This is a genomic window from Priestia sp. ST2, from assembly GCF_055810735.1.
Genome location: NZ_JBVVNT010000002.1, coordinates 115343 through 576715, shown reverse-complemented (window position 1 = coordinate 576715; position 461373 = coordinate 115343). Strand labels below are relative to the sequence as shown.

Sequence of the window (461373 nt, the reverse complement as noted above, 5' to 3'; positions counted from 1 at the left end):
AATATGCTCGTCGCCATAAAAACTGCGTGTTTCTAGTTGATACGTACGATACGTTAAAATCAGGAGTTCCCAACGCCATTAAAGTAGCAAAAGAATTAGGCGATAAAATTAATTTTACAGCGATTCGCTTAGACAGCGGCGATTTAACATATTTGTCTAAAAAAGCTCGTCAAATGTTAGATGAAGCAGGGTTTACAGAGACAAAAATTGTTGCTTCCAACGATTTAGATGAAGATACGATTATGCATTTAAAGTCGCAAGGGGCACAAATAGACATGTGGGGGATTGGTACTAAGCTCATTACTGCATATGATCAGCCCGCGCTTGGTGCAGTGTATAAACTCGTTTCTATTGAAGGAGAAAATGGCGAGATGATGGATACGATTAAAATTAGCGCAAATCCTGAAAAAGTGAGTACACCAGGATTAAAGCGCGTATATCGTATTATTAATAATTTGAATGGGAAATCTGAAGGGGATTATATCACGATGGAAGACGAAGATCCTCAAAGCGAAGAACGTTTAAAAATGTTCCATCCTGTTCATACGTTTATCAGTAAATTCGTCACAAATTTTGAAGCAAAAGAACTCCAGCATGATATCTTTGTAAACGGAGAGCTTGTGTATGAAACAGAAGAACTTCAGGAAATTCAGCAGTACGTAAAAGATAATTTAGAGCTGCTTTGGGATGAATATAAGCGCACGCGCAATCCTGAAGAATATCCAGTAGATTTAAGCGAAAAATGTTGGGAAAATAAAACGCGTCAAATTGCGTACGTAAAACAAAAAGTAGCAGAAGCCCTAAATAAAAAATAGTAGGGAGCTGGAGACATGTCAGATACGCTTGCTTATTTTCAACAGCTAAACCCTGATAAAAAAATAGATAAGCTTTTAGAAAAAGGAGCGAAAATTGGTATTTATGGTTCTTCTTTTGATCCGGTTACCAATGTTCATCTTTGGACGGCATCAACGGTTGCGCATCGAAAGAAGCTAGATGCTATTATCTTTTTGCCTTCATCGCACAAACGAACAGATAAAAAGCTCCAGACGTTGGATGAGCACCGTGTAAATATGGTTAGCTTAGCGATTAAAGATAACCCCAAATTTTTGCTCGATACGTATGAGCTAGACGTATTGCCGGGCTATCATTACACATACTACACTATGGAGCACTTTAAAAAATTGCTTCCACACGCTGATTTATTTTTTATTATGGGAGCCGACTTACTGCAAGATATTGGTGAAGGCAAGTGGAAGAAAGCAGATGAACTTATTAGTAAAAACCAGTTTATCATCATGGCAAGAGAGGGAATAGACATGTTGAAAGCTATTAGTCATTCTCCTTTGCTTCGAAATTATGACGACGGCCGGTTTCAGCTTCTTGATAAAGGGCTGGCGATGGAAATCAGCTCTACTTATATTCGTCAAGAATTTGCCCGGGGCGGAGAACCAAGATATTTAATGCCTGATCTCTGTTATTTTTATAGTAAAAAACATGGACTGTATCAGTAAGAAATCTACATATAATGGAAGGAGAGCATGTATCATGTCAGACATGCAAGAAAAAATAAGAAAAGAGCTACATGTGAAATCTGAAATTGATCCAGCACAAGAAATTCGTGCCCGCGTTGATTTTCTGAAAAGCTACCTAAAGTCAGCAAATGCAAAAGGCTTTGTATTAGGTATAAGCGGTGGGCAGGACTCTAGCTTAGCTGGACGATTAGCACAGATTGCTGTAGACGAATTGCGAAAAGAAGAATATGAAGCAAAATTTGTAGCCGTTCGCTTGCCCCATGGCACGCAGCATGATGAAGCGGATGCGAAGGCGTCACTAGAATTTATTAAACCTAATGAAACATATACGTTTAATATTAAAAACACGGTGGAAGCATTTGAAAGTTCGTTTACAGGTGCGACAGATATAGCGCTGTCTGATTTTCATAAAGGAAATGTCAAAGCACGTACGCGTATGATTGTACAGTATGCAATCGGAGGAGAAAACGGCCTTTTAGTTATCGGAACCGATCATGCAGCAGAAGCAGTAACAGGCTTTTTTACGAAATACGGAGATGGCGGAGCAGACGTGCTGCCTCTAACGGGACTAACAAAACGTCAAGGAAAAGCATTGCTAAAAGAATTAGGTGCAGATAAACGATTGTATGAAAAAGTACCAACAGCTGACTTGTTAGATAATAGTCCTGGTCAATCTGATGAAACGGAACTAGGAATTTCTTATGATGAACTAGACGATTATTTGGAAGGAAAAGAAGTATCACAAGAAGCCGCTGAAAAAATTGAACAGCGCTATCGTATTACGGAACATAAACGTCAGTTACCGGCTAGCATGTTTGATGAATGGTGGAAATGAGAGAAATGCCCATATTAGGTATATCTAATATGGGCATTATTTTGACTGATTTCTTTCATAAAACAAAAAAGAGGCGGAAAAAGTGTAATTTAACAAATTGTTTTCTCATACACACTTTGTTATTCTTACGTACTTTGGTATAATGAAGTGCTTTTAATATTATTGAGGAGGAACATTTTTTATGGCAGTTGAAGTAGGTAGCAAGGTACAAGGTAAAGTAACAGGTATTACTAATTTTGGAGCATTTGTAGAATTACCTGGAGGTCAAACTGGGCTTGTACATATTAGTGAGGTAGCTGACAGCTATGTAAAAGACATTAATGACCATCTTAAAGTTGGTCAAGAGATTGAAGTGAAAGTCGTTAATGAGAAAGACGGAAAAATTGGATTATCGATTAAAAAAGCAATAGATAAACCTGAAAGACCCTCATCTTCTTATTCACAACGCCCGCCACGTCAGGCAAGAAATAATGATAATCGTTCTAAAAGCAACTTCCAACCAAAGGAAAACTTCGAACAAAAAATGGCGCGTTTCTTAAAAGATAGTGAAGATAATTTATCTACACTAAAACGCAGCACTGAATCAAAACGAGGTGGCAGAGGCGGAAGACGCGGATAAATCCCTTCCACTTTAACTACTTTATTATATAGCTGAAGCAAGCCAATAAAAATTGGCTTGCTTCTTTTTTGTAATAGCTTAAGTACATGCGCTAGAAGAGTAAAGAGAAGGTTAGGTACTACTTGGTTGTAAAGTAGATGCCAATAGTGACAAGTGATGAGAGAAGATCAAGGATGAGTAGGATGAAATTTAAATCTATCATAATCATGCCTCCCTTTGTGCGAGCGTTGACGTTAGTATCTGCAAGATCTCATTTTATTATTCGTAATTTTTTAAAATTTCATTTAATTAAGTGCGATATTTTATATTAAATTAAACTATGTTCTAAATAATAAGTGATAAAATAAAAAACGCTCATAAGAACAATTTTCTTAAAATAATAAAAAAACCTTATAAGTAAGCAAAGGAAAAGTAGGAATGAGTCCTTGATAAAAATAGCTAAATTAACAGAAATTCGTCAGTATTCTTGTATATTCATCTAATCTCTTCATAATTTTAGGAATAAAAAAGTTACATAAAGAAGAGAAACAGACAAAATTCTTTATTTTTTGAGCATTAGTGCTTAATTTGCACGAATATATAAAATGATTCCATAGACTCAAGGATTTTATAGTAATATATAGAACTTCCATACTATTCTAGTTTTTAACTCACTAGCTAAGCGAAAGATGCGTATGTTCTGGGGATGAAGGCATACATAGTAGCACGAAGTATAGAGAGAAATGGAGAGGGAAAACAAAATGAAAAAAGTATCAATTCGGTCTGTATTAAGTACAGTAGCATTTTCGGTTGCTTTATCTTCTTTTGCAATGGGAGCATCCGCCAACGGAAATTCAAAACCAGCGCTTGAACCGTCTTTAGTTAAAATTCAAGGAGACTATAACTTAAAGTCGGCTAAAAAAGTAAAAGTTATTGTGGAGTTAAATGAAGAGTCTGTAGCGGAAGCAAAGAAAAAAGGAGTAGCGCAAAGTAAAGGAAAGATTAAAAAAGCGCGTGACGAAGTGAAAAAAGAGCTTTCAAAAGCTTCTAAAACTTCAAAAGTAAAGCGTGAATATGACCAAGTGTTTTCCGGGTTTTCAGCGGAACTTCCGGCTAATGACCTTGAAAAAGTAGCAAGTTTGCCCGGAGTAAAAGCTATTTACCCAAGCGTTGAATATCATACAACAGAAGTGAAATCGAAAGAAGTGAGCGCGGAAGAATACGGTTCTGAAATGGATAAAAGCATTTACTATGTGGGAGCAGATCAAGCGTGGAAATCAGGGTATACAGGTAAAAATATGACCGTAGCCGTTATCGATACAGGCGTTGATTACGACCACCCGGATTTAAAGTCAGCGTTTGAGAAATATAAAGGATGGGATTTCGTAGATGATGACAAAGATCCTCAAGAAACGCCTGCTGGAGATCCAAAAGGCGAAGCAACAACGCACGGAACGCACGTAGCAGGAACAATTGCAGCGGACGGGAAAATTAAAGGGGTAGCTCCTGATGCTCATTTACTTGCTTATCGTGTACTAGGGCCAGGAGGAACAGGTACAACAGAAGACGTGATCGCCGGTATTGACCGTGCGGTAGAAGACGGAGCGGATGTAATGAACCTGTCGCTTGGAGATACGATTAATAATCCGGACTTGGCAACGAGTATTGCATTAGATTGGGCAATGGAAGAAGGAGTAGTTGCCGTTACGTCAAATGGAAACAGTGGACCAGCTAACTGGACAGTAGGGTCTCCGGGAACATCTCGTGAAGCTATTTCAGTTGGTGCAACTCAGCTTCCTTACAATTTGTATAAAACGACATTAACTGTGGATAACGCAAGCTATGCTTCAGCTGAAGTAATGGGCTTTCCAAATGACAAGGCATTACTAGATGCAAGTGGTAAAAAGTATGAATTTGTACCTGTCGGACTCGGAAAACCAGAAGACTTTGAAGGAAAGGATGTAAAAGGAAAAGTAGCGGTTATTTCTCGCGGCGACATTGCGTTTGTAGACAAAGTTGACAATGCGAAAAAAGCCGGTGCTGTGGCAACGGTGATTTACAACAACGTAGAAGGGACAATCCCTGATATTCCAGGCACATCTCTGCCAAGTATTCGCCTATCAAAAGCTGAGGGACAAGCTTTGGCAGCTTCTTTAGCAAAAGGATCCGTTACGGGCTCTTTTACTGCAACATTTGATCAGACAGTTGATGAAACAATGGCTGACTTTTCATCTCGCGGACCGGTTGTTGATACATGGATGATTAAGCCGGACATTTCGGCACCTGGAGTCGATATCATCAGCACAGTGCCAACCAATGATCCAAGCAACCCTCATGGATATGGATCAAAGCAAGGAACAAGTATGGCAGCACCCCACGTAGCAGGAGCAGCAGCGTTAATTTTACAGGCGCATCCAAATTATAAAGTAGAAGATGTAAAAGCATCTTTAATGAATACAACGGAACTGCTTCGTGACCGCAACGGGCTGGTTTATCCTCATAATACGCAAGGTGCAGGAAGCATGCGCGTAGTAGATGCAATTAAAGCAAAAACGCTTATTACACCAGGAAGTCACTCGTACGGTGTCTTTTATAAAGATAAAGGGAAACAAGTAGAAAAACAAAGCTTTAAGATTAAAAATCTATCAAATCACAGTCAAAAATACTCGGTCAAAGTAAAATTTAAGAAAAGCCATCAGGCAATTGACGTTAAATCAACAAACGATTTAGTTGTTAATGCAGGAAAAACGCAAAAAGTAAACCTGAATGTAAAAGTAGATGCAGGGAAATTATCTCCTGGCTATTACGAAGGGACAATTACCGTAAGTAACAATAAAGAAACGTACGATGTTCCAACCATCTTATTTGTAAAAGAGCCGGATTATCCTCGCGTTACTTCTGCGTATGTAGATGTACTTGGAAATGGATCATTTGAATACGGCAGTTATTTACCAGGCGGAGCAGAGAAGCTTAGCTATTACATTTACGATGCAACGTTAGAAAAAGGGGAATTGTTAAGTTCGTATACGAATGTAGGAAAAGGATTCTCTAGCGCAACGTGGGACGGAAAGATTAATGGTGAATCTCTTCCAGCGGGAACGTATTATTTATACGCAGAAGCAGTAAAAGCAGGTCAGACGACCGGTTCTTTAGGAGAATTCGAAATTAAATAAATAAAAAAAAAGAGTGCCAGTCTAACTGACACTCTTTTTTTATTGAGCCGTATATCCACCATCGATTACAGCAGCTTGGCCGGTTACGCCTTTTGCTAAATCACTTGCTAAAAACATGGCATAATCTGCAATTTCATCGACAGCAAGCAAGCGCTTTTGAGGAACAAGAGGATAAATGACTTCTTCTAGTACTTTTTCAAGCGCTACATTTCGCGTACGTGCCAAATCTTTTAATTGATTTTGAACAAGCGGCGTATCAACATAACCAGGGCAAATCGCATTTACCGTAATGCCGTGCTCTGCACCTTCAAGAGCAGCCACTTTCGTTAAGCCAATTACGCCGTGCTTAGCGCTATTGTACGCTGCTTTTCCTGAGAAACCAATCAAACCGTTAATGGAAGACATGTTCAAAATGCGGCCGAATTTTTGCTTTTTCATAATAGGAAACGCATGCTTAGTCGCAACAAAAGGTGCAACAAGCATAATTTTCGTTAAAAGTTCAAATTTTTCAGTAGGAAATTCTTCGAGAGGGGAAACAAATTGCATGCCAGCATTGTTAATTAATACATCAAGGCGGCCATATGTTTCAACCGTTTGAGCAATCATTTGTTCAATATCACTTTCCTTTGTCACATCTGCTTTAATGCCTAATGCTTCGTAGCCTTTTGTCTTCAATTTATCTGCTGCTTTCTTAACGCCATCTTCATTTAAGTCAGTTAAGACAACAGTCGCTCCGTCTTCAGCAAAGCGCTCACCAATTTGATAACCAATACCCTGAGCTGCACCTGTAATTAACACAATTTTGTTTTCAACCATCGTTTTTTCCCCCTTATATGTAGAAAATATAAAATCGCTTACTTTTCCATTTTATCAAAAATTATCTTAATTTAGCGAGTTTTTTAACTATACTTCACGCGAAAAGAATGGGTGTGGGAAGGGGTGTTTACTATCTTTACTTCCACATTGCTAACAGAAGCGAACGGTGAGGGACCTTTTTTTATTTCTTCAATAAATTTTTGGATGTTGCTTTCTTCACCTTCAGCATCAATTTCGACTTTTTGATCGTCTCGATTTCGTACCCATCCGTTAATGGAGCATTCCATTGCTTTTAGCTGCGTGTAGTGACGGAACCCAACTCCTTGAACGCGTCCGTCCACAATCATATGCACATGTTTTTTCACTGTTTTCACCTCACAGGCAATTTTCCCTTTTTTATAAAAAAGAAAACAACTACAATCTTACTTTTCACTGTATAATAGAAAAAGACATTGTAAGACTTTAACAGTTTTGATGTAGATTAAATAAGAAAGAAGGGTTATGAATGCAAGCAGCAGCACGAACGCAGCAAGCGCAGCCGGCGACGATTTATCGTATTTTATTTGCTATTAGTTTAGGCCATTTCCTAAATGATTGTATGCAGTCCGTTATACCGGCCCTTTTTCCTGTCCTTGAAAAATCGATGAATTTAAACTACACGCAAATCGGCTGGATTGCCTTTGCTTTAAACATGACGTCATCGATTATGCAGCCGGTGTTCGGCGTATTTGCCGATAAGCGTCCCTCGCCATTTTTATTGCCAATTGCAATGTGTTTAAGCATGATTGGTATGGTTGGGCTCGCTTTAGCGCCAAATTTTTATTTTGTGATTATATCTGTCTTATTTGTAGGATTTGGCTCAGCTATTTTTCACCCCGAAGGTTCTCGCGTAGCGTATATGGCAGCAGGGGGAAAACGGGGGCTGGCGCAGTCTATTTATCAAGTTGGCGGAAATACAGGACAGTCGATGGCTCCGCTATTTACGGCATTTATCTTTATCGGACTTGGTCAGTTTGGAACGATTTGGTTTACGTTAATTGCAGGTATCGGCGTAGTGGTTTTGTATAGCGTCTCTAAATGGTATAAATCGGAGTTAGCTACTCGTCAACGCTTAAAGAAAAAGCAGTCAGATGCTTCATTTACGATGAACAAGCAAATTATTTTTGCAGTTGGACTTTTAATTTTTCTAGTTTTTGCACGTTCATGGTACGGAGCAGGCATCCTTAATTTCTTTCAGTTTTATATCATTGAAAAATTTAATTTGCCTATCAAAAGCGCTCAGCTTTACGTTTTTTTATTTATGATTGCAGGGGTGTTTGGAACATTCTTTGGAGGTCCGCTTGCCGATCGTTTCGGAAAACGAAATATTCTATTGTTTTCTATGTTAGGTTCAGTACCGTTTACTTTATTACTGCCTCATGTTTCTCTAGGAGTGGCAGCACCTCTTTTAGTACTAATCGGCTTTATTCTTCAGTCAAGTTTCAGCGTCACGGTCGTCTATGCTCAGGAGCTGATGCCAGGAAAAATCGGCTTGGTTTCCGGCTTAATTGTAGGTCTTGCTTTTGGAATGGGAGCTTTAGGAGCTGTTGTATTCGGTAAATTAGCCGACGTCTTCAGCCTTCAGTTTATTATGCTGTTTTGCAGCTATCTTCCAATTCTAGGGCTGCTAACATGGCTGTTACCGAGCGATAAGCGTGTGAAAGAAATGCACGAAGCAAAATAAGAAAAAGAAAAAGCAAACGCGCCTTAGCGTTTGCTTTTTCTATGAGCGTGAAGCAAATTTCAAGACGGATTCATATTTTTCTCCTACAATAGAGACAATAGAAATTGAAAATCGAAAGGAAGAATCACCTATGATTAAGCTAAGCGTATTGGATCAGTCTCCTGTTTCAAGCGGATCAACACCAAAGGAAGCGTTGAAACGCACGGTAGAGCTGGCTAGATTAACGGAAGAGTTGGGCTACCATCGCTTTTGGGTAGCGGAACATCATAATACGAATGGTCTTGCGGGTTCATCTCCGACACTATTAATGACGCACTTAGCTTCTCAAACGAGCCGAATCCGCATTGGATCTGGAGGAGTCCTTCTTCCTCAATACAGTCCGTATAAAGTAGCAGAAGATGCTCAGCTGCTTGAAAATCTGTTTCCGAATCGAATTGACTTAGGTCTTGGACGGTCACCTGGAGGTGATGCGCTTACCCGGCTAGCGCTGACAGATGGAGTTCGTAAAAGCCTCAATGAATTCCCTCGGCAAATTCAAGCGTTAAAAGGACATCTTGAGCATAATTTGCCGTCGGATCATCCGTATTACGGCGTGACGGCTTATCCGCTGAGCGAAACAAAGCCAGAACTGTGGCATCTTGGTATTAATAAAAGAGGAGCGAGATCAGCTGCTGAATTGGGCATCTCTTTTACGTTTGGACACTTTATTTATTCAGTTGGAGGACAAGAAGCCATTCGTCATTATAAACAAGAATTTATCCCTTCTTCGTATCAATCAACGCCTAAAACCAACGTATGCGTATTTGTAGTATGTGCAGAAACAACAGAAGAAGCTGAGGAACACGCTAAAACGTTAGATGATTGGCTGTTGAAAGTAGCTAAAGGCGGAGATACAACGGTTTCATCGATAGAGGAAGTGCGCAATCGTTCTTATTCAGAAGAAGAGCTCAAAAAAATAAGCACCAATCGTCCTCGTATGGTCGTAGGAAATCCAGCTGAAGTAAAACAAGGATTAACTCAGCTGCAGCAAAAATATGATAACGACGAATTTTTAATTATTACAAATATCCATGATTATGAAGCAAAAAAGAAGTCTTATGAACTGCTTGCAGAGCTATTTCCTCAACCCTCATTTTTTTAATAAAAAGATGGGGTTTTTTTACGGGATTAAATGTTAGAATATTTAAAAAGGAGGAGTGACATGCACGTAGATCAAAAAAGTGTAAGCAACCAAACTAATAAGATTACCTATACACATATTAAAACAGGAGGGCCTCGCATTTGCTTTATGTTTTCAGGTCTAGGCTATACGTACGAAAAGCCGCTGTTGTATTATGTGACAATGCTGATGCTAAAACACGGAATTGACGTTGTTCATATTCACTATACATATTCAAAAGAGCTCATGACAAAGTCTACAGATGAGATTGCAGACGTTATGATGAAAGACATTGACCTTGTGCTGCAAGACGTTTTATCTCACAATAACTATAAAAATATCATATTTGCAGGAAAATCACTTGGGACGATTCCACTGATTCAGCGAGTTATGAAAGATGAAGTCTACAAAGATGCAGTGATGCTTTTACTGACGCCGCTTTTAACCAGATCGGAACTGTTTGAAAGTTTACTAGAAAACACTCATAAAGGTCTTCTTGTAATAGGAAGTCGTGATTACTATTATGCCGAAGAAGTTTATCGATTAAAAACAAACAAGATGAATATTGAAGTGATTGAAAACGCTGATCATTCATTGGACGTTTTGTATTCTCCTGTGGAATCGTTAAAGGCGCTAGAAACCGTTTTGAATGGCATAGAAAAGCTTCTTTGAGATAGGAAGTAAGGAAAGGAGGAAAAAATGGATACGCTACGTGAAATTATTTGCGAAAAAAGAGCCTACAGCTATTCACCTCATACTCATAATCATAACTACAGTCAGCTTTTGTTTCCGCTAGCAGGTGCTCTTGATATTCAAGCAAGTGAGCAGCACTTAACGCTACAAGAAGGATGCTTTTACATTCCGCCTCGTCAGCTTCATACGTATCAAGCTAAAAATACAAATGAATGTTTAGTTGTTGATATTCCGTTGAAATTTACAGAAAGTGCGCATCTTTCTCAACAAGCCGCTTTTATTCAATGGGATTCAACATGGAAAGCAATTCGCTACCTTTTACTTGATGGGCTTCAAAAAAGCGCTGACAGAGGGGCGCTTGAAGATTTAGTCCGTTACATTCAGCATTATTTGCCAAAGAAACAAACGTTTAAATCCATTGATTATCTTCATGCTAACTTTAATCAAGAGCTAAACATAGAAAGTCTTGCCAAGATGGAAAATTACCATCCTGCCTATTTTTCTGCTTGGTTTAAACAAAAAACGGGCTATTCGCCTCAAAGCTATGTAGCGCGTATACGTTTAAAGAAAGCAAAAGAATTGTTAAAAGAGAGCAGCTATTCGATAACGTATATTGCGCACGAAGTCGGCTATTACAGCTTGTCTTCATTCACCAAATGGTTTGCAAAACAAGAAGGAGTCTCACCCACGCAATATCGAAGTATCTTAAAAACAGACAAATAATATCATAAAAGCGGAAAAACTTTTTTCTTTCTTTTAGCTATGATAAAAGAAAGGAGATGGAAATATGAATACTTCATTATCAAAAATACTTATTTTATGTGCAGCTGTACTATGGGGAACAACAGGGACTGCCCAAGCTTTAGCATCTGCTGAAGCACATTCCGTGGCAATTGGAGCGGTGCGTTTAGCTGTAGGGGGACTGTCGCTTCTTGCAGCTTGTCTTATTCAAAAAAAGAAAGTGGACGTAAGAAACCTTCCTATTCTGCCCCTTGCGGTTGCTGCAGCAAGTATGGCCGCTTATCAGCCGCTGTTTTTTTCAGCCGTTATCAAAACGGGTGTTGCAGTAGGGACAATGGTAGCAATTGGGAGTGCGCCGCTTTTGTCAGGAATGTTAGATTACATAGTGTACCGCAAGAAACCTACAAAAAAGTGGTTGCTTGCTACGTTTACGGGTATTATAGGGTGCTGCAGCTTGTTGTTAAAAAAAGATAGTCAAATCGACGTGATAGGTTTAGGTATGGCGATAGGAGCAGGGGCGTCTTTTGCTTGCTATACGACTGTTAATAAAAAAATTGTTCAGCATGTTGATCCGCAAGTAGGCGCTTCTCTTGTGTTCACAACAGCTGCTGTTCTACTAATCCCATGCTGGTTTATATATGATATGAGCTGGCTAGTTTCTCTAAATGGAATGGGCATTGCTCTTCACTTAGGAATACTTACGACGGCTCTTGCTTATGTATTATTTTCTACAGCGCTTAAGTCGGTGCATGCGTCTACCGCCGTGACGTTATCATTAGCAGAGCCCGTTACCGCTTTTTTATTGGGCGTCTTTTTCTTAGGAGAATCTCTAACTTTGGTGAACATATGTGGAGCAGCACTAGTATTTGCTAGCTTAGCGTTTTTAACGTATTCTCCGAAATCATCGCTAAATCAAGAGGTGCGTATATAAAAAAAACCCCTTTCTCTAGAGAAAGGGGATTTCTTATTAAGCGTACATGCTAGCTACTTGTTTTTGCAGGTTGCTGTCTTCTAAATACTCATCGTACGTCATTTGCTTGTCAATTACTCCGTTTGGCGTAATTTCAATTACACGATTTGCAATCGTTTCAACGAACTGATGGTCATGAGATGTGAAAATCATTGAACCTTTGTAGCTGATAAGTCCATTGTTTAGTGCTGTGATTGATTCTAAGTCAAGGTGATTCGTAGGGTCGTCTAGTAAAAGAACGTTTGAACCGCTTAGCATCATTTTAGAAAGCATACAGCGAACTTTTTCTCCTCCGGAAAGAACGTTGGCTTTTTTCAACACTTCTTCACCAGAGAATAGCATTCTGCCTAAGAAACCGCGTAAGAAGCTTTCGCTTTGGTCATTAGGTGAATACTGACGCAGCCAGTCTACTAAATTTAAATCTCCGTTTTCAAAGTACTCGGAGTTGTCTTTTGGGAAAAAGGCTTGAGACGTTGTCACACCCCATTTGTACGTACCGCTGTCTGCTTCCATTTCACCCATTAAAATCTTCATTAATGTTGAATTTGCAAGTTCGTTGCGGCCTACAAGAGCGATTTTGTCATCTTTATTCATAATAAAGCTTACGTTATCAAGCACTTTTACGCCGTCAATTGTTTTTGTTAGACCTTCAACGCGAAGTACGTCATTTCCAATCTCACGTTCCGGCGTGAAGTTCACGTACGGATAGCGACGAGAAGAAGGGCGGATGTCATCTAATGAAATTTTATCAAGCAATTTTTTACGAGACGTTGCTTGTTTTGATTTCGATGCATTTGCGCTAAAGCGAGCGATAAAGGCTTGAAGCTCTTTAATTTTTTCTTCTTTTTTCTTGTTCGCATCTGACGCCATTTTTTGTGCTAATTGACTTGATTCATACCAGAAATCATAGTTACCAACGTAGACTTGGATTTTACTGAAGTCAAGGTCAGCAATGTGCGTACATACTTTGTTTAAGAAGTGACGGTCATGAGATACAACAATGACTGTGTTTTCAAAGTTAATTAAGAACTCTTCTAACCATTGAATTGCTTGAATATCCAAGTTATTCGTAGGCTCATCTAAAAGTAATACATCAGGTTTTCCGAATAAAGCTTGTGCAAGAAGCACTTTTACTTTTTCACTACCCGTTAGTTCAGCCATTTTTTTTGCGTGAAGATCTTCAGAAATACCTAATCCTTTTAAAAGAATAGCTGCTTCTGATTCTGCTTCCCAACCGTTTAATTCAGCAAATTCACCTTCAAGCTCAGCTGCTTTCATTCCGTCTTCATCTGTGAAGTCTGCTTTCATATAAATAGCATCTTTTTCTTGCATTACTTCATAAAGGCGAGCGTGCCCCATAATAACGGTTTTCATAACTTCTTGATCTTCATATTCGAAGTGGTTCTGTTTTAAGACAGCAAGGCGTTCGCCAGGGCCCATATGTACATCACCAGTTTGAGATTCAATTTCACCAGATAAAATTTTTAAAAACGTTGATTTTCCAGCACCGTTTGCGCCGATTAATCCATAACAGTTACCAGGCGTGAATTTAATATTCACATCTTCAAATAACTTTCGGTCGCCAAATCGTAAACTTACATTACTAACTGTAATCATGTATGAGCAGTCCTCCAAATTCAATATCTATAAAATTATACCATTCTTTTGAGATAAGAGCGATATGAATACAATATTTCAAACATAAAGTGTAACCGACACTTCAAGCACTCGTCAACTATTTAAGGGGATTTTTGAGAGGTAAAACTTTAATTATTCTAGCATTCACCAAAACATTGAGCAGCAAACCAGCATGTCTAATCCTTCAGTAATCAGCTCTTTTTCATTTTTAAGATGGATGTTGTATTCCTTTGTATAAGAAACAAAAAGAAGAATAATACTACCTGGTAAATAAAAGAATTTCTATGAAGTAAACACTGATATTTTACGGGTGCTTATTTCTAAAATTGGTTTGATATAGACATAAATAGGGTGATTATCATGTGGAAATTAGTTGTTTCCTATCTTCCAGAATGGCCAGTTTTTATACAAGCAGTTTTGGTTTTTTTCATCCCGTATATAATCTACAAATTATTAAGCGGGATTCGTAATTCAGAGGAAGAGTGATGAAAATGAAAAAATGGAAATCAGCAGTAAAAAAAATAGGTAACCATGCGCACGAGAAGGAAAACAAACAGGAATCTATACATCAAGATTCACCTAATCATGTTACGGATCATTTAGCTTTAACACTAAAAGTAGTTAAAAATGAAATTGGTCATAACTCCGACGTTCATTTTCGAGAGTTTATTATAGGACGCACCGGCATTCAGGCAGCTATTATTTTTGTAGAGGGGCTATCAGATAAAGATCTTATTGAAAAACATATTTTGTCATCATTGATGGCTGATTTTTCAAAAGAATATCAACAGGATCAGCTTTACGTAAAGGGAAGCCTTTCAAAACAGTTTATTAAAAGCCAAGTATTATCAATTAGTGATGTAGAAGAGGTCCATTCTATTAAAGAAGTAATATCAAAAGTCTTAACAGGATCTACGGCTCTTTTAATTGACGGAATATCACCTGCTTTAATTCTTGGTACAAGCAAAGTAAAAACAAGGACAATTGAAGAGCCCGTATCAGAAGCATTGGTGAGAGGGCCAAGAGTAGGCTTCACTGAATCGTTAAGTGATAATACTTCTTTATTAAGAGGAAGCGGAGATATTGAAAATTTGTCGCTGGTGAAATTTCAAGTAGGAAAGCGTTCCAAAAAAGACTTAGTTGTTGCTTACATAAAGGAGATTGTTGATCCAGAGCTAGTTGAAGAAGTAGAAAAACGAATTAAAAAAATTGATCTTGATAATGTGCCGGAGTCAGGATATGTTGAACAACTCATTGAAGATAATTACCTTAGTCCCTTTCCCCAGGTGCAGAATACGGAGCGTCCCGATCGTGTAATTGCTGCTTTGATGGAAGGGAGAGTAGCCATTTTATTAGACGGGACGCCTTTTGCTTTAATCGCTCCTGTTACGTTTAGCATGATGTTACAGTCGCCGGAAGATTATTATGAAAGGTGGATTCCCGGTACATTCATTCGTTTTCTTCGTTATATTGCAGTGGTTCTTTCCCTTTTTACCCCGGCTTTGTATATTGCGTTTATTTCATTTCATCCAGGATTAATTCCGACTAAGTTAGCTATTTCTATTATAGGATCAAGGTCTGGTGTTCCGTTTCCCGCCCTTATCGAAGCCTTATTTATGGAACTATCGATCGAAATTTTGAGAGAAGCCGGACTCCGGTTGCCGAAACCAATTGGTCCAGCAATGGGCATTGTCGGTGGGTTAATCATTGGAGAAGCTGCGGTGCAGGCAGGAATCGTTAGCCCTATTTTGGTGATTGTAGTGGCGTTAACTGCCATTTCATCGTTTTCTATTCCGCAATATAGTGTAGGAATCACATTGCGTATTCTTCGGTTTGTAGCCATGCTTTGTGCTGCCATACTTGGATTATATGGCGTCATCTTATTTTTCCTTTTTATGATGAGCCATTTAGTGAAACTAAAAAGTTTCGGCGTACCTTATATGAGTCCAGCTGTTCCTTATTGTTTAAGTGAATGGAAAGACTTGGTAGTCCGTATGCCTCTGATGATGATGAAACGACGTCCAAAGATGATGCACACCAAAGATCCTCTGCGAAAAGGGTAGCTTATGATGAAAGGAAATGGGCTGTTAGAAATGATAAATTCAAAAGATCGTATTACGACGCCTCAAACAACTATTATTATTACCAACTTTATTCTTGGAACAGGTATTCTTACCTTGCCGCGGGCAGCTGCGGAAAAAGTGAAAACACCAGATGTTTGGCTAACTGTTATTTTAGGGGGGATAATCACCATGATAGCAGGGGTAATCATGGTGAAATTAAGTCAACGCTTCCCTGAAAAAACCTTTTATCAATACAGCCAAGAAATTGTAGGGAAATGGATAGGCAAGTTATTTAGTTTCCTCATGATAGGTTATTTTTTGGCACTTGGTGGGTTTCATGCTCGTTCATTGGCAGAGGTAACTGGATATCTATTGTTGGAAGGAACCCCAAAATGGGCTATAATCATGCCATTTATGTGGGCAAGTCTCTATCTGATAAGAGGGGGAATAAATCCAATTGCCCGTATATTTGAAATTATATTACCTATTACCGTTATTCTTTTTTTACTTGTTGCCTTTATGAGTATCAAAATATTTGAAGTGGATAATCTGCGCCCGGTACTAGGTTCAGGTATTACGCCGGTGCTAAAAGGGATAAGGACAACAGCTCTTGCGTTTACTGGGCCTGAATTCATGCTTTTAATATTGGCATTCATGAAAGAACCAAACAAAGCAGTAAAAGCTGTACTAGTTGGTACTGCGATTCCTTTGCTTCTTTATGTTATTACCGTCGTGATGGTTATCGGAGCGTTCTCAGTGGATGGAGTGGTTACGAGAACGTGGCCTACGCTTGATTTAATAAGAAGTTATGAATTAACTGGGTTAATATTTGAACGCTTTGATTCCTTGTTGCTGGTGGTATGGATTATGCAAATGTTTACTTCTTTTAATGTTAACCATTACGCTGCTTCATTAGGACTGTCTCAGCTTTTTAAAAAAAATATCCATCCATTTATGTATGGTGTGCTTCCGGTTATTTATCTCATTTCCATGATCCCTAGAAATATCAATGATGTATTTAAATTAGGAGATATGGTTGGTAATGCTGCCCTGATTTTATTTGGCTTTTTACCCGTACTGCTTCTTATCATTTCAAAAATAAAGGGGAGAAAGTATGAGACAAGCCTCTAATCACGTACGGTTCTTCTTATCGGTTTTGCTTTCTGTTTTTTTGCTTTTTCCTCTGGCGGGCTGCTGGAGCAGTCATGAAATTGAAGAACGAAGTTTAGGAGTAGGTATGGCTCTTGATAAAGCTAACAAGTCCATGACTGAAAAAGAATTTGATGAACAAGAAGAGTATCCCAAAAGGAACTTGATTACGTCAACCTACCAACTGATCACCCCGCAAGTGGCAAGTTCAACAACTGTCCAAGGAGGACCTCAGCAGAAGGCTTACGTGAATATGGCTGAAACGGGAGATTCTATTCATCAAATGACCCGTGAATTATCATTGAGAAGAGAGACTTCGATTGCCAGCCAACATCTAAAAGTAATTATTATTGGCGAGGCTCTTGCGAGAACGTATAGTTTAGGAAAATTAGTGAATGAGTTTCTTCGTGATAATGAGATTAGACCAAGCTGTCTTGTACTTATTAGTAAAGGGAGAGCTAGGGACGGGCTAGAATCGAAGACAGCAGGAGAAATCCCGGCATTTCGTTTGGCTGGAATGGTGGAAAATGCATATCGAACAACGAGAATTTTACCTCCCACGTCGCTCATTAAATTAGAGAGCAATATTGAATCAGGGACTAGTTTTCTATTGCAAAATGTATTATCGGCAAATGGGGAAATCAAATTTGCTGGTGCTGCCATAATTAAAGGGAAAACAAACAAAATGATCGGTTTTTTGAATGAAGAAGAACTAGATGGTCTGACTTGGATCACAGGAAAAGGGAAAGGCGGGCTAGTGAAAAGCTTTGATAAAAAGACCGGTCAGCTGATTGTATACGAAATAGAATCCATGAAAAGTCATATTGAACCTCATGTTAAAGGAAATAGCATCTCCTTCGATGTGCATATTGAATCCGAGGGGAGGCTATCTGAAAATTGGGTGGTCTCAGGAAATCCTTTAAAAAATCAATTTTTACAGAAGGTGCAAAAAAACTCAGAAAAAAAAGTGGAGCACCTCGTAAAAAACACGGTAGAAAAAATGCAAAAAGAATATAAAGTCGATGTGGCCGGGTTCGGAAATCAATTGAGAATTAAAAGGCCCAGAGTATGGATGAGGGTTAAAGACAATTGGGATCAAACATTTAGTGAAGTTCCAATTAACTATGATGTAAAATTAATGATTAAAGATTATGGAACGTCAGGATCAAAAAAGTGAGCAGCTAAGTACAATTTGGCTTGTTTTGATGTTGGAAATGAAAGAAACTAAAAGGAATAGCCTTAGAGCTTGCTAAAAAATATTCCCCCCAGTAAGGAGCTTGAGGGATAAATGAAGAATAAGAGCTGTCCAGAACCGACAGCTCTTATTTGTTATTCAAAAATATAAGCTAATGCTTGAAGAGCCTGTTCTGGCGTTTCGACTACAACCTGGGCTTTGTTTGACAGTTCTTTAAGCGGATGGTGCAGTTTTTCAGGGCGAACCAAAATTAGCGGTTTATCTAATGCAATGGCTGTCGCCGCATCCATTGCGCTGTTCCACTGCTTGTATTTTTCGCCAAATAAAGCAATAACCACATCAGATTTTTTAAGGAGCACCTGCGTACGTAAATTATTAATTTGAGAAGCAGCTTCATCTTTTAAGACAGCGTTAGGCTGTTTTCCTAAAATTTCTTCTCCAATGTTGTCGGAGCGGTCATGGTCTGTCATGGGACCGACAAAGGTAAGGGGAAGGTTTAATTGTTCTGCTTGGTTTTTAATTTCGTCTCTCCAGTTATCGTGAATTTGCCCGGCAAGGTATACGGTTAAGTTCATTATGTAGAAGTCCTCCTCTAACTAAAGTTTGTTTTATTTTATCAAATGTAAGCGGATAATACGAATGATTTGAATGGGCTACTTTTCCAAAAATAAGGTTATAGTAGACAAATAGTTAAAAAAGAGAAACAATAGAAAGCGTATTGCTAATTAAAGAAAGGATGTACATGATGACAGAAACAGTGCTACAAGTAGATCATGTCAGTAAAGTAATTGGGAAGAAAACCATTTTGCATGATGTATCCTTATCGGTTGAGCGCGGTGAGATTTTCGGATTGCTTGGTCCGAACGGCTCTGGAAAAACAACGTTAATTCGTACCGTCGTAGGACTCATCAAAGAAACAGAGGGAACAATTATCGTCAATGGATTTCCTTTAAAAGAACAGTTTACATCAGCTATGAAATCAATTGGAGCGATTATTGAAAACCCTGAGTTTTATGATTATCTGACGGGCTATCAAAATTTAAAACACTTTGCGAATATGCATGAAGGGATCACATCAGAACGCTTGGATGAAGTGATTGCTTTAGTAAAGCTTGAAAACAGCATTCATGCAAAAGTGAAGACGTATTCTCTTGGGATGAGACAGCGTTTAGGAGTAGCTCAAGCTATTTTACATAAGCCTGCATTGCTTTTACTAGACGAACCAACAAACGGTCTAGACCCAGCGGGAATGAGAGAATTTCGTACATATTTACAAACCCTCTGCAGGGAAGAAGGAATTTCGATCTTAATCGCGAGCCACTTATTAAAAGAAGTAGAAGCACTATGTGACCGCGTTGGCATTATTCAAGACGGTGAGTTAAAAGCCATTCAAGATCTATCTCCAAATCGTCAAGATCAAGGAACGTACGTAGAATTTGAAGTGTCTGATGCGCAAAAAGCAGCGGATCTTTTATCACAAGAATTTGAAGTAACGATGAGATCACATAGTATCGACGTGACGATTGTAAAAGAACAAATTCCAGCTGTGAATAAAAAATTAGTGGACAGCGATATTTTAGTCTACCGAATCACTCCTGTGTATGAGACGCTTGAAGATTCGTTTATGTCCGTTACGGAAGGAGAGCACCATGCTTAAGCTAATTCAAAATGAACATATGAAATGGTTTCATAAAAGAAGTACAAAAGTCACGTTTATTACAATCGGTATTTTAACTCTTTGTATGGCTCTTTTAATGAAGAAAGTAGCAAACAGTGCAGGAACAGAAGACAACATTTTGAACTTCCTGTCATTTAGTTCAGGTATGCTGATTCTCGTTCAATTTTTCGCGCTTGCTGTTGGAGGGTCAATGGTTGCAAAAGAGTTTGAAGCAGGTACCATTAAGCTTCTTTTAATTCGCCCTGCTAGACGTTCAACGATTTTAGCATCCAAGTACATAACCCTCATTTTAATTAGCTTGTATTATTTACTGAGCTATTTGCTTTTTTCGTTTGTATGGGGAGCATTGTTCTTTGGCTTTACCAGTCTAGAAGGAGATGCGCAGCTGCTTAAAAACATTACGCTTACGTATGACAGCGCGTATATGGAAACGTTTATGATGATGACATTTGCATTCATGCTGTCGTCTTTATTCAGAAATAGCGCGCTTGCTTCCAGTCTGGCTATTGTCGTAAGTATCGGGGCAAAAGCAGTAACAGGACTAGTATCACAGTTTGGTTTATGGTGGGGAAAATTTTTACTGTTCGCCAACACAAACTTTGTGCAGTATATGGACGGAATGAAGACGATGTTTGACGGCATGACGATTCCATTTTCCATTTTCATCTTAGTTGCTCATTTTGTCTTCTTTATGGGCGTGGCATGGGCAGCGTTTTTAAAACGAGACGTAGCTAATTGATGTGAGAATTTTCGCACTATATATTTTTCTAAAATAGCATTTGACAATTAAATAAAAAGAGATTACATTAGTGAAAGACTATTTTTAAAACAACTATAAACTTCTTATCAAGAGAGACGGAGGGACTGGCCCTATGATGTCTCGGCAACTGGCTGTACGCAGTGCGGTGCCAAATCCAGCAGACGATGTTTCGTTTGGAAGATGAGAAGGGTAATCTTATGATACAAATAAGAGACCTCTTCTTATCAATAAGAAGAGGTCCTTTTTTATTACGTAAACAAGAGGTGTTAAGAATGGAACAACAAAAAGGAAACGGCTGGGCGCTGTTACCGCTGGGCGTCTTTTTAGTCCTGTTTGTCGGATCAGGAATTATAACGGGAGATTTTTATAAGCTGCCTGTATTAGTAGCCATTATCATTGCAGCCATCGTGGCGCTGGCTATGAACCGCAAAGATTCACTTAATGTAAAAGTGGAGCGTTTTGCTAAAGGAGCAGGGCATCCTGATATCATTATTATGGTGCTTATTTTTATTTTAGCAGGTGCTTTTTCTCAAGTTGCTAAAGGTATGGGAGCTGTTGATTCAACGGTAAACTTAGCGCTTTCTGTGCTTCCGCAAAGCTTAGTGGTAGTCGGAATCTTTGTTATTGGCGCATTCATTTCCATTTCGATGGGAACATCAATGGGAACAATCGCTGCGCTAGGGCCTATTGCTGTAGGAATCAGTGAGCAAGCGCATGTATCCATTACATTGGCCATTGCTGCCGTTATTGGTGGTGCAATGTTTGGAGATAATTTATCGATAATTTCTGATACAACCATTGCAGCAGTTCGTACGCAAAAAACAAATATGTCAGATAAATTAAAAGTAAACTTTTTTATTGTCCTTCCTGCAGCGATTGTTACGGTAATTTTATTGCTTGTAATGACGCTAGGCAATACATCATCAGTAGAAATTAAAGATTTTAGCTGGTTTAAAATCTTGCCTTATGTCGGCGTACTCGTTGCTGCCATATTTGGTGCAAACGTATTAAGCATTTTAACCGGAGGAATTGTGCTAGCCGGCGTGATTGGATTAGCTGACGGAAGCTACACGCTTTCTTCTCTTGCTAAAACTGTGACAGAAGGTATTGGCGGAATGTCAGAGTTAATTATTTTATCTCTACTAATCGGCGGAATGGTTGAGCTTATTCGCTATAATGGCGGTATTCAGTTCTTATTGAATTTATTAACACGACGCATTCAAACAAAAAAAGGCGGAGAATTCAGCATCGCTGGACTGGTAAGTTTAACAAATTTAGCAACGGCTAATAACACGATTTCAATTATTACGGCAGGTCCGTTAGCAAAAGAAATCTCTGATAAGTATTCAATTGATAATCGTAAATCAGCCAGTCTGCTTGACTTGTTTTCATGCAGCGTTCAAGGGCTTATCCCTTACGGCGCGCAAATGCTTCTCGCAGCAGGATTTGCTAAAGTTTCACCGATTGAGATTATTCCATTTACATTCTACCCAATGTTAACAGCGGTTTGCGGGATCATTGCAATTGTAATTGGATTTCCTCGTTTAAATAAAAAGTCAAAGTCATCTAAAGAAGCTGCGTAATATCAAACCCTTAAAAAGAATGTTCTTTTTAAGGGTTTTTTACTGTTTAAAAAAATCAGTCGGCTTTTCATCATCTAACTCCTTCCAAAGCGTCTCGTTCTGTTTAAGTGCATAAGCCGCTCCTCCAATTTCAATTCCGCATAATAAAATGAATAATAAAATACCCATGAAATGACCTCCTTACGTAAATGAGTAAAAACACGATGGTAACGGGTTTAGCTTCTTGCTGTTTCACTTTATAATGAGAATAAAGTATGAAACGCGTTTCAGCGCAAGAGAAAAAGGTGAAAACATGACAAATATCCGAGATATCGCAAAAAAAGCTGGTGTATCTGTTTCGACTGTATCCCGGGTGCTAAATCATCATCCGTATGTAAAAGAAGAAAAACGCCGGCTGGTAGAGCAGGTTATTCACGAACTTAATTATGAACAAAACATTAATGCCGTTCACTTATCAAAAGGGAAAACAAATATGATTGCCGTCGTCTTGCCTTTTATTAATCATCCGTATTTTAGTCTGCTTTTAGAAGGAGTGGCATCTCAGGCGTTAGAAAAGCAGTATCAGCTTGTTATTTGTCAGACGAACTATGATGTAAAAAAAGAAGAAGAAGCGCTTCATATGCTAAAAACAAAGCAGGTTGATGGAGTGATTATTTGTTCTAGAGCAAGCAGCTGGAGCACGATTGAATATTATCAGCAGTACGGGCCGATAGCCGTGTGCGAAAACGTACAGAATCGTTCTATTCGCTCCGTTTACGTTGATCATTATGCAGCTTTTAAGCAGGCGCTTATGTATTTAAAAGAAAAAGGATATACGGATATTGGCTACTGTATTGGAAGGATGACGGGTACGAATAGTCAACAGCGGCAACAAGCATACAAAGAATATGTAGAAAGAATAAATCAGCCTTATCATCCGGAATGGGTTTTTCAAGGCTGTTTGAACGTGACAGATGGTGAAAAAGTGGTGGAAAAACTAGTGCAGATGAAAAATCGGCCTCAGGCGCTTTTAGTAACAAACGATCAAGTAGCTATCGGAATAAAAGCTCAGTGCGAACAAGCGGGTATTTCAGTTCCTGGTGAATTAGCTATCATTGGTTTTGATAATCATCCGCTTTCTTCTTATTTACAAATAACAACGATCGAACTTCCTCTTAAGGAAATGGGAGAAACGCTTTTTACATTAGTGGGAAGCAAGGTTCTTCAGAAAATTGAGCTCCCTTTTCGGTTTATTGAGCGTAAAAGCGTATGAATTCTTGATGATGCCATGAGGTGTTTTTACCGGATAAAATGAGCAAAAGCGGACATCATACGAGTAAAGAAAGAAGAAAAGGATGATGATCGTGGAGAAAAAAGAATATCAAGTGGGAGATCAAGTATTTGTTATTTACCGAAATCCTCATACGGCAAACGTTGCGAATATTAATCAGGCTGAAATTGTTGAACATCCCGAAAACAAAGGTGAAAAGGCGCTGTTTTTACATGAGTCTTACCATTTGTTAGCTGAAGATGATGCCGTATATTCAACATATGAAGAAGCTGAAAAAATGTATAATAAGATATTTGATTATGAACAATATGACTAATGCAAGGCTCTCTTAACGGAGAGTCTTTTTTGTTTGAAAAATAATTACCAAGGATAGAGTCTTTTTATTTTTCAAACGCTATTAGTACTAGAAAAAAGGAAGTGTACATGATGATAAAACCTTTTGTACCTCAATTAGTATATATTGAGCCAGGGGCAATGGAGTATCCGCTTGGTGTTCAATTAAAAGAAAAATTTGAGAAGATGGGAATTGAGATTCGTCAAACAACTTCTCATAATCAAGTGCGTAATATACCGGGAAAAAATGATTTGCAAAAATACCGCAATGCCAAGTCGACTTTAGTAGTTGGCGTGCGTAAAACATTGAAATTTGATACATCTAAACCGTCAGCTGAATATGCAATACCATTTGCAACAGGGTGTATGGGGCATTGTCACTATTGCTATTTGCAGACAACAATGGGAAGCAAACCATATATTCGCACGTACGTGAATGTTGAAGAAATATTAGGTCAAGCAGAGCAATATATGCAGGAGAGAGCCCCTCAAATAACGCGATTTGAAGCGGCTTGTACATCTGATATCGTAGGAATTGACCATTTAACACATTCATTAAAGCGGGCGATTGAGTATTTTGGGGAAAGTGAACTAGGTCAACTGCGCTTTGTGACTAAATTTCATCACGTGGATCATTTATTGGATGCTAAACATAATGGTCGCACGCGCTTCCGCTTTAGCATAAATGCAGATTATGTTATAAAAAACTTTGAACCTGGTACATCTCCTCTTGATTACCGGATTGAAGCTGCTAATAAAGTTGCAAAAGCCGGATATCCACTTGGCTTTATTGTGGCGCCTATTTACATTCATGAAGGTTGGCAAGAGGGATACCGTCAGTTGTTTGAAAAGCTGGATGCCTCTATACCTGAGGAGTCCAGAGATGATATTACGTTTGAAATGATTCAGCATCGCTTTACCAAGCCGGCCAAGCGGGTAATCGAGAAAAATTATCCGAAAACAAAGCTTGAGATGAATGAAGAGGAGCGCCGCTACAAGTGGGGGCGTTACGGAATTGGAAAATATGTATACGCAAAAGATGAAGAACAAGAATTAAGAGAAACATTAGAATATTACATTGATCAGTATTTTCCGAATGCAAAAATCGAATACTTTACGTAATTATTCTACAGTAATTGAAAAGTTATTCTGACGCCTTAGTCAAAATAACTTTTCAATTTTTAATGTAAAAAAATAAATTACTTGCTAATAAGTTGAAAAAAAGAGGTTATTTTTATCGCTTGTCGTATTACATACAAAAGGGAGGTGACTGAGATGTTAAAAAATGAAGAGTTTGCGCTAACAAAAGAATTAACAAACGAACAGCAAGAAGCTGCACGGAATTTTATTCAAGTGTTGTTCCAAGAGAATTTATCTGAATTTTGGAACATATTATGTGATATCGACAAGTCTCGGATTTACGGCTTGTATGAAGCAAACCATTATTATGATTCTGATATTGAACTACATGGGTTTGTACAAGAAATAAGAGATAATGTAAGAGCTGTTTATGCGCCTCTTCAAGGGCAAGGGGGTATTTCGACGAAGGTTCGATATACAAGCGAAGGAAAGATGTATGTATACATATTAGGCAGTGGCGAAAACCCTAAGGTATATCCTGTTGGATTAATGCCTGAAACATATATCGAACAAGAACGTTTTTCTCAGCGGCTTCAAATTAGCATTTATAACGACGAGTTTCGAAACGTTGCCCTATAAACCATATATTATATATGGAAAAATAAAGAATAATAAAATTAATTTGTTAAAATAGCAATATTTGGGGTATGTAATAGGTATAACATTAAAAAGGGGTGAAAGAAATGCATTATTATCGTATTTCAGAGGGAGACCATGAAGAGTATTGTGAAACGATTCTGCTTCATGAAAAGAAGTTTTGCAAAGAAACATTTCAATCTATGGTGCGAGAAGCAATGAATAATAAGCCCGGTAAAATTGACCGTGTGGATATTGTTAAATATTTAATTGGTCACCATAGCTTTCAAGTAGCCCACATCGAAGCGGGATTTCATAGTACATACAGCGAGAAAGTGACATAAAAAATGCAGCACATCCTATACAACGAACTTTTCTTTTGAAAAGGGCGCTGTATTTTTTTTTGCTAAAAATAGAATGTTTCTAAGTAATATTCCTTTTAATGGTATAATAGTTAAGTGCTGTAAGATATACATATAAAAACCACAAATACTTTAAAGAGAAAGGGTGAGGAAACATGGAAAAAGAAAGAATAGAAGAACTTGAACGAAAAATAAGCAGTTTAGAAGAAGACGTAGCCAGGCTAAAGTCACTCGTATATAAAACAAATTCTCCAAAGCCAAAAACAGTTCATCTTCCTCCCAAGCAGCGCGAGGAGACCACTAAACGTCCTGCTCAAACAACAGCTAAAAGTTCACAGGCAATAGAAGAACCTGTTGATTGGGAAAAAGTCCTTTTTCAAACATGGCTGCCGAGAATTTTTATTTTTGTATTTATTATTGGCGTGCTATGGGGATTTAAAGCAGCTTCTGACTATGGGTTAATGAATGAAAAAGCAAAAGTTGTTCTCGGTTTCGTTGTTTCAATAGGTTTTGCTGTGACAGGTCATTTCCAAATTAAAAAGGGCAGGTTGGTGCTCGGGCAAGTACTTGCAGGAGGAGCTATTCCTATTCTCATGTTAACGACGTTTGCGATGCATAGCCTGTATCATTTAGCGGGACCAACGCTTGCTTTTATACTAAATGCGAGCTGGATTATCCTAGGGATTATCGCGACAGTCTTTTATCGTTCACAGGCATTAGGTATTATTAGCGCAGTTGGAGGCGTACTCGTTCCTTTTCTTATTGAAAGTAATTCGCCTAATGCGCTCGTTTTCATTGGCTATGAAACGCTTCTGTATATTGCCTTTTTATATGTGGCAATCAAACAAAAATATTCAATTTTATATGTTCTTTCCGCGGTACTATTAAATCTTACGCTACTCATTTATTACTCGTTTGTTGGTGATAATGGTGTAAAAGAGTTATTAGGTATGGCGATTCTTATTCAGCATTTATGCTTAATTTCAAGTTTTTTTCTATCACAATCCGTACTCCAAGTATATGCGTTTACCCTTCTATCGAGTTTAGCAGTTACGTACGGCTGGCTGCTCGCCGTTTTTGACGATGGCACGACCACAATGGTGCTGCTTGCGCTAGTTATTATTTACGCATTAGGTGTTTACGCCGTAAGAAGTTCTAAAGAGAAATTTGAATTTTTTATTACCTATTTAATTGTTGCAGTAGCGTTTTTTATTCATCAGCTCGTCGATTTAAGAGAAGGAGTCATTTTATATGTGATTCAAGGACTGGCTGTTTACTATATCGCCATGACGTATAAAAATCTACTTCATCAACTATTTTCTTATACGATTTATATACTGAGCGCAACGTATATCTTAGTTACACCAATCGAACAAGTACTGTCTCTTCCGACATTAAATTGGCTTGTTGTGTTAGCTTCTATTCTAGTATTTATTTGGATCAGCATTCAAAAAACAGAAAAAGATGAGCACGATACGTTCAAAATTGGAGGAGGTATTGTTTTTTCTATTCTTTCTTTAATTTTTGCTACGGAAGTTACGGCCGCTGGCACCAATCATCTTTCAGCTAATCCGCAAACGCTTATTATGACGGCCGTTTGGTTAGGGCTGTCCATTGCAGCATTTATAATAGGATCACTTAAAACGTTTAAAACAGCAACGTATATCGGCGTGGGCATTTTGTTCTTAACACTTTTTAAACTCGTTTTATACGATTTACCTTTTATCCCAATGGCTATACGGGCCTTGTTATTTATTGTCTTAGGAGCTATCGGTTTAATTATCTCGCGACTATTTTATAAAAAGAAGTAGCTAGAAGCTGAAGAGAAATTCTTCAGCTTTATTTATTATAATATTATTATGTAAACTTAATCTTGAAGTCGTACAAAAAGTATACAATCATGTATAATGGAACAAGTGAATTGGAGGTATACATAAAATGAAATCACTTGTATTAGCAGAAAAGCCAAGTGTAGCACGTGATCTTGCGCGCGTACTTGGCAGCACCCAAACAAAAAAAGGGTATATTGAAGGACCAAAGTATGTCGTAACATGGGCACTCGGTCATTTAGTTGAATTACAAACACCAGAGGATTATGATAACCAATATAAAACGTGGCGATTAGAAGATCTGCCAATCATGCCTGAGAAAATGAAATTAAAAGTAATTCGTAAAGTGAGTTCTCAGTTTCGCACAGTATCCGATCTAGCAAAAAGAAAGGATATTGGAGAGTTAATTATTGCGACTGATGCAGGGCGTGAAGGAGAACTTGTAGCACGCTGGATTATGGAAAAGGTACGCTGGAACAAGCCGTTTAAACGCCTTTGGATTTCGTCTCAAACGGATAAAGCAATTCGTGACGGATTTAAACAGTTAAAACCAGGAAAAGAGTTTAATCGCTTGTATGATTCAGCCGTTTGCCGTTCAGAAGCCGATTGGCTTATCGGTTTAAACGTAACGAGAGCGTTAACGACTAAATATGAAGAACCATTGTCGGCAGGAAGGGTACAAACACCGACGCTGGCGATGATAATTGAGCGTGAACAAGTAATTAATACATTCAAACCTAGTGAATATTGGACGCTTACAGCTCAGTTTTCATCTTTTGAAGCGGCTTGGCAAAAGGGTAATGAAAAGCGCATCTTTGATGAAAAACGCGCAAAAGAGCTGCACTCAAAATTATCAGGTGAGGCAGTTGTAAAAACAATTAAGCGCAAAATGCATAAAGAAGCGCAGCCGCTTCCTTATGACTTAAACGAACTGCAGCGAGATGCTAACAAACGCTTTAACTTCTCTGCTAAGAAGACATTGAATGTACTTCAAAAGTTATATGAACAGCATAAGTTAGTCACGTATCCGCGTACAGACTCTCGTTATTTAACAACAGATATGGTTTCTACTATGAAAGAGCGTTTGGAAAGCATCTCTGCTGTATATAAAGAAGAAGTTCGTCCAATTTTAAGAAATGCACAGTTGCCAAAGCGAGTGGTTAATAACGAAAAAGTAAGTGATCATCATGCTATTATCGTAACGGATCAGCCTGTATTTCTACAGGACTTATCAGCTGATGAACGAAAGCTGTATGACTTAATTGCAAAGCGATTTATTTCATTATTTTATCCTGCATATGAGTATGAAGTGGTTAAAGCAGAGCTTGAAGTAAATGGGGAACAGTTAGTAGCAAGCGGAAAGCAAGTCGTGAATGCAGGCTTCAAAAAAGTTTCTGGCGGAGACTCAGAAGCAACGGTGAAGCTGCCTGATATGGAAGAAGGCAGCAAGCTGCTCATTCAAGATGTAACGATGAAGAGTGCATTTACAGAGCCGCCGCAGCGCTATACAGAAGCGGATCTTCTTGGACAAATGGAAAAACATAATTTAGGTACCCCGGCAACACGTGCAGATATTATTGAAAAACTTCTGCAGAATGAATCCATTGATCGCCAAAACAATCGTCTGCACGCAACTAAAAAAGGGAAGCAGCTGATTGACCTAGTAGCAGATGAGTTAAAGTCGCCTGAGCTTACGGCTAAGTGGGAACGTGACTTAGAAGCAATTGCTAAAGGAAAAGGAAATGCAAAAGAGTTCTTAACAAATATTCGCGAACAAACAGAAAAGCTAGTTAAGCAAGTAAAAACGAGTAATCAAACGTACAAACCTCATAATTTAACGGGCTCTAAGTGTCCGGAATGCGGTTCTTTCTTGAAAGAAAAGAAAACAAAGCAAGGAAGAGTGCTCGTTTGTTCAAGCCTGGAGTGCAGCTATAGACGCGCAAAAGACCCTAAACTATCAAATCGACGCTGTCCGCAGTGTCATAAGCGAATGGAAATTCACTCAGGAAAAGCGGGCACGTACTTCCAATGCCGTTCATGTCAAGTAGTGGAAAAAGCTGAGGACAAAAAGAAAAAGATTTCAAAACGAGAAGAACGAAAGCTTCTCAACAAATACAACGATGATGGAGCATTTGGTTCAAGCTTGGGTGATGCTTTAAAACAAGCCCTTCAAGATAAAAAAGATAAATAATGTGGAAAAGTGCGATACCACGGTATCGCACTTTTTTCGTATAATATGGATTAAGTGATGAGTAAGTAAGGTGGAGTGGAATAATGAAAAGAAAAAGCAGGGGAATGGATCATTTAATCGCGTTCTTTATAGTAGGAGCGATGGTACTAATCATTTTAGCGATACTAATGGGAAGCTACTTTTTTGGTTTTATAGGCTTCCTTAGAGTAATGGGAGTGGAATATGAGTCCTACTGGGCCATATGTTTATTTCTATTTTTAATTTTTGTATTTGGCTCTATCACAGAGCTTTTTTTCAAAGGCACTCATTTTTTAAATGAAGAATGCTAGACTGAATAGAGTACTATGTGTAACATCCGCAGCTTTTGTAGATATATTTTTTACTTTTCTATCAGTTTATATAGCAGACTCGCTTGTGAGCGGCATCACTGTATCTATTTTAGCGGTGACTCTTTTATCCGTCTTATTTTTTTTGATGGAGAGTGCATTGAATAGTGAATTTCTACGTAAAAAAACAAGCTGATGAAGTTTCTCATCAGCAGCGCATCAGCAAGAAAAGCTCATCATATCAAGCTTCAACGCTATTTAAAGAACCCTGTAACATATTTTTTTAAAAAAGTATGTGATTTTTTTCACATATCTCTTGAAAAAGGACAAACATGTTTGTATAATAAGAATTGTAAAAGATATTGTGAAACATTTCACAATATATGTGAAAAACTTCACAATATCATATTTTCTATAATCCTAAGGGGGATATCATCTATGAAAATTGCAGTAGTAGGGTGTACACATGCAGGAACGGCAGCAGTAAAAAATATGGCAGAACTTTATCCAGAAGCTAAAATTACAGTTTATGAGCGAAATGATAATGTTTCATTTTTGTCTTGTGGAATTGCGCTCTATGTAGGCGGGGTCGTAAAAGATGCAAATGGCTTATTTTACTCTTCACCGTCTGAATTGCAAGAGATGGGTGTAAATATGAAAATGAAGCATGAAGTTACGAATATTGATACAGATGGTAAAAAAATAGCTGTACGAAATTTAGAAACCAACGAAGAATTTGAAGATACATTTGATAAACTAGTGATGACAACTGGATCATGGCCGATTATTCCAAACCTTGAAGGCATCGATTTAAATAATGTTGTGCTTTGTAAAAACTATCAGCATGCTAATCACATTATTGAAAAAGCGAAGCAAGCGAAGAAAATAGCCGTAATTGGTGCGGGCTATATTGGTGCAGAATTAGTAGAAGCATTCGAAGTGTATGGAAAAGAAGTGACGTTTATTGATAGTGCTGATCGTATTTTAAATAAATATCTTGATCCAGAATTTACGAATTTAATGGAAACTGAGTTTGAAAATCGAGGAGTTAAATTAGCATTAAACCAAGCGGTTACTAAATTTGTAGGCAGGGAGGGATCTGTTGAAAAAGTAGTGACAACTGATGGCGAATACGAAGCGGATCTTGTTATTCTGTGTGTTGGCTTCCGTCCAAATACAGACTTAGTAAAAGGACAAGTAGATATGCTTCCAAACGGGGCAATTGTGGTTGATGAATATATGCAAACAAGCAAAAAAGATATATTTGCTGCCGGAGATAGCTGTGCCATTTACTACAATCCGATTAAGAAACATGCTTATATTCCGCTTGCTACCAATGCGGTTAGAATGGGAACATTAGTAGCTCAAAACCTTGTTAAGCCGACAATTAAGTATATGGGAACACAAGGAACGTCAGGCTTGCATATTTATGATTACAATGTTGCATCTACCGGCATAACAGAAACAGCAGCTTCTCTTTTTGATATGAATGTGAAAAGCATCACAATATCAGAGAATAACCGACCTGAATTCATGCCAACGTACGAAAATATTACGTTAAAAGTAGTATATGAAGAAGAAACAAGACGAATTGTAGGTGCACAGGTTATTTCTAAAATTGATGCTACTCAAGCAATCAATACATTGTCTGTATGTGTACAGCAGGAAATGACGATCGATGAGCTTGGCTTTATGGACTTTTTCTTTCAGCCGCATTTTAATAAGCCTTGGCATTTCTTAAACCAAGCAGGACTTCAAGCGCTTCAAGCATAAAAAAGCAGGTGACTACCTGCTTTTTTTATGTGGGTTTTATTATCTTTTTTATTTTAGCAGGTCTAAAGCGGATCCAGCCTATAGTAAGGAGAATAAAAGGATAAAAAGCTCCTACGAAAAAACTATAGGGAATCCACGTTTCGGCTAACCATGTTTTTTGATAGATAATAGTTGGATAAACGATAATAGAAAAAGTTGTAACGATTAACCCCATCGGTAACGTTAGAAATCGAGTTTCGTTAACGTTAAAAATGTGGCAAAGCCCAGCGATAGAAGCATGAAAATAAAGAGAAACTTTAAAGAAAAGAGTAAGAAACCATATAATAGCAATAATTACTTCAATTCCTTGCAAAAAATTCCCCAGTTCAATTCGCTTAGCCATTTCGTATACAGGAAACATGGTAGTTGAAGAATGATAAGAGCCAATAACCATTATACAAAAGAGAATAATCGCTACCATAATAAATCCACCTAACAGACTTCCGCTCATTAAAGCTTTAGCACCTTTTTCAGGTTTTCTTAAATGAAGAGGAAATACCATCATTAAAGGAGCAAAAGTAAAATAAGTGATGCTAAGAAAGGTGAAAACCGAATGAGTCAGCGGCTTTAAGTGAATATCTAATAAAGGCGTAAGGTTTTCGACTTTCATTTGAGGAGTCAGTGAGAAGATGAAAATTCCGAGAAGGCCAATAAGCCAAGGGAAAAATATTTCACAGCAGCGTGCGATGGTTTCTAGTCCAAGTCTTGCTCCAAACACAACCACAAGCATAAAAATAATGTGAATAGCAATCAGCGGAGTTTCCATCATAATATGTGTATTTAAAAAACTCCCCACGTAGTATACAATGCGGCTGCATGTTATGACAGTAGACGTGACAAATAAACAAGATACACCTTTTCCTAAATATTTTCCAAACACTGCTTCATTGATTTCTATCAGATTTTTATCTTTAAATAAAAGTCCGAGAGCTATATATACTTTCACTAATACAAATCCGCATACTACTCCAAGGATAGCTGGAATCCAAGCGGTTTGTTTAGAATCTACAGTCATAGCTGCTGGAGCAATAACAATTGTGCTTCCAATTGTATAAAGCATAACGAGCATGCGAAATTGAATCGTTGAAATTTTAACTACAGGTTTCACTGTATTCACTTCCTCGTCTTAACGTCTTAAGATAGTAAATGAAGTAAAAATATGCTGACTGGCTTGAAGATAGCAGCTGATAAATCAGAAGGATTTGGAACATTTAAACCAAGTGCTTTACAGATGCTTACGACCATTCCAATTGCAAGAACTGTATAGAATAGCCACAGTTCTTTCTTTGCTTTTTTTTGCCGTAGTTTAGGTACTTCAAACCAAATGACGAGCGTGCCAACAATAAGTAACCCCAATACCCCTAGCATACACTAGCTCCTATACATGAATAATTAGTGTTATATTTTTCTGAAAAATAATTACTTATACTGAAGGTGCATTCTTTATTAAAGGTTTTTGAGTTTCTATCCATTGCTAGAACGCCGCTTTTTGTTTTGAATAACCCCTGCTATTAAAAGGAAAAATGGATATAAGATGCCTACAAGTAAGCTGTAGGGAATCCACGTTTTTGTATCCCAATCCTTTTGATAAGAAACGCTTGGATACACAATAAGGGAAAGGGTAATCATAATGAGCGCGACTGGAAAAGAAAATAGCTTGTAGTCCTTTATATGAAATACATTGGCAAACCCCAAAAGAGTAGCGTAAAAATAAATGCAAAGTTTAAAAAAGAGAGTAATAAACCACAAAATAGCAATGACTACTTCAATTCCTTGGAGAAAGTTTCCTACATCAATTCTTCTTCCTAATTCATAACTTGGAAACATGGTGATTTGGGAGTAATAAGGGCCAAGCACTAAAATTCCGAGTAAGATTAACGTCACCATCACTAGTCCACCTGCTATATTACCTATATAAAAAGATTGAGTTGCCTTTTTTGTGTCTGGTGTATGGGAAGGAAAAATCATAAGCAGGATAGTATAAGTCAAAGAACTCATGCTTAAAAAGGTTAAAACAGCACGAATAAAAGCTTTTGGATGGATTTCGAACACAGGCTGAATATGCTCTATTTTAATTTGAGGAATCATAGACAAAATGAGAAGTCCGAATAATCCGACAAACCAAGGGAATAAAATTTCGGCACTTCGTGCAATAACTTCTATTCCTAGGCGTACTCCTACGATGACCACGCCCATAAATGCAATATGGATGGCTGTAAGCGGCGTGTAGGGAAGAATTTGTGTAGTGAGAAAATTTCCTACATAGTAAAGAACTTGACTGCTGATGAATAAATTGGATAACACAAAAACAACTGATACAATCTTTCCGGCTATTTTGCCTAAAATTTTTTCGTTCATTTCCATAAGCGTAAGCGTTGGAAACATGTTTCCTAGTGAGGTGAAAAGCAAAACTAAGCCAATTCCTGATGCTACACCGAAAAGTGCGGCAATCCAGGCATCTTGATGAGCATCAGCTGTAATAGCAGCAGGTACAACAATAATGGTGCTGCCAATACTATATAACGTTACTAGCTTGCGAAACTGCGCAGCTGAAATATTGATTTCATTAAGCAAAATGAGCACATCCTTTTGCCATATACACTAATTAAGTGATCCAACGGAATAATAAGTGACTTAAAGGTTGAAACATTACTTCTACCCAATCAGAAGGATTCGGTAGAGGCAGACGAAAGATTTTTGCAAGAGCGATTATGATACTGATTGTCATAAACACAATAAAAATGTTCCGTTCCTTTTTATGGGAGTGTTGAGGTAATCTTTTTATTTCCATCCATATAATCCCTGCACAAATGATCAAAAAGGAAAGAAACAAGTGCATGCAGTCAACCCCAATACATTTTTTCGTTCAGATAAGCTATTCGTATGATGTCCGCTAAAGAAAGTGATTATACATTTTTGTAAAATATAGAAAGTATTTCAGGAGATAGAAGATATTTTGTAGGGCTCTTAAATGATTGAGGGATTTGTTATGAGGAATATTCATTTAGCTTTAACCTATTGAAGCGTCGTATGAATAAGTAGAAAAATGCCACACTAAAGAGTGAACAAATGGAAAGGAGCACTATGATGAAAAAATACCCATACAATAAAGATAAACAACAATCGTTTCAAGCAGCACAGCAGGGGCATAAAGAAGCAGTAGATGCATATGAACAGGCAAATGAAGCTAAAAATGATGCATCGTACGGCCATGAAGCGAAGCAAGCGATAGGTGAAGTGAATGAAGCCTCTCAGCAAATTGAAAATGCGCTTGAAAATGCTTCTGAAACACAGCGTCAGCGTTTAACAGAGTTTCAGCAAGATATAAAAGATATGGAGAACGACCTTAATCAATAAAAGAGCCGCTGTTTTACTTAGGCAGGTTCACAATAGAGAGTATAAATTGTAAAAGCAGAAGGTAATGAACTTCTGCTTTTTTTATTGATAGTGTAAACGTAGGTTTCGTGTATATAATTGCTTCTAGCTGTTGTTTGGAGGGAAAGGCGAAGACTGGCACGGAAATCAACAGTGGTGTAACAAATAATCCATCATTCCATTCTTATTTTAAAAGGTATAGAAGTTAAAAAAGTAAGAATCCTAATAAAAACAGAACGATAAGAATGGAAAGGGATTGTGACAGGAAATATGCTAATAAACATACTAATAATGATTGTCGTATTGTACTTCATATATGTATTCGTAACTGCAGTGGTACTGTTTTATGTCCCTTTACACAAGGGAAAAGACTTAAAAGTAATGAATACTGAGAATTTTTACGGGAAGAAAGAATCCACAGATCGAGTTATGCTTTTAGAAAATGGTTATTTTTCAGGGCTTGTTCGGATGCAGATGATTCAAGAAGCGAGGCATACAATTGATATTGCATACTTTTCCATCGGTAAAGGCCGTTCTTCGGATTTACTTATGGGCGCTTTATTCGAAGCTGCGGATCGAGGTATACGTATTCGCGTGTTGTTAGATGGGATCGCTCATGGGTTAAAAGGCAAGAGGAAAAATGTTCTTTATGCTCTAGCTTTCCACAATAATATTGAATTAAAGTACTATGAGCCCTTTACTATTTTTAAACCTTGGACATGGCATAACCGTCTTCACGATAAAATAATAGTAGTCGATGGCCAATTAGGTATTAGTGGAGGACGAAATATTGGAGATAAATACTTGGCTAGTCAACCAAATAAAAATTTTGTCTATGACCGTGATGTACTGATTTATAACACAAAGCAAGAAAGTCATAGTGTCATTCTCTCAATGGAGAAGTATATAGAAAAATTATGGAATCATCCGTATACACGAAAAGCTTTTCCAAAGCCCAAGAAAACTAAACAATTTCGCGGTCTTTCAGGAAAAAAATTATTGATAGATCAATACGAAGAGGCCAAAAAAGTAAACGAACCTTTTGTCCATCCTTATATTGTATGGAGAGAAGCAACGATGCCTACAAGAAAGATTTCTTTTATTACAAATCCTATTCAACGAATAAATAAAAGCCCTTTTATATGGAAAACATTTATTAAGCTTTCCCAGCAAGCTGAAAAATCCATTGTTGTTCAAAGCCCTTATATCGTACCAACAAAAGAAATGGAACAGTATATAGATAAGCAAGTAAAACCAAAAGTGCAAAGAATTATTTTAACTAATTCTATTACATCCACTCCAAATGCTATGGCTTTTTCTGCATACTTGGGAGTGAAGAATCGCGTTATAAAAGCTGGTTCGAAGCTTTATGAATATCAAAAGCCCTATTCAATTCACGGGAAATCTGTTGTTTATGATCAGCGTTTAAGTGCAGTTGGTTCTTTTAACTTAGATTCACGCTCTGCATTTTTAAATACTGAATCCATGGTTATGATAGATAGTGAAGAATTTGCAGCCGAGTTAACAGGAGCTATTGAAACTAAAATTTCTCACAGTATGCTTGTGGGGAATGAGGGAGAACCTGTGGATGTTAATACGGATTCTCAAAAAAACGTGCCTCCCGTAAAATCTGCACTCCTACATATTCTTTCGGTCTTTACACGATTTTGGAGACATTTTGTATAGTACTGTGTTACAGCAGAGTCTTTAAAAACAAATAGCGGAGATTAAAGAGGACTGCAGCTGGTGAAGGGAATGTGTAAAAAACTGTGATATGCCTCACAGTTTTTTTGAAACCCCTAGTACTAGTTATGATTCATCAAAAGACCTATTGACGAAATTCCATATATGTTTTATTATGATATAGCGTCGTTGATAAACGAGGTTCTTTTGAAGAAATCATTTCTAGGGGCATAGTTTAAAGGTAGAACTACGGTCTCCAAAACCGTCAGTGTGGGTTCGATTCCTACTGCCCCTGCCATTTTGGAGTTATTTTTTAATTTACACGCGGGTGTGGCGGAATTGGCAGACGCGCTAGACTTAGGATCTAGTGTCTTATGACGTGGGGGTTCAAGTCCCTTCACCCGCATCTTTACTTTCATATACGCGCGGAAGTAGTTCAGTGGTAGAACACCACCTTGCCAAGGTGGGGGTCGCGAGTTCGAACCTCGTCTTCCGCTTCTTTTCAAAAGCAGTTTGCATGTGCAAACTGCTTTTTTTGTTGTAGAAATAAAGAGTTTTATGATGCTGTTTTTAATCAGAAGTATTTTATTAAAACAGCACTGTCTATACGTGTTGCTTTCGTGAATATACACATAATATTGGGGTTACATTAAAAGCTAATGAACGATACGTGAAGACATCTAATATGGTGTTTAAGATAGGGGAGAGTCCTATGGAATCTAGTTGGTTTTCAATTATACCGTTTTTAATTGTTATTCCCATAGCTATTTTCACGAAACAAGTGCTGCCAGGGTTGTTTTTAGGCTTATTAGTAGGCGCTTATTTGATTGACCATTCGATTATCGGAGGTGTTGAAAAGCTACTTCACTACGTTGTACAAGCTCTTAGAAATAAAAGTAATATAGAAATCGTCGTCTTTTTATACGCGTTTTCAGGGCTCATCGGAATGATTAAGATGGCTGGAGGAGTTAAAGGTTTTGTGGAAACAGCTGCTGAAAGAATTGATACAAGAAAAAAAGCCCTTATTTTAACCTATGTTTCAACCATTGGAACATTCAGTGCTCCCACATTTCGTTTTGTTACAATCGCGCCCATCATGAGAGCGCTGCTGAAAAAAGTGAAAATGACGACAGCAGAGCTAGGGTTCGTTATTGAAACAACTGCTACTCCTGTTATCGTCTTAATTCCTGTGGCAACGGCATTTGTAGGATATATGGTATCCATCATTCAAATGGCGATTGATCATCAAGGTATAAAACAAGACGCTTATTCTTTGTTTATTCAAAGCATTCCTTATAATTTTTTTTCGATTGTGATTATTTTAGTAGGGATTTATTTAAGCTTTTTTCATCATTCAACATCTACAGCTCCTATGAAGCTTGAGGAAGAAGACGAAAAAGATTGGCATGATTGTCATCCTTGCGTATCGAAGGATTTGCCTTCCAAGCCTTGGAATCTGTTAGTGCCTTTACTTGTCGTGATTTCACTCACCTTACTTTTAACATGGTGGAGTGGACATCATAAGAGTCACACCTTTTTTGAAGCATTTATTAAAGCAGACGTGCTAGAAGCGATGGTAGTAGCTTTAATTATGACTACGTTAATTACCCTCATTTTTTTCTTGTTTCAGCGCTTTACATTACAGAATTTGCTTAATGGTTTTATCACAGGAGGCAATGACTTAATGTCCGTTATTCTGCTGTTATCGGTAGTATGGGGATTATCCGCTGTTACAGAAGACTTGGGTTTTTCCAATTTCGTGACGGCACATTCTAAGTGGATTCCTCAAATGTTTGTCACTCCTTTTATGTTTGTGTTTGGAGCTGCTATTTCTTACTTTATCGGGTCTGCTTGGGGGACGTGGGGAATTTTAATGCCGCTTGGCGTATCGCTTGCAAGTTCTGCAGATCTTTCTTTGCCGTTGATTATCGGTGCCGTATTTGCAAGCGGTTCATTTGGAGCGTTTTCTTCGCCTTTAAGCGACGATACGAATACCATCGCCAAAATATTAGATTTATCTGTTATTGAATATGCCAAGTATAAATTAAAGCCCGCTCTAATTGCAGCGGGAATAACAGTTGCTTTTTATCTTGTGGTATCTTTCTTGTTTTGAATGAGGGAAATAGCCATCTAGTATCAACTTTTCATTTTTTTCAGCTTAAAGTATGCATACAGCCCTAATGATAGGCACACTAGCATGATACAAGTAAGCGGAAATAAGATGGTATTAATAAAATGATCATAAAACCATATATACACGAACATCACCTCGATAATTTTAACGCTATTTTTTCTATTTATTAGAGATATACTATCTGTGCTGCTTCTTCCTATTTTTCAAAAAGGCGATAATCAAAAGCAGTATAGGTACGATAGCAAAAAGAGGCATATGTAAAAGAAATCTCGCTACGTGTAGCCCTTCATAAAGATGTTCTTGAAAATTACTAGCGATTGTAATCGACAAAAACAACACAATGATGCCTAAAGGATACACTAGACGGGAAGGAGATTTAATTTTAAATAAAGTAGCTGTACCTATGATAGAGGCATAAAACAAGATGCTAACTTTAAAATAAATCCCAATAACCATAGCAAACATAAAAAATACATCGAGACGCTCTAAAAAATCAGCTACTTGAATCGTTTGAACAGTACTAAGAAGAGGGAACTGTGATCTTGTCGTCAAATCAACCCCAAGCACGCTAATGTTAATGATCATCGTAATAATTAAATTAATTCCGCTTAATCCCGTTGCGCATAGCATGGTGACACTTGCTTTTTTGGGGTTGCTTAAATAAGGAAGAAGCATGGTAAATACAATAGCTTCTGTGAAAGGGAAATACAGCGTTTCAGTTAAAGCAACTTTGGCCACAGGAAGTATTCCTTCTTTTAATACCGGCTGTAAGTTCTTAAAATCAATTAATCCCGAGCTAATAATCAAGATGAAGCCTGCAACAGCTAGAAAATACATGAAAATAAACAGAAGCTCTCCTGATCTGGCTATCGCTTCAATACCTTTTCGAGTTATATAGATAATGACCAGCATCAATAAGGCATTAGCAATAAATAAAGGCGTATCGGGATAGGCAAAAGTAAGAAGCATCTCTCCGAAATCTCTTAGAACTCGTGATGCATCGTATAAAAAATAGACAATATATATGAATGCAAGAAGTGTTCCAAGTGCCTTCCCTAAAATTTTCTGCATATATTCTGTAGGCAGGAGGTCCGGATAGTAGGAATAGAGCTTATGATAGACTAAGAAGAAAAAAAAGCTGCACAGCATTCCAATTAAAATAGCTAGCCATGCATCTTGCTTCGCTCGCATTGCAAGAGGAACTAATAAAGCACTTCCCAGCTCGAATAAAACCATGAGAATAAATAATTGAGTGGCGCTAATTTTTGCTTTTTCCATATAGCCAGAACCTCCTGACCTCAGTTTTGTTTTTCTTTTAGGCTAGAGAGAAATGATTTATTGCGCAGACCTGTTCGGCGAATGTAAGCTTCTACCGTAACGTCTACATTTAATTTTGGAAAATAAACGTCATCCCATTCTGATTTGAGTTTTTCCCATTGATTAGGCCGCGTGCGTTCCAGCGCTTCTCCAAACCCGAAGATGTCAACTTTGTCTGTCTGAGCTTGTTTAATAGCTGTTTGTAATTCTTTTTTTATTTCTTTACCTGCTGCTTTTTCCATTTTTTTGATGACAGCAGGTTGACGTGTATCAACAGGGACCTCCACTTCTCCAAGATCGCCTTCTACGCGAGTGTGAACGGACGCATAAGGTTTTCCTTTTATCATTTTTACAGATACATCCGTTTTTTGACGAACTGTTTGATAGGCAAGCGCTTCTTTTTTTCCTTTCCAATCTACATTAATATCGGTTCCTTGTATTTTATCAAGAATCCAAACGCTGCCTCTAGCTGGACTATTGTACAACCAGTCGATTAACTTTCCATTTTTAAAAACAGCAATGCCAGAAGCACGAAGGGTAGCTTCTGGTGCGCTTTGCTGGAGGTTATCTAATTTTTCTGCTTGTTGAGGATTTCCAACTAAACGAAAACCCGAGACTAGTGCTTCTCCTCCTGGAGATTCGAGAGATCTCATCACTTCTTGAAAGGAAACCTTTAGGTTTTCTCCCCATTTTCTTTGAGTGAACTCCAGCGTTTTCATAATTTTGTTTGCTGGAATTTTATCGACAGGCGTTAGTGCTTTTACCAAATCAGCAGCACTTGACTGGTTTGCGATTACTAAGGAAGTCGTAATTCGAAATTCAGGATCGCGATCAATAGAATCAATAAGAATGTTAATTCCTTCTTCACGCGCTAGTTTTTCTCCGATCACGATTAAGTTTGTATGGGCATAATAAAGTCTTCGGGAAATTCTAGCCGAAGCGCGTCTGCTTGCTTCAACTAAATTATCACCGGAAGCAGCATAGATCGTAACAGGCGGACTTTGGGTGCCGCCGCCTCCCTGTAAGCCAGCTACGTTTCCTGGGTTAATAATTTGAAAGGTAAGCTCATACCGCCCATCTTTCGTTTTGTCAATGCCCATTGCCGATACAAACGCAAGATCCGTTAACTCTTTTTTACTCCAGCAGCTAGTAAGCAATACCATCATTATGGTCATTATCAGTAAAAATAAACTTTTACGTTTCATTTTGATCATCTTCTTCCATTTCCTGGTTAACCATACCTCTTGAAGAAGGAGGCTCAGGCTTTTGATGTTTGCTTTGACGAACTTTGTTATCACTAATTAATTTAGGTCTTCTTCTCATCGTCCACCAAGGTAACCGCAGCAAGGTATCTTCATTGCTTGCAGGAATAAAGGGTGCTAATGGCGTCATGTAAGGAACACCAAATGAACGTAAGCTGCACAGGTGTCCAACCCCCATTAAAAGAATAAGGATAATGCCATAGAAACCGAATGTAGCCGCTCCTAGTATAAATAAAAAACGAATTAATCGCGCTGAAATAGCCATATCGAAAGACGGCGTTGCAAAGCTAGCAATAGCTGTAATCGATACGATAATAACCATAGCTGGTGAGACGATCCCCGCTTGAACCGCTGCTTGCCCAATAACAAGAGCTCCGACGATCGATACGGCAGAGCCGATAGCTTTTGGTAAACGAATCCCTGCTTCACGCAAAATTTCAAAGGTGACTTCCATAAAAAAAGCTTCCACAAACGCGGGAAATGGAACGGATTCTCGCTGTGCCGCAAGAGCTACAATAAGCGTCGTGGGTACCATCTCTTGATGAAATGTCGTAACCGCCACATACGTAGCAGGAGCGATAAGTGAAATCATAAACATAAACACCCGCAAAAGACGAATGGACGTCGCAATATCAAAGCGTGCGTAGTAATCTTCAGCCGATTGGAAAAATTGAATGAACAACGCTGGAGCAATAAGTACAAAAGGAGTTCCATCCACAAAAATAGCAATTCTTCCTTCCAAAAGGTTACCTGCCACCACGTCAGGTCTTTCTGTATTATAAATAGTTGGAAAAGGAGTGACCGTTTGATCTTCAATTAGCTGCTCAACATAACCTGATTCCAAAATACTATCAATATCAATGTTTTTTAATCGCTTTCGAATTTCTTTTACAACTTTATCGTTTGCGATGCCATGAATATACATAAGAGTGACATCCGTTTTAGTTACCCGGCCAATCTTCATCGACTCTAGCCATAAGTCAGGTGTTTTAATAATTCGGCGCACCATGGCTAAGTTTGTGCCAATAGACTCAGTAAAGGCACCTTTTGGTCCCCGCACTACCATTTGGGTAGTAGATTCTGCAATGGCACGCTTTTCACCGCCTTGTGTACTCACGCTGAGTACGCGGTTTATGCCGTCGACAATAAGAAGGCTGTCTCCTGACATCAAAGAAGAAAGTAAATCATTCCAGTTGTCTGCAAACGATACGTTGCCGATTGTTACGATGTCTTCGGAAATTAACTCTAATGCGTTTTGATCGTTTAGGTCATTTTTTTGATTATCTTTCATAAGAGACTGCAGTAAGTAATCTTGAATAGCCTGATTATCTACAATCCCTTCTATGTAGACGATAGCAGCAGCCAAGCTGTTATTGACGCCTATTTTAAAATGACGAATCACAATATCTGAGCTGTTTCCAGTTTTCTCTTTAATGAGGGTAAGGTTCTCAGACAGCAGATTCTTAAGAGAAGAAGCTGTTTGTTCGCTACTTGTTTGATCTGACTGAGGTGGAAGTTTATTTTTAGATTGTTGATTTTTAAAGAACGAAGGCATAAATGAAAACACCCTTACTATAGTTTTTATTAATTTGACCAAAAACCGTATAATTATGTAATTTTTAACAAAATATCTTTTGCATGACGGTAAATGAAAATGACGACCCTATGAGGTAAGTAATGTTTAGGTGAGGAGGGAAAATGATGAAAATTATTGGGGTTAGCCTGCTGCTATTTGGATCTGTGATCGCTCTTTCTGTAGGAATTGATCTTTTTCAAGGAACGAACGTACTGCAGGCACTATACAATGCTTTAAGCCCGTTTCGTGTAATGGAAGTGGCCGAATTATTTGTCCTTTTTTCTTTTTTGTTTTTCTTTTTCGCAGAGTCACTTTATCTTGTTTTAAAGAAGCGTCAGCAAAAGCAATAGTAACTTGGTGCAAAGAGGTTTTTATATCTTCACTATCGAAACAAGCGTATAGAAAGATAGCTTTGAGATAGGGGAGAACCACATGAACATTGAGACTGACAGATTACTAATACGCAAATTTAAATATGAAGATTGGCAAGATGTCTACGCATATACATCTGATGCTAATGTCATGAAGTACATACCAGAAGGTATGTTTAGTAAGGATGATGCGAAGAAATTTGTAAATGAAAATATAAAAGAAAATGCTAAAAATTTTCCAGTTGTATTAAAAAACGAAAAAATTCTAATTGGTCATATCGTCTTTTTTAACTATTTTGGGGACCATACTTATGAAATTGGCTGGGTATTTAATTCTCTCTATCATCAGAAAGGATATGCTTCAGAAGCGGCAAAAGCAATAGTGGACTATAGCTTTAACACAATGAAACTGCATCGGATTATTGCTACTTGTCAACCTGAGAATACGTCTTCTTATCGTGTTATGGAGAAGATCGGGATGAGAAGAGAAGGGTATTTTAAAAAATGTATTCCAACTGAAAAAGGATGGTGGGATGAATATTATTACGCAATTTTAAAGGAAGAGTGGAAATGAGCTTTACTTTTACGGAATTACATTTTCTGAGCTGTAAAGACGAAAACAAGCCCAATTTTTAAAAAATGAGCAGAACAGCAAACCAAAACGTCTAGGCAGACATACAATAAGCTATCCATGAGAAACACCCCATGTTTGAACCTTCTTTGTTTTAGCAACAGAAAATTACGTTGAAAGGGAGTGCTTGTATGTCTAATGCTGGATGTGGATTTGGTTCTGGTTTCGCTTTATTAGTTGTATTATTTATTCTATTAGTAATTATCGGATGTAGTTGTTATAGCGGTGGTTATGGTGGCGGCTACGGCTGCTAATTATATCACTGAATAGCCTAAAGGATACCCTTTAGGCTTTTTTGTGTTCATTATAAAATGCTGGAAGAGATGATTAATCGGCAGGCTCAGTATCAACATGCGATTCAATTTTTTTCTCTTTCGGCAATTGATCAATAGAAGCCCAAGGCACGCGGCGAGGCTTATATTCAATCGCATCAGTAGAGTAAACGGCCACGCTTACGACTCCCCCGTGCACCTGCGCTCGAATCAACAAAGGATCACTATACGTATTTTTAAAATGAAAGTCAGGTCCATACCAGCTGACGGTAGCGTCTCGTCCAGGAGGTACGTAGGAAACACTGCGGCTGTGTGAGTAACGCTGTGTAATCGTTAGGCCAGCGTTATCGACGGCGTTAAATAAAGTAGAAGAAACTTGGCAAATTCCTCCTCCAACTCCTTCAGAATACTCTCCTTTTACAATGATTGGCGCACGCATATACCCTTTTGCTGCCGTTCTTTTTCCGACGGTTTGATTAAAAGAGAAAACTTCCCCAGGAAATATAACGCTGCTGTCTAGTGATTCAGCTGCAAGAGAAATATTGTGAGAACGATTTTTATTATGAGGGTTAAATACCGTATGATAATGACCGATTTGCTTAATTCGAATCGTTGCAAGCAGCTCTTTATCTACGCGAGGCGGAACAGGAAGCGTCGGGATTTCTAATGTTGACGTACCGCCGTTAAAAAAATAAGTATAAAATTTCTCCGCAAAATCTTTATGATATAGTTTGACACCCGCTTGCTCAGGAACAATTTGTCCGCTTTTATCAATGCGGGCATTTATGGGCTCTCTATATGTTTTTTTATCCAATTCTTCTAGAAGAAGATTGTATCGATCATGATCAACCATAGGTACAGGAAGAAGAGGCACGGCCACTTTATCCCGTTCAATCCGTTCAATTGGTTTACCGTCATGAGTAATAGATAGGTGGTCTTGTGTAGAAAGAGGTTGAATGAGCATTAAAAGTCCAACCATCCAAGTGAAATTCATATCATATACCTCGCTTTCACCTGTTAGTATGAATAAAATGAACCGTTTAATGTATAAGATTCACAAGCTCTTTTTTGTATTATTTTCCATGAGCTTAGCGTGTAAAAATTTCTATTTATAATTGTCTGTGTACTTTCGCATATTACATAGAGAAACTACAAGGTAATGAGGGTAGACAATGACAAAATTAATGATTTTAGTCTTTATGCTTATTAGTTTTTTTGTGCATCCCCAAAAGATGAAAGCAGAAGAAAACCTTACGTATTTTCCGGTAAGTGACACAGGAAAAGTATTAAAGTGGAAACGTGTAGAAAGCTTACTGCCGAAGGGGAAAAAATTTAAAGTGATCGATGTAGAAACCGGCTTTTACTTTTACGTGCAGCGAAGAGCAGGCTCACACCATGCAGATGTTCAGCCGCTTACACGTCAAGATACGAAAGTAATGAAGCACTTATATAATGGGAAATGGAGCTGGAACCGAAGAGCTGTTCTCATTCCGTTTAAAGGCCAAATGCTTGCCGCTTCCATGAACGGAATGCCTCACGGAGCCGGTGCGCTTGACAATGGATTCCCCGGTCATTTTTGCATTCACTTTGCAGGAAGTACGACTCACAAGTCTCAAAATGTGGATCCAGGTCATCAGTTAATGGTATTAAAAGCAGGAGGAAAGCTTGATAAATATGCATTGAAAGCTGAGCCGGCAGAAGTCGTAAATATGTTTTTAACAGGATTAAAGCAAGATGACGATGCCTTAATGCAGCCGGTTTTGCGCGTGAAGCAAGAGCATAAGCTATGGGAAAAACTGCATAGTATCTCCACTATTTATTATAAAACGGACTTATTTCATGCAAAAAAGTATAAAACAAAAGAGAAAATCGCCGTAGAGTGCCTTATTTATTACGAAGATAAAGGGGCTCAAAAGACCACGATGGTTTTTACTTTAAAGAGAAATCCATTAACAAACGGGTGGGAAATTTCTTCTCTTACATTGTAAGTACTGATTAATGCTTAAAAACACATCTGATAGAAAACAGATGTGTTTTTAAGCATTTGTTTAGCTCTTTAGTCCTTCGCAATGTTATAGTGTAAAAACGTGCTTACATACGATAGAAAAGAATAAAAAAGGGTATAAGTAATAATATTACTCTTTCTACAAAGAACTCTACAGCACGAAAGGAGAGGGTGTTTATTTTTTCATATTGGTTTAGCCGCTTAGTTGCTGCAGACCCTGGACGAAAAAGGCTCAAAACGGCTTCCAAAGCTACGATCAGCGTCATTACAGCGGTCGTTATTATGCTGATTGTATTAAAAGCAGCGGGAAGCTCACAAATTACCGCTGCTATTTTAGCAGGCGTAATCGGCCTGATGGGTATATTGGTTGTGAATGATGAAACAACAAAAGCAAAAAAAGTGACAACAGGCTTAGTAGCGCTTTCCAGCGCCGTTTCTCTCGGAATTGGTTCGTTTTTATCACGATATGGACAAGCAGAAAATATTTTTCTCGTTCTGTTGGTGTTTTTGTCTTTTTATTTACAGAGATTTGGTATTCGCTATTTTTCCCTGTCGATGGTAGCCTTTATGTCGTTTTATTTTGCTTCTATTTTACACGTCACATTTTCTCAGCTGCCGTGGCTGTTAGCTGGCGTTATAGTAGGAGCATGCTGTGCATTTATTTATAATTTTGTTATCTTTAAAGACCGGCCTGCCAACGTGCTGAGGTCTTCAATGAAATCATTTCATATTCAAGTGAATTTGGTGCTTGATTTAATTATTGAGTTAATTCAAAAGAAAAGAATTGAACCGGCTCAAATCAAACAATATAACCGCAATATTAAAAAACTGGCCGAGTATGCCCGTGTAGTATCAGAAGAGCTTGGAAATACAGATCCCCACGACATATGGCCTGGCGTAACAGCTGAACAGATGCGCCTTTATGTATTTGATACAGTTATGCTGCTCCAGACATATTCCCCGGCGATTCGAAAGCTCAGTGAATTAAAGGCATTTAATCATTTTGATATTCAGCAGCTGCTGTTAAAGCTAGTGGAATCGATTCGCGAAGCAGAGGTATTAAATGAAAATCCTACTCATTCCTTAACGGATGCAGCTCAGCATCTGCAAGAGCTGCGCCAAAAATTAAGTGAACTCGAACCTCAAGATAAAAGGTATAAAGATTGGCTTTACTTAATCCGCCGTATCGAAACGATATCAAATCACGTGATTGATGAAGCCTATGAGCTGCAGCAGGCAATTGTGAAACAAGAAAAACAGCCTCAAAAAGAAGCGGAAGAAAAAGAAGACGAAGAGGACAATGATGAAGAAAAAGGATTAAAACCATCTACGAAAAAGTCTATTCAAGCGGTCATCACTGCTGTTGCGACATTAATATTTGGCTCTTTTTTATCTCCATCGCATCAATATTGGGCGCTGTTAGCAGGCTATTTAGTGCTTCTTGGTACAGAAACGATAGGAAGTACGTTTGTAAAAGCCGTGCAGCGAAGCGTAGGAACGCTTTTAGGGGCAGCTGTTGGCTTTGTTGTCGCAAGCTTTGTCTCACCCGGAATACTTGAAATAACGCTGCTTTTTATCTGTGTGTTTATGGCTTTTTATTTCTTTCCTATTACGTATTCGTTTATGAGCTTTTGGATTACGATGATGCTGGCCTTTATGTATGACATGCTTCTTGGAGGGATTTCAGAGAGTTTGTTACTAGCTCGCGTATTAGATACAGTTGTAGGAGTTGGAATCGGTTTAGCCGTATCTGCTCTTGTGTTTCCTAAAAGAACAAGAGATAAAATAACCGACACCTCAGTAGAATACGTAGCGGCTTTAAAAGAATTTGTTCACACTTATTTGCATCGTTTTACGAAGCAGTATGCGTTTGCCAATTTAGCTGATAAAGGAATGGAATTAGAAAAAAAGCTAAAACAGCTTCATGTCGATTCAGATCCTATTATCAAAGGTTTCGTTGGCCGTTCACGCCTTCAGCAATTTTTGACCGTTTTTACGGCTATTAATTATTACGCCAAGCATTTGGTAGCATCTTCTACTAGAAACGAGGCTTTTTATAAGGAAGCAGAATTTCATGGCGTAGTAAAGGAAGTGGAAGAGAAAGTAGCAAGTAACTTCACTCAGCTTGAAAAAGCGTTGCGAGGAGAGCGAGGAACGTATGTATACACGCTTGAAGATGTAAGACAAAAGATTGAACAATCTTTAGATTATTTTGATACGTCCGTTCAATCAAGAAATTTACAGCATCTTCAGCTGCTGCATAACATTTATTACGTATGGAAAATCAATCAATCGGTTGTTCATTTAGCCAAAGAGCTAGGAGCAGAAGAAATAAGCAGTGAAGATTAAAACCAGCGAATATTTCGCTGGTTTTTTAGTCTGATGAATAAGGAGACGTATCTTTTCTAATCGTTCTCCACGTTGTTTTAAGACCGGCATAGCTGCCAATTGCGGCGTATCCATAAAAATATCCCATAAACAACCCGGCAATAATATGATGAGGATGACTGATAAATACTGAAAAAAGCACGCCAACAGCTAAAGCAATAGTCGGAACGTACTGCCTTTTAGGATGGAAAAGCCATTTGATCAGCTGTGTCACGATTAATACGATAGGAACACCAATGACTGCGTCCCAAAAATTTGTATGAATTGTAGGGAAATCCATATTCAAGCACCTCGTTAAATGTGTTAGATGTAAGGTTATCTATGCTGCTTACCTTAAAACACTTCAATTAGTTATGAGGTGCTCCAGGTGAATAGTAGTAAGGCGGAATTTTAAGCCAGCCTTTTTGCTGCATCAGACTTTTCACTTTTGATCCTAATATAACCTTTTCAGTGTGGAATTTTAGCCACATCAATCCAATATCGGTTCTAATAGACTGTCCCATATTCGTGCTGCACATGACGATATTAGAAGCAATTTTTACAGATATTAAGTTAGCAATTTCAGAATCCGTTGCTTTTGCTCCTAATGGAATGCTGTTAGGGTCGGATTTCGGCTTGGTAGCCGGTATTTCAGGAAGCATAATTCCTTCTTTAACCATTAATTTTTTTAGTGTATCAATCTGAGATTCAGCCAGGTTTTTTGAGTCTTGAGTAAGCTTAAGCAGTTCGCTGTTAGTTGTTGTATTAAGACAGGTTTCTAAGGCAGGTATTTCTTCCGCTAAAGCAGTGAAATATAACCAGCATCCCATAGCCTCACCAATATGTGGGGGAGGGGGCGAATCATCTGTAGAAGAGTTTTTTATATAATCAAGTAGTGTCTCAATGACGTTAATCATAACTTTTCACCCTTTATATAGTTTATGCATCTTCATTATTGCCTTCAGCAGAAAAGTATAAACACAGCTAAGAAATGTTACATATCAAATTGATTATGATGAGTGGAAGAAAAAGCCTCTCACGCAGTAACTTATAATGATGACAGTACATTTACTATCACCAAATTTAAAGTTATAAAAATTGCGGCAATGCGTAATAAATATGCTGGTTCTAGAAAATGAAGTAAATAGAAAAAAACTCCTTGCTTATCAAGGAGTTTTTTTAGCAGGTGTATTATATCGTTTTTCTCCTATGCTCTCTCCATAAAGAAGTTAATTCCTCTGACCAATATTTATAATCAAATACTGTTATATTTTTGCTAGGCATAAAAACATTCAACAGCCAATTAACCCTTAATTTGTCTCTGATGCCTATCGTTTTATCATTTTTACAGCAGCCTTCACCACAAGGTTTATCGTGTATCTTGTAAGGAATATTTTTAACGACTAATCCATTTTTCACACGTTTTGTGTACTCAATTCCTATAATCAAATATATCACTCCTCACAGTAACTCTTATCTTCATAATCATATGTCTGAATGACTGCTTTAATGAAAAGGTAAGAAGGGAGGAAGGCAAAATAAAAAAGCCCTGCTGTAGGGCTTTTTTATTAAGCAACTTTTGATGCAACGACGATTACTTTACCGTGGTCTAATTCTTCTTCATAGCGTTCAGCTTCCGGCTGTGATAATCCTAATGAACGCATTTTGGCACGAAGCTCGTCTCCTCGAGAACGAAATACATTCGCAATCGCATCAAAAACACCTTGTTCAGAAAGACCGATATTGTTTGTATTTGTTGCAGCTGTTAAATCCTCGGAGCGATCTTGATGGTGTGCAAGTAAATAAACTTCGTCTTTTGTAAATCCTTCACGCAAAAATTGTTCAATTGTATCTTTTGCCTGTACGCCATTTTCAACTACTTTTACATTTACCATTTCCAAAAACCTCCTTGTATGATAGACAACTTTCTCGAATACGTTGAGTAATGAAGAGAAGCTTAAGTAACTTATCTCCTTGGTTTGTGTATACACGTTATTGGAAGAGATAAAACCTATTTCATGAAATTGAGTTAAAAAGCCTAATATAGAAGAAGGAAAAACGCTTTTGTTTTTAAGGAGAATCTGGTGAAGGATAAGCAGGAAGAAGCTTTAGTTAGCCTTTTTCCTGCATCGTTTTTTTTTTGACCTTTTAAAGTATAGTACAAACTGCAAAAAGCCTAGATCTTAAACAGCTAAGATCCAGGCTTTTTGCATACATAAAAATAGAGAAATTTAAGATGAAAGACGTTCTTTTTGTTTTTCATAAACAGAAGTAGACTCGTTCCATGTATATCGACCATCTTGTAATTGAATGGTTGCGCTGAATGGACAGTCTATTGATGTTTCTGCGTCATCTAAACTACTTTCAAGTAAATTTTTTTTAAATCGAAGCAAATCTTCTTTTGAAGCAACTCGAAAAACCATTTCTAACGTAAGATCATCGTCCATTGCATTGTGTAATTGACTGATACTTTTGCGGAATTCTTTATTATATTGAAGCATAATTTTAATATCTGCTACGCAAGCAACACCAAACACATCTTTCACAACAGACTCAACCGTTAACTGAGTTGTGGAAGCATATGTTGAAACATTACGCTGTGGATTTTCTAAATAATAAATTGTTTCTACAGGATGTCTCGTGATAAGCACCTCTTTCCTATTCTTAAGTATACAGGAAAAAAGAATGGAATGGGGAAAGATTTTTAGGAAAGGAGTCCTGACATACATAAAAAGCCTGTTTGTGATAGGAAAGAGAGTTATAAATTGAGGGCTTTTCGCTTATCATTTTTCTATATCCTTAAATTCAACGAATTCTGTGCAACTTCCTCCAAGGTTTGATAAAATAAAACCCTACGTCTCAATTTCTTCTAATGAATCCCTCAACTACTATTTCTACTTATTTTAAAGGAGGACGCAATTTTGCAATTTGAACAAGCTTTAACACATTTACAGTCATATTTTGGCTATGATTCGTTTCGAAAAGGACAGGAAGAGTCAATTCGTTATGTTTTAGAAGGGCACAATACCGCTTGTATTATGCCGACAGGAGGAGGGAAATCGCTTTGTTATCAGATTCCTTCCTTGCTTTTAGAAGGTACGACCCTGGTTATTTCTCCGTTGATTTCTTTGATGAAAGACCAAGTCGACACGCTGAACGCTGCTGGTATTTCAGCCACGTATATCAACAGCTCGCTGACGCACACAGAGGTGCAGCAGCGCTTGGAAGAAGTAGCGCTTGGTGAATATAAGTTGCTTTATGTAGCACCGGAACGACTGGAGTCTCCGCAGTTTTTAGAACAGCTTCAAATGCTTCCTATCCCGCTTGTAGCGGTAGATGAAGCGCACTGTATTTCACAGTGGGGCCATGATTTTAGACCGAGTTATTTGCGCATCAATGAACTCATCAGCAAACTGTCTAATGCTCCGATTGTGATGGGACTGACGGCTACTGCGACGCCTCAAGTGCGTGAAGATATTTGCCGAGCTCTTCATATTAACGAAGAGTACACGGTGATGACTGGCTTTGAACGTGAAAATTTATCGTTTGCGGTTGTGAAAGGTCAGGATCGAATCAGCTATATCGAGCAGTATATCCGTAAAAATGACCAAGAAGCAGGAATCATCTATGCCGCTACGCGTAAAGATGTTGAAGAGCTTCATGCTAGATTGCAAAAGTCAGGAGTTAACGTATCAAAATACCATGCTGGTATGAATGGGAACAGCCGTGATGAAGAGCAGAACCGCTTTCTGCAAGATGATGTGCAGGTGATGGTGGCTACCTCTGCCTTCGGAATGGGGATCGATAAATCCAATATTCGCTTTGTTCTGCACTATCAGCTTCCGAAAAATATGGAAAGCTATTATCAAGAAGCAGGACGTGCTGGTCGTGACGGGCTGCCAAGTGAGTGTATCGTGCTTTATTCACCTCAAGATATTCGCGTGCAGCGCTTTTTAATTGAACAGTCAACGTCGAATCCTAAAAAGCAGATTCAAGATCTTGAAAAGCTGCAAAGTATGGTGAACTACTGTCATACAGAAGGCTGCTTGCAAGCGTATATTCTTCATTATTTTGGAGAAAGTGAAGCGCATGAATGCGGGCGCTGCAGCAACTGTACGGATGATCGTGTGGAAATAGACGTAACGGTCGATACGCAAAAAGTATTATCTTGTATGATTCGTATGGGCGAACGTTTCGGTAAAATGATGATTGCTCAAGTATTAACAGGTTCTCGAAATAAAAAAGTAGTTGATTTTGGTTTTGATAAACTGAAAACGTACGGCGTCATGAGCGACCGGTCGGCTAAAGAAGTGAGCGATTTTATTGAGTATTTGATTTCAGAGCAGTTTATTTTAGTAGGACAAGGGTCATTTCCTACCTTATCCGTAGCGGCCAAAGGAAAAGGCGTGCTTCTTGGTACGGAAAAAGTGATGAGAAAAGAACAAATGGAAGTGAAGCAAATTGTCCAAGACGACGAGCTGTTTGCTCATTTGCGTTCCGTTCGAAAGCAGTTGGCAGACGAAGCGGGCGTGCCTCCTTTTGTTATTTTTTCAGACGATACTCTTCATGATATGTGTTCAAAACTTCCGGTAACGCTTGAACAGTTCGCCACTGTAAAAGGAGTCGGAGAACAAAAACAAGAGCGATACGGAGAACGATTCACTACTGAAATCAAACAGTTTTGTGAAGAAAATCCAGACCGAAAACGAGAAGTTTCAGCACCTGCTCCGAAAAAAGCAAGAGCTTCATCAAAAGAAGGCTCTCACTTAATGACGTATGAGCTATTTCAGCAAGGAAAATCGTTAGATGAAATTGCTGCTGAACGTGAATTGAGCCGCATTACCATTGAAAATCATTTGTTTAAATGCGCAGAAGAAGAAAAAGAAATTGACTGGTCACCTTTTCTTTCAGAGGAGGACGAACAGCTTATTTTAGAAGCTGCTTCCTCAGTAGGCGATGAAAAGTTAAAACCAATCAAAGAAGAATTACCTGAAAACATTACTTATTTTATGATTAAAGTAGCGTTATTCAAACAAAAAATGAAGCAGCTATCTTAAACAAAAAGCTCCTATTAAAGGGGCTTTTTGTATTGAATAAGCGAGTTTACTGATAAAATAGAAAGTATAAATATTTGAAAAATCAGATTAAATAAAAAGGAGTACTGCACTGAGATGATTGAACGAGAGCTTGAAGCTATTTTGCATGCTTCTAACGACAATATCGTTATCACTGATGAAAAAGGGTGTATTTTACGAGCAAGCCAAAACTGCCGTGATATATACGGGTATGACGTGTCAGAGTTAGTGGGACAAACCGTATACGAATTGCAAGACCGCGGGATATTTTCACCTTCCGTTACGATTGAAGTGTTAAAGAAAAAGAAAGAAGTACAGCTGATGCAAAAAACAGAAACGGGCAAAGTGGTAATGGCAACCGGTATTCCCGTGTATGATGAACATCAGTGTATGAAAAGAGTAATCAGCTTTTCACATGATTTAACAGAGCTTCAGCGCTTAAAAGAAGATTATCAGCAGCTCGAAGTGAAAATGAAAACATATCAGCTGGAAGTGGAAGAGCTTCGGGAACAGCAGTCAAATGATATGGTCATACGAAGTGAATCGATGAAAAAGGTATGGTCCATTATTAATCGCGTGGCAGACAGCGATGCAACGGTTGTGTTGCTAGGTGAATCGGGTGTTGGTAAAACGGCTTTTGCCCGTGCTTTACACTATGGAAGTGAACGAAAAGAAGAGCCGTTTATTGAAATCAACTGCGGAGCCATTCCAGCTAGTTTGTTTGAATCTGAAATGTTTGGATACGAAGCAGGCTCTTTTACAGGTGCAAGTACAAAAGGGAAAATAGGAAAGTTTGAATTAGCTCATAACGGTACGCTTTTTTTAGATGAAATAGGAGAGCTCCCTGTTGATATGCAAGTGAAGCTGTTAAAAGTGCTGCAAGAAAAAACAGTCACCAAAATTGGAAGTGAACGAGCCAAACACGTAAACTTCAGGCTGATTGTAGCAACAAATCAGCCGCTTGAGAAAATGGTCAAAAAAGGAACATTTCGCGAAGATTTATTTTATCGGCTGCACGTTATTCCGATTACGATTCCTCCGCTTCGCGAGCGAAAAGAAGACATCACGGCACTGCTTTATCATGTGTTAAATAAACAAAATGAAAAATATAAAATGAAGAAATTTTTTCATGCAGAAGCATTAAATCAATTGGTTGAACATCCGTGGCCTGGAAATGTGCGCGAGCTAGAAAATACGATTGAACGCCTCGTGTTAACAACGGATGAAAACAGTATCTCGCCTCAAGACCTCCCGTTTCATGCAGAAAAGATCAGAAGTGAAAAAGAAGAATGGGAGACCCTAGATGTTTTAACCTCTCAGGGAATGACGCTTCAGCAAGCACTTGCAGAAGTGGAGAAAAACTGGCTGATTCGTGCTTATCGCCAGTGTCAAACGACGTATGAAATGGCAGATGCATTAGGAATCAGTCAGCCTACGGTTGTAAGACGTTTACGAAAGTACAATATTAAATAAGGAAAATATAATTCAAAATGAATTAACTGATTCAGTACTGAATCGGTTTTTTTTGTTTTGATTCTATTATGAATTGAAAATCGTCCATAATTGCACGAAATAGGGTGATGAAATTTGGCATGCATTTTGCATTAATAAAAAGTATCTAAATAAAAAGCGTCAGTATCTAAAATGATGATACGGCGCTAATGAATGAAACCCATTAGGAGGAATAAATCATGCCAAAATATCAGCCGAAAAATTCATTTGAATCTCCGCGTTTTTGCGGACCTCGAACGTTTATGAGACTTCCGTATGTAGAACAAGTAAATGCAGATATGGATTTTATTGTGACGGGTATTCCATTTGATTCAGGGCAATCTTTTCGAACAGGAGCACGTTTTGGGCCGGAAGCTATTCGAGATTTCTCCATTTTGCTTCGCCCGTATAACCCAGAACAAAAGATTAATATTTTTGACTACATTTCAGGTGTGGACTACGGCGATTTGGCAGTGGTTCCGGGATATATTTTAGAAACATATAAAAAAATTGAAGAAGGGTTAACACCGGTTGTGGATGAAGGAATTATTCCTATTTCACTAGGCGGCGATCATTCGATGACGCTCGGTGAACTTCGTGCCATCGCGAAAAAACACGGACCCGTAGCGCTTTTACAGTTTGATGCTCATTCTGATACGTGGGATAGCTATTTTGAACAAAAATACAATCACGGTACCGTGTTCAGACGAGCAATTGAAGAAGGGCTAATTGACGTGTCGCGTTCGATTCAAATTGGTATGCGAGGCGGTCTGTACGGCATTGAAGATTTAGAAGATGCAAAGAACTTAGGTCTAGCTCTGTATACGACAAATGAATATAAAAAACTGGGCGTTGAAAGAATGCTAGAAATTATTCATGAGCGTGTAGGAGAAGGACCCGTATTTTTGTCGTTTGACATTGACTTTTTAGATCCAGTTTACGCACCGGGAACAGGAACGCCTGAAGTATCGGGTGCAAGTATTGACGATGCGCTTCAATTCGTTCGTGGGTTAATAAATATTGATTTTGTCGGGTTTGATTTAGTAGAAGTACTGCCAGCTTATGACCATGGCCAAATTACAGCAGCAGCGGCCTCGAACATTGTTTATGAATTTATCACGCTTATCGCGTTAAGAAAAAAAGCAAAAGAAGAAGCAGCGCTGTTAGTGCAAGCGCGCGACTGAATATAAGCAAGGCGGTAAAAGTGGGAAGGTACTATGATCTTCCCACTTTTGTATAAGAGTTTTCTATAGGGAGTGTTGGACTATGAACGAGCAAGTAAATGTAACAGTAGATAAGAAGCAAGCAAAACCATGTAAAAGAGAAATACTCAACCCAGCGACCAATAAGATCATAGCGAAAGTATTCGATTCGTCGTTTCAACAAGTAGAGGAAGCGGTAGGTAAAGCAAAGCAGGCTTTTGAACAGAGTGAATGGAAGAAAAATAAATCACTGCGTGTAGAGGTGCTTAAGAAACTAGCAGATTTATTAGAAAATGAAGCGAGTATATTCGCTGAAACAGAAACATTAAATACTGGCAAACCGATAAAAGAAGCGCAGTTAGATATTGAAGATACGATTAATTGTTTAAGATATTACGCAAATTTAATAGAAGAAAACCAGCCGTGGACAAAGAACATGTTCGACGATACAAACAGTAAAATCATTCAAGAACCTATCGGCGTATGCGCGCTGATTGTTCCTTGGAATTTCCCTTTGCTGCTTGGTATGTGGAAGCTGGCTCCTGCCTTAGCAGCTGGAAATACAGTAGTGTTTAAGCCGTCAGAATTAACGCCACTTTCTTTTTTAAAGCTAGCTTCACTATGTGAAAAAGCTGGTATACCAGAAGGCGTGTTTAATTTACTTACAGGAGACGGTAAAGTGGGAAGCGCCCTTGTTGAACACAAAGACGTAGCCAAAGTCTCTTTTACAGGAGGATCAGAAACAGGCAAACGTATTTATCAGCAGTGCGCAAAAGAGATGAAAAGAGTTTCGCTTGAACTGGGAGGGAAATCTCCGCTTCTTATTTTCGAAGACAGTGAAATTGATATTGCAGTAGACTGGACAATGTTTGGGTCGTTTTTTAACCAAGGGCAAGTGTGTGTAGCTTCATCGCGTATACTCGTACATGAATCTATTTATAAGCCGTTTCTTTCTGCTCTTACGGAGACTGTTGCTGCTATAAAAATTGGTAACCCCTCAAGAGAAGAAACGGAAATGGGTCCGGTTATTAGCAAGGCGCATCTGAACAAAATACAGGATTTTATCAAGCTAGGTCAAGAAGAAGGCGCGAATTTATTAACAGGAGGAACGTTAATTGACTGCGAAGGTGGAAACTATATAAAGCCGGCTGTGCTCGTCGATGTGGAGCAGCATATGAAAGTCGTACAAGAAGAAATATTTGGTCCCGTTATTACCGTTCAATCTTTTTCAAGTGAAGAAGAAGCCATAGCACTTGCCAACGGCACGAGATTTGGTTTAGCTGCAGGAATTTTAACGAATGATGTAATGAAAGCAGAGCGAGTTGCTGAACATCTTCAAGCGGGAACGATTTGGATCAACGGCTACCATACGCCTCATATTGAAACGGCGTGGGGCGGTTTTAAAGAAAGCGGCATTGGCCGGGAGTTAGGTCCATCAGGATTAGCTGCTTTTACTGAAACAAAACATGTAAATACAAATTCCAAGCTAGCTCGAGCCAATTGGTATCAATAAAAGTGAAAGGTGGAATAGGAATGACAACAAAAAGTGGTCTCGCCCATGATGATGTGCAGCCGATTGCAATGAATAAAAGAAGTATGGGCTTCTTCTCTACATTTTCCATGTGGATAGGAGCCAATGTGGTGGTAACGACCGTTTTTACCGGAATGCTGTTTGTACCCGATATGACCTTTTTAAAGGCATTATTTATTATTGTGCTTGGCTCTTTAGTTGGCGCCATACCGCTCGTGCTGATGGGGAATATCGGAACTCGCACCGGTCTTCCAACCATGGTTTTGATGAGACCAGCTTTTGGACAAAGAGGTGCTATGCTTCCTGCTGCTGTTAATCTTATTACGTTAATCGGCTGGGCATGGATTCAAGCTTACATGGCAGGGCTAAGTTTAAATCATGCCGTTACTTTTTTGACCGGTTACAGCAATATCAATCTATTTACAATTCTTACTCAAGTGTTGGTAGTAGCTATTTCTATATACGGACATAAAGGTATTGAAGCAACGGAAAAATTAGTAGCTACGCTTATGGTCATTTTAGCAACCGTGGTGTTTAGCTATTTGTTTATTGAATTTGATGCAGCAAAATTAATTCAAATGAAAGCAAGCGAAAATCCTGGTATTACAGGGATGTTAGCTTTTGATATTGTAGTAGCTACAGCTTTTACGTGGATTCCTATTGTTTGCGATTATAACCGAAACTGTAAATCTGAAAAAACGGGCATTGCGGGAACTTATTTAGGGTATAACGTCGCAACTTTAATTGCGATGGGGTTAGGCGCAACGGTTTCTGGTTTTTCAATTCTCGGAAATATGACGCAAACGTATGACCCGGTAAATTTAATTGGCGCATATAGTCCGATGTTAGGGTTAGTAGCTGCCCTCGTAATTTTTTTATCGGTGCTGTCAACCAACGTAATGGTATTGTATAGCGCGACAATGTCTTATTTATCTATTTTTCCAAAGCAGAGGTTCTGGATACCGGCACTAACTACGGGAGTTGTCACAGTCCTAGGTTCTTTATTAAAAGAGTGGTTGATGACAAATTTTCAAAGCTTTTTGCTTATGATCGGTGTCTTATTTATTCCTATTATTGCGATTGTTCTTGTTGATTATTATATCATTCGCCGAAAACACTATGACGTTTCAGCTATTTTAGAAAAACAAAATAAACTGTACTGGTATACAAAAGGCTTTAACCTTCATGTGTATGTATCTTACATAGTGGGGGCTGTATTTGCCTACTATTTTACGTACGTTCACCCGCTAGCCACAGGCGCAACGATCTTAGCTTTTTTATTTACAGGTGTTTTGCATGTATTGTTAACCAAACTTTCACAGCTTTCCATCCCTTACTCAAAGGGGATCGACAAAAATGCTTGATATACGTTTAAAATAGACTGAATTATCAAAAATAATCAAAAAGCTCCTATTTAAAGGAGCTTTTTGTGTTAAAAATAGCTAAGAAATAAGCAAAAGCGGGGAAAAGAGAGGTTCTTGATCGAGCTGAAAATAAAGTAATAACATGTATTTGATTCTGTCAGGGGTCTTTCCTATAATAAATGTAGGAAAACTTTCCAAAGGAGAATTTTATGCTCGAATTAGAGGCTATTCAAAGCAGGGCCATTGAAAAAACTAAACATACATTACTACAGGATATAAAAAGCGTATTAGGTGAACAAGACGAATGTCCGGATTTTGAGACTTATTTAACAGACAGGCACTCTTTTATTAAAAAGGCCTGGGGAACTACGTGGAGAAAAGCAGTTGTTTCTTCTGTATCTAAAAAAAACAGAAAGTCATATTTAACAGAGAAAGGCTTTGAGGTAAAAGGGTATAAACCTCAAGCTATAGATAAGTTATTTGCTAAAGAAACAAGAAAGGGTATAGAGTTTGATGCTTTTTCTTGGCTAGAAAAACAGTACGGAAAGGGCAATAAAGCGGAGTGGCTATCTCTATATGGAGAAGCAAGAGCTGAATTTGCCGAAAAAGAAGAAGAAAGAAAAGAGAAAGAAAGACAGCAAAGTATTAATGATCGAAAAGCCAGGTATCAATTACAGTTAAATTTAGAAGCAGCTCCTATCTTGGAAGTAAATAAAGAGCTGTATTACCTACATATAAGAGAACAGCTTTCCCATCAGCTGTCAAAAGACATTAAAACAAACTCAAAGTATATTGAAAACTATGCGCCGCATACTGAACTTGAAGATGAATTAATAACAAACGGTGATTTAACACGCCATGATTATGAAACGGTTCATGACTTTTTTCAAGAGCTCACCGGCGGCGTAAGCTCAGAATTAGACAGATATTCAACGATTATCTTGTTTGAAACGTATGAAGATGTATACGAGGTATTTATCACCGATAAGATTTATGAAATCATTCCAACTATGATTATGGATGACCTTCCTGCTTCATTTAAAGAAGAATATAAAACTTATACAAATGCTTCGGTAACAAGAATGGATATTATAAAAGCACTTAGAAGTGATCTATCGGATTTGGTCTATGAATATAAAAGAATGCTCGTAGAAGAAAAGCTTTCCGATGTACTAGAAGTTTCAGATCACAACTTAACGATTGAAGAACATCAAGAGAGATATCAACAGCAGCTGGAAGAAAGAAGGTTACAACAAGAACGTGAACGTGAAGAAAAGAAAAAGCTGATTGAAGAAGAACAGCGACAGTTAAATTATATTTTTGGTGCAGAATACGAAATGGACCCAAGGAAAGAAACCGAATACATCCTTCATCTCGGTGATACAAACACAGGAAAAACGTATACGGCATTAAAGTCATTAAAAAAAGCTGCTTCGGGTAGTTACTTAGCGCCGCTTCGCTTGTTAGCTTTAGAAGTTTTTGAAAAGCTGAACAAAGACGGAGTTGCTTGTTCGTTAAAAACAGGTGAAGAAGAAAAGATTGTTGAAGACGCTCAGCATATGGCCGGTACCGTAGAAATGTTTAGCGAATTAGAACATGGCGATGTAACCGTAATTGATGAAGCACAGATGATTCAAGACCGAGACCGGGGATTTTCATGGTATAAAGCCATCACCCGAGCTAATGCCAAACAAGTTCATGTTATCGGGAGTTTAAGCATTCGAAGTATGTTAGAAGAGATGTTAGACGGTGTGATCTCAGAAATTCATGAGTATGAAAGAGATATACCTTTAAAAGTAGATCTTCGAAATTTCAAAATTGAACAAGTGAAACCCGCAGATGCTTTAATTGTTTTCTCGCGTAAGAAAGTGCTCCAGACAGCGGCTAAGCTAGAAAAAGATGGTCACAAAGTTAGCGTGATTTATGGAAGTATGCCGCCTGAAACGAGAAGAAAACAAATTGAGCAGTTCATTAATAGAGAAACAAATGTCATTGTGTCTACAGATGCGATTGGAATGGGATTAAATCTTCCAATTAGACGAATTGTCCTTTTAGAAAACATGAAATTTGACGGGCAAAAGAGGAGATTGCTGACTTCTCAAGAGTTAAAGCAGATTGCAGGCCGTGCTGGAAGGAAGGGCCTCTACAATGTTGGAGAAGTTGCATTCGCTAAAGATGCAAAGCAAATGAGAGAACTGTTATTTTCAACAGACGAGCAAATCAGCAAATTTTCAATTGCTCCTACTTCAGATATGCTAAGAAGATTTAAAGAATATCATCATGACCTCGGAACGTTTTTTGACATGTGGGCTAAATTTCAAAATCCAAAAGGTACACAAAAATCAAATTTGGCACAAGAACGTGAGCTTTATGAGGAAGTAAAAGACACGCTGATTGAAGCGAAAATGCCCATTGTTGATTTATACGGCTACTTGCAGCTGCCTTTTTCAGCAAAAGAAAGCTCTTTGAAAAAGCAGTGGGTTGCCAGCATGAATGCGATTGTTAACAGGGAAGAGTTACCTGAACCACGGATGATAGAAGGCTCATTGGAAAAATTAGAGCTATCTTATAAGGCGATTGGCCTGCATCTTTTATTTTTATATCGAATGGACAGAAGGCCAGAGGCTATTTACTGGGAGCGTGTCCGAGAAGAGCTTACAGATAAAATCCATAACGTATTAAGAAAAGATATGAAAAAATTTAAAAGAACATGCAGTACGTGTTCTAAAGACCTTCCTTGGAATCATGATCACGCCATATGTGATTCGTGTTTTCATAAAAGATTCCGCAGAAGACACGGAGACGAAGATTTTAATTACTAAGATGTAGTGATAAAAAGTGGCTTGTCCGAACGAGTTGGATTTTTGATTGAGAATCCAATTCGTTCGGCTTTTTTATTGTGAAGGCAGCTTTCATGTGTTTCGTTCCTTCTAGCAGTTGATTGGAGGGCAAGGCGAAGACTCCTGCGGGAAAAGCGGCACAGGTGAGACCCCGCAGGAGCGCAAGCGACGAGGAGGCTCACCGGCCGCCCGCGGAAAGCGAAGCCTTGCACGGAAATCAACTGCGGTGTAACAAGCAGTTCAGCTCGTGTATCCCATTTGTGCTTCTTTAGATGGGATTGATGTAGTTATGTCTCAATCTGCTTTTTCATAAAGGTTTTTTATCTTTTTCCTATGAATTTCTGCGTCAAAGCAGATTTTTGTAGAAAAAAATCGGAAATGTATAAGCGGTCATCTTGTAAAAAGAGCAATAAATTATTATGATATAGAGTGGAACTTATATTTTAAAGAGTTCCGTGATTTTTTTGTTGGGCGGACGTGTATTGTATTAGAGTAAGTTTGCTATCATTCGTTATATTAAAAGCGGCACTTTTAAATAGAGATACGGTTCGTAATAGAAGGGAAGAGGATGATGACAAGTCATAACAAAGAAAACAAAGCTGCAGTCGAGCAGTACAGTAAAGGGAAGATTTTGTGGCAATTAACCCGTCCTCATACGCTAACAGCATCGTTTGTACCGGTTTTAATTGGAACAGTTCTAGCCATGTTTTATGGCCATGTGAATGTTTGGATGTTTCTTGCGATGCTTTTTTCATGTTTGTGGATTCAAATTGCGACGAACTTATTTAACGAGTACTATGATTTTAAACGCGGGTTAGACACAGAAGACTCCGTAGGTATCGGAGGAGCCATCGTCAGACACGGCATGAAACCGAAAACGGTATTAAATTTAGCACTTATTTCTTATGGAATTGCTCTTATTTTAGGTGTATATATATGTGCAAACAGCAGCTGGTGGCTTGCTTTAGTTGGATTAGTAGGTATGGCGATTGGTTATTTGTATACGGGCGGACCGCTTCCGATTGCGTATACGCCGTTTGGAGAATTATTTTCAGGTCTTTGCATGGGCGCGATGTTCGTGTTAATTTCATTTTTTATTCAAACGAATACTGTAACGTCTGAAAGCATCTTTGTATCACTTCCGATTGCGATTTTAGTAGGTGCAATTAATTTGTCTAACAACATTCGCGATATAGAAGAAGATACAAAAGGCGGACGTCGTACGCTAGCTATTTTATTAGGTTCTAAAAATGCGATTAGATTTTTAGCTGCTTTGTTTGGCATTGCCTATATTTGGACCGTTGCATTAGTGGTATTCTTCGATATTAGCCCTTGGATTTTCTTAGTGTTTCTTAGTGCACCTAAGCCAATTCAAGCCGTACAAGCATTTGTACGCGGAGAGCTTATTGCAATGAAAGCAACTGCGCAAACAAATACGTTTTTTGGATTTACTTTATCAATTGGATTATTAATTGGCTATTTAGTAAGCTGATTGAGTGGAAAAAGCCTGTCTTTAAAAAAGACAGGCTTTTTGTTATGCTCCCGTTATTTTTTCTTTTACTGCGCTAATAAATGCGTTCATATTTTCAGAAGATGAAAAGCTGGCTTGAGCTTGTTTTGGTCCGCCGCCGCCTTTTCCATCGTAAAGCGGAAGCAGCTCTTTATAAAGTTCTCCGCATTTTACTTCACTTCCGCTGTGAGCCAATAAGACTTTTTGTTCACTTGAAAAGGCAAAAAGAAGCGTCGTATCAGGTGTTTGAAGCAGCTGCTTCGTCAAAGCTTGCACATCTTTTAATGTGCGGTTTTCAAAGTGATGGTACAGAAATGAACCTTCTTTTTTGGCTTCTAATTCACTTGCTAAATAAGCTGCATTTTCATTTTTTAATTCTTCTAGTTGTTTTTGCAGCTCTTTTTGTTCAGTCTCCAATTTTTTAATGCGTTCTACAACTAATTCACGGCTTGTGCTGAATTTATTGCTAAGTTCTGCCACGATTTCTTGAGACTGCTGATAATCAGCTAATGCACGCATACCGCATTTAAAAAAGAGGCGTGTATTGCCGCGCTGCTTTTCTGTTTTCGTAAGTTTAATAAGGCCGAGCTCTCCAATTTGGTTCACATGAGTACCGCAGCAGGCAGAAACATCAATGCCTTCAATTTCCACGATGCGTACCACTTCGTCTTCTAGGTCGGGCACTTTGCGAAGCGCAAGAGTATGCAGATCTTCTTTTTTCACTTCGTACGTTTTAATGTGACGGTTGCTGTAAATAGCGTCATTTACAACTTTTTCAATGTGTAATAACTGCTCATGAGATAACTGAGGTACATTCAGATCGATAGAGACTGCTTCGCTTCCTAAGTGAAAGCTAACGGTGTGAATATCATATGTATCGATTAATAGAGCCGAAAGTAAGTGCTGTCCGCTGTGCTGTTGCATATGATCAAAGCGGCGATGCCAGTCAATTTCACACGTGACGTTCGCTTGTTCAGGGAGTGTATCGACGATATGATATACTTCTCCATTTTCTTCATACACATCTTTCACGTCGATTCCGGCAATATTACCGTAGTCAGAAGGCTGCCCGCCTCCTTCTGGATAAAAAGCGGTTTGTTTTAACGTTAATGCGTAGCCATTCGAAAGAGAGCGCGTCTCTATCACTTCAGTTTCCCATGTTTTTATGTAGGGATTGCTATAATAAAGTCTTTCTGTCATATTCATCATCCTTTCTAGTAAAACCATATCTAACTTTTTCTATAGTATCAGAAATATGTTTCTTCGAACATGGATAAGCTAACTTGTAACAATAAAACTGGGTGGGACATATGAAAAATACTGTTTATATTTATACGCGGGATTTAAAAAGAATTTTCACCAATTGGGCGATGATTATCATTGTGCTGACGCTTATGATTCTGCCGTCTTTTTACGCATGGTTTAATATAAAAGCATCTTGGGACCCATACGGGCGGACTGAAGGTATTGCCATTGCAGTAACGAGCGAAGATGAAGGTTCTACGATAAGAGGTCAGCACGTGAACGTGGGAAAAGATATTATTGCAACGTTAAAAAAAAATAAAACGCTTGGATGGACGTTTGTCTCAAAAGAAAAAGCTGATCACGGAGTAAAGCACGGTGACTATTATGCAAGTATTGTTATTCCAAAAGATTTTTCACAAAAGCTTGGTACCGTTCTTCAAGATCGTTTGGAAAAACCAGTCATTATTTATAAAGTGAACGAAAAAATAAACGCAGTGGCGCCTAAAATTACAAGTAAAGGAGCCAGCAGCTTAACACAACAAATCAGTGAAAAATTCGTCAAAACAGCGAATGGAGCCATTTTTTCAGTGTTTAACGAACTAGGTATTACACTGCAGCGAGATTTGCCGACCATTCAACAAGTTGAACAACGGATTTTTGAACTTGAAAATCGTCTTCCTGAAATCAAAAAAGTAATTAATGAAGCGAATGACACCACTCAAAAAGCTGGAGCCATTGTATCAAAAGCTCAGGCCGCTCTTCCTGAAGTAGAGAGACTAACAGCTGACGGCGCACAGATGACTCAGCAGCTAAACACTTTTTTAACTAAAAGCGATAAAATTTTAAAAAACGCCGAGCCAACAATCAATGAAACGCTGCAGCGGGTTCAGCAACGAGCTCTCCGAGTTCAAGAATTGAAGAATCAGCTGATGGAAAAAGATATAGCACCGGCTGAAGTCAGCGCAGCAGCGGAACAGCTAAAAGGGCAGTTAACAAAACAAATTGCTGACACAGGAGAGATTCTTACACTTCTTACAGATTTAAATGCGTTATCTCAACAAAAAGTTCTTTCACCTGTTATTAATGACGTAAAAGATGTAAATACGCTTTTACAGCAGCAACTTTCGGATGTAAACAGTCTGCAGCAACAAACAAAGAATGGGGATGTTCCCAATCAAAGCGTACTTGATAGGTTCAGCTCTCGCACCGATCAAGCTGTTTCTAGATTAAATGCGTTAACGAACTCATATTCTTCTACGATTGTGCCTGCTGTTGAACAAGCAATCAAAGAAGCGAAAGATAAAACGGCAAGCGCAAACTCACTGCTTGATGAAGCTAACAAAAGCATACCGGATGTTTCTAACGTTCTGTCTAAAACAGCCAGTGGCATTTTGCTTGGACAGCAGGAGCTTGGGAAAATAGCAAAAGACTTTCCGCGAATTGAACAAAACGTGCACAATATAGCAGATAAAATACGAGAATTTCAGCAAAAAGAAAATATTGAAGATATTATTAATTTGCTAAAGAATGATGTGCAAAAAGAAAGTGACTTTTTTGCTAAGCCGGTTCTTTTAAAAGAAGAAAGGCTTTACCCGATTCCGAACTACGGCTCAGCTATGTCGCCGTTTTATACAACGCTTTGCTTGTGGGTCGGAGCTTTGCTGTTAGTTTCGATTTTAAGCGTAGAAGTAGCGGATGAAGAACGATTCAAAAGCTATGAAGTCTATCTTGGAAGACTTTTAACGTTTTTGTCTATTGCTCTCGTGCAAGCTTTTATTGTGACGCTAGGGGATTTATTTTTAATCAAAACGTATGTCGTAGATAAAGTGCCTTTTATCTTTTTAGGCTTGCTGTGCAGCTTCGTATTTATGACGATTGTTTATACGCTTGTTGCGATATTTGGCAATGCAGGAAAAGCGATGGCGATTGTTTTACTTGTGCTTCAGCTTTCTGCTGCAGGAGGTACATTTCCGATTCAAGTCGTGCCTGCTTTTTTTCAAGCAATCAATCCGTTTTTACCATTTACCTATGCAATAAGCATGATGAGAGAAGTGGTAGGAGGCATGTTAGCGGACATTGTAAGAAAAGACGTTACCGTTCTTCTTTGCATTTGGCTTGGCGTGCTGCTCGTTGGCATTTTTCTTCATAAGCCCCTTAGTAAAACGAGTGCAAAATTAACAAAAAAAGCGCGTGAAAGTAAATTAATTCATTAAAAAAACGTTTTGGGTTTTCAGACAGAACAAAATGCGGTAGTGTAGATATAAAGGAGTGATCAGCATGGGTATATTAGATGGACTATTAGGAAATGCATCAGAAGCAGATATAAGAGGAACTGAAAAAGACTTACAAAATATCTTAATTGCCAACGAGCGAGTGGAACAAGCATATAAAGTCATTCGCGATTTAATGGTGTTTACGACGAAACGCTTAATTATTGTTGATAAGCAAGGAGTAACGGGAAAGAAAACAGATTATCATTCCATTCCTTATAAGACGATTACCCATTTTAGCGTAGAAACGGCTGGAACATTTGATTTAGATGCGGAATTAAATATTTGGGTATCGGGTTCTAGTGCACCGATCTCAAAAGAATTTCGTAAAGATAAAAGCATTTACGACGTGCAAAAAGTATTAGCATCTTATGTACTGGATTAAAAAAGTTGAGCCATGAAAAACTGGCTCGACTTTTTTTATGTGTGTGTAAAACGAGAAAGCATAACAGTCTTGCATACAGTCGGTTGAAAATACTAAGGCTGTTGTCCATTCCTATTTTCACTTCACTCATTACTGAAATGCATGAAAACGATTTACATAATGAATTATACAGAATAAAAAAACCGTGATATGCTTTTTTTAGAGAAAAAAGGAAGTGACCAACTGTGAATTATACCGTAATTGGAACATCAGCTTTTCGCAAAACAAATGTTGCGCTTTTTGCAGCTGGCTTCAACACATTTTCGATTTTATATTGTACACAAGCCATTTTACCCGAATTTTCTAGAGAATTCGGGATATCTCCGGCGTTTGCCAGCTTGTCTCTTTCATTAACAACCATCACGCTAGCTGTTAGCATGCTTTTTTTAGGTTCTTTATCAGAAGTGTGGGGACGAAAGAAACTGATGGGTCTATCGTTAATTTTTGCGTCATTGCTATGCATCATGACAGCATTTAGCTCTACCTTTGAAACGCTGTTAGTATTTCGCGTCATTCAAGGAATCGTTTTAGCAGGGCTGCCTTCTGTGGCCATGGCTTACTTAGGAGAAGAAATTGAACCAGGGAGTTTAGGAAAAGCGATGGGGATTTATATAAGCGGAAACGCCTTTGGAGGCGTAGCGGGAAGGCTTATGACAGGGGTTCTCACGGAATATTTCAACTGGTCCGTAGCTCTTGATGTTGTAAGCGTAATCAGTTTATTAGCCACCTTTGTTTTTTTTATGAACTTGCCAGATTCACAAAACTTCACTTCACGATCCTTTGAACTTCGTCAGCTTACTGGCTCTCTTCGCAGTCATCTTCAAGATAAAGGGATGCTTTGTCTTTTTGCTATTGGTTTTGCGCTGCTTGGAAGTAACGTAGCATTATACAATTATATTGGATACGCTTTATCCGCTCCTCCGTATTCTTGGAATCATACGCTTGTAAGTTTTATTTTTGTTATTTTTTTTGTGGGAGTATTCAGCTCGGTCTGGATGGGGACGCTGGCGGATCTATATGGCCGGAAAAAAGTGCTGTTATGTACGATTGCTGTTACGCTTATAGGTTCGATTGTTACGCTGCATCCGGTTTTATGGATAAAAATTACCGGGCTTTTTCTGCTGACTTTTGGCTTTTTCGGAAGTCACTCCATCGCAAGCAGCTGGGTGGGAAGAAGAGCCACCCATGACAAAGCTCAGGCTTCGTCTTTGTATTTGTTTTTTTACTATGCAGGATCAAGCGTTGGAGGGACGGTGGCTGGCTTATGCTGGAGTGCGTACGGCTGGAAAGGTGTTATTGCTTTAATTGGTGTGTTTCTTACAACAGCTTTTCTCCTAGCTGTTCGTTTGTCCAAAATGCCGGCTCAGCAGACGCATGTTCACTAAAAAAGAATGTAAAGACATGTATGGCTATTTACTAAAAAAGACTTTCCACTCAGTGTGGAAAGTCTTTTTTTAGTTTAAAAGCTGAATAAAAAGCTCCGCTACTTTTTTATGAGCGCTGTTAGCAGGATAGATATAAGAGAAACGGCGCTTAAAAGGAGCGGTGTTAACGTTCAGAATCGATAGGTGTTTTTGTTCAACATCTTCTTTAATAGCGCAAAGCGACAGCACAGACATTCCTAAATCGTGAACGATGGCTTCTTTAATTCCTTGATTGCTGCTGATCGTTAGCATGCTTTTCATTTTTAAACCGTTGGACATTAGAACGTGATCTAAATATTCTCTTGTTCCAGAGCCTTTTTCACGCGCCACCCACCGCTGATTTTGTAAATCATCAATTTCTACTTTTTTAAGCTGAGCTAAAGGGTGATCCACTGACGCAACGATGGCAAGCTCATCGTCCATAAATGACTGAATATGTAAGTCGGATTCTTCCGTGTGTCCTTCAATAAGCCCTACGTCTACTTTGAAATGACGAACAAGCTGAGCGATTTCCTTTGTATTACCGATAGTCACTTCTACATCAATATCAGGATATTGTTCACGAAGCTTTGCTAAAAATGAAGGGAGAATATATTCACCAATCGTGAAACTGGCGCCAATCGTTAGCATTCCTTTGACACGGTGATGATGTTCATAAATATCTCGTTTCGTATGCTCATATATCTGAATCATTTGTTTAGCACGATCGTATAAAATTTCGCCGCTGGGTGTGATTTTTAACATTTTAGGTGAACGCAGGAACAGGGAAGTTTGAAATTCTTTTTCAAGATTTTTGATGTGTACGCTTACGCTTGGCTGTGAAATCATTAACTTTTCCGCAGCTTTTGTAAAGCTTTGCTCTTCTACAACAGAAACAAACGTCTTTAACGCATCATAGTACATAGAGTATGGCTCCTTTTATATTAAAAAAATTAATTATAAACATTATAAAACATTACTATTGTAATAACTAGAGGTACTTGGTTAAGACAAACAAAACGAGGTGCTGACTTAAAGGAGTATTTTGGCTTATAACGAAGGCAACACACGCAATTTATTTACAGTTATTTGCATTTCCCCTATAAAGCTATTAAACAATTTTTTTGTCATCATTTTGTAACAAAAGTAAAAAAAGTACTTGTTTTTTCCAAAAAACATACTATAATATTAACTGTAATACGATGAGTAATACAGTTAATACACCTAGTACACACATCATGATTTTGGGTAGATGAAGGGAGGCAGACTATGTTCGATTTAGATATTCGTAGTCGCAAGCCGATATACGAGCAATTAGTAGATAAATTGAAAGAGCTTATTATTCATGAAGTTTTTAAGGCCGATCAAAAGCTTCCATCTGTTCGGCTGTTAGCAAAAGAATTAACGATTAATCCAAATACAATTCAAAAAGCGTATCGTGAACTAGAACATCAGAATTATATTTATTCAGTTCCAGGCAAAGGAAGTTTTGTAACGCCTCAAGTTGATACACTAAATAACGAGAAGGTGAAAAAGATGAAAGAAGAATTAGTAAAACTGTTGGCAGAAGCTATGTATTTAGGGATGGATAAAGATGAAATTCTATCACTTATTTCACAGGCTGAAAAAGCAGTAAAAGGAGGAAGCGATAGTGATTGAACTGAAGGCGATAAAAAAAGAGTTTGAAGAAATGGAAGCTCTAAGAGACGTCACGCTTTCTATAAAAAAAGGATCTATTTACGGACTGCTTGGCTCGAACGGGGCAGGGAAAACAACGCTATTAAAAATCATTGCAGGTATTTACAAGCAAGATCACGGGAAAATCGCAATAGACGGCGAGGAAGTATTTGAAAACGTTGGCTTAAAAGAACGTCTTATTTTTATGCCAGATTCTCTTTATTTTTTCCCTCAAACAACGATTAAGCAATTAGCGTCTTTTTATAGAAGCGTCTATCCGACTTGGAACGAAGAGCGGTTTCAAAAATTAAAAGAAGCTTTCCCAATTCAATTACATAAAAAGGTACACAGAATGTCCAAGGGAATGCAGCGTCAAGTAGGTTTTTGGTTAGCGATGTCTGCTATGCCTGATGTACTTATCTTAGATGAGCCGCTCGATGGGTTAGATGCGGTAATGCGTCAAAAAATTAAAAACCTTCTTGTCCAAGACGTGGCAGAACGGGAAATGACGATTTTAATTTCATCACATAACTTACGAGAAGTGGAAGATCTTTGTGATCATGTAGGCATCTTGCATCACGGTCAATTATTAATTGAAAAAGAGCTGGATGATTTAAAATCAGACGTGCACAAAATTCAAGTTGCATTTGAAGGAGATGTGCCGCTAGCGCTTTATGACACGCTGGACATTTTATATCAAGAAAAACGAGGAAGCGTCTTGCTTTGTATTGTTCGAGGAAAAGAAAATCACTTAGTCAACAAAGTTCGATCGTATAAGCCTTTAATTTTTGACATCTTGCCACTTACGCTGGAAGAAATCTTTATTTATGAAATGGGGGATGTGGGTTATGCAATCGAAAACATCATCGTTTAACCGAGGAATGTGGATTCAATCCATGAGAAACGTGGGGTGGATTGGGCTTGTATACTTGCTAGTACTACTGTTCGCTTTGCCTTTACAACTGATTTTCACTTTTACAGGAAAGGTTGAGCCTTATATAGAGAAACCAGACACGTTATTTGACGTATTTGGCGGGCTAGAATTCGTGCTTATGTTCGTTGTACCAGTGTTACTTGGTATTTTCCTATTTCGATATATACAAACGAAGATTGCGGCTGACTATATTCATAGTTTACCAATTAAACGTTCTACGTTGTTTCATCAAAACATGCTTCTGGGCGCGTTGGTTTTAGTTGTTCCGATTTTAATTACGGGAATCGTGACTTTTGCCGTTAAAGGGGTTTTAACGGTTGAGAATGTTTATACAACAGGCGACGTTCTAAGCTGGGTCGGGTACAGTATTCTGATTAACTTATTCGTGCTAACTGGAACTGTTTTAGCCGGAATGTTTACCGGGATGTCTGTTCTGCAAGGAATCTTTTTATACGTTCTATTCCTTCTCCCAGGCGGAATTTCTTATTTAGCTATATCGAATGTAAAGTTTTACTGGTATGGCTATGCGTATGACTATTACGTGAACAAAAATGTTGACAGCCTTATCCCGTTTTTACACGTAGCGAAATTGGCAGCTCATAAAAGCTTTTCTACTAGTGTATTTGTTTATATTGGACTCATTGTCTTATTTTACATCGTTGCTTTAATCACCTATCAAAAAAGAAGAGTAGAAGCTGCTACGCTAACCATTTCAGTTGGCTGGTTAAAACCTGTATTCGTATACGGAGTAACCGCTTGTTCACTGATGCTGGGCGGATTTTACTTCGGCAGCATGAAAGGTGGATTTTCATGGATGGTCGTGGGCTATATTATTGGTTCATTAATAGGCTATATAGGTGCTCAAATTATTTTAAATAAAACGTGGCGTATCTTTACGAAATGGAAAGGGTATCTAGGTTTTATTATAGCTGCAACTATTGTAGGCTTTATCATTCATTTAGACGTGTTTGGCTATTCTACTAAAGTGCCGGCAGTTTCAGAGATTGAAAGTGTGTATTTCGATGAAGACATGTATCGATTGACTGATAAACCTGAAAACTATGCAAAGGGAATGAATGGCTATTACGAAGCGCCATATTACTATACAAGTAAAGAAACGATCAAGAGCGTTCGTCAGCTGCAAAAACAAATTACAGCATCTAAAGATAAGAAGCTGGATCCTGAAAAACAAAGTGAAATAGAGGGAAGCAATGGAAAAATCGCGGTATTTGCTTACAAATTAAAAAATGGAAAACAAATAGTTCGAGAGTACTTTATTCCATTTTCAGACTATAAAGCTTTTTATAAAGAAATTGCGGAAACAAAAGAGTATAAAGAAAATTTCCATCCGCTTTTACGAACACAAAACACAGATAAAATTAAAAGCGTAAGTTTTTCTGTTCCAGGAAAGTCAAATTCCATTAATATTACAAATCCAGAAAAAGTGCAAGAGCTTATACACGTAGTCAAACAGTCGATGATGAACGAAACGTTTGATGAAATGTACAGCACAAAAGAAAGCTGGGCGTCAATCAATTTCATGGATGGAAAAGGACAGTATGTTCAAGAAGCATCTTGGGAGAAGTCATATAGCGAAGTAGAAGTATGGCTGAAGAAAGAGCATTTATATGAACGTGCTCGCCTTATGCCAAAGGACGTAGAAAAAACCGAAGTCTTTAAAAATTCTTCTCATCTTAAAAATGATTATCGTCTTCAAGAAGATTTTACATCTCTAACGAAGGATGAGAAATCAATTAAAGTAAAAAACAATCAGCAGGTAGAAACACTTCTTCAACGTGCTAATTTACGAGACACAGGAGATTATCTTGTTGCTTTTTATTACAAAGATCAAGTAGATACTCCTCAGGTTTACATGTTGAATGAAAATGAGCTGCCAAACGAACTAAAAGAAAAACTAAAATAGCAAGGGAGAACTTATTATGTGCGGCGAGGAATTGCAAGATTATTTAAATCAGGTGCTGGCTTATTTGTTGAAAAATGGCGTGAATAGACAAGACGCCGAAGATATTACGCAAGAAGTAGCATTAAAATATTTAGAAAAACAAGAAATGGTCGATCCTGAAAAAATAAAAGCTTGGATGTTTCGCGTCGCATTAAATAAACGGTGTGATTTAGGAAGGCGTAAAATAGTGAAAGACCGCTATACGTCTTCTTACAAAGAAGAGCCTGTTATGTATACGCCTATTCAGCAGGTGCTTAGAAATGAAGAAGCGGCTGAATGTCAGGCGATTTTAAATAAATTGAATCCTAAGTATCGCAATTTGCTTCTATTAAAATATGGATTTGGATTTAAATATGAAGAAATTGCGGAGTTATTAAATATGCAGATGACTACGTTAAAATCAGCTCTTTACCGCGCGCGCAAATACTTTGTAAAGGGATATAATGAAGTCATTTAATATAAATGAAACAGCAGCAGTTTGTGAAAAAGAACTTCTCACACAAACTACTGCTGTTTTTTTCGTATTTTTCTTCTTTGGACGGCATAGATAATCAAACTGATCGCACAAAAAGCTAAAGTGATCTCAATCACGTCCGTATAAGAAGAGGTTGTATTAAAAAAGGAACCGAAAATAAATAAAGCGAGCGTCCAAATAAAACCGAAAGAAAATGAGACTTTAATATAATGCCGATGCTTCATTCCGCTTGCTCCGAGAAAAAAAGGCATCACATGTCGCATTCCTGGTAAAAAGTAGCTTGCAATGATGGCGTGAGATCCATATTCTTGAATCGTTCGCTCGACTTTCATCACATTTTTTTCCCATCGCGGGCGTTTTAATAGCGCAAGCGCCTGAGCTGAAAAAAGACTAGCTATCAAAAACTTAAGATATAAGCTAATCATCATGCCGCTGTAGGTAAGTATAAAAGCTGGAATATACTGAACGGACGGAGATGTAGCCTGACTGCCCGCAAGCATAATATATACCGGGTCAGGAATAGGAGTAAGGTTGGCTCCGACTAAAATGATAAAAAAGAAATATCCGTAGCCTAATTGGTTAATGGCTCCGATAAGCTGATCAATCACGTTTTCTTCCTCCTTTCTTCATTAGAATACGAGAGAGTGACACACAGTGTTCGCTCAAAATAAAAATAAAGTATAGGTACGCACAACTTAGAAAAAAAGAGTTATAATAAATAAGAATGTACGTTCTTCTTTCGAGGATTAATTATACAGAAAGAGGTGATAGTATGAAAATGATGTACCCTAAAAACGGCAAAGTTATTCTTCATATTGATGCCAATGCTTTTTATGCATCTGTTGAAACCGCACATGATCATACGCTCAAAGATAAGCCTCTTGCTATTGCTGGCAATCCAAAGGAACGAAGAGGAATTGTTGTAACCTGTAACTATATTGCTCGTAAACGCGGAGTATATGCGCCAATGCCTCTTTGGGAAGCGAAAAGAAAATGCCCTGAGCTGGTTGTGATAAAACCTAATTTTCCATTATATCGCCAAGTGTCCAAAAACATGTTTGATTATTTAGTAACCATTTCACCTCTTTTAGAGCCTGCTTCCATTGATGAAGGCTATTTGGATATTACAAACTGTGCTGAATTAGGCTCTCCTCTTGACATAGCAAAGTCAATTCAGCAGCATTTAATACAGACGCTGCAAATTCCTGTGTCAATTGGAATCGCGCCGAATAAATTTTTGGCCAAAACGGCAAGTGATATGCAAAAACCTTTAGGGATTACCGTCCTTCGAAAAAGAGATGTTCAAACAGTTCTTTGGCCAAAAGCCGTAGAGGAAATGCACGGAATCGGTAAAAAAACAGCTGAGAAGCTAAATGCGATTAAGATCGTAACCATCGGTGATCTAGCAAAAGCCACTCCCGGTCTTCTTAAACAAACTCTCGGAATAAAAGGAGAAGTTATGAAAGAACGAGCATGGGGCCAAGATGATCGACAGGTGAACCCTGATCGCCAATCACAGTTTAAATCTATTGGAAACTCTACGACGCTATCTCAAAATGCAGTAGATGAACATGAAGTTCTCCCTATTTTAAATAAACTATCGCATTCTGTAAGCTCTCGTATGAAAGCGAAAAAAGTTGTAAGCAAAACGATTCAGTTAACGATACGATACAGTGATTTTAAAACCATTACTCGAAGCCAAACTATTTCAAAAGCAATTAGCGAGCCGAACGATCTTTTTCATTACAGTGCAGTATTATTTCAAAGACATTGGAACGGAGAACCGATTCGTTTATTAGGAGTAGCTGCTCTTCAAGTGAGCCACCATCTTCAGGAAGAAGAACAGTTAGATTTGTTTACATATGGAGAGCAAGCAAAAAAAGAGCCTTTATACAAAGCGGTCGAAAGTTTGCGTGAAAAATATGGAGATAACATTATTCAAAGCGGTTTAAAAAAACAAAGAGGAAAAAAAGAGAGGTAACTCTCTTTTTTTGTATAAAATAATAGGTTTACACTCATTATAGAAGGGGAAGTACATTACTATCACGGTAATCAAAGTGATTACAAAATGAATTTGATTGCGACTTTTTTGATTGTCTGCAATGAAATTACATAAAATAATCTATGAGGTGATCTTATGTCAGACGTACTATTTACATCTAAAGCAACAGCGGTAGGAGGCCGAGATGGTCGAGTTAAATCAGATGATGGTATTATTGATTTAACCCTTGTAAATCCTTCTCCAAATAACAAAGAAGAAGGAACAAATCCCGAGCAGCTGTTTGCAGCAGGATATTCTGCTTGTTTTGACGGTGCTTTAAATTTAATCGCTAAGAAACAAAAAAAAGACATTGATTCTTCTATTACTGCAGAGGTAAGTCTACTAAAAGACCACACTGACGATGGCTTTAAAATTGGAGTGGTGTTAAACGCTCATATTAAAGGCGTTTCACAAGAAGTAGCTGAGAAGCTAGTAGAAGATGCACATCAATTCTGCCCGTATTCTAAAGCAACGCGTGGGAATGTTAACGTAACGTTAAATACAACGGCTGAGTAAATAAAAAGCGCCTGGATTTTTCTTAAATCCAGGCGCTTTTTTATGTGCAATTTTATATGGTCTATTTTTGATTGTACGTATGCAGTGATTGCAATAACTCCTGCAGCGTTTCTTTCAGCTTTTCTAATTCTCCTTGCGACTTATTCGTCATACTAAAAACTTCTTCTGGAATATGACAAGCTTTATCACGTAATTTTTTTCCTTTTTCGGTTAAACTAATAAAAACAACGCGTTCATCTTCATGAGAACGCTGACGAATCACTAATTCTTGATCCTGCATTCTTTTTAGCATAGGAGTAAGGGTGCCTGAATCCAAATACAGAAGTTCGCCCATTTTTTTTACGCTGAGTGTTTCATGTTCCCATAAAACAAGAAGGGCTAAATACTGCGGATAGGTTACTCCTAATTTATCGAGCAGCGGCTTGTACACCTTTGTAATTTCTCGAGACGTGGCGTAAATTGAGAAACAAAGCTGGTTTTCTAGCTGCAGCTGCTTATAAAGTTGTTCCATTCATGTTGCCTCCAGTCTATTGCTTTTTATTTAATTATACACAATTAAATAGTGGTGTCCAATAACGCCGGATGAAAAAGTAATCAAGCTGTAAATAAAAAATGGGAATTTTACATATACTAAGAAAAAAAGGGAGCTGTGCACATGTATTTTGCAAAAAAAGCCGTAGAAGAAGAAGTAGATCAAATGATGGATACGACTGTATACGCGTGTCAATCTGAATCATGTAATGGGTGGATGAGAGAAGATTTTGTTACGGTTGATTATAACTGTCCGATGTGCGGAACGGAAATGTCGCAGGAAGTACGCGAGCTACCGAAAATTAAGTACGATCATCAATTTTATAATAAATAAAAAAAGAAGCAACTGCTTCTTTTTTTATTTTTCACTAAAATTTCATTAAGCTGCGCTAGACTAAAAACCAACATACGATGAAGGTGAGGAATATCAGAATGAATCAAGGGAACTTTTTGAAAGGTTTATTTTGGGGAACCTTATTTAGTATTCCTATTTGGATTTCATTGTTTGGCTGGTTCCGCATTTTATCACATCTTGCATAGTTTTGTTTTATAAACCGTCATACGCACCCTTATCTTTCTATTTCCGCTATAATAAAGGTGATAGAAAAAATAAGGAGCTGTTCTCATGATTCAATATAAAACGGAGCAAATGACGGTTTTTGAAAGCGCGCTATTTCAAACAACATCTGCAGTCATTGAAACAAAAGACTGTGTCATTATTGTTGATCCAACGTGGCTTCCTCACGAAATTAATGAAATTAAACAGCATGTTCAAGGGATCTTAAACCACCGCAAACTGTATGTGTTTTTTACTCACGGAGATTTTGATCACGTCATTGGGTATGGGGCTTTCTTAGAATTAAATGCCACCTTTATCGGCAGCAAATTTTTAGAACAACACCCGGACAAAGAAGAAAAAGTTCAAATGATTAAGCAGTTTGATCATGACTATTATATAAAAAGATCCCATGATATTATATTCCCAGAATTAGATATTGTTGTAACCGAAAATGAACAGCATATTACTTTAGGTGAAACATCCATTACCTGTTATTTTGCAAAAGGTCATACAACCGATGGCCTATTTATGATTGTTGATGATTCGATATGGATTGCAGGGGATTATTTATCAGATTTTGAATATCCGTACATATATGAAAGTGTAAATGATTACCGCGACACGCTTGCTATTGCGCGACACATTTTAGCAAAGCACCAAAATCTAACGCTAGTTCCCGGGCACGGGAAAACGACACATCACCGAGCTGAAATTCAAAGACGAGTGGAGATGGCCAGCTCTTATTTAGATGAACTGCAAGCGGCAGTGAAAGAAAACAGTAAAGAAGCGCTCGATAAGCTAAATGATAAACTGGCGTTTCCCTCTGATTTCACCGCACAATGTCATCAAAAAAACGTTGAAATTATGAAAAGAGAACTCCTATCATAGAAACCAACTGTATAGTCATACCGTTAATACTAAAAGTAAGAAACCACATTTTCTATTTCTAGGTAATGGAAAATGTGGTTTTCCTTAGTTCCTTTATTTATCAATTAAATGAAACTTTTTCCTTTTCTAAACGTTTATATAAATAAGAAATTATTTTATGTATAAAGGAGTATGACAATGGGGAAAAACGGTTGTGTAAAATGCGGACATACAGAAGCAAAAACAAAAGAAATTGCTACAACGGGAACGGGACTGTCTAAATACTTAGACGTTCAGCACAATCACTTTACAGTGGTATATTGCACGAACTGCGGATATTCAGAGCTATATAATAAATCATCTTCAAGAGGCAGCAATATTATTGACTTATTTTTTGGAGGATAAAGATGAGTATCGACCTTATTGAAATTGATAAAGACAGACGCGCTTCCTATTTGAACCTGCTATTAATAGGGGATGAAGACGAAAAAGTGGTGAAGTCGTATATAAATGAAGGTTCCTTATTTACCATTGTCTATGAAAAGAAGGAGATAGGAGTTGTGCAGTGCCTCATCGATGAAGAGGAACGGGCAGTAGAAGTAAAGAATATCGGTTTAAAAGAAGCATACAGAGGAAAAGGAATCGGCAGCAAAGTCATTAAAAAGTTAGAAGTACTGTATGAACGTAACCAATATTCTAAAATGATTGTAGGAACAGCGGACTCCAGCCTTGAAAACATAGCATTTTATAAAAAGGCAGGCTTTTATCAAAGAGGTGTCAAAAAGAATTTCTTTTTGCAGTACGTTCCACCGATTTACGAGAATGGCTTGCAAGCTATCGATATGATTATGTTTGAAAAAAAATTAAAAAGCAGAAGCGACTAACACGCTTCTGCTTTTAGTGATTAATCTAAAATTTGAAGTTTTACCGTTTTGCGTCCCCAATTTAAAGCTGAGCTTTGAGATGCCATAAATAAATCAACGCGAGTACCTTTAATGGCACCGCCAGTATCTCCAGCAATTGCTTCTCCGTAACCTTCTACGTATACGCGAGAACCTAATGGAATCACGCGAGGATCAACTGCAATTACTTTTCGATTAGGATTTGACCTTAGGTCGATGCCTGTAGCAGTGATTCCGCTGCAGCCTGCACAGTAAGCGGTATAAGCTGTTGCTTCAACCGTAATCTCTTTCGAAACCGACTTGCTTTCTTGCACTGGAGCAGGTGCCGGTGTTGAAGGAGCAGTAGTCGCTGGCGTTGATGGTTTTGCTTGAGCTGCAGCTTGTCCGCCTACTTGTAACACTTGATTAATGTAAATCGTATTAGACGATAAGTTATTCCACTGTTTTAATTGAGAAATTGAAATGCCGTGTCGCTGTGCTACGCTCCACATTGTATCTCCAGGCTGAACTTTGTAACTTTTACTGTTGCTAGGAGCCGGGGATGCTTGCGTTTCGTTTGTTTTTTCTTGTACAGGTGCTGAAGGTGATGATGAAACAGTTCCTGTTCCGCTTATTTTTAATACTTGATTCACATAAATTAAATGACTAGATAAGTTATTCCACTCTTTTAGCTGCTGTACAGAAGTACCGTTGTTTTTAGCGATACGATAAAGCGTGTCGCCTGATTTTACTGTATATGTATGGTTTGAAGATGTCGTAGTTGGAGTTGAACTAGATGAAGAGTCAGTAGATGTAGATCCAATTTGTAATGTTTGGTTTGCATAAATTAATGTCGAAGAAAGACCATTCCACTTTTTTAAGTCTTCAACTGTTACATTATGCTGCTGTGAGATGCTGAATAACGTTTCTCCAGCTTTTACTTTATGCGTGTCTGTGTCAGCTGATGCTGCGTCTGCAATTCCAATTGATACTAAAGCTGTAGCCCCTAATGTAAAAATGTGTTTTTTCATCTAATATTTCTCCTTTATTTCCAATAGTTGTCTCTTATTCTATCAACAATATGTAACAAACTCATGACAAAATGGTAGGTTTTATATTACAAGTTTGTAACAATACGTCTAAAGTGATAGAAAAAACGCAGTTTTTTTACAATTATGATGAAAAAAGTCTTAATTTGTCTGTAGAGATAGAATAGTAAAAAAGGTGTTCTGCTTTTATAAAAAGGAAAAAGAAAGAAGCTATGCTATATTCAAATGACATGATAGAATAGACAAGTTAGAAATGAACGGATAAAAAGGGAGTTAGACATCTATGGAAAAACGCTCTATCTCTTCATATTTAAAAGCATGGGTGCGCGCACTTTCAATTGAGATTAATTATATGAAGAAACACGGCGGAGAAAAGTATACGGTAGGAAAAGGAGAGTACTTAGGGCAGCAGGAGGATGCGTATCTTTACCGGTTTGAACGCACAGTCGATTTATACCTTTTTGATGGAGCTCAAGTACGCCTTGTCCACCAGCATAAAGAAAGTAAAGGAGAAGTGATCGGAACAGAAGGGTTTGATCTGTACCTTAAAATAGATGCGTTTATTGGACAAGAAGTAGACGAACTCGATATATATAACGAACCATGGGAGTTATTGCAGGCGCTCATTGATAGACTCACGGAAGCAAAAGATTACAAGCAAAAAATAGTGAGAATCAAACGTCTTATGAGAGGCGATAGTCCTGTTCGTCATAAGGAGCATACGTCTAAGAACGCTCTTCATGAAGTGTTGCTGCGAGCGCGTTATAACCGTACTACTTATATTTGGGGGCCTCCTGGAACAGGAAAAACATATACGCTGTCCAAAATCGCGGCAAGCTATTACCGGAAATCAAAGCGGATCCTTTTATTATCTCACAGTAATGCAGCGGTGGACGGTTTGCTGCAAGAAACTGCACGTCAGTTAAAAAAGAAAGAAGCTTGGAAAAAAGGAAAACTCATTCGATACGGAGCAACAAAAAGCAGCGGCTTAGAAAATATAAAAGTAGAAGAAGTCATTGGAGAAGATGACCCGGATTTAGCTCAGGAGATGCGTGATTTACAAGAAGAACGAGTTTACTTAAGCAGGTATCCCAATAGAGCTCACCAGCTTCAGCAAGTTAACAAAAAGCTAAACGCCCTTCGGAACAAGTGGATTGAAGCGGAGAAAAATGTGTTTGACCAAGCGTATATTGTAGGCACTACTTTATCAAAGGCGGCTATTGACCGATTACTTTATCAAAGTGAATTTGATATGGTTGTGGTAGACGAAATTAGCATGGCATATGCACCGCAAATTGCTTTTGCAGCTACGTTAGGAAAACGAATTGTCGTATGCGGTGATTTTAAACAGCTTCCCCCGGTATCTCAATCTTCTCATGCTGAAGTGAAGAAGTGGCTGCAGCGAGATTTATTTGAGCAGACGGGTCTTGTAGAGCAAGTAGAAAGCGGTGAGATACACCCGCATCTTTTTATGTTGACGAAGCAAAGAAGAATGCATAAAGATATTTCAGCTTTTACAAATCGCTATATTTACAGCAACCGAGTAGCAGATCATCCATCTGTCACAACAAGTCGAGAAGTAGTAGCAAGCAGCCGACCGTTTGCTCATGAAGCAGCGCTTATGCTTAACATTGGTCATTTGCATTCTTCCGCTATGCGAGATGCCGCTTCCGGCTCACGCTACAATGTGATAACGGCTGTTTTGGCAGTAAGTTTGATGCTGCGGGCACGCAAAGCTTCTTCGGCTACTCTTGGCTATGTGACTCCTTATAAGTCTCAAGCTAAATTGATTAATGCATTTCTTCAAGATATTGAACCAGCTAGCGATATAATTGCAGCAACCGTACACAAATTTCAAGGCGCGGAACGAGATATCATGATTTTTGACACGGTCGATACAAAGCCGCAGTCAAAACCGGGTTTACTTTTAACAAATGAAAATAGCGACCGATTGGTAAATGTGGCGGTGACGCGTTCAAAAGGAAAATTTATTATGCTTTCAGACGAGTCGTTTGCCCAGCAGCGTGTACCAAAGGAGCGAGCGTTATGGAAGTTGGTCAACCACTTTAAAGAAAATCAAAAAGTATACCAACCTCAGCAATTTTTAAAAGAAGTCATTCAGCATCCTAAATTGATTTGGTACCATCCATCGAACAGCAATCAGTTAAAAAAAGACTTATATCAAGCTCGGCAGCAGATTTTATTGTGTATTCCTTATGCTTCCCTTGTTCCTCAAGAAATACGGGATGTGTTAAATTCTTTTAAAGGTGAAGTGACCGTTCTTACTCGTGAACCAACAGAAGTTCGAATTGACGATGCTCATATCATTTCATCTGCTATTCCGATGTCACTGCTTATCATCGATGAATCCACTATATGGATTAATATGCCTTATGGCGGAAAGAATGAAGCGTTTATGGCAGCTAGAATTGAATCAAAGCTAGGCGCTAAACAGCTTATTCGCTCAATTGACTTTACCGAAGATAAAACAAGAAATCAAGAAACGAAAATGTATATAGAAACAAATAAACCACAATATTCTTTGAGCAATTATCTTCGCAGCTGGGATCGCTGTGAATCTTGTCAGCATATGCGAGAAGTAGAGATAACAAAAAAAGGAAAAGTAAGGTTTATTTGCTATTATTGCGGGAAAACAAGTGGGGCAACACGTTTATTAGTGGAAAAATATTTAAACTACGTACATGCTGTATGTAAAGTATGCAAGCAGCCGATGAACGTAGATTATGATGAAAATAAAGGTGTCTACGCATGTTGTCCATCGTGCAAAAAGGAAGTTTTGCCTAGAGATTTATTGTAACTTTAAGAAAAGGGCGTGATCTTATCGTTTACTCTCGTAATTTAGCGGCTTTAGCTGATTGTTTGCTAGAAGGAGACGTTCAAAAAAGCTGGCTGCTCATTGCTATATATATAGAAGAAGGTCATTCTTCAACTGACGTATACACGTTTCTGACAGAAGCGATGTATGAGATAGGGAAAAGGTGGCAAGAAAATAAAATTTCAGTCGCGGACGAGCATTTGGCTACTGCAACCTGTGACTATGTGTTAACTCGCTTTCAGCTATCACAGCATCAATTGCTTCAGCGCCATCGAGCACTTCTTTTTTGCATTGAAGGAGAAGAGCATTACTTAGGCATTAAAATGATTGCAGGACTTATGAGAGAACAGGGATGGGAAGTTAAAAACTTAGGAGCAAGCTTGCCGCTGCCGTTTGCTCTAAAAAGCATTGAAAGATGGGACCCTGATGTAGTGTGCTTGTCTGTCTCACAAGTGCATTTGCTGCCTGATTTACAAAAATACATTGCTGAGATTGAAAACATGCCGCAAAGTCCTCTTGTATTAGTGGGCAGCTGGCTTCTCAACACGCATGATTTATCGGCTTCAGGATCTTCAAAAACCATATTCATTAATCATATCCAAGCTTTTAAAGACTGGCTTCTAATCAACAATAAAGAAAGTTCGACGCAAGATAAAATGTTAGCAATGGGGGAAGAAATATGATCAGTTTGCCGATTCAACACATTCCCGTTCCAATGTTTTTACTCAATAAAGACAACGAAATAATTGAATTTACACCAAGCGTCACGAAAAATTTCCCGCCTGTTCAGAACTTTTTAGATCTAGTTGATGAAGACAGCCAAGAAAAAGTAAAAAGAGCACTCCAGGGGAAGGAAGAAGTGCAAATCGAAGTAAATATGCGCACGTTTTCCAACCCGGTTGCTCTTTTTGATTTTCATTTTAAGCCTGAAGCCTATCATTCGCTGCACGCTGTTTTCTGCTATCCTATTCACGAGCATATGACGAGTGTCCAATCAACTCTTCAGCAGTTTCGCTCTATGCTTATGCAAGACTCACCACAAGTGAACCAGGGTATTTCAGTCAGGGAAACAGATGTAGAAACGGCGAAAAAAATGCATCTAGTTGATCTTCAGCGTCATTTTCGAGAAATGAAAACAAATGTGCTAACCATTCAAGACCTCCTAAGTATTATCCGCTCCGACGTAATTGAAGCAGGAAAAGGAGAATATATTGAATTGGTCTCTACACATTTGTTTGACATTCAAGATGTAATTAATCAGGAGCTTGAATGTTTAAGGCAGAAGAACAAAGTGCATTAAGAAAGCGGCAATCGGATTTCTACGGTTGTTCCTTTTCCTTCTTCACTATCATACGAAATGCTTCCTTTATGATTACTAATGATTTTGTGACTCACCATCAATCCTAATCCTGTTCCTTTTTCTTTTGTTGTATAGAAAGGCTCGCCAATTCGTGTTAATCGATCTTTCGGCATGCCTTTTCCTTCATCTATCACTTGGACGACTACTTGATTTGTATCTGGATCAAATTTAGATACCACCAGAATAGACCCGGGGTCATCCATCGCTTCAATAGAATTTTTCACCATGTTGATAAATACTTGTTTCATATCTTTTTCAATACAATGAACAACAGGTAATTTTTCTTCAAAATCTGTTGAAATAGTAATGTTTTTAAGAATGGCCTGTGTATGCAGCAGCGTACATACGTCTTGAAGAATTAAATTTATCTGTTTATTTTCATATTTTACGACTTCGGGTTTGGCTAGAATGAGCAGTTCGCTAATGATCAGTTCTAAGCGGTTAAACTCGGACATCATGACATCCATATATTCTTTTTTATACGTTTCTTCTTGCATCATAAGCTGTAAAAAGCCCTTTAATGATGTAAGAGGGTTTCGTATTTCATGGGCAATGCCAGCAGCCAGCTGTCCAAGTGCTGACAGCATCTCTGAATTTTTGAGCATCATTTCCGACTGTTTGCGCTGTGAAATGTCTTCGCTTAACCCAATGTAATGGATGATTTCATCCTGATCATTTTTAACAGGCATTAAGGCTAACTGTTCCCAAACGGTTTCTCCGTCTTCTTGAACGTAGGAAATTTCTCCGTTCCATTTTTCTCCTCTGTATACTTCGTTCCAAATCTTAGGGAATCTTTTAACCCCCAGCTTTTTTGTATATAAGTCATAGAGGTGTAGCCCAAATACTTCCTGCGGCGCATGCTTTTGTTCCATGAACTTTTGATTAATGTACTTAATTTTACCTTGATGATCGGTAATAAAAATGCCCGTAGGACTGTGAGCAACTGCAAACGATGTAATAGCCAATTCTTCATTTGACCGTTTAATTTCTGTAATATTGATAAACGTAATAACTACACCGTTAATTAAATTCTCATTTGTACGATAAGGCATCATTTTCATGCTGTACCACTGGTTATCGTAGCTTTGAATTTCTTTTTGAAGGGTGTTATTTGTTCTTAAAACGTGCATGGCGTCCTCGATTAGATGGTCATATCTAAAGTTATGCGAAATATGAAAGAAAGGTCTTCCAATATCTTGATGAAGAACGTTGATGACTGTTTTCGTTTCCGGCGTAAATAATTTAATATTCAGCTGCTCGTCTAAAAAGATAGTAGCAATAGTTGTACTGATTAATAAATTATCAATATCGTTATTTAAGTCCGTTAATTCTTCAATCTTTCGCTCGTACTGATTGTTAACACTAATTAATTCTTCATTAACAGACTGCAGTTCTTCATTTGTGGACTGCAGCTCTTCGTTGGAAGCAATCAGTTCTTCGTTCGTGGACTTTAGCTCCTCATTTGCTGTTTCTAGTTCTTCAATCGTCGTTTGCAAATGCTGCTGCGTGTAATGAAGCTCTTGCTCTAAATCTACTACAAGCTCACTAATCGAGCTGGTTTGATTAAGAAACATGGGCTCTTCCTTATCAATAATGGCACCATCTGTCTGTTCATCAAACATAAGTAAGTAAAGAGAGTGATTTGTTGGAAGGGCAGATATCGTAATATTAAAACGGCGCTGCACGTTGTTTATGACAAACTCAATGTGCTGACAGCATACGCTCATACCTTGCTCTTTTACGCGTTTAATAGCTGCTCCAATGGCTAAAGAGACGTGAACTGGAACCATTTTGAAAATTGTATAATTAATTTTCCCTACAGGCACGTTAATAAGCTGAGTCGCTTCTTTTGAACAAAATATCACTTCGTTGTATTCATTTAATACAAGACAAGGGCTCATAAAGTGATCAATCATTGACTGATACATCTCATCTAATTTAAGCGAAGGAAGAGGCTTATAAAGCTGACTTGGCAGCGGCACGCTAGAAAAATCACCTTCATGCGAGTTGGACTTTGAAAGGTTAAAAGCTCCCGTAATTTGTCGGCTGGGCTGGCCGGAACGCTTAAATATTTTCCACTTACTGTTGATAGGGCGGAACAAATCAGACAAATTTCCCGTTGTTTCACTAGGGCCTAAAAAAAGTACGCCTTCTTCTGTCAAAGAGAAATGAAAAAGAGACAGAATGCGCTGCTGCAGTTCAGCTTGGAAGTAAATCATCATATTTCGACAGCTAATTAAATCAACGTTTACAAAAGGCGAGTCTTTTCCTATATTATGGGGGGCAAAAACAATCATTTTGCGAATTGTTTTTTTAACTTGATAACTCCCGTGTTTTGTTTGCTCAAAATATTCATTAATCTGAGCTGCTGAGAAGGAATGAACTTCCGCTTCTTCATAAATACCTTGACTAGCTCTTTTGATTGCATGACGATCGATGTCCGTAGCAAAGATTCGGACATCGAAATAACGGTTGATTGTGGATAAATGGTCATGAAGCAAAATAGCTAATGTATATGCTTCTTGACCAGTAGAACAACCTGCTACCCAGATGCGGATTTCATCTTCTTGATTATGAATCTTTCTTTCAACTAATTGTGGAATGACTTGTTCTTCAATAATAGAGAATGCTTCTTTATCTCTAAGAAATTGTGTCACTCCAATCAGCAAGTCTCGCTGCAGTTCGACGATTTCTTCGGCTTCTTTACATAAATAGTCCCGGTATTCTTCCATCGTTTGAGAGGGCGGATCGAGTAAAGCCATTCTCTTTTCAAGTCGTCGCAGCACCGTGTTTTTTTTGTACATAGAGAAGTCGATGCCTGTTTTCTTCTTTATTAATGAATAAATGTATTGCAGCGTTTCTTCATTATATGTAAATTCAGTTTGGCTGACATGCGTTTGCACAAGGTCAGGCATATCAGCAGGAGAAAGAATATAATCAGCAAGGTGTGCATCAATAGCGCTTAGGGGCATATCCCTGTACTTTGCTGTGCTTTCATCTTGTACAAGTACAGTTCCGCCATACTCTCGTATCGTTTTTGCTCCTCCTGTTCCATCATTTCCTTTTCCCGATAAAATAATGGCTGTGCACCGGTGTTTTTTTGAAGTGGCCAGAGAATGAAAAAAGGCGTCAATCGGATACTTTACCTGATCATTTTCTTCATAGGGACGAAGGCGAAGAGTATGATCCACAACGGTCACATAATGATGGGGAGGATTTAAATAAATTGTGTCTTCTTGTAAAGTCATCCCGTCTTGTGTCAGTTTGATATTCATTCCTGTTTTTTTTGCTAAAAGTTCTGGCATAAAACTTTTATATTTAGAGGAAAGGTGCTGCACAATAATAAACGCCATTCCATTTGGTGAAGGCATATTAGCGAAAAACTGCTCAATAGCTTCTAATCCTCCGGCAGAAGCGCCAATTCCCACAACGTGTAAATCCTGTTTCTCTATTCCTTCTGAAGACGATGGAACTGTAGAAAACGAGTTGTTCCTCATAATAGAACCTCCAATAATGTTTAGACACTTCCTAGATTGTATGTCGTTTTGTTTATTTTAATGTCGACAGCACATCGTGGTTTATATCAAAAGTAAATTTTTTAAAAAAAACCAAGATGCTGGTACATAGGTTCATTTTAGCAAACCTATTATATTGTTCAAATAACGTTTTCAAAATTCCTCTATTTTTTGCAAAAAAATTTTAAAGTCCAAACTATATAATATGCCCCGATTTTCTTTATATAAACGTATTTTTATAAAAAAAATCGGTTTTTTTTGCAGAAAAAAATATTTAAAAAAGTTTTGTTTGCGCTTACATATGCATAAGGTTATACGCTCAAGGAGGAAAAAAACGGTTGAATTCAACTTGACACTCTTTTTCAGCATGTTACTATAGGAACCGTTGAAAGAAACGAGAACAAAAATACGAACAAATGACAGGGGAGATTTGATGGATCAAAAACAAAAAGTTGCTTTTTTAGGTGCTGGATCAATGGCCGAAGCGATGATTTCTGGTATGGTCAATGCAAAGAAATTACCTGCTGAAAATATTATCGTAACAAATCGAAGCACTGATGCGCGACTGCACGAACTTGAAAATAGATATGGTATCACAGCAGTAAAGCGCAGCGAGCTGAAAACAGATGACATCGACGTTTTTATTCTAGCGATGAAGCCAAAAGGCGCTGAAGAGGCATTAAACGAATTAAAGCCTCAGATCAACAAAGACCAGCTTGTCCTATCTGTTCTTGCAGGGATTTCGTCTTCATACATGGAAGAGTTACTGCATGATGAACAGCAGGTCATCCGAGTGATGCCGAATACATCAAGTATGATTCAACAATCAGCAACGGCTATATCTCCAGGTCAATATGCTGCAATGGATGCTGTGCTAACAGCAAAAGAGCTGCTTTCTGCAATCGGAAAAGTATACGTGATTGATGAACCGCAAATGGACATTTTCACAGGAATTGCCGGAAGTGGACCCGCTTATTTTTATTTCCTTATGGAGCATATCGAAAAAGCAGCTAAAGAAGAAGGTCTCGATCCTGAGCTAGCACGTGAAATTGGCGCCCAAACCATTTACGGTGCAGCAAGAATGATGATGGAAAGAGATGAAACGCCGACGGAGCTTCGTGAAAATGTGACGTCTCCAAACGGTACAACAGCAGCTGGTTTAGACGCCTTAGCTAAACACGGCGGCGGAGAAGCAATGATGCAAGCAGTCAAAGGAGCATCAAAGCGTTCAAAAGAAATGAGTGCTCAACTACAAAAAGTGGCAAGTACTAATTAATTCGTCACTTATCTTCTTCGTGAATTCCTCACCACAAAAAAATAATCATAAACAAGAAAACATACAGAACACACTAGGAGTGATTTGATGAGTCCCGACAATAAGAAGCGGGTTGTAATTAAAATTGGAAGTAGTTCATTAACAAGTTCACACGGTGAAATCAGCAGACGGAAGCTCGAGCGCCTTGTGGACCAAGTCGTAGACTTAAAAGATAGCGGTCATGAAGTGCTATTAGTTTCATCAGGAGCTGTAGCTGCAGGGTACCGCAAGCTTGGCTGCTTAGAGCGACCTAGCTCTTTACCTGAAAAACAAGCAGCTGCCTCAATCGGTCAAGGACTGTTAATGGAGGCCTACTCAGAACTGTTTCTATCCCATGGATACGTTGCTTCTCAAATCTTAATTACGAGAGACGATTTTTCAGACGAAAATCGTTACAACAATGCACGAAATACAATTAACGTTCTGTTAGAACGCGGCATTGTGCCAATTGTCAATGAAAACGATACGGTAACCATCAATCGATTAAAATTTGGCGATAATGATACACTTTCAGCTAAAGTTGCTGGACTAGTGGATTCCGACCTGCTTATTATTTTATCGGATATCGATGGCTTATACAGCGCGGACCCTCGCCAGGATCCAAATGCAAAATTAGTTCCTCACGTAGGGGAAATCACGCAAGAAATCGAAGAATCTGCAGGAGATTCAGGAAGTTCAGTTGGAACAGGCGGTATGCGCTCGAAAATTGACGCGTTCAAAATCGCTATGGCGTCAGGAATTCCAGCATTTTTAGGAAGAGCCGGCGTGCCAAACATCTTAACACAAGCGGTTGACGGAGATGCAACAGGAACGTATTTTGAATCTGAAGATGATTCTGCGAACCTTAATCGGAAAAAGCAGTGGATTGCGTTTAACTCTGGTCCTGAAGGGGAAATAGTAGTCGAAGATGCCGCGAAACGTGCAATTATTGAAGATAAAGAGCCTTTACTTCGCGAGCACGTTAAATATATTAAAGGCCACTTTAGTGAACGAGCAGTTGTACGTATTCTAGATAAAGACGAAAATGAGCTGGCTCTTGGTGTGACAAATTATTCATCTGATGAACTTGCAATGAATGAGCCAATTGATCAACCGATTGTAGACAGCGAAGGTCTGGTGTGTCACTTAGAAATTCCAGTACCAGTCGGTTTGTAAGCAAACATGCTGTAAAGAAAAGGAGCCCTTCCTTTTCTTTGCATGATTGCATTTACCTCTTATGCCTCACACTTTAAAATCAAACAAAACTAAAACGAATCCAGGAGTGATTTGGTGTTACAAACAAATGAAAAGTATTCAGTAGAAGAACAAGCTATTTCAGCAAAAAAAGCAGCTAAGCAATTAAGTTTACTGACAACAGAACAAAAAAATGATGCACTGTTAACGATTGCTTCTACACTTGAAAGCAACACGGAGTATATTTTAAAAGCAAATGAAGTAGACTTAAAAAACGGGAAAGAAAAAGGTTTTGATGAAGCACTGATGGACCGCCTTGCTCTTTCAGCGGAACGTGTAAAAGAATTTGCCAACGGCCTTCGTGAAGTTGCTGAGTTAGATGATCCAACAGGAGATATTTTATCAAGCTGGACATTGGATAACGGTCTAGATGTAAAGCAAGTACGCGTGCCTCTTGGCGTTATCGGAATGATTTATGAAGCACGTCCAAACGTAACGGTAGATGCAACAGGGCTAGCGTTGAAATCTGGAAATGCCATTGTGTTAAAAGGCGGTTCTTCAGCTATTTCATCTAACCAAGCTATCGTGGACATTATTCATAAAGCTCTTGATGAAACGCCAATCCCTAAAGAAGCGGTACAGTTTATTTCAAGTACAGATCGTGCGGCTACGCAAGAATTATTTACAATGAAAGAACATATTGACGTGCTAATTCCACGCGGAGGGGCCTCATTGATTCAAGCGGTCGTCAATAACGCAACGGTTCCCGTGTTAGAAACGGGAGTTGGAAACTGTCATATTTACATCGATGAACAAGCTGACGTTAAGAAGGCCATTCCAATTTTGATTAATGCAAAAACAGATCGACCAGCGGTGTGTAACGCAGCAGAAACGGTTCTTGTACACAAGAACTGGCTCGATTCTCATAAAGATGAATTGATTCAAGCATTCAACGATCATAATATTGAAGTATATGGTGACAAAGCGACAGTAGGTGAAATTCCTGGAGCAAAACCAGCGGCTGAAAAAGACTGGGCTGAAGAGTATTTGCGCTTAGCGATCGCGATGAAAGTAGTAGAGAGTGTGGATGAAGCGATTGATCACATCGAAACATATGGAACAAAACACTCTGAAGCGATCATTTCAGAAGATGAACAAGCCGTTTCACGCTTCATGTCTTTAGTGGATGCAGCCGCACTGTATCATAATGCATCTACGCGTTTTACTGACGGAGGAGCTTTAGGATTTGGAGCTGAAATTGGAATCTCAACTCAAAAGCTTCATGCACGCGGTCCAATGGGACTTCCTGCGCTTACGACAATTAAATATATTATGAGTGGAAACGGACAAACTCGATAAGAAATGAAAAGCGAGCCTAATCATGTGCTCGCTTTTTTTTATGAAAAGCAAAACAAGTAAATGGAAGCTGATTTGTAAAAAATTATAAACTCTGTTATAATAGTAAAATATATAATTTTTGTGATCTTCATTTTTGTTCTTTTCAGACTATCCCGTTGTTTTAAGAAAAGCAACTGCTATCTGCTTTGTTATAACTTCATTTTTAATTTAGTCTTTCAAGACGCCGTATGTATTCCTCAAAGATTGATTTACGGATGTATAGTATCACTTTATCTTGCACCATTTACCACATTTACACGCTAAGTTAATCTTCATTTATTATCCACTTAAAAAGTACTGTTTAAAGGAGACGATGTGTATGTATAATCGTAAAAATTTAGAGCCGGCTGTTATTGAAGAAACAAAAGTTTGGGAATGTACATCAGATACGTGTAATTGCTGGGTTCGAGATAACTTTAAAAGCGGAGATCAGCCAACTTGTCCAATTTGCAAAAGCGAAATGAAGCAAGCTGTAAAAGAACTGCAGGTTATTCATAATCCTAGAGTCATTGATTAATAACTTTTAGGAAGACGTTTTTGAAAGGGGTTTGTGGATGTTTCTAGGAATTGATCATGTTCAGCTTCTTGGTCCAGAAGGATGCGAGCAAGAAGCAAGAAATTTTTATGAAAATCTTTTAGGAATGAAAACTGTTCTTAAACCGGAAAATTTAAGGCACAGAGGCGGCATATGGTTTCAATGTGGAACTCAAGAACTGCATATCAGTATTCAAGAAGACTACATACCTGCTAAAAAAGCGCATCCAGCTTTTGTCGTGGAAGATATCAAGACGCTTAGACGTAAGTTGGTACACGGAGGCTGCGTTCTTTCTGAAGAAGAGCCTATTGCAGGGAGAGAGCGTTTTTTTGTTCACGACCCGTTCGGAAATCGATTAGAATTTTTACAATATGACAAATAAAAGACCTCCAAGCGGAGGTCTTTTATTTTAGGGCGTTATCTAAATACGTATATACCGTTTCTTTGCTAACTAATACTTCATTTTCTCTGTCTTTATCTTTTTGCCACTTTTCCCGCGCTTTTGCTAATACTTCTTCGGCTTCCTCTTTGGGAATGACAATGACTCCACCGTCGTCACCTGCAATAAAATCGCCAGGATGAATTTTTACGCCCCCGCAGGAAATGGTTTCATTTACTATTCCTTTATCTTTTTTGCTGCTTGCTGCGATCGTAGAGCCCTTACAAAATACGGGGAAATTGAGTTTTTCAATATCTTCTTGATCTCGTATAACACCATCTAGCACAATACCGCTTATTCCAACAAGCTTCGCCATGGCTACTACGAAATCTCCTGCTAAGGCACGGTTACAGTAGCTTTTTCCATCAATGACGAGCACGCTTCCGGGCTCCGCTAATCGAATCGCTTCAAGCACTGAGTAATTATTACCAGCAGGCGTATCTACAGTAAGAGCCGGTCCAAATAGTTTGTAATGACGCTGCAACGGCTTAATAGAAAAGTCTAAGTGATTTGCACCTTCCATTGCATCTGATAAATTTGCTGTTGATAATGGGAACTGTTCATTCAACATCGTATCTCTCCTTTTTAACTTTAGTCTATCTATACATATTCATATTCATATAAGAGAAAGCTCTTATTTATGAAAGGGCAAGTATATAATATGAAGTATTGAAGACGAATTAACTACAAACGTGCAATGTTAGAAGCTTTCAGAGACAAATTTCATCCATTCACTAAATCTTTTTCCTGTATGTTATTCGTCATATAAGTATATAGATCCTTTATTGTTACTGTTTGAATGTCTCTATTACCAAGAATTTCTTGAATCTTTTTAAACTTCAATCAAGAGGGAAGTAGCTGTGGGACGTAAAGAATGGAGTGTAACAATTGTATTCCAGGATGTTTTTTGTACGGGTTTTAATAGGGAAAGAACAGAATTTCTTCTGGGAAATCTAAGAATGGAGCAGAGAAATTTTGATCATAATGAAAGGAGAGTTAGTTATTTAGGAGATGACAAGATGATTTATATTTATAACTGCTACGGAGGCACACATTCATCAGCATTGGCAGCTGCTTACCATCTGAAAAAGCTCCCTGCTAATAGAGAACCAACTGATAAAGAAATATTAAATATTGATGTTTTTAATAAATTGACTTCTAAGGATATGGGGAAGTTAATTTTTCATGGATATGATGAAGAAAAAAATGAAGTATATACATTAGGGAGAGGGTCTTCAAAAGTAGTAGTTCCTGCTATGTATGAGTTAGCCAATTTGCTAAATAAAAAAGGAGAATTACAAACGAAAATACTTTTTTCCAATACATCTCCCACCGTACCCTTATCTATGACACTAGGAGGTTTGTTTTCAAGAAGGTTAAAGATTAATGTAATAGGTGTTCCTTTATTAATAATAGGTGCTAAGCAGGCCCATAAAGACATTATTAAATTAGTGGAGCAAACAAAGAATTCTGCAAAAGTCACTACCTCAAAAATAGAAATTTTAGATAATGTTTTCGGCGAAGTGTAAAATAAGCTATATATAATAAAGATGAAGGACCTTTGTTAGTTTTATGAATGCCTTTGATTTATACTTAACTGATGTTATATAAGCACGAAATACGTGCAAATGTTTAATCCTGTGAACATTTGATGGAGCTTGATGCATTTTTATATAAAAAAGTGAAACCTTTTGGTATGATGAAACGTAGGAACATATATGGAAATCATATATGAAAAAACATATGTGACGTTAGTCATTTAGTGGAGGGAAAACAATGGTAAAAAAATTATTGGCCGCATTTATCGCATTAGCGGTTGTGTTTTCACCAGTCGGTGGATCACTTATTCATGACGGTTCAAACGTAGCAAGCGCAAAAGGGTATAAGTCAGGAAAGCGCTCTTTTGACAGCGGAAGCAATAACCAATCAAGCTTATTTAAAAACAATAACAATAATTCAGTTAAGCAAAACAATACGTCTAAAAACTCATCATCTAAAAGTACAGCGGCTAGCTCAAAGCGCGGCGGCTTAATGAAAGGTCTTTTAATGGGAGGAATTGCGGGCTTATTATTCGGAAGCTTACTATCAAGCTTAGGACCATTAGGACCAATTTTAGGCTTTATGGTAAACATGCTCGTGATTGTAGCTTTAATTCTTCTTGTAGTAAAGTTATTCCAAAGCGTACGTAGCAACAAGCGTAAAAATGAGGAAGTGAAATCTTGGAGACAATAAAAATTTCTGAACAAGATATTATCAATGCGATGTGTTTGTATATCGCAGAAAAGAAACAAGTTCAGCCTCAAGAAGTAGAGATTGAGCTAATGTATGATGATGACTACGGTTTTTCAGCAGAGTCATACGTGCATGATCGTAAGCAGGTTCATATTACTTTGAACATTATTGAAGCCCTGCGCTTTTGGCTGGATACGGAAATGAACGTAGACCCATACGCAGCAGGACTAGAACTGGAATTAGACGATGAAGAAGGCATTATCGCTTTTGCAAAATTAAGTCGATAAAGAAGCCTTCAATGCAAAACCCGCTCAAGTGAGCGGGTTTTTTTATTATGATTTTAACTGTTCGTTGGAACTGGACTTATCGCGTTTTTTAGTGAAAAACCACCAGTTGGCATCTCCAAGCAATTTCATAAGAGAAGGGACAAGAAGCATTCTGACAATCGTTGCGTCGATAAATATAGCTAAAGCAATTCCTACACCCATTTGTTTAACAGGCGTTACGTCTGTAAAAGCAAAGGCCCCTGTAATTACAATCATAATTAAAGCAGCGCTCGTAATGATTTTACTAGTGGAAGCTAGGCCTTCTACCGTTGCCACATTATTATCGCGGGTTTGATGATACACTTCGTGAATGCGCGAAATTAAAAAGACTTCATAGTCCATGCTAAGCCCAAATACAAGGCCGAAAACAAAGACCGGCAGCACTAAAGCAATATTAGATTCGGTAAGACCTAAATGTCCATTTTGAAACAGCCATACAAGTAAACCAAACGTAGCTGTTAAGCTTAAAATATTCATAATGATAGCCTTTAAAGGAATGAGGACAGAACGAAAAGCAATCATTAAAATGACATACGTTGAAAATAAAACAAGAGCCAAACCATATGGAGCTTTCTCATAAATTTCATCGAATATTTCCTGTTCGAATTTTGGATAGCCGCTAATATGAACGGTGAAAGGTGACCGTTTGTCTTTCCATTTTCGAACAAAATCTTTTGCTTGATCTGAATTTTGGTCTGTATCTAGCGTAGCTTTTATGAGCATATAATGTCCGTTAATGAACGAATCTACAGCTGGCTTTGTCTGTGCACTTATCTGCGGGTTTTCCAGCATAGCTTGAAGCTGGTCACTTGATTTTACGTTTAAAGCGGTAGAAATAGAATCGACTTGCTTAACTAACGAATCTTCTTTTAATTGTTTTATAAAAGTAAAGGCATTTGTTAAAGGCTTTTCATTTAGCATATCTTGCTTAGCTTCTAGCACAAAATAAACGTCTGCCGTGTTTTTATTTATAAACGTATCGTTATACGTGTCAAAAGCTTGACGAGACTCGTATTTTGTTGGGAGCGCTTCTGAAGACGGTATTTCTAGATGCATGTCTCGAACGGGAATAAGTGCTACTAACAAAATGATAAGAGAAACAATCGTCATAGTTACAGGCTTTTTCATGACAAATGTAGCGAATGAACGCCACCTAGACTGACCGCCTTGTTCGCTGACTTTTAAGATGCGTAAACGATTAATGCGTGTACCTAATATAGCCAGTATGGAAGGAAGAAGCGTAAGAGCTGAAAACACAGCAATAAAAACAACAGCCATTCCTCCAAGAGCGACGTTTTGAAAAATATCCACTTGAATAAACAGCATTCCCGCTAATCCAATAAATACGCATAATCCCGAGAAGATGACCGAGCGTCCCGCTGTTTGAATGGTAATTTTGATTGCTTGTTCTACCGATTTTGTTTGAATTTCTTCTTTAAAGCGATTAATAAATAAAAGGGCAAAGTCAATACTAAGAGCTAATCCAATCATTGGAATCACATTTAAAATAAAGATGGACAGCTCTGTGTACGGATGAAAGAAATAGACAACGCCCATGGTGGTAACGACGGTTACAATTCCTATCATAAGAGGGATTGCAGCGGCTACCACGCCGCCAAAAGCTAGAAGAAGCACAACTAAAGCAACAGGAATACCAATGGCTTCCGCTTTTGCTAAATCAGCTTGGCTTGCTGTATTCATATCTTTTTCAATAATAGGACCACCGGTTAATTTTACACTCATTTCTTTTTCTTCAGCTGAAAGAGTTCTGATCTTTTCCACTCGTTTATCCATCGTGCCATCATCGTGATTAAAGTGGATAATTCCATACGCTGTGCTTCCTTTTATCATCTTGTTAGAAGCCGTTGGTATGTCGACTTTCGACGCGTCTGATTTTTCCTTTGCTTTTTGCATATACTGAGCGATCGTTTGCTGGAATTTCGAGTCAGAAACTCCGTCTTTTTTTTCAAACAAAACGATGATCTGAGCTTCGCTAACGTCAAATTTATCAACTAAAAGCTGCTCGGTATCTTTATACATTCCTTTCATTTCAAATCCGTTTCCTCCCAGCACAGAAGGAAGCTTAGCCGCATAAAAGCCAAATCCGATAATTAGGATTATCCATAGTACTAATAAAATTTTCCTGCTCGCATATAATGCGTTCGCTACTTTATTCATATTAACCTCCAATTTTTTGTACAGTTACTAGACTATTTTATACTAACAGTTATTGTAATTAGAAGAAGTATTGTGTTTTTTTGTTTTTCTTGCCTGAAAAAGCTTTTTAGATAGATGCGCAGGGGTGCTTCCTCAGCAAAATCGTGTTTATGTTTCGGGTAATTTAGGGAACACTGTACATAAATGCACGAAGGGGGATTAAAAAGATGCAAATGAAACAGCCAGCTAAAATGACGAATAGTTATGGGTGTAAAAATGAGTATGATACATTAAAACGTGTGGTCGTTTGCCCACCTACATATATGAAAATTGAAGAAATTATTAATGAAACACAAAAGCACTATGCGGATGAAAATATTGATGAGAGCTTGGCTTCAAAGCAACACCGTCAATTTGTTGAATGCCTTCAAAAAGAAGGAGTGGAAGTCATCGGGCTATCTGCACAAGAGCCATTTCCAGAACAAGTATTTACGCGGGATATTGGCTATACGCTCGGAGACACCGTTATTGTCACGAAAATGGGCAGCGAGATTCGAAGTGGAGAAGAACAAGTGCTAGCTGATTTGCTGCAGCAGCAAGATATTCCTTTCCATCAGGTACTAGACCATCCTATTGAAGGAGGAGATGTGCTGATTGATGGACAAGCTATTTTTATTGCGCTCAGCGACCGTACAAGTAAAGAAGGTGTGGAGCATATCCAAGAGCTGCTTCCAGCCTATGAGGTTGTTCCGATTCCTATTGATCGGTCTTATCTTCACCTTGATTGTGTGTTAAATATTTTATCACCTACAGAAGCGCTCGTATTTTCACCCGCTTTACATGAGAAAGAATTAAATTTACTTCGCATGAAATATGACTTAATTGAAGTAACAAAAGAAGAGCAGTTTACGATGGGAACCAATGTATTATCAATCGGTAATCAGCGGGTGATCAGCTTGCCAATGAATACAGAAGTGAATGAAGAGTTAAGGAAACGGGGCTATAAAGTAATTGAAGTTGATATATCTGAAATTATTAAGTCGGGCGGTTCTTTCCGCTGCTGCACAATGCCTCTTGAACGAGTGTAAAAAAGCTTAAAAAGAAAAAAAGATCTCGGCGATAGCCAGGGATCTTTTTTTTGAGGGATGTTGTATAAAATTTCAAGTGAAAGGAACATTAACCTATATAAGCTGTTGAAGGAAAGGAGTGATAAACATGGCAAATCGTAATCCTATTTTAGTTCAAGGTGCTGAACAGCTTCTTGATCAGCTAAAAACGGAAATCGCGGGAAGACTTAACGTTCAGCTTGGCGCTGAGCAAACAGCTCGTGCAAATGGTTCTGTTGGTGGAGAAATGACGAAGCATCTTGTTGCAATGGCGCAACAGCAATTAAGTGGTGCACAAGGACACATTCGCTAGTCTTCTCTACATAAACACTCTGATGAAAAGTTCTGGCTCTTTTGAGCTGGGACTTTTTTGTGTAGGAAACATCATTCTACTTTCTCTTGATCGTTTGATTTGAGATTTTGCTTGAAATTCTCCACTTTCAAGGTTGAAAAGTGCATAAAATGGGAAAAGAACAAAAAAAGAGAAAGTAGAGGTTTATCATGAAAAAGCTATTATCATTTGGAAAAAGTCTTGGTAAAGAAATTCAAGAAGACCAAGCAACGGGACTAGCGGCTGAGCAAGCCTATTATTATATGCTATCATTATTCCCTATGCTTATTTTACTGATATCGATTGTTCCGTATCTATCTATTAAACCGGAAGAGGCAATCGATGTCCTTCAAAGCGTTATGCCGGGAGAAACGGCTGCAATCTTTAAAGATAACGTAGCTCAATTTGTAAGCCAACCAAACGGCGGGCTACTGACTGTAGGGATTTTAGGAACCATTTGGTCTGCTTCAAACGGTATGAACGCCTTTATTCGTGCAATGAACCAAGCCTACGACGTGAAAGAACAACGCTCGTTTATTAAAGTAAGAGGCTTGTCCATTCTTTTAACAATTGGATTAATTGTAACAATTGTTGTATCGCTTCTTTTACCAGTGTTCGGAGGGGTTTTGTTAAATTGGATAAGCGAATGGTTTTCTCTTCCTTCAGGTACAACAGTGGTTTTAAATATTTTGCGCTGGATTATTGGTGTCGGCATTATGGTACTTGTTTTATCCGTATTATACAGATTAGCTCCAAACAAAACGTTTCCTTTTGCCCATGTATGGCCCGGAGCGCTCGCTGCTACGCTGTTATGGCAGCTGACATCTTTAGGGTTCTCATTTTACGTAAGCAACTTTGGCAATTATTCTGCTACTTATGGAAGCTTAGGAGGCGTGATTGTTCTGATGCTTTGGCTATTTTTAACGGGTTTAATTCTCGTTATTGGAGGAGAGATTAACGCTATTTATCACCGAAACAAAACGGCTGCGCCTCCTAAAGATACGTCTCAGGCGATGTAATAAAAAAGGAAACCTTTATAGAGGTTTCCTTTTTTAACGTTTAAAGCTATTAACAAGCTGTTTAAATGAGTTGGCTGTATATTTGACCGAATCTTTTTTGTACTGTACATCGGTTTTAATCGCTGCTTGTGTTACTTTTAAATGATTTGTTTTTTCTTTGATATAATCAGTTTCGTTTTGAAGATGTTGAGAAGTGGCATTTACAGAGTTCACAGTTGGCTTGATTTTTTTATTAAATGATACGCCTGCGTAAATAAGATACGCAAGTGATGCCAAAACAACAGCTAAGCTTATATAAACAATAATCATCGGTGTGCCTCCTTTGTACGTATTTATATTTATATAGGTGAGAATAAAATATATACGAATATCATCCTCTTTATTTAATTGTTATACCCATTTTTAATCAAAACAAACAAAAGTCTGCCGAGAAGACAATATATTGGATTTTTTCTGAAATTTCATTCATCATTACATATAGGGTTACCCTGAAAGGAGAGAGAAGAAGAATGCCGTTAGATCCGCATATTCAAATATTTCTAAATCAATATAATGAGATGCCCCGTCCTGCTTTAGAGGACGTTACACCCCCGCAGCTGAGAGAAATGGAAAAGATGTCTTTAACTCCTTCCAAAGAAGCGGTTAAAAAAGTATATAATAAAGAAATTGAATTAAATGAACATACGCTCACTATACGAGTGTATGAACCTGAAGGAACAGGGCCATTTCCCGCTCTTGTTTATTATCATGGAGGAGGCTGGGTATTAGGCAGCCTGGATACTCATGACTCCATATGCAGGTCGTATGCAAATGAAACAAACTGTATTGTAGTGTCTGTTGATTACCGTCTTGCTCCTGAAGATAAATTTCCCGCTGCAGTAAACGATGCCTATGACGCCTTGGATTGGATTTCAGCTCATGCGTCTCAATTAAATATCGATTCAAACAAAATTGCCGTCGGGGGCGACAGTGCCGGTGGCAACCTTGCTGCGGTTGTGAGCATTTTAGCAAAAGAAAGGCAGGGTCCGTCTATTGTTCATCAGCTGCTTATTTATCCATCTGTAGGATTTAAAAATCAGCACCCTGCCTCTATGAAAGAAAATGGGGAAGGATATTTTCTTTCAAAAGATCTTATGGATTGGTTTCGTCTTCACTACTTAAACAATAAAGAAGAAGAACAGCATCCCTATAACGCTCCGGTATTACTAGAAGATTTATCGAGTCTACCGAGCGCTACCATTATTACAGCACAGTATGATCCTCTAAGAGATAGCGGAAAAGACTACGCGGACGCATTAAAAAATCACGGTGTTCCCGTCACCTATGAAAATTATGAAACGATGATTCACGGATTTTTAGGGTTTCATGAATTTGTCCCACTCGCTCAGCAGGCGATCAATAAAAGCGCAGCTCAACTGCGTCAAGTATTTGATTCTATTTAAGGATATATAGTGTCATAAATCATACAAACTTGAGAAAAACAGCACATTGATGTGCTGTTTTTCTTTATTGATAGGGAGAAAAGATTGACAAGAGTTTCAAAAAATAGCCCATTATCTCTTTTAAAGTCATTTTGTTTGGAGTATAGTAGAAAAGTAGGATAAAAACATTTATTGACATTAAGTAAGGTGATTTTTCGAATGATAAAAACAAGTAGGTCAGCTGATTCAAGATCTGCGAAATCCTTACTAAACGTTGATATAATAAGGTTTTTAGAGGGTAGGTAAATAGTCATGGAGGCTAAAAGTTGTCTATAATAAAAAACTACCTGAACTGTTAAGGCAACTTCCATATTCAAAGGGGGTTGCCTTTTTTGTGTGCAAAGCGAATAAGAAAGGGAGCAAAAGTAGCTCAAATAAATCTTGAAGAAGCTAAAGAGAAAATTATTAAGATTAAAACTTTAGAAGGTATGGCTCAATGTACTTTAAATCAATACAATTTCGTTTTTAACGATTTAATTACATTCTTCGAAAGCAGCAAACAGGTTTCTGATATTACCTTGGATGATGCGAGAGATTTTATTAATTGGTTGCTTCATGAAAAGTCTGATACAAGTAGCCGCTTTAAGCAGGTTGCTCGAAAAGGAGTAAAGGCATCTAGCGTTAATAACTACCTTCAAAAGACACGTGCTGCTTTTAATATCTTAAAACGTGAGGGAATTTTATCAGAGAATGTCCTTAATGAAATTAGAAATGTAAAGTTCCAAAAACATAAGGTTGAAACATTGACGGTAGATGAAATAAAGCGAATTTTTAATGCCTTTAATAAGAGTTATTACGCTCAATATAACTGGAATGATGCTCTATGCTATCGATTGATTAAAGAACAATTCATATTAAATGGTGGTGTATTTAACCCAGAAATAATAAAGGACAAATATGAGGGGGCTTATGCATATATTTATAACCAACATGGAAGTTTTGAAGAGTTTTTAAATACCTTTGATTTGCAAGATTACGTTGAGATTAATAACACTATATATTCAGATGAACTTGTTTTAGAAAAAATAAATGAAATGCTAAAAGAAAAGGGACAAGTGCTTATTTCGGCCGACTTTGTTACTTATAAATTAACTGGAATGAGAGATTGGATTATTAAAACACATGGTGGGCTTAAAGAATTTTTTGTGAAATATAATATGGAGGATAAATTTGCTAATATGAAGCATTTAGGCAAGGAATTGTGGTCTTATGGGCTGCAGTTTGAAGAATTAGCAAAAGAAGCTATTGAGCTTTTATTCAATGAGGTTTCTTGTAATAAATGGATAGACAATGTTAGACCCGACTTTATTATAAATGAAGATATCTGGATTGATGCTAAATTATCCTCATTTGCTTATTTCACAGACGATACAGTAAAAAAGTATACAGCTAGAAAAGAATGTAGAGAACTTTAGCTATTATATTTAAGAGGTCATAAATTCAACCATGGAAATGAAGACATAAAATTAATTTCTATTGAAGAGTGGTATAATTCTTTAATAAAATTAGGAAGAGCAGATTTAGTAGAGAAGTTTGATGACCTTAGGGACACAGTCTACGAAAAAGAAAAAACTGAAGGGAAAAGAATTAATAAATAATTACAATTATTTATTAATAGTCAAGTTAATATTAAAATAGATGCTCTGCTATCAAAAATAGAGGTAGGCAGGAAAGAAGAAGCTTGAATTAATCCAAAAAGGTAAAGAACTAAATAGTACTATTCAATTCGGTGATTTAGAACGAAGATATAGCGATTTGTACTCTTACGAAATTATTTTTCGAAAAAAAGAGCATCCTTTCGAAGGTACTTTTATATCTTAATAAGTTCAACTTAAGTTAGTCTTTCAAGGTTAATTTAGGTTGAACTTATTTATTGTGATGAAATGACGACAAATTATTTATTTAAATAACTTAAATAAAAAAGAACAGTAAGTGTTGTGTCACTTGCTGCTCAATATTACCGAAACAATTGACCACCAGGTGAAAATGATGATGTGATGAAGGCGTTAAAAGTGTGGGGTATATAAATATTTAGCAATTATGATATTGTTACTCTTTAATCCAATACGTTATCTGATAAATATAAGTAATAAATTTTTGGGAATTTCATTATTTTTTGGGGGGAATAGGTATATGTCTATGCCTTCTTACTGTTTCTACATAGTCTAGACTGTAACCTATTTGAAGGAGAGATAATATGGATAGCACAAGACAAAGTTTTGATAGACATGGAGGTATGGGTGGATTCCCTGGTATGGGCGGATCACCTGGTATGGGCGGATCACCTGGTATGGGCGGATCACCTGGTATGGGCGGATCACCTGGTATGGGCGGATCACCTGGTATGGGTGGATTCCCTGGTATGGATGGATCACCTGGCATGGGCGGATCACCTGGCATGGGCGGATCACCTGGTATGGGTGGATCACCTGGTATGGGCGGATTCCCTGGTATGGGCGGATTCCCTGGTATGGGCGGATTCCCTGGTATGGGCGGATTCCCTGGTATGGGCGGATTCCCTGGTATAAGCGGATCACCTGGTATGGGCGGATTCCCTGGTATGGGTGGATTCCCTGGTATGGGCGGATCACCTGGTATGGGTGGATTCCCTGGTATGGGCGGATTCCCTGGTATGGGCGGATCACCTGGTATGGGTGGATTCCCTGGTATGGGCGGATCACCTGGTATGGGCGGATTCCCTGGTATGGGCGGATTCCCTGGTATGGGCTAAAAGCTATAGTTGTTCCACAATAACTAAAAATATAAGCGAACTTCCTTATTGTATCAAAGAACTCGCTTGTATCATGGGGATAATATTGTTGCTTTTATGAGCACTAACTACTTAAAATAGCCCATATAAGTATACATTTTAAAACGGTTTATCTCTGTCTAAAACTTATGACTTTCTGAACGATATAAATTAAAGGATTCTGATATATTCGTCAGTATATTTATTATTTTAGCTAATAAAAAATAAGCACCTATTAGGTGCTTATTGAATATGAATTATAGTTTGTTTAGCAAGTTGTTGGCTAGGCATTAGTTCTAGGGCATATGCTACATCTTTTAATTCTGGGCTATTAGGTAAATCGTAAGAACCTATAGACTCAAAATATTGAATTTGTTCATCTGTCAAAAGATTAAGTGGAATGCACACATCCACAACGGCTCTAATAATAGTTATACCTAGCTTCTTTGCTAAATATGGTCTATGATTACCTCCATTGCTAACGCAGAAATCACCGTTTGGAAATAATGTTAGATTAATATCCATATGAGAGGAACTAGTTGTTACATATCCGTGATTCTCAATCGATTTAAGAAGACGATTTAACTTTTCTACAGACAAAACATTATCATGAGTCAAGCCTTTTATTCTTGAAACTGGCACCAACATTGAGCCAGCATGATGAATTAAGTAGTTTCTACCATAAATTTCTGTATAGTCATCATAAAATCTCCAGCCTGTGTATTCAATTTTCATAAGAACCTACTTCACGCTTGCCGATGCCTTTTTGATAATTTTTCATACGTGAAGAAGCAGACGATAATTTTGACACAATGTAACCTTGTGGGTCAGCACGCAAGTTATTATTCACAAGGTTCTCAATTTTATCATTTGCGAACATGTTAGCAACTTTTGCTAAATGATCAATTGTATCCATAAGTTCTGGATAGTCATGATAATTAGAAATAGCAGTAGAGTGAATTTCTTGTAAATCATCACGAATCTTTTTTAAGGTTTCAATATCAAATCTGCTCATAAGTATCATCTCCCGTTGTCTTAAATACAATAAATGATATTAAGTTCATTGTGAAATTAGAATATAGTATCTACTTTTAATAATGTCTAGAAAGGTTGGTTGTATAATAATCGATGAATTTTATCAGAAAATATTAGATGGAGAACTCAGTGATGAAGAAATATTACGTATTAGTGAAGGAGATGATGAACCTTTAGCTAGTAATTAAAGAGTAATGTTGGTTGAGTATTTAATGAGTTTACAAGGTTTAACCAAGAATGAAGCTTATCAAGTTACTTTTGAATATATCAATTATTAGTTTACATTCTATCAAAAGTGTATGTGAATTATATGTAAATTAAATGTTGTAATAAAAAGCATCCTTATACGTAGAGATGCTTTTCAAAGTGTATTTGTATTTCCACTTCCTAAAGTAGGCGTCTGAGTAGGTGTTGAACTAGGCGACTGTTGAGAAGAAGTGTTTTGAGAGCCTATTACTGAACTTGAATTAGGACTTGCATTTGATCTCAAACCTGTTTGTGAATTGGATTCTGTACTTGTAACGGGCCACACTTGATTTACATTTCCAAAAATAAAAGTTCCTCCAGAAATGTTACCAATCGTAAGTGAATTGATTTTAGCTACCATACGTTCTCATCCTTTCATCGATGAAGAAATAGAATATACACTAACATATGTTTAGCTTGTCAATTATGTATAGACGGGCTAGAGAAATAGGCGAGGTTATTATTGTTATAACTTCATAAATTGAATTCGGATTTACCTATGTCGGAAAGAATCTTGAAAATTGATTAATATTTAAAAAAGTGAGAATAACTAGCCTTTTGTAGAATAAAATAGTCTACACAAAAGGTGGGAATATTAATGGGGAAAAGTAAAACCTGGATGGATGCTTATGTTTCTAAAGTTTCAGGAAAACATTTCGAATTGTTATCGGTTCAAAGTGTCATTGATTCTTTTATTGACATGTTAAATGTAAAATTAAATGAAAACCAAAAACCAGAAGTTGAATTTATTAAAGAGGAAAATAAAATTTCATTTCCAGACTGTTTAGTTTCTTTTAAAATCCAAGGATCTGTATTGAGTTTGAGTAAAGTTTTAAAATCTAACAATCAAGTTGCTGGTGGGATTAAAATTTCCGATACAGGTTTAGCTTATCAACTAAAAACTGGTTCAAAGTTGATTGAAGAGGTTGAAACTATACCTGAAGCATTAGATAGGGCACTAAGTTATTTACTTGTAGAGCTTAGGTGAAAGTTAATATTTTTATAAGTTTAAGTCACTCATTTAAAGTGGCTTTTTATTTTGTAGAAGTTAATATGCTGAAACATAAAATCATTATTAAGAATGGAGCTAATATTAATGAATCAAGTACTCTTCGAACAGTTGTTAGAGGGAAATATTGAATATGAAGACGTTCCAGAAGATACGGACATAGAGTTAACTGATGAGCAAAGGCATGAAATGAGATTATGGTTAGTTGGAGTTTATGGTTTTTCGTATGGAGCAGCTAAAAGTTATATTGAATAATGACAGCTGAAAATATTCTTTTAGTAATATATAGAGAAGGATTATTACACTTTTTGTAGAAATTATTAGGTAGAGAGTCGGTGGTTAGAGAATGAAAATTCAATTTGATTTTAAAGTACTAAATGTTGTAGAGGAAAATGGCGTAAAGTCCTACATTGTGCAATGCTCAAGTGAGAATTTCCGACGTGTTATTAAAGCTCAATATGACGGAAGTGTATATATACCAGATTACCATCAACAATTATGGGACATACAATCTCATGAAAGAACAGTTCTTGATATTGGACTAGCAAGCTTTATAATAAAAAATGAGAACCGCACAGTATAGGTAAATTCACATTCGAGCATAATATTAATGGTCAGTACTTCTTTTGCTAACGAATCGTTTTCTCCTTTAACATGTTAAGTGTATAAAAAGCACCCATAGCTTGGGTGTTTTTTATTTTGTTCGAGTAATAAAAAGTTGTTGAAAACGATGATTCACAATAAAAGAAAAGCTTTCATATTTTAATGAAGGCTTTTTTACAAATTCAAACAAAGTAGGTGATTAAATGTTTTATTCTAATTTCTATACGCCTTTTAACTATACTTTCTACCCTTATTTCATGCCTTCCTTTGGACGTCCTACTGGATATGTACTGAATTCTAGTGGTGAAGTTGACAGTTGGTGGGGGAATTATCCATTGGGGTATCCTGCCAAGGCTCCGAAACTTGGGGGTGGAGGACAGTCGCCTATTTCGGGACCTGCCATACCTTTCAGTTTTAGGGGGTATTATTGAAGTAATAAGCATAAGGATACTGATTCATCAGTGTCCTTTTTTATTAAAAACAGGTGATTTGTCATTCTTTGTCGAACTAGTAGATGAAGAGGTGATACACATATGCTTAAATTTAAAGTTGTTTTTGAATTTATAAATGGCAGGACAAAGGAATTAAAATTTGAAGCCACATCAAAGAAAGAAGTTATTAGTCATATAACAAAACATGAAAAATTTGTTTCGAATGAAAAAGAGCTAGTGCATAGCAATTTAAATAATGTGGTGCAGTTTATAGTTACAGAAGAAAAAATAATAATAAGGTAAGAATAAATAACTTTTTGTCGAATAGAATAGACAAAAGGTGGTAATAGATATGGTCGATAAAAATTGGATTAATGCTTATGTTTCTAAAATTTCAGGAAAGCATTTCGAACTGTTAGTGGTTCAAGATATTATTGTTTCTTTCATTGAGATGTTAAATGTAAAGCTAAATGATAATCAACAGCCTAAAGCCAATTTTAATAAAGTGGAAAATGAAATTTCATTTCCAGACTGTTTAGTTTCTTTTAAAATCCAAGGATCTGTATTGAGCTTGAGGAAAGTTTTAAAATCTAACTATCAGGTTGCTGGTGGAATTAAAATTTTTGATACGGGTTTATCTTATCATTTGAAATCTGGCGCAGAGTTGATTGAAGAGGTTGAAAATATATCTGAAGCATTAGATAGGGCGCTAAGTTATTTACTTTTAGAGCTGAAATAAAAGTTAATATTTTTATAAGTTTAAGCTGCTCTAATTGGGTGGCTTTTTATTATGTCTAAATTACATAAATTGAAATATGTGCTAAATAATAAAAGGAAGAGGAAGGGTGATTAAAACACATCGTGCCTCGCAAGAGTCCTAAGATATGTAACACGGAGGAATGTAGAAAATTAACTTATGATACATATTGTGATAAGTGTAGGAAAGATACTCATCGAGAGTATAAAGAACAGCGAATAGATAAGAAAGAACAAGCCTTTTATTCTAGTATTTCATGGATTAAATTACGCAATAGGAAGAAGAGGTTAAACCCTTTATGCAAGGTCTGTCTTGAAGAAGGCAGGCTTACTCCTGTTGAAATAGTCCATCACCTTATAGAAGTGAAAGAGGATTGGAGTAAACGTTTATCAATAGACAATCTACAATTAGTATGTAAAGCACATCATCATAAAATTCACTTTGAAGTAGATGGTACTAAGTACACGAAGATTAAGAAGGTAAGAGAACATATGAGAGAAAGCAATGTTACTATTGTTAATGGGGCGGTAGGTAGTGGTAAAACTACTTATGTAAAAGAACATATGGAACATGGCGATCTAATATTAGATGTAGATTATTTATGGATGGCAGTAACAGTGGTGGATATGTATGATAAGCCACAACACTTAACGGATATAGTATTAGCTATGCGTAATGAAGCATGTAGAGTATTGCAGAGTAAGATGGATAAAGATATACGAGCATGGATTATTACTACTGCTAAAGATGTAGAGGAACTAAAGCGTATGTTTAATGCTACATTATTGAAAATATGATGATGGATTATATCAATCATAGAGTAAAAGAGGAAAAAGGGTGTAAGAGTAATGAAAAAGAAAAAGGAGTATAAGATTACAATGGAAGTCGTTCCATCAAAAAGAAAACGCACTTTAGAAGAACAAGAAGAGATTAGAAAGAAGTGTGTAAGTCTATATGTAGATGCCATAATAGATAAACTGATACTTGAGGGAAAGATTGACTTAAGCAAATTTATTGGTGAAAACAATGAAGAGGAAGAGTAATCTCAACAATTGTAAATAATGTGCAAGACTTCAAAACCTTGCACATTATTATTTTACTCCACATCATAAGAACTGGAAGCATCATCTGCTAAATTTTTAACTTCTTGACCTAGTGGTCTTCCGCCACACCGCTCTTCAAAAGTAACCTGTCGGTTAGATAAAATACGAGATAAACCTTCAGATGTCTCACTTTGAGGATCATTGCAAATGTCTTCCCCTAGTCGACTAGCAGTTTGATAATATTGTAGTACTTGAGAGTTATTTTCTAAAAGTGCATCTACGGTAAAGATTGTCATTAAATTTCCTCCTTCTGGATATATAGTTTTTTTAGTATACATTAAAATAATATAGGTAAAAAGAAATTTATTTTAAGTCAGAGAAAGAAATTTGAAGCAAAAACATATGAAAAAATAACAAAAAAATCCTTTTTTATGATAATATGTACTTATTAAGGGGCTGTTTGTTGTGGAAGAGCAATTGAAATCAAAGGAGATTAACATAGAAGTTAAACTTGAGCTTCTAAAGATATGTAATAACGTAATGAATAATACTTGCACCCCTAATGAATTAATCAAGGACTTAGAAAAATTAGTTAGTTGAATTAATTTATCAATTCAAGGTGATATTTTATAAAGGTTAAGTGGGTTAGGTGTGACGTCAATATAATTAGAAGAATTTTTATTGGAATTTTTTTCTTATTTCTATTGATAAAAAAACTATCTAAATGTACAATAGGCTTACAATATTATAACGGAACGTTGTTTTAACGGGGTTTGTACGTTTTAAGTAAGGTGATTTTTTGAATGATAAAAAACAAGTAGGTCAGCTGATTCAAGATCTGCGAAAGATTGCGGAAATGACAACTGTCGAGTTATCAGAAGGAATTTGTACTGAAGAAGAGCTACATCGATTTGAACAAGGTGAAATTCATGCAAGCAGTGAAGTTCTCTATCATTTATCGAAACGCTTAGGGGTTCCGATGAATTATTTCTTTGAAGCAGGAGAGCTAACGCCCAACGATTATTCAAAAGAAATTAAATCGACCATTAGGCATTATATACGAAAACGCGATTATGAAACCGTGTTACATATGGTGAACAAAGAAAAAGATAATCCTATGTTTCAAGATCCTTTTCATGCACAATTTTTCCTATGGCACGAAGCCATATGTGATTATTATATTGGAAATAAATTTGAACAAGCGCTTCGTAAATTGGAAAAAGCTATTGCGTTCACGCGTACGAGCGAACAGTTTTATTCAGAAAAAGAGATTGCTATTTTAAATAGTATTGCCATTATTTATGAAGAAGAAGGTCATTTAAAAAAAGCGTTCAGTACGTTTATGGAAGGGTTGCAGCATATTGCTTTGCTTCCTAAGTTAAAAGATCCTCTTGTTAAAATTCGAATTTTATATGGATTATCGCGTGCGCTTTTGCAAATGGAACGTTATGAAAAATCGGTTAAATATGCACAAGCAGGACTAGAGCTGTGTATTCAGCATGAGACGCTTTATTTATTAGGAGAACTGCACTATCAAATTGGAGAAGCACTCTGTCAGCTTGGTGAGCTTAAAGAAGGAATAGCCTACCTAGAAAAAGCTATTACTGTTTTTGAAATTGAACAAAATGAAGCTTTTGTGACCATTATTCAAGAAGAGATGTCTAAATATCAAGAAACAAAAAAGAAGAGCTGATCGCTCTTCTTTTTTTATCTCCAATACACTGGGTGTGGGTAAAATGGACGAGGACGAGGGTAAAAGTAAGGGGGGTGGTAATAAATGGGGCGAGGATAAGGGTAAGGATAAAATGGCCGAGGGCGAGGATATGGATAATAACCATAAGGGAATCTTTCGTCAGCTTCTTGGGGATTTGAATAATAATCATAGCCATATTGATACTCTTCTAAAGGTTGTTCCGGGTAATATTGATAATTCACTCTTTTCACCGCCTAAGTTTTTATGCTTTTTACTGTATTCATTATAGAAAGAATTGGAGTATGTACCCGTCAAACTTTTAATTTGAAAAAGGGGGGAGACGAGGATTATTTTGAAAATAAAAGCAAATTAGCTTTCCTTCTCGTTTTCTTGTAAGTTATCAGCATCGGGAAGGGTGGGATGTTCAAAGCTTTTAATAAAAGAAGCATAAGCAATCGTATCTTTAATAGGATTTACATAAGATAATGGTTGACCTCGATAGCTGAAATTAAATGTAATCCAAGCAAAATCTTTATTATTGTTAGAAATCAGTTTTGCATTATGTATAAAAGCAGATGCGGCAATCATCGCATCTGGGCCTTTAATTTTTTTATTGGATTCTATTTTAGCTTTTCTGCGAATTTGAGCTGCTAGCTGCGCAATTTCACTTGTAACGTCCACAATCTTATCTGTCATATCGTAAATATAATGATTTTTTACTGCTTTGACTTGAGGATTTGTTTCTACTTCCCAATGCGACAGAAGTTCCATTTGTACAACGGTAGGCATTAAAAATTCCGCATTATTTGAAATAAGTTCATTAATATATTCTACAACTTCTGGATAATTAAGCGCATGTGAAGCCCAAATGTTTGTATCAATGATTACTTTTTCACCCAACACAAATCGTTCACTCCTCTCTACTAGCCATTCGTACCAGCTCTTCTAACCCAAAAGGTGAGTAAAGAGCCGCAGATTCTGAAAGCTCATTGCTTAATAGAAGCTTTTCATATTTAGTTAATCTAGTTTTTGCAGATTTTATGAGCTTTTCTTGTGTGTCATTTAATGTTTTATCTTTTTTATCGTACGTGCGTAGAACTTTATTTTGAGGTTTGTATTTAAGATTTTTCTTCTGCATAGGGGTTGAGGGAGGTAATTGCGGCGAGGGTTGCGTATAAATTTTCCCATTTATTTTTAGGTTAAAGTGCTTCTGAACTTCCTTGCTGTATGTTCCTTTTTGGTTATCTACCAAGCGCTGTGCTTTCATGATATCCCTGCCTTTTATATAAATTTATATAGTATATGTGATGAAGTTTTCTCTTACTATTCCTTTTATATAAAAAGATTAAAAAATTAGCTTCCGGGAGTTATTAAATTAACTAATGTTTGCCTGGGGGGGTTATAATCTCAGCGAATACCGGACAAAGGTTTAAAAACATGATATCGTGTAAGAGAATAAATCAGTATCGGTTAGAGAAGGAACTACAAAAAAGGGGATGCAAAATGAAAACAGAAAAACAAAAAATGCTGGATGGAGAATTATACCTTTCCGCTGATCCGCAATTAATAAAAGAACGTGAAAACGCTCGAAGATTAACAAGGCTTTATAACCAAACAACAGAAAGGGAAGAAGAAAGACGTACAAACTTATTAAAAGAACTGTTTGGGTCTACGGGAAATTCTCTTTGCATAGAGCCTACTTTCCGCTGTGACTACGGTTCTAACATTCATGTTGGAGAAAATTTTTATGCTAACTTTGATTGCGTACTTTTAGATGTATGTGAAATAAGAATAGGAGATAATTGTTTTCTTGCACCAGGTGTACATATCTATACAGCAACTCATCCTTTGCATGCTCTTGAAAGAATTTCAGGAGCTGAGTTTGGAAAACGCGTAGAAATAGGAAATAACGTCTGGATTGGGGGGAGAGCCGTTATTAATCCTGGAGTGAAAATAGGCAACAATGCGGTAATTGCTTCGGGTGCCGTTGTGACAAAAAATGTTCCTGATAACGTGGTAGTCGGAGGCAATCCTGCAATTATAATCAAGCATATTGAAAATTAAAGAATAAACAAAGAGCTTTTGAATTGTAAAAGCTCTTTGTTTATACGATGTTTTATTGCCGATTTGGCTCGTCCTCATTTATAATGTTTTGGTTAAATGTAAAAATATACATATTTCCTTCCGAGATCATCCATACTTTATTGACAAAGGAAAATTAATCATGGTATATTATCTTTAATTAAAGATATTCAAATTAAAGATAAATAATAAATGATAAACTAGACGATTTATCCGGAGGAATGTAGAATGAACCACTTAAAAGGAATACACCACGTAACGGCTATTACAAGCAGTGCAGAAAAGAATTATGAATTTTTCACATATGTGTTAGGCATGCGCTTAGTTAAAAAAACGGTCAATCAAGATGATATTCAAACGTATCATTTGTTTTTTGCAGATGATAAAGGCAGCGCCGGAACGGACATGACCTTTTTTGATTTTCCAGGTATTCCAAAAGGTTTTCACGGAACAAATGAAATTTCAAAAACATCTTTCCGCGTTCCAAATGATGCGGCTTTAGACTATTGGGTAAAGCGCTTTGATCGCTTAGAAGTAAATCATACGGGGATTCAAGAGCTATTTGGGAAAAAGACGCTTTCGTTTGTTGATTTTGATGATCAGCAGTATCAGTTAATTTCCGATGAAGGAAATCAAGGAGTTGAATCAGGCACTCCTTGGCAAAAAGGCCCTGTCCCTCTTCAATACGCTATTACAGGACTTGGTCCTATCTTTATTCGTATTGCCGAGTTTAATTACTTTAAAGAAATGATGGAAAAAGTCCTTTTATTTAAAGAGATTGCTCAAGAAGGAGACCTTCACCTATTCGAAGTAGGAGAAGGAGGAAACGGTGCGCAAGTAGTAGTAGAACACAATGAAAAACTTCCGCAGGCTCAGCAAGGTTTTGGAACTGTTCATCACGTTGCTTTTCGCGTAGAAAATCGACAAGCTCTTGAAGAGTGGATTAATCGAATGCCAAGCTTCGGTTTCCATACGTCTGGTTATGTGAATCGTCACTTCTTTGAATCGTTGTATGCAAGAGTGGCTCCGCAAATTTTATTTGAATTTGCGACAGATGGACCAGGATTTATGGGAGATGAACCTTACGAAACGCTCGGAGAAAAATTATCACTGCCTCCTTTTTTAGAGCCAAAACGTGCAGAAATTGAGAAGCTCGTGCGTCCGATTGATACAGTAAGAAGTACAAAAGAGTTTGTGAAAGAATAATACACAAAAACACTCAAATAGCTATTTGAGTGTTTTTTGCTTTTTCAAAGATGAATCAGCTTTCAAAACGCTAAAAAAGAATGTGTTTTTGATATCTTCTCCTTATATATATACCTATCGCGAATGTTTGCTTAAAAACTGCCAATGTCCTACAAGGAAGGAGTAGGAGTGGGTTGTGCATAGCCTTCTTTATATTTTTCATCGATGTCTTTGCGGATATCTTTTATTGATTTGCCTCGGTTATAGTCGAGCATAGCTTTAGCTGCAATTTCTATACACAATCCGCACTTTGTTCCATGATCATCCCAGACAACTGCTCCGTTTCTTTTGTTTTTAAAAATAAAGCAGTCATAGCTGTTTTTGTGATTCGCTTCCATGCCACATCCGCAGTAGCAAGGGATTTTTTCAAGTAGTTCACGATTTTTAGCAACGGATAGATAAACTAGTTTCATATCTTTAGGCTGGTTCTTCAAAAACTGTGGCAAAACATCTGCTCCCGGAGTCTCTTCGCGAATATCAGCAACTGCAGCTTTGTGATGTTCATGACCTGAATGTGCAGAAGAGTTTGTGGCAGAAGAAGTTGTTGTATTGTTTGAACAAGCGGATAATCCAATACTTGTAGCGAGAATCCCCAACAAAATAATTGATTTTTTCAATACAATTAACATCCTTTCATGTGAAAATAAATGATAGCTGCATTATACACGGCAGTTTATCTATGTAGATAATCAAACACCTGCTTGTTTATATCTAATTCTCTATAAGTATGCAAAGCGGTTATCGTGTATGATAGAGATGGACGAGGAAAAAATATGAAGCATGGATTTATCATAAGGTGCGTTTTGCAAGTAAGTGGACAGAAGGAGAAAGTGAACGGAGGTTAAACAGTAGTGAGTGAACAAAATCAACGACTTTTTGAATATATTTTAGAAAATTCAGCCTCTATCAGTGAAGAATGGCTGCGTCAAAGAAGTAATATTAAAGGATCGATTTACTCAAAGGACGCAGATGCTTCAGTTGAGAAAAAGCTGCGTGAGCAGCATCTTTATACGATTGAAACAATTGCGAGCGGCTTTCTTGACGATCAAAAGATTTTTAAACAACGTATGGTGAAATGGACGACGGAAGTAGTAAACAGCAGAATTAAATTTGATACGCCGATTTACGAAGTAGTAGAAGCGCTAAGCAAAACAAGAAAAATTATTTGGACGTATGTCAAAACATATAGTCTGATACATTCATCTATTACAAAAGAAGATATACTGTCTTGGAGCGAAGTTTATCATACAACATTTGATAAACTCCTTAATGAATTCTCCGAACAGTATTATAAAATCACAAGGCAAAAAATAAGTCTTCAGCAAGAGCTAATCGACGAAACGAGTTTTCCTGTCATTCCAATTGTAGATCACATCGCGGTCTTGCCTTTAGTAGGGCTTATTGATGAAATCAAAGGTGATTCTATTATCGAGGTTGTTCCAAAAAAGTGTGCAGAAAAACATATAAGGCATCTAGTCATTGACTTATCGGGTGTAAATTATGTAGATACGTATGTTGCTCACAAATTTTTTGATTTGATTAACATTTTGCAGCTGCTAGGCATCCATGCGATTATGTCAGGAGTGAGTCCTGACATGGCTCAGACGGCTGTTAATGTAGGAATTAGTTTTAATAAAATTGAAACGTTTGGACATTTAAAACAAGCTCTCTCTTCGCTTGGTGTAAAGAAAAAAGAAGAATAAAGTATAGAAATGCTAAATCGAAACGGAACTGAGACCTTTACTCTGAGTTCCGTTTCTTTTTGTTTGTCTATATTCTGCTGTATTCAAAATCTTGTAAGCATGCCTTACAAACTCCTTTTCACATGGGGACAAATGGAAGATACTAAGGAACAAATAAACGGCGGTTTTCTATGCCAAACGTCTCGTTTAGCTCAAGAATGGAGGTGTAAAGAGAAGAATAAGAGAAGTACATAATGAGATAGTTAAAGTGTTAGATAAGTACTGATAAGCCGTGTGATTAAGGAGGAGTTCTATGAAAATAATTTATCTTCTTTGCTTGCTTCCATTTGTAGGAATATTAGGTTTATTGCCTTTTGTTAACAAAGTAACGCCGTTTATTTTAGGGATGCCTTTTTTTCTCTTTTGGATTGTTATGTGGGTAATCCTTACGTCTTTTATTATGGGCATTGTGTACAAGCTCGATCCTGCTGTTAAAGGAGGAGATAAATAATGAATACTGCTCTGATTATTATTTTTGGTTTTTTACTTTTAGCTATTTATCTTGGAATTCGAGCTACGCGGGGCAAAAAAATGGATTTAGAACAGTGGAGCGTAGGCGGCAGAGGTTTTGGAACTGTTTTTGTCTTCTTTTTGATGGCGGGTGAAATCTATACTACTTTTACGTTTCTAGGAGGAAGCGCTTGGGCATATGGAAAAGGAGGGCCAGCGTTTTATATTTTAGCCTATATTTCTTTAGCGTACGTGTTAGGGTATTGGATTGGCCCGCAAATATGGAGATATGCGAAGCAGCATAAGCTTATGTCTCAGCCGGATTTTTTTGTTTCAAAATACAACAGCCCGTTTCTCGGCATCGTTGTTTCATGCGCAGGGGTGCTGGCAATTGTTCCTTATATTATTTTACAGTTCAAAGGCTTAGGTATTATTGTATCTGAAGCTTCTTATGGGTCTATCTCTTCAACCGCAGCCATTTGGATTGGAGCCATATCATTAACGGTTTACTTAATGATATCAGGCATACATGGCTCCGCGTGGACGGCTATTGTTAAAGATATTATGATTTTTATTGTTGTCTTATTTTTAGGAATATATATGCCGATTCATTACTACGGAGGCTTACAGCCGATGTTTGAAGCTGTGCATCAAGCAAATCCAACGTTTCTTACTCTTCCCAAGACAGGTCTAAGTATTTCGTGGTTTATTTCTACAGTCATGCTGACCGTATTAGGATTTTACATGTGGCCGCATACGTTTAATGCAACGTATTCAGCTGAAAACGAGAATGTATTTCGAAAGAATTCTATTATAAGTCCTATTTATACGTTAATGCTGCTTTTTGTCTTTTTTGTAGGGTTTACTGCTCTTATGCAGGTACCTGGACTACAAGGTGCAGAAGCGGACTTGTCACTGCTTCGTCTTTCCATTCAAACATTTGACCCGTGGATTGTCGGCTTTATTGGCGCAGCCGGTTTATTAACAGCACTTGTACCTGGATCGATGCTTTTGATGGCAGCTTCTACGTCATTATCCAAAAACGTTTATGGCGTTCTTGTTCCTTCAGCGACGGGCAAACAAATTTCGATACTGGCTAAATGCTTTGTACCGGTCATTGCGCTTGTTTCAGTCTATTTTACACTTCATGGAGGGAATACGATTGTAACGCTTTTACTAATGGGCTACAGCATTGTGACGCAGCTGTTTCCTACTTTTATTTTTAGTTTAATGAAAAACAATATCGTGACTAAATACGGGGCATGTGCAGGTATTGTTGCCGGCATTGCGTCTGTGATGTATATAACGATTACTGAAACAACGCTTGGCACGTTGTTTCCTGCGTTGCCACAAATCATTAAAGATACAAATGTCGGCGTTATTTCTTTATTTATTAATTTAGTTGTATTAATGGTGGTCAGTTTAGCAACGAAAAAAATCGCCGCACAGCCGCATTTTAAAAGCGGGACAGTAGATGAAAAACAAATTTTGTGAAAATCTTTTTCCAATTGCGTTTTAAGAACACCATGAAGGGTATAAAAGTAGTGCATCACCAAAATGTTCAATATGGCTGCAAGACATAAGCAGCCTTCTCGATAAAATGTAACGATTGCGTTGTTTTTAAACATAGGTAACGAGTGTGAAAAGCAACAAGACGTATGCCACAAGCGGTGTACGTCTTTTCTATGAAAGATATTCACTTAAAAAAGGAGATGATAACATGACATCTGAAAAAGCATTTGAGCAAAAGAAAGATCTTTTAATGAATCAAATTATTGAATCGGGTTACTTTAAAGCAGAAGACGGGAGACATTTGTACGAATTGAATTTAAGTGAACTAGAACAAACGCATCACGATCTTCAAAATCAAAAAATAAGAGAAGTATAATTAAAATATTCCAGATTATTAGAAATTCAGCTGATTTCGTATATGTGTGTAAATACCAGCTGTTCAGTTTGTTCCTCCGCGGCTTTTTTTGCTTGAAAGCAGGCACTTTTCTTTTTCTTCCGGTGCGTTTACAGCCTCGCCGTTTCCAATCATACTCCTCAAACATATAACTCAACACTTAAGAAATATGCAAATAAAAACAAAAAAAGCGCAGAAGCTGCGCTTTTTTTGTTGAGTTAAAAACGAGTGGAGGCCGCTGTTTTTTTAGGTTTGCTCATTGTTTTTTTTAATACTTCAGAAAAATAGGGCTCTCCGCTAGGATTTTGCCGCCTGAGCAAGTCAATGGTTCCTTTCACGTCATCCATAGCTCTGTGAGCGTGCTCTCTCTCAATATTATGATGATCAAGGAGCGTTGTTAGTTTTTTATTAGGAAAGCCGTACTCTTTCCATTTGACAGCACGCATAGAGCAGTGCCATTTTTGGTTAAATAAAGATGGATACCGTTTTAAAAGAAAACTGCGATCGAAAGAAGCATTATGAGCGATGATAGCCGAAACGCTAGTTAACAGCGATTCCACTTTTTTATCGTCTAATGTTTTATTTTTGACCATCTCATTTGTAATTCCCGTTAAGTTTGTAATATACGGGAAAATGGGAGTTGAAGGCATATTAAATTCTTCATATTCTTCTACAATGTCGATTATTTCTCCGGTAGAAGAATCATAAGAAACAACAGCAATTGCTAGTTCGATAATATCGCATGTTTGAGCACTTAAGCCCGTTGTTTCAACGTCTAAAACGGCTGCTAATTTCACTTGTTCAGTTGACAACTCGTCGCCCTCCCTTTCTATTTATCATTCTATTAGCTTATCATTTTTCAACAGAAAACGTTAGTAAAAAAGATGAGGGAGCACGTAGATGGATTTATTTTATACGCCCACGAGGAAAAGGAATTCACTTTTTTAAAGGAGATGACGATAGGAAAGGAGAATAGTAATATTTACTCATCTAAATTAAGTCTTCATTGAAAATAATGAAATGAAGGAAGAAGGGGATCGTTATCATGCAATTGCTGTATATGGTACTTTTTCTTGTCTTAATTTTTTGGGGAATTACATCTTTTATTCATTACAGGAATCAAACTATTAAAGTTCGTTTGAACAAGCATTATACGAATGCAGTAGAATGGATCGAAGCTGTTAAACAAGAGCTGGAAAAGCAAGGGAAATCCGTGAGTTATGAAGGGGATTTCTTGTTTAAAATTGATGAAAAACCTTATGAAATCGCAGCGCGCAATATGTCTATTTGGAGCATGTCGCTCTATCATATCTTGCTGCAGCGTCAAAAAGAACATTCTTAAAAGTTACTTGCATACAGAGATTATCACTTCTCGTCTATTGGGAAGTGATTTTTTTATCTTTCTGTATCCATAATGGGGAATTTTTTGTTTTTATATAATAGTAATACGGAAAAGATAGTTCTAATTCCCTAAAAAAATACGCTTCATATATTTTTAGTTTTGGTTATCGATTTGGCATGGAATTTGCATACGTAAGAAGGGTTTATCAGACATTTTAATTGTCAGGCAAAGAAAACTAGTTACATACTATAAAACTATTTTACATTATCTACTAGAATCAAAAAATTTTAATAATATAGTAAAATGTAGTTGACCTTCCTAGTTTTAGAATATAAAATAAATCTTGCTAATAGTTTGAAAATTCTAAAATGGAGGGGTTTACTTGAAAAGCTGGAAAAAGATTTTGGGGACATCTTTTCTTGCCACAACTGTTACATTAAGCGGAGTGGGGCCAGTACTTATGAATGGAAGTACGGCTTCAGCTAAAACCGCACAATCGGAGGAACTTCCGAGTTCACCAATTGATATGAATACAGTACCGGAAGAAAGATTGGCTAACGCACTGAAAAACCAAGGAGTTATTTCTCAAAGTGCAACACCGCAAGAAGTGAAGAAAGCCGTTACTTCTTACATAAACAAAAAAGATGCACATAAAGAGAGCATGAAGGGACATAAGGCTAGCAAAATTGATTTGAAAGCGAAAGAAATGCAAACAAAACAAAAAGAAAAGTTTCAACGAGGCGAATTTGCTAATATTAAGTCTCAAGGAAACAATTCGGGGAACGGGGTAAACGTTAAACCTGCAGCTCAGGCCAAATATAACGGACAAGTGAGAAAAGATAAAGTTCTTGTTCTTTTAGTCGAATACGCAGACTTTAAGCATAACAATGTCGTTCAAGAACCTGGTTACATGTATGCAAAAGATTTTAACCGAAATCACTATCAGCAATTAATGTTTGGAAAGAAAGACTTTACGCTATTTAACGGTAAGAAAATTAAAACGTTTAAGCAATATTATGAAGAACAGTCTGGAGGCAGTTACACAGTAGATGGAACGGTTTCTGACTGGTTAACTGTCCCTGGAAACGCAAAAGAATACGGAGCAGACAATCCAGTGGGAGGAAACGATAATGCGCCTGGATCTAAAGGACCTCGTAATCTTGTAAAAGAAGCGCTTGCTGCAGCAGCAAAAAGCGGCATTAACCTTTCAGATTATGATCAGTTCGATCAATATGATATCGATGGAGACGGCAACCGCAACGAGCCTGACGGCATAGTGGACCACTTAATGGTCATTCATGCTGGAACTGGGCAAGAAGCAGGTGGAGGTAAACTAGAAAACGATGCTATTTGGTCTCATCGCTCTACTTTGGGACAAGTGTATAAAGTTCCTGGAACAAATATGGCTGCTTATGATTATACAATTGAACCAGAAGACGGAGCAGTTGGCGTTTTTGCTCATGAATTTGGCCATGATTTAGGTTTGCCGGATGAGTATGATACACAGTATACAGGTCAAGGTGAGCCGGTAGGCGTTTGGTCAATTATGAGCGGAGGGAGCTGGGCTGGTGAAGTAGCTGGAACAGAACCGACAAGTTTCTCCCCGCAAAATAAAGAGTTTTTCCAAGCAAATATGGGTGGAAACTGGGCAAATATTCAACAAATCGACAGCAAAAACATTACAAAATCAGGCTCTGTGAGCGTGGTTGATCAAAGCGTGACAAAATCCAAACGACCGGGTATTGTAAAGATTAATTTACCTAAAAAAGCTGTTCAAGGGATTAAGCCTGAGTTTGGAAGCAACTACTACTACAGTAAACGCGGAGACGATCTGCATACGACAATGACGACGCCAGAGTTTGATTTAACAGCGGCCAAAACAGCGACGTTTAATTATAAAGCGTTCTATGAAGTAGAGGCAGAATACGATTATTTATATGTAAATGCGATTCTTCCTGACGGTTCAAAAGTTCTGTTAGATACAATTGGTGATAAAGCGAATAATGCAGACGGTTCTGCTGAAACTTCCGGCGGAAAATGGGAAGATAAAAGCTATGACTTAACGCAGTTTAAAGGTAAAAAAATCAAGCTTCAATTTGAATATGTAACGGACGGAGGACTTGCTCTTCAAGGATTTGCACTTGATAATGCAAGTTTAGTAGTAAATGGAAAAACGGTATTTACGGACGATGCTGAAGGAGCGCCAAAAGTAACGTTAGATGGATTTGAAAAGACAAACGGCATCAGCTATAAAGATAACTATTATTACCTTGAGTGGAGAAACTATGCAGGCAGCGATAAAGCACTTCAATTCGCGCGCGGTGCAAAATATAATACAGGCATGCTGCTTTGGTACGCAGATGAAAGCTATCTTGATAACTGGGTAGGACAACATCCGGGTGAAGGATTCCTTGGTGTGGTTGATTCCCATGCTCATAAAGTTCTTTACTTTAATGTGAATGGGATTAGCACGACAGCAAATTCAAGCCGATATCAAATTGCAGACGCGGCGTTCTCATTTGATAAATCACCTGCTTGGTCATATTCTCATAAAACGTGGGGAACTATTTCATCTAAAGAATCAAATGGAGTTACAAGCTTCAATGACAAAAAATCGTATTTAGATGAAAGAATTAAAGATGCAGGCCGCTTGCTTCCTCAAAACGGATTAAAATTAGACGTAATTGGTGAAGCAAAAGACAATTCAGCTGGTGCTGTATGGATTCATAAGTAAAATTAGACGTATTAAAAAAAGATCCGAAGAGCGTACTCTTCGGATCTTTTTTTATGTTAGAAAATCAAAATAAACTATGAGCTAAATAATCAAAGTGTTTAATGCCGTTTAAAAAATAAAATAAAGGGAATTTTCAACAGTGAATAATTGTTATTATGTCATGAAATTCATCCATATAATCAATACTAATAGGTAAAGAAAATATTGAAAAGGAGTTCTAACTATGAGCTATCGTATCGAAAGAGATTCAATTGGAGAAATCAAAGTGGCAGAAGATAAACTATGGGGAGCGCAAACGCAAAGAAGTAAAGAAAATTTTCCAATAGGAATTGAAAAAATGCCGATTGAAGTAATACGCGCTTTTGCGGTTTTGAAGAAAAGTGCGGCTATTAGTAATCATAAACTAGGCAAACTATCAGCAGGGAAATCGGAAGCCATCGTACAAGCTGCTAACGAAATTATTGAAGGGAAATGGAATGAACATTTTCCTTTAGTAGTATGGCAGACAGGAAGCGGAACGCAATCAAACATGAATGTAAATGAAGTGATTTCCCGCCGAGGAAACCAGCTAATAAATGGCAACGAAACGCTTCATCCAAATGATGATGTGAATATGTCACAAAGCTCTAACGATACTTTTCCTACAGCTCTTCATATTGCAGCTGTACTAGAAGTGGAAGATCAATTATTGCCTGCTCTAAAAACATTAAAAGAAACGTTCGCTGCGAAGCAAGAGCAGTTTAAAGATATTATTAAAATAGGCAGAACCCATTTACAAGATGCTACACCGCTAACACTAGGACAAGAAATTAGCGGATGGCATCATATGCTTGAAAAGAATGAAGAAATGATTAAACAAAGCGTAGAGTATATGAAGGAGCTAGCTATTGGCGGTACAGCTGTTGGGACGGGGATAAATGCACATCCTGACTTCGGCGATGAAGTAGCGAAAGAAATCAGCAGCACGCTTGGAAAAACATTTGTCTCAGCACCTAATAAATTTCATGCATTAACAAGTCACGATCAAGTGGTTTATGCCCACGGTGCACTCAAAGCATTAGCAGCTGACTTAATGAAAATCGCCAATGACGTGCGCTGGCTGGCAAGCGGTCCTCGGAGCGGGCTAGGCGAAATTACGATTCCTGCTAACGAACCAGGAAGTTCTATTATGCCTGGAAAAGTAAATCCAACTCAAAGTGAAGCTCTAACAATGGTTTCTGCACAAGTGCTTGGGAATGACGTGACGATTGGCATTGCGGCTAGTCAAGGAAACTTTGAATTAAATGTATTTAAGCCGGTTATTATTTATAATTTTTTACAATCAGTTAGATTGCTGACAGATTCCATGCAGGCTTTTAACGATAAATGCGCAGTAGGAATTGAACCCAACAAAGAAAAGATTCAGCATAATCTAGAAAATTCTCTTATGCTTGTAACAGCATTAAATCCGCACATAGGTTATGAAAATGCGGCTAAAATCGCCAAACTGGCTCATCAAGAAGGAACGACATTAAAAGAAGCAGCGGTCAAAACAGGCCTTCTGACAGAAGAACAATTTGAACAATGGGTAAATCCCGCTAATATGATTCATCCATCAAAATAAAAAAAGAAGCCAAGCATTCTGAGCTGCTTGGCTTCTTTTTAATAAATATTAATAAAATAAACATTGTTCTAAATAAACACATAAAAAGAAATTGCGGATTAAAAGAATTTTCACACTGCCTTATACTAGATTCAACTACATACGATTAGGGTATTTACATTTCTATAAAGGAGGGATTCAAGTGACGTACGAAGTGAAGTTTTATTTTGGAAATGAAAAATCAATCGGTACATTGGTTGAATCAGAAAATGTAAAAGAGCTTGAGGAATCTATTATTCATACGCAAGGATGGTATCGTTATTATGACAAAAAACATGAAGCTTATTTAGCTATTCAAATGAGCAATGTTTTACACATCGTTATAAAAGAATACCGGGATCCGGAAAAAACAGGGGTTTTGAAAGATTCGTCGTATACATAAAAAAGCTAGCAAAAGAGGTGAAAACTATGCAAAGGCGACATTCAAATAATCCTATTATTCTCGACGTTTCTCATCATCAAGGAATCATTAATTGGAAAGAAATAAAAAACACCTCAGTAAAAGGGGTGTATATAAAGTTAACAGAAGGCGGAACTTTTGTAGACCCTAGATCCTATGAAAATTATATAGGTGCCAAAAATGCGGGCTTGAGAGTAGGGTTTTATCATTATGCTCACTGTACAAATAGCCCGGAGAAAGAAGCTGCTTTTTTTATTGCTCAGCTTGGACAAATGAAACTAGACCTTCCGCCGTGTTTGGATCTAGAAGAAGATAAAAAAAAATCTAAAGAATTTGTTTCTGACTTTGCCGTAAGCTGGCTCGAGCATGTTCACAAAACAACAGGAATTAAGCCTATCGTATATACAAATTATCATTTTGCTAAAACTTTTTTCACAAACGAAATAAGTAAGTATCCTTTGTGGGTAGCAAGATATAGTGCGGCCAACAGACAAGGCGGTATGCAGCACCCTGGTGAGCTAAGTCAGTGGCAGCGATGGGCCATGTTTCAGTATACGGATTCTGGCAGAGTAAAAGGAATTTCTACAAATGTGGATATAAATGAAATGGACTGCTCATTTTTTAAAGAAGTCACAACAAATCTCTCTATGACGAATAATAAAAAAGGACCCTTTGTGTATTCCAAAGGTGATAGAGGGTTAGGAGTCAAACAAATTCAGCAAAACTTACTTGCGCTAGGTTTTTCTCTTCCGAAGTTTGGAGCAGACGGCTTCTATGGAGATGAATTAATCGCTGCAATGAAAAAATTCCAGAATCGGTATGGACTTTTTTCAGATGGAATAGCAGGAGCGGACACACTGCCGCGTCTTGTTAAAGAAGTGAATAATCTGAATAATCTGGTTTGAGAGATTACCTGAGGGGGAAAAGTTACTGTAAGATTCAAAAAGGTACAAGGAAGGAGCTATTATGAGAAAAAGAAAACAAAAAGCATTGATATCAGGTATTACGCTATCAACGGTAGGAGTCGGCATTACGTCTTATATATTAAGCGATGCTGCGAAACGACGGAAAGTAAAAGGACTTGTTCGAAGTGCCAAAGTAAAACTTTCAAGTTTATCTAAAAAACAGCAGGTAAATGCTAGCCTAAATAAAGATGCGCATTCAGATCCTACGTACGTTTCTGAAAGCAATATGATTTCAGAAGGACCTATGTATCAAGATCAGCATAGATAATAAAAAAACTAGTCTTGCCTCGGGCGAGACTAGTTTTTTTATTAATTTTATAAATAGCAGCGCTTATTCATGTTACACTCTCTATATAAGGGAATTATTTTACGCATATTTACAAGTAAAGGAGGAATAGAAGGAGTGATTAGTAGCGGATTATTTGTTAACTTATGTATTTTTTCGTTTTTTGTCAGTATTATGATTGCGATAAGAATATTTTTGTTACAGCGTCTAGCCCATAAATACAAATGGATGAGTGGTATTTATGCAAGTATTGTTTCTGCTATTCTTATGGTATATAGCGTTACGTATCAACAAATTACATATGATTTACGTTTCCTTCCTCTTATTTTGACCGTTCTGTACTTTGGTTATAGAGCCGGTGCAGTTGCAGGTATCACTATGGCCGTGTGCAGTATCTATTTAGAAAGTCATTGGTTACTGACTATCTTAATTTTAATTTTTACCTTTTTGTTTTCCCTTCCTCTTATTCGATATAGAAAGCAGTTTTCTTTATTAAAACAATCTCTTCTTTGTTTCTTTATTCATTTTATCGTTCATGTCTTACTGACAAATTACTTCTGGAATACACCTATTCAGTCGCCGTTTTATAGCGAAATAGAATATTTAGTGTTCGGGATTCTCGGACTGGGAGTAGCTGTAGCGACGATAGAATTTTATCGTAAATTTTACGCTGTAGCAGAAGAAGCTGCTTATGCTGGATCAGATTCATGTAAGGATGAAGAAGATTCTTTTTTTGTCAGAATAATGAAAAAAGAACTAGAATATACGAAAGAACAGCTGGAGTCTTTTATTAATCATCACATGGATGCGGTTATTATAACTGATTTAGAAGGGCGAATCTTGCGAGTTAATGAAGCTTATGAAAAAGTATATGGCTGGAAATCCCATGAAGTCATTGGGAAAAAATATTACGATATAGCAGGAGCTTTTAGTGAGGATGTACATGAGAATATAAAAAAGACTGTTGCTGAAAAAGAGGCAATCAATCGAGTAGAAGTTGTAAGAGCTCGTAAAGATGGAAGTTTAGTAGACCTTCGCATCACCATTTCTCCAATTTTTAATGGGAAAGATGAGTTGGTAGGTTTGTCTGGAGTATGCGTGGATATATCTGAAGCTAAAAAAGCAAAGGAAGAGCTTGACTTGCTGCATCGTAGGCTTAAAGAAAGTGAGTTGAAATATCGCACGTTATTTGAGTACGCAAACGACGCAATTTATTTACTTGAAATAGGATCGGATCATTTTCCTTCTCGTTTTGTTGAAGTAAATGAAGCTGGATGTAAGCGCTTTGGATATACGAGAGAAGAGCTTTTATCCATGCCTTGCCACGATATTATACCTAGAGATTCTGACATTGTTCAAAAAACAGTCGAAGAAATTCGCAACGGAAATCTTTCTTTTACGCTGCAATCACAGTTTACGTTTAAGTCCGGCGAAATAAAAAAACTAGAATATAGTGGAAAGTTGTTCAATATAGAAAACAAAAAAGTGCTTCTTATTGTTTCAAGAGACAGAACAGAGTACTTAAAAACAGAAGAGCTGCTGCAGAAATCTGAGAAATTAGCAGCGGTCGGGCAGCTTGCTACAGCTATTGCTCATGAAATTAGAAATCCTTTAACAGCCATCAAAGGGTTTATGCAGTTATTAACTGAAAAAGCGAGTAAAGAAGAGTTAACCTATATGAACATTATATCCTCTGAAATTGAGCGTATTGAAATGATTACTGAGGAATTCATGTCTGTGGCAAAACCACAGGCCGTAACATTTCAGTCGATTGATTTGCAGCTGTTAATTCAACAAGTGATTTTATTGCTGCAGCCTCAAGCAACCATGAAAAACATCTTTATTGAACTTAACTCATATGGAGAAATGCCTTTTGTATATTGTGAAAGCAATCAAATGAAACAGGTGTTCATAAACATTCTTAAGAATGCGATTGAAGCAATGCCTTCCGGAGGAGAAATTAAAGTTGAGCTGAGAAAAAAGGACAACAATCATATTCATATTCAAATTATTGATGAAGGTGTAGGAATTTCAAAAGAACGCATCAAACATTTAGGTGAACCATTTTACAGTATTAAAGAAGACGGAATCGGGTTAGGGTTAATGATCTGCTTTAATATTATCCAACAACATAAAGGAACTCTTAGTATTGAAAGTGAAGTAAACAAAGGGACGAGTGTAGAAATTTGTTTACCGTTAGAATAAAAGGTAATCAGTCAAAGGGAGAAGAAATTTTGCAACAAGTTGTTTAGTAAAGTTATAATATTCTATGTTGGAGTAAAATAAGCAAAGGAGTGGTTACGATTAAACAGAAAAAGTGGATTAACATATTTCGTATTCTGTATATTATTTTTGCTATTATTGCGATTGGAGCATCTTTTGGAGACTATTCTTTTGGGCTTAATAATCCCCGCATAGTCAGTTTAACGGCTCTTGTTTTGGCGGTTATCTGTATTGTTCCGTATTACATACTTCGCTTTAAAGAACAAGCTTCTAAAAGTAAATAAGTTAATATTTGTTATCTTAAAAGAGGCTGTGACAAAAGTATTTTAGTTGAAGGGAGATCCGAACGATTCATCGTTCGGATCTTTTTATTGTTATGGTGAACATGGGTTTAATCTAGCTGGTTGCTTCTAGCGGTTGATTGGAGTGATTTCGTTATGTCTCAGTCTTTTTTTATCGTCATAAAAGGGCGATAAATGGGCGAGCATTTTTTCTAGCCTGTACATATGCTATAGAGTAAACAGGCTACGGAGGTGAAGTGAAATGGGATTTTACAACTGGGGTTACGGCGGTGGTTATGGCTACGGCGGCTACGGTAGTTACGGTGGCGGTTTTGCATTAATCGTTGTACTATTTGTTTTATTAGTTATCGTTGGTTGTACATGCTTGAAATAAACAGAAAAAGCACGGATTTACAAAGATTTTAGTAGATTCGTGCTTTTTTATGTTCATAAGAAGGGCAGTACTATAATAAAATAATGTTGTGCATGTACATAAAAAACATACAAAAAATTTAATTAATAGATTAAAAAAATAAAAAAATGAAGAGGCAGAGTAGATTTAAGCCTCAAAAATGGTCTGGAATTTATAATTTTCCTTATAAGTAATTTTTGTAAAATGCTTCTCAGGACTGATAGTAAGACCGAATAATACTCCATAGGCCGCTAGTTTTTATCAGCTGACTTGAAGAATTATTTTACTTGTATGAAAATCAACAAAATGATTTTCATATAGTTTAAATAGGTAAAAAAGACTTATTGCAAAAGGTTTATTCTTAATTTTTATAATAATAGGAATATTAAAATAATATATAGACGTAGTAATTTTTAGTTGCTATAATGTTGCTAATTATCACAATTAACAGAAAAATTGCGGTAATTAAATTTACTAGGGATAGGGAGAAAAAACTATGAAAAAGAAAAAACAGGCTTTAAAGGTATTATTATCAGTTGGTATCCTTTCTTCATCATTTGCTTTTGCACATACGAGCAGTGCAGCGCCAAATAATGTACTTTCAACCGAAAAGTATAACAAAGAAATTAAATCTCCTGAGTTTATTTCTGGAAAGCTTTCAGGCCCATCATCACAGAAAGCTCAAGACGTCGTATTTCATTATATGAATACAAATAAAGACAAATATAAATTAGGAAACGAAAATGCTCAAAACTCATTTAAAGTGACAGAAGTAGTGAAAGATCCCGTTGAACAAGCAACCGTTGTACGCTTGCAGCAGGTATATAATAATATTCCTGTTTGGGGATCTACTCAATTAGCACACGTAGCGAAAGATGGAACCTTAAAAGTTGTATCAGGTACAGTAGCTCCTGATTTAGATAAAAAGGAAAAGCTAAAAGGACAGAAACAAGTTGACAGCAAAAAGGCGATTCAAGCAGCTGAAAAAGACTTAGGCTTTAAACCGACATATGAAAAATCCCCTTCATCTGAACTGTATGTTTATCAAAATGGTTCAGACACAACGTATGCTTATGTAGTAAATTTAAATTTCTTAAGCCCTGAACCAGGAAACTATTATTACTTTGTTGATGCTATTAGCGGTAAAGTGCTAGATAAGTACAATACGATTGATTCCGTAGCTGGTCCAAAAGCCGATGTGAAGCAAGCGGCAAAGCCGGCAGCGAAACCTGTAACAGGAACAAATGCTATTGGCTCAGGTAAAGGAGTGCTTGGAGATACTAAATCTTTAAAGACAACGTTATCTAGTTCTACTTACTACTTACAAGATAATACAAGAGGGGCGACAATCTATACGTATGATGCAAAAAATCGTACATCTCTGCCAGGTGCACTATGGGCAGACACGGATAATACGTATAATGCAACCCGCGATGCAGCTGCAGTAGATGCTCACTATTATGCAGGCGTGACATATGATTATTATAAAAACAAATTTAACCGCAACTCCTATGACAATGCAGGAGCTCCGCTAAAATCGACTGTTCATTATAGTAGCGGCTACAATAATGCGTTTTGGAATGGCTCCCAAATGGTATACGGAGATGGAGATGGAACTACTTTTGTTCCGCTATCAGGAGGATTAGATGTTATTGGACATGAATTGACGCATGCGGTCACAGAAAGAAGTTCTAATTTAATCTATCAATATGAATCAGGTGCATTGAACGAAGCAATTTCCGATATTTTCGGAACATTGGTAGAATACTATGACAACCGTAATCCAGATTGGGAAATTGGAGAAGATATTTATACGCCTGGTACAAGCGGTGATGCGCTTCGTTCAATGAGCAACCCAGCGAAATATGGAGATCCGGATCATTATTCAAAGCGCTATACAGGTTCTAGTGACAACGGCGGAGTTCATACAAACAGCGGTATTATCAACAAAGCTGCCTACTTGCTAGCTAACGGAGGAACGCATTACGGGGTTACTGTAACAGGCATCGGCGGCGATAAGCTAGGGAAAATTTATTACCGTGCTAATACGCTATACTTCACTCAGTCTACAACGTTTAGCCAAGCGCGTGCAGGTTTAGTACAAGCTGCTGCTGATCTATACGGTTCAGGCTCTCAAGAAGTAATTTCAGTAGGCAAGTCATTTGACGCAGTTGGTGTTCAATAAGTTGTAAACCAAAAGTCGCAAGATAAATGAGGTATCTTACGACTCTCTATACTACCTTACTACCTTACTACCAATAAAGGAGTACTCGTATAAATATATTACAGTACTCCTTTATTTTATGTTAATAAATAAGGAAAACAGATTTCTTCTTGATCTATAAAAATCCACTTCTTATTCCTCCCTTTTATGTCCATTCGAATTATACCGTTGTTTGTTAAATGAAGAGAACACGTTTTAGTAAACGGTCTTATTATAAAATGTTATAATAAAGAAAAGAATTGAATACATACATATGAAAAAGGAGTGGAGGAATCAATGGACAAAATTGCTGTTATTTCAGATATCCACGGAAATCTTCCTGCATTAGAAGCAGTTTTAGCTGACATACAACAGCGAGATATCCATCGCATCATTTGTCTAGGTGATTTAGTAGGAAAAGGACCGGATTCAAGTAAAGCGATTGATATCATAAAAGAAAAGTGCGAAGTAACAGTAATGGGAAACTGGGATGACTTCATTACAAAGCCTGCGGAATTCGAAGCGTTGAAATGGCATCAGAAGAAGTTAAGTTCAGCCCAAGAGGCATACTTAAAGGAACTTCCTTTTTCCGTTGAGTTTATGATGAGCGGAAAATTAATTAGAATGTTTCACGCTTCACCTAGAAGTCTTTATGATCGAATTCAACCCTGGGATTCACTTGAAAAGCGCCTTAGTCTATTTGCTAATACGGAATATACGGAAAATATAAAAGGATCAAGAGAGCCAGATGTTATCTGTTACGGAGATGTACATAATGCATTTATTCAACATATTAAAGGGAAAACGCTATGCAATGTAGGAAGTGTAGGAAACCCGCTTGATTTACCACAAGCTTCTTATCTTATCTTAGAAGGAAAGGATCAAGACGAAAGTTCTTCAGCATTTTCTATTCAATTTGTACGTATTCCATACGATATTGAAAAGGCTATCGAATTGGCGAGAGCTGTAGAGATGCCGGATTTTGAACCCTACGTTCAAGAATTAAAAACAGCTCGCTATAGAGGATTAAAAAATTAAGAATAGAATGTATTTCAACCTTCAGCATAAATACTGAAGGTTTTTTAGTGGAGTATATGAGGGGTTTTTCAACACCATTAGTATGATACATGCAAATAAAAGTTATTCCGATGAATTTAAGGAAGGGAAAACTTGGAGAAAAACATACAGCATTTGAAAGGAAATAAATTTTATTTTATGAAGACAATATGAAGAGGGCAATTCCATTTGAACATAAAGTCATGCAAAAACGCCCCTGAAAAGCTGTTTTTATCATAACGAGTGGAGGAATATAGGATGAAATTTTTTATTGATACAGCTAACCTGGAAGATATTAAAAAAGCATATAAAATTGGAGTATTATCAGGTGTTACCACAAACCCTTCGCTAGTAGCTAAAGAAGGCGTAAAGTTTAAAGATCGCATCGAAGAAATTTTAAAAACCGTCCCGGAAGTAGAATCCGTTTCAGCAGAAGTCACGCCCGACACAGTAACAGCAGATGACATGATTGCTCAAGCAGAAGAGCTGATAAAAATTAATGGAGGAGACAAAAATATAACGATTAAACTTCCTATGACCATTGCTGGATTGGAAGCAACCCGTTATCTAGCTAAAAAAGGCGTAAAAACAAACGTAACGTTAATTTTTACAGTAAATCAAGCGCTTCTAGCAGCTCGTGCCGGTGCCACATACGTATCGCCATTTTTAGGACGCTTAGACGATATTTCAGAAGACGGTGTTTATCTGGTATCTCGAATTGCAGAGCTATTTCGAATTCAACACATTGACTCACAAATTATAGCAGCGTCAGTCAGACACCCAGATCACGTCACACGAGTAGCTCTTGCTGGGGCTCATATTGCTACAATTCCGTATGCCGTAATTGAACAATTAGTAAAACACCCGTTAACAGAGCAAGGAATTGAAAAATTTGCATCAGACTGGGAAAAAGCTGTAAAAAGTTAAATTCACTGAAGGAGAAGACATCACTTTAGTGTCTTCTCTGCTTAAAGGATATACGAAGATTCTTTTTTTCTATTTTGCAGCAAACAACTTATCAATAATAGGCGAACATCCTATACATATATGCAGAGATGACATACGTTAATAGAAACGAAAGAGGTGTTAAAATGGGCTGTATTATTAACATTGAAAATATCGTGACTAACGGGTTAAAAGACAACTCGAACGTAAGCGTAGGCTGTGTTGTACAAAATAGTCACACAGCAAATACAAAATCGGTAGGAGCTTGTTTTTCGTTTGGAAACGGCTCTCCTGCTATTGCCTCTATGACAAACAGTAATATCGACTTTTGCAAAGGTGAAGAAAATAAAGAGCAGCAATCTTAAAAGCAATTCCAGAAATACTCTTTCTGGAATTGCTTTTTGGTAAGTGATAGAGTTTAGTTAACAAGGTGTTTTGGCTTTTAAAAGAAAAACATACATTCATTCATGAGGAAGGGAGTTGAGGGGTGCTATGAGCATTATTTCTATGATTCCTTATACATACGTTGAAAGAAAAATAAAACGAACACAAAAGGTGACAATTCAGCATTCAAAAGACATGTGTTTATACGCTGATAGTATTGAAACACAAAACGATTGCTTCCACATTAATGACGTATTTGACATCTCTTACAAATGCGTTTCAAAAGACAGCGGCTTTTTATACTTACATACAAATCAAGGGATGTTCGCTTATACCATACAAACCGATCCTTCTGCCTTTATAACAGCATATAAAAATATAAAAACGAAGGAGTGACGCAATGTCACCCCTTCGTTTTTCGTTTCTTATTTTACCCACTGTACAACTTGATCCATACTTCTTCTCGTTTTTCCGCGTTTAGGTTCATGAATTCGGTAGCCGAACGCAACCATAACGGAAATATCAAACTTACCGTCTTCTAGTAATCCTTCTTCTTTTAGAATTTCGTGTACTTGGTCATAGTTAAATCCTTCAATCGGACAAGAATCAATACCAATTTGAGCAGCTGATGTCATCATATTAGCTAGTGCAATATAAGATTGTTTGCTAGCCCAATCAAATAGTGCTCGCTTGCTTTCGAACAAATGAAAATCATTTTCTTGGAAATCTTTATAACGAGGCATTAATGTCTCTAATACATCATCCGGCATTTCTTTTACGTTTTTTTGAAGATTCAACACATATTCAGAGTCATATCTTGCGTCTGTACGAGAAAGAATAATAACAAAATGACTTGCTGTAGGAATTTGACCTTGTGCTCCCCAAGAAACAGCTTTTAATTTTTCTTTTAAATCTTTATTTTCAACGACTAAAAACTTCCATGGCTCATAACCTACTGAGCTTGGAGATAAGCGCCCTGTTTCTAAAATGAATTGGAAATCTTCATCGGAAATTTTCTTCGTTGGATCAAACTCTTTTGTAGCATGACGAAAGTTAAATGCGTCTAAAATTTCTTGTTTTTTATCTGTATGGTTCATGTGTAAACAACCTTTCTGTGAAAAATATTTAGTGATGAACTGTTCAGAGTAATCTATACCCTGTATAGCTTACAATTAACAGCCAGTTAACATACAATTTGTCATAAAATCCGTTTGCAGATTTATCATAATTCATATAAATCATTCTAACAAGTACGCACATTTTTGTTGTATAGTATACTGTTTTATACTATTGATGCAGTTTCGTAAGAAGCAGAAAGGAGTCAACAATCTGGGGAGTTTCGTTTTCGAAAAAGTAATTAAGAGGAAGAGAGGAGAAGAGTGATCTTCTCCTTGTTAATTAAATTTTTGTATTTGACTTTTTCGCTTTGTTTTCAAGTTCACTTTTCGGTTCTGTTGAAAATTCAACATCTTTTCCGTGTCCTTGAGGGTTAACTCCAGGAGCTACTTGACCGCGGTTAGCAGATTTTTTTGTACCCATTTTCGTCACCTCCGTTCGGTTAGTATGTACAAAAAGCAACACAAAAATTAGGAAGTCAAGCGTGGAAAGATAAATAGGAAAAGATTATCTTTAAGCATCTTCATTACATAAACAAGATAGTTACTCATTTAAACGGCCATAAAAAAACACCCTTGGAAGGGTGTTTTTCGTTTAAGAATCTGAACTTGTTGCTCTGTCTGCGTATGGATAGATAGGATCTTTTAATTGAAATTCGTAAGTCACTCCATCTACAAGCCCTACCGTTTTATTGCTATCATAAAGGTCCAGCATAAAAGCAGCCATTTCTTTTGACGTATGAAACTTAGGTACTCGTCCTTCGTATTCAAAATCACTCATATCCATCGAACGCTGTGCAAATTCTGTTTCAGTAGCCGCCGGAGCTAGAACTTTAGCCTGCATTTTTGCTCCTCTTCCTTTTAATTCTTGAGAAAGACCTTCTGTAAATGCACTTACGTAGAATTTTGTTGCGCAATAAGTGACTGCATCAGCAACAATGGTGTAGCCGCCTCCAGAAGAGACATTAATAAGCTGTGTACCTTCAACGTTTTCATAATCTCTTACAAATAGAGAAGAAAGAATGGTTAAGACTTCGATATTTAAATGAAGCATTGTTTCAATTTTAGTTAATTTTTGTTCACCGACAGAAGCAAAGTTTCCGAATCCAGCATTGTTAATCCAAGTTTCTAATTCATACTCTTTGAGTGACTCATAAAACGTATGAGCATTTTCTGCCACGGATAAATCAACCGACTGGACAATAACATTTACATCTTGGTTCAGTTCTTCAATTTTTCTTTTTAACTCTTCTAGCTTGTCCTCTCTACGTGCAGCCAATATAAGATTTTTTCCACGTGCTGCAAAAGCTAAAGCTGTTTCATATCCAATTCCTGAACTTGCGCCAGTGATTACTGTATATTTCATGTTGATTCCTCCATTTTCGATGTTTTCCAATTGATTATAATTGTTAAAGTATACTTTAAGTCAAGCGTTTATTCGATTTATTTTCCCCTTTAGACGTCTATTTATAAACATTTGAAGTTGGGTGCTAAACTTTTTTTCTTTTATGCTACACTTGAAACAACAGCCGAAATTTCATTTCATTAAAAGGAGGAATGTATGCGTTTTCTTAATGTGAATAGAAGACCTAGTTTACTTGCCCAAATTACATTGCTTATTACGGTAGTTATTCTTGTGAGTACCGTCCTTGTATGCATTTTATTTTCTGCAATGATAGATGAAATTGTTGAAAAATATGTAGGTAAGCAAGCTATGACAGTAGCAAAATTAGCTTCTGAAGACAAAATGATTGTAAAAGCTTTTAAGAATAAAAATCCTTCTGAGCACATCCAACCTGTTGCAGAAAAAATAAGAAAAACCACTGGGGCAGATTACGTCACCATCGCTAATGATAAAGGAATCCGCTATTCTCATCCCAATAGTAGCTATATTGGAAAACATACCAAAACAAGCAACGAAGCTTCTTTAAAGGAGCATCAATCCATTATTTATAAAGGAAAAGGAATTTCAGGATTTGCAATTAAAGCCAAGACCCCCATATGGGATAGCCGAGGAAACGTAATAGGCGTTTCGTCAGTAGGGTTTCTTGTAAGCAATATAGAAAAACAGATTAATGATTATAGAATAAAAATCATTAAATTGTCCTGTATTCCTTTTCTTATTGGAGCATTTGGAGCTTTTTTCATTGCAAGGCGGGTAAAAAGACTAATATTTGGACTGGAACCGGAGGAGATTTCCTTTCTTTTTAAAGAAAAAGAGGCTACCCTTGAATCTATTCAAGATGCTACTGTTACTGTAAATGTTGAAAAATATGTAACGTCGATGAACAGAAGGGCCAGAGAACTATTTGGTCATCTTCAAATAGGAGGAGAGATAAAGAACGCCCGTTTAGGACAGCTAATTGATCAAGCGATAGAAAAGCAGCGGGTGTATTCTAACCAGTCCCTTGTATTAGATGGTCAGCAGTATATTTTAGATTTATCTCCTATTGTAAGAAAAAAAGAAGTGCAGGGTATCGTCCTTACTATAAGAACTTTATCTCAAATTGAAGAATTGACAGAAGAAATTTCTAAAATTAAAATGTTTTCTGATAATTTACGTGCTCAAAATCATGAATTTTTAAATAAGCTGAACGTGATTTATGGATTGTTAAAGTTAAAGAAGTATGAGCATGTCATGCAAATGATTTCATCAGAGGTAAAGGAACGCCAAGATATTATTTCTTTTTTAATGTCTTCTGTAAAAGATCCTTTGATTGCAGCATGCTTACTTGGAAAGATCAATCGTTCGAAAGAATTAGACGTCACTTTAGAAATTGACCAAGATAGTAACTTAACAAGTACTTTAGATATCGAAGACGCAAAAAACGTTGTTTCTATCTTGGGGAATTTAATCGATAATGCGCTCGAGGCTGTGCGAGAACATAAAGGGAACGTGCTGGTATCTTTTACAGATGTAGGAAATGACCTGATTTTTGAAGTTGAAGATAATGGACCAGGGATATCAAAAGAAGTAGAAAATATGATTTTTATAGATGGTTACACAACGAAAAAAGGTGAAAATCATGGAATTGGATTGACTATTGTTAAAAGATCTGTAGAGCTGCTTAAAGGTGAACTATACATAAGCAAAAGTATGTTACAAGGAGCAAGATTCACATTAGTTATCCCAAAGTTATTAAATAATGAAAAGGAAGAATCGATATGACTGAAAATCAAATTAATGTCATGATTATAGAAGATGATTCTACAGCTGCACAAATTTATGAACAATTTACTAAGAAACTAGAGCATTTTACTGTTGTTGCGACAGCAGGATCTGGAGAACAGGCTTTAGAACTACTAACAATATTTACGCCGCAATTAATTTTATTAGACGTCTTTTTACCAGATATCAACGGAGTGGAGCTGCTGTGGGAAATCAGAAAGAAGTATCGAGGAATCGATATTATTTTAATAACGGCAGCCAATGATGTTGAAACAGTAGGGGAAGCAATAAGAGGAGGAGCATTTGGTTATTTGGTGAAACCTGTAATTATTGATAAATTTTTATCTACTTTAAAACATTATCAGTCTACGAGAATAGAATTAACCGAAAATAAAATGATTAACCAAGATAAAATAGACCATTTATTTAGAACGCGTCATAACCGCCATACTCAATCAGCAGCTGCAGTAACAGAACTTCCTAAGGGGATTGATAAACATACTCTTCGTTTAGTAAGAGATAAAGTTCGCGAAGTTCAGCAGAGCTCGAATGTAGATGAGTTTGCTCAACTAGTAGGTATCAGTTATTCAACAATGAGAAGGTATTTAGAGTATTTAGTATCTTGTAAAGAAATGCAGGTGGAAATAGTGTATGGAAGTGTAGGGAGGCCTGAGCGGAAATACCGAGTAACTAGTTTTACATAAAAACGAGATAGCGGTTCTTTGTCCGCTATCTCGTTTTTATGTAGAAATGATGCATGAAAAAAATGAAAAAAATTACTTTTATAAAAGATATTAAACTTATGTTAGTTATCTATGAACCTGCTTTAACAAGTGATACCTTTTTAGTAACGTGTAGCAAACAAAAATGAAACCGTTATCAAAAAGGAGGAAAAATATCCGTGCTTTCTTTATTAGGATTTTTAATGGTTGCAGTATTCATGTATTTAATTATGTCAAAGCGACTTACCCCAATGGTTGCTCTTATCATTATTCCAATTATATTTGGTTTAATAGGCGGTTTTGCTAGCGGAATGGGACCTATGATGCTAGAGGGTGTAAAAGATATTGCTCCTACAGCTATTATGATTTTATTTGCTATTTTATATTTTGGATTAATGATTGATTCAGGATTGTTTGACCCTCTCGTTTCATTCATTTTAAAGGTTGTAAAAGGAGATCCTCTAAAAATCGTTGTCGGAACTGCTGTGCTTTCAATGATGGTTGCTTTAGATGGCGATGGAACTACTACCTATATGATAACGGTCTCTTCTTTGCTTCCATTATATAAACGGCTAGAAATGAATCCGCTTATCCTAGCAGGAATTGCGATGCTATCTATGGGAGTTATGAATATGACTCCGTGGGGAGGTGCTTCTGCTATGGCTATGAGTTCATTAAATTTAGATTCGTCTCAGTTGTTTTTGCCTTTAATACCTGTAATGGGTTTTGGACTTCTATGGGTGCTATTTGTTTCTGTTGTCCTTGGAAGAAGGGAAAGAAAAAGGTTAGGAGTTATCAATATTAAACATTCTGCAAATGAAATCGCACATGCAGATGAATTAGAGGGAATAGCGCAACATTTAGACTATCGACGTCCTAAGTTAGTATGGTTTAATTTTCTCCTTACCGTTAGTCTTATGGTGTGCTTAATTATGGACTTTATGTCGCTGATGCTTTTGTTCATGGTAGCGTTTGCTATTGCATTATTAATAAATTATCCAAACATCAAAGATCAACAGCAGCGAATTTCATCTCATGCAAATAATGCGGTAGCCGTCGTTTCAATTGTTATTGCAGCAGGTATTTTTACAGGAATTATGTCTGGAACAAAGATGATTGATGCTATGGCAAATACACTTGTAGGAATAATCCCAGATGCAATGGGTCCTTTTTTGCCAGTTATAGTAGCATTTTTAAGTGCTCCTTTTACATTTTTTATGTCTAATAATGCCTTTTATTTTGGCGTATTGCCAATTATTGCTCAAGCTGCCGAAAGTTATGGCATTAGCGCAGCTGAAATTGGAAGAGCTGCTATCTTAGGACAACCTGTTCACGTGATAAGTCCCTTGGTAGCAGCAGCTCACTTATTAATTGGAATGGTAGGAATTGAATTTAGTGATTTGCAACGCTTTTTAATTAAGTGGGCGCTAGGAACTACGGCAGTGATGACAATAGCTGCATTAATTTTAGGTGTTATTTCTATCTGATAAAAAAAGACCCCAAAGGGTCTTTTTTTATACTCTTACGTTGAACTAGACTGTTCGCTGCAGCTGTTTTTTTTAAAATAGAACTTATAAATTAAAAATCCGCATACAGCCACTACCGCTGCAATTAAAATATAGGTTTGTGCATCTGAAATAAAAGATTGAATGGACTTAAAGTTTCCGATTTGCCCTAACCAAAGCATGGCAATATTCAAAGGAAAGATACCAAGAAATGTGAGCAGAGCAAACGGCATAGGTTTCACTTTAGATAGCCCTGAAAGGTAGGAAATGTAGTTGCCGAGCCCTAAAGGACGAGCAATCGCAATACTCCATAATCCGCATTTTTTAAACCATTTTTGTGATTTCTCAAATGCTTTTTTCTTTTTTGATAATTTTTTCTTTACCTTATCCTCTAATTTATAGCCTATCCCATACGGTATAAAACTAAAAGCTGTATAAACGGCGCTTCCTGCAAGAGCGATTAATAACAATTTCACTATGTGCATGTTTAATAAGTATCCGTAGGTAAGGGTGAGAAGAGAACCGGGAAACGGCAGGGAGGAAGCCTCAATGGCCAGTCCGCTTAAAAGTCCCCAAATTCCAAATTGTTTCAGTAAGTCTGTTATGAAATGTAGCATAAGATCGCCTCTTTTTCTGTGTCATAACATTCAAATACCCATCTATATGTTCGGAAAAACTTATAAAAGAAAAGAAAATAAAGGAAGAAAGCGGGATGTGACAGAAAAAAATTAGCTTGTACAAGGAAAAAGGAAGGAAGTGTATTTTATAGCTTCTACTCAGAAGTAAAACTATAGGAAAAAAATAATTGAGGGTGAATTTTTAAATAAACTACGACTTTTATTCATAGTTTTTATTACTTTTATTCATTTTACTTATAAAAATAGCGGATGTAAACTTGTTGTGTTGTGAAACAATCCATTATGTATAGATATTAAAAGGAAAGGAGGTTACCGTGTGGTTATTATTGTAGGATTGTTATTGTTGATGTTTTTTGCTTATCTAGGATGGTCTATTATCTGGGTGGCACCTGTTGTAGCTACATTCGTTGCTTACTTTAGCGGTTTAAAAGTACTGCCTACTTATACAGATGTGTATATGGGAGGGTTTGTAGATTTCGCTGCAAAATGGTTCCCCATCTTTTTATTAGGAGCCGTCTTTGGAAAGCTAATGGAAGATACAGGCGCAGCCAAATCGTTGGCGCAGCGTATTGCTAAATTATTTGGAAGTAAAAGAGCCATTTTAGGGGTGCTAATTGCTTCAGCCATTTTGACATACGGCGGAGTGAGTCTATTCGTTGTTGTCTTTGCGATTTATCCTTTAGCAATCGCGCTATTTCGAGAAGCTAACGTATCGCGAAATTTACTGCCAGCAACCATTGCACTCGGAGCATTTACGTTTACAATGACAGCGATTCCAGGTACGCCTCAAATCCAAAATCTGATTCCGACTGCTACATTTAAAACGAATGCAATGTCCGGTTCGATTATTGGAATTGTTTCAGGTCTTATTATGGCAGTGGGAGGATATTTATGGTTAGCTTATCGTGATAAAAAATTAAAAGCTAAAAATCAAGGATTTACCGAGCCTAATGAATCATCAGTCGCAGCGAGTGATGAGCAGGACTCGATGAATGTAATATTAGCTATTTTACCGCTGATTGTCGTTGTCGTGACGTTAAACGTTTTAAAATGGGAGCCTATCGTTTCATTATTAATTGGTATTTTTTCTATTTTACTTATTAATTTTAAACACTATAAAACGTTTATTTCTTCTATAAATGAAGGAGCAAAAGGATCCGTGATGGCTGTTATTAACACGAGTGCAGCAGTAGGTTTTGGCTCGGTTATTACAGCAGTTCCAGAGTTTAAAGATGTCACGCATGTGTTGCTAAACATTTCGAGCAATCCACTCGTTTCAGAAGCATTAAGCGTTCAAGTGCTAGCGATGATCACGGGTTCAGCATCCGGCGGTATGGGTATTGCGCTTCAAGCATTAGGAGATACGTGGTATCACTTGTCTCAAACGACGAATTTAAGTGCCGATGCTCTTCACCGTATTGCAAGCGTTGCGTCAGGTGCATCTATTTTACCGCATAACGGTGCGTTGTTAACGCTATTAGCCGTAACTGGTCTTCGGCATAAAGAAACGTATAAAGACGTATTTGTTGTTGCATTTATCATCCCGACAATCGCTTTATTTGCAGGAGTCGCATTAGCGGCAGCCGGTATTATTTAAAAACAGGAGGAGAATACACATGGTTGAAAATCAAGTAATTGTAATCACAGGAGCAGCAAGAGGAATTGGGTTTGAAATAGGTAAACGATTCGCAGAAAACGGCGGGAAAATTGTGTTATCCGACATTGATCAAGCTGCTGTAGAAGCTGCAGCACAAAATCTTCGTGAAGCTGGATTTGAAGCGCTTGGTGTCAAAGCCGATGTAACAAAAGAAGAAGAAATCAAACATTTAATTGCAACAGCAAACGCACATTTTGGAGCGGTTCATACGTTCATTAATAACGCTGGCTTGCAGCATGTTTCTCCAATCGAAGAGTTTCCAACTGAAAAATATGAGTTAATGATTAAAATTATGCTAACAGCTCCATTTATGGCGATTAAGCACGCGTTTCCGATTATGAAAAAACAAGGGTTCGGACGTATCATTAACGTTTCTTCTATCAACGGTTTAATCGGTTTTGCGGGCAAAGCAGCTTATAACAGTGCTAAACATGGTGTAATTGGGCTAACAAAAGTAGCTGCTCTTGAAGGCGCAGCACACGGTATTACGGTGAATGCACTTTGTCCTGGCTATGTGGATACACCACTAGTGAGAGGTCAGTTAGATGGTTTAGCTAAAACAAGAAATGTACCATTAGAGAGCGTGCTTGAAGAAGTTATTTATCCTTTAGTCCCTCAAAAAAGATTACTAGACGTGAGCGAAATTGCTGACTACGCTATTTTCTTAGCGAGTGATAAAGCAAAAGGTGTAACTGGTCAAGCGGTAGTAATGGACGGCGGATATACAGCTCAATAAAAAATAGAATAAGTCATTAAAAGCATAAAGGAGTCTAATGAGCTCCTTTATGCTTTTTTATGTTATACCTATTCTATCGAGCTAATCAACGTTAAAATATAACTAGGCTATACATAAAATAAGCCTTATACTATTTCTCCTGTAAAGATAAATAGTATGATAAAAAAGCCTGCAGTTCAGAAAGGATGATACATATGGTGCAAACAGTAAATGAATTAATTAAACATCCGGTTTTTTATTTTTTTAACGAAATTTCAGCTATTCCTAGAGAATCTGGAAATGAAAAGAAAATTAGTGACTATTTAGTTTCTTTTGCAAAAGAAAGAAGCCTTGAAGTTATACAAGACGAGGCTTTAAATGTAATTATTAAAAAGCCGGCAGCTAAAGGATATGAAGATGCTCCAGCCATCATTTTGCAAGGACATATGGACATGGTATGCGAGTTAAATAAAGGAACTGTGCATGATTTCGAAAAAGATCCGCTTCAACTGCGAATTGTGGAAGATATGCTTTATGCAAATGGTACTACGCTAGGAGCTGACAACGGGATTGCCGTGGCATATGCACTGGCTTTACTAGATGCTCATGATATAGCTCACCCGTCTCTTGAAGTAGTCATTACTACTGAAGAAGAAACAACTATGGGCGGAGCCATTGCTGTAAATCCAGCTCATTTTGAAGGGAAAATCTTTATTAACCTTGATACAGAAGAGGACGGAAAGCTGCTTGTCAGCAGCGCAGGCGGGGTAAAAAGCATGCTTCGTATTCCCGTAGACTGGGAATCGCCTTCCGATAACTCAGAAACATATAGCTTAAGCATTGGTGGACTGCGCGGCGGACATTCTGGAATGGAAATTGATAAAGAAAGAGGAAATGCTAATAAACTGCTAGGAAGAGTTTTACATGATTTACAACATGAACTTCCCTATTCTTTAAGCAGCATTAGTGGAGGATTAAAATCAAATGCGATTCCCCGTGAATCAGAAGCAATTCTATCAGTTGAGCCTTCTGAGGTAGGAAAGTTAGAGAATAAGATTCGTGAGTGGAACGAAATAGTAAAAAATGAATTACAAGCGGCTGATCCGAGCGTATATGTAAAAATAAACAAATCTTCTTCCGATGAGAAATGTTTTACAAAAGAAACGACAGAACGAATTGTACAAGCTATTATGCTAACACCAAACGGCGTTCAAAGCATGAGTATGAATATCGAAGGATTAGTAGAATCTTCTACCAACTTAGGTGTGATTACGACGACAGAGTCTGAGATTGTTTTTCAAAATGAAATCCGCAGCTCAGTAAAAAGCTTAAAAGAAAAAATAGTAAGTCAAGTGCACATACTTGCTCAAGTAGTCGGAGGAAGAGTTGAAACAAAAGGCAATTACCCTGAATGGGCGTACAATGCAGATTCAAAAATTCGTGAATTATGTAAAACGGTTTACAAAGAAAAGTATGGGGAAGAGGCGGAGATCATCGCCATCCATGCTGGAATTGAATGCGGTATTTTCCTGGGAAAAATCTCTGGATTAGACGCCATTTCGCTCGGTCCCGATATGTACGACGTTCATACACCTGATGAACACCTGAGCATTCCGTCTACTATTAAGACATGGGAATACTTATTAGCGGTATTAAAAGAAGCAAATAAGATATAAAGTTATCAGCATCCCTATAATTTTAAAAAAAGAGCTTCTGTAAAGGAGCTCTTTTTCATTCGTCATTTAGCAGATAATAAGCAGAATTCCGTCAACACGTCAGGCAATTGAGAACATTTATGTAAGCGTTTTACAAATAAAGGTTTTAAAACGGGCCTAAAAGAGGTAAACAATTACTAAAACGATAGACAAATGAATTCAAAACAAGCTCTGCAACTAATAAATTAGTAGGGAGAGAATGTATATGAATGACAATAGTCTTATCAAAGATCCCTTTTTGGAAAAAGGAGAAATTGAATTTTTAGAATTAAGGAAAGACGAAATACGTTATCTAAAGTTCGATCGGTTTTTGAAAGTGATTAAAGCACTTAATCAACGCAGTGATAAAGGCTACCAGAGTCTTATGCTTTCCGTTGATGGCTTTAAAGGTAATTCAAGAGAATTATATGAGATAGAGGAGTTTCGCAGATACGTAAATTTGTTAATTAATCAAGTTCCTCAAATATTATTTTATATTCACGATAAAAACAAAATGACTAATCAAATTTTGAAAAGTCTATCAAACAACAGCAGCCAACCGGCCTCTATAGATCCTAAAAGAGCACGTTTAATGATTGATGCCATACAGGAGCAAGTAGAGAAAACAGAGGATAAAGAGATAAAAGAGAATCTCTCTGAATTCGTATGTAAAATCCAGAGCTTTGTGAATCAGTATTAACAGTTCCCAATAGAAAAGCAGAATCCATATTATAAAAAAGTACGAGAACTCAAAGTTTCTCGTGCTTTTTTATTGGAAAAACAGTAGAGAGAGAAAAGGATTATCAACATAGATTGATAAATAATAAATAATAATGGTAAAGCTTCATATTCTGCCGTGAAATAACAAGGAGGAATGAACATTGCATCATATTGAAATAAGAAGACCAAAAATAGAAGACCGCGCAGAACTCCACGAGCTTTTTAACGAAGTAATCACAGATACCTTTCATAAAGAGGGTCTATCTGAAATGGTGAACAATATACAAATAGAAATTGAAAGTAAAGAACAATATTTAAAAAGTGACCTTGATAGCGGTGGAAAACATCGATTCTTTTGGCTCGGAATAGATACGTGCACCAATAAGATTATTGGCTGTATTGAATATGGTCCTGCTAGTGAATTAATTACGGCGTGTACAAAAGGAGAGCTGCAAGGATGGATTGAAATCGGCACAGTTTTTGTTCATCCAAAGTACCAAAGAAAAGGTGTAGGAACACTGCTTTTACATACTATGCTGCTTACACTTCAAAGCAGAGAAATTAAAAAAATTTGTTTGGACAGCGGATACAAAAATGCTCAGGAAGTATGGAAAAACATATTTGGAATCCCTGATTATTTAGTAAAAGATTACTGGAGCAAGGGGTATCACCACATGGTTTGGAAAATATCAGCAGAAAGTACGCCGATAGTATTTAAGCTCAGCTATAACGAAGAATAAGATGTCTCCTAGAAAATAGCCGGTACGTTTCTACCGGCTATTTTCTCCTGTTAAGCTGTTTACATATGTTTACATATGTGCAATTATATATTAGTGTATCTTATTAAATATAATACCTTGACTGTCATAGTAATATGATTTAAATTATACATAAAGAGGTGATACTTTGGTATATGCAAAAATGTCTTCAGATTTACTTCGGGGACATACAGATACAATGATTTTAAAATTACTTCTCAGCGGTGATAAGTATGGGTATGAAATTAGTAAGCTTATTTATACCTACTCTAAAGAGCAGTATGAATTAAAAGAAGCCACAATGTATTCAAGCTTGAAGCGCCTTGAAAAAGACGGCCATATTCTTTCTTACTGGGGAGATGCTGTACAAGGCGGCCGCAGAAAATATTATAAAATTACAGAACAAGGAAAAAGCGTATATAAACAAAATAAAGAAAATTGGGAGCAAGCGAAAAAAATTATTGATTTATTGTTGTGAGAAAGGATGATGTTATAAATGAACGAAAAAATAAAAAATCATGTGCATAACATTTTGGCTCCTTATCAGGATGTAGAAAATGTTCAAGATCTAGAAGAAGAACTATCACAGAACTTGCAGGAAAAATTTACAGATTACAAAAAAGACGGGCATAATGAAGAACAGGCTTATTATATGACAATCAATTCTATCGGTGATATTACAGAACTGATTCAATCAATGAATGTAGAAACAAAGGAATTAAAGCAAACCGTCCCTATGGATTTTTCAAAGACCGAGCTTACAAAATCTGATTTTCGTTCTGTATCGGTGTATAAAGGGAAATTTAATGCCAGTAATTTGAATGAATCTGATTTTAGCTACGCAGATCTTACGGACAGCATGTTTAAAAGCAGCAATTTAACGAAAGCAATATTTCATCACGTTAATTTAACAGGCGTACAATTTAAATGGGCAAATTTTAAACAGGCCAGTTTTAAAGACTGTATCTATGACAACACGTACTTTAAGCAATGTAATTTAACAGACATTGTATTTGACGAAGAAACATTTAACGGAACAATCTTTGAAGGAACATCATTAAAAAAAGCCTCATTTCGCCACGCAACTTTGCTAAATGTACAGTTCCGAGGATCAGATTTAAAGAAATCTGATTTTGAAGGTGCAAAAATGGATAAATTGACATATAACTTTTTAAAAAGTGCCAAAATAGATCTTAGTAAAGTTACGATTATTTAAAGATAAAAAAGACCTCTCTGAAGGTCTTTTTTTATGGACATATAGCAATTCTTTTTAAGAGCGAGCAGGATAGTTTATTAGAAAGCTAGAACACATTCATAATACGAACGATTACGGCAACAAGGTGGATATGAGAAAAACATATTCGTATCTTTGAATAATAAAGCTTTTATCACTTATGTGGAGGAGTATGGAAATGTCTATATATGAAATTTGGAATGAAGTGGATCTTTATATGAATGATAAGCTTATACAACCTGACCCTGTTCTTGATGAGGTATTGAAGGCAAATCAAGAGGCTGGATTACCTGCCATCGACGTATCGCCTAATCAAGGAAAGTTTCTGCATTTGTTAGCTTCATTAAAAGGAGCTAAACGCATTTTGGAAATTGGTACTCTTGGAGGGTACAGCACGATTTGGCTAGCCAGAGCTCTTCCGAAAGACGGACAGCTGATTACGCTCGAATTAAGCGCTCAGCATGCAGAAGTAGCAAGAGCTAATTTAAAAAGAGCGGGAGTAAGCCACTTAGTAGAAGTCATTGTCGGCCCCGGGCTTGATACATTAGCTGTATTAAAGGATAAGGGAACAGAGCCGTTTGATCTTATCTTTCTTGATGCTGACAAGCCGAATAACCCAAATTACTTAAAGTGGGCTCTAGAATTATCGAAAAGAGGAAGTACGATTATTTGTGATAATGTTGTTCGTCAAGGGCATGTGGTGAACTCAGAAAGTGAAGATGAAAATGTAAAGGGAATTCGCCAATTTATGAATGCTCTGGCTCAAGAAAAACGAATAAGCGCCACGGCTATACAAACTGTTGGAAGCAAAGGCTATGATGGATTCATTGTAGGGGTTGTTGAATGATAAAACTTTATTACACCTAAAAAGAAACGGAGACATAACGAAACTCATCCAATCAACAGCTAGAAGCAAATACATACATGAAACCTGCGTTCATCATCATCCTAAAAAAATCCGAATGAGCTGGATTCTCGACCAAACTCGTTCGGATTGTCCTTCAACTAACATACTTTTGTTCCAGACTCTTTTTTAAAGGAGCCCCAATTTATCTGTCATTTGTTTTTCGGTTAAAAAATTAATCAATTCTCGTACAGCGAATGAACTGTAGCGTTCTTTTAACATAATAATTCCAAGTTCCCACATCATTTCAGGATCTGCAATAGGTACGGTAGTAATATTGGGATCTTTCACTTTGGCATAAAGCGATTCGGGTAAAATAGCAATACCTAGTTCTGCCGCTGTTAATTCAATAATTAAATCCCATTGAGAACTTTTATACGCTATAGAAGGCACAAAGCCTGATTTTAAAGCATCTTGAATTAACCGGTCGTGCAGCGTAAATTCTTCACTGAACATAATGAATTTTTCATGCTCCAATTCTTTCATCCAGACGGAAGAACGTTTTGCTAAAGGATGGTTTCTATGCGCGTATAAAAGAAATCTCTCCTTAACGAAAGGGTATACGTGAAAATGCTCATCATGACCGCTTGTAAGAGGAAGCATAACAATCCCCATATCTACACCAGCCTCTTCCACAAGTGCTTCAATTTTTTTTGCTCCAAATTCAATAAGCTCTAGAGATACTTTAGGGTATTGTTCATTAAATGCTTTTGCAATCTTCGGGAAAAACAAGGTCCCGATGAGCGGAGGGACTCCCATCTTGATTTGCCCTGTTTGCAAGTTCATTAAATCTCCCAACAAGTGAGGCATGTCTTTTAACACCGACAGAGCTTTAGTTGCCTGATGATACACGACTTCTCCTGCATCGGTTAGCTTTAATTCTCTTGTTGAACGATCAAGAAGCTCAAATCCTAGTTCATTTTCTACTTTTTTGACGGCTTTACTTAAAGCCGTTTGTGACAAGTGAACTTGCAGCGCTGCCTTTGTAAAATTTTTATGATTCGCTACCTCTATAAAGTATTCTAAGTCTCTGATTTCCATGTGAAACTCCATTTCTGCAAACTGCTTATCCTTTTTCTTTACTCTTTATTTTAACCACTAAATTATTTACTGTAAATGCGCTGATTAAAAAGGGGGAGGATATATCCAATGAATAAAAACAGGGAAAGGAAATGAGCTAAAGTTTCTGTCGAAATTGATTTATAAAACGAATAATCTTTTTATAGAGAAAAATAGATTTTGCTACTAGCTGATGAGGGATATAAAGACTTTTGTATGTGCGTTCGGGTAAAAATGCAAAACTTATCAAAATAACTGAAAGTCCAAAGGCTGCAGCTGTAATCTCTAGCCAAGAAAACACCATGTCATTCCTCCTTTTACAAACCTATTAATAGAATATGTAAAAGTTCGAAAGGAGGTTGTACGATAGCCCCATAACGAGCAGGGGTATGAAGTTCTCTCTAAAAATAAAATGACGTTAAAGAACGCAGGCGCTGCGCTCTTTAACGTCATTTTATTTTCGTTCTTCAGCTTGATGCTCTTGTTTGTTTTGCTCAGTAAGACGTTTTTGATGAGCTTTTGTTTCTGCGCTTACGTGATTCGCATCATTCGGTTGATTTTTCTTTGAACCTCCTGCAGCGTTACTCATTAGACGACACCTCCAGTCCGGTTATGAAACATACCTTTAGAATGTGCGTATGTACAGACTTTATACACCGCTATCGATATTACTGCACACGAAAAAAGCAAAGGGAGAGTCACTAAGACTGTTCCCTTTGCTTTTTTACTAAGCGACTTTATCGGTGGTGATAATTTTGTTAATCCAGTCTTTTCCTTCTGTAAACCTTGTAACAAGCATCGCTGTTACTGTATTTCCCGTACTGTTTAAAAGCGTAGCAGGGGCGTCAATAATTGTGGAAATGACCGCGATAATGGGCAGAACTTCTGGCGAAAATCCGTAAATTGTAATGATTAACATTTCGCCAATCATACCGCCTCCAGGGATTGCTCCCATTACGGCTCCAACTAAAAAGGCTACGCCTAAAATGCTCAAAATACTCGTAGCAGACGTCATATCTTTGCCAAACAAACTGAATAAGAAAACAATCTTTAGAATACCACCGATAACAGAACCATCTTTATGCGTGTTTGCTCCTAGTGGAATCACTGTTTCAGCAATATCCAGCGGCACACCCATTTTCTTTGTTGCATCTAAATTGACTGGAATAGATGCAGCAGAAGAACAGGTAGCAATAGCGGTGATAGAAGGAGCAGCTGCATTTTTCCAAAACAGCTTAATTCCTGCTTTACCGCCAGCAATCCATGCATATAGCGTAAAGAAACCGAAATAGTAAACGATTGCAATTAATAAATAAAGAATAAATGCTCTAGCGTACCCTTGTAAGATCTTTGGTCCAAGTTCTCCTACTACAGTAGCGAAATAGCATCCTAAACCAATTGGGGCATAGTACATCACAATTTTAACAACCTTCATCGATACTTCTTGACCCGAAGTCAGAAATTTCGCCATAGGCTGTCCTTTTTCGCCAGCCATCGTTGTAGCAATACCGAAAATAACGGCAAAGACAATTAATTGTAAAATGTGCTCTTTCGAAAATAACTGAACAAAATCAGGTACAGTAAATGTACTAACAAGCTGAGTTAAAAGCGTCATTTTTTCAGCTGTATTTTCACTGTCACCCATCAATTCTTTAATGGCAGAAGTATCTACATTATGTAGCGGATTGTAAAGTGATGCGCCTAAAAAGCCTAAAACGGCTGAAACAGCAGCAGTGGCGATAAACACAACGGCGATACCTAGCATAATTTTACCAAGACGCTTCATTTCATTCATGTTTGCGATCGCCGAAGCCACACTAAAAAAGACAAGGGGAACGATAATCATGAACATTAAATTAAGAAACAAATCACCAAAGGGCTTTACGACTGCCACATCCGGCCCGATAGCATATCCTGCTATCCCGCCAATTAAAATAGCGAGAAGCAGAATAAGCGATGATCTGTACGTTTTAAATACACTTAAAACCATAGTTAGATTTCCTCCAAACAACAATAGCTTCTTTACTACGCAAGAACAGCTATTATTTGCTCATTGCATACGTAGTAACGACTGGCTTTACATCTTTACGCACCAAATCTTCGTATGTTTCTCGCTCTACAGCAAGACGAGCTTCTCCATTTTTTACAAATACAACAGCAGGGCGCGGAATACGGTTGTAATTGCTAGCCATTGAATAGTTGTAGGCACCTGTAGAGGACACTGCTAATAAATCTCCTTGATTAACGCGCGGTAAATCAATATCCCAAATAAGCATATCTCCTGATTCACAGCATTTACCCGCAATTGATACTGTTTCATCTTTTTTATCCGTCACTCTATTAGCCAAGACAGCTTCATGTTTTGCATCGTAAAGAGCAGGACGGATATTATCGGTCATACCGCCGTCAATTCCTACGTATTTTCGTACACCTGGAATCTCCTTCGTTGATCCAATTGTATAAAGCGTTGTACCTGCTTCTCCTACGATGCTTCTTCCAGGCTCAATCCAGACTTCTGGAAGGGTATAATTCTGTTCAGTTAACGTGCGGCTTAGCTTTTCTGTCAGTGCATCTACATAATACTCAACTGGAAGAGGAGAGTCGCTTTCGGTATAACGAATACCAAAACCACCACCTACGTTTAAAACTTTTACTTCAAATTCCATTTTATCACGAATGCTGAATAAGAAATCAGTTAAAATATCAATGGCGCGAGAAAAACCATCTACTTCAAAAATTTGCGAACCAATATGACAATGAATGCCTAAAAGATCGTAGTAAGGCTTTTCTAACGCAGAACTTACCGCTTTCATGGCTTGGTCATTGGAAAGACCAAATCCAAACTTGGAGTCTTCCTGTCCGGTCATAATATATTCATGTGTATGGGCTTCAATTCCTGGAGTAACACGCAGAAGAATAGATGCTTTCTGTTTGCGCTCAGCTGCTAAGGCATGCAAAACTTCAAGTTCGGTAAAGTTATCAACAACAAAACAGCCAATATTCGCATCAAGAGCCATTTCCATTTCTTCAATCGTTTTATTATTGCCGTGAAAATGAATGCGTTCAGCTGGATATCCAGCTTCAAACGCTGTAAATAATTCGCCTCCTGAGACCACATCTAGTGACATATCAAGCTTCGTTAAAAGGCTAGCCATTTCCATACAAAGAAATGCTTTCCCTGCATAGGCGATTTGATATGAAAATCCGCTTCTTCGAAAGGCTGAATGGAAGGCCTTGCATTTCGTTTCAATTAATTCTTGATCGTAGATGTATAGGGGAGTGCCGTATTGTTTTTTCAGTTCGACCGTATCGCACTGCCCAATTTCTAAATGATTGCTGCTGTTAATTTTACTCGTTCCATGTAAGTACATACTCCGTATCCCTCCATTTAAATCATTCAACTATAACTTTGAACTTTGATGGTCAGTAGAAAAACACAAAAAAGACCCGTGAAGTGATGTTCACGCGTCTTGGTTTCATAATAATAAAGTATTATTACATTCTAGGCATCAACATCTCTTCAATAGCTCTCCACAAACCAAATGGTTTGTGACAGCTCAGCATTTATTCAATACTGAACCAGTATATGAACACAATGGATGTTTATATACTTCGGCACGAAATCCCTTTTACTTATCTTCACAGACTCCATTAGTCTCCAATAAGTGACTCTTGATTTCATGCACCTCTATTCTCAGAGAGGAAAATTATATTTAAATGTAATTCCTATTATATTTCCTTTTCCTCCGTCTAGTCAATGAAAAGTTAAGGCATAGGAATATCAAAAAAAATAAATAAGAAAGCTATGAAGCTTCCAGATAGAATCCAAGCGACCAGTGCTGTCTTCTGATGAATGACTAAAAGTGAGAACGTGGCAATGTTGAAGAGAAAAGAACACAGCAGCGACCATCCATAATGATGAGTGATACTGTGATTAACATAAGCAATGAACTCAATCACAGTAAATAAAAGCGCCCACAAAAGAATCCACCACAGCCTGCCGCTTACATGCAGCGGCAGCCTTCCTAAAAAAACCGGTATAACAAACGGATAAATAATTAAAGTTATTCCAAGGGAAACCATTAGGTGATCGGGTAGAAAAAGGTGATCAATACCTACAGGGTGAAATACCCATACGCGGTGATGAAACAGCAGCACTTCATAAAGCAAATTCCCTGTGACCCAAAACAGCAAAGTAGGATAGTATTCTTGATACCTTCGCCACTTGCCAAATAGTAAACCAAGAATGATGAAAAATAATACAAATGAAGATTGCATACGCTCTCCTTAAAATAATGGTTATTTCTTTTTATTTACATATTATAGTGGTTTTATTCTTTCATTTTTTTATTCAGAAACTATAATAAAAAAGCGGTAAGCGCAGTGTTAAATATGGGTGATCACTATTTGTGGTTTGCTTCAGCTCACCATAATTCCCGTAAAAGAACTTATTGCGCTTTTGTTTACAATGAAAGGAGCTATATGTCAAAGTCAGCAAGATTCAAAAATAAGCTCAAGATAGCTTCGCCTAGTATGTGACTTCTTTTTTTGCTATGCTAAAGTTGCGTACATATAGCATGAGAATATTAGAAGAAAGAAAAGGGTGTTTTGGTATGAAAACATACATCGTAGTTGGAGCTGGGGTACTTGGAGCTTCTACAGCATATCATTTAGCAAAAGCAGGAGCAGATGTGACATTGATAGATCGCAAGGATGCAGGTCAAGCTACTGATGCAGCAGCAGGAATTGTTTGCCCATGGCTTTCGCAGCGTCGAAATAAAGCATGGTACCGCTTAGCAAAAGGCGGCGCTAAGTACTATCAAACATTAATTCAGCAATTAGAAGAAGATGGAGAAACGGATACGGGATATAAGCGAGTAGGAGCAATTAGCTTACATACTGATGAGCAAAAACTTAAAAAAATGGAAGAAAGAGCATATAAGCGTCGGGAAGAAGCTCCTGAAATAGGCGAGATTACACGTTTATCCGCTAAAGAAACACAGGCTTTGTTTCCGGTTCTTTCGGAAGAATACAGTTCAGTTCATATTAGTGGAGCCGCTCGCGTTAACGGAAGAGCTCTTCGAAACGCACTTGTGAATGCAGCGAAGAAAAACGGTGCAAAAATAATAGAAGGAAACGCAGAACTACTTTATGAAAATAATCAAGTAACGGGCGTTTCCGTAAATGGACAAACCCTTCTAGCAAGTACAACAATCGTAACGGCAGGAGCGTGGGCAAATCAATTACTAGAGCCTCTTGGAGTGAAATTTTTAGCAAGCTTTCAAAAAGCGCAAATTGTCCACTTGCATCTCCCTGATGTAGATACAAAAGACTGGCCCGTTGTGATGCCTCCAAGCGATCAATATATTCTTTCATTTGAACAAGGTCAAATTGTCATTGGAGCAACACATGAAAACGACACGGGCTATGATTTGAGAGTAACTGCTGGGGGGATGCATGAGATTTTTTCAAAGGCCTTATCAATTGCTCCCGGCTTAACAGAAAGCACAGTCTTAGAAACAAGGGTAGGGTTTCGACCATTTACTCCAGGATTCTTGCCAGTCATTGGAGCTCTTCCGGCTTACGAAGGAATACTAGTAGCGAATGGTCTCGGAGCTTCAGGCTTAACGTCGGGTCCTTATCTTGGTTCAGAGCTTGCTAAATTAGCACTTGAAATGGAAATGGAAATTGATCTTAGCGACTATGATGTAGGAGGAGCTATCGAGTCTTAAGCAAACAGAATGAATGAAAACAAATAGAAGTTCGCAAACTATAACTACTATATGATGAAAGGAAGTAGATTGTTTGCGAAAGATTATGATAAGTGCAGCAGCAGCTTTTTTATTTATGAGCGCGACGCCTGTATTAGCGGAAAATAATCCTCAGCCAGAAACAAAAGACGTGCAGTTGACGTCTGAGCAAAAGCAGGAACTGTCCGTGCTGTACAAAGAAATGCTAGCAAAAAAGAAAGAAATACTTTCAAAATATGTGGAGTACGGCGTGCTAAGCAAAACGGAGAGTCAAAACATTTCTTCACATATGGAAAATCGCTATCAGCATATGGAGCAAAATGGTTTTGTGCCAAAGCGACACTGTCATAAAATGCATCATTCAAAGTAATTCCTATTCACATAAAAAAGCGCCTTTACAGGCGTTTTTTTTATGTGAATGAATGGAAAATATCCGCTTCTTTATCTAGTAAATTCTAAAATCCTCATGTAAAATTAAGAGAATGAGAACGAGTAGGAAAGATGTTAGTGAGGGGTAGGTAAATATGAACGATGAACAAAAATAAAAAAATAGTCCGATTACATGCAGAAAATCATTCAGCTGAGGCGCTAGGAATCATATTTGCTTACAAACAAAAAGATGACCATCTTGTTTACAGTATGTATCAAGGTGAAAGCGTTCATGACCAAAAAATACCTCTAGAAGAATGGGTCTCGTATGAGCATTTTTTCGAAGCACTAAACAAAAAGAAAAAGCTTATGTACGAGCTTCAAATAAATGATAAACGCTATGTAGTAAACTTAACCCCTTTATCTTACACAGAAAAGCCTGAAATTATGGGACATTGCGTGAATATAACTAGTTATCAGGAGAAAAAAGAACAGGTTCAGCCTTTTATTTATCATAACGCAGATGCTGTTGCTGTCGTTGACTTAGAAGGGAAAACGCTTCAAGTGAACCCTGCGTTTGAGAATACATTTGGCTGGACGTTTGAAGAAATTCATCAAAAGCCTCTTCCGATTATACCTTCGTTTTTAAAGGAGCCAGTGTGCGAACTTCATAAGACCATTCAATCAGGTGAATCGAAAACGGAATTTGAGACGGTCAGACAGCATAAAGACGGTCATTTAATTAATGTAAGCGTCACACTCTTCCGCGTTGAAAATATGAATGATTGGCCGCTATGCATTGCTTTTGTCTATCGAGATATAACATCACGCAAGCAGGCTGAAACGGCTTTAAAAGAAAGCGAAGAACGTTACCGAAGCTTGATTGAGTTATCGCCGGAAGCGATTATCGTTCATAGTGAAGGGAAAATTGATTACATCAACCCTTCAGGAGCCAAAGCGCTAGGATACAAAAGTCCTCAAGACGTATTAGGAGCTTGTGTTTATCAGTTTGTTCACCCTGATTACTATGATGTGGTAAAACAGCGAATTTATCGAATGAAAACAGAAAATAAATCTGTAGACCTACAGGAAGAAAAGTTTATTCATAAAGACGGTCATACGATTGATGCCGAAACCATTGCCTTTCCTATTCCCTATATGGGAAAGCAGGCCATTCAAGTTTTGTTTCGTGATATTACAGAACGTAAAAAAACTGAAAAATTGCTGCGTGAATCCGCTCAGCTTTCCTTAGTCGGACAGTTAGCGGCTGGTATAGCTCACGAAATTCGAAACCCTCTGACGGCGGTAAAAGGATTTATGCAGTTATTAAGAGAAACGAGCGGTCAGCCTTACTATGTAGAAATGATAAATCGTGAGTTAGATAGAATTGAATTGATTACCGATGAGTTCTTGAGTCTTGCAAAGCCTCAGGCGAAAACCTACAAAGACAAACATGTCCAAGATATTTTAGAGAATACTTTAAAGCTAGCTGAGGTGCAGGGGATTACAGAGAAAATTCACGTAAAAAAAGAAATTGATCTTCATCTTCCTCTCGTATTATGCGAAGAAAATCAGTTGAAACAGGTGTTTAGCAATATATTTAAAAATGCAGTCGAATCTATGCCAAGTGGAGGAACCGTAACGATTCAATTAAAAAGATTTAATCAGGAGAACCTTGTTATCCGGTTTAGCGACGAGGGGCCAGGCATCACGCAGGAAAGAATGCAGCATTTAGGAAAACCTTTTTATAGTACCAAAGAGAAAGGAACGGGGCTTGGACTGATGGTGTGCTATAAGATCATTCGAGAACATAGAGGAGAAATTAACTTTGTAAGTGAACTTGGAAAAGGAACTACCGTAGACATTCTTTTGCCTTTTAAAAAATAGATTCTACTTTTATAAGCATGAAACCTTTTCTAAAGGGGAATACATGTTAGTGAACGAATAATGAGGTTAAAATAGGAGGGAATAAGATGGAACGCATTGAAACGGGAGAGATTTTTACAATTTTAGACGAAAATGATCAAGAGCAAGATATTGAAGTGCTTGGAAAAATGACGATTGAAGGGCACGATTATATTGCTGTTGCGTTTGTTGAAGAAGTTTTAATTGAAACAGAAGAAGAAATTGATGTTTTCTTTTTGAAAATTGAAGATGATGGTGAATGGTCTTCAATTGAAGATGACGATGAATTTGAAAAGGTATCAGCCGTATTTGAGGAAATGACATCCGCGTAAAAAGAGAGGTTAAAACCTCTCTTTTTTTATTTTTAAATAATATAATATTTAGAATTTTTCTAAAAATACCTTGCTGAATTATTTCCCTTCATTTATGATGAATATGTAACATACCAACCGGTTAGTAAGTAAATGAAAGCGAGGGACTACCGTGTATTTTTCTTACTCTGACAAAGTAGTGAAGCTGCAAGAAGAATTGAGCTCTTTTATGGAAGAGCATGTTTACCCAAATGAACGGCTATACGAACAACAGCTGAATGAACAGCCATCTAGATGGTCAGCTGTTCCTCCGATCATGGAAGAGTTAAAAGAAAAAGCAAAGCAAGCTGGATTATGGAACTTATTTTTGCCAGAAAGCGAATACGGAGCGGGTCTAACAAATGTCGAATATGCCCCTCTTTGCGAAATTATGGGCCGTTCTATTATTGGACCAGAAGCTTTTAACTGCGGAGCTCCTGACACCGGCAATATGGAAGTACTGGTTCGATACGGAACGTCCGAACAAAAAGAAAAATGGCTAAAGCCGCTGTTAAATGGAGACATTCGCTCCTGCTTTTCTATGACAGAACCGGATGTAGGTTCTTCTGATGCCACAAACATTCAGTGCAGTATTGTAAGAGAAGGCGATGAATATGTGATCAACGGAAGAAAATGGTGGTCTTCAGGTGCGGGAGATCCTCGCTGCAAAATTGCTATTGTCATGGGAAAAAGCGATTTTAACGCATCTAAATATGAACAGCAGTCTATGATTCTAGTTCCTTTAAATACGCCAGGAGTTAAAATTGAACGAATGCTGCCAGTCTTTGGATACGATCACGCTCCTCATGGACATGCTGAAATTCATTATGACAATGTGCGTGTGCCAGCGTCTAATATGCTTTTAGGCGAAGGAAAAGGGTTTGCTATTGCTCAAGGCAGATTGGGGCCTGGACGTATTCATCACTGCATGCGTTTAATAGGAGCAGCGGAAAGAGCGCTTGAAGAATTATGTAAGCGTATTCAAAGCCGTTCTACGTTTAATAAGTTGCTTTCTCAGCAAGGGGTTATTCAAGAATGGGTGGCAGAATCGCGTATTGAAATTGAGCAAGCTCGCTTATTAACATTAAAAGCTGCTTATATGATGGACACAGTTGGAAATAAAAAAGCGCGGAAAGAAATTGCTATGATTAAAGTAATGGCTCCTGCTATGGCTTTAAAAGTCATTGATCGCGCTATTCAAGCATTTGGAGCAGCAGGTGTTTCAGAAGACACGCCGCTTGCGGCACTTTGGGCAAATGCTCGCACTCTTCGCCTCGCTGATGGTCCAGACGAAGTGCACAAAGCACAGCTTGCAAGACTTGAGCTAAAACCCTATCAAGAAAGGGAGGCAACCTATGCACATAAAGGATTTGTTTGATTTAACTGGGAAAACAGCTATTATTACCGGCGGAGGCAGAGGATTAGGAGAACAAATGGCAGAAGGGCTTGCAGAGGCAGGGGCAAATATTGTTCTATGTTCGAGAAAAAAAGAAGCATGTCAGCAAGTGGCCGATCGATTGGCCCGCCTCGATGTAAAAACGCTCGCCTTAACTTGCGACATCAGTCAGCCTGAAGATATTAAAAATGTCGTGCACCAAACAATTGAAACATTTGGACGTATTGATATCTTAATTAATAACAGCGGAGCTACGTGGGGTGCTCCGGTTGAAGAAATGCCTCTTGAAGCTTGGCAAAAAGTGATGAATATTAATGTTACAGGAACGTTTTTAATGTCCCAAGAAGCTGGAAAAGAAATGATTAAACAAAAAGCTGGCAAGATTATTAACATTGCTTCAATTGCCGGTCTTGGAGGAACAGATCCTCAGTACATGGATACAATCGGGTACAACACGAGTAAAGGAGCGGTCATTACGTTTACGAAAGATTTAGCCGTCAAATGGGGACAGCATAATATTCAAGTTAATGCGATTGCGCCTGGATTTTTCCCTACTAAAATGTCAGGTGCGATTATGGAACAAGGCAAAGATTATTTTCTAAGTCAAACTCCTTTAAAACGCTTTGGCTCCGAAGCCGATTTGAAAGGGGCAGCTGTTTTTCTTGCTTCTGCAGCGTCTAATTATATTACGGGAGATGTTCTGACAGTAGACGGTGGAGTTCATGCTATGTGAATAAGAAAGGAGTAACTTGATGGAAGACGTTAAAAAATGGTTTACACCTTATCCAGAAGCCTACACTCATGACATTCACATCGAAGATATTTCACTATTTGATATGCTGAAAGAAACAGCCGAACGTTATCCTGCTCACACAGCAACGCGCATGTATCAGCATACGTTAACGTACCAGGAGCTGTATCACTCAGTTCGGGTATTTGCAGGAGCACTGCAGAAAAAAGGGATTAAAAAAGGAGATCGTGTAGCGATTATGCTGCCAAACTGTCCGCAATATATAATAAGCTATTTTGGCATTGTAGCAGCGGGCGGCATTGTTACTCAGGTCAATCCTATGCTTGTCGAACAAGAGCTAGAGCATATTTTAAACGATTCCGGGGCAAAAAAAATCATTATACTCGATGATTTTTATACGAGACTTCAAGAAATAAGAAACCGCGTTGATATAGAAGAAGCGATAACCGTCAGCTTGCAAAAACCTTTTGTTCCTGCATCACCAGACCTTTCCTTCCTAGATTTTTTAACCATAAAATATGAATTTAACCAGCCGGTTATCCATCCATCACACGATATTGCTGTTCTTCAGTATACGGGAGGAACGACCGGACCATCTAAAGGTGCGATGCTTACACATACAAACATTTATACAAACGCAGTTCAATCATACGAAATATTTAAGCATGATATTGAATTAGGAAAAGAAAAATGCTTAACCGTTATTCCATTGTTTCACGTATTTGGCATGACTTCCTGTATGCATTTATCAATTCTTTGCGGAAATGAAATATTGCTATTGCCGCGGTTTGATTTGGAAGAAGTACTAAATACAATAAAAAAAGAGCAGCCTAGTATTTTTCCTGGCGTGCCAACTATGTATGTTGCTATTACCAATCATCCTCAGGCAGAAGAATACAACATCGAAAGTATTCGCATCTGCAACAGCGGCAGTGCGCCGATGCCTGTTGAGCTGATGAAAGAGTTCGAACGAAAAACGGGCGCTAAAGTGTTAGAAGGATACGGGTTATCAGAAGCATCTCCTGTGACGCACTGCAACCTGCCGTTTTGTGAGAGAAAGCCAGGTACAGTCGGACTTGGCGTTCCGCAAACTGCTTATAAAATTGTTGATGTGGCTACAGGAACAAAAGAACTGCCAAGAGGAGAGCTTGGAGAAATAGTAATTAAAGGCCCTCAAGTTATGAAGGGCTATTGGAATCAACCTGAAGAGACGGCTCACGCGCTTAGAAACGGCTGGCTGTACACAGGAGATATTGGGCAGATAGATGAAGACGGGTATTTATCCATTGTTGATCGCAAAAAAGATATGATTATTGCGAGTGGTTTTAATGTGTACCCTCGAGATATTGAAGAAGTTTTATACGAACACAGCCACATTAAAGAAGCCGTTGTAATTGGTGTGCCACATCCTTACAGAGGAGAAACCATTAAAGCGATTTTGGTAGTGAAAGAAGGGAAATCTCTTTCCGAAGAAGAGCTCACTTCTTATTGTCGACAGCACCTTGCAGCTTATAAAATCCCGCGAATCTTTGAGTTTCGCGCTGAGCTTCCTAAGACCAATGTAGGAAAAATTTTGCGACGGGCACTACGAGAAGAAGTGGTGAAAGAAACGACGTAAATAAGCTGAACATAAACAAACTTTTTCAAAAGCTCCCTCTAAGCCATGGTATAATTTGTGAAAATGAGAAAAGACAGAGAGGGTTTGACGATGAAAGATTTGATGATGGAACGAAGCATTCAGCTTTTTGCTCAAAAAGGTTTCAAAGAAACGTCGATTCAAGATATTGTAAATGAATTAAACGTCACAAAAGGAACGTTTTATTATTATTTTAAAAGCAAACAAGAGCTTTTAATGGATATTCACCTTCAATATATTGAAAGATTAATAGAAAACCAAGAGACGATTCTTGCAGATAAGACAACATCTTATCCAGAAAAGCTTCACAGCATTATTTTTAAACTTGTTCATGATATTGAGAAAGAAGGTCTTCGAGCTAAAGTGTTTTTTCGAGAGATGCGTCATTTGAGTGAAGAACACTTAGAACAAATCATTCCAAAGCGCGATCGTTTTAAAGAAAACGTACAGGAAATTATTGAAAAAGGCATGGAAGCAGGGCAGTTCCGTTCAGATTTGCCTTCAGATATCGTCACGCTAGGCATATTAGGAATGACAAATTGGAGCTATTTTTGGTTTCAGCCAAATGGTGAAAAGACAGATCGAGAAGTTGCGGCTATTTTTTATAAGATGCTGATGAAAGGTATTGAGTCATAGTAGCTGCTGGGCTAGACAGTGCTCGTAAAAGGCGGGAAAGTATAAGCTCTTTCTCTCCTTTTATATTAAAAGGAGGTTATAACATGAATAGTAAAGATATACAGCGTATTGCTGTTATTGGAGCAGGACAAATGGGACATCAAATCGGTATGCTTTGTGCACTCGGAGGATATGAAACAATTATTCAAGATATGAATGAACAATCACTCATTGATGCAAAAGACAAGCTGGAAGCAATTATAGGCAAGTGGGTTCATAAAGGAAAAATCTCTTCTGAGGCTAAGGAAGCCGCATTCCAAAGATTGTCTTTTACAAACACATTAAAGGAAGCGGTTTCAAATGCTGATTTTGTAATTGAAGCTGTGGTAGAAAAGTTAGATGTAAAACAAAGTGTCTTTAAAGAAATAGATGAGTACGCACCAAGTCACGCCATTTTAGCATCGAATAGTTCAACAATTGTTAACTCGCTTATTGCAAGTGCAACAAACCGTCCAGATCAAATCGTTAACATGCATTTCTTTTTCCCTCCCCTTGTAATGGACTGCGTAGAAGTTGTCATGAGTGAAAAGACAAGTGAAAAAACAGCTCAAACGACAATGGACGTTTGCAAGCAAATTAATCGCACAGCAGTCCTTCTGAAAAAAGAAATCTCAGGTTTTATTGCTAATCGAATTTTAGGAGCGTTGCAAAAAGAAGCCGTTTTCCTTTATGAAAATGGATACGCAGATTTTGAAGACATTGATACGATTTGCAAAAAAGCGCTCAATCACCCGATCGGTCCTTTTGAATTGATGGATCTCTCGGGAATTGACGTCGGATATTTTGTGATGCAGCAGCGCTATAGCGAAACGGGGGATCCAGAGGACAAGCCAGCTGCGTGTATTGAAGAAAAAGTTCAAAAAGGCGAGCTTGGACGTAAAACAGGAAAAGGTTTTTACACATACCACACACAAGGAGTGAAGTAATGATGAAAAAATTTGTACGTGTTGAAAAAGAGGAGAAAACGGCAATTGTAACCATTGATAACCCGCCTTTAAATGTAATGAGCCAGACTGTTGTGCAGCAGCTTGAAGAAACGTATGAAGAACTTAGTAAAGATCCTGATGTCATTACAATCATTTTAACAGGAGCGGGCGACCGGGCGTTTATGGCTGGAGCTGATATTAAAGAGTTTCCTCAGTTAATGGGGCAAAGCGGCATTAAAGAAGAGTTTATGAAAACCCATCGTGTTTTGCAAAAACTTGAAAACATTGAAAAACCAACAATTGTCGTGTTAAACGGTTTAACGTTTGGAGGAGGATGCGAACTTTCACTAACCGCTGATATACGCATTGCCGAAGAACATGCTCAAATAGGTCTTCCGGAAGTGAAGCTCGGATTGTTTCCTGGAGGCGGCGGAACTCAGCGTCTTCCACGCGTAATCGGCGTTTCTAAAGCTAAAGAGTGGATGTTTGCCGGCAGTCCTGTTTCTGCAGAAGAAGCGCTTCATGCAGGCTTTGCCAATCATATAACGCCTAAAGGAAAAGGGCTCGAAAAAGCAAAAGAGCTGGCTAAGAAATTTAACCGTCACTCTCTTCCGTCACTTTCTCGAATTAAGACAGCGGTAAACGAAGGAATGAATCGTACATTATCTGAAGGTCTTGAACTTGAGGCAGAGCTGTTTGAAGAAGTCTTTCAAACAGAAGATATTAAAGAAGGAGTATCAGCATTTATTGAAAAGCGTCCCGCTGTTTTTTCACATAAGTAAAGGAGGAGAAGATTATGTATGAAACACAGGTCAAAGTGCGCTTTTGCGAAACAGACGCACTCGGTCACATTAACAATACGAGCTATTTCATTTATTTAGAAGAGGCGCGTATTGCTTTTTTTGAAGAAATGGGAGCATCCATGCATACAAAAAAGTGGGAGTATATTTTAGCGTCTACTAAATGTGATTTTGTTGCGCAAGGTTATTTTAATCAAGTGCTAATAATTAAAACCTTTGTATCTAATGTCGGCAATAAAAGCTTTACAATTGGTCATGAAATTACCGACAGCAAGACGGGATCGCTGATTGCTAAAGGAGAAGCTGTCATCGTGTACTTTGATTTTGATGCACAAAAAAGCGTGTCTATTCCAGCGGACATTAAGCAGTTTTTGATGAATTATAAAGTAGCTGTTTAACTATAAAAAAGCAGGTGGTAAAAGAATGTCACAAATCATTCCTGTACGAAAAGGAGAGGAATTAAACACGGAAAAACTGCATCAGTTTCTCCGTGTTTCGATTCCTGATTTACCTAAAGAGCCTCTTTTAATCAAGCAATTTGGATCAGGTGCGTCCAATTTAACCTACGCTCTTTCAGTCGGAGAGTGGGAGGCGGTGTTGAGACGCCCTCCCTTTGGGCCAGTTGCGCCAAAAGCGCATGACATGCAAAGAGAATACAAGATTTTATCTGTTTTATCGAAGTCTTTCCCTCTCGCTCCTAGACCGTATGTGTTTTGTGAAGATGAGACGGTGGTTGGGAAATCCTTTTTTTTAATGGAGAGAAAGCACGGTGTTCTCATCGACACAGCGTTTCCAGAAGACATGAAAGGAACTGACGAACTTTGCCGTTGTATTTCAGAACAAATGGTGGATGTCCTTGTTAAACTTCATGATGTTCCTTATAAAGGCACGCTTCTTGAAAAAATCAGCAAGCCCGAAGGATTTTTAGAACGTCAGGTACACGGCTGGATTCATCGTTATGAAAAATCAAAAACAAGTGACATACCGGAAGTAGAAGCCCTAAAAAAATGGTTGACCACACACATCCCGACTACACAGCATTCGACCATTATTCACTATGATTACAAGCTTAACAATACGTTATTTTCACCGGATGGAAATAAAATTGTAGGATTATTTGACTGGGAAATGACAACCGTTGGAGACCCGCTTGCTGATTTGGGAGTGGCGCTGAGCTACTGGATGGAAGACAGCGATCCTGAACTTTTGAAAAGAGGACTCGGAAATCCACCTGTTACTGTGCAAAAAAGTTTTTATTCCCGTCGAGATTTTGTAGAAGCATACGCTAAAAAAAGCGGACGGGATGTTTCACACATTGACTTTTACCTAAAATTTGCGTACTTCAAGCTTGCTGTCATTTGTCAGCAAATTTATTACCGTTATAAAAAAGGCCAAACAAATGATAAACGGTTTTCACAATTTGGAGATTATGTAAAAACACTAATTATTCATGCTCTGCACACAGAACGAGGACATATATGAAAGGGAAAATTCACGTAATACTCAAAAAAGAAGAGCTTCTTGCCAAAAAGCTAGAAGGAAAAACGGTTGTTATATTTGACGTCTTATTGGCTACGTCAACAATTGCGGCTGCTTTACAGCAAGGAGCAATAGAAGTTATTCCAGTAAAAAACGAAGAAGAAGCGCGTGAAAAAGCAAAAACGTACAAGCCTGATGATATTGCGCTTGTAGGCGAATATAGAGGGAAAACGATTGAAGGCTTTTTTGATCCGAATCCCAGCACGTTAAAGGAGCATGTTCAAAATAAAACGGTTATTTTGTCCACGACTAACGGAACCGTAGCCATTCATAACGCTGAAAAAGCAAACCATGTATATACAGCTTCGCTTTTAAACGGAGAAGCGGTTGCCAGTGCTGTTTGTCAGCAAGGTCAAGATGAAACTGTTTTATTGGTTTGTTCAGGTTCATCCGATCGCTTCTGTCTAGAAGATTTGTATGGAGCGGGGTATTTTGTAAGCTGTCTGCTGCAACTAAAAACATTTCATTTGACGGATGCTGCAAAAGCCGCACTGCTTTTGTATGAGGCTTATGAGCATTCACCTGTTGAAATATTGAAGTGCTCAGCCATAGGAGAAATGCTCACTCAGTATGGGTTTCTAGACGAAATTGGCTTTGTAAGCCGGAAAAACGTCTATCCCGTAGTTCCTAAGGTAGTGAAAAAAAAGCTAGTAAACGGGGAGGAAACGATATGTCTGAAATGAAAACAGAAGCAAAAGGCGGATCATTTTTACTGAAAAAAACATCTACGCATCACGTTTATACACCCGAAGACTTAACGGATGAGCACCGTATGATTGCTCAGACAGCAAAGCAGTTTATTGAAAAAGAAGTAGACCCTTACCATAATGACATTGAGCAGCAGGATTTTAATAAAGTAGTAGAATTGATGCATAAAGCAGGCGAGCTTGGACTTCTTGCTCACAGTATTCCAGAAGCATATGGAGGACTAGGTCTTGATAAAGTAAGCAAAGGACTTGTAGGTGAAATCATTGGCCGGACAAGCGGATATGGAGTCGCTCATTCTAATCATACATGCATTGCGACACTTCCTATTACGTATTTTGGCACCAAGAAGCAAAAAGAAAAATACTTGCCTAAATTGGCAAGCGGCGAATATATTGGGGCCTACTGTTTGACAGAGCCAGAAGCAGGTTCTGATGCTCTTGCAGCCCAAACAAAAGCCGTATTAAATCCTGAAAAAACGCATTATGTATTAAATGGAACGAAGCAGTACATTACCAATGCAGCCTTTTCAGATACGTTCATCACGTATGCAAAAGTAGAAGGTGAACATTTTACCGCTTTTATTGTAGAAAAAGGTTTTGAAGGACTGTCTCTCGGGCCAGAAGAAAAGAAAATGGGAATCAAAGGGTCGTCTACTCGTCCAGTTATTTATGAAGATTGTTTAGTACCCGTAGAAAACGTACTTGGACAAGTAGGAAAAGGTCACTTGATTGCGTTGAACGTCTTAAACCTCGGACGTTTTAACTTAGGTTCTGCATGTATGGGCGCAGCGAAATATGCGTTTGAGCTTGCTTTAGCTTATACAAAAGAACGCAAGCAGTTTAAAACAGCTATTGCGGAATTTAATGCTTCAAAAGAAAAAATAGCAAAAATGGCGGCTCGTATTTTTGCATCTGAATCTATTCAGTACCGTACAGCCGGTTTACTAGAAGAGGCGCTTGGTGGCTTATATGAAAGTGAAAATCATAAGTTAGTAGCTAAACAGCTGGCTGAATTTGCAATGGAATGTTCAGTTTGTAAAGTGTACGGGTCGGAAACTCTTGATTTAATTGCCGATGAATCGCTGCAGCTTCATGGCGGCGCGGGGTTTATTCAAGAATATAAAATAGAACAAGTATATCGTGACTCACGCATCAATCGTATTTTTGAAGGTACAAATGAAATCAATCGCCTTTTGCTTCCAACTCAGCTTCTAAAAAAAGCAGACAAAGGAGAAATAGAGCTGAGCAAACAAGTAGAACATGCTGTTAGTGAATTGATGAGCGGTCAGTGGGAAATATCTTCAAATGAACTTCTAGCAAGAGAAAAGCAGGCGGTTATTACCACAAGACATTTATTTCTTGCTTTGTTAGGAACAGCATTCCAAACGTTTAACGCCAATCTAGCACAAGAACAAGAAACGCTGATGAAGCTCGCAGAAATTGCTATTGGGCTATTCGCTATGGAGTCATCTGTGCTGCGCGCGGAAAAAGCCGTGAACAAAAATGGAGAAGAAAAAGAAAAGTTAAAAAGCAAGCTGTCAGCAACGGTTGTTAGTGAAACGCTCTTTGAAATTGAAAAGCAGGCTCGACAATTAATAAACGGGATGTTAACGGGTGAAAAACACCGGCAGTACCGCACAATTCTTGGAAAATGGATGAATGATTTGCAAAGTGAAGGAGAGTTCACGCGCAATCGAGACATCGCCCGTGAATTTATCGACAGCGGGCGATATGTTGTATAAGGAGGAATATTATGCGTTTTGAAGGGCAAATAGCTGTTATTACAGGAGCTGGAAGCGGCATTGGAGAAGCGACCGCTCAGAGAATGGCGAAAGAAGGAGCTCGCGTCATTCTTGTCGGGCGAACGAAAGAAAAGCTAGTACAGGCTGCATCGGCTATTGACACACGGTGTGAACGAAAATGCACGGATATTTTTCCAGCTGATGTAACGAAAGAAGAAGACGTCAAAGAGTTGGCTGAGTTTATAAAAGAAAAGTACGGGCAAATTCATTTATTAATTAATAACGCAGGCGGATCAGTTAATTCAACAATCAAAGAAACAACGCTTGAACAGTGGAAACACGTGCAGGACGTCAATTTAACAAGCGTATTTCTTGTCACAAAACATTTGATTCCTTTTTTAACTGAAGAAATAGGAGGAAATCGATCTATTGTTAACATCGCTTCTCTTTCAGGACATAAAGCCGGGGCACAAATTCCTCACTACAGCGCTGCTAAAGCTGCTTTAATTAACTTTACAAAAGCAATGGCGTTTGAGTTAGCACCTCACGGAGTCAGAGTAAACTCTGTGTCTCCTGGATTCGTAGAAACACCTTTAACGCAGCCTGGACTTGAAAATGAGCGCTTCACTAAGGCAATCGAAAACAATACGGTTTTAAAACGTGTAGGTAAACCAGATGAAATTGCAAACGTTATTGCTTTTGCAGCGTCTAAAGAGGCCTCTTATATGACAGGAAGTGATTTATTAGTAGACGGCGGGTGGCTTATCGTTTAATGCAAAGTAAAGAGGAGGGAATCTGAATTATGAGTGATTTATTAGTAGAAAAGCACGGGGCTATTTTATCTTTAACGTTAAATCGGCCGGATCGTTTAAATGCATTCAGTGAGGAAATGATTGAAAAGTTAACAGCTGAAATAAAACAGGCGCAAAGCGATGAGTCTATTAAAGTGGTTATATTAAATGGAGCAGGGCGCTCGTTTTCTGCCGGAGGGGATGTAAAAACGATGGGCCAAGCATCCGGATCTGATGTTTATGAACATATCGGCCGTTTAAATGAATGTATTTTAGCGATGCAAAATCTAGAGAAGCCAATTATTTCAGCAGTTCATGGATTTGCAGCAGGAGCGGCTTTTAATTTAGCTCTCGCTTCTGACTTTATCATTGCGTCAGAAGAAAGTCGATTCGTATTAAGCTTTTCTCAAGTTGGATTGATTTCAGACGGAGGAGGCCTTTACTTTCTTACAAAGGTCGTTGGTCCCCATAGAGCGAAGGAACTATTATTTTTAGGAGAGCCTATGGATGCCGACACGGCTTACAAAGCTGGTTTTTTAAACCGTGTAGTACCGTTAAATCAGCTGAAAGATGAGGTCACATCCTTTGCAAGTCGCTTATCACAAGGACCAACCAAAGCGTATGGGAAAATGAAAAAAATTGTCAACGATTCCTTTCATTTAACATTAGAACAAGTCCTTGAACAAGAAAGACTAACGCAAGTTCTTATGGTAGAAACAAGAGATCATCAAGAAGGAATATCTGCGTTTAAAGAAAAAAGAAAGCCACTATTTCAAGGGAAATAAGAGGGGGATATAAGATGAAAGCCATTCAATTTACGCAGTACGGAGGACCTGATGTTCTTCAAGTTATCGATATTGCACGCCCTGTACCAAAAAAGAAAGATGTGCTCATTAAAGTTGCGGCAATCGGTGTTAATTACGCCGACGCTGCACGGCGTGAAGGAGCATACGTAGTCGAAACACCGCTGCCTTTTATCCCTGGCTCTGAAGTTGCGGGCGAAGTGGTTGAAGTAGGCGAGGATGTAAAAGAGATAAAAGTAGGTACAAAAGTCGTGACGCTGCTAGGATCTAATCGAGCAACAGGATACGCTGAGTACACGCTGGCAGATTCAAGAGGCCTTATTCCGTTGCCGGAGAATGTGGATTTAACACAAGCGGTTGCTTTGCCTCTTCAAGGACTCACGGCTTATCATATTTTAAAAACAATGGGTCGCCTTGAAAAAGGAGAAACCGTCATCGTTCATGCGGCAGCAGGCGGTGTTGGAACCTTAGCTGTTCAGCTTGCCAAAATTTTTGGAGCTGGAAAAGTTATTGCTACAGCGAGCTCCAAAGAAAAGCTTGAGCTTGCAAAAAATCTCGGAGCTGACGAAGCAATTAACTATACAGAAACAGGCTGGGAAAAACAAATTTTAGAAGTGACGGGAGGAAAAGGAGCCGATATTATTTTAGAAATGGTAGGAGGGCATATATTCTATGAATCTCTTCAATGTCTTGCACCATTTGGGCGCCTCGTTTTTTACGGAATGGCTAGCGGAAAACCTGTAAAATTTAACCCCGCCCGCCTGATGGAAAAAAACCAATCGGTTCTAGGCTTTTTCTTACCTCAAATGATGGCAAAACCAATACTTTATCAGCAAAGCCTGCATGAGCTATTAAACTACGTAAATGCCGGTCAGTTAAAATTAATGCTGGGCGGCACATTTTCACTTGATGAAGCGGCAGATGTACATCGTCTGCTTCAAGGAAGAAAAACGACCGGAAAATTAGTGTTAGTTCCTTAACAAAACAGCTTCCGTCTCTAATAGGGATGGGAGCTGTTTTGGTTTAAAAAATTGGCTTTCACCTGCCAATTTTTTAAAAATCGCTTAATAATTTGGCATAAAAATCAATGTTTTTTACTAATTTCTTCTATATTTTAACACTGGCATGGAAGTTGCATAATAAGTGTTTGAACATATAAAGGAGGAAATGAATATGGTGAGAAATGGAACGGACCGCGTGAAGCGGGGAATGGCAGAAATGCAAAAAGGCGGCGTTATCATGGACGTGATCAATGCAGAACAGGCAAAAATTGCAGAGGCAGCAGGCGCTGTTGCCGTTATGGCATTAGAGCGTGTTCCAGCTGATATCCGTGCAGCAGGCGGCGTGTCTCGTATGGCAGACCCAACAATTGTTGAAGAAGTGATGAATGCTGTGTCCATTCCAGTTATGGCAAAAGCTCGTATTGGCCATATTGTTGAAGCACGCGTGCTAGAAGCGATGGGTGTAGACTACATCGATGAAAGTGAAGTGTTGACTCCAGCTGATGAGGAGTTTCATTTAAATAAAAATACATTTACGGTTCCATTTGTGTGCGGTTGCCGTGATCTTGGCGAAGCATCTCGTCGTATTGCTGAAGGAGCTGCAATGCTTCGTACAAAGGGCGAACCAGGAACAGGAAACATCGTCGAAGCAGTGCGTCATATGCGCCAAGTAAACGCTCAAGTACGTAAAGTTGTAGGCATGGATGAAGACGAGTTAATGACAGAAGCAAAACTATTAGGTGCGCCTTATGAGCTATTACTGCAAATTAAACATGAAGGCCGTTTACCGGTTGTAAACTTTGCAGCAGGCGGCGTAGCAACACCCGCGGATGCAGCGTTAATGATGCAGCTTGGAGCAGACGGCGTGTTTGTTGGATCAGGAATTTTCAAATCAGACAACCCTGAAAAATTTGCGCGAGCAATCGTGGAAGCAACAACGCATTATCAAGACTATGAACTGATTGCAAGCTTATCAAAAGGATTAGGAAGTGCAATGAAAGGAATTGAAATTTCATCATTATTACCAGAAAATCGTATGCAAGAACGCGGCTGGTAATGAGTAATAACTTTTAAACTTAGTTAGGAGGATGATTATGGGGAAATATACGATAGTCGATAAAGAAACGTGTATTGCGTGCGGTGCATGCGGAGCTGCGGCACCTGATATTTATGATTATGATGATGAAGGAATTGCGTTCGTTATACTTGATGATAATCAAGGCACGGCTGAAGTGCCCCAAGAGCTGGAAGACGATTTAATAGATGCGTTTGAAGGCTGTCCAACAGAGTCCATCCGTATAGCGGATGAAAAGTTTGATGGAGACTCGAATAAATTTCAATAAAGCCGAATAAATAAAAAAATAGAAAGTTTTTTTAAAAGAAAAGAAGGATTTTGTCTAGAAAAGGCGAAATATTAGTTGTGTAAGAATATATCTTTTTAAAAATGAAAGCACTTACATGACTAAAAGAAAATGAGTTAATCTCATTTGACCTTTCAGAATTATTAGTGTAAAAGTGCGGAGTAATTAAATAGTTTTTAAAAGGAGATTAAGGGGCATGCAAATACTGAATACAGTCATTGTGACAGGATATGCAAAAGCTCCACAGGGAACTTCCATGTATGAAATGTATAAGCATGCGGGAATTGTACTAGAAGTGGATCTGACAGAGCATAAAATTGTAAATGCTGAGTTTACGTTTATTACGGAGCTGACGCAAAATTTTTTCCGGAAGCTGCTTATTGGTTACTGCCTTGCAGATGGAATTGAACCTCTTATTGAACGTATTCAAAATTATTATTTTGCTCCATCTCAACAGGCGATTATCGTAGCGCTTCAGGCTGCAATCCAACGTTACTGGGATAATGTGAATCAAAAAATTACATAGCGTTTGGTTAGAATAAAGTGAGAAGACAACCTCTTTTCATGGTCTTATTAAAACCAAGCAGATACACACACTTTACAAAGAGTGGGGACATCCCTGTTTCTTTGGGGAGTCATTGTATCCTGCTTGGTTTTTTTCGCGTAAAGCGCTGTGAAATATAAAAAGAAAAGGAGGAAACAAAATGAACAAAATCATCACGCGCGAAGAAGCAATAGAAAAAATAACAGATGGCGCACGCATTATGGTAGGTGGATTTGGTCTCGTTGGAAGCCCGCTTAGTCTGATTGAAGCGATTGCCAAATCAAACCTTAAAGATTTAGAGATTATTAGTAATAACCTCGGTGAACCTGGAAAAGGATTAGGTGTATTGGTTCAAAAAAAACAAGTAAAAAAAGCCATAGGTTCTTATTTTACTTCCAACCCTGAAGTTGTACACGCTTATCAACAACAAGAACTCCAAGTGGAGCTCATCCCGCAAGGAACAATGTCCGAGGCTATTAGGGCAGGAGGAGCAGGCATCGGAGGATTTTATACGCCTGTGAGCGTAGGGACTCAGCTTGCGGAAGGAAAAGAAGAACGAGTATTAAAAGGAAAGAAATATGTTTTGCAAGAATCGCTGCACGCAGATGTAGCTCTAATAAAAGCTAAAAAAGCAGATCGACTCGGAAATCTTATTTACAGCAAATCAGCGAGAAACTTTAATCCAATGATGGCAACGGCTGCTGATATCGTGATTGCTGAAGTAGAAGAAGTGGTTGAAGTTGGGCAGATTTCTCCTGAAGAAATTGTAACTCCTCATTTATACGTTACTTATATCGTAATGAAAGGAGAACAATAAGATGAACGTCAAACAATATATTGCTGCGCGTGCTGCAAAAGAGCTTTGTCACGGAGATGTGGTGAACTTAGGAATCGGCATTCCTACTTTAGTTGCTAATTATATTTCACCCGATGTTCACGTGTTTTTACATTCAGAAAACGGGATTCTTGGCGTTGGCCCTACTCCTGAAGAAGGTTATATAGATCCAGAACTTGTGAATGCTGGAAAGCTGCCCGTCACGGTTTTGGAAGGTGCCTCATTTTTTAACAGCGCTGATTCCTTTGCCATGATACGGGGAGGCCATGTGAATGTATCGATTCTTGGAGTGCTTCAAGTAGATGAAGCAGGCCGAATTGCAAACTGGGCTGTTCCTGGGAAAAGTGTTCTTGGCGTAGGAGGAGCAATGGATTTATTAGAAGGCTCAAAAAAAGTTATTGTTACGACTCTTCATACGAACAGCCAAGGAGAGTCAAAGCTAGTTGGGGAGTTAACTTATCCGCTTACTTCAGAGCGACGAGTCGATATGATTATTACAGAATTAGCTGTCTTTTCGGTAACAGATCATGGTCTTGAACTTCTTGAAACAGCTCCGGGTGTTTCTTTAGAGACAGTGCAACAAAAAACGCAGGCTTCTTTTCGCGTCTCTAAATTATTTAATAAAAACAATGAGGTGACAGCATAATGGCAGTGATTGTAAATGCATTTCGAACGCCTATTGGAAAGTTTGGCGGTTCGCTTGCAGATACGCTTCCAGAAGAACTAGTCTCTCTTGTGATGAAAAACAATTTGTCTTCAGCGGGATATACTTCAGAGATTGTTGATGAAATCATTGTCGGACAGACGAAACAAAGCGCTCATGCTCCTAATATAGCGAGAGTAGCCGGGCTGAAAGCTCAATTCTCTGAACGTATTCCAGCTTATACCGTGCACCGCCAGTGCGGTTCAGGCATGCAGGCTGTAATGAATGGAGCTATGTCCATTTTATCAGGTCAAGCCGAAGTGGTATTAGCCGGAGGAGTGGAAAGTATGTCTCAAGCACCGCACTATACGGTAGGCACTCGTTTTGGTTTTCACGTTGGTGATTTAACACTCTATGACTCTAATACAGAAAGTCAGCCAAAATCACAGCCTGAAACGTTATACGGAACGTTTACGATGGGACAGACGGCCGAGTGGCTCGCTGAAAAATATAGTATTAGCCGCACGGAACAAGATGAGTTTGCTTTTTATAGTCAGGAAAAAGCTAGGCGGGCTATAGAACTTGATTTGTTTGAAGAAGAAATTATCCCGGTACCTGTAAAAGAAGGAAAAAAAGGTATGAGGCATTTTGCAACAGATGAATTTCCTCGTCTTACTAGCAAAGAAAAGCTTGGTGCGCTTAAGCCTGTTTTTCAAAAGAATGGAACGGTGACAGCCGGCAATTCATCCGGCAGAAACGATGGCGCTTCAATGATGCTGTTGATGTCGGAAGAAAAAGCTGAGCAGCTCGGATTAACGCCTATGGCAAAGGTTGTTTCGTTTGCCGCAGCGGGCGTCTCTCCAAAGGAAATGGGAATTGGCCCCGTTTCTGCTTCGCAAATTGCTTTAAATAAAGTCGGTTTAAGCTTAGGTGATATGGACTTAATTGAATTAAACGAAGCATTTGCCGCTCAAAGTATTGCTTGCTTAAGAGAATGGGACATCACATCAGAAAAAGTGAATGTAAACGGAGGAGCGATTGCGCTTGGACACCCTTTAGGCTGCTCCGGGGTAAGAATTATAACAACTCTGTGTCATGAACTCCACAAGCAAAAAAGACGATACGGCCTGGCTACTATTTGCGTTGCAGGAGGATTAGGAATGGCGATGGTGGTGGAAAGATGGACGAAATAAAAAGAGATTATGTTTTTCATAGAGATTTAACAAAAAAGTATCCAATGATTACGCATGGTGAAGGAAGCTACTTAATAGATGAACAAGGAAAAAAGTATGTAGACGGCTGCTCCGGCGCCGTGGCGGCAAACTTAGGGCACGGCATTGCGCAAATAGCCGAGGCGATGGCGGAGCAGGCAAAAAAAGCGGCGTTTGTTCATACATTACGTTTTGAAACGAATGTTTTGCATAAACTTGCAGAAAAAATTGGTAAAATGGCGCCGCTTCATTTAAACAAAGTCTATTTTACATCAGGAGGATCAGAAGCAAATGAAAGTGCATTAAAATTAGCAAGGCAATATCACAGAGATGCCGGAAAGATGCAAAAACACATCGTAATCGGAAGGTGGCAGTCTTACCACGGAAACACGATAGGGGCACTATCAGCTGGAGGAGATGTAAAAAGACGATATCCTTATACACCCAACCTTTTACATTTTGCGCACGTCTATTCGCCGTATTGTCATCGCTGTCCGTATAATCGCAATCAAGAAGACTGCATGGCAAATCAAAACTGGAGCTGTATCACCGATATTGAACGCACCATTTTAGAGCTTGGTCCAGAAAATATTTCAGCTTTTATCGCAGAGCCCATCGTAGGAAGTCAGCAAGGAGCTGTTGTACCTCCGCTTGACTATTTCAAAAAAGTACGTGAGCTTTGCAGCCGCTATGACATTCTTTTGATTGTTGATGAAGTGATGACAGGCTTCGGGAGAACGGGAACTGATTTTGCAGTGGAACAATTCGGAATCGAACCGGATATCCTAACGTTTGGTAAAGGAGTTTCAGCTGGGTACGCTCCTTTAGGAGGAATGATTGTCCATGACCGTCTGATTCAAGGTCTGTTAGAAAATAGCAGCGGGAAATTTCTTCATGGCTATACGTACAGTGGACATCCTGTTTCAATAGCGGCAGGCCTTGCTGCTTTGGATATGTATGAAGAAATGAATATCCTTCAAAACGTTGAAACTCAAGGCGCGTATTTAATGGAATGTTTAGTAGCGCTGCAGCGCAAGCATCCTTATATTTCAGATATTCGCGGCCGCGGACTTTTAATTGGATTAGAACTAATGAAAGACGCCAATCAACAGATATATTTCGAGCCACGTGAAGCAGCCAGCGAAAAGCTCAATGAAATTTGTATGGAGCTTGGAGGCGTCTTTTATCCAGGATCCGGATCTATAGACGGACATAAAGGAGAACATATCATTATCAGTCCTCCTTTAAATATAACGAAATCAGAAGTTGATGAAATAGTGAGATTGCTAGATCATGCGTTTTCTATTTTTTATCAGCACATAAGAAAGGATGAGTCATATGAAAGTGCAAAATAAAACAGAAGAGCTTCAAATCAAAGGGAAAAAACATTTATCACCGGTGATGACAAGAGTAACAGAGCTTGTTATTGAAAAAGCGCACGGTGCGAAATTTTGGACAGCCGATGGCAATGAATATATTGATTTTGTATCAGGAGTAGCTGTCAATGCAGTGGGTCATACGCATGAAAAGATGGTAGAAGCGATAAAAAAACAAGCAGATCAGCTGCTTCACCTAGGCTTAAACTACGGCTATTACGAAACAGCAGTGAATTTGGCAGAAAAACTTGCGCACATTACGCCTGGAAACTTAGACACCGTGTTTTTTTCAAATTCAGGCGCAGAAGCCATTGATGGTGCGCTCAAATTAGCAAAAGCGGCCACTGGCAGACCAGCGATCATTGCTTTTGAAGGTTCTTTTCACGGCCGTACACTAGGAGCTACAGCTATTACGGCTTCAAGCTCAAAATATCGCAGCTACTACGAGCCGATTTTAGGAGAAGTGTATCACGTTCCTTATCCGTATCCAAGTCAGCTTCCTAATGTTGACGAGGAAGATGCAGAAGCATATTGCTTAAATCAACTGCAAAAGCTGTTTGAACTGCGAGTGGATCCTTCACGCGTAGCAGCGATTGTAATTGAGCCAGTCATGGGCGAAGGAGGCTATTACCCTGCTCCTTCTAGCTTTTTACGCGCACTAAGAGACATAGCGAATGATTATGGCATTCTGCTTGTTTTTGATGAAGTGCAAACGGGATTTGGGCGCACTGGAAAAATGTTTGCCGCAGAACATGCTGGAGTCACACCAGATATTTTAGTTTTAGCAAAAGCTCTTTCCGGCGGTATGCCTTTAGGAGCCATTGTAGCAAGCCGAGAACTGCATGAGAAATGGCCAACAGCTGGACATGGTTCTACTTTTGGCGGAAATCCAGTATCGTGCGCAGCGGCTTTAGCTAATATTTCAATAATTGAAGAAGAAAAGCTTGTAGAGCGCAGTGAAAAAGTAGGCGCTGATATTGTTAAACGCCTTCAGCATTCTATCGGACATTTACCAGCTATTAAAGAGGTTAGAGGAATTGGTATGATGATTGGTATTGAATTTCATGTTGAAACAGCAGCTGCTTATGTCCCTGTTATTAAATCAAAAGCGCTGGAAAAAAGACTGCTAATTATGAACTGTGGAGTCAAAGGGCAAACCATTCGTTTAATGCTGCCGCTAAATATTGATAAAGACGTGCTGGATCAAGGGCTGTCTTTACTAGAAGAAGCCATCACAGAAGCAGTTTCAATTAACTAGCTTTTTAAATGAAAAGGAGGGTAACGATATGAGTCAGACTAAAACCGAACTGTTACAAGGAAATTTATATATTAACGGCGAGTGGGTAAGTGAAGAGGAGCAAACCTATTTTGAAAGTATAAACCCTGCAACACAAGAGCTCGTTGGAACGTGCGCAGCCGCTACAGCTAGTCAAGTTGATGATGCAGTAAAAGCGGCTAGTACAGCCTACAGCCACTGGAAAAATACATCTATTCCTGAACGTGCAGCATTTTTAACAAAAGCAGCTGAGCTTTTTGAAGACAGAAAAGAAGAGCTCGCTCAAGTGATGACAAAAGAGATGGGAAAACCGCTGACAGAATCTATAGGGGAAGTTGGTGTCGTCATTGCAACAGCTCAGTATATGGCAGGAGAAGGAAGACGTTTGTTTGGCGAAATAGTGCCCGCTGGCTTTCCTGACCGAGATATAAAAATGGTTCGCGAACCGCTTGGAGTTGTGGCATGTATTACACCTTGGAACTTTCCTGTTTCTCTCGCTTCTTATAAAATGTTTGCCGCTTTAATCGCTGGCAATACCGTTGTCTGGAAGCCGGCTTCAGAAGTGGCGCTTTCAGCGAAGATTTTTATGGAAGTATTGCACGCTGCGGGGCTTCCAAAAGGAACAATTAACTTGCTTACAGGATCGGGCAGAATCGTTGGACAAAAGCTTGCTACGCACTCTGAAGTGAAAATCATCTCATTTACAGGTTCTACGGAAGTTGGTCAGCAGTTAGCAGAAATGAGCAGCAAAACCTTAAAACGAATTTCTTTAGAGCTAGGAGGAAAAAACGCTGTTATTGTATTAAAGGATGCCGATTTGGATAAAGCAGCAGAAGGAATTGTTAAATCAGCATTTACGACCACGGGCCAGCGCTGTACCGCAGCTAGCAGAGTGATTGTGGAGCGTTCAGTAAAAGAAGAGCTTTTGAAAAAAGTAATAGCTCTTACAAAAGAAATGAAGATTGGAAATGGTCTTGATGAAGGGGTTGTAATAGGCCCGCTTGTAAATGAACAGCAGTGCCGTTTAGTAGAAAATTACGTACAAAAAGCGGTGGAAGAAGGCGGAAATATTGCGCTTGGAGGTCGTGTTTTATCAGAAGAGTTAGGGACTTGTTATTACATGCCTACAATTATTGATAACGTCAGTTCGAACCACACAATTGCTCAAGAGGAGATTTTTGGCCCAGTGCTTGCTTTTATTGAAGTAGATGGCTATGAAGAAGCAATGAGCGTCAATAATGGAACGATGTATGGACTTTCCACTTCTATTTATACAAGCAGCTTGCACTATGCCAGCCGAGCGGCAAAAGACGCTGTTAGCGGATTAGTCTATATCAATAACGGAACATCTAATGCTGAAATGGGGGTAGCGTTCGGAGGAATGAAAATGTCTGGAAATGGCCACAGGGAAGTTTCTCATCATGCATTTGATGTGATGACAGAATGGAAGTCTGTCTACACCAACTATTAATCTCGCACCTTAGCGAAAAGGAGGAGCACATGTCTTCATATCGCATTGGCATTGCCTTTTTTTATCATGAATCTCACAGCTTTAGTCCATTAAAAACAGAAATAGAACAGTTTGTACAAGAAGGCTATTTTGTTGGAACGGAAATATATAAAGCATACTCAGGAACCAAAACAGAAGTAGGGGGATTTTTAGATGTATTAAAGCAAGAGAAGCAGGTAGAAATCGTTCCCCTTGTTTGTGCAGCTGCGGTTCCATCTGGGATTGTATCTTCTGAAGCTTATCATACAATTGAAAAGCAAATGTTGCACTCACTTACTCATGCGGGGCCGCTAGATGGTTTGTTAATCGCTTTGCACGGCGCAATGGTAGTAGAGCATCTTTTCGATCCTGAAGCTCATTTGTTAAGTCAGATAAGAAGCTGCATAGGAAGCAACGTTCCCATTGCTACTACGCTCGATATGCACGCAAATATCAGTGAAGATATGCTTACGTACACGCCGCTTCATTTTGGTTTTAAAACATATCCTCATGTTGATATGTACGAACAAGGAGTGAACGCTGCGCGAGCGCTTTTAACACAAGTAAAAGAAAGCGCTATCTATTATGCATCTTTAAAAAAATTGCCTATGCTTTTGCCGTCGATTAATATGCGAACCGCAGAAGGGCCGATGAAAAAAATGATTGATCTTGCTAAGCAAGCCGAGCAAGAAGCAGACGTATACAATGTTTCCATTTTTGGGGGCTTTCCGTATTCTGATATTCCAATTGCCGGAGCAAGCGTGCTCGTAACAGCTTTGAATCCTGAAACGGCAGAAAAAACAGCAAAGAAACTAGCTTCTCAGTTTTGGAGTATAAAAGAAGATTTCATCATGGATTTGCCTACCGTTGAAGAAGGTCTGCAAACAGCGTTAAAACGATCAAACGAACAGCCAATTGTGCTCGCTGATATAGCGGACAATCCTTTAAGCTGCGGAAGCGGCGATACAACAGAGCTTTTGGAATACATGCTGAAGCTAGATATGCCGGGGGCACTATTTGGAGGTCTTTATGACCCTGAATCTATTAAACAATGCGTGCAAGCAGGAGTTGGGAATTACATCTCTCTTTCCTTAGGAGGAAAAGTTTCTCCTGAGTTCGGAAAGCCCGTTGAAGTTGAAGCAAAGGTCATTGGCTTATCAGAAGGTGAATTTTACAATTCGGGACCGTTTAATCAGCATTTGAAAGTAAATGTAAAAGGTGCAGCTCATATTCGAGTAGGAGAATTGGATATTTTGTTGATTGGAAGGCCGGTATCAGCAAACGATCCTGAACTTTTTCGCCATATCGGTATCGAGCCAGCGACGAAAAAAATCATTGGTTTAAAAGCTAAAAATCATTTCAGAGCCGCTTTTGAACCGCTTGTAGGATCTATCATCTATGTGGATGCTCCGGGCGTAGCATCAAATCGCTTAACGACTTTTAATTATCAGCACATTTCAAAACCAATTTGGCCGCTGCAAGATGTCAAATATGAAAGTGAAAAAAGGAGGAAAGAAAAATGGATGCATTAAAAGAGCAGTACTATATCGAAGTTCCAGAATCGTTAAATCCTGAACAGCAAAAGATGATGATTGAACTGGAAAAAGATGCGTTTCCGGGCATGGGAGCCGTTGATGAACAGACGCTTGTACCTTTAGCCCGCTACGGCAAGCTTATTCAATATTTCCAGGAAAATGACGCAAGGCCAATTGCCATTTGCGAGCTGCTTCGAGATTACAAAGATATCACAAAAGCTTATATCTTTGGTTTCTACGTCCGCTCTGATAAACAAGGAAGCGGAATTGGACAGCTGTTTTTAGAAGAAATATTTTCGGTTCTACAAAAAGATAATTTCGAAAGCGTTTGTTTGACTGTAAATGTAAAAAATGAAGGGGCTGTGAAGCTGTATAAAAAAATGGGCTTTACCATTAAAGAAACGCGAGCAGGAGAGTTTGGCGAAGGAGAAGATCGCTATTATATGGTGCGGTTAATTTCTTAGTAGAACATCTATTCAAAAAATGAACTTTGGAGGGAATATAAAATGAAAAATACATTATATAAAGCAAGCAGACACTGGAAAGAAATCGAGCTTTGGAAAGATGTAACGGACGAGCAGTGGAACGACTGGGTATGGCAGCTGACAAACACGATTAAAACATTGGAAGATTTAAAGAAAGTGATCAATTTAACACCTCAAGAAGAAGAAGGCGTTAAAATTGCAACCAAAACGATTCCGTTAAATATCACTCCTTATTACGCATGGTTAATGGATGAGAACGATCCGAAATGTCCAATCAGAATGCAGTCCGTTCCTATTTCAGAAGAACTGCATAAAACAAGGTATGATTTAGAAGATCCGCTTCACGAAGATGAAGATTCACCGGTTCCTGGCTTAACGCACCGTTATCCCGACCGCGTACTGTTTTTAGTTACAAATCAATGCTCTATGTACTGCCGCTACTGTACAAGAAGACGTTTTTCAGGACAAATTGGCATGGGCGTTCCAAAAAAACAGCTGGATACAGCTATTAATTACATTGCAGCCAACCCTCAAATCCGTGATGTATTAATTTCCGGAGGAGACGGCCTATTAATCAATGACAATATTTTAGAATATATTTTGAAAAATTTGCGCGATATTCCGCACGTAGAAATTATTCGTATCGGTACAAGAGCACCGGTGGTGTTCCCGCAGCGCATTACAGAAAACCTGTGCAATATCTTGAAGAAATATCATCCGGTTTGGCTAAATACGCATTTTAACACATCAATTGAAATTACAGAAGAATCAAAGCGTGCTTGTGAAATGCTTTCGAACGCAGGAGTTCCAGTTGGAAACCAAGCGGTTATTTTAGCCGGAATTAACGACAGCGTGCCAATCATGAAGCAGCTTATGCATGATTTAGTAAAAATTCGCGTGCGTCCTTATTACATTTATCAATGTGATTTATCAGAAGGAATCGGCCATTTCCGTGCGCCGATCAGTAAAGGGCTAGAAATTATGGAAGGACTTCGCGGCCATACGTCCGGCTATGCAGTTCCTACGTTTATCGTGGATGCTCCTGGAGGAGGCGGTAAAATTCCGCTGCAGCCAAACTATATTATTTCTCAAAGCTCCAATAAAGTGGTGCTTCGAAACTTTGAAGGTGTTATTACATCGTATCCGGAGCCGCAAAATTACCAAAGTGGAAGCGCAGAAGAATTTTATAAAAAAGTATATCCTGAAGTATTTGAAAAATTTGAAAGCAACGGTGTTCTTTCGATTATTGATGATACAAAGTTCAACTTAACACCGGAAGGTCTAAACCGTCTTGACCGCCGGAAAACGTATGACCAAAATCCAGAGCATAGCTCTTTAAAAGACAAGCGTGAAAAGCGCGATCAATTAAAAGAGAAAAAATTTGAAACGCAAATGAAAAAATACGAAACGGCGGGAGCGAAGGAGGAATAATATTGAAATGTCAATGGTGCGAATCCTATGAAGCGAAAGAGACGGATGCAACGGTTTATTGGGAGCTTCCTGACGGCACAAAAGCTATAGAAATTAAAGAGACGCCTTCCATTACATGTTCAGAATGCGGCATTACGTATCAAACAGATGCAACGGTTGGACACATTGAAGATCAACTGTTTTTAATCAACACCTCTGCCTTAGAAAAAAGTGTAACGTACGAACAGCTTATGAGCCTGCCTCGTCTATTAAAACGAAACTACTTTGATTTTTCAAAGTAAGCAATGAAGGGTCCATCTCCTGCTTTTTGTGGGAGATGGATATTCTTATACGCTTTACGTTAAACATGTGCGCATAGTTCATTTATAAAGGTGGGATAAGTATGGAAGCGGTCGATATAAATCGTAATGAAGAAGAAAAAAAGCAGGACGATAAGCATATAAAACGCCATTTAAAAGCACGCCATATGACCATGATTGCCATTGGAGGGTCAATCGGAACAGGCTTATTTCTAGCTACCGGATCATCCATCCAAACTGCTGGACCTGGAGGAGCGCTGATTGCTTACGGGGCCATTGGAATTATGGTTTACTTTCTCATGACTAGTCTTGGAGAAATGGCCACGTTTATGCCGGTATCAGGTTCTTTTTCAACGTACGCCAGTCATTATGTAGACCCAGCTCTTGGCTTTGCGCTCGGCTGGAACTATTGGTTTAACTGGGCTGTTACGCTCGCTGTAGAAATAGCTGCTTCTGCTATTATTATGAAGTTTTGGTTCCCTGATGTGCCAAGTATTATCTGGAGTGCTTTGTTTTTAGGCTTAATTTTTTTACTTAATTTCCTATCTGTAAAAAGCTATGGAGAATCTGAATATTGGTTTGCTCTCGTAAAAGTAGTAACCATCATTGTGTTTATCGGAGTGGGCCTTCTGACCATATTTGGCATTTTCGGCGGTGAATATATCGGTTTTAAAAACTTTACATTAGAAGAAGCGCCGGTCAACGGCGGATTTCTGTCCGTACTAAGCATTTTCTTTATCGCGGGATTTTCTTTTCAAGGTACAGAGCTAGTCGGCATTGCGGCTGGGGAAAGTGAAAACCCTCAAAAAAATATACCAAAAGCCATTCGCCAAGTCTTTTGGCGCATTCTTCTATTTTATATTGCAGCCATTGCTGTAATTGGGCTCATCATTCCTTACACAAGTCCATCTCTTCTAGGAGGAGATGTGGATAACATTGCTGTTAGTCCATTTACGCTTGTTTTTGAAAAAGCAGGAATTGCTGCAGCTGCTTCAGTGATGAATGCTGTTATTCTTACCTCGGTTTTATCAGCCGGAACTTCTGGCTTATATGCTTCTACGCGAATGTTGTGGTCCATGGCAAATGAAGGGCAAGCGCCTAAAGCGCTTCGAAAAATTAATCGTCGAGGAATTCCAGTAAACGCGCTTGTTTTAACCACTATCATTGGCGGTCTTGCCTTTTTAACATCAATTTTTGGCGATCAAATGTATATGTGGCTTTTAAACGCTTCAGGCATGAGCGGATTTATTGCGTGGATTGGTATTGCCATCAGCCACTATCGTTTCCGAAAAGCATATGTTGCTTCAGGACGGGATATAAATGAACTGGCGTATAAAGCAAAATGGTTTCCTCTAGGTCCTGTTCTTGCATTTGGAATGTGCCTCATTGTTATTCTAGGACAGAATTATCAAGCGGTACTTTCCGACAAAATTGATTGGTACGGCTTGACGGTCTCATACATCGGTCTGCCTCTCTTTTTAGCGACGTGGTGGGGATATAAAATAGCAAAGAAAACCAAGGTTGTACCTTTGCATGAATGTATCCAAAGAGACGATAAGAAATAAAAAAGCTATACGGCTAACGATAAGTAAAAAAGGTGAACCTTGGACAACAAGGTTCACCTTTTTATTTATAAAAATCTATCATAATAAGCTTTATTTTATAGATATCATAGCATAAAAAGTGATTTTTTTCCAGTCTGGTTTTTATTTTGTTTATTGATAAAATTCAAGAATACCACTGCATGCTAAGCGATTATGGAGGTTGAAAATCTTTGTACTTTAATAAGAAAAGGGGTTTGTAATGAGAATTTCTGCAGGTGTTGAAATGCTACAGTTGACTGCCAGAGCTTTTGACCAAAATATAATATTAAATCCTACGTTAGTTTGGAATAACGATGAAGCTATTCTAATTGATACAGGAATGCCTGGGCAAACCGATCAACTGAAAGAGGCCTTAAGTGAATTGAATATATCTATTGAACAGCTAAAAGTAATTCTTCTAACGCATCAAGATCTAGATCACATAGGATGTGCGACTGATATACGAAAAAAATCAAATGAAAATATCATCGTATATGCTCATGAATTTGATAAGCCGTATATTGAAGGGAAACTTCCACTTATTAAAACGAATGCGAGTCGAATGAGTAACGAAGAACTAGCAGCTATACCTGATGAAATAAAATCTTTTTATAAAAACCCTCCAAAAGTTGACGTAGATATAGTATTAAAAGGGAGTCAAATGCTCCCATACTGTGAAGGCATTGAACCGATTTTTACCCCTGGACATACGCCTGGGCATGTAAGTTTTTATTTAAGGAAATCAAAAACACTGGTTGCTGGAGATGCTTTAGTGTTGGCAAATGGACGATTAATGGGACCTGTTAAACAAACGACCTTAAATATGGACCAAGCAGTTCAATCACTCGAAAAATTCTTACACTACGACATTGAGCATGTTATTTGTTACCATGGAGGTTATTTTCAAGGCTGTCCGAAAGAAGCAATTTTAAGGATAAAAGAACACATTGCACAGGGAGAAAGTTAAGGAGAAATGAACTTGTTTTTTGCTAGAAGAAGGAAGGGAAAATAGAAACCAAAGGGGATGTATAAAATGTTTACACCAACTATCAGTGTCCGAAAAATAAATGATAATCTCATTATAAAATGGCAGCTTTCACACTTTACGATTCCGTTAGAAGACATTCTTGAAGTAACGGAAGATGACACGTACGGAGGCAAAGAAGTAAACGCCATTCGAATTGGCCCTCCGTACGGAACGACTGACCGCATCTTTATAAAAACGACCAATAAAAACTATCTGTTATTTACCTCAAACGCACCGGCTATATTAAACGAAATAAATTCATAACGATCATTACTAAATACGAGATATATAGGAGAGAAAAAATTGAAGATTAGCCGTACTTTCGATACTGGTAAAATTGCCAAGCTTAATCAGTCTGTTCATCAACTGCATGTAGAATTATACCCCGAGCGCTTTCAAACATATGATTTTCAGAAGATACATGAATTTTTTAAGAAAGTGATGAAAGACGATAGATCTATCTTTCTTTTAGGAGAAGACGAAGGTCAGCATGTGGGATTCGCTTGGCTGGAAATAAAGCAGTATTCAGAGACAGTGTTTAAAAAGACTTACAAGTCAATTTATGTTCATCAAATAAACATCGCAGAACCCTACAAAAACAAAGGGTTTGGTTCAAGTTTAATGAAAGAAATTTATAGCATTGCTCGTACAAACGACATCAATACAATTGAGTTAGATTATTGGAATGATAATACGATTGCCGAAAGCTTTTACGAAAAAGAAGGATTTGTTACGTATAGAAAAATGGCTTATAAAGAACTTTAAAGAGAGCATTTACTTGCTCTCTTTTTTATATCTAAGAAGCCATTTTCTTCATTTTAATTACTCAATAAAATAAAGTACGCGATATGAGAACTTAACTCTTGAAAAATTTTTGTTTTACATTTATACTTACATTCTTGTTCGCGTAATGCGACAACTCACTTTATATTCAACTAGGAGGTATACAGATAGTATGGAAAATTTCATTTATCATAATCCCACAAAATTAATCTTCGGAAAAGATCAGCTTCAAGCATTATCAGAAGAGCTCCCGAAATACGGAAAAAATATTTTGCTTGTTTACGGCGGAGGAAGCATTAAGAAAAACGGTTTATACGATCAAGTTCTTACGCTGTTAAAAGAGTTAAACGTAAATATAAATGAGTTAGCGGGCGTAGAGCCAAATCCTCGACTATCTACGGTACGAAAAGGAATTGAAATTTGCCGAAATGAAAACATTGACTTCATGTTAGCAGTCGGCGGTGGAAGCGTTATTGACTGCACAAAAGCAATCGCTGCCGGAGCTGAGTATGAAGGAGACGTCTGGGATATTATTAACAAAAAAGTAACGGCTACAAAAGCACTGCCGTTCGGAACGGTATTAACATTGGCAGCAACAGGTTCTGAAATGAATCCTGATTCTGTTATTACGAATTGGGAAACAAATGAAAAATACGTTTGGGGAAGCGTCGTTACGCATCCTGTATTTTCTATATTAGATCCTGTGAACACGATGTCTGTTCCTAGAGATCAAACTATCTACGGCATGGTAGACATGATGAGCCATGTGTTTGAACAATATTTCCATAACGTGAAAAACACGCCTTTACAAGATCGTATGTGCTATTCCGTATTACAAACAGTAATTGAAACAGCACCAAAATTGCTAAAAGATCTGCAAAGCTACGAGCACCGCGAAACGATTTTATATTCCGGAACAATCGCGCTAAACGGAACACTTCAAATGGGCTACTTTGGCGATTGGGCTTCACATACAATTGAACACGCGGTATCAGCGGTATATGACATTCCTCATGCAGGCGGTTTAGCAATCCTATTCCCAAATTGGATGCGACACGTTGTAGATCAAGATGTAACTCGTATGAAGCGTGTAATGACAAGCATGTTCGATATTGAAACTGCAGGTAAAAGCGACAAAGAAATTGCATTAGAAGGAATCGATAAGTTAAGCGCTTTTTGGTCAAGCCTTGGTGCACCTTCTCGCTTAGCAGATTACGATATCGGAGAAGAGAGACTAGACGAAATTGCTGGAATTGCTGCTCGTGAAATGGCGTACGGAGGTTTCGGTAACTTTAAAAAACTAAATAAAGATGATATTTTAGCTATTTTAAAAGCGTCACTGTAAAGTGAAAAACAAAAAGAAGGAGACATCTGTCTTCTTCTTTTTGTTTTATCTTATAAATGACTGGAAATTAAGTAGAGCAGGAAGAATGGTTTTTTTCTCAAATTTCAGTTAACAACTAAAGGAAAAGCTTTATAATTAAGTACAGAAAGAAAGTTTTAGAGAATTTAAGGGAGTGGGAAGATGAAAAAGTTTGCGCTAGCTTCATATGCGCTTTATTTGCTGGGCGGATTAGTCATTACAGCTGTAGGGTCCGTCTTACCGCAATTGTTAACACATTATCATGTGTCCTATACAGTTGGCGGACAGCTTGTATTATTAGGTTCTTTAGGATTTTTGATAGGAGTTCCGCTATCTTCTTTTCTATTAGGACGCTTTAGAGAAATGAATTTACTTACAGTTTCCGCACTAATGATAGCGCTATCACAAATAGGTATGCTTTTATTGCCTCCATTTGAGTGGATTATTGCATTCAATTTTTTAAACGGTATTGGTGTAGCCGCATTGGAAGTAGTTGTAGCTACTTTAATGATGGAAGTATTTATCGGTAGAAGAGCTATTGTTATGAGCTATTTAGAAGTATCATTTGGTCTAGGTGCGCTGTTGATGCCGTTAGTAGCTAGCTTATTGATTTCACAGAACAGCTGGAGGTTTTCATTTTTTATAACGAGTGTACTAGCTTTACTAATGGTTGTGGTCTGTAAAATGATTTCTTTTAAAAAAGAGACTGTTTTAACTTCAGAAAGTGATGCTTCAGACGCCAACTCAGAACCTGCGCCTGTGCTTGCTAAAAAACAAAGATGGAAAATACTTGCTCTTTTTAGTGTGATGATTTTTATGTACGCCGGAGTAGAAAGCAGTATGAATAATTTTCTTTCGTCTATTTTTATCGCGTATCTAGATGTAATCCCGTCACAGGCTACTTTGAGCATAAGCGTTTTTTGGGTGGCTATGCTAATAGGACGAGTGGCTACTGGGTGGATTATTCGAATCGTTACATATGAACGTTATCTTTTTGGCAGCATTGGAGGAACAATTGTGAGTTTAGTGCTGTTTATTGTGTTAAAAGAAGCAGTAGCAGGCTATATTTTATTAGGATTTTTAGGGCTTGCCATGTCAGGTATCTATTCGATAACGATGGTATATGCTAATCATACGTTTACTGGATCTGCTCGTATTGTAACAAGTTTAATTACTGGTTTTTCAGGGCTTGGAGGAGCTATTTTTCCTGCACTTATTGGCTTTACTATGGACGTAAGCGGAATTATCTCAGCACTTTGGTACATAACAGCTTTTGCATGTTTATATCTTTTGGCGCTTTGCATTATTTTTTTCGTTCAGCGTGATGCAAAACAAAAAACTAATAATCATTTGCAGACTATGAAATAAATGCTACGCCAAAAAAAGAAGTGAATTATAAGTTCACTTCTTTTTCTTTTTATTTTCTCTTTCGTTATAGTAAACAAAAAGGGTTCACATAAATTCAAACAAGAAAGTGAAAAATGGATATATCTATGAAAAAGGAGCGCAATATGAAAGAAGTGAAGTTTAACTCAAAGGACATCTTGAGTCAAAAACAAGAAAATGTTCAAATTATAAAAGCAGAAAATGTTCAGCCTCAACAAGCACGTGAAACGTTGGATAAACATTTGCTCCTTCTTCACCGTACCGCTAAGCCTGTTGCGATTCAAGAAACAGTAGCAGACAGCTTTCATGGAGGAGTAGCTTTTAAAAATGATATTAACTTTATTCCTGCTGGAGCTGAAAGCACTTGCGAATGGAAAGAACCGCTATCTTTTTTGCGTGTTGAGTTAGATCCTCAAACTGTTAAAGAAATAGCTGATAAAGAAAACTTATTTTGTAAATGATAAGTATCTATTTTAATAAAAAATATAAAAAAGAAAGGTTGAATCTATGTCGACCTTTCTTTTTTATAGAAAAATTCTCATTAAATTTTTAAAACAATATCTTTATAATCAAATAGCAAAATTTCTGCTTTTAGTTTCGCTTTAGTATTAACTCTATAAACCCATTCTTTTCTTTACTTTTTACTAATATATTAAATATTCTATATATTCCTAATGTTATATAAAATTAAATTGACAAATATATGAAGCGGTCATTAGAATTTAGTCATCGAACAGTGAAGAGCTGTTTAAAAGTAGGGGGGAAGTAAATGCCGTTACAAAATAAGCATCTAGCAGTTGTGTTACAAAATACATATTTACCGTTTATTTTTGAAGAAGCAGAAGCTCTCGGAATTAAATTGACGTTTTTTTATAACCAAGAAGAAGTAGAACCTAAGCATCTTAAAAACGTACAAAATTTCATACCCATTGATTTATTTCACACCCCAGACAAAGCTCTTGAGATGATTAAAGCAGAGCATCACAAAAATCCTTTTGACGGCATTATGACATTATATGAGCCTGCATTAGAGGTTGTATCTCAGCTGACAGAAGAATTAAACTTACCGGGTTTATCACCGTTTGTGATTAGTAACTGTCGAAACAAGCAGAAGATGAGAGAGGTTTTAAAAGATAATGATCTTAACACTCCGTATTTTAAAGAGGTTGAAAATACGGAGGAATTAAAGAATCTTTCACTGCCTTATCCTGTCGTAGTAAAACCTTCTAACGGATTTTCCAGTCAAGGTGTATCACGAGCGAATAATAAAAAGGAACTGATTGACAGCATAGAAAAAGTGAGACGCGTAAATGAAGAAGACCTAAGCAAATTCACAAAAAATAAAACGAGCATGGTAATTGAACAATTTATAGACGGACCAGAGTTTGCTATTGAAACGTTTTCTGTAGAAGGAGAAGTTTATGTACTTTCTATAGGTTATAAAGGAAATTCCAAAGGACCTTTCTTTGAAGAAGGTGTTTATATAGCTCCAGCTCAGCTAGAAGAAAACGTTTGGCAATCTATTGCACAAGAAGCAGCTAGAGCAGCAAATGCTTTAGGAATTGAGAATGGCCCGGCTCATATTGAATTACGCCTGGACCCAGCAGGAAAACCTTATGTAATTGAAATAGGAGCGCGCATTGGAGGATCTGGGATTTCTCATTATATCGTAAAGGAAAGTACAGGTATTAACTATATGGAGCTAGTTTTTTACTATGTATTAGGGTTAAAACCTCCTGTATTAAAAAATGAAAGAAAACGAAAGAAAGTGGTGGGCAACTACATTATCCCTGTTCAAGGCCATGGGATTTTTAAAGAAATTCGAGGCTTAGAAGACGTGCGCAGAGATACTGAAGTAAAAAGAGTTATTCAATTTATCACTAAAGGGACAGACATTTTACCATATCCGCACTTTTCAGGGTACCCTGGATTTATTTTAACCACTCATGACTCTTATTCCGACTGTGAGCAGTATTACAGCTATTTAGATAACAAAGTAAAAATCGTTTATAAAAATAAAGTAAACGCATAGGGGGTATCAAAGGCTATGATAGTTGCAGAGTCGTCTAGTAAGAAAAATAAGCAGCTTCAAAAAATTAGCATTATCCATACCTTAGGGCCTGAAGGAACAAATTGTGAAAAAGCAGGCTATCTGTGGTTCGAACGCCAAAGCATACAAGGTCAGGTCTTTTTGCACCAAACGTTGGAGGAAGCTTTAGTTCATGTGAAAGAAACAGAGAGTTCTGCTCTTCTAGGCTGCGCAGTATATCCTTACTTACATGATATTGTGTTCAAAAATTTAACTAGTTTAGAGCTAGTAGATAGCTTTATTATGCCAACGTATAACATGGTGCTTGCCTCAAAAGAAGAGGTGATAACAACCAATAACCTGTTAATTGCTTCACATCCTGCCCCTGTTGATTTAGCTCATTCCATCAGTCCCAATGTTCAGTTAGTAAATAGTAATGCTCAAGCGGCGATTGATTGCTTAGAAGGAAAGGTAGACGCATGTATTACAACAAGTAAAGCCGCTAACGAGAAGGGGTTAACAGTTGTAAAAGATTTTGGAGAAGTGCCGATGTGTTTTACGCTCCACGGAAGAAAATAGGCACAACTTAAAAAAAGAAATAAGGTGAAACAGTGATTTCTAAATTAACCCGGATTCATGTCCATCTTTTGTTTTGTCTATTAGCTGTCATCGGGGGAACGACATGGGCTTTTCAAAAGACTGGATTAAAAGATAGCTTGCCTCTATGGTCAGCAGGTATGAGGTTTTTAATTGCTAGTTTAATAATTGCCCTCTACCTCTTACTCACAAAAAAAATGGCCGTTTCAAAAGAAGTAGTAATCATTTCAGCATTAAACGGAATTTTGTATTTTGCTCTACCGTTTGGTTCTGTTTATTGGGCATCCGTCTATTTGCCAAGCGGGCTTGTTTCCGTTTTAGCTGCCAGCATTTCAGTGTTTGCTCTTTTATTTAATCGCTTATTTAAAGGAACACCAGCTACAAAAGGACAAAAGCTAGGTGTAGTCATGTGCTTAATTGGTATGAGCGTTGTATTTGGAAATCAGCTGTTTATACAGGGAAATGTGATTCAAATAGTAGCCATGATCGTCATTTTAATGGCTATGCTAGGTTCTGCTTTTATAACTGTTCAAGTTCAATCTCGCATAAAATCCTTGCCTATTATGACCTTTAATTCTTTTTCGATGCTAAGTGGAGGCGCTTGTTTACTGATTGTTAGTTTATTTATGGAAAATGGAAATCGCACTTTCTCCGGGATTAGCCTTATCTCATTATTATACTTGGCCATTATAGGGTCGGTCGTAGGGTTTTCTATTAATATTTATTTATTAAAAAAATGGCATATATCAAAAGCAACAGCGCATTTATTTATTTCACCGGTTATCGCCTTATATGTAGGATTTGTCTTTTTAGGTGAAACATTAAACAAACAGGTCTATATAGGTACAGCGTTTGTAATAGCAGGGGTTATATTTATTAACTTGAAAAAGCAAATAGAGAAAAACACAAATAATTCTACTCTTAAATCATCTAAAAATATTTCTGCTAAGTAGCTGTTCTAAAAAAGGAGGGTTTTAATCATGTTAACAAAAAATCATACTCAAAGTTTAGTGGAGTTATTAAACGATAAAATAGTACCTTCTCTATATGAGATAAGAAAATATCAGGGCCCAAATGGAGAGGTCAAAAGAAATTACGAAAAAGCTAGAGAGCTCTTATTAAAAGTAGTTGCTGAAACTGAAACAATATATAACTCTTTAAATTTACCTGAAGTGTGGAATGCATTAAAAAATGACGTATGTGATTGGATTGAAAGAGGACTCGATCAAGCTCCTTATTTTGATCAAACGTTAATTGCCTATAGCCCGCCTGCAAACGGGGAGGCGACGTTCTTTTTAGGACCGATTGTAACGCCTAATGGCCCTACAAAAAGAGGATTTTATTTAGAAGCCTTTATCGCTGTGCGCGATGAACCTGAAATCATGAAATCCATCGAAGCAGACCTTCCTCATCCTAAAAATGGGTGTGAATCTTTAAAGCTGTTGGCTGGTACTCAAGGATTTATGGAAGGGAAGTGTATTGTATTTTTCCCTGAGAATGTAAAAACAAAAGAAAAGGTAACAAGTCAAAACTTCGCGATATTTTTCTTTAATAAATTTCACAGCATATACAATGAGGATACATTAAAAAGAGCGTCTTCTATCTTTCTTGATTTCAACTTTAAATCTCATACTATGAATAGAGAAGACACTTATCAGGCAAGGGTAATCTGGGGATATCTGCATGATTATTACCATCACTGCGGAAACAAACCTTTTGACCAACATATACAGGCGAAAATGAATTTTTTTGCAGGCATCCTAGAAGAAGTTAAAGTAGATTGCCAGACGGTGCTGACTCTTCATAAAAGAAAATATCCTTTTTGGGAAGAGATAACGGAATTTGTTCTCTTTGAACGACTTTTAAGATACCCTAGTCAGCATAATGCACCTCGAAACTTTGATTCTGGAACAGGTTTTTTTCTTTTTAGCTGGCTAGTTGCAAATGGGCGTTCAATATCCCGAAAAGGAGACCATGCTTATTTAGATTTAGACATATGCTTAGAAGAACTGGATCTTTTAGTAAAAGAAATTGAAGAACTTGAAACGATTCAAAGTGACCTTGACTATAAAGAAGAAGCTGAACATTATGTTCGAAAATACTTATTACCTAGTGAGAACGATGATAAATTTATTATCCCGGACAATTACTTTATTAATCAGCAAAATAAAAAGATTGAAGTTCCATACTTACTATTCGATGACCATAATCTTTAAGGAGAAGGTGCACTAGTGACTGCTTTGCATTTAAGTAAAATAGGAAGCAAAATGACTGATAAAGTAGGCGTTCGCGCTATCATGCATGACATCCAAGAGGTGCTCAATTCCAATCTCAATCAATATGTGAATTTAAGTGCTGGCAACCCTGCCATCCTCCCTCAAGTTTATGAAATGTGGGAAGAAGCTTTAAGAGATATTGTGAACGACAAACAATTAAAAAATTTGATTAGCCAATATGGTTCTAGTTACGGTACGCATGAATTAATTGATTGCATAAGAGAATACTTCTTTACGAATTATCGTATTAAACTGGACAGAGAACAAGTCTTGATCACGTCGGGAAGTCAAAATCTCTTTTTTTTAGCTTTAAATTCGTTTTGCGGTACAAGTAAAGAAGGAAGAGTAAAAAAAGCATTAATACCTATGCTGCCAGATTACGCTGGGTATAGTGGAGTCGCACTTGAGGAAGGTGTAATAGAAGGAATTCCTCCTATCCTCTCAAAGCTTGATCGTCATACGTTTCGCTATGAATTTAACAAACAGGCATTTAAAGATAAAATAGCTCAGGACCCAGACATCGGAGCTATTGTATTATCAAGACCTAATAACCCAAGCGGCAACATCCTTTCCGAAGAAGCCGTACAGCTTATATCCCAAGTGTGCAAGGACTATCACATTCCATTTCTAATTGATTCAGCTTACGCACCGCCTTTTCCTGCTATTAATTTTATTGAAATGGATCCAATCATACATGATAATATCATTCACTGCATGAGTCTTTCTAAAGCCGGATTGCCTGGTGAGAGAATAGGAATTGCTATAGGAAAAAGTGAGTTCATAAAAGTAATGGAAGCATTTCAATCAAATATTTTGATTCACTCTTCTAGGCTAGGTCAGAGGATGGTGGTTAACACCTTAAAGAGCGGGCAGTTAGCCAGAATTTCAGCTAACTATATAAGAACTCATTATAAACAAAAACATGACTATTTAAAAAAACTTTTAACTACACGTATGCCGGATGATATTCCTTGGTATTTGCACAAAGCGGAAGGTTCGTTATTTGGCTGGCTTTGGTTAGAAGGTTTGCCTTTCAGTGATAGCGATCTATACAATAAATTAAAAGCAGAAAACTTGATTGTAGTGCCAGGCGGCTCATTCTTTCACGGCAGCCAATCTTCTTCTCACAACCGGGAGTGCATTCGCATAAGTCTTACTGCTGCAGATGAGGAGTTAAAGAAAGGAATTGATATTCTTTCTTCAGTAGTTAAGGAAATATACAGTTCAAACTTTATATTTCAAACAGAAAAATTATAATTTCTTTAAGGTTTAGAAGTGCAACTCATACGTAATCATAAAGGGTTCTTTATAAGCTAAAGATTGTTTAAAGAAGACAATAACATCCAATTTCTTTTGGAACTGGATAATTTTTTGCAATGAAAGACTCCTATATTTCTGCTAGCATATGAACCACGTCAAGAAATAGCAAGGAGGCTTTTTATTTTTATGATAAAGAAACTAGTGATTGCTATAGCAATGCTTATCCCAAGTTTTGGTGCAGGTTACTCAGCATTTGCAGCAGCGCCCGCTCATGAACAGCACGTTCAAGTAAATAAAAATGATAAAGAATTATTAGCTCGTCTTGTATCAGCTGAAGCCAAAGGAGAGCCTTATGCAGGCAAAGTAGCCGTGGCGACAGTTGTATTAAATAGAGTCGACAGCAGCAAATTCCCAGACACTGTAAAAGGCGTTATTTATCAAAAAGGTCAGTATAGTCCGGTCAGCAACGGTCAAATTAATAAACCTGCAGACAAAGATTCAAAAAAAGCTGTAGAAGAAGCAATTAACTTCCAAGGTCAAGGAAAAGGTTCATTATTCTTCTTTAATCCTGATAAAACGGGAGATCAATGGCTGCGCCAAAAACAAGAAACAATTAAAATAGGAAATCATGTATTTGCAAAATAATAAAAAAGCTAATGGCTAGCTGCGCGCTGCTATTAGCTTTTTTAGTTATGTACATAAAATAAACAGTAGAATAATCTTTAAAATTAGAATTTCATGGTAAAATATAAAATGTCATTCATAATTAAAAATATGAGGTGATAACGTGAAAGAGAATATGATGTTTGCTTGGATAGCTTCATGGTTAGCTCTTGCTGGTCAGCTCGTTTTTTTACGGGAGTAGCGCTTTTTACAGGGGATTGGCGCTACATGATGTGGAGTTTTATGATAAGTATAATTGATACCTAGTATCATTAGCACCTATAAACGAAATCAGCAGCTAAAAGCTTACAAAAAATAAGGAATATCGTATTGAAACGAGTTATGAAAGACTTAGAGAAATCCTCCAAGTCTTTTTTTGTGTGGGTATAAAAAGACATGAACCGTACTCCGTTCTTCTAAAAAAAGTGCTTTTTACATAGTTTATCAATACAGAAAATTTGATAAACATGCGGAGGAATAAACATGCAGAAACAGCCTAATTTTTTGTTGATTATCGTGGACGAGGAGCGGTTTCCACCCTTATATGAAAGTAAAGAACTAAAAAAGTGGCGAAAAAAACATTTAAAAGCACATGAATTTTTAAAACAGCATGGAATGGAATTTACCCGTCACTACGTCGGTTCTACAGCTTGTTCACCAAGTCGAGCTACATTGTTTACAGGGCAGTATCCTTCCTTGCACGGAGTTACGCAAACGCAAGGTATCGCAAAGAAATCACAAGATCCTGATATGTTTTGGCTGCAGCCTAATACCGTCCCGACGATGGGAGAGTATTTTAAGAAGGCTGGATATCAAACCTTTTATAAAGGAAAATGGCATATTTCTGATGAGAACATCTTAATTCCAGGAACACATGACGTTTTTTCTAGCTATCAGATGCAAACAGGAATACCGGATCCAGAGAAAGAAGGCCTTTATCAACGGGCTAATAAGCTTGAAAAGTTTGGTTTTTCAGGGTGGATTGGTCCGGAACCGGAAGGGAGAAATCCGCACAATTCCGGTTCATCTGCGGCCGTTGGAGTGAGCGGACGAGACGAAATATATGCAGAGGAAATCATAGAGCTTATTCAACGATTAGAACATCAAGCGCCTGCGCAGCCTTGGCTCATGGTAGCTTCATTTGTGAACCCGCATGACATTGCGCTGTTCGGAGCGATTACCAAACACCTTACTATGTTTCAGTTTTCTATTGATGAGACGATTCCAAACATCGATCCGCCACCTACCATTAGAGAACCTTTACAAACAAAGCCTAGCGCTCAAAGCAGCTATAAATACATCTATCCAAAAGCGCTGCAGCCAACCCCAAATTCTAGCTTCTACCGGCGCTTGTATTATCAGCTGCAAAAAAATGTTGATAAACAAATTTTAAAAGTTCTTCAGACCATGGAACAATCTTCGTTCTATGAAAATACAATTATTATTTTTACGTCTGATCACGGTGATTTGCTTGGAGCTCACGGGGGACTACATCAAAAATGGTACAACATGTATGAAGAATCTATTCACGTTCCGCTTCTCATTCATAACAAGCGTTTGTTTCCTAGTTATCAACGTACGGACACACTGACTAGTCACCTTGACTTGATCCCGACAATGCTTAGTTTAGCTAATATAGATGCTTCCGCTATTCAAAAGCAATTACAAAAAAGTCATACGGAAGTACATCCATTTGTTGGGCGAGACCTGTCAGGTATACTTCGAGGAGAAACGTGTGCTGAGCAAGAGGAAACAGCGATTTTCTTCATGACGGATGATGACCCGACAAAAGGACTTCACCAAACAAATTTTTTAGGAGAAAGCTACCCGTCAGTTGTTCAGCCTAATCACATTCAAGCGGTCATTGTCGAGTTTTCGTCAGCGGCAGGAAAGGAAATTTGGAAATACGCTCGCTATCATGATAATCTGCAATTTTGGTCAGCAGATGACGAAAAAGATGAATTCATTCACGGAGAGCAATATGGAGGTTACCCTGTGAGTTTTACTACCCTTAAAACAACCCGTGTTCCTGATCAAATTGAAATGTACAATTTGACCAAGGATCCGTTAGAAACAGTAAATCTGGCTCACCCGTATTTTTCGACAAATGAAACAAGGAAAATTCAGCGGCAGCTTGACGTTATTCTTAAAGAACAAGTCAGGAAAAAACGGATTTTTCCGCAAAGTGGAAGCATGCATGATGAGCTTTTGTCTAAAGATAGATAAAAAATAGTTTCTATGGATTCAAGTCAGATATTTGCGTAAGCAGAAAAAGGTGTATTTAATATTTTAGTATATAAATTGAAAACCTGATGATGCTTGTGTTAGGTTACTTGTTCTGGTTTGGGGTAGTATTGGTTTCACTTCATTAATCCCGCTTAGATAAAACAAATAAGGACTTATAGCATCTTTCTTTTTCGCCTTTATTGCTGTGAAAATAGAGGTAAAAATAAGAATGGAATGTAGTCGTTAATAGTATAATAAAAAACTTTTTCAGTCCGTAGATTCTTAAGTAACTTTTCAAAAATTCAAGCATAAAGTAATTCTATACCATTTGAAAAATAAAAATTACTTCTTGACTTTTGTTAAATTTATACACTATAATCGCTTTTAACAACTAATAAACAGTATTTGGCAATGAAAAGGACACGAATTAGATGCTGTTTTCTTCGCAGAGAATAGGGCCACTGGCTGAGAGCCCTTAAGAAATCATCTAATTTACCACCTTAGAGCTATTGCAGGGAACGTGCATAACTGAAACTGCAATCGGTAAAACCGTTATCTTTTTAAGCGTAAAATACGTATGGGTATTTTACGGAATTAGGGTGGTACCACGGCCGCATTCGTCCCTTCACTAGGGATGAGTGCGGTTTTTTTTGTAGAAAAAAGAATATACAAGCAATGAAAAGGACATGAATCATTTTTGAATTTTCTTTACAGAGAGTAGGGTCACTGGCTGAGAACCCTTAGAAAACGAAATGAATTTACCACCTTGGAGCTGCGGCGGGGAATGTGTATACACTGAAACCGCACCCGGTAAAACCGTTATCTTTTTAAGCGTAAAATACGTATAAGTATTTTACGGAATTAGGGTGGTACCACGGCCGCATTCGTCCCTTTACTAGGGATGAATGCGGTTTTTTTTGTTGAATAAAAACATATTGGAGGAATGAACATGTCAAAACAAATGGAAGCAGAAAAGCGAAATCATCAAAAGTTAGGTCAAGAACTGGAGCTGTTTATGTCAATGGAAGAAGCTCCTGGTATGCCGTTTTTCTTACCTAACGGAATGATTGTTCGAAATGAGTTAGAAAATTACTGGAAACAAAAGCATTATAAAGCAGGCTATCAAGAAATAAAAACACCCATCATGATGAAACAGGAGCTCTGGGAACAATCAGGGCACTGGGAGCACTATCATGAGAATATGTATTTTTCAAATGTTGACAAACAAAACTATGCGATTAAACCGATGAATTGTCCGGGAGCCATTTTATTGTTTAACAGCAAGCGAAGAAGCTACCGAGAACTTCCGATTCGATACGCAGAGCTTGGATTAGTTCATCGTCACGAGCTTTCTGGGTCTTTAAACGGCTTGCTAAGAGTCCGTTCATTCACACAGGACGACGCTCATTTATTCGTAAAGCTCAGTCAGATCCAAGCTGAAATTAGCCGCATTCTAGCGTTTATCCATGACTTTTACTCACATTTTGGCTTCGATTACAAAGTGGAGCTATCCACACGACCTGAAAAATTCATGGGAGATATTGAAACATGGAACCAAGCAGAAAAGTCGCTTCAATCTGTGTTAAGTGAAAAAGGCTTAGACTATCAGGTAAATGAAGGAGACGGAGCTTTTTATGGGCCGAAAATCGATTTTCATATTTTAGATTCCTTAGGTCGCAGCTGGCAGTGCGGAACAGTTCAGCTTGATTTCTTAATGCCGGAGAAGTTTGACTGTATGTATATTGGAGAAGACAATAAACCGCATCGTCCCGTAATGATTCACCGCGCTATATACGGTTCCGTTGAACGATTTATGGCCATCTTGATTGAACATTACGAAGGTCAATTTCCTCTTTGGCTGGCTCCTGTTCAATTTAAGCTTTTGCCTATTGCACCGCCGCACGTGGAATATGCATATAAAGTGAAACACGAGCTGGAGTTAAAAGGGTATCGTGTTGAAGTAGATGATCGCATTGAAAAAATAGGGCTGAAAATTCGAGAAGCAGAAATGCTAAAAGTTCCTTATATGGCTGTGATAGGAGATAAAGAAGTGGAAAATGAATCGCTTGCTATGCGAAAGCACGGGAAGAAAAATATAGGAACAGTAAGTTTGGAAGAGGCAGCTGTATACTTGAATAAAGAAAAGAATTCAAACAGAGTGTATTGAAGCTATTTACCTTACTAAATAGAAAAATCCGATTTTTTAAGTCGGATAGTGATTCCCTTCATTTTGTCTCACACCAAAATGAAGGGAATATTGAACTAGAAGGGTATAAGATAATATATATCAGCAGTATAACTTTTGCCTTAGACAAACGCCGGTATTTTATAAAAAAATTTATCTTATTCCATTCGAATCGTTTGTACGCGATGAAGCTGAAGCCTCACCTGATGGTTTGTTTATGTTTTGCTGATCTCGCTTCTTTTTAGAAGGAGAGTAAAAAAGAAATTTAAACATAAAGTATACTCCTAATGCTAGTAAAATACAGCCAATAAGTAAGTTAATCATCTTTCTCCGCCCTTCATACACTTCAGTTTTCATCATTATAACACCCGGTAAGATAAAACATTCATCGTTCTGTAAATAATCTCTATGTCAGGAATTTATATCTGAAGATAGTTAGTGAAAAAAGTTATCTAAAAACATGTAAAATAATTTTTTGGAATATTATTTTTATTCAAACTTATTATACGTAAGCACAATGATAATCTCTTTATTTAGTTTATAAATCCAAAATAGAGCGATATTAAGAAATCGCTTACAAAAACTCTTGAAATATATATAATGATATTAGTATACTAATAGACAAGTTAGTAATTATTTCTATATAATTACTTCTGTATCTGAAGTAAAAACGCGCAGCCCAATGGGGAAAAACGTTATTTTCAAGTTTTTTAAGGGATGAATGGCAACAGAGAGGAGAGAGTGCAATGGGAAAACTATTTAAAAAGAAGTCAATCGAGCAATTATTAGAACAAAGTCAAAACAAATCTCTAGTCAAAACATTAGGAGCATTCGATTTGACTCTTCTTGGTATTGGAGCCGTAATCGGAACGGGGGTTTTAGTATTAACAGGCTTAGTAGCTGCTAACGATGCTGGACCAGCCGTTATTTTTTCTTTTATATTGGCGTCTATTGTATGCGGTTTTGCAGCGCTGTGCTATGCGGAATTTGCTTCAACTATACCTGTATCTGGGAGCGTTTACACCTATACATATGCAACCATCGGCGAAGTGGTAGCGCACTTAATGGGATGGACGTTGCTTTCTGTCTATTTGTTAACAATGTCAGCAGTAGCAAACGGATGGTCTTCTTATTTTAACAACTTTTTAGAAGGCTTTGGTTTTTCGCTGCCAAAAGAATTGATTACGATCCCTGGAAATGGAGGTCTAGTTAACCTTCCTGCTATTTGTATTACGCTTCTTATTACATGGCTGCTTTCAAGAGGAACAAAAGAAAGTAAAAAAGTGAATAACTTTATGGTGCTTGTTAAATTGTTTATTATCCTTCTTTTTATTATTGTAGGAGCTTTTTATGTAAAACCGTCTAATTGGACACCTTTTATGCCTTATGGAATTGAAGGTGTTGTGACAGGGGGCGCGGCCGTATTTTTTGCTTTCTTAGGTTTTGATGCCTTATCTACATCAGCAGAAGAAGTAAAGAATCCGCAGCGCAATTTGCCCATTGGAATTATTAGTTCACTTGTGATCTGCACGATTATTTATGTAGCGGTATGCCTTGTTATGACCGGAGTTGTTTCGTACAAGGAACTGAATGTCCCAGAAGCAATGGCCTATGTTCTCCATTCAGTAGGACAAAATGCAGTGGCAGGGGTTATTGCTGCAGGAGCTGTCATTGGAATCATGGCTGTTATTTTCGCCTACATTTATGCAGCAACACGCATTTTATTCTCAATGAGCCGCGACGGCTTGCTGCCAAAAGCATTTGCTAAAACAAATGAGAAAACGGGAGTTCCGACTCTTTCTACTTGGCTAGTAGGGATTATCGGAGCGTTAATTTCAGGGTTTATTGATCTAAAAGAACTTGCGAATTTAGCAAATATCGGAGCTCTTTTAACTTTCGGCATGGTGGGCGTCAGCATTATCATCTTACGTAAAACGCACCCAACTTTAAAACGTGGATTTACAATGCCGTTTGTCCCGATTTTACCAATTTTATCTGTATTATCTTGTTTGTTTTTAATGATTAATCTTCCTAAAACAACATGGCTGTATTTTAGCATATGGATTGTGCTTGGTCTAGTTGTATATGTCGGTTATTCTCGTAAACACAGTCGATTAACAAGTAAAGAAATGAAAAAAGCAAGTTAAAAGTAGAAAAAGAGCCTTTCAGCAAAGAAAGGCTCTTTTTCTACTTGTTGTTCGGTTGTTAGACAGTTAGGACGATTGTTCACTATGTTTTTTGCGTGTCTCCACAATAAAAAGACAAGTGCTGATAATAAAAGCTGTTCCTACAAAAATGGCGCCGACCCAAGGAAGTGAAGTAAGTCCCATATGATTAATAATTACGCCTCCGAAAAAGGCGCCAAAAGCATTTCCTAAGTTAGCAAACGAGTGATTCGAAGTAGAAGCTAAAGCAGGTGCTTCCTGTGCTAAGTTCATAATTTTCACTTGAATACCAGGCATTACAGCAAATGCTGCTGCTCCCCAGAAAAACAGCGTGATAATTGCTGCTGCTGGGCTTTTAACGGTAAACGTAAAAATAGTCAGCACAATACAAAGAAAAGCAAATATACCTACAACCGAAGGCATTAACTTCCAGTCTGCTAGCTTGCCTCCAACAACGTTTCCGAGCGTAACGCCGCATCCATATAATACAAGTATCCACGTAACGCTATGTTCACTTACTCCTGTAACGTCTTCAAGAAGCGGTGTAATGTACGTAAATACAGTAAATAAACTACCGCATCCTATTGCGCTTAAAAGAAGCATCACAAGAAGTTTTGGTTGAGTAAAAGCAGCAAACTGCTGTTTTAGACCCGTTAATTTGTCTTGACCAAGTTTTGGGATAAACAGAATAATACCAATAAATGCAATAATCCCCATGATCGTAATAGCCCCAAACGAAGCTCTCCAGCCTAAGTGTTGCCCAATGAATGTTCCCACAGGAACACCGATGATATTTGCAATGGTTAAACCTGCCATCATCGTTGCGACAGCACTTGCACGTTTATGAGGTTGTACGAGCCGTGAAGCAATAACAGCGCCTACTCCAAAGAAAGTACCGTGACATAATGCCGTAACTAAACGAGCTCCCATTAAAATTCCATAGCTAGGTGCAATAATAGCAATTGCATTTCCGAGAATAAATAAAAGCATAAGTAAACAAAGCAGAAGCTTTTGAGGAAGTCGATGAGTAAAAATGGTTAAAATTGGCGCGCCGATTGCTACTCCTAACGCATAGCTTGTAATTAGCTGGCCAGCAGTCGAAATGCTAACATGAAGGTCTTCCGCAACGTTAGGAAGTATCCCCATAATAACAAATTCCGTCATTCCAATAGCAAAAGCTCCAAGAGTCAACGAGATGAGAGCAATTGGAAAGGAATCTTTCTTACTGATCTGCTCATTAGCATGCATTGTATTCATGTGTGATCACCCTTTCTGTGTATAAAATTTATATCTCCTTGAAAAGAAGTCAATTACTAATAATACTTAAGTGATGGAGCTTTGACAACCAAAAAAGCTGATGTAAGCGATACCTTTCAAGATTTCTATTTATCTTTATCATATATGAAGACAGTCAGACATAAATTTATTGACAGAATAAAGTTTAGTCCTATAAACTATTTTTAAAGTTGAATAGTTTATACCTATAAACTAAATGAGCAAAGGAGGGAAAGAAGTGACGAAAAGCAAGTTATATCAAGCTGTAGAACTTTTTGAAGAAGTGCTGTTTGTAGGAACAGAAGTGATTCACAGAGAGCTTAGCCATAACCTCTTCGAACATGTCTCTAGGCAGCAGTTTGATTTGTTAAATAGTTTAATGATTAAAGGTCCATCTTCACCAGGCAGTCTTGCTGTCTTGCAAGGTGTTCATAAAAGTGCCATTTCGAATCGAATCAAAAAGCTGCTCGAAAAAGGGCTTGTGGAGTGGGACACTAATGAACTAGAGAGCGATAAACGTTCTAAGCTTATTAAGATTACGGCTGAAGGAGAAAAAGTAATAAATGACGGAAATGCCGCGTGTTTTAGTATCATTGAGAATTTGTTTGATGATGTAGAAGAAGAAAAAATAGATACATTTATTGAAATTCTTACAATGGCAAAAGAAAAGTTAACTACAAAAGGGGAAAGCAAAGAATGAAATTTATTGTGAAATTTAAGTGGGTGATTGCTGCCTTTATTTTAGCTTTAACGGTTATATTGATGCTAACGTCACCAAATTTAACAAAGCTCGCAAGTGAAAAAGGACAGTCTCAGCTTCCCGACGATGCCGTTTCATCTAGAGCCAGCCAAATTCTAAAAAATGCTGGAGAAGACAGTAATACCATCAGCATGGTTATCAAGTTAGATAACGCATTAGATAAAGATAGTGAGAAACAAATACAGAAAATCATTGATAAGACAGAGAAAATTAAAGGTGTAAAAGATGTCACAACGCCTTTAACAGATGATCAAGATGTTCGTAATCAATTAATGTCTAAAGACAAAAAAACCGTTTTAGTTCCGGTTACTGTCAGTGGATCGGATGAAAAAGTTGAAAAAATAGCAAATCAGATTTATGATAGCGTGCCAAAAGACACTACGGCATATGTAACGGGTGCATCTCTTATTAATCAGGATTTTGCACACAGTTCAGAAGAAGGGTTAAAGAAAACTGAGTTTATTACTATCTTTTTGATTTTAGGTTTGCTTTTACTCGTTTTCCGTTCAGTCGTGACGCCGTTTATTCCTATTTTAATTGTGGGAATCACATACTTAATCAGTCAATCGTTACTAGGGATTTTAGTTAAAAATGTCGATTTTCCAATCTCAACGTTCACGCAAACGTTCTTAGTAGCTATTTTGTTTGGAATTGGTACGGATTACTGCATCCTTTTACTTAATCGTTTCCGTGAAGAATTGGCAAACGGACATGATAAAGTAGAGGCCACGATCACGGCTTATCGTACAGCAGGAAGAACGTTATTTATCAGTGGAATTGCTGTATTTATTGGGTTTGCAGCCATTGGATTTGCCAAGTTTGCCATTTTCCAGTCGGCTGTCGGAGTAGCAGTGGGGGTAGGTGTACTGCTAGTCATTTTATTTACTCTGCTTCCACTTTTTATGGTTACGCTTGGAGAAAAATTATTTTGGCCGTCTAAAAAAGTGGCTTCTCATAGCGATAATAAGCTGTGGGGCTTTTTAGGGAAAAAGGCAGTGGCGCGACCGTTCGTGTTTTTAGTCATTACAGCGATTATTACCGTGCCTTTTATTGTAACGTACGACTCAAAAGTATCGTTTGATTCTACTGCTGAAATAAGCAGTGATTATAAATCTATAAAAGGACTAAACGCTATCAGTGATGCACTCGGAGAAGGAAAAGCGTTTCCTGTCAATGTTATTATTAAAGGAGATAAAGAGTTAACAAAGGCAGATGTTATTCCTTATTTAGGAAATATAAGCAAAGCAATTGAAAAAGTGGATCACGTAGATTCTGTTATGACTATCACACAGCCTACCGGAGAAAAGATTGATGATTTATATGTTAATTCACAGCTAGGCTCCGTATCAGACGGAATCAAAGATGCTGTTAAAGGAAGCGGAGATGTAGAAAAAGGATTAAGTGATGTTGAAAAAGGGCTAAATCAAATAGCTGACCAAACGGGTTCTGCTTCTAAAGAGAAATCTGGAGGGTCACTTGCACCTGCTGCAGACGGATTAGCTCAAATTAATCAACAGCTGCAGCTTGTCAGCACTCAGCTCTCTACAACAGGAACTGTGCAGCAAGCGGTTCCGCAGCTTGTTGCAATCAGTAAACAGCTTACTACCATTCAAACCGGTCTCCAACAAGCAAATGAGAATCTTTCAGCTCAGCAAGGTCAAGTTGGAACGTTATCAGACAGTATCAATCAGTTAGCAAAAGGAGTTAAAAGTGCGAATGACGGACTGACGAAGATCTCAGATGGCTTAACAAATGCAACAGATATGCTTGATAACATGAGTGACAGCTCAACAGTTAGAGATACGGGTATTTACCTTCCAGCAGAAGTGATGAAAGATAAAGGGTTTAAACAATCTATCGATAACTATTCTTTTGCAGATGGAAAAGGAGTTAAGCTCAGTGTAGTGCTCGATCAAAATCCATATTCTGAAGAAGCCATTTCAACCGTAAAAAATATTGAAAAAGCGGTGGAAAGCGAAGTCGTTGATACGCCGTTTGAGCATACAGAAATTGTGTACGGAGGGGTATCGAGCTCAAATGCGGATTTAAAAGATTTATCTACAACCGATCTTTCACGCACAATGGTTATTATGATGATTGGGCTGTTTATTGTGCTGACCATTTTATTCCGTTCAATGATCATGCCTGTATACATGATTGCTTCACTGCTGCTTACCTATTATACAGCAATGGGAATCTCAGAGCTTCTATTCGTGGATATAATGGGTAATGATGGAATCAGCTGGGCCGTGCCATTTTTTAGTTTTGTTATTTTAGTTGCCCTTGGAATTGACTATTCTATTTTCTTGTTAGACCGTTTTAACGAAGAAGTAAAAAGCGGCGTCGCAGAAGGAATGGTTACGTCTATGAGTAAGATGGGATCGGTTATTATTACTGCTGCTATTATCTTAGCCGGAACGTTTGGGGCTATGATCCCATCGGGTGTATTAACACTTGTTCATGTAGCAACGGTTGTTATTATCGGTCTTTTACTTTATGGCCTTGTTATTCTTCCGCTTCTTATGCCAGCGATTGTCGTAACGCTTGGAGAAGGAAACTGGTGGCCGTTTCTTCGAAAAAAAGAAAAGTACAAAGTAGAAGAATAACTTGTATACGCTAGGTCGAAAATTAGATATGTCTTAGGAAGAGTACTATTGACACAGTATATAGGATAAAACTGAAGGATAGAAAGAGCGTCATCGGGCTGCTCTTTCTATCCTTTTTTGTGCTACAAAAAAACAAAGTTCAGGAGTGGTCATAAACACGCCCAGTCGAATAAAAGACCTCTCATCAGGAAAACCTATAGTCAAAAACATGAGGGAGGTTTTTTTATGAAATTTGTAAATTTCTTAGCTAATCAGCGAGACAAACGACGGGAACAAATGCGCGAAGCAGGAACATGTCCAGATTGCTTAGGGAAACGATTCCACCATATTGGACTTTATTTTGTGCATGTTTATGAGTGTCCAAGCTGTCAAGGCAAAGAAGATATGTAATAAAATCTTCAGAAATAAGGCAAAGGCAGTCTCTATGCAGATTATGATGTGAAACCTTCTTATTTTAGAGAAGGTTTTTATTTTTTTGAAGGTGAACGGTTGCTTGTATGTTTTGTGTTAGCAACCTTTACATATTTATTTTCTGTCTAACTAGATTCGATTAGTATAGTTATTAAGTTACTTTAATGTCTCAAGTTAACAATTTAAATAAAAAGGAGGAAAGAATTAAGGATTAAGGAAAAAGAGACGCGTAACTTGCAATCATGTATCTCAAACTTTAAATATAAGGAGCTGAGTTGAGATGACAATGTTACATTTAGATAAAGTATATAAAATATATGATAAAAAAAATATCGCCGTAAATGATTTTAACCTTCAGATTGGAGAGAAAGAGTTTGTTATATTTGTTGGACCTTCAGGCTGTGGTAAATCTACTACGCTGCGAATGATTGCAGGTCTAGAAACGATTTCAAAAGGTGATTTTTACATTGATGGAGATCATATGAACGAAGTAGCTCCAAAAGATCGTGACATTGCTATGGTCTTTCAAAATTATGCTCTTTACCCTCATATGACTGTTCGAGAAAATATGGCATTTGGCTTGAAGTTAAAAAAAATAAAGAAAGACGAAATTGATAGACGGGTAAATGAAGCAGCTAAAACATTAGGTCTAGAAACATATTTAGATAGAAAGCCAAAAGCTTTATCCGGAGGGCAGCGTCAGCGAGTTGCTTTAGGTCGTGCTATTGTTCGGGAAGCAAAAGTTTTCTTAATGGATGAACCATTATCTAATTTGGATGCGAAGCTGCGAGTACAGATGCGTGCTGAGATTATTAAACTGCATCAAAGGCTGCAAACAACAACAATCTATGTGACGCATGATCAAGTGGAAGCTATGACAATGGCTACTCGCCTAGTGGTTATGAAAGACGGGATTATTCAACAAATCGGAACTCCTCAAGATATTTACAAACATCCTAGGAATGTATTTGTAGGCAGTTTTATTGGATCACCCGCAATGAATTTTTTTCGGGGATATCTCCAAGGCACTTATTTTATAATGGGAGAAACTAAAATACAGCTTCCTGATTTTCTAATACACGCTTTACATTCTCAAGGTCATAATGAGAAAGAAGTCATAATGGGTGCGCGTCCTGAACACATTATATATCATAAAGAGGATAGTAAGAGAGAGTTGAACAATGAGTTTTGCTTCACTACGACACTAGATATGATAGAGGTACTAGGTGCTGAAACAATTTTATATGCTAGTTTAGAAAAGCAAACGTTTGTGGCTCGAGTGCCTTTTTTATGTGAGTTTGAAGCAGGGGACAAAAGCGCTTTTTCGTTGAATTTAACCTACGTGCATTTCTTTGATGGAGAAACAGAAGAGCGCATTTCTACAAATATAGATAAAAAAGTTAAATATTCTGATAAATGTATTGACTAGTTAACGTTTGCGGTTTAATATAACAATATATAACATTACATAATGTTGTATATCATATCTTATTTGAGGAGTGGGGAAAATGAGCAAAACAGCAGTGAATGTAAAAAGTGATGTGCAAGCCGTATTAAACGAATTAAAAAGCAAGCAAATTCGTAATGTGTTTTTCGTCGCATGTGGAGGATCTTCTGCGATCATGTATCCAGCTAAGTATGTACTAGATCGAGAAGCTCAACATATTACATCCGATTTGTATAGCTCGAACGAATTTATCCACCGCAATCCGCAGCAGCTGGGAAAAGACTCCTTAGTTATTTTATGTTCCATGTCAGGAACAACTCCTGAGACTACAGAAGCAGCTAAGTTTGCTAAAAGCAAAGGCGCTTATGCTGTAGCCTTAACAAATGAACCTACTTCACCTTTAGCACACAGCGCAGATATTTTTATTAAGTATGAGTGGGGCAATGATATCGATGCTTTTGAAACAAATTTAGGCGTTTTATATCAGCTTGTATTTGGTCTCTTATACGTAGCAGAAGAAAATGATAAATTTGCAAAGTTAGTTACTAGCTTAGAAAATCTACAGTCTGTTTATGAAAAAGCTCTAGAATACGAAGCGGGCAACGCAAGGAAATTTGCTGAATCACATAAGTCCGAACCGGTTATTTATACAATGGCCAGCGGCTCGAACTATGGAGCAGCCTATTCATTCAGCATATGTATCTTAATGGAAATGCAGTGGATTCATTCTCACGCTATTCACGCTGGAGAGTATTTCCACGGTCCATTCGAAATTATTGATGAAAACGTACCGTTTATCATCCTAGCTGGACTAGATGAAACGAGACCTTTAGAAGAACGCGCCTTATCATTCTCTAAACGATATGGAAAGAAATTAACTGTTCTAGATGCAAAAGCATATGACTTCGAAGGAATTGATAAAGATGTGCAAGGGTATATTGCTCCTCTTGTATTAAACCGTGTACTGCGTCAGTATGCCGAAGAATTAGCTGAAGCACGCAATCATCCTTTAAGTAAAAGACGCTATATGTGGAAAGTAGAATATTAATAATCTCCTAATAAAGATAGAAATCTGTATATTTTCCTTACGAGTTATACTATAATGTTATAAAACATTATAGTATAACTTATATATGAAAGCACTTACAATAAGGGGGTTTCTATATGAAAAAGACAAATTTAATCTTAGCCTCACTTTTAAGTTGTTCTTTAATGCTCGGGGGGTGTGCGGGAAAACAAACGTCTTCATACTCAGACACAGGAAAGACAACATTAACATTCTTTCACAGATGGCCAAAAGAACCTGAAAAAAGCTACTTTGAAGAAGTTGTAAAAGAATTTGAAAAACAGCACCCTGATATTGATATTAAAACAGAAGCGGTGTTAAACGATTCGTATAAAGACAAAATTAAAGTTATGACAGGCACTAATACCCCTCCTGATGTGTACTTTTCTTGGAGCGATGAGTTTGCTAGACAATTTGTCAGAGGAAACAAAGCCTTAGATTTAACCTCTTATTATAAGAAGGATTCAGCGTGGTCTTCCAAGCTTGTTCAGTCTCAAATTAAACCATATACCGTTAATAAGAAAATTTACGGTGTTCCTGTCACAATGGACGGGAAAATGTTTTTTTACAATAAAGATATCTTCGATAAATTAGGATTAAAAGCGCCTACAAACTGGAACGAGCTATTAAATGTTTTAAGCGTGTTAAAAAAGAAGCATTATACAGCTTTAGAATTTGGAAGCCAGGATACGTGGACCATTTCTCACTACGTAGGAACCTTGAATCAGCGCATGGTAAAGCCTGACGTTCTTTCAAAAGACTATAATTCAAAAACTGGGACATTCACGGATAAAGGCTATGTAAAAGCTCTAGAAAAATTAGAAGAATTAGTTCCTTACTTTAATAAAAATACAAATTCGATTGATCATGAATATGCAAGACAACAATTTTCAAATGGAAAAGCAGCTATGTTTTATGCTGAAACCGCTGAAATTAAGCTTTTCGGTCCAACGAAATTTAAGATTGGCATGTTTAATTTTCCTAAATTAGAGGATGGAAAAGGAAATGCTACTAATTTAACTGGATCACCTGAAGGGTTTATGATTTCTTCTAAAACAAAGCATCCAAAAGAAGCGATGGAATTTCTTGAATTTTTAACATCAAAACAAATGGGTGAAAAGCTAGTAAAAGAAGTAGGGAAATACAGTGCAGTAAATGATACAGCTAACAGCAGTAATTCAACACCGGAGCAATTAGAAGCAGTAGATAATATTTTACAAGCCAAAGAGATGGCTCCATGGTTTGATATGGCAATCGATGCTCGAATTGCAGATGCTTATTTAACAGGGGCTCAGCTTATGCTAAATGGTGATAAAACACCTAAAGAAGTAATGAAAGATGTGCAAAAAGCTGCAGCGAGTGTTCGTGCTGAATCTAAAAAGTAAGGAAGTGAAAAAGCGATGTTAAAACGCAATAAGCTAACCCCTTATTTATATCTTCTTCCTGCTTTTGCTTTTTTACTACTTGTGTACATCCCTATTTTTCAGAATATTTGGGATAGTCTTTATGAGTGGAGCACATTTTCACCAGACAAAGTTTTTGTAGGAATAGATAATTATGTGCACTTATTTAAAGACCCTGTCTTTTATCAGGCACTCAAAAATAATATTCTTTATGCGGTCATTTCAATTATTTTTCAAGTGGGTGGAGGTTTAATTGTGGCTGCCGTTTTAGAAGATAAACTTATTCGAAGGTTTTCTCCTTTTTTTCGAACGGTTTATTTTTTACCAGTAGTCGTTTCGATGACCGTTATTGCCTTGCTGTTTACTTTTTTTTACAATCCTGAAGTAGGGCTTTTAAATCAAATGCTCAAAATGATCGGATTAGACTCATTGGCAAAACCTTGGCTAGGAGACAGTAATACGGCTATTTATGCAGTTATTGCTGTATCTCAGTGGCAGTCTATCGGCTATATTGCCATGCTGTATATTGTAGCGATACAAAAAATCTCACCTGAATTGTATGAAGCAGCTGAAATAGACGGCGCTAATAAATTTAAAATGTTCTTTCATATTACTGTACCGCAAACAAAAGAAATGACATTTGTGGCTGTTATTTTAACGCTCACTGGTGCTTTTACAGTATTTAATGAACCTTATATTTTAACTGGAGGCGGACCGGGTACATCATCTGAAGTCCTAAGTACGTATTTATACAAAACAGCCTTTTCGAAAGATATGATGGGCTATGCTTCCTCAATTGCTACTGTCATTTTAATTATTACGCTGTTGATTTCTCTTGTTCAAATGAAAGCATTTAAAACAGGAAAGGAAGACGCTTGATGCAGATGCCTAAAACAAATGTCACCTTACCTAATGTTGTCAATACAGCCACTAAAGAAAGAAAAAAGAAGAGCTACACAGGTGTAACGATAGTATATGTCGGATTGATTGTCTATTTTATCGTCATTGCGTATCCTTTGCTTTGGATGATTATAAGTTCTTTTAAAAGCACGGATGAAATCTTTACGCACAGCTGGTCTATGCCGCATACTTGGCTAATTGAAAATTATGTGACAGCGTGGAAAAGTGGAATATCTTCTTACTTTTTAAACAGTGTAATCGTCACGGGCGCGTCTTGTTTTTTGACGGTGCTGGTCAGTGCGTTAGGAGCTTATGGACTATCACGCTTTGAGTTTCAAGGAAAAGCTTTTGTCCTCATTATATGTCTCGGAGGGCTTATGCTTTCTCCTCAGGTAAGTTTAATTCCTTTGTATAGCATTATTCAAAAACTTGGAATCTATAATACACACTTGGCACTGATTCTGCCTTATGTTGCTTATCGAATTCCTTTAACCATCTTGTTAATTCGAGCTTATTTTCTTTCGATTCCAAAAGAACTAGAGGAAGCAGCTCGGTTAGATGGATGTACAAGCTTGGGGATTTTATTTCGAATTTTTATCCCAATGAGCACGCCCATTCTATTAACAACGACAATTTTGACAGCTTACTACACATGGAATGAATTTATGTTTGCCATTATCTTTATCGACGACGACAGTTTGCGTACAATCCCAGCAGGATTAATGCAATTTAGAGACGCTTTGCAAACAGATTGGGGGGTATTACTAGCTGGACTCACCATTTCAGCAGCACCGATTGTTATGTTGTTTTTATTTATGCAAAAATATTTTATCCGTGGCATTGCTAACGGAAGTGTTAAATAATAGGAGGACAAGCAGATGAAACTAATTGGAGTAGGGGATAATGTAGTAGATTACTATAAAGATCAAGGAAAGATCTATCCAGGCGGCAACGCGCTAAATGTGGCCGTATTTTATAATAGATTGAGCAATCATCAGTCTTCCTATATGGGAATCGTGGGGAATGACGAATCGGCAGAGCATGTAGTAAATACTTTGCAGCAAGAAAAGATGGATATTAGCAGAGTAAGAAGAGCTGTAGGAGAAAATGGAATGGCGGTTGTAACACTTGATGAACAAGGTGACCGAGTTTTTGTAGGATCAAATAAAGGGGGCGTTCAATCTAGATTAAAACTAATGCTGAATGAATCGGATTTAACCTATATTCGCCAGCACGATCTTCTTCATACGAGCGTTTTTAGTCATTTAGAATCTGACCTTCCGTTGCTACATAAAATCATTGATATTTCCTTTGATTTTTCTACGAGATACGATGAGGAATATTTACAGCAAGTATGTCCATATATCAGCTATGCATTTTTCTCAGGAAGCAGCCTGCCAGAAGAAGAGTGTATGAATTTAATAAAGCGAGTACACCTGTTAGGAACCAGTGTCGTATGCGTGACAAGAGGAGAAGAGGGAGCTTTATTATCAGTCGAAAATCAGTTATTTAAACAGCCTATAATTCCTACAAATGTAGTGGATACGCTTGGGGCTGGAGATTCTTTTATAGCTGGTTTTCTTTCTTCTTATCTACCAGAAAAAAACATAGCCAAAGCCCTCCATAATGGATCATTGGTGGCATCACAAACTTGTCAAAATTACGGAGCATTTGGATATGGAAAAGAATATCATACAGACTGTGAAATGGTTCTAAAATGAATAAAATAGCGCCTTTGCTTTTGAAGCAAGGCGCTATTTTATTAAGAATTAGAACTGTCTATAGTGAACGTAACGCGATTCGCAGGGTAGTGTAGAAAAGATGAATGAATCGGTCTTTTTTGTGCATCATACGCCACTTTTTCCACTTTAAACAGCGGCTCTCCGACTTCACATTCTAAATGTTTTGCTTCATCCACATTTGCAAATACCATGTTCAATAATTTTTTATTATGAACCGGAGCAACATTGTACTTGTTTTTTATAGTATCGTACATTGAAACTGAATTATGGACGTGCTGATCTAAGTGTGGTAACAATTCTAAGGAGTAGTGAGAAATTTCTAAGGTAAGAGGCTGGTCGTCATAATACAGGATGCGCTGCAGTTCAAGGACTTCACTTTCTGGAGGGATTGATAACATCTTTGCCACATGAGCTTTTACAGGTTTTATACCAAAAGACAAAATTTTAGTCTGCGGTACTTTCCCTAATTCCGACATATACTCTGTATGCCCATTAACGGCAAACAGCTCTCTCTTAGCTTTTGGATATTGAACAAAGGTTCCTTTTCCTTGCTGACGTATCAGAAGGCCTTCTTCTACTAAATCTAATACGGCTTTTCTTACCGTAATCCGACTTACTCCGTATATATCGCACAAATCCGTTTCAATTGGAAGTTTTTCACCCGGAGTATAAACTCCTTTATTAATATCTTCTGTAATAGCCTGTTTTAACTGCATATATAAAGGCGTAGAGCTATGAGTATTTAGCTTCATCTTTTTCCTCCTCTTTCCTAAATACTTTCTTTTGAATATAATTATATTATAACGTAATGTGATGTTATATTACAATTTGCTTTTCTTCCTTTTTATCATGTATGTTTGATACAAAAGAAAGAAAAGTTGGCGAATTCAAAGTTCTATAGCATTCACCTTTCTTTTCTATTAATTGAAAACATGGGTATTGGTTAGACAAGCAATAGAAAATATGCAACAATTTTTATTACCAGCTTCTTCAACATAAGATAAAATAGAAGGTAAGAACTTTATAAAAAGGAGATTTCGCCATGGGTGAAAAAAAGAATATTGATATAGGTGGCCTTAGTTTTGCTTGGGATTTAGAAAAAGGACAATTTAGCTTTGAAGGAGAAGATGCGATCCTTTTTTGGATTTCTTCTGCGATGAAAACATTGTTTGACACAATCGAAGAAATATCTGGGGAAGAGGCAGCTTCTGTAGTACTAGAAACCACTGGTTTCCGACAGGGATTAGTAGTAGGAGAGTACTTTCAAAATATGAAAGGCGTAACGGTTTTTGAAGCGGCTGAGTTAATTACCAATACATACGCTTCGGCTGGATGGGGAAAAACTACTATCAAATATTTAAATCCTGAAAGTAAAACTCTATCTGCTGAATTAAAAGACAGTTGGGAACATAAAATTAACGTTGCGCAAAAGAAAACAAAGGGAGGGAATTTTCTTCCGGCCCATTATGCAGGAATTTTTACAGGACTATTCGGAACAAATATTTGGTACAAGGTGATTCAACATCAAATAGAAGGGCATGAATGCACCACAGTAGAATACTTCCCTTCTAACATTGATATCACTCAAAATATTCATCAATTAGCGAGAAGAAAAGAAGCGCAGAAAATAGAACATTTACAAAACATTGTAGCAGAAAAAACAGCAGAGTTAAAAGATCTTATTAAAAAGCTTTCTTCTCCTATTATTCCGGTTTTGGAAGGCATAGTCGTCGTTCCTTTGATTGGCAAATACGACGAGGATCGAACGGAAGATTTGATTGTCAATACATTAAATAACCTCCCAAAACACCAGGCTAATTATCTTGTGCTGGATTTAACCGGATTGGATAAAGAACTTACTGAATATACGGCAAGTCTTATTGAAAAATTAGGTGCAGCAGCGTCCCTGATTGGTACGAAAACAATTTTAGTAGGGATTTCTGCTGACTTAGGCTTAGTTATATCAGAGACCCATATTGATTTATCAAAATATGATTGTTTTCAAACATTGCAGCACGGCATTCATTATGCATTGGCACAAAGCGGACGAAGCATCGTTTAAAAGATATATTTAAAATATAACAAAATGCACTCATTCAGCATCATAACAAATCTCTTTATCAAAGAACGGAAATGAACTGAAGGATTTCATTTTTTAAAAGAGGAATTGACATGAAACCAAAAGGTGTTATATTATTTTTATATAAAACCTTTTGGTGTTATTTTTTGAAAAGGAGAATGAAGATAACGATGAATGATAAAAGTGTAGTAGAAGATGTAAAACAGACGATAATATTTAACGCGCCGATTCAAAAAATTTGGGATAAAGTAGCAACAGCAGAAGGGCTCCAACAATGGTTCATGCCTAATGATTTTCAGCCTCAGGTAGGATATGAATTTCATTTGCAATCGCCTTTTGGCCCATCTCCGTGTAAAGTATTAGAAATAGATGCACCAAACTATCTTTCTTTCTCTTGGGATACGGATGGATGGGTCGTTTCATTTACCTTAAAAGAAATGGGTAATCAAACTGAATTTACGCTTATTCATAGCGGGTGGAAAGAAGCTGAAACACTTCTTGAAAAAGCAAACGAAAAGAGTTCAGTGGTACGAGATAGAATGAGCTACGGGTGGATTAGTCTCGTAAATGAAAAACTTCGAAAGGTTGTTGAAAACTAAATGACTTTATCAGCTGCCAAGCATGATATCTTTCAAGCCATTGCTGATCCTACTCGAAGAAAAGTACTTGAGCTGCTTTCTGAAAAAGAATTGCCTATATCAGAAATAACGTCTCATTTTTCAATAAGCCGTACCGCTATTGTCAAGCATCTTCATATACTTTCAGAAGCAGACTTAGTCCATGGACAAAAAAAAGGCAGAGAAAAAGTGTATTGTCTTCAGCCAGAGCCTTTAAAAGAGATACAAGATTGGCTTTCTTACTACGAGCAATTTTGGACGAACAAATTATCTATTCTTCAGCATATTGTTGAAAGAGATGAAGAAAGAAATCAATAGAAAAAGCATAAAAACGCTTTTTATAAGGAATATAGCAAAGCCAGTCGTTAAAAAGACTGGCTGTTTTACATAAAAGCTGGTTTTATTCTAGAAGGACAAATAAAAGAACGATGCAGAACAACATAGGACATTTCTTGAAATAAAAAGATAGACCTTTAGAAGAAAAAAAGGGGGAAACAGAGCAATGAATAAGCTTTTATTTTATGGGACGAGCGATGCTCAAGGAGTGCCTCGATTATTATGTGACTGTAAAGTATGTACACAAAAAGATCAATTAAATCAGCGCACAAGGCCTAGTGCACAGTTTACAATAGACGGTAACGTGTTTTTGATTGACGTATCACCTGATTTTAAGCATCAATTTCATTTATACAATAACAAAAAAATCCCTTCTACCGTTTTTATTACTCATCCTCACAATGACCATGTGGCTGGTTTAGGAGATTTAGCCGACTTATGCTATTGGAATAATGTAAATAAAGAAGTCGTAGGAGCGCCTGAAGTCATCAGCGAGTTAATCGAAAGATTTCCTTATCTCGCAAAAAGAAAAGGGCTCACCTTTAAAGGAACGTTAAAATGGGATAGTGGAGAAACAACCCTTACGTTTCATAAAGTAAATCACGGATTTAACGGTCATTCCTACGGCATTGTGGTTCATCAAAAACAAGGCGAACGCTGGGCGTATGTATCCGATTCTTTTAATGTGACAAAAGAACAGTGGCAGCCCTTTTACCACTTAGATTTACTGATATTTGGTACATCTTTCTGGAAAGAATATCTTCAAAAAGAAAAAAGATCCGTATATGACGTGACAGAGGCAATGGAGATCAAAGCGAAGCTACAGGCCAAAAACATGGTGTTTACTCATTTATCACATGATATTGATATCCAAAAGCACGCCGAGATGCTTTCAGATGAAAACGTAAGCTTTGCCTATGACGGACGCGAGATTTTATTACCCTAAAGCAATACATAAAGGCATAAAAGGTTTCATTTAAAGAAGCAGCGTAGCTAAAGCGCTGCTTCTTTAAGTTTGTAAATTAGATATGTTCGATAAAGTTGCCCACAACTTTGTTAAATCGATCGCTTTCTTCAAGAAAAGGGCAGTGGCAGCTGTTCTCAAAAACTTCAAGTACAGAACCTGAAACCAGCTTTTGAATATGTCTTCCAGCTGCTACCGGAATGAGCTTTTCTTCTTTTCCAAAGCACAGTAAGGTAGGGATTGCAATAAACGGTAGAAAATCTCGATAGTCCACAATGGATTGATCAAACAAAATAGCACTGGCTATCGACTCAGGCATTTTCGTTACTTCTTTCATAACCCAATGTTTATCTTCTTCAGTTAATTCATCCTTAAACATAAGCGGAATAAAATTTTCTAATGTACTTGTTCGATCAAGCTGAATACCCTGCATGAGCGAAATAAGCGCAGGTAAATCAAATGCACCGATCGGAAAGTCGGGCCATTTAAAATCTGAAGCCATTTCATCTACAATAATATTTCCTTTTACATTTTCTTGACCAAATTGTTTCAAATATTCCCACACAACAAAAGCACCCATCGACCAGCCTACTAATATGACGTCTTTTAATTGATGAGTGGTTATAAACTCATGCACATCATGAGCATAAGTGGAAATTGTATGGCCGTATGGAGTATGACTTGAATTTCCATGTCCTCTTAAATCCAAAAGAATAGTTTGATACTGTTTTGAAAAAAAAGAAAGCTGGTTATGAAAAAAACGACTGCTCATCCAAACTCCGTGAATGAAAATAATAGGTGTTCCTTCCCCTTGTTGTTCATAGTACAAAGTTGCACCGTCTTTTAATGTATAAAAAGGCATCATTTTTGCCCCCAATCTCAAAGATTTATATCTCATCATGTATGCGCGGGCACATTCATGTAGAACGTATCCCGTCAATAAAATTTTTATTGAAGAACAAACCCTAGAAGTAAACGCTTTGATATGTTATACTATTACAGGCTTAAATACTGTATGTTTTTGAAACAATCATTCACTGTAATACTTTTTAGATAGAGGCATCCTTATAAAAAGGATGTTGTTTTTGTCGTAATGTACCTTTAAGTAATGAATTGTTACCATCAATTCGGTTCACAATAACCGACCTACATGCATTATATCTTGCAAATATAAACAGATAGGTGGAAGAAGCAACATGACTGAAAGAAAACCATATCAAGTACTACTATATTATTTGTACACTCCAATTGAAAATCCTGAAGAGTTTACAGATCAGCACTTAGCATTTTGTAAAGAGCTTGAATTAAAAGGACGTATTTTAATTGCGGCTGAAGGGATCAATGGAACGGTATCAGGAACAGTTGAACAAACAGATAAATACATGGAAACGATGAAAAATGATCCTCGTTTTGAAGGTATTGTATTTAAAATAGACGAAGCAGATGAACATGCGTTCAAAAAAATGCACGTGCGTCACCGTAAAGAATTAGTAACTCTTCGATTAGAAGAAGATGTGAATCCTCTTCGCGTAACGGGTAATTACTTAAGCCCAAAAGAATTTCATCAAGCGATGCAAGATGAGAATACGGTCGTAATTGATGCACGAAATGATTATGAATACGATTTAGGTCATTTCCGAGGAGCTGTTCGTCCGGATATTCGAAACTTCCGTGAGCTTCCTGAATGGATTCGCGACAACAAAGATCAGTTTGAAGATAAAAAAATCTTAACTTACTGCACAGGCGGTATTCGCTGTGAAAAATTCTCTGGGTGGCTTCTTGAAGAAGGTTTTGAAGACGTAAGCCAGCTTCATGGAGGGATTGTAACATACGGAAAAGACCCTGAAGTACAAGGTGAACTATGGGACGGTCAGTGCTATGTATTTGATGAACGCATCAGCGTACCAGTTAACCAAAAAGAGCATGTGATTGTCGGAAAAGACCACTTTACCGGTGAGCCTTGTGAACGTTATGTTAACTGCGCAAACCCAGAATGCAATAAGAAAATCTTAGCTTCTGAAGAAAATGAACACAAATATTTACGCGCTTGTTCACATGAATGCCGAGTGAGCCCTCGTAACCGCTATGTAAAGGAACACGGTTTAACAGAAGAAGAGTTTGCAGCACGTGTTAAAGAGCTCGAAAAAGAACACGTAACTTTATAATAAAAAAAAGCAGCACGCTATACAAAGCGTGCTGCTTTTTTTATGAAAAGATTCTCTTAGAACCTGGTGTTTAAAGAATGTCATACAACGGGTATTTATGAAAAAGGAAAGATATTCCTAGCTTTTTTTATTTGTTTAAAAGAATATTTTTTTGAGAAAGCGATTATAAAAAAATGATTGTACATAAAAACGAAAAAGGAGCTTGAAAATGGAAGCAAAAATTGAAAAAAAGTACGATGGCCGTTTGCTTGAAGGACCCCTATGGGATGAAGAAAATCAAAAATTAGTGCTAGTAGACATCTTAGATAAAAAGCTTCTTACGTACGATCCAAAAACGACAACCTTAGAAGATATTGCTCTTCCTTCAGTCGTTACAAGTGTTTCTAAAACCAATCATTCAAAATTGATTGTCTCCACCCGTAATCAGCTGCTTTTAGTTGATAAAAACAAAAAGAATCATGAAGAGTATATCCGTTTAGATACTCTTGAAAAAACCATGCGTTTTAATGACGGGAAATGTGATCCATATAATCGCTTTTGGATTGGAACGATGAGTGAAGAAGATGAAGAAGGAAAAGCCCAGCTGTACGTAGTAGATGAAAAAGGTGTCATTAAGAGCGCTAAAGAAGGATTAAGCGTGTCAAACGGGCTAGCTTGGAATCGAACAGGAGACAAATTCTTTCTGGTTGATTCACCGAAAAATAAAATTATGTCTTATTCATTTTCGAAAGAAACAACAAGGCTCGAAGATGAAAAAGTGGTGATTGACCTTTCAGATATGGACGGGTTTCCTGATGGAATGACAATTGATGAACACGACCGATTATGGGTAGCGCTTTGGGGAGGTTCGAAAGTCATTTGTGTAGATCCAGATAAAGGAGAAATTATAGAATCTATTCATCTTCCTGTTTCCAATGTAACCTGCTGTACATTTGGAGGAGACGATTTACAAACCTTATTTATCACCACAGCTAAGGAAGAAGAAAAATACGAAGAAGCTGCCGGCTCTCTTTTTTCATGCCGAGTAGGAGTAAAAGGCGTGCCGGCTTATACTTACGTGTACTAGATAAGTGCTTATCAAAATGTAATGATTCCTAAAGCCCAGTAACGAAAGATGTTACATGCAGCTTCTACAATTCCTTTACATTGTGTTCACTTCTTTACATTTTATTCTTTATGTGGAAGAGGAATAAAACATGGGGACAACGAATTTCCATAAAGAAGCCTTTTAAAGAATATGAACACTTCTATTGGGTAATAATGGGGAAAGGTACAAAAGGAGGAATTGTTTTGGAACAAACATTGTATGAAAAAGTGGGAGGACAAGAAGCTATTGAAAAAGTAGTTGATTATTTTTATTCTGAGCTCGTGTTAAAAGATGAAACGGTCAGGCACTTTTTCGAGCATACGGATATGGATAAACAGCGTCGACATCAAGCCAAATTTATAAGCTTTGCCTTAGGTGGACCGAATCAATATTCAGGAAAGTCGATGGCCAAAGCACATGCAAATATGAATATTCAACCCGAACATTTTAATGCAATTGCTAAGCATCTTCACGATGCACTTGCTCACTTTAATGTTGAAGAGCCGGATATTGACCAAGCATTAAATAAAGTTGAATCCCTAAGAAATGATATTCAATATAAATAAATTATAAAAAAGAAGGTTACTGTGACCTTCTTTTTTTGTGCTCAAAGCTGTGATGTATGAAGGAAACATGGAAAAGACATCGTAATATGATAAAAATGCAATAGGTAAAAATATTTATCGAAAGTCTGGGAGTGGGAGTATGTCAGCAATTAATGGGAAGCAATACGTAGAGAGAATTAATCAATTAAAAGCAAATGTATGGGTTGATGGCAAGCTCGTAACAGGCAATATATCAGAACATCCGGCTTTTAAAGGAGCCATTAACAGTCAAGCTAAACTTTATGATTTTCAGCATGATAAAAAAATTAAAGATATCATGACATACCAATCCCCGGATTCTGAGGATTTTTTTGGTACATCTTATTTACAGCCTACAACAAAAGAAGAGTTAAAAAAACGACGAGAGATGACTCAGCAATGGGCGCAATTAACCCATGGTATGATGGGAAGAAGTCCGGATTATATGAATACCGTATTGATGGCTTTTGCATCCTCTGCAGAACTCCTGAGAGGAACAGAAAACTGCTTTCCTGAAAACATCATTTCTTATTATGAATATGTAAGAGAGCACGATTTATCGCTCACTCATACATTCATCGATCCTCAAGTCAATCGAATCCAATTTTATTACGAGCAAAATGACGAACCGATAGCAGCAAAAATAATTGATAAAAACAATGAGGGAATCGTTATTCAAGGCGCGAAACTGCTTGCTACACAGGGTGGAATGACGGATGAGCTGCTCGTACTGTCTTCAGCGGGCATTCAGGGAAAAGAAAAAGGATTTGCTTTTTCGATTCCAAGTAATACAAAAGGAATTAAATTTATTTGTAGAGAATCATTTGCAGGAAAAGATTCGGCGTTTGATTATCCATTAAGTTCTAGATTTGAAGAAATGGATACAATTGTTGTCTTTGACCATGTATTAGTACCATGGAACCGCGTGTTTTTCTATGAAAATGCAGACGTATCAAATACATTCCTTGCTTCTAGTTCCTTCTCAGCTTTTGCTCTGCATCAAGTAACTTCAAGGAGAATTGTCAAAACAGAGTTTGTATTAGGGATTGTACAATCTCTGATTGAAACCATTAACATTATAGACTATCCGCATGTACGAGAAAAAGCAACGGAGCTTATTATTGCGTTAGAAACGATGAAAGCTCTCGTGATGAAAGCAGAAGAAGAAGCGGAGATTGATCTATGGGGATACATGCGTCCAAATGAAACTACACTTCGTATTGCCGCAAATATATTTTCAAAAACATATCCTACCTTTACAGAGATTATCCAGCTTTTAGGTGCAAGCGGACTAATGGCAATACCAACAGAAAATACGTGCCGCTCATTGGTTAAAGAAGATATTACGCGTTATTTGCAAGCTAAATCGAGAGGGGCAGAAGATCGTATTAAGCTTTTTCGACTAGCGTGGGATTTAACTATGAGTCCGTTCGGCACAAGGGAAACACTGTACGAACGTTTTTTCTTTGGGGAGCCTGTACAGTTAACCAGTTATCTGTACTTATCTTACGATAAAGAGCGCTATGTACAGAGAGTAACCGATTTTTTGAAAAGTTAACGGAGGAAACGAATCTCCGCTGGGTATGATAGTTTCGTTACAAAAACAGCGGAGATGCTTATTGAATAAATTTTAAAAATCTGCAATAATTTTCAAGGAATCATTTCTGTGAAAATACTAAGGAATACTATAAAGATAGGATGTTACAATGAATCAATTAATCTATTTTGGTTTAGAACAAGCAAAATCTTGTGTTTTTCCTGTTATCATTTTTCTTACGTTGGCTATGACAAAAATAATTGAAGTACCGTTTATTTCTAGATATGACCTTATTTTATTAGTCTGTCTAGGAACTCAAGTTTTAATGGTGATGTTTAAACGAGAAACGCTTGATGAAGTAAAAGTCATCGCAGTATTTCATTTAATTGGACTAGCGTTAGAACTCTACAAAGTTCATATGGGCTCATGGAGCTATCCAGAAAAAGCTTTCACTAAAGTCTGGGGAGTTCCGCTTTACAGCGGATTTATGTATGCTAGTGTAGCTAGCTACATGTGCCAAGTGTGGAGAAGGCTTGAATTAAAGCTTACGAATTGGCCTTCTACGTGGATTGTCAGTATACTAAGTATGGCTATTTACCTTAATTTTTTCACGCATCATTTTATTTACGACTTCCGCTGGTTTTTAAAACTTTTTACTTTACTTATTTTTTATCGAACTTTTGTATATTTTACGGTTAACAAACGTACATATCGCATGCCTTTAGTATTGTCTTTTGTACTGATTGGCTTTTTCATTTGGATCGCTGAAAATATCGCAACATTTTTTGGAGCATGGCAGTATCCAGATCAACAGCAGCAGTGGACAATGGTTCATATAAGTAAAATTAGCTCTTGGCTTCTTCTTGTGATTGTTAGTTTCTTGATTGTTGCTTTACTAAAGCATTTAAAAGAAAATCAAAGCCAATTTAAACAAAGAAAGAAATTAAAAGAAATAAACGAAATATATGAAAGATAGAAACATAACTACTATGTACACGCTGTTAATATGAAGTGCAGAACCTTTGGAGGCTTATATGCAAGAATATATTTTTTATCTTCCCTATTTTAAATCAGCGGGGAAGACCATAGCAGTTACAAATGAAAATGGAGAAAACGTCGGACAGCTTAAGAGAATGCATAAAAATATGTGGACGAAAAGTATTGATTTTTTAACTCGTGATGGACTTCCAGTGTTAGATTCTATTTCTTGGTTTCCTATCTTTTCCTGCGGCTTAAAGGTACATTTACAAGTTCAATGGGAAGGAAGAACGGTGTTTATTGATCACGTGAAAAAACACCGGTGGGTGATAAAAGAAAATGGAAAAACAGTGGGGCATCTATTAGGTAAAGGACTAATTAAAAACGAAGGAGCACAAGAAATTAGATGGGGAAATAACGTCTACATGTTAAGCAGTCATGAAGCTATAGAGGAAGCGTGTATTTTTAATCAAAAAAGAGAAAAAGTCGCAGAGTTTAAATCAGACCTTTTTCATTTTAAAGAAGGCAAACACTCAATAAGAGTAACAGAAGAACTGCCCGTACCCATTTTTATCGCTTCTTACTATATAACTACTTTTATTATGCCATACATATAATCAGGCGCAGAATGATTCTGCGCCTGATTTTTATATCATGATTTTACAAATATCATTTGTGAATTTAACGGGATCACTAATAGATAAGCCTTCAATTAGAAGAGCTTGGTTATATAATAAATTTGTATAAAGGTCTAATTTCCCTTTATCATTTTCAAATGCATCTTTTAAAGAAGCGAATACATCATGATTTACGTTAATTTCTAACACTTTTTCTGCTTTTACATGCTGATTGTCAGGCATAGCACTTAAAATTTTCTCCATTTCAATCGTTACTTCACCATCAGCTGATAAGCAAACGGGATGTGTTTTTAAACGTTTAGACGCGCGCACATCTCCTATTTTTCCCCCCAAAGCTTTTTTCATATAGTCAAATAGCTCTTTATTTTCTCTTTCCTCAGACTCATTGAGCTGTTCTTCTTCTGCTTCAATCCCTAAGTCACTGCTTGAAACAGATTTAAATTCTTTTTCTTCGTACGTCATTAACATTTTAATCGCAAATTCATCGATATCTTCTGTAAAATATAGAATTTCGTAACCTTTATCTGCAACCAATTCTGCTTGAGGAAGCTTTTCAATTCGGTCGTACGATTCGCCTGATGCATAATAGATATACCTTTGATCCTCAGGCATGCGCGATACATATTCGTCTAGTGTTACGAGCTTTTTCTCTGTAGAAGAATAGAATAAAAGCAGGTCTTTTAATACGTCTTTGTTGCTGCCAAAGTCACTGTAAACACCGTACTTCAGCTGGCGGCCAAATGATTCATAAAACTTCTCGTACTTTTCACGTTCGTTTTTAAGTAAGCTTTTTAATTCATTTTTGATTTTCTTGCCGATGTTTTTGGCAATCAGCTGAAGCTGTCGGTCTTGCTGCAAAATTTCACGTGAAATATTAAGAGATAAATCTTCAGAATCTACCATACCTTTTACAAAGCTAAAGTAATCTGGAAGAAGATCTGCACATTTATTCATAATTAAGACGCCGTTTGAATACAGTTCAAGCCCTTTTTCAAATTCTTTTGAGTAGTAATCAAACGGACTATTTTCTGGAATAAATAAAATGGCATTGTAGCGAATCGTTCCATCCACATTAATATGAAGGTGAGTGAGCGGTTTATCAAATCCGTAGCGCTTTTCTGAATAAAACTGCTCATAGTCTTCTGAAGTCAATTCATTTTTATTTTTCTTCCAGATCGGTACCATACTGTTGATAACTTGCTCTTCTGTATAATCTTCTAGCTCGTTATCAGAACCTTCTTTAGGACGTTTTTCCGTTATGTCCATTTTAATCGGGTAGCGGATAAAGTCTGAATACTTTTTAATAATCTCTTTTAAACGATAATCTTCTAGATACTCATCATATGTTTCATCTTCTGTATTTTCTTTAATTTTTAAAATAATTTGAGTCCCAACCGTTTCTTTTTCGCAAGGTTCGATTGTATAGCCATCAGCACCAGTAGATTCCCATTTATAGGCTTCATCGCTGCCTAACGCTTTACTAATCACGGTCACGACATCTGCCACCATGAACGCTGCGTAAAACCCAACGCCGAATTGGCCGATAATCGTGTGCCCGTCCTTTGTTTCATTTTCGTTTTTAAACGCAAGGGAACCGCTTCGCGCAATTGTGCCCAAGCTGCTTTCAAGCTCTTCTTGCGTCATGCCAATTCCAGTATCCGTAATGGTTAAGGTACGGTTAGTTTTATCTGGTGTTACTTTTATGTAATAGCTTTCTTTGTTAAAACGCAAGGAGTCGTCTGTTAAGGCTTTGTAATAAATTTTATCGATTGCATCACTTGAATTTGATAGAAGTTCTCTCAAAAATACTTCTTTTTGAGAATAGATGGAATTAATCATCATCTCTAATAATCGCTTTGATTCAGCTTTGAATTCTTTTTTTGACATAAGAAATTCTCCTTTCCAAATAGGGCTTATAAAACAATTAGCACTTGAGTGGATAGAGTGCTAATCACTCTTCTTATTTAACATGTATTAGGGTATTTGTCAATATATTAGGAGATTCGCTAAAGAGATTAAAAATTAGACTGAAAAAAGCAAACTTTTAAAAAAAGGTTGAACGTTCTGAAAGAGTTTGCTAGAATATACTTAATTTCAAAGACTATATGTGACTGGCGAAACGCGGATAACCGTGAGGAAGCATATAGTGACGTAGCCGTTCGCCTGGGCAGAGGTAAGGGATTAATACATATCTCTTACCTCTTTCTGTTTAGGGGGAGAGGATATAGAAGTTATCACATATGTAGGCTAAAAAACCAGACTTTTTAAAAAATTAAAAATGAAGTTCCTTTATCCAAAGGTAAAAACATGTAAAACTACGATGATAATCAGAGGAGAGTACAAAATGAGCACATTAACATTAAAAAAAGTACAAACAATCAAAACATTAAACAACATTGCACAAAAAGGTCTAAATGTTTTTAATCAAGAAGGTTATCAAATTGACAACGACAGCGAAAGTCCAGATGCGATTGTCGTGCGTAGCTTTAACATGCACAGCATGGCATTTGACCAAAATTTAAAAGCTATTGCACGAGCTGGAGCAGGGGTTAATAATATACCGGTGGACGCTTGCACGGAGCAAGGTATCGTTGTATTTAATACGCCAGGAGCTAATGCAAACGCAGTAAAAGAAATGGTTTTAACTACAATTATGGCTTCTTCTCGTAACTTATTTGCTGGAGTTGAATGGACAAAAGGATTGGATGGCCAAGGTGATCAAATTCCTAAGTTAGTTGAAGCAGGTAAAAAACAGTTTGTTGGAAAAGAAATCAAAGGTAAAACGTTAGGCGTTATTGGTTTAGGTGCAATTGGTGCTCTTGTAGCAAACGATGCGCTTGATTTAGATATGGACGTAATTGGTTTTGATCCATTCATTTCTGTTAATACAGCTTGGAATTTGTCTCGCAACGTACAGCGTGCAATGTCTCTAGAAGAACTATTTGCAGCATCTGACTATATTACGGTTCACGTTCCATTAACGGACGATACAAAAGGTGTTTTCAACAAAGAAACGTTTAGCATCATGAAACCTGATGTTCATATTTTGAACTTCTCACGCGGTGAGCTTGTAAACGAAGAAGATATGAAAGCTGCTCTTGAAAGTGGAAAAGTTGGAAGATACATTACAGATTTCCCAAATCAAAATGTCTTGAACATGAAAAATGTTGTGCCAATTCCTCATCTAGGGGCATCAACTCAAGAATCAGAAGAAAACTGTGCGGTAATGGCAGCACGTCAAGTGAAAAATTTCTTAGAAACAGGAAACGTTAAAAACTCAGTGAACTTCCCGAATGCATCTCTTCCTTACACTGGGAAAAAACGCGTAGCTGCTTTCCATCACAACGTGCCGAATATGGTAGGACAACTTACGCAAGTATTCTCAAACTACAATTTAAACATCGCAGATATGGTGAACAGAAGCCGCGGTGAATATGCGTATACAATGATCGATATTGACAATCAAGTAAGTGACGAGATTGTGCCTGAGCTAGAAGAAAAAATCGGTCAAATTGAAGGAATTATTACAAGTCGTATTATCTAATTTGGTTCCCATCATATTTTAGTGTTACAGCCCTAACTTAGAAAAGTTAGGGCTGTTTTTACATGGTGTTTACCTCATATCAATTCCTTCATTCTCATAGCATATAGAAATACCTTTAAAGAGGTGAACGTTTTGTCAGGAGAACTGATAGGAATTTTGATAGGGTCGCTCATCGCGCTGGCAGGAACATTCATTACGTCTGTTGTAGCTATAGTGATGTCGAAAGAGCAATACAAACAAGAGCTTCGCAAAGCATTTATCCAAAAGAAAGTTGATGCCTATACCCATGTGTGTCAAGTTATTCTAGCTATAAAAAACGATTTACTTACAAAAACTGTTTCTTCAGCTGGCTTAAACTGGACGGCTCAATCTATTAACAAAATAGCAGATGTGTGTATTACGGAAGGGCTATGGATCGATGAAGAAGACAGCAAAAAGCTGGAGGTTCTGCAGAAGCAACTTTCAAAATTTGTATTTGATGAAATAGAACTGTCTAGACATGATATTCTCACAGCCTGTTATGAAATTGTTGAATATTGCGAAAAAAAGGTAAGGATTCTTCATTCTATGACTACAAAAGAATAGGTGATTACTACTTTAAGAAGTGATAGTAGAAGTATTAAAAAAGCATCGGAATATAAAGTCAAAAAACAATCCGTTTATACACCAGCAGTCGACGAGGGCATTAAGCGATAGGAAAAGATAGGCTCAGTACCGGGTCTATCTTTTTGCGTTTATATAAAGATTAAATATATTTCTAAATGCATGTGTCCAAGCATTTATAGAAAAACTTCATAAAATATAGTACAGAAAGGAGATGATTGTATGTCGAATTACGAGTCGAGTAAACCTTATATTAAAGCCGTTAATATACCTAATCCTTTATATCAATCTTTAAAAGGAGACTATTTTGTCGGACAAACTGAGCCTATTCGTTTTGGTGGAAATAGAAATGCTTGGGGCGGGTTAGTTAACCCTTCCGGCTCCGGAGTAGATTTATTTGTGAATGCTTTTACTATCACTAACTATTCCAACGAACCTTTTACTGCTGAAATTTGGTTTAATTCTATCCCGCCTGGAAAAGGAACAACTTCAGATAATGTGAGTCCAGCAAATACTACAATACGTTCAAAGCCAAAAGGGAAAATTAAATTTGCAGAAATGGTAAAAGGCTTTCCTACCAAAGGGGTAAACGTATTTAACCGTGTTGTTCCGCCGAAAAGTACATTAGTAAGTGATGAAGATGGAAAATTTATCTTTCCAAACAACGGTTCATACGTTATTTTCCTAGTTTCTCCGGGAAATAAAGAAATTAAAGCTGAAATTGCATATGGATGGTTTGAAAAAAACGTAAGAAGGACTGTTAACTGAATAGGTCTTAGCGATTGTATGAGAAGTGTATGAGCTATTTCATACAGTTCTTAACAAACAGTAAGTGTTTATGAAAAGAACTTTGCAGCAGCATACAAAGTTCTTTTTTATAGCTTGCGTTTTTTCGTTTGATTGTGGATATCACCCAAGAAAAACAAAGCAAGCAAAAGGATAATTCCAACTACACAAACCATTTGAATGGCATTTAAGGATGTTGATAACTAAGGGATTAAAGCGATAATACATAAAACTAAGCTACCTAGTACAATAGCAAAACGAATAACAAAGACGACTGTTATAGAACGAATGCCACATACAGCTGATATACTAATCACTTCTTTGTAGAATGAAATAACTTTTTTGTCCAGGGTATAAGCATGCTTAACATCTCACGTTAATGTCTACATTCACATTATCTTAAGTTTCAATTCATACTGGCTTCATATAAATTAATCATACTGAATGTATTAATGAAAGATATGAGGTGGAACAATGTTAAAAAAGCTTTTTAAACTATTTACACAAGAAACCGAGATATCTAAAGATAAAGAAGTAGATCTCCACGAAGAGAACGATTTTAACGAAGTTTGTGATGATCATTTCATTATAGATGAGTATTAGAAACCCTATAAAATGCTGCGAAATTTAAAGAATTGATTGAGTATATCCGTATAACCAGTAATTGCACAAGGGTCGTAAAGGTATACTTTTACGGCGGATTAATATTGATGAATTGCTTTTTACATGAAACAATGTGAAAAAAATGGGCATCCTAGAAGCAAAAGGAGGGGATAGAATGGGTAAAGAACCAAATGATGAAACAAGTGAAGGGCTGAATCAGCTTTTTGAAATCATCAATGCAAAAGGCGACGAGGGCGAACTTAGAGAAATTGTCAGCAGGAGCAGTGAAAAGAATAATCATAAAAATCATGAGGATCAATCGTAAAAAGAAAATAAAAAACCTCTTCATGGAAATCATGAAGAGGTCAGATGAAATAGTATTGCAACCATTCCATCCTGCATAGTTTTAAAGCGTTTTAAACTCTTGATACGACTGGTTTTATGGAACTGATGGGATTCGAACCCACGACCCCTTGTCTGCCAGACAAGTATTCTCCCACTGAACTACAGTCCCGATTATGTAGAGCCTTTATTGCGTGTTGACTCTACTATATTTTAATACGTATGCAGCGCGTTCGCAATAGTTATTTTCAGTGTTTTCTAATTTCTTCATATGAATATTAACTTCTAAAAAAATCGTTTACTTCTTGTTTATACGTATAAAAAAAACTTGGAATTTGGCTTGGTTCCAATCCTTGTGCAGCGTATTTGCTAATGGATTCGTAGTACCATTTCTGCTTTTCGAATCCTCTTTTAAAGCTATTCCAAATCGTATCTCCTTGCTGATCGTAGCTTTCTTTTAAAGACCGTAAATTGTCTAATTTATCTGCTACAATTAAAGATTTCACTTCAAGAGAACCAGTTTTCACAATTTGAATTGTATGCTGTTTACGTTCTTCCCAGCTTTTTGATTTGTTTTCTGTATGAGCTTCAACAATCCCCGCTACCTCTAAACCAAATCTTTGTACAATTTCTTCGAGTGTTACACTTGTATCTTCTACAGCATCATGCAGATAAGCTGCTGCAATTACTTCTTCACTAAAACCTGCTTTTTCTAAAATAGTACCTACGTTAATAGGATGAACAATATAAGGTGTATCGGACAGCTTGCGCATTTGGCCGCTATGAGCGTGTTCTGCATATCTACGTGCTTCTTTTATTAAAGACATCATATTCCTCCACTTTTTATTCAGTATATCTTCATATTATTAGTATAAACGAATATAGCTTTCCTCACTTTATAAAATTGCACAAATTCATTTCTTATAATAAGGGAAGGCTACCAAAATCCCTTCTTAGTGTAGTTTTTTTATAAAGCCTAATATCTATTTCATAGGCCTGTATCAGTTGCCATTTCCTTTTTTATTCATAGTTTGTATGAAGGAGTGATAGCAATGCAAAACCGTAATAATCAAAATATTAAGGTCATTGATGTTTCTCATCACAACGGAAAAATTGATTGGGCAAAAGTGGCGTCGGATGGTGTAAAAGGCGCGTATATTAAATTAACAGAAGGTACAACCTTCTTAGATAAAAAATCATATGATAATTATATAGGTGCAAAAAATGCAGGTCTACGTGTAGGCTTTTATCACTTTGCTCATGCTGATAATGATCCCATTGCAGAAGTTAATTTCTTTTTAAATAAATTAGGCAGCATGAAGGTTGATTTGCCTCATTGCTTAGATTTGGAAGAGAATAAAGGGAAAACAAAAGCGCAGGTCACAGCCTTTGCAGTCAGATGGATGGAGTATATTGAAAGGAAAACAAGCATTACGCCTATTCTTTACACGGGGTATAGTTTTATTAAATCCAATTTTACAAGCGCCGTGGCAAGATATCCGCTATGGATAGCTCGTTACAGTGGAAGTAACCGTTCTAAGGGATTCGTTAACCCAGGTGATACGGCGATTTGGGATAGATGGTCTATGTTTCAATATACAGATCAAGGAAAAGTAAACGGGATTAAAGGCAATGTTGATATCAATGAAATGGATCTGGATTTCTTTAATAGTATTAATACAGGCGTGACGGTGGTGGAAAATAATAAGCCATCAGCACAATTGCAGCAAGGTGATAGCGGACTAGCTGTAAAAGAACTGCAGCAAAACTTAATTAGATTAGGATTTGAACTTTCCCAGCAAGGAACCGGTGGTCAATATGGCAGCGAAACTGTTGCAGCTGTTAAAGCTCTTCAAGAAAAGTATGGATTAACGTCAACTGGAAAAGCTGATGAGACAACATTAGCTAAAATGATGGAATTGCTTAAGGGTGTAAGTAATCCTGTCGAAGAATCATTACCAAAGGTTACTTCACTCGGAGATAAATATTCTTTTCAAGTAAAAGCGAAGAAGGATATTGGAGTCTACAAATATGCGAATGTAACAGAGAATTTTAGAACTATAAAAAAAGGCACAGTATTTAGCGTATATGGGTATACCAATGCAGCATGGGCTATTCCAGGCGGATTTGTGCAAATGAAAGACGTAGAACCTATCCCAATTACAATTAAAACAGGCGGATTAAGTAAATACATGGAAACAGAGTTTCGTGCTTTCTTAAAAAATGAAGGAATCGACAGTGAATTACACGTACATGCAATAGGTAATCCGTCCGCTGAACTTACCGCAGCTGGGCTGGATTTTGTAAAAGTTAAACAGTTTTTAGATAAAAAAGGCTGGTACTACAAGCAATAAACTCCCGCTCCGAAGAGCGGGGGTTTATTTTGGTATTTTGTAAAAAAAGAATAGCAGAGATGAATTAAGTAATTAAAATATGTTCTAAATAACAAATTAGGTGGTAACAAAAAAGTTTCTATGTATAGTTCACCTCTAACAGTCATATTTTTAGTCAACGGCTCATGGAGGGTGAATGAATATGAAAAATACGCAGATTCGAATTGAAACACTATCCTATCACTATGAAAGTATTATGGTGAATGATGAAGTAGAGCGTGCGATAAAAAGTATCGAAGTGACGTATCGAGCATATAAACATAACCACGTTTTAAACGGACATGTAGTACTTTCAGGAGAAGAGATTTACGATCTGCAGCAGTTGACTCACGTAGTGGCTGGGAAAATAAAAGCAGAATTAGAAACTACATAAAAAAGCACCTTTCTTTAAATCTTAAACCAAGATTAAAGAAAGGTGCTTTTTTATTAATTATTAATTAAACTGCAAAAAGAAGAAATTAAAGTATGTTCTAAATAAAATATATAAGTAAAAAACATAGCCTCTAAGAGAATTACTTAAATCGTACACATTATCTTTGTATTGTGAACTTTGTCTCTTTTACCACTACTTTTCTTTTACTATGTGTAAGCAACACGCCGCATAACGTAATGATGCTTCCAACAATGGAAGCTGCACTCGGGATATCTTTTAAAAGCAGCCACGCTAAGAAAAAGGACAGCACAGGAGTTAAGTAAAGAGAAATGGCAGCCTCAGCAGAACCTATACGCGATGTCAGATAAGCGAGTACCATATAGGGAATAACGGTTGGAAATAATCCTAAATATGTCACGCTTATTGCTGATCTGACAGAGATATGTGCAAGTTCTGTTTCTAACCCAGGTAAAAAAACAAGCATAGAAATTGTAGCCCCCCAAATACTGTACGTCACAAAAGAAAGAAAACCATACTTTTTTAATAAATTTTTTTGACATACTATATAGATGCTTTCTGCAAGGGCAGCTAGCAGAATCAGTAAGATTCCATTAACTGAGTGTACAAAATTCTCTTTGCTCAAGGTTAAAAGTGCAATACCCGCAAAGCTTACTGCAGATCCAATCCATTTTCTTTTTCCGAACTCCTCCTGAAAAAGAAAAATAGCTAAAAGTGAAGAAAAAATAGGAGTAGTCGAGACCAGTAAACTCGCAATACCCGCACTCACCGTTTTTTCTCCAATGTTTAATGCCGTGTGATATACGGTAAAACCTAAAAAACCGAGTGCTAAAAGAAGTGGAATATCTTTTATATCAGGTAAGCGCATGCGTGTGGCTATTGCAATAACTAACAGCACTACAGAAGCAATACTTAACCGAACAAAAGCGAGGTGCTGAGGAGAAAACGATTCCAGCCCTATTTGAATAACTGGAAATGCTGAAGCCCATAAGCTAATCATCAGTATATGTAAGAACACCAGACTAAACGTTAATTTCATGCCTATTCATCTCCATTTTTCATTTTGAATCCAGCCAGTATCTATTGTGGTTCCCATGTTAATAAACATTTGATAAAATGTCTTCAACCAGTTTAAAAGCAATTAACCCAACCACTTTAAAAACAGGAGTAAATGTATGAATCAAGAGAACAGTTCGAGTTATCCAAAATACAAGCAAATCATTGATTTTATGAAAGAGAAAATTGCGCGTGGAGAATGGCCGATTGGAAGTAAAATTCCTAGTCAGCGAAAGCTTGCTGCTATGTTCGATGTTAACCGAAGTACGGTCATCACGGCATTAGAGGAATTAACAGCGGACGGTTTAATTGAAGGGAAGATGGGAAAGGGAACAATCGTTATAAATAATACATGGACACTTTTGGCTACGACTCCGCCCGATTGGAATGTTCATGTGAAATCAGGTATGCATCGTCCGAGTCAAGCAATGGTACAAGATATTAATGAATCCGAATTTAACTCAAACCTTATTCAATTAAGCAAAGGAGAGCTTTCACCTGACATATTCCCTAAAGATAAAATGAAATACGCTATGGAAAAAGTAGCAAAAAACATGGAGGTTCTGGGATACGAAGAACCAAAGGGGTATTTTCCTTTACGAAAAGAGTTAAGTACGTATATGAAAACAATGGGGGTTGAATCTTCTCCAGATTCTATTTTAATTGTTTCCGGCGCTCTTCAAGCTCTTCAGCTTATTTCAATTGGACTGCTGCAAAAGAACTCTTCGGTTTTGCTAGAAAAACCTTCTTATCTATACTCCTTACATGTATTTCAATCAGCCGGAATGAAACTCAAAGGTCTCTCTATGGATGAGGAAGGAATAAAAGTAACAGCTATAAAACGCGCTGACCCTCAAGAAGGGCAAGCTATTTTATATACAAATCCATGTTTCCATAACCCAACGGGAACATTAATGTCCTCAAAAAGGCGTTACGATTTGCTGAAAGAATGTGAGGAACATCAGCTTCCTATTATTGAAGATGATTTATACCGCGAATTATGGCTAAATAAACAGCCTCCGTTGCCATTAAAAGCTTTAGATAAAAATGGACACGTGTTATACGTTAGCAGTCTTTCTAAAACATTAAGCCCGGGATTACGTATCGGATGGATAGTCGGCCCAGAACCAGTCATTGAGCGTTTGGCGGATATTAAAATGCAAACGGATTATGGATCCAGCTCATTGTCTCAAAGAGTGGCAGCAGAATGGTTTAAAAATGGCTTATATCAACAGCATATGGAAACGGTACGAACCGAATTGCGAACAAGAAGAAAAGTTATGCTGAATGCTTTAGAAACATATGCAGGAGATGTAGCGACATGGACGAATCCTGAAGGAGGCTTTTTTATATGGGTGCATATTCAACCTTCTATTTCAATGAAATCTTTATACTCTCGTGCTTTAAAAACAGGAATATTGCTTAATTCCGGAAGTATCTATGCACAAGAAACCGGCAGTTATCTTCGGCTTTCTTACGCCTATGCTTCTTTACCAGATATCGATAGAAGCATTAAAATTATTGCTGAACTTATTCGGGAATTGCAAGTATAATAAAAAAAGGAGTAGTGGATTACCCACTATTCCTTTTTATTTGTATCAAACTCTTCTTCCTATAAAAAACTCCAAGTAACAATTGACTATATATTACCGTCTATAAATACATGTTATCTTTTATGGCAAAAATAAGTTAAGAAGACTTTTAATTTGCTTTCTGTATTTCTTACATATAAATCGTGAATGGTTTTAACTACGTAATCATTATCAAACATTTTCAACACCTCAATTATTGTTAAGTTTCCTGTTTGTTATAGTTTATGAAATAATCAGAAGCATATCATCCGCCATCAGCTGTAACTTTGCCGTTCATCTTTTACAACTAAAGGCTGAAATTTACGCTCATTATTGAACGCACGAATAACAGGATATGCAAAAAAATGAAAAGTGTGCACGTTTTGTTTTAAAAAAGCTATATCTTTAAAAAAAGAAAATTGTCACACACATTTATGAATATGTATCTACTAAGCAAGAAGACTTTTTTAGTTGGTGGGATTGAAGGTGAAAAAGATGGATGAATTATTTAAAGATCTTGATGTGTACAGGACGCAAGAAGAAATGAAGCAGTATTTTGAACATACGCAGAAAATGATTCATCAAAACAGAGAATATATAAAATTGGCTCGACTTAAAAAAGGGCGTTTCAAAAAGTTTTTTGAAGAGTTTTATCCGCTTTATTGCTTCAGCCAATCTTCCTATTGTCCGAGGAATTCAAAATTGAAGCTTATTATTGGAAGTCAAGGATACGACGGATTAATTCTTCAGCCGGATGGTACTGAAAAACGAATTGAAATTACTTCTTACAAAGATGGGAAACTGGAATTTGAAGATGCACAGAGGGTGAATTCAGGAAATTTTGCTCTACCCCGTATCCAGACGGAAGGTTCTGTAGAAGAGTATATAGAAAAAGTGCTAGAAAACATCCAAAAAAAGAGCAAAAAAGATTACAGTGGAGCATCCATTCTATTTGTTGTACACACGTTTCATTATTTTGAAGCCTACGGGAAAAGTTCAGCTGCCTTTATTCGTGCCTTAAAAAAAGAAATGAAGAATACTGATTTTCGAGCGGATAAAATTTATTTATTGGAATTAAATCAGCCAGAAAGTGAAAGTGTTAAGCAAAATATTCATTTCATTAAATAAGAAGACACGCTGCAGATGTTGAGGCGTGCCTTCTTTTCTGATAACAGAACTCTCCTAATACAGGTGGATAATTTTGAAAATTACAACAATTAAGTGCTATAATTCAAGTGTGAATATGCATTCAGAGGAGGAAAACCAATGGATTTAGCTTATAGAGATAAAGCTTACGAATATGCCAAAAGATTCGAATCTAGCTATGACGATTATGATGAACGCTATAAGGTGCACAATAATCCGACGGTATGGCGATTTATGCCGCTGTCTGATTTTCAAGATTTACTGGAAACCAATGCGCTTTTTTTCGCAAAACCTGATGCATTTTCGGACCCTCTTGAAGGATGGTCTTCAATGTGGAACATAGAAGAGTTAAGAAAAAAAGGCGAACGTCATAACCGTACCTCTAGAACCTATATAAGAAAAATCCATGAATTTTCTGCTGTTTCATCCTGGCATATCAATGATTACGAAGCCGCTGGAATGTGGGATCTATATTTAAAGGGGAATGATGGCGTAGCTATTAAAACCACCTATGAAAATTTATTGTGCAGTATTAAAGATTTACGCTATAAAATCTTCTCTGGCAAAGTGCAGTACATAGACTTCCAAAAAGAAATGGTTAGTCACTCTGTATATGACACGTTATTTTACAAGCGCAAATCCTATCAGCATGAAAATGAATTGAGGCTTGTTATTGTAGCAAGTCGTATACACGCTTGGAAGCTGCAAAAGCTGTTCGAAATTCAAGGTATTTCCGCAAATCAATGGCAACAACGAATGGATATCCTTGAAAAAAGATCGTATGAGTTTTCTCATGAGCATGGTAACCTCCTTACATGTAATTTACATCAGCTTATCAATGAAATTTACGTATCACCAAGAAGCGCTCAAAGCTGTGTAGATGAAGTAAAAGCCCTTGCTAAAAAACACGGACTCGCTTATAAAAAGGTCACTCAGTCCGACTTGTATAAGGACTATATTTATTAAATGTTTATGTTATTTGAAAACAGGTAAATCAGTAGTAAAAGATGTTTTCAAGGAGGAATACTATCATGCCTTACAATTCATTAAAAGAACTGCCGGATGGAGTAAGAGATAATCTTCCTCATCATGCTCAGGAAATTTATAAAGAAGCATTCAATTCAGCAAGTGATGAATACAAAGAAGAAGCTACCGCTCACAAAGTCGCTTGGAACGCGGTGAAAACGAAGTACAAAAAAGATGATAATGACAACTGGGTGAAAAAATAGAGACAAAAGAGCCTAACCATAATGGATTTATTATTTTTTGAAAAAATCTCCCAATTAGGTTTCAATTATTTTTTCGAGGGTATACACTCTATGTAAGGCCAATACAAGAAAGGAGAGACTGTACACATGCATTGTTTTACAGCGACTTCAAGAAACGTATTGAGCACCTTAGAAGGAAGATTTGTTTTGATTACAAAAGGCACATTGGTAAACAATCGTTATACTAAGTGCTAGGCTGTCTAATTCAGACAGAATACTCGACTATTCAAACATGACATTCAGTATAAAAAAGAAGATGCGTGCTAAGCGCATCTTCTTTTTTGTTAACTCTATTTTCCCTCCCTTTTTGTACTTCGTCTCATTTTTACGCATAAAGTAATAAAAAGGAGGGGGTTATGCTGTGTGATTATGAACAGGAGTTAACGATTCACCGAAAAGATGCTACTCAAAAGACCGCAGCGACTAATGCTGATACTTATAAAAACATAGACTGGGAACAAGTGAAATTAGAACAAAATCTTGCGGATTACCAAGCTCTTGTACGCGTACCTTTTCCTCTGATTTTCAAAAAAAATCAGCTGTATCCTGTATGGGATTTAAGAAAGTACGCTTTTTTATTTGAACAATCTACACCTGCTACTGTCCACCCTAAACTGTGGGAACAAGGAAAATTAAATGTACAAGCCGGCTTATATCAAGTAACTGAAAATATCTTTCAAGTAAGAGGCTTTGATATGGCTAATATTACATTTGTTAAAGGGAAAACGGGATGGATTGTTATTGATTGCTTGACGTCAAGAGAAACAGCAGAAGAAGCACTTAAACTAGTAAACCAGCACTGCGGGAAGCGTCCTGTTAGAGCCGTTATCTTCTCACATTCACATATAGACCATTACGGTGGAGTTTTAGGAGTATTACCTGACTCAACACAAAATAAAGCTAGTAAAGTTTATGCTCCTGCTGGGTTTATGGATGCGGTTATTGATGAAAACGTCACGGCGGCAACAGCAATGACACGAAGAAGTCAATATATGTACGGTATTCAACTGCGACGCGATGAAAAAGGCCTAATTGACAACGGTATCGGAAAAGAAATTTCATTTGGAACAATCACGCTTATTAAAGGAATAGAAGAAATTCGTCCTTCCGAACATCATTCTTATGTAAGTAAGAAAATTGAAGGCGTCTCATTTCAATTTCAGCTTACGCCAGGAACGGAAGCGCCTGCTGAAATGAACATCTATATTCCTAGTGAAAAGTCTCTGTGTATTGCCGAAAACTGTACGGCCACTCAGCACAACCTCTATACGCTCAGAGGAGCAAAAGTAAGAGACGCAGCAGCATGGGCAAGATACTTGCAGCAAGCAATCGATTTATTTGGCCAAGAACTAACAACTGTATTTGGGGTACATAATTGGCCAAGGTTCGGAAACGAGTCGTGCATCACATATATCGAAAATCAACGAGATGTTTATCAATATATTCATGATCAAACATTAAGGCTCATGAATCAAGGATATACCATTGATCACGTTGGCCGAATGATGAAGCTCCCAGAAATCCTATCTCACGAGTGGTATACCAACGGTTTTTATGGAACGGTTAGCCACAACGCAAAAGCGGTTTATCAGCGCTATATGGGCTGGTATAACAGCAATCCTATCGATTTAAATAAACTGTTTCCTGAAGAGTCAGCTAAGAAGTATGTAGAGTATATGGGGGGAGCGGACAACATTGTCAAAAAAGCGCAGCGTTGTTTTCAACAAGGCGACTATCAATGGGTAGCTGAAGTGACCAAACAAGTTATTTACGCTGATCCTCACCATGTAAAGGCAAAACTTTTATGTGCAGACGCGCTTGAACAATTAGGGTATATAGCGGAATCTGGCCCTTGGCGAAATGAATATTTAACAGGAGCCAAAGAACTTCGTTTAGGTAATATACCGCTGCCTGCCAACATTATCACAAAAGAAGTATGGGATACACTTCCTTTAAAAAATATTTTAGAACTATTTAGCATTCGCGTAGATGGATTAAAGGCAGGTGCATGTAACTATCGTCTATTGTTTGTCATACCAGATCGTAATGAAGTAGCTCTCACAGAATTTAAGCATGGAATCTTTAGGTATCTCGGAGATACGCGAAAGAAAGCTGAGGTGACGGTAACGATGTGGCAAGATACCTTATATCGACTCACAACTACAAATGATCACTCTTATAGCTCGGTCATATTTGTTCAAGGAGATAAATCAAAATGGGATTTCTTTTTGTCTTGTCAGGATTCTATCGATCCAAACTTTAACATTGTGACACCTGTTTCTAAAAAATAGAGCATCTGATTACAGCTCAGAAAGCACATCGTTGACTTTTTGTTCAAAGCAGCTGTCGCATGTGAATATTTCTTTTTCTTGAAAAGATGTTAGCCTTTCTCCGCAGATGGAACAGCATTCTATACAGTAATTGTTTCGCTCTTGTTCTTTTCTTTCATGTAACATAGCACTTTCCTCCTTTGCAGTATAAATAGTTTGTCTTATTTCTTTAAGTATATACTAATATCAGCCTATGCAGGGAATATAAGGCTTGCTAATAGAGATTATTTATAATATAAAAGCGTTGTTAAGCAACAGAAATTGGCACAGGAATTGCATGTTAAATCGTTGAGAAAATTCAATGATTAATATGGGGTGAACAGAATGTCCATTACAAAAACAGCTAGTGAATTAAAAAGAGAACAGCAGCAAGAACAGGAATCACTTAATTTATTTTTATCTACTCAAACAGTTATTCAAGAAGCGCTTCAAAAGCTAGGCTATGGTGAAGAAGTATACCATTTATTGAAAGAACCGCTGCGCATGATGACGGTTCGCATTCCGGTTAAAATGGATAACGGATCGGTAAAAGTATTCACCGGCTACCGCTCTCAACATAATGATGCTGTCGGGCCTACTAAAGGAGGAGTACGTTTTCATCCTGAAGTAAATGAAGAGGAAGTGAAGGCATTATCCATTTGGATGAGCTTAAAATGCGGCATTGTCGACCTTCCGTACGGTGGCGGTAAAGGCGGAATTGTATGTGACCCAAGAAACATGTCTTTTGGTGAACTAGAACGACTCAGCCGCGGCTATGTAAGAGCCATCAGTCAAATAGTTGGGCCTACTAAAGATATTCCTGCACCGGATGTCTATACAAACTCTCAAATTATGGCGTGGATGATGGATGAATATAGCCGACTGCGTGAGTTCGATTCTCCTGGTTTTATTACCGGAAAACCTATCGTACTCGGAGGATCTCAAGGACGCGAAACTGCAACGGCTAAAGGAGTAACCATTTGTATAGAAGAAGCTGTTAAAAAGAAAAACCTTAACTTGCAAGAAGCGCGAATTATTATTCAAGGATTCGGAAATGCCGGCAGTTTTCTCGCTAAGTTCATGCATGATGCAGGAGCAAAAGTAATTGGCATTTCAGACGCATACGGAGCTCTTTATGATCCGCTTGGTCTCGATATTGATTACCTGCTTGATCGACGCGACAGTTTTGGTACCGTAACAAATTTATTTACCAATGTGATGACAAACGAAGAACTATTAGAAAAAGAATGTGATATTTTAGTACCTGCAGCCATTTCGAATCAAATTACGGTTCGCAACGCTCATCGCATTAAAGCTTCTATTGTAGTAGAAGCAGCGAACGGACCGACTACGCTTGAAGCTACGCGCATTTTAGATGAAAAAGGCGTACTTTTAGTGCCAGATATTTTAGCGAGTGCTGGAGGCGTAACGGTTTCATACTTCGAATGGGTGCAAAATAATCAAGGCTACTACTGGTCTGAAGAGGAAGTAGCTTACAAATTACGCAAGGTAATGGTAGATTCATTTGAAACGGTCTATCAAATCTCTCAAGAAAATGACGTAGATATGAGGCTTGCTGCTTATATGGCAGGAATCAAAAAATCAGCTGAAGCTTCTCGTTTCCGCGGCTGGGTATAAGATAAAAAAAACGATTTGGACTCTATATTCCAAATCGTTTTTTTATTTGACAAAACTGCCAAATAATTAAAAGAAAACCCGCTAAAAAAACAAACACGCTTAAAAAATTGGCATATTTATTTATCGTTACCTAAGTAATAATCAAAACATTTGACAGTGAGAATGATTTTCAATTATTCTATATTCAAGACAAATACATACTTATAATAGATTGAATGTAGAAAAGGAGATAGAAAGCATGAACGTATTAGATATTATTAAAGCTAGAAGAACGATTGGGGCCATGCAAGACAAAGACGTATCAGAAGATGCTATTAACCTTATGTTAGAAGCCGGCACTTGGGCTCCTAACCATAAAAAGACAGAGCCTTGGAAGTTCCGCGTGTTTACAGGGGATTCACGCGTTCGTTTAGGAGACGAAATGGAACGTATTATGAAACAAAAAACTGCTCACTTAAGTGAAGAAGAAGCGTTGAAAAAAACAACAAAAGCAAAAAAAGGACCGCTTCGCGCTCCTGTCATTATTGCTGTAGCAGTAAGTCCTTCTGGTAAAGTGCCTGAAATTGAGGAAATCTCTGCCGTAGCGGCAAGCATACAAAATATGCTATTAGTAGCGGAAGAACAAGGTTTAGCTACAATTTGGAGAACCGGTGAAATTGTCTATCAGACAGAACTGAATGACTTTTTATCTCTAGAAGGAGACGATAAGCTCTTAGGCTTAATTTACGTCGGACATCCTAATAAAGAAGCTTCATCAAAACGTATTCCATATCAAGATAAAACGATTTGGTATCGTTAAAAGGTTATTCCCATGTTTCTATAAATAAAAGGCAGCAGCTCATAAGTTGAGCTGCTGCCTTTTTTATTGTTTTTGAGAGTGGCGTTAAGTTGCGCTTTTATAAGCTTACCTGCAGCAGTTTCTTTAGTATCTTATGGAGAACTTCTCTGGTTTCCGTAACTACTAGTCAAAGCAACATAGGAATTGTCTGGGTTCAGTCTTCTTTTCGAAGACCAAAATAATAGGTACATGCCAAACCGAAGATAATGGGCGGCAAAAGAAAGACAATCATTTAACGGTCACCTTCCTTTCCGATGATTGAACGTCTACCTTCTGCATTGGGGTAGCAGTGTTGACAAAGAAGATGCCTTTTAACTTTAAATATTCCATCAATACTAATAGCAAGCTCATTGCAAGCAGCGGAACACACACCACCTTAGCAGGAATATTGAAACAATAGTTAAGGACAGTGATGTTGGCAATAATGGGGAGAAAAATAATGTTCCCTAGTGTTGCGGTACGCGGAATCACCAATAGCAATGCAGCTAATAATTCGCCAGCGGCAATAAAATAGTTGTAGAAATCGGAATACCCAAAGAAATACCACGCCAGTTTCATCGCAGAATCTTTTGTTGAATCGAACACAAAATCGCCTGTTATAAATTGTCCTGGGTAGATTTTGGCCATTCCATAAATAAGAAACGTAATGGCCATGGTCCACCTTAGGGTCGCAAGAATACTTAAACGAAATTTCTCTTTTGTTGATAAACGCATTGTTTTCCTCCATTTGTATGCTTAGTCCAAAAATCGCATTTTAGTTTCAGGGGTTGGCAACATGCATGACGTTTGTTTTCCAAACCACTTATACCGATTACGTGCAATGAAACGATAGAGTGGGTTTCGAATGAATGCGGGAATAACTCGGAAACACGTCATCAGTTGAATGGGCCCCCGAAGCCGGCGGACAATATGTAGGATGGCCGTAGACTCTGTGTAAAGATTCCCGTTCATAAGAAGAATGGCCGATTGAAGTGGTGGATGCTCATAGTTATGCTGACTCAGCAAGGTTCCCGCAGTATCGGATTGAAGCGATGCAAAACGAAACAGATCACGTGAATCCCGCTTGATGACCAATTGAACCCATTGATTACAGAGATTGCAAACACCATCAAATAGAATAATAGGATGGTGTGATGGGTTTTTAGGCATGACTTCTCCCTATTTCCTTTTTTATGAATATTTACTAAAATAAGTATAATAGTTTACATATCGGACCACAAGACATAAGGTTAAATATGGGTATATTTCACTTGAATGTAGCGCATCATCTAATAAGCTTCTACTTTTTGCCTTTATTGTAAATAATTAAAACTTTTTTACCTATTTTCTTCAAAATGTAAAACTATTCCTGTTTTGAAACGTACTAGATATAGTAGAAATTTACAAAAGGAGATGCGATATAAGAGTTAACTATCTTCGTTACTACAGAAAAAAACTGACTTCGAGGTGAAAAATTTAACTAAAGTTTATAAAGGAGGGGGCTATGAAGTTACTGCACTAAATGATATTTTAGCTTCTAGATTCTATATAAGTAAAAGGGCTATCGAGATTGAAAGGAAGAGAGTGAAATAAAAATTAAAAAAACAAAGTTATTAAACATATTAGGACTTTTATTAATAATGAGCGCTACGCTTTATCCAGCTGGCTACATAAAATCACTTTATACTTTTATAGCGCTATATGGTGTAGGTATGACTTTAATTTTAACTGTAGGAATTGTATCTAGAAAAAGGCGTTAATTGTTTTAGGGAGTTTAAAGTACTTAAATTTACTTTTTTATAGGAAAGAGGGAAGAAATGGACGTTCAAAAGGTAGCAAACTTATTTTTGATTTTTGTCTTAATTGCAGCAGGCATTTCCTTGGTAATTGGCTTTGTTGTTGCTGTGAGAAGTACAAACTATAAGAAGGGATACATAAGTACTTTTATATCCAGTGTTTTCTTTTTAATACTTATTGTGAGCTGGTATGATAAAGCATCTTCAAACGTTTTTATGGGGACAATACCTTGGATTTTAAATGTTATTGCCGTCATTATTGTGTTACCACTGTACGTGTTAGTTGCTCGCTTTATATTTAAAAAGGTTACAAAAGGACAAAAAGGAACAAAAGAAAAGATTATTGGTTAAATTACTTTCTTTCATCGTTTTTTCTAATCTTCACGATTTTAAATAAATGAAGATACACAAAATCTTTTTTTATCAATATCCTGTTAGAGAAAGTGATTGATATCATTTTCTGTAAAGGAGAGAACGTCTATGATTAAAGTTAACCAACAAATTGTGAAAATAAGTGATCTAAATAATAGTTCGTTAACGAAAGAAAAAGCAGACATTTTAAAACAGATGGATGCCTATAGGGAAGTGTATGAGTATGCTACATTTGACCAGCTTGATTTTGATGTATCTGTTAAACTACAAATTATTGAATCGTCTGTGTTGCTGCGCAAAAGTGGCGCCAAGTTTGCTACATTTGCACGTTCTAGGTGTAACGAAAAATATTGGAAACGAACCGATAACGGAGGGTTTCAGCTACTGCCTACCGTTTCTCCTCATCAGGCCATCGATGATATTTTTTACAACGGACACGAATATGCGTTTGAGTGCGCGACGGCTGTTATCATCATCTTTTACAAAGCTGTATTAAATAATATTGGAAAAGCAAACTTTAACAGGCTTTTTGCTGATCTTTACTTACACGATTGGCAATATGATGAAGATCTTGAGCTTCATGGTTATAAAGGATCTGACTACTTGCCCGGAGACTGTGCGTATTTTAAAAATCCTGATTATAATCCTGATACTCCCCAGTGGAAAGGTGAAAACACAATTGTATTAGATGAAACTCTATACTTTGGTCATGGAATTGGAATTACAACGCGGGAAAGAATTATTGAAGTGTTAAATTTAAAGAGAAAAGACGACGCAAAGCAATCAGCTTACCTGTCAGATGAAATTGTCAGGCTTCACACCGCTCACCTCAGTTATTTTGCAGTTAGATACGAACCCGTTGTTTGGTACGACAGAAACAGCGCTATTATTTCCACTATTGGGTCGATTACTTACGTAGCTTGATTGATCAAAGTTTTGATACTTTGGTCTTTTTTTGTAAAAAGGAAAGAATTACATGAAGGTAAATTTAAGAATTCAAAAGGATTTTATGTATAAAAGAAGAATCCATTTAATACACAGGTCTTAAAACTAAAAGGAAAGGAGGAGATTACCATTAAAAATCGTGATAAAAGACGCAAGAGAAAACGCGGCGCATTAAAAGATTATCTAAAAAATAAGCTAGGTCAGCTAAAACCGAAGCCAAATAAAGGACCTGTCTCAAATTTGAAGTCTTCTGCTTAAAACATCCCCCTAGTTTTTATATAGGGGGATGTTTCTTTTGAATTTTCTTTTATTTTAAGGTTTAAATGTTATGAGTGGCATTTAAGGGATAATTTGTGCACAATAGACATTGAATAGTTTATCTAATACGACAACGTAAGGAGAGATTAGACGATGGAAAACATGATTTTAAAACATATGGACGTTGTAAGAGGAATTACGATCAGTATCCTCGAAAAAACAGCAGAAGAGGCAGCGGACATCACACCAAAAGGATTCAATAACAATATCCGCTGGAATCTTGGGCACATTGCCTTTATTCAAGAAAAGCTTGTGTTTGGCTTAGCTGGTGAACCGATGCAAACGCCAGAGAGTTATGAAAACTTTTTCGGCGCAGGAACAAAACCTGCAGATTGGACGGAGGCTGCTCCTTCTCTTGAAGAAATTGCGAATGTGTTGAAAGATCAAGCACATCGTATTAAAGAGCTCATGCCCCAGCAGTTTGATAAGCAGTTAATCACACCTTTTACAAACAAAGCCGGCATCAACTTTACAACAGTTGGCGAAACGTTTTTATTCAGCTTCTACCACGAAGCGATGCATGTAGAAACGATTAAGCAAATCGGGAAAGCTGCAGCTGCACAATAAGAAAATAAAAAAGAATAAATCACATATTCTTTATAACTATTTTACATAGCGCCTATGCATATACTGATCTATGCAGCGCATAAGATGTAACATGAGCTGCTTTTCCTAATGCAGTTCGCAAGGAGGTGACAACGTGAAATTTCTTTCAGGTTTAACGACTCTTCTTGTGATTTTAGGCGGTTTAAATTGGTTAGCTGTAGCATTAGGCGTGAATGTAGTAGAAGAGCTATTTGGCTCTTGGGATTGGTTAGTAACAACGATTTATTGGTTAGTTGGCCTGTCTGCTCTTTATCAAATTTTTGATAAGTTCTTCGGAACGGGAGCGAGTGTCAAAAGCAAAGCGCTATAATAAATATTATTTTTTATAATCTCTTTAGGGAGTTTGAATGTATATTCAAACTCCCTTTTTCATGGATAAAAGACGTGACAACTTTACAAAATACGGTAAAATAAGGTGATAACCAAAAAATAGGAGGAATGAGATGGAGCTTTGGGGTGTAGTACCTATCTTAGTGTTTGGAGTTCTTTATATAGGAATCATTGCTGGTATTATAGCTGTTATCGTTATAGTGTTAAAGCGAATGCAGGAGAGAAATCAATATTTACGTGAAATACGGGATGAACTGAGAAATCCAAACAGAGCAACTATAGCAGAAAATAAAGAATAGAAGAGGGTTTAATAGATGAAGAAAAGTGTACTTTCTATATTTTTTATCGTAAATCTTTTTTTTATTTACTGTTTATTATTTAATCAAGGATACATCTTTCAGCTAAAGAATCTACCTTACATATGGGCTATTTATTTACTTCTTGGCACCTGTTTAGCTTTTTATTATATGCTGCGATATAAACAAAAAAAAGACGGACAGGTGTTGCTTTCAATCGGCATTTTAACTACAAGCATTAGTTCACTTGGCTGTTTAGTTTTCTTTTACTTCTTTTATCACGCGATGGGCGGATAAAGAGCACCAAAAGCAGGGACTTCAGTGAAAGTCTCTGCTTTTTATATTTGGATCTATTGTATAATAGAAAAAAAGAAATGAATGCAGGAGGGGAACTATGCGAATTGTTTCGCTTTGTCCAAGCAATACAGAACTAATAGCGTATTTAAAATGTGAGCATTTGCTCGTAGCAATTGATGATTATTCCGATTGGCCGCAGTCTATTCAAGGTCTGCCGCGTTTAGGTCCCGATTTATCTATTAATATGGATGCGGTGGAAGAAGCTAAACCCGATTTAGTCCTAGCATCACTAAGCGTTCCTGGAATGGAGCGAAATATTGAAGAACTTAAAAAACGAAAGCTTCCTTATGTCGTATATAATCCTAATTCGCTAGAAGATATCCGTCAAAATCTACAGGATTTAGGTCAGCGATTAAACATTGAAACAAAAGCAGCTGAACTGTTAAAACGTTATGATCAGTTTCTTTCTACATATAAAGGGATTGCAAATCAAATTGATGAAAAAGCCACTGTATACTGGGAATGGTGGCCAAAACCTGTCTTTACTCCTGGCAAAGCAAACTGGCTGACTGAAATTAGTGAGTTAGCGGGAGGAGATAATATATTTGCTGATCATAAAGAAGCAAATGTACAGAGTAATTGGGAAGAAGTGTTTAAACGAAATCCACAACATATTTGTCTGGCTTGGGTAGGCGTGCAGACAAACAAAGTAAATCCGACTATTTTACATAAAAGACCCGATTGGTCCGATATGTGTGCCATTAAAGAACATCGCGTACATGTACTAGAAGAATGGCTGTATTGTCGTCCTTCACCTAGGTTGCTGTTAGGGTTAAAAAAACTCGCGGCGCTTCTTCATCCAGATACGTTTCCTGCATTTGACGGCAAGGACCCCTTATTATAAGAAAAAGGAGCGATACATATGAAAGATATAAAACAAATAAAACATACCATTCAACACCGCTATCCTTTTTTACTTGTTGATCGCATCTTAGAGCAAGAAGAAGGAAAGCTTGCGATAGGGATTAAACAAGTAACAGCAAATGAACCTTTTTTCCAAGGCCACTTCCCGGACTATATGGTAATGCCAGGGGTACTTATTGTCGAAGCTCTTGCCCAGCTCGGTGGATTTGCCATGGCTGCGGATGACCAACAAAAAGGAAGACTTGCCTTTTTAGCGGGAATAGACGAATGTCGTTTTAAGCGTCAAGTAAGGCCAGGAGATACCCTGCGTTTAGAATTTGAGGTTCTCAAGCAGCGCGGAAAGATTGTAAGAGGAAAAGGAAAAGCATTTGTAGATAGCGAGTTGGCTTGTGAAGCGGTCATTACCTTTGCTCTTGATATATAATACAAACCAGGATAAAGCGTATTGAAGGAAAACGCCTTATGGCATAAGAGCGTTTTTTTGTAAATACCTTAGTCAAACTTCCTTTTGATGAAAGAAGAAACGGGGTATAGAAGAAAAAAGGGAGAGGGGAGAATGCGGTGAGAACATTAACGGAAGTTGTTGTATTACTCACACTATTGGGTACGTATATAGGCATCTCACTACTTGTCTACAAACGAAAAAGAACGAACCCGTTTTTCTACAGCATTTACTTTTATTTAGCTACCAGCGTCATTTTGATTTGCTTGGTTATCTTTTGGCTTCAGCTTCGTTTTGGACTCACTGATAAGCAAGTAGGAGGATTGCTTATCAGTGTGGTTGCATTCTTTTTACTTATTTATGGGTTGTTAAAAACAAAACAAAAAGACAGATAGCCGATGCTATCTGTTTTTATTTATATCCATGTTATATATTTTTATCAATTGTAGTGTCAATTGAATGGATCTCTTCATATACTAAAGATAACAGCTTTCTTTTGCAGGTTAGTTGACATCGCAGCTTATAACTCGCTATTCTTTTGATAATTCATTTTGTGAAAGGAAGTGGACGTATGGATACATCCCGTATTATAGCTAAGTTAGAAAATCGGATACCGACAATTCTTGGAATGGAGCAGTTTTCTCGCTTCGGTATTCTTGTTCCGCTTATTGAAAAACAAGGGGAGCTGCATGTTTTATTTGAGGTAAGAGCGCTCGATTTACGAAGACAGCCCGGAGAAATTTGTTTTCCAGGAGGGCGTGTCGAGAAGACGGATGCAGACGAAAAAGAAACGGCTATCCGTGAAACATCCGAGGAGTTAGGGATTACGCCTGAATCTATTCAGCAAGTACAAGCTTTAGATTATATTGTTTCTCAATTTGGAACAATCATTTATCCTTATGTAGGTTTTATTGATGAGTCGCTTGAACTTCGACCGAATCCTTCGGAAGTAGCAGAAGTATTTACCGTGCCTCTTTCTTTTTTTCAGCGTACCGAACCTGATATACACAATATCCATTTCAGAGTAGAACCCGAACATAATTTTCCTTATGACGCGATTATTGGTGGTGAAAATTATAATTGGCAAACAAGAGAGATGGAAGAACATTTTTATTACTATGAAGACCGAGTCATATGGGGACTGACAGCAAAAGTGATTTATCATTTAATACATGTACTAAATGATAAATAAAAAGCAGCGAATACGGATTCGCTGCTTTTTTTATATTAAATAGATTGAATAGCCTCTGCGATAGGCGTATCGCCTGAAACTAAATCAAAAGAACGTCCGAATGTATGATCTTCACTTAGCGTTTCAACTACCACACGCGCTACATCTTCGCGGGGAATGGATCCGCGCTCTTTGTTCTCCCCAGCATCTACACGTCCTGTTCCTGGTTCGTTTAACAATCCGCCTGGTCGAACAATTGTATATGTTAATCCGCTTGCTTCTAAGATTTTATCTGCATAATGTTTGGCTACATAGTAAGGAATTAGTGAAGTATTCCAGTTTTCACGGTGATGTGCTTGAAGTGCGCTTACCATGACAAATCGTTTAATACCTAAATCTTCTGCAGCTTCCATCGATTTTACCGCACCGTCTAAATCAATTAAAAGTGTCTTATCATGGCCTGTATTTCCGCCTGATCCTGCGCTAAAGATAACGGCGTCACAGCCTTTCATCACTTCCTTAATTTCGTGTACAGTGCCTTCTAAGCTTGCAAAAGCCGTTTCGATACCTCTTGCCTCAAGTTCTTTTGCTTGTTCTTCTTTACGAACCATCGCACGTACAGTGTGCACATCACTTTCATTCAAAATGTTTACAATATGTTGGCCTACTTGACCATTCGCACCAATTACAAGAACTTTCATGTCTAAATTTGCTCCTTTCAAATCCAAATGCTTATATATTATTGTTTCATATTCACCGTTTTCATTCAATAAATGAGCTCAAAATCCGGTGAATAAGGGGAAAGTAAGAAAATATATTAAAAAAATGAAAAACAAGAAATAAAAACTAATTTACAAACAAAAAAAGGAAAAAAATAGTTCGTTAAACCCAGTGTCTGAACTGTTTGAATTTTGTAAAATTTTATCAAACCCTTGGTAATACAACACTTCTTAAAAACAGCATCTCTTTTAACATTTCCCGATACAACCTATATAAACACATTTTGATAATTTTAAACTTTTACTTCGGAAAAATTTTTTGTTATTATGTTTTAGTCATTAAAATATTCATGAACGAAATATTTAGTCCGAGCGGACAAGGGAGAGGATAAAATGAACACATTACAATACTTAGTCGCAGAACGTGCAGAGATTTCTCCTCAACATGAAGCACTAGTTGAACATAATGAACGTTATACATTTAATGAATTTTATGAAAAAGTAAATCAATTGTCTCATTACTTCTTAGAGAAAGGCATTCAAAAAGGAGATCGTATTGGTATTTTAGCTCATACAAGCATTGCTTACCCAGTCGTTACAATGGGGATTTTACAAGTGGGAGCAGTCGTTGTTCCATTAAGTAAGAGCATGACACCTTATGAACTGGATAGCATTATTAAGAGCGGACAGTTAAAAGCGATTATCCACCACAACGAATTTACGTCTGTATTAGAAAAAGCGGAACAAACGGATGAACTTAGCTTTACGTTAAAAATTGAGGATGCAAAAGAATTTACAACTCAATTCTCAGCGTATGACACAAACACACCAGAAGCACTTCCTGAAGTACTTCCTGAAGATCTAGCATTGATGATGTTCACATCAGGTACAACAGGTAAGTCAAAAGGATGTATGATTGCACACGGATCAGTAAGTGCCTTTTTAAATTCTGGCGGCCAGGAAGAACGTGCAAATATTGATAAAAGCATGCGCTACTTGTTTGTTCATCCATTCTTCCACATGAGTTCGATGAGCATTTTATTTATGTGCATCAACACAGGAAATACAATGGTATGTTCTGAAGAAACAGATCCAGCTAAAGTAATTGAGGTAATTGAAAAAGAGAACATTAAAATGCTGTTTGCACTACCACCGGCATTAAAATACATTGTAGAAGAGCTTGAAAAAGGAGATCACTATGATTTCCCTCTAAAACTTGCTGTGTCAGGCGGAACAAAAGTATCAGAGTCTTTAATTGAACAATATGATCGTAACGGAATGATTTTAGCTCAAGGGTACGGAAGCACAGAAGCTTGGATTATCAGTTCATGGCATCCTCAAATGGGATGGAAGAAAGTAAGCTCTGCTGGAAAACCTGCTCCACATGTGGAAGTTAAAATTGTAGACCCCCAAACACGTCAAGAAGTTCCAACTGGAGAAAAAGGTGAAGTACTTGTACGAAGCCCTTATCTATTTAAAGGCTACTGGCAAAACGAAGAAGCAACAAACGCTGTCTTACAAGATGGCTGGTTAGCGATGGGCGATGCAGGTCGATTAGATGAGGACGGATTTCTTTACATTGAAGGACGCTATAAAGATGTAATTGTATATGGAGGAGACAACATCTACCCAGATCAAGTAGAAGAAGTTGTCCTAGCAGCAGATGGGGTGTTAGAAGCGACAGTTGTCGGCATGCCTGATGATGTGTACGGCGAAGTTCCATATGCATTTGTTGTTAAACAAGAAGCATCTGCTTTAACTGAAGAAGATGTAGTGAACTTCTGTAAAGAACGATTAGCACCATATAAAGTACCAACTGTTGTATTTGTTTCATCACTTCCTAAAAACAGCGTAGGAAAAGTGTTGAAAAACGAAGTGAAAAAACAAGCCTTAGCACACGCATAATAAAAAAAGCGGCCTTTATAGCCGCTTTTTTTATATTTATTGCTGTAATTTTTGAGATATTTTTTTCATAATGTGAAAGTATTGATCTCTTTCTTCTTCTGATAAGTGTGAAAGTAAATCTGACCAAAAATCGACACGAGTAGCTTGCAATATTTCGACAACTTTTTCGCCTTTTTCCGTCAACTCTACCCACACGCTTCGGCGGTTTTGCTTTTTATAAATACGATTCACAAGCTCATCATCTTCTAATTGATTTAATACAATGGTGATAGCACCAGGTGAGAGCCCAAGTACTTTTGTGATATCGCTAACAATACAGCTTTTTTTATCGTGAATGGTCTTTAAGATTGCCTCTTTTGTTGAAGTTAAATGGTAGGGAAGCAAATCATATTTCTCACCGATTACGGTGTTTTTATATTTTAAAAGAGCTTCTTTTACATGATCTATACTTTCTAGCTGATGACTAATCTCTTCTTTGCTATAACGTTCAGTCAAGCGTAAATCCTCCTCATAAAACAAATTCCATTTTTACCATTATACCATGTATAATGCCCATAGAAAAATGAACAACACTGCGGAAATTGTCAGAAAAATTTTAAAATAATTACCATAATTCGTTAAAAAATCCTTGTTTTCGTGCTATTATATATAAGAATAGTAATAACAGGAAACGCATACAACATTTGTTTTCTATTGAGTTCATAAGAAAAAATGGGGTCTATGAACATCATTCGGCTTTACCTCATGTGTTGAACAAAGAAAAAAATATAAAAAATGGTGATTGTTCACTTTGGCAGATCGTCTTTTACAAGATGTTTGTATAAAATGAATGTATACATATTTTTATAGAAAAAACATATTGAGGTAAAGCCGAGATATGGGGGGATTCAATTACATGAAGAAAGTCTTAGGGGCGCTTTTGCTTGGCGCGACAATTGTTAGTGCGTTTATTGCGTACAGCATGTATACCAATCATTCTGCAAAGCAAACAGCCGCGATAGAACAAAAACAAGCAGCGAAAAAAGCAGAAAAAAAGACTGAGAAAAAGAAAAAACCAGTCCTTAAAGTCGAAGACCTGACGTATCAGCTGAAAGATTCCCGCACAGGAAAAGTAATGAAAGAATTCAAGCCGGTTCATTACAAGGATAAAGACGTATACGACCAAGAAATTAAGCATTTAGCGTCTGAGCTGGCAAAAGGGATCGACACGCCTATGCAAAACATAAAAATGGATGCAAATGGATCGTTAACCGGCGGTTCCAAACAAATCATTTTAAAAGAAGCAGAGCTTGTTAAAAATCTACAGAACTTAAATGCGAAACAATTGGATGTGAAGGTTCCGATTTACGAAACCGCTCCAAATGTAACGGCAGCATCTGCTCAAGGGATCGCTGATGTATCGTTAGCTTCCTATTCTACACGTTTTCGTCCAAGTGATACAAGTCGAAACAGAAATGTTCAGCTATCCGCAGAAGCGATTAACAACGTTGTATTAGGTCCTGGAGATTCATTTTCTTATAATCAAACAGTTGGGGAGCGCACAGCAGAAAGAGGCTATCAGCCTGCTCCTGAAATCATCAACAAACAGCTGGTGATGGGAATTGGCGGAGGGATCTGCCAAACATCTTCTACGCTATTTAATGCTATTGACGGCGCTGGTCTTCAAGTGACAGCTAGATCTCACCATTCAAAACATGTAGGTTATGTACCAGCAGGAAGAGATGCAACTGTATCGTGGGGAGGACCTGATTTTAAGTTTACAAACAACAAAGATTACCCTGTCATCATTAAAGCGTACGCAAACGTAAATACCGGTGTTTTAACGGTGGATGTTCGTACTTCACAGCGTGCTATCTAATAAAAAAAGACGTATCCTAACAGATACGTCTTTTTTTCATTTATTATGCTTTTTGTTGCTCGCGTTCACGAAGTTCCACACGTCGAATTTTACCTGAATTAGTTTTTGGCAATTCATCAATAAATTCAATTACGCGAGGATACTTGTAAGGTGCAGTTAGAGCCTTTACATGATTTTGCAGCTCTTTAATAAAACCTGTATCTGTTGTTTTTACATGATCGACAAGAACAACATACGCTTTTACAACATGGCCGCGATCAGCATCTGGGCTAGCTATAACGGCACATTCTTTCACCGCTGGATGCTTAATTAATGCATCTTCAACTTCAAATGGCCCAATTGTATAGCCGGAACTGATAATGATATCATCTCCGCGTCCTTGGAACCAGTAATAGTTATCTTTATCTTTAGAAGCGCGGTCACCTGTTAAATAGTAGTTTCCTTTATACGTTTTCTCAGTGCGCTCCATGTCTTTATAGTAGTGCTTGAAAAGAGAAGGGAGGTCTCTACGAACGGCAATGTCCCCAACTTCTCCAGGCTTACAAGGTTCGCCGTCTTCATTAATGATTTCTACAAACCCTTCAAGCATCGGTTTACCCATTGAACCAATCTTTGTTTTTACACCTTTTAATGTACCGATTAAAAGAGTATTCTCTGTTTGACCGTATCCATCACGTACTTGGATATTAAAATATTTTTTAAACACATTAATCACTTCTTCATTTAACGGTTCTCCGGCAGATACAGCGCTATGAAGGTGAGACAGGTCAAAACGTTCAAGCTCATCAATTTTAGCCATAAAGCGGTACTCTGTTGGCGTGCAGCACAGTACGTTTACTTTTTCATCCTGTAAAATTTCTAAAAACTTTTTAGGTTCAAAACGTCCGTTATAGATAATGCCTGTTGCACCTTGTCCAAGTACAGATAAAAACGGAGTCCAAATCCATTTTTGCCAACCAGGACCTGCTGTTGCCCAGACCGTATCGCCTTTTTTAATATCTAACCATTCAGCAGCTGCGATACGAAGGTGAGCATAAGCCCATCCATGAGTATGAACAACGCCTTTTGGCTGTCCTGTTGTACCAGATGTATAAGGAAGGAATGCCGTATCATCCTTAGTTGTTTTAGCTGCTTGGAACTGTTCTGATGCAGCCGCTGTAAGTGACTCTAAGCGCGTCCATGACGTAACATCAGCACCAAACGTAATTTTATGTTGTAGAGAAGTAGGGAAGTTTTCAATCTTATCGATCTCATTGCAGAAAGGATGGTAAGAAATAATCGCTTTTGCTTCAGCGTGATGTAAACGATATTGGATATCTTTTGCGCGTAATAGTTCTGAAGAAGGAATTACAATAATACCTGCTTTTAAGCATGCTAAGTAAATAGCGTACGATTCAATAAGGCGAGGTGCAATAACCAAGACATGATCGCCTTTTGTTAAACCTAGCTCTGTTAACCCGTTTGCCACTTTATTGGCTTTTGCTAACAGCTGGTTATATGTAATTTCCTCACGCGCACCGTCAGCGTCCTGCCACTTTAACGCAAGCTGATCGGATGCATGTTTTTCAATTTCCTCTGTTAAGTTGTAATGTTCACTTGGAACTAAATCTTTTAGTTGAATCATAAAAACGACTCCTTATATTATAGATATCAATGATTTTTTATCATTACTATTATTATATTACTAACTATTAGTACTTGCTACTAATTTGTTTTGAGTTTTAGTAAAAAGCAAAAAAAGACCCGCTTATCTTATTAAGTATTAAGACAGCGGGTATAACGTATGTTATTTAAATAAGCTCCATTTTGTATGAATAGGTACTAGCTCTTCTTCAGACTCGTCCTCTTCGTATAAACCACGTTCTTTTAAATACTCCACAAAATATAAGTCTGCTTCCTTACGTTCATCATAAGGCTTGATCGATAAAACAAACCCTACTTTATGCTGATCTTCATTTTCAACGCCGGAGAGATACGCTTTTACATTATGCTGCAAGAACAGCTCTTTGGCAGGAATAATTAAATCTTTAACGAATTTCGACAGCAATTCCAGCTCAAAGTCGAAGGTGAACTTAGCAATTTTTTCTAGATCTGCAAATACCACGCCGATAAAACTCGTATTATGTATTTCGTAGTCTTTCGTTTTTTCATCCCACTCAATATGTCCGATTTCCTTTAAGTAATTAATAAAATACCCAATGCCTTCATTGCGGCCAAAAGGCTGTTTAGAAAGGACTAAACCAATCTTCTTGTACTTAGGAAGGTACACGCATGAGATAGCGGCTTCAACTTTATGCTGTTGAAATAAGTGCGTTGCCCCTTGAAGCAAGGCATCTAAGACATGATGGGTAATTTTCATTTGCTTACGAGGAAAGTGATATTCATTGCGTGCTAATTCATTTGTATCAGCAAACGTTGCTCCAATAAAGCCTGTATTGGATAGGGTAGGAGGGAGCTTCTTTCTTTTTCGTACCGTCATTCAAAAACACTCCTTGTGATCATCAATACGATAAAAATAAAACGAACATACGTTCTTATCTAATGATACAAAAAATGTGTCGAAAAGTAAAGAGAAGTTAACGGAGAATTTGAAATTTTATAATAAAAGTAACTAAGGTTTGTAAAACGTAGCGGTTAGTAGAAATTAAAGAGGAGAGGGGGAGCAAAAAATAAAAGGCTGCAGATGAAAAGCATCCACAGCCTTTTATATATTCATTAACGAGCTTCTGTTAAAGCTACCATATCTTCATCATCTAAATCGATATCTACGTGACAATCCATTGTATGAATTGTTTTATCTTCATGATTTCCATAATAAATTGTAATGTTCATGAGTATCGCTCCTTTAAAACTGGATAATGACATCCAATTTATACCGTCATCTATTTGTTTAATATTATACCCGATGAAAAAGGAAACTACAACTAAAATCACTAAAAAGCTGATAAGAAAGGGGTTTTTAGTGATTTTAACAAGAAATCAGACGGAATAAAAATACTAATTAGTGTATTTTATTACAGGTAATACGAGGTTTTCACTTTTATAAATGAATAAAAATCCATTTAATGCAAACATATGTACTAAATGAAAAATATACGTTCTGTAGCAAATAAATCCTTAAAAGATTAAACGTAAACAGATTTTATCAATTTGCAAAGAGTTCATTGAGAATACGATGAGAAAAAATAAATAAGTATAAAATCTAAATCCTACAAGTAAACTCATTTGTTTTCAAAATCTATAAATATAAATCGAACTGATCAAACTTAAAAACAATCTGGTGAAATCAATATGCATTCTATAAAATCATATCAGCAATATTTGTTCTAATTGAACAAATATTGCTGATAATTAGTTTAGTGAGTTAAATCATATAAATACAAACCCTATCTCATTTTTAAATTATGTCTCACTATTATAAGTATACTTTGTTTATGAGACAGAATTCGTGTTTTACCTATTGGTTCCTAGAATATATATTATGTAAACTAGAAAAAGAAATAAAATCGTTAAGGTCTCCCTTGCTCTTAGAACCTTGGAATGTCTATCACCTTTTGCTTTTTCTTTAAAGTGTGTAGATTTGTTTTCAAGTCAGCTGGTTTTACTCTCATGATTTTAATTTGGAGCTGTAAACAGAACTCTTAAAAATCGACTGAATGATGCTTTTAAAGTCAAATGTGAAATAGTACAAGCTATAGATTATATCTTAGAAATGGTTAAAATGACCGCTCACTTAATCACAATCGCCTGAATACGCCAGTACGTATCATTTTATATGTAATCAAGTAACTCCTTATGGTTTATCCTAGAACTTTACAATTTTGTATCCCGAGTTTCAAGTAGCTATATTTGATGTAGAAGCGCAAAGAAAGGGAAAAAGAACAACTTCTTCCCCTCCGTTCGCTTGTCATACAAACTTTTCAAGTTACTAGTTGCAAGCTTTCACTCACTAAGGTATGTTTCCCAATCGTAGTCATGAATTCTATCAAATTTCCCAAACTCATTTCTTTCGTAAGCACATAGCGGTGATTTATTTATAAAAGCTAAAATTGAGTCATCAACATTTAAAGCAACTCCTAGAGCTACAATTTGAAAATTATTTGGATTACTAGTAAATTCATCGTCTTCGTATCCGATAAAGATAACCCATCCTGAATCATTTGGTTCATTTGGTTTATCTTTTAACAGAAAATTAAACTCGTTTCTTTCTAAAACATCATTGCTAACTGTTACGAGGGTATTAAAGTAATAGTCCATCTTTGCAGCGTCATCGTCTTCATATTCAGTATCACAAATATGTTCAGTGCCAAAATGCAGGATTTGACCAAGTTTTAAGCCCTTTAAATGATAAGGTTCATTATCAAGCTTTCCAACAAAGTTCTCTTTGTTTCTCCTTTGGAACCAGCTGTATCTGAATCACTAAAGAAAACTAACTTCACCAGGTCTCCCGCTTTTAATTTATCCGTCACCGCTTTTCTTGGCTTGTAAAATGTATAAGGAGATTCTTTGTTTCTTTCATAAACATTATCTAATTGCCAATATGTATTGCTATCCTCATGTTTTTTATTAGTAGAATGTTTTTTGAACCAACTTTTCATAAAATACATTACCTCTTTGATTTATATAATTTAAATTTCTTTAATTGGATACTGAGTTAAAATAGATTCTAACCCTTGAATAAACGCATCTGTGTAAGTCGAATTTTATGTTTTAATACTCTTTCGGGTTGATGATGGTGTAAACTTTTATGCTCTTTTCCTCAATCCCTATAAAATGAGCTTTTTGCCTTGTATCTAGTCCTCTAAGGGTTCCGCTTAACTTACCTATTTTTTTAGCACCACTGTCTTCTGCTTTCCAACTGTATAAAGTTCCTTCCTTGTTGTATGGGCTGTAAAAATAGCTATATTCTCCTCTAATACTTATTGCTTGTGATCCATGTAACGTTTCAGGAGTTTGATGTGCAATAAAAGAATTCTTCTCGGGATTTACTTCAATTAACTCAAAATCTGTATATGGATATAACCAAAGTGTCGTATTTTTACCTCTGCAAATTGCATAACAATCTGCAATGGATGGAGCATCTGGTAAATGAGTGTGATATTGAAAAGTTGGGGAACCTGTATTATCAAATAATACTAACCCTTCTGTTGATATCCCTTCACCAAAAACGCCTTCGTCGAAATAGCTGCACCATATTCCTTCTTTACTAACCGCTACGTCTTGCACAGCATCTCCACAATAGAATGACCGTATGACTTCTCCATCGATATTCATAATAAACAAATTGTGCTTTTCTCCCTTAGTTCTAGGATTCATTATCAAAAAATGCTTATAATCAATCCATCTGACAAAAGGATAGTTTATTTTTAAACGTGGATAAAGAGTAGTACCGTTTACAGACAATTCGAATCTATTATGGCGTTTTTGAACTAAGACCAGTCCATATTCATCTTTGTAATCTGCATCAATGATATTTAAACAATTATCATCAGGTTCGATGGTAAAAATAGTCGTCTCTACAATTCTCAAAGCTAGTCACCCCTTATATTATAAGAAAGCGGAAAACAAACTTTAAAATTAGAAATGAATAAAACTTCCCGCTTGCTTTGACCTTATTTATTTTCACTTAGGTTTAGTGGGTATGTAAATCTACTTTTACTCAGCCCACTTTTCTTCACTATCTATCCACTTGTTCTTATGTAAATCAAAAGATTTTATATCATCATGGAAGTCTAAATAGACAGGCAATTCAAAGCTTTTGCCACCCGCTTTATTCCAGCAGGAAACAAACCACCTTACAATAGTTTCTTCTTCAGCAGCAGAGATGGATTCTTCATTTTGCTCATAAAACTCCCAAAAAGCGTCCGAGTTTTCAGCAGGAAGATCATAGTATTGAGTCTCGTCAAATAAAGGATGACTACCTGAAAAAATCTTTCTGTCATTTCCTTCATAAAAACCTTCATTCGCTTCATCATCCATAGAAAACATCATAATAGACAAATCAAACGGTTGCATAAAAATCTCAAAGTCCAGCAAATCAATTCCTTCATAATAATGAAAAGTCTGTATCTCTTTTATGTTTGCAATCAATACATGTTCATTTTTTTGAAGATTTTCTTTTAAGGAACTAATATAATCGTCAATTGTAAACATCGTATTCCCCTTGGTCGTTGTTTTTTTATGTTTCCAGCTATTAAAACGCTCATTAAGTTTCGGTTTTAACGTTTCATAATTTCCCCATGTGTCTTTCACTTCGTAAAGAGATTTCACATGAGGAAATACTTCTTCATAATCATCCAAATAAACACCGTCTTTAAAGTCAAAATAGGATTTTGTAAAGGCATTACCCTCCTCATTTAACATATCACTTACAAATACACCATCCCAGTTCATGTATATTTCAGTTCCTGTCATTTTCTTTTGTTTAAATTTGATGATTTCATTAGCAGCCGCTTCTTTAAATTCTTTGCTATATAAATGGTTCTCAATAATCCACCCCAGATACATTCCCGTATGTACAAAACCTTGTTTATCATCTAACCCTTCTGGAAAGTCTCCCTCATAATGCCATTTTGCTTTATCATAAACCACTGTCATATTTTCCTTCTCTTTTTTTGCTTCTTTTATTCCTTCAGGTCTAGCTGATTCACTTCGAATCATAGAATTCGAGTTTTCTTCGCATCCTTGTAAAAATAAAAAAGTAAACATAAATAACGAAATGTATTTTAATTTGTGCAAAAGTGGTCCTCCAAGTCTAATAAAATATTTACTAATAGCAAAGCAGTAACAACTTTCAATTTCATCTATATCATCGCTCCATTTTTCAGAGGATTCCTATAAAATAAAAATTATACCTTAAAAAAAGAAGCCATTCCTTTTTAGGAACGCTTCTTTTTTTCTTTCTATTAGTAACCATCTACCGTAACATCAGTAATGGACCCATCACTAGGACTTACTTGATACCAATCTTGTGTAGCTGTATGTTCCTCTCCTGTTTCTTCATTATCCACAACATTTTCATAAACATGGATAATATAGTTTCCTGAATCGTCAACGTGATCATATGTTACAAGGAGAGGTGAATCTTCAGATATGCCTTGCTGATCACGAACTAGCTGGATAGCTTGCTCTTGGGAAACTGTTTGTTCGGCTGGTTCCTCTTCCTCAATTGCTTCTGTATCTTCTTCTTGCTCTGGTTCTGATTCCGATTCCGTTTGGACCTCATCTTCTGAATCAGCCTGAACTTCTTCCTCATCCGCTTTTGCCTGAGCTTCCTCTTCCTCCTGCTGTTTCTTCTCTTCTTCTGCTAAACGTTCTTCTTCCGCTTTGCGATCTGCTTCTGCCTGAGCTTCAGCTTCTGCATCAGCTTTGGCCTGCGCCTCTTCTTCTTTTTGTCGGTCTTCTTCTATCTGCGCATAGTAATCATCTAATTCCTTTTCCATTTGTTGCTGTTCAAGGTCTGATAATTGCTTTTGTTGTTCTTGTATTTGGTTTTGAAGCAAAGCAATTTGTTCTTCTGAAGCATTATCAACAAAATTGATGTTTTCTACATAATCACCACTGGCGTCAAAATTAACTTCCATCATACAAAAAACATTTTGCTCTTGATTAATACCATAGTAAATATACTGATTGTCACCTACTTGGATATACTGATAACCATTCATTACGTTTAATAAGTAATCGCGATCAGCCTCTTTAGAATTAACTGCTTTTTTAATGGTTGATGCTTTTGTTTGTAATGTATTTGGCGATGATTCTTTTACAGCCGTTTTATTGCCATTTTCTTTCGTATGAACCGCTGTTGATTTCTCTGTAGGCTCTTCTTTTTGCGATACAGTTTCACTGGACTCCTCGCTACAGGCTGCTAGCAATATAGCTAACAGCGGAATACCCAAAGCAACTTTCAACATTTTCATAGACTATTATCCCTTTTTTTTATCTTTTTTTAGGTTTTATATAATTCTAAAGAACTATAAAACCTTAGGGGTTATTATACCAAAATTAAGAAAATATAAGAATATTTTCTTGTGTTTTTTATGGAATTTTTTGAAAAAATTATCTTTTTATGCATAAAAAAACACAAAGCCATGCAATTTTTCATAACACGTCTTTGTGTTTTCGTAACAAATGTTAATGATGAAATCCATTGTCGTATTTCGTGTCTTTAAGAACAGGTCTATCCAATGAGTTAAGAAATTCAACGGCTTGTTTGAAATTAACCATAAATAAATGAGCCAGGTCCCTTGAAAATCCATTTCTAACGACAATGCGCATGATTGTTATTTCTTCCATGTCTGCAGGTAGTGGATAAGCAGGAACTTGCCATCCATACGTACGCAGTTGTCTAGACAAATCATAAAGCGTCCAGTTTGGTGTATATCCTTCTTTCAGTTTCCAAGCAAGAACCGGGATATCTGAACCATCAGCAAGAATTTCGAACGCTTCCATTTCTCCAATTTCTTTGCTGAGAAACAGCGCGTTTTCTTGGGAGGTTTTTTGCACGGCATAATAGCCGTCTTTACCTAAACGCAAGAAATTGTAGTACTGTAAAAGAACTTGTGCTCCTGGTCTAGAGAAGTTGAGCGCAAAAGTCGGCATGTTGCCTCCTAAATAAGAAACGCGGAAAATAAGATCTTCAGGCAAGTCTTCTTTTTCTCTCCAAATCACCCACCCTAAACCAGGGTAAACTAAACCATACTTGTGTCCTGATACGTTAATGGACTTTACTCGCGGCAAGCGGAAATCCCAGATAAGGTCTGGTTGAAGAAATGGAGCGATAAAACCTCCAGAAGCAGCGTCTACATGGATAGGTATATCCAACCCTGTTTTTTCTTGTAACTCATCTAATGCTTTTGCGATAGCAGCAATTGGTTCGTAAACTCCTGTATACGTCACTCCAAGAATCGGTACGACGCCAATTGTATTTTCGTCAACCGCATTAATGACGCCTTCTGCATCTAAATAAGGATGATCTGGATTAATGTTCACATAACGAGGTTCTACGTCCCAATAGTTTGCGAACTTCTCCCATACTACTTGAACGGATGAACTAAATACAATGTTCGGGCGGTCCGTTGATAGCCCTTTACTTTTACGCAGTTTCTGCCAGCGTCTTTTTAAAGCCAGTCCGCCAAGCATACATGCTTCAGATGAGCCTGTAGTAGAAACGCCCATCGTTGTATCAGGATTAGGTGAATTCCAAAGGTCCGCTAAAATACGTACGCATCTCTCTTCAATAGCCGCTGTCTGCGGATACTCGTCTTTATCAATCATATTTTTATCAAAAGACTCTCCGTACAAACGCTTTGCATCAGGTTCCATCCACGTAGTAACAAACGTAGCTAAATTTAAACGGGCATTTCCGTCTAAAGCAATTTCATCATGAATGATTTGATAAGCTGTTTCTGGAAGCATACCTTGATCACTGATACGCAGCCTTGGAATCGTCACTTCTCCTTGTCGAGAAAAAAGCGGATTAACAGGAAATTCATCAGGTAAATTTTTTTGTTCACGATGCGGGTGCCATTGAGGCATAAAGTATCATCTCCTTATGTATATCTAACAAATTACTTTACGTTCCACCTGGTGTTGTAACAAGCAGGTCTCCTTTACACATTATGAGCTTTGAAACCTATTTTCATTCTTCTCATTATCCGTAGCACGTAAGGATGAACTTTATTTAATAATACCCATGAAAACGGTCTTACCAAACTCAAAAGGTGTAAAATATGGTAATATATTGTAAAAGGAGGTTTTTAAATGGAGAAACAAGGGATTATCTTGCAAGATAAGTTTTTCGAGTTAGGTGAATCTCCTATCTATAATGAATCACAAGACGTTATTGGAAATGTCGCATATAAGTTATCTATTGCTAATAAATTTGAGATTTTAAAGGACGAAGAAATTATATTTACAGGTAAATCTAAAATGTTTGCCCTTATGCCGAAGCTGATTATTTCTGATTCCCACGGAAATGAAGTTGGCATGATTCAGCGAAAATTTACTTTTTTTAAAAAGAAGTATCTTTATATCAGAAACGATGGCGATACATATGAAATTACTGGGAATATAACAGATCGCAAATTCGACGTTTTGCGTTCCGGCGTTCCTATTATTCAAGTCCGCACACTCTCTTCCTTTCTGTCATTACGTCCCCACACGTTTGCTTTAGAATTTCTCGAACCTGATCTTGATAAGTGGGAAGGAATTGCGGTTGTACAAGGCGTAAGGATGATGGTGAAAGACGAAAACAGCAGTACAGCTACTGCTCCCGCTCAATAGTGGTTATAGAAGGTTATATGATATAAAAAAACGAACAAACTTTATATTGAAGTTTGTTCGTTTTTTTAATTAAGGGCCAAATACTAATGTACCGATAACATGGTAGCCAATTGGTACAAGAAACAAGATGATATTTAAAATAATCGCCCATAGACAGAGCTTGTCTTTTTTTATAAAAAACCCAATAATTGCAGGAACAATCATGAGCGGAACTAAAAAGATAGGTGCGATAATAGGCAGTCCTTGAAGCTTTTCAGCCGCAATAAGTCCTATAAAAAAGTTAAGGATCAATAAAGTATTAATAATGACGTATAAAAGTGAAATTCCTCCAAGAATCCCACCTATTATACCGCTTTTAGTTGTATTAACAGTAGCATCCACGTTTCTGTCACCTCTTTTTTAGAAATATAAGTAAACTATACTATAATGTGGTTTTTATTGTAAAGGTATGGAGAAAACAGCTGTTGAAAGATTGCAAAGATTGCTACGAAAAAAGCACTGTAGCAATCGCTACAGTGCTTTTTATAAACAGTGCATTTTTTCCTCTGCTTCCTTCCAAGAAACCGTATAGCCCTGTCCTTTGGCGCAAAAGACGGATGATGAGCTGTATTCGGGATCCGCCTCTTTATTGTAGCGGATTTGTTCAATCACTTCTGCTTCATTATGACAGCGTTCATACCCTCCGAATAACAGAGACATCGCTCCTTTTCCATGCGTAAAAGATGCTAGCGTCGAACCGTAGGTCATAAAAGTAGCAACAGGAACTTTGCCTGTAATAATCGCTTTGTTTCCGGTTGTTTCAGGGGAATCAAAGCGACCGTTTGCACTTTGAACATCCGCTAATACCCTCCCCATTTGATCAATATCTACTTTAATTTTGAAATCATAATACGGTTCTAGCACAATATTTTCTGCTTTTTCTAACCCTTGTCGCAGTGCACGGTACGTTGCTTCTCTAAAATCTCCTCCGCTTGTATGCTTGTTGTGAGCTCGTCCAGTACATAATGTCACTTTTATATCAGTAATAGGTGAACCCGTTAACAAACCATGATGCGGCTTTTCAAATATATGCTGACGGACTAGATTTTGATACCCCACGGATAAATCGTCGGCGTGACAAGCATTTTCAAAAGTAATTCCGCTGTTTCGTTCCGCTGCTTCTATTTTCAAATGAACTTCTGCATAGTGTTTCAACGGTTCAAAATGCCCGTATCCCATCACTGTATTTTGAATGGATTCTTTGTACAAAATTTCTGGTTCTTCAAACTGTACGTTTATATTAAAACGTTCTTTTATCAGTTTTTCGAGAACTTCTAGCTGAATTGCTCCCATCACATGAATATGAAGCTCTTGAGTCCTTTCTTCCCACGTCACATGTAAAGAAGGGTCTTCAGCATCTAATAATTGAAAAAGTTTAATTCCTTCTTTTGGATGAACAGAAGGCTCAAAAACAACTTTTGATTTTAACGTAGGCAAAAGTTCGTAGGAGCGGCCTTCTTTTAATGTTCCAAGACCGTCTCCAATCGATGCTGAAGACAACCCTGTAACCGCAAAAAGTTCGCCAGCTGAACCTTCATTTACGTTTTCAAATGTACTTCCGTTATAAGCACGAATTCGAGTGATTTTTTCTTCGTATAGCTCTCCGTTTTTTTCATAAGCCACTTCATCACGCACCTGCATTGTCCCGCTTAGAGCTTTGATAAACGTGATGCGCATGCCGTTTTCATCGTGCCGAATTTTATATACACGACCTGAAAATGCTTCTTCCTTCGAGTAGCGAGTTTCTGTTAGCAAATCGAGCTTCTCTAAAAAACTTTCAATGCCGATATCTTGTAAAGCTGAACCACAAGCACACGGGAAAAGCTGATTGGTTTGAATAAGCTTTTGCATAGCTGCTTTCCAATAAGCTTGATCATTCTTGCCTTCCATAAATGCATCTAAAAGCTCTTCATCTTTTTCAGCTATAAATTCAATAAGTTCCTCACTTAACGAGCCATCTATAAGCTCTGACGTTATGTCAAAAACATCGGGGGTTAAGTTATGTTTAATATCGTTTATAACACGTTCAGGATTTGCTCCTACACGATCGATTTTATTGATGAAAAAGAATACGGGCACACGATGTTTTTGAAGCAGCTGCCAAACGGTTTCTGTATGGCCTTCGACTCCTTCTACTGCACTTAAGATAACAATTGCATAGTCCATCACTTGAATAGAACGTTCCATTTCAGGTGAAAAATCGACGTGGCCAGGCGTATCAATTAAATAGTAAGTAGAACCGTTATATGAAAAAGTTCCTTGATCGGCAAATACCGTAATTCCTCGTTCTTTTTCAATCGTATGGGTATCAAGAAAGGAATCTTTGTGGTCGACTCTTCCTCGTTGTTTAATACTTTTGGTATGATAAAGAAGCTGTTCGGAAAACGTTGTCTTTCCTGCATCGACATGCGCTACGATACCGATCGTTTTGCTAGATTGTTTCATTATATTAAATACCACCTTACTGCTGCATGTATAGCTGTTACTTTCTATTTTATAATAATCTTAAGAAAAAGTGGACGACAAAGGCCTAGAACTGCTCACACCAAAAAAGAATGCGTGATTAAACATCGCATTCCCTTTTTGTACGGCGTTTAATATCTTTTTTGCCTTTCACTATAAAAATAGCTGCTATAAAGCACCCAATTCCAGATAAATGCATGATGTTATTACCTGTCGCGCCTAGACTGTTACTGGTCAACCCAACTAAAATGCTGCCAAATATAATCAATAAAACAGCAAACATGAACTTCAATTTTTTCACTCTCCTTTAATACGCTATTAAATATGATTTGCATACGGATCATATACACCAGTGATTAATAATAGACCTGCTGATAAAATCAATGTTCCTGCGATTAACAAACTGTTGCTACATACCTTTTTTCTCTTTTTGCGTAAAAACATTCCTGATATAAGAAATAGTAGTGCGACAGATAGCAGAATCAATCCTATACCAATATTCACTCTTTCTTTCTCTCCCTTGCCAATGTATTCTCTACCATCTAGTTAACCATAATATTATTATGGGAATAAAAAACGAACTTGACCCTTTACCGAACCTTAATTGTTTTATATGTTATCATACATAAATTGTTAAAAGTACATTTTTTCACCTTTCATTATCAAAAAAGCAGCCTCTTTACTAAGAGACTGCTTTTTTTTTATGACAACTGATAAAACCGCTTAAGAAGCTTTTTTTAATTGTTCTTTTTGTTTCCGTTGATAAGAAGAAAAATAAATAAGGCCTACAAATACAGCTCCTCCTATCATATTTCCAATAAAGGTAGGGATAATATTTGCAATAAAATCAATCCATGTAAAGTGACCTGCAAAAATAGCGGCGGGAATAATAAACATATTGGCTACAACGTGCTGAAAGCCAATCGCAACAAATGCCATAATCGGAAACCAAATACCAAGAATTTTCCCCGTAACATCGTCAGCGCCGTATGAAAGCCAAATAGCTAAACATACAAGCCAGTTGCAGCCCACAGCAGAAATAAGCGTTTTAAAAAACGAATCATCAATTTTAACTTGAGCAATTGCTATCGTTTTATCTAAAAAAGGCCCTGTTTCTGTTAAACCTACAATATGTCCAAAGAAATATGCAATAAACACAGCACCTAAAAAGTTAGCAAGCGTGACCCAAAACCAGTTATGAAACAAGTGACGAAGTGAAATTTTTCTTGCATACAGGGCAATGGAAACAGACATCATATTCCCCGTAATAAGCTCCGCTCCCCCAAGTACGACCAGCATAAGACCTACAGGAAAGACGGCCCCTCCTAAAAGATTCGATAAACTTCCCCATTCAGCCGGTAAATTACCAATGACGCGTACATCTAGTAAAAAACCAAGCGCAATAAACGCGCCTCCTAAAAACCCAAGCATGAGAATGGAAGAAAGGGATAGCTTCGTTTTTGAAACCCCCGCTTCTAAAGCGATGTTTAACATTTTATCCGGCTTGTGAAATGCCATAAAACTCCTCCTTAACTAAAAAAGGCAGCACTCAAAAACACCTTTTACACAAGGTTTTTGAATGCTGCCTAATAATCCTGCACTTTCTTTACAGTATATCAGTCATCATTATCTATAATAAAATCAAATAAAAAACAAGCAGATCCTACTTCTCTTTCATTTAATTAAATTATGTATTTTACGTTGTTCTACTGAATATTGGTTTCAAACACAAACACAGAAACAGCGATATCTTCTTCTACTTTGATATCAGAAAATAAGTACTCCAGCTTAGCTCCTAACAAGTCTTCAAGCCCCTCTGGAGGAGATGAAGCGTAAAGGTTTTGAATAAGCTTTGTTCTTGCCATATGTACCGTCTCTTTACCTTCGGTTGTTCTCGCGATAAATTGTTCAGCTGGCGTTAAGTTGCCGTACAAAGTTGAAATAGCCATATTTTGAACAAATACAGTATGAATTCGTTCTGGACCTTTTCCAAAAAGTTTTTTGCGCAGCTTTCGGATAATATCATTAAAATCATGTATTTTCTTAGACACTGGTGTATGCCTCCGCTTATCTCGAGTATGTCTCCCTTGCTCATTCAAGTTTTCAACTAAGAATAAGTTACATTATACATGACGACGTTTACATTGTATACAATGTATCTGTTTTATCCCCGTTAATCCAAATCATCGCAAAACCATTACGAAATGATAAAAAAAATCCTTCACTTATTAAAGTGAAGGATTACCTTTATATCTCTACTTAAAGGTTACAAATGGATTCTCAGTTATCAAAGAAATAACTAAGAACTTTGACAAAATAGCATGTCAAAATAGTCAAGTGGTATGTTTGTACCAGTAGTTAATGCTATCACGTTAAAGCCATGGAATCCAATTAGTTTACTTTCATAATACTTTATTTAATTTAAATATCCTTTTTTGATAGGAAACCCTTAATCTTCATCACGATCTGCTCTAAATTCATCATCAGATAATGAATTTAGTTGGTGGCTAAGCTTTTCGTAGTTATCTTGTTTCTGATTTTGTTGTACATCACTAGATATAGGAGTTTCACTAGAAACAGTAGATTTTTTTCTCGTCTCTTCGCCTCCGCTAACTCCAAACCCAACATTGTTATCTGTCATCGGATTCACCTCTTTAACTGTTATTATGGAGAATTGCTCTAAAAAAATAACAGGAAATAAAAGGGGTTCCCACTTAGCTAATAGCGGTCCAAGCTTCCTTACTTACACCAAATCGTATTTAAATAAGGAAATGACCTGCTTTAACCCCATAGGCAATACCAACAAAAAAACTTGCTATACCTAGTGTTTGACTTTTACATACATACTTTATAGTTAAGCCTGGAATCAGACCCCATATAATGATGAAAATAGCGAACGATACTATAATAGAAGACCATGCATCTTGCCCTGATATACTTATACCTTGCATAAACGTTTCTCCTTTCAGTACTTATATCGGGAGAACATAAATTTTTTATAGTATCTTATAATACGAACTAAAAAATTCAAGTGACCTGTCCATATATGCTTTTACAGCGAATGGTGGCGTTCAAGCTCGACTGTTTTTGGTTTTTGCCATATTAATACCCCTGCCGCTACATACATAAACGAAGTGATGTAAAAAAGGCTGCCGATTGTAAGGAAATCAATGATATACCCTGTTGCAATCACGGCTAAAGCTGCCCATATAGAGGTCCATAAATGATAGTGTCCTACTTGTTTTCCTGTATGAGCACGATCTGTCTGCCTAGATAACGCTATTTTTTCTGCTGTTTTTTGAAGAGCTCCAAGTAGCCCCATTATAACTTGAATGATATACACCTGCGTAATAGTTGATAGAACGGGAATCACAAGCATAACAACCGCCATCCCAAACGTATATAAAATGAGCAAGCGCTTTTCTCCTACTCTGTCACTCCATGAACCGATTAAAGGGTGACTCAAAGCTGCGGTTAAAGCAAAAATTCCGTAAGCTAAGCCAAATTGTGAATAACTATCGCCAAGATTTCGAAGCAGTAAAAGGTAAAAAGGAAAAACAATACTGCTTGCAGTAATCATCAGGCTTTGTGAGTGTAAGAGTTGTTTGTACGTCATTTTCCATACTCCTTATAAAATAAATTAACGAACGTTTCCTTTGGATCATAATTTCTTTTTAAATTAAAAAAGGCGGTTGTATGAGGGTAAGCCTCTTCTAATTGCTTCTTGCTTGGGTAGCCGTAGTAAGGCAAGTAATAGCTTCCCTGGTGCTGCAGCGTTACATCCACCATTTTTCTGACAACTCTTTGTGTATCAGCCATGCCTTGATGGTCTTTTTTCTGGTTAATAAGGAAAACGAGAGCAAACATGTCGTCTTTTGCATAAGACATGACGGCTTTATTGTCTTTTTCTACATAGCGAACAGTAATGTTCAGTAAATTTAATTTCTCTGTTGCTAACACTTCGCGTAAATCATCGATGTAAGAAGCAAATTCATCAACCGGAACGAAGTATTCTTGTAAAACTTCCGTCCGGCTAGCACTTTCGTATTCCATAAAATCACTTTCAGAACGCATAACATTATTTCTTGTTTCAAGCCGTCCATTTTGTCTTAAAAAATAAGCCTTTTGTGTTTCCCACAGCATATCTTTTCCCCAGTCACTGTAACGAGACAGTCCTAGCATAAATTTAGGAAGTGCCACTATTTTTTCTGTTTTGAGCGGTTCTTTTACAGTAGAAGTATTTTGAGAAGATAAGCGATAGTTTGTGACGTACATATCTGTTAGCAATTGATTAGGAGAAACAGAAATACGCGCCATATGCATACGAACGTCAGGGTTATGCTGTACGTAGTTTTTAAAATACGCTGTATACTGTCTATAATCTAAGCGGATAATTTCATCTTCGTACCATTCATCGTCCGTCAAACGAAGCGTCACATCTAAAATGACTCCAAATAACCCGTAGCCTCCGTTTACTAAAGAAAACAGCTCAGGGTGTTTTGTCCGGCTAATTTCGATAATAGACCCGTCGGCCTGCAGGAGACGCATAGATTTTACCGTATCCATTAAAGAACCGTATCGAATATCTCTGCCGTGTACGTTCACGCTAATAGAACCTCCAACGGTAAAAATATTTTGTGATTGCATAACCTGAAGAGCAAGGCCGTCTTTATGTATATATTGCTGAATATCATTCCACGTTGTCCCGCTTTGAACCGTAATTTCTTTTTGACGTGGCTTGTAATCTACAATTTTATTGTACTGCTTCATATCAAGTAAAATAGCATTCGGATAATACGTCTGCCCTCCTTGACTGTGCTGCATGCCTGAAATCGCTATTTTTTCATGATGCTGTGAAGCGGTTTTCACCCAATCTTTCAGCTGTTTTTCAGTTGTTCCGTGCTTTATTTCTTTGACTTTTGTAGGAAGAAGCCGAGCAACATCTTTCGTTACAGGACGGCTTTGCTGCTGTTTATAAATATGATAGGAGGCATATGAACCTACTAGATAAAAAGATAAAAAAGTTCCTAACAACACGTTTTTCTTCATCACAAACTGTAAGCTCCTTTCTTTATTTTTGTGAAATTATACTATATCAAAAGTGAAATAACACTACAAAAGTGTAATTTTACACTATATTATAATTCATTTTGAGAAAGTATATGAAAAAAACTTGTAATTTAGTGTATGTTAACCTTATTGAAACAAAAAAAGAAAAGACCTAGCGTCTTTTCTTTTTTGTTTCTTTATTTTTCAGCTTCGTATGCAACTAAAGCTACTCTTTTTCCTAACGTTTGTTGAAACTGCTCTTCTAGCTGTTTCAGCTTCGCATGCATATCATCGTTAATTGAAGCTGGCTCAAAGGTCATTTTTGTTTGCTCCATCATACTGTCACCTCTTTCATGTGTGTATGTTCTACTTTTTCCAATATAAAAGAGGTCTATGACGATTTGACGAAAGTTTACAAATTAAATTTGCTAATGAGCGCTGTTAATTGTTCTGCCATTTGAGACAGAGATTGTACGGAAACAGCAATTTCCTCCATTGAAGCCAGCTGTTCTTCAGTTGATGCGGCCACTTCTTCAGATGTAGCTGCATTTCCTTTAGCAAGGATCGCCATTTCACCTGCTGTACGAGCCACTTCTTCAACCGCTGCTGAAATTTGCTGAGCAGTCGCAGCCACTTCTTCTACTTGCGGAGTCGTTTCATTCATGCTGCTTAGAATTTGTTCAAATTTTTGAATAGCCGTTTGTGAAATTGTTCGTCCTTCTTCAACTTTATTTGTAACTTGCTCCATTGTATTTACAGATTCCTGAGTATCTTGTTGAATAGCTTGAATAAGCTCAGAAATTTGAGACGCGGACACTTGTGATTGTTCTGCCAGCTTTCTCACTTCCGCTGCTACAACGGAAAATCCTTTTCCATGTTCTCCAGCTCGTGCCGCTTCGATTGCAGCATTTAAGGCTAGTAAATTTGTTTGAGCAGCAATACCGCTGATTACTTCTAAAATGGTTCCAACTTCTTTTGAACGTTGAAACAAAGTACGAATCGTTGTATTAGATAGCTCAACGGATTGAGAAATGGATTCCATTTGTTCGACCGTTTCTCTCACGGCTTTTTCGCCTTCTACAGCTTCAGACGTTGTGTGATTTGATAGCTGAGAAACAGCTTCTGTACGCTGAGCAATAGTAGAAACTCCTTGTACAATCTCATCTAAAGAAGCTGCATTTTGGTCAATAACAGCCGTTTGTTTTTCCGCGCTAGAAGCCACTTCTTGTATCGCAACTGATACTTGTTCAGTCGCAGCGCTCGTTTGCTGTGAGCTGGCCGTTAGCTCTTCTGAAGAAGCAGCCACTTGCTCTGCACTCATTTCAACATTTTGAATTAATGTGCGAAGATTGTTTTGCATCTGACTAAAAGCATACCCTAACTCGCCGATTTCATCCTTTGAATTGACGGTAATCGCTGTTGTCAGATCTCCTTCACTAACGCTCAGAGCCTGATTCTTAAGCTGTTTGAGCGGTTTAATAATTGATTGCAATACCACAAAAATGGTAAGACTCCCGATTATCAGACAAGCTACAATAATAAATAGTGTTTTGTAAAAGATAGGCTGTGCAGCTTCACTAACTTCTGATGAATACATAGTGCCTGCAACTTTCCAGCTTGTTGTTTTATTTGTCGTAAAGACCATCTTTTTTTCATCCCCGTTAAAGGTATATTCAAAAGACCCAGAGCTCTTTGCATAAAGCTTGTCAAAAAGAGAATCTGTCGCTTTTGTACCTACTTTTTCCGCAGGGTGAACAATATATTTTCTTTCTCCATCTAAAAGAAATGGATATCCTTTTTCTCCGATTTTTACTTTGCTGACAGCTTTATTAATGCGGCTAATATCTAAATTTAAAGCAATAACCCCTGTGCCATCCGCCGATGTTTTCGCTACAGTAATAACGGTCTGACCTGTAGAGGCTGATGGATAAGGTTCAGTGACAACTGTTTTTCCTTTGTTTTGCATGGCTAGCTTGTACCAATCTCGTTTTCTGGGATCATAGCCTGCTTGTAGCACTTTTTTAGGCGATTGAATAAACTTTCCCTGCTGATTTCCTGTAAAAATGCTGATAGCCTCTGGATGAAGCGAAGCATATAAGTTAAAATTTTTCCTTAAAGTAGCCATATCTTTTTCATTGTAGCGCTCGTTGTTTACCACTGATGCAAAAAACTCTACATCATGAATTTTTGGTCCAATGGTATCGTCAATCACTGAATTAATAGACTGTACATTTTGCTGTGCTGTGTTAATAATTTGGTTTTCAATTTCATGTTTCGCCGTTATGTAAGCTGATACACCTATCGTAACAGATGGCACCAATAAGATCGCTGCAAATGCTAGCACCAGCTTTGTCTTAAAGTTATTAAGGGACCTTTTTTTTCTTACTCTCTCCATGCTATGTAGCCTCTCTCTCCGTAGTTAAAAGTGATTGTGCACTTTCTTTCTATCGGCAAGACTTCATATTCCTTTAGTCATCGAGTGTATACATAATTAACAATGGGTGTGAAAAGATAAGAGTACGATAAAAAAAGTAGGTGATTTTAATGGAAGAAAGTAAAAACAGCAAGTCTTTTTCAATGTTTGAAACAGAAAAGGTTCAGCGCGGGGAAGAAAAAGATATTTTTAATATCTATAAAGAAGGAGTAAAAATTGCGGAAGTACGAGGAACGGATCCTCAAACTCAGCAGGTTATTCCGATGCATGACTTAAATGATTACGAAGAAAATAAGCTTCACGAATATATTGCTCATTTAGACCATACAACGTAAAAATGCTAAAACAAGAGTCCTCTCTTGTTTTAGTCTTTAGAATCATAAAAAACATGTTCAAAACGCAGTGTGTTTTTTTGTATGTACAGAAGTCCAAACGAAAATTGCTTTTCCCGCCGCTTGTCAGTAGCGGAACCTGGATTAAACAACGTAATATCACCAATTTGTTTATGAAGAGGAATGTGAGAATGACCAAAAATTACTGCGTCGACTTGTTCATGTTCAAATGCCAAAAGTGCACGTTTTTCAGTCGTTTTTCCTTTGCCATGACCGTGGGTTACGCCAATCGTAACGTCGTCAAACGGAAGAAGTAATGAAGATGGAAGTACTTGCTGAAGCTCTTCACTGTCTACATTTCCAATTACCCCATGTACAGGAGCAAACACACGCAGGTCATTGTAGACATCTGTCGTTTGAAAATCCCCCGTATGAATAATAGCATCAGCTGTTTTCAGTTCGGCTAAGAGTCTTTTCGGAAAATGTTTCGCTCTTTTTGGAATATGAGTGTCACCTAAAATAACAATCTTCATTTATGATACGCTCCTTTTTCATTCAATATGGTGTAGTGTAGCGTATTGCGTTGGAATGAAGCAACTCTATCCGGAGCGTCAGGCAAAAAATTTCTCTTTTTCGTTTAAGTTTGCGAAAATACGTTACATACCAAGTTACAGAATGGAGTTTTCAAAATGGAAGTAAAAATTAATCGAAACGCAGCAAAAGTGTTAAAAAATGCATTGGCTAGCCCAGAAGGTCAAGGAAAAATGATTCGTGTATATGTAACTATCGACCACGGTGATCACGCGCATTATGATTGGAAATTCGATACGCCGACTGAACATGATGAAATCGTAAAAACAGATAAAGATATCGATATCGTTTTAGATAAACGCGAGAAATTTTTAGAAGGCGTATGGATTCAATATTTCCACGTTCCAGAGCCTGAATTTGTGATTAGCAGCCTTCACCACGCGCATCACCATCATTAATACAAAAAACACACCTTGTTTTATAGGTGTGTTTTTTCGTTTGTGTGACAAGCAAAAATTTTATTGATAAGAAGAAGAGATAAAATTTTGTTGAAGCAATAAAAATGAGCTATAGTGGAATTACGGATGAAAGAAAAGAGGTTAGCGTATGAAAGTAAGTGTGTTAGTAAGGTCTATTTTAGTTGTTATTTTATATAATTTATTCGTTCTGTACATCGGATGGAACGCTTGGATGTGGTTTCACACAATGTTTGAAGTGGAAAACAAATGGATTCTTACAGTGATCGTTGTCTTTTTTGCTTATTCCTTTATCATCAGTCGTGCGTTTCAACAAGTGAGCATATTTAAAATTGTGGGATCGTACTGGTTAGGATTTATTCAATATTCGGTTCTTTTGCTTCCTATAAGTAATTTAGCCGTCTATATCCTTACTCTTCTAGGCGCTTCGCTTTCTACAGCTATCGATTCAATTGGATTTTTCGTAATTGCCGCTTTTTTATTCATTTTTGCTTACGGTACGTATAATGCTTACAGTCCTGTGGTAAGAAAATATACGATTTCGCTTGCTAAAAAGACGAATCGGAAAAACCTTCGCATTGCTGTAGCATCTGATATGCACTTTGGCACATTGTCCGGCAAAAAACATTTGCAGCGGTTAATCACTCATGTACAAAAGATACAGCCGGATCTTATTTTACTTCCTGGAGATATTATTGACGATGATCCCCACGTATTCTTTAAAAAAGAAATGGATTCTATGATGAAGCAGCTCAAAGCGCCTTTAGGCACGTATGGAATTTTGGGAAACCATGAGTATTACGGCGGGAAGATCCCTCAGTTTGTGGAGAGAATGAAAGAAATGAACATCCCTATTTTAATGGATGAAGTGTTAAATATAGGTGATAGCTTGTATTTAATAGGCAGAAAAGACAAGACGGACAAAAATCGAGACAGCTTTTTCGATTTAGCGAGTGAAACGGATCGTTCTCTTCCTGTCATTGCGATGGATCATCAGCCGCTTTCTTTAAAAGAAGCGGAACAAGCAGGCGTGGATTTACTTCTATGCGGCCATACTCACAGAGGACAAATGGCACCTAATCATTTAATCACAAAGCGGTTATTTGAAATTGATTGGGGCTACAAGCAAAATAACCAACTGCATACCATTGTCTCTTCAGGATTTGGCTTTTGGGGTCCTCCGCTTCGAATCGGGAGCCGATCAGAAATTATTCAAATTGATATTTCGTTTACAAAATAGAGAAAGCCCTAGGGCTTTCTCTATTTTAATGTACGCAGCAACGTCGGAAGCTCTGCATAAATGGCGACTACTTCATCTACTTTCATTCGAACGAGCCCGCTCGAAGACGGGGCAACAAAGTCCATTATTCCTGATACCATCGATTTCTCTTGTTTACCCCACTTTACTTGCTTGCGTCCGCTGTACTGCTGGTAGACACCTTTTCCAACAAAGCAAACGATTTTAGGCGTATATGTAGCTATTTTTTTCTTTAAGATTTCTCTGCCTTCTGCATATTCTTCTTTGGTAATCTCATCAGCTGCTTTTGTAGGACGCTCTACAATATTTGTTAAACCGTACCCCAGCTGGAGCAGCGAGTGATCTTCCTCCGGATGATATTTACGATCTGTCAAACCTGCTTTGTGAAGAATCGTCCAGAAGCGATTGGTTGGATTCGCAAAATGATGACCCGTTTCACCTGAACGGATGCTTGGATTAAACCCGACAAATAAAATATCTAAGTTGGGGTGTATATGATCAAAAATAGAATTCATAGTCATACGCTCCTTACAATATAAAAAGAAAACATCCAGATGGGATGTTTTCTTTTTACTATACCCTATTAAATACGAACTACGCGTCCGTTGAATTTTTGTTTCCAGTAGCCGCTGCTCATGTTTGCAATTGCAACACCTGTTGAGCTTTGAGCACCGATGAACTTGCCGCCTCCTACATAAATGCCAACGTGGCCGTCTTTTTTATATGTATCGAAGAAAACAAGATCGCCAGGCTGCATTTGACTAGAAGACACTTGTGTTCCAGCATGCTTTAACGTTTCTGTACTTACAGATCCAAGAGGTCCAAGGTTAACGCCAACTTGAGAATATGCCCAGTGTACGAATGACGAGCAGTCAAATAAGCCGTGGCTAATATCAGACTGGCTGCGTCCACCGCCAAATACGTAAGCAGAGTTTCCAATCCAGCGGTTTCCTACTGTTACAACATTGCTAGCTTTTGGAGCTGGAGCGCTTGTAGGTGCCACATCATTGCTGCTTGCTTTTGGTGCTTCTGCCTTAACAGAAGATGAATCGGCTTTTTCAGCTGGTGCAGCCGCTGCTTTTTGGGCTTGCTCAGCTGCTTTCTTGGCTGCCTCTTTAGCCGCTTGTTCAGCTGCTTTTCTTGCTGCTTCTTCTGCAGCTTTTTGATCTTTAATATTTTGTTCAAGCGTAGACTGTTCATTTGCAAGAGAGCTGTCTTTTGATTGTAGAGAAGCTTTTAGTTCTTCATTTTTTGCTTCTTTATCTTTTAGTTCTTTTGCCAATGCATCTTTTTGTTTCTTTTGAGCTGCTAGCTGGACAGTCATTTCATCCAGTTCTGCCTTCATGTCTTCTAAGCTAGCAAGCTTAGACTTAACATCCGCTTGTTTTGTTTTTAATTCGTCTTGCATATTTTTAGTTTCTTTTAAAATACCACGGTCTGCATCTACAATAGTTGAAACAGCTAGCGCGCGGTCTACAAAATCACCAAAACTTGAAGAACCAAGTAAAACTTGTAAATACTCTACGTTACCGCCGCTTTCCTGGAGGGAACGTGCACGATCTTTTAAAATATCGTTTCGCTTTTCAAGTTTTTCTTGAAGCAGCTTAATTTCTTTTTCAAGCTGATCTACTTGTTTAGACGTTTCTTTAATATCGGCTTCTGTTTTTTGGGCTTTTTTATTGTTTTCTTCTTCTGCTATTGTTAATCGCTCAAGCTGTGCTTTCATTTGATCTTGTTCTGCTTGAAGGCGTGTTAATTCATCAGAAGCTGCTTTGATGTTAGATTGCACATCTTGACGCTGATTTTGAATTTGCGATTTTTGTGATTCCATATCCTGAATGGTAGAGGCATACGCTGGAGTTGATAAAACTCCTCCCAGGCCTAATAAAACCGTTGTGTTAAGTAAAAGCATTTTCTTTTTCAATATGAATTCCTCCGCTTTCTCGCTCTGTTAAACTAGTAATTTCTAATTATGTATCAATATGTATAAAAGTCTTACAATTTATGTAAAGTTCACTGTATTTGTCGATAAATAGCTAAATATGCTAATGAAAATCTACGAAAATTATACCACGATAAACGTTGAAAAAAAGAATAACAATATTACAATTGTATTTCAGTAATGTAACATTTAAAGCTTGTGTATACATTCATCTTTCACCTGCAAAAATATACCTTTATATCCCTGTTAAAATAAATAATCTACCGGACTTTACACAGCACTGTTTTTAACATGATAAAATAGGCGATCAAGATTTTTTAAGCTGGTTGGATATAAGTTGCTGCTAAAGAGAACGTAATAATTTTTTAACATCCACGTCTATTTTTTACCTTTTTCTGCTATTTTTACAGTATTTGAAAATGATTTTCTGAAATAGTAACAAATCTATGTTTATCTGTTGTTTGCACGTGTTTAAAAAAAGGGTGATAGGTAATTATCAAACAATATTCGACAACGCTCGGATGAAGTCATACAAAAGACCTTCTCACGGTGAGGTGAGAAGGTCTTTTGTTAATCACGCTGCTGATAATAATGTTCTAAAGCTACAATTGCACTTCCCATTCTTTCTTGATCAGGAATAACAATACGATCTACTCCTTCTTCTTTTAAAGCAGCAGCGGTTACTTTTCCTACGGATACAGCTACTACAGAGCTTTTAAAGAGTTCTCGAATGTGATCAGCTTGTCCGTGTTCTCTTGCAAATGAAAATAAAAAGCGCGCCTGCGGAGCGCTTGTGAAATTAACAGCATCAATTTTTCCGCTTATTAATTCGTTTATAAGCTGTTCCATGACTTCTGCTTGTGGCGGAATATGCTGATACGGTAAAATCTCTTTAAATTGGGCTTTTTGATTCGAAAGAAAGTCAATTAATTTTGGTGCAGGATCTCCGTGAAGCTGAAGCGCTACATGCTTTCCTTCAAAAGAAAACGAATGAAGCGCCCTGACTAGTCCCGCTGTACTTCCATCATCATCTCGAACAGTTGGAGTAACACCGAGTTTTTTTAACATATTTACGGTTTTATACCCGCGTGCAGCAATATGAGCTGCTTGTAAAGAAGACAGAAATTCGTCGGCCAGCCCTAGCTTTTCTGCCGTTTTGTAAAGAATTTCTGTACCGACCCCTGTCGTAAAAATAAACCATTCATAATTTCCTTTTACCAGTTCTTTAATATCTGCTTCTAAATGTGTGTCATCTAAAAAGATTGTTCCTTGTGCAGGTCGTACAAGCGGGGTCCCGCCAAGGTTTTCAACAATTTTGCTGATTTCTTCTACTTTACGCTGACCTACGAGTGCGACTGTTTTACCTTCTAATCGTTTCAATGGTCTACCTCCATTTTTCTATGTATGCTACTTTAATGATCCTTGATAACCTAGTTTTTCAGAAATTAGGCTCGCCGCTTCTGTTACTTTTTGAATAATGAACGGCAGTCTGTCTCCTTGAAATCTCGCTTCAATTCCCGCTACGCTAATGCCTGCAACCACTTCATTTTGATGATTTACAATCGGCGCGCTCACGGATGTTGTAAAGTTTTCTAATTCAGAGGTGCTAATGGTATACCCTTTTTCTTTTGCTTCTTTTAATACATTTCTTAGTTTCTTTTGATCTGTAATTGTTCCAATGCCTATTGGAGCCAGCTCCGTTTGAGTAATATATTCCTCTTGTTCTTTTTCGGGTAAATGCGCCAAGATAATGCGTGAACAAGCTCCCGCATAAAGAGGTGAACGCCTTCCAATTGATGTGTAGAGACGCACTGGATGAAGCGTATCTACTTTTTCAATATACATAGCTTCATTCCCATCTCGTACAATTAAATTAACCGCTTCTTCTACTTCGTCTCGGAGCGTTTCCATTACAGGCTTTGCGATATTTCTAATATCTAAGCGATTAGCCACCAGCTGACCAAATTGCAAGAATAAAAGTCCTAGCGAATAGTATCCTTGCGCATCTTTTGTTAAAAATCCCATCTCTTCAAGCGAACCAACCATCCGGTGCAAAGAAGTTTTCGGAACGCCTGAATATTCCATCATTTCTGTGAAGGTCAGCTTAGGGTGCTTGATAAAAAGCGTGAGAATCTGCATGGATTTAACAACCGTTTTATTGTTAGCTTGCATAAAACCTTCTCCCTTATTTGTGCGAATACATGTATTTGATAGACGTATAGCTTACTAGCTAATCATATGTTCTTTTTATTATACATGAAGAAAAAAAGGAAAGCACTCCCTTATAAGAGCACTTTCCTTTCTTACACCGTTTCTAGTTCTTTAATTGAAATAGGATTACTTTCTAGAAATTTGGTTGTGAAATCCCCTTCTTTAAAAGAAGGATGGTTCAGTAATTCTAAATGAAAAGGAATGGTTGTATGAATACCGATAATGATAAATTCTTCGAGTGCGCGTTTCATTCGTTGAATCGCTTCATTTCGATCTTTCCCCGTTACAATTAATTTCGCCACCATTGAATCATAAAATGGGGAAATTTCATAGCCAGGGTAAACGGCGCTATCTACACGAACCCCGTAGCCGCCAGGAGGTAAATACATCTCGACTTTTCCAGGAGAAGGCATAAAGTTTTTAGCCGGATTTTCTGCATTGATCCGGCATTCAATTGCCCATCCCTTTAACTGAATGTCCTGCTGAGCAAATGATAGCAGGTAGCCTGCTGCTACTGAAATTTGTTCTTTAATTAAGTCAATGTTTGTTACAAGTTCTGTAACAGGATGTTCAACTTGAATTCGTGTATTCATTTCCATAAAGTAAAAATGCCCGTGCTTATCTAATAGAAACTCAACTGTTCCGACACCTGTATAATCAACTGCTTTAGCCGCCGAGACCGCCGCTTTGCCCATTTTAGCACGAAGGTTTTCGTCTACCGCAGGAGACGGAGCTTCTTCTACCAACTTTTGATGACGGCGTTGAATCGAACAATCTCGTTCACCTAAATGAACCACATTCCCTTCTTCATCCGCAATGATTTGAATTTCGATGTGTTTTGGCTCTTCTAAATATTTTTCAAGATATACGCCGCCGTTTCCAAAGGCAGTTTCTGCTTCATGCTGAGCTTGACGAATTGCTTTTTCTAGCTCTTCTTCGCTATGAGCCAGTCGCATTCCTTTTCCGCCACCGCCCGCTGTGGCTTTTACGATGATCGGATAACCTATTTCTCTTGCTACTGGCATAGCGGTGCTGCTATCTTCAATCAGTCCTTCCGTTCCAGGTACAATAGGCACGCCGGCTTGTTTCATTGTATCTCGTGCTACAGCTTTTGCTCCCATTTTACGGATAGCTTCTGCTTTTGGACCAATAAAGGTAACGTCATAGGATTCACACATCTCAGCAAAATCAGCATTTTCAGCTAAAAATCCGTATCCTGGATGAATAGCGTCTGCCTTGGTTACTTGCGCTACGGTAAGCAAATTACGAATATTTAAGTAGCTTTCTTTAGAAGACGTTTTGCCAATACAAAATGACTCATCTGCTAGCTTCACGTGAAGTGCATCTTTGTCTGCTTCTGAATAAACCGCCACGGTTGCAATCCCCATCTCTTTACAAGCCCGAATGATACGAACTGCAATCTCGCCGCGGTTTGCGATTAAGATCTTTTTAAACATAATGACTCCTCCTGACAGTATGTATACTTTAGTGTGATTTTACGGTAAATAATGGCTGTCCAAACTCTACAACATCCCCGTCTTTCACAAGAATTTCAAGCACTTCTCCTTCTATTCCCGCATCGACTTCGTTAAACAGCTTCATCGCTTCAATCACACATACAACATCTTTACGTTCAACTGTTTGTCCTACTTGAACGAAGGGATCGGCGTCTGCTTCTGGCTTGGCGTAAAACGTTCCGACCATTGGTGATAAAATTTGCTTTTCATTGTTTTCTGCTGCGTTTACAGACATAGAATCTTGAGGCGCTTGCTCAGTGGCTTCGGCTTTTACTTCATCTGTTTTCACTTCTGTAACAGCTGTGTCCTCTAAAGGAATTCCTGCTTTATCAATGACAACTTTTGTTCCTTCATGTTCAATATGGAGCTTTTGAATACCAGATTCATTCATTAATGAAACAACTTCTTGCAATTCACGTACGTTTATCATTTCTTGTCACTCCCGTTTTGTGTTATTTAGTTGACGCAAGGTTAATAGCAATCTTCAATTCTTGAAGCATCTGTTCTTTTTCTAAATAGATTCTTTCAGCTTCGTGAAGCAAAATGTGAGAAAAGTAAATGGATTCTCCAGGCTTTACTTGAGCTAAAAGCGGTAAATCCGCTGTGATGACTTGAGCAATTTTAGGGTATCCCCCCGTGGTTTGACGGTCCGCTAACAGAATGATGGGATTTCCATCCGGGGGGACTTGAACAGAACCTTGTGAAACGGCTTCAGACAATAACTCTTTTTTTTCTTGAAGCTGAAGAGAAGGTCCATCCATTCGATAGCCCATTCGATCTGATTGATTCGATACTTTAAAAGGCTCTTTCATAAAATGACTTTTGCTTTCAGCTGTAAATAAATCAAATTGACTGCCGTTCATAACGCGGACACCTGGTTTCTTTGTAAAATGAACAAATTCTTTATAATTTACGGACCATGAAGAAGTATATACTCCGTTTATCACTTCATTTGAAAGAAAAGCAGGCTTTGAAACAGCAGGAACAGATAGAGGTAAAACATCGTCTGTTTGTAATGCTCTTCCTTTGTAGCCCCCGATTTCACCTCTTAAATACGTACTTTTACTATTTAACACTTCATCAATAGCAAATCCTCCTGCTACAGATAGATAGGAACGACACCCAGTTTTGCAAGGACCAAATGATAAAGTGCTTCCTTTTAGAATAAATAAAGGTTTCCACATAGGTACTGGCTTTCCGTTGACCGAAGGAGTTAAATCTCCTCCTGTGATCGCTACTAAACAATCACTTTCTATTTCAAGGGTAGGTCCCATTAGCGTAATCTCAAGTCCCGCTTCATTTTCATCGTTACCAACTAGTAAATTAGCAATTCGAAGGGAATAAGAATCCATTGCACCGCTTACAATTACACCGTGCTGCTGAAACCCTCTTCTTCCTAAATCTTGAATGCTCGTTAATAACCCGGCTTTACTAACTCTTATACTCATTTTTCTCCCTCCTTTGCCCGTAGTTCTTGATACTCTTCTTTAGAGATAGGCTCGAATTTTACAATATCTCCAGCCTGCAGCAAACTTGGTGGGTTTTGTTCCGGCAAAAATAATTTAACGGGCGTTTGACCAATTAACTGCCATCCTCCGGGAGTGGAAATAGGATACACCCCTGTTTGCATTCCCGCAATACCAACCGAGCCAGCAGGAATAGAGGGGCGAGGAGATGGCCGGCGAGGCGTAGCAATTCTTTCAGATAACCCTCCGAGAAATGGAAATCCAGGAGCAAATCCAATCATATATGCTAAGTATTCGCCTTCAGAATGAATACTAATTACCTCTTCAGTTGTTAAGTTATGGTGACGAGCGACATATTCAAGGTCAGGTCCATACTCTCCTCCGTAGCAAACTGGAATAGAAACCGTACGATGGTTTAACGCTTTTTCTGTCTGTTCGTTTTCTAGTTTACTTTGAATGATAGAGGACACTACTTCAAAAGGAGAAACAAATTCTTTTTTCTCCTTCTTTTTCACGGCTGCTACAACTTCAAGGGGGTTATAAAAGATTGTCAGGTTCGTAAATGCCGGCACGCATTCGATAAATCCAGGAAAAGGATTTAATTCTATCGAATCTTTACACGCTTTAATTTGTTTATGAATGTCGTATTGAATGCTATCTCCAAACGTTATTACAAGCGCTGAGTCGCCAAGCGGAGAAATAACAGCCGATGCTTTTGTTACGGTTTGATTCATATCTACACCTCTTTCTTTTATAAAACACCTAGTTTTTCATCTCGAATATCTGTGATAAACATATGCCCCGGAGCATGTGTAATCATAATAGAAGGTTTTGTTTCCATTGCTACTGCTTGAGGGGTTACACCACAAGCCCAGAATACGGGCACTTCCCCTTCCTTAATTGAAACAGCATCGCCAAAATCCGGAGAGTGAAGGTCTTCAATGCCTATCGCAGCGGGATTTCCAATGTGAATAGGTCCTCCGTGCACAGCTGGAAAACGTGAAGTTACTTGGGCTGCCCGTACTACATCTTGTTGAGGAATTGGCCGCATACTAACTACCGTCGAGCCATGGAATATTCCCGCTTCAGCGCATGAAATATTTGTTTTATACATAGGAACATTACAATTTTCTTCAATGTGACGAACAGGTATGTCGTTGTTTAACAGTGCGTGTTCAAATGTAAAGCTGCAGCCGATAAGGAAAGCTACCATATCTTCTGTCCAGTAATCTGTGATATCGGTTACTTCTTTTACTAGTTCCCCATTTTCATAGATTCGATACTTTGGAATGTCTGTACGAATATCTCCCAACGGAGCTGCAAACTTCGGCACCGGAGATCCAGCGTCTGTGACATCTAAAAGAGGACACGATTTAGGGTTACGCTGACAGAACAATAGAAAGTCAAAAGCTTGTTGCTTTGGTAAAATAGATAAATTAGCTTGAGCATAGCCATTTGCCATGCCTGCTGTTGGTTGAATAAGCTGGTTGTTACGGATTTGCTGACGAAGTTCAGCTGGAGTTAGTTGTGAAAGGGTTGTCATATTTCTCTCTCCCATCAGTGCCCACACGCAACTTACGTGCGGGCACATTGTTTTATTTAAATAATTGAGGAAGTTGATCCATTAACGTATAGCCGCCCATTAAAGCCATTACAATAACGACAAGTACACCAGAAATGGTAAGCCATAAAGGATGTTTATACTCGCCAACGATGCTTTTTTTGTATGCAGCAACCAGTAAAGTCCCAAGAGCGATCGGCAGAATTAATCCATTGATTGCTCCAACTAAAAGAAGAACTTTTACAGGTTTTCCAATTAAGACAAATGACAGAGTTGAAATAATAATAAATCCAATAATAATCCAGTTTGAGTTTTTATTAAGTTTTTCACTAAACGTTTGAATAAACGAAACAGAGGTATAAGCAGCTCCTACCACAGACGTAATAGCGGCAGACCACATAACAATACCAAAGATTTTATACCCGACGTTTCCTGCTGCGAGCTGAAACACGGATGCTGGAGGATTGGCTGGGTCAATTTGTAAACCTTTAGACACAACGCCAAGTACAGCTAAAAACAAAGCGATTCGCATAACGGAAGTGATAAGAATTCCTGTTACAGAACTTTTTGTTACTTGAGGTAAAGAATCGATGCCTTTTACGCCGGCATCTAAAAGACGATGTCCACCAGCAAAGGTGATATAACCACCGACTGTTCCTCCAACAAGCGTAACGATCGCAATGATGTCGATTTTGTCAGGTGTAAAAGATTTCACTACAGCTTCTCCAACGGGAGGTGAAGTGGTAGCGGCTACATATAGCATCAGCCCAATCATGACAAAACCTGCAATTTGCGTGAAGCGATCCATTGCTTTTCCAGCTTCTTTTACAACGAAGATTAATACAGCAATAACTGCACTAATTGCAGCGCCAGCTGTTGGAGAAATACCCGTAATCGCATTTAATCCAAGCCCCGCACCGGCAATATTTCCAATATTGAAAGCAAGTCCTCCAATAACAATTAAAATAGCGAGTACGTATCCTAATCCAGGAAATACCATATTGGCGATTTCTTGTCCTCTTTTTTCAGAAACGGCAATAATTCTCCATACGTTGGTTTGAGCAAAAATATCAAGAATAATTGAAATTAAAATAACGAATCCGAAGCTTGCAGCTAAATTTTGTGTAAATACGGTAGTTTGAGTTAAAAAGCCTGGTCCAATAGCCGATGTGGCCATTAAAAAAGCGGCTCCAAGCATTAACGTCCAGTTTACTTTAGGCGCAGCCGAAAGCTTTTGCTGAGGTGTTGATTTTTTAATTGGCTCCAATATCATCTTCCTCCTGATTGTATGTAGTTTTTATTTTGAAATAGCCTTAACTACCACTTCTGATGCTCGTAAAGAACGGTTGACATGACGGGCAAATTCAAGTGCGTGAGCTCCGTCTCCATGGATGCAAATCGTATCTGCCTGCAATTCTACATCCTTACCTTGCTGAGATTTTACCTTCCCTTCTTTCACCATTGTAATAACTTGAGAAACAGCTTCGTCGTCATTTTCAATTAAAGCATTTGGTTCTGTACGAGAAGTGAGAGAACCGTCTAACTGATAGGTACGGTCTGCAAATACTTCGTTAGCCGTCTTTAAACCAATTCTGTTACCTGCTTGAATCAGTTCACTTCCAGATAACCCAAATAAAATCAGCTCAGGATTTACGTTGTAAACAGCTTTTGCTATTGCTTCAGACAACGCTTCGTTTTTAGCAGCCATGTTATACAATGCACCGTGAGGTTTTACATGCTGCATTGATAACCCTTCTGCTTGCAAAAAACCGTTTAATGCCCCAATTTGATAGATCACGATATCGTAGGCTTCCTGAGGTGAAATATTCATGTTTCTGCGTCCAAAACCAATAAGGTCCTGCAGACCAGGATGAGCCCCAATTTGCACTTTTTTTTCAGCGGCCAATTTTACCGTTTTTCTCATAACGCTCGGATCCCCTGCGTGAAATCCACAGGCAACGTTCACAGACGTCACGTGCTCTAAAATGGCTTCATCATTGCCAATACGATAAGCACCAAAGCTTTCCCCTAAATCACAGTTTAAATCTACTTTACTCAATGCATTCTTCCCCCTTAACCCCTTCAATGTAAGCGTAATCATTTGCAGATAGTAAATGAAATTCAAGCTTTATTATCTGCATCGATACTTTAAGTTCCGTTTTTCGGAACCGCAGTACCGTTTTTCAGTTATATTTGGATTTTAGCACGAGATGATGAATTGAACAACAACATTGTCAGAATATTTGACATAGTCATTATTTTCAATTGGATAATAATCCCTTATTTTATTGCTATCTTCTATCTATAGCCTTAATATAACGCAGCCGCTTAATGTCATTAGACACAGTAAATAACTAGGTTGTCAGAATAATTACTAGTTCAAAATAATCAAAATGAAATTTTCGTTGTAATCGTTTTCAAATAGGTGCTATATTTCAATTGTAGTCAATTTATGCAAACGATTGCAAAAAAAGGGGATGAAACGATGAAAGGGAAAAAATGGACAGCTTTAGCTCTAACACTGCCGCTGGCTGCTAGCTTATCAACAGGCGTTCACGCCGAAACTGTACATAAAGGTAAAGCTCCAACAGCAGATAAAAACGGTGTCTTTTATGAGGTGTATGTAAACTCTTTTTACGATGCAAATAAAGATGGACATGGTGATTTAAAAGGTCTTACACAAAAGCTGGACTATTTAAATGACGGAAATTCTCATACAAAGAATGATCTTCAAGTAAACGGGATTTGGATGATGCCAGTCAACCCTTCTCCTAGCTATCATAAATATGATGTAACGGACTATTATAACATTGATCCGCAGTACGGAAATCTGCAAGATTTTCGCAAGCTGATGAAAGAAGCAGACAAACGAGACGTAAAAGTCATTATGGACCTTGTTGTGAATCATACGAGCAGCGAACACCCTTGGTTTCAAGCTGCGTTAAAAGATAAAAACAGCAAGTACAGAGATTACTATATTTGGGCTGATAAAAATACCGACTTGAATGAAAAAGGATCTTGGGGACAGCAAGTATGGCATAAAGCTCCAAACGGAGAGTATTTTTACGGAACGTTTTGGGAAGGAATGCCTGACTTAAATTACGATAACCCTGAAGTAAGAAAAGAAATGATTAACGTCGGAAAGTTTTGGCTAAAGCAAGGCGTTGATGGCTTCCGCTTAGATGCTGCGCTTCATATTTTTAAAGGTCAAACGCCTGAAGGCGCTAAGAAAAATATTCTGTGGTGGAATGAGTTTAGAGATGCGATGAAAAAAGAAAACCCTAACGTATATCTAACGGGTGAAGTATGGGATCAGCCTGAAGTGGTAGCTCCTTACTATCAATCGCTTGATTCCCTATTTAACTTTGATTTAGCAGGGAAAATTGTCAGCTCTGTAAAAGCAGGAAATGATCAAGGAATCGCCACTGCAGCAGCGGCAACGGATGAGCTGTTCAAATCATACAATCCAAATAAAATTGACGGCATTTTCTTAACCAACCATGACCAAAACCGCGTCATGAGTGAACTGAGCGGCGATGTGAACAAAGCAAAATCAGCTGCTTCTATCTTACTTACGCTTCCTGGCAACCCGTATATTTATTACGGTGAAGAAATTGGCATGACCGGTGAAAAGCCTGATGAGTTAATCCGTGAACCGTTCCGCTGGTACGAAGGAAACGGACTTGGACAAACTAGCTGGGAAACACCTGTATATAACAAAGGCGGCAACGGCGTGTCTGTAGAAGCACAAACCAAACAAAAGGATTCTTTGTTAAATCATTACCGTGAAATGATTCGCGTGCGTCAGCAGCATGAAGAGTTAGTAAAAGGAACGCTTCAATCTATTTCAGTAGACAGTAAAGAAGTTGTTGCCTATAGCCGTACGTATAAAGACAACTCGATTAGCGTGTATCATAATATTTCAAATCAACCTGTAAAAGTATCTGTAGCAGCGAAAGGTAAATTGATTTTTGCTAGTGAAAAAGGAGCTAAGAAAGTCAAAAATCAGCTTGTGATTCCGGCTAATACAACGGTTTTGATAAAATAATTAAAAACACCTTTACGTGATTATCAAGTAATCATGTAAAGGTGTTTTTTACCCAGAATGAATAAAAAAGCATAACAATTTTTTTATTCCTTTCCATGTTGCAACGTTCCCTATTCTAATAAATTAAGAATCCTTTGCCTATATAGGGCAGAGGATTCTTTTTATTTATCTATCAATTAATATACAACTAATATACAACAGGTTTCCTTCGTTTCAAGTCCCTAAAACTCAATATTTATCTACCACTGCTCCTAAACTAGCTGCTTTGACATATGGTTTGCTTTTCAAAGAAAGCAGTTCTTCTTTTGTTCCTGTAACAACTACGCCTATAATCAATCCATTTTTCTGTCTGTTTTTTAGATTTTTTACTTCTCCTGGATCTGTTTTTTTGAGCTCATTCAAAAAGTCTGCTTCTGTTTTAATTTTAGTAGCCGTTAGTTTTGCTCCTAGCTGTGGTGACGGTTTAGAAATACCTAATAACCATCGTCCACTTTCTGGATTGTTTCTGTAACCAGTAGACTTTCCATAGTTATCTACCCAATACCACGTTTGGTGAGTAGATGTAGGCAGCATCTTTTGTACTTCTTTCAATGTGTAATTTTTATTGAGAGATATGGCCATCTCCATGTATTTATCATTTGGATATTTTTTGATCATGTCAAAGTCATTCGCATACAACTTATATTTGTATTTGGGTACGTAAAATAACATCTCACGTTGCCCATTAGGAATATGATAAACTGTCGTGTCATTGACAATTGTACTACTCATGGAGAATGATGCATTAAAATTCCCAAGTAAATCATACGTTATTTCTTCTGTATCCCAAGGTATCACTTTGTTTTCAATTACTTTAAATACTTCACTCTTAATACTCCCCTTTAAAACTCCAATTGAAATGGTATCAGTGTTAGTGTATGTATTTGGAGACATCATCACCTGATTTTCTGTAATTAACCGATCAGCAAGCTTGTCTCCTTGTGTGTTAATAAAATAATTATTCCCTTTGACAAATAAACCAATAACAAAACAAAATACCAGTGCAGAGATAAAAACTGTTCGTAAAATTGCGCTATACTTTGCTTTTTTCAACGTTCTATGTAAAGACTTTTCATCAAAAATAGAATCTAACTCATCATTCGTTTTTTTCATTACATTCTCTCCTATATATTTCTTTAAATGTTTTCCTAGCACGAGCTAAATATGTTTTTACAGCCTCAGGTTTCATATCTACATATTCGGCAATTTGTTTATAAGACCACTCTAACTCGTACTTTAAAAGAAGTAGTTGCTTAAAGGTGGGAGACACCTTTTGAAGTATTCTTCTTACTAGAAGCTGATTCTCTTGTGCAATCATCATCTCTTCAATTAATTGCTCATTGGTAATAAGGTAATCTTCTACTACCACGTACTGAGATTTTTTGTTCTTTCGACAGTAATCGTAATATAAGTTTATAGACACTTTAAAAAGCCATGATTTATATTTATCGGTATCAATCGATTCAAGATGAAGAAGTAGTTTACAAACAGCTTCTTGAACAATATCTTTAGCTGTTTCTTGGTTTGCACCTTGTTTAATTAAATATAAGTAAAGTTGATTCATGACAATTTTTAGTTGATCGTTTGATAACCGGTTTTTTAAATATTTTTCCTCCTTCCCCTCTTATAACGTCTGAACAGCGAAAAAGTATACAATCATTTCATTTTTTTCTATAAAAAAGAAAAGTAATTGCTTGTTAGGCAATTACTTTCTTAAACAAACAATCAATTTTGTTAACATAAAACGGCTTATAGGTAGTCCTCAACATCTGTTATAAAGTTCGTTTAAAATCCTTATTCATACACGACTGTTTTAGTCTTCTGCTTTTCAGCAAATGTTTTATATCAGAAATGTTATCGTATGAGAGTTGAATATAAAAGTAGTTGATATACTCCAAAAGTGCAAAGATATAAATAAAAACTGAAATCTGTAATCCTCCTAAAGGAAATGAAGGATACCATTTAATAAAATCGAGAATAAATGCTATAAAGGAAATGAAAATTAAAATGAAATTCACTGTTTTTAAACGATGTAATTGTCGAACTATCTTAATAGGAGTTATAGAGATATTTTCTTTCCTTAGTCTCTTCAATTTAATGTACCAATAAGACGTTCCTTGTAATAAAAGAAGCTCTAAGAAAATAAAAGATGTCCAAAATGAATACAACGAATATAACCGGAGAGTTGGGTATAAATAATTAGCTGCATAACTCAAAATAACAAAAAGGACTAAAGATACTAATTCACCAGAATATAAATATGCCAGCCTTTTTTCTAATTTATATTTCAATTTTAAATGCCACCTTCCAAAGTACCTTTCTGTGACTATAAACCACTCTACTATAAATTGTATAACCTATATAATTCTAGTTACCATAATGTCTCTTTTAGGAACACACCACAAAAAAACCTATTGGAAGAAGGGTTCTTCAAGGGGCCCTCTTTATCGTTTATGCAGCTTTTTATACATCCTTGATATGAAAGGCTTTATCAGAGAAATAGATGAAGAAAGAATGCATAGAAAAGCAGTTTTTTATATATGTACTAAACAGTTCAAATAGTTAATTTTATATTAAAAACAGCTTCTTTTCTTCTGCTAAAATTGAGTACAATTGCAAGATCCTTCAAGTCGCGCCGAATAGAAGGCTTACGTTGTCTTCAACAGGAGCATAAGGCTCTGATAATAATAAAGTGATTACTATATTTTCTTTCTTTTGACCATTTAATGTACAATAAAAAATCCGCGGATATAATCCACGAATTTTCTTACAGCTCTTTTTCCAAACAGTTAACTTGATTATGATGCAGCGGCTTAGTGGCATACTGTGTAAAACCAAGGCGCTCCCAAAACAGCTTGGCTCTAGGATTTTGAGACAGAACGCCAAGGCGAAGAACGGAAACTCCTTCTTCTTTTAGCTTGTCTTCAAACGCTAGATACGCCTGCGTTCCGAAACTAAAATTGTGGTAGGCACTATGAATAATAAAAGCCCCAATCCATGGATAGTCATCATTTGGGTTTTGTTTCATGTAATCGATAACCCCTACGTATGTATCGTCGGCTTTTATAAAGTAACTGTCCGTTTTTTCATTCATATATTCTTTAAAAAGCTCTTCTTCACTCCGCTCTTTTTTACCGTTTTCTAACACGTTATAAGCTTCGTTTGAATTGATAATCTCTGACACAATATACATCGTGTCAGCTGTAATAGGTTCAAATGAGATCATATGTCTTCCCTTCTTTCTCTGTAAAGTAGCTGTATATCGTTGCTTTATCAATTTTACCATTTTTCATTCGCGGAAAGGACGTTAAAACTCTCCATACGCGCGGGATTTTATAAACAGATACTCGTTGTGTCAACGCTTGTCTCACATCAGAAAGAGAAATGTTCTCTAAAACAATTGCTGCACCTACGACTTCTGAACGTTCAGCATCTGCTACGCTAAAAACGGCTGCTTCGCTAACGCCCGGTATTTGTAAAAGCAGCTCTTCAATTTCTTCAGCATACACTAAGCTTCCGCTGCTTTTAATTACGTTTTTATCTCTCCCTACGATCGTAATGCTCCCGTCTTGAAGCTGAACCGCAATATCATGCGACGTAACATATCCGTTAAAAAATGAGCGGTTCGTTTCTTCGCTGTCCTTAACAAACCCTTCAAATGCTTGAGTTGTTTTCACAAATAGTGTCCCTTTGTCTCCTTTTTCTACTTCTTTTCCACGCTTATTCAGGATTAAAACGTCTACACTGTTAACAGGATAGCCTACTGTATGAGGCATCGTTTCAGCTGTATGTGGTGAAAGCACCGTAACAAATCCCATTTCGGAAGATCCGTAATATTCATACAGATAGGCATTAGGAAATGCTTGTGAAAATTTCTTTCGAACGGAAGGAGATAATTTATTGCCTACTGAAATCACGGTTTTTGGCAGAAGTCGTTGTTCTTTTGGTCTGCTTTGTACATAACGAAGCAATGGAGAAATTAATGCAGGTGTAATAGACATACAGCTAGCTTCCTTGTTAAAAACAGCCGAAGGTGTAAACGCTTCTAGCATGATAGCGTGCATACCGCTGCAAAGTGCATGCAAAACTGGGTAAAGCTGGGCAGAATACGATATATGTAAAGGAACAAGCACTTTGTCGTGTTGCTTTAAAGAAAATATATCCGACCACTCTTGAAATGATGAAGACCAAGAATAATGCGATTTTACAAACCCTTTTGGTCTCCCTGTTGACCCAGAGGTAAATCCAAATAAAAATAGATCGGACAGTGCATTCACTTGCCGTACGGGCAGGATTGGTTTTTCTTTTGTTATGTTAGTTAAAGAAGATGTTTTCCATAGCCAATTTGGGGATTGAATAGAAAAATAGGTATCCACTTCAGCCTCTGTTAGCTCATTATGTAAAAGCATCACAATTCCGCCGGCTTTTAAAATCGCTAAAAATGACACAACAGCATCTGCATTGTTTGGCATACTTAACGCAACGAGCTCTCCTTTTTCCATCCCTTTTTCTTTCAGCTGATTTTCGGCTTTGCATACATGATCCCACATTTGACCGTAGCTTAGCTTATTAATAGAATCCGATAGTGCCAATCTGCCAGGCGTTTGTTGACACTGATAAAAAATTAGTTCTTCAATTCGTTTCATTACTGCTTAAACTCCCTTTTTCTTTTACTTTTAGTGTACCGTAAATGTACGTTTGAGAAAATAAAAATGTAAACTTATATAAAAATTAAGTTGACTAATTTGAGTTTTATAAGATACGATAGTCATGTTTTATCATACATAGCGGAGGTTTACGATGAAAACAAAAGATATGACGTACGTTGCATTATTCACGGCTATAATGGGCGCTCTAGGACTCGTCCCTCCTATTTTTTTATCCTTTACACCTGTTCCAATTACTCTTCAGCCTATGGGTGTCATGCTGTCAGGAGGAATTCTTGGAGCTAGACTTGGAGCTTTAAGTCAATTTCTTTTTTTATGTTTGCTGGCAGCTGGCGTTCCTTTACTTGCTGGAGGACGCGGAGGAATCGGGGTATTTTTGAGTCCGAGTGCTGGGTATATCATTGGCTATGTGTTTGCAGCTTTCTTTATTGGCTGGACGCTGTCACGATTAAAAAATGTAACGGTTGCAAAGGCGTTTACCGTAAATGTGTTATTTGGGATTGGGTTGGTATATGCATGCGGCATTCCTGTACAGGCACTACAGCTTCACATTCCATTTCTAAAGTCCCTTCAACTAAGCTTTGTTTATCTTCCTGGTGACTGTATAAAAGCAGTGGTCGCGGCGTATTTAATTACAAAAGTTCGAAAAGCAGTAGCGGTACCTGGCCGTTCTAAAACGGCTTCTATGTAAGGAAGTGATAACGATGTATCAAGCAGCAATTGTAAAAGCGAAGCGTACGGTCATTGGAAAAGAAAACGGTATACTGAAAGATTTTCATGTTCAAGAGCTAACGGCTCCTTTATTAAAACATCTTAGCGCTGGAATTGAACATGAAATTGATGACATTATTTTAGGGAATGTTGTAGGTCCAGGAGGAAACGCAGCTAGGCTATCCGCTTTAGAAGCAGACCTCCCTTTTTCTGTTCCTGGAATGACCATTGATCGTCAGTGCGGAGCTGGCTTAGAAGCGATTCGAATGGCGAGCTATTTGATAAAAGCAGGCGCTGGAACGTGTTATTTAGCTGGAGGCGTTGAAAGTACAAGTACTTCTCCTTTTGAAAAAAGAGCACGTTTTTCTCCTGATAAAATTGGTGATCCTGACATGGGAATCGCCGCAGAAAACGTAGCTCAGCGATACAATATATCTAAAGATCAGCAGGACAGATATGCTCTTTTAAGTCATGAAAGAAGCTGGGAGGCTTTTGAAAAGAGGTTGTTTGAAGAAGAAACGCTTCCTCTTCCAAACGTGATGCACGATGAAGCATTTATGAAAAAACGAAACCTAACAAAGCTGCTGCAAAAAGCCAGCCCCGTCTTTTTAAAAAAAGAAGGCACCGTCACCGCAGCCAACAGCTGTGGAATTAACGACGGAGCCTGCATTGCTCTTGTGATGGAAGAGCAAAAAGCACGGGCCTTAGGCTTTCAGCCCGTTTTGCGTTTTATTGACGCTGATATTTCAGGAGTGTCACCTCTTTACCCTGCTATTGCACCAGTTTCTGCGATTAAAAATATCTTGAAGCGAAATTCTCTTACGGTAGATGATATTGACTTATTTGAAATCAATGAAGCCTTTGCCGTTAAAGCTGTCGCTTGTATGCAAGAACTGGGAATATCACAAGAGAAAGTGAATATTCGCGGTGGAGCATTGACCTTAGGACACCCTTACGGAGCATCGGGAGCTATTTTAGCTACGCGTCTTTTTTATGAAAGCAAGCGCCGTAACGTGCGATATGTCATAGCGTCTTTAGGAAGCGGAGGCGGAATAGGAACAGCGGTATTATTTGAAGTAATCAAATAATACCGCTGTTTTTATCTTTTTCTTATCACGTTGTGTTGTATTAAATATTGCTCAATATCTTCAAATGTCTCAACCGGAACAAATGAAACGTTTTGTTCGCGCAGTAAATCTTGCAAAGAATCTTTTGCAAATGTGACGTCTGCATATTTTGCCGGATGCGAATCCGGCTCGCTGTCTCCAGCAAAATAAATCGTTTCGTATGTCTCTTTTAGTTCTTTAATAACAGCCGATTTATCAATGCCGTAGCGTTCTGAATGCCATCTGTGAGCAGGGTCTAGACGCAAGTGAACGTTGTTTTGATGGAAATAGCCTTCATTCGAATAAACTTCCACTTTTTCAACACCGTATTTATCTAAAATCGGTTTAATATAGTACGTTGTTCCAGCGCTTAAAATATAAAAATCTCCGCCGTTTTCCTGAACAGCTTTAATAAAAGCGGGCACGTATTCATCAATTGGAATATTCGCTACTTCTTCTAAAATTTTCGGTTCTTCTTGATGAATGGATTGAAAAACAGTAGATAAAAAATCAATATCTTTCATTTCTCCTGCTTTCCATCGGCGGAAAAGCTCTTCACCTTCTGGAAAATACTTTTCAATCACAATCCAGTAAAAATCTTTTTTTGAAATTGTTCCATCAAAATCTGATACAAACGCCCATTTTTTCATTCCTTACACGTCCTTTGCTACATACTAAGCAGTTCTCGAAGCTCTTCTTCTGTCAAACTAGAAAGCATTGTTTCTCCCGGCTGAATAACCTGTTCGATGAGTTCTTTTTTCTTTTGCTGCAAGCCGTAAATTTTTTCTTCGATGGTTCCTTGAGAAATAAGCTTGATAACCTGCACAACATTTTTTTGCCCAATGCGGTGTGCACGTCCTGCTGCTTGTTCTTCAATCGCCGGGTTCCACCATAAGTCATATAAAATAACCGTATCAGCTCCCGTTAAATTTAAGCCTGTGCCTCCGGCTTTTAATGAAATTAAGAAAATGTCTTGTTCTCCATTATTAAACCGATCGGCCATTTCCACTCGTTCTTTTGATGGCGTTTGACCGTCTAAATAAAAGTATGAGAGATTTTCTTTTTGGAGCTCTTCTCGAATAATGTGAAGCATGCTTGTAAACTGAGAGAAGATTAACAAACGTTTTCCGTTGGCAACCGCATTTCTTGTAATCTCAAGCAGCTGCTCTAATTTGCTTGAATCCCCTTCATAATTTTCAACGAATAAAGACGGATGACAGCAAATCTGGCGAAGTCTTGTTAATCCTGCCAAGATCTTCATTCGGTTTTTATTAAAATCTTCACCGGCTAAAGATGATTTTAACTGTTCTAAATACCCTACATATAATTCTTTTTGTTCTTTAGTCAGCTCAGATAAATGAGTTGTTTCAATTTTATCAGGCAGTTCTTTTAACACATCCTTTTTTACTCGTCGCAGTAAAAATGGTCTTACAATTCGACTGACCTGCTCCGATGACATGTTTTTAAACTGGCGAAGCCCTGGAAATAAGCCAGGAAGAATGGTCTGAAAAATTGACCAAAGCTCATCAAGTGAGTTTTCAATAGGCGTACCGCTCAGCGCAAAACGTTTTTTAGCTGAAATAGTCCTAACAGCTACTGCTGTTTTCGTTGTATGATTTTTAATACTTTGAGCCTCATCTAGAATTAAAGCATGAAAATGAAGATGCTGATACAAATCGATATCTTGACGCAGCGTTGGGTAAGATGTAATCCATACGTCAGCTGTGCGTTTTAGCTTCTCCTCACGCTCGCTCGGCGTTCCTGTAATGGTTTGAACCGTTAAATTCGGTGCAAATTTCTCCAATTCGTTGCGCCAGTTATAAATCAAGGAAGCCGGCACAACAATTAAAAAAGCACTGCTATCTTCATCAAGCTCTTTTTCAGATAGGATATAGGCAATGCTTTGAAGCGTTTTTCCAAGCCCCATATCATCAGCCAGCACGCCTCCTAAAGAGTAGTGAGCCAGAGATTTAAACCACTTAAACCCATTGTACTGATAATCACGCAGTGATGCCTGCAAGGATTCCGGTACTTCCCAATCCATTTCCTCTGGAGATTTGAGCTGTGTAAGTAATCTTTTAAATGCTGAGCCGAACTTAGCCGCTGATTTATCACCCGCACTCATAATCTCTTCCACTTGCATTCCTCTGTATAAAGGTACTTGCAATGAGTTATCCTTTAAGTCTTTCTCGGTTACGTTCAGCTCACGAAACAGATTTTGAATATGCTCAAATCCTTCGTTTTCAAGAGGAATAAACGCACCGTTATCTAGACGATGATAGCTTTTCTTTTCTAAAACAGATTTTAAAACATCTTGAACGGTCTGATGATTAATGTCTCCTAAATCAAAATTAATTTCTAATAATCCATTGCTGTTTTTGATGTCAACCGTTGTTACTGGCGCAGAAAAATCCGTATAAGCATAATCTTTCATCTCATCCGTAATATACACATCCGCTATTTCATCAAGCTTTGGAACAATATGAAACAAAAATTCATATAAAGATGATTCATCTTGATTTAAATACAGCTGGTTTTTATAAATGTTTAAAGGAGCTGTTTCAATTAAATCCATCACGCGGTCTTCTTTTTCTAAATCTCGTATTAAGATTTTATCGTACTTTTCAGGTTGAGGTGAAAATGGATTAATTGAAATCTCCCCATAATGGTACCGAAGCGTCACAAACAGCTGTTCATCTTCCTGGTCAATAAATACTTTTGCTTTTAGTTCAGGTGCAATAATCTGATGGGATACTTCTTTTGCGATATCCACTTTCCCCACTTTTTTTAGTCCTGGAACGACGTGAGATAAAAAATTGCCCATCTGCTCTTCTGCTATAGGTACGACTGGCTTCAAAGGCGCCGTTTTTCGAAGCCCTTCAAGAAGCATGCGCTGATCTTGAGATAGCTCATAAAACGTCCCCTTTAAAAATAGCCACCCGTATCGATCAAAAAACGAAGCTTGATGAAGCTCCGTAAAGTCTAGTTCAAATCCAGCTGCCGGGTGCTTATTTAACTGAAACGAAAAAGGAGCTGAGCTTTCAGCAAAGATAATATTTTCATATGAGTGCCCGTCATGAATAAATGTAAAGTTCCGATCTTTGAGCAATTGAAATAACTCTTTGGCTATGATGGAGGGAATGATTAGTTCTCTGTTATTTGCAGACGAACGATACATAGAATAAGAATTTTTATAAAATGATTCATTTGTCATAATATCCATCAGCAGCTCAATGATTTTCCTATCTTCTTCTATAAAAAAATGTTCCGCCGGGTCATATTCGAAGCGCTTGGTAAATTCGTGAGTTTTAAATTCTTTAGCGTCTGTTAAAAATTCTTGAATGTTTTTTACTACGTACGTCCGATCGACGCCTACTTTCATTTCAAGCGCTACGTACATTCCTTCTGAACGTAAAAATTCTTCTGAGTAAGACTTGCAAATAAATTCCACTTTCAACGGATCTTTATCTGCATACTTTCTGTGGTCGCTTATTGTTTGCTGATAGCTCGAAAATAAGTCGATAAAGTGATTTACATTTTCGTATTCTTTGCTTTGGCGAAAAGGCTTTGTTTTAATTGGCTGCGGCTTTGCTCGCTCATCGCAAATGGTTAATAAAACAGCTACTTCGTGTTTGCATTCTGAAAACTCGTGATAAGCAGGACAATCGCAGAATGAATAAAAAGAATTTCCTTTTTGTTCAACCATTACTGTATACATTTCCGCACCTCGAACGGATGCTGTCCACGTAGTGGTCTGTTCATTGTATTCCAAATCAAGCACACGCCCCTGCTTGTAATACGTGTGCCCTCTATAGTACGTTCTGCTTGAGTACGAATCTTTTAATTGTTCTTTGTTTAATGTTTTATTTATCATCGCTTCACAATCTTCCAATCGCATAACAGTCAATGCTGTTTCTGTTTAATTTCTATTCAGAACAAATAATGTTCAACGTCATAAACGTTGAACATTATTTGTCAATTCCTCTATTATAACATGCAACAGACATTATAAAACACTCTTAAGCAATGCGGACTGTTTTCGCTGTTTTCTTTTGTAGAGTATCCAACCTGCTCCAGCGGATGATAATAAAAGCAGGCTAAGGCCTAAAAAAGCCAGTCCTATACGATCGTTAGCCGTAACGTACGTAAAGAAGAAAATCAGTAAAATTCGAATACCTAACGTGATAAAGCGAAAAAAGCTGTCGACTCTTCCCACGATGATATTCGGTATTTTCTGCATCATAAACGTATTTCGAGCTACTCTTGTACCTGCATTTGCAAAAGCAAGAAGAAACACAATAGAAAAATAAACCGACAAAAGCTTCATAAAGAAGATGATAGATATTCCGAGTGCAAAAAGGCTTATATTCAGCATAATCGCTAGCTCTGTGCCTGTTCTTTTCATAATAGATACGATAAATACCCCTGCCGTTAACGCCCCGAAACCATATACAGCACTTTCAATCCCATATGCTGCTGGACTTGCGTTTAATTCTTGAGTCAGATAAATAGGAAATAAATAGTTCGTCATCATCACAGCGATGAAAGGCATAAAAGAAAGCAGTAAAAAAATAGAGACCGAGCGATTTTCTTTTATAAATGTTAACCCTTCTTTCATAGCAGTGTGTTTCTTGTCGTTTCGTTCCCTGTTTTGTTTATATGGAATACTCAATAGACAAAGAAATGCAGCTATATACGTAGCTGCATCGACTGTTAAAATCCATTGAAGCGACCAACGAGTAATGACTAGACTCGCCAAAGCTCCTGCAAGCATACTCGATAGCTGCCCTTGTATTTCCATGATACTGTTTAATGATTGAAACGCGTCTTTTGAAAAAACTTCTTGATTTAACGCGAAAATCGTTGGATAAAAAAACGTGTAGTAAAGGTTTCCAGTTCCGTACAAAATGACGTAGTGAATCGTTGAATAGTCTGTAACAAAACCGACGATTACAAATAACATGACCGTGATAAAACCTGTCAATTCTACGGTTAACAGCAGTTTCTTTCGTGACATTCGATCAATAAGAACGCCGATATACGGAGTAGCCATAAAGCTAATCACCGTCATAATCAGCATAATCGTACCAAATAGTCTATTTCCATTTGGAGATGCAACTAACAGTAAAGGAATGGCAAGCATCGTAATACCGGAGCCGATAGAGGATAAAACATTAGCAGCTACTACGGCCTGAAAGCGCCGGTCTTTGTAAAGCGCCTTCATCAAACATTTTGCTTAGCTTCTAAAATTTGCTTAGACACTTGTGTATACAGAGTCAGCTCATTAACTAATTCATGAATTCCGTCAGCTGCGTTTTTTCGTAAAGTCCCTTTTTCCACGATGTCTGCAGGGTCTAATACCAACTGCTTAGATAGAACATTCGCATACAAGGCGCGTGTAACGGTTCTAAGGTTATTTAAAGCATTAATGCCTCCTTTTCCTCCTCCTGATACTGCTAAAAGTGCTACGGGCTTATGCGCAAAATACGCACTGTTTAAGAAGTCAAACGCGTTTTTTAACGCTCCGCTCATAGCTCCGTGGTACTCGGGCGTCGCAAGTAAAATACCATCCGCTTTTTCTATTTTTTCAATTAGCTCTTGTACTTCTTCTGTTTCATACTGATGAGGTTCACCTGTGAATATAGGAAGCGATAATTGGCTTAAATCTAAAAAAGCACTTTGATAGCTTTTGTGAAGCTCTCTCGTCACTTGTGTTGTTCGACCTGTTTCTCTGGGACTTCCATTGATAATAAGTATGTTCATGCTTATCTACTCCTCTGTCGTTTGGTTATATGTATAGTATAGGGATGGTTGAACTTTTTTTCGTCATGCTATTGGTAGAAAGAAAGCTACCAATATAGACGGAGAAGCACAGAGAAAAACCTACAACTAAAGTCGTAGGTTAGGAAATTCCGTGCTGAACAGCATATAGAGCAGCTTGCGTGCGGTCTTGAACCCCAAGCTTGGATAAAATATTAGACACATGTGTTTTTACTGTTTTTTCTGTAATATGTAAGGCAGCACCGATTTCTTTGTTGCTTTTTCCTTTTGCAATTTCTTTTAATACGTCTTTTTCTCGTTTTGTTAAGTGATCAATAAAATTGACTTTCTTTTCGCTGCTTTTGGTTAACCGTGTTAGCAAGTGTGTGGTGACTTTTGGATGAAGCTGATTTTCTCCATTCATTAGCTTTCGAATAGCGGCTACAAGTTCATCGGGGTCACTTTCTTTTAGCTGATAGCCTGAAGCTCCAGCTTCTAATGCCGGTATCACATGGTCTTGATCCGAAAAGCTTGTTAAAATCATGACTTGTATATGCGGTGCTTGTTTTTTTAATTCTTTTGTTGCTTCGATTCCGTCGAGAACCGGCATCGATAAATCCATTAACACAATGTGTGGTTCTAGGGATATTGCTAACTTTAAAGCTTCCTCTCCGTTAGAAGCTTCTCCTACAATTTCTAAGTCTGGCTGCGTCTGTAAGAAAAAAACAAGCCCTTTTCGGACAACGTGGTGATCATCTGCGATTAGAATCTTTATTTTCATATGCGCTCCTTTCTGTTATGAAAGAGGAATAGATACTTCCACAACCGTTCCGTTTCCTATGCTGCTTGTAACAGATAGATTGCCATTTAATCTGTTTATTCGCTCCTGCATGGTTTTTAACCCAAGCGTCGGCAATTCTGCTGAAGCGCTATATATAAATCCATTGCCGCTATCTTGAATTTTCATACTTACTTGTTCTTTGCTTATACTTACGTTTAAATGTACCTCTGCCGTACCCGCATGCTTTCGGCAATTATTAAAAGCTTCTTGCCCGACTCTCCACAGTGTCTCTTCAATCACAGCAGGCAAAACAGACACTCCTTTAATTTGTTCTTTTACGTTAAGCCCTAGCATTTGACCATAGCTTTTTAACGCGCTGACAATGCCGTTTTCTAATCCTTGAGGACGAAGCTGCCAAATTAATGCTTTCATTTCCACTTGGGCATGCTGAGCGGTTTCTTGGATTAAGGAAAAAGTCTCTTTTAACTGTACATCTTTTGCTAAGCTGCTTCCGGCTTTGGCTGTGACATTAATCGAAAACAACAGCTGATTAACAGAATCGTGAAGATCTTTGGCCAGTCTGTTTCTTTCTTCAATAAGTTTTACCTCTTGCTGAGATTGAGTCAGCTTAATCCGCTTGATAGCCGTGCCAATTTGAAGAGCGACGGATCCTAATAAATCAAGCTCTCGCTGTTCAAAATGAATTTTATGAGGGGCAGCTACATTTAATAATCCAAAGCGCTCATCTCCTGCTTGTAAAGGAACCGTTGCGTGATGGGTAATGTCGTGTGTATCTCCCCACTCATAAGTGACGGAATCTTCAAGTCTCTTGCACTCCATAATATTAGACGCTTTTTGAAGCCGGCCATCCATATATCGATCAACACACCAGCAGCTTCCGTTACACATAGGCTGAGCGGTTTTATTTAATAAAGCTGGCGGCAAATGCTGAGCGGCAATCATCTCATGTTTTCCATTTTCATCAATAAAAAAGATCCATCCTGTATGTAAATCTGTTATTTGTAGCAGTTTTAAAAGAGCGTCGTGAAGCATTGTATGTAAATTAGTGCCTTCATTTAAAATCTCGGCAATGTCTTTTAAAATCTTAAGCTCTGAAATATGATCTTTTTCCATAGCCTCTCTCCTATATGATGTATTTTCCATTTTTTATTTTATCACAATTAAAGACGATTCCGGCTAATAGGACGTTATTTTTAAGGTGTTTCCGCTTAGGTATGCAAGAGTTTTTGACATCAATAATAAAAATCCCAAAAAGTATGTCAGGTAGTTTAACAAGTAGCTAGAGTCTTTACGTAAAACGAACTATACTACAGATAATTCACGTAAGAAAAGAAAAAACGAAAGGAAATGAGAAGAAAAAAATATTAAAATTAATACATTGAAAACGCTTCCAAATATGAAGGCATAGTGCTATTATATAATTATTAACAGAATAGGGATGTGAGAAAGATGAATAAATTATTTTTAGAAGAGTTACGATACATTATCTTGTGTGAAGTGCCTATGACAAAGTACCGAGTAGAGCAGCTGCAAGACAAATTTGATCAAAGCCCATACTTAATTAATGAACTTTATCAACTCCTATTCGAAAAGCGTCACATTTTAGCTTTTGTTGATGATATTGAATCATCCCTGTATGACTATATTGTGAATAAAGAAATGATGGATGCTAAAACGTATTATGGAGCTATTACACATGTAGCAAATCTTTTCAGCGAAACGCCTACATATATAAAATGCAAAATAAAAAAATATAGAGAGTCTTCGATTTCAAGTATCAGTGCCTAAAAATTGCGCACAGCTGATTCAAATAAAAAGCAAAAAAAGAAATCCTAGCACAAGGGTTTCTTTTTTGTACCACTAACATATAGGGAGGAAAATAAGATGAAGACATTTTTTATCACGAATCGCTATTCGTTTCTTGAAACGCAAGTAAATGAATACATGCAATCTTTACTGGTGAAAACGCCTGAACAAGTTATTTTATATTTCGAAAGACAAATTCGAAAGTATAAAGTATATTTACAGAAAAAACATCATTATCCAGAGTGTATGGTTCAATCTATCCACCGTTTAATTGAAGAATATTCATTAAGTATCATTAAAGTGAAAAAATATATTAGCTACCAAAACAAGCTGATGAATAAACAGCTATTAGAGCCGCAGTAAAACGAATCATTTTTTATGGTTCGTTTTACTGCGGCTCTGCCGTTTTACGCCTCATATTTTAGCAGTAAATGCAGAACAGCGGGACGTTCTTCAAGATTTTTGTATGAGTGTACATGACTTCCTTCAAATTTTATAGAGTCAAATTGTTTTAGTTCGTATAGCTCTTCTTCTATTTTCATTTCAATTCTGCCTTCCATTACCGTTGCTACTTCAATTAATCCTTTATGATGAGGTTCGGGATAGTATGTAGCGAGAGGAGAAAGAAAGGCTCGGTACATTTCAATAGTTGAATCTATTTGATTTTGAAAAATAAATTCTACTTTCCACGCTTCGTCCGGTCCTTTGAGAGAAAAACCTTCTCCGCACTTAGATACAGCCACTGAAGGTTCAACTGACACTAATTTAGTTAAAGGGATATTTAAACCTGTTGTTATTTTCCACATTACTCCTAGGGTTGGATTAGTCTCCCCTCTTTCAATTTTCCCTAACGTGAGTTTGCTGACTCCCGTCCTATCTGCTAATTCATCGAGTGTGAATTCTCGCTGTGTTCTTATTTTTCTAAGCTCGTTGCCTACCTTTTTCATCATTTCTTCTGAATGCATTTTTTTCTTCCTTTCTTTTTTATATTATGATACACTTTTTTTGTATATAAGTATACTATAATATACATTTAGGTATTTTTATTAATTAGGAGGAAAAAGTATGAAAGCAATTTTATGGGGGCTTCTCTCGTCTATGTTCTTTTCTGCTACATTTATTGTGAATCGTGCCATGAATGTATCTGGAACAAGCTGGGCTTGGACAGCATCTCTTCGTTTTTTATTAGCACTACCTATTTTACTCATTTTAGTACTTGTACAAAAGAAGTTTACACCATTATGGATGGAAATGAAAAAGCATCCTTTCGCTTGGTTAGGCTGGGGAACTCTTGCAGGAATTGGATTTTATTCATTATTAAGTTTTTCTTCACTTTTTGGACCGTCATGGCTTATAGCTGGAACGTGGCAAGTAACGATCTTGGCAGGTGCGCTCATTTCTCCACTTTTCTATGTAACGATTCAAACTGCAGACGGAAACAAAAAAGTAAGAGGAAACATTCCACTCAAAACGCTTGGTATTTCAACATTTATTTTAGTGGGCGTGATTCTCATGCAAGTTAAAGAAGCTGAAAACATCACGCTTTCACAGTTTGTGTTGGGTTTTCTCCCTGTCGTCATGGCTGCTTTTTTATATCCGCTTGGAAATCGAAAAATGATGGAAGTCTGCAAAGGAAAATTAGATACATTTCAACGTGTTTTAGGTATGGCTATCGGCAGTATACCGCTAAGTATCATCTATGCGATATATGGATTTTATACAACTGGTATGCCAACAGCTCCTCAATTTTCGCAAGCTTTTATATTAGCGATGAGTTCAGGTGTAATTGCGACGATGACTTTCTTTCACGCAACAGACTTGGCAAAAGAAAATTTAGCTTTGCTTGGAGCGGTTGAAGCAACTCAATCGGGCAGCATGATTTTTACCGTTCTTGGCGAAGTGTTTCTATTAAATGGGCGTATGCCAACAGGGATCGCGTTAGCTGGTATGATGATAATTGTAATCGGAATGATCATAAATAGTATGTTAAACAAAAAAACAAAACTATCTCAGACCGCGCCGTCACCCACTCTATCAAAATAAGAAAAGAAGAGATGAAACTCTGTATATAGAGTTTCATCTCTTCTTTTTAGTATTCGAGGTGATTGTTCCAATAGCGACTCCACAGCACAGGGAATCGCATCTGTAAACCGTCCTCATCATCTTCATCCCAATCAAGATCCAAATCTTGCTCATCGTACCATATTGGGTCAAACTGGTCATATTTATCGTAATAATAATCGTTATCTAAACCTGTCTTTTCTTCATAAGCTTCACACGCTACAGCAAGTAATTCTTCTAATTGAGGAGCATAGCCTTCTGCTTCTAGTGGTTGAAGAACAGAAATCATCGTCTCAGGAGATTCAATTGCTTTATAATAAATGTCTTTTCCTTGATATAAAAGCCAGGCTCTAAAATAATCAAAACAATCATCTGAACAACCGCCCATTACAATATAAGCTGCTGCCCACAATGAAGAAGTATAGGATTGATCAAAATGCTGATTTAATAGCTGATCAAAGCGGAAAATGTCTTTTTCAGAACGCTTTGCTAGCGTGGAGCGGAGCCATTCCATTTGCTCGTCGACATCTAATTTTGTCTTCGCCTTTTTTATCAGTTCCCAAAAGAGAGTCTCTGACATCGTACTGTCTTTCATTACTTGCATTGAACAAGTTAAAGGCTTATACCCTTTCTGCAATTTTGCACGAATCAGCTTTTCAGCTTCCGCTTCACAAGCTTCTGCGGAAGCAAACTCTTTCACCTGCATGCGACCGGCTGTATCAACTTTTCCAAAGTGAATGATTAACTTGCTGTCTCTTCTTTCAACTTTCCAAAATTTATTCGATTGCTCATCTTTATACACTAAGGTTATTTGCATGATACATTCCCCTTTTTCATCCTACTACTATTGTGAATATTTCTCTTTTTACAAGTTATGTAGAGCCATGGCGCTTCATAATACATTTTCTTTCCTTTTGTAACATGTTCCAGTTGATTTTAATTCTTTCTAAAGTTTGTTAAAAGCTGAAGGACTATTTTTTGAGCACACTCCGCTCAGCATTTAAATTTAATGCTACTGATACAGTTCAAACAGCGAGAAATTAAAACATCATGTATGTAATATTTCACTTGTTTGTTTTTTGTTGCATTTACAACATTTTGTTTTTCCTTTATACTCTTTTATATCAGATATCTTTATTATACAAAAAAGAATCATAAATTCGCAGCAAAGGAAGGATTTTCGATGGAAATTAAGCAAGTTACAACAAAAGAGCAGCTTGAAGAAGTATTTCATATACGTAAAACAGTGTTTGTTGAAGAACAAGGCGTGCCATTAAAAGATGAATTTGATGAACATGAGAAAACGGCAAAACATATATTGATTTACTATAACAATGAACCATCAGCTTCTGGTAGATTCCGCATAGTAGACGATTACGCCAAAATAGAGCGGATATGCGTATTAAAGGAATTTAGAAAATACGGGCTCGGAAAAGAAGTGGTGGCTAGCTTAGAAGAAGCAGCGAAAAAAGAAGGATTAACTCAAGCTAAGCTTCACGGTCAAGTTCAGGCTGAACCTTTTTATCATAAATTAGGCTATAAGACGGTTTCAGATGTCTTTATGGAAGACGGTATTCCACACGTTATTATGAAAAAAGAATTTTCGTGTTAAAAATGCTTCTTTGCACAGTTACTTTAATAAAGAAAAAGGCTCTCAGCAGAGAGCCTTTTTTGTACTATTAGATTTTCATAATTCCGCCCGTGCTTGCAGAAGTTACAAGTTTAGAATATCTTGCAAGATAGCCTTTTTTCACTTTCGGCTCAAAGCCTTTCCAGTTTGCTTTTCGTTCTGCCCAAACATCTGGAGAAACTTGAACATTCATCGAACGATCTTCAATGTCAATCACGATGTGGTCGCCATCTTCGACAAATGCTAGCGGTCCGCCTTCAGCAGCTTCTGGAGACGCGTGGCCAATTGATAATCCACGGGAAGCCCCAGAGAAGCGTCCGTCCGTTAATAGCGCTACTTTTGCGCCTAGTCCCATTCCCATAATTTGAGAAGTTGGAGCTAGCATTTCAGGCATTCCCGGTCCGCCTTTTGGTCCTTCATAACGAATGACTACGACATGTCCTTCTTTTACTTTTCCGTTAGCAATACCGTGCAGCGCCTCATCTTGAGACTCAAATACAATTGCTGGTCCTTCGTGGCGAGTAATGCCGTCTTGAACACCGCCTGTTTTAATGATCGCGCCGTCTGGAGCTAAGTTGCCAAACAATACAGCAAGTCCGCCTTTTTCTGTGAAAGGCTTATCGATTGGATGAATAACGTTATAGTCTTTTACATCGCACCCAGCAATGTTTTCACCTAGCGTTTTTCCAGTAACCGTCATCGTATCTAAATGAAGAGCTCCTTCTTTTTTAGATAGCTCGTTTAAAGCAGCCGATACGCCTCCTGCTTCATGTAAGTCTTCAATAAATACATCCGAAGCCGGAGCCAGTTTTGCCAAGTGAGGCACGCGTTCTGCTACTTCATTAATACGCTCTAATGGATACTCAATTTCAGCTTCATTCGCAAGAGCTAGCGTATGAAGAACTGTATTTGTAGAACCGCCTAATGCCATATCTAAAGCAAATGCGTTGTCGATTGCTTTTTCTGTTACGATATCACGTGGTTTTAAATCTAATTTAATTAATTCCATAAGCTGTTTAGCTGATTTTTTAACAAATTCTCTACGTTCAGGAGCAACTGCTAAGATTGTACCATTTCCAGGTAAAGCAAGTCCTAACGCTTCAGCTAAGCAGTTCATTGAGTTCGCTGTAAACATTCCTGAACAAGATCCGCATGTCGGACAGCCGAATTGTTCTAATTCAAGCAATCCTTTATCATCAAGTTTACCCGCTTGATGAGCTCCTACGCCTTCAAATACTGAAGAAAGAGAAATCTTACGACCGTCGCTCGTTACGCCAGCCTTCATTGGTCCGCCGCTAACAAAAACTGTCGGAATATTCAGACGTAATGAAGCCATTAACATCCCAGGCGTGATTTTATCACAGTTTGGAATACATACCATTCCATCAAACCAGTGAGCAGATACTACCGTTTCAACTGAGTCAGCAATGATTTCACGACTTGGTAATGAATAGCGCATACCGATATGTCCCATCGCAATACCGTCATCTACACCGATAGTGTTCATTTCAAAAGGTACGCCACCAGCTTCGCGAATCGCATCTTTTACGATTTTACCAAACTCTTGTAAGTGAACATGACCTGGTACAATATCAATATATGAATTGACAACCGCAATAAACGGTTTGCCGAAATCCTCTTCTTTTACACCAGCTGCACGCAGTAGGCTGCGGTGCGGTGCTCTGTCGAATCCTTTTTTGATCATGTTACTTCTTAATTCTGCCACAATAATTCCCTCCGTATTCATCTAACCTATTAAAAACTGAATCTTTTTAAATTGTTTAATAATTTTTAATATAAATACTAATTTAACAAATCACATAATGGTTTGTAAAGGTTTATGACAAAATAATCATTTTTTATTTCAAAATAGTAAAATCACCTGCATAAATTAGTATAATATATACATATATCCCTTATTTTACAGGAAAGCAGAAGGTGGATGCTGAGCATGAAACAATCCTTTTACTACAGAGGTCATCAGGAAAAAGAAATATTTGCACAAAAATGGGATGTTGAAAACAATTCTGCAAAAGGCGTTGTTCAAATAGCCCATGGGATGGCCGAACATATTGGACGCTACGAATACTTTGCTAGTGTATTAACTCAACATGGCTACATCGTATATGGAAATGATCACCGCGGTCACGGTCAAACAGCTTTAAAAGATGAAGAAAAGCGTTTTTTTGCTGAAGAAAATGGTTTTGACACCGTAGTTTACGACATGATTGCTCTGACTAAGCACATTTCAACGGAACATTCCGGCTTACCAATATTTCTTTTCGGTCACAGCATGGGTTCTTTTCTAACGAGAAGATATATTCAATTGAATACAGAGCACATTCATGGTGTGATGCTCTCAGGTACTGGCAGCATTCCTTCCCTTTCACTGAAGGGCGGCATATTAGCTGCGAAAATAGAGAAAAAAAGAAAAGGATTACGATCTGCTAGTCCATTGCTTGATAAACTTTCTTTTGGACAGTATAACAAATCCTTTCATCCTGCTCGAACACCTTTTGATTGGTTAAGTCAAGATAATGAGGCTGTAGATTTATATGTAAATGACCCTTACTGCGGAGGAGTTTTCACAGCGGGATTTTTCTATGACTTATTAACAGGAATCAAACAAATCTCTAACTTAGCTAATATAAAGCTAGTACCATCAAACCTGCCTGTTTATTTAATATCTGGAGAACATGATCCAGTAGGCAGCTATACAAAAGGGGTACTCAAAGTATATAACGACTTTAAAAAAGCCGGATTGCAGGACGTAAGCTACCGCTTTTTTACACAGTGCCGTCATGAGTTGCTTAATGAATTAATTAAAGATGAAGTGATAGAAGATATACTAAATTGGCTTGACGTGCATATGGACAAAAAAACGGTTCGTGTTTAGACACGAACCGTTTTTTTATTAAGCAAATACAGATGTTAATACAGGAACTACTTGCTTTTTACGTGATACAACGCCTTCTAAGACAGCTGTATTGTTTTCAAGCGTTACGTTGTATGCTTCTTCTACTTTTGAAGCAGCAGAACCTAGTGCTAATGCAGTAGAGTTGCTGTTTAAAATATCTGTAACAACTAAAAGGAATAATTGTAATCCTTTTTCTTCGATTGTTTTAGTAATAGCTTCTTCCAATTCAACTTTGCGCACTAAAACGTCGTTTACATCAATTGCATTCACTTGTGCAATTTCTACTTTACTTGTACCCATGCTGAATTCTTTAGCATCTAATGAAATTAATTGTGAAGCTGTTTTATCGCCTAAGTCAGCTCCAGCTTTCAGCATTGCTAATCCGTATTCTTCTGCATCTACACCTGCAATTTCCGCTAATTCTTTAGCAGCTGCAACGTCTTGGTCTGTGCAAGTTGGTGATTTGAATAATAAAGAATCAGAAATGATAGCTGATAGCATAAGACCTGCGATGTTAGGTTCAATTTCTACGCCGTTTTCTTTATACATCTTGTTTAAGATCGTTGCCGTACATCCAACTGGCTCTGCACGATAGTATAAAGGATCTGCTGTTTCAAAGTTAGCAATACGGTGATGATCAATTACTTCAAGCACACGAACTTGATCAATATCGTTTGCACTTTGCTGGCGTTCGTTGTGGTCCACTAAAATAACTTCATTTGTTTCTTTAGATACTTCATCAACGAAACGTGGTAGTTCAGCGTTGAACTTTTCAAGAGCAAATTGCGTTTCACCGTTAATATCGCCTAATCGAATTGGTTCAGCGTCTACACCTAATTTATTCTTTAAATCAGCGTATGCAATTGCAGAACAGATTGTATCTGTGTCAGGATTTTTATGTCCAAAAATTAACGTCTTTGCCATCTTAAATCTCTCTCCTTCTTACGTATGTAAATAGCATTCTTGCGTAAAGTTAGTTAATTCGTTCACGCAACATTGCCATTTTAACATAAACTTTTACATTATTTTAATTTTTTTGCGAAAAATGATGTTCATCCGCAGATATTTTGCCATTTTGTATCTTTTTCATAGTAAAAACACCTCTATTTCCGATATAAATAGAGGGTTTTATAGGTTCATTATATAAAAATTAGTGATAAAACACAACCCGTCTCTTCATCACTTGATAGCTAACTTAAACGCAGTATCTTGCCAATTTTTATAAAGAAAAAGTAAGGAAGCAGTGACTATTATTAAAGAGAATATGTATTATTTTGCCCTTGTTTATATAAAATAACCCAAAAAAGCCCCCTTGTTAAAGGGTGCTTTTTTGGGTTATCGTCGCAGTGTAAAGTTGAAATGTTCATTTACTTTTGCTCCTAGCTCTTCAAGAAACTGCTGAGCAGTCATTTCCTCTACGCTTTGAGTATACCAAGCAAGCTGAGATTTTTTATGAACATTGTTGTAATATACATCTCTTGACCAATATGTTTTTGATCGGTATGTATAATTAAAGTGAATGAATAGTTCATTCCCGTCTGGACACTGCAACAATACGCGGTAATGTGGATTACGACGATTTTTATCTAAACTCATTTCTTTGATCTGCGCTAACATTATTCACCTCTAAAACCATTACTTAATCATTTAAAGGTAAATGCCATACCACGCTATATCCTAGCTCTGCCATCAACTAGAAAATCATATATTTTCTAAAATTCTACACGATATAGGACAAAAGAGGAAGAGATAATTTATTGATGGACGTGTAAAGTTTCATATAAATCTTTTAGCTGCTCAGGGTATTGAGACCTTACGTAATAACCCGTAGGATGGTGCTCGATTAAATGAGAAGCAAACAAATAGCCGATGAGCACGTGCATTTGTTCATCTGAGGTTTCTTGGTTTAATTCTCTTTTGAGTCGTTCAGCTAAGTGTGAAGCCAGCTGTTTAATTTTTTCATCATGTGATAAAAAAAGCATCTTGTTCTCCCCCTTATAACGAATAAGTAATGCTGTAAATTTCAATAAAGACAAAGTATTGCTTTTATAAGGATAATTATATTTTATTTTACAATAAAAGTATATAAACAGTTCTAAATATTCAAAAAATAACTTGTTTCTTTTGGACTATTCGGCAACAAACAAAAAAAAGAAGCGGGAGCTGTCCCGCTTCTTTAACGTAAAAAGATATTCGATTGCCGAAATTTATTCTACTTCTACTGCCCAGCCGAATGGATCTTCCACTGTACCATTTTGAATACCTGTTAGAGTGTCATACAGTTTTTGTGATACTTCTCCTGTGTTTCCATCGTTAATGACCATTTTCTCGTTATTCCAAAATAGTTCGCCAATTGGAGAAATAACTGCAGCTGTACCTGTTCCAAATGCCTCTTCTAGTTTGCCTTCGGAATAAGCTTGCTTAATTTCTTCCATAGAAATACGGCGCTCAGTTACAGGCATATCCCAGTGTTTTAGCAGCTCAATGATAGATTTACGCGTAATTCCTTCCAAAATGCTTCCGTTCACAGATGGCGTTACTACTTCTCCATCGATTTTGAAGAAAATATTCATGCTTCCTACTTCTTCAATGTATTTGCGTTCAACGCCGTCTAACCACAGTACTTGTGAATAGCCTTTTGAGTCAGAAAGCTGCTGAGCTTTTAAGCTTGAAGCATAGTTTCCGCCTGTTTTAGCTGTTCCTGTCCCTCCGGCTACAGCACGAACAAATTCGCTTTCAACCGCGATTTTTACAGGAGCAATCCCTTCTTTGTAATATGAACCAACTGGAGAAAGAATAATGATAAATTGATAGCGGTCAGATGGTGCTACTCCTAAGTAAGGCTCTGTTGCGATGACAAATGGGCGAATGTATAATGATGTACCTTCAGCAGTAGGAATCCATTCGCGGTCAATTTTAATCAGCTGCTTTAACGCTTCTAGCGCTAAGTCTTCATCAACATGAGGAATACAAAGACGATCGTTTGATTTATTTAAACGTTTGAAGTTCTCATCTGGTCTAAATAATAATACTTGCTCTTTTTTTGTTACATATGCTTTTAGTCCTTCAAAAACAGACTGCCCGTAATGAAAGATCATGGATGCCGGATCTAATGTGATAGGTTGATAAGGTACAATACGAGCATCGTGCCATCCTTGGCCTTCTGTATAATCCATAATGAACATATGGTCCGTGAAGATTTTCCCGAATTGCAATTGATCAGATTGCGGCTTTTCTTTTTTTGTTTGACTTAGTGTTACATCGATTGAATAAGTTGTCATAGTTGTTTCTCCTTGCTCTTTATATTTACGGGTTTTTCGCTTAAACCTCTATATAAGTTACATTGTACAACTTTAGGGAAGCGTGTCACAATAGTTAGAGACGAAAAATTCTAAAAATTTTATAAAAATTATAAAGAAATAGCACCTAATCGAATTAAGTGCTGAATTGAAAAGGTTTTCTTTCTAAAAAAACTATTTCTACATTTTATTTACAACCATTTATAAACCAATTTTCACTCGAAGCTTTTCATCTTGTATTGAAAATTGTTTGATTTTCCCTACTGGAATGACCTTGACTTTATCAATTTCATTGAGATTGATATGAATTTGTTTTTCTTCATACGTAGTAACAGGCGGCTTGTGAAAAATTCGATAGTTGATCCAATTTTGATTAAGAGGTTTCATTTCATGGATTTTGAATAGAAGCGTACGTTCTTTTGCCTCAAGAGGTTCTAGCACAATGGAAAATGGAATTCTCACTAGAAATTTTTTAATAATTCCATTCACGTGAATATAGGAGTCTTGAAATGAAATAGAAAATTGCTGAATTTGATCTTGCTTTGTCATTTGCTTTTGAAAAATTCGCATGAGCATAGAAGCGGATATAGGAACGGTTACCCCGCTTTCAGCCATCTTTTCTTTCATTTTTGCCTGCACATCATCACTAATTACATCGTTTAGCTTTCTCTGTACCCAATCCTTCATGGTGCACCTCCGCTATGAAGTTATCTTGCTGTTTCCTCTAACGCACGAATTGAAGATGTTAAATGGTTTGACACGTCGGCAAGGCGATCTTTTGTCAGTTTATCTTCTCCAAGGTAGATAGGTTTTCCAAAGGAGATAACAATAGGACCCTTCGAAAATAGTTCTTTTACATTGGCAGGTCCTTTGTAAACTGCGGGTACAATAGGAACCTTTGCTATGCTCGCTATAGTGACTGCTCCTTTTTTTAAGGGGACGTCTTCCTCTGTTCGCGTGCCACTAGGGAAAATCCCGACGATATGTCCTTCTTTTGCTAATTTAATAGGTATTTTAATGCTGCTGGGTCCCGGGTTGTTACGATCTACTGGGAATGCGTTGAGTTTTTTTAATACATTACTAGTGAGTATATGATTAAAAAGCTCCTTTTTTGCCATAAAATGAATTTGGTGAGGCAAAACAGCCGCACCAAGCGCTACAACGTCTACCCATCCCTTATGCGAACAAGCAATCACAAAGCCTGTATCCGCTGGCAGATACTCTCTGTTTCTTACGTGAAGCTTCCCTCTCCTTTTTAATAAAAATTTACATGCGTGAGCCGCAAGATTATACATAAACATTTCCTCTTCCCTCTATTGTTTGAAAATATATACAAAATTATATCACTTGATATTACTATCTGGTACTAAAAAATAAATGTAACATCTTTTTACACAATAGCTTACCTGCTTCTTTATATATTGTAAAAAAGTAGATATTGAAACCTCTGTTTTTGGTCAACTTGACTAATGACATCCCTTAAAAAACATTTTACTATTAATGTATCATTATAAATGTAATATTTATTAACATTACATGTGATATAATTAAAGGAGGTTTTTAGGTGAATAACCAAAATCGACCGTTTCGACTAGCTTCATTGGGATTACAGCACGTACTTGCTATGTATGCGGGTGCCATTCTCGTTCCGCTGATGGTGGGACGCGCCTTGAATTTAAATGCCCATGACTTATCCTATCTTGTGGCCATTGATTTACTAACATGCGGACTAGCTACGCTGCTGCAGGCATGGACGAACAGGTGGTTTGGTATCGGTCTTCCTGTTGTACTTGGAAGCTCATTTGTAGCGGTGACTCCTATGATTGCAATTGGAACTCAATATGGAATTAGTGCTGTTTACGGAGCGATTATTGCCGGTGGTATTTTCATCGTACTGGCAGCAAGTTTTTTAGGCAAAATTATTAAATTTTTCCCTCCCGTTGTCACCGGAACGGTTGTGACGATGATTGGTTTATCCCTTGTACCATCCGCTGTCCGAAATATGGCAGGAGGAGTCGGAAGCAAAGATTTTGGTTCTCTTTCTAATCTTCTTCTTTCTTTTGGTGTTCTAGTGCTTATTTTAATTTTAAATCGATTTTTCAGCGGTTTTCTTCGTTCTCTTTCTGTGTTGATTGGAATTGTAGTTGGAACAATAGCCGCTGTATTAATGGGAAAAGTTGATTTTACTAATTTTAATGAAGCTTCTTGGCTGCACATTCCCACTCCTTTTTATTTCGGGATGCCTACTTTTGAAATCGGCCCTATTTTAACAATGATTCTCGTATGCTTGGTCATTATCATTGAGTCTACAGGCGTATTTTTAGCGTTAGGAAAGCTGTGTGATCGAGAATTAACAGAAAAAGATTTTACAAAAGGCTACCGTGCAGAAGGAATCGCCATTGTCCTTGGAGGGCTATTTAATGCTTTCCCTTACAATACATTCGCTCAGAATGTAGGACTGGTTCAATTATCGAAAGTAAAAACAAAAAATGTAGTGGTAATAGCCGGCTTCATTCTCGTATTACTGGGGCTTGTTCCGAAAATAGCTGCTTTTACAACCATTATTCCCACCCCTGTTTTAGGAGGAGCAATGGTCGTGTTGTTTGGTTTAGTTATTTCATCAGGCATCAAAATGCTAAGTGCTGTTGATTTGGCCAAACAAGAAAATTTGCTAATTATTGCGTGCTCTCTTTCACTTGGCCTTGGTGTAACGGTGGTACCTGATTTATTCGCTCAGCTCCCGAGTGCTTTGCGCGTAATTGTAAGTGATGGAGTTATTACGGGAAGTTTGGCTGCCATTTTATTAAATCTCTTTTTTAACGCATCATTTAACGCATCAATTGAACGAAAAGTACCTTCCGTCTCTTTAGAGAAGACAGATTATTCAGAAATAAAATAAAGGTGGTGTAGTATGAATAACGTATCTGTGCAGTATGTAAATCAGCTTAGCAAGAAGCATTTTGTTTCACTAGTTGGTGATATATTTGAACATTCACCTTGGGTTGCAGAAGAGGCTTATCTTAAAGGCCCTTTCTCTTCCGTTGAACAACTTCATGACATGATGAAAGAAATTGTAGCGCAAGCGTCTGTAGAAAAACAGCTGAAGCTGCTGCAAGCTCATCCAAATCTAGGTGAAAATATTGCCATGACATCTGCTTCTACTGAAGAACAAACCAAAGCAGGCTTACAAAACTTAACGCAAGATGAGTATGAACAGTTTTCTTCTCTTAATGGAACGTATATGGAGAAGTTTCCGTTTCCTTTTATTTTGGCAGTACGAGGTAAACAAAAAGAAGATATATACGAGGCAATGCAAAGTCGTTTACTAAATACCGAGCAAACGGAGTTTGATACAGCATTAGAAGAAGTATATAAAATTGCTTTCTTTCGCTTAACTGATAAAATCACTGAAGATAAGGAGACAAAGAAACGAGCATGACTAAAATCACAACGCATATTTTAGATCTTACCCACGGATGTCCGGCTGCTTTTGTCAAGGTTGATTTTTATCATATTCAGTCGGAAAGTAAACGAATAAAAATGGCACACGGTACTACAAATGAAGACGGGAGGTTAGTAAATCCGCTCTTCTCTTCTGAAGCGTTTGAATCAGGAGATTACGAACTTCTGTTTCATATTGGGGAATATTATAAAAAACAAGAAGTTCAAACAACAAATCCGCCCTTTTTAAATCAAGTTTCTGTTCGAGTCGGATTGTCTTCTGAACAAGAACATTATCACGTCCCTTTGCTTGTGTCACCGTGGGGATACCAAATTTATAGAGGAAGTTAAAAAAAGAAACGGCGTTTTTAAACGTCGTTTCTTTTTTAGTTGAGCAATTTAGACATATAGTACTCATCAATGAACAAACCGCCAATTCGCAGTGAATGTTTTTTTGTTCCTTCAATTTTGAATCCTACTTTATCATATAAAGAAAGAGCCTTTTCATGCTGTATAGCGACTGTCAGTTCAAGACGATGAATATGGTGTTCTCTCGCCCATTCTTCAAGTGCACCGATCAAAGCCGTCCCAATCCCTTGATTTTGAAACGTCTTTCGAATACCTAATGTCAAAGAAGCGATGTGAGCGTTTCGGTTAGCCTCGCCCCCTGTTGCAGCTATATATCCCACAAGCATCTCGTTTTCTTCTGCCACAATAATCGTAGAGTTTGGCTGTTGCTTAAAGATTTCGATGTTTTTCTCCTGTTGATCCGTGCTCAGCTTTCGCTCTCCGCTTTCAAACAGCATAAACTTACTTTCTTCTTCAATCTGTTTAAGCAAATCTACAAAGTTTGCAGCATCATGTAATTCTAGTTCTCTAATTTGCATGCTGATCCCCCTTTTTGTGTGTCCCTTTTGTTTGTATATGTATTGGTTCACCATTATAAAATATAGCTTTACAGTTTCTTACGAAAAATACGATTTTTTAAGAAGCGGAAGTAGAACAAAAAACCTACTAATCTCCCTTTTTTTGAAATGCTTTTTTCCTCTGTATAATTTTAAATCACTTATCAACTTCTGTAAATTTTTTAGATTCCCTCTTTAATTTCCAATTACCTTCCTTTTATATGGGTTTGAATTGGATCTAAGGAGACCTTTTGTAGAAAACACATGACTATTATCCTGTTTTTTATGAAGAAAGAAAGCAATAAATGTAATTTTACTTGTAATCGTTTAAAATAGAAAAAGTGGAAATTTTATGTACATATCCTCCTTAATTATTGGTCTGTGAAAGGAAATTATTATGAAAGTACAACCCGCAAAATGTGGTGTATATGTCTTAAGCGGTCTAGGAGCTGTTATAGTGTTCTTCTTACTTTTACTTAAGAACAGCGCTTTCTTTCTAGAGGAAGAATACGATCAAAACAAACCTGAAGCTGCGCTTGCGGTGAACGAACATACCTATCACCTTCACAAAGGTTCTATTAACTGGTCAAACGGCCGTTCAACAACAAAAAAAGAAATAAATGTATATGATTTATATACATACATATCTCAGCAAAAAAGTATCCCATTGAAGCAGCAACAATTGGTTAAGCTCCATTTTTCGAACTTAGACGGTGCTTATATTCGTAGTGTGAGTGTGCATATATGGAGAGATAACGGTGAAAAAACCAAGCTGTTTGTCAAAAATAATGAATTTAAGGTTCCTAAAAATCAAGGTTTGTACGTTGTGGATATTGCGATCAACTCTACAAGAGGAACAATGCAATATGCGGCAAATGTGCAAATACAGTAAGTTTTTATATATTTACGTTTGGTCGAGAAAATCGGATAAGAAAACTCTTGTTGCAAGCAGGAAACGATGTGTGGAATAAAAAAGAAGTATTAAAAACATAGTGAAAGCATTCAAATAACAGCCCTTAACTTTTTCGGAAAATAATCCCACAAAAAAAAGAGAGCGATAGCGCTCTCTTTTTTATAAAATGAAAAAGACGTCCACGCAGGACGTCTTTGATGCGTTTGTGGCGGGGACCGTGTGACCACATTCACACGTTTAGCTCGAAAGCATGCCCTTCGACTTACACAAATTAGCTCATCGCTTTATTAATATAACATCCGCCACAGAAAAAAGCAATCAATTTTTAAATAGTTTTTTCTATTTATACATATTTCGCGAGAATCCACAAAATAATATGCATGCGTAGCTATTCACCCTCTGCATTTTCAGTCTATTTTAACTCATGTACGAATATACTAATAGACCAACCTATGCGCAGTTTTTGAAAAAGGATGTGAATAGCTTGTTTCAAATCACTGATTTCCCTGAATTTTCATGGTCGTACTCCAGACATAAAATGGTCACACAATGCAAACGAAAGTATGCCTATCATTATTATGTCTCACACAACGGATGGCTTGACAGCGCTTCCGCTCAGTCTCAGAGCGCTTATCGTCTAAAAAAAGTTTCCACTTTATCTATGTACGCCGGACAAGCCGTGCGTCAAGTGATTACAGAGGCCATTTCTGACTATACATCTACAAAGCTTGTCCCTAATGAACAGAACTTAACGGAAAAAGCGCAGCAGCTACTAAATAACGCACTGCGTGATTCTACTGACTATGGAGAGCTTTGGTATCATAAGCCTTCTCAGTATAAGATGCTTTTAGAATTCTACGAAAACGGCTATATTTCTAAAAAAGATCTTAAAGACATGCAAAAACGGGTACACATTTGTGTACATCACTTTTTACAAAGTAAATCGTTTTGCGAAATCGTATCTTCACCTTTTTTAGAAGTGGAGCCTCATCAGTCGTTTCGTTCTATAAATGTGTATGATCATAAAGTATATGCGCCTTTTCATTCTCTTTTTAAAAACCCAGTCACAGACGAATTTACGATTGTTGATTGGAAAACAAGTAAACAAACAAAAGATGATTTGTTTCAACTGGCGATATATGCCCTCTACGTGCTAGCCGAATATAATATTTCCGTTGATCAGATAAAAGTCCGAAACGAATACTTGCTTTCAGGCAGTGCGCGTACGTATCAGCTTACTCTTCATGAAATTGAAGCTGTTCTTCAGCAAGTTGATACAAGTATTGATTATATGAAAACTTTTTTGGAAGACTCAGAGGTAAATCAGCCTCTTCCGCTTGAGCATTTCCCTCAAACAGATACGCCTGCCTCCTGTCACGGCTGTGCATTTAAAGAATTGTGCCAAACGGGATAAAAAACAGCTGAAGATGATCTATATTTTTTGCTGAACTTTTTTATTGTCAAAAGAACCTTTGCTAGCATATAATTTGCATTAAGGAAACATTTTATACTTCATATAAAAAAATTAGCTTGGGCTATTTATTGTTCATCAAAGAAAGGAGCACTAGACATGAAAGATCAAAACGGCAGTAAAGCATTATCGGCTATGCAGCTAAGTGCTCAAGACGTATTGTCGGGTAAAACAAAAGGAATTAAGCGATTATTGCCTTTCTTAGGGCCTGCTTTTATCGCAGCGGTTGCTTATATTGACCCAGGTAATTTTGCTACTAACATTGCAGCAGGCTCTCAATACGGATACATGCTGCTTTGGGTTGTATTAATTTCTAACTTAATGGCTGTCTTAATTCAATCGTTATCGGCTAAATTAGGGATTGCAACGGGCTTGAATTTACCCGAGATAGCACAGGAACACTTCCCGTCCTTCGTTTCTTTTGGGCTTTGGATCCAAGGAGAATTGGTCATTATGGCGACGGATTTAGCAGAATTTATTGGGGCTGCTCTTGGAATTTATTTATTATTTCATATTCCTTTGTTCCCAGCTGCACTTATCGCAGCGGTAGGCTCTTTTGCTATTTTAGAGTTACAAAGACGAGGTGTTCGACTGCTAGAAGCAGCGATTGCGGCGATGGTTTTTATTGTGGTATTAGCTTTTGGGACTCAAATGTTTCTTGCGCATCCAGACGGTGCAAGTGTTGTCCACGGCTTATTTGTCCCTCAGTTTCACGGGACAGACAGCGTGCTGTTAGCTTCTGGGATTTTAGGTGCTACAGTTATGCCACACGCAATTTATTTGCACTCAGCTCTTACGCAGCGCCGCGTGGTAGGAACTACAGAATCGGAGAAAAAAGCGATTTTCCGCTTTGAATTTATTGATATTGTGATTGCCATGATTATCGCTGGTGCAATTAATGCAAGCATGCTGATTGTCGCAGCCGCTCTATTCTTTAAAAACGGACTAAACGTGCAAGATTTGGACGTGGCTTTTACACAATTTGAACATTTAATTGGTCCCTTTGCAGCTATTGCTTTCGGAGTTGGATTATTATCTTCAGGACTTTCAAGTTCTTCGGTCGGAACAATGTCTGGAGATGTCATCATGCAAGGATTTATTAAACGCAGAATTCCTTTATATCTTCGCCGGTTCATTACAATTATTCCGCCGCTTTTGATTATTGGGTTTGGCGTAAATCCAACAAGTGCACTAGTTGTCAGTCAAGTTATTTTATCGTTCGGAATTGCATTTGCGCTCGTTCCTCTTATCATGTTTACAAGCAACAAAAAAATCATGGGCGGATTGGTTAATCATAAAGCTACGACGGCTGTAGCTTGGGTGATAGCGGCATTAGTCATTTGTTTAAATATCTTTTTGATTTACCAAACGTTCGCATAGTAAATAAATCAAACTTTCAAGAAAAAACAAAAAAGAGACCCTAAAAAGTTAGATATAGTCTAACAATCAGGTCTCTTTTTTGTTATTTTTTTATTAAACAATAGTAAAAATGAAATAGACGAGACTTCCAATAATGGCCGACAGTACTAAGCAACCCAGTGGATATAAATAAGAGTAGTTTTTTTTACGGATTGAAAGAATACGATCAACAATAAAAATAAGAATGACGCCCATCATTCCGAATTCAAACATTAACAACCCAAAAATGGCGTGGAATATGAATGACATGATAAAATCAATTTTTTTACTACGGTCTTTTACAAACGCACTGACTAATAAATCAACGATCACCGTGCCTAACGTCCCCATTATTAAAAAGAAGGGTGTAAAAAATAAAAGGTATAAAGGAAATAAATCAACGAAATGCGGACTGGTTTTTTTAATAGAAAAATTGGGAATTGACTCTTTTATACCTGGCATAAAACAAAAAAGTAAAGTGAAAAGAAACGCAGCTATAATAGCGGCTGATAGCTTTCTATTTAAATGCATGTTTATTTTTTTATTACTAAATTCAGTAGTTGTTTTTGTATGTTTATGATTCATATGTCTTTAACGTGATGTACGCACCTTGTCCTTTCTCATAGCTTTTTTATTTATATTTTATGTCTCTATCTTTTGTTACCAGCAGTTACAATGATACACGTTCTTTTTGAACTTGACTACACTAACGCGCTTTATGTCTATTCTCTTTTTCTTTTTGTGTCTATCGTTTGCTCTTTCTATGAGAAACAAGATGGTTTTACAAAAAACGTCTTCTTTTTCTATAAAACAAAAGACAGGCGTTTTTTTCTATATGTAATTAATAATCTTGTTTGGCTTCTTCAAACTTAAACACATCCGCTCGTTCTGATTGCTGTGTAATTAATAGGTTATACGTATGGTTGGACTTTTTTGGAATTTTAAATGCAACATCGAGGTTAAGTGGTTCATCGTCAGATAGTAACGGTGATGAAAAAGCTGTCCACAGGGTGTGCGGGGTTTCTGTCGATAAATTTCCTCCATCAGACGGTTCGTAGGTTTGATAAGTTGCTGTGTCTTGTAATGTAAACGTTGTGTCGTTTAATACTACAGTCGAATGTTCATTAGGTGTTCGCTGAAACTGAACGGATACGACAATGTACTGGGTGTTTACTTGTTTAGCTCCTTTAACAGGATAAAATTGCGCATCCGTTGTGGACACATAATATTGACCGAGTTTTGATCGTTCTCCAAATGCTAATCGATCATCGGTTTCATCTTCTTGAGCTACCCGACTTACAGGGGCCATCGTTTCATCTGTTGCTGAAATGGTGTCTGCTCCCGGGGCATGTTTAGGTTGAGGGTTTTTGTAAGTGACGTGAGTATCGCCTTGTTTGTCTTCACAAGCGGTGAGACCTGTGAACAAAACAGCCGCTACAAGGCTTCTGGTAACTATTTTCTTCATGTTATTCCTCCAATGACTAGTCTATATACTATGCTACATGGTATTTATCTGGTAATCAAGGATAAGATTGGTACAATGTGAATGAAATCAGTGAGATTTGGAACGGATATAGGACCTGCAAAGACTGCTGTGCTTATTTTATAATAAAAAAGAGACGATTTCCGCCTCTTTTTTGTTTGTTCGTATTATGAATTTAGTTCATCTAAAATTGAATGCAGTTCACTTAAATGGGTAATTTCATAAGTAGGAATGACTTCATTTCGCTCTTTATCGTGACGATTAATCCATACAGATTTCATTCCAACGCGAGAAGAACCCAGTATATCTGTCATTAAATTATCTCCAACCATAATGGCTTCATCTTTCTTTAAATCCATAAGTGATAAAGCATGGTCGAAAATAGATGGATCAGGTTTACCACGGCCAAATGCACCTGAAATCACAATCTCATCAAAATATGGAACTAGTTCTGATGTAATATCCAATTTGGTATTTTGTAAGTCAGGTGAACCGTTTGTTAACAGCAGCAACTTGTACTTTCCTTTTAATTGATCAAGCACTTCAAACGTTTCTTCGTATACAAACGGTGTTTTGCGGCGCTCTAGTGGAAAACGTTCAGCTAGCTCTGCTCCAAAAGCATCATCGTGAATTCCGAGAGCACGAAGGCCTCGAGTCCAAGCTTCTTTGCGATAAGTAGGAACAATATCTTTCATTTTGCGGAATTCATCATGATCGTCTAAAAAATTTCCCCATAATCCTTCAAATGGATTAATGCCAATCATTTGCGTAAACTCATAGGTTTCATACGAAGCATATAATTCTCTTGCTTCCTTACGCACCGCTTCTTCTAGTTCTTCAGGTTTTAAATTATATTTCTCACTTGCATATGTACATGTCGCAACGAATGCTTCTTTTACGCTTTTTTGGTCCCAAAGTAGCGTGTCATCTAAGTCGAAAAATACCGCTTTAATCATGGATGTGTGTACCCCCTACTGTTTTTGAAAAAGTTTAACTATTCTTACACTAGATTACAAGGATACACACAATAAGTCTAGTGTATTTGCGATTTATTCTGTAAATTTATTTTTATCAAGCGTCCTCTTTACAAACAAATTTACAGAAATAAAAACAGCTGATATAATCACAGCATGTATGTATGCAGGAGGTTTTATATGGAATCGTTAGAAGAAATGTTCGGCATTCCCACCGTTCGTACAAGTAAGCGCTTAAGCAGAGTAGTTGCCGCACGCTTGCGCCCTTTTGGGATTACACCAGAACAGTGGACCGTTTTAAAACGCGTATCAGAAGCTGAATATAGTACGCAGAAACAATTAGCTGAACGAGCGGATAAAGATCAAGCGACGCTGACTAAAATTTTAGATTTACTAGAAAAACAAAATTGGATTCAGCGTATCAGAAATCCAGAAGATCGCCGCTCGTTTTTTATTCAAATAACAGAAGATGGCCTGCGTTTAAAAACAGAAGTAACGCCTGCTGTGGAGCAGGTATTTTTCGAATTAACGTCCGAATTAAACGAGCAGCAGGTGAAAATTTATACCGAAACTTTACAAAAACTTGAATACCGCGCCGAACAATTGCTTCAAGACGCAGAAGACCTGCGTTAAATACCCAAAACCCCACAGCTAACATTCTGCGGGGTTTTACACGTAGTTGGCGATGCATAGCACTTCTTTGATTTTTGAAATCACTTGTTTGGTTTCATCTGTTAAAGAGGTGAATTTAAACGCGATGGATTCTGCATTTGGATTAATGAAGGGTTCTTTGTTCGTGTCTTTGCGGTAGTCTTCAATTTGTTCTAAACAATATTTTAAAATAAACGACAAGTTCGCACGTCGAAACCTCAAACTGACGGTAGAAGGCCATCTTTTTTGAAACTGATTGCTTCCCTCATACTGAATCGCTCCGATGTAGCGTTCTCCGGATAAAAAAGATTCTTTGCTTCGATATAGCTGAACGGTTTGGGCTGTTCCGCTCCAGTCAATATAAATACCTGCTGTTTGACAAACTTCGTATATGTAATGAAAAAGCTCCGTTACTTCTCCGAAATGGTAGTGAAGCGGATGTTTAGCCGTCATAGATAGCTCCCTCCTTTATCGACTTTCTACCATTATATTGTAGGAAAAGTAACTTATTCATTTATACAACTTATTTCATACGCATAAGCAGTAAAAATGAAAATATATGTTTTTTAGTTTACATAAAAATATTATAGGTAATTAGCGATACCCCGATTTTCGAAACGCGTCGTATACCGTATCTTCTTGAAGTTTTTCAAGATAAACGTTCGTTGTAGCAATAGAAGAATGCCCAACTACTTGCTTCACAACCGCAAGCGGAACGTCATTAGCTAAACTGTTTGTAATAAAGGTATGACGAAACCAATGAGGAGAAATAGACGCGTTTCCTTTTACTTTATAAACAGCTGATTTAATCGTTCGATACAACGTTGTATAGGATAATCGCTTCTTTTCGCCGGTACGATAGTACTCTTTAATGGAGTAAAAAAGCGGTTCGGTGTCAAAAGGACTTAGTTCAGTGCTTTCATTTAACGCTTGCCGGTAAGTGAAAAGCGTTTCTTTCACATCATCAAACATGGGAATCGTTCGTTCTTTTTTTCCTTTACCAATCACATCTACAACCAAATTTCCGCGGCGGTCTTCCCGGAAGCTTCCCCAATTTAAACTCAGCAGTTCACTTGAACGCATTCCACTCATATACAAAAGCATTCCCATTAAGCGATTGCGCGCTTTGAATTCCTTTTCATACTGACGAATGCGCACGACTGATTCTAATGTATTTACAATCACCTGGGCTTCGCGGTCGGTTAGCTCTCGGTACTCGGTGCGATTTTGTTTTTCCTTGTCGCTGTAATGTCCTTTTGCAATAGATGGTTTTTCAATCCACGTTGTATACAGCGAAGGATAAAAATGAGTAGCGTGTCCAAACTCTAGCATTCTTCTAAAAAATTCTAGCTTTCTTGCAGCGGTGCGATTGGCATATTGATTCATCATTTCTTCATTAAATAATTTGACTTCCATAAATCCAATCGATTTTAATGTAATCTCTCGTTCGTAGAAAAAAGACAGAATCGTTTTCATGTCTTGATTGTAAGATCTGATCGTATGAGGAGAAAGTGATTTTTTGATAATACGCATTGAAAAAAAGAGCTGAATAAACTCTTCATCTGAAACGTGCTTCAAATTCAAATTGTTATCTTCATCTAACAGCTCTGCCTCTTCCCACTGCTCTTTTAGCTGGCGAAACGAATTTTTCACAGGCGACAATTCAAATTCTTCCATTTTACCCCTCCTAATGATTAAAAACAAAGGTACCCCTTTCAAGTGATCCAGAATGGAATATAACGATTTTTTATCAATTCGCAACAAATACCATTAAAAATTTTTAAAAACCTCTCAAAACCTAATTTAAAAAGCCGGTTTTTAAAGATTTTAATAAAAACATCCATTATATGTAAAATAAATTCTATTTTCTGCTTATTTCTCTACTTTATCATATGAACGCTTGATAAGAAAGAGTTATCTTGCGTTAGTTAGATAAAGGATTTTGATTGTGTTAGACAGCAATGTTTTGGGAACACTAGTAGGAGTTTAAGTAATAATTGGAGGTACCGAATTTGGATAATCAGAAAAATAGATTGACGTCATCAGAAATTACAAGTTTATGGGCACAATACATCCAAGACACCATGTCTGTTTGTATTAGTAAATATGTGTTAGCAAAGGTTAAAGATTCTGAGGTTTATTCTCTTTTTGAATTTACTTTAGAACTGGCTGAAAAACATTTGCGCGTACTTAGAGATATTTTTAAAGCTGAAAAATTAGATTTGCCCATTGGCTTTACTGATAAAGATGTAAATCTAGATGCTCCCCCTTTGTTTACGGACACCTTTTGGTTAGTGTATATACACGAAATGACCATGCACGGGTTGGCTGGATATAGTATATCTTTTAGTGTTTCAGCACGCAAAGATATACGTGACCATTATTATCAATGTAATATTGATGCGATGGACCTTTATAATAAATCTATTGAAATTCTTATATCGAAAGGTATTTATCAACGATCTCCCTACTTTTCTAAAACAGAAAGAGGTCACTCGATTACAGAATGGGGATATGTTATGGACCTATTCGGAGATAAAAGGCAGCTAAATTCAATGGAAGCTGGAAACATTTACTTTAATTTAAAAAAGAGCGTGGCAGCTAAAGCGCTTGTAAATGGTTTCAAACAGGTAACAAAAGATAAAGATATCCATAGCTTTATGGAGGAATGTTTGCACACAGCCAGTAAGAACATAAACATTTTTTCTTCCTTACTTCAACAAGAAAACTTGCAGTCTCCACGCTTGATGGATGCTGAAATTACAAATTCTGACATAGCCCCTTTTTCTGATAAACTAATGGTATTTCATGCGGGATTTTTGTTTCATTTAGCTACTACATATTATGCTGCAGCTATGATAACTAGTATGAGAATAGACGTAGCCGGACATTGTGATGCTTCTATTTTAAGGGATTTAAAAACCATCTCTTCTTTTGGCCGAATAATGATCAAAAAAGGATGGATCGAAAAACTGCCAAGAGCAGATGATCGGAAAGAATTGTCTTAATATCCTGCGAACTTACCTGTAAATAAAAAACATCACGCTCTGCGTGATGTTTTTTAAAGTGATTCAATTTTAGTCAGGTGCAGCTGTTTATTGCTATAGGAAACGGTATAGGTTCGATAATACTCTTTTTCCTGACTTTGACCGTTCGTTGTAATTGAAATGACTTCTTTCGTTTGGATTGTATAGACCGCTTCGTTCTCTTCTTCACTCACAGATTCCACGTCTAATACCGAATAATCAACGAGTTCTTCTCGAATGTCTCTTTCGTACAGCATTTTCACAAGCTGCTTTTGATCATTCCACAAAACACTATCCCGCTGGATATAAGGCTGTACGTGTTCAAATTTATTCGTGTTAATGGACTTTGTTAAATCTCGTAAATAATGTTCAATGAAAATATCCGCTGTTTCTTGATCAACTTTTTGGATGTTTTTTAAATTAAAATCTTTTTCTTCCTTCTCTTCTTTTTCTTTTTCACCTTCTTTAAAATCGTCGATTCGCTGAGAACTGTTTTTGCTGATGGCATACGTTTTATTATTCTCTTTGAAAACCAAGATTTCTTCCTTTTCGCCTTTTTCATTTGTGCGGGTAGATTCACCTTGATATGAAATATCACTAGAAGGATTAATTGACTTTACGTATTTGATATATTCATCGGCCGTAATGTTGAGGTATTTTTGATGATAGGTAACTTCATCCCATTCGTTTAATTTCCAGTGCTTATTAACGTATTTAAAATTCATGTAAATGGTCAGTCCGCCGCTTCCTTCTTTACTAATTGGCTCAATAGCCGAGACCGAAAATTGCCCAGCGTGATTGTTAATAAGTTCAAATCGAATCAGATGAGTTACATCAGGAAAAAAGCTCATATTGCATTCTTTGCAGTAATAATTAGTAGAAATACTTTTTAGCTTTGTTGCAATTAAAGATGAAGTTGCGTATGGCGTTAACGCTTTTTTTAGCGTTTCATAATCAGCAGGGTTAGATTCATTTTCCCATTCGTACTCTTCGCCTAATTCTTTATAGGTACTTGAAATTTTGTTCATCGTCTCAACCGCAGTTTTTTCTGCTTTTTTTTCTGATACAAGATCAGGCGGAAGAGATGACTTAGCTTGATCTTTTGGGATCACTTCATCTGAGGAAGGTTCGGTTGGTTTGGATAACTTAACTGTTTCTTTTTCTTCACAGGCTGTCAAAACCATTAGCAGCAGTAGAACGAATGCAATCGTCCATTTTTTATGCATAAGGTGTCCTCCTCAATGCCGAATTTAGTCTGTTTTTAAAATGATCTTTAATTCTCAAACGTATCGAGCACGTAATCACCGCTTGGAATTCCCCACTTTGCCTTTTTATTTTGATCTGTTTTAGCAAGTAATGAAATGGAGTTTTCTTTAAGCGTAATGACAATGGTTCCTTTATTTCCTTGTCCATCATTTTCATATTCAATGGCTGCTTGGTTATTTTCAAAACGAATATTTTTTTGTTCAACGGTTGACACGCGGATTTTGCTAGGTGGCTGGTACGAATTTATTTTAATCGTTGCTTCCGAGTTTGATGTAGCAAGAAATTGAATGATAGGAGATCCGTTATCATTGCCAGTGGTCCATTTTCCATCGTAGTCGTGTAAATCTGTTGTTTGTGTAGTGGGAGTTTCAGTGCTTGCATTTGGTTTAGATGAAAAGTCAAATGGTTCTACATTCGATAACTTTAACGTATCGTTTTGATAAACGGCTGTATAAAGGCGGTCACAAATTTTAGTATAAGGATCTTTACCCGGCTGTTTTAATAAGCTTTCCTCGTGGGTTTGTATTTTGAATACATGGTTAGGTTCTTCATACCAATTGACAATATGAAACGTTTGCTTCTTCTGCTCGATGCCTTGGCGTGTGAAATTTTCAACAAGAAGGTTTTGCTCTTTATAAAAAGAACTGTCAGCTTTCAAAAAAGCTTTTAAATCATCAAAAGAGTTTTGATCCACTGCCTTTCCAAACGCTGAAAAGTAATCAGTCATCCAGGCTGTAATAAATTTCCCGCTCATTGCTTCTTTATTTAAATCAATCGATTGAATGCTTTCTACCTGTGTTTTTGGTTCGTTTAGTACTTTTTTTGCATCTTTTTCTACTATCATTGTATTTCCGTCTTTTAATGTTTCTTCTTGCTGACAGGCTGATAACAGAATAGATGAAACAACCGTGATAATGATTGTATTACGTTTGTTCATCATAATTGCCCCTTCTTTATCTAATATAAATGTATGTATATTCTTCCAACAAACAGACCTAGTATATCATTCTACAAAAAAACGCTCAACCCTTTAATTTCGCAAGAAAAACGGCTTGCCTTTACAGCGAGCCGTTTTCCTTCCTATTTAATGGATGCTTCTTGATATGAATTGGCTGCTTCTTTTTTGAGCTGTCTAGAGCCATAAAAGACATAGTAAATAATTGAAAGAAGGAAAATTCCAAGAATCACATAAATTAAAGGTAGAGAAACGCCAAACAGCATTAAATTTGTTGTAAGAACACTGTATTTTATGATGCTGTACAAGCACAGAATCCCTAATACTAAGGCAATACTTGGCACGACCGGGTAGTTCACTTTAAAAGGACGGGACAGGTTAGGTTCTTTTTTGCGTAAAATGAAAAGAGAAACTAAACTGATGCAGTACATCATCATTGCTCCGAACACGGATAAGATAATAAGTGCATTGGCAAACGTTGCAGATCCTGCACAAATCACGCCGATTGCTCCCGGAATCAACAAACCGCCGACAGGAACTCCTTTTTTATTCGTTTTAGCAAGAAATTTAGGGAAGTAACCATCTCGTGCAAGCGCATAGGTTTGTCTTGAAAATCCCATGATGATTCCATTTAAGCTAGCAATCAAGCCGAATAGCCCGATAATAGCAACAACGGTTGAAATGCCGTTTCCGTATACAGAAGACAGCGCCTGCGGAAGTGGATAATCGGCTAGCTTCCCGCTTCCTCCGCCAAGTCCTGCTGTTACAAATAGTGTAAACAACGTTGCGGTTGCTAGAGTAATAATCGCTCCAATAAATCCTTTAGGAATGTTTTTCTTAGGATTTTCCACTTCTTCCGCTGCCATTGCTCCACCTTCTATTGCCAGATAGAACCAAACAGCGAATGGAATAGCTGCTAGTACCCCTGTTGGCCCGTTAATAAATGAATGATCATTAAAAATATTTGATGTTTGTACATGAGGCAAACCAGCTACATAAAAAATAGATAAACCAATTAGTGCAACAATGGTAGCTGTAAGCTCAATCACCGCTACTTCTTTTACCCCGATTAAATTTAATAAAACAAAGAAAATAAAGGCACCTACCGTTGCGTATACAGGGTTAACGGCTGGAATGAGAAAATGCAGGTATGCTCCTGTTGACACTGCAATAGCAGGAGGAGCAAAAATAAATTCAAGCAAGCAGGCAATTCCTGCGATATATCCCCCAAAAGGTCCAAGTGCTCTTCTTGCATAAGCTGAAGGTCCACCGGCTTGCGGGATTGATGTTGAAAGCTCTGCATAACTGAACATAAACGTTGTGTAAAACACAGTTACAATTAAGGTTGCAAGTGCAAGCCCAATAATCCCGCCTTGTTCAAACCCGTAATTCCACCCAAAGTATTGTCCTGAAATAACCATGCCCACTGAAATAGCCCATAAATGAATGGGTTTCAATTGTTTTTGTAACGCCATACGTTCTCCTCCTTTTGATGTTTAGACAATAAGATGTACACCGCTTGTTTGCTGCTTGATCATTTTGTCAATCATGGTACCGATATGTGCGGCTGCCTCAATAGGAGGCGTCCCTCTTTTATGAATATTAGAAATGACCATACGATCAGACTCTTTTTTGCCTTTGCTAGGTTCATAGCACATGTAAGCACTCATTGATTCAGCACTGACCAGTCCAGGTCGCTCTCCAATCAATAGCACAAGTGCTTTTGGCTTTATGATCTCGCCAACTTCATCCATACACGCAACCCGTCCCCCTTTTACAAAAAATGAAGTCCCGATATGAAGTCCATATGACTGCAGGGAGTCAATTAAAGCTGGATAGACGTCGCTTATGTTTTCTTCAATTGCCTTGGCGCTCAGTCCATCCGAGACTACGACTTGTACATCAGGCCGCTGCACGCAGTTTTTAAAAATTTCTTTCTTAGCGTTATCTGCTAATAACCTTCCTTGATCCGGCCGTTTTAAATAATGTTCTTTTGACTCCACACGTGTATTCACAGAGAAAAGGTTAAACTCGGCTAAAATATCTTCTGAAACTACTCCATATACAGAGTCTACAGCTGCAGCGTGATCCGTGCGAAAAGATAAAACGTCTTTTGTTAGCGGTCTTGTTCCTGTACGGCCGACACCTATGCGGGCAGGGGTAAATTGTTTAAGTGTTTCAAGCGGATCGCGATTTGACTTTGGTATCATAGTAAGCACCTTCCTTAAATCAAATTCATAAAAATAGTTGGGTCTCCAGCTCTTGATGTAAAGCGTCCGTTTTCCATAATACGCTGTTCTTCAAGCCACTTTTCAAATAACGGCGTTGGGGTGCGGCCTAACACGTTACGCACCGTTGCGATGTCATGATAACTAAGAGACTGGTAGTTTAGCATGCAGTCATCAGTCATGGGCACTCCTATGACAAAGTTTACTCCAGCTGTTCCCAGAAGCATACTTAAATTATCCATATCATTTTGATCAGCATCCATGTGGTTGGTGTAACATACGTCTACTCCCATAGGCAGGCCGTGCATTTTACCCATGAAATGATCTTCTAACCCAGCTCGTAGAACTTGTTTGCTGTTATATAAGTATTCAGGTCCAATAAATCCAACAACTGTATTAACTAAGAAAGGCTTGTAGTGACGAGCTAAGCCGTAGCATCTAGCTTCGAGCGTTACTTGATCAATGTTATAGTGAGCTTCTGCTGACAGTTCAGAACCTTGTCCTGTTTCAAAATACCAGCGGTTTGGACCTTTTGCCGTTCCTTTTTCATGAATTAGCGCTGTCGCTTCATCAAGCATAGACAGTGAAATTCCAAATGAATCATTACCAGCTTCTGTACCTGCTAAACTTTGAAAAATCAAGTCTGCTGATGCTCCTTTTTCAATTGCTCTCATTTGACTCGTTACGTGTGATAATACACAGTTTTGAGTAGGAATTGACCATTCGTTGATTATATTTTTTGTTTCATTTAAAAGCGCGTAAATATTATCCGTTGTATCAATAACAGGGTTAATTCCGATAACCGCATCTCCAATTCCATAGCTTAACGCTTCGTATAGAGATGCTCTCATTCCCTTTAAGTTATCTGAAGGATGATTAGGCTGGGCCCGAGAAGCCAATACTCCTTTTTGGCCGATAGTCGTTTGACAAGTAGTTTGCACTTCTATCTTGGCAGCTCCTTGAATTAAATCTAAATTGGACATAATTTTAGTAGCTGCCGCAATCATTTCGCTGCTTAATCCTTTGCTAAGTGCAAGAAGGTCTTCTCCGCTATGCTGATCGGATAAAATGTATTCTCTTAAATCCCCTACTGTCCAATTTTTAATAATGTCGTAAACAGATGAATCAATCTGACTTTCGATTAATGCCGAGACGTTGTCTTCATCTGCGCTGAGCAGCGGGTAATTTCGCATATCAGCAAGTGTGATATCAGCTAGAACTTGCTTTGCTGACATTCGTTCTTTCATTGACTCAGCGCTAACTCCTGCGAGCTGATCTCCAGAACGCTCTTCGTTTGCTTTGGCCATGATTTCTTTTAAGCTATAAAATGAAAATGTTTCTCCTAACATTCGTGTAGTTTTAAACATCGTTTCCTCCTTGTGTGTTCAGCTGATTATGATGAAAAAGCGAGCGTTTTAACGGAAACGGAGATCGCTTCTCCGGCTACTGGTAACCCTAGATCGATGTAATCTCCGTGTGTAAAATCAATTTGATCTAAACAAATAATTTCTAACTCTTTCCTCTGTTTAGCTAGTGCTTGTCCTAAAGCTTTTGCAATATCTTGTTCGCATAGAACAACGAGGCACTTAGCTCCCTTAAAACAAGCAATAAATTCATCGCTTATTATTTTTGCTAATTCTTGAAGCATCTTATAGCTGCAGTAAGGAAAATGAGATAAAGCAATAGCAGCAGGGGGGTCTTCTGCGCTGAAAATAGTTGAAGCCTGCATACATGCCGCTCCAACTCTTTCTTGAAACAGCTGCGGATTCCACGTCTCTTCTTGCTGAACGGGTATCTCTACAATCGGGATATTTTTTAACGGCAGCCGCTTCGACCCAATATATACGGTTGATCCGCTAACTTCTGTATTTTGCATACCAGCCCCAATTACAGTAGCGCGCGTTGTCTCAGCGGATTGAGATACTTGGATGGATTGAAAATGATATGCTAGAAGCGGACCAACGTCTCCGTGTATGGCCACTTCCTTCACTGTTATTGGCTTTTGCTTCTCCATCATTGCTCCTACTCCTCCTGAAACCATGATCGTTTCAGGATGTATAGAAGATCTTGTATGAGGAGAAACGAGCAGCGAGGAATTTTGATTCAGCGCTTTTACATAATTCACGGTTTCTTCAGCTAGTAATTGACAGATAGACGAGAGCTTTTCAAATGCTGCTTTTTCACCTTCTCGCAGTGTCAAAGAATTATTTTTCAAAAATTCAGTTAAATGAGACGAAACGTAGGTAACAAGACCGTCTTCATTTAGTCGAATTAATCTCCCGCCTACATGCAGTGTAAACGTTTCTATCACTTTTCCATTTTGACATAAAGCGATGTTAGCAGTGCCTCCTCCTACATCAATATTGGCAATTACTGCATTTGTTTCAGCAGAACGCTCTATTGCTCCCGATCCTTTTGCTGCTAATATTCCCTCTAAGTCAGCGCCGGCTGTTGCAACAACAAAATCCCCAGCATGTTCGGCTAGATAGTGAACGATACTTTCTGCATTTTGCTTTCTGGCCGTTTCTCCTGTGATGATCACAGCACCTGCCTCCACTTGATCTAAGGAGATTCCTGCGTTCTTATACTCTTGTTCTAGTAGTACCGTTAATCTTTGAACATCGATTTCAACATCGTTTAGCATAGGGGTGGTATAGATAGAACTTACATACGTTACGCGACGATCAATAATTTGACAGCCTGGCAGCGTAAACTGATTTTGTTGATTTGCTATTAACAGCTTGCTTACAATCAGTTTTGTTGTGCTTGTTCCGATATCTAAACCTATGCTCGTTATCCATTTCTGTAGCATGCTATCAATCCCTTATCTCGTTTGAATATGGTGATTATCATAAAACAGTTTTTTGAATATTTCACTAACTATGTTATCAAACCTGACACACTTTTGTGTAAACAAAGGTGACAAATGACAAAAAAGACTAAATCTTGGTAGATTTAGTCTTTTTGCTTATGATGAGTGTGATTTAGTTACAATCATTCTTGATGCGGATGGAATTAATAGTGAAAGAATGATTAAGCAGGCTATTAGTGACCCTACCATTGAAATACCGTTCATTGAAAAAGAATACCATAGAGCGGACATACCCTTTGGCGCATATGATCCCCAAAAAATAATGCCCGCAATAAAGTGCCAGAAATACCGTGCGAAGCTGCCGATAACAAGGGATAAAACAATCAAAACAAAAGCTTTTGATCTGTTATTGTTAGCTAAATTTGTTTTAATAGATTGCGAAAAAATACCTCCAAAACCTATAAAAGCAAAAGCCACAATATATTCAATAAACGTTTGTAGCGCTGTTAAAATATAAGCCGTTCCTGTTGCCAACTGCAACAGCCCCCATAATAGACCAGATAGAGCCCCGCCTTTTACTCCCCAGCGAAAGCACATAATAAAAATGGGCACCATGGAGAACGAAATACTCACAGCCGTTGCAATCTTAATGGAAGGCAAAAGATCAAGTAGAAGTGCTAATGCTGCAAAAATAGCTATTTCAATTTTAGCCTGTAAAGGTAATGCTTTATTCACGTTTCTCACTCCTGTTTTTGAATCATTCATATCAAACGGTTTACACAGGAGTAAGCAAATATATGCTACTATTCCCACATTCCTACGCTAGCGTTAACTAACAGGTTCGAAGGGTCTGAACAATTTGTTCACTCTCAGCACGGCGGCTCCCCCTGTGGTACGTTCGGATATTTATGTAGTATTATGACAACATTCATTATACCATATGTAGCAAAATAGATTCGAGAGATTTCAAAGATGTTTCTATTTTCTGAATCTATTTTTTATAATGACAATCGTTTTAGTATTTGGTATACTTCTTTTATGTCAAATGAATATAAAAAACCCTCATCCTAATCGATGAGGTAGAGGTCGCAGTTTTTAATAGTAAAGCAACGGAAATGCAGAGAACATTGAGGATGTTGCTTGAAAGGAAAAATTGCCGAAGTTTAGATCACTTCTCGGTTGATTTAAGCTGGGGCTGTCTCCGAACAGGAACAGAACTGTCACATCATGCGAGTGATGTGAAGAGCTATCTTCACGGAAGGTTGACGCGGTTTTCAGATTTAAAAGCGCGCACATATACTGCGGGCTTTTTTTATGTTATCCCGTCTCTTTCCGTACATTCGAAAGGAGTATTTATCTATGCAAGAGCAGCAAGAATTAAAACGTGGGTTGAAATCTCGCCACTTAACGATGATTTCATTAGGAGGAGCCATCGGAACCGGCTTATTCCTAGCAAGTGGTGGAGCAATTCACACAGCAGGACCTGGGGGAGCGCTTTTAGCTTACGCTATCATTGGTGTCATGGTTTACTTTTTGATGACCAGCCTAGCGGAGCTCGCAGCTTATATGCCTGAAGCCGGTTCATTTAGTACGTATGCGTCTCGGTTTGTAGATCCATCCTTTGGTTTCGCTCTCGGCTGGAACTATTGGTATAACTGGGCTATTACGATTGCAGCTGAATTATCTGCTGGAGCCCTTATTATGAAATTTTGGTTCCCAAACTCTTCTTCTATTTTATGGAGTGCCCTGTTTTTATTAATTATGTTTGGGCTTAACTACCTTTCTGTAAGAGGATTTGGTGAATCTGAATTTTGGTTTTCGTTAATTAAAGTAGTAACGGTTATCATCTTTTTAGTTATTGGCATTATGATGATTTTTGGTATCTTTAACAATGAAGCACCAGGGTTTAAAAACTTCACGCTTGGTGATGGACCCATTCACGGTGGATTCTTTACTGTCTTAGGTATTTTTATGGCTGCTGGTTTTTCATTTCAAGGAACAGAGTTGCTTGGAGTCGCAGCTGGAGAAAGTGAAGATCCGGAAAAAACGGTTCCTCGCGCAGTTAAACAAGTCTTCTGGCGCATCTTGTTATTTTATATTTTAGCTATTTTTGTTATCGGGATGCTTATTCCATACACAGCCGATTCATTAGCAAGTGATGATGTGCGAGTAAGTCCATTTACTTTAATATTCGAACGAGCAGGTCTGGCGTTTGCAGCATCAGCTATCAATGCCGTTATTTTAACAGCCGTTTTATCTGCTGGTAACTCAGGTATGTATGCTTCTACGCGTATGCTGTGGAACTTAGCGAAAGATGGAAAAGCACCAAGGTTCTTAGCAAAAGTGAATAAACGAGGCGTTCCAGTGAATGCTTTAATCGCAACGGCACTTGTCGGTACACTTGCATTTGGTGCTTCATTTTTTGGAGACGGTGCGGTATACACGTGGTTACTTAACGCTTCTGGTATGTCTGGTTTTATTGCTTGGTTAGGAATTGCCATCAGCCACTATCGTTTTAGAAGAGCATTTGTTGCCCAAGGTCATGATTTGAGTGAACTTCCATATCATGCAAAACTTTTCCCGTTTGGTCCTATCTTTGCCTTTATTTTATGTGCTGTTGTCATTTTAGGTCAAAACTATTCGGCGTTTATGGGTGATTCGATTGACTGGTACGGTGTACTTGTTTCTTATATCGGACTTCCTTTATTCTTAATTGTTTGGTTAGGATACAAATGGACGAAAAAGTCTAAACTTATTCCGTTAAAAGAATGCCAAGTAACAGTGAAAAAATACGAATAAAAAAAGCTCTCTATTCAAAAGAATAGAGAGCTTTTTTTATGTGATCTGATCAGCAAAATGAAGAGATATATAGGCGGGCTGATTTTTCATAACAAGCATATAACCTTTGAGGGGACGATTACAGTAATCAGCAGCTTCTATATAATAAATACGCTGAACTAACCTGCTTAAATGGGTTACAAAAGATGGAAGTTGATGAGTAGGAATGCTTTGGATGTAGTCTATGATTTCTTGTTTAGTTTGAAGGCCCGAATGGGTACATTCTAACAGATGAAAAAGCGGATCTGCTGCTATAGTAGATAGTTCAGAATTGTGTTTGATTCTATTCAGCTGGATATGCAGTTCTTTTTTTGACCATGTCTTTGGAATAGCTCTTAGATGCTGATATTGAAAACGTGTATTCATGATAGCTAACACCTTTCGTATTAAAATAATAAAACGACTTATTATTTTAATAACCTTTACACATGAAACTAAAACGTTACAATGTGTAAAGGTGTCATACATCTTATAAAATAAGCTGATAAAAAAGCACATCTTGCCACTGATCGAATTTCCAGCCTACTTCTTTAAATTCTCCGCAAAATGTAAAATTAAATTGCTCATGCATTTTGATACTGATATCATTCCCTTTTGTAATCCCTGAAATGACAACGTGATGGTTGAGTTCTTTAGCTAGTTCCAAAATTCGCTTCATAAGCTGTTTTCCAATGCCATACCCCTGTTGATTTTTATCAATATAAATCGATAGCTCTACCGTTTGAATGTACGCTTCTTTATCTCGATAAGAAGAAAGCGAAGCATAGCCCGCTACTACCCCATCTTTTTCTGCGACAATAAGCGGAAAAAGTTCATTGCTAATATGATTATCAAACCAGCTCCTTCTTTGCTCTACTGTTACAGGCGTTAAATCAAAAGTAGCAGCACTTGCTTGAACAGACTGGTTATAAATTTCAACAAGCATAGGTAAATCTTCTTCTTTAGCATAACGAATGATCATATGTACAAACTCCTTATAGTATAGAATTATCTTTATTTTACTTCTTTTAAGAAACATAATCTACATAAAAAACCGATGTGCGCATGCACATCAGTTATGATTTTGAGCATATTGAAAGGTTTGAAGAACTTGAAGTGTCTCTTTTGTAGAAACGACCGTTGCAAACTCCTCATGCAAAGAAGACAATGCGAATGTATGTACATCTTCTGCAGGAAGCCTTGTTTTTCCATCGTAGGACATACCATCAAAGCAAGCTGTTGCATCGTTTACAACGTACGTCCTGTACCCTAGATTTCCAGCCATGCGGGCAGTCGTAGAGACGCAGTGATTAGTAGTTAGTCCTATTAAGATAAGCGTATCATAGCCATTTGCTTTTAAATAACTGTCTAGCTCTGTTCCAATGAAGCAGCTGTTCACGTGTTTGCGAATTAAGTATTCGTCTTCTTGTGGACCAAACCCTTCTTTGAACTGAAATCCCTTCGAACTTGGGTGTAAAGGAGAATCTGGATTTTCTGATGCATGCTGTACGTGAATGACAGGATAATTTTGGCGCCTCCATGCTTGCAGTAGCGTCAGCATATGTTTTTCTGCATCTAGATTGTTTCTTTCCCCCCACTGTGGTGAATAAAACCCTTCTTGTACATCGATAAGCAGCAGCACTGGCCGGGAACGTAGCATAAGCATCATCTTCTTTCGTCTTTATTTTAAAATGGAAATAACGTATGTGCACCCATCAGGACCGGCTTTTGAGGAATGAACCGTTTGTTTCGGTAAATGTATTCGATCTCCTGCCTGACATAGAACCGTATCATGTTCAACTGTAAAGTAAATAGATCCTTCAAGTATATGAAGAATTTCATCAGTTGGATGGGTATGAGATGGGTGCGTTTGAAAAGCAATATCGTGCTGTACTTCAACATATCCAGTATACGCTGGAAGCAGTTCTTTAATTACTTCTTCAAACTTTCCGCCAACTCCTTTTTTAATAGAGGCTTTTTTTACGTCCATGCTGCTCACTCCTTTTTAATTTAAACGGACACTGTCCAGTAGTATAGTTGTTATCATCGTGTAAAAAATATTGCTTCCACTCTCGGTTTTCCTGCTGTCCATACCATCCTAATTCAGGGTGAGCTGATACGTCATCATATGTTTTTAACCGATCGCGGACCACCTTTTGTACGTGCCGCCCTATTTTTGAATCTCCTGTCATACCTTCAAACACCCACCGAGGTTGAAATGTAATCATAAATCCTCTGCTCTTACGGCTTTTACGTAAAGAATGAGCAGGCGTATTACATACGACAAAAATAGGTTCTCCGTGAAAGCAAAATTCCCATAATGGATCTTTTGGATCTTTTGGAATGTCTTGCGGCCATTTCTTTTGATCAATTTGATGAAGAAACGTCAGCGTATCCCAAAACATCGTTTCGTACTCTTCCATTGATCGTTCTTTATGTTCAGGCTTAAAGAATAACACAAAGGATGTATAGCGACCTATGGTCTTGAACGTATCTATGTATTCTCTAAGTGCCGACGCTGCATTCCTAATATCTTGGTAGTTATAAGGAGTAGTCACAAATGAAAACCGCAGTAAATCTTTTTTAAAGCCTTCTACCCCTAATATACAAGGAAATGGATTTTCTTCTGATAATATATCGCTTCGGAAATATTGAAAAGCATCTTTTCCCCAAAACGGAACATGCGTTGACTCTAAAATCTCATTGGCTCGAAAAAGCATTTTTGATGCCATTAAAACCCTCCTTATGGAACTCAACGTTACATGTGTATTAAAGAAAAGAAAGTTTATGAGCATTTTTAACTAAATGCCGCTTCTAAATTATAAAACTCTAATCTATATATATATAAGCTACTATTGGACAAGTTAGAAAGGAGGCTGTGTTTGTGGAGTGGTTTTTGATTGCTATAAAACAAATAATTCTAGGTATTAGTCTCGCAGCACCGGTAGGTCCAATTAATATAGAGATGATTAAAAAAGGGCTGACAAAAGGATTTTGGGCTTCTTGGCTAGTTGGTTTAGGGGGCATGACGGCCGACATTTTATTTATGCTCCTCATTTTAATAGGGTTAACGCCTTTTGTGCAGATGCAGGCTGTTACTGTTACCCTGTATGCAACTGGTTTTGTCATGCTCACATTTGTTGGCTTTCAAAGTATGAAACAAGCTGTTTCTCGTTCCTTTTCAATAGATGTAAATAAACCCTCTATTAAAAGAGATAAGTCGTTTTTTACAGGTTTCTTCATTGCTCTTATGAATCCTTTAAATATTGTGTTTTGGTTTGGTGTATTTGGGTCAAGCTTAAGCGAAAGCCTCCAAAGTCAAACGTGGCTATCTGTCTTTTTTCACAGTTTCTTTATTATCTTTGGCATCCTTCTTTGGAATTTAAATATTGCCAGCAGCATTCATTTCACAAGAAAATTTATCACGCCTGAGCTTCTTCGCTTTATTACGTTAGGTGCAGGTTTTTTACTTTTTTTATTTGGCTGCCAATTCGGTTTTAAATGTATATCCTTACTTATAGGCTGAGCTTTTAGCGATGAGTTCAATAAGAGTGTCATTTACTTTCTCACGTTCATCATAAAAAAGACCGTGTCCACTATTTTCAAATGGAAGAAGTGTAGAAAATGAAATATGACGATTCATAACTTTTGCAAGATCAAATGGACAAATTTGATCTTTTTTTCCGTGTAATATATATGTCTCAGTAAAAATTTGACTCAAATCTTCCCGTAAGTCTTCGTCTCGTAAAGACACTGCAGTTTTAATCGTTCCATGACCGGATGCCTCTAAACCTAAATCTTGAAACCATCCTCTAAAGGCTGAGCTGGTAGGCTGATTAAAAAACTTTTTCCCAAACTCTTCAAGCATATTAGGACGATCTCTATACGTATTTTGAATAATTGTATTTACTTCTTCAGAAGGAAGTCCATATGGAAAATCAGTTTTTTGAATAAAGCTTGGAGCCGCTGCCCCTAATAAAATTAACTTCTTCACGCCATATCCTAAATGTCTGCTCATATATCGAATAGCAATGGCTGCCCCCATAGAAAAGCCTACGAGCGTATAATTTTTAAGCTCAAGTCTTTCTACTAACATGCGAATATCATCCGCTAATTGATTATAAGAATAGCCGGTGAAAGGTGCATCTGATTTTCCGAATCCCCGAAGATCAGGAGCGATACATCGAATACCTCGGGCCGGCAACGTTGTAAATTGGTATTCGTACATTTTAGCGTTAACAGGCCACCCGTGAAGGAAAAGAACGGGTTCCCCTTTTCCAATATCTCGAACAAAAAGTTTAGTCTTAGGAGTTACGTGAATAAAATAGTTCATATATAACACCTCCTAGTGGGTCTTATATATATATGTGCAGGATAATTGGAACATTCAAAAGTTTCTTAGAGGCTTGTGTAGGAGGTGTATAATGTTTATTTGGAATAAGGAGTAGGGAAATTCTTTTATATTGTTTATTTAGAACATAGTTTAATTTAAAAATATTAGACAAAAAAAGTAGTAAAGCGTTAAAAACTTTACTACTTTTTTTGTTATTTTTCTTCCAGCCACACATCAACTAAATTGCCAGCTTCACTTTGGTCCAATACGAATGAACCGTTGCTGTATCGGTCGCTAGCTCGCATTGTAGACGGATCAACCTGCTCGATTTGACCTTTAGATGATTCCACTATCACGTAATGTTTTTTAGAAATTGCTTTTACTTTTGCAATTTGATGCGGGTTAGATTTTAGTTCTCGGACCATCACTAGCCCTCGTTTTGCTCGTGCTGATTCTTCAAACTCAGTAATTTTTGTCTTTTTCACAGCTCCTCGCTGCGTGGCGATAAATAATTCAGTTGATAGAGCTTCATCTTCATCGAAGATAACGCCGCTTACAACATAATCATCGTCTTTTAAGTTAATTCCTTTCACACCAGAAGCGCGAGTTCCTACAATATTGATTTCTTCTTCCCGGAAACGCAGTCCGTAGCCAGAACGAGTGGCAATAAACACTTGTTTTTTACCATCCGTTTGATATACATCGATTACTTCATCATCGCCTTTTAAATTAACGGCGACAAGAGCTTTGGAGTAGCGCTGTGCTTTATATTGAAGTAATTCTGATTTTTTGACCATACCATTTTTCGTAAAGAAAAGCAGATACTGATTTTCTTTGAATTCTTTCACCGGTATCGCCCGTACAATTTGCTCTTCTTTATCAATTGGAACAATGTTCATGATATGCTGCCCCATGTCTTTCCACCTGATATCAGGAAGTTCGTGCACTGGCATATATAAATAATTTCCTTTGTTTGTGAAGATGAGTAGCGTTTCGGTTGTATTAATTTCATACTTCGCTAAAATTCGGTCCGTATCTTTCATACCGAAGTCTTGCCCGTTAGACGCGGCGTAAGAACGAAGGCTTGTTCGTTTTACGTATCCGTCTTTTGTGACTGTCACTATCACTTCTTCAGATGGAACCATCACTTCTAGATTAATCTTAATTTCTTCGATTTCCGCTTCAATTTTTGAGCGGCGTTCTGTACTGTATTGCTTTTTTACACGGCGTAATTCTTTTTTGATTACATTAAAAAGTTTTTTCTCGCTATGTAAGATTTCTTCTAACTCGTTAATTTTAGCACCTAGCTCTTCGGCTTCCGCTTGTAGAGCTGTGATGTCCGTGTTTGTCAAACGGTATAATTGAAGCGATACAATCGCCTCTGCTTGAGGTTCTGTAAATTCATATTTGGCAATTAAATTATTTTTAGCGTCGCGCTTGTCTTTAGAAGCTCTAATCGTCGCAATAACTTCATCTAAAATCGACAGGGCCTTAATCAATCCCGCTACAATATGTTCACGTTCACGTGCTTTTTGCAGTTCATATTTAGAACGATTTGTTACCACTTCTCTTTGATGATCAATATAAGCATCAAGAATGTTAGCCAAACTCATAAGCTTTGGTCGCTTTTTAGCAATAGCAACCATGTTAAAATTATAAGGTACTTGCAGATCCGTATTTTTATAAAGATAGTGAAGTACTCCTTGAGCATTTGCATCTTTTTTTAATTCTACTACGATGCGCAGACCGGTACGATCCGTTTCATCGCGAACTTCAGCAATGCCTTCCACTTTTTTATCTAAACGAAGCTCATCCATTTTCTTAACAAGGTTGGCTTTGTTTACTTCAAACGGAATTTCCGTAATGACAATTTGCTGTTTTCCGCCGCGAATAGACTCCACTTCCGTTTTTCCGCGAATAATAATTTTCCCTTTACCTGTCTCGTAGGCTTTCTTAATCCCGTCTACCCCTTGAATGATTCCTCCTGTAGGAAAATCAGGACCTTGAATAGCCGTCATCAACTCTTCAATTGTACACGTTGGTTTATCAATTCGCATGATCGTTGCGTCAATTACTTCACCTAAATGATGAGGAGGAAGTTCCGTAGCGTAACCAGCTGAAATACCCGTGGATCCATTCACTAGCAAATTAGGAAACATAGCCGGTAACACAGTTGGTTCGCTGCTTGTATCATCGAAGTTAGACACAAACTCAACCGTTTGTTTATCAATATCTCGTAGAAGTTCTGCAGCAATCGATGAAAGGCGAGCTTCTGTATAACGCATTGCTGCTGGGGGGTCTCCATCAATACTTCCGTTGTTTCCATGCATTTCGATTAATACATTTCTAACTTTCCATTTTTGACTCATTCGAACCATAGCATCATATACAGATGAATCACCATGAGGGTGATAATTACCAATTACGTTCCCTACAGTTTTGGCTGACTTGCGAAAGCCTTTTTCTGCTGTATTCCCATCTACGTGCATTGCATATAAAATACGGCGCTGAACGGGTTTTAACCCGTCTCTTGCATCCGGCAGTGCACGCTCTTGAATAATATATTTACTGTATCGACCAAAACGGTCGCCTAGTACATCCTCAAGAGGTAAATCTAAAAAGCGTTCTGTTTGTGTCATTGTACGTCCTCCTCTGCGACCGTTAATACATTTTCATTATCTAAAATATTTGGATCTTCTTCTAATCCAAACGCTACGTTGCTTTCAATCCATTTTCTGCGAGGTTCTACTTTATCGCCCATCAAAGTGGTCACACGACGATCAGCGCGAGCGGCATCATCAATACGAACACGAATCAGCGTACGCGTCTCTGGGTTCATTGTTGTTTCCCACAGCTGATCTGCGTTCATTTCACCGAGACCTTTATAGCGTTGAATCATATACCCTCTTCCTACCTTATCGATAGCCCCTTGCAATTCTTCGTCACTCCATGAATATTCAACCACTTCTTTTTTACCTGACCCTTTACTTACTTTATAGAGCGGTGGAAGAGCAATAAATACTTTTCCTGCTTCCACAAGCGGTTTCATATAGCGGTAGAAAAACGTTAGCAGAAGCACTTGAATATGAGCGCCATCCGTATCCGCATCGGTCATGATGACTATTTTATCGTAGTTAATATCATCGATGGTGAAATCTGCTCCTACTCCTCCGCCTATCGCGTGGATGATCGTACTAATTTCTTCGTTTTTAAAAATATCTTGAAGCTTGGCTTTTTCGGTATTGATAACCTTCCCTCGCAGTGGCAGCACAGCTTGAAAGCGGCGATCCCTTCCTTGTTTTGCTGAACCTCCGGCGGAATCCCCTTCGACTAAGTACAGTTCGTTTCGCTGAGGATTTCTTGATTGCGCAGGCGTTAACTTTCCACTTAGAACGGTTTCTTGACGCTTTCGTTTCTTCCCGTTTCTTGCATCTTCTCTTGCCTTTCGTGCTGCTTCACGCGCTTGAGCAGCTTTGATTGCTTTTTTTACAAGAAGAGAGCTTACGTCCGGGTTTTCTTCTAAGAAATAGGCAAGTTTTTCAGAAATAACTGAATCTACGGACGAACGAGCTTCACTTGTACCTAACTTTCCTTTTGTTTGTCCTTCAAACTGAAGCAACTCTTCAGGTATTCTAACGGAAACGATGGCTCCCAAGCCTTCTCGTATATCCGTTCCTTCTAAGTTTTTGTCTTTTTCTTTTAGCAGGCTTACTTTACGGGCGTATTCATTAAATGCACGCGTCATAGCGCTTTTTGCACCGGACTCATGCGTTCCACCATCCTTGGTACGAACATTATTAACGAATGATAAAATGGTTTCAGAATAACCATCATTAAATTGAAAGGCAAATTCAACTTCAATATTATGATGAATCCCTTCAAAAAAGACGACTGGATGAAGTGAATCTTTTTCTTCATTTAAATATGAAACGAAGGCTTGAATACCCGTTTCATAATGAAAGATATCGTGACGATCATGTCTTTTATCGATTAACTCTATTTTGAATCCTTTTAACAGGAAAGCCGATTCGCGGAGCCGTTCACACAGCGTATCATAATTATACACAGTTGTTGAAAAGATCGTGGCATCCGGTTTGAAATGAATCGTTGTTCCCGTTTTTTTCGTTTTCCCTATTTTTTCTAGCGTCGTAACCGGCTTTCCTCCATTTTCAAAACGCTGTTCATAAATAAATCCATCTCTATGAATGGTTACCGTCAACCATTCAGACAGCGCATTTACAACAGATGCACCTACTCCATGTAAGCCTCCGCTTGTTTTATATCCACCCTGTCCGAATTTACCTCCTGCATGCAAGATGGTTAAAATAACTTCAGGCGTTGGTTTTCCTAGTTTATGCATGCCCGTTGGCATACCTCGACCTTTATCTTGTACAGAAATTGAATTATCTTTGTGAATGGTTACAATAATTTCTTCTCCGTAGCCTGCTAGAGCTTCATCGACAGAGTTGTCGACGATTTCATATACTAAATGATGCAGACCTCGTGTATCCGTACTTCCAATATACATACCAGGACGTTTACGAACGGCATCTAATCCTTCTAGTACTTGAATTGCGTCTTCATTATAATTAAATTGTTGTTTCCGAGCCATTCATACTACCCCTTTCATCACAACGAACATTACTACATTATGTATGAAACACAAACGTTTGCGCTTCGTGTCTAAGAATAAATGATCATGTATCCTATCTTTTAATTTTATAGTGTTCGCACAAACAGAACGTATGTTTCTATTTTTGCGTACTTACAAGATTTTAGCACAAATTTCCGTATTATAAAAGCAATATCTTGTTTATTCATGGATTATAAGCATTATAAAGCTAGCTGTCTAACGTCTATTGTAGCGGAAACGCTCTTACTATTTCAACGCATGGTGAAACCCATGCAAGCAGTGTGCATGGGTTGGTTGTTCTGCTTATAGATCTTACTTTGTTAAAGCATGCTCAACTTTTATACAACGATCCATAACTACAGTATACCCTTTTTTAGCGAGCAGGTCATATGCTTCTTCATTAATTAAACCAGATTGTGCCCAAAATACGTCTGCGTCTACTTCTAAAAACTCTTCTGCAACTTCAAGCAAATGCTCAGAGCGGCGAAATACATTAACGATATCAATATGTCCTTCAATTTCTTTTAATGAAGATACGGCTTTTACGCCAAGCGCTGAGTTTATTGTCGGGTTCACCGGAATAATCTCGTAACCTTGCTGCTGCATGGCTTCTGAAACCATATAAGATGTTCGATGAGGGTTATCTGATAAACCTACTACAGCAATGCGCTTGCTTTTTTTTAATATTTTACCAAGCTCTTGGCGGGAAGGAATTTTAATGGACATGTCTATTACCTCTCTTAGCTATATAATATGTACTGAACAACATTCGCGATTTACAGTTGATTTCCTGCATATAGTACCCGTTTTCTCTATTTTTGTAAACGTCTTCTTTTTTTAAAATAATTGTCTCTCACCCAAAACTAGCTATGTTTTTTTAAGTATCTCATGGTAAAATAGAAACGATATAGAAATAAAGGAGCTTTCAAACATGAATTATTTATTACCTATTCTTGCCTATATCTTGGGCTCTATTCCTTTTGGACTAGTTGTTGGAAAACTAGGATACGGCATCGATATACGAGAGCATGGAAGCGGCAATTTAGGCGGGACCAACTCCTTTCGTACATTGGGTGTAAAAGCCGGAATTATCGTTACGCTGGGAGACATTCTAAAAGGAACCCTAGCAGCTTCTTTACCGCTTTTATTTAATACGAATCAAAACATTCTCTTCATTGGTTTATTTGCTGTCATTGGTCATATTTTTCCTGTTTTCGCGAAATTTAAAGGCGGGAAAGCTGTTGCCACGTCCGCCGGAGTGATTTTATGTTATGAACCTCTTTTATTTGTTTTCGTACTATTATGTTTTTTTATCTGCTTATACATAACGAAGTATGTATCACTGTCATCAATGGTTACCGGGGTATTAACCTTTATCTACACGCTATTTAAGCAAGACTACATGCTTATTATGATTATTGGTTTAATTGTAGCCTTTGTCATTTACAGACACCGCGCAAACATTACCCGAATTCTCAACAAAACAGAACCGAAAGTCACATTTTTGTCAGGCAAAAAGAAATAAGAGGAGCTTCCTCTTATTTCTTTTTTTATAACCACTTTGTAAGCGAATACATTTCTTATTTATTAGTTATACTGATACTAAAATAAGGAGGTGAATGATGTGAAGAAAAAATGCCCTATTTGCAAACGAAATAAGAAAATGGATTCACAGCTAGAAGGAAGCCGCTACTGCGTTCACTGCTGGGAAACCATTGGAAAACAATATGATTTCAAATGAAAGAATGAAACGATTTAATATAGAAATGAAGCCTTCACCTCTATATTAAATCGTTTTATTTTATTTTATCACATTCCTTCCTAGCTGGATTCGTATATATTGGTAATTTATCTACCTTTCTACTATAATAAATGTATCCGCAGTATTGGAAGGAGCATAATTAATGAAATTAACAGTAACAGAAGCAGCAGCTACGTGGTACAAAGATGAAATGATGCTAGAAGGAAACGAAACAATTCGCTTTTTTGTTCGCTACGGCGGATGCAGCAACGTTCAAAAAGGTTTTTCTTTAGGTGTAAACACAGATTCTCCTAAAAACGTTGGCGTTGAAACAAAAGTTGACGGTTTAACATTCTTCGTAGAAGATGAAGACCTTTGGTACTTTGACGGTCATGATTTGACCGTAAATTATAATGAAGAAACAAAAGAACCTGACTTTCATTACGAAGCGTAAGAAAAAAAGCATCGATTTATCGATGCTTTTTATTCTTGCGCTTAACCTTGCTTTTTGGCATCTTCATAGGCTTTATGCCATTCCGGATAATTACGGCGAATCGAAATAGGCTTAAAGTTTTCTTTTTTCACACATACGTGTGACGATGCTCCTGTTAACGCAAGTTCTTCATTTGAATTAAAAATTTCGTAGCCGTACACAACGCGTAGACCGTCATAGTTCTCAACCCAAGTATGTACTACAGCTGTCTCGCCATAATGAAGCGGCTTTTTATATGAAGCCTGTATATCAATAACTGGCGACAGCACACCGTCTCTTTCCATTTGTGCATAGCTAAAACCTAAATCACTAATAAACTGCGTTCGACCTATTTCCATCCATACTAAATAGTTAGCATGATACACAACGCCCATCTGATCGGTTTCTGCATAGCGCACTTCGATTTCTTTCTTCGACACTAGCATGATTCTACCTCCTCTTGCACTGTTCCTGTTTTATCTTACCATATAAGGAGAATATACTCCTACTAGTTTGGTTGTAACTCAATATGTTGTAAGACTAAGCACATTTTGAATGCGATATATCAGTGTTTCCAGCCGCGTCATCTTATTTTCATACTTTTTATAAGGAAGTGTATATGTGTAGTCGTTATTTGTCCATAAACGGTCAAAATAAGCGTTTAGTTCGGTCATAACCTTTTTGTTAGAAGGTCCTGATACTTTAATATCCGTTTCTAAATTCAAGTCATCTAAATTTCGTTTTGTGAAATTTGCTGCTCCTGCAATAATCGTTGCCTTTCTTTTGTTCCGAATAAATAAAGTTTTAGGATGATATTGCTCTTTTCCCGTATGATACCAGCGAACTTTAATATTGCCTTTAGATTTTTTCACAAGTTCTGCTGCTACTGGACGGTTAGGCAGTCCGAACTTTTTTCTTCCAAACGCATTTTCATTAGGATCTAAAATTAATCGTACGTTTGCGCCTTGTTTGGAAGCTTTCAAAAGCGCCTTTATTACGTCTCGATCTCCAAGATAAAACATGCCAAGCCATACATCGTCTCCTTTTTTAGCATGACGTAAATCATGTAATACGTGCTTATAGATTTTGCTTTCTGTTAACAGCTGAACATAGAGGTCTCCCTTTTCTTTTTCTTTCTTCTTGTACCGAGGTAACTTTCCTCCGTAAGAAAAATCTGACACCGCTTGTTCACTTTTCACCACATCTCCAATGATATTCCCTTTTACTTCAAAGGCCATGTTAGAATTATAAAAACTTGCATCATGAGGATTGGCAGAGGAGATAATAACGCTTTGATCTGTTGCTACTACTTTTCTATGATTAGCTTTTACATTTAACAACTTTAAATAAGCACGGACCGTCGCTTTAGGCGCATTGGTACCAAACGGATTTGTTATCCAGCCGTTTCCTTTTTCACCAAACCACTGAATAAAAGTTCTCCACACTGCAGAATACAGTGGAATGGAGTCTCTGAGCTTAGATAAATTGGTTTGCACCACTTTGATTCCGTTTAGCCGCAGTGAATCTAACCACTTTGAATCATGTGAGCCGTAGGTTGTATTGATTTCATCTGTAATAAAGACGATTTCGATAGTAGGATGTTTTCGTTTCTTTTCAATCAGCTTACTTGCAAGCGTATCACTAAGGTGAGGAAACGTTTCGCCTTGGTTATAGTAGCCGTTAAATAGAAACATATCCATAATAATAAAAGCTTTTGCGTCATCAATCGCATTCGTAACTGCTTGAAAAATATGTTGTTCAGAAACAGATGTCTGCTGGTCTTGATACGTTAGGTCTGATAAAAGAAATACATCTTCTACTTTGTGGGGCTTACTTTCGTATGAAACTCCTTTAGGCAAAGGCTTATGTGTTTGATAAGAGCCCACAATAATCAAGACGACAAGTAAACTGATCAAAATCCTTACTACTTTCTTTTTCACGTGCTTTTTCACCTACATAAACCTCTTCGCTAGTTTGTATTAGTATTGACTTACTAAAAAAATATAGAAAGAAAGCAGCTAAAACCGTTTATTTTTAGCTGCTTATTGTCGTTGCTTTATTTATTAAATCGTACCTTCGTAACCATTTTGACGAGCTTCTGACTCATCTTTTATTTCGCTGCGCATTGCTTCGATACTTACTTCGCGATTGTGATTTTTTTGCTGAATGCGCTGACGCTCTTCTTCATTGCTGCATGCAGCAGCTTCTTCTGCTTCTTCAATGTTTTTCATTGTATTTTGCACCATTGTTTGTAATTTTTCAACGTTATCACTGCGATCGTCTGGATTCGGTTTATTCCATGCCATTGTATCTTCCTCCTCAAAATAACTTTGTTACAATTGTAGTATGCCGGATTTGTTCATCTCTATAAGTGGAAAAAAATGATTTTAGTTTACATAATATAATTATAATCAAGTTAAAATGTATATATAAAACATACATAATATGGTAATATATACATACAAAGGGGGAATCTCTATGACTAAACGAATGATAACATTACTAAGCGTCATCTTTATTGCAGTGCTTGCCGTATTTTTTATGTCGCAAACCTCATTGGCATCAAAATTGACAGCAAGTGCCTTTATGAAGCCTCATCATTACTCAAGACATGAAGAAAAAATGTTAGCTGTGACAAACCTGGACTACAAAAGCAATATCATTGCATACGATGTGAAAGCTCCTAGTGACGCAAAAGAAGCTTATGTAAAAGCTACTTATTACGAAAAGGGAAAAGCAAAAGAACTTTTATTTTCAGGAGGGTTGACTGTTTCAAAAGAATTTGACATGTTTGCTATTACATATAAAATCGATGATAATACTCACAAAATTATGTTTAATGTAGGCAGCAACGATACAAACCTAGGAATAGAAGCGGAAAAGCCAAAAAAAATGAACGGCTATTCCTTTATTGGATTAGAGAAAAAACAAACGGTAAAAATGAATAAAACATATCCAGTTGCTGCTTTATTTGGTGACGATGGCAGTGGCATACGAGTTGCTCCGCTTTCAACCGACGATGAAGAAGTCGTTAAAGAGCTTATTTCGACCAATCCTTACGTTTATTTATTCACGGTAGAATTCAAATAATAAAAAGTCGCTGAATTCAGCGACTTTTTATTCACTCACCTTTGGTTTGAATAACTTGAGGATGCTTGCCGGATTTATCTTGCATTTGTTTTCCGTTATTTCCACCAGCTTCTCTCGGTTGAGTGCCGATGTGATTCGGAACAAAAGGTTTGCTTTGTTTTTTAGGATTTCCCATGCTTATCCCCTCCTCACCGTTACTCTAACCAACTTACTTTAAAGTTATTCAGCTCTTTCAAGCATACGATCTTCTAACCGCTTTTCAATTTCCATTTCAATGCGTTCAATTTCTGACTGATCTTTTAACAGCTGCGTTTTATTTTCTTGCACTAACTCTTCAAATGAACGTTTGCGTAATTTTCTCATGATTACAACACCTACTTTATGTAATTTTTATGAAAAATCTGAAAAATCTAAAGAAACTGATATCATATAACTATCTATATTGTAACCAATTTGTCAGATAAGTAAACATACTTTTTTGAAAAGTTGTAAGAAAGTTTGACATGTTTAATGACTTATCTATATATACGATGATATAGTAAATAAGTTTCATGTTTAATAAAACAAGCAGCGAAGTTAATTCGCTGCTTGTTGAGCAAAGTTTTCCATTTGTTTAAGCGTCATTGGACCATTCACTCTTTGAACAATTTTCCCTTCTTCATCTATAAAGTAAGATGTCGGAATGGTGGAGACTCGATATTTTTTACTTCCTACATTATCTTGGTCGTCCACTAATACACGAAACGTAAACTGTTTTTCTTTAAGAAACTTAGATACTGCCTGTTTACTGCCTTCCGACGAAGTTAAATTAACCGCAAGCAGCTGTACATCGTTTCCATATTTCTCGTAAAACGCTTGCATATCGGGCATTTCTTTTTGACATGGCGGACACCATGTTGCCCAAAAGTTTAAAATGACTTTTTTTCCTTTAAAGTCCGATAATTGAACAGATTTCCCGCTCGTATCTGACAGTGTAAACGGAGGCGCTGTATCTTTTGGTTCCAACCCATAAGCTTGACCCGAAGCCTGACGAGCACTATCGCCTTTTTTGATATTTAAATCCTTGTATTCGCTTAAGTTAGAATTATCGGATGCTTCATTTGGAGAAAGCCCTTGCCAAAGTGCGTAGCTAAGAAAGCCTACTAGAAGCAAGACCGCAATTATTTTTTTAACCATATGATCGGCTCCTTTATTTCTTCTAAAAAGTGATAATCTATGTACTAATAGATATGTGCAATATCTACTAAAATAATCCTTTTATAGGGCATTTTCTTTTATAATATAGCATATTCCCCTCTCACTTTTTGTCGAAAACGGTGCGTTTGCATAAAAAAAGAGCGGCTCACGAGAACCGCTCTTTTTCTTTATAACTTACGCATGTGTTTTAGACTGTAATTTATCACGAAGCACCATTTGAAGGATACCACCGTGGCGATAGTAATCAATTTCAACTTCACTATCGAAACGAACCAGTACTTCAAATTCTTTTTTATTTCCAGCTTCATCAGTTGCTGTTACTTTTATAAAATCACGTGGTTTTACTGTTTCATCAACTGCTACTGCAATTGTTTCTTTTCCAGTTAAACCTAATGTATCCGCGCTTTCACCATCTTTAAATTGAAGAGGTAAAACACCCATTAATACTAGGTTTGAACGGTGAATACGCTCGAAGCTTTCAGCGATTACTGTTTTAATACCTAAAAGATTTGTTCCTTTTGCTGCCCAGTCACGAGAACTTCCCATGCCGTAATCTTTGCCTGCAAGTACAACAAGACCTGTATCTTGCTCTTTGTATTTCATACAAGCATCATAAATGCTCATTACGTCATTTGTTGGCCAGTACGTTGTCCAGCCGCCTTCTGTACCAGGAGCTACTTGGTTTTTAATACGGATGTTTGCAAACGTACCGCGCATCATCACTTCATGGTTACCACGACGAGAACCATATGAGTTAAAGTCTTTTGGCTCTACACCGTTTTCTTGAAGGTAAAGACCTGCAGGTGATGTTTTTGCAATTGAACCCGCTGGTGAAATGTGATCCGTTGTCACTGAGTCACCAAATTTCGCTACTACGCGAAGATCATTTAACGGTTCTACTTCACCTGGTTCTTCTGATAAGCCTTCAAAGAAAGGTGGGTTTTGAATGTACGTTGAATCATTCTCCCACGTATAAAGCGCATCTTCGCTTGTTTTAATTTCATTCCAGCGTTCGTTATCATCGAATACGCGCTCATACTCGTTACGGAATAATTCAGGCGTTACGGTACGGCTAACAACTTCTTTAATTTCATCTTGAGAAGGCCAGATGTCGCTAAAGAATACTTCATTGCCGTCTGTATCAATGCCGATTGGATCTTTTTGTAAATCTACATCTACTGTTCCAGCCAGTGCATATGCTACAACAAGCGGCGGAGAAGCAAGGTAGTTACCTTTTACTAATGGATGAATACGTCCTTCAAAGTTACGGTTTCCTGAAAGAACAGACGTTACAAGCAAGTCGCTATCTGCAATCGCTGCTTCAATTTCAGCTTCTAATGGACCAGAGTTACCGATACAAGTCGTACAGCCATAACCTACGATGTTAAAGCCGATTTTATCTAAGTATGGAAGCAGCCCTGAATTTTGCAGGTAAGCCGTTACTACTTTTGAACCTGGTGCTAAAGAAGTTTTCACGTAAGCTGGAACATCCAATCCTTTTTCTACCGCTTTTTTCGCAACTAAACCAGCTGCTACTAATACGTAAGGATTTGATGTGTTCGTACAGCTTGTGATAGCCGCAATGGCAATGGCACCTGTTTTCATTGTTGTTTCTGAACCGTCTCCAAGCTTAAACGTAATTTCTTTATCCACGTCTTTAGCATCAAGTCCGAAGCTTTGGTTGCTAACAGGAGCTGTTAAAGCCTTCTTGAATTCTGTTTGCATTTGAGAAAGTGGAATTAAATCTTGCGGACGCTTTGGACCAGAAAGATTTGCTTCAATCTCAGCAAGGTTAATCTCAACAACGTCAGTGAAAATTGGATCTTCATTTTCTGGTGTGAAGAATAAACCATTTGCTTTTGTATATTGTTCGACAACCTGAATGTCTTTTTCATCTCTTCCTGTTAAACGCATATATGCTAATGCTTCTGCGTCAACTGGGAAGAATCCACATGTTGCACCGTATTCAGGAGCCATATTAGCGATTGTTGCACGGTCAGCTAATGGAAGTTCTGCTACGCCAGGACCGAAGAATTCCACGAATTTTCCGACTACTCCTTTTTGACGAAGCACTTGCGTAACTTTTAACGCTAAGTCTGTAGCTGTAGTGCCGTTTGGTAATTCACCAACAAGTTTAACACCGATTACTTCAGGAACTGGGAAATAAGAAGGTTGACCAAGCATACCTGCTTCCGCTTCAATACCGCCAACACCCCATCCTAAAACACCGATACCATTAATCATCGTTGTATGAGAGTCAGTACCTACTAGAGAATCAGGGAAAGCTACAAATTCACCATCTTCTTCAACAGCATGAACAACGTTTGCTAAATATTCTAAATTTACTTGGTGCACGATACCTGTAGCTGGTGGCACTGCACGATAGTTATTAAATGATTTTTGAGCCCAGCTTAAGAAATTATAGCGCTCTGTATTACGTTGAAACTCGAGGTCCATATTAATTCGTAATGAGTCAGCTGTACCTGCTTTATCAACTTGTACGGAGTGGTCGACAACGAGGTCTACTGGAATTTCTGGATTGATTTTGTCAGGATCTCCTCCTAAATCAGCCATTGCTTTACGAAGTGACGCTAAGTCTACAACCGCTGGAACTCCAGTGAAATCTTGAAGAATAACACGAGATGGTTTGAAAGGAACATCGATATCTTTAATATCTTTTGTTCCCCATTTTGCAAGGTTTTCGACGTGTTCTTTTGTAATAACACGGCCATCTACCTGACGAAGAACAGATTCTAATAATACTTTAATTGAATACGGCAGCTTAGATACATTACCTAAACCTGCTTCCTCTAAAGCTTGTAAGCGGTAATAATTATATGTGCTGCCATTAAGATCGAATGACGAACGAGCGTTGAAAACGTCTTTTTTAGTCATTGCTTTTACCCCCTTAAAATTCTATGTATAAAGGATTTACTTACCCCATCCTCTATTCCCTTCACCATCTATCTTAATATAATATTATACATAAGTAAATAAAAAGAATGTTATTAATTAACATAAGTTTCACTTATAACCTTTTTCCATTCTCCTTTTATTTTTCTAATAATTCATATTTCATTGATTTTTACGCATGCTAGAAACGGAGGTGATTCAACATGGCTAAACGTAAGTCAAACCACGTCATTCCTGGAGCTAACGCGGCTAGCGCTCAAGGAAAAGGAGCGGGTTATAATGAAGAGTTTTCAAATGAACCATTAACGGAACAACAGAAACAAAATAATAAAAAACGCAAAAAAAATCAATAAAACAATCTCTTATTGGATATACTAATCACTAGTTAGAAAAGCAAAATCGTTTAACTCCATGAAATCTAACGAGAAGGCGTCATTATATATGACGCTTTTTTCCTGTTCCCATTTCCTGTTTTTGTTAAACCTATTTTTAGAAAGGGGAATTTTTCATCGGATAAATTTCCTGTCACTATCCTACCCTAATAAATGAAAGGGAGGCTTTAACTATGAACAAAAACAGCAGCAAAGACATCAGAAGAAATGCGCCAAAAAGCAATTCTGGACAGCCAGAACCGCTAAGCGGATCTCATAAAGTAAAAAACCGTAAGCATTCTCGCCAAAAACACAATAGCGGACATGATATGTAAAACAGCGGCAAGCTCTCTATAGAGCTTGCTTTTTTATGCGTAGAAAAGACAGCTAGTACTTCAAGCTTATTCTTTGCGCAGGAGTTCACTAAGTACATAAACGCGCATATGATAGTAAAGTGAAACAGTTTAAATAATGGAGGAACGCAGAAATGAAAAACAAGCGTCTGCCAGCAGACCAAATGTTTGTAAAAGGCTTTCAAGAGTTGTTAGAAGTCATGCTTTCAAATCCCTTTATGAGTTATTTAGATTATGATTCCGTTCGTATAGATTTATTTGAAACAGAACAATCATTTATTGTCGAAGCTGAATTATTAGGGTATCACCCTAAGGATATTATCGTTCAAATAAAAGCTGACCACTTACAGCTGACAGCCAAAAAATACTGCATTAGAGAATTTCATGATGAAAAGCAAGGAACGCTTGCAAGAGAACAAATGGAAGAAAGCGTTGAACGTACAATCGACTTTCCATTTCCATTGATGAATAAAAAAATTACCGCTACATTTAGTAACGAAATCCTTGAAATTACGATTTCTAAACATGAGACAAATGAATCTAATCAGCAAATAGTCCCTATTGATTTCCAATAAAGCTGCAGATGTTGTCTCTGCAGCTTTATTGGAACTATTTAATTGTTTATTTAGCACATAGTTTTTTAAGAATATTCTTCTTTTCAAAACAATGGGATATCTAATTTATTTTACGGCACACTACTAAAAAAGAGGAAAAGGAGAACGTTTATGCTTCATACTGCCTGGAAAGGTAAAATCAGCTTTGGATTAATTGATATCCCTATTAAACTGCACGGAGCAATTGAAGAAAAAGATGTAAAGCTGCGCACGCTACACTCCGTTTGCCATACACCTATTCATCAAGAAAAACATTGCCAAACGTGTGGACGAGAAGTAGAATCCGATGAACTGGTTAAAGGATACGAAACCGCGACCGGTCAGTTTGTTGTACTTTCACAACAGGAAATCGACAGTGTCAAAGAGCCCTTTACAGCAAACAAAGCCGTTGAATTGTTACACTTTGTTTCGTTAGATGACATTGATCCCCTGTTTTTTGATAAGCCCTACTATATTTCTCCTGGGGAAACAAGCCTAAAAGCTTATTATACTTTATTAAATGCACTTGAAATAACGAATAAAGTCGGTATTGCGGATGTATTTTTATATTCCAAACAGCAAATGGCAATTATTCGTTCCATGGGCGGATCTCTTGTTCTTCACACAATGCATTTTGAAGAAGAGCTTCGTTCAGTCACAGATGTGCCTAACTTATCCAGTACTTCTTCCATTAATGAAAGTGATACACAAGTGACGGTGGAATTAATTGATAAGCTATCTACTTCTTTTAATCCATCTATTTACAAAAACAACTACCGAGACGCCTTACAAAACGTCATTCAACAAAAAATAAATCAAGGCGAAGTTACAAAAGGCAGCGGAAGCGAAGAACGAGATATTCGACATTTAATGGAAATGTTAAAAGTGAGCATAGATCCTTCTACTTTACATCCGACAAAATCAACAGCAGAGAAAAAAACTTCATCCTTAAAAAAGAAAGCATAAAAAAGCTAACGAAGAAATTCGTTAGCTTTCATTTGCAACAGAAGTCTTAGGAACAATAGTTCCATATGACGCCGGTATTTTTAAATATTGCGTTACTTGATTATTTTCTACAAAGACAATAAAGTTATCTTTTTTATCTTTTCCAATACCTTTTGCTTTTGCTTCAGACCACGTGAAGCCCAGCTTTTCATTTACCTCACTGCGAGTCGTTTCCGGTCCAAAAACATATACTTTATCCCATCTAAAATCACATAATTCATTAAAATCAAGGATGGAAGCTTCTTCTTTACTTTGATTTGTTTTTTTAATTTCATTAATTACAGTTTGCTGAAGTTGCGCTTGGTTGCGTTCGCTGTATACCCTGTCAATAAAAAAAGTTGCCAATAGCGCTACTAACGTGAATAGTAGAATCTTTTTCACTTCGTTGTCCTCCTGAAACGTTCTCTGCACATGATACGACTTCTTTTCGATACGATTTTATTCTCTACTATTCTAGAAAATTCAACAGGAAAATACAACTAAAATCTCGAAATGTCATCAAAACATAAAAAACTTAACACTATGTCAACGCATAAAAAAAGACTTGTTCACTTTCTATCTATTCACCTACTCAGCGCTGAAAAAATGTGGTTCTACCGTACAAATAGCTTCAATAAATTCTTCTACTAACCCTTCTTCTCCCGGCAAAAAAGGCAGCGCACCAACTCCAACACGTTCAATACTTTTATAAAAATGATGCTGCTTATAGCTCTTTGCTTTCCCTGGAAACAGCACAATCGCTGTTTGTACCGGTTTTATTCCATTTTCCTCTACAATAGCGTCTCGGTAACGATGCATGGTATTAATATCTTCTTCTCTAGGTGAAGGCGTATCGTGATTTGGTTTGATACGATACTTAGCGTCAAAAAGATATACACTTTTTTTCTCCCCTTGCTTTACTTCAAGCAGTAAGTCAGGCTTTTGAATAACGGTATGAGTATGATGGTATGCTTTCTGATACCATAGCGTGACTTCTGCTTTCCCCACTTGAAAACGATGATAAGACGGCTGCATCCTGACGTTCAACCCTTGTTCTGTCGTTGTCATGATGTTTTGTTCTATCCGTTTGCCGTAAGTTTGCAACTTCTTTAAAAGACTAACATACGTCCAGTATTCATAGAGAGTTGCGATATCTTTTAATGAAAGGTGGTAAAACTCTCCGTTAAGAGCCAACCCTCGCGTTAAGAACATAAAGTATCTGCTTGCTTCCCGGTAGCGGGGTGCCGTACGCAGTGTAGGAGGAAGAGTTGAAGCTTGTAGGGTCTTCACCCGTTGCCAAAACGCATTATTTAACAGTCTTTTTAATTCGGCATGATTAGTTTCTAGAGCCGATACGGCTTCTTTTTTTACATATCTATCTTCTATCAATTTGTCAATTAGGGCAGTTAGCTTATGATACAGCTGCGTCATCATCCATTTTACACTTTGATTTTCCAGATTATCATAGGTAGACACATGCCTGGTGCCAATCGCTTTTGTGGGTACTACTTTTATATTTCGATTAATTTTAATCCCCCTGCTTGAAGGTGCAAGATAGGTAGGGTGGGTTCGGACAAAAGATATAGCACGGCTATCTTGTTTTTTTATTTGATCGCCTCTCATGAGCTCATGTTCAACTTTTACCGATTGAAACGGCTGATTTTCAATCTGACGCACAGAATGAAGAAAGGGTTTCATATAGTGAGAGAGAACATGATAAAATTCTGTCCATGTTGCTTGCTTAGACCAAACAGATTTGGCTTGAATATATGTTTTACGAAGCATATCGTATGCCAAATCATGAATGTATCCGTTCACTTCATCGACCATGTGTACATAGTCTGTCTTGTAGCTCATCTTTGAAGGGAAAATTTCAAGAGTAAAGGAGAGCTCTTTTTCTCTTTCGCTGTAAACATGAAACGTAGAATACCCTACTTCATTTTGAAAGCTTATATTTCCCGTCAAAATGTAGGGAAATCCTACGCTTTGAAAGCTTTGTTCAACTGCTTTTGAATCGTGGTTAACAAACAGTCTTGTTTGATTTTTAGAAACAACTGTAATTTGATAGGTTTCATTTTCAAAAAATAAAGGCTCAAGCGGCGGTTTTGAAGTCATCATGCCTTTTGTTTGATTTAATACTTTTACATGTGTAATTCCTTTTCCTGTACAAGAAAAAAACATCACTTCTTCTGCAGATTTTATTTTTTTCTTATTTTTCCCTTTTATAACCACCGTACACGTGTCAGTTTCAATTTCAACGTACGGTATTAATCCAAAATGACGTGTATCCGTATACTTCAAAACGTCTCATCATCTCCATTATTTTGCGTGCGCTTTTAGGAAATCTCATTCCATCTGCATTTACGACAGCTGTCTCAAATTCATCATCTAACAGCGTATTTGTACAGTAATAATAAAGGTTTTTTAATAAATCAAATGTGTACCCATCACTTCCTGAAATACGAGGCAAAACTTTTTGCAAAACCTGAAAATCAAACGCCTGATCAAATGTAAACATTCCGCTTTTCACCGCGTAAATTAAATAAAAGCATATTTCGTCGCGTACGCGGTAACCTATTTGTAAATCGACTTCTATAAGCATCTCATTGATGGTTAGCAGTTCATTTGTTACTTCGTGAATGAGCTCAGCATGTTCAACATACGCATCTTTTAAGTGAACATATTGACTTTGAATTTGTACATTTTGAATGCCGTGCTGAGACGGATCTTTATCATCTAAAAAATCAAAAGAATCTAGTTGAATCTTATTTAACTCAATGGTGTTGGTACGATCTAACAACTTTTGACTAAACCCATGAGTTGTTTCATCCATATTAATTGTACCGATAATGAGAAGATTAGATGGCAAATAAATATCTCGGAACATCTTATGTCCCGGGAATAACGGAGCCGTTTTGATTTTCCCTTTTGACCAGCTCCTGCTTTCCATCACGCTTAAAATATCGCTAAAATAATGTTCAACTCGAGCTAAGTTCATTTCATCCAATATGGCAACATATGTGTAAGCTGGATGCTGAATGGCTTGCTGCATAATGGACAGAAACGATCCTCTTCGAAAATCTCCTCTTAAATCAATATATCCTAATAAATCTGAACTATCGTGCCAATCGGGTCGAACCGGAATGAGCACTTGTCTTCCATTTTCAATCGTGGCACCGATACTATCTGCTAAGAGCTGAGCAAGCTTTGTTTTTCCTGTCCCGCTCATTCCGGATAAAACAATAAACGGTTTAGTCTTTAAAGCAAAGTAGGCGTTGGCTATATCATGTCGTTCATATGTAAATCCAGATTTCCTAATATACTCATGAATATGGACGATGGCGTCTTTGTCTCCAATCATCTCTTTGCTCATTCCGTATGTTTTTATATACTGTTCATGCATACTTAGCAGTAAATGCAAGTCCTCTTGCAGCTGATCATTGCTAGGTAAGTCTGCTATATTGTAAGGAAGGTAAAGAGCTACTCTATCCTCAAAGCTTTTCGCTTCCATGCTTGTACCAATGACAATATGATTATCTTTCAATACGCGGGCATGTTCAGGAGTAAAAAATCGAATGTCTTTCAGATCTGTTCCTTCTTCTGAGTCTCCTCTCATCATGACTAAGTAAATACGCTGACCGTCTTCACTGAATAAATACGCGACCATCACGTCACTCTCTATATTCTTATTCGCAAGGGTCACGTAAGGAAATGTTTCAGCGTGGTGTCCCGATATACGCATTTCTTCTCGATTTATATGCTCCAATCGATAAAGAGAAATCGGAAGCCTGCGTGTAAGCATATTTTCTATTTCATGTTTTACAAGTACGTCTCCACCCATTTGTTTATAATGTTCCGCTACATACAGCAGCCGCTCGCGCAAACTCATCGAATTCTCTCCTTTCTGCCTTCACTGCAGTTTGTAAAAATAAAAAGCATCGTCAGCTGACCACGCAAAAGGTTCATTTCTTTTATTATAGACGCTTTCTTCGTATAGTAAGCTATTTTATAACGTTAGGAAACACTACATTATTCTTTTCTCTACATACATGTTTATGTTCATTTTAATGAAACATGACAGAAAAGAAAAGCGTTAGGGGCTTAATGAATGAAGGGGCAATGATATGAACAGAAAAATAAGCAGCTTGTGTGCCCAAGGATAAAACACCCATTATGCTACATGATTATTTAACATCTGATGCTTTTGGCTGAGTAAAGAAAAAGATAAAAATAATAAGCGGCAGGGCGATAAGAAAAATACTCGTCTCTGAAGGTCTTACTGTAGGTATATCCGTTAATGACATTTTAATCAGTCCTTTGTAAATTTTTCAACTAAGTCAGGATTTACATAAAAATGTTTTGATACGGTACGATGAAAAAACTGAGAGGATTGATTCAGTTCACTTAATGCAGGTTCTGTTTTGGGAACGCCAAAAATAGGTCCGCTTACGTTAATGGTAAACCTTCCAGAAGAAATAAAGGCGCCCGACACATTGATCTGGTTATTAAGCAGCAAAGCCGCAAGAAACACATCAATCATATCAATAATAATATTAATTCCCACATTTCCGTCTTTTCCTTCGATGCGACTGGTTCCTGTAATAGGTCCGCCTACTGAAACACGAAAAGCTCCGGGTGTCACAAATACTCCTATAATTGTTATTTGGCCAGTTAATAATAATATGGCTGTTACTACATCAAGATCTCGTTGAATGGCAAAGATAAGTTCCCTTTCTTTGTCAAAGCCGCTTTTCCATTCCACATTCTCCACACCCTTAGCACATACTATTCTAAACACGTGTAAGTGTTATTCTAATTCTGCTTTTTCTTTTCTCACTCGCGCTCAGAAAAGTGTAAAACAGATTTTACTGCGTCTTCAATTTCTTTATACCCTGTACATCTGCATATATTGGAAGCTAACCACTCCTTTATAATATCGTCACTGCCTGAAGGATGGCGTTTGGAAAGCAAATGAGCATTCATAATAAAACCCGATGTACAATAACCGCACTGAAAAGCAAAATGTTCAATAAAAGCTTTTTGCATAGGTGAACTCTTCAGTCCTTCTATAGTCATTATTTCTTTCTCTTCTGCTTCTGCCGCTAACATGAGGCAGGATTTCATTGGCCGCTGATTTATCCCTACTGTACAAGCTCCGCAGTCTCCATTTAAACAGCCTGGTTTTGCTCCGGTAAGGCCCAGCTTTTCTCTTAATACGTAAAGCAGCGTATCTGCTGTTCGGATATCAACCATTTTTTCTTCCCCATTAACCTTTAGCTTAACTGTTATTCTATACCCTTCATCTCTTAGCACATTACGTTCCTCCCAGCTCTTTGAAAATATCAATCAATAAATTTTTAATCACAAATTTGCGATATCGATCCGATCCTTCTCCATCATTTAAAATTGGAGCCGGTATATAATCAAGAGCAGTTTGAAGTCGATCTTCTAATGGAATGTCTTTCTGGTTTAGCACTTCTTCTACTTCAGCTGATCGAAAAGGAAACGAACATACTCCGCTGAAAGCTACTCGAATGTTTTCTTCTGTTTTTAAAGCTGCTACTGTAACTAGTGGATATCCTGTATCCCACTGCTGGCGCTCCTTTATACTCATATACGGGAGGTCAGCATACTTTGTTTCAACAAACACCTGAACAAGCAGCTCTCCTTTTTTCAGCTGCAAACGCCGCTGAAAAAGATCGTGAATCGAATGGAGCTTTATTCCACTGAGATCTGCCACTGCGAGTTGACTATCCGCTAGAAGGAGCGGCAATACGGCTTCTCGATAAAAGATATGCCCACAAATATTTCCTCCCAGCGTTATTTTATTTCGAGCCGTGTGATCAGCCACTTCGCTAGCAGACTTACTTAATAAAGGAAATAAGTTTTTCTCTTCCAGTTCAGTCAACGTTACACCTGCACCAAAAATCATCCAGTCTTCATCGGCTTCTGCTTTTTGAAACTCGGGTATATTTTTTATATCAATGACAGCATGGGTAACAAACAAACCCAACCTGCCCAATGTCAGAATTTCAGTGCCTCCAGCATAATAACGCGGCTGTTTGCCTTGATTCTCTAACTCTTGAAATAAGGCAACTGCTTCTGAAACGGTAGCAGGTTTGTGATATTCAAAGTCAAATGAAATCATCAGCATTCCCTTCTTTCATTCTCCAAATTAATTCTGGAATAAGCGGAAGGTGGTTTAATTCTGTTTCTGCTGCCACCGTTAAGCTGTTTCCTAAAGAAGCCGGCATACCAAGCAGCCCGTGTTCTCCCACTCCTCTAGCTCCGTAGGCCGCATCTAATTGAGGCGTATGAACAAAATCTACTACGTACTCCGGATGCTCTCCGTAGCGAAGAGGACGATATTTCCGAAGCTGAGGGTTTAAAATACGGCCATTTGAATCAAACCAAAATGTTTCTCTTCCGGCAAACGATAGGCCCATACTCATCGCTCCCATGACTTGCCCTCTTGCCATTTTCTCGTTTAACACGGTTCCTATGTCAATAACAGAGACTGCTTTTACAATACGATATCTATACGTTCTAGGGTTATATTCCACTTCAACTCCTTCAGCTGCTACCGTCCATTCAGGACCGGGACGCCCAGCTCCCGTTTCTTTATCCAAGTAGGTCATCCCTCTTAAAATATAATTGCCCCTCCCTATGATTTGCCCTCCAATTGCATTTCCGTTCGGATATTTATAACCATATACAATTTCTTTAAAGGCCAAGGAGGTTTCAGGCTCATCCCGTAAAAAAACTTTTTCATTTTTTATTTCGATATCTTCCTCAGAAGCTCGAAATATACAAGAAGCTATCTTTTTTAATTGGTTAATCACATCTTCAGCCGCTTCTAAAACCGCTCTTCCTGCCATAAAAGTGCCTCTGCTAGCCACCGTTTTCCAATGTTCAGGAGTCGTTTGAGTATCTACTTCCATTCGCACATGAATACGTTCCACGGGCATCTGCAATTTTTCAGCCAGTATTTGCGCGAGCACTGTTTTGGTCCCCGTACCTAATTCAATAACGCCAGACATTAAATTCACGCTTCCATCAGGATTGAATGTGAGAATAACACCTGAACCTGCGTTTGTTTCAATAGTGGAGGTTTTCCAGACGCAGCTAATCCCTTTGGCAGTAATAAGGCCGTTTTCATGAACTATTCTCTGCCCTTCCTCCCATTTCATTAGCTGCTTCAAGCGACGAATACATTCCGGTAAGTTACCAACGCTGCTAGAAGTTAAACGTACTTGCGTAGGCGTAGTATCACCCGGCAGAATAGCGTTTTTTTCTCTAAACTCCAAAGGATCTATACCTGCTTTTTTAGCAAGGATGTCCATCGTGCGCTCAAACGCAAATAATAGTTCCGAATGGCTAAATCCTCGAAAAGGGGAAGCGTAAGGGTGATTTGTATATACACATAATGAATCACAAAAAATATGTTCAAGACGATAAGGTCCCGTACAGTCAGCTGCTGCTGCTTTACTCAAGTCCGTTCCTTTATCTGCGTAAGCACCGCTGTCGAACAAATAAAGAATGTCAGCAGCCTGCAAGAGTCCCTCTTTAGAACAACCTAGCTTGATTTTGGCATCTAGACCTACGTGAGCAGGCGAAGTAAGCATATCTTCTTCTCTTGTGTTCAATATTTTAACCAGCCTTCCACCCACAGCTTTTGAAGCTAGATAAGCAAGCAGCTCTAGCTGAACAGCTGCTTTTCCTCCATACCCTCCTCCTACTAGCGGTGTTTCAACGATCACTTTTCCCGCTTCAATTTCAAAGTACTCACTGATTAATTTTTTGACCATAAAAGGAGCTTGAGAAGAAGTGATAATTTTAACTAATCCATTTGGAAGGATTTCAGCAGCGGCGCTTCTTGTTTCCATTGCCGCGTGATCTGAAGGAGATAGAGAAAATGTTTCTTCGACTATTAACTCACTTTTTTGCCAACCTTCTTCTATATTGCCTTTTCGAATTTTAACTCTGTTTGCTACGTTGGTGCCGGGCTCTGGATACACCGTTTCATCATGCTTGTAGATGTGCATATGTTCATGCACTAAAGGAGAATCAGGCTCAATAGCGGCGCTAGGAGAATGTACGACAGGCAACGGCTCATATTGAATATGAACGGAGCTCGCCGCACGCTCAGCGAGTGCAGGAGTTTCCGCTACTACCAGGACTACGGCTTCTCCGTGATAACGCACTTTTTCAAATGCAAGCGGTCGCCGGTCACGAACTCCTTCCCCGGTTAACGGCAAGTGCTCACCCGTCACAACCGCGTGAACACCGGGAATAGCAATCGCCGCTTGGACGTCTATGGCTTGAATCCTTGCATGAGCGTAAGGGCTGACTACTATTTTGGCATGCAGGGAGCCTTTAAACATGTAATCATTTGTGTATCGAGCCGTACCCGTTACTTTTTCCAATGCATCTTTTCGAATCACGCTTTTTCCAATGATCTCCACTCTTTTCACCTCCATCAATCAAAACAGTCGACGTTTCTCTTTGTATATCTTTTTAATGCGTTCATACCCTTGTTTTGTATCAACATCCATAAAAAGGGAAGCGTCGGTCCATTCGTAAAATATTCCATTTTCAGGTCCGCTTTGTCTTATAATTTTTCTTGCCCCTTGATCTCCTTGCAGCTTATCCAAGCTTGAAAACATTTGTTTTGAAAATAAAACCGGTGCTCTGGAAATTCCTTGATAAAAAGATGAAATAAATGGAACAGAAAAATGTTTTTCAAAAAGAGAAACAAATGTATCTATCAGCCCGATGCTTATAAGAGGCTGATCTGCCAACAGCACAATAATAGCATCAGCGTTTAATTCTTTTGCTTTTTTTAATCCGCATTTTAAAGACGCAGACTGATCTTTTAAGGCGCTACTACAAGAAGTATGACTCCACTTCTGCTGATATGCTTCTGAAAAAAGAATAGGGTCAATCCACTCCAGATGATCTCCTTTCTTAGTTACTACTATCGTATGATTTACTTTTGAAGAAACAGCTTTTCGTAAAGCTTTACTTCCCAAACATCCATTCCCTAAAGGCAGCAGCAGTTTATTTCTGCCCATCCTTTTACTAGCTCCTGCGGCAAGATAAACAGCAACAATATTTAACCCGGACATTTTCATCCCTTTTTTTCATCATACATTCGGAGGTTTTGAATTAGTTCAGCAAGAATACTAACAGCAATTTCCTGCGGTCCTACCGCTCCTATAGAAAGTCCTACCGGCGAATGAATGCGTGAAGAAATATCAGTATTCAATAATCGAAGTGTTCGCTTTTTAGATCCTAAAACTCCTATATACTTCACAGGGTTTGATTTTAATAGCGAGAGAATTTCTTGATCGCGATAAAAATTATGCGTCATGATCACAACAAAATCATCGCTTTGTATGGACAGCTGTTCGTCTACTTCCTCGGGAAATCCAATATGTATTTCCTCTGCTAGCGGAAAATGTTCCTTATTACATAAAGCCGGTCTCCAGTCGCATAAGGTAACAGAAAACCCCGTATTGGCAGCAAGTGATACTAAGTATTTTGCATCGGCACCTGCTCCCCAGATAACTAGACGAGGCTTTGGTTTATATAGATGAACATATGTGAGCAGGGAGCAATTTGAAAGTTGAATACCGCTCTTTCCCTTATTCCAATCATCTGTTGCAAAAGATGATGTGTCGCTATTTCCACCAAATATTTCGCCCGTCTTTTCTACATAAAAAGAGGTTGTTTGAATAAAGTTTTTTTCTAATTTTTTAATATGCAAAACAGGATTTCGGTTATCTAAATGACGTTTTACCCGCAAAAGATTTTGCTTCATCCTCGCAGTTACAGGTTCTAGGAGAATATAGAGAATTCCATTGCAGCCTGCTCCTTGTCCCCATCCTGCATCACCTTCTTCTTTTAAATTGTACGTAACGGTTAATACGTGCTCAGTGTCGAACAACTCTTTTACGCGCTCAGCAATATCTGCTTCTACACAACCAGCGCTTAACATCCCAATGTTCTCTCCATTTTCTTGAAACAGCATGGACGCTCCTTCTTTTAAATATGAGGATCCTTCTACATGAACAATCGTTGCCAACACACTTTTTACTGTTGATGTGTTTACAGCATGTAAAATATCGTGCATTTTTATTATTCCCTCCTTTTCCTCTCGAGGTTTTAAAATCTTTTCACGTTTTACACAGAACTACAATACGCTACAGTAGACCACTTCTACTCTCTGAATGAATCCATGTATTATTCATATTTTCAAAGAAGCTACAATAAGCTTTTAAAGACTTAGAAGAACTGTCGTTTGAAAGGAGAATAATATGCTATTCGACTCAACAAAAATCAACCTAGGAAAATTGAACGTTCGCAGTGCTGATCAAGCAAGCAGTATTTCTATTGGAAATACGTCAAAAGTTACAAGATATGTTACAGCAAAGAAAAATCAGGCCTTCGGACAGCAGCACGCTGATCAATGTTTTACAGCGGGATCTGCTTACAAAACTGTAGATAATGATTATGTAGATGCATTTGCAACAAAAAATGATAAATAAGGAGGAAACCATATGATTTTTTCGCCTATGGTCATTAACTTACAAGCCTTCAAAGTGAACGTTTTGGATAATTCATCTGTTTTAAGCATAGGACCTAATCAGCAGCTTGATGTGTTCGTATCTTATAAACGTAATCAAGGTCTGGGAGAATCAAACGGAGATTTTTCTCCGAACGTAACTCCGTTCTCATGGATTATAGACTCAGATGTAAATGATTCAAACTCAGTTAAAAATAGCGTAATTTAATTTTTTCATCTCCTCTACCTCTACTGCGCACAACTAGCAGCATATCTTCATCTATTCGTCTATTAGCATTCAATCGGAAGCCTAATAAATATAACCTGCATCTGAACTGGCTATATTTATTAGGCTTTTTCTATGAAATGGGCACTTTTTGAAAAGATGATGGGCTGTCAATTTGATCTCGATCATCGACACAGCTTCTCGTTCCTATAAAGCCGCTATCATCACCAAAATTTTGCCCAAATCCCTGTGTTTTTTTATCTGAATTATTCCAGTCTGCTAGTAAATTCTGTCCGATATTTACTGCAGACGCATTTTCAAAGGAATTTATCTTTAGCATTAAAATATTAATATTTATAGATGCACCTGCCATTTAAACCACCCCCTTTTCAAACTATATTCAAATTCCATCTTTTTATGATGTGTGGTAAGGAGGAAACCATATGGACTTTGATAAACTTATGCAGTGGATGGAATTTGCTAAAAAATATCAAACAAATGACTTTTGGAACGGTGTTTTTGATCAAACTGCTTTTAACGAATTTATGAAAGAAAATATGGATATGAATGCTCCTGATTCATATCAGGCACCTCAGGCTTCTAAAAGTACTTTTCCACCTGTTGACATTTACGTTACCCCACATGAAATCATTATTATCGCTGACTTGCCCGGCTATCTAAAAGAAAATTTGCACGTGTCTGTTTCAGGCAGCCGGCTTTTGTTAAAAGGCTCACCGCACCCTCTCATTACAGGACAGCCGGTTGTACAAGAACGACCTTCTGGAGACTTTAACCGAATTATTGAATTGCCAGAGCCTACGGATGCGCATCATCTGCGTGCGAAATTTGAAAATGGACTGCTTATTCTTTCTTATCACAGGCAGTTTTTCCAAGAAGAACGTATTCACATTGAATAAGGCTTAGTAGTTTTATGAATGAAATTCAATAGTTCACATAAGCATTTATAAACGCAAAGAATTTAACGTGAATTTCCAAACTAGACCAATATATATTTATCTAACTGTTATTACATCGGAAATAAGCCCAAGATGAGGAGAAGCGAAATGTCTATGAAAGGATTTTTCAACCCCAAACAGACTAACCAACAGCTTCATACTGAGCTAGCGGACTTCAAACATCAAATCAAGCGCATTAACACGCTTGAAGTTCACATGAACCGTTTTTTAAAACTCGAACCGCAAATTGGTTCTCTCATAATGCTCAAAAAAAAGCTGGAGGCTCAGCCCTCGCACTCCAATGATTCTTCACCTTCACAAAGAAGCACTCATAAAAATGCTGAACAAGCATATGCAAAAGATAAGAAAGAGATTGCTAACCAGCTTCAATTTTTAAAGGAAAAAGTAGCGCAATTGGAACAAGTGATCTCCATGCAACCCCCTCGCGATAAAAAGATAGACGCTGTACCTTATATGGATATAACTCGGTTAGTAGAACAATCTGTAGAAAAACAAATGGCTCCCTATATCGAAAAAATGACCGAACTAGATAACAGAGTTTCAGCATTAGAACGCAGCATGTCGCTTTTAACTGAAGTACAGGTGGACATGCTAAAACGAACGTCTTCCCTTCAAGAAGAAGTGAAATTGATTCACCAAAAAGGCACACTTTTAGAAAATGCTCCTCCGCCTATTCATATTGATAAATTTTTTCTTGATAAATACGAACAAAACAACAATATTGGCCAAGTGGGCATTAAAGAACTCGGCGGTACTTTAAATATCGGAGCTACATACGGAAGCGGAGCTATACCAAAGGATTTCACGGACCAAATCCAAAAAGACATGGAAGAGTTAAAAAACGCTAAATCAGATATTTCTTCTGGTAAAACGAAGCCTGCACAAGAGGAAAAAGAGAATTCTTCTTCCTCTTTCGAAAAAAAAGACACGTATACGGAAGTTCCTATTTTTGATGAAGATGATCCAAAGGAAGAGTCAGTCTAAAAAAGTCATAAAATTATATGTAGTTATGACTAGAATTTTTGCAAGCTATTCTTTACACTATAGGTAATAACTTCAAAAAAGGAGATATGCTGATGCCAAAGCTTTTATGGAGAATAGGTGCTGTCATGTTGCTAATGTGTGGAGGCTTTATCTTTTTATTTATTGCTGCTTCGCAAATGATGGTTCAGCAATACAAACCTTTTTTTAGACGCGAGAGTGCATAACTCTCGCGTTTTTTTATTGAATATTATCCTGTTTATGGTAATATATATATCAAAAAGATATAGGTGAGGAAAATAAATGAAGGAAAATCAAACAACATATGCAATTTTAGGACTGCTTACCACGGAATGCAGAACTGGTTATGAAATTAAGCAGTTAATGGATCGAAGTTTAAATCATTTTTGGAAAATCAGTTATGGCCAAATTTATCCCACTTTACAAAAGCTTGTGAATAATGAACTAGCAACGGTCAATTCCGTTGCTCAAACTGATAAACCAGATAAAAAAGAGTATGTAATAACAACTAAGGGAAAAGAAGTTCTGCAAGATTGGCTGCGTGAACCTATTAAGCAGCTCCCTTCCGAAAGAAATGAAATTTTGTTAAAACTCTTTTTTAGTAGTCAGCAAGAAAAGCAGCTCACAATTTCCCAGTTAAAAAACGCTCAGCAGAAACTAACTGAACGTTATCACATGTATTGCGGAATTGAAGACAGCATTTCTAACAGCCCTTCTCCCGACAGAACGTATTGGCTTATTACCCTAGACTACGGTAAACGAACAACGTGTGCTTCGATAGAATGGTGCAAAGATACGATTAATAAATTATATGATGAGGAGGCGCATAATTTATGATTCATTCCAATCGTATGATGGCTAAGCCCGGTCAGGAGTTGGTCGTCTTTGTTATAGGAATGCGCATTAATAAATGGACAGCCGTACACAAATGGTTCCCTGTATTTAAAGCAATGCCTCCTATGATTCGCGAGTTGTATACAAACAAAAACCTTGGCTTTTTATCTTTGCAAGGAACTTTTAATTTAAGAACCATCACGCTGATTCAATATTGGGAGTCAGTTGAGCAATTGACCTCCTATGCCAAAGGTCCTCAGCACTTAAAAGCTTGGAATTCTTTTTATAAACAGGCTTCAAAAACGAATGCAGTGGGCATTTATCATGAAACGTACGTCATTCCTGCAGGAAATTATGAATCAGTATACGTGAATATGCCTTCGTTCGGTTTAGCTAAAGCGCTTGGATCTGAAACCATAACGAAGCATACTCAAACTGCCAAAAAACGTTTGAATGTTAAAAAGCCGCTTTAACTAAAAGCGGCTTTCGTTATATTTGTTATACATATATTTTCAGCATTTGATTGGCACCTTTTTGAAATTCATACGGGACGTCTGCTATTTCTGTTCCTTTTACTAGAGGCGCAATCTCTTCTAACAGCTGCGGCAAATAGGTAGAAATCTTGCCGCTTAAATTCGTTAAAGGAAACAAACGTACTTCCTCTTTTGTAACGCGTATCAGTTCTTTTAAAGCCTCTAAATGAAACGTATAATCTAACCGGTCGCTGTACATAAATAAAAAGTTTGCACAAAGCGTTAAATCAAACTCCTTCTTTTGAAACGGCAAATTAGGAAGTGCTCCGTACTGATAGGCTTCGGGGTTCTTTTTCATATGAGCAATACAATCTTTTAGTGCTCTTTTTCGATGTTCAGTTAAATCATCAATAGACGAAAAATACTTCCACACATACTGTTCCTGTACGTGCTGCATTTGATTCATCGTATGAATTAAATCCAGGCTTCCTTTCTTTTCAAGCTCTTCTGCCGTAAATTTATAGGCAATATCACAGCTAGTAGCCTCCGTACCTTGCTGCATGGCATGAGCAGTGAAAGAACAGGCCCCGCTAGCACAATCTAACACTTTTTTTCCTTTTAAATACTTTTCATTCAAATTAAACATAGCTCTATACTCTTCAAACGTTCTGCCGATAAAAACAACTCGGTCAATTCCTAACTTTTTCTCTGCTAAACTCAACTCTACTCAGCTCCTATCTTTCACTTAGACTTTTATTTTACAGAAAATTGGATTAAATTCCAATAGTTTATGTAGTAATTAGTTTAACCACTATCTTTTGAAGGCCTAAAAACAGGCCCCAACACATAACTCCTATGGATAAACTCATAAACAAATGAAGAGAGTTTTTTAAGCAAATATAGACGACAGCAAGTAGTAAAATAGTGCCTGGCAGTCCATAAAGAACGCCAAGTGTAAACTGACTGACCACTTCCTTTTTTTCTCCTTGCACTGATAACCATATAATACTTAGTAAGCTCACAATTGGAAGGGCAGCCACAATTCCACCGTATGTCGGAAATCTTTTGGCCATTTCTGTTACCCCTGCAATAATAAGAGCCGACATTAAAATTTTGATGATACTATACATGTTTTGCACGTTCGCTCAATAACTGAAAACCCTGTTGAATCAGCTGTTTTTCAGATGTTGTCATTTCACGTAAAATAGCTGATACTTTTTCTTCATCCAAGCTTGAATTCCGTTTTAATAGGTCTTTTCCTGCTTCTGTTAAATGCAGAATTACTTTTCTTTCATCATGGATATCTCTATTTTTATATACATACCCTTTATCAATATTTCTCTTTACGTGTTCAGATGCCGTATTATGCGAAACGTGTAAATAATCCGCAATTTCTTTTATTCCAACCGAAGCTGATTTATCTATATGCTGTAAAAGACGTATTGTTTGGTGTGTAATTTTCTCTTGATGCGTATAGTGCAAATGATAATAAATAGACGTCCAATAGCTGTTTAACTCCTCTACTTTCATGATCATACTCCTTTATATCGTATTTTTAGTTATTATCGTATTATACGATATATATTACAGGAACGACAGCCAGGTTTCAATACTACCTTCTTTTTTATCTAACACCTCACATAATAATCCGATTTAACAGTTACACTAATCGTACACACAGTGAAAGGCGGTTGTATGACATTGATTCTTCGACTGTTAAAATGGGTTCCGAATCTCTTTACGATTGGAAATTTGCTAAGCGGCGTATTTTCCATAGCTTTTAATATGAATAGCTACGAACGCTTAGCTGCTCTTTTTATTTTTCTAGCCGCTTTTTTCGATTTATTTGACGGCAAAATTGCGAGAAAGCTGAAAGTTAACAGTGAGTTTGGTGTAGAGCTAGATTCTTTGGCTGATATTATAAGCTTTGGCGTAGCGCCTGCAATGCTATTTCATACTCTTTCTCCCCACTCTTGGCTAACCGTACTCGCTTTTATGATTTATCCAAGCATGGGCGCATTAAGATTAGCTAAATTTAGTGCAAATCCAACCATAGGTTATTTTATAGGGCTTCCTATTCCTTTTCCCGCTCTAATTATCGCCCTGCTTGGCATGTTTTATTACGTAAACCCTTACCTTATGATTATTTTAGCTATTTTGATGGTTAGCCCTATTCGAGTGATGAAAATTTAGATGCAATAAAAGACAGACAAAATGCCTGTCTTTTATAGTGCTGTCCATTCTTCGCACAGCATTTTATGCTTGAATTTCAGCTCATGTTCTCTTTTTTCAAGCTGAGCTTGTAAAGAGAGCCACTCGCTATTATCAGGTGCTGAGCATAATTTTTCTTCAAGGGACAGTAAGGAATCCAGTACGTCTTCAAGCTGAGCAGCTACTTCTCTTTGCTGTTTTATGTTCATTTTTTTCAACAGTAGTTTTTCATTTTTCTTCATTTTTTTCACCTCTTTCTTTTCTTTACCCAATGTTGAGTGTTTTAGTATAGAAAGTATATGGTTAAAAATATTTCTACTGTAATAAAGATTCTTTAATAGCTTATTTTATTTTTAATGGTTATTTAGAACATAGTTTAATAAGATTATTACATCTGATACAATTAGTAATACTTTTACAAACCGTGATATACTTAAAAAAAGAAAGGATGATGAATAGAAAATTATGCTGCAAAAATTTGGTTTTTCTCAGTATGAAAGTCAAGTATATGAAGCGCTGCTTGCGAATGATGGCCCGCTGGATGCTAGTTCGATTGTTACGTATTCGCATGTTCCAAAAGCAAAAATTTATGAAGTGCTTAATCGTTTAATTGATAAAGGTATTGTAGTAAATACATTGTCCGGGAAAAAGAAACTTTACTCAGCGGTAGCCCTTCAAACCGTCATTCAAAAACTTACTGCTGATTTTGAAAATGATATTAATGAATTAAAAACATATAAAATTAAAAAAACGTTTACAGATGATCATGTTTGGAGTTTAAAAGATAAATCCTCTATTTCTGCTCACATTGAACAATTGATTGACGAAGCGGAATCTTCTATTATTTTATCCGCATGGAATGATGAGTTAGAACATTACCGCTCATTGCTAGAAGAAAAAGAGAAACAAGGCGTAAACGTCGAGGTCTTAACCATAGGAAACTTGCAGACTGCCCTCAAACATTTACATACATTAAATCCAATAGATGATCATAAAAACCTTGAGCCGTCGCAGTTGATTATTGTTGACGATGCTTATCTTTTATTTGCCGGCATTGAACATGAGACATGGAAAGCAATAAAAACCATGTCGCAGCCGCTTGTAAAAGTTTTTGCTGATTTCTTTTATCATGACGTCGCACTTACCCATATTACAAAGAAATATCAAGAGCAGCTTCTTCAAGATTCTGAGATCATGGAGCTGCTTACTCGACTGCGATATTAAAAAGGTTACTAATTCATTAGTAACCTTTTTAATATTACCTATTGAAATCCTTTCTAAAAAAGGTTACTATTCTAGTTGTAACTTTTTAAAGAGGGGGTTTTTTGATGAATAAAAAAGTTTACATACTTGCGATTGCTTCCTTTGTTGTTGGAACGGTCGAATTAATTCTAGGAGGCATCTTAGACTTAATTGCCGATGCATTTCATGTATCATTAGCAAAAGCAGGTTATTTAATCTCTATTTATTCGTTTGTTTATGCCTTGTCTGCGCCGATTTTACTAAATGTGACGGCTAAGATAGAGCGTAAAAAAGTTTATATGTGGACATTATTTATTTTCTTATTGAGCAATGTATTTTCAGCCTACAGTTCGGGCTATTATATGCTACTGATTGGACGTATTCTTGCTGCTGCGAGCGGTTCTTTTATCATTGTATTATCTACCACAATGGCTTCTAGAATGGTAAAACCTGAATACCAAGGCAGAGCAATTGGCATCGTATTTATGGGAATCAGCGGCTCACTTGTTTTAGGCATTCCTCTTGGTATTTTGATTGGAAATGCGCTTGGCTGGCGTGAAGTATTTGTTATGATTGCAATTTTGACTGCCATTATTATGATTACCGTTTGGTTTACAATGGAGCGTCTAGCTCCTGCTCCAATTGTACCGTTAAAAACTCAGGTAAAAGCTTTACGCAATAAAAAGATGCTCGCTATTCACCTAGCAACATTATTTGTACTTGCGGGCCATTTAACGCTTTATGCGTACTTCACACCATTTTTACAAGAAACGCTAGGATTAAATACAACGATGGTGACCATTATTTATGGTATTTTTGGTCTTGCTGCCGTGGCAGGAGGAGGACTTGGAGGAGCTGTTTCTGATAAATGGAACCCTTCTTCATCTGTTATCACCATGATTGCTCTCTTTTTTGTTAGCATGATTGCTATGCCTTTTGGCGTTCATTTACCATTTATTGTGTTCTTGCTTCTTATGATCATTTGGAGTGCGCTCAGCTGGGCGGTTTCACCAGCTCAAAGCAATTTAATTATCCATAGTGCACGCGACACGTCGGACATTTTAATCAGCACTAATGCAGCGATTTCACACGTAGGAATTGCGATCGGCTCCTATGTTGGAGGAATTGTCGTTAATCAATACTCTGTTATTTATAACGGCTGGGTCGGGTCTATTTTTGTTTTGCTTGGTCTTTTCTGCTCTCTTTATGCGGTAACACGAACAGAAAGCACAGCAGATACGCTTCACAGTAAATAAGCTTTTATAAAAGAAGCGTACACATATAGTGTACGCTTTTTTTGATTATGATGGGTCTCCATGCATTTCAGCTGTAAATTGAGATTCGGACATGACGATAAAACCATGCTTTCTTAGCAATGCAGTCGTTACCCCTTCACCTGCTATTTTAACGTTTGAAAATGCCCCGTTATATATATGTTCACTTCCACATGAAGGGCTGTTTTCTTTTAGTACAATAACAGTAGCTTTTATTTCTTTTGCGATGCTCAGTGCCTTATAGGCCCCGTCTATGTATATGTCTGTCACGTCTTTTCCCCATCGTTCAATAACTCGCGCATTTCCGTTTATTACGTCTATCCCCGTTCCTTTTATAATTTCTGCCGGTTCTCTAGGCGTGTGAAATCCACCTAACAGTTCCGGGCACATCATCACCGCTTCTTTATTTTCAACGAGCGCTTCAATTTCCTCAACTAAGGCACTGCTTCCATTATATCTGCAAGCTTGACCTGCTAGGCAGGAACTAACCAAAATCATAGAATTCTCCCTCCCATAAAAAAACACTTCTCATTCATCATACAAAGAATATATGATGAATGGAAGTGTTTACCTCTTATATTTTATTCAAGATCACTCTTTGACTCCTGCTCTTTGTCTCGATCCGTTTTCGCTTCAAATTCAGAGCGAGTCATTACGTCCTCTACATGCATATTTACTTCTACTACCTCTAATCCCGTCATATCATGAACTGATTTTTTCACATTATTAACAGTTTCAGAGAAAATGGCTGGAACATTTTTTCCGTATTCGACAATTACTTTTAAATCAAGGGCAACTCGCTTTTCTCCTACTTCAGCGTTAATCCCTTTTGTGATATCTTCAGTGCTGCGGAAGCGATCTGTTAACCCGCTCATAAATCCGCCGCTCATTGATAAAATTCCTTTAATTTCATTAGCTGCAATTCCAGCAATTTTTTTAATGACTTGATCTTCAAATGTTAATGTATTTTGATGTGTATTTTCCTGAGATTTTACTGCTGTATTTGTTTCATTAACTGCCATAATTAACATCTCCCTTAAAGTGATTTTCTATCTTCCTTTAATAAAGAATCCTACCCAAGCATTTATATCTAAATGACCGTCTCGCCACTTCCCAATTACATAACCAATTCCCATAAAAGCTACAATTAGCAGCGTGGGACCAAAACCAATTGTTAATAGCAAAATTGCCAACACTAAACCTGCCAGAATACCAAGTACTCGGCCACGGTACGCAATCAATTTATCTGGAGTACTCATTATGTCCCTCCTTCATCACACAACACGCTCTTTCTTTCGTGTTTGTGTATCTGTTAAGTCAATACGGACGGAGTGAACGGGAAGCTCCAGTAAGGCCTCCACGGCGCGTTTTGTTTCAAGCTGCATTTCTTTTCCTAGTGTTGGTAGTCCATCTCGTCCAAACAACGAACAGTTGATATACAGACTAACTTTTTCTTTGCGAGAATGAATAGATGCCTGGACTTCAGGAGAGCGTATTCCCTGAAAGCTTCTAATTGCTCGTAAAGCTGTAGATTCGATCGTTGCTTTAGAAATTGTTATTTTGCCTTCACCAGTTACAATTGCTAAATTCTTTTTAGGCGGTCTGCTAAATATGCCTGTTAAAAGAAAAATAATAAAAATAACTGCTAAAAATGCGCTTATTGATAAAATTGTGTAGTAAAACCACTCCTGATGCCGCCACTTTTTTAACCAGTTTGAAAGGTGAGGAACCCTATAAACCATCAGTGCTAACATACCGGAACAAATCAGTCCTGCAATTCCAATAATTGCGATTAAAAACCGATTAAAATTATTCAATTTTCCACCTCATCTCAACGTGAACTCCTACTGCTTTTTTGTTGTGTGTAAAGGGAAGGAAACGAGATATTCAATAGTTACCTGCAATATTTTTTTGATAAACTTTCTAACTGTAAAACTGAATATAAAAAAAACGACTAGGTTTCCCTAGTCATTTTCCGCGTCTCTATACGTTGTCTTGTGAGCTTTGATGAACTTATTACCATTTATTAAACCGCCAATTAATAAAATAGCGGCCGTTAAATAAAACCAGACCATTAAAATGATAATACTTCCAAGCTGACCATAGATTTGCGAGTAGCTTCCAAACTGGACATAGTATCCAAATCCGGTAGATACAACTTGCCATCCTAGCGTGGAGAAAACAGCTCCTGGAAGTACATCTTTCCACGTTACTCTTGCGCTTGGCATCAGTTTGTAAAAAAGAATAAAAAAGCCTAATAAAAATAATGTCCCAATTCCCCATCTAATTGTCGTCCAGCTTTGAAACCATATGTCAGGAACATGGACTTTTGTTAGTACCAGATGTCGAATGACCTCTTCAATAATTGGTACAAATAATGAAATAGCTACCACAACCATAAAACCAAAAGTTAAAATTAAATCATTGATTAAACCGCGCAAAAACGTTTGTTTTCTTTGAATATGATACGCGTCATTTAACGAGCGAACCAAAGATTGTATAGCCATAGATGCGAGCCAAAAAGTCGCCAATAAACTAAAAGATAAAACCTTTTTCCCGCTATTGTTAACTGTTTCAATTGACCGTTCAATTACGTCATAGGCGCTTTTAGGCGTAAATGGTTCAATAAATACCAGCAAATTATTTGTATCAATTGGAAAGAAACTCAGCAGAGAAAAAAGAAAGATAATAAACGGTACAAAAGATAACAAAAAATAGTAGGCTGTTTGAGCAGCCTGATCAAAGAAACGCTCCGTAAAAAAACGAGCGGCAACGGTCTTAGATGTTTGAATCATAACAGCGTTCTCCTTTACTTTCGCTTCACTCTGTAGTGAAATTCATATTCAATTTTTATGTTCAACATGTATTGGATAAGTTTCGGCTTATAAAGCTTTCCTTTTCCATTATCCACGGTTGACAAAGAATTTAACCTGTAAAATTATACAGCCGGTTCATAAAGAAGATATTATTATAATTACATCTGCCATTACCACCATATTAATAGATCTTCTTTTCCTTTCATAAAACCATAAATTCTTTGGGACTGCTTTCCCTTTTTTCTTACTTCTTAAACTTTTTTACGCTATGTTAAAAAAGTAAAACATAAGAGCACCGATCAGCATCAGCATAATCATTAAAACAAAAATAACCAAAGCGTGAGAAGATTGATACGTTTGGCTGTTAATTTTTTTGCGGGTTGAAAAATAATGATAGGTTGAGAAGAGAAGCAAACCTGCACTTGCAGCTAAAGAAAAGATAATAACAGCAATAATAAGAGTATCGGCTGCTTCACTTAATGTTTTTCCGGAATTGAAATGTAGGCCGCCTGCAACAAAGCCAATGCCGAGTGTGGCAATAGACGTTCGAATCCACGCTAAATACGTTCGTTCATTTGCCAAATGCTGCTGAATATAAATGGATTCATTTTCTTTTTTAGTCATTTACATACCACCGTCTTTTTATATGTCTTCTATTATAAATAAATGCTCAAACGAAAATAAATTGAGGACGCTTCACGCCACATTATACCCGAAAAGAACGAATTATTACCATCTTCAAGCGGCTAAAAAACCCTAACGTAAAACTGTACCCCTTTCTATTTTCACTTCACGTTAATAGTTCACTAAGTGAATCATTTTATTTTTAAATATTTCTGATATATGGTATAATTTAAACTGATAAAAAGATGCTGCATGTATGCTAAAAGAGCAGGCCGTATGGTTTCGCTCTTTTGTTGTTTTCACGCCATGCGGCACAACGAAAGAAGGAAATAGAATGGAATTATGGAAACGAAACTTGTACATTTGCTGGTTCGGTTCTTTTTGCACCACAGCCGGGATGAGTTTAGTTATTCCGTTTTTACCGCTTTATATTGAAAAGCTGGGAGTTCACGATACAAGCTCCATCAGCAGATGGGCTGGTATTGCCTTTGGATCTACCTTTTTAATGGCGGCTATTGTTTCTCCTTTATGGGGGAGCTTAGCCGATAAATATGGGCGAAAGCTTATGCTCCTTCGCGCAAGCTTGGGTATGGCAGTTGTTATGACTTCCATTGGTTTTGTGCAAAATGTCTATCAGCTTGTCGGACTGCGCTTTTTAATGGGGGCCGTTTCCGGCTTCATCTCTGCAGCCATTACGTTAGTAGCGACTCAAACACCTAAAGAGCACAGCGGTAAAGCATTAGGCACGTTGTCTACAGGGGCTGTATCAGGATCTTTATTAGGACCGCTAGTAGGCGGCTACTTAGGAGATACAATCGGGCTACGCCACGTCTTTTTCGTGACGGGTGCATTTATGTTTTTGTCTTTTTTAATTGTAAATTTAATTCAAGAAGACAAAAAAGAGACGGCGAAAACAACGAAAGAATCTAACATTGGGTTACTGTCTCTTAAAAATTCAAAGGCCGTGATTGGTGTATTTGTTACAACTTTTTTACTGCAGCTTGCAGTTATGGCTATTCAGCCAATCGTTACACTGTATGTAAAACAACTGTCTACTCATACCGATCACCTTGCCCTTATTTCAGGCTTTGTCGTAGCGGCAACAGGAATTTCAAATATTTTAGCTGCATCAAAACTTGGCAAAGTCAGCGATCGCGTGGGTCCTCAAAATGTGCTTCAAATATGCCTGCTTATCGTAGCGGTGATTTGCGGCTTACAGGCCTTTGTGCATAGTACTTGGCAGCTATTCTTACTTCGTTTTTTACTCGGTTTTGCAATGGGAGGATTATTACCTTCTATTAATTCTTATTTAAAGAAAATTGTACCGGACTCGATTACAGGCAAAATGTTTGGCTATAATCAAACAGCGCAATATTTTGGGAATTTAGCTGGTCCAGTCATTGGCGGACAAATTGCCGGAGCTAAAGGAATTCCTTACGTATTCTTAACAACCAGTGTTCTTCTACTATTGAATGCTGGGTGGGTGTATTATCAGCGCCATCACGGAGAACAGCTAGACGGTAAAGCCGCATAAAAAAACCTTCCGTTTTAACGGAAGGTTTTTCTATTACCACAAGGGTTCTTCTTCGCTGCTTACTTCATAAGAAAGTGGCATCATAACAACCGCTGCTATGAAGAAAATAAGCTCCGCGACAACAATGGATGGAAAGGAAAAGTCAAATAGTGAGAGAATAAGCCAAATAATAAGGGGTGCAAATGAGTAGATTGATAATCGCTTTTGGGATTTTGCAGAGATATACTGTTGTTTGTCACAGTGTGGGCATTCTAAAACGTTTCTAAATGTTAACAGTTGTTTAAAGGTTGTCCTCCAGTTCCATTTATGATTACAATTTTGACAGGTGGCCATGGGCATCACGCTCCTAAAAAGATTTATGTACATATAAAGTATACGTACAAGTTGGTATAGAGTTTCATTTTTATGATTAAAAACGTTTTTACTATTATAACATAAAACAAAATAAAAGGCTTTTCACAAGAAAAAGCCTTTTATTTCAACGTTTATTTAGATACAGCTTCATTCGTTTGAGAAGTTGTTTTTACTTTTATAACCATAATAACAAAAGCTAGCAACCCAAGAATCGCCGCTACGAGAAAAGGAGCTTGAGGCGCTACGGCATTGCCGATAACTCCTGACAATAAAGGAGCAAACGCTGCGCCTAACCATCTTAAGAAATTATATCCTCCAGATGTAATTCCTCGTTCATAAGGAGATACTTCCATTACATGACTCGTAAATAATGCATTATTAAGTCCTGATACAAGACCTGCTGCCATGATTAAGACAATGCGCAACCATGTTGCATCAAAGGCAAATAAACAAATTAAAATAAGTGAAAAAACAATTAAGCTAACATGTAACACTTGTTTTGGCTGATATCTTTTCTCTAACTGATGTGCTAAAACCGCTGAGCCATAAGCTAAACATAATCCCCATCCAAAGAAAACAAAGCCAATTTGAAGAGCTCCGATCGATAGAATAAGCGGCGTATAAGCTAACACTGTAAAAAACCCGTAGTAATAAAGCATGCCTGATACAGCGCCTTGAGTAAATGGTTTTAATTTATAAAGTTTTACCATGTCTTTAAAACCCGCTGCTTTACGAGGCTTAGTGCTTGCAGGCTGTTTAACAATCGTTAATACTAAAATAAAGGCGATAAAAATTAAAGCACTTGTACCGAAAAACGGCAATCTCCAAGAAGCATTTCCTAACACGCCTCCTACAAGCGGTCCTCCGGCCATTCCCAAACCAATCGCAGCTTCATATAATCCTACTGCTTTTTTCACTTCACCTGATAATGCAATAAGCAGCGTCATAGCTGTTGCAAAGAAAAACGAATTACCAAGTCCCCATCCTGCTCGGAAAATAGAAAGCTGAGGAATATTGTTAGAAAACCCGCATAGTGCTGCAAAAATCGTCACAATGATAAGTCCTGTTACCATCAAACGCTTGTCTCCTACACGTGATGCTAAGATGCCTGCTGGAATCATCATAATCGCCATCATTAACAAATAGGAAGTAAATAACATTTCTACTTGCCAATGAGAAGCTCCAATTTGTTTAGCAATCTCCGGTAAAATCGGATCTACTACCCCGATTCCCATAAATGCTAAAAAAGTAGCTACTACCGTAATAATTTGACCTAATCGGTTATTTGAATGCTGTCCTTCCACTCTTTCATCTCTCCTTTTGTTTTTGTTTTTTCATGTATTTCCATAGCAGATTCTCGCATTTCTTTTAATTCTGTTTTAAATGCCTGCATTTTAACCACTTTAAATTCAATCATCTTGATTTGATTTTCCAGTAAATTTTCTATTTTAGTTATCTCTTTCGCTGATAATCCTTGCTGCTGACTTCTTTCTTCAATCATTCTTTTGAGCGACATAAACTGCTGCAGCTCCTGTAAAGAAAAACCAAGAACTTCTTTTGCTTCTGCTACTTTTCTTAGTTCTTTTACCTCTTCTTCGGAATAAATCCGTGCATTTCCTTTTGTACGCTGCGGGGGCAAAATGAGTCCAATCTCTTCATAATACCGAAGAGCACGCTTGGTCAAACCGGTCATTTTCGTCACGTCATCGATTAAATACATGCTTTCCCCTTCACCTCCCTTTAACATTAACGTTAACGTCAACTCTATATTACTATTATAGATTAACGTTAACGTTAATGTCAATAACAGTAAGACATTTTATGTAAATTTAAAAAATATGTGCACAAAAAAACCTATTGATAAATCAATAGGTTACATCAATAGGTCATATAGCTGCTGTGCTGTTTCTCCTGTTACTTTACCGTATACCCCTCTTCTTTTAGAAGTAAGTTCCGCACTCTCGGCGGTGAATCGTACATTGTATACGACTCCTTCATAAGTAAGCTGTACATCTGGATCAAGAGCGATGCTGTAATCAGCTTTTTTCCATTGAATTTGTTTCATAATTGATTCTACAGCTAAAGCATCTTCTGAACTTAACGTTTTATCTCCTGCTTTTATAGGCTTGCCCTCCCTTTTTTTATTAAGTTTTAGTTCAGAATGAGAAGATGAAAATTCAAGTTGGTTTTTATCATGCGCTATGAAATCTTGAGGTAGTTCTACATAGCGGACAACTTCTCCTTCGTGTACAAACACAAGCATTTGATTAGCAGCAGATATTTTTTTCATTACCTCTTCACTGATCGGTGCGTTTACAAGTTTTTCTACGTCGGCTTTCTTGCTTTTGTTTGTTAATAAATATCCTTTTTCCCATTTAAAATCACTTAACTTCGATACATCCACTGACCTTACACCTTTTTTTTCAAATGATTGCTGAATATTCTCCCCCATTTCTTTGTCGTTGGTGACTTGAGCATTAGAACTGCACCCTACTAAACAACAAAAAATAAGGCCTATTGCTATAAGAGCCTTCACTTTTGCCTTCCTCCTCTCTACCATTCTTCTAGACAATTCCAACTTTGTACCATTTTAACATATAATTCCTATTTTTCGTGAAAACAAAGAATGAATACGTTTACATAATTTCACGCATATAAATGTGATTTATTTATAAGTTTTTTCTGAATATTTTAAGAAAATTTTAATATTTTATTTAGTTCGTTTTTAAACTTTATCTTTAGACTAAAAAATAAGTTAAAAATAAATAACGCAGGAGGAAAACAATGACTTGTCTATCTGAAGTTTTAAAGTTTAATGAAAAATTTGTAACAAATAATCAATTCGAGGCTTTTCAAACATCCAAATTTCCTAACAAAAAAATAGTGATCTTAACTTGTATGGATACACGTTTGTTAGAATTACTTCCTAAAGCCATGGGGCTAAAAAATGGAGATGCAAAAATAGTGAAAAATGCCGGAGCTGTTATCTCCCATCCCTTTGGCAGCGTCATGAGAAGTATATTAGTTGCCGTCTACGCTTTGCAAGCTGATGAAGTATGTGTCATCGGTCATCATGAATGTGGAATGACGGGCATGAAAGCTGAAGCTATTTTAGCCTCTGCTGAACAAAGAGGGATCAGCGCGGAACAAATTCGTAATCTAAAATATGCCGGTATTGATTTAGAATCATGGCTGACTGGGTTTGAATGTGTAGAAGATAGTGTCGAAAACAGTGTGGATATGATTCGAAATCACCCTTTATTACCGAAAGACGTGCTTGTTTCTGGAATGGTTATTCATCCTTCAACAGGAAAACTTGACGTCGTTGTCAACGGCTATTCCCAAGACCGAGCTGAAACCGTAAGCTCATGAAGGAGGATTTTATCGAATGCTAAAAGATAACCGATTTCAAGGCTATTCAGCAGGGCATTTACAAAAAGACATTATCGCCGGTTTGGTTGTTGGGGTCGTTGCTATTCCTTTAGCAATGGCCTTTGCCATCGCTTCTGGTGTAAGACCTGAATACGGGATTTATACAACCATTATCGCAGGGATTATGGTTTCAATATTAGGCGGATCGAAATTTCAAATTGGAGGTCCAACAGGTGCATTTGTTCCGGTGCTGCTTGGAGTTGTCATGCAGTATGGTTATGAGAACCTCATTATTGCCGGCTTTATGGCTGGAATTATGATTACGCTTCTCGGAATATTTAAGCTAGGGAAATTTATAAAGTTTATTCCGCGCCCTGTAACGATTGGATTTACAGCAGGAATTGCGATTATTATCTTCTCAGGTCAGATCGCTAATTTTCTAGGATTAAAAGGAATTGCAAAACATGAGGAATTTCATTTAAATATGATTGAAATCCTACGAAAAATTGCAACGATTAACATTTACAGCGTCATCATAGCCGCTATTTGTTTAGCTATCGTGATTACAACGCCAAAGTTTTTACCTAAAATTCCCGGTGCCCTTCTAGGTCTTCTTGTCTCCACACTTGTAGCCATTACACTGTTCCCAGGAAAAGTTGCAACGATTGGCTCTACTTACGGTGCCATTCCGAGCAAACTACCATCTTTTAGCTTCCCAGATTTAACTTGGGATAACATCGTGATGCTATTTCCGGCCGCCTGCGTAATTGCAATGCTTGGAGGTATTGAATCTTTACTATCGGCTGTTGTTGCTGATAATATGGCTAAAACCAAGCATAATAGCAATAAAGAGCTTGTCGGCCAAGGAATTGCTAATATCGCTACCTCGCTATTTGGCGGAATTCCAGCAACTGGTGCCATTGCCAGAACGGCTACTAATATCAAAAACGGCGCAGCTTCTCCGTTATCAGGAGTCATACACGGCTTAGTTGTTTTATTGGTCCTTGTGATGCTAGCTCCTTATGCATCAAACATTCCGCTGGCAAGTATGGCACCTATTTTAATGTTTGTGGCTTGGAATATGAGTGAGCGTAAAGAATTTGCGCATATTTTAAAAACCAAGTCAGCTGATTCATTTGTACTTGTAGCTACGTTTTTATTAACAGTTTCAATCGATTTAACAACAGGTGTAGGCGTGGGTCTACTTTTAGCTATTGTTATGTTTGTGAAACGAATGAGCGGATCACTAAAGATTTCAAAGGTTTTAGCGGAAACATCTGAAAACGCTCACAAATCTGATTTGATGGAATATACCATGCAAGGATCTCTTTTCTTTGGATCAGCTGAAGTATTAGAAGATTCCTTCGATAAGATCGCTGAAGCGAAACCGAAAGTTTTATTGCTTCGAATGAGCCAAGTCTCCTTTATTGATACATCTGGAGAAGCTTTACTATCGAAGGTGGTCGAACGTTTGAAAGATTCGCATAGCCAAGTCGTTATTTCTGGCTTACAGCACCAGCCGAAAGAAATGTTAAAGTCAACCGGTCTATATGATAAAATCGGTGAAAAAAATATATTTTCTTCCGAACCTCCCGTGAGTAAGATTAAAGCTCGTCATAGAATCGTTACTACGTAATAAAAAAGAGATCCGAACGATTAATCGTTCAGATCTCTTTTTTTTAAATATTAAACCGGTACCCTGCTCCCCAAACCGTTTCTAGGTACTGAGGATCTGCTGGGTTTTCTTCTAACTTTTCTCTTAGTTTTCGAATGTGAACTGTTACGGTTGAAATATCTCCTGAAGAATCAAATCCCCAAATTTTTTCAAATAGATGTTCTTTACTTAATACTTGATTTGGATGAGAAACGATAAACTTCAGCAAATCGAATTCCTTCGCTGTAAAAAACACTTCTTTGTCATTCACAAATACTCTTCTAGCGAGCGTGTCAATCGCTAAACCATGAATACGAATCATACGCTTTTCCTGCTTATCAGAGAGTCTTTCATATCTCGCTAAATGCGCTTTGACTCTTGCAACCAGCTCCCCAGGGCTGAATGGCTTGGTAATATAGTCATCTGCACCTAGCCCGAGCCCTCTAATTTTATCGATTTCTTCTTTTTTAGCTGAAACTAAAATGATTGGTATATCTTTTGCAGCTCGAATTTGCTTGCACACTTCAAATCCGCTCACTTTAGGGAGCATAATATCCAAAATAACCAGATCAAAATGTTCATTTAACGCTTTTTCTAATCCCTTATCACCGCTATATTGAACGTCTATTTCAAAATCGTTAATTTCTAAATAATCTCTTTGCAATTCAGCAATACTTACTTCATCTTCAACTAACAATATCTTCTTCATATGTATCACCATTTTCATTCATTTTTTGCAAAGAAAAGAAAATACTTGTTCCTTCGCCAAGCTTACTTAGTGCCCAGATGTCTCCCCCGTGGCGTTCAACAATTTGTTTTGCAATGGCCAGTCCAAGTCCACTTCCTCCAGTATTGCTGTTGCGGGACTGTTCTGCTCGATAAAACCGGTCAAAAATATGCGCTAATGCTTCCGGTGAAATCCCTGCGCCATTGTCTTTCACTTCAATAATGAGTTCGCTTTCGGTAGCAGAAAGAACGATATCGATTCTTTTTCTTTCTTTATCCATAAATTTAATACTATTGGTTGTTAAATTTATTAAAACTCTTCGCAGCTGCTCAGCATCTGCCTTTGCATACAGTGTCGTTAGAGACTCATTAGAAAATAAAACATCAATATCATGTTCGCTCATTTCAAACTGAAGCTCTTGCACATAACTTTCCATAAATGCTGAAATATTAAGTTTTTTAAACACAAATGGAATTTCGTGCAAATCCAATTTAGAAAATAAAAACAGCTCATCGATTAACGCATTCATGTCTTTTGCTTTCGTTGAAATCGTTAACAAATATTTAGAAAGCTTATCTGGCGTATTAGCTACTCCATCTTGAATTCCTTCTACATACCCTACAATGGAAGTAATAGGAGTTCGCAGATCGTGTGAAATACTTGAAAGCAGCTGTTTACGGTTATCTTCATACTGAATTTGCAGTTCAACAGAAGATTTTAGTTTTTGCCTCATTTCTTCAAAAGCTTGCGTTAATTCGCCTATTTCATCCTTTGAATTAGCAGAGATTTCAAAGTGAAGATCACCTTGTTTTATTTTTTCAGCCGCTTCTTTTAATTCACGAATGGGTTTAATAATGCTTCTTGAAACAAGATAGTTTATAAATCCAATAATCACAATTACTAAAATTAATAGTAGAAAGATTAAAAAAGGGAAAATTCGATTAATAATGCCTACATAAGGGCTGATTTTTCGCAAAACGTAAATGCTTCCTTTTTCTTGATTCGAGAAAGGAAAATCAAGGTTGATATATGTAAAGTACTGCTTGCCTATGCGCAGCATGTCCTGCTGATACGAATGATTTCCTTTACTTTTTTGATGCTTTGGCAAGTATTTACGAAGGTTTTCTCCTTTAATGGATTCTGAAGCATATACAACCTCTTTGTTTTTTTGAATCACAATATCAATATTTTCAAATTCATATTTTTTAACCGTCTCCGGACGCAGCAGCTGCTCCGGTTTTTCTTCACTCAATAACTTTAAATCCAAGAATGCATTTTCTTCTTCTGGCGTTAACAATTTATACTCATAGGAGTGACTGTACAGTTTTCTTACAAAATCGGCGTCTCCAGTAATGGAGAAGAAAATGAGAAAGCCCGATAAAAAAAGCAAAATAATAAAGACAAACACAATACTGATATACGTTAAAATAAAACGAAGCTGAATTGACATTACTTACCCTATGCCCCTTTGGCTTTAACAAAACTATTTGATAGACTAGTAAAGGTGAATAACAAATAGATCGTTAGACATTATACATATAGCAAAAATTAAAACAACAAAACAAATGTATATTCTCACTTTACCGTGATAGAGTGAGAATGAACACCACCTTTTTTACCATTTTATGAATTACTGGAAAATTATGATCTATTTTTCATAATATTCTTAGGCTGAAAGGTATACTATATGCCTTAATATTTTAAAAAAGGAGATTTTTTAATGAAAATTATTAAAGCTACTTCCTCTCACATCCCTTCTGTTGCCCGTCTGTACGTTGACAGCTGGCGCATTACATACAAAGGATTAGTACCTGATGCTTATTTAAAAAGCTTATCTTATGAACAAAGTAGAGAAAAATGGTCCCTTTTTCTTACCGAGCCTTCTCATTTTATTTTGCTCGCTATCGATGAACGAGAAAAGATTGTCGGCTTTTCAGCAGGTAAGCCTCATTTGTCCCGTGCTGAAATATACGCGCTATACGTTTGCAAGGAAGTGCAAAACCAAGGAATTGGTCACCTTCTATTTTCTCATTCAGTAAAAGAATTTGCTGATCAGCAATATACGTCTATGATTATTTGGGCTATGAAGAAAAATAAGAAAGCCGTTCAGTTTTATAAAAAATCAGGCGGCAAAAAAATCTTGAATCGCACAAGTCAGTTTGGAGAAACTAAAGTTGAAGACGAAGCATACGGTTGGGAACGTCTTCCTTCTATATAAATAAACGAGCACACTAGTGTGCTCGTTTATTTGATAGGAACTCCTGCCGAAGAATTTTCTGGAGCTTGAGTTCGTTTTAGAAAAAAAGATAAGATCAGGACAATCACTTCAACGATAGCAGCAATAAAAAATGCTTGCTGCAATCCGGAAATCAGTCCATTCACTTTTGCTAAAGCTGTATTTGATTCATTTACCCCTTTTACGTACCTCTCTTTTCCAGAAGACATAATACCGACAAATAGCGCAGTTCCAATTGCTCCAGCACTTGTTGTAATGTATTCATTATTGCTGTGCCATAGGGATACAGCTGCTTAGAGAGCTGATATACCCCGGTAGTCTATGCAGGCAGCAACACCATCGAAATACCAATTGCAGCGCAACGACATAAGCTGCACTCGTAGAAGTAGAAAGTTGACTAAAAAGTACAAGAGATAGGATAACGAGCACAAGACCTGGAGTGACTAATGCTTTAGGACCAAACTTATTCACAACTCAGACATTAGACAATTTCTATACAATCATACTCATAACCTTTTAGAATCGCTTCGCTGTTCTAGCTTATAATGACTATACAAAAAGCAGAACGATTATACGCTCTGCTTTTAAGTTCGAGAAGATAATATTATTGAGCGGTCGTCTTTTTGTCCGTTGAATGAACTTTATTACAAAGCTCATTCCAGTGCCAAAAACAATTCCCTTGACTCACTATAAAACAATCCAGCCATTTCTGAAAATTCATATGTAATACATGTGCATCTTGAAACGATGCGTTCCGCTTTTTTACTATTATATATGCAGAGTGCGCTGATTTTTTGGAGTCAATGATAATCTCTTCTTCTCCAACAGACCCAATTGTCATATAGAGACTCTGACTTTTATAAGCTGTTTCTCTTACATCTTCTAAGCTATAAAGATTCCCTGCTATTTTTTTGTCAGCATCAATGAACAAATTACACCCATTTGTTAGCTGCAAAAACTGCTTGTAGTCTTCAGGAAGTGATACATGCATTTCATCTTCAAAAACATTCAGTTGATTCTTGCTTACTCCATCAAAAAAAGTACATGTGGTTCTGTATACTTCTCCTTCATTTTTACACACTTCTATAACATTATTGTTTTCCCACAGCCGCTTTCGAAGTGAATTTATTATTTTTTCAATCATACTCTTCCTCCAAGCGTTGGATTTAAAACGGTTACATTACATTAATTAAACAATAATGTGCTAATTCCTTCTTTCCTACTAAATTATACGACAAACTTTAGAATTTCATGTTCAAATAACATAGAAAAAAGCAGCGAATATCGCTGCTTTACAGGTTATACAGGTGCTTTTTCTTCCTGTTCAGGATGGTGATCGTAATCAATAAGCGCTTTTGGAAGGCACGTATATTTAGCCCAATAATAAATCCCAAGAGATACGACCGCTATGATAATTAAGTCTACAGGCGTATCGATCAAACCCTTTCCTCCGCCGAACGAACCAATATAAGAAATAAAGAGCATGATGATATAATAAGCAACTAACCACCAAGTTGATTTAATCTGCTGACGAAGACTTACTTCGTTTTTAGGCACATATTTAGCAAAAATCAAATATATAACAAACATAACCAATTGAGAAGTTAACAGCCATGAAATAGTCTTCCATCCTGACCAGTAGACAATAAAGGAAGCAAAAATAAAGGATAATGGACCAATTATACTCATTCCTCTTAATTTAAAAGGCTTTTCCAAATCTTTTGCGTTCACCATAAAGGCCGCTGATGAAATTGGTGCAATCGCGTAAGAAAGAATAAGCGCAACAGAGCATACGTTTACGAGTGCATTCCATGAAGGAAATGGCAGTGTCCAAAAAATCGAAAGTCCTAATGAAAGCCATAGAGATGATCGAGGAATCCCTGTTTTTTTATCCACATGAGCAAACGTTTTAAATAACGTACCGTTACGAGACCAAGCATAGATAAGTCTAGATGTTGTATTCATAAAAATATTACCGTTACCACCCGGTGATAAAATAGCGTCTAAAATAACAAGTGTTGCTAGCCAGCCAAGGCCAAGAACAACAGCGATGTCTTTAAATGGCAGTGAGAATTTATCTTGAATGCCGGACCAACCGCCTTTAATCATGTCAGATGGAATAGCTCCGATAAACAATACTTGTAGGGCAGTATAAATGAGAGCTGCTAGAATGATACAAATCACAAGAGCAATTGGAATATTACGCTGAGGATTTTTTACCTCTCCAGCTACAGATACAATTGGATGAAGGCCTAAGTAGGCAAACATAACCCCGCCTGTGGCAATGGCGGCCTGGATACCATCAAACCCCCCGGGAGCAAACTCTCCCATCGTAAAGTTTCCTGACTTAAAATAAAATGCCAGCGTTACGATTACTGTAAGCGGTACAAAATATTTAAAAATAGAAATGATAATATTCGATTTTGCAAATGCTTTTACACTCCAGTAATTGAGTAAAAAGAATAAGCAAAGCAACACAAATTGTAGAATCCATCCAGATATCGTCGGTGAATCAGATCCGGATTTTGTTAAACCTGGAAACCAGTAGGCCACATACTGTCTCACAGCTGTTACTTCGATAGCGATTAAGCTAGTGTACGCTACAATAGTAATAAATGAAATCATATAGCCTACAAGATGACCGTGTGAATAAACAGGATACCGAATAATTCCTCCTGTACGAGGCAAGGCAGCCCCTAGCTCAGCGTATACAAGGCCTATTAATAAAATAATAACTCCACCAATAACCCAAGAAAAACTTCCTGCAGGACCGGCTTGCGTAGCCACATTACTAACGGCAAACAGCCAAGCGGAGCCAAAAATAGCCCCCAATCCAATCAATGTTAAATCTAATAGGGATATCGTCTTTTTAAACGGACCTTTATTATCCATAAGCTTCCTCCTTTGGATGAATCATCACTTTTGTTGTTTTTTTTGACAACATTCATATATATTCGATAATATGTGTCAAAATTTTTATTACTATACCCATTCAAAATTACTTTGAATCCCTTTTCTTGATTTCTACAGATTAATTAACAGAAAATTTTAAAAAATAACTCTTATATTCAAGACACACTAAAACTTTTTCTTCTCTTCTTTAATAGGTAAAATACTCAATAAATGAAAGGAGTTAGACAAATGACTTTACCAGAAAATTTGCCTGTTGATTTTACAGCTTACAACCACTTAACATTCCTTCCGCTCGGACGCAAAAATAAATCGATTCGGTCCGTAGGAAGTAAACATACTAAAGGGCTGCTTGGACGTTTAAATGACTACTTTGAGCGAGCAATGAATGAGTTATCTCAAGAAGATATAGTCCTTTTTCAAACGTTCTTATATGGAAGTCATAGGGGCGGTTTTCCTGTCGCAATTGATAAAAATGAAGACGTTTATCCTCACTTTTGGAAACCGACTTCATTTCTATGGAAAGAATATAATAAGAATCGCGGCATTCCTATTCATCATGATGAGTTTTATTCTCAAGATTTTACGGTTTTAACTAAAAATGAGTTGGAAAACTACCTCGGAAGTATTATGAAAGATTACATGTTTTGTGCTAGGATACATGATTCTTCCAAAGAAGAATGGATTCAACATATTAATAAGTGTTTCTTCAAACATCCGCTCATTTCCCTTTATCATCGAAATGCAGATGTGATTGAAGCAATTGAACAATCAAAAAAATCACCTTTGCTTTTTATTATGAAAAACCCTGAGCAAATTGCTTTTTGGCGCAATCGGATTGAAATCATTATGAGACCTTTTCGATCTCTTCCTTTCACCGCCTTTGAGAGAGGATTTTCAGATACGGAAGATACGGTATTAACTGTTCACGGAGAAAACGAGATCATTCGCTTAGCTTCAGAAAACAGAGGTCTCTCCGTAACATATGATGTTACAAATAATGCTATTTCACTCGATGATGAGTATAATGTAGTGCTAGCAGCGAAACGCTTAGCTACAACTCAGCGGCAGTTCGAAGAGATTATAGATGAAAATGAAGAAGTGATTCAAAAACTACTGGTCTTTTTTAAATGGAAAAGTCTTTTAAAGCATCATGAAGTGCACATCAAAGAAATCCAAGACAAATTGTGCAGCCTAACCACTTATCAACTTAATCAAAGACAAGTTTTACAGGAAAACGAGCCCTTTCTTTCTTTCATTCAAAAGGTATTACAAGTAAAAACACCGAATGCAAATCTCGAAGTTGGTTCCATTCAATGGTTTTCGCAATGGGATTTTCCAGATGTCACCCTGCTGCAGGAAACAAACAAATTTACATGTTATATGGACCCAAACGAAATAGAAAAGAAACTGACAGAAATAGGCGCTAAGATAGAAAATGAACTTCATAAGCAGCGTCAGGACCTGCTTTCGACTCCGCTAGAAATCGGTCAAATAACTTTTGATTCAAACCAAATGCTACGGTTACTAACGCTTATAGATACCTTAAAGAACACGGAAACTCAGCAGAGTTACGTACAAATTTTAGAAGGTGTTTCTACTAACAGTATTCGTCAAAAAGAGCTCGATAAAATACCTGCATTTGGATTATTAAGTTCCGTGAAGCGCAAGCGCATTGTTACGTATTTACAAGAATTACAAAACTATCAGCTGCTTAAAAAAGAGAAAAAAGGATTCAGCCTCACTCCAAAAGGTGAAGCCATTCGACGTCTATTTGAAGAAGAATCACTGAGAATATGAGATTATATCTCGCGTGATTCTTCTTTTTTGATTTTGAAGACTACTTTCTCTATTAAATGCTTATCATAATTAGAAATCTCCATTCATATAATCATTACTAGATTAGCAAAGTCCTTCATACCTATTAGCCTGATGCTGACATAGAGAGGAGATTTCGCCATTGAAATCTAGTAATCGCGCCAATTTTGTAGTGTTAACATATAAGATGGTTCTTGTTATTTTATCCATTGTTTTAATGACATCATCTATCATTGTTCTAGTAAGTTACTCAGCATTTAAAGAACAGTTCAATTCTTCTATTGTCTATCAAACGTTATCGAAGCATAAAGCAGAAAGCCTTTATTATTTGATGAGCCAGGAAAACCACCACTTTTCAACGGCTTTTGATAAAAATTATTCGCCTCCAGGTCTTTCTTCTACACTGCTAGAGTTATCAACAAGTATTCGAGCAGAAGACGCGAGAAGCTTGTTTGGTTCAGAACTGCCTGGATTCAGTATTTACGACTCCAATATTATCATCGCCGGTGAAGGCACAAATTTCACAAACTTCCCTAGAGAATCTGCACCACCGTTAGATGAAACGCTAAAAGAAAGAAATTCTACTACAAAAGTTCAGCAACCTAAAGATAACGATGGTACGAATGCTCCAAATAATAATACAACTGGCGGAAAAAAGGTATTTTATATTTATCATACGCACAGCTGGGAATCTTACTTGCCTCTGTTAGGACTTGAAGGTGATCCAGATGCTAATAAAGCTGTAGATAGTAAAACCAATATTAATATAGTCGCAAATATGCTAGGAAAAGATTTAGAGGCTCAGGGAATTGGGGCAGAAGTGGATCAAACCAATATTGGACAGAAATTAAAAGAAAAAGGCTGGAACACCAACCAATCGTACGCCATGTCTCGCACAGTAATTGAAACGGCGATGACTGAGAATAGAGATTTAACTTACTTTATCGATTTGCACCGAGATTCGCTTCGAAAAGATAATACAACCATTAAGATTAACAATAAATCGTATGCAAAAGTTGTGTTTGTTTTAGGGAAAGCGAATCAAAACTTTGAACAAAACTTAAAAATGGCAAAAGCGCTTCATGAAGGTCTTGAAAAGAAATATCCTGGGTTAAGCCGCGGAGTTATTGGCAAAAACAAATCCAGCGGTAACGGTGTATATAACCAAGATGTTTCTAAAAATGCGATTTTAATTGAAGTGGGCGGAGTTGATAATAACTTTGATGAACTAACCAACACAACAAAAGCACTGTCTGATGTCATTAGCCAATTTTACTGGCAAGCTGAAAAAGTAGATGCCCCTGCTCAATAAAAAAAGCCCTCAGTGAAGAGGGCTTTTTAAAATTCAATTCCTTTTACAGCAGGAATTCCTTCATCATAATAATGTTTATGAGGCTTCATTTCCGTCACAAGATCTGCTGCATCCATCACTTCTTTTTTGGCAGAACGCCCGGTAATGACCAAATGCATATGCTCAGGGCGCTTTTGAATAAGGTCAATTACTTCATGTAGCGGTAGCACATCATCAATAGGAAATTTCTCGATAGCCAGTGCATTATTTAACTCGTCTAAAATAACTACATCATATTCGTTCGAGAAGACTTTTTCCTTCGTTAGCGCCCAAGCTTTTTGCAACGCTTCACGATGTTCAGGCGGTGTTTTTGTCCACGTAAAGCCTACTCCTGTTTGAATCATTTCAATTCCTATTCTGTCAAACATCAGCTTTTCGCCATATGTACGCTGAGGAGATTTAATAAATTGAATCATTAATACTTTTTGTCCGCGTCCCGTAGCGCGCAACGCAAGACCTAAAGCAGCGGTTGTTTTTCCTTTACCGTCTCCTGTATAAATTAACGTAAGACCCCGTTTGTCTTTCAATCTAAAAACCTCTTTTTCTTCGAATTTCAGTTTACAGCCATGTTGTTTTTTCTGTAAACGGTGTTCTAGCAGGCTCTTTCATTTTTGTAAGAGACTCTTCATTTGGGTAACCTAAAAATACGTTTCCTACTACGACTTTACCTGAAGGGTTGCCAATAAACTCATGCAATCTCTCGTCTCGAACAAGACCAACGCCTCTTGTTCTCCAAACGAATCCAAGACCTAGTTCTTTAGCCGCTAGCCACATGGAATGAATCGCGCATGAAACCGCATATTTGTTGTCTTCAGTGGCTTCATCGTCTCCTTCAACTGTATCAGCTGTTACGACGATATGTACAGGCGTATTTTTTACTGCTTTTAACGAACTTTCTACTAAATGAGGCTTTGTAGGAAAGCGCTCCTTTAAATACGCTTCAGCCAGTTCTTCATACTTCTTTTTTGCTTCTCCTTGAATCACATAAAAGCTCCAAGGCTCTCTCATTCGGTCATTTGGAGCCCACGTCGCTGCTTCAAGCAGCTGTTCGATTTTCTCTTGTTCCACTTCACGTGCTTCATGATCTCGTACCGCTCTTCGTTCTTTTAGCTGTGAAATAATCGTCATATTGTCTCCTCCTTTTAACGTTAAAGCAGAATATTTTCCGCTCTTTCTTCGAACCATTTTATTTTTTCTCTAATTGTCACAACTTCACCTACAAGCACAATGGCAGGATGAGCAATTTCTGCTTTTTTTGCTATTTCTTCGATTGTGGCAAGCGTTCCTGTTACGGTGCGCTGATACTTCGTTGTGCCCCATTGAACAAGCGCTACTGGCGTATGTTTATCTCGTCCATGGTCCATCAACTGCTTGCATATATGAGGTAAATTTCCAACGCCCATGTAAAACGCAATTGTATCTATTCCTTGAGCAAGCGCTGACCAATTTAAATAATCTTTTCCTTTTTCTTCTCTTCCATGACCCGTTACAATCGCAAAAGAAGTGGCATGATCTCTATGGGTAACAGGAATTCCTGCATAAGCTGGAGCTGCAATTCCTGACGTGATACCAGGCACTACTTCGTAAGGAATTCCTTGAGTAGCAAGCACTTCCGCTTCCTCTGCTCCGCGGCCAAACACAAAAGGATCGCCTCCTTTTAAGCGCGTCACTACTTTTCCTTGAAGCGCTTTTTCAACAAGCAGTTCGTGAATACGATCTTGGATGACTCCGTGCTTACCCGGTAATTTCCCGCAAAAAATAAGCTCCGCGTCTTTTTTAGCATAGTTTAACAACTGTTCGTTGGCTAAGCGGTCATATAAAATAACATCCGCTTCTTGAATACACTCCATTCCATATACGGTTATTAGCTTCGGATCTCCTGGTCCAGCTCCTACTAAATATACTTTTCCAACTGTCACACGGCATCTCTTCTTTCTTTTTTTACCGCTTTACACTGTTCCACCCAGTTTTCTACCATCTTCGTAGAAGAGCCGAAATGAAAGTGCGTATAGCCGGCAATTAAATTATTGTTCATATAGCCTTCTTCTTTCATTCCTCGCATCCCTTTTGTATCATAGGCAGGCGAAAACTCTTTCTCTGAATGAAAGGTTGAATAATGAAATTCATGGCCTTTAGCTTGTATATCGCCTTTAAATAAAAAATTCCCCTGCTTTCCCGTCACTTCTCGGTACCCTAAAGCAGCTAATTTTGTCTGCATTCTTACTTGTCCGGGAATAAGCCCCACCATTTCATGGCATGTATCATCTGTCGTGACAATAGCATCTGTTAAGAACATAAACCCTCCGCACTCAGCAAGCGTAGGAATCCCTTTTTGAATAGCTGCTCGAACAGAATTTTTAACGTCGATTTGCTGAGCCAGCGTTTCAGCAAATTCTTCTGGAAATCCGCCTCCTATATAAAGACCGTCAGCATCTTGTGGAACCACTTCTCCTTTTAAAGGCGAAAATTCTACAAGCTCTGCTCCGTAAGCTTTTAACAATTCGAAATTTTCTTCATAATAAAAGTTAAAAGCGGCATCTCTCGCTACAGCAATTTTCACTTGAGGTACGGACGGCTTTGTAAAGATAGGATCATTAATTTCTATTTTAGGAGCTAAAGCCAGTTCATATACTTTTTCGATATCAATTGTATCATGAACAAGCTTTCCTAACTGTTCAAAAAACGGTGTTAACTCTCCTCGTTCAATCGACGGAATGAGCCCGAGGTGACGTTCAGGAATCGTAAGATCATCGTTTCTTTTCAAGTAGCCTACTACAGGGATATGACATTCCTGCTCAATCGCTGCCTTAACAAGTTTATAATGTCCTTCACTTCCAACCCGGTTAGCAATCACACCGACAATGTTAGCTTCGGGTAAAAATTGCTGAAACCCTTTTACAATCGCCGCTGCACTTCTAGCCATACTAGCACAATTGACAACTAAAAGGACAGGGCTATTGGTGATTAAGCTGATTTCTGCTGTTGTTCCTTCGTTCGTTAACGGGTTTTTCCCATCGAAAAATCCCATAACTCCTTCCATGATGGAAATATCAGCATCTTCACTAGCGCGAGCGACAATTTCTCTAACCATATCGTGTTCAAGCATCCAGCTGTCTATATTTCGAGACGTTCGTTCTGTAACAGCCGTATGATACGTTGGATCAATATAATCGGGTCCGCATTTAAACCCTTGAACTCTGTAACCAGCTTGTCTTAATGCTGCCATCAGCCCGATTGTAAGTGTTGTTTTCCCTACGCCACTTCCGGTACCGGCAATGACGAGTCTTCTGTTTGACATGTTGTTCTCTCCTTTAGTCATAGGGAATAAGCGCCACTGAAATGGTGACATTCCCTGACTTTTTCTTCACAAGTTCAAGCTTATCAGCACCGCTGTATAACATAGCAGCAGGTTCACTAACGCCATATGCACCTGTATATTTAAAGACAGTATCTGAAGGCTGTTGGATACTTATGCTGTTTAGCTCTTGGGGCGAATAATAGACAAACTCCCAGCCGTACTTAGACGCCACTTCTAACAGCCCTTCTTCATCTTTCTTTATCTCTATTGTACATAATGCTTTTACACTTTTCATTGAAAACTGAAGTTCAGCAAGCGTTTTTTCAATAACGGTTTCAATTTCTGCTGCGCTTGTTCCTCTGTTACACCCCATCCCAATCGCCAGTACTTTTGGACGGTAAAGAACACCGTTTTCTAAGATCGCTTCTTCCTCTTCTTCTAAATTGCGATGCGTTACGACCAAGGCTGCATGTGGCGATGCTTCAAGAGCTGTCTGAATCGATGAATACGTTTTAATGTTAGCTGGAACAGGGTGCTCATAATGCCACCAGTTCTTTTCACCTGATTCTTGAACCACTGCTATTTCTTCTTCATTCACCACAGAAGCGCTGACAGGCGTTAGTTTTTCTGCTGATTCCCACACCCATCCAAAGCGCTTACCAAATAAATCAACTGGAATTGTTTTTTGCACATCGGATGCTGTTGTAATAACAGGATGAGCTTCAAGAGCTGCCGCAACTTCACGCGTAAGCTCGTTTGCTCCTCCGATATGACCTGAAAGCACGCTAATGACATTTTCACCTTTATCATCAATGACAACAACCGCAGGATCCGTTTTCTTATCTTTTAAAATAGGGGCAATCATACGCACAACTGCTCCCAGTGAGATAATAATAATAAGTCCTTTATACGATTCAAAAAGAGAAGGCAAAAGCATCCGAACGCTTCCTGAAAACAGCTGGATGTTCTGCTCTTGTTCGTCTCCTTTTTCAAACTTGCTCATGTAATACACATCAGACTGCTGAAAAGTGCGGCCTAGATTTCTTGCAATTTCTACGCCGTGTTTTGTGATAGCTACAACGGCATAATCTCCGCGCTGTGTAATGAGGGCTTTTTTTCCTTCTTGGAGTTGAATCATTCCGACTTCACTCCTCTTCGAAAGCCATGGGTAAATGTTTTGTCATAAAGTTTTGAACGATAATCTTTGTCATGAATGTGTGGATCAAGTGCCCAGCCTGCCAAAATCATCGCCTGCTTGCGAATGCCGTTTGTTCGCATAGCATCATCTAGGTCTTTTACCGTTGTGCGAACAATTTTTTCATCTGGCCACGTTGCTTTATAGACTACTACAACCGGCGTGTCTTCACTCCAACCCGCGCTTATAAATTCTTTCATTACTTTTTTTGTGAGCGTCGCGCTTAAAAATAACGCAATGGTACATTTATGTTTTGCTAAATCAGTTAATTTTTCAAACTCAGGTACAGGCGTTCTTCCTTCAGCACGAGTTAAAATAACCGTTTGAGTCAAATCTGGAATGGTTAATTCTGCTTCAGCCGCTGCAGCAGCAGCGAATACGGAGCTGACGCCCGGAACGATTTCAATATCAACGCCTTCTCTTTTTAAAAGCACCATTTGTTCCATAATGGCTCCGTACATAGCAGGATCTCCGGTATGTACTCTTACAACCATTTTTCCTTCACGCATGCGTTCAAGCATCGTACCGACCATTTCTTCTAGATGCATACCCGCTGTTTTTAACACTTCAGCTCCTGGTTTAGACTTAGCAACTAGCTCTTGACTTACCAGTGAGTCAGCGTACAAAACAACATCTGCTTGCTGAAGTAATTTTAAGCCTTTTACGGTAATTAAATCTGGATCTCCGGGTCCAGCTCCGATTATGTATAACTTCATTTTCGCACCACCATTAGCGTTAAGTATTGTAAATCGGCTCCTTCTAGTTCTGAAGCTTTCCAGATAATTTCTTCATCTGACGTTACTTTTGTCACCACTGACGCTTTTTCAAGCAGATCAAGCTCTTTTAAAAGACCGACCATAAAATCGATGACTTTGGCCACTTTAATAAAAATGACGCAGTCGTTTTCCATTAATACTTTTTTCATTGTTTCATAATCTTCACGAGCAGGAACAATTGCTACATGTTCATCACCGTCTGCTAACGGAATACCTAAACGAGATGCAGCTCCATTAATGGATGAAATACCAGGAATTACTTGAATCGGAGCTTCAGGGTGACGTTCTTGCATTAGACGCATCATGTGAATAAACGTACTGTAAAGCATAGGGTCTCCCTCTGTGACAAATGCTACATCTTTTCCTTCCTGGAGCTTTTCCCATACTCGTTCTACCGTTTCGGTCCATTTTCTTTCCAAAATAGCAGGATCTTTTGTCATTGGAAACACAAGGCCCAGCATATCTTTTTCATTTGCACTGAAATAGACATCAATAATTTTTTGGGCGTAGCTTTTGCTTCCTTTTTGTTTTTTCGGGTACGCAATAACGGGTGATTCTTTTAATTTACGAAATGCTTTTACTGTAATAAGTTCTGGATCTCCCGGTCCAACTCCAAGTCCGTACAATGTTCCAATCATATTCATTCTCCTCTTTTGGCTGTAATAATATAAATGGGGTTTAAAGCGTCAAATCGCGTTAAATGTAAAATGGGCTTGCTTCTTGAAATTTGTGCAAGGGTAACAGCAGTCTCGAATCCTCGCTCTTTAAAAGCTTTCATTGCTTCTGCTAAATTTTCAATCGTTACGGCATTTAATACGATGCGCCCTCCTGCATTTAACCGGCTGCAGCACACGTCTAAAATGGTTTCCATGCCTCCTGCTGTGCCTCCAATAAACACCGCGTCAGGATCAGCAAACTCACTTAACCCTTCCGGTGCCTTTCCGTGCACAGTGTGGGCGTCTACTCGAAATTTCAATAGATTTTCCCTGCAGTTTTCTAAGTCTGCTTCGTTTTTTTCCACGGCAAAAATTTGTCCTTCACGCGCAATTTTAGCCGCTTCAATTGCGACTGAACCCGTACATGTTCCGATATCCCATACGACGCTGTCTCTCTTTAGCTGCAGGGCGCTAATACTAAGTGTGCGAACTTCTTTTTTAGTAATAAGCCCCTTGTCCGGCTTGCGTTGAATAAATTCATCGTCCTCTATTCCGAGAGGCCAGACTGGGGTTTTTTCTACCTGTTTTAATATCACGACATTAAGCGGAGAAAACAGTTGATTCGCCGCTTCTTCCAGCGAAAGCAGCTGACAGCGCTCCGTTTCTCCTCCTAAATTCTCTGCTACAAACATCTTGTATTCCTTCATGCCGAATGATAATAAGTAGTTTGCCAGAGCACTAGGAGAATTTTGCTCATCGGTTAAAATCGCCACTGTTTTATAGCCGTCAATGCGCTGAGCCAGCCCTTTTATGCTCCTGCCGTGCACGCTTGTAAAATAAGCGTCTTGCCATCGCTCTTTTAAACGTGAGAATGCAAGCTGAATAGAACTTAAATAAGGATATATTTCAACGTCTAGCTTCGTAGAAAGATAGCTTCCTATTCCGTAAAATAACGGGTCGCCTGACGCTAACACAACCACATTTCCTTCTTCGTTTTTTAAACGTTCAACAAGAGGAGAAAGACCCCCTTCAATCGCTACCTTTTCTCCTTCGAAATCTTGAAAAAAATCCAGGTGACGCTTTCCTCCAATTAGCACATCACTTTCATACACCCACTGTTCATACATAGGAAGCAAGCTTAACTTCCCATCGTCACCAATTCCAATAATTTTAATTGCCATGTTGCACCGCCTGTCCTAAAAAATCTCCTTTTAATGTGTAAAGAGACGTATCGACATCGATTCCGTCCCCTACTTCCTTTAATGCTGATAAACAGCAGTACTCGCACAGTTTTTCAAAAAACTTATGATGACCGCTTTGCGTCATTAAATCCCCCACTTGAGAAGCTGTGTTTGCACCTTTTATTTCCTCTACCAGTTCAGCAGAAGCGCCTGACTCAGAAGCTGCTTTTGCTAAAAAATTAAAATCAATGGGTGCACTTTTTGAATGAACCATCATAACGCCTTGCGCGACTTTTGAAAACTTTCCCATCATGCCTACGAGCGATACTTTTTTCATTCCTTGCTTTTTACATTGTTTTAACGTAAATCCAACAAAATCTCCCATTTCGATAAATGCTTCTTCCGGAAGTTCAGGGAACTGTTTCATTCCATACTTTTCGCTTCGGCCCCCTGTCGTAATGACAACGTGCTCACAATTACTCGCTTTAGCAACGCTGATTGCCTGCACGATACTTGCTTTATAAGCAGCTGTTGAGAACGGAACGACAATTCCCCGCGTCCCCAGTATCGAAATGCCTCCTAAAATACCTAGACGCGCATTTAATGTCTTTTTCGCCATTTCTTCTCCTTCAGGAACCGAGATGACAATCTTAACGCCTTTTTGTATATTGTATTCAGCTAGAAGCTGTTCAGCCGTTTCTTTCAGCATCTTTCTTGGAACAGGGTTAATGGCTGCTTCACCGACAGGAACCGGGAGGCCGGGCTTTGTTACACGCCCTACTCCCACTCCTCCATCAATGATAATACCTGCACCATTACACCACGAAACTTCAGAAATAATCAGCGCTCCGTGCGTGGCATCGGGATCATCTCCAGCATCTTTAATGATGCTAGCTACAGCGCTGCTTGTGCGATACTCGCATTCTTCAAGATGAAACGTAGCAAAGCGGCCGACAGGTAGGTAAATCGTTGACTCATCTTGCACTTCTCCTGAAATTAGCGTAAGCAGAGCTGCTCTCGTAGCTGCCGTGGCACAAGCGCCCGTCGTATAGCCTTCTCTGAGTTTCTTAGGTTCTTTTGGTACTTCCTTCATGCGTTACACCTGATCTGCAAGAATTGAAATTGCATTTAATGCAGCAACCGTTACCGTACTGCCGCCTTTTCGCCCGATGTTTGTAATAAACGGCACGTCAAGTTTTGCAAGTTCTTCTTTAGATTCAGCTGCTGAAACAAATCCTACCGGCAGACCAATAACAAGCCCAGGCTTCGCTTCTCCTTCTTTAATCAAACGAATTAATTCAAGTAAAGCTGTGGGTGCGTTCCCAATTGCAAAAATTCCACCGTCTGCTTCTTTGATGGCTTTTCGCATAGAAATAATTGCACGCGTTGTATTTAAGCGCTTTGCTTCTTCCATTACGTCCGGATCCGAAATATAAACTTTGATTTCACCGCCGTGTTTTTCAATTCGCTGCTTGTTTGTTCCTACTTGCACCATTTGTACATCTGCAACCACTTGCTTGCCGCTGCGAATAGCTTTAATTCCTGCTTGAATCGCATCCGGATGAAACAGCATGCTGCGTCCAAGCTCAAAGTCTGCAGACGCATGAATTACGCGCTGAACAATTGGGTACTGTTCGTCTGTAAACGGATGAGGCCCAAGCTCTTCTGTAATCATCTCAAAACTTTTTCCTTCTATTTGCTGAGGCTGAACAGTTAACGGTTTAAATTCTGTACGAAAATCCATCTCAATCAACTCCTATTTTGGTTTACTAAAGCATGAACCACTTCTTCAAAAGTGGAATACACGGTTCCATACTCAATTTTCGGTCGCCCAATCATAATAATATCTAAGCCTAACTCTTTAGCTGCTTCCACTTTTTCATCCACAGATCCAACTTTTCCGCTTTCTTTTGTGACCATGACCGTCACTCCGTATTGCTTATACAGCGCTCGATCAAACTCTTTTGTAAACGGCCCTTGAATAGCAATAATATTTTTTTGCGAAAATCCCAATTGCTGGCACTTTTCCATATTATCCAGCCTTGGAAGCATACGAGCAACAAGCCGTACATCTGAAAGAGGAAGCAGCTTTTCTGTAAAAACCTGCAGCGTTTTGCTGCCTGTTGTCAGCATAATAACTCCTTTTTTCTCAGCTGCTACTTCTGCTGCTTCTTCATACGTAGAAACCATTGTCATATTATCATAGGTAAAAGCCTGCGAAGCCCGCTCATAGCGTATGTAAGGAATCGCTGTTTCAGCAGCCGCGCCGATAGCATTTTTAGATGCTTCTTCTGCAAAAGGATGACTTGCATCCACAATAGCTTTTACACGATGTTCGTTTACAAAATCCATCATATCTTCTTTTGTGAGACGTCCAATTTTCACTTTCACTTCTGCACGCTGTAATTCGATAGCTGCGTTTTCGGTTACAACCGTTGCCGTAACCTCATGACCTGCTTTTTTCACTTGCACGGCTAAGGCACGTGCATCGCTAGTTCCGGCTAACAATAAAATCATTTTAGCTCGCCGATCTTATCTTCATGATGATCGTGGTCATGATGGTGATCGTGGTGATGGTGTCCGTGATCATGGTCATGATCGTGATGATGATGGTGATCAATATGCTCCATAATGCCAAGGCGATATTGACACGTATCGCAGTTCATTTTCACTTCACCTTCTAATCCTTCTTCAGCACGTTCTTTTAAAATTGTCTGCAGTTTTGGGTGAAAACCGAAATAGCCGGCGAGCTTAAACTCAATGTTTTCATGCTGCATTTTATACTGCTTCACCATTTCTTCTAATCGCTTAATTAATACTCCTGTAAATAAGAAATACGGGAGAATAACCACTTTTTTAGCGCCCAATTTCAAACATCGCTCCACGCCTTCATCAATCAGTGGAGCGGTCACGCCCATAAAAGAAGTTTCAACGATTTTATAATTTGTTTTTTCCCAAAGAAGGCGCGTAATTTTATATAAATCACTGTTTGCATCAGGATCACTTCCTCCTCGCCCTAAGACGATAACAGCCGTGTCTTCAGCTGGAGTTTCTAAATTCTCTCCTGATTCTTGTAATCTCGTTTTTAAAATTTCAAGGGCTTCTTCATGAACGCCAATGGGACGTCCGTATACGAAGTTTACGTGTGGATATTTTTCCTTAGCTTCATCTATAGCCGCCGGAATATGTATTTTAGAGTGGCCAGCAGGCAAGAGCATAATTGGAATTACAACTACATCTTTTGCTCCTTTTGCCACACATATATCAATGCCTTGACTTACATTTGGGCGTTCAAATTCTAGAAAACACGTTTCTATTAAGATAGATGCGTCCCAATCATGCTTCATAGTCGAAATAAATTCGCGAATTTGATCGTTCCCTTCAGGATCTCTGCTTCCATGACCGACAAATAAAACTGATTTCATATAATGCCCTCCCATTTTTTAATCTCCACACGGAGCTGGTTCTACTTTTATTTTTGGTGTTATATCTTGATAGTCGAATCCATAAACGTTCTTCACACGCTTAAAGAATTTATGAAATCGCTCATTAGGATGACCTTTTTCTTTATATTCATGGACAATGTTCTCCACTATTTCAACAATGTCATCGGGTGCTATGCCTTCCGCCACAATTTGACCTGAATGCGCATTTCGTCCAACCGTTTTAGCTCCTAAAAATAAATCAAACGCACCTTTTCTATAGACAATGCCGATATCTTCTTGAACTGCGCCATAACAGGCCATACCGCATCCATTAATACCAAGCTTCAGCTCTTTTGGCATGTCCATTCCCCCGAGGCGTTTTTGTAATTCTTCCGTATGTGGAATAGCATCGCTTTTTTCTCCATCACAAAAATCACACGCTTTAATTGTGAACACGTCTCCGACCGGAGATAGTAAAAAGGAAGCTGCTTGGAGCTTTTTAATAATCACATCTGGCTGGGCTGTTGGAATTTGAAGTTTGATTTGATGGTCAGGTGTATACTCCATCGTACCTTTTTCACCAACAACTTCTGCTAGTGTTGTCATTTGAACAGGCGTGAATTTCTTATTGGCAAGTCCTGGACTAACCGCGACTTCGAAAATTGACTGTATTGGCTGGTGTACGACCCCAGAAGTGGTTTCACCTAAAATTGCTTGAAGCGCTTCTTCTGCAAGAGCTCGTGAAGTTGCTGTTTCTTCTGGTTTGGTCTGAACTGCTTCAATTGCTGAAGCTGTTTGCTCTACAGTCTCTTCTTGATCGAGAGCCCATGGTTCTGCTTCTTTTCGAAGTCGCTGATGCGGTCTTAGCGGCTGCTCCGTTTGGTTGAGGGTATATTTCCGCTGATACCCGCGCGGTGTAATCATTAAATCGTCGTAAAAGAACGTAGATGAATTTCCGACAACAACGGTAGTCAGCATGCCTATTTCATGGTTTAACATGTCTTTTAAGTTAGTCATTACGACTTCTTCACGGTCACGATAAGCGCTTTTCACAAGACCAACAGGCGTATCAGGAGAACGGTACTTTAATAGAATCCTTTGCGCTTCAACAATTTGTCTTGTTCGTCTTCCGCTCTTTGGGTTGTAAAAAGCCACTACAAAATCTGCTTGTGCAGCTGCTTCAATTCTTTTTTCGATTAGATCCCACGGCGTAAGGTGGTCACTTAAACTAATCGTACAAGCATCGTGCATCACGGGCGCTCCAAGGAGAGATGCGCATGAATTGATAGCCGAAATGCCAGGAATTACTTCCAGCTCTATGCCCGTTTCTTTTTTCCAGCCTTTTTCAATCAACACTTCATATACAAGGCCTGCCATTCCGTATACTCCTGCATCTCCGCTCGAAATGACAGCTACGGTTTTTCCTGCTTCGGCTTGCTTTACAGCTTCCTGTGCACGGCTTACTTCTTCGGTCATTCCCGTACTAATAATTTGCTGATTCGTTAACAGTCCTTGAATTAATTCCACATAGGTTTTGTAACCGATGATCATATCACTTTCTTGAATGGCTTCTCTTGCTCGCTGTGTAATATGTTCAAAGCTCCCCGGCCCAAATCCAATAACTAACAGTTTACCTTTCATGCTAGCTCCTCCTTTATGCGTTACTTTTTACTTTGTCAATTCCTTCTATGGAGTCACTGTTTTCCGGAGAAACGAAACCATTTTGATCATATTCATAAATAAGCGATTCCTTTACACTGCAGCCTCCTGCTAAATGCTCTTCGACAATCCGGTGAGCCACGGTTTCAGTGACCTGCTTGTACCAATCTCCTGAAGGATAGACGATAGCTACAGGAGCATCTTTGCATCGTCCGTTACAGCGCGTACGCGTTGTATGAACCGTTTCATCCAAATCCAGTTCCGTCACTTTATTTCGAATAGCTTGTGTGGCTTCTTCTCCACCTTTTCTCATACAGCTGCTTCCATTACAAATCAATACGTGATGTTTTGTTCCGTTTAAGTTCCACGTCGTCACACTCATTCGCTCCTTTACTAAAAAAAGCGCCTCTATCAATGATAGAGGCGCAGAAAATTCAAACTAAGTTTTTGCACTTCCACCTATATCCCGTAGGGTAAGCTTCGCATTAGAAAAAGGCTGGTTTCCTGACTTCGATTCATCACTTGATTGCGCCTTCCCAAATACAGTGGCATATGCAATCAGCTCCTCTTCACAGTGGCGGGTACCGCGCTGGCTTCACACCAGACTTCCCATTTAACGCAATGTGAACATTGCGCACCTTTTTTGCACGATATGTAGTTTTTCGATACGAGAAAAACCCGCTTCGCTAATATGCGAGCGGGTAAAACGTCAGAATAAGAGTGTACACGAATGCCACTTTAAGCCAACGTTTCCCTTCCCGCTCCCCGGAGAAATAGAAACTTCACAATAAAGACAGGTCTCCTGACTTGTGTATCATTCTACTTGAGAACCTTCCCGTGATTTTTTCACAGTGGTTATACTCGTTCGTCCACACTTACAGTTGCGGGGGCAGTACTGGTCTTTCACCAGTTTCCCTATTAAGCCTTCTTGGCATCTTTACTGTTGCTGTTTGATATATATGAACCTTTTAAACTATCAGAATAATAGAAGTAACTACCATATCATAGCGTACATTTTTTTTTATTTCAACTCTATTCTTTTCGGAAGATACAAGCACCTATAAAAAAACAAGAGCATAAAGTCAGCTCCTGTTTTTTCATTATATAGCTACTAATGTTAAATGAGGATCATTATAATACACCACTTCTGAAAGAACTTTACAGCCATTTGTTTTGGCAAAAGCTTCTCTCGCCTGCTTTTCAGTTTCAAATTCAAACATTTTCATTTCTTTTCCAGCATATACCGTCAGTACCCACATGAAAAGATTCGCCTCCGATTATTGTAGTGATCGCTATATCCACATTATGCCGAAACCATTTCCTTTTGAAAACCCATTCTACAAAACTTGTCACAAGAAACTTTTAAAAATTTAAAAACATTTTAACTTCTGTAAATGAACAAAATGTACAAAAGGTTTAAGCAATATTATACCTCTTTAAAAAGGTGCTTTTTTAACCAACTGTTGCTTCACCAGTAAAAAATATATAGTATTTATTAAAAAAAGAAGCCGGACAGCCGGCTTCTTTTTTAGGAAAGGAAAGTACAGACATCACAATCCCGTCCTGCTCTTTATTTTGCATAAAAATACACTAATTAAATATTGCTTTCTTAAAGCAGAACCATGTTCGACTGCACATAGTGATAAAGAAGCTTATACGTATGGTTTAATGAATCTTGATGCGTTCTCTCAAACGCATGAGAAGAATCAATTCCTGGACCAATTAAGCCGTGTACGATATCGTGTCCGGCACGAATAGCAGCAGAAGCATCTGATCCGTAAAACGGATAAATATCTAATTTGTACTGAATATCATGTTGCTTAGCTAGCTCCACCAAATGCTTTCTCAAACCGTAATGATATGGGCCGCTTGAATCTTTTACACAAATAGACACGGTGTATTCATCGGTAGATTGTCCATCTCCCATAGCACCCATATCAACCGCTAAGTATTCTACTGTTTGAGGCGTAATGTTCGAATTCCCTCCGTATCCAATTTCTTCATTATTTGAAATGAGAAAATGCGTAGTGTATGGCAGTTCGATCTGTTCTTCTTGAATTGTTTTTATGAGCTGAAGCAATAAAGCTACGCTTGCTTTATCATCGAGATGACGAGATTTAATAAAACCGCTTTTTGTTATTTCTACACGAGGATCAAACGAAACAAAGTCGCCTACTTCAATTCCAAGGCTGCGAACATCTTCTGCGCTATGTACTTTTTCATCCAGTCGAATTTCTATATTTTCTTGATTTCGCTCAGCTTTCCCTGCATCTTTATACACATGAACAGATGTTTGATGCATAAGGATGGTTCCTGTAAATACTTCTCCTGATGAAGTTTCAATTTCACAATATTCTCCTTCAATAGAATTGTAGCGAAACCCTCCAATCAAGTCGATTTTCAGACGTCCACTCGGTTTGATTTCTTTTACCATAGCACCTAATGTATCGACATGAGCCGTCAGCATGCGGTGGTGATCTGTATCTTTACCGGGAATAGTAGCGACTAAGCCTCCTTTTCGATTGCGGTACGTTTGAATATTTAGCTCTTTTATATAGTCTTCGACAAATGAAATTACCTTTTCTGTATTTCCAGAAGGACTGGGAATCGAAACAAGCTTTTTAATTAACTGAACAGTTTCCGTCATTATGACACTTCCTTTGTCTCTCATTTCTTTTATTTTACCATATGTTTCAAAAAAGATAACAGTCAGCTCCAAACAAAACAAGCCGGGCAGCTGCCCGGCTTGTTTTGTTTTAAGCTATGTTTGATTTCTTTAATTCATTTGTATAATTTAATGATTTTTGCTTATCAAATTCGCCTTCAGACTTTGACATCACAATTGCAGCTAAAGCATTTCCTACTACGTTAACTGTGGTACGCATCATATCAAGAATGCGGTCAATTCCTGCAATAAATGCCATGCCTTCAAGAGGGAAGCCCATAGATTCAAGTGTAGCAAGTACAACTACAAACGATGCTCCCGGTACACCAGCCATTCCTTTTGAGGTTAACATTAGCACAAGAAGGAGCTGAATTTGATCCATAATGGAAAGGTCGATGCCGTACATTTGAGCAATAAACAGCGATGCCAGCGCCTGATAAATGGTTGAACCATCTAAGTTAAACGTGTAGCCTGTTGGAATAACAAACGATGTAACCGATTTAGAACAACCGAAGTCTTCCATCTTTTTGATAAGAGATGGTAAAACGGCTTCTGAACTTGCCGTTGTAAAAGCAAGAAGCAGCTCGTCTTTTAACACTTTTATCAGCGTAAACATGCTTGTTCCAGCCATTTTAGCAATAATTCCAAGAACCACAAGCACAAAGAAAATCATGGTGAAGTAAACGGCGAACACTAATTTTCCTAATGGAATAAGTGATCCGACACCAAACTTTATAATATTAACACCAATAAGTGCAAATACACCTACTGGAGCAAATTTCATCACCAAATTAGTTACCCAAAACATTGCATCCAAGACGCCTTCAAAAAAGGCTAAAACAGGTTTTCCTCTCTCTCCAATCGAAGCTACGCCTACACCAAACAGTACGGAAAATAAAATGATTGGTAAAAGATCGCCCTCTGCTACCGATTGAAAGACGTTTGTTGGAACAATATGAAGAAGCTCTTGAGCAATGCCTGTACTTTCAGACGTTTTTGCCGTTGCCTCATATTGAGAAATATCGCTTTTTTCAATATGTCCCATATCAACCCCTGCACCAGGGTGGAATAAGTTCGCGGCAATAATCCCCACTACAATAGCAATGGTTGTAACAATTTCAAAATAAAGAATTGTTTTTCCGCCAAGCTTACCTAATTTTTTGATATCGCCTACTCCTGCGACCGCTACGATTAATGCTGAAATCACAATCGGTACGACAATCATCTTAATTAAATGAATAAATATGTCTCCAACCGGCTGTAAAATAGAAATGGCTGTATCGCTTCCATAAAAAATAGCACCTACAGCTACGCCTAAAATCAGTCCAATTAGAATCTGAGTTGCTAGACCTAACCTTTTCACTTTCTTGCTCCTTTCGCACAGTTGACTTTCATCCATCGAGCATATGCGGTTCCGCGAACCGTGTATAAATATACATCCTTACAGCACCTTATGTAAACAGTTCTTTACTAAAAGGATGTAAGGCCGCACATGCGAATTTTTAAAAGCCACGGTTCTGTTTTATCATATCAAATAATTGTTGTATATTGAGATTTTTTTGCTAAGTATTTTTCTATTTTTGCTATTTCAGCGAATAAATTAAAAAAATAAAATTTTATATTGAAATATGCATTTTAGGTTAGTATAATACGATACATGTTTATTTTTATTATTCGAATATAAAATTCTGAAAATTTTAATTATTCAACACGATAATAAAAAGCATTTATAATTTTGGAGGTTTTAACGTGTCAAACAAAGTTCCTTTTTCATTTATAGTGGTTATTGGCTTTATGCTTTTTGCCCTATTCTTCGGCGCAGGTAATTTAATCTTTCCTGCAATGTTAGGTCAGTCTGCTGGAAGCAATATTTGGTCAGCAAACGCTGGATTTTTAGTAACGGGTGTAGGTCTGCCTCTTCTAGGCGTTCTCGCATTTGGTTTTTCCGGAAAAGAGGATTTGCAGTCTTTAGCTAGTCGCGTACACCCAGCTTTCGGTATTATCTTTACTACGATTTTATACTTGGCAATCGGACCGCTTTTTGCGATGCCAAGAACGGGAAGCGTTTCGTTCGAAATTGGCGTTAAGCCTTTTTTATCAGAAAATCCAGGGCATCTTCCCCTTATCATTTTCACGGTAATTTTCTTTACTATTACCTGCTTTTTTTCGCTAAATCCTGCGAAAATTGTCGATTTAGTAGGAAAAGTTTTAACACCTATTAAATTAACGTTTATTGGAATATTGGTAGTTGTAGCCGTTGTGAACCCAATTGGAAAATTTGAAGCACCAAGCGAAGCTTATACAACACACTCATTTTTTAAAGGCTTCCAAGAAGGCTACTTAACAATGGATACACTAGCATCATTTGTTTTTGGAATTATTATTATTAATGCAATTAAAGAAAAAGGAGCAAAAACCAACCGACAAATCATCACAATTTGTGCAAAAGCTACGGCTATTGCTGCCGTTATTTTAGCTCTTATTTATAGTGCATTGTCTTATATGGGTGCTTCAAGCGTATCAGAGCTTGGACGTCTTGATAACGGAGGTACGGTTTTGGCTGAAGTATCAAATTACTACTTCGGCTCTTACGGAGGAATTCTTTTAGGTCTGATGATTACCGTTGCTTGTTTAACAACAAGTGTAGGCCTTGTAACATCTTGTTCATCTTTCTTCCATAAGCTGTTTCCAAAGGTTTCTTATAAGTTGATTGCTGTCATTTTATCAGCATTCAGCGCCGTTGTAGCAAACTTTGGTTTAACGGAATTAATCGCTATTTCGGTTCCCGTCTTAACAGCTATTTATCCGTTAGCTATTGTGTTAATTGCTTTAACATTCTTACATCCTTTATTTAAAGGACGTTCTGAAGTTTACCAAGTAAGCCTTCTGTTCACGTTTATCGTTAGTTTATTTGATGGCTTAAATGCTGCTGGATTCAAAATTGCGGCAGTAAACGATCTGTTTACATCCATTCTACCTATGTATGGAGTGGGTCTCGGCTGGGTAGTTCCTGCTATCGTAGGAGGATTAATCGGTCTTGGCATTACCTTCCTTCGTACAAATGATAATACGAACAGAAACACTTCAAGAAAATTGATTAAATAAAAAGAGGATGCGAGTGCATCCTCTTTTTATTATGGGGTCTTATGGATAAGGAGTTTTTTTCTCCATTAACTTTACTTCTTCTTTTAACACATGTTTTTCGTATAGATATTTATCCGTTCGTTGAAAATGATATTTATCAGCTTTTTCTTTTTCAGATGTGGTCAAAAGCACTCGACGATCAGAAGCATCTGACACACCAAACGTTTCATTTTGATAAGTAGCATACGGAGCTACAAAAAACACTTCTTCAACAGCATCACGAGGAACTTCTTTTGTGAAAGTAGTGTCATTGTATGGAATGAATCCATTTGCTACATCGCCTTTATCATAGCTAATCAGCTTTACACACCCGTTTTCCGTTTCATAACATTCGTAATCTCGTTCATTATATGCTGCATACAAACCTTTTCGAATCACAAAAAACCAGTCCTTTACATTGGATTAGCAACCGCTGGCACAAATCGTTTTTCTTCTGCCACATAGGTAGCTAAAAGTACTTCTTCCCCATTTACCACTTGGTATAGTTCCGCTCCGTTTGCTGGTGGATAATAGTTATCAAATTTGAACTCTGGAACGGTTTCCCCGTTTCGAGATCCTGTAAACCCATTAAGCGTACATGGAGGTCCGTCTGTTGTTTTTCCTCCGAACACAGTCCCGTAGGGAATATCAACATGGCTTACCGCTTGCGATTTGAATTTGATTACGCCGTATGTCGATCCTTCTTCAGGAAACGGCCTTTTGCCTGAACCATCGGTGTAATCTAAACGTAAGCTTTCAACAAAATCTTTGTACGAAGTAATATCATGAACATCTTCAGCTTTAGCTACATATCCTCCCACTGCTGTATAAGATCCATCTACATACTTTTCAATATCTTTAGCAGGGATCGTTTTTTGCAGCAGCGTATCTTTTGTAAGGGGTGAAACAGAGTCACGTATAGCCTTCATTACTTCTATTTCATGAGAAGTTAATGTTTTAACATCCTTTAATTTTAGTTCATTAAACTCCTTTTTTGTAAGATTAACGCGCTTCAGCACTTCATTAATTTTTTGATCAAAATCTTCTAAGCTTTCTAAATCTGAAGCTGTATAATGAGCATCAACTGTCCTTACATCTTTATGTACTTTTTTAACTTCATTTAATTCATACTGTTCTACTTCATCAGCCGTTTTAAACGTTTCAACGCTTGAAATGGTTTCGCCATTCGTATCAGCTACAACGTAACCGTCTTCAGCTTTGATCACATATCCGACTTCTCCGTTACCTAACGCAATTAAGTCTGACTGTTGAAAAGCGGCTTTCTCTTTTTCTTTTTGAAATTCCTTATCTGTCATTCCCTTAGTAACGAGAGCTTTAAGTTCTGATGTGTCTTTACTGTCTTTTTGATTTGCTTCTACTTTCTCAGCTGTAACTGATGAAGTTTCTGTATTAGATGGAGAATGAGTGACCGTCCCAATGACAAAAATAAGACCAAATACAATCCCTATGCCATACAAAAATTTGCTTGTTTTATGAGCTCTAAATAAAATTCCTAACACAATGCAAACAATACCCGCAATCAAGCTATCTACTAATAATAGATGTCCCAACCAAACCCCTCCTCTTTAATTCTTGTTTATGTTAAAAAAATCCACAAAAGAAGTCAATACAATTAATGTAAATAAAGTTTTAAATAGGAATATATTCATAATTATTACTAATTAATCCCTTTTAGTAGGTCTCAAAAATAAAACACACCACCTAAAAATAGATGGTGTGTGAAGTATAGTAAGTAATTAAGAAATTTGTTTAAGTTCTGATGAGAGTTTCAAAAACTCTTCTTTATTTTTCATCAATAGCGTGCGGTCGATTTCTTCTTTTAGCTGTGCTTTACGAAATTCTGCAATCGCCTTGTCTAAAATCATCTCAGCGAATAATGCATCAAGCACCTTTCCGTTGGATTTTTGCGGTGAATTAAGTAAATTCTTTTTCATAAGAAATCAACTCCTTGGCTTTTTTATAATATAACACAAATATTCTGACTTTTCAATCATTTAAACCAAGTATTTTAAATCTATTTTTTTCATATAAAAAGGCCGCCCTTTTGTTATAAAGCGCGGCCTTTTATTACGAATCTGCGGCTTTTTCTTTTACTTCCGCATAGTAGTTTTCATATTCAATAAATTCAGGAGCCTGATGAGCTGCCATGATACCGTGGTAGCTGATATCTAAGCCCACTTCTTCTTCTTCTTCCGTAGATCGAAGCGGAACCACCAAGGAAATAACCTTTAACCCTATCCACGTCGTAACAAATCCCCAAGCGCATAGAGCGATTAACCCAAGAAGTTGAACGCCAAGTAACGTCCAGCTCCCTCCGGTAAACACACCGCCGTCTGTAGAAAACAAGCCTACAGCCAACGTACCCCATATTCCCGAAGCAGCGTGTACAGGAAAAGCTCCTACAGGATCGTCGATTTGACGTGCTTCGAGCCAGTTTGTAGCTGCCATCATTAATAAGCCAGATACAGCTCCAATAAAAATAGCAGATGGTGTGTTAACAAAAGCGCACCCGGCCGTAATGCCAACCAGTCCGGCAAGCGATCCATTTATTACAGAAGGTGCATCTGAACGGTTGTAGCGAAATAAAGTATAAAATAAAGTAGCTGCTCCGCCTGCTGCTGCTGATAACATTGTGACAATAGCAATGTGACCAATTCTAACGTCAGTGGCACTTAGCGTACTTCCTGCATTAAACCCGAACCATCCAAACCATAATAAAAAAGCACCCACTGATGCAAGCGGCAAATTGCTTGGAAGAGAAACAGAACTGATTCCATTTTTCGTGAACTTCCCTTTCCTCGGTCCAATCATTATTGCAGCTGCTAAAGCTGAAAAACCGCCAAGAGCATGGATAACTGCCGAACCGGCAAAATCAAGCATCCCTAACTTACTAATCCATCCGCCTCCCCAAATCCAGTGGCCGGCTATAGGATAAATAAATGTAGTCATCAAAATCGCATATAAAAGATATGCGCGGAAATTAATTCGTTCTGCTACCGCTCCAGAAACGATAGAAATGACCGCAATAACAAACGCACATTGAAACAGCCAAAACGTTTCAAGTCCAATTGGAATGTCAAGGTGCGATAAATTACCCGAGAGCGCAAAACCGCTTTTACCAACAACTCCACCTAAATCATCACCGTACATTAATCCAAAACCAATTAAATAGAAACAAAGCGTTCCTATTGTAATATCAGCGAATACTTTCATAATAATATTCACGCTATTTTTATAGCGGACAAAACCTGCCTCTAACAAGGCAAAGCCGCCTTCCATTAACAAAATCATCGCCGCTGTTAACACGACCCACGTTGTATTTATCCCTAAACTTAGTTCATTAACACTCATATCCCAACGCCTCCACTGCTTTTTAATCGTTTTATTTCTTGTACAATAGCAGGCGAAAGCGTAATTTCACTTGTTTCTTCATTTTCCGCTTTTATTAATTCAAGAACTTCATGAAGTTCTCGCATTTGTGCTTTAAGGTGATCAATTTTTTTAAAGCGTTCCTTTACGTATACCATATACTCGACCGCTTGATGCTGACTTAAAGGACGCCCGGTAAAAAATTTACGAAACGGTGATAGTGATTGATACCAAGCTTCTTCAGCACGTTTCTTCTCTTCGTATTTACTAATTTTCGTTTTTATATCTTCTATTTCTTGTGCTTTAGCTTCTTTTAACTTCATTATAAATTCAATTAATTTTAATTGAGGCAATGTAATGATCACATTATGATAAAGTTCATCCACTATAACCATGTTATATCTCCTTACATAAGATGTTATATTCTGATTATATGTAGAACGCTATAGTAAGTCAATGTAATTTTTTGAAAACTCTTTAAATAGTAAATGCGCCCTATCTTTTTACTACTTATAGAATATTAAGTTCGTATGTGTTGAAATATGACGTTATTTGTTTTATCGTAGGAAGAGGAATCATGTTAGTTCCCTATTTTAATTTTATTTACCTAGGCAATTATTGGCTTTATTTCTTATAAACTTTTATTAAACAAAGGGTTACGAGGTTCTTCACTTATTTTTTCAACGAAATGAGTTGATTTTATCTCGTATTAAAATTAAAATAGAATTATGTGCAAGATTTCACAACTTCACAATGTAGTTTGAAAGTCTAGCAGATAACTAGGAACTACATATGCAACAGTATCCAGCAAAGGAGGACTTTTCATGTCTCAATCAACTATTCAAAAATCAGCTGCAGAGGAAAATGCTGCTGTACAAACAGAAGCGGCAGTTAACAAAGGTCAAGCGGATGTGTTAGATCAATTGTTAAAGCCTGAAGTACAAGAAGCTCTTACTGTTCTTGTAGATAATTTACCAAAATTATCTGAAATGGTAACGGTGCTTACAAAAACTTACGACGTTGCGCAATCATTATTAACTGACGACGTATTAAAAGAAGATCTACTTGGTGGAGTAAAAGAATTTATCGAGCCGGTAGAAGGAACAGTAAAAGGTCTTGCAGCTACTGCAATCGAAGCAAACGATCGTGCAGAAGCAAATGCTTCTAATTCAATCGGTTTATTCGGTTTATTACGCATGCTTAAAGATCCACAAGCTCAAAAACTATTCCGCTTTGCACAAGCGTATTTAGACATTACAAACGAAAAACAAAAATAATTTTCATTAAAAAGTGTGGACGGAGGATCGACTATGTCAAAACATATTTTAATTTTAGGCGGCGGTTACGGTGGTTTATTAACTGCAATGACAGCTCGCCAACACCTAAGTGCGGATGAAGCAAAAATTACAGTAGTGAACCGTTTTGCTACTCACCAAATCATTACAGAATTACACCGTCTAGCTGTAGGCGGCGTTTCTGAACAAGCGGTAGCTTTACCACTTGATAAATTACTTAAAAACTACAACGTTGATTTAAAAATTGCAACGGTAAAAGAAATCTCACCAGATCAACGTGAAGTATCTCTTGAAGATGGTACAAAATTAAGCTACGACTACCTTGTTACAGCTTTAGGTAGTGAAACTGCTTACTTCGGTATCCCTGGTTTAGAAGAGCACAGCTTCGTTCTTAAATCAGTAAATGATGCAAACCGTTTACGTGCACACGTAGAAGCTTGTATCGCTGAATACAGCAAAACAAAAAATAAAGCTGACGGTACAATCGTAGTTGGCGGTGGCGGATTAACAGGTATCGAACTTGTTGGTGAATACGCTGACTTAATGCCAAGCCTATGTCTAAAACACGGTGTTGATCCGAAAGAAATTTCTCTATACTGTGTAGAAGCAGCTCCTACAGTTCTTCCAGGCTTCCCTGCTGAATTAGTAGAGCGCGCTCAATCAAGCTTAACAAAACGTGGCGTTACATTTGTTACTGGTACACCTGTAACAAAAATGGATGCTACAACTGTTGAACTTAAAGACGGCAGCAAAATTGAAACAAAAACAATGGTATGGACTGGCGGAGTTCAAGGTAACTCTGTAGTTGCTAACTCAGGTATCGAAGTAAACCGCGGTCGTGCACTTGTAAATGAATTCTTACAATCTACATCTCATAAAGATGTATTCCTTGCTGGTGACTCAGCGGTTGTAATGGGTCCAGAAGGTCGCCCTTACCCACCTACTGCTCAATTAGCTTGGCAAATGGGTGAAGTTGTAGGCGTGAACTTAGCAGTAGCTATTCGCGGCGGAGCAATGGAATCATTCGTTCCTGTCTTCTCTGGTACACTAGGAAGTCTTGGACGCAAAGATGCAATTGGTACAATCGGCGGAAACAAAACGCAATTAAAAGGTTTACCAGCATCACTTATGAAAGAAGCAAGTAACGTTCGTTACTTATCTCATATCAAAGGATTATTTGCATTAGCTTATTAATCCGTCTTAAAACGAAAGAGGAATTCTCCTCTTTCGTTTTTTTATTTACATAAGCCAAGAAATAAGAAGCGGCAGCGTAATCAACGATAAAATAGCACTAATGACAAAAGCAGACGCCGTTTCATTTTCCAAGCTTTCAAACCGCAAAGCAATCATCGCAGCTACAGCAGACCCAGGAAAAGCTACCAGCAAAATAGCTTTTGTCACTTCATCTGAAGATAATCCTATCCATACTGCAATTCCGAGCATAACGATGGGTTGAACCGCTACTTTTAAGACAGCGATCCCAAGCGCACCTTTACTGAAGTTAATTTTTCCAATTCCAATCGTTACTCCTACCGCAAACAAAGCTGCTCCCGATGTGATACTTCCGATTTGATCAAGCATATCCTGTAAAAGTTTAGGTGACTGAAAGCCGCAAAGCGTTAAAATCACTCCAATTAACGGTACACATGCCAAAGGCTCAGATAAACCATGCAAAATGGAATGAACCGTTACTTTGAATAAACTTGTTTTCTCTTCCCCTTCTTTTCGCCCCCGTTGTCCAACGGTTCCTAAAATCGTTGCCAGCGGATCTAAAATCGCGTTTACTACGATGCCTGTTATGGCAATTGGAATCGCTACGGCGCCTGCACCGAACAATCCTCCGAGTACTGGAATGCCCATAAAAGCAAACGTTGGCTGAGCTGAGTTTAGGGCAAACATAGAAGAAGAAGTTAACGTATGCTTCCCTGCATACTTCACGACGAGCAATATAATGAGGTAAAACCCGACGATTCCTAAAATCAGCGTTACTAAAAACGGCCATTCGTCTATGAGTGTTTTTCTTGGGGTTGTCGTTACACCTACAAATAAGTGTGCAGGAAGCGCAAACTTCGTTACTAATGTGTTGAGCCCCTTAGACGTTTGCTTATCAAATTTTTTAAAGTGCCCTGCTAAATAACCAAGCAAAATGACAAAAAAGATAGGCGCGAGAATGAGAAAAATTTGACCTATGCTCATTTATCATCACCTCATTCATTTTTTGCCTTAACCGGTTTATAAGCAGGCTGCCATACCGCTGCTTCTACAAGTTTATTTACATTTTGCTCCGTAACAGTTGCTACGTTATCTTTTACAGCAGCATCAGCAACTGCTACAGCAACCGCCTTTGATACTTTTTGAAGATCTTTAATGTTGGGAAGAAGCGTATCTCCTTTTGTATCTGTTTCTGCTATACGCGCTACTGCATTGGCTGCTTCTGCAAACATAGATTCAGTAAACTTTTGAGCGCGAACGACAATTGCACCTAAACCAAGACCCGGAAACACAAACGCATTATTAGCCTGTCCGATTTCATAAGTGTGCCCGTTATATTCAACGGGTTCAAATGGACTTCCCGTTGCAATAAGGGCTTTTCCTTCAGTCCATTTTATAATATCTTCCGGAACAGCTTCAGCAAGTTTAGTTGGGTTTGAAAGCGGCATAATCACCGGGCGCTCTACATGCTTTGCCATTTCTTTAATAATTTTTTCAGTAAAAGCATCCGTGACGCCTGACGTTCCAATTAAAATCGTTGGCTTCACTTGCTTAACAAGCTCCAACAGTGAAATTTTATTTTCATCGTCTTTTTCCCATTCTTTAATCTCTTCATTTTGGCGAACATACGGCTGTTGAAAAGGAGCTAAATCTTCCATATCTTCGGTTAACAGACCTCTGTAATCATATGCCCAAAAACGATCATATGCTTCTTCTTCAGACAGCCCTTCAAGCATCATCGAACTATGAATACGATCAGCATTCCCGATTCCAGCAGATCCCGGTCCAAATACAACAACCCTCTGATCTTTTAGGGGCGTTCCTGTAATGCGCACCGCTGTTAAAACGGCTGCAAGAGTAATTACTCCGGTTCCTTGAATATCATCATTAAACGTTAAAATTTTATCGCCGTATTCTTTCATAATGTGACGTGCGTTAATATTCCCAAGATCCTCCCAATGAAGAAGCGCTTTAGGAAACTTGGTCGTTATTTCTTTTACAAATTGAGCAATAAAACGATTATAGTCTTCTCCTTTTACTCGTTCATGACGATTTCCTAAATACAAAGGATCTTCAAGAAGCTTTTTGTTATTGGTTCCCATGTCAAGAACAATAGGCAGTACGCGGCTTGGGTCAATTCCCGCTGCAGCTGTGTAGACCGCTAACTTTCCAACGGCAATATTTATTCCTCCTACACCCCAGTCCCCAATTCCTAAAATACTTTCTGAATCCGTTACAACAAGCAAATCAATATCTTCGCCGTCGAGTCCTAAGTTTTCAATCGCATCACTTAATCGATCCGCTTCATTTACGGATAAATATAGTCCGTCAGGTCGATGGTATTCATGGCTGTATTCTTGGATGGATTGACCTACAGTAGGCGTGTAAATAATGGGAAGCATTTCACTTAAATGATCGGTTAATAAACGATAAAATAAGACAACGTTCCGGTTATGTAGATCATTCAACGAATTATTTTTTTGAAGATCATTCGGTGCTTTTTTGAACTGTTCATATGCTCTTTTTGCCTGTTCTTCTAACGTTAAAACCGTTGGAGGGAGAAGTCCCTGCAGATGAAGCTCTTCTCTTTCTTCTTCAGTAAAAGCAGAACCTTTATTTAAATAAGAAGTAGATAAAACTGATTTTCCTTTTAGTGAAGTTGAAAGTGACCCATCTTTTTCTACTTTATATGCTCTCATGTTTTTACCTCTTTTCTTGAACAATTAGATAGGGTTAGGTTCAGCAAAGAGATATATTTTTAACCATTTATTTTTAATGAAAACAAAAAAGAGATTGAGCCATAACTACATCAATCCAATCTAAAGACGAACAAACGGGATAAATGAAACCTGTGTTCAACCTAACAATAAAAAATCCGAACGATTCATCGTTCGGATCTTCCTTACACGAAAATACGTTTTTCCCCGCTTCGTTTTTTATACTACGCTATAGTCTTCTTGCTCACTTTCTGAGTAATTAGGCGGCTGTATATGGGAAGGCACAAGACATTCATAGCTTTCCCCTTCTAGTCTATCCTCCAGCTCTTGTTTGGCTTGACTAATCAGCTCTTGATTTTCTATCATTTCAATCGCCGTAGCCGCGATGGCTTTTCCAGCCAATAACATCGCATCGTGGGCATACTCCGTTTTCCCTTGAGCAACAGCTTGCCATGTATGAAACGGCGTAGCATAAGCCCACGTTGCGGTCACGCACTGTGCAGTTGGAACATTCCAGCTAACGTCTGCGACATCAGTTGATCCTGTCATGAAGGAAACATTTTTAGACATAGGAGCAATTTGATTGAAGACTGGATGATCCGCTAAAGCTTTGTCTAGCAGTGAACCCACTTGTTTTTTTGCTGCTTCTTTATCTTCAGCGGATGTAGACTCGTAAATAGCTTTGGCAAAAGCTATTTCTTCATGTTTCACCTCAGCCAAATTTATCTGCATCATTTGTTTATGCATCAGCTGCTCCATTGTTTGATTTGGAATTAGATTAGCACAGGCTCCTTGAATTTCCTGTTCCATTTGTGTTTCAGTCATTAAAGCTGCTCCATTTGCAATTTTCACAACGCGTTTAAAAAGTTCTTTTACTTGAGATGGCTTCGGAGCACGAATTAAGTACATGACTTCCGCTTCTGCTTGAACAACATTAGGAGAGATGCCTCCGCTGTTTGTAATCGCATAGTGTACGCGCGCTTCATCAATCATATGTTCACGCATATAATTTACACCAATGTTCATCAACTCTACAGCGTCTAAAGCGCTTCTGCCAAGATGAGGACTAGCAGCTGCATGACTGCTTCTTCCTTTAAATTTAAAAGTTGCTTGCAAAACCGCATTTGATGACGTATGCATAACACCATTAACGGTAGCGGGATGCCATGACAACGCGACGTCTACATCGTGAAAAATTCCTTCTCGTACCATATACGTCTTTCCGTAACCACTTTCTTCGGCTGGACATCCATAGTATCGAACGGTCCCCGGAACATTTTTTTCTTTTAAATATTCTTTGACAGCAAGCGCAGCTGCTAGTGAGCCTACGCCAAGTAGGTTATGTCCACACCCATGGCCATTTCCGTTTTTTTTGACCGGATCTGCTACTGCGCACTTATCTTTTTGACTCAGCCCCGTAAGCGCATCGTATTCACCGAGAATAGCGATGATCGGATAACCGTTCCCGTAACTTCCAATAAAACCTGTTTCAAGGTTAGCGATATGTGTACGAAGCGTAAACTCTTCTTTTTCTAACATGTCGCAAATTAGCTGTGCCGACTTATACTCTTCAAACCTCGTTTCTGCATATTCCCATATTTGATCACTGATTTGAGTTAGCTCGTTTCGCTTTTTTTCAATAAGTTGTTCGACTTCTTTAATAATATCCATGAGACACTCTCCTTTTTCCTCATTATTTAACAGCATTTTGTGCGTCCACTACCACTTTTGCAGGTCGAATCGAAAATAACGAAATAGCACAGACAAGAGCGCAGATAATTAATAAAGCAAACGCTGCATTATACGACCCGCCAAACGACTGTACTAAAAAACCAATAAGCATCGGGGTTAATACGCCGGCTGCTTGAGCCCCTGTATTAATAAAACCATTTGCTGAACCGACCACTGATTCAGGCAGCATTTTTAAAGGAGCTGAAGCGATTAAAATCACATTAAACGAAAACAGTAAGGTGACGGCACTTTGAAAAACGATAAACATGCCTACGCTAGGTGAAATGGCCATAAAGCAAAGAAAAATACCCATCAGTAAACCAAACACCGCCGCTATCGTCTTGTCTTTTCCGTCCGGAAGCTTGTCTAAAACAAAGCCGCTAACAAACATTCCTATAATGCCTACAAATGCTGGGATAGCGGAAAGAAAACCGATGTCCGTTAAATTCAGATGTCTTACTTCGGCTAAATATGTAGGCATCCACGACATGAGCCCCCAGTTAATGGCGTAGATACTGAAGTATGCAATAAATAAATTCCAAATCATCGGAGTTTTGATAATTTCTTTTAATGTCATCTGCTTAGCAGGAATAGCAGAAGTCTCTGTTTTTTCTCTCTGCTGCTTTTCTTTCAGTAAAAAAACAAACAGAACTGTAATAACGAGTCCGATGGCTCCTATGATATAAAAGATACTTCTCCAGCTTATCGTTTGCATCAGCTGCGTCGCTAGAATTGGTGTAACCACGCCCATAATCGTACCTGACGATAACAAAAAGGACATGGCTCTACTGCGTTCTTGCTGAGGAAACCACCCTGCGATTCCTTTTGATGCAGATGGAAAATAACTTCCTTCCCCTAAACCAAATAAAAAGCGAATGATAATAATAGAAGCAAAAGACCAGGCCATTCCGGTAAAAACCGTAAACAAAGACCATAAAAAAACGGCGATTGTAATGACTTTTTTAAATCCAAAGCGGTCTGCTAGCCACCCCCCAGGTATTTGCATCAGTGCGTATCCTGCAAAAAAGCTGCTTAAGATGATGCCTGTAGAAGAAGCATTCAGATGTAGATCTTTCGAAATATCTAAAATAGCGTAATTAATAATAAAACGATCTAAGTTTCCAAGCGACCAGCCTAAAAATAATAAAAATAAAATGACGTATTTCCAGTTCGACCTTACTAACATAAATGCACTCATCTCCTTTTTATTCCATTTAATGTAATGTTTTGTAACAAATCAATTCGTTATATAAATATTAAAAAATTCTGACTATTTTTTCAATGTGTATTTCTATATAATAAGAACTATAACTATGTATTTTTTTACATTAAGTAGTCTATAAGGGGTTGTTAACATGAGTGATTTATTAGCTAATATGAAAGGTTATCTTACATCTATTATCAAAAATAGTCCTTATCAAATTTGGACAAGTATTGATTCTGCAAATTTTAACGTGATTTTTTCCAGTTCTTCATGTTCATCCCTGACTTACCCTCCTCCCACTAGCCTACATAACGGCAGTGATTCCTTTCAAAAGCATATGGCATATGAAGAGTTCGAGGAAATTTACTTGTCCTTTCCAAATCGCTATGCGTTTGTTGTTCGCATATTTGCTAAGCATGACTGGACACCCTCACAAATAAAACAGCTATCGGCTACCTTTTCTCCTTATGTGCTGCAAAAAAAGCTGGAGCGGCATGAGCACATTTTAAACGTGCTTATGAAAAGCATTAAGGAAATTTCACTTTTACAAGACTCAGATTATCTATTAACAAGAATTCTTGAAAATGCTCTTTCAGTTATTTCTGTTGCGGATATGGGCGTGCTGTGGATGTTTGATTCTTCCACTCAATTTCTTTTGCCTCGCGCCTGGTCCGGAGGGCCAAACAATGAAATTCAAAACATGAAAATGAAAGTTGGCGAAGGAATTATCGGAAAGACATTTCAGCATAATAAAAGCTATATGTATACGAACTTAAAAGATATATTACGCGATTCTTCTACTATGACTGACGATAATATTCATTATCTTAATCAGTCCTATACGTTTACAAACATTCAATCTATTATTTCTGTCCCCATTTGTATGGAAGAACAGACGGTATGCGTACTCATTATTTATCAAAATGGTACAACCCCCCTTTTAAATGAAGAGGATAAAGAATTGTTAGAAAGCTTTTCCGATCAAGTATCGATTGCTCTCTTAAACTCAGCGCTTTTTGAAGATGTAAAAAAACAAAATGAACTTTTAATACGCCGGGATCAAATTCATCGCACCTTCATGAATGTTTCACTTCAAAGTAAAGGAATTGAACCAATACTTACCGAATTGCGCCGAATGCTTACATCCCCTGTCACCATTGTAGATTTTGTTGATAATAAGACCTATGGCTTCTTGAAATTCTTTGATATAGACACAAAAACAGCTGAATTTCACACACATTTTCTTTCACATACAAAGCCTTGTTTTTATACTATTGAGGCACACAATGAAGCACACAGTGTTTATATTCACCCCATACACGGCATTGACACGCTCTTAGGGTTACTTATTATGCAGGCAAATCAAGGAAATCTTTCCTCTCTAGATCAAGTGGCACTCGAACAAAGCAGCTCTGTTATTGCATTAGAAATGCTGAAAAAACAAACGTTAGTTGATTTATTTTACAAGCGAACACATGAATTATTTAGTGAATACTTATCGTGTTATGACACCACTTTGCTGTATCAAAAAGCAGCTGAGCTAAACATTGATACAAAAAAGCATATTCTAGTCGCTCTCATTACCATTCGTTCACAAGCGGACCTGCAGCTCTTAAACTTACACCTACATCGCCTTGTATCTGACACCAAATCTGTTTTCAGCTCAAAAGCACCGGTCGTATACGGATTCGACACCAAAGTAACCATTGTATTTACGCTTGATCCTTATGAAAAACATCATGCTATTATCAATCAATTAGAGGATTTACTCTCAAAATGGCGTTACTACAATGAATGTCATGTAAAAACAGGGATTGGAAGTCGGTATTCTCATTTTACTCAAATAGGAAAAAGTTATAGTGAAGCTGAAAAAGCTATCTCTTACCTTCTGTCTCAGCAGCAAGATGGATGCATGTTGTATGAGGAAATAGGAATTAACCGGCTATTTATTAATCAATCAAAAGAAGAAGTCAAAACCTTTATTGATGAAGTATTTCTCCCTCTTAAGAACAATCATTTAAACGACGAACCTTTAGAGCAAACGCTAGAAGCGTATTTCGATAATAACCGCTCTGCTTCACTTACAGCTAAGCAGCTTCATATTCATGTTAATACACTCTATCAGCGGTTGAAAAAAATTGAAGAAAAAATGAACATATCATTTACAAACAGTGAACACCTATTAAAAGTTCAGCTAGCATGCTATTTAAAAAAATTTCACTACAGCTAAAAAACCGATTCTTATTTTTAAGAATCGGTTTTTTCGGTAGAAAGAACAGCCTCAATTGACTGTTTCCAGCGGCTCAGTACCTCTTTGGAATCATGAAGCTGAAATTGAATTCCTGATGTTAAAACTGCATATTTTGCGTAATCTTCTTTAACAGCGGCTACTTCTCCCGTAAATAGCTCATAGCCTGATGACACAGGAGCTTCTTTTTTTAGGGAAAATTTAATGTAATAAGCTTTTCCTTCAACAACTAATGTAACGGTTGCCTTATGATTCTGTATCATGTTTGTTGAAGATGTTGTATCTTTCCATACTAATAGCTTGACGCGTGAAGAGCTAATAGCTACCAGCTCTCCTGCGCTAATCATGGCTACATGAGGAAAACCCTCGGATGTCACTGTAGATAGCAACATCGCATCATGCTGCTTCCTTTCTAGATCTTTTCCATTTAAAAATACCCGCACGGCTCTTGGCAGCTCTGCTTTATTCATTTTACTTACCACCTTTGCTGATTAAGATCGGGGGGGCACAGGAGGCACGTGCGTTGCCAGCGGTACGTCTTTTGGATTGACTTTAAATGGTCGAGGGTATTTTTCAGGATTGGTGATGGTCTCAGGTTCAGAAGAACGCCAGGTAAACAAACACACGCTGCATAAGTAAATCTCCCAGGCTCCTTCAACTGGTGATTTAGATACTAAGTTCGCTTGTTTGGCTTCACATCTTGGACAAGTATGCATGTCGATTCCTCCTTGTTTATTTTTGCATCATATTCGTTAAGATTTTTTCCCATTTCTCAGTTTCAAGTGGTGTATCTAAAGGCTGAGAATAGTGGCCTCTTGTTTCCGGTGCAACCGGTGTTGTAGCATCCAAAATCATTTTATCTGTAATACCAGCCGGCTCAGACCCTGGATCAAGTGGCAGAACTGAAAGATTAGGCACTGTTATAACATCGTGTTTTGGGTGCATTTTTGTCGATAGCGCCCACATGACTTGCGGTAAATTAAACGGATCCACATCTTCGTCTACTAAAATAACTAGCTTGCAATATCCTAATCCATGCGGCGTAGTCAATGCCCTCATACCAACCGCCTTAGCAAATCCTCCGTATCGGCTTTTCGTTGAAATGATAGCAACGAGACCATGAGTATACATCGCATTCACAGCTTCAATCTCTTCAGGATATGCTTCTTTTAGCTGCTGATATAAAGGAACGCTTGTATTAATTCCAATTAAATAATCTGTTTCTGTCCAAGGCATACCGATATATAAACTTTCAAAAATAGGATCTTTGCGATGGTATACACGATTGATTTTGATAACAGGCATGCTTCTGCCGCCGGAGTAATGACCTGTAAATTCGCCAAAAGGACCTTCATATTCACGTTCACCAGCTAAAATTTCTCCCTCTAAAATCACTTCTGCTCCCCAAGGTACATCTAAATCAGAAAGCTGAGACTTCACAATTCTGTATGGCTCACCTTGAATAGCTCCTGCCATTTCATACTCTGATTGATCGTAATGAAGCGGCGTAGCGGCTGCTGTGACAATCGCAGGTTCACATCCTAAAGCAATTGATACAGGGAGGTTTTCACCTTTTTCTTCGGCTTGTTTCAAGTGAATGGCAATATCATGCTGTGGCACAGGTTGAATGCCTAGACGGTCTTTCCCTTTGACCTGCATACGATATATACCTACGTTTTGCTTGCCAAAGTTCTCCTTATCATGCTGATCACGAGAAATAACGCACGCTTTATCTAGATAGTAGCCTCCGTCTCCTTGATTCAAGCGAAACAACGGCAAAAGGTCGAATAAGTTAATATCATCTTTAATTTCACACTCATGAAATGGCGCCGTTTCTTCTCTTTTTACTTTGACAGGAAATTTTTCATATCTCCGAGCAAACTCAAAGAACTGTTCTTTTACAGGAGTTGATTTAGGCATTCCCATCATTAACGCGTGATTTGACCAGGAACCCATTACGTTTAGGGCTACCTTTGCGTTGTTGTACCCATAAATATTGGTAAATAATAATCCCGGCGTTTGGTCTCCTAAATTACTGATGGCTTGACCTGCTGAACCTAAATCTGGATCAGGCTGCACTTCATCTGTAATCTTCAGTAGCTGCCCTTCTTTATGTAGCGTATTAAGGAAATCTCTAAAGTCTTTATAAGCCATGTTTATTTTCCTCCTTGTGATAAATGTTTAATTCCATTCCATCTTTTTGCCTCAGGACACTCAATCCCTAATTGATCTAACGTTCGAACAGCAATATGGGTGACAAGATCATCAATCGTCTCAGGTTTGTTATAAAATGCCGGCATAGGAGGCACAAGGATAGCACCCATTTTTGAAAGATCCAGCATGTTTTCTAAATGAATCGTATTCAAAGGCGTTTCTCGAGGAAGTAGCACTAGTGGCTTTCTTTCTTTTAACATCACATCTGCCGTTCTCGCTATTAAGTTATCTGCTAGTCCCATTCGAATAGATGCTAATGTTTTCATACTGCAAGGACTAACAATCATTCCATCTATACGAAAAGAACCGCTCGAAATTTTCGCTGCTTGGTCTTGATATGAATAACAATAATCTGCTAGTGCTTCTACTTGCTGAACGCTATACGGTGTTTCTAACTTAATTGTGGCATGAGCCCAAGTCGACATGACTAAATGCGTTTCAACAGAAGACTTCTTCAAAAGCTCTAAAATTCGAATACCTAGAATAGCTCCCGTGGCTCCTGTGATTCCTACAGCTATTTTCATTTCTCTTCCTCCTCTCTGCTTTGGTTACACATTTAACTTTACACTCATTTTCCATACAATTAAAATATTGATAAAATATATAATAATACCTTTAAAGTATGGAGTTGAATACAGTGGAATTAAGACAGCTGCATTATTTTATTGTCATAGCTGAAGAATTAAATGTGACCAAAGCAGCAAAGCGCCTGCATATGGCTCAGCCTCCTTTAAGCAGGCAGCTAAAACAGCTCGAAAATGAGCTAGGGCTTTTGCTTTTTGAACGAAATAATAACAAGCGCTTATTGTTAACGGTAGAAGGAGAGCTTTTTTTAAAACGAGCGAAAGAAATTGTGCAAAGGGTCGAAAAATCAGTATTGGAAGTACAGGAATGTAAAAACGTAACAAATGAAAAACTTGAAATTGGATGCACAATCTACTGTGCATCAACGGTTCTCGATAAGCTAACTATTATTCAAAAACAGTACCCAAACAGCACCTTTAACATCTATGAAAACGAACCAGCTCACTTAAACGAATTATTAACAGAAGGAAAAATCGATGTAGCAGTCACTACTACTGACTTACCTTATAAACATGTCAAAACAAAAACACTTGCACCAGATGTTTTTGTTGTAGCTGTTCCTAAAGAAAGTGGTTATGCAACAGAAAAGATTTCAGTCGTCGAAATTGCTTCTCTCCCTCTTATTCTTCTTCGCTCAAACCGGGAAATAAGCATATATAATCGCATTGTGAAGGAATTTAAAAAGATGGATATAACACCTAATATTTTATGCGAATGCCATGACTCAGCGATGCTTCTTAATTTAGTATGTCGTGGCCTTGGTGCTGCCATTGTTCCTTATTCAATGCTTTCCTCTTTTTCACTAGAACGTATTAAAATTTTAAACATAGAAGATAATCCATTTGTAATTGAGCCTTTAGTTACGTGGCGTACCGACAGTTATCTTCCCAAAATCGCTCAAGAATTTTTAAAGCTTTTTTAAGTATAGATACACAAAAAAAGACTTTGCTAAAATAGCAAAGCCTTTTTTGTTCTATATCCATGCATGTGATTACATTAACCAAGAAATTAACAATGGTAATGTAACAAGTGACATAATGGCACTAAGTACGAATGCTGAAGCTGTTTCACCAGCTAGGCTGTCAAAGCGAACTGAAATCATCGCTGCTACAGCTGAACCTGGGAACGCTACTAATAATACTAATTTTACGATATCAGCTGATGATAGACCCATTGCTGTTGCAATTCCTAACATTACAAGCGGCTGAATAGCCACTTTCAAAATTGCAATACCAAATGCCGATGGGCTAAATTGAATTTTACGAATACCAATTGTTACCCCAACTGCGAATAGAGCCGCACCTGATGTAATTGAGCCAATTTGATTTAAACTGCTTGATAATAAATCTGGAGATTGGAATCCACATAATACTAATACTACTGCGATTAACGGAACACAAGCTAACGGCTCAGAAAGACCGTGTAAGATTGATTTAATGGTTACTTTAAATAAGCTTTCTTCTGAATCCCCTTCACTTCTTTCGCGTTGTCCAACCGTACCAATAATAGTTGCTAAAGGATCAAGCATCGCATTTACTACGATACCAGTAATGGCGATTGGAATTGCTACTACATCCGCGCCAAACAAGCTACCTAATACGGGAATACCCATAAACGCAAACGTTGGCTGCGTAGAGTTTAAAGAGAACATAGACGCGCCTGTTAGTGAGTATTTGAATACATATTTTGCCACAAGTAAGAAAAGAACATAAAATCCAATAATACCAAGAACTAATGCTAGTAAAAACGGCCATTTTTCAATAAGCGTTTGTTTTGATGTTGTTGTAATACCAACGAATAGATGTGCAGGTAACGCAAATTTTGTTACAAGCGTATTTAACCCTTTAGATGTTGTTGCATCAAACTTTTTAAAGTACCCTGCTAAATAACCTAGCAAAATAACGAAAAAGATTGGGGTTAAAATAATAAAGATTTGACTAATTTCCATTTTTGAACACTCCATTGTTTAGATTAGAATCAATCATATAAATTTGCTTTCTTAGAAAGATAATTATCTTCTAAGGCTTGTCTATGGATATTGTTTACGTCAGGCCATTCATCTCCCTTTTTGCTAAACATCTCTACAAATATGAAGTAACGTATAATGGTTCATGAAAACGCATGGACTTTGTTTTTCTGCAATCATTTATTTACTTCGAAGCTGTTCATTTAGTTAAATCAAATCACACAAAACTTGTCATACAATACAGTAACTCTACAACCTTAGCAAAAACTTGTCATACAATCATGTTGTTGGCTTACTTAAGCTGAAAAAAAACACCTTCAAATGAAAGATGCTTAATCTTGGAACGAAAGAAAGCGACTTCTGATTGATGAGGAAGAATCTCTAAGAGTTTGAAACTCTCAGTTAAAAAGTTCCATAATTTCACAAAGTTTTTACAAACAATCTTACTTATTTGTATACTGCTTTCTGTGACGAATTTATGAACATGTTTTAACTTAACATTTGTAGGGCAATTATTCAATTACATTGCTTAAAATTTTAATGAAAAAAATATTTTAATCCTGTTTTTTTTACACAAAACGGATTAAAGTAGTCATAAAGACCTATATATTATCGCTTAAAAAGAAGATGATTCATCTATCACCTTCTTTTGCTCACTTTATTTAATAATTACATTTCGATCATAACGTTACTTTATTTTAGCATCAATAATGGAAAAATTGTGTTCTTCTGAAAACCACGCTTTAATTTTTTCTTTTGCTTTCAGTTTAACACCTTCATCAATGTACATGGCAACTTGAATCAATGCAAGCCCGAGAGCTCCTAAATCATCTGTAAATCCAACTCCTGCTGCAAAGTCCGGAATTAAATCTAAAGGAAGAATAAAATAACCTAACGCTCCTATAATGACTGCTTTTGCTTTTGGGGGAATATCAGGTTTTTGTAGCGTGTAGTATAAAAGCAATACGGCATAAACAACGTTTGCTCCCGCTTTTTTACCAAACTTTTTAAGCTTGTCCCAAAATTTTTCTTCCGAATAATATTTGGCTGTTTCCTCTGTACGAACGGGTACAATTTCTTGTTTTTCTTCCATATCGATCACCCTTTCATCACCATATGTACTTATTATAAACGATTATCTCTACCGAATTCCATTGAGAGCTTAAACTCCATAAACCTGCACAAAGCAGGCTTATGAATTTTTTAATGAGTAATGCTTCATAACGATGGTAACTAAGTCATTCAGCGCTGTTTCACTTTTAGAATGATTTTCAAACTGCTGAATGAGATCCATATGTTCAAGCAGCACTTCGTAATTCCCTGTCATCTTTCTCAGAACTTCATATGCGGAACTATTCAAATCCACTTGTATTTTCAAATCCTCCAGCTGTACTAGATACTCATTCCAGCGCTGGTCTTGTTCTAGCAGCAGCCATACAATTTCTTTTATTGCCTTCCGCACATTGGACTCCATCTTTTCATCTCCTTTGATACACAGATATAACAAAGTCTATGAAAAAAACGAGCTTTTTCATTCCCGTATTAAACAAAAAGAGTTTCTTTTATTTTATAACAAGCCCGCTTAAGAGCTCTTCCCATACTGTATCATCGCGCAGCACGTCCATTGAAAAAATAGGTGCATGTAAGACACATGTATAAGACAAGTCCCAATTAGCTTCTGACAAAAGTTTTTTTTCACTGTTTGTCAGCAGCAGTATATAGAAATCGTTTTTGACCATTCCCTTTAAAATATGCTCTAATTCTTTCGCTTCTTCATACGTTCCGCCCATGCGAATAAACAATATACAAGAACTGGTCTCCATCGACGTTAAAAATCGCTCCGTTCTCCGTTCATATTTTTCTTTGACTTCATTATATGAAAACCAGTTAGTATCCGTATTAATAGACGACGGAAAATCATGAGCAGAATCAATTTGATACACCTTATCACGCAGTCTAAGCGTGGAACCATCTCCGAAAGAACTGATATAGGTTAAGTGTTCATATACAAATAAGTCTTTACAGCGATTTTTCAACAGCTGATTGACGTGAGAAAGAGAAATGCTAATACACCAATCAATCACGCCGGCTTGTTTTCGCAAAGAATATTTTTTCATGTATATCCCTGGAAAACAGTTATAGCCTAAACTGTATATCATATCGTACTGCTTGCTTTTTAGTTCATTTAAAGTAACCATATTCATCCTCCCTTCTACTATAAAATATGACAGCTTTTTATAGAAAGAGGCGGCTTCTGCCTTATACCGTACAAGCTTTTTGTTTCTCAAAAGCTTGTGTAAATAAAGAACAATAACGTAAAGGGAAATAACCGAAGCAAAATATTTTGGAACTCGAAAGATTATTGTTAAAATACTTGTATTCCATTGAAATAACAAGGCCTATGAAGTCTTTAAAGAAAGAAGATGAAATTGATGAGTAAAGCATTAAAAGATATTCCGATTTCCGTATTGGATCTTTCTCCTGTAGTTGAAGGAGGAACTGTATCTGACTCACTTAGAAATACATTAGATTTAGCTCAGCACGCTGAAAAATGGGGGTATAACCGCTACTGGCTAGCTGAACATCATAATATGACAGGTATCGCAAGCTCCGCTACATCCGTTGTAATTGGTCATGTAGCTGCAGGCACGTCACGCATTCGCGTAGGCTCTGGAGGTATTATGCTTCCTAACCATTCTCCGCTTGTTATTGCTGAGCATTTTGGCACGCTTGAATCACTATTTCCAGGACGTATTGATTTAGGCTTAGGAAGAGCCCCAGGGACAGATCAGCTGACAGCACAAGCTCTGCGACGCGACCGCAGAAGCGACGGCAGTGACTTCCCAGAACAGCTGGCTGAACTGCAAGAATACTTTAAACCGGCTTCAGAAAGTCAGATGCGCGTTAAAGCTGTTCCCGGTCAAGGTTTAAATATTCCGATTTGGCTGCTTGGCTCAAGCGGTTTTAGCGCACAGCTTTCTGCACAGCTAGGCTTGCCATTTTCATTTGCAAGTCACTTCTCACCTAATAATACAATGACAGCTCTTAACATGTATCGCCGTTATTTTAAGCCGTCCGACGTGTTAGACAAACCATATGCAATGTTAGGTGTAAACGTAATCGCTGCTGATACAGATAGAGAAGCTGAACGTTTGGCTACTTCTATGCAGCAGCAGTTTCTAAATTTAATTCGAAACACACCGGGTAAACTAAAAGCTCCTGTGGATAATATGGATGAACTATGGACTGACTTTGAAAAAGCTTCTCTTCAACAGCAGCTGGGCTCTTCTATTGTCGGAAGTCCTGAGACGATTAAAGTCAAGCTGGAACAGTTTATTGAAGAAACAGAAGCAGATGAACTGATGATTAACGCTCAAATTTACGATCACAAAGCTCGCCTTCGTTCGTACGAAATTGTTTCTCAGCTGTTCAAATAATAAAAAAGGCCGGACACGTCCGGCCTTTTTATTTGCTTTCTACTGCTTCAAGAAGTAAATCTGCAAGATGAACGGCCCTTACACTTTCTTCTACTCCTTCTCTGACTACCCCTAGCTTCATTTGAATGAGACAGCCCGGGTTTGCTGTTACAATCGTATGTGCATGGGCTTCTTTCACTTTTTCCATTTTATAATCTAAAATTTGCATAGACATCTCTTGTTCCGTTAGATTATAAATACCAGCTGAGCCACAGCAATGATCCGCATTTTCCATTTCATTAAACACCGTTCCGTTAATCGCTTGGATCAGTTTTCTCGGTGCGCTGGACGTTTTCATCACGTTTCTTAAATGACACGAGTCTTGATACGTAATAATTTGACTTGGCAGCGATAACTTTTGTTTTTCCACAAACTGTTGCTGCACTAGAATCTCTGAAAAATCTTTCACTTTTGCAGAAAAGGCCTCTGCTCTTTCTTTCCATTCCGGTTCCTCTTTTAATAAATGATCGTATTCTACCAACAGCGCACCGCAGCCTCCTGCATTAAGAACAATATCATCCGCTTGAATGGATTCAAACGCCATGATATTTTGCTTCGCTAACTTCTTTGCCTGATCTTTTTCTCCTCCATGCGCATGCAGTGCGCCGCAGCACGTCTGCACTTCTGGTATAACGACCTTACACCCCGCTTTTTGTAAAAGTGCAATCGTCGCGTTGTTTGTTTCCATAAACATCGTATCCATTAAACACCCTGTAAAAAAAGCAACCGTACGCTCTCTTGTTCCTTCTGCTTCAAATAAAAACGGCCGTTTCTTCATTTCTTTTTTGGTTGGCACAAGCGGAAGCGTTTTTTCCATTTGTGCTAGATTACCAGGAAGGACGTTTAGTACGTTTGTTTTTTGAACAGCTTTTTGCAAGCCGCTTCTTTGATAGAAAGCAAGCAGAGAATGTACATTTTTTAATCGTTCTTTATGAGGAAAAAGCTGTTCAAACACCATATTCCTGAGCGCTTTTACCGGCCATTTATGCCTTTTTTTCTGCTGAATAATATCACGCGCTTCTTCTAATAAGTGTCCGTACTTCACACCCGAAGGACAAACAGGCTCACACGCTCGGCAGCCAAGACAAAGATTCAATTGCTTTTCAACAGATTCATCAGGTTCAATAAGTCCGTCTACAACTCCTTTCATCAAAGCAATTCTTCCGCGCGGTGACGCTGCTTCATATTGATTCGTTTGTCCATACGTCGGACAGCTTGGCAAACAAAAACCGCATCTCATACAATTCATTAACTCGTCATAATCTAACCGTTCTTTGAATGCTTGCTGAATGTCTTTTGTTGCCGTCATGAACGAACCACCACTCTTTTTCTCGTGTCTTTAGCAAAAATTTTCCCTGGATTCATAATTCCTTGCGGGTCCAAAGCATACTTAATTGCTTTCATCGCAGCTACTCCTTCTCCGCCCATCTTCAATGCCAAATACGGTGCTTTCATTTCTCCTACTCCGTGTTCACCTGTAATCGTTCCTCCAAGCTCAATGGCTTTATGAAAAATCGCTTCAAAAGCTTGTTCGACGCGGTGAAGCTCTTCTTTGTCGCGCGCATCTGTTAAACAAGTCGGATGCAGATTTCCGTCTCCTGCATGACCAAACGTACAGATCTTAACGTTATATGTTACAGCAATTTCATTAATCGCTTTGACCATTTCGCTAATTTTAGACCGCGGGACGGTTGCGTCTTCTAAAATCGTCGTTGGCTTCATCCGTGCTAAAGCAGAAAGAGCTGATCTTCTTGCTGTACTTAACGCTTCTGCTTCTGCTTGCGAAGCCGCTACTTTTACAGATACAGCATTTCCTTCGCTGCAGATGCGTGAGATCATTTCAATATCCCGACTCACCACTTCCGGGGGACCGTCTTGTTCAATCAATAAGACAGCGTTTACATCTGTTGGTAGACCAACTTGCGCAAAATCTTCTACTACTTCGCACGTCGGCTGATCTAAAAATTCAAGCGTGGCTGGAATAATCTTATTGGCGATAATTGCTGAAACCGTCTTAGCAGCTGCGTCCATGTCTTCAAACAGCGCGAGCAGAGTTTGTTTTGTTTCAGGTATTGGAATGAGCTTTAAAATGGCTTCTGTCACGACGCCAAGCGTTCCTTCAGAACCGACAAACAAGTTCGTTAAATCGTAGCCAGCTACATCTTTAGCCAGCTTGCCTCCTGTCTTAATGCAGTCTCCGTTTGCAAGAACTACTTCAAGACCAAGAACGTAATCTTTTGTTACGCCGTATTTTAAGCCTCGTAATCCTCCTGAGCACTCATTGATGTTCCCTCCGATGGTTGATATTTTCATAGAGCTTGGATCAGGAGGATAAAATAAACCTTTTGCCTCTACGGCGTTAATTAAGTCTAACGTGATAACACCCGGCTGCACGGTAGCGGTTAAATTTTCTTCATCAATTTCCAAAATGTTATTCATTCGGTTAAATGTAAGAACAATTCCGCCTTGCGTTGGACACGTTCCTGCGCTTAAATTTGTACCTGAACCTCTTGGCACAATAGGAACATGATCTTCGTTGCATATCGTTAAAATTCTTTTCACTTGATCTTTGTTTTCAGGCATAATAACCGCATCAGGAAGCGACTGAAAGTTAGGTGTTGCGTCATAAGAGTACACGAGTCTTGCTTCACTGCTATCTTGAAAATTGGCTGATCCTACAACTTCAATGAGCTTTGCTTTTGTTCGTTCATTAAGCATAACGTTCCTCCTTATATATCTCTTAATCTTATTATAGTTGCAGAAGCCACGAGGGACTATGGATAAAAAACTAAAAAAAAGCGCTTTAAAAACTCATTTTTTGTATGTTTATCTAATGAAGGGCGCACTTACTCCAATAGAGACAGCGCAAGGTAAAAAAGCGTGATACCCTTTACGCTTTTTGGATCAATGTCTGTTAGTTCTTTCATTTGCTTCAAGCGGTAATGAAGCGTATTAATATGAATATGTAAATCAAACGCCGTTTTTTTCAACGATTGATCGTTGGCTAAATAGCATTTCAGCGTTTCGAGAAGCTCTTTTTCTTTTTGAATGGAAGAAAGCACTCGACTCAAGAATTCCTTTTTTACAGGTTCAGAAACGTCTTCTAACATCATGTCCATCAGCAGCTCCTCATAAAAAACAACGGTTTGACGTTTTGAAGCCACTTTAAGCGCTTTTTTCGCTTCTTCATATGAAGCATGCAAATTAAATTCCTCCGCTGGCTTTCCTATACCAATAGCGATCATAACTTGGTTGTTTGCTTGAATATACTGCTGACATTTTATTAATTCTTCTTTAAATCCTTGCCTTGCCTTTTCACCTACAGCCTCTTTAAGTAAAAGCAAGCGATCGTATCCCCAATTTGCGATATAATCTCCTTGACCTTTATGACTTTCAAACCAGTAGCGAATCATTTCTTGTACCTGCTGCTGCTTCTTTTTCGAAAGAGATGAATCAATTTGAAACAGCGTGCAGCAATAAGAGCTTTCTACTTGTACTCCTAAAATATGGCCTCGTTCAATAAATTCTGCATCTACCTGCTGGCTATAAATCCATTCACGAAAAAAAGCTTCTACTCCTTTATTTTCCCATTCCTTTGTTTCTATGTAATATGCCTCGCGAATAATTAGCTCTGTTAATCTTCGAATAATGTCTGCAAAAGGCTCAACAGCTTCTGGAGTGCCTGTAATGCCAATAACGCCAATAATGTCTCCTTGATAACTGATAGGCAAATTAATTCCTGGCTTAACTCCTTTTAAATCTGCTGCTTCTTTTTTGGAGATATATAGTTTTTTCTTTTTTTGCATCACGTTCCACGCGCCTTCATGAAAAAAACCAACCCGCTTTTCTTCTGTAGACGCAATAATAATTCCGCGTGTATCCGTTACAATTACATGTTCTTTCATCACAAGCTGTACTTCTTTTATAATTTTCTTCGACAGTTCAGACACTAGCTGCACGTTGTTTACACCTCACCTATCATCAATTAAAAGAGCTGAAAGAATGGTTTTCTCTCAGCCCGCTCTTTTTATTATGCGTTCACTTTTTCAGCTTTTTTTAGCACGTTAAAAAACTCTTTCATAAATTTAGGTAAATCCGGCCATGCTTGTCCGGTTACTAGGTTTCTGTCTACATGAAGCGTCTGTTCCACAAATACAGCACCCGCCGCTTCTACTTCCGGTCGGCAAGCAGGATACGCTGTCACTTCTCTGTCCTGCATATACTCTCTAACCGTCGTTAACACGAGCTGACCATGACAAATAACGCCTAAAGGTTTATTTTCTTTTAAAAAATGCGCAGCAATTTCCTGAACTTTTGTGTTCATTCGAATGTATTCAGGCGCCCGTCCTCCAGGAATAATAAGACCATCATAATCGGCAGGATCCACTTCATCAACAGAAGCGTGAGAATCAATTTTATATCCCGTTTTCTCAGTGAATGTTTCCATTTCTGGAAGGAAATCATGAACAACCGTTTGAAGCTTCTTTTTCACGGGAGAAGCAATGGTACACTGAATATCTTCTTCTAAACAGCGATAATACGGATAAAAAACTTCTAAAGCCTCCACGGCATCTCCTGTTAAAATCAAGACACGTTTACTCATCTTTTATCACCTTTTCTTTCTTAATATTGTCACTTACTTCTTCTCGCAAGCTGCTTTCCATTCCTGCTTTTCCCCTATGAATAATAAAAAAAGCAGGGCCTTCATTCCTTATCAGGAATGTCAGCCTTGCTTTTTATCTTGTAATCTTTTTAATTCAGCTGTTAATTCACTAAACCAAGCCTTGTCTTTCGTTAGCAGCGCAAGATCAATCAATGAAAGAATCTGCTCTTCGTGCGCTGTTTTTTGAAGGGGCAGCTTCTCTATTTTTTCATCCATCATGCCAATGGTTGTGCCGACCATTTTTTCATCATCACTTTTTACAACGTTGATTAGTGCTGCTTTTTTAGATGGATTAATCGTTTTAATATATCCGTATATAAGTTCACCGTCGCGAGACTTTCCTTTGACCCAATCGCCTACTTTTAAATTTCCTTCAAATAGCTTCACAGTCATTCTCCTTTCTTCATAAACATGCTAAGAATTAATGTAACGGCATATAGTACTGCAGAAAGTAGTGTAATCATAATACTTACAGTTTAGAAAGTCAAAGAATCTGTTTTAGAGCCAAAAGCTTGATATACAACTAAATCACTGCAACCTATAGACAAACAAAGGAGATAAAGATTCCTTGTGAAACCGCTACTGATTTCCGTGCAAGGCTCCGCTCCAATCAACCGCTAAAAGCACCTATATACATGAAATCTATGTTCACCACAACAATAAAAAAATCCGAACGATTCATCGTTCGGATTTTTCTTTAACTAAACTCAGCCTCTTTATTTGTTAGACGAGTCCAGTTAAGCTGTAGATTCCAATAATTAAGAAACATGCAAGCGTTTTTATAACAGTGATGGCAAAAATATCTCGGTAAGACTGCTTGTGGGTTAACCCGGTAATAGCAAGTAGGGTAATAACAGCTCCGTTATGAGGAAGCGTATCCATACCGCCTGATGCCATCGCTACAACTCTGTGCATAACTTCAGGAGGAATGTTGTACTGATTAATAGCTTCTACATACTTATCTCCCATCGCACTAAGCGCAATTCCCATACCTCCAGAAGCAGAGCCTGTAATACCGGCTAAAATGTTTGTCGTAACGGCTCCATTGACAAGCGGATTTGTAAAGGTATGTGAAATACCATCACGAACGGTTGCAAAGCCAGGAAGAGATGAAATGACGCCTCCAAAGCCATACTCAGCTCCCGTGTTCATCGCAGCGAGAAGCGCTCCGCCAATACTTGCGTTAAGACCAGCTTGGAAACCGGTGGTCACTCTCTTCCAGTCATACGCAATCGTTGTGATAATTCCAATAACAAGTGCCAATTCCACTGACCAAATACCAACAACTGCGGTTAAATCTACTTTTCCGAACGCTTCAAGACCAATTTTGGCAAAATCAAAACCGTCTGGGTACCACTTTGGAATAGAAACAGTAAAAAATTTGTTTGCCACCCCTACAAGCACGAGCGGAACAAATGCAAGAATCTGTCTTGCTACGCTAGGTTCATATTTAGGTTCTGTAGAAGGTACAGACTCTTTTTCTAGCTCTGCAGCAGCCGCTAGTTCATTATTAAACCCGTAGTAGCCTTCTCCAGCTTTTCTTGCTTTTTTGCTTCGGCTTTCTAAATACCAAAGACCTAAGCTAAAGACAATCACCGATCCGATAATCCCCAGTGTCGGAGCAGCATAGATGTCTGTTTTAAAAAAAGTCGTTGGAATAACGTTTTGAATTTGCGGTGTACCCGGAAGTGCATCCATGGTGAACGAAATAGCTCCTAATGCAATCGTTCCCGGTACTAATCGTTTTGGAATATTCGCTTCGCGGAATAAGTTAGCCGCAAACGGATAAACTGCAAACGCAACAACGAATAAACTTACCCCGCTGTAAGTTAAGATTGCTCCCATTAAAACAATAGCCAAGATGGCGCGTTTAGCCCCTACTACTTTAACAATTGTTTTCGCAATCGATTCAGCGACTCCAGACATTTCTACCATTTTCCCGAAGACTGCTCCTAATAGAAAGACAGGGAAGTAGTTTTTAATAAACCCAACCATTTTCTCCATAAAAACGTTTGAGAAAAACGGGAGTGCATAGCTTGGTTCCGTTAAAATAACAGCTAGCAGCGCACACAATGGAGCAAACAAAATAACTGAAAATCCGCGGTAAGCAACCAGCATTAAAAGCCCCAGAGACAGCAAAATAATCAGCAAATCCATAACGTTTCCCCTTTCATCCCTCATTCAATTTGTTTTGAATTTATCTTATTTTTTATAAAGTGCAGACTCAAACTCATATTCATAGCACGTGTAATACAGCTGGATAATTTCTTCTGCCGTCGGTACAACCGGATGGTTAGCAGGACTTCCGCTTTGAATCGCATCCGCTGCCATTTTCTCAACCGCCGCGTAAAATAGCTGGCGATCAATGCCCCACGATTGAAGATTAGGAATCTCTAAGTCGATACAAAGCTGCTTGATGGCTTCAATTAACACATCTGCTCCCTCTTTTTTTGTATATGATACGTTCGGAAAAAGAGCTTGTCCTATTTCACCTAAACGATCGATTGAAGCCTCTTTTGTATAGTCCAAAACCGCAGGCAGGAGCATCGCATTAGAAATACCGTGCGGCACATGGAATAACGCGCCAATAGGTCTTGACATACCGTGCACTAGAGCAACAGATGAATTTGAAAATGCCATTCCTGCCAGCATAGATGCATAGGCCATGTCGTTTCTTGCTTGAACATTTTCTCCATTTCTATACACAAGACGGATATTTTTCATGATTAACTCAATTGCTTGAAGCGCAAGTGAATCTGTAAAAGGATGTGCTTTTTTAGACAAATACGCTTCCACTGCATGACTGAGTGCATCAATTCCTGTAGCTGCCGTTACGTGTTTCGGACATGATAGCGTTAATAACGGATCAACAATGGCTGTATCAGGCAATAATTGAGGCCTTGCGAGCATCATTTTTACATCATACGCCGTGTCTGTAATAACCGTCGCTTTCGTCACTTCTGAGCCTGTTCCAGCAGTCGTAGGCACGGCAACCAAAGGAAGAGGACTATCTTGAAACTCTTGTTGATTTTGAAAATACGTTCGTAGATGCCCTTCATTTGTCATCATAATGGCAACCGCTTTTCCAGTATCGATACAGCTGCCTCCCCCTAAGGCAATAACCACATCGCACTGCTCCGTTTTACATATAACAAGCGCTTCATCTAGATGAATATCTGTCGGCTCTGAATTTACGCCTGTATACACGGCACAGTCCATGCCAGCCTCTGCTAAGTAACGACGGCAAGTTTCTACATTGCCTGCTTTCACCATAACGTCATCACTTATAAGCAATGCCTTTGTCCCAAGCAGTGCAGCCTGTTCTCCAATTTTAGAAAATGATCCTTCTCCATATAAAACCGTGCGTGGTACAAGTAGTTCATAAATTCCCACTGTTTTTCCCCCTTTGTTATCTCGCTGACAATCTCTCCTTCCGTACTTTCATGCTGACTTATGTAAGCGATTTCATTTATTTGTGCAAAAAACCAACATGAACTTCGTTTTTCTCCCCTATTTATTCTCTTTTTGTATACCCCTTTCCTCTTTCATTCTAAAATTTCATCTTATATTTTTCAATCTTTTTTTGTAACTTTTTAAAAATTACAAAAAAAGCCAGAGGTATTCTCTGACTTTACCATTTAAATAAACTTTTGAACAGTATTATTTCGATTTAATTTATAAATAGACAGCAGGAAAAAAACAAGTGCAAAAGCTAGTAAAATGCTGATATTTAACCATAGGCTGCTTAAATCAGCTCCTTGTTGAACACTTTTTAACGTACTTAATACCCACGTTTGAGGAAGAAAGTCGGCTATTTTCTGCATCACATCCGGCATAAATTCAGGCGGAAAAAAGCAGCCGGACAGTAAACAAGTTGGCGTGATGATAAGCGTCTGAAGACCATTCGCTGCTTTTGAACTTTCTGTAAAAGCGATAATTACAAGAGACAAGCCGATGGCTACTAGACCAAACAAAACTAAAATGAAAAACAGCTGCCATACGGGAATGTTCATATCTACGTGAAAAAGAGTCGTAATACAAACAAGTGTAATCATTACTTGCAGAGTTAATAAAATCATATTTGTAATAACATTGGATATCACGTATTGCCTTGCGCTCACTGGCGAAGCTAACAGTCTAAAATACGTTCGCTGCTCTTTTTCTTTTGTGATAAGAGCCGATAAATTCACCGCAGAAAAAAGCATAAACATGATTAAATATCCAATTGTCTGCTTGACAATGTTTTGATCGGTTCCTTTGTCTTCAAGAGCATGCGTCGAGACGTGGAATGGCGCTTTTTGATAATTCTCATACATTTGTTTAAACGCCGCATCGTCGCCTTCAGCAGCTTGATTCAGCGAAGAAATATTGTCAATATATTGATACAAATAAGACTTAATAAAGCTCGTTACTTCTGCTCCTTTTATTGAAGTGATTGTAATATGATCTGGTTTGTTCGCTTTGACGCTGTCAGAAAACCCTTTTTCAAAGGTAATAACCGCATCAACTTTCTTTGACGTAATCTCATGATCCACTTCTTTGTCAGTGAGTATTTTAACATTTGTTTTATGCAGCCCTTTTAAAAACTGAACGGTATCTTTTGTAATATCCGTTGAGTCGTGATTGACAACTCCGATATTCACCGAAGTCCCTCCTGCATTTCCATAAATAAGAACGGACATTAAAACCCCTGCAATAGGCAAACCAATAACAAGCACAAGCGTCCTTTTGTTTCTAAGCAGCATATTTCTTAGCATATTTGTGACAAGCCACATGATATTTTTCATGTTATAACCCCTCTCTTTTTCTCAAAAGCACAATTGCTATGCCCAGGAATAAAATAGAGAAGCCTACGTTCAACCCGATAACTGAAAGAGAAGCGCCGATATCATTTGTATAAATCAATTTAATAAGTCCATTATTCATCCAGGTTAAAGGTGATACATTGACGAATCCCTCTCCAGATCCATTTTGAAAATAGGTTCCTCCCACAATACACGACACTTGAATAACAACCATAATAATTGCTCTTGACGCCGCTTCCGTCTTCGTAAGGTAGCTCACTCCTAACCCAAAGCTAATGGCAAAAAGAATCTGAGATACTAACATTACGAGTACTAAGAGTAAATGATCTCCCCAGTTGGCATCAAAAAAATATTTAGTCGACATAATGACGACTAACACACAAATGGCGTGAACCAAAACAGTACCTAAAATTTTCCCGACAAAAATTTCAGCGGTTTTAACCGGCGCGGCTACTAATCGACTAACTGTATTTCGCATACGCTCTCCTCTAATTAAATAACTCGCTGAGATAGATCCGTACAAAACAATCATAGTTGTCATTGAAATGGCGTAGTAGTCTATTGAATTTGGCTGTTTTTGAGAATGAAGAGATGTTTCTTGAATATAGTCATGCTTAGACGCACGGAGCAGATTATCCACTTGCTGAGGGTTTACTTTAGCCACTTCCATAGCCACATTGTACTTATCCACAAAAGTGCTTAACATACCTTGGACCATGTTGAATTCAATGCTGTTTTCTTCATTTCCGTAGAGATGAATGTCTCCGTCTTTCATTTCTACATAAGCTGTATAGCGCTGCTCTTTTACTTCTTTTTTTCCATTCTGATCTTTTTTCAGCGCTTTAAAGTGAATGCCCGATTTTTCTGCATGGGCAGCAAACTGCTTAAAAGCAGCAGATTCTTCATTACTTGTGTCGATTTTATAGAGAACATAACTGTCGTCTATCTTCATATCGTTATTAAAGGCTTGAGACAAAGCTGTTCCTAAAATAAGGACAAGAACCAGTGGAAAGAGAATCATAAAGATAAATGCACGCTTATCTCGCAGATCACTTTTCATTTCTTTCAAAGCAATTGCAATAATATTCATTCGTTATTCCTCCTTTCTTTTATAGATCTCTTAAACTGCGCCCTGTCAGCGTGAGAAAGACCGTCTCTAAATTAGGGGCTTGTTCTTTAACTGCTTTAATTTCGATATGATGCGTCATTAAATAATGAATGACTTTGTTCAAGTTATTCACTTCGGCGCTTGAATTAATTTTAATGATTCCATCTTCATACGTAACGGCTGTTACGCCCGGAATTTCTTTTAGACCGCTGCAATCTATATCGTCCGCTTCTTTTACTTCAATCCAAATATCTTTTGTATCAGTGATAATAGCTTTCAGCTGCTCTTTTGTTCCTTCAGCAATAATCTTGCCATGATCAATAATCGCAATTTTTGTACATACCTCTTCTACTTCTTCCATATAGTGACTGGTATAAATGATTGTGCTTCCCATTTCATTTAGCTTTTTTACAGATGTTAAAATATAATTTCGCGACTGAGGATCAATGCCAACCGTCGGTTCATCCATAATGATAAGCTTCGGGCGATGAGCAATTGCGCATGCGATATTTAACCTTCTTTTCATTCCTCCTGAAAAGCTTTTCGGATACGCCTTTTGTTTATCTAAAAGCCCTACAAACGCTAAAGCTTCTTCGACTCGTTCGTTAAGAAGTGACCCTCTTAATCCGTAGAGACCTGCAAAAAACTTCACATTTTCATAGGCTGTCAAATCTTCATAAATCGCTAAGTCCTGCGGAACAATTCCAATGTTCATCTTTGCAAAATTTCGGTGTTTCTTTATATTTTTCCCAAGTACTTCAATATCGCCGCTGTTGCTTTGAAGCAGACTAGCTACCATATGAATCGTTGTGCTTTTTCCTGCTCCGTTTGTTCCTAAAAAGCCGAATATATCTCCTTCTTCTACTTGTAAAGACAAATTATCTACCGCAATAAAATCTCCAAATTTCTTTGTTAATTTTTGAATTGATAATACGTTCATCATTTCACCTCTAGTGTGTTGGTATATCCTTATTTTATGAAAAAAAGGCAAACTTACGTCAGTGCATAAGTTCACCTTTTCTCCATGAGAAATCTCATTATTTATGTATGAAGTTTCTCACCTATCGGCAGCAGTGTGGTAACAGAAAACCCGTTTGCCCCGTCAACGATCACCGTTCCGTTAATGGAAGCAGCTCGCTCTTCCATTCCTGCAATGCCAAGGCCTTTTTGAAACAAGTGAGCCCCTTTTCCATTGTCTTTGACTTCTACTTTAACCATTTTATTTAGTACATGAAGCTCAATGGCAATCATCGTTGCTTCTGCATATTTTAAGGCATTCGTAATAGCTTCCGTTATATTTTCATGGATAATTTTCCACTGAAGAGGGGTGATAAAATCCAAATTACCTTTGTATACAAGAGGCATTGCGATACTATGTTTAGCCTCAAATTCACCAATAAATAATTTAAGCCTGCTGATTCCTATTTGCTCAGCGGGAGGCTTTATACTTTTTAACGTTAACCTGATTTCTTCAATGCCTTCTTTCGAAATTGTAATTGCATTTTGAAGAAGAGACAGCGCTTTTTCTTCATCTTGCTTCATTACATGCTTTGCTGCCTCCATTTGAATAAGCGCTCCTGTCATTGAATGACCAATCTTATCGTGAATTTCCTGCGATAATCGATTTCGCTCTTCTAATTTTGAAGCATATTGAGACTGTCTCACATACTCTTTATTTTCATTCACATGCTTTTGCAGCTTTTGCATACTTACTCTCATTTCATCAAGCTTTTGTTCATAACTGATTGTCCTCTTTTGATAGCGAGCTGCTCCTGTATAAATAAAGAAAGTAAGCGCAGCGACTAACACATACAGCGCGCTAATGTCAGAGGGAACAAGCAGCATTGGAAGCAAAACAATCAGCAGCACCATCCATTTTTTCACGACTGATTCTCCAATAAGCTCACAAAAGTTTAGCGGCAAAAGAAGAAAAAACAAAGGATGAAGTTTATACGCACAATATAGAATAAGGACAATTGAACTAACAATAAACATACGCTTGAACACGCTCTTTTTCACAATGGACGCTGCAATGTTAACACAGCTGTAAAGAAGCAGTGCTAACACAATAGCTGAAATCGAGTGTACATAATTAAACTGAATGTACGTAATAGCCAAAAACAGTATAAGGATGAGCTTAGTCATCATTAATCCGACTTCCATAGCCCTACTTCCCTTTACCGGTTAAATAGTAAATAGCAATTTGAGTACGGTGCTCAAGTCCCGTCTTACTTAAAATCGAACTAATATAGTTTGCTACGGTACCTTCTGAAATAAAAAGTGTTTTAGAAATTTCTTTATTTGAAAGCCCCTTGGCAATCAGCGTCATAATGCTCGTTTCACGCTCTGTAAACTGTGTCATATCCGCTTTTGACTCGCGCTCAGTTGCAGCGTTTAAACTCGATTTGATTTTATCAAGCACAACATCTTGAAGAACCGTATGTCCGTTAAACACGCTTTTGATTGCGTCTCGAATGCGCTCTGGCTCTGTATTTTTTAACAAGTAGCCTTTAGCTCCGTTTTTTACGGCATCAATAATATATTCATCGTCATCAAACGTAGTTAAAATAAGCGGCTTTGCTTTGGTTGACTCTGAAATAAGCTTTGTAGCCTCTACACCGTCCATAACAGGCATTCTTACATCTAACAATGCAATATCAACGGAATGATTCTTGCAATATTGAACGGCTTCCTGACCATCTTTTAAAGTAGCAACAACGTCGAATTCCTCGTATGTATTTAATATAATTTTCATTCCTTCTCGAATAAATGAATTATCATCTGCAATAATAATAGTAATTTTCATTTCTGTAAGTGAGAAGACCTCACTTTTTTCACATCCTTTTTTCACATCCATCCGGATGCTTCTCATTTATTGTAGCCATAATAAACCAAAAGTTCAATGCGATAGTTCACAGTCTTTCTAAGCACTAAAAAAGAGCAAACCTCCGCAGGTTTACTCTTTTATCTCATTACTTCTGAGCTAACTTAATCACTGTTTCTAAAAGTACGTTTACACCTTTTTCACATTCTTCCCAAGGAGTGAACTCTTCCTCACAATGACTTTTTCCGTTTACGCTCGGTATAAAAATCATAGCCGTCGGAATATAGGTAGCTAAAAACTGTGCGTCATGTCCAGCTCCGCTTACCATTCGCTTGTAGGAATAGCCAAGGGAACGAACCGACTCTTCCACTTCATCGCAAACCGTTTTATCAAACCACACGGTATCGCGACCCCAAAGCTTGGTCACCCGCACTTCGCAGCCTTCTAACAGCTCCGCTTGATCAGGCAGTGATTGAATAATTTTTTCCACAGATGCAATGACATCTTCATCCGTATGTCTCGCTTCAAGCGAAAAAATAACTTTATTTGGAATAACGGTATGAATATTAGGCAGTACGTTCATACGACCCATTGTATAGACTAAATTTGAATCTAATCTGCCGAGCTCATGACGAGCTTCAGCAATTAAATTATTAGTTGCAAAAAGCGCGTCTTTCCGCATGTCCATCGGCGTCGTCCCGGCGTGATCTGACTCCCCGGTAACTTCAATTTCATAGCATACCATTCCGAGCACGCACTCGACTACACCGATTGATTTGGCTTCTCGTTCTAGAATAGGCCCTTGCTCAATATGTAATTCTACAAATGCCGATGCTTCAGTAAGACGGTTACTCGTATCGCCTTCATATCCGCATGATTGAAGGGCTTGCTTAAACGTCACGCCGTCAACATCTGTCTTCTTCATCATAACGTCTTTTTGAAACTTGCCCGATAAAATACCTGAAGCCATCATAGAAGGCTCAAAACGCGCTCCTTCTTCATTCGTAAAGTTAACAATCATAATCGGCACCTTCGGCTTAATATTATGTTCAACCAGCGTCCTTACTAACTCTAACCCTGCAACTACACCGAGGATTCCATCAAACCTTCCGCCTTTTTTTACGCTGTCCATGTGTGAGCCAATTACAACAGGCGGCTTATCTTCTAGTCCTTCAAGCGTGGCGTAAATACATCCAAGGTCATCGATTTTAATATCCATTCCAAGGTCACGGCAGCATGAACAAAAATAATCTCGTGCTAGGCGATCTTCTTCTGACAGCGCTAAGCGGGTTACACCGTTATTAGGTGTTCGTCCATAATCGGCAAATCGTTCAAGCGTATTTTTTAACCTTTCTCCATTCACTGCTACTTTTTGTCGTTGCAACTCAACCACTCTCCTCATTATTTGGTTATAAAGTGCGTCTAAGATGCTGTGTTAATGAATATCATTCATTATGACATAAAATAGGCGATATCACTTGAAGTCTGTTAGAACCCCTTCCATTATTTTTATAATGAAAGTGCGCAGTTTGCCTTATGTATCTATTAGCTTCAAAACGTAAATTTCCTGCTTTTTTCTATGAATAATGCACGCGTTATTTATGCATTTTTATTATAAAAATAGCGATAGGTTTTTTTCAAAAAAAAGAGAATTAGTTATTATACTAACTCTCCTCTACATACTTACTTTTTATTTGCTTTCTTCGCAATCGCAATCATTGTAGCTAAAACACCGACTGTAATAATCACAATAGCAATTACAGCAGTGGTAATAATAATTCCTGATGTTACTTCTGAAACACCCATTAGTCTACGTTCTCCTTTTGTGCCTGACCTATTTACCTACATCAGCATACTGGTCGGTTTATTCCTATTATATACGAACTTGTAAAGCGACGAAATATGTGACACATAATTGACATACTGTTTATATGTTTTCTTTTAATTCTACGTTTTATTTAAGAAAATACGGGAATAATTCAAACATATATAAGAAATACTCTTTATTTCTTTAAAGAAGTATTGTAATATAAATGTAACAATTGTAATATTAACAGCATGAATGTTACATATATTTCAATGAATGAGTAGGAGGGAAATGGAAATGAAAAAATTTGGAATAATCTTAGCATCACTTGCTCTTTTCTTTTCACTAAGCACAGGAGTTACAGCTCAAGCAGCATCACAAAATCTATCAACGACTAATGCGGTAAAAATTGCAGCAAACGCAAGCAACCATTTCTGGAATGCACTTCATGGATCTAAAGGTAATTTATGTACTCAAAAAACATTTAATTATAAAGGCACTCAGTACTCATATCTTTGTCAAGATTTTAATACAAAAAGCAAACTAGTAAGCTACTTATCTGAAACTTTTACAAACAGTGCTATTCAAAAAGGATTAACAAATTATCGCTACATCACATATAACGGAAAGCTTGCTCGTCCTGTCGGTGACGGATTCAGCATGCTAGAGTGGAACAAAGCAAAAGCAAAACTAACTTATCAACGTGCCGATGTTCGCTCTTATCAATTTACGGTTCCAACAGTTGACGGAGGAAGTGTAAAACGCACCGTTACATTTTATAAATCTGGTTCACAGTGGAAAGTAAATAAGTTTGATGCTGTACTATAAGCAATATAAAAAACAAGGTCTTCTAAGGCCTTGTTTTTTTATGCTCTCTCTTCCGCTCTTTATTAAAGAAGTTTCACTTTATTTTCACCAACTCCCCTTATAGTATGGAGACACACTACTACTTATTCGATACATTGTCATCGGAGGATTTTATATGAACGTACTACAAAAAAGAACGGCTTTTATCGTAATGGCTGCTTTTCTTTTAGCATTTGTTTTCAGTATCGTTTCACTATCACACTATAAAGGAGAAGAACATTTATTTTCGATTCAAGAAAGTCATCAGTTAAAAAAGATTACGAATGGTATATCTGCTCCTGATAATAATTCGAGGGATCATCGTCTTCCTTCAGGAAACGGTTCCGCTTCGTCTAGCAATTCCGGAGAACACGTAACGCCTTTTCATAATCTATCTATGGATAACGGTGCCGCAGGTCAAGGAGCTAATAAAGACTATGAAACGCCGCTCGCTCTTTATACAGTGGGCTTTTTTATAACAGCAGCTTTCGTTTACGGATTATTAAAGAAAAAGAAATGGCATTATTCAATAGGGCATTCTCGCGTTATTTTATGGTCATTACTTGGCACTGGACTATTTATCCGGATTGCGCTGATTCCGTGGGTAGGCTCTCATATGGATGCATCTCTTTTCAAAAACTGGGCATCGGTTGCGGCTAATCATTTTTCAAATTTCTATGCTAAAAGCGGAAGCGATTATCCGCCGTTTTATATTTATATCTTGTTTATCGTTGGGAAAGTTGGCAGTTTACCGGATTTTCAGCAGTATTTTTCGCTGTTGATTAAAATCCCGCCTATTTTAGCAGATGTCGTCACATCTTATTTACTCTATCGTTTAGCTCGTAAATACTTGGCACCTTCTTTTGCCTATCTGTTAGCAATTGGGTATTTATTTAATCCGGCCATTTTAGTTAATTCAACGTTTTGGGGACAAGTCGATTCATTTTTCACTTTGCTTATTGTCCTAGCAATTGTAATGATTACGGAAAAAAGCATTTATGCGTCGGCCGTTATTTTTACAGCAGCGGTCTTAATGAAGCCGCAGGCGATTATTATCCTGCCTATTTTGTTTTTCGAGCTCATTCGCCTGAAGCAAGTGAAACATTTCTTCGGCATTGCTTTCACTGCTGCTTTCACTGCTGCTGTGATTTTATTGCCTTTTTCAGCTGGAAAAAGTCCTACGTGGATTATTAATTTATTTTCATCCACCATTGGAGAGTACCCGTATGCCTCTGTTAACGCCTATAACTTTTTTAGTTTAATAGGCGCAAACTATAAAGACAGCTCTGCAACGCTGCTGTTTTTCAGCTATCATACGTGGGGGCTTATTTTTATCGTCGCGACGACTATTTTTTCTTGGCTTATTTATATAAAAGGACGCCGCTTTAAATACGCCGCTCTTGCAGCACTTATTCAAATTTCCGGAGTATTTACGTTTTCTTCAAGCATGCATGAACGCTACTTGTTTCCAGCAGCAGCTCTTGCTTTGCTTGCTTATATTTATTTGAAAGACAAAAACTTGCTTTATTTATCCCTTGGATTTAGCATCAGTATTTTTATGAACACTTTTTTTGTTTTATACGGTGCCAGCAATATGCAAAACAGTACGTCCTATCCGTTTTCTATGTTTGCTACATCTATGCTAAACGTTTTGCTTGTTATTTATTTAGTAAAAGTTGCTTGGAATTTAGTTCAAAAAAGTACGGTTTTAAAAACTGCATAATACAAAAAGCTCAGTGAGTATGACTGATCACTGAGCTTTTTTATATAACAAGCGACATGCCTGGCGCGTCTTCTTCTCTTTCTTGAAACCCTAATTTTTTATAAAAATGATGCTTTCCTTTTGCTGCAAACAGCTGAATCGATTCAATTCCGCTTTCTTCGCATTTCGTCAACAGCTCTTGAATAATTTGCTTTCCAAGCCCTTTGTTTTGGTATGTGGGATCTACCATCACGTCGCAAATAAGCGCTTGGTAAATTCCGTCTGAAATCATACGGCCAAATGCAATTAATTGTTCATGGTCGTAAATACCGACTCTAAACCAGCTGTTGGCTGCGGCTTCAAACAGCTGTTCTTTTGTATAATTGCCTTTTTTACTTTTATGTAATCCGCTCGCTTCATGCAAAGCTGCAAACTGTTCAAATGACGGAACCTCTTTTTTTATTACGTAAGACACGTTCATTCTCCTCTCAATACCGTTGTTTCTATATTATATTTATACATCAAACAGAATAATAATTCAACATTTTTATCTAGTTATCTTGTTACCCTTTCTCCAAATAAAAAAACTGCCAAACGGCAGTTTTTTAGGCTTGTACTGATTTTTTTCGTTTTTTAAGATCAATTCCTGCGATTATAAGCAAAATGACTCCAAGAACAATAATGATTTTACTCACCGTTTCTAGCCACTCCGGTGCGCTTCCAGCAAGTAAAAGTGAAAACCCAATGATATAAACCGGGAACCCCGCAAGAGCCCAAGGGGGTTTCACCTTCTTTTTCTTCATATGTAGGATCTCCTCCTTCTTTACAGATTCTATATAGACTGTATATGATGAGTTTATCAGAAAAAATTGGAAACAACAAAGGAGACAAACGCATGCATACGTTGCCTCAAACGTTTTGTGATACGATTACTCACCTTCACTCTCATAAAGGTCAAAAGTGGTTAACTGACTTTCCTCAGCTGATTCGCTACTGTGAAGAGCGCTGGCGCATCAACATTCACAGTCACTTTCCCCTTTCTTACCACTTTGTTGCTCCTGCGCGCAAAGCAGATGGAAGTGAACTAGTTGTCAAACTTTTTGTAGAGCCTTCAGAGCTGCTTCATGAGCAAGAAGCACTGACAGCACTAGCTGGTGAGAACACGGTAAAGGTCGTGGACAGCGATGCTGGAAAAGGCATTTTACTGCTTGAAAAGCTGTCTCCCGGATGCCCGCTTTCCTCTTTATCAACTAAAGAAGAGGCTGCGTTAATCGCTGCTCGGCTTATGAAATCCCTGTGGCGCATGCCTCACTCGGACTCCACTATCGAAACAGCCGTTAAAAGAGAGAAGCAGCTTCGAGAGTATACACAAATGTATCCAAGCGGTATTGATTTTCTTTCTTCTGAAACGCTTCAACACGCACTAGCCGTTTTCTCTGAATTAAACCGCACTTCTCAGCAGCTTTTTTTGCTTCACGGTGATTTGCATCATGATAACATCTTACAGTCTGGTGAGGCGTGGAAAATAATTGATCCAAAAGGGTTAATTGGAGAAAAAGAGTACGAAATTATCCCTTTTCTTTTAAATCATCTGCCTAAAACAAACGTGGCAGAGACAATTGACCATCGAATCAATATATTTGTAAAAGAACTGAACGTAAGTAAAAAACGCATTTTACTGTGGGGATACGCTTATTCTGTACTAGCCACGTGCTGGTTAATAGAAGACCGCCAAGACGCCGCTTCTTTTTCACGTGCTATAGAAGCATTTCAGCACTTATTTGAGTACTATTACGGACATAAAAAATAAGAGCCGACATTTGGCTCTTATTTTTTGCATTTCTCTGCGACAAGCTCATATGATTTTAATCGGTCAGCCGGATCGTGTGTAATGGTGACAAGCATGAGTTCATCCGCTCCGTAGCGTGCTTGAACTTCTTGAAGACGGACGTGTACTTCTTCCGGGTTTCCGATAATCATGGCTTCTTTCATCTTCTTCATTTTTTTCTCTTCTTCTTCTGTCAGCGGATAGCTGGCCGCTTCTTCAATAGAAGGCACGCCTTTTGCTTCCATTTTATCCTGCTGAATTTTCCATACGAGTGAGCTCGTTGCGATGCGATGGGCTTGCTCCGTTGTTTCAGCGCAAATGACCGATACAGTGACAATCGCATAGGGCTGATCACCGGTCCGTCTTGGCTGAAATGCCTGTTTGTACTGATCAATAATAGCTGAACCATCTTGTTCACTCATAAACTGTCCAAACGTATAGGCCATTCCGTTTCTAGCGGCGAGCTCGGCACTTTTTTTACTTGTGCCAAGCAGCCAAGGTTCCGGAGAGACAGGAGGCAGCGGCGAAGCTGAAAGCTTTGCGTATTCATGTTCAGCCGGAAATTTATCGTCTAAAAACTGCAGAAGCTCTTTAACAAGTTCAGGCATTTTAAATACTTGCTGCAAGAAGTTATCCGACAGCGCATTTGTTGCTTCAGCCGATCCACCCGGCGCGCGTCCAATCCCTAAATCAACGCGCCCTGGAAACAGCGTTGCGAGCATGTTATACGTTTCAGCTACTTTATACGGCTTGTAGTGAGGCAGCAGCACCGCTCCCGATCCAATTCGAATTCTATTAGTCTGTGCGCCGATATAGCCAAGCATCACTTCAGGAGCCGAACAGGCAAGTCCAGACAAATCATGATGCTCTGCAATCCAGTAGCGCTCATAGCCAAGCTTGTCACCCCCTTTGGCCAGCTGCATTGATGCTTCTAACGCTTCCGCTGGGGTCTGATGGGATGAAACGGGCGATTGGTCGAGTATACTTACTTTCATCACGCATCTGCTCCTTATTCGTTCACTTCAATTAAACTTAATGAAAAATCCCCTACCTGACCTTTTTCATATAAATTGGTAAAAGACGTAGAGTACTGATGAATCGTTCCTTGGAAATCCAGATCTTCTTCCGGGACATTTACATGAAAAGTACCTTTATATAAAAGTGTAGTAATATCATGATATTCCTCACTTGTTACTTTAAAATCAACTGAAACTTTTGTTTTGCCTTTTACAATTTCTTGTTCATAGCTGTAAATTTGAATAGGCGTATCATTTAATACAATTTCTTGTACCACGTTAAATCGTCTCCTTTTTTAGTGCGTATGAAAAATAATAGCACTTGAAGAAGTCATGAGCAAATAAAAGAGCTTCTGGTTGCGCATGCAAAAAAAGCATGGCTTTTTGCCATGCTTTTAGTCCGAAGATAATCTTATACGCGCTTTGTACGCGTGCGTTTGAATACGAAATAAAGAACAATAATAACAAATGCCGCAACCACAAACGGAAGCGTATATTTGCTTGCTACGTCTTCAATGTTCGCCCAGTTCTCCCCTAGCTTTCCGCCTAAGTAAATAAATAAAATCGACCAAGGAATCATCGCTAACACGGTTAAAGACGTAAACTTCCAAAACGGCATTTTAGCAATACCTGCAGGAATCGAAATTGCATGTCGAACAACCGGGACAAAACGGGCGGAGAAAACAACGCCCGCGCCGTATTTATTAAACCAGTTTTCCGCAAGATCAATATGCTTATCATGAATAAATAAGTACTTGCCGTATTTTTGAAGAAACGGACGTCCTCCGTAGGCTCCAATCCAATATAAAAACCACTGTGCAATCGTTCCGCCAATAATTCCGGCAATGACTGCTCCAGGAAAACTAATCATACCTTGAGAAATCATATACCCTCCGTAAGCTAGTACAATTTCACTTGGAATGATTTCAATCATTAAGCCGAGCGCAATACCT

Annotated in this window: 471 protein-coding genes, 4 tRNA genes, 3 pseudogenes, 7 riboswitches and 2 other annotated features (2 of these 487 only partly in view); of the genes and pseudogenes, 259 read left to right on the top strand and 219 right to left on the bottom strand. The window is 37.8% G+C overall.

The window, feature by feature from the left end:
• From AC0KUU_RS09355 to AC0KUU_RS09335, 5 genes are all read left to right on the top strand, one after another.
• Positions 1–815 carry the 3' portion of a nicotinate phosphoribosyltransferase gene (locus AC0KUU_RS09355; protein WP_043982238.1) on the top strand. The gene continues 655 nt to the left of window position 1, outside the view, so the window shows 815 of its 1470 coding nt (coding positions 656–1470); the start codon falls outside the window, past its left edge; the stop codon is at positions 813–815.
• Positions 816–830: 15 nt separating this feature from the next.
• Positions 831–1511 carry a nicotinate (nicotinamide) nucleotide adenylyltransferase gene (gene nadD, locus AC0KUU_RS09350; protein ID WP_025752246.1) on the top strand — a complete coding sequence of 227 codons (681 nt, stop codon included), beginning with the start codon at positions 831–833 and terminating at the stop codon, positions 1509–1511.
• A gap of 34 nt (positions 1512–1545) precedes the next feature.
• Positions 1546–2367 (top strand): ammonia-dependent NAD(+) synthetase, encoded by an 822-nt coding sequence (nadE, locus tag AC0KUU_RS09345; protein WP_013083029.1) that lies wholly within the window; start codon positions 1546–1548, stop codon positions 2365–2367.
• 181 nt (positions 2368–2548) lie between these two features.
• Positions 2549–2986 (top strand): S1 domain-containing RNA-binding protein, encoded by a 438-nt coding sequence (locus tag AC0KUU_RS09340; protein WP_013056909.1) that lies wholly within the window; start codon positions 2549–2551, stop codon positions 2984–2986.
• Positions 2987–3726: 740 nt separating this feature from the next.
• Positions 3727–6138, top strand: coding sequence for a S8 family serine peptidase (locus AC0KUU_RS09335; RefSeq protein ID WP_322551998.1), 2412 nt, complete (start codon positions 3727–3729; stop codon positions 6136–6138).
• A 39-nt stretch (positions 6139–6177) separates the two neighbouring features.
• On the opposite strand, the gene AC0KUU_RS09330 is transcribed toward AC0KUU_RS09335, so the two are convergent.
• Positions 6178–6954, bottom strand: a complete 777-nt coding sequence (locus tag AC0KUU_RS09330; RefSeq protein WP_025752250.1) for a 3-hydroxybutyrate dehydrogenase — start codon at positions 6952–6954, stop codon at positions 6178–6180.
• Between the two features lie 83 nt (positions 6955–7037).
• Positions 7038–7319 carry an acylphosphatase gene (locus AC0KUU_RS09325; RefSeq protein ID WP_028408645.1) on the bottom strand — a complete coding sequence of 94 codons (282 nt, stop codon included), beginning with the start codon at positions 7317–7319 and terminating at the stop codon, positions 7038–7040.
• A gap of 140 nt (positions 7320–7459) precedes the next feature.
• Here AC0KUU_RS09325 and AC0KUU_RS09320 point away from each other — a divergent pair, with 140 nt between their 5' ends.
• From AC0KUU_RS09320 to AC0KUU_RS09300, 5 genes are all read left to right on the top strand, one after another.
• Positions 7460–8677: an MFS transporter gene (locus AC0KUU_RS09320; protein ID WP_013083032.1), complete on the top strand. Its 1218-nt coding sequence runs from the start codon at positions 7460–7462 to the stop codon at positions 8675–8677.
• Between the two features lie 130 nt (positions 8678–8807).
• The gene (locus AC0KUU_RS09315; protein ID WP_322551999.1) at positions 8808–9818 is read left to right on the top strand and encodes an LLM class flavin-dependent oxidoreductase; all 1011 of its coding nucleotides are present in this window, start codon (positions 8808–8810) and stop codon (positions 9816–9818) included.
• Positions 9819–9878: 60 nt separating this feature from the next.
• Positions 9879–10508, top strand: a complete 630-nt coding sequence (locus tag AC0KUU_RS09310; RefSeq protein WP_165575169.1) for an alpha/beta family hydrolase — start codon at positions 9879–9881, stop codon at positions 10506–10508.
• A gap of 27 nt (positions 10509–10535) precedes the next feature.
• Positions 10536–11252 carry a helix-turn-helix domain-containing protein gene (locus tag AC0KUU_RS09305; protein ID WP_043982313.1) on the top strand — a complete coding sequence of 239 codons (717 nt, stop codon included), beginning with the start codon at positions 10536–10538 and terminating at the stop codon, positions 11250–11252.
• A 64-nt stretch (positions 11253–11316) separates the two neighbouring features.
• On the top strand, positions 11317–12201 hold the full coding sequence (locus tag AC0KUU_RS09300; protein WP_237074874.1) for a DMT family transporter: 885 nt from the start codon (positions 11317–11319) through the stop codon (positions 12199–12201).
• Between the two features lie 36 nt (positions 12202–12237).
• On the opposite strand, the gene AC0KUU_RS09295 is transcribed toward AC0KUU_RS09300, so the two are convergent.
• Positions 12238–13857, bottom strand: coding sequence for an ABC-F family ATP-binding cassette domain-containing protein (locus AC0KUU_RS09295; RefSeq protein WP_013083037.1), 1620 nt, complete (start codon positions 13855–13857; stop codon positions 12238–12240).
• 506 nt (positions 13858–14363) lie between these two features.
• Between AC0KUU_RS09295 and AC0KUU_RS09290 the strand changes: the two genes are divergently transcribed.
• From AC0KUU_RS09290 to AC0KUU_RS09280, 3 genes are read left to right on the top strand one after another with little or no spacing between them, the layout of a single operon-like run.
• Positions 14364–15941, top strand: coding sequence for a spore germination protein (locus AC0KUU_RS09290; protein WP_409233866.1), 1578 nt, complete (start codon positions 14364–14366; stop codon positions 15939–15941).
• 3 nt (positions 15942–15944) lie between these two features.
• The gene (locus AC0KUU_RS09285; RefSeq protein ID WP_013083039.1) at positions 15945–17072 is read left to right on the top strand and encodes a spore germination protein; all 1128 of its coding nucleotides are present in this window, start codon (positions 15945–15947) and stop codon (positions 17070–17072) included.
• Positions 17056–18267: a Ger(x)C family spore germination protein gene (locus AC0KUU_RS09280; RefSeq protein WP_060745717.1), complete on the top strand. Its 1212-nt coding sequence runs from the start codon at positions 17056–17058 to the stop codon at positions 18265–18267. The genes AC0KUU_RS09285 and AC0KUU_RS09280 overlap by 17 nt, the downstream gene beginning before the upstream one ends.
• A gap of 152 nt (positions 18268–18419) precedes the next feature.
• Here the strand turns inward: AC0KUU_RS09280 and AC0KUU_RS09275 are convergent, their stop codons facing one another.
• Positions 18420–18860: a YtoQ family protein gene (locus AC0KUU_RS09275; protein WP_025752263.1), complete on the bottom strand. Its 441-nt coding sequence runs from the start codon at positions 18858–18860 to the stop codon at positions 18420–18422.
• A 170-nt stretch (positions 18861–19030) separates the two neighbouring features.
• Between AC0KUU_RS09275 and AC0KUU_RS09270 the strand changes: the two genes are divergently transcribed.
• From AC0KUU_RS09270 to AC0KUU_RS09260, 3 genes are all read left to right on the top strand, one after another.
• Positions 19031–19942 carry an ABC transporter ATP-binding protein gene (locus AC0KUU_RS09270; RefSeq protein ID WP_043982326.1) on the top strand — a complete coding sequence of 304 codons (912 nt, stop codon included), beginning with the start codon at positions 19031–19033 and terminating at the stop codon, positions 19940–19942.
• Positions 19935–20702, top strand: coding sequence for an ABC transporter permease (locus tag AC0KUU_RS09265; protein ID WP_043982328.1), 768 nt, complete (start codon positions 19935–19937; stop codon positions 20700–20702). Before AC0KUU_RS09270 ends, AC0KUU_RS09265 begins: the two co-directional genes overlap by 8 nt.
• 101 nt (positions 20703–20803) lie before the next feature.
• Positions 20804–20910: riboswitch (SAM riboswitch) on the top strand.
• An 85-nt stretch (positions 20911–20995) separates the two neighbouring features.
• Positions 20996–22306 carry a Na+/H+ antiporter NhaC family protein gene (locus AC0KUU_RS09260; protein WP_043982329.1) on the top strand — a complete coding sequence of 437 codons (1311 nt, stop codon included), beginning with the start codon at positions 20996–20998 and terminating at the stop codon, positions 22304–22306.
• A 39-nt stretch (positions 22307–22345) separates the two neighbouring features.
• On the opposite strand, the gene AC0KUU_RS09255 is transcribed toward AC0KUU_RS09260, so the two are convergent.
• Positions 22346–22474: a hypothetical protein gene (locus AC0KUU_RS09255; RefSeq protein ID WP_013083044.1), complete on the bottom strand. Its 129-nt coding sequence runs from the start codon at positions 22472–22474 to the stop codon at positions 22346–22348.
• Between the two features lie 124 nt (positions 22475–22598).
• On the opposite strand from AC0KUU_RS09255, the gene AC0KUU_RS09250 reads away from it, so the two are divergent.
• The 10 genes from AC0KUU_RS09250 to AC0KUU_RS09205 all read left to right on the top strand — a co-directional run bounded on the left by AC0KUU_RS09250 (position 22599) and on the right by AC0KUU_RS09205 (position 32106).
• Positions 22599–23558, top strand: a complete 960-nt coding sequence (locus tag AC0KUU_RS09250; RefSeq protein ID WP_043982330.1) for a LacI family DNA-binding transcriptional regulator — start codon at positions 22599–22601, stop codon at positions 23556–23558.
• Between the two features lie 85 nt (positions 23559–23643).
• Complete coding sequence (locus AC0KUU_RS09245) at positions 23644–23892, top strand: transcriptional regulator SplA domain-containing protein (RefSeq protein WP_016764006.1); 249 nt, start codon at positions 23644–23646, stop codon at positions 23890–23892.
• 110 nt (positions 23893–24002) lie between these two features.
• Positions 24003–25031 (top strand): spore photoproduct lyase, encoded by a 1029-nt coding sequence (splB, locus tag AC0KUU_RS09240; protein WP_025752275.1) that lies wholly within the window; start codon positions 24003–24005, stop codon positions 25029–25031.
• A 153-nt stretch (positions 25032–25184) separates the two neighbouring features.
• Entirely contained in the window at positions 25185–25628 is a 444-nt protein-coding gene (locus tag AC0KUU_RS09235) for a hypothetical protein (protein ID WP_029321599.1), read from the top strand.
• A gap of 104 nt (positions 25629–25732) precedes the next feature.
• On the top strand, positions 25733–25969 hold the full coding sequence (locus AC0KUU_RS09230; protein WP_013056931.1) for a hypothetical protein: 237 nt from the start codon (positions 25733–25735) through the stop codon (positions 25967–25969).
• A 173-nt stretch (positions 25970–26142) separates the two neighbouring features.
• Positions 26143–27798 (top strand): DUF2339 domain-containing protein, encoded by a 1656-nt coding sequence (locus AC0KUU_RS09225; RefSeq protein ID WP_043982331.1) that lies wholly within the window; start codon positions 26143–26145, stop codon positions 27796–27798.
• A gap of 127 nt (positions 27799–27925) precedes the next feature.
• The gene (locus AC0KUU_RS09220) at positions 27926–30007 is read left to right on the top strand and encodes a DNA topoisomerase III (protein ID WP_043982332.1); all 2082 of its coding nucleotides are present in this window, start codon (positions 27926–27928) and stop codon (positions 30005–30007) included.
• 83 nt (positions 30008–30090) lie between these two features.
• Complete coding sequence (locus tag AC0KUU_RS09215; protein ID WP_241771397.1) at positions 30091–30336, top strand: YrvL family regulatory protein; 246 nt, start codon at positions 30091–30093, stop codon at positions 30334–30336.
• Positions 30323–30529, top strand: a complete 207-nt coding sequence (locus AC0KUU_RS09210; protein ID WP_277813735.1) for a YrvL family regulatory protein — start codon at positions 30323–30325, stop codon at positions 30527–30529. Before AC0KUU_RS09215 ends, AC0KUU_RS09210 begins: the two co-directional genes overlap by 14 nt.
• Before the next feature lie 242 nt (positions 30530–30771).
• Positions 30772–32106, top strand: coding sequence for an FAD-dependent oxidoreductase (locus AC0KUU_RS09205; protein WP_043982335.1), 1335 nt, complete (start codon positions 30772–30774; stop codon positions 32104–32106).
• A gap of 25 nt (positions 32107–32131) precedes the next feature.
• Here AC0KUU_RS09205 and AC0KUU_RS09200 read toward each other — a convergent pair whose 3' ends face one another.
• The 3 genes from AC0KUU_RS09200 to AC0KUU_RS09190 form a co-directional block, all read right to left on the bottom strand.
• Positions 32132–33253 carry a GerAB/ArcD/ProY family transporter gene (locus AC0KUU_RS09200; RefSeq protein ID WP_080781695.1) on the bottom strand — a complete coding sequence of 374 codons (1122 nt, stop codon included), beginning with the start codon at positions 33251–33253 and terminating at the stop codon, positions 32132–32134.
• Positions 33254–33279: 26 nt separating this feature from the next.
• Positions 33280–33513 (bottom strand): hypothetical protein, encoded by a 234-nt coding sequence (locus AC0KUU_RS09195; RefSeq protein ID WP_043982337.1) that lies wholly within the window; start codon positions 33511–33513, stop codon positions 33280–33282.
• A 96-nt stretch (positions 33514–33609) separates the two neighbouring features.
• Complete coding sequence (locus AC0KUU_RS09190) at positions 33610–34728, bottom strand: GerAB/ArcD/ProY family transporter (protein WP_237074879.1); 1119 nt, start codon at positions 34726–34728, stop codon at positions 33610–33612.
• Between the two features lie 504 nt (positions 34729–35232).
• Between AC0KUU_RS09190 and AC0KUU_RS09185 the strand changes: the two genes are divergently transcribed.
• The 6 genes from AC0KUU_RS09185 (at position 35233) to AC0KUU_RS09160 (ending at position 39316) form a co-directional block, all read left to right on the top strand.
• The gene (locus AC0KUU_RS09185; protein WP_013083053.1) at positions 35233–35502 is read left to right on the top strand and encodes a hypothetical protein; all 270 of its coding nucleotides are present in this window, start codon (positions 35233–35235) and stop codon (positions 35500–35502) included.
• A 309-nt stretch (positions 35503–35811) separates the two neighbouring features.
• Positions 35812–37206, top strand: a complete 1395-nt coding sequence (locus AC0KUU_RS09180) for a phospholipase D-like domain-containing protein (protein ID WP_043982338.1) — start codon at positions 35812–35814, stop codon at positions 37204–37206.
• Between the two features lie 221 nt (positions 37207–37427).
• Positions 37428–37501 (top strand) — tRNA-Trp (locus tag AC0KUU_RS09175).
• Positions 37502–37527: 26 nt separating this feature from the next.
• Positions 37528–37609 (top strand) — tRNA-Leu (locus AC0KUU_RS09170).
• A gap of 19 nt (positions 37610–37628) precedes the next feature.
• Positions 37629–37700 (top strand) — tRNA-Gly (locus AC0KUU_RS09165).
• Positions 37701–37915: 215 nt separating this feature from the next.
• Positions 37916–39316, top strand: coding sequence for a Na+/H+ antiporter NhaC family protein (locus AC0KUU_RS09160; protein WP_043982340.1), 1401 nt, complete (start codon positions 37916–37918; stop codon positions 39314–39316).
• Positions 39317–39514: 198 nt separating this feature from the next.
• On the opposite strand, the gene AC0KUU_RS09155 is transcribed toward AC0KUU_RS09160, so the two are convergent.
• From AC0KUU_RS09155 to AC0KUU_RS09145, 3 genes are read right to left on the bottom strand one after another with little or no spacing between them, the layout of a single operon-like run.
• Positions 39515–40615 (bottom strand): GerAB/ArcD/ProY family transporter, encoded by a 1101-nt coding sequence (locus tag AC0KUU_RS09155; RefSeq protein ID WP_043982342.1) that lies wholly within the window; start codon positions 40613–40615, stop codon positions 39515–39517.
• Between the two features lie 20 nt (positions 40616–40635).
• On the bottom strand, positions 40636–41859 hold the full coding sequence (locus AC0KUU_RS09150; protein ID WP_043982654.1) for a Ger(x)C family spore germination protein: 1224 nt from the start codon (positions 41857–41859) through the stop codon (positions 40636–40638).
• Positions 41849–43471: a spore germination protein gene (locus AC0KUU_RS09145; RefSeq protein WP_043982343.1), complete on the bottom strand. Its 1623-nt coding sequence runs from the start codon at positions 43469–43471 to the stop codon at positions 41849–41851. The genes AC0KUU_RS09150 and AC0KUU_RS09145 overlap by 11 nt, the downstream gene beginning before the upstream one ends.
• Before the next feature lie 146 nt (positions 43472–43617).
• Here AC0KUU_RS09145 and AC0KUU_RS09140 point away from each other — a divergent pair, with 146 nt between their 5' ends.
• From AC0KUU_RS09140 to AC0KUU_RS09130, 3 genes are all read left to right on the top strand, one after another.
• Positions 43618–43842 carry a YczF family membrane protein gene (locus AC0KUU_RS09140; RefSeq protein ID WP_043982344.1) on the top strand — a complete coding sequence of 75 codons (225 nt, stop codon included), beginning with the start codon at positions 43618–43620 and terminating at the stop codon, positions 43840–43842.
• Positions 43843–43924: 82 nt separating this feature from the next.
• Entirely contained in the window at positions 43925–44437 is a 513-nt protein-coding gene (locus AC0KUU_RS09135) for a GNAT family N-acetyltransferase (protein ID WP_230183879.1), read from the top strand.
• 188 nt (positions 44438–44625) lie between these two features.
• A complete protein-coding gene (locus tag AC0KUU_RS09130; protein ID WP_013056948.1) occupies positions 44626–44748 on the top strand; it encodes a YjcZ family sporulation protein in 123 nt (40 codons plus the stop codon).
• A gap of 73 nt (positions 44749–44821) precedes the next feature.
• Here AC0KUU_RS09130 and AC0KUU_RS09125 read toward each other — a convergent pair whose 3' ends face one another.
• Entirely contained in the window at positions 44822–45760 is a 939-nt protein-coding gene (locus tag AC0KUU_RS09125; protein ID WP_043982346.1) for a VanW family protein, read from the bottom strand.
• A 178-nt stretch (positions 45761–45938) separates the two neighbouring features.
• On the opposite strand from AC0KUU_RS09125, the gene AC0KUU_RS09120 reads away from it, so the two are divergent.
• Both AC0KUU_RS09120 and AC0KUU_RS09115 read left to right on the top strand, forming a co-directional pair.
• On the top strand, positions 45939–46754 hold the full coding sequence (locus AC0KUU_RS09120) for a hypothetical protein (RefSeq protein ID WP_237074884.1): 816 nt from the start codon (positions 45939–45941) through the stop codon (positions 46752–46754).
• Positions 46755–46942: 188 nt separating this feature from the next.
• Positions 46943–49120, top strand: a complete 2178-nt coding sequence (locus tag AC0KUU_RS09115) for an FUSC family protein (protein WP_043982349.1) — start codon at positions 46943–46945, stop codon at positions 49118–49120.
• A gap of 25 nt (positions 49121–49145) precedes the next feature.
• Here the strand turns inward: AC0KUU_RS09115 and AC0KUU_RS09110 are convergent, their stop codons facing one another.
• From AC0KUU_RS09110 to AC0KUU_RS09090, 5 genes are all read right to left on the bottom strand, one after another.
• Positions 49146–49439 carry a hypothetical protein gene (locus AC0KUU_RS09110; RefSeq protein WP_165575153.1) on the bottom strand — a complete coding sequence of 98 codons (294 nt, stop codon included), beginning with the start codon at positions 49437–49439 and terminating at the stop codon, positions 49146–49148.
• Positions 49440–49506: 67 nt separating this feature from the next.
• Positions 49507–50055, bottom strand: a complete 549-nt coding sequence (locus tag AC0KUU_RS09105; protein WP_043982350.1) for a DUF3231 family protein — start codon at positions 50053–50055, stop codon at positions 49507–49509.
• 274 nt (positions 50056–50329) lie between these two features.
• Positions 50330–50596 carry a hypothetical protein gene (locus AC0KUU_RS09100; RefSeq protein ID WP_230183874.1) on the bottom strand — a complete coding sequence of 89 codons (267 nt, stop codon included), beginning with the start codon at positions 50594–50596 and terminating at the stop codon, positions 50330–50332.
• A gap of 110 nt (positions 50597–50706) precedes the next feature.
• The gene (locus tag AC0KUU_RS09095; protein WP_013056955.1) at positions 50707–51033 is read right to left on the bottom strand and encodes a YflT domain-containing protein; all 327 of its coding nucleotides are present in this window, start codon (positions 51031–51033) and stop codon (positions 50707–50709) included.
• Between the two features lie 336 nt (positions 51034–51369).
• On the bottom strand, positions 51370–51789 hold the full coding sequence (locus AC0KUU_RS09090) for a hypothetical protein (RefSeq protein ID WP_043982354.1): 420 nt from the start codon (positions 51787–51789) through the stop codon (positions 51370–51372).
• Between the two features lie 270 nt (positions 51790–52059).
• On the opposite strand from AC0KUU_RS09090, the gene recQ reads away from it, so the two are divergent.
• From recQ to AC0KUU_RS09050, 8 genes are all read left to right on the top strand, one after another.
• Complete coding sequence (gene recQ, locus AC0KUU_RS09085; RefSeq protein ID WP_165575152.1) at positions 52060–54195, top strand: DNA helicase RecQ; 2136 nt, start codon at positions 52060–52062, stop codon at positions 54193–54195.
• A gap of 114 nt (positions 54196–54309) precedes the next feature.
• The gene (locus AC0KUU_RS09080) at positions 54310–55686 is read left to right on the top strand and encodes a sigma-54 interaction domain-containing protein (RefSeq protein WP_043982358.1); all 1377 of its coding nucleotides are present in this window, start codon (positions 54310–54312) and stop codon (positions 55684–55686) included.
• 218 nt (positions 55687–55904) lie between these two features.
• Positions 55905–56888 (top strand): agmatinase, encoded by a 984-nt coding sequence (speB, locus tag AC0KUU_RS09075; RefSeq protein WP_043982360.1) that lies wholly within the window; start codon positions 55905–55907, stop codon positions 56886–56888.
• Positions 56889–56970: 82 nt separating this feature from the next.
• Positions 56971–58419, top strand: a complete 1449-nt coding sequence (locus tag AC0KUU_RS09070) for an aldehyde dehydrogenase family protein (RefSeq protein WP_043982362.1) — start codon at positions 56971–56973, stop codon at positions 58417–58419.
• 20 nt (positions 58420–58439) lie between these two features.
• Entirely contained in the window at positions 58440–59801 is a 1362-nt protein-coding gene (locus AC0KUU_RS09065; RefSeq protein ID WP_043982364.1) for a purine-cytosine permease family protein, read from the top strand.
• Positions 59802–60010: 209 nt separating this feature from the next.
• Positions 60011–62623, top strand: a complete 2613-nt coding sequence (locus tag AC0KUU_RS09060) for a helicase-related protein (RefSeq protein WP_043982366.1) — start codon at positions 60011–60013, stop codon at positions 62621–62623.
• A gap of 115 nt (positions 62624–62738) precedes the next feature.
• On the top strand, positions 62739–62873 hold the full coding sequence (locus AC0KUU_RS09055; RefSeq protein WP_255293610.1) for a hypothetical protein: 135 nt from the start codon (positions 62739–62741) through the stop codon (positions 62871–62873).
• Between the two features lie 339 nt (positions 62874–63212).
• On the top strand, positions 63213–64133 hold the full coding sequence (locus AC0KUU_RS09050; RefSeq protein ID WP_025752322.1) for a 1,4-dihydroxy-2-naphthoate polyprenyltransferase: 921 nt from the start codon (positions 63213–63215) through the stop codon (positions 64131–64133).
• 42 nt (positions 64134–64175) lie between these two features.
• Here the strand turns inward: AC0KUU_RS09050 and AC0KUU_RS09045 are convergent, their stop codons facing one another.
• Entirely contained in the window at positions 64176–65351 is a 1176-nt protein-coding gene (locus AC0KUU_RS09045) for an alanyl-tRNA editing protein (RefSeq protein ID WP_043982368.1), read from the bottom strand.
• A 110-nt stretch (positions 65352–65461) separates the two neighbouring features.
• On the opposite strand from AC0KUU_RS09045, the gene AC0KUU_RS09040 reads away from it, so the two are divergent.
• The 3 genes from AC0KUU_RS09040 to AC0KUU_RS09030 all read left to right on the top strand — a co-directional run bounded on the left by AC0KUU_RS09040 (position 65462) and on the right by AC0KUU_RS09030 (position 69475).
• Positions 65462–67609, top strand: coding sequence for a YhgE/Pip domain-containing protein (locus AC0KUU_RS09040; protein WP_043982370.1), 2148 nt, complete (start codon positions 65462–65464; stop codon positions 67607–67609).
• A gap of 64 nt (positions 67610–67673) precedes the next feature.
• Entirely contained in the window at positions 67674–68051 is a 378-nt protein-coding gene (locus AC0KUU_RS09035) for a PH domain-containing protein (protein WP_014460184.1), read from the top strand.
• 224 nt (positions 68052–68275) lie between these two features.
• On the top strand, positions 68276–69475 hold the full coding sequence (locus tag AC0KUU_RS09030) for an MFS transporter (RefSeq protein WP_322552043.1): 1200 nt from the start codon (positions 68276–68278) through the stop codon (positions 69473–69475).
• Positions 69476–69544: 69 nt separating this feature from the next.
• On the opposite strand, the gene AC0KUU_RS09025 is transcribed toward AC0KUU_RS09030, so the two are convergent.
• Entirely contained in the window at positions 69545–70417 is an 873-nt protein-coding gene (locus AC0KUU_RS09025) for a selenium metabolism-associated LysR family transcriptional regulator (RefSeq protein ID WP_013083080.1), read from the bottom strand.
• A gap of 345 nt (positions 70418–70762) precedes the next feature.
• On the opposite strand from AC0KUU_RS09025, the gene AC0KUU_RS09020 reads away from it, so the two are divergent.
• Genes AC0KUU_RS09020 through AC0KUU_RS09005 form a run of 4 tightly spaced genes read left to right on the top strand, consistent with a single transcriptional unit; the run spans position 70763 to position 74524 of the window.
• Complete coding sequence (locus AC0KUU_RS09020) at positions 70763–71152, top strand: GntR family transcriptional regulator (protein ID WP_013083081.1); 390 nt, start codon at positions 70763–70765, stop codon at positions 71150–71152.
• The gene (locus AC0KUU_RS09015; RefSeq protein ID WP_025752330.1) at positions 71145–72044 is read left to right on the top strand and encodes an ABC transporter ATP-binding protein; all 900 of its coding nucleotides are present in this window, start codon (positions 71145–71147) and stop codon (positions 72042–72044) included. Before AC0KUU_RS09020 ends, AC0KUU_RS09015 begins: the two co-directional genes overlap by 8 nt.
• Positions 72019–74028 (top strand): DUF6449 domain-containing protein, encoded by a 2010-nt coding sequence (locus AC0KUU_RS09010; protein WP_043982374.1) that lies wholly within the window; start codon positions 72019–72021, stop codon positions 74026–74028. The genes AC0KUU_RS09015 and AC0KUU_RS09010 overlap by 26 nt, the downstream gene beginning before the upstream one ends.
• 16 nt (positions 74029–74044) lie before the next feature.
• Positions 74045–74524: an RNA polymerase sigma factor gene (locus tag AC0KUU_RS09005; protein ID WP_013056972.1), complete on the top strand. Its 480-nt coding sequence runs from the start codon at positions 74045–74047 to the stop codon at positions 74522–74524.
• A gap of 47 nt (positions 74525–74571) precedes the next feature.
• On the opposite strand, the gene AC0KUU_RS09000 is transcribed toward AC0KUU_RS09005, so the two are convergent.
• Positions 74572–75150 (bottom strand): DedA family protein, encoded by a 579-nt coding sequence (locus tag AC0KUU_RS09000; RefSeq protein ID WP_013056973.1) that lies wholly within the window; start codon positions 75148–75150, stop codon positions 74572–74574.
• A 164-nt stretch (positions 75151–75314) separates the two neighbouring features.
• Here AC0KUU_RS09000 and AC0KUU_RS08995 point away from each other — a divergent pair, with 164 nt between their 5' ends.
• Positions 75315–76523 carry a DNA polymerase IV gene (locus tag AC0KUU_RS08995; RefSeq protein ID WP_043982377.1) on the top strand — a complete coding sequence of 403 codons (1209 nt, stop codon included), beginning with the start codon at positions 75315–75317 and terminating at the stop codon, positions 76521–76523.
• A gap of 156 nt (positions 76524–76679) precedes the next feature.
• Complete coding sequence (locus AC0KUU_RS08990; protein WP_013056975.1) at positions 76680–77099, top strand: organic hydroperoxide resistance protein; 420 nt, start codon at positions 76680–76682, stop codon at positions 77097–77099.
• A 61-nt stretch (positions 77100–77160) separates the two neighbouring features.
• Here AC0KUU_RS08990 and AC0KUU_RS08985 read toward each other — a convergent pair whose 3' ends face one another.
• Entirely contained in the window at positions 77161–77610 is a 450-nt protein-coding gene (locus tag AC0KUU_RS08985; protein ID WP_013083086.1) for a MarR family winged helix-turn-helix transcriptional regulator, read from the bottom strand.
• Between the two features lie 144 nt (positions 77611–77754).
• Between AC0KUU_RS08985 and AC0KUU_RS08980 the strand changes: the two genes are divergently transcribed.
• The 4 genes from AC0KUU_RS08980 to AC0KUU_RS08965 all read left to right on the top strand — a co-directional run bounded on the left by AC0KUU_RS08980 (position 77755) and on the right by AC0KUU_RS08965 (position 79940).
• A complete protein-coding gene (locus tag AC0KUU_RS08980; protein ID WP_013056977.1) occupies positions 77755–77964 on the top strand; it encodes a cold-shock protein in 210 nt (69 codons plus the stop codon).
• Between the two features lie 291 nt (positions 77965–78255).
• Complete coding sequence (locus tag AC0KUU_RS08975) at positions 78256–79077, top strand: MBL fold metallo-hydrolase (protein ID WP_043982379.1); 822 nt, start codon at positions 78256–78258, stop codon at positions 79075–79077.
• Between the two features lie 177 nt (positions 79078–79254).
• Positions 79255–79461, top strand: a complete 207-nt coding sequence (locus AC0KUU_RS08970) for a zinc ribbon domain-containing protein (protein ID WP_043982381.1) — start codon at positions 79255–79257, stop codon at positions 79459–79461.
• 2 nt (positions 79462–79463) lie between these two features.
• On the top strand, positions 79464–79940 hold the full coding sequence (locus AC0KUU_RS08965; protein WP_043982383.1) for a GNAT family N-acetyltransferase: 477 nt from the start codon (positions 79464–79466) through the stop codon (positions 79938–79940).
• A gap of 20 nt (positions 79941–79960) precedes the next feature.
• On the opposite strand, the gene AC0KUU_RS08960 is transcribed toward AC0KUU_RS08965, so the two are convergent.
• On the bottom strand, positions 79961–80968 hold the full coding sequence (locus tag AC0KUU_RS08960; protein WP_080781696.1) for a LysM peptidoglycan-binding and 3D domain-containing protein: 1008 nt from the start codon (positions 80966–80968) through the stop codon (positions 79961–79963).
• A gap of 301 nt (positions 80969–81269) precedes the next feature.
• Here AC0KUU_RS08960 and AC0KUU_RS08955 point away from each other — a divergent pair, with 301 nt between their 5' ends.
• The 3 genes from AC0KUU_RS08955 to AC0KUU_RS08945 are packed head-to-tail and all read left to right on the top strand — an operon-like array spanning position 81270 to position 85122.
• Positions 81270–83804, top strand: a complete 2535-nt coding sequence (locus AC0KUU_RS08955) for an AAA domain-containing protein (RefSeq protein WP_043982385.1) — start codon at positions 81270–81272, stop codon at positions 83802–83804.
• Positions 83798–84505, top strand: a complete 708-nt coding sequence (locus AC0KUU_RS08950; RefSeq protein ID WP_340598392.1) for a cobalamin B12-binding domain-containing protein — start codon at positions 83798–83800, stop codon at positions 84503–84505. Before AC0KUU_RS08955 ends, AC0KUU_RS08950 begins: the two co-directional genes overlap by 7 nt.
• Positions 84502–85122 (top strand): hypothetical protein, encoded by a 621-nt coding sequence (locus AC0KUU_RS08945; protein WP_043982388.1) that lies wholly within the window; start codon positions 84502–84504, stop codon positions 85120–85122. The genes AC0KUU_RS08950 and AC0KUU_RS08945 overlap by 4 nt, the downstream gene beginning before the upstream one ends.
• Here the strand turns inward: AC0KUU_RS08945 and AC0KUU_RS08940 are convergent.
• Positions 85119–88679: a CheR family methyltransferase gene (locus AC0KUU_RS08940; protein WP_322552044.1), complete on the bottom strand. Its 3561-nt coding sequence runs from the start codon at positions 88677–88679 to the stop codon at positions 85119–85121. The two genes, AC0KUU_RS08945 and AC0KUU_RS08940, sit on opposite strands and share 4 nt — an antisense overlap.
• 451 nt (positions 88680–89130) lie before the next feature.
• Here AC0KUU_RS08940 and proC point away from each other — a divergent pair, with 451 nt between their 5' ends.
• The 5 genes from proC (at position 89131) to AC0KUU_RS08915 (ending at position 93500) form a co-directional block, all read left to right on the top strand.
• The gene (gene proC / locus AC0KUU_RS08935; protein ID WP_322552045.1) at positions 89131–89973 is read left to right on the top strand and encodes a pyrroline-5-carboxylate reductase; all 843 of its coding nucleotides are present in this window, start codon (positions 89131–89133) and stop codon (positions 89971–89973) included.
• An 87-nt stretch (positions 89974–90060) separates the two neighbouring features.
• On the top strand, positions 90061–91167 hold the full coding sequence (gene proB, locus AC0KUU_RS08930; RefSeq protein ID WP_043982390.1) for a glutamate 5-kinase: 1107 nt from the start codon (positions 90061–90063) through the stop codon (positions 91165–91167).
• A gap of 114 nt (positions 91168–91281) precedes the next feature.
• A complete protein-coding gene (locus AC0KUU_RS08925) occupies positions 91282–92544 on the top strand; it encodes a glutamate-5-semialdehyde dehydrogenase (protein WP_043982391.1) in 1263 nt (420 codons plus the stop codon).
• Between the two features lie 358 nt (positions 92545–92902).
• Positions 92903–93100 carry a cold-shock protein gene (locus AC0KUU_RS08920; RefSeq protein WP_013056990.1) on the top strand — a complete coding sequence of 66 codons (198 nt, stop codon included), beginning with the start codon at positions 92903–92905 and terminating at the stop codon, positions 93098–93100.
• Positions 93101–93137: 37 nt separating this feature from the next.
• Positions 93138–93500: a VOC family protein gene (locus AC0KUU_RS08915; RefSeq protein WP_043982392.1), complete on the top strand. Its 363-nt coding sequence runs from the start codon at positions 93138–93140 to the stop codon at positions 93498–93500.
• Between the two features lie 22 nt (positions 93501–93522).
• Here the strand turns inward: AC0KUU_RS08915 and AC0KUU_RS08910 are convergent, their stop codons facing one another.
• Positions 93523–94128 carry an RraA family protein gene (locus AC0KUU_RS08910; RefSeq protein WP_043982393.1) on the bottom strand — a complete coding sequence of 202 codons (606 nt, stop codon included), beginning with the start codon at positions 94126–94128 and terminating at the stop codon, positions 93523–93525.
• Between the two features lie 448 nt (positions 94129–94576).
• Here AC0KUU_RS08910 and AC0KUU_RS08905 point away from each other — a divergent pair, with 448 nt between their 5' ends.
• From AC0KUU_RS08905 to AC0KUU_RS08895, 3 genes are all read left to right on the top strand, one after another.
• Positions 94577–95086, top strand: coding sequence for a DUF3189 family protein (locus AC0KUU_RS08905; protein WP_043982658.1), 510 nt, complete (start codon positions 94577–94579; stop codon positions 95084–95086).
• 247 nt (positions 95087–95333) lie between these two features.
• The gene (locus AC0KUU_RS08900; RefSeq protein ID WP_043982395.1) at positions 95334–95789 is read left to right on the top strand and encodes a hypothetical protein; all 456 of its coding nucleotides are present in this window, start codon (positions 95334–95336) and stop codon (positions 95787–95789) included.
• Positions 95777–96076 carry a YxcD family protein gene (locus tag AC0KUU_RS08895; protein ID WP_013056994.1) on the top strand — a complete coding sequence of 100 codons (300 nt, stop codon included), beginning with the start codon at positions 95777–95779 and terminating at the stop codon, positions 96074–96076. The genes AC0KUU_RS08900 and AC0KUU_RS08895 overlap by 13 nt, the downstream gene beginning before the upstream one ends.
• A gap of 45 nt (positions 96077–96121) precedes the next feature.
• Here AC0KUU_RS08895 and AC0KUU_RS08890 read toward each other — a convergent pair whose 3' ends face one another.
• Positions 96122–98293, bottom strand: coding sequence for an MMPL family transporter (locus AC0KUU_RS08890; RefSeq protein WP_162214221.1), 2172 nt, complete (start codon positions 98291–98293; stop codon positions 96122–96124).
• Positions 98294–98499: 206 nt separating this feature from the next.
• Between AC0KUU_RS08890 and AC0KUU_RS08885 the strand changes: the two genes are divergently transcribed.
• The 3 genes from AC0KUU_RS08885 to AC0KUU_RS08875 all read left to right on the top strand — a co-directional run bounded on the left by AC0KUU_RS08885 (position 98500) and on the right by AC0KUU_RS08875 (position 100728).
• Positions 98500–99360 (top strand): dimethylarginine dimethylaminohydrolase family protein, encoded by an 861-nt coding sequence (locus tag AC0KUU_RS08885; protein WP_043982399.1) that lies wholly within the window; start codon positions 98500–98502, stop codon positions 99358–99360.
• Positions 99361–99487: 127 nt separating this feature from the next.
• A complete protein-coding gene (locus AC0KUU_RS08880) occupies positions 99488–99691 on the top strand; it encodes an alpha/beta-type small acid-soluble spore protein (RefSeq protein WP_013056997.1) in 204 nt (67 codons plus the stop codon).
• A 188-nt stretch (positions 99692–99879) separates the two neighbouring features.
• Positions 99880–100728, top strand: a complete 849-nt coding sequence (locus AC0KUU_RS08875) for a YihY/virulence factor BrkB family protein (protein ID WP_043982400.1) — start codon at positions 99880–99882, stop codon at positions 100726–100728.
• A 33-nt stretch (positions 100729–100761) separates the two neighbouring features.
• On the opposite strand, the gene AC0KUU_RS08870 is transcribed toward AC0KUU_RS08875, so the two are convergent.
• Positions 100762–101037, bottom strand: a complete 276-nt coding sequence (locus AC0KUU_RS08870; protein ID WP_043982401.1) for a hypothetical protein — start codon at positions 101035–101037, stop codon at positions 100762–100764.
• Between the two features lie 200 nt (positions 101038–101237).
• Between AC0KUU_RS08870 and AC0KUU_RS08865 the strand changes: the two genes are divergently transcribed.
• From AC0KUU_RS08865 to AC0KUU_RS08855, 3 genes are all read left to right on the top strand, one after another.
• Positions 101238–102170, top strand: a complete 933-nt coding sequence (locus tag AC0KUU_RS08865) for an alpha/beta hydrolase (RefSeq protein ID WP_043982402.1) — start codon at positions 101238–101240, stop codon at positions 102168–102170.
• Between the two features lie 371 nt (positions 102171–102541).
• Positions 102542–103624: a phage integrase SAM-like domain-containing protein gene (locus AC0KUU_RS08860; protein ID WP_237074897.1), complete on the top strand. Its 1083-nt coding sequence runs from the start codon at positions 102542–102544 to the stop codon at positions 103622–103624.
• 782 nt (positions 103625–104406) lie between these two features.
• Positions 104407–104940 carry a hypothetical protein gene (locus tag AC0KUU_RS08855; protein WP_322552046.1) on the top strand — a complete coding sequence of 178 codons (534 nt, stop codon included), beginning with the start codon at positions 104407–104409 and terminating at the stop codon, positions 104938–104940.
• A gap of 261 nt (positions 104941–105201) precedes the next feature.
• On the opposite strand, the gene AC0KUU_RS08850 is transcribed toward AC0KUU_RS08855, so the two are convergent.
• The 3 genes from AC0KUU_RS08850 to AC0KUU_RS08840 all read right to left on the bottom strand — a co-directional run bounded on the left by AC0KUU_RS08850 (position 105202) and on the right by AC0KUU_RS08840 (position 106600).
• On the bottom strand, positions 105202–105693 hold the full coding sequence (locus tag AC0KUU_RS08850) for a hypothetical protein (protein ID WP_043982406.1): 492 nt from the start codon (positions 105691–105693) through the stop codon (positions 105202–105204).
• Positions 105683–105973 (bottom strand): hypothetical protein, encoded by a 291-nt coding sequence (locus tag AC0KUU_RS08845; RefSeq protein ID WP_043982407.1) that lies wholly within the window; start codon positions 105971–105973, stop codon positions 105683–105685. The genes AC0KUU_RS08850 and AC0KUU_RS08845 overlap by 11 nt, the downstream gene beginning before the upstream one ends.
• Positions 105974–106354: 381 nt before the next feature.
• Complete coding sequence (locus AC0KUU_RS08840; protein WP_043982408.1) at positions 106355–106600, bottom strand: hypothetical protein; 246 nt, start codon at positions 106598–106600, stop codon at positions 106355–106357.
• Between the two features lie 237 nt (positions 106601–106837).
• On the opposite strand from AC0KUU_RS08840, the gene AC0KUU_RS08835 reads away from it, so the two are divergent.
• The 7 genes from AC0KUU_RS08835 (at position 106838) to AC0KUU_RS08805 (ending at position 110082) form a co-directional block, all read left to right on the top strand.
• Positions 106838–107227 (top strand): hypothetical protein, encoded by a 390-nt coding sequence (locus AC0KUU_RS08835; protein WP_165575139.1) that lies wholly within the window; start codon positions 106838–106840, stop codon positions 107225–107227.
• A 108-nt stretch (positions 107228–107335) separates the two neighbouring features.
• Positions 107336–107503, top strand: a complete 168-nt coding sequence (locus tag AC0KUU_RS08830) for a hypothetical protein (RefSeq protein ID WP_157842275.1) — start codon at positions 107336–107338, stop codon at positions 107501–107503.
• Positions 107504–107594: 91 nt separating this feature from the next.
• On the top strand, positions 107595–107831 hold the full coding sequence (locus AC0KUU_RS08825; RefSeq protein ID WP_016764066.1) for a hypothetical protein: 237 nt from the start codon (positions 107595–107597) through the stop codon (positions 107829–107831).
• Positions 107832–108384: 553 nt separating this feature from the next.
• Positions 108385–108585, top strand: a complete 201-nt coding sequence (locus AC0KUU_RS08820) for a hypothetical protein (protein WP_043982413.1) — start codon at positions 108385–108387, stop codon at positions 108583–108585.
• Positions 108586–108634: 49 nt separating this feature from the next.
• Positions 108635–109021 carry a hypothetical protein gene (locus AC0KUU_RS08815; RefSeq protein ID WP_043982414.1) on the top strand — a complete coding sequence of 129 codons (387 nt, stop codon included), beginning with the start codon at positions 108635–108637 and terminating at the stop codon, positions 109019–109021.
• A 122-nt stretch (positions 109022–109143) separates the two neighbouring features.
• A complete protein-coding gene (locus tag AC0KUU_RS08810; RefSeq protein ID WP_052500355.1) occupies positions 109144–109836 on the top strand; it encodes an HNH endonuclease in 693 nt (230 codons plus the stop codon).
• A gap of 51 nt (positions 109837–109887) precedes the next feature.
• Positions 109888–110082: a hypothetical protein gene (locus AC0KUU_RS08805; protein WP_043982415.1), complete on the top strand. Its 195-nt coding sequence runs from the start codon at positions 109888–109890 to the stop codon at positions 110080–110082.
• A 53-nt stretch (positions 110083–110135) separates the two neighbouring features.
• On the opposite strand, the gene AC0KUU_RS08800 is transcribed toward AC0KUU_RS08805, so the two are convergent.
• Positions 110136–110378: a hypothetical protein gene (locus AC0KUU_RS08800; protein WP_043982416.1), complete on the bottom strand. Its 243-nt coding sequence runs from the start codon at positions 110376–110378 to the stop codon at positions 110136–110138.
• Positions 110379–110881: 503 nt separating this feature from the next.
• Here AC0KUU_RS08800 and AC0KUU_RS08795 point away from each other — a divergent pair.
• Entirely contained in the window at positions 110882–111775 is an 894-nt protein-coding gene (locus AC0KUU_RS08795) for a helix-turn-helix domain-containing protein (RefSeq protein WP_013083112.1), read from the top strand.
• Between the two features lie 43 nt (positions 111776–111818).
• Positions 111819–112064 carry a hypothetical protein gene (locus AC0KUU_RS08790; RefSeq protein WP_043982417.1) on the top strand — a complete coding sequence of 82 codons (246 nt, stop codon included), beginning with the start codon at positions 111819–111821 and terminating at the stop codon, positions 112062–112064.
• 80 nt (positions 112065–112144) lie between these two features.
• Here the strand turns inward: AC0KUU_RS08790 and AC0KUU_RS08785 are convergent, their stop codons facing one another.
• Entirely contained in the window at positions 112145–112678 is a 534-nt protein-coding gene (locus tag AC0KUU_RS08785) for a PIN domain-containing protein (RefSeq protein WP_043982419.1), read from the bottom strand.
• Between the two features lie 7 nt (positions 112679–112685).
• The gene (locus AC0KUU_RS08780) at positions 112686–113042 is read right to left on the bottom strand and encodes a hypothetical protein (RefSeq protein ID WP_043982420.1); all 357 of its coding nucleotides are present in this window, start codon (positions 113040–113042) and stop codon (positions 112686–112688) included.
• Between the two features lie 236 nt (positions 113043–113278).
• On the opposite strand from AC0KUU_RS08780, the gene AC0KUU_RS08775 reads away from it, so the two are divergent.
• Positions 113279–113839: a maltose acetyltransferase domain-containing protein gene (locus AC0KUU_RS08775; RefSeq protein ID WP_043982422.1), complete on the top strand. Its 561-nt coding sequence runs from the start codon at positions 113279–113281 to the stop codon at positions 113837–113839.
• A gap of 246 nt (positions 113840–114085) precedes the next feature.
• The gene (locus AC0KUU_RS08770; protein WP_016764075.1) at positions 114086–115063 is read left to right on the top strand and encodes a ring-cleaving dioxygenase; all 978 of its coding nucleotides are present in this window, start codon (positions 114086–114088) and stop codon (positions 115061–115063) included.
• A gap of 149 nt (positions 115064–115212) precedes the next feature.
• On the opposite strand, the gene AC0KUU_RS08765 is transcribed toward AC0KUU_RS08770, so the two are convergent.
• Complete coding sequence (locus AC0KUU_RS08765; RefSeq protein WP_013083117.1) at positions 115213–115719, bottom strand: PCYCGC motif-containing (lipo)protein; 507 nt, start codon at positions 115717–115719, stop codon at positions 115213–115215.
• 234 nt (positions 115720–115953) lie between these two features.
• On the opposite strand from AC0KUU_RS08765, the gene AC0KUU_RS08760 reads away from it, so the two are divergent.
• From AC0KUU_RS08760 to AC0KUU_RS08745, 4 genes are all read left to right on the top strand, one after another.
• Positions 115954–116805, top strand: a complete 852-nt coding sequence (locus AC0KUU_RS08760; protein ID WP_043982424.1) for an STAS domain-containing protein — start codon at positions 115954–115956, stop codon at positions 116803–116805.
• Between the two features lie 292 nt (positions 116806–117097).
• Complete coding sequence (locus AC0KUU_RS08755) at positions 117098–117295, top strand: DUF3311 domain-containing protein (RefSeq protein WP_013083119.1); 198 nt, start codon at positions 117098–117100, stop codon at positions 117293–117295.
• Positions 117295–118788: a sodium:solute symporter family protein gene (locus AC0KUU_RS08750; protein WP_043982425.1), complete on the top strand. Its 1494-nt coding sequence runs from the start codon at positions 117295–117297 to the stop codon at positions 118786–118788. Before AC0KUU_RS08755 ends, AC0KUU_RS08750 begins: the two co-directional genes overlap by 1 nt.
• Before the next feature lie 226 nt (positions 118789–119014).
• Positions 119015–119182, top strand: a complete 168-nt coding sequence (locus AC0KUU_RS08745; protein ID WP_013057013.1) for a Fur-regulated basic protein FbpA — start codon at positions 119015–119017, stop codon at positions 119180–119182.
• A 236-nt stretch (positions 119183–119418) separates the two neighbouring features.
• Here the strand turns inward: AC0KUU_RS08745 and AC0KUU_RS08740 are convergent, their stop codons facing one another.
• Entirely contained in the window at positions 119419–120012 is a 594-nt protein-coding gene (locus tag AC0KUU_RS08740; protein ID WP_043982427.1) for an exonuclease domain-containing protein, read from the bottom strand.
• 233 nt (positions 120013–120245) lie between these two features.
• On the opposite strand from AC0KUU_RS08740, the gene AC0KUU_RS08735 reads away from it, so the two are divergent.
• The 14 genes and pseudogenes from AC0KUU_RS08735 to AC0KUU_RS08670 all read left to right on the top strand — a co-directional run bounded on the left by AC0KUU_RS08735 (position 120246) and on the right by AC0KUU_RS08670 (position 134469).
• The gene (locus AC0KUU_RS08735; RefSeq protein ID WP_013057017.1) at positions 120246–120542 is read left to right on the top strand and encodes a hypothetical protein; all 297 of its coding nucleotides are present in this window, start codon (positions 120246–120248) and stop codon (positions 120540–120542) included.
• Between the two features lie 382 nt (positions 120543–120924).
• Positions 120925–123276: an immune inhibitor A domain-containing protein gene (locus AC0KUU_RS08730; protein WP_322552047.1), complete on the top strand. Its 2352-nt coding sequence runs from the start codon at positions 120925–120927 to the stop codon at positions 123274–123276.
• A 223-nt stretch (positions 123277–123499) separates the two neighbouring features.
• Complete coding sequence (gene fumC, locus AC0KUU_RS08725; protein WP_043982430.1) at positions 123500–124879, top strand: class II fumarate hydratase; 1380 nt, start codon at positions 123500–123502, stop codon at positions 124877–124879.
• Positions 124880–125060: 181 nt separating this feature from the next.
• Positions 125061–125300 (top strand): hypothetical protein, encoded by a 240-nt coding sequence (locus tag AC0KUU_RS08720; RefSeq protein WP_043982432.1) that lies wholly within the window; start codon positions 125061–125063, stop codon positions 125298–125300.
• A gap of 26 nt (positions 125301–125326) precedes the next feature.
• On the top strand, positions 125327–126223 hold the full coding sequence (locus tag AC0KUU_RS08715; RefSeq protein ID WP_043982434.1) for a GH25 family lysozyme: 897 nt from the start codon (positions 125327–125329) through the stop codon (positions 126221–126223).
• 61 nt (positions 126224–126284) lie between these two features.
• On the top strand, positions 126285–126551 hold the full coding sequence (locus AC0KUU_RS08710; protein WP_014460133.1) for a hypothetical protein: 267 nt from the start codon (positions 126285–126287) through the stop codon (positions 126549–126551).
• 135 nt (positions 126552–126686) lie between these two features.
• Positions 126687–128774 (top strand): PAS domain S-box protein, encoded by a 2088-nt coding sequence (locus tag AC0KUU_RS08705; RefSeq protein ID WP_043982435.1) that lies wholly within the window; start codon positions 126687–126689, stop codon positions 128772–128774.
• An 89-nt stretch (positions 128775–128863) separates the two neighbouring features.
• Complete coding sequence (locus AC0KUU_RS08700; RefSeq protein ID WP_013083131.1) at positions 128864–129076, top strand: hypothetical protein; 213 nt, start codon at positions 128864–128866, stop codon at positions 129074–129076.
• A gap of 259 nt (positions 129077–129335) precedes the next feature.
• Positions 129336–129467, top strand: a complete 132-nt coding sequence (locus AC0KUU_RS08695) for a YjcZ family sporulation protein (protein WP_016764087.1) — start codon at positions 129336–129338, stop codon at positions 129465–129467.
• 604 nt (positions 129468–130071) lie between these two features.
• A pseudogene (locus tag AC0KUU_RS08690) lies at positions 130072–131670 on the top strand (M4 family metallopeptidase); the annotation flags it as partial.
• Between the two features lie 315 nt (positions 131671–131985).
• Positions 131986–132726, top strand: coding sequence for a metallophosphoesterase family protein (locus tag AC0KUU_RS08685; RefSeq protein WP_043982440.1), 741 nt, complete (start codon positions 131986–131988; stop codon positions 132724–132726).
• Between the two features lie 276 nt (positions 132727–133002).
• Entirely contained in the window at positions 133003–133671 is a 669-nt protein-coding gene (gene fsa, locus AC0KUU_RS08680; RefSeq protein WP_043982442.1) for a fructose-6-phosphate aldolase, read from the top strand.
• A 164-nt stretch (positions 133672–133835) separates the two neighbouring features.
• Positions 133836–134054 (top strand): spore germination protein, encoded by a 219-nt coding sequence (locus AC0KUU_RS08675; RefSeq protein ID WP_025752385.1) that lies wholly within the window; start codon positions 133836–133838, stop codon positions 134052–134054.
• Between the two features lie 127 nt (positions 134055–134181).
• Positions 134182–134469, top strand: a complete 288-nt coding sequence (locus AC0KUU_RS08670; protein ID WP_043982444.1) for a hypothetical protein — start codon at positions 134182–134184, stop codon at positions 134467–134469.
• 29 nt (positions 134470–134498) lie between these two features.
• Here AC0KUU_RS08670 and AC0KUU_RS08665 read toward each other — a convergent pair whose 3' ends face one another.
• The 3 genes from AC0KUU_RS08665 to AC0KUU_RS08655 form a co-directional block, all read right to left on the bottom strand.
• Positions 134499–135170 carry an NAD(P)H-dependent oxidoreductase gene (locus tag AC0KUU_RS08665; protein ID WP_043982446.1) on the bottom strand — a complete coding sequence of 224 codons (672 nt, stop codon included), beginning with the start codon at positions 135168–135170 and terminating at the stop codon, positions 134499–134501.
• A gap of 301 nt (positions 135171–135471) precedes the next feature.
• Entirely contained in the window at positions 135472–135612 is a 141-nt protein-coding gene (gene sspL / locus AC0KUU_RS08660; RefSeq protein WP_013057030.1) for a small, acid-soluble spore protein L, read from the bottom strand.
• A 171-nt stretch (positions 135613–135783) separates the two neighbouring features.
• Positions 135784–136554: an SDR family NAD(P)-dependent oxidoreductase gene (locus AC0KUU_RS08655; protein ID WP_043982448.1), complete on the bottom strand. Its 771-nt coding sequence runs from the start codon at positions 136552–136554 to the stop codon at positions 135784–135786.
• 195 nt (positions 136555–136749) lie between these two features.
• Here AC0KUU_RS08655 and AC0KUU_RS08650 point away from each other — a divergent pair, with 195 nt between their 5' ends.
• The 3 genes from AC0KUU_RS08650 (at position 136750) to AC0KUU_RS08640 (ending at position 140566) form a co-directional block, all read left to right on the top strand.
• Positions 136750–138357 (top strand): ATP-binding protein, encoded by a 1608-nt coding sequence (locus AC0KUU_RS08650; protein WP_162214240.1) that lies wholly within the window; start codon positions 136750–136752, stop codon positions 138355–138357.
• Positions 138354–139061, top strand: coding sequence for a response regulator (locus AC0KUU_RS08645; protein WP_043982452.1), 708 nt, complete (start codon positions 138354–138356; stop codon positions 139059–139061). Before AC0KUU_RS08650 ends, AC0KUU_RS08645 begins: the two co-directional genes overlap by 4 nt.
• Positions 139062–139258: 197 nt before the next feature.
• Positions 139259–140566: a CitMHS family transporter gene (locus tag AC0KUU_RS08640; protein ID WP_043982454.1), complete on the top strand. Its 1308-nt coding sequence runs from the start codon at positions 139259–139261 to the stop codon at positions 140564–140566.
• Positions 140567–140601: 35 nt separating this feature from the next.
• Here AC0KUU_RS08640 and AC0KUU_RS08635 read toward each other — a convergent pair whose 3' ends face one another.
• Complete coding sequence (locus AC0KUU_RS08635; protein ID WP_043982455.1) at positions 140602–141201, bottom strand: DedA family protein; 600 nt, start codon at positions 141199–141201, stop codon at positions 140602–140604.
• 337 nt (positions 141202–141538) lie between these two features.
• Here AC0KUU_RS08635 and AC0KUU_RS08630 point away from each other — a divergent pair, with 337 nt between their 5' ends.
• The 8 genes from AC0KUU_RS08630 (at position 141539) to AC0KUU_RS08595 (ending at position 148847) form a co-directional block, all read left to right on the top strand.
• Entirely contained in the window at positions 141539–142819 is a 1281-nt protein-coding gene (locus AC0KUU_RS08630) for a GntP family permease (protein ID WP_080781698.1), read from the top strand.
• A 19-nt stretch (positions 142820–142838) separates the two neighbouring features.
• Complete coding sequence (locus AC0KUU_RS08625) at positions 142839–143615, top strand: 3-hydroxybutyrate dehydrogenase (protein ID WP_043982456.1); 777 nt, start codon at positions 142839–142841, stop codon at positions 143613–143615.
• 194 nt (positions 143616–143809) lie between these two features.
• The gene (locus AC0KUU_RS08620) at positions 143810–145270 is read left to right on the top strand and encodes an aminoacyl-histidine dipeptidase (RefSeq protein ID WP_322552048.1); all 1461 of its coding nucleotides are present in this window, start codon (positions 143810–143812) and stop codon (positions 145268–145270) included.
• Positions 145271–145514: 244 nt separating this feature from the next.
• Positions 145515–145988, top strand: a complete 474-nt coding sequence (locus AC0KUU_RS08615; protein WP_013083145.1) for a hypothetical protein — start codon at positions 145515–145517, stop codon at positions 145986–145988.
• A 181-nt stretch (positions 145989–146169) separates the two neighbouring features.
• The gene (locus AC0KUU_RS08610) at positions 146170–146748 is read left to right on the top strand and encodes a GNAT family N-acetyltransferase (RefSeq protein ID WP_043982458.1); all 579 of its coding nucleotides are present in this window, start codon (positions 146170–146172) and stop codon (positions 146746–146748) included.
• Between the two features lie 166 nt (positions 146749–146914).
• Positions 146915–147244 (top strand): PadR family transcriptional regulator, encoded by a 330-nt coding sequence (locus AC0KUU_RS08605; RefSeq protein WP_013057038.1) that lies wholly within the window; start codon positions 146915–146917, stop codon positions 147242–147244.
• Between the two features lie 18 nt (positions 147245–147262).
• Positions 147263–147982, top strand: coding sequence for a pentapeptide repeat-containing protein (locus AC0KUU_RS08600; protein WP_043982459.1), 720 nt, complete (start codon positions 147263–147265; stop codon positions 147980–147982).
• A 178-nt stretch (positions 147983–148160) separates the two neighbouring features.
• Entirely contained in the window at positions 148161–148847 is a 687-nt protein-coding gene (locus AC0KUU_RS08595; RefSeq protein ID WP_043982461.1) for an O-methyltransferase, read from the top strand.
• Positions 148848–149033: 186 nt separating this feature from the next.
• On the opposite strand, the gene AC0KUU_RS08590 is transcribed toward AC0KUU_RS08595, so the two are convergent.
• The 6 genes from AC0KUU_RS08590 to AC0KUU_RS08565 form a co-directional block, all read right to left on the bottom strand.
• Positions 149034–149945 carry a LysR family transcriptional regulator gene (locus AC0KUU_RS08590; RefSeq protein WP_043982462.1) on the bottom strand — a complete coding sequence of 304 codons (912 nt, stop codon included), beginning with the start codon at positions 149943–149945 and terminating at the stop codon, positions 149034–149036.
• A 136-nt stretch (positions 149946–150081) separates the two neighbouring features.
• A complete protein-coding gene (locus AC0KUU_RS08585; protein ID WP_043982464.1) occupies positions 150082–150267 on the bottom strand; it encodes a hypothetical protein in 186 nt (61 codons plus the stop codon).
• Between the two features lie 150 nt (positions 150268–150417).
• Positions 150418–150552, bottom strand: a complete 135-nt coding sequence (locus tag AC0KUU_RS08580) for a hypothetical protein (protein WP_013057043.1) — start codon at positions 150550–150552, stop codon at positions 150418–150420.
• 138 nt (positions 150553–150690) lie between these two features.
• Positions 150691–151953: a dicarboxylate/amino acid:cation symporter gene (locus tag AC0KUU_RS08575; RefSeq protein WP_013057044.1), complete on the bottom strand. Its 1263-nt coding sequence runs from the start codon at positions 151951–151953 to the stop codon at positions 150691–150693.
• 52 nt (positions 151954–152005) lie between these two features.
• The gene (gene lysA / locus AC0KUU_RS08570; protein ID WP_043982466.1) at positions 152006–153334 is read right to left on the bottom strand and encodes a diaminopimelate decarboxylase; all 1329 of its coding nucleotides are present in this window, start codon (positions 153332–153334) and stop codon (positions 152006–152008) included.
• 145 nt (positions 153335–153479) lie between these two features.
• A riboswitch (Lysine riboswitch) is annotated at positions 153480–153662 on the bottom strand.
• A gap of 66 nt (positions 153663–153728) precedes the next feature.
• Positions 153729–154241 carry a CBO0543 family protein gene (locus AC0KUU_RS08565; protein ID WP_043982468.1) on the bottom strand — a complete coding sequence of 171 codons (513 nt, stop codon included), beginning with the start codon at positions 154239–154241 and terminating at the stop codon, positions 153729–153731.
• 335 nt (positions 154242–154576) lie between these two features.
• Here AC0KUU_RS08565 and AC0KUU_RS08560 point away from each other — a divergent pair, with 335 nt between their 5' ends.
• The 45 genes from AC0KUU_RS08560 (at position 154577) to thrS (ending at position 200949) form a co-directional block, all read left to right on the top strand.
• Entirely contained in the window at positions 154577–155695 is a 1119-nt protein-coding gene (locus tag AC0KUU_RS08560; protein WP_043982469.1) for an NAD(P)/FAD-dependent oxidoreductase, read from the top strand.
• 73 nt (positions 155696–155768) lie between these two features.
• Positions 155769–156083: a YckD family protein gene (locus tag AC0KUU_RS08555; RefSeq protein ID WP_043982470.1), complete on the top strand. Its 315-nt coding sequence runs from the start codon at positions 155769–155771 to the stop codon at positions 156081–156083.
• A gap of 161 nt (positions 156084–156244) precedes the next feature.
• Positions 156245–157969 (top strand): PAS domain-containing sensor histidine kinase, encoded by a 1725-nt coding sequence (locus AC0KUU_RS08550; protein ID WP_043982471.1) that lies wholly within the window; start codon positions 156245–156247, stop codon positions 157967–157969.
• Positions 157970–158055: 86 nt separating this feature from the next.
• Positions 158056–158319 carry a DUF1292 domain-containing protein gene (locus tag AC0KUU_RS08545; protein ID WP_013057050.1) on the top strand — a complete coding sequence of 88 codons (264 nt, stop codon included), beginning with the start codon at positions 158056–158058 and terminating at the stop codon, positions 158317–158319.
• Between the two features lie 151 nt (positions 158320–158470).
• Positions 158471–159715: an acyl-CoA dehydrogenase gene (locus AC0KUU_RS08540; RefSeq protein WP_043982472.1), complete on the top strand. Its 1245-nt coding sequence runs from the start codon at positions 158471–158473 to the stop codon at positions 159713–159715.
• Positions 159693–160466, top strand: coding sequence for an SDR family oxidoreductase (locus tag AC0KUU_RS08535; RefSeq protein ID WP_043982473.1), 774 nt, complete (start codon positions 159693–159695; stop codon positions 160464–160466). Before AC0KUU_RS08540 ends, AC0KUU_RS08535 begins: the two co-directional genes overlap by 23 nt.
• 19 nt (positions 160467–160485) lie before the next feature.
• Positions 160486–162102 carry a long-chain-fatty-acid--CoA ligase gene (locus AC0KUU_RS08530; RefSeq protein ID WP_043982475.1) on the top strand — a complete coding sequence of 539 codons (1617 nt, stop codon included), beginning with the start codon at positions 160486–160488 and terminating at the stop codon, positions 162100–162102.
• A 90-nt stretch (positions 162103–162192) separates the two neighbouring features.
• A complete protein-coding gene (locus tag AC0KUU_RS08525; protein WP_043982476.1) occupies positions 162193–162756 on the top strand; it encodes a TetR/AcrR family transcriptional regulator in 564 nt (187 codons plus the stop codon).
• An 83-nt stretch (positions 162757–162839) separates the two neighbouring features.
• Positions 162840–163721, top strand: coding sequence for a 3-hydroxyacyl-CoA dehydrogenase family protein (locus tag AC0KUU_RS08520; protein WP_043982477.1), 882 nt, complete (start codon positions 162840–162842; stop codon positions 163719–163721).
• Entirely contained in the window at positions 163721–164503 is a 783-nt protein-coding gene (locus tag AC0KUU_RS08515) for an enoyl-CoA hydratase (protein WP_013083163.1), read from the top strand. Before AC0KUU_RS08520 ends, AC0KUU_RS08515 begins: the two co-directional genes overlap by 1 nt.
• Positions 164504–164517: 14 nt before the next feature.
• Positions 164518–164919, top strand: a complete 402-nt coding sequence (locus AC0KUU_RS08510) for an acyl-CoA thioesterase (protein WP_043982478.1) — start codon at positions 164518–164520, stop codon at positions 164917–164919.
• A 25-nt stretch (positions 164920–164944) separates the two neighbouring features.
• Positions 164945–166003: a phosphotransferase family protein gene (locus AC0KUU_RS08505; protein ID WP_237074910.1), complete on the top strand. Its 1059-nt coding sequence runs from the start codon at positions 164945–164947 to the stop codon at positions 166001–166003.
• On the top strand, positions 166000–166743 hold the full coding sequence (locus AC0KUU_RS08500) for a 2-phosphosulfolactate phosphatase (RefSeq protein WP_043982480.1): 744 nt from the start codon (positions 166000–166002) through the stop codon (positions 166741–166743). Before AC0KUU_RS08505 ends, AC0KUU_RS08500 begins: the two co-directional genes overlap by 4 nt.
• Entirely contained in the window at positions 166731–168509 is a 1779-nt protein-coding gene (locus tag AC0KUU_RS08495) for an acyl-CoA dehydrogenase family protein (RefSeq protein WP_043982481.1), read from the top strand. Before AC0KUU_RS08500 ends, AC0KUU_RS08495 begins: the two co-directional genes overlap by 13 nt.
• A gap of 11 nt (positions 168510–168520) precedes the next feature.
• Positions 168521–169282, top strand: coding sequence for an SDR family NAD(P)-dependent oxidoreductase (locus AC0KUU_RS08490; protein ID WP_043982482.1), 762 nt, complete (start codon positions 168521–168523; stop codon positions 169280–169282).
• A 29-nt stretch (positions 169283–169311) separates the two neighbouring features.
• Complete coding sequence (locus AC0KUU_RS08485; RefSeq protein WP_322552049.1) at positions 169312–170085, top strand: enoyl-CoA hydratase/isomerase family protein; 774 nt, start codon at positions 169312–169314, stop codon at positions 170083–170085.
• Positions 170086–170099: 14 nt separating this feature from the next.
• Positions 170100–171083, top strand: coding sequence for a quinone oxidoreductase family protein (locus AC0KUU_RS08480; RefSeq protein WP_043982484.1), 984 nt, complete (start codon positions 170100–170102; stop codon positions 171081–171083).
• A 193-nt stretch (positions 171084–171276) separates the two neighbouring features.
• Positions 171277–172161, top strand: a complete 885-nt coding sequence (pdxS, locus tag AC0KUU_RS08475) for a pyridoxal 5'-phosphate synthase lyase subunit PdxS (protein WP_322552050.1) — start codon at positions 171277–171279, stop codon at positions 172159–172161.
• Positions 172162–172198: 37 nt separating this feature from the next.
• On the top strand, positions 172199–172447 hold the full coding sequence (locus AC0KUU_RS08470; RefSeq protein ID WP_013083172.1) for a ferredoxin: 249 nt from the start codon (positions 172199–172201) through the stop codon (positions 172445–172447).
• A 214-nt stretch (positions 172448–172661) separates the two neighbouring features.
• Positions 172662–172991 carry a DUF3870 domain-containing protein gene (locus AC0KUU_RS08465; RefSeq protein WP_013057066.1) on the top strand — a complete coding sequence of 110 codons (330 nt, stop codon included), beginning with the start codon at positions 172662–172664 and terminating at the stop codon, positions 172989–172991.
• Positions 172992–173169: 178 nt separating this feature from the next.
• Positions 173170–173826: a CoA transferase subunit A gene (locus tag AC0KUU_RS08460; RefSeq protein ID WP_043982486.1), complete on the top strand. Its 657-nt coding sequence runs from the start codon at positions 173170–173172 to the stop codon at positions 173824–173826.
• Between the two features lies 1 nt (position 173827).
• Entirely contained in the window at positions 173828–174490 is a 663-nt protein-coding gene (locus AC0KUU_RS08455) for a 3-oxoacid CoA-transferase subunit B (RefSeq protein WP_043982487.1), read from the top strand.
• Entirely contained in the window at positions 174490–175680 is a 1191-nt protein-coding gene (locus tag AC0KUU_RS08450; RefSeq protein WP_322552051.1) for a thiolase family protein, read from the top strand. Before AC0KUU_RS08455 ends, AC0KUU_RS08450 begins: the two co-directional genes overlap by 1 nt.
• Positions 175668–177053 carry an aminotransferase family protein gene (locus AC0KUU_RS08445; protein ID WP_162214256.1) on the top strand — a complete coding sequence of 462 codons (1386 nt, stop codon included), beginning with the start codon at positions 175668–175670 and terminating at the stop codon, positions 177051–177053. The genes AC0KUU_RS08450 and AC0KUU_RS08445 overlap by 13 nt, the downstream gene beginning before the upstream one ends.
• A complete protein-coding gene (locus AC0KUU_RS08440; RefSeq protein WP_043982491.1) occupies positions 177037–178332 on the top strand; it encodes an aminotransferase class III-fold pyridoxal phosphate-dependent enzyme in 1296 nt (431 codons plus the stop codon). Before AC0KUU_RS08445 ends, AC0KUU_RS08440 begins: the two co-directional genes overlap by 17 nt.
• Positions 178333–178360: 28 nt before the next feature.
• Complete coding sequence (locus AC0KUU_RS08435) at positions 178361–179821, top strand: aldehyde dehydrogenase family protein (protein ID WP_097823405.1); 1461 nt, start codon at positions 178361–178363, stop codon at positions 179819–179821.
• Between the two features lie 29 nt (positions 179822–179850).
• Entirely contained in the window at positions 179851–181371 is a 1521-nt protein-coding gene (locus AC0KUU_RS08430) for a M81 family metallopeptidase (protein WP_322552052.1), read from the top strand.
• Positions 181359–181838, top strand: coding sequence for a GNAT family N-acetyltransferase (locus AC0KUU_RS08425; protein ID WP_162214258.1), 480 nt, complete (start codon positions 181359–181361; stop codon positions 181836–181838). The genes AC0KUU_RS08430 and AC0KUU_RS08425 overlap by 13 nt, the downstream gene beginning before the upstream one ends.
• A 42-nt stretch (positions 181839–181880) precedes the next feature.
• On the top strand, positions 181881–183290 hold the full coding sequence (gene kamA, locus AC0KUU_RS08420) for a lysine 2,3-aminomutase (RefSeq protein WP_028408513.1): 1410 nt from the start codon (positions 181881–181883) through the stop codon (positions 183288–183290).
• A gap of 2 nt (positions 183291–183292) precedes the next feature.
• Positions 183293–183571, top strand: coding sequence for a YokU family protein (locus AC0KUU_RS08415; protein ID WP_016764133.1), 279 nt, complete (start codon positions 183293–183295; stop codon positions 183569–183571).
• Between the two features lie 101 nt (positions 183572–183672).
• Complete coding sequence (locus AC0KUU_RS08410) at positions 183673–185154, top strand: amino acid permease (protein WP_097823402.1); 1482 nt, start codon at positions 183673–183675, stop codon at positions 185152–185154.
• A gap of 238 nt (positions 185155–185392) precedes the next feature.
• Positions 185393–186139 carry an MBL fold metallo-hydrolase gene (locus AC0KUU_RS08405; protein ID WP_043982499.1) on the top strand — a complete coding sequence of 249 codons (747 nt, stop codon included), beginning with the start codon at positions 185393–185395 and terminating at the stop codon, positions 186137–186139.
• A 66-nt stretch (positions 186140–186205) separates the two neighbouring features.
• The gene (locus tag AC0KUU_RS08400) at positions 186206–186463 is read left to right on the top strand and encodes a SunI/YnzG family protein (protein ID WP_043982500.1); all 258 of its coding nucleotides are present in this window, start codon (positions 186206–186208) and stop codon (positions 186461–186463) included.
• A gap of 39 nt (positions 186464–186502) precedes the next feature.
• Complete coding sequence (locus tag AC0KUU_RS08395; protein WP_162214261.1) at positions 186503–186964, top strand: GNAT family N-acetyltransferase; 462 nt, start codon at positions 186503–186505, stop codon at positions 186962–186964.
• Between the two features lie 190 nt (positions 186965–187154).
• On the top strand, positions 187155–188327 hold the full coding sequence (locus AC0KUU_RS08390) for an iron-containing alcohol dehydrogenase (RefSeq protein ID WP_322552053.1): 1173 nt from the start codon (positions 187155–187157) through the stop codon (positions 188325–188327).
• Between the two features lie 180 nt (positions 188328–188507).
• Positions 188508–189713 carry an MFS transporter gene (locus tag AC0KUU_RS08385; protein WP_322552054.1) on the top strand — a complete coding sequence of 402 codons (1206 nt, stop codon included), beginning with the start codon at positions 188508–188510 and terminating at the stop codon, positions 189711–189713.
• A 143-nt stretch (positions 189714–189856) separates the two neighbouring features.
• Positions 189857–190192 carry a hypothetical protein gene (locus tag AC0KUU_RS08380; protein WP_230183811.1) on the top strand — a complete coding sequence of 112 codons (336 nt, stop codon included), beginning with the start codon at positions 189857–189859 and terminating at the stop codon, positions 190190–190192.
• A gap of 308 nt (positions 190193–190500) precedes the next feature.
• Positions 190501–191763 carry an ATP-grasp domain-containing protein gene (locus AC0KUU_RS08375; RefSeq protein WP_280559633.1) on the top strand — a complete coding sequence of 421 codons (1263 nt, stop codon included), beginning with the start codon at positions 190501–190503 and terminating at the stop codon, positions 191761–191763.
• A gap of 15 nt (positions 191764–191778) precedes the next feature.
• Positions 191779–192339: a hypothetical protein gene (locus tag AC0KUU_RS08370; RefSeq protein WP_322552055.1), complete on the top strand. Its 561-nt coding sequence runs from the start codon at positions 191779–191781 to the stop codon at positions 192337–192339.
• Between the two features lie 32 nt (positions 192340–192371).
• Positions 192372–193310 carry a DMT family transporter gene (locus tag AC0KUU_RS08365; RefSeq protein WP_322552056.1) on the top strand — a complete coding sequence of 313 codons (939 nt, stop codon included), beginning with the start codon at positions 192372–192374 and terminating at the stop codon, positions 193308–193310.
• Between the two features lie 27 nt (positions 193311–193337).
• Positions 193338–194573, top strand: a complete 1236-nt coding sequence (locus AC0KUU_RS08360; protein WP_280559635.1) for a DUF6421 family protein — start codon at positions 193338–193340, stop codon at positions 194571–194573.
• A gap of 15 nt (positions 194574–194588) precedes the next feature.
• Positions 194589–195890, top strand: a complete 1302-nt coding sequence (locus AC0KUU_RS08355) for a valine--pyruvate transaminase (protein ID WP_322552057.1) — start codon at positions 194589–194591, stop codon at positions 195888–195890.
• 189 nt (positions 195891–196079) lie between these two features.
• Positions 196080–196538 (top strand): cell wall hydrolase, encoded by a 459-nt coding sequence (locus AC0KUU_RS08350; RefSeq protein ID WP_025751889.1) that lies wholly within the window; start codon positions 196080–196082, stop codon positions 196536–196538.
• A gap of 501 nt (positions 196539–197039) precedes the next feature.
• On the top strand, positions 197040–198782 hold the full coding sequence (locus AC0KUU_RS08345; RefSeq protein WP_322552058.1) for a sulfatase family protein: 1743 nt from the start codon (positions 197040–197042) through the stop codon (positions 198780–198782).
• Between the two features lie 402 nt (positions 198783–199184).
• Positions 199185–199410, top strand: a binding site (T-box leader).
• Between the two features lie 38 nt (positions 199411–199448).
• Positions 199449–199677, top strand: a binding site (T-box leader).
• 54 nt (positions 199678–199731) lie between these two features.
• Positions 199732–200949 carry a threonine--tRNA ligase gene (thrS, locus tag AC0KUU_RS08340; RefSeq protein WP_322552059.1) on the top strand — a complete coding sequence of 406 codons (1218 nt, stop codon included), beginning with the start codon at positions 199732–199734 and terminating at the stop codon, positions 200947–200949.
• A 171-nt stretch (positions 200950–201120) separates the two neighbouring features.
• On the opposite strand, the gene AC0KUU_RS08335 is transcribed toward thrS, so the two are convergent.
• Positions 201121–201327, bottom strand: a complete 207-nt coding sequence (locus AC0KUU_RS08335) for a hypothetical protein (protein WP_116516209.1) — start codon at positions 201325–201327, stop codon at positions 201121–201123.
• 386 nt (positions 201328–201713) lie between these two features.
• Here AC0KUU_RS08335 and AC0KUU_RS08330 point away from each other — a divergent pair, with 386 nt between their 5' ends.
• A complete protein-coding gene (locus tag AC0KUU_RS08330) occupies positions 201714–203114 on the top strand; it encodes an amino acid permease (RefSeq protein WP_043982520.1) in 1401 nt (466 codons plus the stop codon).
• A gap of 66 nt (positions 203115–203180) precedes the next feature.
• On the opposite strand, the gene AC0KUU_RS08325 is transcribed toward AC0KUU_RS08330, so the two are convergent.
• On the bottom strand, positions 203181–204389 hold the full coding sequence (locus AC0KUU_RS08325; RefSeq protein ID WP_043982521.1) for an MFS transporter: 1209 nt from the start codon (positions 204387–204389) through the stop codon (positions 203181–203183).
• 256 nt (positions 204390–204645) lie between these two features.
• On the opposite strand from AC0KUU_RS08325, the gene AC0KUU_RS08320 reads away from it, so the two are divergent.
• The 9 genes from AC0KUU_RS08320 (at position 204646) to AC0KUU_RS08280 (ending at position 214721) form a co-directional block, all read left to right on the top strand.
• Positions 204646–205107, top strand: coding sequence for a MarR family winged helix-turn-helix transcriptional regulator (locus tag AC0KUU_RS08320; protein ID WP_028408494.1), 462 nt, complete (start codon positions 204646–204648; stop codon positions 205105–205107).
• Entirely contained in the window at positions 205104–207773 is a 2670-nt protein-coding gene (locus AC0KUU_RS08315; protein WP_322552060.1) for an MMPL family transporter, read from the top strand. The genes AC0KUU_RS08320 and AC0KUU_RS08315 overlap by 4 nt, the downstream gene beginning before the upstream one ends.
• Positions 207774–207998: 225 nt before the next feature.
• A complete protein-coding gene (locus AC0KUU_RS08310; protein WP_016764155.1) occupies positions 207999–208163 on the top strand; it encodes a hypothetical protein in 165 nt (54 codons plus the stop codon).
• Between the two features lie 301 nt (positions 208164–208464).
• On the top strand, positions 208465–209613 hold the full coding sequence (locus tag AC0KUU_RS08305) for an ABC transporter ATP-binding protein (RefSeq protein ID WP_322552061.1): 1149 nt from the start codon (positions 208465–208467) through the stop codon (positions 209611–209613).
• Positions 209614–209692: 79 nt separating this feature from the next.
• Positions 209693–210679, top strand: a complete 987-nt coding sequence (locus AC0KUU_RS08300; RefSeq protein WP_322552062.1) for an SIS domain-containing protein — start codon at positions 209693–209695, stop codon at positions 210677–210679.
• Between the two features lie 116 nt (positions 210680–210795).
• On the top strand, positions 210796–212082 hold the full coding sequence (locus tag AC0KUU_RS08295) for an ABC transporter substrate-binding protein (RefSeq protein WP_473451934.1): 1287 nt from the start codon (positions 210796–210798) through the stop codon (positions 212080–212082).
• A gap of 15 nt (positions 212083–212097) precedes the next feature.
• On the top strand, positions 212098–212979 hold the full coding sequence (locus AC0KUU_RS08290) for a carbohydrate ABC transporter permease (RefSeq protein ID WP_043982525.1): 882 nt from the start codon (positions 212098–212100) through the stop codon (positions 212977–212979).
• Positions 212979–213863, top strand: coding sequence for a carbohydrate ABC transporter permease (locus tag AC0KUU_RS08285; protein ID WP_043982526.1), 885 nt, complete (start codon positions 212979–212981; stop codon positions 213861–213863). Before AC0KUU_RS08290 ends, AC0KUU_RS08285 begins: the two co-directional genes overlap by 1 nt.
• Positions 213864–213878: 15 nt before the next feature.
• The gene (locus tag AC0KUU_RS08280; RefSeq protein ID WP_043982527.1) at positions 213879–214721 is read left to right on the top strand and encodes a fructoselysine 6-kinase; all 843 of its coding nucleotides are present in this window, start codon (positions 213879–213881) and stop codon (positions 214719–214721) included.
• Positions 214722–214762: 41 nt separating this feature from the next.
• On the opposite strand, the gene AC0KUU_RS08275 is transcribed toward AC0KUU_RS08280, so the two are convergent.
• Positions 214763–215494: a GntR family transcriptional regulator gene (locus AC0KUU_RS08275; protein ID WP_165575116.1), complete on the bottom strand. Its 732-nt coding sequence runs from the start codon at positions 215492–215494 to the stop codon at positions 214763–214765.
• A 290-nt stretch (positions 215495–215784) separates the two neighbouring features.
• Between AC0KUU_RS08275 and AC0KUU_RS08270 the strand changes: the two genes are divergently transcribed.
• From AC0KUU_RS08270 to AC0KUU_RS08255, 4 genes are all read left to right on the top strand, one after another.
• Positions 215785–216804, top strand: coding sequence for an STAS domain-containing protein (locus tag AC0KUU_RS08270; protein ID WP_025751876.1), 1020 nt, complete (start codon positions 215785–215787; stop codon positions 216802–216804).
• A 188-nt stretch (positions 216805–216992) separates the two neighbouring features.
• Complete coding sequence (locus AC0KUU_RS08265; protein ID WP_043982528.1) at positions 216993–217421, top strand: SRPBCC family protein; 429 nt, start codon at positions 216993–216995, stop codon at positions 217419–217421.
• Positions 217422–217757: an ArsR/SmtB family transcription factor gene (locus AC0KUU_RS08260; RefSeq protein ID WP_043982530.1), complete on the top strand. Its 336-nt coding sequence runs from the start codon at positions 217422–217424 to the stop codon at positions 217755–217757.
• Between the two features lie 184 nt (positions 217758–217941).
• The gene (locus AC0KUU_RS08255) at positions 217942–218721 is read left to right on the top strand and encodes an MBL fold metallo-hydrolase (protein WP_322552063.1); all 780 of its coding nucleotides are present in this window, start codon (positions 217942–217944) and stop codon (positions 218719–218721) included.
• Positions 218722–218797: 76 nt separating this feature from the next.
• On the opposite strand, the gene AC0KUU_RS08250 is transcribed toward AC0KUU_RS08255, so the two are convergent.
• Positions 218798–219601 carry an alpha/beta fold hydrolase gene (locus tag AC0KUU_RS08250; RefSeq protein ID WP_323619114.1) on the bottom strand — a complete coding sequence of 268 codons (804 nt, stop codon included), beginning with the start codon at positions 219599–219601 and terminating at the stop codon, positions 218798–218800.
• A 334-nt stretch (positions 219602–219935) separates the two neighbouring features.
• Between AC0KUU_RS08250 and trhO the strand changes: the two genes are divergently transcribed.
• The 6 genes from trhO to AC0KUU_RS08220 all read left to right on the top strand — a co-directional run bounded on the left by trhO (position 219936) and on the right by AC0KUU_RS08220 (position 225707).
• Entirely contained in the window at positions 219936–220904 is a 969-nt protein-coding gene (gene trhO, locus AC0KUU_RS08245; RefSeq protein WP_043982533.1) for an oxygen-dependent tRNA uridine(34) hydroxylase TrhO, read from the top strand.
• A gap of 208 nt (positions 220905–221112) precedes the next feature.
• Complete coding sequence (locus AC0KUU_RS08240) at positions 221113–221970, top strand: SMP-30/gluconolactonase/LRE family protein (RefSeq protein ID WP_025751869.1); 858 nt, start codon at positions 221113–221115, stop codon at positions 221968–221970.
• A 224-nt stretch (positions 221971–222194) separates the two neighbouring features.
• The gene (locus AC0KUU_RS08235) at positions 222195–222557 is read left to right on the top strand and encodes a group I truncated hemoglobin (protein WP_080781699.1); all 363 of its coding nucleotides are present in this window, start codon (positions 222195–222197) and stop codon (positions 222555–222557) included.
• Between the two features lie 139 nt (positions 222558–222696).
• Positions 222697–224133 carry a 4-hydroxyphenylacetate 3-monooxygenase, oxygenase component gene (hpaB, locus tag AC0KUU_RS08230; protein WP_162214277.1) on the top strand — a complete coding sequence of 479 codons (1437 nt, stop codon included), beginning with the start codon at positions 222697–222699 and terminating at the stop codon, positions 224131–224133.
• A 148-nt stretch (positions 224134–224281) separates the two neighbouring features.
• Complete coding sequence (locus AC0KUU_RS08225) at positions 224282–225088, top strand: DUF817 domain-containing protein (protein ID WP_322552065.1); 807 nt, start codon at positions 224282–224284, stop codon at positions 225086–225088.
• A gap of 58 nt (positions 225089–225146) precedes the next feature.
• Complete coding sequence (locus tag AC0KUU_RS08220) at positions 225147–225707, top strand: tubby C-terminal domain-like protein (protein WP_322552066.1); 561 nt, start codon at positions 225147–225149, stop codon at positions 225705–225707.
• 30 nt (positions 225708–225737) lie between these two features.
• On the opposite strand, the gene htpG is transcribed toward AC0KUU_RS08220, so the two are convergent.
• The gene (gene htpG / locus AC0KUU_RS08215) at positions 225738–227615 is read right to left on the bottom strand and encodes a molecular chaperone HtpG (protein WP_162214280.1); all 1878 of its coding nucleotides are present in this window, start codon (positions 227613–227615) and stop codon (positions 225738–225740) included.
• 210 nt (positions 227616–227825) lie between these two features.
• A riboswitch (ZMP/ZTP riboswitch) is annotated at positions 227826–227904 on the top strand.
• 168 nt (positions 227905–228072) lie between these two features.
• Here htpG and AC0KUU_RS08210 point away from each other — a divergent pair.
• The 4 genes from AC0KUU_RS08210 to AC0KUU_RS08195 all read left to right on the top strand — a co-directional run bounded on the left by AC0KUU_RS08210 (position 228073) and on the right by AC0KUU_RS08195 (position 231589).
• Positions 228073–229272 carry a phosphoglycerate dehydrogenase gene (locus AC0KUU_RS08210; RefSeq protein ID WP_043982539.1) on the top strand — a complete coding sequence of 400 codons (1200 nt, stop codon included), beginning with the start codon at positions 228073–228075 and terminating at the stop codon, positions 229270–229272.
• 132 nt (positions 229273–229404) lie between these two features.
• On the top strand, positions 229405–229857 hold the full coding sequence (locus tag AC0KUU_RS08205; RefSeq protein WP_043982541.1) for a hypothetical protein: 453 nt from the start codon (positions 229405–229407) through the stop codon (positions 229855–229857).
• Between the two features lie 240 nt (positions 229858–230097).
• Positions 230098–230643 carry a DUF6143 family protein gene (locus tag AC0KUU_RS08200; RefSeq protein WP_043982543.1) on the top strand — a complete coding sequence of 182 codons (546 nt, stop codon included), beginning with the start codon at positions 230098–230100 and terminating at the stop codon, positions 230641–230643.
• Between the two features lie 796 nt (positions 230644–231439).
• Positions 231440–231589 (top strand): hypothetical protein, encoded by a 150-nt coding sequence (locus tag AC0KUU_RS08195; protein WP_013057122.1) that lies wholly within the window; start codon positions 231440–231442, stop codon positions 231587–231589.
• Between the two features lie 117 nt (positions 231590–231706).
• Here AC0KUU_RS08195 and AC0KUU_RS08190 read toward each other — a convergent pair.
• Positions 231707–231778: transfer RNA gene (locus tag AC0KUU_RS08190), tRNA-Ala, on the bottom strand.
• Positions 231779–231884: 106 nt separating this feature from the next.
• A complete protein-coding gene (locus AC0KUU_RS08185) occupies positions 231885–232433 on the bottom strand; it encodes an HD domain-containing protein (RefSeq protein WP_043982544.1) in 549 nt (182 codons plus the stop codon).
• Between the two features lie 225 nt (positions 232434–232658).
• Between AC0KUU_RS08185 and AC0KUU_RS08180 the strand changes: the two genes are divergently transcribed.
• Together AC0KUU_RS08180 and AC0KUU_RS08175 are read left to right on the top strand one after the other, a co-directional pair.
• Positions 232659–233960, top strand: coding sequence for a GH25 family lysozyme (locus tag AC0KUU_RS08180; protein WP_322552067.1), 1302 nt, complete (start codon positions 232659–232661; stop codon positions 233958–233960).
• A gap of 181 nt (positions 233961–234141) precedes the next feature.
• Positions 234142–234372 (top strand): hypothetical protein, encoded by a 231-nt coding sequence (locus tag AC0KUU_RS08175; protein ID WP_237074922.1) that lies wholly within the window; start codon positions 234142–234144, stop codon positions 234370–234372.
• Positions 234373–234529: 157 nt separating this feature from the next.
• On the opposite strand, the gene AC0KUU_RS08170 is transcribed toward AC0KUU_RS08175, so the two are convergent.
• Positions 234530–235429, bottom strand: coding sequence for a DMT family transporter (locus AC0KUU_RS08170; RefSeq protein WP_322552068.1), 900 nt, complete (start codon positions 235427–235429; stop codon positions 234530–234532).
• A gap of 136 nt (positions 235430–235565) precedes the next feature.
• Between AC0KUU_RS08170 and pdxR the strand changes: the two genes are divergently transcribed.
• The 5 genes from pdxR to AC0KUU_RS08145 all read left to right on the top strand — a co-directional run bounded on the left by pdxR (position 235566) and on the right by AC0KUU_RS08145 (position 241722).
• Positions 235566–236999 carry a MocR-like pyridoxine biosynthesis transcription factor PdxR gene (gene pdxR / locus AC0KUU_RS08165; RefSeq protein ID WP_043982548.1) on the top strand — a complete coding sequence of 478 codons (1434 nt, stop codon included), beginning with the start codon at positions 235566–235568 and terminating at the stop codon, positions 236997–236999.
• 513 nt (positions 237000–237512) lie between these two features.
• A complete protein-coding gene (locus AC0KUU_RS08160; protein WP_043982549.1) occupies positions 237513–238145 on the top strand; it encodes a hypothetical protein in 633 nt (210 codons plus the stop codon).
• Between the two features lie 138 nt (positions 238146–238283).
• On the top strand, positions 238284–239129 hold the full coding sequence (locus tag AC0KUU_RS08155; protein ID WP_322552069.1) for a DUF2971 domain-containing protein: 846 nt from the start codon (positions 238284–238286) through the stop codon (positions 239127–239129).
• 65 nt (positions 239130–239194) lie between these two features.
• A complete protein-coding gene (locus tag AC0KUU_RS08150; RefSeq protein WP_013083246.1) occupies positions 239195–239392 on the top strand; it encodes a ChaB family protein in 198 nt (65 codons plus the stop codon).
• Between the two features lie 395 nt (positions 239393–239787).
• Positions 239788–241722, top strand: a complete 1935-nt coding sequence (locus AC0KUU_RS08145; protein ID WP_322552070.1) for an alkyl/aryl-sulfatase — start codon at positions 239788–239790, stop codon at positions 241720–241722.
• 9 nt (positions 241723–241731) lie between these two features.
• Here the strand turns inward: AC0KUU_RS08145 and AC0KUU_RS08140 are convergent, their stop codons facing one another.
• Entirely contained in the window at positions 241732–241887 is a 156-nt protein-coding gene (locus AC0KUU_RS08140) for a hypothetical protein (protein WP_165575111.1), read from the bottom strand.
• Positions 241888–242085: 198 nt separating this feature from the next.
• Here AC0KUU_RS08140 and AC0KUU_RS08135 point away from each other — a divergent pair, with 198 nt between their 5' ends.
• A complete protein-coding gene (locus tag AC0KUU_RS08135; protein WP_097823367.1) occupies positions 242086–243378 on the top strand; it encodes a Glu/Leu/Phe/Val family dehydrogenase in 1293 nt (430 codons plus the stop codon).
• A gap of 238 nt (positions 243379–243616) precedes the next feature.
• Positions 243617–244177 (top strand): nitroreductase family protein, encoded by a 561-nt coding sequence (locus tag AC0KUU_RS08130; RefSeq protein ID WP_043982556.1) that lies wholly within the window; start codon positions 243617–243619, stop codon positions 244175–244177.
• 267 nt (positions 244178–244444) lie between these two features.
• On the opposite strand, the gene AC0KUU_RS08125 is transcribed toward AC0KUU_RS08130, so the two are convergent.
• A complete protein-coding gene (locus AC0KUU_RS08125) occupies positions 244445–244930 on the bottom strand; it encodes a hypothetical protein (protein ID WP_165575110.1) in 486 nt (161 codons plus the stop codon).
• 21 nt (positions 244931–244951) lie between these two features.
• A complete protein-coding gene (locus AC0KUU_RS08120) occupies positions 244952–245365 on the bottom strand; it encodes a thiol-disulfide oxidoreductase DCC family protein (protein WP_322552071.1) in 414 nt (137 codons plus the stop codon).
• 647 nt (positions 245366–246012) lie between these two features.
• Between AC0KUU_RS08120 and AC0KUU_RS08115 the strand changes: the two genes are divergently transcribed.
• The 10 genes from AC0KUU_RS08115 (at position 246013) to AC0KUU_RS08070 (ending at position 251713) form a co-directional block, all read left to right on the top strand.
• Positions 246013–246342, top strand: coding sequence for a hypothetical protein (locus AC0KUU_RS08115; RefSeq protein WP_097823364.1), 330 nt, complete (start codon positions 246013–246015; stop codon positions 246340–246342).
• A gap of 129 nt (positions 246343–246471) precedes the next feature.
• Complete coding sequence (locus tag AC0KUU_RS08110; RefSeq protein ID WP_013083260.1) at positions 246472–247287, top strand: protein-glutamine gamma-glutamyltransferase; 816 nt, start codon at positions 246472–246474, stop codon at positions 247285–247287.
• Positions 247288–247719: 432 nt separating this feature from the next.
• A complete protein-coding gene (locus tag AC0KUU_RS08105) occupies positions 247720–248193 on the top strand; it encodes a DinB family protein (protein ID WP_043982566.1) in 474 nt (157 codons plus the stop codon).
• 133 nt (positions 248194–248326) lie between these two features.
• Positions 248327–248542, top strand: a complete 216-nt coding sequence (locus AC0KUU_RS08100) for a DUF378 domain-containing protein (RefSeq protein ID WP_013057146.1) — start codon at positions 248327–248329, stop codon at positions 248540–248542.
• A 133-nt stretch (positions 248543–248675) separates the two neighbouring features.
• A complete protein-coding gene (locus tag AC0KUU_RS08095; protein WP_322552072.1) occupies positions 248676–248861 on the top strand; it encodes a hypothetical protein in 186 nt (61 codons plus the stop codon).
• A 15-nt stretch (positions 248862–248876) separates the two neighbouring features.
• Positions 248877–249155 (top strand): hypothetical protein, encoded by a 279-nt coding sequence (locus AC0KUU_RS08090; RefSeq protein ID WP_043982568.1) that lies wholly within the window; start codon positions 248877–248879, stop codon positions 249153–249155.
• A gap of 97 nt (positions 249156–249252) precedes the next feature.
• A complete protein-coding gene (locus tag AC0KUU_RS08085; protein ID WP_043982569.1) occupies positions 249253–250059 on the top strand; it encodes a cobalamin-binding protein in 807 nt (268 codons plus the stop codon).
• Positions 250060–250077: 18 nt separating this feature from the next.
• Positions 250078–250503, top strand: a complete 426-nt coding sequence (gene fabZ, locus AC0KUU_RS08080) for a 3-hydroxyacyl-ACP dehydratase FabZ (RefSeq protein ID WP_028408452.1) — start codon at positions 250078–250080, stop codon at positions 250501–250503.
• Between the two features lie 137 nt (positions 250504–250640).
• Positions 250641–250916 (top strand): hypothetical protein, encoded by a 276-nt coding sequence (locus AC0KUU_RS08075; protein WP_016764214.1) that lies wholly within the window; start codon positions 250641–250643, stop codon positions 250914–250916.
• A 176-nt stretch (positions 250917–251092) separates the two neighbouring features.
• Positions 251093–251713, top strand: coding sequence for an NUDIX hydrolase (locus AC0KUU_RS08070; RefSeq protein WP_043982570.1), 621 nt, complete (start codon positions 251093–251095; stop codon positions 251711–251713).
• Positions 251714–251748: 35 nt separating this feature from the next.
• On the opposite strand, the gene AC0KUU_RS08065 is transcribed toward AC0KUU_RS08070, so the two are convergent.
• Positions 251749–252393: an SDR family oxidoreductase gene (locus AC0KUU_RS08065; RefSeq protein WP_043982571.1), complete on the bottom strand. Its 645-nt coding sequence runs from the start codon at positions 252391–252393 to the stop codon at positions 251749–251751.
• 411 nt (positions 252394–252804) lie between these two features.
• Between AC0KUU_RS08065 and AC0KUU_RS08060 the strand changes: the two genes are divergently transcribed.
• Positions 252805–254316, top strand: a complete 1512-nt coding sequence (locus tag AC0KUU_RS08060) for a class I adenylate-forming enzyme family protein (RefSeq protein ID WP_043982572.1) — start codon at positions 252805–252807, stop codon at positions 254314–254316.
• A 36-nt stretch (positions 254317–254352) separates the two neighbouring features.
• On the opposite strand, the gene AC0KUU_RS08055 is transcribed toward AC0KUU_RS08060, so the two are convergent.
• A complete protein-coding gene (locus AC0KUU_RS08055) occupies positions 254353–254811 on the bottom strand; it encodes a MarR family winged helix-turn-helix transcriptional regulator (protein ID WP_013057155.1) in 459 nt (152 codons plus the stop codon).
• Between the two features lie 400 nt (positions 254812–255211).
• On the opposite strand from AC0KUU_RS08055, the gene AC0KUU_RS08050 reads away from it, so the two are divergent.
• Entirely contained in the window at positions 255212–256174 is a 963-nt protein-coding gene (locus AC0KUU_RS08050; RefSeq protein WP_043982574.1) for a VanW family protein, read from the top strand.
• Positions 256175–256217: 43 nt separating this feature from the next.
• Here the strand turns inward: AC0KUU_RS08050 and mbcS are convergent, their stop codons facing one another.
• From mbcS to gad, 7 genes and pseudogenes are all read right to left on the bottom strand, one after another.
• Positions 256218–257798, bottom strand: a complete 1581-nt coding sequence (gene mbcS / locus AC0KUU_RS08045; protein WP_322552073.1) for an acyl-CoA synthetase MbcS — start codon at positions 257796–257798, stop codon at positions 256218–256220.
• 162 nt (positions 257799–257960) lie between these two features.
• Positions 257961–258653, bottom strand: coding sequence for a hypothetical protein (locus AC0KUU_RS08040; RefSeq protein ID WP_322552074.1), 693 nt, complete (start codon positions 258651–258653; stop codon positions 257961–257963).
• A 1463-nt stretch (positions 258654–260116) separates the two neighbouring features.
• Positions 260117–260772 (bottom strand): annotated as a pseudogene (locus AC0KUU_RS08035) (immunity protein Imm33 domain-containing protein).
• A 112-nt stretch (positions 260773–260884) separates the two neighbouring features.
• A complete protein-coding gene (locus AC0KUU_RS08030) occupies positions 260885–261703 on the bottom strand; it encodes a TetR family transcriptional regulator (RefSeq protein ID WP_102812759.1) in 819 nt (272 codons plus the stop codon).
• Positions 261704–262348: 645 nt separating this feature from the next.
• A pseudogene (locus AC0KUU_RS08025) lies at positions 262349–262771 on the bottom strand (DUF7832 domain-containing protein); the annotation flags it as partial.
• 308 nt (positions 262772–263079) lie between these two features.
• Positions 263080–264093, bottom strand: coding sequence for a hypothetical protein (locus tag AC0KUU_RS08020; RefSeq protein WP_322552075.1), 1014 nt, complete (start codon positions 264091–264093; stop codon positions 263080–263082).
• Between the two features lie 214 nt (positions 264094–264307).
• The gene (gene gad, locus AC0KUU_RS08015; RefSeq protein WP_043982579.1) at positions 264308–265711 is read right to left on the bottom strand and encodes a glutamate decarboxylase; all 1404 of its coding nucleotides are present in this window, start codon (positions 265709–265711) and stop codon (positions 264308–264310) included.
• 225 nt (positions 265712–265936) lie between these two features.
• Here gad and AC0KUU_RS08010 point away from each other — a divergent pair, with 225 nt between their 5' ends.
• Positions 265937–266458 (top strand): LURP-one-related family protein, encoded by a 522-nt coding sequence (locus AC0KUU_RS08010; protein ID WP_043982581.1) that lies wholly within the window; start codon positions 265937–265939, stop codon positions 266456–266458.
• A gap of 69 nt (positions 266459–266527) precedes the next feature.
• Here AC0KUU_RS08010 and AC0KUU_RS08005 read toward each other — a convergent pair whose 3' ends face one another.
• From AC0KUU_RS08005 to AC0KUU_RS07950, 12 genes are all read right to left on the bottom strand, one after another.
• Positions 266528–266839: a hypothetical protein gene (locus tag AC0KUU_RS08005; RefSeq protein ID WP_043982582.1), complete on the bottom strand. Its 312-nt coding sequence runs from the start codon at positions 266837–266839 to the stop codon at positions 266528–266530.
• A 141-nt stretch (positions 266840–266980) separates the two neighbouring features.
• On the bottom strand, positions 266981–268942 hold the full coding sequence (locus AC0KUU_RS08000) for a translation factor GTPase family protein (RefSeq protein ID WP_322552076.1): 1962 nt from the start codon (positions 268940–268942) through the stop codon (positions 266981–266983).
• Positions 268943–269060: 118 nt separating this feature from the next.
• The gene (locus tag AC0KUU_RS07995; RefSeq protein WP_241771402.1) at positions 269061–269243 is read right to left on the bottom strand and encodes a hypothetical protein; all 183 of its coding nucleotides are present in this window, start codon (positions 269241–269243) and stop codon (positions 269061–269063) included.
• Between the two features lie 35 nt (positions 269244–269278).
• Positions 269279–269464, bottom strand: coding sequence for a hypothetical protein (locus tag AC0KUU_RS07990; protein WP_162214303.1), 186 nt, complete (start codon positions 269462–269464; stop codon positions 269279–269281).
• Positions 269465–269683: 219 nt separating this feature from the next.
• Positions 269684–270478: a formate/nitrite transporter family protein gene (locus AC0KUU_RS07985; RefSeq protein ID WP_237074934.1), complete on the bottom strand. Its 795-nt coding sequence runs from the start codon at positions 270476–270478 to the stop codon at positions 269684–269686.
• A 188-nt stretch (positions 270479–270666) separates the two neighbouring features.
• On the bottom strand, positions 270667–271011 hold the full coding sequence (locus AC0KUU_RS07980; protein WP_013057171.1) for a Na-translocating system protein MpsC family protein: 345 nt from the start codon (positions 271009–271011) through the stop codon (positions 270667–270669).
• A 398-nt stretch (positions 271012–271409) separates the two neighbouring features.
• A complete protein-coding gene (locus tag AC0KUU_RS07975; RefSeq protein WP_237074935.1) occupies positions 271410–271601 on the bottom strand; it encodes a hypothetical protein in 192 nt (63 codons plus the stop codon).
• 118 nt (positions 271602–271719) lie between these two features.
• Positions 271720–271911 (bottom strand): hypothetical protein, encoded by a 192-nt coding sequence (locus tag AC0KUU_RS07970; protein ID WP_025751820.1) that lies wholly within the window; start codon positions 271909–271911, stop codon positions 271720–271722.
• A 101-nt stretch (positions 271912–272012) separates the two neighbouring features.
• A complete protein-coding gene (locus AC0KUU_RS07965; RefSeq protein ID WP_013083286.1) occupies positions 272013–272576 on the bottom strand; it encodes an MFS transporter in 564 nt (187 codons plus the stop codon).
• Positions 272573–274009: an FAD-binding oxidoreductase gene (locus tag AC0KUU_RS07960; RefSeq protein ID WP_237075036.1), complete on the bottom strand. Its 1437-nt coding sequence runs from the start codon at positions 274007–274009 to the stop codon at positions 272573–272575. The genes AC0KUU_RS07965 and AC0KUU_RS07960 overlap by 4 nt, the downstream gene beginning before the upstream one ends.
• A 197-nt stretch (positions 274010–274206) precedes the next feature.
• Positions 274207–274347 (bottom strand): hypothetical protein, encoded by a 141-nt coding sequence (locus AC0KUU_RS07955; RefSeq protein WP_016764236.1) that lies wholly within the window; start codon positions 274345–274347, stop codon positions 274207–274209.
• Positions 274348–274421: 74 nt separating this feature from the next.
• A complete protein-coding gene (locus tag AC0KUU_RS07950; RefSeq protein ID WP_322552077.1) occupies positions 274422–276404 on the bottom strand; it encodes a methyl-accepting chemotaxis protein in 1983 nt (660 codons plus the stop codon).
• A 149-nt stretch (positions 276405–276553) separates the two neighbouring features.
• Between AC0KUU_RS07950 and AC0KUU_RS07945 the strand changes: the two genes are divergently transcribed.
• Complete coding sequence (locus AC0KUU_RS07945; protein ID WP_014459961.1) at positions 276554–276778, top strand: hypothetical protein; 225 nt, start codon at positions 276554–276556, stop codon at positions 276776–276778.
• 29 nt (positions 276779–276807) lie between these two features.
• Here AC0KUU_RS07945 and AC0KUU_RS07940 read toward each other — a convergent pair whose 3' ends face one another.
• Positions 276808–277308: a metallophosphoesterase family protein gene (locus AC0KUU_RS07940; protein ID WP_322552078.1), complete on the bottom strand. Its 501-nt coding sequence runs from the start codon at positions 277306–277308 to the stop codon at positions 276808–276810.
• A 156-nt stretch (positions 277309–277464) separates the two neighbouring features.
• Here AC0KUU_RS07940 and AC0KUU_RS07935 point away from each other — a divergent pair, with 156 nt between their 5' ends.
• Positions 277465–277764 carry a hypothetical protein gene (locus tag AC0KUU_RS07935; RefSeq protein WP_013083290.1) on the top strand — a complete coding sequence of 100 codons (300 nt, stop codon included), beginning with the start codon at positions 277465–277467 and terminating at the stop codon, positions 277762–277764.
• 148 nt (positions 277765–277912) lie between these two features.
• Positions 277913–279022: a metallophosphoesterase gene (locus tag AC0KUU_RS07930; protein WP_043982594.1), complete on the top strand. Its 1110-nt coding sequence runs from the start codon at positions 277913–277915 to the stop codon at positions 279020–279022.
• Positions 279023–279042: 20 nt separating this feature from the next.
• Here the strand turns inward: AC0KUU_RS07930 and mug are convergent, their stop codons facing one another.
• The 11 genes from mug to pxpA form a co-directional block, all read right to left on the bottom strand.
• Positions 279043–279555, bottom strand: coding sequence for a G/U mismatch-specific DNA glycosylase (mug, locus tag AC0KUU_RS07925; RefSeq protein WP_043982596.1), 513 nt, complete (start codon positions 279553–279555; stop codon positions 279043–279045).
• 68 nt (positions 279556–279623) lie between these two features.
• Complete coding sequence (locus tag AC0KUU_RS07920) at positions 279624–280964, bottom strand: coiled-coil domain-containing protein (protein ID WP_043982598.1); 1341 nt, start codon at positions 280962–280964, stop codon at positions 279624–279626.
• 588 nt (positions 280965–281552) lie between these two features.
• Positions 281553–282362: a uroporphyrinogen-III synthase gene (locus tag AC0KUU_RS07915; RefSeq protein ID WP_043982599.1), complete on the bottom strand. Its 810-nt coding sequence runs from the start codon at positions 282360–282362 to the stop codon at positions 281553–281555.
• A gap of 27 nt (positions 282363–282389) precedes the next feature.
• Positions 282390–283154 carry an IclR family transcriptional regulator gene (locus AC0KUU_RS07910; RefSeq protein ID WP_043982600.1) on the bottom strand — a complete coding sequence of 255 codons (765 nt, stop codon included), beginning with the start codon at positions 283152–283154 and terminating at the stop codon, positions 282390–282392.
• Positions 283155–283285: 131 nt separating this feature from the next.
• A complete protein-coding gene (accC, locus tag AC0KUU_RS07905) occupies positions 283286–284650 on the bottom strand; it encodes an acetyl-CoA carboxylase biotin carboxylase subunit (RefSeq protein WP_043982601.1) in 1365 nt (454 codons plus the stop codon).
• A 28-nt stretch (positions 284651–284678) separates the two neighbouring features.
• Positions 284679–285140: an acetyl-CoA carboxylase biotin carboxyl carrier protein gene (gene accB / locus AC0KUU_RS07900; protein WP_162214309.1), complete on the bottom strand. Its 462-nt coding sequence runs from the start codon at positions 285138–285140 to the stop codon at positions 284679–284681.
• A gap of 22 nt (positions 285141–285162) precedes the next feature.
• Complete coding sequence (locus tag AC0KUU_RS07895; protein ID WP_043982603.1) at positions 285163–286158, bottom strand: 5-oxoprolinase subunit C family protein; 996 nt, start codon at positions 286156–286158, stop codon at positions 285163–285165.
• The gene (gene pxpB, locus AC0KUU_RS07890) at positions 286155–286910 is read right to left on the bottom strand and encodes a 5-oxoprolinase subunit PxpB (RefSeq protein ID WP_162214310.1); all 756 of its coding nucleotides are present in this window, start codon (positions 286908–286910) and stop codon (positions 286155–286157) included. The genes AC0KUU_RS07895 and pxpB overlap by 4 nt, the downstream gene beginning before the upstream one ends.
• A gap of 17 nt (positions 286911–286927) precedes the next feature.
• Complete coding sequence (locus tag AC0KUU_RS07885; protein ID WP_280559674.1) at positions 286928–287719, bottom strand: putative hydro-lyase; 792 nt, start codon at positions 287717–287719, stop codon at positions 286928–286930.
• 52 nt (positions 287720–287771) lie between these two features.
• A complete protein-coding gene (locus AC0KUU_RS07880; RefSeq protein WP_035335539.1) occupies positions 287772–289010 on the bottom strand; it encodes an NRAMP family divalent metal transporter in 1239 nt (412 codons plus the stop codon).
• 24 nt (positions 289011–289034) lie between these two features.
• Entirely contained in the window at positions 289035–289796 is a 762-nt protein-coding gene (gene pxpA / locus AC0KUU_RS07875) for a 5-oxoprolinase subunit PxpA (protein WP_043982608.1), read from the bottom strand.
• A gap of 393 nt (positions 289797–290189) precedes the next feature.
• Here pxpA and AC0KUU_RS07870 point away from each other — a divergent pair, with 393 nt between their 5' ends.
• Positions 290190–291785 (top strand): alpha-amylase family glycosyl hydrolase, encoded by a 1596-nt coding sequence (locus AC0KUU_RS07870; protein ID WP_043982609.1) that lies wholly within the window; start codon positions 290190–290192, stop codon positions 291783–291785.
• 228 nt (positions 291786–292013) lie between these two features.
• On the opposite strand, the gene AC0KUU_RS07865 is transcribed toward AC0KUU_RS07870, so the two are convergent.
• The 5 genes from AC0KUU_RS07865 to AC0KUU_RS07845 all read right to left on the bottom strand — a co-directional run bounded on the left by AC0KUU_RS07865 (position 292014) and on the right by AC0KUU_RS07845 (position 296470).
• On the bottom strand, positions 292014–292937 hold the full coding sequence (locus AC0KUU_RS07865; protein ID WP_043982763.1) for an anti sigma factor C-terminal domain-containing protein: 924 nt from the start codon (positions 292935–292937) through the stop codon (positions 292014–292016).
• The gene (locus AC0KUU_RS07860; protein ID WP_043983114.1) at positions 292921–293388 is read right to left on the bottom strand and encodes an RNA polymerase sigma factor; all 468 of its coding nucleotides are present in this window, start codon (positions 293386–293388) and stop codon (positions 292921–292923) included. The genes AC0KUU_RS07865 and AC0KUU_RS07860 overlap by 17 nt, the downstream gene beginning before the upstream one ends.
• A 208-nt stretch (positions 293389–293596) precedes the next feature.
• Positions 293597–294115 carry a hypothetical protein gene (locus AC0KUU_RS07855; RefSeq protein WP_043982764.1) on the bottom strand — a complete coding sequence of 173 codons (519 nt, stop codon included), beginning with the start codon at positions 294113–294115 and terminating at the stop codon, positions 293597–293599.
• Positions 294116–294591: 476 nt separating this feature from the next.
• A complete protein-coding gene (locus AC0KUU_RS07850; RefSeq protein ID WP_043982765.1) occupies positions 294592–295050 on the bottom strand; it encodes a GNAT family N-acetyltransferase in 459 nt (152 codons plus the stop codon).
• The gene (locus AC0KUU_RS07845; RefSeq protein ID WP_322552079.1) at positions 295037–296470 is read right to left on the bottom strand and encodes a class I adenylate-forming enzyme family protein; all 1434 of its coding nucleotides are present in this window, start codon (positions 296468–296470) and stop codon (positions 295037–295039) included. The genes AC0KUU_RS07850 and AC0KUU_RS07845 overlap by 14 nt, the downstream gene beginning before the upstream one ends.
• A 154-nt stretch (positions 296471–296624) precedes the next feature.
• On the opposite strand from AC0KUU_RS07845, the gene AC0KUU_RS07840 reads away from it, so the two are divergent.
• Together AC0KUU_RS07840 and AC0KUU_RS07835 are read left to right on the top strand one after the other, a co-directional pair.
• Positions 296625–297182: a biotin transporter BioY gene (locus tag AC0KUU_RS07840; protein WP_322552080.1), complete on the top strand. Its 558-nt coding sequence runs from the start codon at positions 296625–296627 to the stop codon at positions 297180–297182.
• A gap of 13 nt (positions 297183–297195) precedes the next feature.
• Positions 297196–298290: an acetyl-CoA C-acyltransferase gene (locus AC0KUU_RS07835; protein WP_322552081.1), complete on the top strand. Its 1095-nt coding sequence runs from the start codon at positions 297196–297198 to the stop codon at positions 298288–298290.
• A gap of 11 nt (positions 298291–298301) precedes the next feature.
• On the opposite strand, the gene AC0KUU_RS07830 is transcribed toward AC0KUU_RS07835, so the two are convergent.
• The 6 genes from AC0KUU_RS07830 to AC0KUU_RS07805 all read right to left on the bottom strand — a co-directional run bounded on the left by AC0KUU_RS07830 (position 298302) and on the right by AC0KUU_RS07805 (position 305983).
• Positions 298302–298958 (bottom strand): MtnX-like HAD-IB family phosphatase, encoded by a 657-nt coding sequence (locus tag AC0KUU_RS07830; protein ID WP_043982771.1) that lies wholly within the window; start codon positions 298956–298958, stop codon positions 298302–298304.
• Positions 298959–298975: 17 nt separating this feature from the next.
• Positions 298976–302182, bottom strand: a complete 3207-nt coding sequence (locus tag AC0KUU_RS07825; protein WP_043982772.1) for a DEAD/DEAH box helicase — start codon at positions 302180–302182, stop codon at positions 298976–298978.
• Between the two features lie 132 nt (positions 302183–302314).
• Positions 302315–303532: an MFS transporter gene (locus tag AC0KUU_RS07820; RefSeq protein ID WP_162214314.1), complete on the bottom strand. Its 1218-nt coding sequence runs from the start codon at positions 303530–303532 to the stop codon at positions 302315–302317.
• Complete coding sequence (locus AC0KUU_RS07815) at positions 303532–304071, bottom strand: NADPH-dependent FMN reductase (RefSeq protein WP_043982775.1); 540 nt, start codon at positions 304069–304071, stop codon at positions 303532–303534. The genes AC0KUU_RS07820 and AC0KUU_RS07815 overlap by 1 nt, the downstream gene beginning before the upstream one ends.
• A 139-nt stretch (positions 304072–304210) precedes the next feature.
• Entirely contained in the window at positions 304211–304849 is a 639-nt protein-coding gene (locus AC0KUU_RS07810) for a response regulator (RefSeq protein WP_162214315.1), read from the bottom strand.
• Between the two features lie 15 nt (positions 304850–304864).
• The gene (locus AC0KUU_RS07805; protein ID WP_165575091.1) at positions 304865–305983 is read right to left on the bottom strand and encodes a GAF domain-containing sensor histidine kinase; all 1119 of its coding nucleotides are present in this window, start codon (positions 305981–305983) and stop codon (positions 304865–304867) included.
• Positions 305984–306319: 336 nt separating this feature from the next.
• Here AC0KUU_RS07805 and AC0KUU_RS07800 point away from each other — a divergent pair, with 336 nt between their 5' ends.
• Together AC0KUU_RS07800 and AC0KUU_RS07795 are read left to right on the top strand one after the other, a co-directional pair.
• The gene (locus AC0KUU_RS07800) at positions 306320–306658 is read left to right on the top strand and encodes a hypothetical protein (RefSeq protein WP_013083324.1); all 339 of its coding nucleotides are present in this window, start codon (positions 306320–306322) and stop codon (positions 306656–306658) included.
• 96 nt (positions 306659–306754) lie between these two features.
• Positions 306755–307039: a hypothetical protein gene (locus AC0KUU_RS07795; protein WP_028408390.1), complete on the top strand. Its 285-nt coding sequence runs from the start codon at positions 306755–306757 to the stop codon at positions 307037–307039.
• A 44-nt stretch (positions 307040–307083) separates the two neighbouring features.
• Here the strand turns inward: AC0KUU_RS07795 and AC0KUU_RS07790 are convergent, their stop codons facing one another.
• Positions 307084–307641, bottom strand: a complete 558-nt coding sequence (locus tag AC0KUU_RS07790) for a helix-turn-helix domain-containing protein (RefSeq protein ID WP_043982780.1) — start codon at positions 307639–307641, stop codon at positions 307084–307086.
• A 100-nt stretch (positions 307642–307741) separates the two neighbouring features.
• Here AC0KUU_RS07790 and AC0KUU_RS07785 point away from each other — a divergent pair, with 100 nt between their 5' ends.
• Positions 307742–308719, top strand: coding sequence for a DMT family transporter (locus tag AC0KUU_RS07785; RefSeq protein ID WP_043982781.1), 978 nt, complete (start codon positions 307742–307744; stop codon positions 308717–308719).
• A 46-nt stretch (positions 308720–308765) separates the two neighbouring features.
• On the opposite strand, the gene AC0KUU_RS07780 is transcribed toward AC0KUU_RS07785, so the two are convergent.
• Positions 308766–309554 carry a DUF4240 domain-containing protein gene (locus tag AC0KUU_RS07780; RefSeq protein WP_043982782.1) on the bottom strand — a complete coding sequence of 263 codons (789 nt, stop codon included), beginning with the start codon at positions 309552–309554 and terminating at the stop codon, positions 308766–308768.
• Between the two features lie 366 nt (positions 309555–309920).
• On the opposite strand from AC0KUU_RS07780, the gene AC0KUU_RS07775 reads away from it, so the two are divergent.
• The gene (locus AC0KUU_RS07775) at positions 309921–310349 is read left to right on the top strand and encodes a GNAT family N-acetyltransferase (RefSeq protein ID WP_043982783.1); all 429 of its coding nucleotides are present in this window, start codon (positions 309921–309923) and stop codon (positions 310347–310349) included.
• A gap of 67 nt (positions 310350–310416) precedes the next feature.
• On the opposite strand, the gene ilvD is transcribed toward AC0KUU_RS07775, so the two are convergent.
• Positions 310417–312093, bottom strand: coding sequence for a dihydroxy-acid dehydratase (gene ilvD / locus AC0KUU_RS07770; RefSeq protein WP_028408385.1), 1677 nt, complete (start codon positions 312091–312093; stop codon positions 310417–310419).
• Positions 312094–312318: 225 nt separating this feature from the next.
• Here ilvD and AC0KUU_RS07765 point away from each other — a divergent pair, with 225 nt between their 5' ends.
• Positions 312319–313263, top strand: a complete 945-nt coding sequence (locus AC0KUU_RS07765) for an alpha/beta hydrolase (protein ID WP_097823301.1) — start codon at positions 312319–312321, stop codon at positions 313261–313263.
• An 18-nt stretch (positions 313264–313281) separates the two neighbouring features.
• Here the strand turns inward: AC0KUU_RS07765 and AC0KUU_RS07760 are convergent, their stop codons facing one another.
• The 6 genes from AC0KUU_RS07760 to AC0KUU_RS07735 all read right to left on the bottom strand — a co-directional run bounded on the left by AC0KUU_RS07760 (position 313282) and on the right by AC0KUU_RS07735 (position 317878).
• Positions 313282–314208: a manganese-dependent inorganic pyrophosphatase gene (locus AC0KUU_RS07760; RefSeq protein WP_014459925.1), complete on the bottom strand. Its 927-nt coding sequence runs from the start codon at positions 314206–314208 to the stop codon at positions 313282–313284.
• A 411-nt stretch (positions 314209–314619) separates the two neighbouring features.
• Positions 314620–314901, bottom strand: a complete 282-nt coding sequence (locus AC0KUU_RS07755; RefSeq protein ID WP_043982786.1) for a hypothetical protein — start codon at positions 314899–314901, stop codon at positions 314620–314622.
• Between the two features lie 137 nt (positions 314902–315038).
• Positions 315039–315266: a hypothetical protein gene (locus AC0KUU_RS07750; RefSeq protein WP_043982787.1), complete on the bottom strand. Its 228-nt coding sequence runs from the start codon at positions 315264–315266 to the stop codon at positions 315039–315041.
• A gap of 225 nt (positions 315267–315491) precedes the next feature.
• Positions 315492–316565, bottom strand: a complete 1074-nt coding sequence (locus AC0KUU_RS07745; RefSeq protein ID WP_028408381.1) for a branched-chain amino acid aminotransferase — start codon at positions 316563–316565, stop codon at positions 315492–315494.
• 219 nt (positions 316566–316784) lie between these two features.
• Entirely contained in the window at positions 316785–317270 is a 486-nt protein-coding gene (locus AC0KUU_RS07740) for a hypothetical protein (protein ID WP_013057211.1), read from the bottom strand.
• 20 nt (positions 317271–317290) lie between these two features.
• Complete coding sequence (locus tag AC0KUU_RS07735; RefSeq protein WP_280559685.1) at positions 317291–317878, bottom strand: lysophospholipid acyltransferase family protein; 588 nt, start codon at positions 317876–317878, stop codon at positions 317291–317293.
• A gap of 269 nt (positions 317879–318147) precedes the next feature.
• Between AC0KUU_RS07735 and AC0KUU_RS07730 the strand changes: the two genes are divergently transcribed.
• From AC0KUU_RS07730 to uraH, 3 genes are read left to right on the top strand one after another with little or no spacing between them, the layout of a single operon-like run.
• On the top strand, positions 318148–319482 hold the full coding sequence (locus AC0KUU_RS07730; protein ID WP_043982790.1) for a nucleobase:cation symporter-2 family protein: 1335 nt from the start codon (positions 318148–318150) through the stop codon (positions 319480–319482).
• Between the two features lie 12 nt (positions 319483–319494).
• The gene (gene uraD, locus AC0KUU_RS07725; RefSeq protein ID WP_043982791.1) at positions 319495–320022 is read left to right on the top strand and encodes a 2-oxo-4-hydroxy-4-carboxy-5-ureidoimidazoline decarboxylase; all 528 of its coding nucleotides are present in this window, start codon (positions 319495–319497) and stop codon (positions 320020–320022) included.
• Positions 320019–320375, top strand: a complete 357-nt coding sequence (gene uraH / locus AC0KUU_RS07720; protein WP_043982793.1) for a hydroxyisourate hydrolase — start codon at positions 320019–320021, stop codon at positions 320373–320375. The genes uraD and uraH overlap by 4 nt, the downstream gene beginning before the upstream one ends.
• A gap of 35 nt (positions 320376–320410) precedes the next feature.
• Here the strand turns inward: uraH and AC0KUU_RS07715 are convergent, their stop codons facing one another.
• Positions 320411–320911, bottom strand: a complete 501-nt coding sequence (locus AC0KUU_RS07715; RefSeq protein WP_043982794.1) for a GNAT family N-acetyltransferase — start codon at positions 320909–320911, stop codon at positions 320411–320413.
• Between the two features lie 415 nt (positions 320912–321326).
• Here AC0KUU_RS07715 and AC0KUU_RS07710 point away from each other — a divergent pair, with 415 nt between their 5' ends.
• The 3 genes from AC0KUU_RS07710 to AC0KUU_RS07700 all read left to right on the top strand — a co-directional run bounded on the left by AC0KUU_RS07710 (position 321327) and on the right by AC0KUU_RS07700 (position 324693).
• A complete protein-coding gene (locus AC0KUU_RS07710; RefSeq protein ID WP_165575089.1) occupies positions 321327–321821 on the top strand; it encodes a hypothetical protein in 495 nt (164 codons plus the stop codon).
• A gap of 505 nt (positions 321822–322326) precedes the next feature.
• Complete coding sequence (locus tag AC0KUU_RS07705) at positions 322327–323256, top strand: PD-(D/E)XK nuclease family protein (RefSeq protein ID WP_043982797.1); 930 nt, start codon at positions 322327–322329, stop codon at positions 323254–323256.
• A 156-nt stretch (positions 323257–323412) separates the two neighbouring features.
• The gene (locus AC0KUU_RS07700) at positions 323413–324693 is read left to right on the top strand and encodes an Nramp family divalent metal transporter (RefSeq protein ID WP_043982798.1); all 1281 of its coding nucleotides are present in this window, start codon (positions 323413–323415) and stop codon (positions 324691–324693) included.
• Positions 324694–324786: 93 nt separating this feature from the next.
• Here the strand turns inward: AC0KUU_RS07700 and AC0KUU_RS07695 are convergent, their stop codons facing one another.
• From AC0KUU_RS07695 to AC0KUU_RS07685, 3 genes are all read right to left on the bottom strand, one after another.
• Positions 324787–325044 carry a hypothetical protein gene (locus AC0KUU_RS07695; protein ID WP_237074954.1) on the bottom strand — a complete coding sequence of 86 codons (258 nt, stop codon included), beginning with the start codon at positions 325042–325044 and terminating at the stop codon, positions 324787–324789.
• Between the two features lie 508 nt (positions 325045–325552).
• Entirely contained in the window at positions 325553–326176 is a 624-nt protein-coding gene (locus AC0KUU_RS07690) for a hypothetical protein (protein WP_322552082.1), read from the bottom strand.
• 185 nt (positions 326177–326361) lie between these two features.
• Positions 326362–327150 carry an HAD family hydrolase gene (locus AC0KUU_RS07685; protein WP_013057222.1) on the bottom strand — a complete coding sequence of 263 codons (789 nt, stop codon included), beginning with the start codon at positions 327148–327150 and terminating at the stop codon, positions 326362–326364.
• Positions 327151–327348: 198 nt separating this feature from the next.
• On the opposite strand from AC0KUU_RS07685, the gene AC0KUU_RS07680 reads away from it, so the two are divergent.
• Positions 327349–327801, top strand: coding sequence for a MarR family winged helix-turn-helix transcriptional regulator (locus AC0KUU_RS07680; protein WP_025751758.1), 453 nt, complete (start codon positions 327349–327351; stop codon positions 327799–327801).
• 36 nt (positions 327802–327837) lie between these two features.
• Here the strand turns inward: AC0KUU_RS07680 and AC0KUU_RS07675 are convergent, their stop codons facing one another.
• Both AC0KUU_RS07675 and AC0KUU_RS07670 read right to left on the bottom strand, forming a co-directional pair.
• Positions 327838–328272 carry a hypothetical protein gene (locus AC0KUU_RS07675; protein ID WP_043982801.1) on the bottom strand — a complete coding sequence of 145 codons (435 nt, stop codon included), beginning with the start codon at positions 328270–328272 and terminating at the stop codon, positions 327838–327840.
• A gap of 141 nt (positions 328273–328413) precedes the next feature.
• Positions 328414–329496, bottom strand: coding sequence for a tyrosine-type recombinase/integrase (locus AC0KUU_RS07670; protein ID WP_322552083.1), 1083 nt, complete (start codon positions 329494–329496; stop codon positions 328414–328416).
• Positions 329497–329831: 335 nt separating this feature from the next.
• On the opposite strand from AC0KUU_RS07670, the gene AC0KUU_RS07665 reads away from it, so the two are divergent.
• Positions 329832–330827 (top strand): DUF3231 family protein, encoded by a 996-nt coding sequence (locus tag AC0KUU_RS07665; protein WP_322552084.1) that lies wholly within the window; start codon positions 329832–329834, stop codon positions 330825–330827.
• 53 nt (positions 330828–330880) lie between these two features.
• Here the strand turns inward: AC0KUU_RS07665 and AC0KUU_RS07660 are convergent, their stop codons facing one another.
• The 7 genes from AC0KUU_RS07660 to thiT all read right to left on the bottom strand — a co-directional run bounded on the left by AC0KUU_RS07660 (position 330881) and on the right by thiT (position 338871).
• A complete protein-coding gene (locus AC0KUU_RS07660; protein ID WP_043982806.1) occupies positions 330881–332071 on the bottom strand; it encodes a TcaA NTF2-like domain-containing protein in 1191 nt (396 codons plus the stop codon).
• A gap of 47 nt (positions 332072–332118) precedes the next feature.
• Positions 332119–333051 carry a TcaA NTF2-like domain-containing protein gene (locus AC0KUU_RS07655; protein WP_028408365.1) on the bottom strand — a complete coding sequence of 311 codons (933 nt, stop codon included), beginning with the start codon at positions 333049–333051 and terminating at the stop codon, positions 332119–332121.
• Between the two features lie 140 nt (positions 333052–333191).
• On the bottom strand, positions 333192–334541 hold the full coding sequence (eat, locus tag AC0KUU_RS07650) for an ethanolamine permease (RefSeq protein WP_237074957.1): 1350 nt from the start codon (positions 334539–334541) through the stop codon (positions 333192–333194).
• Between the two features lie 21 nt (positions 334542–334562).
• Positions 334563–335276, bottom strand: coding sequence for an ethanolamine ammonia-lyase subunit EutC (gene eutC, locus AC0KUU_RS07645; RefSeq protein ID WP_322552085.1), 714 nt, complete (start codon positions 335274–335276; stop codon positions 334563–334565).
• A gap of 14 nt (positions 335277–335290) precedes the next feature.
• A complete protein-coding gene (locus AC0KUU_RS07640; RefSeq protein WP_322552086.1) occupies positions 335291–336661 on the bottom strand; it encodes an ethanolamine ammonia-lyase subunit EutB in 1371 nt (456 codons plus the stop codon).
• A gap of 26 nt (positions 336662–336687) precedes the next feature.
• Positions 336688–338106, bottom strand: coding sequence for an ethanolamine ammonia-lyase reactivating factor EutA (locus tag AC0KUU_RS07635; RefSeq protein ID WP_322552087.1), 1419 nt, complete (start codon positions 338104–338106; stop codon positions 336688–336690).
• 156 nt (positions 338107–338262) lie between these two features.
• Positions 338263–338871, bottom strand: coding sequence for an energy-coupled thiamine transporter ThiT (gene thiT, locus AC0KUU_RS07630; RefSeq protein WP_043983115.1), 609 nt, complete (start codon positions 338869–338871; stop codon positions 338263–338265).
• 32 nt (positions 338872–338903) lie between these two features.
• A riboswitch (TPP riboswitch) is annotated at positions 338904–339004 on the bottom strand.
• 174 nt (positions 339005–339178) lie between these two features.
• A riboswitch (Lysine riboswitch) is annotated at positions 339179–339363 on the top strand.
• A gap of 102 nt (positions 339364–339465) precedes the next feature.
• Between thiT and AC0KUU_RS07625 the strand changes: the two genes are divergently transcribed.
• On the top strand, positions 339466–340905 hold the full coding sequence (locus tag AC0KUU_RS07625) for an amino acid permease (protein ID WP_043982813.1): 1440 nt from the start codon (positions 339466–339468) through the stop codon (positions 340903–340905).
• 36 nt (positions 340906–340941) lie between these two features.
• On the opposite strand, the gene AC0KUU_RS07620 is transcribed toward AC0KUU_RS07625, so the two are convergent.
• The 5 genes from AC0KUU_RS07620 to AC0KUU_RS07600 all read right to left on the bottom strand — a co-directional run bounded on the left by AC0KUU_RS07620 (position 340942) and on the right by AC0KUU_RS07600 (position 343655).
• Positions 340942–341310 carry a hypothetical protein gene (locus AC0KUU_RS07620; RefSeq protein ID WP_043982815.1) on the bottom strand — a complete coding sequence of 123 codons (369 nt, stop codon included), beginning with the start codon at positions 341308–341310 and terminating at the stop codon, positions 340942–340944.
• 103 nt (positions 341311–341413) lie between these two features.
• Positions 341414–341905, bottom strand: a complete 492-nt coding sequence (locus AC0KUU_RS07615) for a GNAT family N-acetyltransferase (RefSeq protein WP_136789211.1) — start codon at positions 341903–341905, stop codon at positions 341414–341416.
• A 90-nt stretch (positions 341906–341995) separates the two neighbouring features.
• A complete protein-coding gene (locus tag AC0KUU_RS07610) occupies positions 341996–342583 on the bottom strand; it encodes a cysteine hydrolase family protein (RefSeq protein WP_043982818.1) in 588 nt (195 codons plus the stop codon).
• 21 nt (positions 342584–342604) lie between these two features.
• Entirely contained in the window at positions 342605–342913 is a 309-nt protein-coding gene (locus AC0KUU_RS07605; protein WP_034651653.1) for a cupin domain-containing protein, read from the bottom strand.
• Positions 342888–343655: a YqcI/YcgG family protein gene (locus AC0KUU_RS07600; protein ID WP_098249603.1), complete on the bottom strand. Its 768-nt coding sequence runs from the start codon at positions 343653–343655 to the stop codon at positions 342888–342890. Before AC0KUU_RS07600 ends, AC0KUU_RS07605 begins: the two co-directional genes overlap by 26 nt.
• A 152-nt stretch (positions 343656–343807) precedes the next feature.
• Here AC0KUU_RS07600 and AC0KUU_RS07595 point away from each other — a divergent pair, with 152 nt between their 5' ends.
• Positions 343808–344449 carry a LysE family transporter gene (locus tag AC0KUU_RS07595; protein ID WP_043982821.1) on the top strand — a complete coding sequence of 214 codons (642 nt, stop codon included), beginning with the start codon at positions 343808–343810 and terminating at the stop codon, positions 344447–344449.
• On the opposite strand, the gene AC0KUU_RS07590 is transcribed toward AC0KUU_RS07595, so the two are convergent.
• The 4 genes from AC0KUU_RS07590 to AC0KUU_RS07575 form a co-directional block, all read right to left on the bottom strand.
• A complete protein-coding gene (locus tag AC0KUU_RS07590) occupies positions 344435–345256 on the bottom strand; it encodes an alpha/beta fold hydrolase (RefSeq protein ID WP_043982823.1) in 822 nt (273 codons plus the stop codon). The genes AC0KUU_RS07595 and AC0KUU_RS07590 overlap by 15 nt on opposite strands.
• Before the next feature lie 212 nt (positions 345257–345468).
• Entirely contained in the window at positions 345469–347895 is a 2427-nt protein-coding gene (parC, locus tag AC0KUU_RS07585; RefSeq protein ID WP_322552088.1) for a DNA topoisomerase IV subunit A, read from the bottom strand.
• The gene (parE, locus tag AC0KUU_RS07580; RefSeq protein WP_043982827.1) at positions 347892–349868 is read right to left on the bottom strand and encodes a DNA topoisomerase IV subunit B; all 1977 of its coding nucleotides are present in this window, start codon (positions 349866–349868) and stop codon (positions 347892–347894) included. Before parE ends, parC begins: the two co-directional genes overlap by 4 nt.
• A 333-nt stretch (positions 349869–350201) precedes the next feature.
• Entirely contained in the window at positions 350202–350615 is a 414-nt protein-coding gene (locus AC0KUU_RS07575; protein ID WP_013057242.1) for a CoA-binding protein, read from the bottom strand.
• A 205-nt stretch (positions 350616–350820) separates the two neighbouring features.
• Here AC0KUU_RS07575 and plsY point away from each other — a divergent pair, with 205 nt between their 5' ends.
• Both plsY and AC0KUU_RS07565 read left to right on the top strand, forming a co-directional pair.
• Positions 350821–351414 (top strand): glycerol-3-phosphate 1-O-acyltransferase PlsY, encoded by a 594-nt coding sequence (gene plsY, locus AC0KUU_RS07570; protein WP_043982828.1) that lies wholly within the window; start codon positions 350821–350823, stop codon positions 351412–351414.
• A gap of 379 nt (positions 351415–351793) precedes the next feature.
• Entirely contained in the window at positions 351794–352084 is a 291-nt protein-coding gene (locus AC0KUU_RS07565; protein WP_013057245.1) for a HesB/YadR/YfhF family protein, read from the top strand.
• Between the two features lie 41 nt (positions 352085–352125).
• On the opposite strand, the gene AC0KUU_RS07560 is transcribed toward AC0KUU_RS07565, so the two are convergent.
• From AC0KUU_RS07560 to tlp, 3 genes are all read right to left on the bottom strand, one after another.
• On the bottom strand, positions 352126–352548 hold the full coding sequence (locus AC0KUU_RS07560; RefSeq protein WP_237074961.1) for an acyl-CoA thioesterase: 423 nt from the start codon (positions 352546–352548) through the stop codon (positions 352126–352128).
• 78 nt (positions 352549–352626) lie between these two features.
• Positions 352627–354054, bottom strand: coding sequence for a phospholipase D family protein (locus tag AC0KUU_RS07555; RefSeq protein ID WP_043982830.1), 1428 nt, complete (start codon positions 354052–354054; stop codon positions 352627–352629).
• Positions 354055–354165: 111 nt separating this feature from the next.
• Positions 354166–354408 (bottom strand): small acid-soluble spore protein Tlp, encoded by a 243-nt coding sequence (gene tlp, locus AC0KUU_RS07550; protein ID WP_013083367.1) that lies wholly within the window; start codon positions 354406–354408, stop codon positions 354166–354168.
• 172 nt (positions 354409–354580) lie between these two features.
• Between tlp and AC0KUU_RS07545 the strand changes: the two genes are divergently transcribed.
• Positions 354581–355192 (top strand): hypothetical protein, encoded by a 612-nt coding sequence (locus AC0KUU_RS07545; RefSeq protein WP_322552089.1) that lies wholly within the window; start codon positions 354581–354583, stop codon positions 355190–355192.
• Between the two features lie 31 nt (positions 355193–355223).
• On the opposite strand, the gene AC0KUU_RS07540 is transcribed toward AC0KUU_RS07545, so the two are convergent.
• From AC0KUU_RS07540 to acnA, 4 genes are all read right to left on the bottom strand, one after another.
• The gene (locus AC0KUU_RS07540; RefSeq protein ID WP_043982832.1) at positions 355224–355367 is read right to left on the bottom strand and encodes an acid-soluble spore protein N; all 144 of its coding nucleotides are present in this window, start codon (positions 355365–355367) and stop codon (positions 355224–355226) included.
• 44 nt (positions 355368–355411) lie between these two features.
• Entirely contained in the window at positions 355412–355555 is a 144-nt protein-coding gene (locus AC0KUU_RS07535) for an FbpB family small basic protein (RefSeq protein ID WP_013057252.1), read from the bottom strand.
• A 213-nt stretch (positions 355556–355768) separates the two neighbouring features.
• Positions 355769–356368, bottom strand: coding sequence for a TlpA family protein disulfide reductase (locus AC0KUU_RS07530; RefSeq protein WP_043982833.1), 600 nt, complete (start codon positions 356366–356368; stop codon positions 355769–355771).
• A 195-nt stretch (positions 356369–356563) separates the two neighbouring features.
• Positions 356564–359284 carry an aconitate hydratase AcnA gene (gene acnA / locus AC0KUU_RS07525; RefSeq protein ID WP_043982835.1) on the bottom strand — a complete coding sequence of 907 codons (2721 nt, stop codon included), beginning with the start codon at positions 359282–359284 and terminating at the stop codon, positions 356564–356566.
• A gap of 221 nt (positions 359285–359505) precedes the next feature.
• Here acnA and sspO point away from each other — a divergent pair, with 221 nt between their 5' ends.
• The 4 genes from sspO (at position 359506) to ku (ending at position 361585) form a co-directional block, all read left to right on the top strand.
• Complete coding sequence (gene sspO / locus AC0KUU_RS07520; protein ID WP_013083371.1) at positions 359506–359655, top strand: small acid-soluble spore protein O; 150 nt, start codon at positions 359506–359508, stop codon at positions 359653–359655.
• A gap of 212 nt (positions 359656–359867) precedes the next feature.
• On the top strand, positions 359868–360008 hold the full coding sequence (locus tag AC0KUU_RS07515; RefSeq protein ID WP_013057256.1) for a small acid-soluble spore protein P: 141 nt from the start codon (positions 359868–359870) through the stop codon (positions 360006–360008).
• A 152-nt stretch (positions 360009–360160) separates the two neighbouring features.
• On the top strand, positions 360161–360601 hold the full coding sequence (locus AC0KUU_RS07510; protein ID WP_043982838.1) for an Hsp20/alpha crystallin family protein: 441 nt from the start codon (positions 360161–360163) through the stop codon (positions 360599–360601).
• Positions 360602–360751: 150 nt separating this feature from the next.
• Entirely contained in the window at positions 360752–361585 is an 834-nt protein-coding gene (gene ku, locus AC0KUU_RS07505; RefSeq protein ID WP_043982839.1) for a non-homologous end joining protein Ku, read from the top strand.
• 21 nt (positions 361586–361606) lie between these two features.
• Here the strand turns inward: ku and AC0KUU_RS07500 are convergent, their stop codons facing one another.
• From AC0KUU_RS07500 to AC0KUU_RS07460, 9 genes are all read right to left on the bottom strand, one after another.
• Positions 361607–362005 (bottom strand): hypothetical protein, encoded by a 399-nt coding sequence (locus AC0KUU_RS07500; RefSeq protein WP_013057259.1) that lies wholly within the window; start codon positions 362003–362005, stop codon positions 361607–361609.
• A 186-nt stretch (positions 362006–362191) separates the two neighbouring features.
• Positions 362192–363904 (bottom strand): DUF2357 domain-containing protein, encoded by a 1713-nt coding sequence (locus AC0KUU_RS07495; RefSeq protein ID WP_043982840.1) that lies wholly within the window; start codon positions 363902–363904, stop codon positions 362192–362194.
• Positions 363858–365492 carry an MrcB family domain-containing protein gene (locus tag AC0KUU_RS07490; RefSeq protein WP_043982841.1) on the bottom strand — a complete coding sequence of 545 codons (1635 nt, stop codon included), beginning with the start codon at positions 365490–365492 and terminating at the stop codon, positions 363858–363860. The genes AC0KUU_RS07495 and AC0KUU_RS07490 overlap by 47 nt, the downstream gene beginning before the upstream one ends.
• Positions 365493–365912: 420 nt before the next feature.
• Entirely contained in the window at positions 365913–366365 is a 453-nt protein-coding gene (locus AC0KUU_RS07485) for a hypothetical protein (RefSeq protein WP_029322049.1), read from the bottom strand.
• Between the two features lie 71 nt (positions 366366–366436).
• Complete coding sequence (locus AC0KUU_RS07480) at positions 366437–366916, bottom strand: (2Fe-2S)-binding protein (protein ID WP_034651629.1); 480 nt, start codon at positions 366914–366916, stop codon at positions 366437–366439.
• 1 nt (position 366917) lies between these two features.
• On the bottom strand, positions 366918–367751 hold the full coding sequence (locus AC0KUU_RS07475) for an FAD binding domain-containing protein (RefSeq protein ID WP_043982844.1): 834 nt from the start codon (positions 367749–367751) through the stop codon (positions 366918–366920).
• Positions 367738–370068 (bottom strand): xanthine dehydrogenase family protein molybdopterin-binding subunit, encoded by a 2331-nt coding sequence (locus AC0KUU_RS07470; protein WP_180976315.1) that lies wholly within the window; start codon positions 370066–370068, stop codon positions 367738–367740. Before AC0KUU_RS07470 ends, AC0KUU_RS07475 begins: the two co-directional genes overlap by 14 nt.
• An 18-nt stretch (positions 370069–370086) precedes the next feature.
• Entirely contained in the window at positions 370087–370731 is a 645-nt protein-coding gene (locus tag AC0KUU_RS07465; RefSeq protein WP_340597262.1) for an NTP transferase domain-containing protein, read from the bottom strand.
• Positions 370732–370733: 2 nt separating this feature from the next.
• Complete coding sequence (locus tag AC0KUU_RS07460; RefSeq protein WP_322552091.1) at positions 370734–371738, bottom strand: XdhC family protein; 1005 nt, start codon at positions 371736–371738, stop codon at positions 370734–370736.
• A 184-nt stretch (positions 371739–371922) separates the two neighbouring features.
• On the opposite strand from AC0KUU_RS07460, the gene AC0KUU_RS07455 reads away from it, so the two are divergent.
• Together AC0KUU_RS07455 and AC0KUU_RS07450 are read left to right on the top strand one after the other, a co-directional pair.
• Positions 371923–372153 (top strand): hypothetical protein, encoded by a 231-nt coding sequence (locus AC0KUU_RS07455; RefSeq protein ID WP_043982849.1) that lies wholly within the window; start codon positions 371923–371925, stop codon positions 372151–372153.
• Positions 372154–372165: 12 nt separating this feature from the next.
• Positions 372166–372399: a hypothetical protein gene (locus AC0KUU_RS07450; RefSeq protein ID WP_013057270.1), complete on the top strand. Its 234-nt coding sequence runs from the start codon at positions 372166–372168 to the stop codon at positions 372397–372399.
• A 130-nt stretch (positions 372400–372529) separates the two neighbouring features.
• Here the strand turns inward: AC0KUU_RS07450 and AC0KUU_RS07445 are convergent, their stop codons facing one another.
• Positions 372530–372769 (bottom strand): hypothetical protein, encoded by a 240-nt coding sequence (locus tag AC0KUU_RS07445; RefSeq protein ID WP_013057271.1) that lies wholly within the window; start codon positions 372767–372769, stop codon positions 372530–372532.
• A 70-nt stretch (positions 372770–372839) separates the two neighbouring features.
• On the opposite strand from AC0KUU_RS07445, the gene AC0KUU_RS07440 reads away from it, so the two are divergent.
• From AC0KUU_RS07440 to AC0KUU_RS07420, 5 genes are all read left to right on the top strand, one after another.
• A complete protein-coding gene (locus AC0KUU_RS07440; RefSeq protein WP_043982850.1) occupies positions 372840–373313 on the top strand; it encodes an Hsp20/alpha crystallin family protein in 474 nt (157 codons plus the stop codon).
• 147 nt (positions 373314–373460) lie between these two features.
• On the top strand, positions 373461–374357 hold the full coding sequence (locus AC0KUU_RS07435; protein ID WP_043982852.1) for a hypothetical protein: 897 nt from the start codon (positions 373461–373463) through the stop codon (positions 374355–374357).
• A gap of 92 nt (positions 374358–374449) precedes the next feature.
• Positions 374450–374581, top strand: a complete 132-nt coding sequence (locus AC0KUU_RS07430) for a hypothetical protein (protein WP_013057274.1) — start codon at positions 374450–374452, stop codon at positions 374579–374581.
• A gap of 76 nt (positions 374582–374657) precedes the next feature.
• Positions 374658–375212, top strand: a complete 555-nt coding sequence (locus AC0KUU_RS07425; RefSeq protein ID WP_016764331.1) for a PadR family transcriptional regulator — start codon at positions 374658–374660, stop codon at positions 375210–375212.
• Positions 375209–375682: a DUF4188 domain-containing protein gene (locus AC0KUU_RS07420; protein WP_043982854.1), complete on the top strand. Its 474-nt coding sequence runs from the start codon at positions 375209–375211 to the stop codon at positions 375680–375682. Before AC0KUU_RS07425 ends, AC0KUU_RS07420 begins: the two co-directional genes overlap by 4 nt.
• Before the next feature lie 25 nt (positions 375683–375707).
• Here AC0KUU_RS07420 and AC0KUU_RS07415 read toward each other — a convergent pair whose 3' ends face one another.
• From AC0KUU_RS07415 to AC0KUU_RS07405, 3 genes are all read right to left on the bottom strand, one after another.
• Positions 375708–376403 (bottom strand): SAM-dependent methyltransferase, encoded by a 696-nt coding sequence (locus AC0KUU_RS07415; protein WP_162214340.1) that lies wholly within the window; start codon positions 376401–376403, stop codon positions 375708–375710.
• Positions 376404–376470: 67 nt separating this feature from the next.
• Positions 376471–376812, bottom strand: a complete 342-nt coding sequence (locus AC0KUU_RS07410; protein WP_114895586.1) for a DUF3147 family protein — start codon at positions 376810–376812, stop codon at positions 376471–376473.
• On the bottom strand, positions 376805–377212 hold the full coding sequence (locus AC0KUU_RS07405; RefSeq protein ID WP_162214341.1) for a MarR family winged helix-turn-helix transcriptional regulator: 408 nt from the start codon (positions 377210–377212) through the stop codon (positions 376805–376807). The genes AC0KUU_RS07410 and AC0KUU_RS07405 overlap by 8 nt, the downstream gene beginning before the upstream one ends.
• 171 nt (positions 377213–377383) lie before the next feature.
• Between AC0KUU_RS07405 and pssA the strand changes: the two genes are divergently transcribed.
• Entirely contained in the window at positions 377384–377875 is a 492-nt protein-coding gene (gene pssA, locus AC0KUU_RS07400; protein WP_170959531.1) for a CDP-diacylglycerol--serine O-phosphatidyltransferase, read from the top strand.
• 32 nt (positions 377876–377907) lie between these two features.
• Here pssA and AC0KUU_RS07395 read toward each other — a convergent pair whose 3' ends face one another.
• On the bottom strand, positions 377908–378135 hold the full coding sequence (locus AC0KUU_RS07395; protein WP_016764339.1) for a hypothetical protein: 228 nt from the start codon (positions 378133–378135) through the stop codon (positions 377908–377910).
• A 223-nt stretch (positions 378136–378358) separates the two neighbouring features.
• Between AC0KUU_RS07395 and AC0KUU_RS07390 the strand changes: the two genes are divergently transcribed.
• Positions 378359–379117 (top strand): TrmB family transcriptional regulator, encoded by a 759-nt coding sequence (locus AC0KUU_RS07390; protein ID WP_013083389.1) that lies wholly within the window; start codon positions 378359–378361, stop codon positions 379115–379117.
• A 104-nt stretch (positions 379118–379221) separates the two neighbouring features.
• Positions 379222–380391 carry an MFS transporter gene (locus AC0KUU_RS07385; RefSeq protein ID WP_043982860.1) on the top strand — a complete coding sequence of 390 codons (1170 nt, stop codon included), beginning with the start codon at positions 379222–379224 and terminating at the stop codon, positions 380389–380391.
• Between the two features lie 45 nt (positions 380392–380436).
• Here AC0KUU_RS07385 and AC0KUU_RS07380 read toward each other — a convergent pair whose 3' ends face one another.
• From AC0KUU_RS07380 to AC0KUU_RS07355, 6 genes are all read right to left on the bottom strand, one after another.
• Positions 380437–380907 carry a 2-thiouracil desulfurase family protein gene (locus tag AC0KUU_RS07380; protein ID WP_322552092.1) on the bottom strand — a complete coding sequence of 157 codons (471 nt, stop codon included), beginning with the start codon at positions 380905–380907 and terminating at the stop codon, positions 380437–380439.
• 83 nt (positions 380908–380990) lie between these two features.
• Positions 380991–381431: an Asp23/Gls24 family envelope stress response protein gene (locus AC0KUU_RS07375; RefSeq protein ID WP_043982863.1), complete on the bottom strand. Its 441-nt coding sequence runs from the start codon at positions 381429–381431 to the stop codon at positions 380991–380993.
• A 27-nt stretch (positions 381432–381458) separates the two neighbouring features.
• On the bottom strand, positions 381459–381668 hold the full coding sequence (locus AC0KUU_RS07370; protein ID WP_043982864.1) for a DUF2273 domain-containing protein: 210 nt from the start codon (positions 381666–381668) through the stop codon (positions 381459–381461).
• Positions 381669–381683: 15 nt separating this feature from the next.
• Positions 381684–382226, bottom strand: coding sequence for an alkaline shock response membrane anchor protein AmaP (gene amaP / locus AC0KUU_RS07365; RefSeq protein WP_043982865.1), 543 nt, complete (start codon positions 382224–382226; stop codon positions 381684–381686).
• A gap of 147 nt (positions 382227–382373) precedes the next feature.
• Positions 382374–383204 (bottom strand): YihY/virulence factor BrkB family protein, encoded by an 831-nt coding sequence (locus tag AC0KUU_RS07360; protein WP_014459853.1) that lies wholly within the window; start codon positions 383202–383204, stop codon positions 382374–382376.
• Between the two features lie 282 nt (positions 383205–383486).
• Positions 383487–383849: a YidH family protein gene (locus tag AC0KUU_RS07355; RefSeq protein WP_043982866.1), complete on the bottom strand. Its 363-nt coding sequence runs from the start codon at positions 383847–383849 to the stop codon at positions 383487–383489.
• A gap of 334 nt (positions 383850–384183) precedes the next feature.
• On the opposite strand from AC0KUU_RS07355, the gene AC0KUU_RS07350 reads away from it, so the two are divergent.
• Positions 384184–385383, top strand: a complete 1200-nt coding sequence (locus tag AC0KUU_RS07350; protein WP_043983117.1) for a multidrug efflux MFS transporter — start codon at positions 384184–384186, stop codon at positions 385381–385383.
• 33 nt (positions 385384–385416) lie between these two features.
• On the opposite strand, the gene AC0KUU_RS07345 is transcribed toward AC0KUU_RS07350, so the two are convergent.
• From AC0KUU_RS07345 to AC0KUU_RS07330, 4 genes are all read right to left on the bottom strand, one after another.
• Entirely contained in the window at positions 385417–385716 is a 300-nt protein-coding gene (locus tag AC0KUU_RS07345; RefSeq protein WP_016764349.1) for a TIGR04104 family putative zinc finger protein, read from the bottom strand.
• A gap of 152 nt (positions 385717–385868) precedes the next feature.
• Positions 385869–387041: an MFS transporter gene (locus AC0KUU_RS07340; protein WP_043982867.1), complete on the bottom strand. Its 1173-nt coding sequence runs from the start codon at positions 387039–387041 to the stop codon at positions 385869–385871.
• Positions 387011–387457: a MerR family transcriptional regulator gene (locus AC0KUU_RS07335; protein ID WP_043982869.1), complete on the bottom strand. Its 447-nt coding sequence runs from the start codon at positions 387455–387457 to the stop codon at positions 387011–387013. Before AC0KUU_RS07335 ends, AC0KUU_RS07340 begins: the two co-directional genes overlap by 31 nt.
• A 153-nt stretch (positions 387458–387610) precedes the next feature.
• Positions 387611–388273 (bottom strand): hypothetical protein, encoded by a 663-nt coding sequence (locus AC0KUU_RS07330; RefSeq protein WP_322552093.1) that lies wholly within the window; start codon positions 388271–388273, stop codon positions 387611–387613.
• 248 nt (positions 388274–388521) lie between these two features.
• Between AC0KUU_RS07330 and AC0KUU_RS07325 the strand changes: the two genes are divergently transcribed.
• Both AC0KUU_RS07325 and AC0KUU_RS07320 read left to right on the top strand, forming a co-directional pair.
• Positions 388522–389109 (top strand): beta-class carbonic anhydrase, encoded by a 588-nt coding sequence (locus AC0KUU_RS07325; protein ID WP_043982872.1) that lies wholly within the window; start codon positions 388522–388524, stop codon positions 389107–389109.
• 16 nt (positions 389110–389125) lie between these two features.
• Positions 389126–390745 (top strand): SulP family inorganic anion transporter, encoded by a 1620-nt coding sequence (locus AC0KUU_RS07320; protein ID WP_322552094.1) that lies wholly within the window; start codon positions 389126–389128, stop codon positions 390743–390745.
• 43 nt (positions 390746–390788) lie between these two features.
• On the opposite strand, the gene AC0KUU_RS07315 is transcribed toward AC0KUU_RS07320, so the two are convergent.
• Positions 390789–391472 carry a response regulator transcription factor gene (locus AC0KUU_RS07315; protein WP_028408317.1) on the bottom strand — a complete coding sequence of 228 codons (684 nt, stop codon included), beginning with the start codon at positions 391470–391472 and terminating at the stop codon, positions 390789–390791.
• A complete protein-coding gene (locus AC0KUU_RS07310; RefSeq protein ID WP_322552095.1) occupies positions 391450–392940 on the bottom strand; it encodes a sensor histidine kinase in 1491 nt (496 codons plus the stop codon). The genes AC0KUU_RS07315 and AC0KUU_RS07310 overlap by 23 nt, the downstream gene beginning before the upstream one ends.
• 270 nt (positions 392941–393210) lie before the next feature.
• Between AC0KUU_RS07310 and AC0KUU_RS07305 the strand changes: the two genes are divergently transcribed.
• The gene (locus AC0KUU_RS07305; protein ID WP_043982879.1) at positions 393211–393708 is read left to right on the top strand and encodes a GNAT family N-acetyltransferase; all 498 of its coding nucleotides are present in this window, start codon (positions 393211–393213) and stop codon (positions 393706–393708) included.
• 26 nt (positions 393709–393734) lie between these two features.
• Here the strand turns inward: AC0KUU_RS07305 and AC0KUU_RS07300 are convergent, their stop codons facing one another.
• The 3 genes from AC0KUU_RS07300 to AC0KUU_RS07290 form a co-directional block, all read right to left on the bottom strand.
• A complete protein-coding gene (locus AC0KUU_RS07300) occupies positions 393735–393935 on the bottom strand; it encodes a hypothetical protein (protein WP_043982881.1) in 201 nt (66 codons plus the stop codon).
• Positions 393936–394330: 395 nt separating this feature from the next.
• Positions 394331–394870, bottom strand: a complete 540-nt coding sequence (locus tag AC0KUU_RS07295) for an SMI1/KNR4 family protein (RefSeq protein WP_043982883.1) — start codon at positions 394868–394870, stop codon at positions 394331–394333.
• 155 nt (positions 394871–395025) lie between these two features.
• Complete coding sequence (locus AC0KUU_RS07290) at positions 395026–396618, bottom strand: APC family permease (protein WP_322552096.1); 1593 nt, start codon at positions 396616–396618, stop codon at positions 395026–395028.
• Between the two features lie 249 nt (positions 396619–396867).
• On the opposite strand from AC0KUU_RS07290, the gene AC0KUU_RS07285 reads away from it, so the two are divergent.
• Both AC0KUU_RS07285 and spoIIP read left to right on the top strand, forming a co-directional pair.
• A complete protein-coding gene (locus tag AC0KUU_RS07285; protein ID WP_043982886.1) occupies positions 396868–398436 on the top strand; it encodes an RQC-minor-2 family DNA-binding protein in 1569 nt (522 codons plus the stop codon).
• Between the two features lie 160 nt (positions 398437–398596).
• Complete coding sequence (gene spoIIP, locus AC0KUU_RS07280; RefSeq protein ID WP_043982887.1) at positions 398597–399766, top strand: stage II sporulation protein P; 1170 nt, start codon at positions 398597–398599, stop codon at positions 399764–399766.
• Between the two features lie 26 nt (positions 399767–399792).
• On the opposite strand, the gene cobO is transcribed toward spoIIP, so the two are convergent.
• From cobO to AC0KUU_RS07195, 17 genes are all read right to left on the bottom strand, one after another.
• Positions 399793–400332, bottom strand: coding sequence for a cob(I)yrinic acid a,c-diamide adenosyltransferase (cobO, locus tag AC0KUU_RS07275; RefSeq protein ID WP_013057304.1), 540 nt, complete (start codon positions 400330–400332; stop codon positions 399793–399795).
• A 31-nt stretch (positions 400333–400363) separates the two neighbouring features.
• The gene (locus AC0KUU_RS07270; RefSeq protein ID WP_050690212.1) at positions 400364–400933 is read right to left on the bottom strand and encodes a nitroreductase family protein; all 570 of its coding nucleotides are present in this window, start codon (positions 400931–400933) and stop codon (positions 400364–400366) included.
• 20 nt (positions 400934–400953) lie between these two features.
• On the bottom strand, positions 400954–401724 hold the full coding sequence (cobA, locus tag AC0KUU_RS07265) for a uroporphyrinogen-III C-methyltransferase (RefSeq protein WP_013057306.1): 771 nt from the start codon (positions 401722–401724) through the stop codon (positions 400954–400956).
• On the bottom strand, positions 401721–403103 hold the full coding sequence (locus AC0KUU_RS07260; RefSeq protein WP_165575071.1) for a cobyrinate a,c-diamide synthase: 1383 nt from the start codon (positions 403101–403103) through the stop codon (positions 401721–401723). Before AC0KUU_RS07260 ends, cobA begins: the two co-directional genes overlap by 4 nt.
• A 13-nt stretch (positions 403104–403116) precedes the next feature.
• The gene (locus AC0KUU_RS07255; protein WP_322552097.1) at positions 403117–404241 is read right to left on the bottom strand and encodes a cobalt-precorrin 5A hydrolase; all 1125 of its coding nucleotides are present in this window, start codon (positions 404239–404241) and stop codon (positions 403117–403119) included.
• Complete coding sequence (gene cobM, locus AC0KUU_RS07250; protein ID WP_025751698.1) at positions 404238–405014, bottom strand: precorrin-4 C(11)-methyltransferase; 777 nt, start codon at positions 405012–405014, stop codon at positions 404238–404240. The genes AC0KUU_RS07255 and cobM overlap by 4 nt, the downstream gene beginning before the upstream one ends.
• Positions 405011–405712 (bottom strand): precorrin-2 C(20)-methyltransferase, encoded by a 702-nt coding sequence (cobI, locus tag AC0KUU_RS07245; RefSeq protein ID WP_013057310.1) that lies wholly within the window; start codon positions 405710–405712, stop codon positions 405011–405013. Before cobI ends, cobM begins: the two co-directional genes overlap by 4 nt.
• 2 nt (positions 405713–405714) lie before the next feature.
• Positions 405715–406911, bottom strand: a complete 1197-nt coding sequence (locus AC0KUU_RS07240) for a bifunctional cobalt-precorrin-7 (C(5))-methyltransferase/cobalt-precorrin-6B (C(15))-methyltransferase (protein ID WP_043982895.1) — start codon at positions 406909–406911, stop codon at positions 405715–405717.
• Positions 406901–408004, bottom strand: a complete 1104-nt coding sequence (locus tag AC0KUU_RS07235) for a cobalt-precorrin-5B (C(1))-methyltransferase (RefSeq protein ID WP_043982896.1) — start codon at positions 408002–408004, stop codon at positions 406901–406903. Before AC0KUU_RS07235 ends, AC0KUU_RS07240 begins: the two co-directional genes overlap by 11 nt.
• 3 nt (positions 408005–408007) lie before the next feature.
• Positions 408008–408655, bottom strand: coding sequence for a precorrin-8X methylmutase (locus AC0KUU_RS07230; protein WP_013083415.1), 648 nt, complete (start codon positions 408653–408655; stop codon positions 408008–408010).
• Positions 408656–408660: 5 nt separating this feature from the next.
• Entirely contained in the window at positions 408661–409428 is a 768-nt protein-coding gene (gene cobK, locus AC0KUU_RS07225) for a precorrin-6A reductase (protein ID WP_043982897.1), read from the bottom strand.
• Positions 409425–410336: a sirohydrochlorin chelatase gene (locus AC0KUU_RS07220; RefSeq protein WP_322552098.1), complete on the bottom strand. Its 912-nt coding sequence runs from the start codon at positions 410334–410336 to the stop codon at positions 409425–409427. Before AC0KUU_RS07220 ends, cobK begins: the two co-directional genes overlap by 4 nt.
• An 18-nt stretch (positions 410337–410354) precedes the next feature.
• Entirely contained in the window at positions 410355–411977 is a 1623-nt protein-coding gene (cobJ, locus tag AC0KUU_RS07215) for a precorrin-3B C(17)-methyltransferase (protein ID WP_322552099.1), read from the bottom strand.
• Between the two features lie 13 nt (positions 411978–411990).
• Positions 411991–412371, bottom strand: coding sequence for a (2Fe-2S) ferredoxin domain-containing protein (locus AC0KUU_RS07210; RefSeq protein WP_043982900.1), 381 nt, complete (start codon positions 412369–412371; stop codon positions 411991–411993).
• 101 nt (positions 412372–412472) lie between these two features.
• Positions 412473–412652: riboswitch (cobalamin riboswitch) on the bottom strand.
• A 118-nt stretch (positions 412653–412770) separates the two neighbouring features.
• Positions 412771–412949: riboswitch (cobalamin riboswitch) on the bottom strand.
• Positions 412950–413095: 146 nt separating this feature from the next.
• A complete protein-coding gene (locus tag AC0KUU_RS07205; RefSeq protein WP_013057318.1) occupies positions 413096–413254 on the bottom strand; it encodes a hypothetical protein in 159 nt (52 codons plus the stop codon).
• Positions 413255–413604: 350 nt separating this feature from the next.
• Positions 413605–414642, bottom strand: a complete 1038-nt coding sequence (locus tag AC0KUU_RS07200; protein WP_043982902.1) for a M42 family metallopeptidase — start codon at positions 414640–414642, stop codon at positions 413605–413607.
• A gap of 109 nt (positions 414643–414751) precedes the next feature.
• The gene (locus AC0KUU_RS07195; RefSeq protein WP_014459829.1) at positions 414752–416023 is read right to left on the bottom strand and encodes a cation:dicarboxylate symporter family transporter; all 1272 of its coding nucleotides are present in this window, start codon (positions 416021–416023) and stop codon (positions 414752–414754) included.
• A gap of 386 nt (positions 416024–416409) precedes the next feature.
• On the opposite strand from AC0KUU_RS07195, the gene brnQ reads away from it, so the two are divergent.
• Positions 416410–417765, top strand: coding sequence for a branched-chain amino acid transport system II carrier protein (gene brnQ / locus AC0KUU_RS07190; RefSeq protein ID WP_043982904.1), 1356 nt, complete (start codon positions 416410–416412; stop codon positions 417763–417765).
• A 39-nt stretch (positions 417766–417804) separates the two neighbouring features.
• Here the strand turns inward: brnQ and AC0KUU_RS07185 are convergent, their stop codons facing one another.
• The 5 genes from AC0KUU_RS07185 to AC0KUU_RS07165 all read right to left on the bottom strand — a co-directional run bounded on the left by AC0KUU_RS07185 (position 417805) and on the right by AC0KUU_RS07165 (position 421568).
• The gene (locus AC0KUU_RS07185; protein WP_473451816.1) at positions 417805–418182 is read right to left on the bottom strand and encodes a hypothetical protein; all 378 of its coding nucleotides are present in this window, start codon (positions 418180–418182) and stop codon (positions 417805–417807) included.
• A 14-nt stretch (positions 418183–418196) separates the two neighbouring features.
• Positions 418197–419354, bottom strand: coding sequence for a hypothetical protein (locus AC0KUU_RS07180; protein ID WP_043982907.1), 1158 nt, complete (start codon positions 419352–419354; stop codon positions 418197–418199).
• A gap of 186 nt (positions 419355–419540) precedes the next feature.
• Positions 419541–419738 (bottom strand): IDEAL domain-containing protein, encoded by a 198-nt coding sequence (locus tag AC0KUU_RS07175; RefSeq protein ID WP_013057324.1) that lies wholly within the window; start codon positions 419736–419738, stop codon positions 419541–419543.
• Positions 419739–419871: 133 nt separating this feature from the next.
• Positions 419872–421155, bottom strand: coding sequence for an ammonium transporter (locus tag AC0KUU_RS07170; protein ID WP_043982909.1), 1284 nt, complete (start codon positions 421153–421155; stop codon positions 419872–419874).
• The gene (locus AC0KUU_RS07165) at positions 421152–421568 is read right to left on the bottom strand and encodes a hypothetical protein (RefSeq protein ID WP_043982911.1); all 417 of its coding nucleotides are present in this window, start codon (positions 421566–421568) and stop codon (positions 421152–421154) included. Before AC0KUU_RS07165 ends, AC0KUU_RS07170 begins: the two co-directional genes overlap by 4 nt.
• Positions 421569–421997: 429 nt before the next feature.
• Here AC0KUU_RS07165 and AC0KUU_RS07160 point away from each other — a divergent pair, with 429 nt between their 5' ends.
• Both AC0KUU_RS07160 and AC0KUU_RS07155 read left to right on the top strand, forming a co-directional pair.
• The gene (locus AC0KUU_RS07160; RefSeq protein ID WP_013057327.1) at positions 421998–422450 is read left to right on the top strand and encodes a DUF1641 domain-containing protein; all 453 of its coding nucleotides are present in this window, start codon (positions 421998–422000) and stop codon (positions 422448–422450) included.
• 33 nt (positions 422451–422483) lie between these two features.
• Positions 422484–423662, top strand: a complete 1179-nt coding sequence (locus AC0KUU_RS07155; protein WP_013057328.1) for an NAD(P)/FAD-dependent oxidoreductase — start codon at positions 422484–422486, stop codon at positions 423660–423662.
• Between the two features lie 45 nt (positions 423663–423707).
• On the opposite strand, the gene AC0KUU_RS07150 is transcribed toward AC0KUU_RS07155, so the two are convergent.
• From AC0KUU_RS07150 to AC0KUU_RS07135, 4 genes are all read right to left on the bottom strand, one after another.
• On the bottom strand, positions 423708–424664 hold the full coding sequence (locus tag AC0KUU_RS07150; RefSeq protein ID WP_043982913.1) for an AEC family transporter: 957 nt from the start codon (positions 424662–424664) through the stop codon (positions 423708–423710).
• 11 nt (positions 424665–424675) lie between these two features.
• Positions 424676–426379: an NAD-dependent malic enzyme gene (locus tag AC0KUU_RS07145; RefSeq protein ID WP_322552101.1), complete on the bottom strand. Its 1704-nt coding sequence runs from the start codon at positions 426377–426379 to the stop codon at positions 424676–424678.
• A 237-nt stretch (positions 426380–426616) separates the two neighbouring features.
• Positions 426617–428068, bottom strand: a complete 1452-nt coding sequence (locus tag AC0KUU_RS07140; protein ID WP_237074973.1) for a M20 family metallopeptidase — start codon at positions 428066–428068, stop codon at positions 426617–426619.
• Positions 428069–428090: 22 nt separating this feature from the next.
• Complete coding sequence (locus tag AC0KUU_RS07135; RefSeq protein ID WP_322552102.1) at positions 428091–429314, bottom strand: MFS transporter; 1224 nt, start codon at positions 429312–429314, stop codon at positions 428091–428093.
• A gap of 169 nt (positions 429315–429483) precedes the next feature.
• Here AC0KUU_RS07135 and AC0KUU_RS07130 point away from each other — a divergent pair, with 169 nt between their 5' ends.
• Positions 429484–431562 carry a helix-turn-helix domain-containing protein gene (locus tag AC0KUU_RS07130; RefSeq protein ID WP_280559732.1) on the top strand — a complete coding sequence of 693 codons (2079 nt, stop codon included), beginning with the start codon at positions 429484–429486 and terminating at the stop codon, positions 431560–431562.
• Between the two features lie 17 nt (positions 431563–431579).
• Here the strand turns inward: AC0KUU_RS07130 and AC0KUU_RS07125 are convergent, their stop codons facing one another.
• The 4 genes from AC0KUU_RS07125 to AC0KUU_RS07110 are packed head-to-tail and all read right to left on the bottom strand — an operon-like array spanning position 431580 to position 434318.
• Positions 431580–432050, bottom strand: a complete 471-nt coding sequence (locus AC0KUU_RS07125; RefSeq protein WP_028408289.1) for a hypothetical protein — start codon at positions 432048–432050, stop codon at positions 431580–431582.
• Positions 432051–432071: 21 nt separating this feature from the next.
• A complete protein-coding gene (locus tag AC0KUU_RS07120; protein ID WP_116516046.1) occupies positions 432072–432296 on the bottom strand; it encodes a non-oxidative hydroxyarylic acid decarboxylases subunit D in 225 nt (74 codons plus the stop codon).
• 16 nt (positions 432297–432312) lie between these two features.
• Positions 432313–433734 carry a non-oxidative hydroxyarylic acid decarboxylases subunit C gene (locus AC0KUU_RS07115; RefSeq protein ID WP_237074975.1) on the bottom strand — a complete coding sequence of 474 codons (1422 nt, stop codon included), beginning with the start codon at positions 433732–433734 and terminating at the stop codon, positions 432313–432315.
• A 2-nt stretch (positions 433735–433736) separates the two neighbouring features.
• Entirely contained in the window at positions 433737–434318 is a 582-nt protein-coding gene (locus AC0KUU_RS07110) for a non-oxidative hydroxyarylic acid decarboxylases subunit B (protein ID WP_043982935.1), read from the bottom strand.
• Between the two features lie 113 nt (positions 434319–434431).
• On the opposite strand from AC0KUU_RS07110, the gene AC0KUU_RS07105 reads away from it, so the two are divergent.
• A complete protein-coding gene (locus AC0KUU_RS07105; RefSeq protein ID WP_043982936.1) occupies positions 434432–435301 on the top strand; it encodes a LysR family transcriptional regulator in 870 nt (289 codons plus the stop codon).
• Between the two features lie 69 nt (positions 435302–435370).
• Here the strand turns inward: AC0KUU_RS07105 and AC0KUU_RS07100 are convergent, their stop codons facing one another.
• The 4 genes from AC0KUU_RS07100 to AC0KUU_RS07085 all read right to left on the bottom strand — a co-directional run bounded on the left by AC0KUU_RS07100 (position 435371) and on the right by AC0KUU_RS07085 (position 438543).
• On the bottom strand, positions 435371–436327 hold the full coding sequence (locus tag AC0KUU_RS07100; protein WP_025751675.1) for an AEC family transporter: 957 nt from the start codon (positions 436325–436327) through the stop codon (positions 435371–435373).
• 706 nt (positions 436328–437033) lie between these two features.
• On the bottom strand, positions 437034–437438 hold the full coding sequence (locus AC0KUU_RS07095) for a YkvA family protein (RefSeq protein WP_043982937.1): 405 nt from the start codon (positions 437436–437438) through the stop codon (positions 437034–437036).
• A 99-nt stretch (positions 437439–437537) separates the two neighbouring features.
• Complete coding sequence (locus AC0KUU_RS07090; RefSeq protein ID WP_013083437.1) at positions 437538–437819, bottom strand: hypothetical protein; 282 nt, start codon at positions 437817–437819, stop codon at positions 437538–437540.
• Between the two features lie 88 nt (positions 437820–437907).
• Positions 437908–438543, bottom strand: a complete 636-nt coding sequence (locus AC0KUU_RS07085) for a DUF1796 family putative cysteine peptidase (RefSeq protein ID WP_237074977.1) — start codon at positions 438541–438543, stop codon at positions 437908–437910.
• A gap of 234 nt (positions 438544–438777) precedes the next feature.
• Here AC0KUU_RS07085 and AC0KUU_RS07080 point away from each other — a divergent pair, with 234 nt between their 5' ends.
• Positions 438778–439782, top strand: a complete 1005-nt coding sequence (locus AC0KUU_RS07080) for an LLM class flavin-dependent oxidoreductase (protein ID WP_013083439.1) — start codon at positions 438778–438780, stop codon at positions 439780–439782.
• Positions 439783–439810: 28 nt separating this feature from the next.
• Here the strand turns inward: AC0KUU_RS07080 and AC0KUU_RS07075 are convergent, their stop codons facing one another.
• The 14 genes from AC0KUU_RS07075 to AC0KUU_RS07010 all read right to left on the bottom strand — a co-directional run bounded on the left by AC0KUU_RS07075 (position 439811) and on the right by AC0KUU_RS07010 (position 455027).
• On the bottom strand, positions 439811–441130 hold the full coding sequence (locus AC0KUU_RS07075; RefSeq protein ID WP_043982946.1) for a (Fe-S)-binding protein: 1320 nt from the start codon (positions 441128–441130) through the stop codon (positions 439811–439813).
• Positions 441127–442539, bottom strand: a complete 1413-nt coding sequence (glcD, locus tag AC0KUU_RS07070; protein WP_043982949.1) for a glycolate oxidase subunit GlcD — start codon at positions 442537–442539, stop codon at positions 441127–441129. Before glcD ends, AC0KUU_RS07075 begins: the two co-directional genes overlap by 4 nt.
• A 128-nt stretch (positions 442540–442667) precedes the next feature.
• A complete protein-coding gene (locus AC0KUU_RS07065; RefSeq protein ID WP_043982951.1) occupies positions 442668–443780 on the bottom strand; it encodes a CdaR family transcriptional regulator in 1113 nt (370 codons plus the stop codon).
• Between the two features lie 71 nt (positions 443781–443851).
• On the bottom strand, positions 443852–444424 hold the full coding sequence (locus tag AC0KUU_RS07060) for a DJ-1/PfpI family protein (RefSeq protein WP_162214362.1): 573 nt from the start codon (positions 444422–444424) through the stop codon (positions 443852–443854).
• Positions 444425–444544: 120 nt separating this feature from the next.
• Positions 444545–444877: an IDEAL domain-containing protein gene (locus AC0KUU_RS07055; protein WP_153255301.1), complete on the bottom strand. Its 333-nt coding sequence runs from the start codon at positions 444875–444877 to the stop codon at positions 444545–444547.
• A gap of 330 nt (positions 444878–445207) precedes the next feature.
• Positions 445208–446641: a GntP family permease gene (locus tag AC0KUU_RS07050; RefSeq protein ID WP_013083445.1), complete on the bottom strand. Its 1434-nt coding sequence runs from the start codon at positions 446639–446641 to the stop codon at positions 445208–445210.
• 45 nt (positions 446642–446686) lie between these two features.
• Positions 446687–447877 (bottom strand): iron-containing alcohol dehydrogenase, encoded by a 1191-nt coding sequence (locus tag AC0KUU_RS07045; protein WP_322552103.1) that lies wholly within the window; start codon positions 447875–447877, stop codon positions 446687–446689.
• 245 nt (positions 447878–448122) lie between these two features.
• Positions 448123–449271 (bottom strand): ABC transporter permease, encoded by a 1149-nt coding sequence (locus AC0KUU_RS07040; RefSeq protein WP_322552104.1) that lies wholly within the window; start codon positions 449269–449271, stop codon positions 448123–448125.
• Position 449272: 1 nt separating this feature from the next.
• Positions 449273–450379, bottom strand: a complete 1107-nt coding sequence (locus AC0KUU_RS07035) for an ABC transporter permease (protein ID WP_322552105.1) — start codon at positions 450377–450379, stop codon at positions 449273–449275.
• A gap of 19 nt (positions 450380–450398) precedes the next feature.
• Positions 450399–451337, bottom strand: coding sequence for an ABC transporter ATP-binding protein (locus AC0KUU_RS07030; protein WP_043982960.1), 939 nt, complete (start codon positions 451335–451337; stop codon positions 450399–450401).
• Between the two features lie 101 nt (positions 451338–451438).
• A complete protein-coding gene (locus tag AC0KUU_RS07025; RefSeq protein WP_322552106.1) occupies positions 451439–452560 on the bottom strand; it encodes a sensor histidine kinase in 1122 nt (373 codons plus the stop codon).
• Between the two features lie 4 nt (positions 452561–452564).
• Positions 452565–453203: a response regulator gene (locus AC0KUU_RS07020; protein WP_028408271.1), complete on the bottom strand. Its 639-nt coding sequence runs from the start codon at positions 453201–453203 to the stop codon at positions 452565–452567.
• A gap of 166 nt (positions 453204–453369) precedes the next feature.
• Positions 453370–454605, bottom strand: coding sequence for a Zn-dependent hydrolase (locus tag AC0KUU_RS07015; protein WP_043982965.1), 1236 nt, complete (start codon positions 454603–454605; stop codon positions 453370–453372).
• A 299-nt stretch (positions 454606–454904) separates the two neighbouring features.
• Positions 454905–455027 carry a hypothetical protein gene (locus AC0KUU_RS07010; RefSeq protein WP_013057357.1) on the bottom strand — a complete coding sequence of 41 codons (123 nt, stop codon included), beginning with the start codon at positions 455025–455027 and terminating at the stop codon, positions 454905–454907.
• Between the two features lie 292 nt (positions 455028–455319).
• On the opposite strand from AC0KUU_RS07010, the gene AC0KUU_RS07005 reads away from it, so the two are divergent.
• A complete protein-coding gene (locus tag AC0KUU_RS07005) occupies positions 455320–455856 on the top strand; it encodes an IseA DL-endopeptidase inhibitor family protein (protein ID WP_014459798.1) in 537 nt (178 codons plus the stop codon).
• A 154-nt stretch (positions 455857–456010) separates the two neighbouring features.
• The gene (locus AC0KUU_RS07000) at positions 456011–457597 is read left to right on the top strand and encodes a glycosyltransferase family 39 protein (RefSeq protein ID WP_322552107.1); all 1587 of its coding nucleotides are present in this window, start codon (positions 456011–456013) and stop codon (positions 457595–457597) included.
• Positions 457598–457637: 40 nt separating this feature from the next.
• Here AC0KUU_RS07000 and AC0KUU_RS06995 read toward each other — a convergent pair whose 3' ends face one another.
• Entirely contained in the window at positions 457638–458057 is a 420-nt protein-coding gene (locus AC0KUU_RS06995) for a GNAT family N-acetyltransferase (RefSeq protein WP_340597222.1), read from the bottom strand.
• Between the two features lie 124 nt (positions 458058–458181).
• On the bottom strand, positions 458182–458379 hold the full coding sequence (locus AC0KUU_RS06990; protein WP_322552108.1) for a hypothetical protein: 198 nt from the start codon (positions 458377–458379) through the stop codon (positions 458182–458184).
• A gap of 92 nt (positions 458380–458471) precedes the next feature.
• Between AC0KUU_RS06990 and AC0KUU_RS06985 the strand changes: the two genes are divergently transcribed.
• Positions 458472–459386 (top strand): aminoglycoside phosphotransferase family protein, encoded by a 915-nt coding sequence (locus tag AC0KUU_RS06985; protein ID WP_162214368.1) that lies wholly within the window; start codon positions 458472–458474, stop codon positions 459384–459386.
• A gap of 17 nt (positions 459387–459403) precedes the next feature.
• Here the strand turns inward: AC0KUU_RS06985 and AC0KUU_RS06980 are convergent, their stop codons facing one another.
• The 3 genes from AC0KUU_RS06980 to uptA form a co-directional block, all read right to left on the bottom strand.
• Positions 459404–460399, bottom strand: coding sequence for an LLM class flavin-dependent oxidoreductase (locus AC0KUU_RS06980; protein WP_322552109.1), 996 nt, complete (start codon positions 460397–460399; stop codon positions 459404–459406).
• Between the two features lie 14 nt (positions 460400–460413).
• On the bottom strand, positions 460414–460698 hold the full coding sequence (locus tag AC0KUU_RS06975; RefSeq protein WP_014459792.1) for a DUF3219 family protein: 285 nt from the start codon (positions 460696–460698) through the stop codon (positions 460414–460416).
• Between the two features lie 134 nt (positions 460699–460832).
• On the bottom strand, positions 460833–461373 hold the 3' portion of the coding sequence (gene uptA, locus AC0KUU_RS06970) for an undecaprenyl phosphate transporter UptA (protein WP_013057365.1). 53 nt of this gene lie beyond the right edge of the window; only the last 541 of its 594 coding nucleotides appear in the window; its start codon lies beyond the right edge, outside the window; the stop codon is at positions 460833–460835.

Bases quoted from the DNA above. Each gene is read 5' to 3' on its own strand.
- nadD (WP_025752246.1), top strand. From the start codon at position 831: ATGTCAGATACGCTTGCTTATTTTCAACAGCTAAACCCTGATAAAAAA.
- nadE (WP_013083029.1), top strand. From the start codon at position 1,546: ATGTCAGACATGCAAGAAAAAATAAGAAAAGAGCTACATGTGAAATCT.
- AC0KUU_RS09340 (WP_013056909.1), top strand. From the start codon at position 2,549: ATGGCAGTTGAAGTAGGTAGCAAGGTACAAGGTAAAGTAACAGGTATT.
- AC0KUU_RS09335 (WP_322551998.1), top strand. From the start codon at position 3,727: ATGAAAAAAGTATCAATTCGGTCTGTATTAAGTACAGTAGCATTTTCG.
- AC0KUU_RS09330 (WP_025752250.1), bottom strand. From the start codon at position 6,954: ATGGTTGAAAACAAAATTGTGTTAATTACAGGTGCAGCTCAGGGTATT.
- AC0KUU_RS09320 (WP_013083032.1), top strand. From the start codon at position 7,460: ATGCAAGCAGCAGCACGAACGCAGCAAGCGCAGCCGGCGACGATTTAT.
- AC0KUU_RS09315 (WP_322551999.1), top strand. From the start codon at position 8,808: ATGATTAAGCTAAGCGTATTGGATCAGTCTCCTGTTTCAAGCGGATCA.
- AC0KUU_RS09310 (WP_165575169.1), top strand. From the start codon at position 9,879: ATGCACGTAGATCAAAAAAGTGTAAGCAACCAAACTAATAAGATTACC.
- AC0KUU_RS09305 (WP_043982313.1), top strand. From the start codon at position 10,536: ATGGATACGCTACGTGAAATTATTTGCGAAAAAAGAGCCTACAGCTAT.
- AC0KUU_RS09300 (WP_237074874.1), top strand. From the start codon at position 11,317: ATGAATACTTCATTATCAAAAATACTTATTTTATGTGCAGCTGTACTA.
- AC0KUU_RS09295 (WP_013083037.1), bottom strand. From the start codon at position 13,857: ATGATTACAGTTAGTAATGTAAGTTTACGATTTGGCGACCGAAAGTTA.
- AC0KUU_RS09290 (WP_409233866.1), top strand. From the start codon at position 14,364: ATGAAAATGAAAAAATGGAAATCAGCAGTAAAAAAAATAGGTAACCAT.
- AC0KUU_RS09285 (WP_013083039.1), top strand. From the start codon at position 15,945: ATGATGAAAGGAAATGGGCTGTTAGAAATGATAAATTCAAAAGATCGT.
- AC0KUU_RS09280 (WP_060745717.1), top strand. From the start codon at position 17,056: ATGAGACAAGCCTCTAATCACGTACGGTTCTTCTTATCGGTTTTGCTT.
- AC0KUU_RS09275 (WP_025752263.1), bottom strand. From the start codon at position 18,860: ATGAACTTAACCGTATACCTTGCCGGGCAAATTCACGATAACTGGAGA.
- AC0KUU_RS09270 (WP_043982326.1), top strand. From the start codon at position 19,031: ATGACAGAAACAGTGCTACAAGTAGATCATGTCAGTAAAGTAATTGGG.
- AC0KUU_RS09265 (WP_043982328.1), top strand. From the start codon at position 19,935: ATGCTTAAGCTAATTCAAAATGAACATATGAAATGGTTTCATAAAAGA.
- AC0KUU_RS09260 (WP_043982329.1), top strand. From the start codon at position 20,996: ATGGAACAACAAAAAGGAAACGGCTGGGCGCTGTTACCGCTGGGCGTC.
- AC0KUU_RS09255 (WP_013083044.1), bottom strand. From the start codon at position 22,474: ATGGGTATTTTATTATTCATTTTATTATGCGGAATTGAAATTGGAGGA.
- AC0KUU_RS09250 (WP_043982330.1), top strand. From the start codon at position 22,599: ATGACAAATATCCGAGATATCGCAAAAAAAGCTGGTGTATCTGTTTCG.
- AC0KUU_RS09245 (WP_016764006.1), top strand. From the start codon at position 23,644: ATGATCGTGGAGAAAAAAGAATATCAAGTGGGAGATCAAGTATTTGTT.
- splB (WP_025752275.1), top strand. From the start codon at position 24,003: ATGATAAAACCTTTTGTACCTCAATTAGTATATATTGAGCCAGGGGCA.
- AC0KUU_RS09235 (WP_029321599.1), top strand. From the start codon at position 25,185: ATGTTAAAAAATGAAGAGTTTGCGCTAACAAAAGAATTAACAAACGAA.
- AC0KUU_RS09230 (WP_013056931.1), top strand. From the start codon at position 25,733: ATGCATTATTATCGTATTTCAGAGGGAGACCATGAAGAGTATTGTGAA.
- AC0KUU_RS09225 (WP_043982331.1), top strand. From the start codon at position 26,143: ATGGAAAAAGAAAGAATAGAAGAACTTGAACGAAAAATAAGCAGTTTA.
- AC0KUU_RS09220 (WP_043982332.1), top strand. From the start codon at position 27,926: ATGAAATCACTTGTATTAGCAGAAAAGCCAAGTGTAGCACGTGATCTT.
- AC0KUU_RS09215 (WP_241771397.1), top strand. From the start codon at position 30,091: ATGAAAAGAAAAAGCAGGGGAATGGATCATTTAATCGCGTTCTTTATA.
- AC0KUU_RS09210 (WP_277813735.1), top strand. From the start codon at position 30,323: ATGAAGAATGCTAGACTGAATAGAGTACTATGTGTAACATCCGCAGCT.
- AC0KUU_RS09205 (WP_043982335.1), top strand. From the start codon at position 30,772: ATGAAAATTGCAGTAGTAGGGTGTACACATGCAGGAACGGCAGCAGTA.
- AC0KUU_RS09195 (WP_043982337.1), bottom strand. From the start codon at position 33,513: ATGCTAGGGGTATTGGGGTTACTTATTGTTGGCACGCTCGTCATTTGG.
- AC0KUU_RS09185 (WP_013083053.1), top strand. From the start codon at position 35,233: ATGAAAAAATACCCATACAATAAAGATAAACAACAATCGTTTCAAGCA.
- AC0KUU_RS09180 (WP_043982338.1), top strand. From the start codon at position 35,812: ATGATTGTCGTATTGTACTTCATATATGTATTCGTAACTGCAGTGGTA.
- AC0KUU_RS09160 (WP_043982340.1), top strand. From the start codon at position 37,916: ATGGAATCTAGTTGGTTTTCAATTATACCGTTTTTAATTGTTATTCCC.
- AC0KUU_RS09155 (WP_043982342.1), bottom strand. From the start codon at position 40,615: ATGGAAAAAGCAAAAATTAGCGCCACTCAATTATTTATTCTCATGGTT.
- AC0KUU_RS09150 (WP_043982654.1), bottom strand. From the start codon at position 41,859: ATGAAACGTAAAAGTTTATTTTTACTGATAATGACCATAATGATGGTA.
- AC0KUU_RS09145 (WP_043982343.1), bottom strand. From the start codon at position 43,471: ATGCCTTCGTTCTTTAAAAATCAACAATCTAAAAATAAACTTCCACCT.
- AC0KUU_RS09140 (WP_043982344.1), top strand. From the start codon at position 43,618: ATGAAAATTATTGGGGTTAGCCTGCTGCTATTTGGATCTGTGATCGCT.
- AC0KUU_RS09135 (WP_230183879.1), top strand. From the start codon at position 43,925: ATGAACATTGAGACTGACAGATTACTAATACGCAAATTTAAATATGAA.
- AC0KUU_RS09130 (WP_013056948.1), top strand. From the start codon at position 44,626: ATGTCTAATGCTGGATGTGGATTTGGTTCTGGTTTCGCTTTATTAGTT.
- AC0KUU_RS09125 (WP_043982346.1), bottom strand. From the start codon at position 45,760: ATGAATTTCACTTGGATGGTTGGACTTTTAATGCTCATTCAACCTCTT.
- AC0KUU_RS09120 (WP_237074884.1), top strand. From the start codon at position 45,939: ATGACAAAATTAATGATTTTAGTCTTTATGCTTATTAGTTTTTTTGTG.
- AC0KUU_RS09110 (WP_165575153.1), bottom strand. From the start codon at position 49,439: ATGGATTTCCCTACAATTCATACAAATTTTTGGGACGCAGTCATTGGT.
- AC0KUU_RS09105 (WP_043982350.1), bottom strand. From the start codon at position 50,055: ATGATTAACGTCATTGAGACACTACTTGATTATATAAAAAACTCTTCT.
- AC0KUU_RS09095 (WP_013056955.1), bottom strand. From the start codon at position 51,033: ATGGTAAATGTAAAAGTAGTTGAAAATGGCGTACAGGCAAAAGATACA.
- AC0KUU_RS09080 (WP_043982358.1), top strand. From the start codon at position 54,310: ATGATTGAACGAGAGCTTGAAGCTATTTTGCATGCTTCTAACGACAAT.
- speB (WP_043982360.1), top strand. From the start codon at position 55,905: ATGCCAAAATATCAGCCGAAAAATTCATTTGAATCTCCGCGTTTTTGC.
- AC0KUU_RS09070 (WP_043982362.1), top strand. From the start codon at position 56,971: ATGAACGAGCAAGTAAATGTAACAGTAGATAAGAAGCAAGCAAAACCA.
- AC0KUU_RS09065 (WP_043982364.1), top strand. From the start codon at position 58,440: ATGACAACAAAAAGTGGTCTCGCCCATGATGATGTGCAGCCGATTGCA.
- AC0KUU_RS09060 (WP_043982366.1), top strand. From the start codon at position 60,011: ATGCTCGAATTAGAGGCTATTCAAAGCAGGGCCATTGAAAAAACTAAA.
- AC0KUU_RS09050 (WP_025752322.1), top strand. From the start codon at position 63,213: ATGACAAGTCATAACAAAGAAAACAAAGCTGCAGTCGAGCAGTACAGT.
- AC0KUU_RS09045 (WP_043982368.1), bottom strand. From the start codon at position 65,351: ATGACAGAAAGACTTTATTATAGCAATCCCTACATAAAAACATGGGAA.
- AC0KUU_RS09040 (WP_043982370.1), top strand. From the start codon at position 65,462: ATGAAAAATACTGTTTATATTTATACGCGGGATTTAAAAAGAATTTTC.
- AC0KUU_RS09035 (WP_014460184.1), top strand. From the start codon at position 67,674: ATGGGTATATTAGATGGACTATTAGGAAATGCATCAGAAGCAGATATA.
- AC0KUU_RS09025 (WP_013083080.1), bottom strand. From the start codon at position 70,417: ATGTACTATGATGCGTTAAAGACGTTTGTTTCTGTTGTAGAAGAGCAA.
- AC0KUU_RS09020 (WP_013083081.1), top strand. From the start codon at position 70,763: ATGTTCGATTTAGATATTCGTAGTCGCAAGCCGATATACGAGCAATTA.
- AC0KUU_RS09010 (WP_043982374.1), top strand. From the start codon at position 72,019: ATGCAATCGAAAACATCATCGTTTAACCGAGGAATGTGGATTCAATCC.
- AC0KUU_RS09005 (WP_013056972.1), top strand. From the start codon at position 74,045: ATGTGCGGCGAGGAATTGCAAGATTATTTAAATCAGGTGCTGGCTTAT.
- AC0KUU_RS08995 (WP_043982377.1), top strand. From the start codon at position 75,315: ATGAAAATGATGTACCCTAAAAACGGCAAAGTTATTCTTCATATTGAT.
- AC0KUU_RS08990 (WP_013056975.1), top strand. From the start codon at position 76,680: ATGTCAGACGTACTATTTACATCTAAAGCAACAGCGGTAGGAGGCCGA.
- AC0KUU_RS08985 (WP_013083086.1), bottom strand. From the start codon at position 77,610: ATGGAACAACTTTATAAGCAGCTGCAGCTAGAAAACCAGCTTTGTTTC.
- AC0KUU_RS08980 (WP_013056977.1), top strand. From the start codon at position 77,755: ATGTATTTTGCAAAAAAAGCCGTAGAAGAAGAAGTAGATCAAATGATG.
- AC0KUU_RS08975 (WP_043982379.1), top strand. From the start codon at position 78,256: ATGATTCAATATAAAACGGAGCAAATGACGGTTTTTGAAAGCGCGCTA.
- AC0KUU_RS08970 (WP_043982381.1), top strand. From the start codon at position 79,255: ATGGGGAAAAACGGTTGTGTAAAATGCGGACATACAGAAGCAAAAACA.
- AC0KUU_RS08965 (WP_043982383.1), top strand. From the start codon at position 79,464: ATGAGTATCGACCTTATTGAAATTGATAAAGACAGACGCGCTTCCTAT.
- AC0KUU_RS08960 (WP_080781696.1), bottom strand. From the start codon at position 80,968: ATGAAAAAACACATTTTTACATTAGGGGCTACAGCTTTAGTATCAATT.
- AC0KUU_RS08955 (WP_043982385.1), top strand. From the start codon at position 81,270: ATGGAAAAACGCTCTATCTCTTCATATTTAAAAGCATGGGTGCGCGCA.
- AC0KUU_RS08945 (WP_043982388.1), top strand. From the start codon at position 84,502: ATGATCAGTTTGCCGATTCAACACATTCCCGTTCCAATGTTTTTACTC.
- AC0KUU_RS08940 (WP_322552044.1), bottom strand. From the start codon at position 88,679: ATGAGGAACAACTCGTTTTCTACAGTTCCATCGTCTTCAGAAGGAATA.
- proC (WP_322552045.1), top strand. From the start codon at position 89,131: ATGGATCAAAAACAAAAAGTTGCTTTTTTAGGTGCTGGATCAATGGCC.
- proB (WP_043982390.1), top strand. From the start codon at position 90,061: ATGAGTCCCGACAATAAGAAGCGGGTTGTAATTAAAATTGGAAGTAGT.
- AC0KUU_RS08920 (WP_013056990.1), top strand. From the start codon at position 92,903: ATGTATAATCGTAAAAATTTAGAGCCGGCTGTTATTGAAGAAACAAAA.
- AC0KUU_RS08915 (WP_043982392.1), top strand. From the start codon at position 93,138: ATGTTTCTAGGAATTGATCATGTTCAGCTTCTTGGTCCAGAAGGATGC.
- AC0KUU_RS08910 (WP_043982393.1), bottom strand. From the start codon at position 94,128: ATGTTGAATGAACAGTTCCCATTATCAACAGCAAATTTATCAGATGCA.
- AC0KUU_RS08905 (WP_043982658.1), top strand. From the start codon at position 94,577: ATGATTTATATTTATAACTGCTACGGAGGCACACATTCATCAGCATTG.
- AC0KUU_RS08900 (WP_043982395.1), top strand. From the start codon at position 95,334: ATGGTAAAAAAATTATTGGCCGCATTTATCGCATTAGCGGTTGTGTTT.
- AC0KUU_RS08890 (WP_162214221.1), bottom strand. From the start codon at position 98,293: ATGAATAAAGTAGCGAACGCATTATATGCGAGCAGGAAAATTTTATTA.
- AC0KUU_RS08885 (WP_043982399.1), top strand. From the start codon at position 98,500: ATGCAAATGAAACAGCCAGCTAAAATGACGAATAGTTATGGGTGTAAA.
- AC0KUU_RS08880 (WP_013056997.1), top strand. From the start codon at position 99,488: ATGGCAAATCGTAATCCTATTTTAGTTCAAGGTGCTGAACAGCTTCTT.
- AC0KUU_RS08875 (WP_043982400.1), top strand. From the start codon at position 99,880: ATGAAAAAGCTATTATCATTTGGAAAAAGTCTTGGTAAAGAAATTCAA.
- AC0KUU_RS08870 (WP_043982401.1), bottom strand. From the start codon at position 101,037: ATGATTATTGTTTATATAAGCTTAGCTGTTGTTTTGGCATCACTTGCG.
- AC0KUU_RS08865 (WP_043982402.1), top strand. From the start codon at position 101,238: ATGCCGTTAGATCCGCATATTCAAATATTTCTAAATCAATATAATGAG.
- AC0KUU_RS08855 (WP_322552046.1), top strand. From the start codon at position 104,407: ATGGATAGCACAAGACAAAGTTTTGATAGACATGGAGGTATGGGTGGA.
- AC0KUU_RS08850 (WP_043982406.1), bottom strand. From the start codon at position 105,693: ATGAAAATTGAATACACAGGCTGGAGATTTTATGATGACTATACAGAA.
- AC0KUU_RS08845 (WP_043982407.1), bottom strand. From the start codon at position 105,973: ATGAGCAGATTTGATATTGAAACCTTAAAAAAGATTCGTGATGATTTA.
- AC0KUU_RS08840 (WP_043982408.1), bottom strand. From the start codon at position 106,600: ATGGTAGCTAAAATCAATTCACTTACGATTGGTAACATTTCTGGAGGA.
- AC0KUU_RS08835 (WP_165575139.1), top strand. From the start codon at position 106,838: ATGGGGAAAAGTAAAACCTGGATGGATGCTTATGTTTCTAAAGTTTCA.
- AC0KUU_RS08830 (WP_157842275.1), top strand. From the start codon at position 107,336: ATGAATCAAGTACTCTTCGAACAGTTGTTAGAGGGAAATATTGAATAT.
- AC0KUU_RS08825 (WP_016764066.1), top strand. From the start codon at position 107,595: ATGAAAATTCAATTTGATTTTAAAGTACTAAATGTTGTAGAGGAAAAT.
- AC0KUU_RS08820 (WP_043982413.1), top strand. From the start codon at position 108,385: ATGCTTAAATTTAAAGTTGTTTTTGAATTTATAAATGGCAGGACAAAG.
- AC0KUU_RS08815 (WP_043982414.1), top strand. From the start codon at position 108,635: ATGGTCGATAAAAATTGGATTAATGCTTATGTTTCTAAAATTTCAGGA.
- AC0KUU_RS08805 (WP_043982415.1), top strand. From the start codon at position 109,888: ATGAAAAAGAAAAAGGAGTATAAGATTACAATGGAAGTCGTTCCATCA.
- AC0KUU_RS08800 (WP_043982416.1), bottom strand. From the start codon at position 110,378: ATGACAATCTTTACCGTAGATGCACTTTTAGAAAATAACTCTCAAGTA.
- AC0KUU_RS08790 (WP_043982417.1), top strand. From the start codon at position 111,819: ATGGACGAGGACGAGGGTAAAAGTAAGGGGGGTGGTAATAAATGGGGC.
- AC0KUU_RS08780 (WP_043982420.1), bottom strand. From the start codon at position 113,042: ATGAAAGCACAGCGCTTGGTAGATAACCAAAAAGGAACATACAGCAAG.
- AC0KUU_RS08775 (WP_043982422.1), top strand. From the start codon at position 113,279: ATGAAAACAGAAAAACAAAAAATGCTGGATGGAGAATTATACCTTTCC.
- AC0KUU_RS08770 (WP_016764075.1), top strand. From the start codon at position 114,086: ATGAACCACTTAAAAGGAATACACCACGTAACGGCTATTACAAGCAGT.
- AC0KUU_RS08755 (WP_013083119.1), top strand. From the start codon at position 117,098: ATGAAAATAATTTATCTTCTTTGCTTGCTTCCATTTGTAGGAATATTA.
- AC0KUU_RS08750 (WP_043982425.1), top strand. From the start codon at position 117,295: ATGAATACTGCTCTGATTATTATTTTTGGTTTTTTACTTTTAGCTATT.
- AC0KUU_RS08745 (WP_013057013.1), top strand. From the start codon at position 119,015: ATGACATCTGAAAAAGCATTTGAGCAAAAGAAAGATCTTTTAATGAAT.
- AC0KUU_RS08735 (WP_013057017.1), top strand. From the start codon at position 120,246: ATGCAATTGCTGTATATGGTACTTTTTCTTGTCTTAATTTTTTGGGGA.
- fumC (WP_043982430.1), top strand. From the start codon at position 123,500: ATGAGCTATCGTATCGAAAGAGATTCAATTGGAGAAATCAAAGTGGCA.
- AC0KUU_RS08715 (WP_043982434.1), top strand. From the start codon at position 125,327: ATGCAAAGGCGACATTCAAATAATCCTATTATTCTCGACGTTTCTCAT.
- AC0KUU_RS08710 (WP_014460133.1), top strand. From the start codon at position 126,285: ATGAGAAAAAGAAAACAAAAAGCATTGATATCAGGTATTACGCTATCA.
- AC0KUU_RS08695 (WP_016764087.1), top strand. From the start codon at position 129,336: ATGGGATTTTACAACTGGGGTTACGGCGGTGGTTATGGCTACGGCGGC.
- AC0KUU_RS08685 (WP_043982440.1), top strand. From the start codon at position 131,986: ATGGACAAAATTGCTGTTATTTCAGATATCCACGGAAATCTTCCTGCA.
- fsa (WP_043982442.1), top strand. From the start codon at position 133,003: ATGAAATTTTTTATTGATACAGCTAACCTGGAAGATATTAAAAAAGCA.
- AC0KUU_RS08675 (WP_025752385.1), top strand. From the start codon at position 133,836: ATGGGCTGTATTATTAACATTGAAAATATCGTGACTAACGGGTTAAAA.
- AC0KUU_RS08670 (WP_043982444.1), top strand. From the start codon at position 134,182: ATGAGCATTATTTCTATGATTCCTTATACATACGTTGAAAGAAAAATA.
- AC0KUU_RS08665 (WP_043982446.1), bottom strand. From the start codon at position 135,170: ATGAACCATACAGATAAAAAACAAGAAATTTTAGACGCATTTAACTTT.
- sspL (WP_013057030.1), bottom strand. From the start codon at position 135,612: ATGGGTACAAAAAAATCTGCTAACCGCGGTCAAGTAGCTCCTGGAGTT.
- AC0KUU_RS08655 (WP_043982448.1), bottom strand. From the start codon at position 136,554: ATGAAATATACAGTAATCACTGGCGCAAGTTCAGGAATTGGATATGAA.
- AC0KUU_RS08650 (WP_162214240.1), top strand. From the start codon at position 136,750: ATGCGTTTTCTTAATGTGAATAGAAGACCTAGTTTACTTGCCCAAATT.
- AC0KUU_RS08645 (WP_043982452.1), top strand. From the start codon at position 138,354: ATGACTGAAAATCAAATTAATGTCATGATTATAGAAGATGATTCTACA.
- AC0KUU_RS08635 (WP_043982455.1), bottom strand. From the start codon at position 141,201: ATGCTACATTTCATAACAGACTTACTGAAACAATTTGGAATTTGGGGA.
- AC0KUU_RS08625 (WP_043982456.1), top strand. From the start codon at position 142,839: ATGGTTGAAAATCAAGTAATTGTAATCACAGGAGCAGCAAGAGGAATT.
- AC0KUU_RS08620 (WP_322552048.1), top strand. From the start codon at position 143,810: ATGGTGCAAACAGTAAATGAATTAATTAAACATCCGGTTTTTTATTTT.
- AC0KUU_RS08615 (WP_013083145.1), top strand. From the start codon at position 145,515: ATGAATGACAATAGTCTTATCAAAGATCCCTTTTTGGAAAAAGGAGAA.
- AC0KUU_RS08600 (WP_043982459.1), top strand. From the start codon at position 147,263: ATGAACGAAAAAATAAAAAATCATGTGCATAACATTTTGGCTCCTTAT.
- AC0KUU_RS08595 (WP_043982461.1), top strand. From the start codon at position 148,161: ATGTGGAGGAGTATGGAAATGTCTATATATGAAATTTGGAATGAAGTG.
- AC0KUU_RS08590 (WP_043982462.1), bottom strand. From the start codon at position 149,945: ATGGAAATCAGAGACTTAGAATACTTTATAGAGGTAGCGAATCATAAA.
- AC0KUU_RS08585 (WP_043982464.1), bottom strand. From the start codon at position 150,267: ATGGTGTTTTCTTGGCTAGAGATTACAGCTGCAGCCTTTGGACTTTCA.
- AC0KUU_RS08580 (WP_013057043.1), bottom strand. From the start codon at position 150,552: ATGAGTAACGCTGCAGGAGGTTCAAAGAAAAATCAACCGAATGATGCG.
- AC0KUU_RS08575 (WP_013057044.1), bottom strand. From the start codon at position 151,953: ATGGTTTTAAGTGTATTTAAAACGTACAGATCATCGCTTATTCTGCTT.
- lysA (WP_043982466.1), bottom strand. From the start codon at position 153,334: ATGTACTTACATGGAACGAGTAAAATTAACAGCAGCAATCATTTAGAA.
- AC0KUU_RS08565 (WP_043982468.1), bottom strand. From the start codon at position 154,241: ATGCAATCTTCATTTGTATTATTTTTCATCATTCTTGGTTTACTATTT.
- AC0KUU_RS08560 (WP_043982469.1), top strand. From the start codon at position 154,577: ATGAAAACATACATCGTAGTTGGAGCTGGGGTACTTGGAGCTTCTACA.
- AC0KUU_RS08550 (WP_043982471.1), top strand. From the start codon at position 156,245: ATGAACAAAAATAAAAAAATAGTCCGATTACATGCAGAAAATCATTCA.
- AC0KUU_RS08545 (WP_013057050.1), top strand. From the start codon at position 158,056: ATGGAACGCATTGAAACGGGAGAGATTTTTACAATTTTAGACGAAAAT.
- AC0KUU_RS08535 (WP_043982473.1), top strand. From the start codon at position 159,693: ATGCACATAAAGGATTTGTTTGATTTAACTGGGAAAACAGCTATTATT.
- AC0KUU_RS08530 (WP_043982475.1), top strand. From the start codon at position 160,486: ATGGAAGACGTTAAAAAATGGTTTACACCTTATCCAGAAGCCTACACT.
- AC0KUU_RS08525 (WP_043982476.1), top strand. From the start codon at position 162,193: ATGAAAGATTTGATGATGGAACGAAGCATTCAGCTTTTTGCTCAAAAA.
- AC0KUU_RS08520 (WP_043982477.1), top strand. From the start codon at position 162,840: ATGAATAGTAAAGATATACAGCGTATTGCTGTTATTGGAGCAGGACAA.
- AC0KUU_RS08515 (WP_013083163.1), top strand. From the start codon at position 163,721: ATGATGAAAAAATTTGTACGTGTTGAAAAAGAGGAGAAAACGGCAATT.
- AC0KUU_RS08510 (WP_043982478.1), top strand. From the start codon at position 164,518: ATGTATGAAACACAGGTCAAAGTGCGCTTTTGCGAAACAGACGCACTC.
- AC0KUU_RS08505 (WP_237074910.1), top strand. From the start codon at position 164,945: ATGTCACAAATCATTCCTGTACGAAAAGGAGAGGAATTAAACACGGAA.
- AC0KUU_RS08500 (WP_043982480.1), top strand. From the start codon at position 166,000: ATGAAAGGGAAAATTCACGTAATACTCAAAAAAGAAGAGCTTCTTGCC.
- AC0KUU_RS08495 (WP_043982481.1), top strand. From the start codon at position 166,731: ATGTCTGAAATGAAAACAGAAGCAAAAGGCGGATCATTTTTACTGAAA.
- AC0KUU_RS08490 (WP_043982482.1), top strand. From the start codon at position 168,521: ATGCGTTTTGAAGGGCAAATAGCTGTTATTACAGGAGCTGGAAGCGGC.
- AC0KUU_RS08485 (WP_322552049.1), top strand. From the start codon at position 169,312: ATGAGTGATTTATTAGTAGAAAAGCACGGGGCTATTTTATCTTTAACG.
- AC0KUU_RS08480 (WP_043982484.1), top strand. From the start codon at position 170,100: ATGAAAGCCATTCAATTTACGCAGTACGGAGGACCTGATGTTCTTCAA.
- pdxS (WP_322552050.1), top strand. From the start codon at position 171,277: ATGGTGAGAAATGGAACGGACCGCGTGAAGCGGGGAATGGCAGAAATG.
- AC0KUU_RS08470 (WP_013083172.1), top strand. From the start codon at position 172,199: ATGGGGAAATATACGATAGTCGATAAAGAAACGTGTATTGCGTGCGGT.
- AC0KUU_RS08465 (WP_013057066.1), top strand. From the start codon at position 172,662: ATGCAAATACTGAATACAGTCATTGTGACAGGATATGCAAAAGCTCCA.
- AC0KUU_RS08460 (WP_043982486.1), top strand. From the start codon at position 173,170: ATGAACAAAATCATCACGCGCGAAGAAGCAATAGAAAAAATAACAGAT.
- AC0KUU_RS08455 (WP_043982487.1), top strand. From the start codon at position 173,828: ATGAACGTCAAACAATATATTGCTGCGCGTGCTGCAAAAGAGCTTTGT.
- AC0KUU_RS08450 (WP_322552051.1), top strand. From the start codon at position 174,490: ATGGCAGTGATTGTAAATGCATTTCGAACGCCTATTGGAAAGTTTGGC.
- AC0KUU_RS08445 (WP_162214256.1), top strand. From the start codon at position 175,668: ATGGACGAAATAAAAAGAGATTATGTTTTTCATAGAGATTTAACAAAA.
- AC0KUU_RS08440 (WP_043982491.1), top strand. From the start codon at position 177,037: ATGAAAGTGCAAAATAAAACAGAAGAGCTTCAAATCAAAGGGAAAAAA.
- AC0KUU_RS08435 (WP_097823405.1), top strand. From the start codon at position 178,361: ATGAGTCAGACTAAAACCGAACTGTTACAAGGAAATTTATATATTAAC.
- AC0KUU_RS08430 (WP_322552052.1), top strand. From the start codon at position 179,851: ATGTCTTCATATCGCATTGGCATTGCCTTTTTTTATCATGAATCTCAC.
- AC0KUU_RS08425 (WP_162214258.1), top strand. From the start codon at position 181,359: ATGGATGCATTAAAAGAGCAGTACTATATCGAAGTTCCAGAATCGTTA.
- kamA (WP_028408513.1), top strand. From the start codon at position 181,881: ATGAAAAATACATTATATAAAGCAAGCAGACACTGGAAAGAAATCGAG.
- AC0KUU_RS08410 (WP_097823402.1), top strand. From the start codon at position 183,673: ATGGAAGCGGTCGATATAAATCGTAATGAAGAAGAAAAAAAGCAGGAC.
- AC0KUU_RS08405 (WP_043982499.1), top strand. From the start codon at position 185,393: ATGAGAATTTCTGCAGGTGTTGAAATGCTACAGTTGACTGCCAGAGCT.
- AC0KUU_RS08400 (WP_043982500.1), top strand. From the start codon at position 186,206: ATGTTTACACCAACTATCAGTGTCCGAAAAATAAATGATAATCTCATT.
- AC0KUU_RS08390 (WP_322552053.1), top strand. From the start codon at position 187,155: ATGGAAAATTTCATTTATCATAATCCCACAAAATTAATCTTCGGAAAA.
- AC0KUU_RS08385 (WP_322552054.1), top strand. From the start codon at position 188,508: ATGAAAAAGTTTGCGCTAGCTTCATATGCGCTTTATTTGCTGGGCGGA.
- AC0KUU_RS08380 (WP_230183811.1), top strand. From the start codon at position 189,857: ATGAAAGAAGTGAAGTTTAACTCAAAGGACATCTTGAGTCAAAAACAA.
- AC0KUU_RS08375 (WP_280559633.1), top strand. From the start codon at position 190,501: ATGCCGTTACAAAATAAGCATCTAGCAGTTGTGTTACAAAATACATAT.
- AC0KUU_RS08370 (WP_322552055.1), top strand. From the start codon at position 191,779: ATGATAGTTGCAGAGTCGTCTAGTAAGAAAAATAAGCAGCTTCAAAAA.
- AC0KUU_RS08360 (WP_280559635.1), top strand. From the start codon at position 193,338: ATGTTAACAAAAAATCATACTCAAAGTTTAGTGGAGTTATTAAACGAT.
- AC0KUU_RS08350 (WP_025751889.1), top strand. From the start codon at position 196,080: ATGATAAAGAAACTAGTGATTGCTATAGCAATGCTTATCCCAAGTTTT.
- AC0KUU_RS08345 (WP_322552058.1), top strand. From the start codon at position 197,040: ATGCAGAAACAGCCTAATTTTTTGTTGATTATCGTGGACGAGGAGCGG.
- thrS (WP_322552059.1), top strand. From the start codon at position 199,732: ATGTCAAAACAAATGGAAGCAGAAAAGCGAAATCATCAAAAGTTAGGT.
- AC0KUU_RS08335 (WP_116516209.1), bottom strand. From the start codon at position 201,327: ATGATGAAAACTGAAGTGTATGAAGGGCGGAGAAAGATGATTAACTTA.
- AC0KUU_RS08330 (WP_043982520.1), top strand. From the start codon at position 201,714: ATGGGAAAACTATTTAAAAAGAAGTCAATCGAGCAATTATTAGAACAA.
- AC0KUU_RS08325 (WP_043982521.1), bottom strand. From the start codon at position 204,389: ATGAATACAATGCATGCTAATGAGCAGATCAGTAAGAAAGATTCCTTT.
- AC0KUU_RS08315 (WP_322552060.1), top strand. From the start codon at position 205,104: ATGAAATTTATTGTGAAATTTAAGTGGGTGATTGCTGCCTTTATTTTA.
- AC0KUU_RS08310 (WP_016764155.1), top strand. From the start codon at position 207,999: ATGAAATTTGTAAATTTCTTAGCTAATCAGCGAGACAAACGACGGGAA.
- AC0KUU_RS08305 (WP_322552061.1), top strand. From the start codon at position 208,465: ATGACAATGTTACATTTAGATAAAGTATATAAAATATATGATAAAAAA.
- AC0KUU_RS08300 (WP_322552062.1), top strand. From the start codon at position 209,693: ATGAGCAAAACAGCAGTGAATGTAAAAAGTGATGTGCAAGCCGTATTA.
- AC0KUU_RS08295 (WP_473451934.1), top strand. From the start codon at position 210,796: ATGAAAAAGACAAATTTAATCTTAGCCTCACTTTTAAGTTGTTCTTTA.
- AC0KUU_RS08290 (WP_043982525.1), top strand. From the start codon at position 212,098: ATGTTAAAACGCAATAAGCTAACCCCTTATTTATATCTTCTTCCTGCT.
- AC0KUU_RS08285 (WP_043982526.1), top strand. From the start codon at position 212,979: ATGCAGATGCCTAAAACAAATGTCACCTTACCTAATGTTGTCAATACA.
- AC0KUU_RS08280 (WP_043982527.1), top strand. From the start codon at position 213,879: ATGAAACTAATTGGAGTAGGGGATAATGTAGTAGATTACTATAAAGAT.
- AC0KUU_RS08275 (WP_165575116.1), bottom strand. From the start codon at position 215,494: ATGAAGCTAAATACTCATAGCTCTACGCCTTTATATATGCAGTTAAAA.
- AC0KUU_RS08270 (WP_025751876.1), top strand. From the start codon at position 215,785: ATGGGTGAAAAAAAGAATATTGATATAGGTGGCCTTAGTTTTGCTTGG.
- AC0KUU_RS08265 (WP_043982528.1), top strand. From the start codon at position 216,993: ATGAATGATAAAAGTGTAGTAGAAGATGTAAAACAGACGATAATATTT.
- AC0KUU_RS08260 (WP_043982530.1), top strand. From the start codon at position 217,422: ATGACTTTATCAGCTGCCAAGCATGATATCTTTCAAGCCATTGCTGAT.
- AC0KUU_RS08255 (WP_322552063.1), top strand. From the start codon at position 217,942: ATGAATAAGCTTTTATTTTATGGGACGAGCGATGCTCAAGGAGTGCCT.
- AC0KUU_RS08250 (WP_323619114.1), bottom strand. From the start codon at position 219,601: ATGCCTTTTTATACATTAAAAGACGGTGCAACTTTGTACTATGAACAA.
- trhO (WP_043982533.1), top strand. From the start codon at position 219,936: ATGACTGAAAGAAAACCATATCAAGTACTACTATATTATTTGTACACT.
- AC0KUU_RS08240 (WP_025751869.1), top strand. From the start codon at position 221,113: ATGGAAGCAAAAATTGAAAAAAAGTACGATGGCCGTTTGCTTGAAGGA.
- hpaB (WP_162214277.1), top strand. From the start codon at position 222,697: ATGTCAGCAATTAATGGGAAGCAATACGTAGAGAGAATTAATCAATTA.
- AC0KUU_RS08225 (WP_322552065.1), top strand. From the start codon at position 224,282: ATGAATCAATTAATCTATTTTGGTTTAGAACAAGCAAAATCTTGTGTT.
- AC0KUU_RS08220 (WP_322552066.1), top strand. From the start codon at position 225,147: ATGCAAGAATATATTTTTTATCTTCCCTATTTTAAATCAGCGGGGAAG.
- htpG (WP_162214280.1), bottom strand. From the start codon at position 227,615: ATGTCAAAAAAAGAATTCAAAGCTGAATCAAAGCGATTATTAGAGATG.
- AC0KUU_RS08210 (WP_043982539.1), top strand. From the start codon at position 228,073: ATGAGCACATTAACATTAAAAAAAGTACAAACAATCAAAACATTAAAC.
- AC0KUU_RS08200 (WP_043982543.1), top strand. From the start codon at position 230,098: ATGTCGAATTACGAGTCGAGTAAACCTTATATTAAAGCCGTTAATATA.
- AC0KUU_RS08195 (WP_013057122.1), top strand. From the start codon at position 231,440: ATGGGTAAAGAACCAAATGATGAAACAAGTGAAGGGCTGAATCAGCTT.
- AC0KUU_RS08185 (WP_043982544.1), bottom strand. From the start codon at position 232,433: ATGTCTTTAATAAAAGAAGCACGTAGATATGCAGAACACGCTCATAGC.
- AC0KUU_RS08180 (WP_322552067.1), top strand. From the start codon at position 232,659: ATGCAAAACCGTAATAATCAAAATATTAAGGTCATTGATGTTTCTCAT.
- AC0KUU_RS08175 (WP_237074922.1), top strand. From the start codon at position 234,142: ATGAAAAATACGCAGATTCGAATTGAAACACTATCCTATCACTATGAA.
- AC0KUU_RS08170 (WP_322552068.1), bottom strand. From the start codon at position 235,429: ATGAAATTAACGTTTAGTCTGGTGTTCTTACATATACTGATGATTAGC.
- pdxR (WP_043982548.1), top strand. From the start codon at position 235,566: ATGAATCAAGAGAACAGTTCGAGTTATCCAAAATACAAGCAAATCATT.
- AC0KUU_RS08160 (WP_043982549.1), top strand. From the start codon at position 237,513: ATGGATGAATTATTTAAAGATCTTGATGTGTACAGGACGCAAGAAGAA.
- AC0KUU_RS08155 (WP_322552069.1), top strand. From the start codon at position 238,284: ATGGATTTAGCTTATAGAGATAAAGCTTACGAATATGCCAAAAGATTC.
- AC0KUU_RS08150 (WP_013083246.1), top strand. From the start codon at position 239,195: ATGCCTTACAATTCATTAAAAGAACTGCCGGATGGAGTAAGAGATAAT.
- AC0KUU_RS08145 (WP_322552070.1), top strand. From the start codon at position 239,788: ATGCTGTGTGATTATGAACAGGAGTTAACGATTCACCGAAAAGATGCT.
- AC0KUU_RS08140 (WP_165575111.1), bottom strand. From the start codon at position 241,887: ATGTTACATGAAAGAAAAGAACAAGAGCGAAACAATTACTGTATAGAA.
- AC0KUU_RS08135 (WP_097823367.1), top strand. From the start codon at position 242,086: ATGTCCATTACAAAAACAGCTAGTGAATTAAAAAGAGAACAGCAGCAA.
- AC0KUU_RS08130 (WP_043982556.1), top strand. From the start codon at position 243,617: ATGAACGTATTAGATATTATTAAAGCTAGAAGAACGATTGGGGCCATG.
- AC0KUU_RS08125 (WP_165575110.1), bottom strand. From the start codon at position 244,930: ATGCGTTTATCAACAAAAGAGAAATTTCGTTTAAGTATTCTTGCGACC.
- AC0KUU_RS08120 (WP_322552071.1), bottom strand. From the start codon at position 245,365: ATGCCTAAAAACCCATCACACCATCCTATTATTCTATTTGATGGTGTT.
- AC0KUU_RS08115 (WP_097823364.1), top strand. From the start codon at position 246,013: ATGGACGTTCAAAAGGTAGCAAACTTATTTTTGATTTTTGTCTTAATT.
- AC0KUU_RS08110 (WP_013083260.1), top strand. From the start codon at position 246,472: ATGATTAAAGTTAACCAACAAATTGTGAAAATAAGTGATCTAAATAAT.
- AC0KUU_RS08105 (WP_043982566.1), top strand. From the start codon at position 247,720: ATGGAAAACATGATTTTAAAACATATGGACGTTGTAAGAGGAATTACG.
- AC0KUU_RS08095 (WP_322552072.1), top strand. From the start codon at position 248,676: ATGGAGCTTTGGGGTGTAGTACCTATCTTAGTGTTTGGAGTTCTTTAT.
- AC0KUU_RS08090 (WP_043982568.1), top strand. From the start codon at position 248,877: ATGAAGAAAAGTGTACTTTCTATATTTTTTATCGTAAATCTTTTTTTT.
- AC0KUU_RS08085 (WP_043982569.1), top strand. From the start codon at position 249,253: ATGCGAATTGTTTCGCTTTGTCCAAGCAATACAGAACTAATAGCGTAT.
- fabZ (WP_028408452.1), top strand. From the start codon at position 250,078: ATGAAAGATATAAAACAAATAAAACATACCATTCAACACCGCTATCCT.
- AC0KUU_RS08070 (WP_043982570.1), top strand. From the start codon at position 251,093: ATGGATACATCCCGTATTATAGCTAAGTTAGAAAATCGGATACCGACA.
- AC0KUU_RS08065 (WP_043982571.1), bottom strand. From the start codon at position 252,393: ATGAAAGTTCTTGTAATTGGTGCGAATGGTCAAGTAGGCCAACATATT.
- AC0KUU_RS08060 (WP_043982572.1), top strand. From the start codon at position 252,805: ATGAACACATTACAATACTTAGTCGCAGAACGTGCAGAGATTTCTCCT.
- AC0KUU_RS08050 (WP_043982574.1), top strand. From the start codon at position 255,212: ATGAAGAAAGTCTTAGGGGCGCTTTTGCTTGGCGCGACAATTGTTAGT.
- mbcS (WP_322552073.1), bottom strand. From the start codon at position 257,798: ATGATTCAACTAAAAGATTTAGTTCCAAGTGAACATTACAACTTAACA.
- AC0KUU_RS08040 (WP_322552074.1), bottom strand. From the start codon at position 258,653: ATGACGGTACGAAAAAGAAAGAAGCTCCCTCCTACCCTATCCAATACA.
- AC0KUU_RS08020 (WP_322552075.1), bottom strand. From the start codon at position 264,093: ATGAAAATGTTGAAAGTTGCTTTGGGTATTCCGCTGTTAGCTATATTG.
- gad (WP_043982579.1), bottom strand. From the start codon at position 265,711: ATGCCTCAATGGCACCCGCATCGTGAACAAAAAAATTTACCTGATGAA.
- AC0KUU_RS08010 (WP_043982581.1), top strand. From the start codon at position 265,937: ATGGAGAAACAAGGGATTATCTTGCAAGATAAGTTTTTCGAGTTAGGT.
- AC0KUU_RS08000 (WP_322552076.1), bottom strand. From the start codon at position 268,942: ATGAAACAATCTAGCAAAACGATCGGTATCGTAGCGCATGTCGATGCA.
- AC0KUU_RS07995 (WP_241771402.1), bottom strand. From the start codon at position 269,243: ATGTTTGCTGTTTTATTGATTATATTTGGCAGCATTTTAGTTGGGTTG.
- AC0KUU_RS07985 (WP_237074934.1), bottom strand. From the start codon at position 270,478: ATGGCATTTCACAAGCCGGATAAAATGTTAAACATCGCTTTAGAAGCG.
- AC0KUU_RS07975 (WP_237074935.1), bottom strand. From the start codon at position 271,601: ATGACAGATAACAATGTTGGGTTTGGAGTTAGCGGAGGCGAAGAGACG.
- AC0KUU_RS07970 (WP_025751820.1), bottom strand. From the start codon at position 271,911: ATGCAAGGTATAAGTATATCAGGGCAAGATGCATGGTCTTCTATTATA.
- AC0KUU_RS07965 (WP_013083286.1), bottom strand. From the start codon at position 272,576: ATGACGTACAAACAACTCTTACACTCACAAAGCCTGATGATTACTGCA.
- AC0KUU_RS07960 (WP_237075036.1), bottom strand. From the start codon at position 274,009: ATGAAGAAAAACGTGTTGTTAGGAACTTTTTTATCTTTTTATCTAGTA.
- AC0KUU_RS07955 (WP_016764236.1), bottom strand. From the start codon at position 274,347: ATGATGGAGCAAACAAAAATGACCTTTGAGCCAGCTTCAATTAACGAT.
- AC0KUU_RS07950 (WP_322552077.1), bottom strand. From the start codon at position 276,404: ATGGAGAGAGTAAGAAAAAAAAGGTCCCTTAATAACTTTAAGACAAAG.
- AC0KUU_RS07945 (WP_014459961.1), top strand. From the start codon at position 276,554: ATGGAAGAAAGTAAAAACAGCAAGTCTTTTTCAATGTTTGAAACAGAA.
- AC0KUU_RS07940 (WP_322552078.1), bottom strand. From the start codon at position 277,308: ATGAAGATTGTTATTTTAGGTGACACTCATATTCCAAAAAGAGCGAAA.
- AC0KUU_RS07935 (WP_013083290.1), top strand. From the start codon at position 277,465: ATGGAAGTAAAAATTAATCGAAACGCAGCAAAAGTGTTAAAAAATGCA.
- AC0KUU_RS07930 (WP_043982594.1), top strand. From the start codon at position 277,913: ATGAAAGTAAGTGTGTTAGTAAGGTCTATTTTAGTTGTTATTTTATAT.
- mug (WP_043982596.1), bottom strand. From the start codon at position 279,555: ATGAATTCTATTTTTGATCATATACACCCCAACTTAGATATTTTATTT.
- AC0KUU_RS07910 (WP_043982600.1), bottom strand. From the start codon at position 283,154: ATGCAAGCTAACAATAAAACGGTTGTTAAATCCATGCAGATTCTCACG.
- accC (WP_043982601.1), bottom strand. From the start codon at position 284,650: ATGTTTAAAAAGATCTTAATCGCAAACCGCGGCGAGATTGCAGTTCGT.
- accB (WP_162214309.1), bottom strand. From the start codon at position 285,140: ATGATAAACGTACGTGAATTGCAAGAAGTTGTTTCATTAATGAATGAA.
- AC0KUU_RS07895 (WP_043982603.1), bottom strand. From the start codon at position 286,158: ATGAGTATAAGAGTTAGTAAAGCCGGGTTATTAACGAGCATTCAAGAT.
- pxpB (WP_162214310.1), bottom strand. From the start codon at position 286,910: ATGAATCAAACCGTAACAAAAGCATCGGCTGTTATTTCTCCGCTTGGC.
- AC0KUU_RS07885 (WP_280559674.1), bottom strand. From the start codon at position 287,719: ATGACAACCCTTTCACAACTAACTCCAGCTGAACTTCGTCAGCAAATC.
- AC0KUU_RS07880 (WP_035335539.1), bottom strand. From the start codon at position 289,010: ATGATATTGGAGCCAATTAAAAAATCAACACCTCAGCAAAAGCTTTCG.
- AC0KUU_RS07870 (WP_043982609.1), top strand. From the start codon at position 290,190: ATGCAAACGATTGCAAAAAAAGGGGATGAAACGATGAAAGGGAAAAAA.
- AC0KUU_RS07865 (WP_043982763.1), bottom strand. From the start codon at position 292,937: ATGAAAAAAACGAATGATGAGTTAGATTCTATTTTTGATGAAAAGTCT.
- AC0KUU_RS07860 (WP_043983114.1), bottom strand. From the start codon at position 293,388: ATGAATCAACTTTACTTATATTTAATTAAACAAGGTGCAAACCAAGAA.
- AC0KUU_RS07850 (WP_043982765.1), bottom strand. From the start codon at position 295,050: ATGATCTCATTTGAACCTATTACAGCTGACACGATGTATATTGTGTCA.
- AC0KUU_RS07845 (WP_322552079.1), bottom strand. From the start codon at position 296,470: ATGAAACGAATTGAAGAACTAATTTTTTATCAGTGTCAACAAACGCCT.
- AC0KUU_RS07840 (WP_322552080.1), top strand. From the start codon at position 296,625: ATGAAAACAAAAGATATGACGTACGTTGCATTATTCACGGCTATAATG.
- AC0KUU_RS07835 (WP_322552081.1), top strand. From the start codon at position 297,196: ATGTATCAAGCAGCAATTGTAAAAGCGAAGCGTACGGTCATTGGAAAA.
- AC0KUU_RS07830 (WP_043982771.1), bottom strand. From the start codon at position 298,958: ATGAAAAAATGGGCGTTTGTATCAGATTTTGATGGAACAATTTCAAAA.
- AC0KUU_RS07825 (WP_043982772.1), bottom strand. From the start codon at position 302,182: ATGATAAATAAAACATTAAACAAAGAACAATTAAAAGATTCGTACTCA.
- AC0KUU_RS07820 (WP_162214314.1), bottom strand. From the start codon at position 303,532: ATGAAGGCGCTTTACAAAGACCGGCGCTTTCAGGCCGTAGTAGCTGCT.
- AC0KUU_RS07815 (WP_043982775.1), bottom strand. From the start codon at position 304,071: ATGAACATACTTATTATCAATGGAAGTCCCAGAGAAACAGGTCGAACA.
- AC0KUU_RS07810 (WP_162214315.1), bottom strand. From the start codon at position 304,849: ATGAAAATAAAGATTCTAATCGCAGATGATCACCACGTTGTCCGAAAA.
- AC0KUU_RS07805 (WP_165575091.1), bottom strand. From the start codon at position 305,983: ATGGAAAAAGATCATATTTCAGAGCTTAAGATTTTAAAAGACATTGCC.
- AC0KUU_RS07800 (WP_013083324.1), top strand. From the start codon at position 306,320: ATGAATAAATTATTTTTAGAAGAGTTACGATACATTATCTTGTGTGAA.
- AC0KUU_RS07795 (WP_028408390.1), top strand. From the start codon at position 306,755: ATGAAGACATTTTTTATCACGAATCGCTATTCGTTTCTTGAAACGCAA.
- AC0KUU_RS07790 (WP_043982780.1), bottom strand. From the start codon at position 307,641: ATGCATTCAGAAGAAATGATGAAAAAGGTAGGCAACGAGCTTAGAAAA.
- AC0KUU_RS07785 (WP_043982781.1), top strand. From the start codon at position 307,742: ATGAAAGCAATTTTATGGGGGCTTCTCTCGTCTATGTTCTTTTCTGCT.
- AC0KUU_RS07780 (WP_043982782.1), bottom strand. From the start codon at position 309,554: ATGCAAATAACCTTAGTGTATAAAGATGAGCAATCGAATAAATTTTGG.
- AC0KUU_RS07775 (WP_043982783.1), top strand. From the start codon at position 309,921: ATGGAAATTAAGCAAGTTACAACAAAAGAGCAGCTTGAAGAAGTATTT.
- AC0KUU_RS07765 (WP_097823301.1), top strand. From the start codon at position 312,319: ATGAAACAATCCTTTTACTACAGAGGTCATCAGGAAAAAGAAATATTT.
- AC0KUU_RS07760 (WP_014459925.1), bottom strand. From the start codon at position 314,208: ATGGCAAAGACGTTAATTTTTGGACATAAAAATCCTGACACAGATACA.
- AC0KUU_RS07755 (WP_043982786.1), bottom strand. From the start codon at position 314,901: ATGTTAGCGCAGATCAAAGAAATGAGTTTAGATAAAAATCGTCGTAAT.
- AC0KUU_RS07750 (WP_043982787.1), bottom strand. From the start codon at position 315,266: ATGCTTTTTTTATCACATGATGAAAAAATTAAACAGCTGGCTTCACAC.
- AC0KUU_RS07745 (WP_028408381.1), bottom strand. From the start codon at position 316,565: ATGACAACTTATTCAATCGATGTAACACTAAGTCAAACAAAAAAAGAA.
- AC0KUU_RS07740 (WP_013057211.1), bottom strand. From the start codon at position 317,270: ATGAAGGATTGGGTACAGAGAAAGCTAAACGATGTAATTAGTGATGAT.
- AC0KUU_RS07735 (WP_280559685.1), bottom strand. From the start codon at position 317,878: ATGTATAATCTTGCGGCTCACGCATGTAAATTTTTATTAAAAAGGAGA.
- uraD (WP_043982791.1), top strand. From the start codon at position 319,495: ATGAATAACGTATCTGTGCAGTATGTAAATCAGCTTAGCAAGAAGCAT.
- uraH (WP_043982793.1), top strand. From the start codon at position 320,019: ATGACTAAAATCACAACGCATATTTTAGATCTTACCCACGGATGTCCG.
- AC0KUU_RS07715 (WP_043982794.1), bottom strand. From the start codon at position 320,911: ATGCAAATTAGAGAACTAGAATTACATGATGCTGCAAACTTTGTAGAT.
- AC0KUU_RS07710 (WP_165575089.1), top strand. From the start codon at position 321,327: ATGAAAGTACAACCCGCAAAATGTGGTGTATATGTCTTAAGCGGTCTA.
- AC0KUU_RS07700 (WP_043982798.1), top strand. From the start codon at position 323,413: ATGAAAGATCAAAACGGCAGTAAAGCATTATCGGCTATGCAGCTAAGT.
- AC0KUU_RS07690 (WP_322552082.1), bottom strand. From the start codon at position 326,176: ATGAAGAAAATAGTTACCAGAAGCCTTGTAGCGGCTGTTTTGTTCACA.
- AC0KUU_RS07685 (WP_013057222.1), bottom strand. From the start codon at position 327,150: ATGATTAAAGCGGTATTTTTCGACTTAGATGACACGCTACTTTGGGAC.
- AC0KUU_RS07680 (WP_025751758.1), top strand. From the start codon at position 327,349: ATGGAATCGTTAGAAGAAATGTTCGGCATTCCCACCGTTCGTACAAGT.
- AC0KUU_RS07675 (WP_043982801.1), bottom strand. From the start codon at position 328,272: ATGACGGCTAAACATCCGCTTCACTACCATTTCGGAGAAGTAACGGAG.
- AC0KUU_RS07670 (WP_322552083.1), bottom strand. From the start codon at position 329,496: ATGGAAGAATTTGAATTGTCGCCTGTGAAAAATTCGTTTCGCCAGCTA.
- AC0KUU_RS07660 (WP_043982806.1), bottom strand. From the start codon at position 332,071: ATGCATAAAAAATGGACGATTGCATTCGTTCTACTGCTGCTAATGGTT.
- AC0KUU_RS07655 (WP_028408365.1), bottom strand. From the start codon at position 333,051: ATGATGAACAAACGTAATACAATCATTATCACGGTTGTTTCATCTATT.
- eat (WP_237074957.1), bottom strand. From the start codon at position 334,541: ATGGCGTTACAAAAACAATTGAAACCCATTCATTTATGGGCTATTTCA.
- eutC (WP_322552085.1), bottom strand. From the start codon at position 335,276: ATGATACCAAAGTCAAATCGCGATCCGCTTGAAACACTTAAACAATTT.
- AC0KUU_RS07640 (WP_322552086.1), bottom strand. From the start codon at position 336,661: ATGTTTAAAACTACACGAATGTTAGGAGAAACATTTTCATTTTATAGC.
- AC0KUU_RS07635 (WP_322552087.1), bottom strand. From the start codon at position 338,106: ATGCTACAGAAATGGATAACGAGCATAGGTTTAGATATCGGAACAAGC.
- thiT (WP_043983115.1), bottom strand. From the start codon at position 338,871: ATGAATGATTCAAAAACAGGAGTGAGAAACGTGAATAAAGCATTACCT.
- AC0KUU_RS07625 (WP_043982813.1), top strand. From the start codon at position 339,466: ATGCAAGAGCAGCAAGAATTAAAACGTGGGTTGAAATCTCGCCACTTA.
- AC0KUU_RS07620 (WP_043982815.1), bottom strand. From the start codon at position 341,310: ATGAATACACGTTTTCAATATCAGCATCTAAGAGCTATTCCAAAGACA.
- AC0KUU_RS07615 (WP_136789211.1), bottom strand. From the start codon at position 341,905: ATGATCATTCGTTATGCTAAAGAAGAAGATTTACCTATGCTTGTTGAA.
- AC0KUU_RS07610 (WP_043982818.1), bottom strand. From the start codon at position 342,583: ATGCTACGTTCCCGGCCAGTGCTGCTGCTTATCGATGTACAAGAAGGG.
- AC0KUU_RS07605 (WP_034651653.1), bottom strand. From the start codon at position 342,913: ATGGACGTAAAAAAAGCCTCTATTAAAAAAGGAGTTGGCGGAAAGTTT.
- AC0KUU_RS07600 (WP_098249603.1), bottom strand. From the start codon at position 343,655: ATGGCATCAAAAATGCTTTTTCGAGCCAATGAGATTTTAGAGTCAACG.
- AC0KUU_RS07590 (WP_043982823.1), bottom strand. From the start codon at position 345,256: ATGAACTATTTTATTCACGTAACTCCTAAGACTAAACTTTTTGTTCGA.
- parC (WP_322552088.1), bottom strand. From the start codon at position 347,895: ATGACACAAACAGAACGCTTTTTAGATTTACCTCTTGAGGATGTACTA.
- parE (WP_043982827.1), bottom strand. From the start codon at position 349,868: ATGGCTCGGAAACAACAATTTAATTATAATGAAGACGCAATTCAAGTA.
- AC0KUU_RS07575 (WP_013057242.1), bottom strand. From the start codon at position 350,615: ATGTCCATTAAAATTCCTTCCCGCCAAGAGCTTGGTAAAATATTAAAA.
- plsY (WP_043982828.1), top strand. From the start codon at position 350,821: ATGAATTATTTATTACCTATTCTTGCCTATATCTTGGGCTCTATTCCT.
- AC0KUU_RS07565 (WP_013057245.1), top strand. From the start codon at position 351,794: ATGAAATTAACAGTAACAGAAGCAGCAGCTACGTGGTACAAAGATGAA.
- AC0KUU_RS07560 (WP_237074961.1), bottom strand. From the start codon at position 352,548: ATGCTAGTGTCGAAGAAAGAAATCGAAGTGCGCTATGCAGAAACCGAT.
- tlp (WP_013083367.1), bottom strand. From the start codon at position 354,408: ATGGCATGGAATAAACCGAATCCAGACGATCGCAGTGATAACGTTGAA.
- AC0KUU_RS07545 (WP_322552089.1), top strand. From the start codon at position 354,581: ATGACTAAACGAATGATAACATTACTAAGCGTCATCTTTATTGCAGTG.
- AC0KUU_RS07540 (WP_043982832.1), bottom strand. From the start codon at position 355,367: ATGGGAAATCCTAAAAAACAAAGCAAACCTTTTGTTCCGAATCACATC.
- AC0KUU_RS07535 (WP_013057252.1), bottom strand. From the start codon at position 355,555: ATGAGAAAATTACGCAAACGTTCATTTGAAGAGTTAGTGCAAGAAAAT.
- AC0KUU_RS07530 (WP_043982833.1), bottom strand. From the start codon at position 356,368: ATGGTTAAAAAAATAATTGCGGTCTTGCTTCTAGTAGGCTTTCTTAGC.
- acnA (WP_043982835.1), bottom strand. From the start codon at position 359,284: ATGACTAAAAAAGACGTTTTCAACGCTCGTTCGTCATTCGATCTTAAT.
- sspO (WP_013083371.1), top strand. From the start codon at position 359,506: ATGGCTAAACGTAAGTCAAACCACGTCATTCCTGGAGCTAACGCGGCT.
- AC0KUU_RS07515 (WP_013057256.1), top strand. From the start codon at position 359,868: ATGAACAAAAACAGCAGCAAAGACATCAGAAGAAATGCGCCAAAAAGC.
- AC0KUU_RS07510 (WP_043982838.1), top strand. From the start codon at position 360,161: ATGAAAAACAAGCGTCTGCCAGCAGACCAAATGTTTGTAAAAGGCTTT.
- ku (WP_043982839.1), top strand. From the start codon at position 360,752: ATGCTTCATACTGCCTGGAAAGGTAAAATCAGCTTTGGATTAATTGAT.
- AC0KUU_RS07490 (WP_043982841.1), bottom strand. From the start codon at position 365,492: ATGAGTTTGCGCGAGCGGCTGCTGTATGTAGCGGAACATTATAAACAA.
- AC0KUU_RS07475 (WP_043982844.1), bottom strand. From the start codon at position 367,751: ATGATTTCATTTGACTTTGAATATCACAAACCTGCTACCGTTTCAGAA.
- AC0KUU_RS07465 (WP_340597262.1), bottom strand. From the start codon at position 370,731: ATGTCCGGGTTAAATATTGTTGCTGTTTATCTTGCCGCAGGAGCTAGT.
- AC0KUU_RS07460 (WP_322552091.1), bottom strand. From the start codon at position 371,738: ATGCACGATATTTTACATGCTGTAAACACATCAACAGTAAAAAGTGTG.
- AC0KUU_RS07455 (WP_043982849.1), top strand. From the start codon at position 371,923: ATGCTATTCGACTCAACAAAAATCAACCTAGGAAAATTGAACGTTCGC.
- AC0KUU_RS07450 (WP_013057270.1), top strand. From the start codon at position 372,166: ATGATTTTTTCGCCTATGGTCATTAACTTACAAGCCTTCAAAGTGAAC.
- AC0KUU_RS07445 (WP_013057271.1), bottom strand. From the start codon at position 372,769: ATGGCAGGTGCATCTATAAATATTAATATTTTAATGCTAAAGATAAAT.
- AC0KUU_RS07440 (WP_043982850.1), top strand. From the start codon at position 372,840: ATGGACTTTGATAAACTTATGCAGTGGATGGAATTTGCTAAAAAATAT.
- AC0KUU_RS07435 (WP_043982852.1), top strand. From the start codon at position 373,461: ATGTCTATGAAAGGATTTTTCAACCCCAAACAGACTAACCAACAGCTT.
- AC0KUU_RS07430 (WP_013057274.1), top strand. From the start codon at position 374,450: ATGCCAAAGCTTTTATGGAGAATAGGTGCTGTCATGTTGCTAATGTGT.
- AC0KUU_RS07425 (WP_016764331.1), top strand. From the start codon at position 374,658: ATGAAGGAAAATCAAACAACATATGCAATTTTAGGACTGCTTACCACG.
- AC0KUU_RS07420 (WP_043982854.1), top strand. From the start codon at position 375,209: ATGATTCATTCCAATCGTATGATGGCTAAGCCCGGTCAGGAGTTGGTC.
- AC0KUU_RS07410 (WP_114895586.1), bottom strand. From the start codon at position 376,812: ATGTATAGTATCATCAAAATTTTAATGTCGGCTCTTATTATTGCAGGG.
- AC0KUU_RS07405 (WP_162214341.1), bottom strand. From the start codon at position 377,212: ATGAAAGTAGAGGAGTTAAACAGCTATTGGACGTCTATTTATTATCAT.
- AC0KUU_RS07395 (WP_016764339.1), bottom strand. From the start codon at position 378,135: ATGAAGAAAAATGAAAAACTACTGTTGAAAAAAATGAACATAAAACAG.
- AC0KUU_RS07390 (WP_013083389.1), top strand. From the start codon at position 378,359: ATGCTGCAAAAATTTGGTTTTTCTCAGTATGAAAGTCAAGTATATGAA.
- AC0KUU_RS07385 (WP_043982860.1), top strand. From the start codon at position 379,222: ATGAATAAAAAAGTTTACATACTTGCGATTGCTTCCTTTGTTGTTGGA.
- AC0KUU_RS07380 (WP_322552092.1), bottom strand. From the start codon at position 380,907: ATGATTTTGGTTAGTTCCTGCCTAGCAGGTCAAGCTTGCAGATATAAT.
- AC0KUU_RS07375 (WP_043982863.1), bottom strand. From the start codon at position 381,431: ATGGCAGTTAATGAAACAAATACAGCAGTAAAATCTCAGGAAAATACA.
- AC0KUU_RS07370 (WP_043982864.1), bottom strand. From the start codon at position 381,668: ATGAGTACTCCAGATAAATTGATTGCGTACCGTGGCCGAGTACTTGGT.
- AC0KUU_RS07360 (WP_014459853.1), bottom strand. From the start codon at position 383,204: ATGATTCAAACATCTAAGACCGTTGCCGCTCGTTTTTTTACGGAGCGT.
- AC0KUU_RS07355 (WP_043982866.1), bottom strand. From the start codon at position 383,849: ATGACTAAAAAAGAAAATGAATCCATTTATATTCAGCAGCATTTGGCA.
- AC0KUU_RS07350 (WP_043983117.1), top strand. From the start codon at position 384,184: ATGGAATTATGGAAACGAAACTTGTACATTTGCTGGTTCGGTTCTTTT.
- AC0KUU_RS07345 (WP_016764349.1), bottom strand. From the start codon at position 385,716: ATGGCCACCTGTCAAAATTGTAATCATAAATGGAACTGGAGGACAACC.
- AC0KUU_RS07335 (WP_043982869.1), bottom strand. From the start codon at position 387,457: ATGTATTTAATCGATGACGTGACGAAAATGACCGGTTTGACCAAGCGT.
- AC0KUU_RS07325 (WP_043982872.1), top strand. From the start codon at position 388,522: ATGACTTGTCTATCTGAAGTTTTAAAGTTTAATGAAAAATTTGTAACA.
- AC0KUU_RS07320 (WP_322552094.1), top strand. From the start codon at position 389,126: ATGCTAAAAGATAACCGATTTCAAGGCTATTCAGCAGGGCATTTACAA.
- AC0KUU_RS07315 (WP_028408317.1), bottom strand. From the start codon at position 391,472: ATGAAGAAGATATTGTTAGTTGAAGATGAAGTAAGTATTGCTGAATTG.
- AC0KUU_RS07310 (WP_322552095.1), bottom strand. From the start codon at position 392,940: ATGTCAATTCAGCTTCGTTTTATTTTAACGTATATCAGTATTGTGTTT.
- AC0KUU_RS07305 (WP_043982879.1), top strand. From the start codon at position 393,211: ATGAAAATTATTAAAGCTACTTCCTCTCACATCCCTTCTGTTGCCCGT.
- AC0KUU_RS07300 (WP_043982881.1), bottom strand. From the start codon at position 393,935: ATGTCTTCTGGAAAAGAGAGGTACGTAAAAGGGGTAAATGAATCAAAT.
- AC0KUU_RS07295 (WP_043982883.1), bottom strand. From the start codon at position 394,870: ATGATTGAAAAAATAATAAATTCACTTCGAAAGCGGCTGTGGGAAAAC.
- AC0KUU_RS07290 (WP_322552096.1), bottom strand. From the start codon at position 396,618: ATGGATAATAAAGGTCCGTTTAAAAAGACGATATCCCTATTAGATTTA.
- AC0KUU_RS07285 (WP_043982886.1), top strand. From the start codon at position 396,868: ATGACTTTACCAGAAAATTTGCCTGTTGATTTTACAGCTTACAACCAC.
- AC0KUU_RS07270 (WP_050690212.1), bottom strand. From the start codon at position 400,933: ATGACGATTATTTCACAGCTAAAAGAACGAAGAGCGGTACGAGATCAT.
- AC0KUU_RS07260 (WP_165575071.1), bottom strand. From the start codon at position 403,103: ATGTCAAACAGAAGACTCGTCATTGCCGGTACCGGAAGTGGCGTAGGG.
- AC0KUU_RS07255 (WP_322552097.1), bottom strand. From the start codon at position 404,241: ATGATTCAACTCCAAGAAGGAAAAAAAGCCCTCATTACACAGCGCGGA.
- cobM (WP_025751698.1), bottom strand. From the start codon at position 405,014: ATGAAGTTATACATAATCGGAGCTGGACCCGGAGATCCAGATTTAATT.
- cobI (WP_013057310.1), bottom strand. From the start codon at position 405,712: ATGATTGGAACATTGTACGGACTTGGAGTTGGACCGGGAGATCCAGAA.
- AC0KUU_RS07240 (WP_043982895.1), bottom strand. From the start codon at position 406,911: ATGGCAATTAAAATTATTGGAATTGGTGACGATGGGAAGTTAAGCTTG.
- AC0KUU_RS07235 (WP_043982896.1), bottom strand. From the start codon at position 408,004: ATGAAGGAAGTACCAAAAGAACCTAAGAAACTCAGAGAAGGCTATACG.
- AC0KUU_RS07230 (WP_013083415.1), bottom strand. From the start codon at position 408,655: ATGGATTTTCGTACAGAATTTAAACCGTTAACTGTTCAGCCTCAGCAA.
- cobK (WP_043982897.1), bottom strand. From the start codon at position 409,428: ATGATTTTATTGTTAGCCGGAACTAGCGATGCACGTGCCTTAGCCGTG.
- AC0KUU_RS07220 (WP_322552098.1), bottom strand. From the start codon at position 410,336: ATGAAATCAGTTTTATTTGTCGGTCATGGAAGCAGAGATCCTGAAGGG.
- cobJ (WP_322552099.1), bottom strand. From the start codon at position 411,977: ATGAAAGGTAAACTGTTAGTTATTGGATTTGGGCCGGGGAGCTTTGAA.
- AC0KUU_RS07205 (WP_013057318.1), bottom strand. From the start codon at position 413,254: ATGTGGGTACTGACGGTATATGCTGGAAAAGAAATGAAAATGTTTGAA.
- AC0KUU_RS07200 (WP_043982902.1), bottom strand. From the start codon at position 414,642: ATGACGGAAACTGTTCAGTTAATTAAAAAGCTTGTTTCGATTCCCAGT.
- AC0KUU_RS07175 (WP_013057324.1), bottom strand. From the start codon at position 419,738: ATGAAAAAGAATTTACTTAATTCACCGCAAAAATCCAACGGAAAGGTG.
- AC0KUU_RS07170 (WP_043982909.1), bottom strand. From the start codon at position 421,155: ATGAGTGTTAATGAACTAAGTTTAGGGATAAATACAACGTGGGTCGTG.
- AC0KUU_RS07165 (WP_043982911.1), bottom strand. From the start codon at position 421,568: ATGGTTATAGTGGATGAACTTTATCATAATGTGATCATTACATTGCCT.
- AC0KUU_RS07160 (WP_013057327.1), top strand. From the start codon at position 421,998: ATGTCTCAATCAACTATTCAAAAATCAGCTGCAGAGGAAAATGCTGCT.
- AC0KUU_RS07155 (WP_013057328.1), top strand. From the start codon at position 422,484: ATGTCAAAACATATTTTAATTTTAGGCGGCGGTTACGGTGGTTTATTA.
- AC0KUU_RS07150 (WP_043982913.1), bottom strand. From the start codon at position 424,664: ATGAGCATAGGTCAAATTTTTCTCATTCTCGCGCCTATCTTTTTTGTC.
- AC0KUU_RS07145 (WP_322552101.1), bottom strand. From the start codon at position 426,379: ATGAGAGCATATAAAGTAGAAAAAGATGGGTCACTTTCAACTTCACTA.
- AC0KUU_RS07140 (WP_237074973.1), bottom strand. From the start codon at position 428,068: ATGGATATTATTAAAGAAGTCGAACAACTTATTGAAAAAAAGCGAAAC.
- AC0KUU_RS07135 (WP_322552102.1), bottom strand. From the start codon at position 429,314: ATGTTAGTAAGGTCGAACTGGAAATACGTCATTTTATTTTTATTATTT.
- AC0KUU_RS07130 (WP_280559732.1), top strand. From the start codon at position 429,484: ATGAGTGATTTATTAGCTAATATGAAAGGTTATCTTACATCTATTATC.
- AC0KUU_RS07125 (WP_028408289.1), bottom strand. From the start codon at position 432,050: ATGAATAAAGCAGAGCTGCCAAGAGCCGTGCGGGTATTTTTAAATGGA.
- AC0KUU_RS07120 (WP_116516046.1), bottom strand. From the start codon at position 432,296: ATGCATACTTGTCCAAGATGTGAAGCCAAACAAGCGAACTTAGTATCT.
- AC0KUU_RS07115 (WP_237074975.1), bottom strand. From the start codon at position 433,734: ATGGCTTATAAAGACTTTAGAGATTTCCTTAATACGCTACATAAAGAA.
- AC0KUU_RS07110 (WP_043982935.1), bottom strand. From the start codon at position 434,318: ATGAAAATAGCTGTAGGAATCACAGGAGCCACGGGAGCTATTCTAGGT.
- AC0KUU_RS07100 (WP_025751675.1), bottom strand. From the start codon at position 436,327: ATGGAAATTAGTCAAATCTTTATTATTTTAACCCCAATCTTTTTCGTT.
- AC0KUU_RS07095 (WP_043982937.1), bottom strand. From the start codon at position 437,438: ATGGAAGAAAAACAAGAAATTGTACCCGTTCGTACAGAGGAAACAGCC.
- AC0KUU_RS07090 (WP_013083437.1), bottom strand. From the start codon at position 437,819: ATGGAGTCCAATGTGCGGAAGGCAATAAAAGAAATTGTATGGCTGCTG.
- AC0KUU_RS07085 (WP_237074977.1), bottom strand. From the start codon at position 438,543: ATGGTTACTTTAAATGAACTAAAAAGCAAGCAGTACGATATGATATAC.
- AC0KUU_RS07080 (WP_013083439.1), top strand. From the start codon at position 438,778: ATGAGTAAAGCATTAAAAGATATTCCGATTTCCGTATTGGATCTTTCT.
- AC0KUU_RS07075 (WP_043982946.1), bottom strand. From the start codon at position 441,130: ATGACGGCAACAAAAGACATTCAGCAAGCATTCAAAGAACGGTTAGAT.
- glcD (WP_043982949.1), bottom strand. From the start codon at position 442,539: ATGCTTAATGAACGAACAAAAGCAAAGCTCATTGAAGTTGTAGGATCA.
- AC0KUU_RS07060 (WP_162214362.1), bottom strand. From the start codon at position 444,424: ATGAGTAAACGTGTCTTGATTTTAACAGGAGATGCCGTGGAGGCTTTA.
- AC0KUU_RS07055 (WP_153255301.1), bottom strand. From the start codon at position 444,877: ATGACTGTGAAGCTATTTGAAGGAAATTTAAAAGTAGGCGATTGGGTC.
- AC0KUU_RS07050 (WP_013083445.1), bottom strand. From the start codon at position 446,641: ATGGATTTGCTGATTATTTTGCTGTCTCTGGGGCTTTTAATGCTGGTT.
- AC0KUU_RS07040 (WP_322552104.1), bottom strand. From the start codon at position 449,271: ATGAAAAATATCATGTGGCTTGTCACAAATATGCTAAGAAATATGCTG.
- AC0KUU_RS07035 (WP_322552105.1), bottom strand. From the start codon at position 450,379: ATGAATATTATTGCAATTGCTTTGAAAGAAATGAAAAGTGATCTGCGA.
- AC0KUU_RS07030 (WP_043982960.1), bottom strand. From the start codon at position 451,337: ATGAACGTATTATCAATTCAAAAATTAACAAAGAAATTTGGAGATTTT.
- AC0KUU_RS07025 (WP_322552106.1), bottom strand. From the start codon at position 452,560: ATGGAAGTCGGATTAATGATGACTAAGCTCATCCTTATACTGTTTTTG.
- AC0KUU_RS07020 (WP_028408271.1), bottom strand. From the start codon at position 453,203: ATGAAAATTACTATTATTATTGCAGATGATAATTCATTTATTCGAGAA.
- AC0KUU_RS07010 (WP_013057357.1), bottom strand. From the start codon at position 455,027: ATGGGTGTTTCAGAAGTAACATCAGGAATTATTATTACCACTGCTGTA.
- AC0KUU_RS07005 (WP_014459798.1), top strand. From the start codon at position 455,320: ATGGAAATGAAAAAATTTGGAATAATCTTAGCATCACTTGCTCTTTTC.
- AC0KUU_RS07000 (WP_322552107.1), top strand. From the start codon at position 456,011: ATGAACGTACTACAAAAAAGAACGGCTTTTATCGTAATGGCTGCTTTT.
- AC0KUU_RS06995 (WP_340597222.1), bottom strand. From the start codon at position 458,057: ATGAACGTGTCTTACGTAATAAAAAAAGAGGTTCCGTCATTTGAACAG.
- AC0KUU_RS06990 (WP_322552108.1), bottom strand. From the start codon at position 458,379: ATGAAGAAAAAGAAGGTGAAACCCCCTTGGGCTCTTGCGGGGTTCCCG.
- AC0KUU_RS06985 (WP_162214368.1), top strand. From the start codon at position 458,472: ATGCATACGTTGCCTCAAACGTTTTGTGATACGATTACTCACCTTCAC.
- AC0KUU_RS06980 (WP_322552109.1), bottom strand. From the start codon at position 460,399: ATGAAAGTAAGTATACTCGACCAATCGCCCGTTTCATCCCATCAGACC.